377 protein-coding genes, 23 tRNA genes, 1 other RNA gene and 7 pseudogenes (2 of these 408 only partly in view) are annotated in these 461373 nt (G+C 70.5%); 232 read left to right on the plus strand and 176 right to left on the minus strand.

The window, feature by feature from the left end; translation table 11 throughout:
* A protein-coding gene (gene metH, locus OV427_RS09515) for a methionine synthase (protein ID WP_267855788.1) crosses the window boundary here: on the minus strand, positions 1-547 show its start. Its footprint begins 2969 nt before the window's first position; the window shows 547 of its 3516 coding nt (coding positions 1-547); it begins with the start codon at positions 545-547; its stop codon lies off the left edge, out of view.
* A complete protein-coding gene (locus OV427_RS09520; RefSeq protein ID WP_267855789.1) occupies positions 544-1440 on the minus strand; it encodes an ArsR/SmtB family transcription factor in 897 nt (298 codons plus the stop codon). Before OV427_RS09520 ends, metH begins: the two co-directional genes overlap by 4 nt.
* Positions 1441-1537: 97 nt before the next feature.
* On the opposite strand from OV427_RS09520, the gene OV427_RS09525 reads away from it, so the two are divergent.
* A complete protein-coding gene (locus tag OV427_RS09525; protein WP_267855790.1) occupies positions 1538-2416 on the plus strand; it encodes a patatin-like phospholipase family protein in 879 nt (292 codons plus the stop codon).
* A gap of 206 nt (positions 2417-2622) precedes the next feature.
* Positions 2623-4230 (plus strand): S8 family peptidase, encoded by a 1608-nt coding sequence (locus OV427_RS09530; protein WP_267855791.1) that lies wholly within the window; start codon positions 2623-2625, stop codon positions 4228-4230.
* Positions 4231-4284: 54 nt separating this feature from the next.
* Here the strand turns inward: OV427_RS09530 and OV427_RS09535 are convergent, their stop codons facing one another.
* From OV427_RS09535 to OV427_RS09545, 3 genes are all read right to left on the minus strand, one after another.
* A complete protein-coding gene (locus tag OV427_RS09535) occupies positions 4285-4728 on the minus strand; it encodes a CoA-binding protein (RefSeq protein ID WP_267855792.1) in 444 nt (147 codons plus the stop codon).
* Positions 4725-5660 carry a hypothetical protein gene (locus tag OV427_RS09540; protein ID WP_267855793.1) on the minus strand — a complete coding sequence of 312 codons (936 nt, stop codon included), beginning with the start codon at positions 5658-5660 and terminating at the stop codon, positions 4725-4727. Before OV427_RS09540 ends, OV427_RS09535 begins: the two co-directional genes overlap by 4 nt.
* A gap of 67 nt (positions 5661-5727) precedes the next feature.
* A complete protein-coding gene (locus tag OV427_RS09545; protein ID WP_267855794.1) occupies positions 5728-6045 on the minus strand; it encodes a DUF2795 domain-containing protein in 318 nt (105 codons plus the stop codon).
* A 195-nt stretch (positions 6046-6240) separates the two neighbouring features.
* Here OV427_RS09545 and OV427_RS09550 point away from each other — a divergent pair, with 195 nt between their 5' ends.
* The 5 genes from OV427_RS09550 to OV427_RS09570 all read left to right on the plus strand — a co-directional run bounded on the left by OV427_RS09550 (position 6241) and on the right by OV427_RS09570 (position 10359).
* Complete coding sequence (locus tag OV427_RS09550) at positions 6241-7842, plus strand: YiiX/YebB-like N1pC/P60 family cysteine hydrolase (RefSeq protein WP_267855795.1); 1602 nt, start codon at positions 6241-6243, stop codon at positions 7840-7842.
* An 8-nt stretch (positions 7843-7850) separates the two neighbouring features.
* Positions 7851-8126 (plus strand): hypothetical protein, encoded by a 276-nt coding sequence (locus OV427_RS09555; RefSeq protein WP_267855796.1) that lies wholly within the window; start codon positions 7851-7853, stop codon positions 8124-8126.
* A gap of 84 nt (positions 8127-8210) precedes the next feature.
* Positions 8211-9035, plus strand: coding sequence for a SirB1 family protein (locus OV427_RS09560; protein WP_267863397.1), 825 nt, complete (start codon positions 8211-8213; stop codon positions 9033-9035).
* A 13-nt stretch (positions 9036-9048) separates the two neighbouring features.
* The gene (locus OV427_RS09565; protein ID WP_267855797.1) at positions 9049-9612 is read left to right on the plus strand and encodes an NUDIX hydrolase; all 564 of its coding nucleotides are present in this window, start codon (positions 9049-9051) and stop codon (positions 9610-9612) included.
* Between the two features lie 165 nt (positions 9613-9777).
* On the plus strand, positions 9778-10359 hold the full coding sequence (locus OV427_RS09570; protein ID WP_267855798.1) for a DUF2378 family protein: 582 nt from the start codon (positions 9778-9780) through the stop codon (positions 10357-10359).
* Positions 10360-10430: 71 nt separating this feature from the next.
* Here the strand turns inward: OV427_RS09570 and moaC are convergent, their stop codons facing one another.
* The 3 genes from moaC to trxB all read right to left on the minus strand — a co-directional run bounded on the left by moaC (position 10431) and on the right by trxB (position 13205).
* Positions 10431-10964 carry a cyclic pyranopterin monophosphate synthase MoaC gene (gene moaC, locus OV427_RS09575; protein ID WP_324289946.1) on the minus strand — a complete coding sequence of 178 codons (534 nt, stop codon included), beginning with the start codon at positions 10962-10964 and terminating at the stop codon, positions 10431-10433.
* On the minus strand, positions 10961-12145 hold the full coding sequence (locus OV427_RS09580; protein ID WP_267855799.1) for a trans-sulfuration enzyme family protein: 1185 nt from the start codon (positions 12143-12145) through the stop codon (positions 10961-10963). Before OV427_RS09580 ends, moaC begins: the two co-directional genes overlap by 4 nt.
* 97 nt (positions 12146-12242) lie before the next feature.
* Complete coding sequence (gene trxB, locus OV427_RS09585; protein WP_267855800.1) at positions 12243-13205, minus strand: thioredoxin-disulfide reductase; 963 nt, start codon at positions 13203-13205, stop codon at positions 12243-12245.
* A gap of 72 nt (positions 13206-13277) precedes the next feature.
* Between trxB and OV427_RS09590 the strand changes: the two genes are divergently transcribed.
* The 4 genes and pseudogenes from OV427_RS09590 (at position 13278) to OV427_RS09605 (ending at position 17044) form a co-directional block, all read left to right on the plus strand.
* Positions 13278-13736 (plus strand): Crp/Fnr family transcriptional regulator, encoded by a 459-nt coding sequence (locus tag OV427_RS09590; RefSeq protein ID WP_267855801.1) that lies wholly within the window; start codon positions 13278-13280, stop codon positions 13734-13736.
* Positions 13737-13886: 150 nt separating this feature from the next.
* Complete coding sequence (gene radC, locus OV427_RS09595; RefSeq protein ID WP_267855802.1) at positions 13887-14669, plus strand: RadC family protein; 783 nt, start codon at positions 13887-13889, stop codon at positions 14667-14669.
* A complete protein-coding gene (locus OV427_RS09600) occupies positions 14669-14920 on the plus strand; it encodes a DUF3006 domain-containing protein (protein WP_267863399.1) in 252 nt (83 codons plus the stop codon). The genes radC and OV427_RS09600 overlap by 1 nt, the downstream gene beginning before the upstream one ends.
* Positions 14921-14966: 46 nt before the next feature.
* Positions 14967-17044, plus strand: a pseudogene (locus tag OV427_RS09605) (RecQ family ATP-dependent DNA helicase).
* 12 nt (positions 17045-17056) lie between these two features.
* On the opposite strand, the gene OV427_RS09610 reads toward OV427_RS09605, so the two are convergent.
* Both OV427_RS09610 and OV427_RS09615 read right to left on the minus strand, forming a co-directional pair.
* Positions 17057-17389: a hypothetical protein gene (locus tag OV427_RS09610; protein ID WP_267863400.1), complete on the minus strand. Its 333-nt coding sequence runs from the start codon at positions 17387-17389 to the stop codon at positions 17057-17059.
* A gap of 49 nt (positions 17390-17438) precedes the next feature.
* A complete protein-coding gene (locus OV427_RS09615; RefSeq protein ID WP_267855803.1) occupies positions 17439-21173 on the minus strand; it encodes a tetratricopeptide repeat protein in 3735 nt (1244 codons plus the stop codon).
* Positions 21174-21265: 92 nt separating this feature from the next.
* Between OV427_RS09615 and OV427_RS09620 the strand changes: the two genes are divergently transcribed.
* Complete coding sequence (locus OV427_RS09620) at positions 21266-21682, plus strand: hypothetical protein (protein ID WP_267855804.1); 417 nt, start codon at positions 21266-21268, stop codon at positions 21680-21682.
* Between the two features lie 406 nt (positions 21683-22088).
* On the opposite strand, the gene OV427_RS09625 is transcribed toward OV427_RS09620, so the two are convergent.
* The 5 genes from OV427_RS09625 to OV427_RS09645 all read right to left on the minus strand — a co-directional run bounded on the left by OV427_RS09625 (position 22089) and on the right by OV427_RS09645 (position 27001).
* Positions 22089-23036 carry an SDR family oxidoreductase gene (locus tag OV427_RS09625; protein WP_267855805.1) on the minus strand — a complete coding sequence of 316 codons (948 nt, stop codon included), beginning with the start codon at positions 23034-23036 and terminating at the stop codon, positions 22089-22091.
* Complete coding sequence (locus tag OV427_RS09630; protein ID WP_267855806.1) at positions 23033-23887, minus strand: lysophospholipid acyltransferase family protein; 855 nt, start codon at positions 23885-23887, stop codon at positions 23033-23035. The genes OV427_RS09625 and OV427_RS09630 overlap by 4 nt, the downstream gene beginning before the upstream one ends.
* Before the next feature lie 90 nt (positions 23888-23977).
* Complete coding sequence (locus OV427_RS09635) at positions 23978-24916, minus strand: polysaccharide deacetylase family protein (RefSeq protein ID WP_267855807.1); 939 nt, start codon at positions 24914-24916, stop codon at positions 23978-23980.
* A 21-nt stretch (positions 24917-24937) separates the two neighbouring features.
* On the minus strand, positions 24938-25648 hold the full coding sequence (locus OV427_RS09640) for a glycosyltransferase family 2 protein (RefSeq protein ID WP_267855808.1): 711 nt from the start codon (positions 25646-25648) through the stop codon (positions 24938-24940).
* Between the two features lie 39 nt (positions 25649-25687).
* Positions 25688-27001, minus strand: coding sequence for a protoporphyrinogen/coproporphyrinogen oxidase (locus OV427_RS09645; protein ID WP_267855809.1), 1314 nt, complete (start codon positions 26999-27001; stop codon positions 25688-25690).
* A gap of 237 nt (positions 27002-27238) precedes the next feature.
* Between OV427_RS09645 and OV427_RS09650 the strand changes: the two genes are divergently transcribed.
* The 9 genes from OV427_RS09650 (at position 27239) to ffs (ending at position 34504) form a co-directional block, all read left to right on the plus strand.
* A complete protein-coding gene (locus OV427_RS09650) occupies positions 27239-31867 on the plus strand; it encodes a tetratricopeptide repeat protein (protein WP_267855810.1) in 4629 nt (1542 codons plus the stop codon).
* 132 nt (positions 31868-31999) lie between these two features.
* Positions 32000-33280 (plus strand): serine--tRNA ligase, encoded by a 1281-nt coding sequence (gene serS, locus OV427_RS09655; protein WP_267855811.1) that lies wholly within the window; start codon positions 32000-32002, stop codon positions 33278-33280.
* Between the two features lie 94 nt (positions 33281-33374).
* Positions 33375-33461 (plus strand) — tRNA-Ser (locus tag OV427_RS09660).
* A 42-nt stretch (positions 33462-33503) separates the two neighbouring features.
* Positions 33504-33593 (plus strand) — tRNA-Ser (locus OV427_RS09665).
* A gap of 29 nt (positions 33594-33622) precedes the next feature.
* A tRNA-Arg gene (locus OV427_RS09670) sits at positions 33623-33696 on the plus strand.
* A 26-nt stretch (positions 33697-33722) separates the two neighbouring features.
* Positions 33723-34190: a tRNA adenosine(34) deaminase TadA gene (gene tadA, locus OV427_RS09675; RefSeq protein ID WP_267855812.1), complete on the plus strand. Its 468-nt coding sequence runs from the start codon at positions 33723-33725 to the stop codon at positions 34188-34190.
* 5 nt (positions 34191-34195) lie between these two features.
* Positions 34196-34282 (plus strand) — tRNA-Ser (locus OV427_RS09680).
* 12 nt (positions 34283-34294) lie between these two features.
* A tRNA-Ser gene (locus OV427_RS09685) sits at positions 34295-34381 on the plus strand.
* 30 nt (positions 34382-34411) lie between these two features.
* Positions 34412-34504, plus strand: an RNA gene (gene ffs / locus OV427_RS09690) — signal recognition particle sRNA small type.
* A gap of 76 nt (positions 34505-34580) precedes the next feature.
* Here ffs and OV427_RS09695 read toward each other — a convergent pair.
* The gene (locus OV427_RS09695; RefSeq protein WP_267855813.1) at positions 34581-36041 is read right to left on the minus strand and encodes a glycosyltransferase family 39 protein; all 1461 of its coding nucleotides are present in this window, start codon (positions 36039-36041) and stop codon (positions 34581-34583) included.
* 118 nt (positions 36042-36159) lie between these two features.
* Here OV427_RS09695 and OV427_RS09700 point away from each other — a divergent pair, with 118 nt between their 5' ends.
* From OV427_RS09700 to recR, 5 genes are all read left to right on the plus strand, one after another.
* Entirely contained in the window at positions 36160-37698 is a 1539-nt protein-coding gene (locus OV427_RS09700) for a phytoene desaturase family protein (RefSeq protein ID WP_267855814.1), read from the plus strand.
* A 70-nt stretch (positions 37699-37768) separates the two neighbouring features.
* A complete protein-coding gene (dnaX, locus tag OV427_RS09705; protein ID WP_267855815.1) occupies positions 37769-38983 on the plus strand; it encodes a DNA polymerase III subunit gamma/tau in 1215 nt (404 codons plus the stop codon).
* A 67-nt stretch (positions 38984-39050) separates the two neighbouring features.
* Positions 39051-40337, plus strand: coding sequence for a DNA polymerase III subunit gamma/tau (locus OV427_RS09710; protein WP_267855816.1), 1287 nt, complete (start codon positions 39051-39053; stop codon positions 40335-40337).
* Positions 40338-40429: 92 nt separating this feature from the next.
* The gene (locus OV427_RS09715; protein ID WP_163995839.1) at positions 40430-40747 is read left to right on the plus strand and encodes a YbaB/EbfC family nucleoid-associated protein; all 318 of its coding nucleotides are present in this window, start codon (positions 40430-40432) and stop codon (positions 40745-40747) included.
* A gap of 6 nt (positions 40748-40753) precedes the next feature.
* Positions 40754-41347, plus strand: coding sequence for a recombination mediator RecR (recR, locus tag OV427_RS09720; protein WP_163995840.1), 594 nt, complete (start codon positions 40754-40756; stop codon positions 41345-41347).
* Between the two features lie 37 nt (positions 41348-41384).
* Here recR and OV427_RS09725 read toward each other — a convergent pair whose 3' ends face one another.
* From OV427_RS09725 to OV427_RS09735, 3 genes are all read right to left on the minus strand, one after another.
* Entirely contained in the window at positions 41385-43349 is a 1965-nt protein-coding gene (locus tag OV427_RS09725; protein WP_267855817.1) for a protein kinase domain-containing protein, read from the minus strand.
* A 2-nt stretch (positions 43350-43351) separates the two neighbouring features.
* Positions 43352-45328, minus strand: coding sequence for a hypothetical protein (locus OV427_RS09730; protein WP_267855818.1), 1977 nt, complete (start codon positions 45326-45328; stop codon positions 43352-43354).
* An 82-nt stretch (positions 45329-45410) separates the two neighbouring features.
* Positions 45411-46904 carry an MSCRAMM family protein gene (locus tag OV427_RS09735; protein ID WP_267855819.1) on the minus strand — a complete coding sequence of 498 codons (1494 nt, stop codon included), beginning with the start codon at positions 46902-46904 and terminating at the stop codon, positions 45411-45413.
* Between the two features lie 336 nt (positions 46905-47240).
* Here OV427_RS09735 and mglB point away from each other — a divergent pair, with 336 nt between their 5' ends.
* From mglB to OV427_RS09795, 12 genes are all read left to right on the plus strand, one after another.
* Positions 47241-47720, plus strand: coding sequence for a gliding-motility regulator GTPase-activating protein MglB (gene mglB / locus OV427_RS09740; RefSeq protein WP_002637270.1), 480 nt, complete (start codon positions 47241-47243; stop codon positions 47718-47720).
* Positions 47721-47731: 11 nt separating this feature from the next.
* A complete protein-coding gene (gene mglA / locus OV427_RS09745) occupies positions 47732-48319 on the plus strand; it encodes a gliding-motility regulator Ras-like GTPase MglA (protein WP_015347803.1) in 588 nt (195 codons plus the stop codon).
* A gap of 124 nt (positions 48320-48443) precedes the next feature.
* Entirely contained in the window at positions 48444-49163 is a 720-nt protein-coding gene (locus tag OV427_RS09750; RefSeq protein WP_267855820.1) for a dihydrolipoamide acetyltransferase, read from the plus strand.
* Positions 49164-49173: 10 nt separating this feature from the next.
* Positions 49174-51603 carry a tetratricopeptide repeat protein gene (locus OV427_RS09755; RefSeq protein WP_267855821.1) on the plus strand — a complete coding sequence of 810 codons (2430 nt, stop codon included), beginning with the start codon at positions 49174-49176 and terminating at the stop codon, positions 51601-51603.
* Positions 51600-55019 (plus strand): tetratricopeptide repeat protein, encoded by a 3420-nt coding sequence (locus OV427_RS09760; RefSeq protein WP_420718255.1) that lies wholly within the window; start codon positions 51600-51602, stop codon positions 55017-55019. The genes OV427_RS09755 and OV427_RS09760 overlap by 4 nt, the downstream gene beginning before the upstream one ends.
* Positions 55016-56611, plus strand: coding sequence for a tetratricopeptide repeat protein (locus OV427_RS09765; protein WP_267855823.1), 1596 nt, complete (start codon positions 55016-55018; stop codon positions 56609-56611). Before OV427_RS09760 ends, OV427_RS09765 begins: the two co-directional genes overlap by 4 nt.
* A 7-nt stretch (positions 56612-56618) precedes the next feature.
* Positions 56619-56927 (plus strand): hypothetical protein, encoded by a 309-nt coding sequence (locus tag OV427_RS09770; RefSeq protein WP_267855824.1) that lies wholly within the window; start codon positions 56619-56621, stop codon positions 56925-56927.
* A 4-nt stretch (positions 56928-56931) separates the two neighbouring features.
* A complete protein-coding gene (locus tag OV427_RS09775) occupies positions 56932-58278 on the plus strand; it encodes an AgmX/PglI C-terminal domain-containing protein (RefSeq protein ID WP_267855825.1) in 1347 nt (448 codons plus the stop codon).
* A 42-nt stretch (positions 58279-58320) separates the two neighbouring features.
* A complete protein-coding gene (locus OV427_RS09780) occupies positions 58321-58767 on the plus strand; it encodes a Crp/Fnr family transcriptional regulator (protein ID WP_267855826.1) in 447 nt (148 codons plus the stop codon).
* Between the two features lie 88 nt (positions 58768-58855).
* Positions 58856-59434 carry a hypothetical protein gene (locus tag OV427_RS09785; RefSeq protein WP_267855827.1) on the plus strand — a complete coding sequence of 193 codons (579 nt, stop codon included), beginning with the start codon at positions 58856-58858 and terminating at the stop codon, positions 59432-59434.
* Between the two features lie 237 nt (positions 59435-59671).
* Positions 59672-60856, plus strand: a complete 1185-nt coding sequence (locus OV427_RS09790) for a hypothetical protein (RefSeq protein WP_267855828.1) — start codon at positions 59672-59674, stop codon at positions 60854-60856.
* Between the two features lie 53 nt (positions 60857-60909).
* Positions 60910-61524 (plus strand): polysaccharide biosynthesis/export family protein, encoded by a 615-nt coding sequence (locus tag OV427_RS09795; protein WP_267855829.1) that lies wholly within the window; start codon positions 60910-60912, stop codon positions 61522-61524.
* Here OV427_RS09795 and OV427_RS09800 read toward each other — a convergent pair.
* From OV427_RS09800 to OV427_RS09825, 6 genes are all read right to left on the minus strand, one after another.
* The gene (locus tag OV427_RS09800) at positions 61521-62339 is read right to left on the minus strand and encodes an inositol monophosphatase family protein (RefSeq protein ID WP_267855830.1); all 819 of its coding nucleotides are present in this window, start codon (positions 62337-62339) and stop codon (positions 61521-61523) included. The two genes, OV427_RS09795 and OV427_RS09800, sit on opposite strands and share 4 nt — an antisense overlap.
* 17 nt (positions 62340-62356) lie before the next feature.
* Complete coding sequence (locus OV427_RS09805; protein ID WP_267855831.1) at positions 62357-62923, minus strand: TlpA disulfide reductase family protein; 567 nt, start codon at positions 62921-62923, stop codon at positions 62357-62359.
* Between the two features lie 2 nt (positions 62924-62925).
* Positions 62926-64392 (minus strand): UDP-N-acetylmuramate:L-alanyl-gamma-D-glutamyl-meso-diaminopimelate ligase, encoded by a 1467-nt coding sequence (gene mpl, locus OV427_RS09810; RefSeq protein ID WP_267855832.1) that lies wholly within the window; start codon positions 64390-64392, stop codon positions 62926-62928.
* The gene (locus OV427_RS09815) at positions 64385-65566 is read right to left on the minus strand and encodes a serine hydrolase domain-containing protein (RefSeq protein ID WP_267855833.1); all 1182 of its coding nucleotides are present in this window, start codon (positions 65564-65566) and stop codon (positions 64385-64387) included. The genes mpl and OV427_RS09815 overlap by 8 nt, the downstream gene beginning before the upstream one ends.
* Positions 65563-66474 carry a S66 peptidase family protein gene (locus tag OV427_RS09820; protein ID WP_267855834.1) on the minus strand — a complete coding sequence of 304 codons (912 nt, stop codon included), beginning with the start codon at positions 66472-66474 and terminating at the stop codon, positions 65563-65565. Before OV427_RS09820 ends, OV427_RS09815 begins: the two co-directional genes overlap by 4 nt.
* A 108-nt stretch (positions 66475-66582) precedes the next feature.
* Positions 66583-67782, minus strand: coding sequence for an RsmB/NOP family class I SAM-dependent RNA methyltransferase (locus OV427_RS09825; protein ID WP_267863401.1), 1200 nt, complete (start codon positions 67780-67782; stop codon positions 66583-66585).
* Positions 67783-67921: 139 nt separating this feature from the next.
* Between OV427_RS09825 and OV427_RS09830 the strand changes: the two genes are divergently transcribed.
* Both OV427_RS09830 and OV427_RS09835 read left to right on the plus strand, forming a co-directional pair.
* A tRNA-Asn gene (locus OV427_RS09830) sits at positions 67922-67994 on the plus strand.
* Positions 67995-68240: 246 nt separating this feature from the next.
* Positions 68241-68771, plus strand: a complete 531-nt coding sequence (locus OV427_RS09835) for a hypothetical protein (RefSeq protein ID WP_267855835.1) — start codon at positions 68241-68243, stop codon at positions 68769-68771.
* Positions 68772-69364: 593 nt separating this feature from the next.
* Here the strand turns inward: OV427_RS09835 and istB are convergent.
* Positions 69365-70159, minus strand: a pseudogene (istB, locus tag OV427_RS09845) (IS21-like element helper ATPase IstB).
* The gene (locus tag OV427_RS09850) at positions 70156-70986 is read right to left on the minus strand and encodes a Mu transposase domain-containing protein (protein ID WP_420718353.1); all 831 of its coding nucleotides are present in this window, start codon (positions 70984-70986) and stop codon (positions 70156-70158) included. The pseudogene istB and the gene OV427_RS09850 overlap by 4 nt, the downstream one beginning before the upstream one ends.
* Positions 70987-71361: 375 nt before the next feature.
* Here OV427_RS09850 and OV427_RS09860 point away from each other — a divergent pair, with 375 nt between their 5' ends.
* The 8 genes from OV427_RS09860 to OV427_RS09895 all read left to right on the plus strand — a co-directional run bounded on the left by OV427_RS09860 (position 71362) and on the right by OV427_RS09895 (position 83910).
* A complete protein-coding gene (locus OV427_RS09860; RefSeq protein ID WP_267855836.1) occupies positions 71362-71994 on the plus strand; it encodes a DUF6932 family protein in 633 nt (210 codons plus the stop codon).
* The gene (locus OV427_RS09865; protein WP_267855837.1) at positions 71991-72935 is read left to right on the plus strand and encodes a hypothetical protein; all 945 of its coding nucleotides are present in this window, start codon (positions 71991-71993) and stop codon (positions 72933-72935) included. Before OV427_RS09860 ends, OV427_RS09865 begins: the two co-directional genes overlap by 4 nt.
* 896 nt (positions 72936-73831) lie before the next feature.
* Entirely contained in the window at positions 73832-75562 is a 1731-nt protein-coding gene (locus OV427_RS09870; protein ID WP_267855838.1) for a DUF262 domain-containing protein, read from the plus strand.
* Positions 75559-77838 carry a DUF262 domain-containing protein gene (locus OV427_RS09875; RefSeq protein WP_267855839.1) on the plus strand — a complete coding sequence of 760 codons (2280 nt, stop codon included), beginning with the start codon at positions 75559-75561 and terminating at the stop codon, positions 77836-77838. The genes OV427_RS09870 and OV427_RS09875 overlap by 4 nt, the downstream gene beginning before the upstream one ends.
* Before the next feature lie 283 nt (positions 77839-78121).
* Complete coding sequence (locus OV427_RS09880) at positions 78122-79243, plus strand: hypothetical protein (protein ID WP_267855840.1); 1122 nt, start codon at positions 78122-78124, stop codon at positions 79241-79243.
* A gap of 65 nt (positions 79244-79308) precedes the next feature.
* Complete coding sequence (locus OV427_RS09885; RefSeq protein WP_267855841.1) at positions 79309-81036, plus strand: hypothetical protein; 1728 nt, start codon at positions 79309-79311, stop codon at positions 81034-81036.
* Positions 81033-83087 carry an SNF2-related protein gene (locus tag OV427_RS09890; protein WP_267855842.1) on the plus strand — a complete coding sequence of 685 codons (2055 nt, stop codon included), beginning with the start codon at positions 81033-81035 and terminating at the stop codon, positions 83085-83087. Before OV427_RS09885 ends, OV427_RS09890 begins: the two co-directional genes overlap by 4 nt.
* Positions 83088-83784: 697 nt before the next feature.
* Positions 83785-83910 (plus strand): hypothetical protein, encoded by a 126-nt coding sequence (locus OV427_RS09895; RefSeq protein WP_267855843.1) that lies wholly within the window; start codon positions 83785-83787, stop codon positions 83908-83910.
* Positions 83911-84412: 502 nt separating this feature from the next.
* Here OV427_RS09895 and OV427_RS09900 read toward each other — a convergent pair.
* Genes OV427_RS09900 through OV427_RS09910 form a run of 3 tightly spaced genes read right to left on the minus strand, consistent with a single transcriptional unit; the run spans position 84413 to position 86135 of the window.
* Positions 84413-84553, minus strand: coding sequence for a hypothetical protein (locus OV427_RS09900; RefSeq protein WP_267855844.1), 141 nt, complete (start codon positions 84551-84553; stop codon positions 84413-84415).
* A gap of 5 nt (positions 84554-84558) precedes the next feature.
* Positions 84559-85542, minus strand: coding sequence for an RNA polymerase sigma-70 factor (locus OV427_RS09905; protein WP_267855845.1), 984 nt, complete (start codon positions 85540-85542; stop codon positions 84559-84561).
* Complete coding sequence (locus tag OV427_RS09910) at positions 85539-86135, minus strand: carboxymuconolactone decarboxylase family protein (RefSeq protein WP_267855846.1); 597 nt, start codon at positions 86133-86135, stop codon at positions 85539-85541. The genes OV427_RS09905 and OV427_RS09910 overlap by 4 nt, the downstream gene beginning before the upstream one ends.
* Before the next feature lie 340 nt (positions 86136-86475).
* On the opposite strand from OV427_RS09910, the gene OV427_RS09915 reads away from it, so the two are divergent.
* Positions 86476-86763, plus strand: coding sequence for a hypothetical protein (locus tag OV427_RS09915; protein WP_267855847.1), 288 nt, complete (start codon positions 86476-86478; stop codon positions 86761-86763).
* 135 nt (positions 86764-86898) lie between these two features.
* Here OV427_RS09915 and OV427_RS09920 read toward each other — a convergent pair whose 3' ends face one another.
* The 4 genes from OV427_RS09920 to OV427_RS09935 are packed head-to-tail and all read right to left on the minus strand — an operon-like array spanning position 86899 to position 89988.
* Positions 86899-87450 (minus strand): hypothetical protein, encoded by a 552-nt coding sequence (locus OV427_RS09920; RefSeq protein WP_267855848.1) that lies wholly within the window; start codon positions 87448-87450, stop codon positions 86899-86901.
* A complete protein-coding gene (locus OV427_RS09925) occupies positions 87447-88475 on the minus strand; it encodes a FecR domain-containing protein (protein WP_267855849.1) in 1029 nt (342 codons plus the stop codon). The genes OV427_RS09920 and OV427_RS09925 overlap by 4 nt, the downstream gene beginning before the upstream one ends.
* Positions 88462-89022 carry an RNA polymerase sigma factor gene (locus OV427_RS09930; protein WP_267855850.1) on the minus strand — a complete coding sequence of 187 codons (561 nt, stop codon included), beginning with the start codon at positions 89020-89022 and terminating at the stop codon, positions 88462-88464. Before OV427_RS09930 ends, OV427_RS09925 begins: the two co-directional genes overlap by 14 nt.
* Before the next feature lie 48 nt (positions 89023-89070).
* Positions 89071-89988, minus strand: a complete 918-nt coding sequence (locus OV427_RS09935) for a hypothetical protein (protein ID WP_267855851.1) — start codon at positions 89986-89988, stop codon at positions 89071-89073.
* A 119-nt stretch (positions 89989-90107) separates the two neighbouring features.
* Here OV427_RS09935 and OV427_RS09940 point away from each other — a divergent pair, with 119 nt between their 5' ends.
* Complete coding sequence (locus tag OV427_RS09940) at positions 90108-91901, plus strand: DUF1592 domain-containing protein (protein WP_267855852.1); 1794 nt, start codon at positions 90108-90110, stop codon at positions 91899-91901.
* On the plus strand, positions 91898-93505 hold the full coding sequence (locus tag OV427_RS09945; protein ID WP_267855853.1) for a DUF1552 domain-containing protein: 1608 nt from the start codon (positions 91898-91900) through the stop codon (positions 93503-93505). Before OV427_RS09940 ends, OV427_RS09945 begins: the two co-directional genes overlap by 4 nt.
* 171 nt (positions 93506-93676) lie before the next feature.
* Here the strand turns inward: OV427_RS09945 and OV427_RS09950 are convergent, their stop codons facing one another.
* Positions 93677-94261, minus strand: coding sequence for a hypothetical protein (locus OV427_RS09950; RefSeq protein ID WP_267855854.1), 585 nt, complete (start codon positions 94259-94261; stop codon positions 93677-93679).
* Positions 94262-94564: 303 nt separating this feature from the next.
* Positions 94565-95236, minus strand: coding sequence for a TetR/AcrR family transcriptional regulator (locus tag OV427_RS09955; RefSeq protein ID WP_267855855.1), 672 nt, complete (start codon positions 95234-95236; stop codon positions 94565-94567).
* A gap of 109 nt (positions 95237-95345) precedes the next feature.
* Between OV427_RS09955 and OV427_RS09960 the strand changes: the two genes are divergently transcribed.
* The gene (locus OV427_RS09960; protein ID WP_267855856.1) at positions 95346-96548 is read left to right on the plus strand and encodes an FAD-dependent oxidoreductase; all 1203 of its coding nucleotides are present in this window, start codon (positions 95346-95348) and stop codon (positions 96546-96548) included.
* Between the two features lie 6 nt (positions 96549-96554).
* Here OV427_RS09960 and OV427_RS09965 read toward each other — a convergent pair whose 3' ends face one another.
* Positions 96555-97298, minus strand: a complete 744-nt coding sequence (locus tag OV427_RS09965) for an SDR family oxidoreductase (RefSeq protein WP_267855857.1) — start codon at positions 97296-97298, stop codon at positions 96555-96557.
* 112 nt (positions 97299-97410) lie between these two features.
* Between OV427_RS09965 and OV427_RS09970 the strand changes: the two genes are divergently transcribed.
* Both OV427_RS09970 and OV427_RS09975 read left to right on the plus strand, forming a co-directional pair.
* On the plus strand, positions 97411-98316 hold the full coding sequence (locus tag OV427_RS09970) for an AraC family transcriptional regulator (RefSeq protein ID WP_267855858.1): 906 nt from the start codon (positions 97411-97413) through the stop codon (positions 98314-98316).
* Positions 98317-98454: 138 nt separating this feature from the next.
* Positions 98455-99669 (plus strand): site-2 protease family protein, encoded by a 1215-nt coding sequence (locus OV427_RS09975; protein WP_267855859.1) that lies wholly within the window; start codon positions 98455-98457, stop codon positions 99667-99669.
* A gap of 48 nt (positions 99670-99717) precedes the next feature.
* Here OV427_RS09975 and OV427_RS09980 read toward each other — a convergent pair whose 3' ends face one another.
* On the minus strand, positions 99718-100806 hold the full coding sequence (locus OV427_RS09980; RefSeq protein ID WP_267855860.1) for an alkene reductase: 1089 nt from the start codon (positions 100804-100806) through the stop codon (positions 99718-99720).
* On the opposite strand from OV427_RS09980, the gene OV427_RS09985 reads away from it, so the two are divergent.
* From OV427_RS09985 to OV427_RS10010, 6 genes are all read left to right on the plus strand, one after another.
* Positions 100727-101875, plus strand: coding sequence for an AraC family transcriptional regulator (locus tag OV427_RS09985; RefSeq protein WP_324289947.1), 1149 nt, complete (start codon positions 100727-100729; stop codon positions 101873-101875). The two genes, OV427_RS09980 and OV427_RS09985, sit on opposite strands and share 80 nt — an antisense overlap.
* 126 nt (positions 101876-102001) lie before the next feature.
* Positions 102002-102529 carry a DUF1801 domain-containing protein gene (locus OV427_RS09990; protein WP_267855861.1) on the plus strand — a complete coding sequence of 176 codons (528 nt, stop codon included), beginning with the start codon at positions 102002-102004 and terminating at the stop codon, positions 102527-102529.
* A gap of 13 nt (positions 102530-102542) precedes the next feature.
* Positions 102543-103355 carry a DUF6597 domain-containing transcriptional factor gene (locus tag OV427_RS09995; RefSeq protein WP_267855862.1) on the plus strand — a complete coding sequence of 271 codons (813 nt, stop codon included), beginning with the start codon at positions 102543-102545 and terminating at the stop codon, positions 103353-103355.
* Between the two features lie 163 nt (positions 103356-103518).
* On the plus strand, positions 103519-105324 hold the full coding sequence (locus OV427_RS10000) for an ABC transporter ATP-binding protein (RefSeq protein WP_267855863.1): 1806 nt from the start codon (positions 103519-103521) through the stop codon (positions 105322-105324).
* Positions 105324-107087, plus strand: a complete 1764-nt coding sequence (locus OV427_RS10005; protein WP_267855864.1) for an ABC transporter ATP-binding protein — start codon at positions 105324-105326, stop codon at positions 107085-107087. The genes OV427_RS10000 and OV427_RS10005 overlap by 1 nt, the downstream gene beginning before the upstream one ends.
* 101 nt (positions 107088-107188) lie before the next feature.
* On the plus strand, positions 107189-109471 hold the full coding sequence (locus tag OV427_RS10010) for a kelch repeat-containing protein (protein WP_267855865.1): 2283 nt from the start codon (positions 107189-107191) through the stop codon (positions 109469-109471).
* A gap of 53 nt (positions 109472-109524) precedes the next feature.
* Here OV427_RS10010 and OV427_RS10015 read toward each other — a convergent pair whose 3' ends face one another.
* A complete protein-coding gene (locus OV427_RS10015) occupies positions 109525-109989 on the minus strand; it encodes a hypothetical protein (protein ID WP_267855866.1) in 465 nt (154 codons plus the stop codon).
* A gap of 305 nt (positions 109990-110294) precedes the next feature.
* On the opposite strand from OV427_RS10015, the gene OV427_RS10020 reads away from it, so the two are divergent.
* Complete coding sequence (locus tag OV427_RS10020; RefSeq protein WP_267855867.1) at positions 110295-111785, plus strand: hypothetical protein; 1491 nt, start codon at positions 110295-110297, stop codon at positions 111783-111785.
* A gap of 86 nt (positions 111786-111871) precedes the next feature.
* Here the strand turns inward: OV427_RS10020 and OV427_RS10025 are convergent, their stop codons facing one another.
* On the minus strand, positions 111872-113650 hold the full coding sequence (locus tag OV427_RS10025) for a serine hydrolase domain-containing protein (RefSeq protein ID WP_267855868.1): 1779 nt from the start codon (positions 113648-113650) through the stop codon (positions 111872-111874).
* 220 nt (positions 113651-113870) lie between these two features.
* Here OV427_RS10025 and OV427_RS10030 point away from each other — a divergent pair, with 220 nt between their 5' ends.
* Positions 113871-114665: a hypothetical protein gene (locus OV427_RS10030; RefSeq protein WP_267855869.1), complete on the plus strand. Its 795-nt coding sequence runs from the start codon at positions 113871-113873 to the stop codon at positions 114663-114665.
* A 39-nt stretch (positions 114666-114704) separates the two neighbouring features.
* Here the strand turns inward: OV427_RS10030 and OV427_RS10035 are convergent, their stop codons facing one another.
* Positions 114705-115418, minus strand: a complete 714-nt coding sequence (locus OV427_RS10035; RefSeq protein WP_267855870.1) for a class I SAM-dependent methyltransferase — start codon at positions 115416-115418, stop codon at positions 114705-114707.
* An 82-nt stretch (positions 115419-115500) separates the two neighbouring features.
* Positions 115501-115932: a DoxX family protein gene (locus OV427_RS10040; RefSeq protein ID WP_267855871.1), complete on the minus strand. Its 432-nt coding sequence runs from the start codon at positions 115930-115932 to the stop codon at positions 115501-115503.
* A gap of 123 nt (positions 115933-116055) precedes the next feature.
* Between OV427_RS10040 and OV427_RS10045 the strand changes: the two genes are divergently transcribed.
* The 4 genes from OV427_RS10045 to OV427_RS10060 all read left to right on the plus strand — a co-directional run bounded on the left by OV427_RS10045 (position 116056) and on the right by OV427_RS10060 (position 120200).
* The gene (locus OV427_RS10045) at positions 116056-116421 is read left to right on the plus strand and encodes a winged helix-turn-helix transcriptional regulator (protein WP_267855872.1); all 366 of its coding nucleotides are present in this window, start codon (positions 116056-116058) and stop codon (positions 116419-116421) included.
* Positions 116422-116574: 153 nt separating this feature from the next.
* Positions 116575-117291 (plus strand): hypothetical protein, encoded by a 717-nt coding sequence (locus tag OV427_RS10050; RefSeq protein WP_420718256.1) that lies wholly within the window; start codon positions 116575-116577, stop codon positions 117289-117291.
* A gap of 2 nt (positions 117292-117293) precedes the next feature.
* Positions 117294-117767: an SMI1/KNR4 family protein gene (locus OV427_RS10055; RefSeq protein ID WP_267855874.1), complete on the plus strand. Its 474-nt coding sequence runs from the start codon at positions 117294-117296 to the stop codon at positions 117765-117767.
* A gap of 939 nt (positions 117768-118706) precedes the next feature.
* Complete coding sequence (locus OV427_RS10060; protein WP_267855875.1) at positions 118707-120200, plus strand: alpha/beta fold hydrolase; 1494 nt, start codon at positions 118707-118709, stop codon at positions 120198-120200.
* Between the two features lie 129 nt (positions 120201-120329).
* On the opposite strand, the gene OV427_RS10065 is transcribed toward OV427_RS10060, so the two are convergent.
* Complete coding sequence (locus tag OV427_RS10065) at positions 120330-123389, minus strand: hypothetical protein (protein WP_267855876.1); 3060 nt, start codon at positions 123387-123389, stop codon at positions 120330-120332.
* A gap of 188 nt (positions 123390-123577) precedes the next feature.
* On the opposite strand from OV427_RS10065, the gene OV427_RS10070 reads away from it, so the two are divergent.
* Entirely contained in the window at positions 123578-129694 is a 6117-nt protein-coding gene (locus OV427_RS10070) for an ATP-binding protein (protein ID WP_267855877.1), read from the plus strand.
* On the opposite strand, the gene OV427_RS10075 is transcribed toward OV427_RS10070, so the two are convergent.
* Together OV427_RS10075 and OV427_RS10080 are read right to left on the minus strand one after the other, a co-directional pair.
* A complete protein-coding gene (locus tag OV427_RS10075) occupies positions 129663-131726 on the minus strand; it encodes an MASE1 domain-containing protein (protein WP_267855878.1) in 2064 nt (687 codons plus the stop codon). The genes OV427_RS10070 and OV427_RS10075 overlap by 32 nt on opposite strands.
* 116 nt (positions 131727-131842) lie before the next feature.
* Positions 131843-132532, minus strand: coding sequence for a MerR family transcriptional regulator (locus OV427_RS10080; protein WP_267855879.1), 690 nt, complete (start codon positions 132530-132532; stop codon positions 131843-131845).
* A gap of 47 nt (positions 132533-132579) precedes the next feature.
* Here OV427_RS10080 and OV427_RS10085 point away from each other — a divergent pair, with 47 nt between their 5' ends.
* On the plus strand, positions 132580-133002 hold the full coding sequence (locus tag OV427_RS10085) for a hypothetical protein (RefSeq protein ID WP_267855880.1): 423 nt from the start codon (positions 132580-132582) through the stop codon (positions 133000-133002).
* Between the two features lie 28 nt (positions 133003-133030).
* On the opposite strand, the gene OV427_RS10090 is transcribed toward OV427_RS10085, so the two are convergent.
* Positions 133031-133960 carry an AraC family transcriptional regulator gene (locus OV427_RS10090; RefSeq protein ID WP_267855881.1) on the minus strand — a complete coding sequence of 310 codons (930 nt, stop codon included), beginning with the start codon at positions 133958-133960 and terminating at the stop codon, positions 133031-133033.
* 111 nt (positions 133961-134071) lie between these two features.
* Between OV427_RS10090 and OV427_RS10095 the strand changes: the two genes are divergently transcribed.
* Together OV427_RS10095 and OV427_RS10100 are read left to right on the plus strand one after the other, a co-directional pair.
* Entirely contained in the window at positions 134072-135448 is a 1377-nt protein-coding gene (locus OV427_RS10095) for an alpha/beta fold hydrolase (RefSeq protein WP_267855882.1), read from the plus strand.
* Positions 135449-135459: 11 nt separating this feature from the next.
* The gene (locus OV427_RS10100; RefSeq protein WP_267855883.1) at positions 135460-136413 is read left to right on the plus strand and encodes a CPBP family intramembrane glutamic endopeptidase; all 954 of its coding nucleotides are present in this window, start codon (positions 135460-135462) and stop codon (positions 136411-136413) included.
* 43 nt (positions 136414-136456) lie between these two features.
* Here OV427_RS10100 and OV427_RS10105 read toward each other — a convergent pair whose 3' ends face one another.
* Positions 136457-136822 (minus strand): VOC family protein, encoded by a 366-nt coding sequence (locus tag OV427_RS10105; RefSeq protein ID WP_267855884.1) that lies wholly within the window; start codon positions 136820-136822, stop codon positions 136457-136459.
* A 98-nt stretch (positions 136823-136920) separates the two neighbouring features.
* Positions 136921-137502, minus strand: coding sequence for an RICIN domain-containing protein (locus tag OV427_RS50765; protein WP_420718257.1), 582 nt, complete (start codon positions 137500-137502; stop codon positions 136921-136923).
* Here OV427_RS50765 and OV427_RS10110 point away from each other — a divergent pair.
* The 8 genes from OV427_RS10110 (at position 137465) to OV427_RS10145 (ending at position 143353) form a co-directional block, all read left to right on the plus strand.
* Positions 137465-137977 (plus strand): hypothetical protein, encoded by a 513-nt coding sequence (locus OV427_RS10110; protein WP_267855885.1) that lies wholly within the window; start codon positions 137465-137467, stop codon positions 137975-137977. The genes OV427_RS50765 and OV427_RS10110 overlap by 38 nt on opposite strands.
* A gap of 3 nt (positions 137978-137980) precedes the next feature.
* Positions 137981-138442: an SMI1/KNR4 family protein gene (locus OV427_RS10115; RefSeq protein ID WP_267855886.1), complete on the plus strand. Its 462-nt coding sequence runs from the start codon at positions 137981-137983 to the stop codon at positions 138440-138442.
* Between the two features lie 71 nt (positions 138443-138513).
* Positions 138514-138750: an SDR family NAD(P)-dependent oxidoreductase gene (locus OV427_RS10120; protein ID WP_267863403.1), complete on the plus strand. Its 237-nt coding sequence runs from the start codon at positions 138514-138516 to the stop codon at positions 138748-138750.
* Between the two features lie 83 nt (positions 138751-138833).
* Positions 138834-140087, plus strand: coding sequence for a nuclease A inhibitor family protein (locus tag OV427_RS10125; protein ID WP_267855887.1), 1254 nt, complete (start codon positions 138834-138836; stop codon positions 140085-140087).
* 112 nt (positions 140088-140199) lie between these two features.
* Positions 140200-141249 (plus strand): GlxA family transcriptional regulator, encoded by a 1050-nt coding sequence (locus tag OV427_RS10130; RefSeq protein ID WP_267855888.1) that lies wholly within the window; start codon positions 140200-140202, stop codon positions 141247-141249.
* A 14-nt stretch (positions 141250-141263) separates the two neighbouring features.
* Positions 141264-142406: a DJ-1/PfpI family protein gene (locus OV427_RS10135; protein WP_267855889.1), complete on the plus strand. Its 1143-nt coding sequence runs from the start codon at positions 141264-141266 to the stop codon at positions 142404-142406.
* A gap of 98 nt (positions 142407-142504) precedes the next feature.
* Positions 142505-143116: an MBL fold metallo-hydrolase gene (locus OV427_RS10140; RefSeq protein WP_267855890.1), complete on the plus strand. Its 612-nt coding sequence runs from the start codon at positions 142505-142507 to the stop codon at positions 143114-143116.
* An 84-nt stretch (positions 143117-143200) separates the two neighbouring features.
* Entirely contained in the window at positions 143201-143353 is a 153-nt protein-coding gene (locus OV427_RS10145; RefSeq protein ID WP_267855891.1) for a hypothetical protein, read from the plus strand.
* 129 nt (positions 143354-143482) lie between these two features.
* On the opposite strand, the gene OV427_RS10150 is transcribed toward OV427_RS10145, so the two are convergent.
* The 3 genes from OV427_RS10150 to OV427_RS10160 form a co-directional block, all read right to left on the minus strand.
* Positions 143483-143941, minus strand: a complete 459-nt coding sequence (locus tag OV427_RS10150) for a GNAT family N-acetyltransferase (RefSeq protein WP_420718258.1) — start codon at positions 143939-143941, stop codon at positions 143483-143485.
* Between the two features lie 56 nt (positions 143942-143997).
* Positions 143998-145143, minus strand: coding sequence for an aspartate aminotransferase family protein (locus OV427_RS10155; RefSeq protein WP_267855893.1), 1146 nt, complete (start codon positions 145141-145143; stop codon positions 143998-144000).
* Positions 145144-145284: 141 nt separating this feature from the next.
* Positions 145285-145707 (minus strand): PaaI family thioesterase, encoded by a 423-nt coding sequence (locus OV427_RS10160; RefSeq protein ID WP_267855894.1) that lies wholly within the window; start codon positions 145705-145707, stop codon positions 145285-145287.
* A 231-nt stretch (positions 145708-145938) separates the two neighbouring features.
* On the opposite strand from OV427_RS10160, the gene OV427_RS10165 reads away from it, so the two are divergent.
* Both OV427_RS10165 and OV427_RS10170 read left to right on the plus strand, forming a co-directional pair.
* A complete protein-coding gene (locus OV427_RS10165; RefSeq protein ID WP_267855895.1) occupies positions 145939-146355 on the plus strand; it encodes a hypothetical protein in 417 nt (138 codons plus the stop codon).
* Positions 146356-146415: 60 nt separating this feature from the next.
* The gene (locus OV427_RS10170; protein ID WP_324289948.1) at positions 146416-147732 is read left to right on the plus strand and encodes an RNA polymerase sigma factor; all 1317 of its coding nucleotides are present in this window, start codon (positions 146416-146418) and stop codon (positions 147730-147732) included.
* On the opposite strand, the gene OV427_RS10175 is transcribed toward OV427_RS10170, so the two are convergent.
* Together OV427_RS10175 and OV427_RS10180 are read right to left on the minus strand one after the other, a co-directional pair.
* On the minus strand, positions 147729-148172 hold the full coding sequence (locus OV427_RS10175) for a GFA family protein (protein WP_267855896.1): 444 nt from the start codon (positions 148170-148172) through the stop codon (positions 147729-147731). The two genes, OV427_RS10170 and OV427_RS10175, sit on opposite strands and share 4 nt — an antisense overlap.
* 66 nt (positions 148173-148238) lie before the next feature.
* Positions 148239-148646: a DUF3224 domain-containing protein gene (locus OV427_RS10180; protein WP_267855897.1), complete on the minus strand. Its 408-nt coding sequence runs from the start codon at positions 148644-148646 to the stop codon at positions 148239-148241.
* Between the two features lie 91 nt (positions 148647-148737).
* Between OV427_RS10180 and OV427_RS10185 the strand changes: the two genes are divergently transcribed.
* Positions 148738-149568, plus strand: coding sequence for a helix-turn-helix domain-containing protein (locus OV427_RS10185; RefSeq protein WP_267855898.1), 831 nt, complete (start codon positions 148738-148740; stop codon positions 149566-149568).
* A 54-nt stretch (positions 149569-149622) separates the two neighbouring features.
* On the opposite strand, the gene OV427_RS10190 is transcribed toward OV427_RS10185, so the two are convergent.
* From OV427_RS10190 to OV427_RS10210, 5 genes are all read right to left on the minus strand, one after another.
* On the minus strand, positions 149623-151215 hold the full coding sequence (locus tag OV427_RS10190) for a phosphotransferase (protein WP_267855899.1): 1593 nt from the start codon (positions 151213-151215) through the stop codon (positions 149623-149625).
* On the minus strand, positions 151216-151980 hold the full coding sequence (locus tag OV427_RS10195; RefSeq protein ID WP_267855900.1) for a protein phosphatase 2C domain-containing protein: 765 nt from the start codon (positions 151978-151980) through the stop codon (positions 151216-151218). It abuts the gene before it with no gap.
* A 9-nt stretch (positions 151981-151989) separates the two neighbouring features.
* A complete protein-coding gene (locus OV427_RS10200) occupies positions 151990-152823 on the minus strand; it encodes a VWA domain-containing protein (RefSeq protein WP_267855901.1) in 834 nt (277 codons plus the stop codon).
* A gap of 79 nt (positions 152824-152902) precedes the next feature.
* Positions 152903-153790: a hypothetical protein gene (locus OV427_RS10205; protein WP_267855902.1), complete on the minus strand. Its 888-nt coding sequence runs from the start codon at positions 153788-153790 to the stop codon at positions 152903-152905.
* Between the two features lie 8 nt (positions 153791-153798).
* The gene (locus OV427_RS10210) at positions 153799-156219 is read right to left on the minus strand and encodes a DNA polymerase domain-containing protein (protein ID WP_267863405.1); all 2421 of its coding nucleotides are present in this window, start codon (positions 156217-156219) and stop codon (positions 153799-153801) included.
* Between the two features lie 176 nt (positions 156220-156395).
* On the opposite strand from OV427_RS10210, the gene OV427_RS10215 reads away from it, so the two are divergent.
* Complete coding sequence (locus OV427_RS10215; RefSeq protein WP_267863406.1) at positions 156396-157037, plus strand: helix-turn-helix transcriptional regulator; 642 nt, start codon at positions 156396-156398, stop codon at positions 157035-157037.
* 7 nt (positions 157038-157044) lie between these two features.
* On the opposite strand, the gene OV427_RS10220 is transcribed toward OV427_RS10215, so the two are convergent.
* A complete protein-coding gene (locus tag OV427_RS10220) occupies positions 157045-157758 on the minus strand; it encodes a TetR/AcrR family transcriptional regulator (RefSeq protein WP_267855903.1) in 714 nt (237 codons plus the stop codon).
* Positions 157759-157829: 71 nt separating this feature from the next.
* Here OV427_RS10220 and OV427_RS10225 point away from each other — a divergent pair, with 71 nt between their 5' ends.
* The 4 genes from OV427_RS10225 (at position 157830) to OV427_RS10240 (ending at position 160715) form a co-directional block, all read left to right on the plus strand.
* On the plus strand, positions 157830-158687 hold the full coding sequence (locus tag OV427_RS10225) for an SDR family NAD(P)-dependent oxidoreductase (RefSeq protein WP_267855904.1): 858 nt from the start codon (positions 157830-157832) through the stop codon (positions 158685-158687).
* 53 nt (positions 158688-158740) lie between these two features.
* Complete coding sequence (locus OV427_RS10230; RefSeq protein ID WP_267855905.1) at positions 158741-159370, plus strand: TetR/AcrR family transcriptional regulator; 630 nt, start codon at positions 158741-158743, stop codon at positions 159368-159370.
* Between the two features lie 91 nt (positions 159371-159461).
* Positions 159462-160307 carry an SDR family oxidoreductase gene (locus tag OV427_RS10235; protein WP_267855906.1) on the plus strand — a complete coding sequence of 282 codons (846 nt, stop codon included), beginning with the start codon at positions 159462-159464 and terminating at the stop codon, positions 160305-160307.
* Between the two features lie 54 nt (positions 160308-160361).
* Complete coding sequence (locus OV427_RS10240) at positions 160362-160715, plus strand: hypothetical protein (protein ID WP_267855907.1); 354 nt, start codon at positions 160362-160364, stop codon at positions 160713-160715.
* 19 nt (positions 160716-160734) lie between these two features.
* Here the strand turns inward: OV427_RS10240 and OV427_RS10245 are convergent, their stop codons facing one another.
* Entirely contained in the window at positions 160735-161625 is an 891-nt protein-coding gene (locus OV427_RS10245; RefSeq protein ID WP_267855908.1) for an alpha/beta fold hydrolase, read from the minus strand.
* A gap of 107 nt (positions 161626-161732) precedes the next feature.
* Between OV427_RS10245 and OV427_RS10250 the strand changes: the two genes are divergently transcribed.
* A complete protein-coding gene (locus OV427_RS10250) occupies positions 161733-162602 on the plus strand; it encodes a LysR family transcriptional regulator (protein ID WP_267855909.1) in 870 nt (289 codons plus the stop codon).
* Positions 162603-162639: 37 nt separating this feature from the next.
* On the opposite strand, the gene OV427_RS10255 is transcribed toward OV427_RS10250, so the two are convergent.
* Positions 162640-162822, minus strand: coding sequence for a hypothetical protein (locus tag OV427_RS10255; RefSeq protein WP_163995946.1), 183 nt, complete (start codon positions 162820-162822; stop codon positions 162640-162642).
* Positions 162823-162898: 76 nt separating this feature from the next.
* Positions 162899-163105 (minus strand): cold-shock protein, encoded by a 207-nt coding sequence (locus tag OV427_RS10260; RefSeq protein ID WP_163995947.1) that lies wholly within the window; start codon positions 163103-163105, stop codon positions 162899-162901.
* 360 nt (positions 163106-163465) lie between these two features.
* On the opposite strand from OV427_RS10260, the gene OV427_RS10265 reads away from it, so the two are divergent.
* A complete protein-coding gene (locus tag OV427_RS10265) occupies positions 163466-163882 on the plus strand; it encodes a VOC family protein (RefSeq protein ID WP_324289949.1) in 417 nt (138 codons plus the stop codon).
* Here the strand turns inward: OV427_RS10265 and OV427_RS10270 are convergent.
* Positions 163804-164115: a TetR/AcrR family transcriptional regulator gene (locus OV427_RS10270; RefSeq protein ID WP_267855910.1), complete on the minus strand. Its 312-nt coding sequence runs from the start codon at positions 164113-164115 to the stop codon at positions 163804-163806. The two genes, OV427_RS10265 and OV427_RS10270, sit on opposite strands and share 79 nt — an antisense overlap.
* A 242-nt stretch (positions 164116-164357) precedes the next feature.
* Between OV427_RS10270 and OV427_RS10275 the strand changes: the two genes are divergently transcribed.
* Together OV427_RS10275 and OV427_RS10280 are read left to right on the plus strand one after the other, a co-directional pair.
* Entirely contained in the window at positions 164358-165833 is a 1476-nt protein-coding gene (locus OV427_RS10275) for a PLP-dependent aminotransferase family protein (protein ID WP_267855911.1), read from the plus strand.
* Positions 165834-165957: 124 nt separating this feature from the next.
* Complete coding sequence (locus tag OV427_RS10280) at positions 165958-166434, plus strand: carboxymuconolactone decarboxylase family protein (protein WP_267855912.1); 477 nt, start codon at positions 165958-165960, stop codon at positions 166432-166434.
* A gap of 3 nt (positions 166435-166437) precedes the next feature.
* Here the strand turns inward: OV427_RS10280 and OV427_RS10285 are convergent, their stop codons facing one another.
* Complete coding sequence (locus OV427_RS10285) at positions 166438-167082, minus strand: hypothetical protein (protein ID WP_267855913.1); 645 nt, start codon at positions 167080-167082, stop codon at positions 166438-166440.
* Between the two features lie 198 nt (positions 167083-167280).
* On the opposite strand from OV427_RS10285, the gene OV427_RS10290 reads away from it, so the two are divergent.
* Entirely contained in the window at positions 167281-168651 is a 1371-nt protein-coding gene (locus tag OV427_RS10290; RefSeq protein ID WP_267855914.1) for a cupin-like domain-containing protein, read from the plus strand.
* A 21-nt stretch (positions 168652-168672) separates the two neighbouring features.
* Here OV427_RS10290 and OV427_RS10295 read toward each other — a convergent pair whose 3' ends face one another.
* Positions 168673-170013 (minus strand): metallopeptidase TldD-related protein, encoded by a 1341-nt coding sequence (locus OV427_RS10295; protein ID WP_267855915.1) that lies wholly within the window; start codon positions 170011-170013, stop codon positions 168673-168675.
* A gap of 199 nt (positions 170014-170212) precedes the next feature.
* Here OV427_RS10295 and OV427_RS10300 point away from each other — a divergent pair, with 199 nt between their 5' ends.
* Positions 170213-171490 (plus strand): TldD/PmbA family protein, encoded by a 1278-nt coding sequence (locus tag OV427_RS10300; protein WP_267855916.1) that lies wholly within the window; start codon positions 170213-170215, stop codon positions 171488-171490.
* A 37-nt stretch (positions 171491-171527) separates the two neighbouring features.
* Here OV427_RS10300 and OV427_RS10305 read toward each other — a convergent pair whose 3' ends face one another.
* The 5 genes from OV427_RS10305 to OV427_RS10325 all read right to left on the minus strand — a co-directional run bounded on the left by OV427_RS10305 (position 171528) and on the right by OV427_RS10325 (position 176809).
* A complete protein-coding gene (locus OV427_RS10305) occupies positions 171528-172640 on the minus strand; it encodes a hypothetical protein (protein WP_267855917.1) in 1113 nt (370 codons plus the stop codon).
* Between the two features lie 20 nt (positions 172641-172660).
* Positions 172661-174556 carry a hypothetical protein gene (locus OV427_RS10310; protein WP_267855918.1) on the minus strand — a complete coding sequence of 632 codons (1896 nt, stop codon included), beginning with the start codon at positions 174554-174556 and terminating at the stop codon, positions 172661-172663.
* 79 nt (positions 174557-174635) lie between these two features.
* On the minus strand, positions 174636-175601 hold the full coding sequence (locus OV427_RS10315) for a c-type cytochrome (RefSeq protein ID WP_267855919.1): 966 nt from the start codon (positions 175599-175601) through the stop codon (positions 174636-174638).
* A complete protein-coding gene (locus OV427_RS10320; RefSeq protein WP_267855920.1) occupies positions 175598-176611 on the minus strand; it encodes an aromatic ring-hydroxylating oxygenase subunit alpha in 1014 nt (337 codons plus the stop codon). Before OV427_RS10320 ends, OV427_RS10315 begins: the two co-directional genes overlap by 4 nt.
* Before the next feature lie 18 nt (positions 176612-176629).
* The gene (locus OV427_RS10325) at positions 176630-176809 is read right to left on the minus strand and encodes a Xan family putative trans-acting RiPP leader peptide (protein ID WP_267855921.1); all 180 of its coding nucleotides are present in this window, start codon (positions 176807-176809) and stop codon (positions 176630-176632) included.
* Positions 176810-176887: 78 nt separating this feature from the next.
* Between OV427_RS10325 and OV427_RS10330 the strand changes: the two genes are divergently transcribed.
* The 3 genes from OV427_RS10330 to OV427_RS10340 are packed head-to-tail and all read left to right on the plus strand — an operon-like array spanning position 176888 to position 193667.
* On the plus strand, positions 176888-178063 hold the full coding sequence (locus OV427_RS10330) for a cupin-like domain-containing protein (protein WP_267855922.1): 1176 nt from the start codon (positions 176888-176890) through the stop codon (positions 178061-178063).
* Between the two features lies 1 nt (position 178064).
* Entirely contained in the window at positions 178065-180038 is a 1974-nt protein-coding gene (locus OV427_RS10335) for a hypothetical protein (RefSeq protein WP_267855923.1), read from the plus strand.
* Positions 180039-180074: 36 nt separating this feature from the next.
* Positions 180075-193667, plus strand: a complete 13593-nt coding sequence (locus OV427_RS10340) for a non-ribosomal peptide synthetase (RefSeq protein ID WP_267855924.1) — start codon at positions 180075-180077, stop codon at positions 193665-193667.
* Between the two features lie 6 nt (positions 193668-193673).
* On the opposite strand, the gene OV427_RS10345 is transcribed toward OV427_RS10340, so the two are convergent.
* The 5 genes from OV427_RS10345 to OV427_RS10365 all read right to left on the minus strand — a co-directional run bounded on the left by OV427_RS10345 (position 193674) and on the right by OV427_RS10365 (position 203146).
* Positions 193674-194951 carry a diaminobutyrate--2-oxoglutarate transaminase gene (locus OV427_RS10345; RefSeq protein ID WP_267855925.1) on the minus strand — a complete coding sequence of 426 codons (1278 nt, stop codon included), beginning with the start codon at positions 194949-194951 and terminating at the stop codon, positions 193674-193676.
* 33 nt (positions 194952-194984) lie between these two features.
* Entirely contained in the window at positions 194985-195770 is a 786-nt protein-coding gene (locus OV427_RS10350; protein ID WP_267855926.1) for an outer membrane lipoprotein-sorting protein, read from the minus strand.
* Positions 195767-197065, minus strand: coding sequence for an ABC transporter permease (locus tag OV427_RS10355; protein ID WP_267855927.1), 1299 nt, complete (start codon positions 197063-197065; stop codon positions 195767-195769). Before OV427_RS10355 ends, OV427_RS10350 begins: the two co-directional genes overlap by 4 nt.
* Before the next feature lie 3 nt (positions 197066-197068).
* Complete coding sequence (locus OV427_RS10360) at positions 197069-199111, minus strand: ABC transporter permease (RefSeq protein ID WP_267855928.1); 2043 nt, start codon at positions 199109-199111, stop codon at positions 197069-197071.
* Between the two features lie 120 nt (positions 199112-199231).
* Complete coding sequence (locus OV427_RS10365) at positions 199232-203146, minus strand: SDR family NAD(P)-dependent oxidoreductase (protein ID WP_267855929.1); 3915 nt, start codon at positions 203144-203146, stop codon at positions 199232-199234.
* Positions 203147-203240: 94 nt separating this feature from the next.
* Between OV427_RS10365 and OV427_RS10370 the strand changes: the two genes are divergently transcribed.
* Together OV427_RS10370 and OV427_RS10375 are read left to right on the plus strand one after the other, a co-directional pair.
* Positions 203241-204761 (plus strand): class I SAM-dependent methyltransferase, encoded by a 1521-nt coding sequence (locus OV427_RS10370; RefSeq protein WP_267855930.1) that lies wholly within the window; start codon positions 203241-203243, stop codon positions 204759-204761.
* 91 nt (positions 204762-204852) lie between these two features.
* Positions 204853-205806, plus strand: a complete 954-nt coding sequence (locus OV427_RS10375; RefSeq protein WP_267855931.1) for a fatty acid desaturase family protein — start codon at positions 204853-204855, stop codon at positions 205804-205806.
* 3 nt (positions 205807-205809) lie between these two features.
* Here the strand turns inward: OV427_RS10375 and OV427_RS10380 are convergent, their stop codons facing one another.
* From OV427_RS10380 to OV427_RS10395, 4 genes are read right to left on the minus strand one after another with little or no spacing between them, the layout of a single operon-like run.
* Positions 205810-206976, minus strand: coding sequence for a pyridoxal phosphate-dependent aminotransferase (locus tag OV427_RS10380; RefSeq protein WP_267855932.1), 1167 nt, complete (start codon positions 206974-206976; stop codon positions 205810-205812).
* 22 nt (positions 206977-206998) lie between these two features.
* The gene (locus OV427_RS10385; RefSeq protein WP_267855933.1) at positions 206999-208489 is read right to left on the minus strand and encodes a class I SAM-dependent methyltransferase; all 1491 of its coding nucleotides are present in this window, start codon (positions 208487-208489) and stop codon (positions 206999-207001) included.
* A gap of 20 nt (positions 208490-208509) precedes the next feature.
* Entirely contained in the window at positions 208510-209538 is a 1029-nt protein-coding gene (locus OV427_RS10390; RefSeq protein WP_267855934.1) for an ABC transporter permease, read from the minus strand.
* Entirely contained in the window at positions 209535-210449 is a 915-nt protein-coding gene (locus OV427_RS10395; protein WP_267855935.1) for an ABC transporter ATP-binding protein, read from the minus strand. The genes OV427_RS10390 and OV427_RS10395 overlap by 4 nt, the downstream gene beginning before the upstream one ends.
* Positions 210450-210588: 139 nt before the next feature.
* Between OV427_RS10395 and OV427_RS10400 the strand changes: the two genes are divergently transcribed.
* The 10 genes from OV427_RS10400 to OV427_RS10445 all read left to right on the plus strand — a co-directional run bounded on the left by OV427_RS10400 (position 210589) and on the right by OV427_RS10445 (position 221584).
* The gene (locus OV427_RS10400; protein WP_267855936.1) at positions 210589-211410 is read left to right on the plus strand and encodes a lysophospholipid acyltransferase family protein; all 822 of its coding nucleotides are present in this window, start codon (positions 210589-210591) and stop codon (positions 211408-211410) included.
* Positions 211407-212339, plus strand: a complete 933-nt coding sequence (locus OV427_RS10405; protein ID WP_267855937.1) for an NAD-dependent epimerase/dehydratase family protein — start codon at positions 211407-211409, stop codon at positions 212337-212339. Before OV427_RS10400 ends, OV427_RS10405 begins: the two co-directional genes overlap by 4 nt.
* 127 nt (positions 212340-212466) lie before the next feature.
* Positions 212467-212937 (plus strand): very short patch repair endonuclease, encoded by a 471-nt coding sequence (locus OV427_RS10410; protein WP_267855938.1) that lies wholly within the window; start codon positions 212467-212469, stop codon positions 212935-212937.
* Positions 212938-213004: 67 nt separating this feature from the next.
* Positions 213005-214186 carry a DNA cytosine methyltransferase gene (locus tag OV427_RS10415; RefSeq protein WP_267855939.1) on the plus strand — a complete coding sequence of 394 codons (1182 nt, stop codon included), beginning with the start codon at positions 213005-213007 and terminating at the stop codon, positions 214184-214186.
* Complete coding sequence (locus tag OV427_RS10420) at positions 214176-214835, plus strand: Eco29kI family restriction endonuclease (RefSeq protein WP_267855940.1); 660 nt, start codon at positions 214176-214178, stop codon at positions 214833-214835. The genes OV427_RS10415 and OV427_RS10420 overlap by 11 nt, the downstream gene beginning before the upstream one ends.
* A gap of 10 nt (positions 214836-214845) precedes the next feature.
* Positions 214846-215679 carry an Eco29kI family restriction endonuclease gene (locus tag OV427_RS10425; RefSeq protein WP_267855941.1) on the plus strand — a complete coding sequence of 278 codons (834 nt, stop codon included), beginning with the start codon at positions 214846-214848 and terminating at the stop codon, positions 215677-215679.
* 410 nt (positions 215680-216089) lie between these two features.
* Entirely contained in the window at positions 216090-218015 is a 1926-nt protein-coding gene (locus OV427_RS10430) for a hypothetical protein (protein WP_267855942.1), read from the plus strand.
* Complete coding sequence (locus tag OV427_RS10435; RefSeq protein WP_267855943.1) at positions 218012-218830, plus strand: hypothetical protein; 819 nt, start codon at positions 218012-218014, stop codon at positions 218828-218830. Before OV427_RS10430 ends, OV427_RS10435 begins: the two co-directional genes overlap by 4 nt.
* Positions 218827-219642: a hypothetical protein gene (locus OV427_RS10440; RefSeq protein ID WP_267855944.1), complete on the plus strand. Its 816-nt coding sequence runs from the start codon at positions 218827-218829 to the stop codon at positions 219640-219642. The genes OV427_RS10435 and OV427_RS10440 overlap by 4 nt, the downstream gene beginning before the upstream one ends.
* A gap of 358 nt (positions 219643-220000) precedes the next feature.
* The gene (locus OV427_RS10445) at positions 220001-221584 is read left to right on the plus strand and encodes a bifunctional 3-(3-hydroxy-phenyl)propionate/3-hydroxycinnamic acid hydroxylase (RefSeq protein ID WP_267855945.1); all 1584 of its coding nucleotides are present in this window, start codon (positions 220001-220003) and stop codon (positions 221582-221584) included.
* Between the two features lie 19 nt (positions 221585-221603).
* Here OV427_RS10445 and OV427_RS10450 read toward each other — a convergent pair whose 3' ends face one another.
* The gene (locus OV427_RS10450; RefSeq protein ID WP_267855946.1) at positions 221604-222197 is read right to left on the minus strand and encodes an SRPBCC family protein; all 594 of its coding nucleotides are present in this window, start codon (positions 222195-222197) and stop codon (positions 221604-221606) included.
* Between the two features lie 363 nt (positions 222198-222560).
* Here OV427_RS10450 and OV427_RS10455 point away from each other — a divergent pair, with 363 nt between their 5' ends.
* The 5 genes from OV427_RS10455 to OV427_RS10475 all read left to right on the plus strand — a co-directional run bounded on the left by OV427_RS10455 (position 222561) and on the right by OV427_RS10475 (position 229784).
* Positions 222561-223772 (plus strand): endonuclease domain-containing protein, encoded by a 1212-nt coding sequence (locus OV427_RS10455; protein WP_267855947.1) that lies wholly within the window; start codon positions 222561-222563, stop codon positions 223770-223772.
* Positions 223759-224763 carry a hypothetical protein gene (locus OV427_RS10460; RefSeq protein ID WP_267855948.1) on the plus strand — a complete coding sequence of 335 codons (1005 nt, stop codon included), beginning with the start codon at positions 223759-223761 and terminating at the stop codon, positions 224761-224763. Before OV427_RS10455 ends, OV427_RS10460 begins: the two co-directional genes overlap by 14 nt.
* Before the next feature lie 24 nt (positions 224764-224787).
* The gene (locus OV427_RS10465; RefSeq protein ID WP_267855949.1) at positions 224788-228210 is read left to right on the plus strand and encodes a helicase HerA domain-containing protein; all 3423 of its coding nucleotides are present in this window, start codon (positions 224788-224790) and stop codon (positions 228208-228210) included.
* A 147-nt stretch (positions 228211-228357) separates the two neighbouring features.
* Positions 228358-229182, plus strand: coding sequence for an aminotransferase class IV (locus OV427_RS10470; RefSeq protein WP_267855950.1), 825 nt, complete (start codon positions 228358-228360; stop codon positions 229180-229182).
* Positions 229183-229196: 14 nt separating this feature from the next.
* Positions 229197-229784 carry an RBBP9/YdeN family alpha/beta hydrolase gene (locus OV427_RS10475; RefSeq protein WP_267855951.1) on the plus strand — a complete coding sequence of 196 codons (588 nt, stop codon included), beginning with the start codon at positions 229197-229199 and terminating at the stop codon, positions 229782-229784.
* Here OV427_RS10475 and OV427_RS10480 read toward each other — a convergent pair.
* Positions 229767-230564, minus strand: a complete 798-nt coding sequence (locus tag OV427_RS10480; RefSeq protein ID WP_267855952.1) for a pseudouridine synthase — start codon at positions 230562-230564, stop codon at positions 229767-229769. The genes OV427_RS10475 and OV427_RS10480 overlap by 18 nt on opposite strands.
* Before the next feature lie 139 nt (positions 230565-230703).
* Between OV427_RS10480 and OV427_RS10485 the strand changes: the two genes are divergently transcribed.
* From OV427_RS10485 to OV427_RS10500, 4 genes are all read left to right on the plus strand, one after another.
* Positions 230704-231144 (plus strand): hypothetical protein, encoded by a 441-nt coding sequence (locus OV427_RS10485; RefSeq protein ID WP_267855953.1) that lies wholly within the window; start codon positions 230704-230706, stop codon positions 231142-231144.
* Between the two features lie 14 nt (positions 231145-231158).
* Positions 231159-231635, plus strand: a complete 477-nt coding sequence (locus tag OV427_RS10490; protein WP_267855954.1) for a phage holin family protein — start codon at positions 231159-231161, stop codon at positions 231633-231635.
* A complete protein-coding gene (locus OV427_RS10495) occupies positions 231581-232780 on the plus strand; it encodes a hypothetical protein (protein WP_267855955.1) in 1200 nt (399 codons plus the stop codon). Before OV427_RS10490 ends, OV427_RS10495 begins: the two co-directional genes overlap by 55 nt.
* A 91-nt stretch (positions 232781-232871) precedes the next feature.
* A complete protein-coding gene (locus tag OV427_RS10500; RefSeq protein WP_324289950.1) occupies positions 232872-234128 on the plus strand; it encodes a threonine/serine ThrE exporter family protein in 1257 nt (418 codons plus the stop codon).
* 11 nt (positions 234129-234139) lie between these two features.
* Here OV427_RS10500 and OV427_RS10505 read toward each other — a convergent pair whose 3' ends face one another.
* Positions 234140-234556 carry a DoxX family protein gene (locus tag OV427_RS10505; RefSeq protein ID WP_267855957.1) on the minus strand — a complete coding sequence of 139 codons (417 nt, stop codon included), beginning with the start codon at positions 234554-234556 and terminating at the stop codon, positions 234140-234142.
* Positions 234557-234676: 120 nt separating this feature from the next.
* Here OV427_RS10505 and OV427_RS10510 point away from each other — a divergent pair, with 120 nt between their 5' ends.
* Positions 234677-235852, plus strand: a complete 1176-nt coding sequence (locus tag OV427_RS10510) for an AI-2E family transporter (RefSeq protein ID WP_267863408.1) — start codon at positions 234677-234679, stop codon at positions 235850-235852.
* A gap of 86 nt (positions 235853-235938) precedes the next feature.
* Here OV427_RS10510 and OV427_RS10515 read toward each other — a convergent pair whose 3' ends face one another.
* Both OV427_RS10515 and OV427_RS10520 read right to left on the minus strand, forming a co-directional pair.
* Positions 235939-237645 carry a lamin tail domain-containing protein gene (locus OV427_RS10515; RefSeq protein WP_267855958.1) on the minus strand — a complete coding sequence of 569 codons (1707 nt, stop codon included), beginning with the start codon at positions 237643-237645 and terminating at the stop codon, positions 235939-235941.
* Between the two features lie 163 nt (positions 237646-237808).
* On the minus strand, positions 237809-238279 hold the full coding sequence (locus OV427_RS10520; RefSeq protein WP_267855959.1) for a YqaA family protein: 471 nt from the start codon (positions 238277-238279) through the stop codon (positions 237809-237811).
* A 168-nt stretch (positions 238280-238447) separates the two neighbouring features.
* Between OV427_RS10520 and OV427_RS10525 the strand changes: the two genes are divergently transcribed.
* The 3 genes from OV427_RS10525 (at position 238448) to OV427_RS10535 (ending at position 241179) form a co-directional block, all read left to right on the plus strand.
* On the plus strand, positions 238448-238750 hold the full coding sequence (locus OV427_RS10525) for a hypothetical protein (protein WP_267855960.1): 303 nt from the start codon (positions 238448-238450) through the stop codon (positions 238748-238750).
* A gap of 150 nt (positions 238751-238900) precedes the next feature.
* Positions 238901-240052 carry a hypothetical protein gene (locus OV427_RS10530; RefSeq protein WP_267855961.1) on the plus strand — a complete coding sequence of 384 codons (1152 nt, stop codon included), beginning with the start codon at positions 238901-238903 and terminating at the stop codon, positions 240050-240052.
* A 17-nt stretch (positions 240053-240069) separates the two neighbouring features.
* Positions 240070-241179, plus strand: coding sequence for a serine/threonine-protein kinase (locus OV427_RS10535; RefSeq protein WP_267855962.1), 1110 nt, complete (start codon positions 240070-240072; stop codon positions 241177-241179).
* On the opposite strand, the gene OV427_RS10540 is transcribed toward OV427_RS10535, so the two are convergent.
* Both OV427_RS10540 and OV427_RS10545 read right to left on the minus strand, forming a co-directional pair.
* The gene (locus OV427_RS10540) at positions 241163-241834 is read right to left on the minus strand and encodes a hypothetical protein (protein WP_267855963.1); all 672 of its coding nucleotides are present in this window, start codon (positions 241832-241834) and stop codon (positions 241163-241165) included. The genes OV427_RS10535 and OV427_RS10540 overlap by 17 nt on opposite strands.
* Before the next feature lies 1 nt (position 241835).
* Positions 241836-242537, minus strand: a complete 702-nt coding sequence (locus OV427_RS10545; protein WP_267855964.1) for a DUF2339 domain-containing protein — start codon at positions 242535-242537, stop codon at positions 241836-241838.
* A gap of 302 nt (positions 242538-242839) precedes the next feature.
* Here OV427_RS10545 and OV427_RS10550 point away from each other — a divergent pair, with 302 nt between their 5' ends.
* Positions 242840-244528 carry a hypothetical protein gene (locus tag OV427_RS10550; protein ID WP_267855965.1) on the plus strand — a complete coding sequence of 563 codons (1689 nt, stop codon included), beginning with the start codon at positions 242840-242842 and terminating at the stop codon, positions 244526-244528.
* 10 nt (positions 244529-244538) lie between these two features.
* Here OV427_RS10550 and OV427_RS10555 read toward each other — a convergent pair whose 3' ends face one another.
* The gene (locus OV427_RS10555) at positions 244539-245912 is read right to left on the minus strand and encodes an MFS transporter (RefSeq protein WP_267855966.1); all 1374 of its coding nucleotides are present in this window, start codon (positions 245910-245912) and stop codon (positions 244539-244541) included.
* Between the two features lie 70 nt (positions 245913-245982).
* Here OV427_RS10555 and OV427_RS10560 point away from each other — a divergent pair, with 70 nt between their 5' ends.
* The 3 genes from OV427_RS10560 to OV427_RS10570 are packed head-to-tail and all read left to right on the plus strand — an operon-like array spanning position 245983 to position 248195.
* Positions 245983-246894, plus strand: a complete 912-nt coding sequence (locus tag OV427_RS10560; RefSeq protein WP_267855967.1) for a LysR family transcriptional regulator — start codon at positions 245983-245985, stop codon at positions 246892-246894.
* Positions 246891-247679 carry an endonuclease/exonuclease/phosphatase family protein gene (locus OV427_RS10565; RefSeq protein ID WP_267855968.1) on the plus strand — a complete coding sequence of 263 codons (789 nt, stop codon included), beginning with the start codon at positions 246891-246893 and terminating at the stop codon, positions 247677-247679. Before OV427_RS10560 ends, OV427_RS10565 begins: the two co-directional genes overlap by 4 nt.
* 18 nt (positions 247680-247697) lie before the next feature.
* On the plus strand, positions 247698-248195 hold the full coding sequence (locus OV427_RS10570) for a TfoX/Sxy family protein (protein ID WP_267855969.1): 498 nt from the start codon (positions 247698-247700) through the stop codon (positions 248193-248195).
* On the opposite strand, the gene OV427_RS10575 is transcribed toward OV427_RS10570, so the two are convergent.
* Positions 248182-249831, minus strand: coding sequence for an AMP-binding protein (locus OV427_RS10575; RefSeq protein ID WP_267855970.1), 1650 nt, complete (start codon positions 249829-249831; stop codon positions 248182-248184). The genes OV427_RS10570 and OV427_RS10575 overlap by 14 nt on opposite strands.
* 132 nt (positions 249832-249963) lie before the next feature.
* On the opposite strand from OV427_RS10575, the gene OV427_RS10580 reads away from it, so the two are divergent.
* The 3 genes from OV427_RS10580 to cysK all read left to right on the plus strand — a co-directional run bounded on the left by OV427_RS10580 (position 249964) and on the right by cysK (position 252298).
* Positions 249964-250320 carry a hypothetical protein gene (locus OV427_RS10580; RefSeq protein ID WP_267855971.1) on the plus strand — a complete coding sequence of 119 codons (357 nt, stop codon included), beginning with the start codon at positions 249964-249966 and terminating at the stop codon, positions 250318-250320.
* A gap of 190 nt (positions 250321-250510) precedes the next feature.
* Positions 250511-251356, plus strand: a complete 846-nt coding sequence (gene epsC, locus OV427_RS10585; RefSeq protein ID WP_164002089.1) for a serine O-acetyltransferase EpsC — start codon at positions 250511-250513, stop codon at positions 251354-251356.
* Between the two features lie 18 nt (positions 251357-251374).
* Positions 251375-252298, plus strand: a complete 924-nt coding sequence (gene cysK / locus OV427_RS10590; RefSeq protein WP_267855972.1) for a cysteine synthase A — start codon at positions 251375-251377, stop codon at positions 252296-252298.
* Positions 252299-252302: 4 nt separating this feature from the next.
* On the opposite strand, the gene OV427_RS10595 is transcribed toward cysK, so the two are convergent.
* The gene (locus OV427_RS10595) at positions 252303-253439 is read right to left on the minus strand and encodes an aminotransferase class V-fold PLP-dependent enzyme (protein WP_267855973.1); all 1137 of its coding nucleotides are present in this window, start codon (positions 253437-253439) and stop codon (positions 252303-252305) included.
* A 140-nt stretch (positions 253440-253579) separates the two neighbouring features.
* On the opposite strand from OV427_RS10595, the gene OV427_RS10600 reads away from it, so the two are divergent.
* The 3 genes from OV427_RS10600 to OV427_RS10610 all read left to right on the plus strand — a co-directional run bounded on the left by OV427_RS10600 (position 253580) and on the right by OV427_RS10610 (position 257526).
* The gene (locus tag OV427_RS10600; RefSeq protein ID WP_267855974.1) at positions 253580-255067 is read left to right on the plus strand and encodes a c-type cytochrome; all 1488 of its coding nucleotides are present in this window, start codon (positions 253580-253582) and stop codon (positions 255065-255067) included.
* A gap of 297 nt (positions 255068-255364) precedes the next feature.
* Positions 255365-256651 (plus strand): LamB/YcsF family protein, encoded by a 1287-nt coding sequence (locus tag OV427_RS10605; protein ID WP_267855975.1) that lies wholly within the window; start codon positions 255365-255367, stop codon positions 256649-256651.
* Entirely contained in the window at positions 256651-257526 is an 876-nt protein-coding gene (locus OV427_RS10610; protein WP_267855976.1) for a biotin-dependent carboxyltransferase family protein, read from the plus strand. Before OV427_RS10605 ends, OV427_RS10610 begins: the two co-directional genes overlap by 1 nt.
* A 3-nt stretch (positions 257527-257529) precedes the next feature.
* Here the strand turns inward: OV427_RS10610 and OV427_RS10615 are convergent, their stop codons facing one another.
* From OV427_RS10615 to OV427_RS10625, 3 genes are all read right to left on the minus strand, one after another.
* Complete coding sequence (locus OV427_RS10615; RefSeq protein WP_267855977.1) at positions 257530-258147, minus strand: Uma2 family endonuclease; 618 nt, start codon at positions 258145-258147, stop codon at positions 257530-257532.
* Between the two features lie 85 nt (positions 258148-258232).
* Positions 258233-258967: an amino acid ABC transporter ATP-binding protein gene (locus OV427_RS10620; protein WP_267855978.1), complete on the minus strand. Its 735-nt coding sequence runs from the start codon at positions 258965-258967 to the stop codon at positions 258233-258235.
* Between the two features lie 8 nt (positions 258968-258975).
* Positions 258976-260445: an ABC transporter permease subunit gene (locus OV427_RS10625; RefSeq protein WP_267855979.1), complete on the minus strand. Its 1470-nt coding sequence runs from the start codon at positions 260443-260445 to the stop codon at positions 258976-258978.
* Between the two features lie 112 nt (positions 260446-260557).
* Here OV427_RS10625 and OV427_RS50770 point away from each other — a divergent pair, with 112 nt between their 5' ends.
* The 5 genes from OV427_RS50770 (at position 260558) to OV427_RS10645 (ending at position 264748) form a co-directional block, all read left to right on the plus strand.
* Complete coding sequence (locus OV427_RS50770) at positions 260558-261307, plus strand: hypothetical protein (RefSeq protein ID WP_420718259.1); 750 nt, start codon at positions 260558-260560, stop codon at positions 261305-261307.
* On the plus strand, positions 261304-261909 hold the full coding sequence (locus OV427_RS50775) for a hypothetical protein (protein ID WP_420718260.1): 606 nt from the start codon (positions 261304-261306) through the stop codon (positions 261907-261909). The genes OV427_RS50770 and OV427_RS50775 overlap by 4 nt, the downstream gene beginning before the upstream one ends.
* A 105-nt stretch (positions 261910-262014) precedes the next feature.
* The gene (locus OV427_RS10635) at positions 262015-263328 is read left to right on the plus strand and encodes a cation:proton antiporter (protein WP_267855980.1); all 1314 of its coding nucleotides are present in this window, start codon (positions 262015-262017) and stop codon (positions 263326-263328) included.
* A 245-nt stretch (positions 263329-263573) separates the two neighbouring features.
* Positions 263574-264164 (plus strand): AHH domain-containing protein, encoded by a 591-nt coding sequence (locus OV427_RS10640; RefSeq protein ID WP_267855981.1) that lies wholly within the window; start codon positions 263574-263576, stop codon positions 264162-264164.
* A 2-nt stretch (positions 264165-264166) separates the two neighbouring features.
* Positions 264167-264748, plus strand: coding sequence for an imm11 family protein (locus OV427_RS10645; protein ID WP_267855982.1), 582 nt, complete (start codon positions 264167-264169; stop codon positions 264746-264748).
* Between the two features lie 89 nt (positions 264749-264837).
* Here the strand turns inward: OV427_RS10645 and OV427_RS10650 are convergent, their stop codons facing one another.
* Complete coding sequence (locus OV427_RS10650; protein WP_267855983.1) at positions 264838-266448, minus strand: sigma 54-interacting transcriptional regulator; 1611 nt, start codon at positions 266446-266448, stop codon at positions 264838-264840.
* 217 nt (positions 266449-266665) lie between these two features.
* Here OV427_RS10650 and OV427_RS10655 point away from each other — a divergent pair, with 217 nt between their 5' ends.
* From OV427_RS10655 to OV427_RS10670, 4 genes are all read left to right on the plus strand, one after another.
* Complete coding sequence (locus tag OV427_RS10655; protein WP_267855984.1) at positions 266666-267220, plus strand: peroxiredoxin; 555 nt, start codon at positions 266666-266668, stop codon at positions 267218-267220.
* 6 nt (positions 267221-267226) lie between these two features.
* Complete coding sequence (locus OV427_RS10660; protein WP_267855985.1) at positions 267227-267751, plus strand: carboxymuconolactone decarboxylase family protein; 525 nt, start codon at positions 267227-267229, stop codon at positions 267749-267751.
* 128 nt (positions 267752-267879) lie between these two features.
* Complete coding sequence (dps, locus tag OV427_RS10665) at positions 267880-268356, plus strand: DNA starvation/stationary phase protection protein Dps (RefSeq protein ID WP_420718261.1); 477 nt, start codon at positions 267880-267882, stop codon at positions 268354-268356.
* Between the two features lie 160 nt (positions 268357-268516).
* The gene (locus OV427_RS10670) at positions 268517-269323 is read left to right on the plus strand and encodes a hypothetical protein (protein WP_267855986.1); all 807 of its coding nucleotides are present in this window, start codon (positions 268517-268519) and stop codon (positions 269321-269323) included.
* Between the two features lie 8 nt (positions 269324-269331).
* Here the strand turns inward: OV427_RS10670 and OV427_RS10675 are convergent, their stop codons facing one another.
* The 3 genes from OV427_RS10675 to OV427_RS10685 are packed head-to-tail and all read right to left on the minus strand — an operon-like array spanning position 269332 to position 270624.
* On the minus strand, positions 269332-269829 hold the full coding sequence (locus tag OV427_RS10675; RefSeq protein WP_267855987.1) for an SRPBCC domain-containing protein: 498 nt from the start codon (positions 269827-269829) through the stop codon (positions 269332-269334).
* Entirely contained in the window at positions 269826-270179 is a 354-nt protein-coding gene (locus OV427_RS10680; protein ID WP_267855988.1) for an ArsR/SmtB family transcription factor, read from the minus strand. The genes OV427_RS10675 and OV427_RS10680 overlap by 4 nt, the downstream gene beginning before the upstream one ends.
* A gap of 13 nt (positions 270180-270192) precedes the next feature.
* Complete coding sequence (locus OV427_RS10685) at positions 270193-270624, minus strand: VOC family protein (protein ID WP_267855989.1); 432 nt, start codon at positions 270622-270624, stop codon at positions 270193-270195.
* Positions 270625-270773: 149 nt separating this feature from the next.
* On the opposite strand from OV427_RS10685, the gene OV427_RS10690 reads away from it, so the two are divergent.
* Positions 270774-272066, plus strand: a complete 1293-nt coding sequence (locus OV427_RS10690; protein ID WP_267855990.1) for a pyridoxal phosphate-dependent aminotransferase — start codon at positions 270774-270776, stop codon at positions 272064-272066.
* 56 nt (positions 272067-272122) lie between these two features.
* Here the strand turns inward: OV427_RS10690 and OV427_RS10695 are convergent, their stop codons facing one another.
* From OV427_RS10695 to OV427_RS10705, 3 genes are all read right to left on the minus strand, one after another.
* Positions 272123-273286: a TIGR03118 family protein gene (locus tag OV427_RS10695; protein ID WP_267855991.1), complete on the minus strand. Its 1164-nt coding sequence runs from the start codon at positions 273284-273286 to the stop codon at positions 272123-272125.
* 154 nt (positions 273287-273440) lie between these two features.
* On the minus strand, positions 273441-274040 hold the full coding sequence (locus tag OV427_RS10700) for an SAM-dependent methyltransferase (protein ID WP_267855992.1): 600 nt from the start codon (positions 274038-274040) through the stop codon (positions 273441-273443).
* Positions 274037-275479 (minus strand): APC family permease, encoded by a 1443-nt coding sequence (locus OV427_RS10705; protein ID WP_267855993.1) that lies wholly within the window; start codon positions 275477-275479, stop codon positions 274037-274039. Before OV427_RS10705 ends, OV427_RS10700 begins: the two co-directional genes overlap by 4 nt.
* 202 nt (positions 275480-275681) lie before the next feature.
* Between OV427_RS10705 and OV427_RS10710 the strand changes: the two genes are divergently transcribed.
* From OV427_RS10710 to OV427_RS10725, 4 genes are all read left to right on the plus strand, one after another.
* Positions 275682-276932, plus strand: a complete 1251-nt coding sequence (locus OV427_RS10710) for an MFS transporter (protein WP_267855994.1) — start codon at positions 275682-275684, stop codon at positions 276930-276932.
* 151 nt (positions 276933-277083) lie between these two features.
* Complete coding sequence (locus tag OV427_RS10715) at positions 277084-277869, plus strand: hypothetical protein (protein ID WP_267855995.1); 786 nt, start codon at positions 277084-277086, stop codon at positions 277867-277869.
* 94 nt (positions 277870-277963) lie between these two features.
* Positions 277964-278743 carry a hypothetical protein gene (locus OV427_RS10720; protein WP_267855996.1) on the plus strand — a complete coding sequence of 260 codons (780 nt, stop codon included), beginning with the start codon at positions 277964-277966 and terminating at the stop codon, positions 278741-278743.
* A gap of 5 nt (positions 278744-278748) precedes the next feature.
* Positions 278749-279513: a hypothetical protein gene (locus tag OV427_RS10725; RefSeq protein WP_267855997.1), complete on the plus strand. Its 765-nt coding sequence runs from the start codon at positions 278749-278751 to the stop codon at positions 279511-279513.
* Positions 279514-279658: 145 nt separating this feature from the next.
* On the opposite strand, the gene OV427_RS10730 is transcribed toward OV427_RS10725, so the two are convergent.
* Both OV427_RS10730 and OV427_RS10735 read right to left on the minus strand, forming a co-directional pair.
* Complete coding sequence (locus tag OV427_RS10730) at positions 279659-280330, minus strand: DNA-3-methyladenine glycosylase family protein (RefSeq protein ID WP_267855998.1); 672 nt, start codon at positions 280328-280330, stop codon at positions 279659-279661.
* A gap of 61 nt (positions 280331-280391) precedes the next feature.
* A complete protein-coding gene (locus tag OV427_RS10735; protein ID WP_267855999.1) occupies positions 280392-280880 on the minus strand; it encodes a hemerythrin domain-containing protein in 489 nt (162 codons plus the stop codon).
* A 316-nt stretch (positions 280881-281196) separates the two neighbouring features.
* On the opposite strand from OV427_RS10735, the gene OV427_RS10740 reads away from it, so the two are divergent.
* The 4 genes from OV427_RS10740 to OV427_RS10755 all read left to right on the plus strand — a co-directional run bounded on the left by OV427_RS10740 (position 281197) and on the right by OV427_RS10755 (position 284963).
* Positions 281197-281415, plus strand: coding sequence for a hypothetical protein (locus tag OV427_RS10740; RefSeq protein ID WP_267856000.1), 219 nt, complete (start codon positions 281197-281199; stop codon positions 281413-281415).
* Between the two features lie 4 nt (positions 281416-281419).
* Positions 281420-283525, plus strand: coding sequence for a PAS domain-containing sensor histidine kinase (locus tag OV427_RS10745; protein WP_267856001.1), 2106 nt, complete (start codon positions 281420-281422; stop codon positions 283523-283525).
* Positions 283522-283932, plus strand: coding sequence for a response regulator (locus OV427_RS10750; protein ID WP_267856002.1), 411 nt, complete (start codon positions 283522-283524; stop codon positions 283930-283932). Before OV427_RS10745 ends, OV427_RS10750 begins: the two co-directional genes overlap by 4 nt.
* 125 nt (positions 283933-284057) lie before the next feature.
* The gene (locus OV427_RS10755; RefSeq protein WP_267856003.1) at positions 284058-284963 is read left to right on the plus strand and encodes a GvpL/GvpF family gas vesicle protein; all 906 of its coding nucleotides are present in this window, start codon (positions 284058-284060) and stop codon (positions 284961-284963) included.
* A gap of 21 nt (positions 284964-284984) precedes the next feature.
* On the opposite strand, the gene OV427_RS10760 is transcribed toward OV427_RS10755, so the two are convergent.
* The 5 genes from OV427_RS10760 to OV427_RS10780 all read right to left on the minus strand — a co-directional run bounded on the left by OV427_RS10760 (position 284985) and on the right by OV427_RS10780 (position 291120).
* Positions 284985-286112, minus strand: coding sequence for a hypothetical protein (locus OV427_RS10760; RefSeq protein WP_267856004.1), 1128 nt, complete (start codon positions 286110-286112; stop codon positions 284985-284987).
* Positions 286109-287980, minus strand: coding sequence for a Gldg family protein (locus OV427_RS10765; protein ID WP_267856005.1), 1872 nt, complete (start codon positions 287978-287980; stop codon positions 286109-286111). The genes OV427_RS10760 and OV427_RS10765 overlap by 4 nt, the downstream gene beginning before the upstream one ends.
* Positions 287977-288699 carry an ABC transporter permease gene (locus OV427_RS10770; RefSeq protein WP_267856006.1) on the minus strand — a complete coding sequence of 241 codons (723 nt, stop codon included), beginning with the start codon at positions 288697-288699 and terminating at the stop codon, positions 287977-287979. Before OV427_RS10770 ends, OV427_RS10765 begins: the two co-directional genes overlap by 4 nt.
* A complete protein-coding gene (locus OV427_RS10775) occupies positions 288696-289625 on the minus strand; it encodes an ABC transporter ATP-binding protein (RefSeq protein WP_267856007.1) in 930 nt (309 codons plus the stop codon). The genes OV427_RS10770 and OV427_RS10775 overlap by 4 nt, the downstream gene beginning before the upstream one ends.
* 73 nt (positions 289626-289698) lie before the next feature.
* A complete protein-coding gene (locus OV427_RS10780) occupies positions 289699-291120 on the minus strand; it encodes a TIGR01777 family oxidoreductase (RefSeq protein ID WP_267856008.1) in 1422 nt (473 codons plus the stop codon).
* Between the two features lie 31 nt (positions 291121-291151).
* Between OV427_RS10780 and OV427_RS10785 the strand changes: the two genes are divergently transcribed.
* Positions 291152-292114: an L-threonylcarbamoyladenylate synthase gene (locus tag OV427_RS10785; protein ID WP_267856009.1), complete on the plus strand. Its 963-nt coding sequence runs from the start codon at positions 291152-291154 to the stop codon at positions 292112-292114.
* Positions 292115-292252: 138 nt separating this feature from the next.
* On the opposite strand, the gene OV427_RS10790 is transcribed toward OV427_RS10785, so the two are convergent.
* Together OV427_RS10790 and OV427_RS10795 are read right to left on the minus strand one after the other, a co-directional pair.
* Positions 292253-294619 (minus strand): right-handed parallel beta-helix repeat-containing protein, encoded by a 2367-nt coding sequence (locus OV427_RS10790; RefSeq protein ID WP_267856010.1) that lies wholly within the window; start codon positions 294617-294619, stop codon positions 292253-292255.
* A gap of 335 nt (positions 294620-294954) precedes the next feature.
* Positions 294955-295578, minus strand: a complete 624-nt coding sequence (locus OV427_RS10795; RefSeq protein WP_267856011.1) for a TetR/AcrR family transcriptional regulator — start codon at positions 295576-295578, stop codon at positions 294955-294957.
* 480 nt (positions 295579-296058) lie between these two features.
* On the opposite strand from OV427_RS10795, the gene OV427_RS10800 reads away from it, so the two are divergent.
* Positions 296059-297627, plus strand: a complete 1569-nt coding sequence (locus OV427_RS10800; protein ID WP_267856012.1) for a CocE/NonD family hydrolase — start codon at positions 296059-296061, stop codon at positions 297625-297627.
* Between the two features lie 91 nt (positions 297628-297718).
* Here OV427_RS10800 and OV427_RS10805 read toward each other — a convergent pair whose 3' ends face one another.
* Positions 297719-298936, minus strand: a complete 1218-nt coding sequence (locus tag OV427_RS10805) for a M24 family metallopeptidase (protein WP_267856013.1) — start codon at positions 298934-298936, stop codon at positions 297719-297721.
* Positions 298937-299082: 146 nt separating this feature from the next.
* Between OV427_RS10805 and OV427_RS10810 the strand changes: the two genes are divergently transcribed.
* Both OV427_RS10810 and OV427_RS10815 read left to right on the plus strand, forming a co-directional pair.
* Positions 299083-299661 (plus strand): hypothetical protein, encoded by a 579-nt coding sequence (locus OV427_RS10810; protein ID WP_267856014.1) that lies wholly within the window; start codon positions 299083-299085, stop codon positions 299659-299661.
* 96 nt (positions 299662-299757) lie between these two features.
* The gene (locus OV427_RS10815) at positions 299758-300777 is read left to right on the plus strand and encodes a hypothetical protein (protein WP_267856015.1); all 1020 of its coding nucleotides are present in this window, start codon (positions 299758-299760) and stop codon (positions 300775-300777) included.
* Here OV427_RS10815 and hemH read toward each other — a convergent pair.
* The 6 genes from hemH to OV427_RS10845 form a co-directional block, all read right to left on the minus strand.
* Positions 300728-301822, minus strand: a complete 1095-nt coding sequence (hemH, locus tag OV427_RS10820) for a ferrochelatase (protein ID WP_267856016.1) — start codon at positions 301820-301822, stop codon at positions 300728-300730. The genes OV427_RS10815 and hemH overlap by 50 nt on opposite strands.
* Positions 301822-302208, minus strand: coding sequence for a Co2+/Mg2+ efflux protein ApaG (gene apaG / locus OV427_RS10825; protein ID WP_267856017.1), 387 nt, complete (start codon positions 302206-302208; stop codon positions 301822-301824). The genes hemH and apaG overlap by 1 nt, the downstream gene beginning before the upstream one ends.
* Positions 302209-302272: 64 nt before the next feature.
* Positions 302273-303211, minus strand: a complete 939-nt coding sequence (locus OV427_RS10830; RefSeq protein WP_267856018.1) for a TerC family protein — start codon at positions 303209-303211, stop codon at positions 302273-302275.
* Between the two features lie 123 nt (positions 303212-303334).
* The gene (gene glgX / locus OV427_RS10835) at positions 303335-305479 is read right to left on the minus strand and encodes a glycogen debranching protein GlgX (protein WP_267856019.1); all 2145 of its coding nucleotides are present in this window, start codon (positions 305477-305479) and stop codon (positions 303335-303337) included.
* On the minus strand, positions 305476-308517 hold the full coding sequence (gene treY, locus OV427_RS10840; RefSeq protein ID WP_267856020.1) for a malto-oligosyltrehalose synthase: 3042 nt from the start codon (positions 308515-308517) through the stop codon (positions 305476-305478). Before treY ends, glgX begins: the two co-directional genes overlap by 4 nt.
* Before the next feature lie 234 nt (positions 308518-308751).
* Complete coding sequence (locus OV427_RS10845; RefSeq protein ID WP_267856021.1) at positions 308752-309066, minus strand: SWIB/MDM2 domain-containing protein; 315 nt, start codon at positions 309064-309066, stop codon at positions 308752-308754.
* Between the two features lie 388 nt (positions 309067-309454).
* On the opposite strand from OV427_RS10845, the gene OV427_RS10850 reads away from it, so the two are divergent.
* The 5 genes and pseudogenes from OV427_RS10850 (at position 309455) to OV427_RS10870 (ending at position 318219) form a co-directional block, all read left to right on the plus strand.
* Positions 309455-310435 carry an NAD-dependent epimerase/dehydratase family protein gene (locus OV427_RS10850; RefSeq protein ID WP_267856022.1) on the plus strand — a complete coding sequence of 327 codons (981 nt, stop codon included), beginning with the start codon at positions 309455-309457 and terminating at the stop codon, positions 310433-310435.
* Positions 310436-310491: 56 nt separating this feature from the next.
* On the plus strand, positions 310492-311157 hold the full coding sequence (locus OV427_RS10855; protein WP_267856023.1) for an HAD family hydrolase: 666 nt from the start codon (positions 310492-310494) through the stop codon (positions 311155-311157).
* Positions 311158-311169: 12 nt separating this feature from the next.
* On the plus strand, positions 311170-312780 hold the full coding sequence (locus OV427_RS10860) for a lactate racemase domain-containing protein (protein ID WP_163996026.1): 1611 nt from the start codon (positions 311170-311172) through the stop codon (positions 312778-312780).
* 8 nt (positions 312781-312788) lie between these two features.
* Positions 312789-317195, plus strand: a complete 4407-nt coding sequence (locus OV427_RS10865; RefSeq protein ID WP_267856024.1) for an AMP-binding protein — start codon at positions 312789-312791, stop codon at positions 317193-317195.
* A pseudogene (locus OV427_RS10870) lies at positions 317192-318219 on the plus strand (NAD-dependent epimerase/dehydratase family protein). The gene OV427_RS10865 and the pseudogene OV427_RS10870 overlap by 4 nt, the downstream one beginning before the upstream one ends.
* Before the next feature lie 13 nt (positions 318220-318232).
* On the opposite strand, the gene OV427_RS10875 reads toward OV427_RS10870, so the two are convergent.
* Positions 318233-318385: a hypothetical protein gene (locus OV427_RS10875; RefSeq protein ID WP_267856026.1), complete on the minus strand. Its 153-nt coding sequence runs from the start codon at positions 318383-318385 to the stop codon at positions 318233-318235.
* Positions 318386-318388: 3 nt separating this feature from the next.
* On the minus strand, positions 318389-319270 hold the full coding sequence (locus tag OV427_RS10880; RefSeq protein ID WP_267856027.1) for a GGDEF domain-containing protein: 882 nt from the start codon (positions 319268-319270) through the stop codon (positions 318389-318391).
* Positions 319271-319500: 230 nt separating this feature from the next.
* Here OV427_RS10880 and glgC point away from each other — a divergent pair.
* Positions 319501-320729, plus strand: a pseudogene (glgC, locus tag OV427_RS10885) (glucose-1-phosphate adenylyltransferase).
* A gap of 8 nt (positions 320730-320737) precedes the next feature.
* Entirely contained in the window at positions 320738-321256 is a 519-nt protein-coding gene (locus OV427_RS10890; protein ID WP_267856028.1) for a GNAT family N-acetyltransferase, read from the plus strand.
* Positions 321257-321262: 6 nt separating this feature from the next.
* On the opposite strand, the gene OV427_RS10895 is transcribed toward OV427_RS10890, so the two are convergent.
* From OV427_RS10895 to add, 4 genes are all read right to left on the minus strand, one after another.
* Positions 321263-321718, minus strand: coding sequence for a hypothetical protein (locus OV427_RS10895; RefSeq protein ID WP_267856029.1), 456 nt, complete (start codon positions 321716-321718; stop codon positions 321263-321265).
* 152 nt (positions 321719-321870) lie between these two features.
* A complete protein-coding gene (locus tag OV427_RS10900) occupies positions 321871-323295 on the minus strand; it encodes an RtcB family protein (RefSeq protein ID WP_267856030.1) in 1425 nt (474 codons plus the stop codon).
* A gap of 169 nt (positions 323296-323464) precedes the next feature.
* Positions 323465-324244: an SDR family oxidoreductase gene (locus tag OV427_RS10905; RefSeq protein ID WP_267856031.1), complete on the minus strand. Its 780-nt coding sequence runs from the start codon at positions 324242-324244 to the stop codon at positions 323465-323467.
* Between the two features lie 68 nt (positions 324245-324312).
* Positions 324313-325473 carry an adenosine deaminase gene (add, locus tag OV427_RS10910; protein WP_267856032.1) on the minus strand — a complete coding sequence of 387 codons (1161 nt, stop codon included), beginning with the start codon at positions 325471-325473 and terminating at the stop codon, positions 324313-324315.
* Between the two features lie 59 nt (positions 325474-325532).
* Here add and OV427_RS10915 point away from each other — a divergent pair, with 59 nt between their 5' ends.
* Entirely contained in the window at positions 325533-326606 is a 1074-nt protein-coding gene (locus OV427_RS10915) for a PQQ-binding-like beta-propeller repeat protein (protein WP_324289951.1), read from the plus strand.
* 9 nt (positions 326607-326615) lie between these two features.
* On the opposite strand, the gene OV427_RS10920 is transcribed toward OV427_RS10915, so the two are convergent.
* The 3 genes from OV427_RS10920 to OV427_RS10930 all read right to left on the minus strand — a co-directional run bounded on the left by OV427_RS10920 (position 326616) and on the right by OV427_RS10930 (position 331400).
* Positions 326616-327821, minus strand: coding sequence for an FAD-dependent oxidoreductase (locus tag OV427_RS10920; protein ID WP_267856034.1), 1206 nt, complete (start codon positions 327819-327821; stop codon positions 326616-326618).
* A gap of 229 nt (positions 327822-328050) precedes the next feature.
* Complete coding sequence (locus OV427_RS10925) at positions 328051-328923, minus strand: helix-turn-helix domain-containing protein (protein ID WP_267856035.1); 873 nt, start codon at positions 328921-328923, stop codon at positions 328051-328053.
* 167 nt (positions 328924-329090) lie between these two features.
* Positions 329091-331400, minus strand: a complete 2310-nt coding sequence (locus OV427_RS10930; RefSeq protein ID WP_267856036.1) for an ATP-dependent helicase — start codon at positions 331398-331400, stop codon at positions 329091-329093.
* A gap of 122 nt (positions 331401-331522) precedes the next feature.
* Here OV427_RS10930 and OV427_RS10935 point away from each other — a divergent pair, with 122 nt between their 5' ends.
* The 4 genes from OV427_RS10935 (at position 331523) to OV427_RS10950 (ending at position 334518) form a co-directional block, all read left to right on the plus strand.
* Positions 331523-332008, plus strand: coding sequence for a PaaI family thioesterase (locus OV427_RS10935; RefSeq protein ID WP_267856037.1), 486 nt, complete (start codon positions 331523-331525; stop codon positions 332006-332008).
* A gap of 140 nt (positions 332009-332148) precedes the next feature.
* A complete protein-coding gene (locus OV427_RS10940) occupies positions 332149-332796 on the plus strand; it encodes an RNA polymerase sigma factor (RefSeq protein ID WP_267856038.1) in 648 nt (215 codons plus the stop codon).
* On the plus strand, positions 332789-333334 hold the full coding sequence (locus OV427_RS10945) for a zf-HC2 domain-containing protein (protein ID WP_267856039.1): 546 nt from the start codon (positions 332789-332791) through the stop codon (positions 333332-333334). The genes OV427_RS10940 and OV427_RS10945 overlap by 8 nt, the downstream gene beginning before the upstream one ends.
* Before the next feature lie 11 nt (positions 333335-333345).
* Positions 333346-334518, plus strand: a complete 1173-nt coding sequence (locus tag OV427_RS10950) for an AraC family transcriptional regulator (protein WP_267856040.1) — start codon at positions 333346-333348, stop codon at positions 334516-334518.
* 47 nt (positions 334519-334565) lie between these two features.
* Here the strand turns inward: OV427_RS10950 and OV427_RS10955 are convergent, their stop codons facing one another.
* Both OV427_RS10955 and OV427_RS10960 read right to left on the minus strand, forming a co-directional pair.
* Positions 334566-335750, minus strand: a complete 1185-nt coding sequence (locus OV427_RS10955; RefSeq protein ID WP_267856041.1) for a hypothetical protein — start codon at positions 335748-335750, stop codon at positions 334566-334568.
* 46 nt (positions 335751-335796) lie between these two features.
* Positions 335797-336465, minus strand: coding sequence for an RNA polymerase sigma factor (locus OV427_RS10960; protein WP_267856042.1), 669 nt, complete (start codon positions 336463-336465; stop codon positions 335797-335799).
* Positions 336466-336898: 433 nt separating this feature from the next.
* Between OV427_RS10960 and OV427_RS10965 the strand changes: the two genes are divergently transcribed.
* The 4 genes from OV427_RS10965 (at position 336899) to OV427_RS10980 (ending at position 341281) form a co-directional block, all read left to right on the plus strand.
* A complete protein-coding gene (locus OV427_RS10965) occupies positions 336899-337606 on the plus strand; it encodes a metallophosphoesterase (RefSeq protein ID WP_267856043.1) in 708 nt (235 codons plus the stop codon).
* Between the two features lie 301 nt (positions 337607-337907).
* Positions 337908-339683 (plus strand): vWA domain-containing protein, encoded by a 1776-nt coding sequence (locus OV427_RS10970; protein WP_267856044.1) that lies wholly within the window; start codon positions 337908-337910, stop codon positions 339681-339683.
* A 33-nt stretch (positions 339684-339716) separates the two neighbouring features.
* Positions 339717-340892, plus strand: coding sequence for a hypothetical protein (locus OV427_RS10975; RefSeq protein ID WP_267856045.1), 1176 nt, complete (start codon positions 339717-339719; stop codon positions 340890-340892).
* Between the two features lie 17 nt (positions 340893-340909).
* Positions 340910-341281: a hypothetical protein gene (locus OV427_RS10980; protein ID WP_267856046.1), complete on the plus strand. Its 372-nt coding sequence runs from the start codon at positions 340910-340912 to the stop codon at positions 341279-341281.
* A gap of 32 nt (positions 341282-341313) precedes the next feature.
* On the opposite strand, the gene OV427_RS10985 is transcribed toward OV427_RS10980, so the two are convergent.
* The 5 genes from OV427_RS10985 to nfi all read right to left on the minus strand — a co-directional run bounded on the left by OV427_RS10985 (position 341314) and on the right by nfi (position 346714).
* Positions 341314-341874, minus strand: coding sequence for a non-canonical purine NTP pyrophosphatase (locus OV427_RS10985; protein ID WP_267856047.1), 561 nt, complete (start codon positions 341872-341874; stop codon positions 341314-341316).
* Positions 341875-341889: 15 nt separating this feature from the next.
* Positions 341890-342735, minus strand: coding sequence for an SIR2 family protein (locus OV427_RS10990; RefSeq protein ID WP_267856048.1), 846 nt, complete (start codon positions 342733-342735; stop codon positions 341890-341892).
* A gap of 110 nt (positions 342736-342845) precedes the next feature.
* On the minus strand, positions 342846-343355 hold the full coding sequence (locus OV427_RS10995; RefSeq protein ID WP_267856049.1) for a DUF2267 domain-containing protein: 510 nt from the start codon (positions 343353-343355) through the stop codon (positions 342846-342848).
* 112 nt (positions 343356-343467) lie between these two features.
* Positions 343468-345810 carry a GMC family oxidoreductase gene (locus OV427_RS11000; protein WP_267856050.1) on the minus strand — a complete coding sequence of 781 codons (2343 nt, stop codon included), beginning with the start codon at positions 345808-345810 and terminating at the stop codon, positions 343468-343470.
* A 202-nt stretch (positions 345811-346012) separates the two neighbouring features.
* Positions 346013-346714 carry a deoxyribonuclease V gene (nfi, locus tag OV427_RS11005; RefSeq protein WP_267856051.1) on the minus strand — a complete coding sequence of 234 codons (702 nt, stop codon included), beginning with the start codon at positions 346712-346714 and terminating at the stop codon, positions 346013-346015.
* Positions 346715-346933: 219 nt separating this feature from the next.
* Here nfi and OV427_RS11010 point away from each other — a divergent pair, with 219 nt between their 5' ends.
* From OV427_RS11010 to OV427_RS11020, 3 genes are all read left to right on the plus strand, one after another.
* Positions 346934-347962 carry a hypothetical protein gene (locus OV427_RS11010; protein WP_267856052.1) on the plus strand — a complete coding sequence of 343 codons (1029 nt, stop codon included), beginning with the start codon at positions 346934-346936 and terminating at the stop codon, positions 347960-347962.
* 41 nt (positions 347963-348003) lie between these two features.
* Positions 348004-349362: a hypothetical protein gene (locus OV427_RS11015; protein ID WP_267856053.1), complete on the plus strand. Its 1359-nt coding sequence runs from the start codon at positions 348004-348006 to the stop codon at positions 349360-349362.
* 631 nt (positions 349363-349993) lie between these two features.
* Entirely contained in the window at positions 349994-351151 is a 1158-nt protein-coding gene (locus tag OV427_RS11020; protein WP_267856054.1) for a hypothetical protein, read from the plus strand.
* A 7-nt stretch (positions 351152-351158) separates the two neighbouring features.
* On the opposite strand, the gene OV427_RS11025 is transcribed toward OV427_RS11020, so the two are convergent.
* Positions 351159-351995 (minus strand): phytochelatin synthase family protein, encoded by an 837-nt coding sequence (locus OV427_RS11025; RefSeq protein WP_267856055.1) that lies wholly within the window; start codon positions 351993-351995, stop codon positions 351159-351161.
* A 264-nt stretch (positions 351996-352259) separates the two neighbouring features.
* Between OV427_RS11025 and OV427_RS11030 the strand changes: the two genes are divergently transcribed.
* The 3 genes from OV427_RS11030 to OV427_RS11040 all read left to right on the plus strand — a co-directional run bounded on the left by OV427_RS11030 (position 352260) and on the right by OV427_RS11040 (position 354589).
* Complete coding sequence (locus OV427_RS11030; RefSeq protein WP_267856056.1) at positions 352260-353564, plus strand: S8 family peptidase; 1305 nt, start codon at positions 352260-352262, stop codon at positions 353562-353564.
* Positions 353565-353749: 185 nt separating this feature from the next.
* Positions 353750-353998, plus strand: a complete 249-nt coding sequence (locus OV427_RS11035; RefSeq protein ID WP_267856057.1) for a hypothetical protein — start codon at positions 353750-353752, stop codon at positions 353996-353998.
* Positions 353999-354007: 9 nt separating this feature from the next.
* Positions 354008-354589 (plus strand): HesA/MoeB/ThiF family protein, encoded by a 582-nt coding sequence (locus OV427_RS11040; RefSeq protein WP_267856058.1) that lies wholly within the window; start codon positions 354008-354010, stop codon positions 354587-354589.
* 48 nt (positions 354590-354637) lie between these two features.
* On the opposite strand, the gene OV427_RS11045 is transcribed toward OV427_RS11040, so the two are convergent.
* The 4 genes from OV427_RS11045 to OV427_RS11060 form a co-directional block, all read right to left on the minus strand.
* On the minus strand, positions 354638-354898 hold the full coding sequence (locus tag OV427_RS11045) for a hypothetical protein (RefSeq protein WP_267856059.1): 261 nt from the start codon (positions 354896-354898) through the stop codon (positions 354638-354640).
* Positions 354895-355311 carry a nucleoside diphosphate kinase regulator gene (gene rnk, locus OV427_RS11050; protein ID WP_267856060.1) on the minus strand — a complete coding sequence of 139 codons (417 nt, stop codon included), beginning with the start codon at positions 355309-355311 and terminating at the stop codon, positions 354895-354897. The genes OV427_RS11045 and rnk overlap by 4 nt, the downstream gene beginning before the upstream one ends.
* 363 nt (positions 355312-355674) lie before the next feature.
* Complete coding sequence (locus OV427_RS11055; protein WP_267856061.1) at positions 355675-357462, minus strand: SLC13 family permease; 1788 nt, start codon at positions 357460-357462, stop codon at positions 355675-355677.
* Positions 357463-357507: 45 nt separating this feature from the next.
* Positions 357508-359214 (minus strand): HAD hydrolase family protein, encoded by a 1707-nt coding sequence (locus OV427_RS11060; RefSeq protein ID WP_267856062.1) that lies wholly within the window; start codon positions 359212-359214, stop codon positions 357508-357510.
* Between the two features lie 659 nt (positions 359215-359873).
* On the opposite strand from OV427_RS11060, the gene OV427_RS11065 reads away from it, so the two are divergent.
* The 21 genes and pseudogenes from OV427_RS11065 to OV427_RS11170 all read left to right on the plus strand — a co-directional run bounded on the left by OV427_RS11065 (position 359874) and on the right by OV427_RS11170 (position 367333).
* Positions 359874-359958, plus strand: a tRNA-Tyr gene (locus OV427_RS11065).
* A 25-nt stretch (positions 359959-359983) separates the two neighbouring features.
* Positions 359984-360058 (plus strand) — tRNA-Pro (locus OV427_RS11070).
* A gap of 20 nt (positions 360059-360078) precedes the next feature.
* A tRNA-Ile gene (locus OV427_RS11075) sits at positions 360079-360149 on the plus strand.
* A 76-nt stretch (positions 360150-360225) separates the two neighbouring features.
* A tRNA-Lys gene (locus tag OV427_RS11080) sits at positions 360226-360296 on the plus strand.
* 5 nt (positions 360297-360301) lie between these two features.
* Positions 360302-360372 (plus strand) — tRNA-Gly (locus OV427_RS11085).
* 14 nt (positions 360373-360386) lie between these two features.
* A tRNA-Gln gene (locus tag OV427_RS11090) sits at positions 360387-360458 on the plus strand.
* Positions 360459-360487: 29 nt separating this feature from the next.
* Positions 360488-360559 (plus strand) — tRNA-Asn (locus OV427_RS11095).
* An 11-nt stretch (positions 360560-360570) separates the two neighbouring features.
* Positions 360571-360640 (plus strand) — tRNA-Cys (locus OV427_RS11100).
* A gap of 19 nt (positions 360641-360659) precedes the next feature.
* Positions 360660-360732, plus strand: a tRNA-Phe gene (locus tag OV427_RS11105).
* 107 nt (positions 360733-360839) lie between these two features.
* Positions 360840-360913, plus strand: a tRNA-Thr gene (locus tag OV427_RS11110).
* Between the two features lie 26 nt (positions 360914-360939).
* Positions 360940-361010, plus strand: a tRNA-Ala gene (locus OV427_RS11115).
* A 6-nt stretch (positions 361011-361016) separates the two neighbouring features.
* A tRNA-Arg gene (locus OV427_RS11120) sits at positions 361017-361091 on the plus strand.
* A 13-nt stretch (positions 361092-361104) separates the two neighbouring features.
* Positions 361105-361179 (plus strand) — tRNA-Arg (locus OV427_RS11125).
* Between the two features lie 19 nt (positions 361180-361198).
* Positions 361199-361270: transfer RNA gene (locus tag OV427_RS11130), tRNA-Met, on the plus strand.
* Positions 361271-361366: 96 nt separating this feature from the next.
* A tRNA-Leu gene (locus tag OV427_RS11135) sits at positions 361367-361441 on the plus strand.
* A gap of 54 nt (positions 361442-361495) precedes the next feature.
* Positions 361496-361569 (plus strand) — tRNA-Leu (locus tag OV427_RS11140).
* A 22-nt stretch (positions 361570-361591) separates the two neighbouring features.
* Positions 361592-362134 (plus strand): HNH endonuclease, encoded by a 543-nt coding sequence (locus OV427_RS11145; RefSeq protein ID WP_267856063.1) that lies wholly within the window; start codon positions 361592-361594, stop codon positions 362132-362134.
* A 224-nt stretch (positions 362135-362358) separates the two neighbouring features.
* Positions 362359-362444, plus strand: a tRNA-Ser gene (locus OV427_RS11150).
* Between the two features lie 245 nt (positions 362445-362689).
* Entirely contained in the window at positions 362690-363298 is a 609-nt protein-coding gene (locus tag OV427_RS11155; RefSeq protein WP_267856064.1) for a cytochrome C, read from the plus strand.
* A gap of 124 nt (positions 363299-363422) precedes the next feature.
* Positions 363423-366243: pseudogene (locus tag OV427_RS50565) on the plus strand (AAA family ATPase).
* Positions 366244-366280: 37 nt separating this feature from the next.
* The gene (locus OV427_RS11170; RefSeq protein WP_267856066.1) at positions 366281-367333 is read left to right on the plus strand and encodes a DUF3592 domain-containing protein; all 1053 of its coding nucleotides are present in this window, start codon (positions 366281-366283) and stop codon (positions 367331-367333) included.
* 68 nt (positions 367334-367401) lie between these two features.
* Here the strand turns inward: OV427_RS11170 and OV427_RS11175 are convergent, their stop codons facing one another.
* Positions 367402-367962 (minus strand): hypothetical protein, encoded by a 561-nt coding sequence (locus OV427_RS11175; protein WP_267856067.1) that lies wholly within the window; start codon positions 367960-367962, stop codon positions 367402-367404.
* Between the two features lie 213 nt (positions 367963-368175).
* Here OV427_RS11175 and OV427_RS11180 point away from each other — a divergent pair, with 213 nt between their 5' ends.
* On the plus strand, positions 368176-369387 hold the full coding sequence (locus OV427_RS11180) for a polysaccharide deacetylase family protein (protein WP_267856068.1): 1212 nt from the start codon (positions 368176-368178) through the stop codon (positions 369385-369387).
* 82 nt (positions 369388-369469) lie between these two features.
* Here OV427_RS11180 and OV427_RS11185 read toward each other — a convergent pair whose 3' ends face one another.
* Entirely contained in the window at positions 369470-370366 is an 897-nt protein-coding gene (locus OV427_RS11185; RefSeq protein ID WP_267856069.1) for a MaoC/PaaZ C-terminal domain-containing protein, read from the minus strand.
* Positions 370367-371191: 825 nt separating this feature from the next.
* Here OV427_RS11185 and OV427_RS11190 point away from each other — a divergent pair.
* The 7 genes from OV427_RS11190 to rimO all read left to right on the plus strand — a co-directional run bounded on the left by OV427_RS11190 (position 371192) and on the right by rimO (position 379713).
* A complete protein-coding gene (locus tag OV427_RS11190; protein WP_267856070.1) occupies positions 371192-372847 on the plus strand; it encodes a protein kinase domain-containing protein in 1656 nt (551 codons plus the stop codon).
* Positions 372805-374289, plus strand: a complete 1485-nt coding sequence (locus OV427_RS11195) for a tetratricopeptide repeat protein (RefSeq protein WP_267863410.1) — start codon at positions 372805-372807, stop codon at positions 374287-374289. Before OV427_RS11190 ends, OV427_RS11195 begins: the two co-directional genes overlap by 43 nt.
* Before the next feature lie 103 nt (positions 374290-374392).
* Complete coding sequence (locus OV427_RS11200; RefSeq protein ID WP_267856071.1) at positions 374393-374866, plus strand: hypothetical protein; 474 nt, start codon at positions 374393-374395, stop codon at positions 374864-374866.
* A 141-nt stretch (positions 374867-375007) separates the two neighbouring features.
* The gene (locus OV427_RS11205; protein ID WP_267856072.1) at positions 375008-376648 is read left to right on the plus strand and encodes a ribonuclease J; all 1641 of its coding nucleotides are present in this window, start codon (positions 375008-375010) and stop codon (positions 376646-376648) included.
* A 21-nt stretch (positions 376649-376669) separates the two neighbouring features.
* Entirely contained in the window at positions 376670-377167 is a 498-nt protein-coding gene (locus OV427_RS11210) for a YajQ family cyclic di-GMP-binding protein (protein WP_163996073.1), read from the plus strand.
* A gap of 12 nt (positions 377168-377179) precedes the next feature.
* Positions 377180-378283: a hypothetical protein gene (locus tag OV427_RS11215; RefSeq protein WP_267856073.1), complete on the plus strand. Its 1104-nt coding sequence runs from the start codon at positions 377180-377182 to the stop codon at positions 378281-378283.
* A 32-nt stretch (positions 378284-378315) separates the two neighbouring features.
* Positions 378316-379713, plus strand: a complete 1398-nt coding sequence (gene rimO, locus OV427_RS11220; protein WP_420718354.1) for a 30S ribosomal protein S12 methylthiotransferase RimO — start codon at positions 378316-378318, stop codon at positions 379711-379713.
* Between the two features lie 52 nt (positions 379714-379765).
* On the opposite strand, the gene OV427_RS11225 is transcribed toward rimO, so the two are convergent.
* The 7 genes from OV427_RS11225 to rplU form a co-directional block, all read right to left on the minus strand.
* Positions 379766-380734 carry a hypothetical protein gene (locus OV427_RS11225; RefSeq protein ID WP_267856075.1) on the minus strand — a complete coding sequence of 323 codons (969 nt, stop codon included), beginning with the start codon at positions 380732-380734 and terminating at the stop codon, positions 379766-379768.
* 132 nt (positions 380735-380866) lie between these two features.
* On the minus strand, positions 380867-382531 hold the full coding sequence (locus tag OV427_RS11230; RefSeq protein ID WP_267856076.1) for a hypothetical protein: 1665 nt from the start codon (positions 382529-382531) through the stop codon (positions 380867-380869).
* 10 nt (positions 382532-382541) lie between these two features.
* Complete coding sequence (locus tag OV427_RS11235; RefSeq protein ID WP_267856077.1) at positions 382542-383450, minus strand: LolA family protein; 909 nt, start codon at positions 383448-383450, stop codon at positions 382542-382544.
* A 78-nt stretch (positions 383451-383528) separates the two neighbouring features.
* Positions 383529-384206 carry a TrmH family RNA methyltransferase gene (locus tag OV427_RS11240; protein WP_163996078.1) on the minus strand — a complete coding sequence of 226 codons (678 nt, stop codon included), beginning with the start codon at positions 384204-384206 and terminating at the stop codon, positions 383529-383531.
* Between the two features lie 4 nt (positions 384207-384210).
* Entirely contained in the window at positions 384211-385635 is a 1425-nt protein-coding gene (gene obgE, locus OV427_RS11245; protein ID WP_267856078.1) for a GTPase ObgE, read from the minus strand.
* A gap of 126 nt (positions 385636-385761) precedes the next feature.
* Complete coding sequence (gene rpmA / locus OV427_RS11250) at positions 385762-386034, minus strand: 50S ribosomal protein L27 (protein ID WP_163996080.1); 273 nt, start codon at positions 386032-386034, stop codon at positions 385762-385764.
* Between the two features lie 38 nt (positions 386035-386072).
* Positions 386073-386381 carry a 50S ribosomal protein L21 gene (gene rplU / locus OV427_RS11255; protein ID WP_163996081.1) on the minus strand — a complete coding sequence of 103 codons (309 nt, stop codon included), beginning with the start codon at positions 386379-386381 and terminating at the stop codon, positions 386073-386075.
* 257 nt (positions 386382-386638) lie between these two features.
* Here rplU and OV427_RS11260 point away from each other — a divergent pair, with 257 nt between their 5' ends.
* Positions 386639-386986, plus strand: coding sequence for a hypothetical protein (locus OV427_RS11260; RefSeq protein ID WP_267856079.1), 348 nt, complete (start codon positions 386639-386641; stop codon positions 386984-386986).
* Positions 386987-387036: 50 nt separating this feature from the next.
* Here OV427_RS11260 and OV427_RS11265 read toward each other — a convergent pair whose 3' ends face one another.
* A complete protein-coding gene (locus OV427_RS11265; RefSeq protein ID WP_267856080.1) occupies positions 387037-389403 on the minus strand; it encodes a protein kinase domain-containing protein in 2367 nt (788 codons plus the stop codon).
* A gap of 175 nt (positions 389404-389578) precedes the next feature.
* On the opposite strand from OV427_RS11265, the gene OV427_RS11270 reads away from it, so the two are divergent.
* Positions 389579-390541 carry an isopenicillin N synthase family dioxygenase gene (locus OV427_RS11270; protein ID WP_267856081.1) on the plus strand — a complete coding sequence of 321 codons (963 nt, stop codon included), beginning with the start codon at positions 389579-389581 and terminating at the stop codon, positions 390539-390541.
* An 11-nt stretch (positions 390542-390552) separates the two neighbouring features.
* Entirely contained in the window at positions 390553-391623 is a 1071-nt protein-coding gene (locus OV427_RS11275; protein ID WP_267856082.1) for a carbon-nitrogen hydrolase family protein, read from the plus strand.
* On the opposite strand, the gene gatB is transcribed toward OV427_RS11275, so the two are convergent.
* Genes gatB through OV427_RS11295 form a run of 4 tightly spaced genes read right to left on the minus strand, consistent with a single transcriptional unit; the run spans position 391620 to position 395215 of the window.
* Positions 391620-393059, minus strand: coding sequence for an Asp-tRNA(Asn)/Glu-tRNA(Gln) amidotransferase subunit GatB (gene gatB / locus OV427_RS11280; protein ID WP_267856083.1), 1440 nt, complete (start codon positions 393057-393059; stop codon positions 391620-391622). The two genes, OV427_RS11275 and gatB, sit on opposite strands and share 4 nt — an antisense overlap.
* A gap of 34 nt (positions 393060-393093) precedes the next feature.
* Positions 393094-394554: an Asp-tRNA(Asn)/Glu-tRNA(Gln) amidotransferase subunit GatA gene (gene gatA, locus OV427_RS11285; RefSeq protein ID WP_267856084.1), complete on the minus strand. Its 1461-nt coding sequence runs from the start codon at positions 394552-394554 to the stop codon at positions 393094-393096.
* Positions 394555-394572: 18 nt separating this feature from the next.
* The gene (gene gatC, locus OV427_RS11290; RefSeq protein ID WP_163996088.1) at positions 394573-394860 is read right to left on the minus strand and encodes an Asp-tRNA(Asn)/Glu-tRNA(Gln) amidotransferase subunit GatC; all 288 of its coding nucleotides are present in this window, start codon (positions 394858-394860) and stop codon (positions 394573-394575) included.
* A gap of 19 nt (positions 394861-394879) precedes the next feature.
* Positions 394880-395215 carry a zf-TFIIB domain-containing protein gene (locus tag OV427_RS11295; protein WP_267856085.1) on the minus strand — a complete coding sequence of 112 codons (336 nt, stop codon included), beginning with the start codon at positions 395213-395215 and terminating at the stop codon, positions 394880-394882.
* Between the two features lie 250 nt (positions 395216-395465).
* Here OV427_RS11295 and OV427_RS11300 point away from each other — a divergent pair, with 250 nt between their 5' ends.
* The 3 genes from OV427_RS11300 (at position 395466) to OV427_RS11310 (ending at position 400231) form a co-directional block, all read left to right on the plus strand.
* Positions 395466-398564, plus strand: coding sequence for a DNA translocase FtsK (locus OV427_RS11300; RefSeq protein WP_267856086.1), 3099 nt, complete (start codon positions 395466-395468; stop codon positions 398562-398564).
* Positions 398565-398662: 98 nt separating this feature from the next.
* Complete coding sequence (locus OV427_RS11305) at positions 398663-398947, plus strand: antibiotic biosynthesis monooxygenase family protein (RefSeq protein WP_267856087.1); 285 nt, start codon at positions 398663-398665, stop codon at positions 398945-398947.
* A gap of 51 nt (positions 398948-398998) precedes the next feature.
* Positions 398999-400231 carry a THUMP domain-containing class I SAM-dependent RNA methyltransferase gene (locus OV427_RS11310; protein WP_267856088.1) on the plus strand — a complete coding sequence of 411 codons (1233 nt, stop codon included), beginning with the start codon at positions 398999-399001 and terminating at the stop codon, positions 400229-400231.
* Here the strand turns inward: OV427_RS11310 and plsY are convergent.
* Positions 400148-400726 carry a glycerol-3-phosphate 1-O-acyltransferase PlsY gene (gene plsY, locus OV427_RS11315; RefSeq protein WP_267856089.1) on the minus strand — a complete coding sequence of 193 codons (579 nt, stop codon included), beginning with the start codon at positions 400724-400726 and terminating at the stop codon, positions 400148-400150. The genes OV427_RS11310 and plsY overlap by 84 nt on opposite strands.
* 10 nt (positions 400727-400736) lie before the next feature.
* The gene (locus tag OV427_RS11320) at positions 400737-401168 is read right to left on the minus strand and encodes a DUF2752 domain-containing protein (RefSeq protein WP_267856090.1); all 432 of its coding nucleotides are present in this window, start codon (positions 401166-401168) and stop codon (positions 400737-400739) included.
* 89 nt (positions 401169-401257) lie between these two features.
* Here OV427_RS11320 and OV427_RS11325 point away from each other — a divergent pair, with 89 nt between their 5' ends.
* Together OV427_RS11325 and OV427_RS11330 are read left to right on the plus strand one after the other, a co-directional pair.
* Positions 401258-401812: a DUF4920 domain-containing protein gene (locus tag OV427_RS11325; protein ID WP_267856091.1), complete on the plus strand. Its 555-nt coding sequence runs from the start codon at positions 401258-401260 to the stop codon at positions 401810-401812.
* 9 nt (positions 401813-401821) lie between these two features.
* On the plus strand, positions 401822-402427 hold the full coding sequence (locus tag OV427_RS11330) for a hypothetical protein (RefSeq protein WP_267856092.1): 606 nt from the start codon (positions 401822-401824) through the stop codon (positions 402425-402427).
* Positions 402428-402563: 136 nt separating this feature from the next.
* Here the strand turns inward: OV427_RS11330 and OV427_RS11335 are convergent, their stop codons facing one another.
* The 4 genes from OV427_RS11335 to OV427_RS11350 form a co-directional block, all read right to left on the minus strand.
* Positions 402564-403481 carry a hypothetical protein gene (locus OV427_RS11335; protein ID WP_267856093.1) on the minus strand — a complete coding sequence of 306 codons (918 nt, stop codon included), beginning with the start codon at positions 403479-403481 and terminating at the stop codon, positions 402564-402566.
* A 94-nt stretch (positions 403482-403575) separates the two neighbouring features.
* Positions 403576-405138: a radical SAM protein gene (locus OV427_RS11340; protein ID WP_267856094.1), complete on the minus strand. Its 1563-nt coding sequence runs from the start codon at positions 405136-405138 to the stop codon at positions 403576-403578.
* 118 nt (positions 405139-405256) lie between these two features.
* Entirely contained in the window at positions 405257-405964 is a 708-nt protein-coding gene (locus OV427_RS11345; protein ID WP_267856095.1) for a hypothetical protein, read from the minus strand.
* 30 nt (positions 405965-405994) lie between these two features.
* Positions 405995-409207 carry a TonB-dependent receptor gene (locus tag OV427_RS11350; protein WP_267856096.1) on the minus strand — a complete coding sequence of 1071 codons (3213 nt, stop codon included), beginning with the start codon at positions 409205-409207 and terminating at the stop codon, positions 405995-405997.
* 227 nt (positions 409208-409434) lie between these two features.
* Between OV427_RS11350 and OV427_RS11355 the strand changes: the two genes are divergently transcribed.
* The 5 genes from OV427_RS11355 to OV427_RS11375 all read left to right on the plus strand — a co-directional run bounded on the left by OV427_RS11355 (position 409435) and on the right by OV427_RS11375 (position 412687).
* Positions 409435-410178 carry an energy transducer TonB gene (locus tag OV427_RS11355; RefSeq protein WP_267856097.1) on the plus strand — a complete coding sequence of 248 codons (744 nt, stop codon included), beginning with the start codon at positions 409435-409437 and terminating at the stop codon, positions 410176-410178.
* Between the two features lie 68 nt (positions 410179-410246).
* Positions 410247-410930 (plus strand): MotA/TolQ/ExbB proton channel family protein, encoded by a 684-nt coding sequence (locus tag OV427_RS11360; RefSeq protein WP_163996099.1) that lies wholly within the window; start codon positions 410247-410249, stop codon positions 410928-410930.
* A 133-nt stretch (positions 410931-411063) separates the two neighbouring features.
* The gene (locus OV427_RS11365; RefSeq protein WP_163996100.1) at positions 411064-411477 is read left to right on the plus strand and encodes an ExbD/TolR family protein; all 414 of its coding nucleotides are present in this window, start codon (positions 411064-411066) and stop codon (positions 411475-411477) included.
* A complete protein-coding gene (locus OV427_RS11370) occupies positions 411477-411983 on the plus strand; it encodes an ExbD/TolR family protein (protein ID WP_267856098.1) in 507 nt (168 codons plus the stop codon). Before OV427_RS11365 ends, OV427_RS11370 begins: the two co-directional genes overlap by 1 nt.
* A gap of 80 nt (positions 411984-412063) precedes the next feature.
* A complete protein-coding gene (locus OV427_RS11375; protein ID WP_267856099.1) occupies positions 412064-412687 on the plus strand; it encodes a DUF2378 family protein in 624 nt (207 codons plus the stop codon).
* On the opposite strand, the gene OV427_RS11380 is transcribed toward OV427_RS11375, so the two are convergent.
* Positions 412588-413259, minus strand: a complete 672-nt coding sequence (locus tag OV427_RS11380; protein ID WP_324290055.1) for a hypothetical protein — start codon at positions 413257-413259, stop codon at positions 412588-412590. The two genes, OV427_RS11375 and OV427_RS11380, sit on opposite strands and share 100 nt — an antisense overlap.
* Positions 413260-413454: 195 nt before the next feature.
* On the opposite strand from OV427_RS11380, the gene OV427_RS11385 reads away from it, so the two are divergent.
* Positions 413455-415080: a YifB family Mg chelatase-like AAA ATPase gene (locus OV427_RS11385; protein WP_267856101.1), complete on the plus strand. Its 1626-nt coding sequence runs from the start codon at positions 413455-413457 to the stop codon at positions 415078-415080.
* Positions 415081-415101: 21 nt separating this feature from the next.
* On the opposite strand, the gene OV427_RS11390 is transcribed toward OV427_RS11385, so the two are convergent.
* Positions 415102-416490, minus strand: a complete 1389-nt coding sequence (locus tag OV427_RS11390; protein ID WP_267856102.1) for an NAD(P)/FAD-dependent oxidoreductase — start codon at positions 416488-416490, stop codon at positions 415102-415104.
* A gap of 374 nt (positions 416491-416864) precedes the next feature.
* On the opposite strand from OV427_RS11390, the gene recA reads away from it, so the two are divergent.
* Positions 416865-417893 carry a recombinase RecA gene (recA, locus tag OV427_RS11395; RefSeq protein WP_267856103.1) on the plus strand — a complete coding sequence of 343 codons (1029 nt, stop codon included), beginning with the start codon at positions 416865-416867 and terminating at the stop codon, positions 417891-417893.
* Here recA and OV427_RS11400 read toward each other — a convergent pair.
* From OV427_RS11400 to pssA, 4 genes are all read right to left on the minus strand, one after another.
* Positions 417890-418399: a DUF1285 domain-containing protein gene (locus OV427_RS11400; RefSeq protein ID WP_267856104.1), complete on the minus strand. Its 510-nt coding sequence runs from the start codon at positions 418397-418399 to the stop codon at positions 417890-417892. The genes recA and OV427_RS11400 overlap by 4 nt on opposite strands.
* Positions 418400-418456: 57 nt before the next feature.
* On the minus strand, positions 418457-420160 hold the full coding sequence (locus OV427_RS11405; RefSeq protein ID WP_267856105.1) for a hypothetical protein: 1704 nt from the start codon (positions 420158-420160) through the stop codon (positions 418457-418459).
* Complete coding sequence (locus OV427_RS11410) at positions 420157-421428, minus strand: CinA family nicotinamide mononucleotide deamidase-related protein (RefSeq protein WP_267856106.1); 1272 nt, start codon at positions 421426-421428, stop codon at positions 420157-420159. The genes OV427_RS11405 and OV427_RS11410 overlap by 4 nt, the downstream gene beginning before the upstream one ends.
* Positions 421429-421590: 162 nt before the next feature.
* Positions 421591-422466 carry a CDP-diacylglycerol--serine O-phosphatidyltransferase gene (gene pssA, locus OV427_RS11415; RefSeq protein WP_267856107.1) on the minus strand — a complete coding sequence of 292 codons (876 nt, stop codon included), beginning with the start codon at positions 422464-422466 and terminating at the stop codon, positions 421591-421593.
* 113 nt (positions 422467-422579) lie between these two features.
* Between pssA and OV427_RS11420 the strand changes: the two genes are divergently transcribed.
* Complete coding sequence (locus tag OV427_RS11420) at positions 422580-423698, plus strand: alpha/beta fold hydrolase (protein ID WP_267856108.1); 1119 nt, start codon at positions 422580-422582, stop codon at positions 423696-423698.
* Between the two features lie 18 nt (positions 423699-423716).
* On the opposite strand, the gene OV427_RS11425 is transcribed toward OV427_RS11420, so the two are convergent.
* On the minus strand, positions 423717-425285 hold the full coding sequence (locus OV427_RS11425; protein WP_267856109.1) for a hypothetical protein: 1569 nt from the start codon (positions 425283-425285) through the stop codon (positions 423717-423719).
* A gap of 325 nt (positions 425286-425610) precedes the next feature.
* Between OV427_RS11425 and OV427_RS11430 the strand changes: the two genes are divergently transcribed.
* Positions 425611-425880, plus strand: coding sequence for an HU family DNA-binding protein (locus tag OV427_RS11430; protein WP_002635502.1), 270 nt, complete (start codon positions 425611-425613; stop codon positions 425878-425880).
* Between the two features lie 34 nt (positions 425881-425914).
* On the opposite strand, the gene OV427_RS11435 is transcribed toward OV427_RS11430, so the two are convergent.
* Together OV427_RS11435 and ltaE are read right to left on the minus strand one after the other, a co-directional pair.
* Positions 425915-426928, minus strand: a complete 1014-nt coding sequence (locus tag OV427_RS11435; protein WP_267856110.1) for a M23 family metallopeptidase — start codon at positions 426926-426928, stop codon at positions 425915-425917.
* Positions 426929-427352: 424 nt separating this feature from the next.
* Positions 427353-428375 (minus strand): low-specificity L-threonine aldolase, encoded by a 1023-nt coding sequence (gene ltaE, locus OV427_RS11440; protein WP_267856111.1) that lies wholly within the window; start codon positions 428373-428375, stop codon positions 427353-427355.
* Positions 428376-428405: 30 nt separating this feature from the next.
* Here ltaE and nth point away from each other — a divergent pair, with 30 nt between their 5' ends.
* Positions 428406-429098, plus strand: coding sequence for an endonuclease III (nth, locus tag OV427_RS11445; RefSeq protein ID WP_267856112.1), 693 nt, complete (start codon positions 428406-428408; stop codon positions 429096-429098).
* Here nth and def read toward each other — a convergent pair.
* The 5 genes and pseudogenes from def to OV427_RS11470 all read right to left on the minus strand — a co-directional run bounded on the left by def (position 429095) and on the right by OV427_RS11470 (position 439199).
* Positions 429095-429616: a peptide deformylase gene (gene def / locus OV427_RS11450; RefSeq protein ID WP_267856113.1), complete on the minus strand. Its 522-nt coding sequence runs from the start codon at positions 429614-429616 to the stop codon at positions 429095-429097. The genes nth and def overlap by 4 nt on opposite strands.
* 85 nt (positions 429617-429701) lie before the next feature.
* Positions 429702-434939, minus strand: a complete 5238-nt coding sequence (locus OV427_RS11455; RefSeq protein ID WP_267856114.1) for a DnaJ domain-containing protein — start codon at positions 434937-434939, stop codon at positions 429702-429704.
* Between the two features lie 14 nt (positions 434940-434953).
* Positions 434954-437340 (minus strand): annotated as a pseudogene (gene priA, locus OV427_RS11460) (replication restart helicase PriA).
* A 312-nt stretch (positions 437341-437652) separates the two neighbouring features.
* A complete protein-coding gene (locus tag OV427_RS11465) occupies positions 437653-438276 on the minus strand; it encodes a glutathione S-transferase family protein (protein WP_267856115.1) in 624 nt (207 codons plus the stop codon).
* Positions 438277-438443: 167 nt separating this feature from the next.
* Entirely contained in the window at positions 438444-439199 is a 756-nt protein-coding gene (locus OV427_RS11470) for a hypothetical protein (RefSeq protein ID WP_267856116.1), read from the minus strand.
* A 149-nt stretch (positions 439200-439348) separates the two neighbouring features.
* On the opposite strand from OV427_RS11470, the gene OV427_RS11475 reads away from it, so the two are divergent.
* Entirely contained in the window at positions 439349-440200 is an 852-nt protein-coding gene (locus tag OV427_RS11475) for a hypothetical protein (protein ID WP_267856117.1), read from the plus strand.
* Between the two features lies 1 nt (position 440201).
* Here OV427_RS11475 and OV427_RS11480 read toward each other — a convergent pair whose 3' ends face one another.
* Positions 440202-445256, minus strand: a complete 5055-nt coding sequence (locus OV427_RS11480) for a tetratricopeptide repeat protein (protein ID WP_267856118.1) — start codon at positions 445254-445256, stop codon at positions 440202-440204.
* A 22-nt stretch (positions 445257-445278) separates the two neighbouring features.
* Between OV427_RS11480 and OV427_RS11485 the strand changes: the two genes are divergently transcribed.
* Both OV427_RS11485 and OV427_RS11490 read left to right on the plus strand, forming a co-directional pair.
* Complete coding sequence (locus OV427_RS11485) at positions 445279-446298, plus strand: glycosyltransferase family 2 protein (protein WP_267856119.1); 1020 nt, start codon at positions 445279-445281, stop codon at positions 446296-446298.
* Between the two features lie 42 nt (positions 446299-446340).
* Complete coding sequence (locus OV427_RS11490; RefSeq protein ID WP_267856120.1) at positions 446341-447996, plus strand: DUF255 domain-containing protein; 1656 nt, start codon at positions 446341-446343, stop codon at positions 447994-447996.
* Position 447997: 1 nt separating this feature from the next.
* Here OV427_RS11490 and OV427_RS11495 read toward each other — a convergent pair whose 3' ends face one another.
* A complete protein-coding gene (locus OV427_RS11495) occupies positions 447998-448936 on the minus strand; it encodes an RluA family pseudouridine synthase (protein WP_267856121.1) in 939 nt (312 codons plus the stop codon).
* Between the two features lie 193 nt (positions 448937-449129).
* On the opposite strand from OV427_RS11495, the gene OV427_RS11500 reads away from it, so the two are divergent.
* Positions 449130-450650, plus strand: a complete 1521-nt coding sequence (locus OV427_RS11500; protein WP_267856122.1) for a peptidase M3 — start codon at positions 449130-449132, stop codon at positions 450648-450650.
* A 19-nt stretch (positions 450651-450669) separates the two neighbouring features.
* Here the strand turns inward: OV427_RS11500 and OV427_RS11505 are convergent, their stop codons facing one another.
* The 3 genes from OV427_RS11505 to OV427_RS11515 all read right to left on the minus strand — a co-directional run bounded on the left by OV427_RS11505 (position 450670) and on the right by OV427_RS11515 (position 452947).
* Positions 450670-451029, minus strand: a complete 360-nt coding sequence (locus OV427_RS11505) for a hypothetical protein (protein WP_267856123.1) — start codon at positions 451027-451029, stop codon at positions 450670-450672.
* A gap of 149 nt (positions 451030-451178) precedes the next feature.
* Positions 451179-451706 (minus strand): hypothetical protein, encoded by a 528-nt coding sequence (locus OV427_RS11510; RefSeq protein ID WP_267856124.1) that lies wholly within the window; start codon positions 451704-451706, stop codon positions 451179-451181.
* A gap of 203 nt (positions 451707-451909) precedes the next feature.
* Complete coding sequence (locus OV427_RS11515; RefSeq protein ID WP_267856125.1) at positions 451910-452947, minus strand: hypothetical protein; 1038 nt, start codon at positions 452945-452947, stop codon at positions 451910-451912.
* Positions 452948-453463: 516 nt separating this feature from the next.
* Between OV427_RS11515 and OV427_RS11520 the strand changes: the two genes are divergently transcribed.
* From OV427_RS11520 to OV427_RS11550, 7 genes are all read left to right on the plus strand, one after another.
* The gene (locus tag OV427_RS11520; RefSeq protein WP_267856126.1) at positions 453464-453997 is read left to right on the plus strand and encodes a DUF2058 family protein; all 534 of its coding nucleotides are present in this window, start codon (positions 453464-453466) and stop codon (positions 453995-453997) included.
* Positions 453998-454139: 142 nt separating this feature from the next.
* Positions 454140-454946, plus strand: a complete 807-nt coding sequence (locus OV427_RS11525; RefSeq protein WP_267856127.1) for a sterol desaturase family protein — start codon at positions 454140-454142, stop codon at positions 454944-454946.
* Positions 454947-455003: 57 nt separating this feature from the next.
* A complete protein-coding gene (locus OV427_RS11530) occupies positions 455004-455765 on the plus strand; it encodes an SDR family NAD(P)-dependent oxidoreductase (protein WP_267856128.1) in 762 nt (253 codons plus the stop codon).
* 134 nt (positions 455766-455899) lie between these two features.
* A complete protein-coding gene (locus OV427_RS11535; RefSeq protein WP_267856129.1) occupies positions 455900-457456 on the plus strand; it encodes a PQQ-binding-like beta-propeller repeat protein in 1557 nt (518 codons plus the stop codon).
* Positions 457457-457602: 146 nt separating this feature from the next.
* A complete protein-coding gene (locus tag OV427_RS11540) occupies positions 457603-458625 on the plus strand; it encodes an AraC family transcriptional regulator (protein ID WP_267856130.1) in 1023 nt (340 codons plus the stop codon).
* Between the two features lie 480 nt (positions 458626-459105).
* A complete protein-coding gene (locus OV427_RS11545) occupies positions 459106-459591 on the plus strand; it encodes a hypothetical protein (RefSeq protein WP_267856131.1) in 486 nt (161 codons plus the stop codon).
* Between the two features lie 31 nt (positions 459592-459622).
* A complete protein-coding gene (locus OV427_RS11550) occupies positions 459623-460390 on the plus strand; it encodes a DUF4386 domain-containing protein (RefSeq protein WP_267856132.1) in 768 nt (255 codons plus the stop codon).
* Positions 460391-460492: 102 nt separating this feature from the next.
* Here OV427_RS11550 and OV427_RS11555 read toward each other — a convergent pair.
* Positions 460493-461373, minus strand: a pseudogene (locus OV427_RS11555) (methyl-accepting chemotaxis protein); its annotated part runs 211 nt beyond the window's last position; the annotation flags it as partial.

Here is a 461373-nt window from a genome sequence, read left to right on the forward strand (position 1 = left end):
GCGCCGTCTCCACCAGCAGGTAGTCCGAGCCGCCGAGTGCGAGACCTTCCGCCTGCACGGCGAAGTTCTCCACCAGCTCCTCGAAGGTGATGCCACCGGTGACACTGATGGCCTTGGTGGTGGGGCCGATGGAGCCCGCCACCCAGCGCATGCGGCCGTCCTTCGCCTCGGCGGCGGCGGCGGCGTTGCGCGCGAGCCTGGCGGCGACCTCGTTGATTTCGAGCGCCTTGTGCCCCAGGCCGAACTCGTTGAGCACCAGCGGCGTGCCGCCGAAGGTGTCCGTCTCCGTCACGTCCGCGCCCGCCGCGAAGTAGCGCGCGTGGATGCTCTCCACGAGCTCGGGCCGGGTGAGGACGAGATTCTCGTTGCAGCCCTCGTACTCCGCGCCGCCGAAGTCCGCCGCCTTGAGGTCGTGGTTCTGGAGCAGCGTGCCCATGGCGCCGTCCAGCACCAGCACGCGCTCGCGCATGGCGGTGCGCAGGGCCTCCACGCGGCGGCCGTTCTCACCAGGAGGGGGCGGCAGTGCGGCGGGCAGGTGGCTCGTCATGATGGCTTGACTCCGGTCAGCAGGAAGACGCGGAAGGGACTGGCCCCGTCGCGCGCGTGCGTCTCGCGGGTGAGGGACGTGAAGCCGGCCTCGCGCAGGGCGGCTTCGAGGGACTCGGGCGCGAAGCCCAGGTGCCGGTGGCCCAACCGCTCCAGCACCCAGCGCTCCTCGTGCGGCATCAGCTCCAGCAACACCAGGCGGCCGCCCGGCTTGAGCAGGCGGGCGGCCTCGGCCAGCGCCGCCGAGGGTGACTCCACGTGGTGGAGGCTCTGCGAAATCACGACGAGGTCCATCCGCCCCGCCTTCAACGACAGGCGCTGCAGGTCCTCGCACAGGAAGGTGATGTTGGAGCGTGACTCGCGGCCGGCGCGCTCGCGGGCCTGCACCAGCGCGTCCGCGTTCTGGTCGATGGCCCATACGTGCCGCGCCCAGCGCGCAATGGCCACGCTCAGCACGCCGGTGCCACAGCCGAAGTCCGCCACGTCCAGCGGCGGCAGCAGCGACGCTAGCGCTCCGGCCCACAGGAACCAGGACTGGCCCGGCTCCAGGAGCCGCTCGTTGAGCGCCTGCCTGTCCTCGCGCGCGCGCAGCAGGTCCTTCAGCCGGGCCGAGTCCCCCGCCGCGTCGTCCGCCTCGCGCGCCAGCCGGATGAGCGGCCAGCGCGAGTCCTGCTGCTCCAGCGCCAGCGAGTAGTAGCTGAAGCCCGCCTGCCGCTCCTCACGCAGCAGCCCCAGCCCCTTGAGCTTGCCCAGGTGGTGCGACACCGACGACTGCGCCACGCCCACCAGGGACACCAGCTCCGTCACGTTCAACGGGGCCTCGGCCACCAGCCGCAGGATGCGCAGGCGCGTCGGGTCTCCGAGCACCCGGAATGACTGGGACAGCTCCTCCATATCGTCGCATCAACATACGTCGATGCTCTGACATCCGCCAGCACTCTCTAGACGCATCGCGTTGCCTGTTTCCGGACAGTGGCGTACATCCTTGTGAATGGCCTCTCCCACCTTGCACCAGCTCCTCGACGGAAAGCGGTTCGGCCTGGTCCTCTCCGCGGGCTACTTCGGCTTCTATGGGCACGCCGGCTTCCTCAAGGGGCTGGCGGCCTCGGGGCTCAAGCCCCAGGTGTACGCGGGCACCTCCGCCGGCGGCATGGTGGCGGCGTACGCGGCGGCGGGCATTCCCGTGCACGCCATCGAGGAGCTGGTGCTGCGGCAGACGCGCGCCAACTTCTGGGACCCGGACCCGATTGGCGCGGTGCTGAACGCGGACGCCATTGGCCACGGCATGACGGGCCTGCTCAAGGGCGAGCGCTTCCGGAGGCTGCTGGAGGACACGCTGGCGGTGCGCAGCTTCGAGGACCTGCCGCATCCGCTGCTGCTGGTGGCGTCCAACCTCACGCTGGGCCGGCACGAGGTGTTCACCTCGGGCGAGCTGGCGCCGCGCGTCCACGCCACCTGCGCGTACCCGGGCCTGTTCCGCGCGGTGCCGCTGGAGGGCAACCTCTACTGGGACGGCGGGCTGGTGGACAAGGCGCCCGCGCTGTCGCTCAACGAGAGCGCGGTGGGGAAGGATTTGGACGCCATCCTCGTGCACTTCCTGCCCAGCCGGACGCGCAAGGTGGTGGGCGGGCCCATGGCGTACGCGCAGGGGCTGGCGTCGGGCTCGGCGGCGCTGCGCAGGGACCACTTCCGGCTCCAGCTCACCGTGCTGGAGCAGCGGCAGGTGCCCGTCTACGTCGTCGTCTCCAACCTGCCGCCGGTGACGCCCACCACCATGGAGCGCGGCTTCGACGCCCTGGACCAGGCGCGCCTGTCCGCGGAGCGCGCCCTGGCGCGGCCGCCCGTGCCCTTCGCGCAAGCGGAGTGGTGAGACGTCCCCCGGACCCGCGAGCGAAACGCGCTCGGGCCGCCCCGTGCGCCCGTGCCGTTCCTGTCCTGTTTTGAACAATCACCCGAGCGCGTCGCGGATTCAATGACAGACCTGGATTGTAAGACCTCCGCGTGATTCGTGTTCCTCCGGGCATGAGCCCGGGGGCGCGCATCACGGCCGTCCTCTTCTCGAAGTGGAGGCAGTCCATGCCGATGTCGTCCTTCCTGTCCATGCGTCCCCTGCGTGGTGCGCTGCTGTCCCTGTCCCTGCTCGCACTGGCGCCCGCCGCCGGAGCCGCCCCGAAGTCGCTGGAGCCGCGTGGCCTCGCGGAGAAGCACACCGGCCGCGAGCTGGCCGCGAACACGTACGTGGAGCGCATCGTGGTGAAGTTCCACGAGGGCAGCCGCGTGCGCCTGCGTGACAACCGCCTGGTGCCCATCGCCTCCGAGCGCGGCGAGGCGGAGCGCTCGCTGCTGGCCGGCCGCGGCCTGAGCGACGCGAGCGTGCGCGCCGATGCCACCGCCGTGGAGTCCCTGCTGCAGCGCGCGCCGCGCCTCGGCGCCCCCACCCGCCTGTTCGACGAGGCCGAGCCCGTGCTGGAGGCGCGCAAGGCCACCGGTGAGGCGCGGAGCGGGCAGCAGCTCGCGGACCTGAACCTCTACTTCGAGGTGCCGCTGCTGCCGGGCACCACCGCCGGGGGCGTGGCGGACCTGGTGGCGGAATTGAACCGCCTGGACGGCGTGGAGGTGGCCTACGCCGAGCCGCCGCCCGAGCCGGCCATGGTGAACTTCGGCATGGACGCGGCGCTGCGCAGCCTGCTGGCCGCGGCGGACATTCCTCCCACCACGCCGCTGTACCAGGGCAACCAGGGCTACCTGAAGGTGGCGCCCGGCGGCGTGGACGCCAACTACGCGTGGACGGTGACGGGCGGCACGGGCACCAACGTGAAGGTGGTGGACATCGAGGGCGGGTGGCGCACCACGCACGAGGACATGCCCGCGATGTTCTACACGGGCGGCACGCAGTACGCGGACCTCGCCTGGCGCAACCACGGCACGGCCGTGCTGGGTGAGATTGCCAGCGTGTCCAACGCGTACGGCACGACGGGCATCGCGCACGCGGCGCGGGTGGGCATCGAGGGCGTCGCCTCGCAGAGCACCGCGAGCGCCATCTCCAAGGCGGCCACGGCCGCGGGCCTGGGCGGCATCATCCTCATCGAGCTGCACGCGGGCGGCCCGTCGGACGGCACGGCCTGCACGTGCAACACCAGCCAGTGCAACTACATCGCCATGGAGTACTGGACGGCGAACTACGACGCCATCCGCACCGCGACGGCCAATGGCGTCATCGTCGTGGAGGCGGCGGGCAACGGCAGCGCCAACCTGGATGCGGCGGCGTACGGCAATGCCTTCAACCGCAGCGTGCGCGAATCGGGCGCCATCATCGTGGGCGCCAGCACCGCCACCACGCGCGTGCCCATGTGCTGGACGAACTACGGCAGCCGCGTGGACGTGCACGGCTGGGGTGAGCAGGTCTACTCCCTGGGCTACGGCAACGTGTTTGGCTCCGCGAACGGCGAGGACCAGTACTACACGTCCACCTTCAGCGGCACGTCGAGCGCCTCGCCCATCATCGTCGGCGCCGCCGCCAGCGCGCAGGGCGTGGCCCTGGCCAACGGCCGCCGCCTGACGAGCATCCAGATGCGCGGCCTGCTGCGCAACAACGGCACCGCGCAGGCGGCCAGCTCGCAGCAGATTGGCCCCCTGCCTGACCTGCGCAAGGCACTGCCCAAGGTCATCTCCGGGCAGTACTGAGTGACGGCCCGGGCCCGCGCGCTTCCTGGCGCGGGCCTTCGGGCACGGCGCGACTCAGCGCTTGCCGTACCGCCGGTGGTCCACCATCAGGCAGCGGTCCTGCACCACCTGGATGCCCGCCTTCGCCAGCTTCTCCGCCGCGGCGTCATTGCGGATGCCGGACTGGAACCACACCGCCTTCGGCTTCTTGGCGATGATGTCGTCCACGTGCCCGTCGATGTCCTGCGGCCGGCGGAAGACGTCCACCAGGTCCACGTCACCGGGCACGTCCGCGAGCCGCCGGAACACCGGCTTGCCGAGGATGTGCGTCACGTCCGGGTAGTAGACGGGCACCGGCACCACGTCCACGCCGGCCCGCGCCAGGTAGTCCGGCACGTAGAAGGCCGGCTGTCCCGACTGCTGCTCCGTCTTGATGCCCAGCACCGCCACCCGCCGCGCGCCCTGCACCACGCGCTCCACGTCCGCTTCGTCCTCCACGAGGTTCTGTTCCCAGCTCATCGCGCCTCCTCCTGAAGACCCTGCGCTCGCGACTCCGTGGTGACGGTCCACTGCTCCCCCGCCACCGCTGCCTTCACCGTCAGCTCTCGACTCACCGGGACGAAGCGTCCCCGCGCCACCAGTTGCTCGCCCTCGCACGTCACGCCCGGAGTGAGCTGTGGCCGCCCCGCCGTCTCCCACGCGTCCATCAGCTCGGCCGGTGCATCCGCCGGCAGCGCGTCCAGGCAGCGCAGGCTCAACACCAGCGCGTCACCGTACTCCGTGTCCCGCGTGCCCTGCACCGTGCGCTCCAGCACATACGCCACCTGCGTGTCGCCCATGGGCAATGCGTCCACCGCCCAGATGCGCTGCCCCTCCGTCAGGTTGCTCCGGAACAGCCCCGAGTAGCGCGCCTCCCACTCGCGGCGCGTCCTCGCCTCGAGGACTTCCGGCGAGAAGAAGCGCTCCAGCGCCGCCATATCCGTCCCCGCCGGCACCACCTGTCGCAGCGCCTCCAGCGCGGACTCGGGTGACACCAGCTTCACGAAGGTGCCGTCCGCCGCCAGCCGCACCCGCAGCGTGAAGCGCGTGAGGACGTCGTCCACCCAGGTGTCCACCTCCGTCCCCACCGCCGTGCCTCCGTCCACGGCGCTCGCCGGGCCCCCGCGCACCAGCCGCGAGCGCGGCATCACCTGTGCCAGCAGCCACCCACCCTCCGCGGGCGTGAAGCGCGTCTCCGTGGTCAGCTCCGCCTCCTCGCGCACGGTCGCGCCTCCGCGCACCACCACGCGCACGGCGCGCACCGTCTCGGTGAGGACCCGGTCCACGGGAGGCTGGAAGTCGAGCCGCACCGGCGGCGGCCGCGCGGCCGTGGGGACCATCGGCGGCGGCGCCCTTCGACAGGCGGCGGTCAGGGACAGCATGAGACAGCTCAGCAGGAGGCCTGGACGCATGCGCCCGCGCACGCTGGCAGAAAGCGCCAGCGCCCGCGAGCGCTTCCTCATCCGACGGACCGGTACTTCACGGGTGCCGCGTGTGGCCGGCGGGCGCGTTCTCCACCAGGTCTCGCCCGATGTTGCGCCGGTCCCTGTCCACGCCATCGTCGTCCTTCAGCCAGGGCGCGCCGAACCGCCTCGCCGCCTCCGCCAGGTCTCGCATCACCTGCTCGCGCGACGCGTACTCCGTCTGCGGCAGCGACTTGAGGACGTTGATGATGTCGACGGGAGCGCCGCTGTCCTCCGCGGCCCGCACGATCTGCTCTCGCTCCGCGGGGTAGTCCACCGAGTCGAGGTGCGAGGTGATGGAGCGCCCGGGGTCTTCCGCGAGTCCGTATGCCATCGTGACTCTGCCTTTCTGCCCGGGCATCAGGGCCCGAGCGCAGCTGGGTAGGAACAAAATGGGGACGCCCGGTGCCCGGGACCACCCGGACCGCATCCGTCCCACCCCCTGCCCGGCCAGGGGGCCAGCCGCCTTTGCCCCTTCCCGAGGTAGAGTGCGCCTCGCAGCCCCTGTTTCCGCCGGAGCCCCACGCCCATGCCCGCCGCTCCCCTCCTGCTCGCCTGGCTTGCGCTCGCCAGCACGCCCGCCGCCCCGCCAGCCACACCCGCCACCGCCGCCGCGCCCACCGCCGCCGCGGACGTCTACGCACTGGATGACGAGGCCTTCGTCGCCCAGGCCCAGCGGGACCTCGCCCAATTGGAGCGCTACGCCACGGGCCTGCGGGGCCTGCAGGAGTCGGTGAAGAAGTCGCGCGCCGTCTACCTCCAGAAGCAGAGCGAGCCGTACTCGCCAGACCAGAAGCGCCTGTTGCTCACCACCTGGGCCGCCTTCTTCGACTACTTCGTCTCCACCGAGGTCATCCGCCAGCGCTACTGGGACTTCGTGAAGGTGCCCGCCCTCACGCAGCCGAAGAAACACGCCTGGGGCTTCCTCCTCACCCACGGCGCGCTCACCACGGAGCTCGCGCACGGCCTCACCTACGCCGAGCTGACCGGCGGCCGGAAGCAGCTGGAAGTCCTCCTGGACGAGCCCGCCCCCGAGTACGGCCTGCCCCCGCGCGCCTTCGCCCGCTTCAAGGAGAAGGTCATCCACGTGGCCACCACCACGCAGCTCATCACCGGTGACGGCTACAAGGAGCAGCTGCGCCCCCTGCTCTCGCGCGCCGGCGCGCTGGACGCGCCGCGCGTGCCCTGGGTGATGCAGGAGATGAAGGAGAACAGCAAGGTGGCGAAGGGCCTGCTCGTGAAGCGCGGCGCCACCCTCTTCGCCAAGGCGGCGACGGACCTCACCGTGGACGGCGCACAGCGCGCCTTCTTCCCCGTGCAGCGCGCCGTGGCCGAGTGGATGGGCGACACGCGCGTGCACCGCATCGGCCAGCCGCTCATCGCCCGCGAGCAGGTGCTCGCCGTGCTCAAGCGCATGGAGCCCGGCGACATCATGGTGGCCCGGCAGAACTGGTTCCTCTCCAACGTCGGCCTGCCGGGCTTCTGGCCGCACGCGGAGCTCTTCGTCGGCACCCCGGACGAGCTCGCCACCTACTTCGACAACGACGCGGACGTGAAGGCCTGGGCCGCCACCCTGCCCGGCAAGCCCGCCTCCTTCTCGCAGCACCTCGCCAAGTCCTTCCCCGCCAAGTGGGCCGAGTACACCGGCAGGGACACGCACGGCGACCCCATCCGCATCATCGAGTCCATCAGCGAGGGCGTGTCCTTCACCGGCCTGGAGCACGGCATGCGCGTGGACTACCTGGGCGTCATGCGCCCCCGGCTGTCCAAGCTGGACAAGGCCCGCGCCGTGCTGCGCGCCTTCACCTTCCAGGGCCGCCCCTACGACTTCAACTTCGACTTCTTCTCCGACCAGACGCTCGTGTGCACGGAGCTGGTGTGGAAGTCCTACGCGCCCTCCACGGAGATGAAGGGCCTGAGCGTTCCCCTGGTGGACGTGGCCGGCCGCCGCACGCTGCCCGCCAATGAGCTGGTCCGCGTCTTCGACGCCGAGTATGGCCGGGAGGATCGCCAGTTCGACTTCGTGGCCTTCCTGGACGGCCGGGAGACCGAGGGCAACGCAAAGGAGGCGGACGCGTCCGCCTTCCGTTACAGCTACCGCCGGGCGAAGTGGGACATCGCACAGGAGTAGGCCCCCTCATGACAGAGCAGTTGGCCCAGGAGATGCTGGAGCTTTCCTCCCAGCTCTTCGACCGGATGATTTCTCAACAACAGGCCAAGGTGATGCGGCTCGCCCGCGAGGCCGTGCCCAACATCTCCCCCGAGGAGCTGCGCAACCCCCACGACTTCCCGGAACTCAAGGAACACCCTACATTTGAGTTCGAGGATGGAATCCTGTCCGGGCTGATTTCGGCCCAGGTGGCGTTGCGTGCGGAAATCAAGGGACGGCTGCCGCTTGCTCCGCCTGCAATCTGACGGTCGTCTGCCTGCCTTTGCCGTCCGGCCCGCCGTGGGTTACTGGTTCCCGCCGTGAGTATTCCCTCTGGATTCAGCCCGCCGCTGGCCCGGGAGCGGTTGGTGTCGGCGCTGGCCGCCGAGCCCCCCCGGCTGGACCTGGCCGCGCTCGCCATCGCCACCCTGGACCACCCCACGCTGGACGCACCCGGCTGCCTGCACATGCTGGACGTGCTGGCGTGTCGCGTGCAGGTGGAAGCGGAGCGACTCCAGGAGAAGGGCGAGGCCCTGGCGCCGCTGCGCGCCCTGCGCCACGTGCTGGCCGACATCGAGGGCTTTCGCGGCAACGAGGACAACTACCACTCGCCGGAGAACAGCTTCCTGAACCAGGTGCTGGAACGGAAGGTGGGCCTGCCGATAACGCTGTCCGTCGTCTACCTGGAGGTGGCGCGGCGCGCGGGCATCTCCCTGTATGGGGTGCCCTTCCCCGGCCACTTCCTGGTGGCGCACGACGCGGGGGACCACAAGCTCGTCATGGACCCGTTCCACCACGGGGACATCCTCACCGAGCACGGCTGCGAGGAATTGCTCAAGCGCGTGGCGCCGCAGCTCAAGTTCGACCGGGCCATGCTGGCCCCCGCGCCGGTGGAGCTGATTACGTACCGCATGCTGTCCAACCTGCGGCGCGTGTACCTGGGCCGCGAGGACTGCGAGCGCGGGCTCGCCGTGGTGGACCTGCTGCTGCTGCTGGCACCGGACCACCCGGGTGAGCTGCGCACGCGCGCGGCGCTGCTGGCCAACCTGGGCGCCTACCGCGCGGCGCTCAAGGACGTGGAGCGCTGCCTGGAGCTGTCCCCCGAGGCACCGGACCGCGACAGGCTGGAGCTGACGGCCCGCGAGCTGCGCGAGCGCGCCTCGCTGCTCAACTGAAGAGGAGGGCCACGTGTCCCAGACGGTGAAGCCCTGGCTGCGACTGCGCCGGGGATTGGAGCTCGACTACCGCGTGCTCAAGGTGCGCGAGGACCGCTGGGCGGACCCGCGCACGGGCCACGAGGCGTCGCGTGTGCTCGTGGACTGCTCGGACTGGGTGAATGTCATCGCCGTCACGACGGCGGACGAGCTCGTGCTGGTGCGGCAGTTCCGCTTCGGCATCCAGGCCGCCACGCTGGAGATTCCCGGCGGCATGGTGGAGCCGGGCGAGGACCCGGCGGTCGCCGCGGCGCGCGAGCTGGAGGAGGAGACGGGCTACGTACCGGGCCGCGTGGTGCCGCTCGGCGCGGTGCACCCCAACCCCGCGCTCCAGCCCAACCAGTGCTTCAGCTACCTCGCGCTGGACTGCGTGAAGCGCCACGCGGGACAGCAGGACGAGGGCGAGGACATCGCCGTGGAATTGCACCCGCGCGCGGACGTGCCCCGGCTCATCCTGGAGGGCCACATCACCCACTCGCTCGTGGTGGTGGCCTTCTTCCTGGAGCGGCTGCGCGCGGAGGCCGGTGGCGCGAAGTAGACCCACGGCTTCGTCGCGGAGGCTTGCGTCGCGGGATGAACAGGGCGCGTGTGCAACGTCCGGGAGCCGTCGGATGTGGGGCGCGGGCATGCCGGCATGTGGGTGGCCCCCTCGTATCCTGTCCCTCCGGCAGCACACCGGCCGGAGCACTCCAGGAGCCGCGCCATGCATGCATGGGGGGAGCAGGCCCGCGCCGAGCCCGCGCCGAGACAGCGCATCATCTTCGAGCACACCGTCGACTGGCTGCTCCAGCCCTCGGTGCGCCTGCGCCTGTCGCCCGCGGCGTACAACGCGCTGAGGGAGGCGGGGCTGGACGCGACGGAGCGGCTGCGGCCCGCGTACTCCTTCGACACGTGGAGGCGCAGCCTGGCCATCATCGTCGCGGACCTCTACCCGGCCGTGCCCACCGGTGAGGCCTACCGGATGCTGGGCCAGATGCTGGCGCGAAGCGTGGAGCGCACCGCGCTGGGGCGGGCCATGGTGAGCATGGGGCGGCTGTTGGGGCCGCTGCGCTCGATGCGGCGAATCAACGAGACGTTCCAGAGCGCCGACAACTACGTGGAGTCCCGCTTCACCGAGCGGGGCCCCACGCACTGCGAGCTGTGGATCAACGAGGTGATGGACCAGCCGGGCTACTACCAGGGCATCCTGGAAGCCTGCCTGGACCTGGCGGGAGCCCGCGACGTGCGCGTGGGGGTGGTCTCCCGCGACGGCGCCGGTGCCACGTTCGAGCTGTCGTGGCGGTAGCGGGCAGGTTGCCGGGGGCGACACCGACACGGAGGACATGGGGCCGGTTGCACGGCCCCACCTTCACCGTCTCAACCGCCGCGCTTCGCGCGCTTGCGCGAGGACGGGCGCGCACCACCCTTGCGCTTCCCTCCGCGCACTCGCGGAGCCGGCGTCTCGCTTGGGGCTTCCGCCTCGCGCTGCCACGTACCGGAGCGGCCTCCGGCCTTGTGCTCGAGCTGCACGGCCTCCAGCACCATGCCCCGGTCCACGCTCTTGCACATGTCATAGACGGTGAGCGCCGCCGCGCACGCCGCGGTGAGCGCCTCCATCTCCACGCCGGTGCGGTCCACCGTCTTCACCTGCACGCGGACGGACAGCCCCGCCTCCTCCGGCGTGAGCGTCACCTCCACGCCCGCGAGTGCAATCGGGTGGCAGAGCGGCACGAAGTCCGGGGTGCGCTTCGCGGCCATGATGCCTGCGAGCCGGGCCGCTGCGAGCACGTCCCCCTTCTCCACCTTCCCCGCGAGGATGCGCTCACGGGTGGCGGGGAGCATGCGCAGGCGCGCGGTGGCCACCGCCACGCGCTCCGTTCTGGGCTTGTCGCCCACGTCCACCATCTTCACCGGCGCACCACCTGTGCCACCGCGCCGAGCAGGTCCTCCACGATGTCGTCCGGGTCCTCGAGCCCCACGGACACGCGGATGAGGTTCTCCTGGATGCCCGCCGTGGCGCGCTCCTCCGGCGTCATGCGGCGCGCGCTCGCGCTGGCCGCGTGCATCACCAGCGTGCACACGTCCCCGAGCGACGGGCCCGGCCGGCAGGTCTTGAGTCCCTCCAGGAAGCGCATCCCCTCCGGACGGCCGATGCCCTTGATTTCGAAGGCCACCATGGGGCCGCCGCCGTTGAGCACCTCCTTCGCCACCGCGTGGTCCGGATGCGAGGGCAGGCCCGGGTAGATGACGCGCTCGAGCAGCGGCGAGTCCGACAGCCGCCGCGCCACGTGCGCCGCGTGCTCGGCATGGGCCTTCATCCGCACCGGCAGCGTGCGCAGGCCGCGCAGCGTGAGCCATGCCTCGAAGGGCCCCAGCACGTCACCCGCGAGGATGCGCGCCGAGCGCAGCGGAGCGATTCGCGCATTCGAGCCGCTCACCGTGCCGCCCAGCGCGTCGCTGTGGCCGTTGAGCCACTTGCTGGTGGACTGCACCGCGTAGTCCGCGCCCAGCTCCAGCGAGCGCTGCCCCGCGGGCGACGGGAAGGTGCCGTCCACCACGAAGGTGGCGCCCACGTCGTGGCTCGCCTTCGCCAGGGCGCGCAGGTCCGGCACGCGCAACAGCGGGTTGGAGATGCTCTCCGCCAGCACCATGCGCGGGCGCAATTCGCGGATGCGCTCCGGCGTGCGGGCGTCCGTCATCGGCAGCGCGTGCAGCTCCACGCCCAGCGTGTTGCACAGGTTCTTGTAGAGCAGCCGCGTGACGCCGTAGCCATCCGCCGGCATCACCAGCCTGTCACCGGACTTGAAGCCCTGCGACTCGAAGACGGAGCGGAGCGCGGCCATGCCGCTGGCGTACGCGACACATGCGTCGGCGCCCTCCAGCGCCGCCACCGCCTCCTCCAGCAGCGTCGTGTTGGGGGCGCTGATGCGGGCGTAGGCGTAGTCCTTCCCGTCGAGCGCGCCGTCCAAATCGTCGCTGCTGTCGAACCAGTTCACCGCCGAGGGGTAGATGGCCGGGGAGACGGGCACCGCCTTGCTCCCCGTCAACCGGCTGCCGGCGTGCACCGCCACCGTCTTCTGCTTCGTGCTCATGGTTGGATTGGAGTCCTTGCTGGGAATGGCAAGGCCGGCCCGAAGGATGCGGGCCGGCCTCGTGAAGTGCTCGCCGGTGTCGCGCGGCGGCTTTCGGCTACTCGCCGTGCTCGATGAGCCAGCGCTCGGCGTCGATGGCCGCCATGCAGCCGGTGCCGGCGGCGGTGATGGCCTGACGGTAGTAGCTGTCCTGCACGTCACCGCAGGCGAACACGCCCTCGATGTTGGTGCGGGTGCTGCCCGGCACCGTCTTGAGGTAGCCGCCCTGGTGCGTCTCCAGGATGCCCTGGAACAGCTCCGTGTTCGGCGTGTGGCCGATGGCAACGAAGAGGCCGGTGACGTTGAGCAGCTGGCTGTCGCCCGTCTTGAGGTTGCGCACCACCGCGCCCGTCATGCCCTTGGGGCCGCCCGTGACTTCCTCCACCGCGGAGTTCCACAAGAAGGAAATCTTCGGGTTCTGCAGCGCGCGCTCCTGCATCACCTTGGAGGCGCGCAGCGAGTCGCGGCGGTGGACGACGGTGACGTGCTTGACGATTTTCGCCAGGTACGTGGCCTCTTCCATGGCCGTGTCGCCGCCACCCACCACGATGACGTCCTGGTTCTTGAAGAAGGCGCCGTCACAGGTGGCGCACGCGGACACGCCCCGGTTCTTGTAGGCGTCCTCGCCCTTGACGCCCAGCCACTTGGCCGTGGCCCCGGTGGAGATGATGACCGTCTCCGAGCGGTAGCTGACGCTCTCCCCCGTGATGAGGAAGGGGCGCTGGGAGAAGTCCACCTTCACGACGTTCTCCATGTGGATGACGGTGCCGAAGCGCTCGGCCTGCTTCTGGAACCGGTCCATCAGCTCCGGGCCGGTAATGGCCTCCGGAAAGCCGGGGTAGTTCTCCACGTCCGTCGTCACCATGAGCTGGCCGCCGGGGACGCGCTGGGGGTGGTCCAGCGTGGGGCCTCCGGCGAACACCACGGGTTGCAGGTTGGCACGCGCGGCATAGATGGCCGCGGTGTAGCCCGCCGGCCCCGAGCCGATGATGGTCACCTTGTTGATCTTCTCCTCCGCCACCTGGTCCTCCCTGTCCTGTTGGAGCCTCGAAGGTACCAGAGGCCCTCGGGCGCGTGATACGAAGCTGGCCTCATGGATGCCGCCGTCCTCAAGAAGGTTGCGCTGTTCGAGGGTTTGACCCAGGGCCAGCTCGCCAAGGTGGCGCAAATCGGCCACTCCCGGGACTACCCGGCGGGCGCCTTCCTCTTCCGCGAGGGAGAGGGCGGCCAGGAGATGTTCGTAATCGAGAAGGGCAAGGTCCGCATCTCCAAGACGGTGCCCGGCATCGGCGAGGAGGCGCTCGCCATCCTCGAGTCCGGGCAGTATTTCGGAGAGATGGCGGTAATCGAGGACTCGCCCCGCTCGGCGGACGCCATCGCCCACGTGAGCTGCACGGTGTGGGTCATCGAGCGCGCGAAGCTGGACCAGCTCATGTTCACCGACAAGGACCTGGCGTACGTGCTGCTCTGGACGTTCGTCCGCACGCTGAGTGAGCGGCTGCGCGAGACGAACGACAAGATAAAGGCCTTCTTCGCCATCTCCCGCTTCTAGTCTCACGCCCCGAGAGGTGGGGTGGTGCGTGCATGTCCGTCCGGAAGACGGGCTGCTTCGCGCGAGTCGGGACGGGTGGGCGGAGGACTCCCCAGGTAGAGCAGGCAGGCACGCGTGTTGCTTTGTCCCACACCCGTGGAGGTGGGCGGGATGGAGCAGGCAGCGGAAGCGGCGTGGGCGGGCGGAGAATCCGCGGGCGGCGGGACGGTGCGGGCGCGTGGGGCCGGGGGCGTGGAGGAGTCGCGAGAGCGCCTCTTCCGGTTGGGGGCGGAGGCCCTCACCGACCCGGAGCTGCTGTGCGTGGTGTGGGGCCCGGGGCCGCGCTCGCCCGGGCCCTTGCAGTTGGCGGGCACACTCCTGTCGCGGGACGGAGGCCTCAAGGCCCTGGTGCAGGAGGAGCCGTTGGCGTTGAGCCTGTTGCCCGGCGTGGGGCCGGTGCGCGCCGCGCAGATGCTGGCGGCGCTGGAGCTGGGACGCCGCGCGCAACGCACGGTGGAGCGGCGGCCCAAGCTGCGCACGCCACAGGAGATTCACGCATACCTGGGGCCCAAGCTGGGCGCGCTGCGGCGCGAGGTGTTCCACGTGCTGTGCTTCAACGCGCGCAACGTGCTGGTGCGCGACGCGCGCGTGGCGGAGGGCACCATGAATGCGTGCCCGGTGGACCCGCGCGAGGTGTTCGCCACGGCGCTCACCGCGCGCGCCACCGCCATCGTGCTGGCGCACAACCACCCGTCCGGAGATCCGGAGCCGAGCATCCAGGACGTGGGGCTGACGCGGCACCTCATCTCCGCGGCGCAGTTGCTCAACATCAAGGTGCTGGACCACGTGGTGGTGGGGGACGGCGCGTACGTGTCGATGATGGAGCGGGGACTGTTCCCGGACACGGAGTGGGAGACGAAGCGCGGCTGGAGCGCGAATGGAGGCGGCGGATGATGGTCGGTGCGGTGGGGGTGTGGAGCGCGGTGCAGGTGGAGTTGCTGGAGGACGCGCGGGCGCAGGTGGTGCGGCTGGATACCGGGCAGGCATGCACGGTGGAGAAAGCGTCGCTGCCGGCGGGAGTGCGCGAGGGGGACGTGGTGGTTGACGGCCGGCTGGAGCCTCAGCGGACGGCGTTGAGGATGCGGGAGGTGGCGCGCAAACGGGCGCTGCTGGGTGTTCCCGTCCCACCGGGGCTCGACCTGTGAGGTGGGGTGGCACGCCGGCGACGTTTCCGTTGACGGCCGGACCAGGATGGTGAACATGCGCGCGATGCCGGTGGCCCTGCCCTACTTCGAGGAAGCTCAGCAGGGACTGGTTCGCCACTTCGGCCTGTCGGAGTTCCGGCCGGGGCAGGCCCCCGTTATCTCCTCGGTGATGAGCGGGCGCAACACGGTGGTGGTGATGCCCACCGGCGCGGGCAAGAGCCTGTGCTACCAACTGCCCGCCACGCTGCTGCCGGGGCTGACGCTGGTGGTGTCGCCGCTGATTGCGCTGATGAAGGACCAGGTGGAGGCGCTCACCGCGCGCGGGATTCCGGCCACCTTCATCAACTCGTCGCTGACGGATTTGGAGCGCGCGGAGCGGATGCGCCGGCTGCGCGCGCGCGAGTACAAGCTCTTGTACGTGGCGCCCGAGCGCTTCCGGAGCCAGAGCTTCCTGGAGACGGTGTCCGAGCTGGGCGTGGACCTGCTCGCCGTGGACGAGGCGCACTGCATCTCCCAGTGGGGCCACGACTTCCGGCCGGACTACGCGCTGCTGGGCCAGGTGCGCAAGCGCCTGCGCCCGCCGCGCACGGTGGCGCTGACGGCCACGGCCACGCCCGAGGTGCGCGCGGACATCGTCCGCGTGCTGCTGATGAAGGACCCGCGCGAGTTCATGGAGGGGTTCGACAGGCCCAACCTCTTTTTGGGCAAGCAGGAGGTGGGCGGGGACTCGGACAGGTACGAGGCCTGCGGGCGGCTGGCGGCGCTGGGGGGCAGCGGCATCATCTACTGCTCCACGCGGCGGGCGGCGGAGGGCATCTTCTCCGAGCTGCACGGCAAGGGGCTGAAGGCGGTGCTGTACCACGCGGGCATGGAGGACGACGCGCGCCGCAAGGCACAGGACACGTTCATGTCCACGAAGGACGCGGTGGCGGTGGCCACCAACGCGTTCGGCATGGGCATCGACAAGGCGGACATCCGCTTCGTGGCTCACGCCAACATCCCCCGCGCGGTGGAGGCGTACTACCAGGAGATTGGCCGCGCGGGCCGAGACGGGGGCGACGCGCGGGCGGTGCTGCTCTTCAACCACTCGGACGTTTACACGCAGGAGCGGCTCATCCAGAGCAGCCACCCCTCGGAGGCGGTGTTCGGGGACGTGTGGGGCGTGCTCCAGTCGGTGGAGGAGTTCGAGCGCGGCGTGTACGCGCTCGCGGGCTCCGTGAATGCCAGCGAGTTCGAGGTGTCCGCGGCGCTGCGGATTCTCGAGCGCGAGGGAAAAATCGAGCGCGGAGGCCGGGGCGAGGGCGAGCACGGAATCACGCTGACGGAGAAGGCCCTGGCCGCGCACCCGCATGCGGCGGACGCGCAGCGGCTGCTCAAGTCGCTCTTGGAGACGTTCCCCGTGGGGCGGCAGGCCACCACGGAGCTGCCGATTCTCGCCCGGCGCACGGGGCTGTCGGTGGACGAGGTGCGGCACGCGCTGGGCTGTTGGAGAAGTCCGGCGCGGCGCGGGTGCGGCGGCCGTTCGCCGGGCGCTCCATCCGCGCGCTGGAGCGGGTGCCCTTCCGCGAGCTGGGGCTCGACTTGAGTCGCGTGCGCGAGCAGGAGCGGCAGAACCTGGCGCTCCTGCGGCGGATGACGGAGTACGCGTACACGGACCGGGACAAGAAGTGCCGGCGCTCGGCGATTCTGCGGTACTTCGGCCAGCAGGACGCGGGGGCCTCATGCGGCAACTGCGACGTGTGCGCGCCCCAGAAGATGCCGCCGCTGCTCGCCTCGGGCCCCGCGGCGTCCCGTCCGCGGGCCGCGTCCTTCGCATCCGCGCCGGTGACGAGCTACAGCGAGCTGGCCTCCACGGAGCTGCGCCGCTGGCGCAGGGAGCTGGCGAAGGACTTGGGGGTGGCGCCCTTCATCATCTTCAACGACGCCACGCTGCTGGGGCTGTCCTCGGCGCTGCCCATCGACCGGGACGCGTTCCTCTCGGTGAAGGGCACCGGGGAGAGCCGCTGGGAGCGCTTCGGGCCCAAGGTGGTGGAAATCTGCCTCATGGCCCGCGCGGCGGGGCACGAGCCGCAGGCGGTGCCGGCGACTCCGCCCCGGGTGCGGAAGTCCCGGCGCCTGGCCTGAGCGGGTGCTTCGCTAGCGCCCGCCCGCGCGGCGCCACGCCCGGCGCGCCACGAAGAAGCGGAGCCCGCCCATGATGGAGCCCACCACCAGCGCGAGCAGGAAGATGACGAGCACGGTGGTGACGCCGAAGACGACGCGCACGCCGAACTCGGAGATGCGGCCGCTGAAGTAGGCCTCACGCAGCGGCTCCAGGGCCCCCGTCAGCTCCAGCGCGCGGGCCGGGAGCGAGTCCAGCGACAGCGACAGCCGCTGGAGGAAGCGCGTGGGGTACAGCCGCAGCGCCAGCTCCACGCCGACGCCCAGCACCAGGTAGAGCAGCGAGAGCAGGAAGGCATTGCCCCACATGATGCGCAGCAGCGGGGCCGCCTCGGGGCGGGATGGATAGGTGCTCACGCTATCTGGCCGCCTTCTTCTTGAGGACGGGCAGCGCCTTCTTCACCCGCGCCGCCTCCGGAGAATCGCCCGCCAGTCGCAGGAAGGCCTCGTAGGACTCCACGGCACGGGGCAGCTCCGCTGACTCCCGCACCAGCACGTCCGCCAGCGTCAGGTGGGCCAGGCCGTCCGTGGGCTCCAGCTCCACGGCCTTCGCCAGTGCCGTCTTCGCCGCCGCCTCCTGCCGCTGCTTGAGGGCCACCATCCCCAGCGCCAGGTACGAGCGGCCTTCATACGGCGCCAGCCGCACCGCCTCGTCCGCCGCGGAGCGCGCGTCCTTCAGCACCCCGGCGCCGAGCAGCACCCGCGCCATGGTCGCCTGCGCGAAGGCCTTGTCCCAGACGGTGGGCGCGCGGGCCGCCAGGTCTTCCAGCGTCCGCGCCGCGGCGCGACCGCCCGAGGGGAGCTGCGCGTAGAGCTCGCCCACCCGGCCGCAGGTGGCATCCGGCCCCTCGCGCCGGGCGGCGGCGAAGGCCGCGTCCGCGTTGTCCACGTTGCCCTGGCGCAGGAAGGCGTGGGCAATCTCGCAGAAGGTGTCCGGGTCCTTCGGGTCCAGCTTGTTGGCGCGCTCGAGCGCGGAGAAGCCGCCCCGCGCGTCCCCGGCGGCGAAGAGGATGGCGGCGCGCAGCCGGTGCGCCTCCGCATCGTCCGGGGCCAGCTTCGCCGCGCGGCCCGCCGCCCCTTCCGCATCCTTGCGGCGGCCGGCGTGGTACAGCGCGAGCGCGAAGCCCTTGTGCGCCCCCGCGCTGCCCGGGTTCTCCAGCTGCCAGGCCTCGAACTGCTTGAGGGCCTCCGGCGTGCGCCCCAGGGCCAGCAGCGTGCGGCCCAGCGCGTCGCGAGACTCGCCGTGCGCGCCGTTGCGCTCCACCGCCTGCGTCAGCGGCTTGAGGGCCATGTCCGGCAGCCCGCGCGACAGCAGCAGGCGCCCCAGCGAGCAGGACGCCTCGTAGTCGCGCGGGTCCTTCTGCGCCTCCTCGAATTGGGCCTGCGCCTTGTCGAAGGCGCGCTCGCGCCAGTACACCTGCCCCAGCGCCAGCCGCATGTCGTTGCGCGGGTGCTTGGAGCCCGCCAGCGCCTTCTCCAGCAGCTCGCGAGCCTGGGACGCGTTGCCCTCCGCCGCGTCGGCCAGGGCGAGCCAGGACACGGCCTCCGGCGGGTAGCGGTCATTCACGCGCGTGCGCGCCAGCTCCGTGCGGGCCCGCTTCCAGTCGCCCAGGCGCGCATACGCGGCGCCGCGCACCAGGGCCACCTTGCGGCCCCCGTCCGCCTCCAGGCGCGTCAGCACCTCGCGCTCGCGGTCTCTATCCAGCAGGGCGCGGCCCAGGCCCTCGCGGGCCTCGTCGCTCTTGGGCTGCAGCTTGAGGGCGGCCTCGTAGGCGGCCTGCGCCGCGTCCAGCTTCCCCGCGGCGCGGCTGGCGGCACCGAGCGCGAGCTGGAAGTCGAAGGCCATGGGCCCCTGCGCGCCCTTGCCCAGCAGGGCGCGGGCCTCGTCATGCTTGCCCTGGGCGGAGAGCAGCTCGCCGTGGACCAGTTGCTGGCGCCCCTTCAGCGCGGCCGGCAGCTTCGCGTCCTGCGCGAGCGGCGCCACGTCCGCGAGCGCCGCGTCCAGGTCCTGGTCCAGCGCGAGCCGCGCCTCGGCGAGGCCGATGCGGGCCGCGGGGTGCTCGGGCGACTTCTTGCGAGCGCGCTCGAACATCTCGACGGCCTGCGCGAAGTCCTCGGAGGCGAGGTAGTAGTTCCCCAGCGCCACCAGGGCGCGCACGTTGGCGGGCGAGGCCCGGAGCGCGCGGTCGAAGTGCTCCAGCGCCTTCTTCTCGTCCTTCGCCGCGAGCAGGAGGTTGGCGGCGAGCGCGTGGACCTCCGTGCTTTCCTCGGTGGAGGAGAGCAGCGCGCGGCGAGCGGGCTCGCGCCCCCGGTCATCCGCCACCAGCACGTTGGTGGCGAGCACCAGGCCGGGCGAGCCTTCCTTCACACCCGGCTTCTCCAGCGCCTCCAGCGCCTGGCGCCGGTCGTCCGGGGACATGCCGTGGTCCGCGAAGAGCAGCGCGTGCGTCCAGGCGGTGAGCGCCCAGGCGCGGCTGCTGCTCTCGTCCATCTCCCGAGCGAGCTGGAGCTGCGTGAGCGCCGCGTCCAGCGAGGCCCGCGTGTCCTGGACGGTGAGGTCCTCGGCCCGGGCCAGCGCCTCGTTGAGCGTCTGTCCACCGTGGTCCGAGCTGATCTTGATGAACCCGACGATGGCGATGCCGAGCACCAGCACCGCCACCACGGCGCCGGCAATCTTCACGCCGTGCCGGGCGATGTACGAGGTCTTCGCGGCCTCGCGCTTCAGCTTCTCGCGAAGCTCCTGCTCGTAGGCGGCGGTGAGCGCTTCCGTGTCCGGCGCGGGAGCCTTCGCCTTCGCGGCGACGGTGGGGTTGGCGGTCGCCGTCGCATCCGGGATGTCGTCGAGCAGCGAGCGCTTGCCGCCCGACGGGCGCACCGGTGAAGCCGTACGCGCGGCGACGGGGGTGCGCGCGGTGGGCTCGGGAGGCGGCAGGTCCCCCAGGAGCCCGCCCCCCGCGGCGGGAATCGTGGGCTTCGCCGTGGTGAACTCGCCGGAGAGGAGCAGCGGCAGCTCGCTGGTGCCCTCGGGTGGAGCGGCCTGGAGCGGGTCCGGGCTCCCGGCCTCCGATGTGCCTCCATCCTCGTTGCCGGACGCGTCGTCGCTGGCGGCGTCCGACGTTCCCGCCGAGGACTCGGTGTGCTCGCCAGAGGCTCCGTCCCCGGACGCACCCGGCGCTTCGATGGAACCGGGGGCGCCGTCGCCCCTCGCTGGGGCCTCGTCGTCGAGCGAAAGGTCCAGGGCCGGCAGCTCCGTGCCGGACACCGGCCGCAGCACGGGGACCTGACGGTTCATCAGCCCGAGCGAGGACGCCACATCGCCCGTGGCGCCATCCGCCCCGGCGCGGGGCTGCTCGCCCGTGGCCGTACGGCCCTTCGCGGACGCACTCGTTTGTCCCGAGCCAACTGCTCCGCCATCCCCCCCGGTGCCCGCGTCGCCGCCGGAGGCACCGTCGGGCGCACGCGCCCCGGCCGCACCATTCGCCTTGCGCGCAGCCGCGTCAGCACCCTCCGCCGGCTTCGCCTTCGCGGCATCACCGAGCGCGGCGGCGCGCAACCTCGCGGCCGCCATGGGCGACGCCGAAGCGGCCTCCTGCGAGCCCTCCTCGGCCGAATCCGGGGACTCGCCCTCCTGCGCCGTCTTGGACTTCTCCAGCCCCATCAGGTCCGCGAACACCGGAGCGGGGCCGCCGGCCAGGGCCTGCTGGGCCTGCTCCAGCCACAGCTTCACGCGCCCGTCATTGGGCTGCAGCGCCACGGCCTTGCGCAGAATCGGCAGCGCGGAGCGGTACAGCCCGCGCTGCAGCAGCACCTCACCGATGAGGTTGTACGCGTACGGGTTGTCCTTCTCGATGCCGATGGCCTGGTCGAACTGCTCCATCGCCTCCGCGGGACGCCCCAACTGGATGAGCGCCTTGCCCCACAGCACCCGCCCCACGGTGGACGTGGGGTGGTGGGAGATGCCCTGCCCGCAGACCTCGATGGCACGCGCCGCGTCCCCCTTTTCCAGCAGGGCCTTGGCCAGCTCGACGAAGACGGAAGAAGTAGGGTCCTGCCGGAGGAGCTGCTCGTATCGCTCCACCATCGACTTGGCCATGTGCGCTCACGACTCCGGTACTCGGGAGGGGGAGCCGGACCATACCACCCCGCCCTCGTCCGGTGATGCTGGCGGGTGCTACCGTCCCTGCCGTGAAACGCCTGTCCGCCCTCTTCCTCGTGCTCGTCCTCGGGGCGTGCGCAACCACGTCCAAGAAATCCAGCCTGGAGGCACTCAAGACGACGGTGGAGAGCTTCCACCAGGTCATCCGCTGGAGGGACTACCGCTCAGCCGCCCGGTTCATCGTCCCGGAGCGACGCGAGGACTTCCAGCGCGCGCGAATCCAGCTCAACGACGACCAGGACCTCACCGTCACCGACTACGAAATCGAGGACGTGAAGCTGTCCGAGGACGGGCAGCGCGCCACGGTGCAGAGCCGCATCCAGTGGATGCGCCTGCCCTCCGCCTCCGCGCGCACCGCCCTCGTCACGTCGGAGTTCGTCCAACGCAACGGGGCGTGGCTGCTGGAGCGGCAGCTCGAAGGGCCCTTCGAGGGCGAGCTGCCGTAGAAAAGAAACCGCCCACCGTCTCGGGGCCGGCCGAGGCGGTGGGCGTCGGGTGCCCCCCAATGGGGCGCCCTACAAGAATCCGCCTACCGTCTCGGGGCCGGCCGAGACGGTAGGCGTCGGGTACCCCCCAATGGGGTGCCCTGACAGGTGGGCAGATGGCGACGCTGTGTCCAGGCCCGCGTCGCCGCGCCGTTTCGTGGCTTCCCTAGAGCAATGCGAGTGCCAGCCTCCATGCGAGTCTTTGGAGGCAGGCGGCCCATTGGAGATTCAAGGGTTTGCCATCCCAGCCGCCCGGCCGCACGCCTGCCCGCCCGCCCGGGTCCTGACATCGCTGTCAGTGCCCCGTGCAGGAGGCGTCACGCCAGGCGTGACACCGGTGTCAGGGAGGCCTCGGACTTTCCCGTCGCTACTCGCCCAGGACGGAGCGGATGGTGTCCCGCATGGAGTTGCGGGGCTTCCAGCTCACGTCCTGCACCCAACGGCTGCCATCCACGGCGCACAGGAACTGGATGTGGTCCAGCTCCGGGGGCGGGAAGTTGGCGAGCCGGTACTTGAACAGCGTGCGGAGCAGCGGCCGGGCAATGGGGTGCGGCACGGGGATGGGGGTGTTGCCCAGCTCGCGCATCACCGAGGACAGCGGCACCTCACCGGGGCCCACCACGTTGTAGACGCCCTTGGGTTCGGGGCGGAGGGCCTCCACCATGGCGCGCGCCACGTCCTCCACGTGGATGAGCTGCACCATGGGGTCGAAGCCGGCCATCACCCACGGGCGGCGCAGGCGCAGGTAGTTGGAGGGCGCGTTTTTGATTGTGGGCCCGACGATGTGGACGGGGCGGAGGATGACCGTCTCGATGTGCGGGTGCTTCCAGAAGAAGCTGTGCGCCAGCATGTCCACTTCGATGAGGTCTCTCACGCCGGAGAAGCGGCTGGCCGCCATCAGCGGCGCGTCCTCGGTGAGGAAGTTGGAGTTGTCCGGGCTGGGGCCGTAGACGTTGGCCGAGGAGAGGACCACCACCTTCTTCACGCCGTACTTCGCGCAGTACTCCAGGAGGCGCGTGGTGCCCACGACGTTGAAGGAGTGGTGCTCCTCCTCGCTCATCCGCGGGTCATGCATGATGCCCATGTGGATGACGGCCTTGACTTCGTTCTTGCGGAAGACGTCCTCGGCCTTCTTCTTGCGCAAGTCCAGCTCGTACATCTCCACGTCTTTCGGCCGGCCTACGAAGGGGCGCCGGTCGATGCCGATGATGCGCTCGTGTTTGTGGAGCAGCTTCGCGAGCGTGCGGCCGAGGTTGCCGCTGATGCCGGTGACGACGACGGCCGGCCGCGTGGCACTGCTGGACGTGGCGCTCACCAGAACACCCCCCGACGCTCCTTGAGCCCCTGGTGCAGCATGGATTGAATCGCGGCCTTCACGGTGCGGACCTTCTTGTCCAGCTCGCTGTCCTCGTCATCCGGGCGGCCGGTGAAGCGCAGCGGGTCTCCGAAGTAGATGCGGTACTTCGTCGGCAGGGGAATGGGCAGGCCCGTCGGCGTCACGGGGAAGGACGGGAAGCCGAGCAGCTTCGCCACGGGCTTCAAATCCATCAACGCGGGGGCCTGCTCCTCGGCGCCGACGACGGCGACGGGGATGATGGGCGTGCGCGTCTCCAGCGCCAGCCGCATGAAGCCCAGGCCGAACTCCTGGAGCTGGTAGCGCTGGGGCCACAGCTTGTTGATGCCTCGCAGCCCCTCGGGGAAGACGAGGATGGCCTCCTCCGCGTCCAGCAGCCGGCGGCAATTTTCAGGGGTGCCGACAATCTGTCCCACGCGGGCCATGAAGGTGGACACGTAGGGCAGCGAGGGCACCCACTTCTCCACCATGCTGCGGATGGCGCGCGGCGGGCTGGCCTCCAGCATCATGGAGACGCCAATCATGGCCCCGTCCAGCGGAATCTGGCCGGAGTGGTTGGACACCAGCAGCACCCGGCCGGCGGGCACCTTCTCGATGCCGAACGTCTCCACGCGGAAGTAGTTCCGGTAGAGCCACACGAAGGGCGCCAGGGCGGAGAGGCTGTAGTCGAGGCTGAAGCCGAACGGGTCCACCCCGTATTCGTTCTCCGGGCGGGCGAGCGCCAGGAGCCGTTGCTTCTGCTCGTCATTGGCCAGCCGGTCCGTCCAGTCGCGCAGGCCCTTCTTCACTCGGTCGGTGAGGCGCTCCAGCATAGGAGGGGTTCTTTACACCACCGGCCCGGACTCCGGGAGTGAGGGAATGACGGAGTGCGCCAGCGGACACGCCCCGGAGGACGGCGCCGCTCACAGCGTGGGGGAGAGCCGCCCGGCCGCGTCGCGCAGGGTGACGACGTCGCACTCCGCCTTCAGCCAGCCGAAGACTTCTCGCAGCCGCTCCAGCTTCCGGGCCGCGCTCACGCGCAGATCCCGCTGCTGCCGCACCAGTTCGGGGGGAATCCCGTCGGTGGCGTCCAGCACGTCCACGCCGTGCAATTCGAAGTTGAAGAAGGCGTCCTTCCGGCACGCGCGCCAGGCCGCGCGCAGGGCGGACAGCGGCAGCGTGGTGGCGAAGGTGCCGATGAAGGGGAAGCGCACGCCCGGCGTCACCGCCATGGGCAACTCCAGCACCGCGCCCGAGCCCCGCTGGTAGGGCCGTGACGGGTCCGGCCGGTAGGGCACCCGGGGCGCCAGTAGCACGCGCGGCGTGTCCAGCACCGAGCGCGAGGGCCGCCCCACCAGCGCCAGCGCCCCCATCACCGCCGCCTTCGCCGCGTAGTACGGCGCGGCGGGGAACGCGGACGAGCCATAGCGGTAGCCCTGCTCCGCCGTGGCCGCGTACAGGTCCGCGTTCAGCGTGTAGCCCGGGGCGCGGAAGCCCTCGGGCCTTGTCCCCGTGGCCGAGAGGATGGCGGCATCCGCGCGCGCCAGGTCCTCGCGGATGGCGGGCAGGCCCCGGCGCGTGAGCGCGTAGTCATGCGCGTGGCTGTGGCTGGCCACTTCGATTCCCGCTTCGTGGGCGGCGCGCATCCCCGCCGCGGCGCCCGGGTCCGACTCCAGATCCTCACCGATGGCGAAGAAGGTGCCGGGGATGCCGAGTCCCTCCAGCAGCTCGCGGAAGCGCGGCACCGCGACGGCGTGCACCAGCGTGCGGGCGCGCTCGTCGAGCAGCGACTCCGGCAGGCCATGGATGCGGCAGTAGTGCGGCAGCGAGTCGAGGTCGACGGAGATGGACGCCAGCCGCACGGTGCGCGCCCTCCTACCGGCTCACGTCCCGCGGACGCGGATGACGTAGAACAGCTTGCCCACGTTCTTGAGCACGTTGGGCACGCGCTTGAAGAGGTGGATGGAGGGCTGGCGCTTCTCGTGGAGCTGGATGGGAATCTCCACCACCTTCAGCCCCTCGCGCCAGGCGCGGATGACGAACTCGCTGGCGAACACGTCCATGTCCACCACGCACTTGGCGATGACGGGCAGCAGCGCCTCGCGGCGGAAGGCCTTCAGCCCGTGCGTGTCCGTGCCCTGGAAGCCCAGCGCCACCTTCAGCAGGCCGTTGTGCACGCGCGTGGCCGCCCGGCGCACCAGGGGGCGCTGGTCGCTGGCGCCCTTGGCCGCCTTGGAGCCCACCACCATGTCCGCCTCGCCCCGCTCCAGCCGCGGCAGCGCCGCGTCGTAGAAGGTCAGGTCACACAGGTCGATTTCGTCGCAGACCACGTACGTGCCGCGGGCCATGAGGATGCCGGCCTTGAGCGCGGAGCCGTAGTTGGGCCGCTCCGAGTGGAACCAGCGCAGGCGCGGATTCTTCGCGCACATCTCTTCCAAGATGCGCGGCGTCGCGTCTCGCGAGCCGTTCTCCGCGAAGATGATTTCGTAGTCGAGCCCGCGTGCATCCAGCCCCTGGCGCAGCTCCTCCGCCGCCGAGGTGATGATGGACTCCTCGTTGTAGACCGGAATGACGACGGAGAGGTGCGGGGCCATGGAATTGGGTCCCTCAGATATGGGGCGAGAGCCGGGCCGTCAACCGTTCAGCGTCCGGGCGCAGGCGCGGCCGGCGAGGATGGCGTCCTCCATGGAGGAGTACTCCCACTGCCCGTAGCGCCCGGCGATGAGGATGCCCGCGTGCTCCAGGAAGCGGAGGATTTCCGCCTTCGCGGGCCCGTATGCGTCGTCGTAGAGCACGTACGCGTGTGGAATCTCCGTCGCCCGGGCGAAGAGCACGTCGTCCGCCGAGTGGATCATCTGCGAGCGCACCAGGTCCTCCACCGCGTACTTCTCCGCGGTGGCGGGGGCCAGCTCGCCGTGGTGGCTGTACTCCACGTAGAAGCTGGAGGTGTCCGGCGGCGCCAGCGGCGCGTACACCGCCGAGGGCGAGCCGATGCGGTACGTGTGGAACTCCGGCTCCGGCAGGTAGATCCAATGCCAGGGCTGGCGGTTGGCCCCGCGCGCGCCCACGGCCACGTAGGTGACGGTGGTGGCGCGCAGCCGCTTCGCCGCGGCCACGACTTCCTCCGGCACGCCCGCGCCGCCCTTCGCCAGCAGCGCCACCAGCCCCGGCAGCGAGATGCTGGAGACGAGGCCCGAGTAGCCCTGCACGCGCCCGTCGGACAGCGTCACCGTGCGGGCCTTCCAGTCGATGGAGGTGGGCTCGGTGTTGACGCTCAGCTCGCCACCCTTCAGGTGGCGCCGCATGGCGCGGGCGAGGCTCTCGATGCCGCCCTCGCGCGGGTAGAGGAACGAGGCGTTGTAGCCCACGGCGTCGCTGCCGGCGCCCAGCGCTCCGTCCACCACCTCCTTGAGGTTCGGGCGGGGCACGAAGCGCCCCACCCAGGCGGCGGACAGCTCGCGCGGGTGCACCGTCCAGAGCTTCTGGTTGTAGGGCACCATGAAGTTCTTCGCGAAGCCCTCGCCCATGTAGCGGAGGATGAAGTCCTCGAAGTTCTTCGGCTCGCGCTCGCGCAGCGCGCGGCCCTTCTCGCCGTAGATGGCCTCCACGTAGCCGACGAGGTTCTCCGCCACCACGTCCGGCGGCAGGCCGTGGGTGTTGACCTGGTACGGGAAGCGGGTGAACACCCCGCGCGAGTAGATGCCCGCCTTGCGCTGGATGCGGACCATCTGCTCCGGCAGCCAGACGGTGTTCACCAGCTCCTGGATCTCCGGGTCCCTCAGGTGGAGCCAGTGGCCGGTGGGGTCGAAGTAACACCCATCGATGACCTCGGTCTTGATGAGCCCGCCGACCCGGTCCGACTTCTCGATGAGCCGCCAGGGCTTCCGGAGGAAATGGGCGGTGGACAGGCCCGCGAGTCCCGCGCCAAGGATGACGATGGGTTCCATGACGGGCCGGGTCTACCACCTCCGCTCCGGGAGGGGGGAACGAACGCATGACGCTCACCGACGGGTGGACAGAGCCCTCGCCCGCCCGTCTGGGAGGCCAGGGGAGGGGCCTTCTGGCATTGGTAGGCGCGTTCTTTCCGGGGTGGAAACGCCTCTGCTACCCTGCGCGCACCGCGAAGGCGCTCCGATGCCCGCTCGCGAGCCATTCGCGCCTGTCGGTCCCGTCGAAGGAACCCCATGAAAGTCTCCTGCCCGTCTTGCCAGACGAACTACAACATCGATGACAAGCGGATCCCGCCCGGAGGCGCGAAGCTCAAGTGCGCCCGGTGCCAGACGACCTTCCCCATCAAGCCCGAGGCCGTGAGCGCGTCGTCCGCGCCGCAGGCCCCCGCCATTCCGCTGCCCGGCGCCGCGCCGCAGGCCGCCGCCATTCCCCTGCCGGGCGCCGCCGCGCCGGACTCTGACGCGTTCGCCTTCGATGACGGCGCCGCCGCCATTCCCCTGCCGGGCACGGCCGCGCCCTCCGCCTTCAACGCGGGCGCCATTCCCCTGCCGGGTGCCGCCGCGCCGCAGTCGGCCGCCATCCCGCTGCCGGGCACGGCCGCGCCAAGGTCCGCCGCCATTCCCCTGCCGGGTGCCGCCGCGCCGCAGTCGGCCGCCATCCCGCTGCCAGGGAGCGCGTCGAGCGCCGCCATCCCGCTGCCGGGGAGTGCGTCGAGCGCCGCCATTCCGCTGCCGGGCGCCGCTCAGTCGTTCTCGCAGGCCATTCCGCTGCCGGGTGCCGTGGCCTCCCCGGAGGCCATTCCGCTGCCGGGCGCCGCGCCGGAGGCGGACGCGTTCGCCTTCGACGACGGCGGGTACGCCGAGACGTCCGCCGCCATCCCCCTGCCTGGCGTGGCCGCGCCCCGGTCCGAGGCCATTCCCCTGCCGGGTGCGGCCTCGCCGATGGACTCCTTCAGCGAGTACGACGACAACCCGCAGCCCGAGCCCGAAAACCGGGACGTGACGCGCGTCGTCCGCATCCCGCTGCCGAGCGACGCGTACCGCGAGCCGCCTCCCGCCGCGCCGGCCTACGGCACCACGGACGAGGTGCGCGGCACCGCGCGCGACTTCGACTTCTCCGAGGAGCCGGCGCCCGCCGCGCCGACGTACGGCACCACGGACGAGGTGCGCGGCACCGCGCGCGACTTCGACTTCTCCGACGACGCGCTGCCCGTCCCCGCCGAGCCCCAGGCCGCGGCGGACCCGTTCGCCTTCGACATCGAGCCGCCGAATGGCGAGGCCCAGGCCTACGCCCTCCCGCCCACGCCCCAGCGTGCGCAGGCGCCCGACTTCGACGCCCCGGCCGAGGCGGACCCGTTCGCCCTGCCCCCGCCGCCGGACGCGTACGCGCAGCCGCCCGCCGGAGAAGACCCGTTCGCCCTGCCCCCGCCGCCCGCGGGCATGGCGTCCGAGGAGGACCCGTTCGCCCTCCCGCCCTCGCCGGACGCGTACGCGCAGCCGCCGATGCCCGGGGAGGACCCGTTCGCCCTGCCCCCGCCGCCCGCTGCGAGCGCGCCGTCGTTCGACTTCGGCGAGCTGCCGTCTCCCGCGGGCGGTGACCCGTTCGCCCTGCCCCCGCCCCCCGTGGGCATGGACTACTCGGACCTGCCCTCCCCCGCGGCCCCGCCCGCGCAGGCCATGGACTTCTCGGACCTGCCCGCGCCGGCCGCGCAGCCGCAGGGCATGTCCTTCGACTTCGCCGAGTCCCCGGCCGTCCCCGCCCCCTCGGCGGACCCGTTCGCCCTGGACTTCGCGCCCGCGCCAGCCGCCGCGCCCGCGCCGGACTTCAACCTCGACTTCGCGGATGCCCCGCCGCCCGCCGCCAACGTCAACCCGACGGTGGACTTCGGTGACGTGGACTTCGGCTCGCCCCCGCCCCAGGCCAGCGCGCCCGCGGGCATCCCCGACGCGCTCGAGTTCGACCCCACCGCGAGGCCCGGCGACGACCTGGAGGCGGACCTCTCCGAGCCCCTGCCGCCCCCGCCCAACGCCGGCCCCGCGGACGGCCTGGAGATGCTGTCGTTCATCGACGACGCCGGCAGGGACGCGGGCGCCCAGACCGGCGCCAAGGTGCGCCGCTTCCACGTGCGCCGCCGCTCGGGCAAGGTGTTCGGCCCGTTCGACGAGGGCGTCATCGTCAAGATGCTCGAGGACGGGCAGCTGCTCGGCAACGAGGACGTCTCCACGGACTCGGAGACCTGGTCGCCCATCGGCACCGTGGCCACCTTCGCCGCCGCCATCCAGCGGCTGATGGAGGGCCCGGCCAAGGTGGTGACGCCCAGCGCGGCCCCCACCGTGGCCGCCGCCGAGGCCCCCCGGGCCGACGCCGCCCCGCAGGCCGCCAGCATGAAGCGGCTGGAGCAGCTCTATGAGGGCCGCATGGCCGGCGTGGCCGTGGTGGACCGTTCCGGTGCCACGGAGAAGTGGAAGAAGCGCGTCCCCCTGTTGGTGGCCGCCGGTGTCGGCGTGGTGGTGCTGGGCATCGGCGCGGGCATGGAGTTCGGCTCGCGCTACGGCGCCTACGGCCGCCGCGCCCTCTTCCCTGCCCGCGTCTCCGCCGGCTCGCCCCAGGCGAAGCTGGTGGACGACGCGCGCCAGGCCCTGCTCCAGGACACCTTCGCCAGCTACAAGCAGGCGTACACCCTCAGCACCCAGGTGCTCGCGCAGGGCGAGTACCCCGCGGTGCGCTCGCTGTGGTGCCAGTCCGTCCACTACCTGCAGCGCCGCTACGCCGCCGCCGACGCGAACGACATGGCCCGCTGCCAGGAGGCGATGCCGGACATCGAGCTGCTCGGTGAGAAGGACGTGGACGTCATCAAGGCCTCCGCGGCCATGGCCCTCACCTCGCGCCAGACCGACGCGGTGCTCCCCGCGCTGACGGACGCGTACAGCCGCGAGGCCAACCAGGGCGACCTGGAGCTGGCCTTCCTGCTGGCCGAGGCCCACGGGCAGAAGCGCGACCAGGCCCAGGCCTTGGAGACGCTGAAGAAGGTGCTCGCCCGTGACGCGAAGTCCGCCAAGGCCCACCACGCCCTGGGCAACCTGCACCAGGCCGCGGGCCGTGCGGACGAGGCCGCCGCCGCGTACGCCGCGGCCCTGGATGCCGACCCGAAGCACGTCGCCTCCGCGGTGGAGCTGGCCGCGGTGGAGCTGCTCGTGCGCAAGGACGGGGAGAAGGGCGCCCAGGCCGTGGACCGCGCCCTCGCCGAGGACGTCAAGTCCGCGCTGGGTCCGGCGGAGCTCGCCCGCGCCCGCGGCCTCAAGGGCGTGGCCCTCTTCCAGCAGCACAAGCCGAAGGAGGCCGAGGCCGAGCTGATGGCCGCCATGGAGAAGGACAAGGGCTCCGCCTTCCTCAAGGCCCAGCTCGCGCTCGTGCTGCGCTCGCAGCGCAACTACGAGGGCGCGCAGCCCCTGTACGCGGAGCTCGCCACCAAGGAGGCCGAGAACCTCGAGTACACGGACGGCCACATCACCACGCTGGTGATGACGGGGAAGATGCAGGCCGCGCTGGACGCGGTGCAGAAGGCCAACAAGCGCTTCCCCAGCGAGGCGCGCATCGCGTACCTCTACGGCCGCATCGAGGACGCGCTCGACAAGGCCGTCGAGGCGGAGGGCCATTACAAGCGCGCCATCGCCGCGGACGACAAGCTGGTGGAGGCCAGCCTGTACCTGGGCCGCTTCTACCTGCGCCAGCGCCGCAACGCCGAGGCGCGCACCCAGCTGGAGCTGGCGGCCTCCAAGGCCCCGGACCACGCCGGCGTGCGCGCGGGCCTCGGCGAGCTGGCCCTGGCGGAGAACAACGCGCTGCTGGGCCAGCAGGAGTTCGAGCGGGCCGTGCAGCTGGACCCCAACCTCGCCGACGCCCACCTGGGCCTGTCTCGCGTGGCGCTGCTCAACAGCGACCTGGAGAAGGCGAAGACCGAGGCCAACATCGCCCTGGAGCTGGACCCGCACCTGCTGAAGGACGGCCGGCTGCAGCGCGGCATCGTCCTCTGGCGGCTGGGCCAGCTCGAGGAGGCGGTGGCGGAGCTGGAGAAGGCCAAGGCCGAGGACCCCCGCTCCACCACCACGCCGATTACCCTGGGCGCGGTGCTGCTGGAGAAGGGCGACCTGGCCGGCGCGGAGAGCAACCTGGGCCTGGCGCTCAGCAACGAGCCCTCCAACCACGAGGCGCTCTACTACCTGGGGCTCGTCAAGGCGAAGCGGCTGGAGTTCACCGGCGCCGTGGACAACATGCGCAAGGCGGTGGAGCGCGCGCCGCAGCGCCCGGACTACCACTACGCCTACGGCGTCATCCTGCGCGACGCGAAGAACCTGCCGGACGCCATGAAGGAGTGGCAGAAGGCGGTGGAACTGGACGCGCAGAACGCGGACGCTCACGAGGCGCTCGGCCATGCGTACCTGGAGGGCGGCCAGTTCGACGAGGCCATCGCCTCGTTCGAGGCCAGCCTGAAGGCCGACCCGCGCCGCACCCGCGTGCTGGGCTCCATCGGTGACGCGTACTTCAGCGCCGCCCGGTGGAACGACGCCGTGAAGCGCTACGAGACGGCCCTCAAGCAGGACCCGAAGCTGACCTACGTCTATTACAAGGTCGCTCGCGCCTTCACGGAGCAGGCCCAGTTCGCCAAGGCCATCGACTGGTACCGCAAGGCCACCAGCGTGGAGCCGGAGAACCCCATGTCCTACTACTACCTGGGCTTCGCCTATAAGGAGCGCAACAAGCGCCGCGAGGCCGTCCAGGCGTTCAAGGACTACCTCTCCAAGAAGCCGGACGCGACGGACAAGAAGGACATCGAGGACGAAATCTACGACCTGCAGAACTAGTCCCGGTCTCCAGCCGGCCGTGGCATCCCGCGCGGCCGGCGTCAGCCAGAAGGGCTCCCGGGCGTCGGCCCCTGAGCACCCCACGCGCGAGGAACCTTGTGGCTCCCGCGCGGGGTGACTAGAAGGCGCCACATGCTGGACCTCCGCAACGTCGCGCAGAACTTCGATGCCGTTGTCGCCCGCTTGCAGACGCGGGGCGGCAGCCTGGATTTGGGCCCCTTCCAGCGCCTCTTCTCCGAGCGGCGCGAGCTGTACGTCTCCATGGAGTCGCTGTCCGCCCGGCGCAACGCGGCCAACGAGGAGATGAAGCGCAAGGCGAAGGAGGACCCCAAGGCCCTGGACGCGCTGCGCGGGGACATGCGCGCCGTCTCGCAGGAAATCAAGGAGAAGGAGGCCCGCCTCAAGGAAGTGGAGGAGGAGATCAACCGCATCCTCCTGCTCATCCCCAACGTGCCGCACGAGTCCGTACCCGTGGGCGGCGGCGCCGAGGACAACGTCCAGGTGCGCGCCTGGGGCGAGAAGCCCAACCTCCTCTTCGCGCCGAAGCAGCACTTCGAGCTGGGCGAGAAGCTGGGCATGCTCGACTTCGAGCGCGCCGCCAAGGTCTCCGGCAGCCGCTTCGCCTACTACAAGGGCGCGCTGGCGCGGCTGGAGCGGGCGCTCGCCTCGTTCATGCTCGATGTGCACACCCAGAAGGGCTACCTGGAGATGCTTCCGCCCTACCTGGTGCTACGCGAGTCCATGATGGGCACCGGGCAGTTGCCCAAGTTCGAGGACGACGCCTTCAAGACGCTGGGAGACCCGGAGCGCTTCCTCATCCCCACCGCGGAGGTCCCCGTCACCAACTACCACGCGGACGAAATCCTGGAGGGCGAGCAGCTCCCCCTGCGCTATTGCGCCTTCAGCCCATGCTTCCGGGCCGAGGCCGGCTCGGCGGGCAAGGACACGCGCGGCCTCATCCGCCAGCACCAGTTCCACAAGGTGGAGCTCGTGAAGTTCTCCCCGCCGGAGAAGAGCCTGGACGAACTGGAGGCGCTGACGGACGACGCCTGCGACATCCTCCGCCGGCTCGGGCTGCACCACCGCGTGATGCTGCTGTGCACCGGTGACATGGGCTTCGGCTCCCGGAAGACGTACGACATCGAGGTCTGGCTGCCCGGCCAGGATACGTACCGCGAGATTTCCTCCTGCTCGGACTTCGGCGACTTCCAGGCCCGCCGGGCGAAGATCCGCTACCGGGCCCAGAAGGGGGACAAGCCCCAGCTCGTCCACACGCTCAACGGCAGTGGCCTGGCGGTGGGGCGGACGACCGTCGCCATCCTGGAGAACTACCAGCGCGAGGACGGAAGCGTGGCCATCCCGGAGGCGTTGTGGCCGTACATGGGGGGGCTGAAGGAGCTCAAGCCACTTTGAGCCCTGAATCCGGCTTGCAACGGGCCCCGAATGAGGTAGAAGGGCGGCCCCACGGTCGCCGTCGGACCAAGGGGCTCCGCCGGCTCTGAAGCCTGGAGGCGTGGCCGAGCGGTTGAAGGCAGCGGTCTTGAAAACCGCAGAGGGTGCAAGCCCTCCGTAGGTTCGAATCCTACCGCCTCCGATTTTGTGCTTGAGTTTTGTGGTTCTTTGACAGAAAAAAGCTGGAGAGATGGCCGAGAGGCTGAAGGCACAGGTTTGCTAAACCTGCATACTCGAAAGGGTATCGAGGGTTCGAATCCCTCTCTCTCCGCCACTTGTAGTTGTAGCAGCGCCGGAAGAAATGCTCCCTTAGCTCAGCTGGATAGAGCGTCGGACTACGAATCCGAAGGCCGGAGGTTCGAATCCTCCAGGGAGCGCACTTCTTCTTCCGAGCACCGTCTCCATGAGTGACGACGAAGCTTTCATGCAGCAGGCGCTTGCGCTCGCGCGGGAAGCCGCGGAACTCGGAGAGGTCCCCGTCGGTGCGGTTGCGGTGCATGACGGAAAAGTCATTGGCACCGGCTTCAACCGCCGCGAAGTGGACCGGAACCCACTCGCTCATGCCGAGATGCTCGCAATGGATGCCGCGGCACGGAGCCTGGGCGTCTGGCGGCTCTCGGGCGTCACCCTGTATGTGACGCTGGAGCCGTGTGCCATGTGCGCCGGGGCGCTGGTCCAGTCCCGGGTGACGCGGTTGGTGTTCGGCACCTCGGATCCGAAGGCGGGCGCGGTCGGTTCGCTCTACAACCTGGTCGAGGAGCCTCGACACAACCATCGGCTCCAGGTGACAAGTGGCATCCTGGCGGACGAAAGCCGCCTGCTTTTGAAGACGTTCTTCGAGCGCTTGCGCGCGAAGAAACGTGAAAATTGAATACTGGAGAGCTGGCCGAGTGGTCGAAGGCACCTGACTCGAAATCAGGCGTACCGGTAACGGTACCGTAGGTTCGAATCCTACGCTCTCCGCTCCAGATTTCTGGAGAGGTGGCCGAGCGGTTGAAGGCGCACGCCTGGAACGCGTGTATATCTGAAAGGGTATCGTGGGTTCGAATCCCACCCTCTCCGTTGTTGTTTCAGCAGTGGGTTGTTACAGACTTTGTGGTCGGGGCAACGTGGAGGCGTGAACTCCGCCAGGTCCGGAAGGAAGCAACGGTAGCGTACTTCCGCGTGTGTCCCGGCCGTTTCTTTTGAAGAGCCGGCACCCTGTTTCAGGGTGCCGGCTCTTCGCCTTTGCGGGCGGCCCTGCGTCCGCTTCCATGTCTGTCTACTCGCGCACGAGGAGTGTCTCGCGGCCGATTCTGCGCGCCACGCGGAAGCCGGCGGCCTGGAGCTCCGCGAGGGCGCGGTCCTCGAAGGTGACGGCGCGGTTGAAGTTCCTGTCCCGCATGGCGTGCTGGAAGGCGCCGTCCCGGGGCCAGTCGCAGGTGAGCCAGGGAATCTGCTGGCCCAGGTAGAAGAAGCCGCCGGCGCCCCACAGCCCCTCGTTGACGATGAGCAGCCCGCGCGCGCCGCCCCCTTCCGTGGCGGCGACAATGGCGCGGAACTGGTCCGCCCGCAGGTCGCCCGAGGGGAAGAAGGCGGCCGTGCCCAGGCCCGTCGCCAGGGCGAGCGCCACGAGACTCCACCGGGCGGCAGGCCGTGCCCGCGCGGTGATGAAGGCGGCCACCGGCGCCGCCGCGGCCAGCACGGCCAGCACCAACCCGGGGTAGAGGAAGCGCTCCTCCTTGTGCGCGGTGGCCAGCAGCACGCCCGTGTACACGGCCGCGCACCACAGCGGCAGGGACAGCGAGCGGCGCTGACGCAGGGCGGCCACGCCCAGGAGCGCGGCGCCCCACGCCCAGAGGGGCACGGCGGTGAGGAGCGGCCGCGCGTAGTAGCTGGGAGGGTCCGAGCCGAAGCGCGCCGCGGCGTCCCCGGAGAAGACGTTGAAGCGCGCGTAGGCGATGAAGGAGTGGAACGGTGAGCCCCAGGTGGCCCAATCCAGGGCGCCCAGCCCCGCCGCCACCGCCAGCCCGCCGGCGCAGGTGAAGGCCAGCAGCCGCCAGCGCCGCGCCGCCACCAGCCACACCAGCGAGGCCAGGACGAAGATGGCCGACGGGTAGCGCGTCACCACCGCCAGCCCCAGGGCCGCGCCGCCGACGAGGCCCGCGCGCACCGGGCGCTCTCGCCTGTCGAGCGCCTCCATGGCCACCACGAGGAAGGAGGCGGAGAAGGACTCGCCCAGGGTGCGCCCCGCGAAGACGAGCACCGGCCCGTAGAGCCCCACCAGGAGGACGGCCAGCCACCCGCCCACGGGCCCGGCCCGGCGCGCGGCGAAGCGGTACGCGGCCCAGAGGCTCCAGACGTGCAGCGCCGCCTGCGGCAGGGCCACCACCGCCCGGTAGCCCTGGGGACGGGTGATTCCGAGCAGGTCCGCCAGCTTGAGGAAGCCGGCGAGCACGCCGGGGACGGCCCAGTTGCGGATGCCGTCCTTCCACTCCCACGCGAGCACGCCGTAGCCGTGGACGCGCCACCAGGCGGGCTCCAGGGCCTGGTACACCTCGTCCGGGTGGATGCGGCCCAGTTGCAGCACGGCGATGACGGCGGGCAGCAGCGCCACCACCGGCAGCAGGAGGACGGGCCAGCTCCAGCCGTTTCGGGGCGCGGGGCCGGGCAGGTCCGGGACCGGCGCGGGTGTTGACTCGGGAACGGCGGGGGCCGGGAACTGGGGAGCGGGCGCGGACACGGGCGCCGCCGACTCTCCCCGCCCCGCCGCCCGGGCGCAAGATGCGCGACGTTCGTCCGCTCGCTCTCCGCTCGGGTTGGGGTAGGAACGCGGGCCATCCAACCCAGGAGGAGAAGACATGCCGGACGTCATCGTGGTGGGCGCGGGCCACAACGGGCTCGTGACAGCAGCACTGCTGGCGCGCAGGGGGCTCTCGGTCACCGTCCTGGAGGAGAAGGACGTGATTGGCGGCGCGTGCCGCACGGAGTACCCCTTCCGCACCGCGCCGAAGCTGGGCGTGTCCACCGGCGCGTACCTGCTGGGCCTCATGCCGCCGGAACTGCTGCGCGAGCTGGAGCTGGACCTGCCCCTCAAGCGGCGGGACCCGCACTACTTCCTGCCCACCACCGGCAAGCGCTACCTCCTGTTCGGCTCGGACGAGCGCGAGCTGAAGCGCCAGTTCCTCGAGTTCTTCTCCCAGGCGGACTGGGAGGCCCACCAGGCCCTGAACGCCGAGCTGGCCGCGCTGCGCGAGGACATCGCCCCGACGTGGCTCCAGCCTCCGGTGTCCATTGAGGAGACCGCCGAGCGCTTCGTGCGCCCCGCCCTGCGCCAGCACTTCGTGCGGCTGTGCCGGGGCACGGCGCGCGAGTACCTGGAGCGCTTCGGCTTCAAGTCGGACCTCGTGAAGGCCATGTACGCGGTGACGGACGCGTTCTCCGGCATCGAGGGCGGCTACGACACGCCCGGCACGGGCATGAACCTGCTCGTCCACAACATGTGCCGGCTGCCCGGCAGCGGCGGCACGTGGATGATTGTCGGCGGCGGCATGGGCACCGTCACGCAGTCCATCGCCAACGTCGCGCGCAAGTACGGCGCGCAGATTCGCACCGGCGCGAAGGTCACCTCCGTGCGCGTGGACCGGGGCGTGGTGAAGGGCGTGGTGCTGGCCAACGGCGAAGAGGTGAACGCCTCCGTCGTCGTGTCCAACGGCGACCCCTTCCGCACGCTGAAGCTGGTGGAGCAGGCTGCGCTGCCCGCGGACTACCGGGCGAAGGTGGATGCCATGGCGGTGCCGGGCACCACGCTGAAGGTGAACCTGTGCCTCAAGGACCTGCCGCGCTTCACCTGTCTTCCCCAGGACCGCGGCCAGTTCGGCCCCACCATCCACCTGCTGCCGCAGGAGGACGACGTGCTCGGAGCGCTGGCACGCTCCTACAAGGACACGCAGGAGGGCCGGCTGTCGGAGTTCCCCTCCATCGAGTGGTACATCCACACCACGGTGGACCCGTCGCTGCGCGACGCCGAGGGGCACCACAACTCCGCCCTCTTCGTGGAGTGGGTGCCCTACGCGCTCAAGGGCACGACGTGGGAGCAGGAGGAGTCGCGCTACGTGAAGCAACTCCTGTCCATCTGCGACCGCTTCGCTCCCGGCACCAGTGATTTGGTGCAGGAGACCTTCGTGCTCACGCCGCCGAAAATCGAGAAGCACTTCGGGATTACGGGCGGCCACATCCACCATGTGGACAACAAGCGGGGCTTCACCGACCGGCTGCCCTACGAGACGCCGGTGCAGGGGCTCTACTTCTGCAGCGCCGGGTGCCACCCCGCGGGCAGCGTCATCGGGGCCGCCGGACACAATGCCGCCGGAGTGGTGCTACAGGCGCTCGGACGGTGAGTGCAGTCCCACCTCATGGGGAGGCAATGAGATGGATCATTCACGCCGTCGTGTTTAGATGACCGGGCACATGAGCTACCTCGTCCTCGCGCGTAAATGGCGGCCGCAGAAATTCGATGACATGACCGGACAGGAGCACGTCGTCCGGACCGTCGCGAACGCCATCAAGATGGACCGGGTCGCTCACGCGTACCTGTTCTGCGGTCCTCGTGGGGTGGGCAAGACGACGGCCGCCCGCCTGCTCGCCAAGGCCCTCAACTGCGAGAAGGGCCCCACGGCGAACCCGTGTGGCGAGTGCCGTGCGTGCACGGAGATTGCCGCCGGCACCAGCGTGGACGTGGCGGAAATCGACGGTGCCTCCAACAACGGCGTGGAGAACGTCCGCGAGATTCGCGAGAACGCCAAGTACCTGCCGCAGCGCGACAGGCACAAGATCTACATCATCGACGAGGTCCACATGCTGTCGGGGGCGGCGTTCAACGCGCTGCTCAAGACGTTGGAGGAGCCGCCCGGGCACGTGAAGTTCATCTTCGCGACCACCGAGGCGCACAAGCTCCCGGACACCATCCTCTCGCGGTGCCAGCGCCACAACTTCCGCCGGATTTCGGCGGCGCGGATGCTCCAGCGACTCCAGGAGATCTGCAAGGCGGAGGGGGCGGGCATCTCCGACCGCTCGCTGTCGCTGGTGGTGCGCCAGTCCGAGGGCGGCATGCGCGACGCGCTCAGCCTCCTGGACCAGATTCTCGCCTCATGCGGCGCCAACCCCACGGATGAAGACGTGGCCGAGGCGCTGGGCGCCATCGACCGCACGATGGTGCAGGACTTCGCCGAGGCGCTGGTGCGCAAGGACGCGAAGCGCATCCTCGAGCGCGTGGAGGAGGTCTTCAACCGCGGCCTGGACCTGAAGCGGCTGGCGGAGGAGCTGGCGCTGCAGCTGCGGCACCTCTTCGTCACCAAGACGCTGAACCAGGCGCCCGACGAGCTGGCCGAGTCCGAGCAGAAGGCGCTCCTCGCGCTGGCGAAGGAGGCGGAGACCGCGCAGCTCACGCGCCTGTTCGACGTGGTGCACGGCTGCGTCTGGGACGTGTCGCGCGCGGCCCAGCCGAGGCTCGCGCTGGAGATGGCCCTGCTCAAGGCCATCCAGTTGTCGCCGGGCGGCTCGATTCCGGAGCTGCTCGCGCGGGTGGATCGGCTCGCGGCCGGACTGCCCCAGGGAGACGGCACTTCGAAGAGCACCGCTGGAGCGCCGGGAGGTCGCTCCAATCCCACGAACTTTCGCGCCTGAGTCCCGGCACGACGTTCCGCCTCAGCCCTCCCCTGCCCCGCGCCCGTGGGACGCCCGACCCGCGCCCGTGGCTGCCGACCCACGCCCGGCCGAGCCCGTGCGTGGCGTGGAGCCCGTGCCCATGGGCGAGCCGCGCCATTCCGCCGAGCCGGTGCGTTCGATGGAAGTCGCACGCCACGCGGAGCCGCTGCACGCAGGGCCCGCGGTTCCGGTCATGCCGCCCGTGGCCCCGACCGGACCGCTCATGGATGACCTGCCGCCTTCCGCGGCCCGGCCCCTTTCATTCCTGCGCAACGGGGGAGGTGCTGGTGCCACGGCGCTGACGGTGTCGTCGGCCTCGGCCGTCCCCGCGTACTCCGCCGAGGATGTGGCGCCGTCCGGACCGCTGATGGACGGACTGCCCCCGACGGCCGCGCGCCCGCTCTCCTTCCTCCGGAAGAATGGCGGCGCCCAGCCTCCGTCCGCACCGACGCAGCCTCCGGCGGGAGCCACGCCGCTGTCGCGCACCACCGAGCCCGCGCCCTCGGTCCGCGTCACCAACGTCCGCAAGCAGGAGCCACAGCCCGGTCCTTCCGAGCCGTCGCCCTACGCGGAGGATGACGACGCGCGCTACTACCCCGAGGAGGCCTCGCCCGAGGGCTGCGCCTCCGGCGAGTGCATCCCCGACGACGTCCCGTCGGAGCCCCTCGCCGCGCCCGCCGCCGTCGAGCCCATGTCAGCCCCGAGCGCGCCTGGCACCGAGGCACCCGTCTCCGCGCGCCCCACCTTCGTCCCCCCTCCGGCCGCGGCACCGGAGCCACGCGCTCCCGCCAGCTTCGCCCCGGAACCCGACCCCGAGCCGGAGCCCGAGTCCACGGCGCCGGCCCCTGTCGCCCGTGGCCGGGACAACCCGAACCTGCCCCTCATCGAGCGATGGCGGGCCGCGGTGGAGAGCGTGAAGGGCTCCTCGCTCCGTCACGGAACGGCGCTGGCCAACGGCCGCCTCTTGTCCATGCGGGCGGGGGAAATCGTCCTCGGCTATCTCCCCACGGCGGGCCTCCACCGGATGACGGTGTCCGCCGCCGCGGGCAAGACCACCATCGACAAGCTCCTGGCCGAGCACTTCGGCCGCCCGGTGAGGCTGTCCTTCCAGGACATCACCGCCGACGACAGCCGCGCCACGCTGAGCATCGCCGAGCAGGACGCCCAGAGCCGCGCCAACCACGAGAAGAGCACGGAGGGCAAGGTGCGCGGGCACCCCGCCGTCCGCGCGGTGCTCAAGTTCCTGGGAGGCGAAATCGAGCACATCCAGGTCTACGAGCCCGAGCGCCCCTCGGCCGTCCCTGCGGCCGACACTCCGGACGACAGCGCCTGACAACCACCGCGCGCAACGGTAGGGTGCGCCCTCATTCCACGCCCGGGCGGGGCCAATGACGGCACCCGCTCCCACGAGTACCGAGGAAGCACATGCCTGGCGTCGACCTGAACTACTTCATCCGGCAGGCGAACAAGCTGACGGAGAAGATTGAAGAGCGGAAGCAGCAGCTGGCGGAGGAGACCGTCGAGGCGAAGTCCGGAGAGGGCCTCGTCACGGTGGTCGCCAACGGCATCCAGGAGATTCGCAGCATCAAGATCGACAAGTCCGCCATCGACCCGAATGACCCGTCGATGCTCGAGGACCTCATCACCGCCGCTGTGAATGCTGCCCTGGCGAGCAGCCGTCAGCACATGCAGCGCGAGCTCGCGAAAATCTCCGGCGGCATCAAGATCCCCGGCGTTACCTGATACCGGATGACTCCCGATCCGCTGAATCGACTTGTCGCCCAGCTCGCGAAGCTGCCGGGCATTGGCGAGAAGACCGCCCAGCGCCTCGCGTTCCACATCCTGCGGGCGCCCGGCGAGTACGCCTCGGACCTGTCCCTGGCCATCCGCGAGGTGAAGGAGAAGGTGCACCTGTGCGTGCGCTGCTTCTCCCTCACCGACTCGGAGACGTGCGGCTTCTGCCGGGACTCCCGCCGGGACGAGCGCGTGCTCTGCGTGGTGGAGACCTTCGCTGACCTGATGGCGCTCGAGCGCACCCGCGAGTTCAAGGGCCGCTACCACGTCCTGCACGGCGTGCTGTCGCCGCTGGAAGGCGTGGGCCCGGAGCAGCTGCGCATCAAGGAACTGTTGGAGCGCCTCAACGACAGCCGGGTGGAGGAGCTCATCGTCGCCACCAACCCGGACGTCGAGGGCGAGGCCACCGCGCTCTACCTGACGCGCCTGCTCAAGCCCATGGGCCTGCGCGTCACCCGCATCGCCCAGGGCCTGCCCATGGGTGGTGATTTGGAGTTCGCGGACCAGGCCACGCTGGCGAAGGCGCTGTCGGCCCGCCGCGACCTGTAGCCGGAAAGCCCCTGGCGGCGCCGGGCGTCCGGCGCCGCTACTCCGTCACCCGCCACGAGAAGGGCATCACCACCGTGACTTCCTGGTCCCGGTGGGCCGGGAAGCGCAGCCGCTCGGCCTGCGCCTCCAGGCAGCGTCCCACGCCCGTGGAGGCCAGCGGCCCGCGCGTCCCCGCCTTCACCTTGCCCGACGAGGCGATGGTGAGCTGCACCTGCACCTCGCCCTGCGACGACGGCAGGTCCGTCTTGAAGCGCTCGAAGCAGGAGGTGATGCGGGCCCGCCCGCGCGACACCACGCGCTGGATGTCCTCGATGCCCAGCGTCACCAGCTTCTTCGCGGTGGCGGCGCGAGCCTCCGGCTTCCTGCCCGGGTCCGGGGAGGCATCCTCGCCCGTCTCGGAGCCCGCCGCCGCGCTCGCAACCCCGGCGACGCCCACGTGCTCGGAGCCCTGCGCGGTCGCCGCCGTGTCCCCCACCGACGTTCCCTGAGGAGCGCCCGTGGCCGCCTCCGGGGAGCCCCCCGGCGCGAGGGCCGTGGGGCTCGTGCCCACGGAGTCGCCCGTCGGCACGGTGGCTCCTGTCGGCGCGGTCGTTCCCACCGTGGCGCCAGTGCTCCCGGCCGGGGCCGGAACCGCCTGCACCTTCGCCGCCTCGGCGGGCTGCACGATGGACGGGGACGTCTGGACCCGCTGGACACCGGCGTAACCGACGACGGCCGCACCGGCCAGCAGCAGCGCCCCCGCGACGCCGATGCTGGCCATGAGCCAGCGCGGACGCCCGGGCGCCGAGCCCACGGAAGCAGCCTGTGCCGGTACCTGCGTCCCTGCCTGCACCGCGCCCACACCCGCCGCGACGGCGGGCTGGGACGGCCTTCCCTGAGCCATTGCCGTGAGCGCAGCGGCCCCCTGGGAACGAGGGCCGTACACTTCCGTCGCGGGCCTCTCCCCCGCCGGCACCTGCACCGGCGAGCCCTCCGTGCCGTGCGTGGCGGTGAGGGTGGCCAGCGTCGGGATGCGGGTGCGCTCCGTGAAGCGCTCCTCGCCGAAGTGGCCGCGCAGGAAGGCGCCCAGCTGCGACGTGCCGGACGCGCTCAGATTCTCTCCGAGGAACGCCTCCAGGGCCTCGGCGAAGGCCTCCGCCGTGGGGTAGCGGTCCTCGGCCTTGAAGGCCATGGCCTTGAGGATGATGGCCTCCAGCTCCTCGGGCAGGTCCGGCCGCAGCTCGCGCGGGCGCTTGAACTCGCCATGCAGGAGCGCGTTGAGCACCGCCAGGTCGTTCTCCCGCGAGAAGGGCCGCACGTGGGTGAGCGCTTCGTAGAGGCTCACGCCCAGCGCGAAGACGTCCGCGCGCCGGTCCACTTCCTTCCCCTGCGCCTGCTCCGGCGCCATGTACATGTACTTGCCCTTCACCACGCCGGTGCGCGTGTTGACGAGCCTCGACTCGGCCTTGGCGATGCCGAAGTCCAGCACCTTCACCTGGCCCTGGTACGTCAGGTACAGGTTGGAGGGAGAGATGTCGCGGTGGACGATGTTCAGCGGCTGCCCGGACTCGGCGCAGAACTCGTGGGCGTAGTGCAGCCCATGCGCCGCGTCGATGAGCACGCGCAGCACCACCGGGAAGGGCACGTACTGCCGCCGCCGTCCCGCCAGCCGCAGCGTCGTGGAGAAGTCCTCGCCCGCGAGGTACTCCATGCAGATGTAGTAGCAGCCCTCGGTGAAGCCGAGCTCCTGTATCTGCACGATGTTGGGGTGGGACAGCTTCGCCGCCAGCCGCGCCTCGTCGCGGAACATCTCCACGAAGTCGGGGATGTTCGACAGGTGCGGCAACATGCGCTTGATGACGACGTTGCGCTCGAAGTTGTCCGCGCCCAGCAGCTTGGCGAGGAAGATTTCCGCCATGCCGCCCTCGGCCAGCTTCCGCACCAGCACGTACTGGCCATAGGGACGCAACAGGGGCGGAGCGGCTTCCTCGGGAACGGGCCGGGGCGTCTGGGTGGGGGTCATCCTCACGGCCCTCGCGGTTTCAGGGTGCGCACCGTGTGGACTTCCGGGGCACCGGGACGGTTCATCTTAAACACCAGCATCGGGGGGGTGCCCACCGGCTCCACCCAGGTACTGAAGCGGTGTTTGCCATCCAGGGGTACCGGACGTCCATTGATGGACAGGCGCGCGTCCACCGGCGCCACCCCCGTGGCCCGCACCTTCTCCGCGGCCCGCGTGCCGTTGCGCGGCGAGGCCACCACCAGCTCCGGCACCGAGTTGTCGTAGACCAGCTCCAGCTTGTTCATCCGCCCGCCCTTGAGCTGCGCTCCCGACGCCGACAGCGGCGTGACGGACCACAGGTAGCTGCCCTCGCCCAGCGCCCCCGCGTCCAGCGCGGCGCGGGTGTCCGGCACGGTGCGCTCGGCCACCGGCGTGCCCAGCGCGCCCACGCGGTACACCGCCACGCGGTACTTCGCCGCCGAGGCCTCCTCCCCGTAGGTGAAGGTCACCGACGGAGGCTTGTCCTGGTAGAAGATGGTCGTCTTCTCCGGCCCCTCCGGCACCACGTTGCGCACGCGGTCCAGATCCTTCGACGGGCGCTCCGGAGCGAAGCTCGCGCTGCCCTTCGCCACCTCCGTCCCGTCCTCGCGGCGCACCCGCCAGTACAGCGTGCCGCGCGCGGGGGCGGACACGTTGACGAAGGGACGGAACACCGTGCCCGTCAGCACCGGCCGCGTGAAGCCCGCGTCCGTGGCAACCTCCACCCGCGCCGCGCCCTCGCCCTCCCAGGTGAAGGCCACCTCGGACAGGCCCTGGTGGTACACCTCCGCACCGTCGCCCGTGCTCAACACGAGCGGCGCCGGCGCGAGGGGCTCGACGCGAGCAGCACCGGAGGAACCCTCCAGCGTGGCCCGCTCTCCGGCGCGCAGCGGCTGCCTCGAGTCGCCGCGCACCAACGTCACCTGTCCGGTGAAGGCGTCCACGCGGTAGCCCGTGGCCGTGCGCCGCACCTCCAGCCCCGCCCCGCTGCCCTCCAGGCCCAGGCCCGGCAACACCACGCGGCTGGTGCGGCCCTGCGCGAGCTGGAGCCCCAGCCCGCCCTGCCGCAGGTCCACCCGCGCCTCGTCCGTGGTGCCACCCTGCCCCGCCGACTCCAGCACCAGCTCCGTGCCCGAGCCCAGCGACAGCACGGAGGACGAGCCCTCCAGCGCCAGCACCGCCGTGCCGCCCGGACGCGTGCGCACGCCGTCCCCGGGCGACAGCACCTCGCCCTGCTTCTTCACCGGGCGCCAGCGCACCGTGCCCTGCGGACGCACCTCCGCGCGTCCAGCGCCCAGCCGCACCGTCACGGGGATGGGCGCCAGCTCCACCACGCGCGGCGTGCGCACCAACTCCGCCTTGCCGCCGACCACCGCCACCGACTCACCCTGTGCGGCGCGGAGCTCCTGGCCGTCCTTGCCCACGAACGCGATGGCGCCCAGCCGCACCTCGACGCGGCCGGCGTCCTTCTCCACCGCCACGCTCACCTCGCTGGGCGCGTCCGAGCCCACGCGGGTGAGGCCGAAGGGCGTGAGGATGCTCAGCGTCACCTTCTTCGTCCCCGCGCTGCCGGGGCGCGCCCCCGCGGGCACGCGCGACAGGATGATGCCGCGCTCCACCTGCATGACGATGCCGCCCGAGTCCTCGCCCATGGCAAAGCGCGCGTCCGGGCCCACCTCCACCGAGTGCCCGTCCGGAAAGCGCACCGTCGCCGCGCCCCCCGCCCCCGTCTCCACCGCGTCGCCTCCGTGGAGGGGCCCCGCCACCGCCGGAAGCATCTTCCCGCCACGCTCCAGCCGCACCTCACCGGACAGTCCCTCCAGGCGCCCGAGCTCCGCACCCAGGCCCGCGTCCGGCGCGGGAGCCGGAGCCGCGGGCGGCGCGGGCGGAGTGGCGGCGTCCTCGTCGCAGCTCGCGGCGAGGAGCAGGAGGGTCAGCAGATAGGGACGCGCGGTGCTCACCGTTCAGGCCTCGGCGAAAGGGGCGGAGCGACCGTGTCCCTGGCGAAGCGCAGGACGGCCAGGACGTGGGGGCGCGCGGTGCTCACCGTTTCTGCCTCGGGAAGAGGTCGACGTTGAAGATGGCCTGCTCGCCATCGCGCAGGTGGATGGACTTCGTCTGCGACAGGTGTCCGGGGGCGGAGATTGTGATGCGGTACGTCCCGCCCTTCACGCGGACATTGAAGGCGCCCTTCGCGTCCGCGCGCGTGCGCACCTTCACCTGGGGAATGCGCAGCGTCGCGGCCAGCGGCTTGCCGCCTCGCGTGCTCCGCACCAGCCCGGTGAGGGTGGCCGGCCCGCTCTTGCGCTCCGACGCCAGCGGCACCGACAGCGCCGACTCCTGGCCGGCGACCACCACGGCCGCCTCCTCCGCCGGACGGAAGCCCGGGGACTTCACCGTCACCGCCACCGGCCCGGGCGCCAGGTCCTTCACCCGCGCCTGTCCCATCATGTCCGTGCGCACCTCCGTCGGGCCCACCGCCACGCGAACACCCGGCAGCGGCACGCCATTCTGCGCATTCACCACCGTCACCCGCAGCGCCCCCGTGGGCGGAGGCAGCTTGCGCGCGCGCACCTCCAGCGCCGCGCGCCCGCCATCCTCCACCGTGGCCCGTGCCTCCTCGGGCGCATGGCCCTCCGCGCTCACCCGCACCGCCACTTCGCCCGGAGGCAGCTCCGTCTCCACGAGGCCCTGCGCGTCCGCCACGCGCTCCACGTCCCCCACCACCACCCGCGCGCCCGGCAGCGCCGCGCCCGTCTCCGCGTCCACCACTTGAAGCGACAGCGTCCCCGCCGGAACCCGCGCGGGAGCCGGCGGCGCCGCCGCGGGCGCGAAGTCATTCCACGTCAGCTCCAGCGCCGCGCCCACCCGGCGCAGCCGCTGCTCCGAGCGCGTCCCGTCCGCCAGCGTCACCGTGTCCCGCACGTGCTGGAAGTCCAGCACCAGCGTGCCGCCCCACCGCGACACGCGCTTCAGCGGAATCAGCAGCGCGCCTCCCGCCGAGAAGCCCGTGGCCTCCGCCTCGGCGCCCGACGCGTCGCGCGCCGCCAGCGTCACCGGCAACTCGCCGCGCGCCTCCAGCTTCAGTCCCAGGAAGAGCGGCACCAGCACGCGCCCATTCACCAGCGCCGCGTGCCGCACGCCTCGCGCCAGCACCGGTTCCGCCGAGCTGCCGAAGAGCGGAAGCTGCGCGAAGCCATAGCCCGCCCCCACCTCCGCCCGCACCGGCCCCAGGAACAGCCGCGCCCTCGGGCCCACCGACGCGCGCAGCAGGCTGCCGCCGGTGATCCGCAGCGCGCCCTCCTTCAAGTCGAACGCCTCGCGCTGCACGCCCGCCCACGCGCCCAGCCATGGCCCCACCCACCCCATGCCCACCACCGCCAGGTCGTTCGGAGTCAACCCCTCGTAGGTGAGCCCCGGCCCTACATCCGCCTGCTGTCCGTCACGCAGCGCCACGCCGTAGCGCAGGCGCAGCGAAGCATGCTCGGCCACCTGCTCCGCCCGGGCGGATGCCGGGGGAACCAGGACGAGGAGCACCAGCGCCAGTCGCGCCAGAAGGAGTAAGAAGGGGGTGGGGGGATGCAAAGCCCGGCCGAGTATAGAGAAAGCTGCGAAGGCCCCCAACCCCGTGACCCCGGAATGGTCCGCGGAGGCCTCCGTGCGCCCCCGCCGCCTTCCTACAGCCCGTCCGTACGGCATGGGGACGGCCACAGAACGCGCTCGGAGACGTGGATGGCTTCTTGCTGGAGTGGGTTCGCTTTGCTAAGCATCCTGACGGTCGGTAGCGGCTCGTCTAACCTCCGGGATTCACTCCAGAAACAATCGGAGCATCGCGTGAGCGGGGCGAGCTAACGCTGAGGAGCGCATACGCCCATGGGCACGCAACTGGTGATGTACGAAGAGGAGTTCACCAAGATCAACGCCGTTTGCGACCGGCTCACCAAGGACGCGAACGCGAAGGTGGTCTTCCTCGTCGACAAGAACGGGCAACTCATCTCCTCGGCCGGGCAGACGCAGAACATCGACACCACCTCGCTCGCCTCGCTGACGGCCGGCAACGTGGCGGCGATGGGCGGCCTGGCCAAGCTGATCGGTGAGAACGAGTTCCCCAACCAGTTCCACGAGGGGGCCAAGGACTCGCTGTACATGACCATCGTCGGCAGCCGGGTCGTGCTGGTCGTCATCTTCGACAACCGCACCAGCCTCGGCCTCGTCCGCCTGCGCATCAAGAAGGCCAGCGACGAGCTCACGAAGATCTTCGAGAGCCTGGTGAAGAAGACCGACAGTCCGGGAGCCGGGTCGCCCTTCGCCGAGATCTCCGACGACGATATCGACAACCTCTTCAGCGAGTAAGCCGGGAAGCCATGTCCTTCATCAACTACTCATCCCGCGAAATCAACTGCAAGATTGTCTATTACGGGCCCGGGCTCTGCGGGAAGACGACCAACCTCCAGTACATCTACAACAAGACCGCCGCGGAGACGAAGGGCAAGCTCATCTCGCTCTCCACGGAGACGGACCGCACGCTCTTCTTCGACTTCCTCCCGCTGTCGCTCGGTGAGATTCGCGGCTTCAAGACGCGCTTCCACCTGTACACGGTGCCCGGTCAGGTCTTCTACGACGCCAGCCGCAAGCTCATCCTCAAGGGCGTGGACGGCGTGGTCTTCGTCGCCGACAGTCAGATCGAGCGCATGGAGGCCAACATGGAGTCGATCGAGAACCTCCGTGTGAACCTCGCCGAGCAGGGCTACGACCTGAACAAGATTCCGTACGTGGTCCAGTACAACAAGCGCGACCTGCCCAACGCGGTGACGGTGGAGGAGATGCGCAAGGCGCTCAACCCGCGCAACATCCCCGAGTACCAGGCCGTGGCCCCCACCGGCGTCGGCGTGTTCGACACGCTCAAGGCGGTGGCGAAGCTGGTCCTCACGGAGCTCAAGAAGGGCGGCTGAAGCAAGCAGGCCACCGGGCGGGCGACGGTCGCCGCTCGCACCGGTCGTGACAAGACGGCCCGCCGGGAAGGGTGCTATGACCTGGGCCGTCGGGTCGGGCCGTCCAGCTTCTTGAGGTCGCACCGTGCGTGTCGCTGCCGCCACCTTCCACCTCCTCGCGCTCCTGAGCGCCACCGCCTGGATGCCGGCGCTCGCGCAGGAGCCGTCCGCCGCACCGCCCGCCGCCGCGCAGTCCTCCGCGGCGCAGGCCCAGACGGCGGACGAGGCCTTCGACACCCGCGTGAAGACGCTGGAAGAGGAGGTCGTCGACCTCAAGGAGAAGATCTACCGCTCCAAGGCGCGGCTCCTGCTCCTGCAGGAGTCGGTGCTCGGCGGTGACGTCTCCACCGGCTCGCGCGCGGTCATCGTCCACAAGAACGAGATGGGCGGCTCCTTCCTCCTGGAGTCGGTGGCGTACGCGCTCGACGGCGCGCCCATCTACACGCAGGTGGACACCGAGGGAGACCTCGGCAAGCGCCTGGAGTTCGAAATCTTCAACGGCCGCATCGTCCCCGGGCAGCACCAGATTGCCGTGCGGCTGGTGTACCGCGGCAACGGCTACGGCGTGTTCAGCTACCTGGAGGGCTACAAGTTCAAGGTGCAATCCAGCTACACCTTCAACGCGGAGCCCGGGAAGCTGTCCACGGTGCGCGTGGTGGGCTTCGAGCAGGGCGGCATGACGACGGACCTGAAGGACCGGCCCGCGGTGCGCTACGACATCGACGTGTCGAAGGACCCCGGCCGCAAGGTGACGCCCGCGGACGGCGCGCCGGCCCCGGCCACCACCTCCTCCGAGACGAAGTAGGGACCCACTGGTGAACGCGTCGCTCCGCGCCCTCGCCCTGGCGGCCGCCCTGCTGGGCACCGCGCCCGCCCCCGCCGCCGAGCCGCGTCCGGCGTCGCGCCCGTCCGCGCGTGAGTTGACGCAGCAGCTGGGCGCCGTGGAGCAGGGGCTGCGAGGCGCCGAGGAGAACCTGCGCTTCGTGGAGCTGCAGTACACGCAGCGCGCCGAGCCCAGCGAGGACGACTCGCGCGAGCGCCGCTTCTCCGACGGCGAGATTCAATACCTGCTGGGAGACTGGCCGGCGGCGTCCGTCCTCTTCTACGACCTGGTGAGCGAGCCGCGCTTCAAGGGCCACCCGCGCTACACGGACGCGCTGTTCTACCTGGCGGACTCGCTCCTCCAGCAGAACAACTACATCGGCGCGCGGCTGTACCTCCGCGAGCTGCTCTCGCTGCCCATCTCCTCCACCCGCTACCGCGACGCCCTGTCGCGCTTCCTGGTGGTGGCCGGACGGCTCAACCACTACGAGGGCGTGGACGGCTACGTGGAGAAGGCGCGGGCCCTGTCCGGCGGGCAGCTGCCCGCGGAGATGGCGTACGTCTACGCGAAGTGGCTCTTCCGCCGCGCGGACCTGCCGCCCGAGGAGCGCCTTACCCGCGCGCGCGCCGCCTTCACCCCGCTGACGCAGACGCCAGACGGCGCCTTCCGCCTCCAGGCCGCGTACCACCTGGGCGTGCTGTCCGTGCAGGCCGGGGACCTGCCCGGCGCCATCCAGCAGTTCCAGCAGCTGGCCCTGTCCCCTTCCACGCAGGCCCCGCAGGTCCACGCGCTGCCCCCCGGCGTGAGGCGCCCCACCACCGGCACGTCGCCCGAGGCCGACTCGCAGCGCGTGCGGGAGCTGGCGCTGATGTCGCTGGGGCGGCTCTTGTACGAGACGGGCCGCTACGACGAGGCGCTGGACACGTACAGCCGGCTGCCGCGCGACAGCGAGTCCTTCCCGGACTCGCTCTACGAGGTGGCGTGGGTCCACGTGAAGATGGGCAACCACCAGCTGGCGAAGAACGCCATCGACATCCTGCTGCTGGTGGCGCCCGACTCGCAGCTGGCGCCCGAGGCGCGCCTGCTCCACGGCAACCTGCTGCAGAAGCTGCACCAGTACGACCAGTCCATCGACACGTACTCGCACGTCATCGACACCTTCCGCCCGGTGCGGGACACGATGGACAACCTGCTGCGCGTGGACAGGGACCCGGTGGTGTACTTCGACCGGCTGCTGGCGCGCACGGACGCCTCGCCGGACATCAGCACGCTGCTGCCCCCGCTCGCGCTGCGCTACGCCACCACGGAGCGCGAGGTGGCCGAGGCCATCCGGATGGTGGGTGACATCGACAGCGGCCGCAAGGGCGCGGGCGAGGCGCAGGACCTGGCGAAGCGCATCCTCCAGGCGCTGGACACGCGCGGGCTGGAGACCTTCCCGGAGCTGCAGGAGGGCTACACGCGCGCGGACGCGGTGGACACCGCCCTCACCCACGCGGAGGCCGCGCTGGTGCGCGTGGAAGGCGCCGCGCTGGAGGACGTGCTCACCCCCGGGGAGCGCGAGCAACTGGCGGGCATCCAGCGCGAGCGCGAGGCCCTGGGCGTGCGCTTCGGCAAGCTGCCCACCACGATTCAGGAGCTGGAGGAGCGGCGCCAGCGCATGCAGGCCCGCGTGGACGCGGTGGACCGCAATGCCTTCCGCCTGGGCTACGAGCTGCGCAGCATGGAGGCCATCGCCACCTCCATCCGCAAGTGGGTGGACGACACGCGCCTGGAGCGCAAGTCGGACCCGAATGAGGAGCGCGAGTTCCTCGTGCAGCTCCAGGCGGAGACGCAGACGCTGACCGACCTGCAGGCGGAGCTGGCCGCCACGCGCGCGCGGCTGATGGACGAGCGCAACGCCGCGGCCACGCAGCTGGCCGGAGAGCAGACCATCCGCGCCGGCTACGCGGAGGCGCTGCACCGCGAGCACGCGCTGCTGACCACCGCCGAGTCCCGGCTGTCCCCGGATGCCGCGAGCACGCTGCTCAAGGCCCACGAAGTGCGGGGCCGCACGGACGCGATGCGCGCCCGCGTGGCGGCGGCCCGGAGCGTGCTGCGCACCCGGCTGGAGACGCACGGCCGTGTCATCCGCGAGAAGGTCGTGGCCGAGCAGGAGCTGCTCAACCGCTACGAGGCGGAGGTGGCCTCGGTGACGGGCGACGCGCGCAACCTCGTGGGCCGCATCGCCTATGAGAGCTTCCGCCGCGTGCGGCAGCAGTTCTACGACCTGGTGCTGAAGGCGGACGTCGGCGTGGTGGACGTGGCCTTCACCGAGAAGCAGGACAAGACGACGGAAATCCAGAAGCTGTCCGCGCAGAAGGACAAGGCCCTGCGCGAGCTGGACGCCGAGTTCCGCGACGTCCTCGTGGAGGACGGCCAGTGATGCGCCGCGGCCTCCTCGCAGCCCTGCTCGCCCTCACCGCCCTTCCCTCCAGCGCCCAGGAGGCCGGGAAGGCCGAGGCCCCTCCGGCCGCCGCGGCCACGGAAGCGCCCGCCAAGGACGCCACTCCGGCCACGCCGGCCCCGGCTCCCTCGCGGCCGGAGTACCTGAAGGGCCTGGGCCGCACGCCCGAGCAGGAGGCACTGCTCCAGGACGTGAGCGGCGCGCTGAAGACCTACGAAGAGGAGTCGCGCGAGTTCCACCGCGAGGTGCAGCAGCTGGTGGAGCGCAAGTACGAGCAGAAGCGCGGCTCGCTGTCGGGCTCTTACGAGAAGGCCATCCGCGACCTGGAGTCGCAGGAGCGCAAGGAGCGCCTGGCCGCCATCGCCCGCTTCGAGGAGTTCCTCCGCCGCTACCCCAACGAGCCGCGCTACACGCCGGACGTGATGTTCCGCCTCGCGGAGCTGTACTACGAGCGCTCCTCGGACGCGCACCTGGTGGCGAGCAAGGAGTACCGCGACAGGCTCGAGGCGGCCGACGGCAACCCCGACGCGGAAGTGCCCACCGAGCCGACGGTGGACTACTCGGACTCCATCGCGCTCTACCGCCGGCTGCTGAAGGACTTCCCGACCTACCGCCTCAACGACGGCGCCACGTACCTGCTGGGCTACTGTCTGGAGGAGCAGAAGCAGTTCGACGAGAGCCTCGTCGCCTACGAGCAGCTCATCTCCCGCTACCCGAAGAGCCGCTTCTCCACCGAGGCGTGGGTGCGCATCGGCGAGCACTGGTTCGAGGACTACGAGGACCCGAAGGCGCTGGACAAGGCCGCCTTCGCCTTCGAGTCGGCCAGCCGCGACACCACGCACCCGCTCTACGACAAGGCCGTCTACAAGCTGGGCTGGACGTACTACCGCATGGACCGCTTCGACGAAGCGGTGGGCTCCTTCCTCACGCTCACGGACTTCTACGAGGCCCAGCGCGTGGCCCGCGGTGACGAGAAGGCCGGCGGTGACCTGCGCGAAGAGGCCCTCCAGTACGTGGCCATCTCCCTCGCGGACGAGACGTGGGGCGGCATTCCCCGCGCACAGGCCCTCTTCGCGCAGCGCGGCGCCCGCCCCTACGAGGCGGAGGTGTACCGGCGCCTGGGCAACGTCTACTTCGACCAGACGAAGTACCCCGCCGCCATCGAGGCGTACCGGCTGGTGCTGGCGAAGGACCCGCTCGCCCCGGACGCGCCGAGGCTGCAGCAGCGCATCGTCCAGGCGTATACGGGCGACCGGCTGATGGCCGAGTCCTTCACCGAGTCCGAGACGCTGGCCAACCTCTACCAGCCGGGCTCCGCCTGGTACGAGAAGAACAAGCGCGACCCGGAGGTGCTCTCCGAGGCGAACGCGCTCGTCGAGCGCAGCCTCTACGGCACCGCCACCTACCACCACCAGCAGGCGCTGGTGTTCAAGCAGGAGGGCAAGTTCGAGCAGGCCAACACGGGCTTCCAGGTGGCCGCTCGCGCGTACGGCGCCTACCTGGAGCGCTTCCCCCGCAGCAAGAGCGCGGGCGAGATGCGCTTCTACCACGCGGAGTGCCTCTACAATTCCTTCCAGTTCGCCGAAGCCGCGAAGGGCTACGAGTTGGTGCGCGACACCAACGTGGCGGAGAAGCACCGCGACGACGCAACCCTCAACGCGGTGCTCGCATGGCAGCAGCAGCTCGTCGTCGACGTGCAGTCCGGACAGGCGCCGGACCTGAAGCCGCTGCGCTCCACCGAGCGCCCCGAGGGCGAGGTGGCGACGCCCATCGCCTTCACCACCACCGAGCAGAAGCTCATCACCGCGTCGGACAAGTACCTGGCCGTGCTCCCCAAGGGGGAGAAGGCGCCGGGCATCGCCTACAAGGCCGCGGAGCTGTACTACTCGCACAACGACTTCCCCGAGGCGCGCCGGCGCTTCGAGTCCATCGTCCAGACGTACCCGAAGCACGAGGTGGCGAAGTTCTCCACCAACCTCATCGTCGAGACGTTCCTCATCGACAAGGACTGGAAGAGCGTGGAGGAGGTCAGCGCGCGGCTGGCCGCCAACTCGCAGGTCATCGACCCGTCCAGCGACCTCCACAAGGACCTGGTCAAGTTCAAGCTCGCCGGCCGCTTCAAGCTGGCCGACCAGCTCCTGGCCGAGGGCAAGAACGACGAGGCCGCGAAGAAGTACATCCAGCTGGTGGACGAGGAGCCGCGCCACGAGTTCGCGGACAAGGCGCTCAACAACGCCGCGGTCGCCAATGAGAACACGCGCCGCTTCGACTCCGCGCTGAAGCTGTACGAGCGCATCTACCGCGAGTACCCCAAGTCGCCCCTGGCGGACGCGGCGCTGTTCCGCGTGGCGGTGAACGCGGAGAACTCGTACGACTTCGACAAGGCGGTGGCCAGCTACCAGAAGCTGGTGAAGGACTACCCGAAGTCGAAGGACCGCGAGGCCGCGCTCTTCAACACCGGCCGCCTGCTGGAGGGCCAGCAGCGCTACCCCGAGGCGGCGGCGGCCTTCCTGCGCTACGCGGACCTGTTCCCCAACGCGGAGGACGCGCCGAAGAACCAGTACCGCGCCGCCCTCATCTACGAGAAGCAGGGCGACGAGCGCGGGCAGATTCGCGCGCTCCAGGAGTTCGTCACCAAGTTCTCCCGCAAGCCTGGCCAGGTGGAGTTGGTGGTGGACGCCTACCGGCGCATGGGTGACGCGCACCAGAAGCTGGGCAACGAGCGCGAGGCACAGCGCGCGTGGACGCAGGCGGCCGGCGAGTTCGACCGGCGCAAGCTCCAGCCGGACACGCACCCGCTCGCGGCGGACGCGGCCGCCTATGGCCGCTTCCAGGCGGCGGAGGCCGAGCTGAAGAAGTTCGACCGGCTGAAGATTGGCGGCAAGGGCAAGGCGCTGGAGCGCAGCTTCACGGCCAAGCGCAACGCGGTGAAGTCGGTGAACGAGGCCTACGCGCGCGTCTACCCGTACAAGCGGCTGGAGTGGACGCTGGCGGCGCTCTACCGGCGCGGCCATGCGCTGGAGCGCTTCGCCAACACCATCATCGAGACGCCCGTCCCGGTGGAGGTGAAGCGGCTGGGTGAGGAGGCGGTGGTGGTGTACCAGGACCAGCTCGCGCAGCAGACGACGGCCCTGGAGGACGCGGCGGTGGAGAGCTACACAGCCACGCTCGCGGAGGCGCGCAAGAATCGCATCTCCAACGAGTGGACGCGGCGCACGCTCGAGGCCCTCAACCGCTTCCGCCCCAAGGAGTACCCGGTGCTGAAGGAGCCCAAGCAGGCCCTCTCCGCGGACGGCGCCTACCCGGATGGACTGGTGGGCAACGTGGACGGCCCCCGGCCCGCCGCCCCCGCCCCGAAGGAAGCGCCGAAGCTCAGTGGCGGAGGTGCACAGTGAGCCCCACCTCGCGTTTCCCCGGCGCTCGCGCGCTCTTCGCCGCCGTCGCGTCCGGCCTGCTGCTGTCGGCCTGCGCTTCCGCCCCCCAGCCGCGCACGGATTCGGCGACGCCCGCGCCCGTGACGGACGGCACCACCGCCGACGCGGGGACCGCCGGTACGGATGCGCAGACCCAGGCCGGGAAGCCCGCGGACGCCGCCCTCGCGCGTCCCGAGGAGCCCCGGGGCCCGGCGCGGGACTTCGCGCGCGCGGTGGACATTGCCCGCCGGGGAGAGCTGACCGCGGCCGAGGCCGCGCTGCGCACGCTGACGCAGGAGCAGCCGAAGCTCGACTACGCGTGGACGAACCTGGGCATCGTCCAGGAGCGCCTGGGCAAGCCGGACGACGCTGAGCGCTCGTACCGTCAGGCGTTGGCGGTAGCCCCCGAGCAGGAGGCCGCGTGGGACTGCCTCGCGCGCCTGTACGGCCGCACGGGCCGCTCGGTGAAGCTGGAGGCGGAGCTGCGCGGACTGCTCGAGACGCGCAAGGACTCGGTGCCGCTGCGCACCGCGCTGGCCGTCACGCTGCTCCAGCAGAAGAAGCACGAGTCCGCCGCTTCCGAGGCCAAGCTCGCGCTCAAGGGCGACGAGCGCCACGTGCGCGCCATGCAGGTGCTGGCGCAGGTCTACCACCGCGAGGGCAAGCACGAGCTGGCGCGCATGGTGCTGGAGAACGCGCGCGCCATCGACGCGGAGGACGCGGCCACGCACAACGCGCTGGGCGCGGTGTACCTGGCCCTCAAGGCGCGCCCGCAGGCGCTGGAGGAGTTCAAGGAGGCCGCGCGGCTCAGGCCCGACTTCGCGGAGGCGCGCAACAACTTCGGCGCGCTGCTCAACGAGGCGCAGGACTACCCCGCCGCCGTCACGGAACTGGAGGCCGCAGTGAGGGCCGCTCCCGACTTCGCCTCCGCGCGCCTCAACCTGGGCAACGCGTACCGGGGCCAGGGCGACTTCGCCCGCGCCCGCGCCGAGTACGAGCAGGTGCTGAAGCTGGTGCCCGCCTCGGCGGACCCGTACTTCAACCTCGCCATCCTCTACCTCGACGTGGAGCCGCCCGGGGTGGACACGCTCGAGCGGTTCAAGACGGTCATCACCTACTTCGAGCAGTACCAGGGCAAGGGCGGCCGGGACGAGCGCATCGACCAGTACGTGAAGGACGCGCGCAAGGGCATCGAGCGCGAGGAGCGCCGTCGCGAGCGCGAGCGCAAGGACCAGCTCCGCAAGGCCGAGGAACAGCAGAAGGCCGAGGCCGACAAGGCCGCCGAACAGAAGCGGGCCGCCGAGGCCCAGGCGGCCGCGGAGAAGCAGGCCGCCGAAGCCAAGGCCGCCGCGGAGGCGCCTCCCCCCGCCCCCGTCGAGGACAAGAAGGCCCCGGCCACCAGCAAGAAGGCGCAATCCGTCCGGAAGAAGAAGGGAGCCGCCACCGCCCGGGGCTCCGAGGGAACCTCGTCCCCGGGTGCGGTGTCCCAGCCGGGGAGTGCACCGTCTCCCACCACCCCCACCCCTGCCCCCGCGCCGGCCGGCTCGGGTAAGCTCGCCAACGACGCCCAGTAGGCCCACCATGCGCACCGCCCTCGCCCTCCTCATGCTGCTCGCCGCCGCGCCCGTGCTCGCGCAGGACTCCGCGTCCGCGGGCAGCGCCAGCACGTCCAGCGCGAGCACGTCCGGCAGCACGTCCACGGGGACCTCGGGGACGGGCAAGAAGCCGCGCAAGGTCATCCGCCTGGACGCCATCACCGTCGAGGGGCGCATCCAGAAGCCCCAGGCCTTCTACATCCTTCCACGCTCCAACCTGAGCTTCGACGAGCTGGGCCGCACGGAGACCTTCGTGCCCAAGGTCGTGAAGAGCGTGGAGCAGGACCCCTTCTAAGCCCATGGCAGCCACTCCGCAGAACAAGCTGCTCCGCGTCGGCGTCATCCAGAACGGCCGCATCGTCGAGGAACACCACGTCCGGCGCGACAACGTCACCATCGGCAGTGACGCCCGGAACACCATCGTCCTGCCCTCGGCGGATGACCGGCCGGCCCGCTTCTCCCTGCTGGAGAACCAGGGCCAGCAGTTCCAGCTCGTCATCGACGAGGCCATGCAGGGCCGCGTCAACCTCGGCTCCTCGGACGTGGACTTCGACTCCCTGCGCGCGCAGGGGCTGGCCACCCGCCGCGGCGACCTCTACGTCCTGCCGCTGCAGGAGAGCGCCCGCGGCAAGGTGGAGCTGGGCGACGTCACCCTCTTCTTCCAGTTCGTCGCGCCGCCTCCCGAAGAGGCGAAGCCGGTGCTGCCCGCGGACATCCGCGTCAGCATGTGGAAGACGATTGACCGCGTCTTCTTCGGCATCCTCGCGGCCTCGCTGTTCATCCACTTCTCCGGCGCCGCGCTCATCATCTCCGCGGAAGCGCCCAAGGAGCCCGAGCTGGCCCTGGACCAGCTGGATGACCGCTTCGTGCGCGCCATCATCCCCCAGCGCCCGCAGGAGGCGCCCCGCGTCGCCGAGGCCGGCCCCTCCGAGGCCCCCAAGGACGACAAGAAAGGCGACGAGCCGAAGGACGCGGCGGAGAAGGCCGACACCAAACCCGCCGGCGGTGACGCCGCCGAGCGCCGCGCCGAGGTGGTGAAGAAGGTCTCCGGCAAGGGCCTGCTCAAGATTCTCGGCTCCAACAGCGGCGGGGGTCAGGGCGCCTTCGCGGACGTGCTGGGCGGGGCCAGCGGCGGTGGGGACATCGCCGCGGCGCTGGCCGGCGCGGGCGGCGTGGGCGTGGCCACCGAGGCCTCCGTGGGCGGCGGCACCGGCCCGCGCGGCGGCGGCACCGGCCGGGTGACGGGCATCGGAGAAGTGGGCACGCAGGGCGGCGGCAAGGTGGACCTCGGCACCAAGAAGGAGGCCCAGGTGCAGGGCCGGGTGCAGGACGCGACGCCGGACGTGGAGAGCTCGGACGTGGACCGCGCGGCGCTGGCCCGCTACGTCCGCTCGCGCCTCAAGTCCATCCAGAGCTGCTACGAGAAGGAGCTGAAGCGCAACCCCAACCTCAAGGGCAAGGTGGTGGTGCGCTTCGTCATCAAGCCCTCCGGCCGCGCCGGCGAAGTCGAAATCGAGGAGAACACCCTCGGCAGCGAGTCCGTGGGCAGCTGCATCCGCACCACCATCCGCAACTGGTCGTTCCCCTTCAAGCCCGACTCGGACACCGCCGTTTCCTATCCCTTCGTCTTCTCTCCGGCGGGGTAGGCTCCAGGTCCTACGCCATCCCACCAGGGCCCCGGGGGGACCATGCAGAAGCTGTCCGTCATTTCGTCGTCACCCCTCTTCGAGATGCTCTCCCCCGCGGAGCTCGCCCGCCTGGCCGAGCTCGCCCGGATGCGCCGCTTCGCGGCCGGAGAGGTCGTCTTCGAGGAAGGTGACCTGGGCGACAGCCTCTTCGTCATCGTCGACGGGCAGGTGGAGGTGGTGCGCCGCCAGCCCTCCGGCGACATGCACCCGCTCATCGTCCTGTCCTCCCCCGAGTTCTTCGGGGAGATGGGCCTCATCGACAAGGACTACCGCTCCGCCACCGTGCGCGCGAAGACGGACGCGGACCTGCTCCAGCTCACCGCGCAGGACCTGCGCGCCTTCCGGCAGTCGCACGGCGACGGCTTCACCTTCGTCGTCGTCAACATCGCCCGAAGCCTGTCTGCTCGCTTGCGCGAGGCCAATGCCCGCCTCGCTGGGAAGGCCTGAAAATCCGGCCCGGAGTCGGTTTGACACCCCTCCCCCCTGACTCTACGCTTTGACCTTCATGGAAGGGCCGGGGAGAGCCGTGAGGCGCATGCGCACCGTGGGAACGCTTGTCGTGGTACTCGCCGCCGGGGTGGCACTGGCGCAGGGCCAGGCACCGTCACAGCCCGCTGGCGCGCCGCCGGCATCCGCCGCCGCGTCCGGGAGCTTCGAGAAGGCCAGCGACGTGCCGGACGGAGAGAAGCTCACGCGCAGCACCCAGGCCCTGGGCGCCATGCGCGAGGTGCTCCGCCAGGTGCTGGGCAAGGTGGAGGAGGCGCGGCGCACCAAGGACGTGGTGAAGCTCAACTGCGCCAACGAGAAGCTCACCCAGATCAAGGGCCTGCTGCGCATCTCCGAGCAGGCCGACGTGTCGCTCCAGGAGGCCCTGTCGCGCAAGGAGACCTCCACCAGCGACCACGAATACACCAAGGTCATGATCGCCCGGCAGAAGGTGACGCAGCTGCGCGCCGAGGCCGAGGAGTGCATCGGCCAGCTCGCCTTCCGCACGGACGAGAACCTCTTCGTGGAGGTGGAGGAGCCGGAGAACCTGCCAGGCGGGGACCCCACCCGGCCGCCCGCGCCTGACGACGTCGTCGTCCGTCCGCCTCCGGCCAGCCCCATCCGCTGACGCCCGGCGTGCCCTCTGGCCCACCGAGCGAGTCTCCTTCCTGTGTCCAACAATGATTTCGGCCCCGGCGAATGCGCGTGTTATGACGCCTCGGGCCGTACGCGTGAAAGGTGGGAGAGGGTAACCCTTCCATCAGGGAAGTCCTTCTGAACCATGAAGCTGCCTGGGAAATCTTGGGGGGGTTGGGGTGTGCTGGCGCTGCTCGCGCTCAGCGGCACTTCCACGGCCCAGGAATCGGTGGCAACGCCACCCCTCGGCGGCAATGGCTTCAAGGTGGGCAGCGGGCGGCTTCACCCGTACTTCGACCTGGAGACGCGGCTGGACAGCGGCGTGGGCTACTTCGCCACCCCCGTGGGCCAAGAGCCGACGCCGTCGGGAATCTCCCCGAACCTGTCGGGTGAGTTCGCCATGCACTTCCGGCCCGGGTTCCGGCTGGAGGTGCCCTCCTCCAAGCTGGCGCTGAACCTGAACGCCAACCTGGACTACGTGCTGTACACGGGCCTGGTGACGGCCGACTCGGGTACGGCGTCGCACCTGGAGGGCGCGGCGGACCTGCTGGCGCGCCTCAACCCGGACGCCCCGCTGTCGCTCGAGGTGTCGGACCAGTTCGTGCGCTCGGACCGCACGCGCACCGCGGCCATTGGCGCGGGCGTGCTCAGCCTCTTCAACGAGGCGCGGGTGAAGATGCCGTGGAGGCCGGGCGGCGGCGCGGTGGAGTTCACCCCCAACGCGGCCTACGCGGTGGAGTTCTTCGAGCCGCTCGGCGCCACCAGCCCGGTGGACTGCACCGAGGGCGTCTGTGATCCGCTCACCGCGGACCGGTTCGACTACGGCAACCTGCACTTCGGCCTGGAGGGCCGCTGGCGCTTCCTGCCGAAGACGGCCGTCGTCATGGACACGGGCGTGGACCTGCGCAGCTACTTCAACGACGGCTCCCAGGGCGCCACGCTGGCGCGCGCCCTCTTCGGTGTCGCCGGCCTGGTGTCGCCCAAGGTGGCGGTGACGGCCAAGGCGGGCTGGGGGCAGAACTTCGCCGCCGCGGGCGGGGGGACCTTCCTCGCGCAGCTCGAGGGCACGTACCTCTTCAGCCCCACCCTGAGCTTCAAGGCGGGCTACCTGCGCACGCTGGAGCCGGTGGCGGCCTACGGCCTGTTCACCGACAACCGCGGCTACGGCGAGGCGCGGGCGATTTTTGGCGGCAAGCTGACGCTGCACGCGGGCGGCGCGGTGGACTTCATCAGCTTCACCGGCGACCGCGGCGACACCCTCGTCAGCCTGGACGTGGGCCCCGAGTACCAGTTCCGCCCGTGGCTCTCCTTCGCGGCCGGCTACATGCTGGGCTCGCGGACGTCCTCGGTGACGGGCGGCGGCCTCAACTACACGCGCCACGAGGGGTATGCTCGCCTCTCCGTGACGTACTGACGCCGCATCGCTCCTGCCCTGCCCTGGCGACGCGCCCGGGCGCCCCACCTGGAATGACTCTCATTCGCTCCTCCCTGGCCGTGGTGCTCCTCGCGGCGCTTCCCGCGTGCTTCGGCACGGCCTCCCGCCCGCCTCCGCCGACGCCCACACCGGCGGCCGAGGCAGGGGAAGCGCGCGCGGGTGGCGGCACGCTGGGGCCCGGTGACGTGGTGGAGGTGCGCGTCTTCCAGGAGCCCGAGCACTCGGGCACCTGGCGCGTGTCCCCCGAGGGCACCATCGACTACCCGCTGTGCGGCAAGGTGCCGCTGGAGGGGAAGACGCCCAGCGGCGCGGCGGACGCGCTGCAGACGTGCCTGGCGCGCTACGTGCGCCGGCCGCAGGTGTCGGTGCTCATCCGCGAGTACAACTCGCAGAAGGTCTTCGTCTTCGGCGAGGTGCAGAAGCCCGGCACCTTCCCGGTGGACGGGGAGATGTCCATCGTCCAGGCGATTACGCTGGCGGGCGGCTTCACCAAGCTGGCGGCGAAGAACAACACGCTGGTGACGCGCGTGGTGGACGGGCAGGAGCGCAAGATTCGAGTGCCCGTCGAGGACATCGGCGTGGGGCGGGAGAAGAACTTCATGCTCCAACCCGGCGACATCGTCTTCGTGCCGGAGAGCTTCTTCTAGCCCTTCGGCTTCCAGCCGAGGTCATCCACGAAGCGCTTCGCCTCGGCCAGCAACTCCGGCGCGAGCGCTGGCGCGGCGGCAATCACGTCCCCGCGCAGCACGCTGAAGGGCGCGCCGGTGACGTGGCGGATGACGCCGCCAGCCTCCTCCACCAGCAGCGAGCCCGCGGCGATGTCCCACGGCTTGAGGCCGAACTCGAAGAAGCCATCGAAGCGGCCCGCGGCCACGTAGGCCAGGTCCATGGCGGCGCTGCCGGTGCGGCGCATTCCCTGGGCGCGGAGGATGAAGCGGTTGAAGAGGCCCACCGGCCCCTCCGGGCGCTCGCGCACGTCGTAGGGGAAGCCCGTGCACAACAGCGCCTCGTGCAGCGTGGCGACGTTGCTGGCGCGCAGCGGACGGCCATTCAGCGTGCCGCCCTCCCCTCGTGCGGCGGAGAAGAGCTCGTCCAGCATCGGGTCATAGACGGCGCCGGCCAGCACGCCGCCGGGGCCCTCCACGGCGACGCTGACGCAGAAGTGCGGCACGCGGTGCGCGTAGTTGGTGGTGCCGTCCAGCGGGTCCACCAGCCAGCGCAGGTGGTTGGTGCCCTCGCTGGCGCCGCTCTCCTCGGCGAGGATGGCGTGCGTCGGATGGCGCTCGCGGATGAAGGCCAGCAGTGCCTCCTCCGACGCCCTGTCCGCGTCCGTCACCAGGTCGATGCCGCCCTTGTACTCAATCGTGCGCTCGCCCAGGAAGCGGTCGGCGAGGATGCGGCCGGCGAGGCGGGCGCCCTCCTCCGCGGTGCGGCGCAAGGTGGCGGGCGTGTCCTGGGACATGACGTCGCTTCCCTTCCCTACGGCGCGGGCTCGGCGAGCAGCGCCTCGATGTGCGACTGGTAGCGCGTGAGGAACTCCTCGGCGAAGCCCTCCTCGAAGTGGCGCACCACGCCGCGGCGGTCGATGTAGAAGGTGGTGGGCATGCCCTTCACCTTCAGCGTGCGCTCGGCCACCTGGGCATTCTCGTCCAGGAGGATGGGCAGCCCCACCTTCGTCTCCTGCAGGAAGGGCGCAATCGCGCGCGCGTCCTCGTCCACGCTGAGCGCGTAGATCTTGAGGCCGCGGCCGGCGTACTCGCGCGCGAGGTTTTCATAGAAGGGCAGCGCGTCCCGGCACGGCTCGCACCACGTGGCCCACACGTCCAGCAGCACCACGCTGCCCCTGTCGCTGGAGAGGTCATACAGCTCGCCGCCCGGGTAGCGCTTCACCTTGAACTCCAGCGGAGCCCCCGTGCGGGCCTCCGGCGTCGTCGCCGCGCCGCCACCGCTGGGGGCGGGGCTGGTGAGCGGCGGCATCTGCGACTTCGCGCACCCGGCGAGCGAGAGGGCCGCGACGAGAACGGCAAGGGAAGGACGCGCGCGCATCTTCAGGCTCCCAGCCGGGCCTTGAGGGCCGCGAGCAACTTGTCGATGAAGCCGCCGAAGGCGCCGTTGCTCATGACGAGCAGCACGTCACCGGGGCGGGACTCGCGGGCCACCAGGTCCACCATCGCCTGCACGTCCGTGGAGCCCTCCGCGGCGATGCCCTGGGCCTGGAGGTCCGCGACGAGTTTGCGGACATCCAGTTCCTCACCGACGGGCACCTTGTCGTGGCGCTCGGGCACCTTGAGGCTGGCGCGGGCCGCGCCGGTGAAGGCGTGGGCGTAGTCCTCCTGGTGGATGTTGCGACGGCTGGTGTTGGAGCGCGGCTCGAAGATGGCCCACAGCCGCCGCTCGGGGTAGCGGTTGTGGACGGCGGCGATGGTCTCCCGCACCGCGGTGGGGTGGTGCGCGAAGTCGTCCACCACCATGATGCCGCCGGGCTCGCCGCGCACCTCCTGCCGGCGCTTCACGCCGCTGAACGTCGACAGGCCCTTGCGAATCTCCTCGAAGGACAGGCCCAGGCCGCGCGCCGCGGCGATGACGCTCAGCGCGTTCTCCACGTTGTGCAGACCGCCCATGGGCAGGTCCACCGTGCCCAGCACCTGCCCGCGCTCCACCACGTCGAAGCGCGCGCCCGCGGCGCTGAAGGACACGCCGCGCGGCGTGTAGTCCGCGTCCGCGCCCTCCTTCGCCACATACGTCACCACGCGGCCCTGGCAGCCCTCGCGAGAGAGCTTCACGGCGTTGGGGTACGCGGCGCAGACGACGAGCTGCCCGTCCTTCGGGATGAGCCGGACGAACTTCTCGAAGGTGGCCTCGTAGTGGGGCAAGTCCCGGAAGATGTCCGCGTGGTCGAACTCCACGCTGGTGAGGATGGCGGTACGCGGCCGGTAGTGGAGGAACTTGGAGCCCTTGTCCCAGTACGCGGTGTCGTACTCGTCGCCCTCGACGACGAAGTGCGGCCCCTTCCCCACGCGGTAGTTGCCCGCATAGTTCTGGGTGACGCCGCCCACGAGGAAGGACGGGTCCTTCCCGGCCTCCACCAGCACGTGGGCCATGAGCGAGGACGTCGTCGTCTTGCCGTGCGTGCCGGCCACCACCACCGAGTGCGCGCGGTCCAGGAAGAGCGAGCCCAGCGCGGCGGGGAAGCTCATCTGCTTGAGGCCGCGCTCGCGCACGGCGGTGGCCTCCGGATTCACCCGGCGGATGACGTTGCCGATGATGACGAGGTCCGGCTTCGCCGCGTCCAGGTTCTCCGGACGGTAGGGCGAGGAGGCGGGGATGCCCCACGTCCTGAGCATGTCGCTCATGGGCGGGTAGACATTCTCGTCGCTGCCGGTGACTTCGTAGCCGGCGGCCTTGAGCATGCCCGCGAAGGAACCCATGCCGGTGCCGGCCACGCCCACCAGGTGGATGCGGCGCACACTGCCGGGTTCGAGAGTCTCGAGGACGTTTCCGTTGTCGTCAGCCATGCGTTCCCTGCTTCAAGTCGGTGAGGTCGAGCGCCTCCACGACGAGGTCGTGGAAGACGGGTCGGAAGTCGCGGATGCGCAATTCGTTGCGGCCGTTGGCCACGCGGTTGGTGACGAGCGCCACCACCAGCGAGCGGCGCAGGTCCACCCAGAGACTGGTGCCGGTGAAGCCCAGGTGCCCCACGGCCCCGGGCGGCGTGTTGCCGATGTAGTGGCCCGCGCTCGACAGGGTGGCCGAGGGCGAGTCGAAGCCCATGGAGCGGGTGCTGCCCTCCACGAGCGAGTCCGTGGCCAGCAGGCGGTGCCACAATGGGCCGGGCGCAATCGCGGCGCCGCCAGCGCACCCGTCCAGCACGGCCTGCCCGAAGCGGGCCACGTCCACCGCGGTGCCGAAGAGGCCCGCGTGTCCGGCCACGCCATCCATCACCCAGGCGTTGTCGTCGTCGACCTCACCGGGCCGCGTGGGCTGCGTGGGCACATCCTTCCACAGCCCCTCCTGACCCGGCGCGGGCTCGCGGGGACGCGTGGCACCGGTGGGCGCGGGGGTGGAGTCGGCGGGGAAGTCCGTGAGGCGGTGGAAGCGCGCGGACAGGCCGAGCGGCTCGGCGATGTAGCGCGTGAAGAGCGTATCCAGCGGGGAATTGGCGGCGCGGGAGAGGATTTCGCCGAGGAGGATGAAGCCCACGTCGCTGTACGCGGTGCGGGTGCGCGGCGCGGCAGCGAGCGGCGTGGCGGCGGCGGCCTGGATGACCTCCTCGCGGACGCGGGCACGCATGACGGACGGACAGTCCGCGTCGAGCAACTCCGGGTGCGCGGTGAGCGCCTGGGCGAAGAAGGGCACGAAGGGCGGCAGGCCCGAGCGGTGGTAGAGCAGGTCCGCCACGGTGGCGCCCGCGTCACCCACGGGCGAGCCGGGGAAGAAGCGGGACACGTGCGTGTCCGGGCCCACCTTGCCCTCCGTCCACAGGCGCAGGAAGAGGGCCGTGGTGCTGAGCACCTTGGTGACGGAGGCAAGGTCGAAGCGCGTGTCGCCGGAGACCTTGCCGGCCACGTGGCCGAAGACCTGGACGCCCCGGTGCAGGACGATGGCCTGCGCCGCGGGGAAGACGCCAATCTTGCAGGCGTCGTCGAGGACGGTTTGAAGAATCGCGATGGGGTGGGGACTGCCGCTCATGCGCGCACGGCTCCTTCGAGGAAGGTGAGGCGCGCGGCGTCCGCGTCCAACCGCACCTGGGTGCCCAGGGCGACGGGGTAGTTGAGGTCACCGTGGCCGATGGGGAAGCCGGCGGCGCAGGGCAGGCCCGCCTCCCTCGCCAGCTCGCGGAGCACGTCCGCGCTGGAGTAGTCCGCGTTCCTCTCCTCGCACGAGGTGAAGTCGCCCAGGACGATGCCGCGCACGCGAGAGAAGACGCCCGCCAGGCGCAGGTGCGTCCACATGCGGTCGATGCGGTACGGGCGCTCGGTGACGTCCTCCAGCAGGAGCACCGCGCCGTCGAGCGGCGGCATGTACGGCGTGCCGATGAGCCGGGAGAGGACGGAGAGGTTGCCGCCGACGAGGTGGCCCTCCGCCATGCCAGGCACGTAGGTGGCGGTGCCCGTCAGCGGCGGCGGAGCCTCGGGGGACTCGAGGAGGCGGAAGAGGTAGTCGCGAACCTCCACCGGCTGCCGGCCGAGCTGCGTGAGGACGGGCGCGTGGATGGAGACGCGGCCGAGCACCTGCATGGCGCCATGGACGGAGGTGAGGTCGGAGAAGCCGCAGAAGGCGCTCGGCGGGGCGTCCGCGAGCGGCAGGTCCGGCAGGAGGCGGGCGCTACCGTAGCCGCCGCGGGCGCAGAAGATGGCGCGGGCCTCGCGGTCCAGCAGCGCGCGGGAGAGTTCCTCCGTGCGCCGGGCGTCCTCTCCCGCGAGGTAGCGGTGCGAAGAGAAGATGTCGGGACGGTGGACAGGGGTGTAGCGCTCCGCGAGGACGGCGAGGCCCACCTCGAAGCCGGGGCGGTCGAAGGCGGAGGCGGGGGCGACGACGTGAACGGTGTCGCGGGGACGAAGCGAGAGGGGCTTGAGCCAACGCACGTCGCGCTTCATAGCACCGGGGCCGTGGGGGGCACGCCGTTTCCAGACAGCGTGACTCGAAGCGTTGAGTACCCCCGTCCGTCGGAACGAGGACACTGCGGCCGCTCGGCGCCTCCTCCCCTACCCGGCCGACCGCTCCATGACGGCGGCGAAGAAGGCGTCCGTGCCGTGGCGGTGCGGCGTGACGAAGAGGAACCCGTCCCGGACACATGCGGGCGCAAGCCAGCCCGCGCCCGGACGCACGAGGTGGAACTCGGGCCGCGCGGCGAGGAACGCCGTGACGAGGTCCTCGTTCTCCGCGCGGTTCACCGTGCAGGTGGCGTAGACGAGCCGGCCGCCGGGACGCACCAGGTCTCCCGCGTGCTGGAGGATGTCCTGCTGCAGCGGAGGGAAGTGGGCGAGCACGTCCGGGCTGGCGCGGAAGCGCAGATCGGGACCGCGGCGCAGGGAGCCCAGCTCCGAGCACGGCGCGTCCACGAGGACACGGTCGGCGTCGAGCCCGGGCTCGGGCGGCTTGCGGAGCACCTGAACGTGGGTGAGGCCGGCGCGGGAGCTGCGCTGGAGGAGCCGGTCGAGTCGCTCGGGGTCCGGGTCGTAGGCCATCAGCCGGCCGGCGTCCTTCAGCTCCGCGCCCAGCAGCAGCGTCTTGCCACCGGCACCGGCACACAGGTCCAGCACCGTCTCCCCGGGGCGGGCCTCCACCAGGAGCCCGAGGAGCTGGCTGCCCTCGTCCTGGACCTCGAAGAGGCCCTCCCTCAGGGAGGGAAGACCGTAGAGGTTGGGGCGCGGGCCCTCGACGTGGAGCGCGAGGGGGCTCCACGGGCCGGGGCGGGTGGTGACGCCCTCGGTGAGGAGGCGCTGCGCGAGGGCCTCGCGCGACGTACGCAGCGGGTTGGCGCGGAGGGTGATGGGGCCGGGGACGTTGAGGTGAGCGCAGAAGGCGTCGGCCTCGGGACCCAGCTCGCGGGCGAAGTGGTCGGCGAGCCAGTCCGGCAGGGAGGCCCGGAGGGCGAGCGTGGGGGGCTCCCCGGGGTTCAGGACCGGGGGTGGCCCCGCCCCCAGGCCGGCCAGGGTGGCCGCCTCGGCGGCGGGGACTCCGGAGAGGCCGTGCAGCAGGGCGTAGAGGAGGAAGGGGGGCGTGGCGTCCTCGCGCCCCAGGAGGAAGCCAAGGCGGCGGCGCCAGAGGCCGACGTTGTAGACGGCCTCCTTGAGGGCCTGGCGCTGCTCCCGGGAGAGGTGGCGGTGGTCTCGGAGGGTGCGGTCGAGGACGCGCTCGGCCGGGGAGCCGGCGAGCACCTGGGCAATGGCCTCCGAGGCAATGGAGACCAGGCCCGCGAGCGCGGACCAGGGCTGGGAGTGAAGCCGGGAGAGCGGATCAAACGGGACTGTTGACACGGCGGGCTCCGTTCTCTACAAAGCGCGTCATCTCGGCAACGCCGTTTTGCCGCGACGTCCATATTCCCCGATAGCTCAGCCGGTAGAGCGGGTGACTGTTAATCACTAGGTCCGAGGTTCGAGTCCTCGTCGGGGAGCTGAAGTGAAGAGGCCCTGCCAGAAATGGCGGGGCCTTTTTGTTTTCTACACGGGTCTGGCGGCGAAAGTCGCGGGGCCTTCGTGCTGAAGCCCTGAACCCCAACGGATTCCTGTCTCTCCCCGCCGGAGAGGGCGCTCGCCCTCGTCTCACGGTCCCCTCCCCCATCTTCCACTGAACGACGCCGGCCCCTGCCGCGTGCAGATGGCGCACGCGTGCGGGGCGTCGTGCGCCCCGAGGTGCCCGCATGCCCCGTCCCGACCTCATTCCGGATTGCAGCGCCTGTGCCGCACTGTGCTGCGTCGCCACCTCGTTCGAGCGCTCCGAGGACTTCGCGTTCGACAAGCCTGCGGGAGTGGCCTGCCGGTATCTGACGCGCGGGCATCGTTGCGCCATCCACACCGAACTCGTCACGCGTGGGTGCCGGGGCTGTGCCACGTACGACTGTTACGGCGCTGGCCAGCGTGCGACGCGCGCATTCGCGGCGGCTCCAGCACACCTCCGCGACCAGGCGTTCCTCGTCCTGCGGAGCCTTCATGAACTGCTCTGGCTGCTCACGGAGGCCGCAAAGCTCTGCCCGCCGTCGTGCGGTGAGCTCCATGCAGCGCTCACGGCTCAAGTCCAGACATTGGATGCCATTGCGCGCGGCGACGCGGCAGCGCTTCTCAATGTCGAGCTCTGTCGCCACGATCAGCGCACGCGCGCCCTTCTGCGCCGAGTGGGCGAGGCACTCGGCGGACGTGCTCACTGTCAAGGACTGGGGTCATGGACCGCGTGAGGGTCGGCCCGCGCAGACGGGCCGCAATACGGGGCCAACGGCGGCAGCCGGGCCCGGCCCGCCCCCTGGAGGCCGCCTCGCATGCGGCCGCAGCCCCCGCCCCCGCTGCCCGGGCCTGCGCCGTCATCGGCTGCGGGAGGCCCCACCGCAGCCAGGGCCACTGCGCGGCCCACTACCAGAAGCGGCGCCTCATGGTGGCCACCGGCCGCCTCCACCTGGCCTGGGTGGAAGGCGCGGCTCCCCACAGCATCCCTGACGTCATCCTCCCGCGCGGGCGCAGGCCGAAGGCCGAGACTGCGCAGCCTTCGTCAGCGGCGCCGCCCCCCATCCCAACGCCGAAGGTGTGGGTGCAGAAGAAGGGACAAGGCGTGCTGCCTCTCGGCCCTGGGCTGGTAAGCGCCGCCGTGGCCCCGAACACTCGCCCTGTCAGGCGACAACAATTTCTGCCCCCCTCACGCCAGTAAAACTGACCCCCTCCGGGAGGGCCGTTTGTTGCTGCTCGTCGTCGGGGTCGCCGCCGAAGCTCCGCCCGCGGGGGCTGTTTCCCCGCGGGCGGAGCGTAGGCCCTTCCGGGCCCTCACGCTCGTCTTCTGCTACTCGGTGGAGCTCTGCGCCGTTGCCGTGCCGCGCGTCAGCAGCCCGGCCTTGCGCTTGTGCCGCAGCCGGTAGCTGTCGCCCTGGATGAGGAGCGTGTGGCTGTGGTGCAGCAGTCGGTTGAGGATGGCCGCCGCCAGCACGTCGTCACCGAGGACGTGGCCCTATTGGCCGACGAGCTGGTTGGTGGTGATGAGCATGCTGCCCTTCTCATACCGGCGCGCCACCAACTGGAAGAAGAGGTGGGCGGCGCGCTTCTCGAAGGGCAGGTAGCCCAGTTCGTCGATGACGAGCAGCTTGGGCTTGGCGAAGTAGTTGAGCTTGTCGCGCAGGGCCCCCTCACTCTCGGCCTTGGCGAGCGCGGCGAGCAGCGTCGTCGCGGACGTGAAGAGGACGGAGTGGCCGGCCTCGACGGCGGCGCGCCCCAGGCCGATGGCCAGATGCGTCTTGCCCACGCTTGGTGGCCCGAAGACGAGGACGTTCTCCGCGCTCGCGATGAAACGCCCCTGGGCGAGCTCGCGCACCAGCTTCGCGTCCACGCCAGGCTGCGCCCGGAAGTCGAAGTCCTCAAGCGTCTTGACGGCCGGGAAGTGGGCGATGGTGATGCCCATGCTGACGCGCTTTCTCTGCTTGGCGCCCACCTCCTCGCGCGGCAAGCCGTCGAGGAAGGCCAGGTAGCTGGGCTCGCCGCGGGCCGATTCCGACAGCAGCGCGTCGAGTCTCTCGGCGAGGTGTCCGAGGCGCAGCCGCTGCAGGTGCTCCACGACGCGCGCGTGCACGGTGTCGGCGCTCACGCGGCACCTCGCTTCACGCCGCCCGCGATGGCCCTCTCGTAGTCCGCGAGGCTGCGGCCCAGCGCATTCAATGCCGAGGGTGCGGCAGCGCTCGCCACCCCCGAAACCTCCTTGGGCTGCTGTCGCCACAGGCCCTGCCAGTGCTCGGCCTTGATGATGCGCGCGTGCGGCTCGCGGCCGCGTGTGTGCCGGGCCACCTCGACTCCGCCGTGGAAGATGCGCACGTCGGCGTCGCCGACGAGGACCTCCACATGCTCGCGCACGAGCCGGTGCGGCACGCTGTAGCGAATGGTGTCCACGTCGACGAGGGCGTCGTGGGCCACCCGTCGTTTCAGACGCTGCTCGCGCCGTGGCAGCGCGCGCAGCGGCAGCGCACGCAGCGCCGTCTTTTCGTCGCGCTCAAAGCGGGCCGCGGGCGTCTCGTGCGTCGTGCCATGCACCCGGACATCCGCATCGACCATCCATGCGGCCAGGTGCGCCTGCAGCCCGGCGAAGGACTCGAAGGTGCGTGCGGCGAGCGCGTTGCGCTTGACGTACTTCACCCCCGACTCCGTCTTGCCTTTGGTGCGTGCGCGATATGGCCCGCAGGCGCGAGGGGTGACGTCCCAGGTCGAGCCCGACACGCACTGCTGAAGGCGCTGGCGCACGGCTTCCGTCTGGTCCGGCGCTTCGGCCAGCCGCGCCGCCATGGGCTCGATGCTCTTGCGCTCTCCATCCAGCAGCAGCCCGGTGACGTATCCGTCCATGGCGCGACGCCTCTCCGTGCGTCCCATTCCCGTCGTCATTGTGTCCAGGAACTCGGAGAGCTCTCGGTCGAGCTTGTGCAGTTGTGCGAGCGTCATGCCTCATCAACACCGGGCTGCCATGCCCGATTCATCTGACTGAGTAGTGTTAGGCGGCGGAGCTGTGTGGTGAAGCCGCCTCGGGGCGCACCAACCTGGCGCTGCGCGCGGTGGCCCCGGCCCACCGGGAGGTCCGGCTCTGCGCGTACATGAGTTCCCAGCGCCCGGCGCGACAGGGCGGAGCCAACCCCAGTTTTCGAAGGTCCCTCTCCGCCGCTCGCCTCGCCACCACTGCCGCCCGCTCCCCGCCACGTGCAGGGCGACGAAGGTGCGGGGTGTGTGGCTGTTCCGACAGAGGCACGACTCGCTGTTCTCGGCGCCTGGATGTGGGTAAGGTCCCGCCCCTCAGGGGAGGGAGCCGTGTCTTCGATTCCGGACCATTCGTGGGATGGGCTGCTGCCACCGTGGGAAGGGCGGGATCCGACGACGAACGTCAACCGCTCGCCGTACCGCTGCAGCTGGCAGGACATCATCAACCGCTTCGCCACCTCCCCGAAGCGCATCGACATCCTTCTCGGCCTGCTTGGCTACCGAGCGCTCCTGCGTGAGCACGGGGTCACTGTCGGCTTCCAGTGGCTCACTGGGAGCTTCGTCGAGCGCATCAACCGCGAGCCCAACGACGTCGACGTCGTTACCTTCTTCCAGGTCCCAGTGTCATTCAGCGAGGCGGACGCCAAAACACTCTTCAATCACGGGCACAACAAGAAGACGTACTTCTGCGACCACTACCCCGTTCCGCTGAGCTATCCCGCGTCGCCCGCCGTGGACCCGACGGAGCACGGGGCGGTGCTCGTCGACACCACCACCTACTGGTACGGGTTGTTCTCCCACCGTCGCGACACGTACGCATGGAAGGGGTTCCTCCGCATGGACCTCCTCCCGGCGGAGTATGATGACCCGGCACGTGAGTTGCTTGTGACCATCAAGGCACACTTGGTGAAGCAGCAGGAATTGGCATCGAAGTTGGCGAAGACTGAGGACCCTGGACAGTGAACAGCGCGACACGCAGACAGTTCCTGCAAGCAGAGCGCGCTGCGGCGGCGGCGTTGCTCGCGCGCCTTTCGCCTGCGCACTTCATCGAGCGCATCTCCCTTCAGTCGCGGCTTGAGAGCATCGACCAGGAGCTCCAGGAGCTCGGCGCATCGCAAGCGGACTCCGTTGAGCCTGCAAGCACTACGGTCTACTTCGACGGCGGCCCGGTAGTGGGTCAGCGTGCCATCGATGCCACGTTCGCGGCCTCCGCCATCGCGCAATTCCAGGGGTTGGTGGAGCTGGTTGGTGCCTCGCGCCGCCACGGAGCACTCGGGCGCGGAGGCGCGGTTCCCGGAGGCCGGGACTTCCGGCTGCACATCACCGACATCGCGCGCGGCTCCTTCGGTTTCCACTTCGAGCAGCTTGAGGGGAACGAGTCCGCCGACGAGATGCGGGCTGCGGTCGGTGAGGCAACGGAGCTCATTGAGGGGCTCCGAGCCGAAGAAGAGGAGTTCTACGAGCGGATCGCCGAGTTGGAGCCGCGCGTGCGGACCGCGCTGAACGAGTTTGTCCAAGTGCTGTCCAAGAGCGAGGCAACGCTCAGGATGGAGAGCGGGACCCGCAAGCTCAAGCTCACCAAGGACGAAGTACACACAGCGAGCACGCGCCTCTCCGAAGGCGCGCCGAGCGTGAATGACGTGCCGCGAAGAGTGAAGTACCTAGGCGTCCTAGGCGAGTCGCGGCGCTTCGAACTCCAGGACCTAGAGACCGGGGTCGTCTACAAGGGGAAGCTCGCTCCCGGGCTCGATGCGAACATGGTGGCAGAGGTTGCTCTCGTCCTTATGGAGACATGCACCGCAATGCTGCGCATCACGACAGTGGAGCGTCCCGGACGCGAGCCGAAGGTCACGTACCAGCTTCTGTGGCTGCGTCCCGAACGCCTCGGCGATCAGGCGCCGTAGGGCGCCGGCGCCCTCGTGCCAACCCAAAATTTGGTCGCCGTATCATGTGTGCGCCAAGTCCGCCTCACGGCTGTGAACGACCCGCGAGATGGGTTGGCCTTGCTCAAGCTGGGCGTGCCCCTCCCGGGCCCCGCCGCGTACAAATCGCCGGCAGCCTATTCGACACTCCCCACCAATCTTCCCCCATCTGAGAGCAGTCAGGCGCCCACCAAGTCGCGAAATGCAGGAACAGTAAGGCGCCAAGTTCGCGGCGAACCAATCGGGCACCCCGACTGGCCACTCTCTGCGCAACCCCGAGAAATCACTCATGATTTCTGTCGCACTCTCTGGAGAGAGAGCAGAGAACGAGTTCGTGGGGCCAACCATTCGGGAGCCATTTCTCTCTCGTCGCCAACAAGCGGCGGGAGCTGGTGAACAAAGGCCCCCTTGGAGAAATCCTCGGGGGCTTCGTCTTTTCTCCCCACGTTTCCAAGGGGTTCGCGCGTTCTCGTGGGGGGACGCGGCGATCGCGAGCGCGCGGGCAGAGAGCGCGGTTGCGGGGGGTCGGGCGTCGCGGACAAGACCGACGCGCGTTCTCTGTCCGTTCGGGAGAGAGAGTCCGAGAGCGGTTAAAAGGAGACGCTAACCGCTCACCGCGCGCCCTCGGCGAGAACGGCGCGACGAGCTACGCGGCGTTGCCGCGCGATGCACCCACGACGGCAGCGGCACACGCGCTCTTCGAGCCTCTCGGCGCGCGGTCTCTCCCCGGTCGCGGGCGGCGGGAACACGCGGCGCGCACGCGCTCGCGCGCCCCCTTCGGCACAACTCGCTCCCCTGGTATCGTTCGCGATCGATGAGGCGGCACGGCGACAACATGGACCTCGGCGAAGGCCGACTCCTCGAGAGGGCTGTCTAAAGTGGCTGACGAGACGACGGACGGCGCGCTCCTCGAGCTCAAGCTGATCGGCGACATCGCGGGCTCGTTCCGCGTCGCCCGGTACCAGCGTGGGTATCGCTGGGGGAAGCTCGAGGTGGAGCGCCTGCTCAACGACATCTGGGAGAGCAAGGGCACGCCCTACAGCCTGCAGCCGGTCGTCGTGAAGCGTGACGGCGAGGCCGCGTGGGAGCTGGTCGACGGCCAGCAGCGCCTCACCACCCTCTTCCTCATCTTCGTGTTCATGCAGCGCGAGCGGCTCCAGAGCTCCGGCGCGCCGTACTCCATCACGTACGACACGCGTCCGGACAGCGAGGCCTACCTACAACAGCTCGACGCTGACCGCGCCGACAGCAACATCGACTTCTTCCACCTTCACGGGGCATACGAGTGCATCCGCGCTTGGTTCGACACGCACGGCGCCCGGCGACAGTACGTGGCCAACAAGTTCTACGGGTACCTCTTCGAGAGCGTTCGCGTCATCTGGTACGAGGCGCCGAAGGGTCTCGACTCGACGACCCTCTTCACGCGCTTGAACGTCGGGAGGATTCCGCTCACGGACGCTGAGCTGCTCAAGGCGCTCTTGCTCTCGCGCAGTCGTGGGGGCGCCGGCGCCACGGACAGGACCCACGAGATCGCCGCGCAATGGGACAGCATCGAGCGCGATCTCCAGCATCCCGATGTCTGGGCGTTCGTCGCAGACGATGCAGCCGCAGACAGTCCGACGCGGATCACCCTGCTCCTCGACACGCTTGCGGGGGGCCCTCGCGGTCGAGCACGTCCGCGGTTCCACACCTTCGATGTGCTCCGAGAGAAGGTCGAGCAGAGCAAACCGGAGGCGGTCTGGAACCAGGTCGTCCAGCTCCACGCGCTCGTTCTCGGCTGGTACGAGAACCGGGACCACTACCACAAGATCGGTTACCTCGTGGCCATTGGGCAGCGCTTCAGCGATCTCGTCGCGCTCGCATCCGGCAAGACGAAGAGCGAATTCGGGGCTGTCCTCGACGGGCGGATCCGCGAGACCCTCGACCTCACGCCCTCCGGCGTGACTGCGCTCAGCTACGAGTCAGACACGCAGAAGTGCGCCCGCCTCCTCCTCCTGATGAACGTCGAGACGGTGCGACGGATGAAGGACTCGACCGAGCGCTACTCGTTCCGCATCCATCGCCGCCAGGCGTGGTCGCTCGAGCACATCCATGCGCAGCACGCGGAGAGCCTCACCAAGGCCGAGCAGTGGAAGGAATGGCTGCGGCTTCACCGCGCCGCCCTCGCGGACTTTCGCTCGGTCGATGAAGCCCGCCGGGACGAACTCCTCCGCCGGATCGACGACGTCGGCGACAAGATCGATCGCCAAGTGTTTCAGGAGCTCGCGCGCGACGTAGCGGCAACATTCACCCTCGCAGACGGATCGGCCGCAGCGGCAGCCCACTCGGTGCATTCGGTGTCGAACCTTGCGCTTCTCGCGAGCGGCCACAACAGCGCGCTGAGCAACGCAGTGTTCGAGGTCAAGCGGCGGCGGATCCTTGAACTCGATCGCCAGGGAGCGTACATCCCCATCTGCACGCGCCAAGTCTTCCTCAAGTACTACACGGACGCCGACGCGCAGCAGGTCCACTTCTGGAGCACGCAGGACCGCGAAGCCTACTTGGTCGCGATCCTCTCGGCCGACGGTGGTGTGGGCGCCTACCTCAAGCCGGAGGTGCCGCTGTCATGAAGAGCTACGTCACGTCTTACAACGGCCTCTTCGCTCGACGCGCGGCGGACGCGCCCATCGTGGAGCGCATCGAGATCCCGATCATCCAGCGGGACTACGCGCAGGGGCGAGACAGCGACGCAGTTGCGCGCATCCGCGCCAACTTCCTCGACGTCTTGCACGACTCAGTGACGACCGGGACGCCCATCAGCCTCGACTTCGTCTACGGCGACGTCGTGGGCGGTACGCTTCGCCCTCTCGATGGTCAGCAGCGGCTCACGACCCTGTTCCTGCTGCACTGGTACCTCGCGTGGCGCGCGGACCGACTCGACCAGGAGCAGGGTTGGAAGCGCTTCGAGTACGCCACCCGTCCGAGTGCGCGACGCTTCTGCGCGTGCCTCGTCGAGTCGAAGCCACCCTCGGATGCGAGGCTGCGCGCGTGGTTCGAGAACCAGCACTGGTTCCTGCACACGTGGCAGCACGATCCGACGATCCAGTCGATGCAGCTGATGCTCGAGGCGATCCACGAGCGCTTCGCCGACGCCGACTGCGCCGCGGCGTGGGAGCGGCTCGTGGGCTCCGAGGCACCCGCGATCTCGTTTCACCTGCTGCCGATCGAGCAGATGGGCTTGAGCGAGGACCTCTACATCAAGATGAACTCGCGCGGGAAGCCGCTTACGCCGTTCGAGAACTTCAAGGCGAGGTTCGAGCAGGTCTTGGAGCACTCCTGCCCTGACCGCGTCGAGGAGTTCGCGCAGAAGGTGGACGGCACTTGGGCCGACCTGCTCTGGCCGTTCCGCGGAAGCGACGACATCGTCGACGACGAGTTCCTCCGCTACTTCCAGTTCGTCACCGATGTCTGCGAGTGGCACGATGGCGGGCTTCCTTCGGGCGACATCGAGACGCTCGCCAAGCGCGTCTACGGCCCGGGAAATGAGAAGGCCGCGGCGCACCTGGACTTCCTGATCCGCTGCTTCGACACCTGGGTCGATGCCGACACGGCCTCCGTGTTCTCCAAGACGTTCTCCTTGACGCCCGCCCCGCTCGATTCGGATGACACGAGCAAGGTGATCCTCTTCGGCATGCAGGGAAGCTCGGTCAACCTGTTCGCCGAGTGCTGCCTAGGCCAGGTGCGGCGTAGCTGGCCGCGGACCCTCCTCCTTTACGCGGTTCTGCTGCACCGACTGCACGAGACTGCCGAGTTCCCGCGTAGGCTTCGCGTGCTGCGTAACCTGCTCGAGGCCTCGAGCAGCGAGCTCCGTGCCGAGAAGATGCCCGCGTTGCTCGCGGACGTGCGCCGACTCATCGTCGAGGGGGCCCTCTCGGGCGTCTCGAGCTTCAACCAAGCGCAGGTCGCCGACGAACAGTTGAAGATCGAACTCTTGAGAGAGAGCGAGGCGCCCGCTCTCGAGCGCGCTCTCTTCCATCTCGAGGATCACCCGCTTCTACGCGGCTGCCTGGCCGCCTTCGATCTCGATGCCTCGATCTTCGAGCGTCGGGCACGAGCGTTCCACGAGCTGATCGCCGATCCGAGCTTGCTGCCCGTTCTCACCGGAGCGTTGCTCGCTGCAGGCGACTACTCGCAGCGCATCAATCACCGCTTCTTGCAGCTCGGCTCGAGCTCGAACATGTCGCAGTGGCGAGAGGAGATCCTGACCGGATCCAGTCGCGCACTCCTTGCCAATGTGCGTGACGCATTGGGGCACCTCCTCGACGCCGTTGCGGCGCGCGAAGGTGATGTGCGGTCGACGCTCGAGTCCTTCACGAACGGCTGGCTGGAGAGCACGGACGACGCGAACGGCTTGGACTGGCGCTGGTACTTCGTGCGCTACCCAGAGATGCGCGCGGGCCGCTCTGGCATCTACGCCAGCGCGACGGGCTCCCTGGGCTACAGCGTGTGCATGTTGGATAAGAAGGCGATGAGCAGTTACTACCGCGACCCCTACCTCTCTGCGATTCGGCAGCAGAGCGGCGTCCCGGAATCGGCCGTCCAAGGAGCGGTCGCGCAGCACTGGTCTGGTGGTCCCTGGTTCACTGGCTACGAGACGGAGGCGCGCTGGATGCAGCTCACGAGGAGCGGCGCGGAGATCCAGTGCGTCCAGGATGGGCTCCAGCTACGCGCGCCCGCTACGCCGCACGTGGAAGTTTTCACGCGCGTCTGCGCGGCCCGCGGGATCGGTCCCGATCTTCGCCTGAAGGTTCCCCAGGTCGCGATCGGCGGGCGCCAGCTCGACACGAAGGACCGGGTGCAGCTCGGCGCAGCGCTCCTCCGCGACCTCGTAAACGCGGGGCTGTAGCGTGATGAACAAGCATCCCGGTTGGTACTTCACTGCCCCCTGGGACCCAGTCCCGATTCGACGTGGCGACGCGCTCGGCCTTCGGGCGGGCGCGGACTACTTCGCCGACCTGCTCGCGCCTAGCCTGAGCAACGCTGCCTCCGATGCGAGGTGGATCTCGCTCCTCTCGTGGTGCCTCACGTGGTCGCACGTCGCGTGGCGGAACGCGGGCGGCGGTGATCTGTCTCGACGTGACGGTCAACGCGCGAGGTACGCGTGGCTTCGACCGCTCGAGCTACTCTGGGTGGACCGCACCCTGGAGTCCGGGCAGACGACCGGGCAGCTCCGTGGGCGACGAAGTGTCGAGCGCTGGCGCAAGGCGGACCGGCAGCTTCCCAACTTCGCGATGAGCCCCGACCAGTTCCGCCGGTACCGACAAGTCGGCACCTACGGCGCGTACCGCGTGGTCCTCCGTACCGTTCCGGGGCTCACGACGGGCGACGGGTGGACGCCCGCAGACACCGCGATCCAGCTCGCGAATCTCGTCAACGACAGCCTCCCTCGTGATGTACGGCTCAAGCAGGAGCACTTCGAGAACGGCACGAAGTGGGGCCACTGGAGCGACGGCGACGAGGCGCGCTACTGGGTGAAGCACGGGTGGCCCGCCGCATGGGCGAAGGCCGGAGGTTTCCTGCCCACGCCAGACGACGCGATGAGAAAGCGACTTCCCGAAGAGGAACGCCGCCTGCTCGAGCGCGTGCTGTTCAGCGCCGAGTCCACTCGACGCGTCACCGCCGAGGCATTGGCCAGCGCCAAGAGCGCGAAGTCGCACGGCGACCTGTGCGACACGCTGGCCAACTCGAGCGTGCTCTCGAAGAAGCTCGAGCCCGCTTCGCTCGCGCCCCTTCCTTCCTTCTCGCGCTTCGCCGACACCTCGATGCGCGCAATGCGAGGGCTCTGGATCGAGATCAATCACGACGACGTCAAGCAGGCGCCCTCCGTCGACAAGCTCGCGCGCTCCTCGGAACTGCGGACCAGACTCGACCTGGTTCGAGAAGCCGCCGCAGCGTGGCTTCGCGCGCCGGGCCGGAGCCTGTTCCCGCACGATCACGTGATCACACGGCTCGCGGACGCCATGCAGTCTGCGGCGACTCCGATCGACCAACTCCGAGCTCTGGCGCGCCATCACCACGAGCACGGCGGAGGCCGACGCTGGTTCCGTGAGCAGGCCGGCAAGATGGTCCCTCTTGTGGCCGACACGGGGATTGCCGCGAGCGACTACCGCTTTCGGCTACGGCCGCTGAGTCGTTTCGCGGCCCAGTGCGGAGTCGCCAAGATGAACGACGTGCTCAACGCCGTTGAGCGGAACGAGCTCGAGGACGTTGCGCGGCCCGAGCCCGACGACGAGGAAGGAGACGCTCTGTGACGACGCCGAGCTGGAAAGATGTCCTTCCCTCTCCTCCTCCTGGAGGCCGACTCCTGGAGGTGTGGATGACGAGCTTCGAGCAGCCCGACGCCGGCATTCTGGTCGAGCACCTGCTTCCGTCGCTGCTCGGCGCGAACCACTCGCTCTCGCAGGAGGTGCAAGAACGCACCCTGTTCTTCGGCGAGCTGGGCACGGCGCTCGAAGCGCTGCACGGCCGACTCACCGTCATCTCTTCGCCGCCGCGCGCTGCACGCGAGGATTCGCAGTATCCGTGGCTCTGGCGGTACGTGAGCCATTTCTCCGTCGGTTCCGACACGCGCGCGGTTCAGCACGCCAAGCTCTGGGCCTTCCACTGGAAGGTCGACGACGAGGAACTGCTTGAGCTGCACGTCTCGTCCACGAACCTCACGGCCTCGGCGTTCAAGGGCCAGTTGCAGGCGGGCTGGCAGGTGACGCTGCCGCTTGGGGATCGGGCCAACCAGAACACGCGTCGAACGTGGGGTGAGCTGGTTCCGTTTCTCGAGGCGCTCGGCAACTCCGCAGGAGAGGTCGCGGCGACGCGCATCCAGCGGTTGGCCACGCTGCTCGGCCGCGTCGAGTGCCCGGCCGACGTCACGTTCATCGCGAGCATCCCAGGCCAGCGGAGCGCCGCTCGGCAGCTCACTCAGTTCGAACCGTTCGAGCTTCACGTGCTCACACCGACCATCGGCGAGTGGAACGATCGAACGCTGTCGGCGTGGAGCGCCGACGTTGGCGTCGTCCCGGGCAAGATCCACCTCAAGTGGATCGCCGAGGCCCACCCATGGGCTGCAACGTCGGGCTGGGCGCTGTCAAAAGCCGCCAGCGAGAAGCTGGAGAGCAGCGGTGTGCAGCTCGAGTGCCTGCCGAAGGAAGCGCGTTTCACGGAGCAGCATCGCGATGCCGACGCGCGTTGGAGTCACGCGAAGCTGTACCTGCTCCGCAGCCGACGAAAGCGCCGGCTGCTGGTGACGTCGGCGAATTGGAGTGTCGCGGCGTGGGGCGCCGGGAGGACCTCGCCACGCAACTTCGAGCTCGGCGTCGTCTTCGAGTCCGAGTGGACGGACCTCGAAGCGCTCGGCGAGCCGTTCGACCCGCCCTACACGGTTCCCTTCTGCGTCGATCGCGCCGACGAAGAGGAGCGCGATTCGGCGCTCGAATGGGCAGAGGCGAGCTGGGATGGGATGTGCATTCTGCTTCACGCGCGCAGCACCGACAGCATCACGCCAATTACCGCCCTCGTGACGTTCATGGGCAGCTCGGAGGAAGGCACCTCGCTCGCCGATGGCGGTGCCACGATGCCGTGGAACGACCCGGAACGCACACCACTCACCGCACGCTTCACGCAGGGGAGCGAGACGCTGGAGGTCGACATCCTCGACCTTCGTCCGCCTACCGAGTTCGCGAAGACACCGCTGCCCGAGGTCGATCCGGCCATCGCGAAAGCCCTGCGTGAAGCATTCCTGCTCCAGCGCTATGGCGGCCCGGTCGTCGATCCCGAGTCCATTCCCGGGCTGGGTGGCGAGCAGCGGCCACCGGGCGTCGCCGCTCCCGCAGCCGACTACACCGTTCAGGCGTGGATCGACGCGCGTGCGGCGTTCAACGTGGTCGACCAGTGGCGAGCTGCTCTTGAGGAGGCGGCGGCCGAACCCCTGCTCCTTGATCGTGTCCGAATGGACGGCGAGGAACTCCGCGCACTATTCGCACGGCGTGAGGGCCCAGCTGCTGGACTCGTGGTCGAGGAGCTCGGCTGGCGCCTCGACGAGGAAGCATGATGGACGACTTTCAGATCGACGCCCAGCGCTGGCGATTCCTCGACAACCCTGCTCGGTACATCGAACGCGAGACGGGCGGCCTTCAGGTCGAGCCCCTCACGAGGCAATTCAAGACCGCGAAGGAGATCCTCGCGCGGCTCGCGAGCGGGCGCGGCGTCCTCCTGGCCGACGACGTTGGACTCGGCAAGACGACGGTCGGCGCGCTCGTCGCGTGGGTCGTCGCGTGCCAGGACAAACGCGTGCGCATCTACGCGCCGAACGAGGTCCTGCGTCGGCGCTGGGCCGAAGAACTCGAGCGCCACGTGCCCATGCTTCGGCAACTCGGCGCGAGCTACGACCGCATCAAGCAAGGCGACGTCGGGAAGCTTAACGCAGGGCGCATCCAGGTCGCGACCCATCACGCACTGGTCAAGAGCCACGGCAACAACGAGCAGCGCACTACGTGCGACCTCATGATCATCGACGAGGCGCACCGCGCGAAGGGAGATGGCAGCGCGTTCAATGAGGCGCTCCGAAATCTCGGTGACCGAGCGAAGCGGAAGCTGATTCTCACGGCCACGCCCTTCAGCATCCGGCTCACCGAGCTGGAGCAACTGCTGCAGTTCGCAGGGGCGACCGAGCTCGCAGCGGTCCGCCGCTACGCCGGAGAGTTGAAGCGGCTGTACTCTCTCGGCGATGGCCATGACGTCGCCGCCGAGTCCAAGCGGCTCGTGAGCGCCGCGAAGTCCGCGATCGAGGAGCTGCAGCCGTACCTCATCCGCCACGGCATCGACGACCTGTCGGCGTCAGAGCGGAAGCACTTCGGTGCGGTCGCCCAGGGGCGCTGGGAGATTCCGACGGCACCCGCGACGCAGGAGGACCTCGCGCTGCTCCTACGGATGGACCGCATCCTACAGCTCACGCCGGAGCGGAAGGGCGAACGACGAAACGACCCGCGCCCCCACATCGGCTGGCAGCACGTCGGCACCAAGCTCGACAGAGCCTCCGAGCGGGCCAACGACCACGCTGCGCTCCGGCACATCAAGGCGGCGACGAAGGCGCTGAGCGCAAGGTGCACGAAGCCCCACCCGAAGATCGCGGCGGTCAGCGATGCCATCCGACTGATCCTGGATGGCGGCGAGAAGGTGCTCGTGTTCTGCCACCACCGCGCGACCGCAAGCGAGCTGCTCGGTGCGCTCGAACGTTCACTGAAAGCACCGAGCGTTTCGCGAAACGGTCCGTCCGAGAAGGTGTGGCATGCAGCTTGGGAATCGCTCTTGCCCGACGACGCTCCCTTGGTCGCACCGGTCATCGACTGGCTCTGCACGCCAGGTCTGCGGTGGCAGATCGGTGGGTGGCTCGGCGAACCGGCGAGCACGGTCGAGGGACTCGCAGACCAGCTCACGACGACCCGGCCGCGCAATGCGAAGACGAGCGTGCCGACGATCCTCGAGTCGGCAAGGACGCTGACGGAGGTGCTGCTCGATCAGCAGTCGACGTCGACGCGCGCCCTGTTGAAGAGCATCGCGAAGGGGACGCACACCTTCGGCGGCAAGACCTCGCACTTCCCTGGGCGCCTCGACGACGGCCTCCGGGCGATGGGCGCATGGGGCCACGTTGGTCACGGCGATCCACCCAAGACGCTGTACACGGGCAAGCCCGACATCGTGCTCGCGCTCTTCAACAGCCCTTTCGGGCCCGACGTGCTCATCACCACCGACCGGCTCAGCGAGGGCGTCGACTTGCATCGCTGCTGCCGACACCTGATCCACTACGAGCTCGATCCCAGCCCCGTGCGCACGCTCCAGCGCAACGGCCGCGTGCGTCGCGTCGGGTCGTGGGCGGCGCTCACGGGCCAGCCGCTCCAGTACGCGTACCCGACGTTCGGAGGCACCCGCGACGAGAAGGCTGTCGGTGTCATGAGGCAGCGCATCAACGCCTTCGGGCTGCTGCTCGGCGGCGTTCCATCGCTCGACGATGACTCCAGCGACAGCGAGCAGAGCTTCGCGGAGGCCGTCCTTCGCGGCGCGCGAAAAGACCTGGAGTCGCTCAACCGACGGCTCTGCGTGTGACGCAGCCGCCGACGATCAGCCCACCAGCTTCTTGAGGAGCCCGAGCCCGCGCGCGGCTTCGGCGGGCGTCGCGTCAGAGAGCTCGAGGTACACGCGGCCCCGCGCGTCGTAGAAGTCCTCGGTCTGCACGATCCAGCGCTCGCTCGCGGACGTGGCCAACTCGACGTCGGCGGCGAGCTTGTGGAGCGCCTGCGCCTACCCAAAATTCGGTCGCTGCGTTAAGCGTCCCCTACCCTCTATTGGTACGGAGCCGAGCGGATGCTCTGCCACCCGACACCACACCGGAAGGACAGGTGTGAAGTTCGCGGCGGACCAATCGGTCCCGATGGGCAAGACCCTCCGCCCAGCCACCCGTAACTGCCGGATATTGCAGTGCTTTCCACTCCCCAGAGAGTTCGAGTTCTCTAGAGAAAAACAGAGAACGAGTTCGTGGAGGGCACTGTTCGGGGAGCTGAAGTGAAGAAGGCCCTGCCAGAAATGGCGGGGCCTTTTTGTTTCTACACGGGTCCGGCGGCGAAAGTCGGGGGCCTTCGTGCTCAAGGCCCTGAACCCCGACGGATTCCCGTCTCTCCGTACCGGAGAGGGCGCTCGCCCTCGTCCGACGGTCCCCTTCCCCACCTTCCACTGAACGACGCCGGCCCCTGCCACGTGCGGATGGCGCACGCGTGTGGGGCGCCGTGCGTCCCGAGGTGCCCTCATGCCCCGTCCCGACCTCGTTCCGGATTGCAGCGCGTGTACCGCACTGTGCTGCGTCGCCACCTCGTTCGAGCGCTCCGAGGACTTCGCCTTCGACAAGCCGGTGGGGTGGCCTGCCGGTACCTGATGCGCGGGCATCGTTGCGCCATCCACGCCGAGCTCAGCGCGCGTGGGTGCCGGGGCTGTGCCACGTACGACTGTTACGGCGCTGGCCAGCGTGCGACGCGCGCATTCGCGGCGGCTCCGGCACACCTCCGCGACCAGGCGTTCCTCGTCCTGAGGAGCCTTCATGAGCTGCTCTGGCTGCTCACGGAGGCCACGAAGCTCTGCCCGCCGTCGTGCGGTGAGCTCCAGGCCGCGCTCATGGCTCAAGTCCAGACATTGGATGCCATTGCGTGCGGCGACGCGGCAGCGATTCTAGAGGTCGAGCTCTGTCGCCACGACCAGCGCACGCGTGCGCTTCTGCGCTGGGTTGGCGAGGCACTCGATGACCGCGCTCACGGAGGGGATCCTACCTGACACGCGCTACTGCTATCCGGGTAGCTGCGCGACACGCTCGGAGTTACGCAGATGCTGGATGCTCACCGTGCACGATTCCACAGCCCTTGCGCACCGTAGTGTCTGCTGAGCTAGTACTCCTCGGTCAGGTCACCCATCAGGACGTCGAGGTCCTCGACTCCTCCGCTCAAGTCGGAGGAGTCGAAGCGCAGTACCTTCTTCAGCTCGCGCAGCACGCCGATTTCTCCCATGCCCGGGCGCAGCCGCTCCATGTCCGCTACCGGCTCAGCGTCACCTGCTCGTCGAGCCGGGCCATCTTGTGCGGGTTGCGCATGGCATAGATGCGGGTGATCCGGCCGCTCTCGACGACGACGCTGACCGCTGTGTCGAAGTCGCCGGCGGCATCGACCCGGAGCGCGGGCGCGCCGTTGATCCACACGGTCGCGATCCGAGCGCCAGGCGCGAGCGTGGGGAAGCGGGACAGGAACCCGGCCACGCGATCGCCGCCGACAACCGGGCGCCGGGCCGCCGCCGCCAGGCCGCCGCCGTCGGCGACCAGCACCACGTCGGGGGCGAGCACGTCGAGCAGGCGCTGCAGGTCGCCGGAGTTGATCGCGGCCAGGAACCGCTCCAGGACCGCCTGCTGCTCCGCCCGGTCGACCTGCATCCGGGGACGGCGTGCGGCCACGTGCTCCCGCGCCCGGTGGGCGATCTGCCGGACGGCGGCTGGCGTCTTGTCGAGCGCCGGGGCGATCTCTTCGTACGGCATGTCGAAGACCTCCCGGAGCACGAACACCGCCCGCTCGGCCGGGGTGAGGGTCTCCAGCACGGTGAGCATCGCGATCGAGACGCTCTCCGCGAGCTCGACGTCCTTGGCGACGTCGGGGCTGGTGAGCAGCGGCTCGGGCAGCCACTCGCCGACGTACTCCTCCTTGCGGCGGGCGAGCGTGCGCAGCCGGTTGAGGGCCTGCCGGGTGACAACCCGGACCAGGTAGACGCGTGGGTCGCGCACCTCGGCCCGACCTGCGTCACCGATGTCCGCCCACCGCAGCCAGGCCTCCTGCACGACGTCCTCGGCGTCGGCCGCGGAGCCGAGCATCTCGTACGCGACCGTGAAGAGCAGGCTGCGGTGGGTGACGAAGGGGTCCTCCGAGCCCAGCGGATCGTGCGGAGCGCGGGCCGCGTCGGGCGAAGAGTTTGAGTAAGCCCCATCGCCGGGAGGCTCGCCTCCCGGCGACGTCGGGCGCATCGAGGCCGTCATGATGCGGACGCTCCCCCCGGCCGTGCACTCGGCTGGGCCATCGGCTTCAGCCCGCACGAGGCGGCGAAGCCCTCCGACTCGATGCCCAGGGCGGTGTTGGAGCGGGTCGTCAGGTTGGCGAACCCGATCACAGTCGTGAGCTCGATGAGCGCTGCGGCACCGAGCTGCTTCCTCAGGCTCGCGACCATCTCGTCGGTCACCGTGGGAGGAGTCTGGCTCATCGCCTCGGCATACCCCAGCACCTCCCGCTCCAGCGAGGTGAACACGTTCGACTCCCGCCACCGCGGGATCTCCCGCGCCTTGTCCACGTCCAACCCATGGTTGTGGGCCATGAAGTAGTTGAAGTCCAGGCACCACGAGCAGCCCACCAGCGACGCCACCGCCATGTGCGCGTACGACTTCAGGCTCTCGTCGCACTGGTCCCACTTCTGTAGCTTCTGCCCGAAGCCCATGCTGGCCTTGAGCACCGGCAGGTGGTGCCACATCACGCCGAGCGACTCGGGGACCTGACCGAACGTCCTGCCGGCGAACTTCTTCACTATCGCGCCGTAGAGTCCGGTGATCTCCTTCGGGGGGATCCTGGTCGAGGTCATGTCTTCTCCTGGTGTCTGTATCGGGTTCCGTCGACATGGAGACACCGGACGCCCGCGGGATGTGACATCCGGGCCGGATATCCTCGTCACCCGTGGCTGACGCTGAGTTCCCCTACTCCGACCTCCTCCCCATCGGTAAGGAGGACACGCACTACCGGTTGAGCACGACCGAGGGGCTCAACCTTCGTGGCGAACGGGCGGACGCTCCTGCATCTGCCCACCTCCCGCAACAGCGCCCCTGTCCGTCTCATGCTCCAGCGCCATGACACCGGAACCCTGCTATCGATTGCGTGCGTAGACTACGCTGGCCCCCGTTCCACTCACTCGACAGGGGTCTCTCATGAAGCGTTCTCTTGTTGTGATGGCGGCGTTCCTCAGCCTCTCCCTCATGGCATGTGGCGGCGCAGACACCGGGCCGGAGAGCGAGGCCACGCCCGCGGATGGTGCGGAGGCGACGGTCTCCCAGTTCGAAACCTGTACCGGCTACAAGGCGTGCAGTTCGATTGCGAACACGTTCTGCTCGCCCGTGGGCGCGACAACGCATTGCTGCGCCAGCAACGGCACCACCAATGACCTCATCTGCGCCCGCACCAGCACGTCCTCCGCGGCGCGGTGGCTTTACTACTGAGCCCCGCACCGGTCCGCACTCGTGCGGCGTGAGTTCCCACGGCTCCGGGGTTTATCTTTACATTTGCAACTCGAATACCCTTGCAGGGCTCCTCCAACCTGCAGGGGTCTCTGAGGTTGGAGGCGCAGGAATTGCTCAAGGCGCGCTCAATGCCTGCACGACCAGTACATCCAGCTCGATGACATCGCCTGGGGCACCCTCGGTGCCGGTCACCTCCACCCCCACCCGTTCCGTTCCGGCCGGGGCCGTCAGCTCGCGAACGGTCCGAACCCACTCCTCGGAAAGCACCGGGCTGGAGAGCAGCTCCGACTGCAGCTCCCGGCCGCTTGCATCGCGCCAGCTGACCCGCATTTGGGCGACCAGTGAGCGTTCCGGCGTCCCGCGTGCCCAGAAAGAAGCGCGGTGCGCCCCCGGGGATGCGGCAAACCCCGGCCAGTTGTCGAGGAGGATGCCCCAGCCGTACAGCTCGCTCACCTCCACGCGCATGCCCGCTTCGCCGTCTCTCGCAGCGGTAGGCTCTCTCGAAACGACCACCGAGTACCACGCGGCCCACTGTCCGAGCCCGGTCTCGAGGGAAGCAGTCTCGGCGTCGAGCAGATTGGAGTTGGGGGAATGGTCGATGATCGCCGGCTCGCAGGCGGTGAGCGCCGCGACCAGCGACAGAATGCTCCAGCGCCCCAGTCTCATCGCTCTGTCTCGCGTTCGCCGGCCTGACAGGACAGCGTCCCACGGGCACGCTGGACCGCCTCCGCATAGCGCCCACGCCGGAACTGTCGTTCGTGCCGGGCCCAATGCGCGCAGGCGCGCTGCGCGTCTTCGAGCTGGTACGTGAGCAACGAGCCCAGCTCGAAGCTGAGGCGCTCCCGCGTCGCCGCTGGCTGCTTGCGCATCGCCACCTCGAGGTGCCGCGCCGCTTGCTCGAACTCGCGCCGACCGCGAAGGACCTCCAACTCTCGCAAGATTTCCTCCACGCTCGGGGCAGCCACGGTGGGGGGTCGGGAGGATGCGCCCCCCGGGCTGGACGTCGCCAATGGCTGGGGCGGCTCCGGCTCGGGAGACGCTGGCTCGCGAAGTGCTGGCTCGGCAGGCTCGGCCACCGGCCACTCCAACGTCTGCCCCACCCGCAGCTGAACCACCTCACCCGTGAGCCGACGGAAGGCAATGGCGCCTTCGTGCAGGGTGACCGCTCCACCCGCTTCCCGCTCCTCCACCGTGAAGCGCGTGCCCATGACCTCAATGGCCCCGCCTGACACGAGCACGACAGCGGGGAGGGCACCTGGCTTTCGGCGCTTCACCGAGAACTCCGCGCGGCCGCGGACCAGTCGCACCCCCGACGGTTCACGATGAACGACGAGCGGCCCCTGGTTTCGGAGGGTGATGCCTCGGGCCTCGTCCACCAGGGCGGCCTCACCCACCTGGATTTCCACACCCGCGGCGTCTTCCCGCACCTTCAGGTCGGGAGTGGCCTGCGCGAGCTCGAGTCCCCCCAGCGAGCGTGCGGACGGAGCGCTCCAGAAGAACACCGCGAGGGCCAGCGCCGCTGCAGGCGCGGCGAGCATCCACCACGCAGGACGTCTGTGCCATGCCGGCTTCGACTCGCGTGCGTCCCGCAGCCGCGACCACAGCCGGGCCCGCGCGGCCGGGGACATCCCCTGCTCGCGGCGGAGCTGGTCTTCACGCCGGAGCTCAGCACGGAAGTCACGGGGCTCCATCGTCCACCTTCCATCCCCAGGCCGACAGACGGCCCTGGGCTCGGCTGATCAACTTCGACACGTAGCCCTCTGATAGCGAGAGGAGCTGGGCAATTTCGCGCTGGCTCAGGTCATCCAGCATCTTCAAGGCCATCACCACCCGCTCCTGCCCCGGCAAGCGGTCCAGCGCCGCCGTGGCGCTGCGCACCGCCTCTCTCCGCTCGAGGGCCGCCTCGGGCGTGAGCTCCGTCTCCGTGTGCTGCGGCGGAAACAGGAGGGCGGCGATGCGCCGTCGAAACGTGTTCTCGCGCCGCAGGGCGGAGAGCGCCACGTTCTGCGTGACGCGAAACAGCCAGCCCCTCACGTCCTCCTCGCGCAGCCAGGCTCGGTGCTCCCAGGCCTTGAGGAAGACATCGTGGGTGACGTCTTCGGCCCAGCCCGAGCGGCCGGCCGCATACCGCCTGGCCCAGAAGAAAACAGCCTCGGAGTGCTCCTCATAGAGCGTATCGAACGACACAGGTCGGTCAGGCAGGGCGGGCGGGGCCTTGGAGTGGGGAACGCGCGACATCCTTCACCTGGGACCTACGCCTGGAGCCGGAGAAACTTTCCTCGGAAGTTACGGCTGCCAGGAGAGATTGGCGCCGGTTTCGAGCCTCGCGCCTCCCCGCGACCACAGCGTTCCGCCCTCGCTCACATGGGACATGGGCCTCAGCAGCCCCAGGGCCACGCGCAACTCCGCCGCGAGGCGCTCGGCGAACCTCCACCGGAGCTTCATCCGAGCCCAGCCTGCGGGAGACACCTGCGTACCCGCTTGGGCCGACACCCAGGGGTCCGCGAGCTGGAAGGTGTGGAAGACGATGCCCGCGCCCACGCCAGGTTCGAGCTGAAGGCGCTCCGCCGCGGAGAGCCGATAACTGAAGAAGGCGCCACCTTGCACCTCGAACACGCTCAGTGCTGCGCCGCGAGTCCCCCCGAGCCCCGCCTCCGCCTCGAGGCCGAACGCCCCCAGTCCGCGCCTGATGGAGAGCACGAGGTGTGGGTCGACCGCGGGTCCACGCCAAAGCGAACCCAGGCCCAGGCTCAGGTCCAGCTCGGAGCTCCGTGGGGCGGAAGCCACCGCCACGGGAGGCGGGGGCGCAGACGCGGGAGGCGGGGGCGCGGGCGGGGGCGGCTCCGGCTCGGGCTTCAGCGCCCGCGTCATCTCCGAGAGCTTCTGGGCGACTTCCAGGTGAAGCTCCGCGAGCGAACCCCGCCCCACGCGAACGCTCTGCTCGACCCGTTGCCGTGGCCCGACTGCCTCGAGCCGCAGTCCTTCTGGAGTGCGGCTTGCGCGCAGTCGAAGCTGCGCCGGGCGCTCCGGAGAGACGACCGCGAAGCCCTCCTGTATCAACCGGATCGCCACCTTCCGCTCCAGCTCCACGCCGTCCCACCGCCGATAGTCCTGGTCGGACAGGGAGCGAAGGTCGAAGGAAACGGACACCGCCGGGGCCTGGGTCAGGAAGATGAGGGAGAGCGCGCTGAGCAGAGCGGTCATGCGGTGACGGTGAGAGTACCGTCGACCGTGGACCACAGCCAGCATCGGCCGCCCGTGCACTCCAGCTGCCCGCCATCACGGGGAGGAAAGTTTTTTCGGCCGCGCGCGTAGCTGGGGGCATGACGTTTCCACGCTACGTGAGCCTCCTGCTTCTCTGCGCTGGCGCGGTCGCCTGCTATGGCAGCGCCGAGCACATCAGCCCCGGCGGAGACGACCCCGCCGGCGAAGACGACCCCGCTCCGCCGGCTTCGTCCGTGCCCATCCCCCCTGCACCGGCGCAGTTCTCCTGCGACGCGAACGCCGTCCCCGCGGACCTGCCATTGCCCAGGCTGTCCCGGACGCAGCTGGCGAACTCGCTTCGCTTCGCCATTGCCCGCGCCTTGCCGAACGAGGCGGACGCCATCTGGACGAAGCTTGCGCCCGTCTTCGCCCGGTACCCCACGGACCAACGCACACCCGCGCCCGGTGACTTGAAAGGCGGCTACAGCCGGATGGACCAGTCCATCCAGCAGTCCCAGGTCGACGTCATGTACGACCTGGGGAAGGCCGTGGCCCAGGAGCTCACCGGCAGCGACGCGCGCCGCAACACCCTTCTGGGCAGCTGCGCGAGCGACAGCCAGACTGGCAACGACCGAGCCTGCCTGGAGACCTTCATCCGTGGATGGGGCTCCCGCGTCCTGCGCTACCCACTGCCGACGGCGGAGGTCACCGTCTTCGCGGACATCGCCGGGGCCACTCCGGTGGACAGGGCGGCGGTGGCCGACGTCATCACCACGCTCCTGAACTCGCCCTGGTTCCTCTACCGGGTCGAGCATGGAACGAACGCCAGCCAGTCGGTGAGCCCTCTCTCCGCGTTCGAGCTGGCCTCGAGGCTGTCCTATCAATTCTGGCAAGCGCCTCCAGACGACGCGCTCTGGGCCGCGGCGGTCAATGGCTCACTGATGACCGCGAGCGGCTTCACTGCCGAGCTCGACCGGATGATGCAAAGCCCCCAGCTGCGAAGCTCGCTGCACGAGTTCGTCAGCGAGTGGCTGCGGCTCGAGGAGCTGCCGTCGCTGGTGGCGCTCCGGAACGACCCGGTCTACCAGGCCTTCGTCGGGGCGGAGATGCCCACGGACGCTGCACGCACCGCGATGTTCGAAGACGTCCAGCTCTCTGCCTGGCAGACCGTCGTGTCGGGTGGCTCGGTGAGCGACTTCCTCCACGACCGGAGGTCCTACACGGCGGACCCATTCCTGGCCTCCATCTACTGTGTGCCCGTCTGGAGTGGCTCCGGTCCGGCGCCGGTCATCCCTTCCCAGAACCGCAGCGGGCTGCTGACACGCGCTGCGTTGCTGGCCACGGGAACCGCGTCGACGCGTCCCATCCACAAGGGGTACCTGGTGCGAAACGCACTGCTCTGCCAGAAAGTCGGAGCCCCACCTCCCAACGCCAGCGACAGGCCTCCCGCACCGACGGAGAGCATGACGACGCGACAGGTGGTGACCCAGCTCACCTCCGGAGGCAGCTGCGGTGGATGTCATAACCAGACCATCAATCCGCCGGGCTTCGTGCTGGAAGGGTTCGATGCGCTCGGGCGAGAGCGCGGCGTGGAGCGGCTGTTCGACCCGCGGGGCCACGTAACCACCGCACCCTCGGTGGACACCGTGGCGGAGATGCGGGTCTACGACGACGAGCGACGAGTCGTCTCCAACGCCGCCGAGCTCACGAAGATGCTCGATGACAGCCAGCTCTTCGAGTCCTGCGTCGCGCGGCACTACTTCCGCTTCTCGCACGCCCGCGTGGAGTCCACCGAGAGGGATGGCTGCCTGCTCTCGGAGATGGAGACGGTCGCGCGCAGCGGCGCGCCCATGGCCGACATGCTGAAGGCAGTCGCCACACACCCCACCTTCAAGCAGAGGAGCTTCCAGTGAGCAGGACACCTGTCTTCCGAGTGGACCGCCGCATGTTTCTGCGCGGCGCGGGCGGAGCCGTGCTGGCGTTGCCGCTGCTCCCATCGCTGCTGAGCCCGAGCGAAGCGAAAGCGCAGACGGCTCAGCGCCCGAAGTGCTTCGTGCACTTCCGCACCCCACATGGCGCCATCTTCGGCGCGAACATGTGGCCGGAGGACCCGGCGCTGACGCAGAGCCTGTTCTACGCGGACCACGACGTCCGGCGAGGGGCGCTGGCCGCTCCGGTCAACGCGAGCGGTGATGCGGTCATCAGCCGGGTGCTGGCCGCGAAGTCGACGGTGCTCACGCCCACCCTCGTCTCGAAGATGAACATCCTGCGAGGCCTCGACTTCCCCCTGTACATGGGTCACAACTTCGGCGCCGCGCTGGGCTACTACGACTTCGACAAGCAGCGGCCCGACTCGCCCCGGGCAACCATCGACCAGGTGATGGCCTACTCTCCGGCCTTCTACCCGAGCGTCGCCTCCGTCCGGAAACGCAGCGTCGCCATCGCCGCCTCGGGCACCTCGAGCGGCAGCTGGGGCTACAGCACCCCTGGGGTTCGTTCCTCCGGAGTCACTTCGAGCTCCATCAGCCCCATCGAAAGCTCGCTCTCCCTGTTCGACATCCTGCTCGCCGGCACCGGCAGCTCCGGCAGCACCCGAGCACCGGTGGTGGACAGGGTTCTCGACAGCTACCGGCGGCTCCGCAACGGCAGCGGTCGGCTCTCCGCCGAGGACAAGACGCGACTGGACCAGCACATCGACGCAGTCGCCGAGTTGCAGCGCCGGCTGGGGACGACCAGCGTCGGCTGCCAGGTGCCGTCGCGGCCCACCACCGACAACCTGTCGCTCAAGAACTCGGGGTCCTTCGCGGGAGACCCAGCGAAGAACATCGAATACTTCCGGCTCATCAACGAGGTGCTCGCAGTGGCGATGAACTGCGGCGTCTGTCGCATCGCCACCATCAGCATCGACGAGAACAACCAGAACCTGAGTTTCACCACCCGCGCCCCACAGGGTGAAGACTGGCACAACAACGTCGTTCATCCGGCGACCGTGGCCGGGGCGAACCAGGACCTGGTGGTGCAGTTCAACCAGGTCTTCTTCTCACAAGTGTTCCTCGACCTCGTCTCCCGTTTCGAGCGGTTCTCGAACGGCGCGGGTGGAACGCTGCTGGATGACTCGCTGGTCGCGTGGGCACAGGAGAACGGCAACACCCCACACTTCTCCTTCTCCGTCCCGGTGGTGACCGCCGGAAACGCGGGAGGCGCCCTCAAGACCGGCAGCTACTGCGACTACCGGAACATCACGCGCAAGGTGAGCGGAGACTCCAGCACGGGCAGCGAGGGCAACTCCCTGTGGGCAGGCCTCCTCTACAACCAGTGGCTCGGCACGGCGCTCCAAGCGATGGGAATCCCGAAGACGGAGTGGAGCGAGCCCGACCATCCCGGCTACGGCTGGAAGGCGTCGTACCAGTCTGGCTACGAGTACTTCTTCACGAACAAGGGCTTCAGCTCGGCGCAGGCATATCCGTCGTCGATGTGGCAGAAGACCGGAGAGCTGCTGCCGTTTCTCGCGTCGTAGCCGACCCGAGTGGTCCGGCGCGGCGATTCATGGCGGGCGGGCGTGCCAGGCCTGATGCGTTTTCGCTGGGTCGGGGATGGGGCCGACGAGCCCCATCCCCTCACTGCCCCTTTCCGCGACGCGCGCGGACAGTGAGAGTCCCCCGCGAAAACGGGCAACTTCAGATTCAGCTCACTGGATGATGGTGGTGACCTGGGTCTCGCATGTGTCGGTTTCGATGTGGGAATTTCGTGCATCGATGGCGCAAGTCGCGATGCCGTAGGTGGTCGTGTAGAGGGTGGCCGAGCAGTAGGCGCCAGAGACGGAGACCACCAACTGCCAGACACACGTCTTCGCGCCGGGGTTGCCCGGGTCCGCCGGGTTGTTCGTGTAGTAGTAGTACTGGCTCACCGGAGTGAGGGGGGGCAGGTTCATCCGGAAGTAGCCCGTGATGTTGGGCGGAGGATTCGAGACCAACGGATAGGGCGGCAGCCAGGTGGGAGTTCCGTAGAGGCTGTATCCGGGGAACAGGTTGGCGCCAGTCCAGTTGGCGATGAAGAAGGTTTCGGGGACGGTGGCGTCGAGCGACGGCGAAGCGCCTCCCCGGCTGTGCTGTGGGAGTTGCACCGTCTCCTGGGAGCGGAGGCTGACGAACTCGCCGCGCCGGGTGAACAGCTCGAGGTCACCTTGATGGTGATGCTGCGGCTCCGCGAACGCGAGGAGCGGCATGAGGGACAGCAGGGAAACAGCCAGCGAGCGCTTGAGTATCCGCTTCATGAGGATGGGCTCCTTTGCCTGCCACGGATGAATGCAACGCGTGCAGCCGCAACCTCCACACAGGGAATTCGCGGCTGTGGTGTTATACTCCAAGTGCGTGAATTTATTCACTGCCGAGCTCATCACGCGTGGGTGCCAGGGCTGTGCCGCGTACGACGCGCGCATTCGCGGCGGCTCCGGCACACCTCCGTGACCAGGCGTTCCTCGTCCTGCAGAGCCTTCATGCGCTGCTCTGGCTGCTCACGAACGTGACGCGCTACCAGTCAGCTGGGGATCCCTCTGCGGGCGCCGCTTGAGGACTGGCTACAGCGAAGCCGCGATCCCGGCGAGGATGAGGTCGATGCCGGCGAGGAACTCGGCGCGGTCGTCGTGCTCGCGCAGTTGGGCAGCGACGTTCCGGGTGAACGGATACTCGTGGGCGTCGAGCGCCTTCCACTGGGCTGACACCGTTTCGAGAAAGTCAGCGCGGTCCACGGACGGCTCGAGCAGGCGGCCGTTCGCGGCATTCTGGACGCTCACTCCGATGATGTAGCTCAACAGCGTCGACGCCGACGTGAACCAGGCGCCACCTGGAACCCCCAGCGCTTGGACCTGGCGCCCGATGCGCTCGAAGAGCTGCAGCATCGCGGTCTGCCACGGAGAGAGAGAGAGCTGCGCGCCCACCCACGGATGCGCATCGACCGCCTCGAACACGCCGACGGCGATCCTGCGGATCGCTTCATGCGGCGTGGCGAAGGCGAGGACTTCGCCCATCGCGCGGGCGATGACGGCGTCACTGGCGGCGACGAGTAGCTCGTTCTTGTTCGCGATGTGCCAATAGATCGCGCCGGGTCCAGTCGCCAGCCGCGTGGCAAGCGAGCGGAAGGTCAACCCGTTCTCGCCCTCGTCGTCGAGCAGCTCGATCGCCGCGTCGACGATCCGCTCGCGTGAGAGCGCATCCTCACGTCGTTCCGACCCGCGCGTTGCCTTTGCCATGGCTCCATCTTGACAGGTCTGGAACAGCGTTCCAATATAGGTTATGGAACGGCGTTCCATAGTCCGACAGCGGCGTCGCCGAGCGGTCTCCCACTCGAAAGGAAGCACGATGACTCCGATCACGATCATTGGCGCCGGCCTCGGCGGGCTGACGCTCGCTCGCGTTCTGCACGTCCACGGCATCGCCGCCACCGTCTACGAGGCCGATGCGTCCGCGGATGCGCGCACGCAGGGCGGAATGCTCGACATCCATGACCACAACGGACAGCTCGCGCTGAAGGCGGCCGGACTGTTCGACGAATTCCGCCGAATCATCCATGAAGGCGGCGAGGCTACGCGGGTGCTCGACCCGCACGGCACGGTCCTTCTCGACCAACCCGACGACGGCAGCGGCCGTCGCCCCGAGGTGCATCGCGGCGAGCTGCGCCGCCTCCTGCTCGACTCGCTGCCCGATGGAACCGTCCAGTGGGGACACAAGGTCACCGCCGTCCACCCGCTCGGTGACGGGCGTCATGAGCTGACATTCGCGGACGGGTCGACTGCAACCACGAGCCTCCTGGTCGGCGCGGACGGCGCCTGGTCGAGGATTCGGCCGCTGCTGTCCGACGCGAAGCCCGAGTACGTCGGCATCTCGTTCATCGAGACCTACCTGTTCAACGCCGACGCGCGCCACCCGGCCAGCGCAAAGGCCGTCGGAGGCGGGGCCATGCTCGCCCTCACGCCCGGCAAGGGCATCCAAGCCCACCGCGAAACCAACGGCACCCTGCACACCTACGTCGCGCTCACCAGGCCGCGGGAGTGGCTCGCGGGCATCGACTTCGCCAACCCGAAGGCGGCGAAGGCTCGAGTCGCGGCGGAGTTCGACGGCTGGGCGCCAGAGCTCACCGCGCTGATCACCGACGGCGAGACAGACCTCGTCCCCCGAACGATCCATGCGCTCCCGGCGGGACATCGGTGGGAGCGCGTGCCCGGTGTGACTCTTCTCGGCGACGCCGCGCATCTGATGCCGCCGTCCGGTGAAGGCGCCAACCTCGCGATGTACGACGGCGCCGAGCTCGGCAAGGCCATTGCCGCGCACCGAGGCGACCTCGAAGCCGCGCTCGCCGAGTACGAGGAACCCATGTTCGCCCGGAGCGCGAACGAAGCCGCCGAGGCCGCGACCATCCACCGGCTCTGCTTCGGCGACAACGCTCCGCACGGGCTGATCGACTTCTTCACCGGCTCAGAATCGACCGCGGCACCGCCCACCGCGAAGCAAGGCCGAGTCCACGCCGCCGCCGTCAACCCGGCGGACATCGACATGTATCGTTGAGCCTGCTCACGCCGACCGAGCCAGCGCAACCGCGTCGGGACCCGCGGGAAAGCGGAGCTTCTCCGACGTGTCGTTCGCGGCGTGCCAGACCGCTTCGGCCACGTCGGACTCGCGCGTCACCGCGGCCGGCTGCCCGAATGAGGCGAAGATGCGCTGTGCGAAAGGCGCATACGCCTCTGGGAACAGCCCTTCCATACGGGGGCTGCCGTTGCTCGTGAACCGGGTGCTCGGGCAATAGCCCGGCTCGACGAGCTTCACGCGCAGGTTGAAGGCTTCGAGCTCGAACGCGAGCGACGCCGTGAACCCTTCGATGGCCACCTTGCTCGCGGTGTACACAGCCACCAGCGGCATCGGCGCCAGCGTCGCGCTGGACGTCACGTTCACAACCACTCCCGATTTGCGTGCGCGAAACCGGGGCAGCACCGCCTGCGTCATCGCCATCACACCGAAGACGTTGGTCTCGAACACGTCACGCACCGTGGCCATCGGCGTGGCCTCGAAGGCCCCCATGAGCCCGATGCCCGCGTTGTTGACGAGCACGTCGATGGGCCCGCTCGCCTCCAGCGCCGCCGCGATGCTCTCGGGCTTCGTCACGTCGAGCGGCACCACACGCAGCCGGTCCGAACGCGGGAGGACGTCCTCGCGTGGCGTTCGCATGGTAGCGACCACGTTCCAGCCCTGCGCGTGAAAGTAGCGCGCGGTCTCGAGTCCGTAGCCGGAGGAGCAACCCGTGATGAGCACCGTCTTCATGTCGACTCCTTGCATTGCCGCGATTCGCGCGGCGTCGATGGTCTCAAGGTACTTGCGGCCGACAGGACTCTCCACCACGTGCGGTCCATATTTCTTTTGCTAGAGTCCAGCCATGACTGACCCTCTCTCGGAAGTCATCGCCCTGCTTCAACCACGAGCCGTCTTCTCGAAAGGCATCAGCGGAGCGGGCCGCTGGGGTGTTCGCTACTCGGACTTTGGCCAGCCGAGCTTCTGTGCCGTGCTCGAAGGGCGCTGCCGACTCGCTGTCGACGGCCAGCCCGCCCTCACGCTCGAGGCGGGCGATTTCGTACTCCTGCCGGCGACGCCGGGTTTCACCATGTCCGGCTTCGAGCCGGTGACACCCGAGCGCATCGACCCCAAGGTGACGCCCTCTCCGAAGGGTGAGGTGCGTCACGGTACGCGTGGCGGCCATCCCGACGTGCGCCTGCTCGGCGGTTACTTCGTCTTCGACTCGCCTGACGCGGCCCTGATGGTGTCGTTGCTCCCGGCCCTGGTGCACGTGCGCGGCGTGGAGCGTCTCTCGGTACTGGTACGACTCGTCGGCGACGAGACGAGCGAGCAGCGATCGGGCCGCGACCTCGTGCTCACGCGTCTCGTGGAGCTACTGCTCATCGAGGCGCTGCGGTCGACCTCGAGCGACGACGCACCTCCAGGGCTCCTGCGCGGTCTGGCGGATGCGCGGCTCGCACCCGCGATACGGCAGATGCACAGTCACCTCGCGCGGCCGTGGACGGTGGCGCAGCTCGCGAAGAGCGCGGCGCTTTCGCGCTCGGCATTCTTCAATCGCTTTACGCGCACCGTGGGTCTGCCCCCGATGGAGTACCTGCTGGACTGGCGGATGGCCATTGCGAGGGGGCTGCTTCGCCGCCGGGAGCTTGCCGTCTCCGAGGTCGCCGAGCGCGTCGGGTACAGCTCGGCGAGCACCTTCAGTACGGCGTTCAGCCGGCACGTGGGCCAGTCTCCGGGCCGCTATGCGCGTGCAAGCCAGGCGGCATAACTCGCATCGAAGCCGTGGGCCACGCCGGGCTATTGAGATACCCGGCGGTTGCAATCCGTCCGCCTGCGTCTGTATCAGCGCTTGCCGGGCCGAACGGGCGCGGAGGACGCGCCGGGGAGCTGATAGCCTCGCCGCCCCGTGCTCCACCTCGTTGCCAACCTCTTCGTCTTCCCCGTCCTTCTGGCCCTGTGCTGTGTGGGGCTGCGCCACGGCCTGTCGTGGAGCTCGCTCGTCAATGCGACCCTCTTCCCTGCGCTGATGCTGGCGAGCGTCGCGGTGCACGAAGCAGGGCATGCCCTCGCGGCCCGCGCGGTGGGGCTCACGGTGCTCCGTATCGAGCTCGGTATGGGACGCCGCGTCTGGCGCGGGCGGCTGGGGCGGACGGACGTGGTGCTGAACGCCTTCCCCGTGCTCGGGCTGACCTTTTGCGGCGCGGCGTCGGAGCGCGCGCTGCGCACCCGCTTCTGGTTCCTGGTCGCCGGAGGCCCGGCCATCACCGCGGCACTGGTGGTGCTCCTGTGGCCGCCGACCTCCTCCCCCTGGCAGGTCGTGCTGCCACTCGAGGCGTTCGCGCACAGGATTGCGCCCCGCGAGTTGCTCGTGTTCTTCAACCTGTGGCTCCTCGCCTTCAACCTGCTGCCCGTGCCGCTTCTCGTGCGGAATCTGGGCATGGTCAACGACGGCACCCGGCTGCTCACCATCCCGTTCTCGCGCCAGGACGAGGCCCGAGACCTGCTCGACTCGGCGGTGCTCCTCGATGCGACCGAGCGCGTCGAGCGGCGGGACTTCGCCGGCGCGCGCGAGCGCCTGGACGAAGCGCTTGCGAGACGCCCCGCGTCCGTCCACCTGCGCAACGTGCTCGGCACGGTCCAGCTCGCCGAGGGGGAGCACGCCGAGGCGCGCACCACCTTCCTCGGTCTCTTACGGGACGTGTCCCCCAAGACGCTGTCCTTCTGGTTCATCCGCAACAACGTGGCCTGGACGGACTTCCTCCTGCGCCGGGAGGAGCTGCGCGCGGAAGCGGACGAGCACTCGGCCGCGGCGTACGCGCGGCTCAAGAACGTCCCCGCGATCGTGGGCACGCGGGGCGCCGTCCTCGTCTGGCTGGACCGCTCCGCCGAGGCGGTGCCCCTCCTCGAGCGAGCCTTCGTCGCCACCGGCGCACCTCCGAACCGCGCGAACGTCGCCTGCACCCTGGTGCTGGGCTTCACGCGGCTGGGCGACCGTGAAAGGGCTGCACGCTGGCTCGCCCGCGCCGAAGAGAACGACCCGCACTGTGCCCTCCTCAGCGAGGCCCGCGCCGCGCTCGCCCCTCCCCTCACGGCTCCCACCGGCCCGGCCGCAATCGCCTGAGCGCTGCCGGGCGCGGCTCGAGCTTCGAGCTCACTGCCCTTCGAGCAACTAGCGCAGCGTCGGGTAGTCCGTGTAGCCCTTCTCCTCGCCGGTGAAGAAGGTGGAGGCGTCCACCGGGTTGAGGGGAGCCTCGTGCCGGAAGCGCTCCGGCAGGTCCGGGTTGGCGAGGAACGGCACGCCGTAGGCCACGAGATCCGCCTCGCCCAGGGCAATCGCCGCCTCGCCGGTCTGCGCTTCGTAGCCACCGTTGACGATGAACGCTCCCTGGAACGCCTTGCGCAGCAGCGGGGAGATGCGCTGCTCCGGGCTCGGCACTCCCTTGCCCGACACGGCCTCGGTCACGTGCAGATAGCCGAGCCCCAACCGGCTCAGCTCGCGCGCCATATAGGTGAACGTCTCGGCCGGCGTGGAATCCGACACGCCTGCGTAGGGAAACGATTGCGGCGAGAGCCGGTACCCCACCCGCTCCGCGCCCCAGACGCCCACCACCGCCCGCGCCACCTCCAGCGGGAAACGAGCCCGGTTCTCGATGCTGCCGCCATACGCATCCGTGCGCTGGTTGGAGCCATCCCGCAGGAACTGATCCAGCAGGTAGCCGTTGCTGCCGTGCAGCTCGACGCCATCGAAGCCCGCCTCCCGGGCGTTCTCGGCCGCGCGCCGGAACTGCTCGACGACGCCGGGCAGTTCCTCAATCTCCAGCGCTCGCGGCGTCACGACGCGCTTCTTGCCCTGGAACGTGAAGACCTCCCCTTCGTACCCGAGCGCCGAGGGAGCCACCGGCAAGCGGCCGTCATGGAAATCCGGGTGCGAGACACGCCCCACGTGCCACAGCTGCGCGAAGATGATTCCGCCCGCCGCGTGGACGGCCTCCGTCACCTTCCTCCAGCCCGCCACCTGCTCGGGCGAGTGCACGCCAGGCGTGCGGATGTACCCCACCCCCTGAGGGCTGACCTGGGTGGCCTCGGTGATGAGGAGCCCCGCGGAGGCGCGCTGCGTGTAGTAGGGCGCCGCCAGGGGGTTGGGCACATTGCCGTCGACCAGCGCCCGGCTGCGCGTCATGGGCGCCATCACCATCCGGTTCTTCAGTTCGAGACGGCCGAGACGAAAGGGAGACAGCAGCTTCGAGGTGTTTGGCATGGCCAGGGAATGTCGAGGCCGCTATGGACGCGCCATGTCACCCAGTCCAAAAGAATTTGCAGGGCGTCCAGAGCCGCAGGACGAGCAGGGCTCGGATGTCCTCGCCGACGTGCTGGACACGATGCGCCTGTCGACCGTCATGTATGGCCGCTTGGAGCTGTGTGCGCCCTGGGGAATCCGGTTTTGCGAGAGGCCTGACGCGCACATCATCCTGCTCGCGCGCGGAAGCGCTCGCCTGGAAGTCGAGGGAATGGAGGGAGCGGTCACCCTGTCTGCCGGAGACCTGGCCCTGCTTCCGCACGGCGGAGGGCACACGCTCCGCGACGCGGAAGGAAGTCCGCTCCACATCCTGGAGCAGGGCGAATGCAAGCGAACCCGGGGGAGAGGGCCGATACGGCTCGGAGGCGATGGCGAACGCACCACCCTGGTCGCCGGTTCCTTCCGGCTCGGCGCCGCGCCGCGCACGCTGCTGTTCGAGCGGCTCCCGCGCCTCGTCCACGTCGCCGCGGATGATCCGGCGATAGCCCCGTCGCTGGCGTCGACCGCTCAACTGCTCATCACCGAGAGTGCCTCGTCCAGCCCGGGGGCGACCGTCGTCATGAGCCGGCTCGCGGACATCCTGCTCGTGCAGGCCCTGCGGGCGCACATCGCGACAGGTCAGTGCCGGGAGCATGGGCTGTGCGCGCTCACGGATCCCCAGATTGGAAAGGCCCTCTCGCTCATCCACGAGAGCCCCGCCGACCCCTGGACCGTCGAGAGCCTCGCATCGGCCGTCGCCCTCTCACGCTCCGGCTTTGCCGCCCGCTTCACCGCGCTCGTCGGAAAGCCCCCCTTGGAGTACCTCGCGCGGTGGCGGATGACGAAGGCCGCCCAGCTCCTTCGAGAGAGCGAGACTCCGTTGAGCGAGCTCGCGGCGGTCATCGGCTACCAGAGCGAGGCCTCGTTCAATCGGGCCTTCAAACGCTGGGGAGGGAGCGCCCCGGGAGCGTACCGGCGCGAACATCGCCGGGGAGGAGTCAGGAGCGTCCCCGCCGCCGAAGCCCTGCCCGCCAAGGCACCCTCGAGGTAATCGTTCCCTTACCGATGCAACAGGGGTGCACCTGCATTCAGAGCGGGCAGGCCAGATTCTGGCCGCGTTAGAATGACCTGCTTCGTCCTTCGTGGTCGAAGTCACCGCACTCCTGGAGTGAACGCAATGGCCGGCAAGACGCCCAAGAAGTCGGCGAAGGTCGCAAAGAAGGCCGCGGCGAAGAAACCGCTGGCGCGGCAGGCGGTGCCCAAAGCCACCGCCACCAGGGGCAAAGGCCACGCGGTGGCCGCAAAGCCGCGCCTCCTCTCTGGCGGCAATCCCCAGATCGCGAAAGGTTACGGCGACGCCCCCGTGCAGGCCTACATCGCGGCCATGCCGGGCTGGAAACGCGACGTCGGGCGCCGCCTCGACGCGCTCATCGCGCGCACCGTCCCCGGCGTACACAAGGCGGTCAAATGGAACACGCCGCTGTACGGAATCGAGGACCAGGGCTGGTTCCTCGGCATCCATTGCTTCACGAAGTACGTCAAGGTGACGTTCTTCCGTGGCATGTCGCTGCGTCCTGTCCCTCCCGGCGAGTCCAAGAGCCAGGACACGCGCTACCTCGACATCCACGAGGACGACCCGCTCGACGAAGCTCAGTTCGCCGCTTGGGTGAAGCAAGCCAGCCAATTGCCCGGCGAACGAATGTGAGCGGTGCCTGGTCATGACCCACGCGTTCTACCGACCCAAGGCGCCTCTCGACGCGCTCGTGGACTACTTCTGGGTGTCCGGCAACTACGTCGCGCAGGCGCCGCGCGAACGGGTGCTGCCGTCGGGCTCGCAGGCCCTCGTCGTCCATCTCGGTGAGACCCCGGTGCGCGTCTACTCCGGCGAGCACACGACCGAGGCCGCCGACGCCCCCGGCGCGCTCTTGTGCGGCGCGCGAAGCAGCCCGCTGATCATCGGCACCACGCTGGGCCCGACCGTCGGCGTCCACTTCAAGCCCGGTGGCGCGCACCCCTTCTTCGGCGTGCCCGCCAACGCAGTCGCGGAGCAGACCGTGGCGCTGGATGCGCTGTGGGGCGCATCGGCTCACTCGCTGCGCGAACGGTTGATGGAGACGTCCTCGCCGCTCGAGCGAGTGCAACTGCTGGAAGAGTACCTCCTGCACCGACTGCGCCGCTCCTTCGAGCCGGGTCCCGCGCTTCGTGCATCGCTGGAAGCGTTCGAGGAACCCGACCTCACGTCGGTCGCTGAAGTCAATCGCCGGACGGGGCTCTCGCCGAAGCGTCTCCTGGCCCTGTTTCGCGAGGAGGTCGGCCTGAGTCCGAAGACGTTCTGGCGTGTCCGACGGTTTCGAGCGGCGCTACGCGACCTCGATCTGGGCTCCTTGCGTGGCGCCGCGCTGGCCGCCGAGCACGGCTACTGCGACCAGGCTCACTTCCTTCGCGAGTTCCGGTCGCTCGCCGGCTCGAGCCCGCGCGAATACCTCGCGGCGCGCGTCGCGGACACCGACCACGTCTCGGTCTACGGGTAAAAAGATCCAATCCACGGTTCCTGTCCCAGGGTTTCCTTGGCGACATGGAACCTGGTGAACGCTCCCCGCAACGCGCGTCGGCAGGCCCGGCATTGACGGAAAGGTCGAGCCACGGGCGCGTCATACGACTGCTTCGCATCATCACCTACAGAGGGAGGCGGGCATGAGTGCCGACTCCTCCACCGCGCGGGCCGAGGACCGCTCGCTCTCGGGCCTCGGGGCGCTCCTCGGGCTGCAGGGGCCGCTCGTCGCCGGAGCCGCGCTCTCGTCGACGTTGGCAGCGGCCCTCGCGCTGGTGCCGTTCTTCGTCGTCGCGCGCATGGCCACCTCCATCTACGCAACGCCGCCGGACCTCGACGCGGTTCGAGCACTCGCCCTCGTCGCCGCGGGCGCGCTCGCGTTGCGCTACGTCCTCGTCGCCGCCGCGAACATGCTGGCGCACGTCGCCGCGTACCGAATCCTTCATGAGCTGCGCCTGCGGCTCGCGAAGAAGCTCGGCGCCGTTCCGCTCTCGTTCTTCAGCCGGCGTGGCGCCGGGGAGCTGAAGAAGACGCTGATGGACGACGTGAACCAGATCGAGGCGTTCGTCGCCCATCACTTTCCGGATGCGGTCACCGCGCTCGTCGTCCCGCTCGCGACGGCCGTCGCCCTTCTGTGGGTCGACTGGCGCATGGCCCTCGCCAGCGTCGTGATGGCGCCGCTCGCCGTCGTGGCGATGGCTGTCGCCATGCGCGACGTCGGCAAGGCGCATCAGCAGTGGAATGAAATCCAGAGCCGGATGAACAGCTCGCTGCTCGAATACCTGCGGGGCATCCACGTCATCAAGACCTTCGGCCTGTCCGCGCAGCGCTTCGGCGACCTCTCGCGCTCCATCGAAGAGGGGCTCGCGTGGATGGAGGGGTTCATGCGCACCAACGGCCGTGGCTACGGCTCGTTCGGCGCGCTCATCGGCTCGAGCCTCGTCGTCCTCGTGCCCATGGGCGGCTGGCTCTACACGCGCGGCACGCTCTCGCTCGAGTCGCTCGTGCTCTTCCTCGTGCTCGGGCCTCAGCTCCTCATGTCGATGATGCGGCTGATGTTCGCGTGGGGAAACGTCGACCGCATCCAGGCGGGCAACGCTCGCATCCAGGCCATCCTCGCCGCGCCGGACCTCGAGACTCCCGCGAGCGCCGCACGGCCCGCGCACGATGGCGTCGCGTTCCGTGGCGTCGGCTTCCGTTACGAGGACGGAGGACCCGAGGTCCTCCACGACGTCTCCTTCGAAGCGCCAGCGGGCAGGGTCACCGCGCTGGTCGGCCCCTCGGGCGCGGGCAAGACGACGCTCGTGCGGCTCGTGCCCCGCTTATGGGAGGCGACGAACGGCGCGGTCGAGCTCGGCGGCGTCGACGTGCGCACGCTCCCGCTCGACGAGCTGCTCTCGCACATCTCGATGGTGTTCCAGGACGTGTTCCTCTTTCACGGCACCATTCACGAGAACCTGCGTCTGGCCCGGCCCGAGGCCACCGATGCGCAGATCGATGCCGCGTGTCGCGCCGCGCGTGCGTACGACTTCATCCAGGCGCTCCCCAGGAAGTACGACACGCTGCTCGGTGAGCGCGGCGCACGCCTCTCGGGGGGCGAGAAGCAGCGCCTGTCCATTGCGCGCGCGCTCCTCAAGGACGCGCCAGTGCTGCTGCTCGACGAGGCGACGGCTTTCGCCGACCCCGAGAACGAAGCGCGCATCCAGGAAGCGCTCTCCGAGCTGTGCGCGGGGCGGACGGTGCTCGTCGTCGCGCACCGGCTGTCGACGATTGCCACCGCCGACCACATCGTCGTCATCGACGGAGGCCGCGTGAACGACCAGGGTACGCACGACGAGCTGCTCGCGCGCTGCGCGTTGTACCAACGTCTCTGGCGCAGCCACACCGAAGCACTCGACTGGTCGCTAGGCGACCCGGGCACGGCCGCCAGCGCGCAGGAGGTGGCGTGATGCTCGGAGAAATCTTCATGCTCGGTGAGCGGCTCGCTGGCCGAAAAGACGCACGTCTCCGGCGCGGACTGCTCTTCGCCTTCGCCGAAGCGCTCACCATCGCCGCGCCCTACGCCCTGGTCCTCTTCTTCGTTCGCGAAGCGCTCGAGCACCGGCTGACAATGCACCTGACATGGTGGCTCACCGGTGGCATCGCGCTCTCAGCGCTGCTGCGCCTCGCGTTCTCGGGAGGGGCGATGTCCAACATCTTCATCGCCGCGCACACGCTCATGGGGCAGGCGCGCATCCGCACAGCCGATCACCTGCGACGCTTGCCGATGGGGTTCTTCACGCAGCGAAGGAGCGGTGAGCTGGCAGGCGTGCTCACCACCGACGTCGCGCTCGTCGAGGACGTGTGGTCGCACACCATCGGCATCTTCACGTCGAGCTTCGCCCTGCCGATGCTGGTCGGCCTCGGCCTCTGCTTTCTCGATTGGCGCCTGGGGCTCGTCGTCCTCGCCGCTCTACCGGTGGCGCTCCTCGTGATGGCCGCGACCACGCCCATCTTCGTGCGCGAAATCGAGGCCGTGCTCGAGGCCTCGGCGGACGTGAGCGCTCGCGTGGTCGAATACGTGCAGGGCATCGCCGTGCTTCGCGCGTTCGGCCGGCACGGCGAGGTCTACCAGCGCTTCGTGAAGGCCATGGAGCGCCTGCGTGACGCCCTCATCCGCGCCGATGTCCTGCCCTCTCCCCTGCTCGCCGTGTTCGGCTTCGTCGTCGAGGTGAGCTTCGTCGCGGTGGCGTACGCAGGAAGCGCGCTGGCGCTGCGCGGCTCGATTCAACCCGGGGTGTTGCTCGTCTTCCTCGTCGTGACGGTGGGCGTCGTGCGACAGGTCGCGGACCTCGGTGTCGCGCTGCTCCTGCTTCGAGCGTCCCAGCGCGCACTCGGTCGCGTCGACCGGCTGCTCGCGGAGAAACCGCTGGCGGAGTCGTCCGCGAGAGCGGCGCCGCTCCAGACGTTCGACGTGGAGGTCGACTCCGTGTCCTTCGCTTACGAAGACGAGGCCGTGCTCGACGGCGTCTCGGTGACGTTCCCCGAGCGCTCGCTCACCGCGCTCGTCGGCGCTTCGGGCTCGGGCAAGTCGACGCTGGTCCACCTCGTGGCGCGCCTGTGGGACATCCCGCGCCCGGGTGCCATCCGCATCGGTGGCGTCGACATTCGCGACATGCCGTTCGAGGAGCTGCACCAGCACATCGCGATGGTGTTCCAGGACGTCGTCCTCTTCTCCGGGACCATCCTCGAGAACCTCCGTGTCGGGCGGCCCGACGCCTCACTCGAAGAAGTCGAGCGTGCAGCGAAGGCCGCGCGCGCCCACGACTTCATCACGGCCCTGCCGAACGGCTACGACACCGTCCTCGGCGAAGGAGGTGGAACCCTCTCGGGCGGCGAGCGCCAGCGTTTGTCCATCGCGCGCGCCATCCTCAAGGACGCGCCCGTCGTGCTCCTCGACGAGGCAACCGCCTCGGTCGACGCGTCGGCGGAGGCCGAGATACAGCGCGCGGTCGACGAGCTGGTCAGGAAGAAGACTGTCGTCGTCATCGCGCATCGCCTGCGCACCGTGCGGCGGGCGCACCGCATCGTCGTGCTCGACAAGGGGCGCGTCGCGGAGTCAGGCACGCACGAGGAGCTGCTCGCGAAGCGCGGCGTCTACGCAGCGCTCTGGCAGGAGCAGGAGCGCGCCAGGGGCTGGCGGCTCGCGGCGAGCGCAACACGCCGCACGTGACTCTTCAGCAGCTTCCTGGAGTGGCGGTCCGCCTCATGGAGAGGAGGTATTTGCCGGCATGGTTTTTTGCATCTTTTCCTCCGCGTCGGATCCTTCAATGCATGCTCCCTCTCAGGCACCTTTCCTTTCTGGCCACCGTACCGCTGCTCTTCCTGGCAGCCTGCACCGCTCAGCCCTCCGGCTCCGTCCAGTTCGCAGCCTCCGTCCAGCAGGCCCTCTCCTCCCAGGATGTCACTCGCGTCAAGGTGACCCTCTCCACACCGGAGATGTCTTCCCGCGTCGTCGAGCTGGCCAGGTCCAACGGCGCCTGGAACGGACTCATCGGCGACATCCCCGCTGGCTCCGACCACTCCTTCCTCGCCGAGGCCTCCGACGCCTCTGGCACCATGCGTTTCCAGGGTCAGGCCTCCGGCGTCACCATCACCGCCAACCAGACCACCACCGTGGCCATCACCCTTCAAGAGATTGAACCGCCTCTTCCCTACGGCAATGAGGCCCCCCTCATTGACTCCGTCGTCGCCTCCACCACCACGGTCCAGGCTGGCGGCTCGCTCTCGCTGAGCGCGACGGCGCATGATCCCAACACCGAAGACACCCTCACCTTTGCGTGGACGGCCTCCAGCGGCACCTTCTCCGCCCCCACGGCCGCTACCTCCTCGTGGACGGCGCCATCCTCCACGGGCATCCATACCCTCGTCTTCACCGTGACGGACTCTCAGGGCGCTGCCTCCTCCGTCTCCCTCGCCGTCAACGTCGTCTCCAGCACCTCCACCGGCAACGCGGTCCTCAACGTCTCCTTCAACCTCTGGCCCGTGGTCTCCAAGGTCTCGGCCTCGCTCAACCGGCTCGACGCGGGGCAGTCCACCGCCGTCTCCGCCAATGCCTCGGATGCGGATGGCGATGCCCTCTCCTACCAGTGGGCCGCGACCTGCCCCGGGACCTGGACGGATGCGACCTCCAGCACCGCTTCCTTCATCCCTTCCTCCGTTCCGGCCAGCGCGTGTAACAACTGCCGGCTCACCGTCACGGTACAAGACGGCCGGGGTGGGCAGACCACGGGCTCGCTCAACCTCTGCGTTGCCGCCTCATCCACCGAGCGCTTCGCCCCTCTCTTCACCACCTTCTACCAGTCCGCCACCTCCACCTCTCCGGGCCAGACGGTGACCTTTGACGTCACCGCCATGGACCCGCAGGCCAGCTCCATGACGTTTGCCTGGACTGCCAATACGGGCTCGCTGGCCGCGGCGCAGAGCACCGCCAGCACCAGCCATGTCGTGTGGACGGCCCCCTCCTGCACGGTGACGGGCCCTCCCCCCTCCATCACCGCTGTCGTCACCAATGCCTACGGCCTCTCAGCCTCCAGGTCTTTCTCCCTCTCCGGCCTGCTGACGTGCGTGGCCGGCTGGTCCTCCGCGGGCTCCATGGCCGCGGGCCGCTACGCCCATACGGCCACCCTGCTCTCCTCCGGCAAGCTGCTCGTCACCGGGGGCGTGGTGAATGGCGGCGCCCTGGACTCCGCGGAGGTGTACGACCCGGCCACCGACTCCTGGTCCTCCGCGGGCGTCATGGTTGCGGCCCGCTACCAGCACACCGCCACCCTGCTCCCCTCTGGCAAGGTGCTCGTCACGGGGGGCTACGGCAAGAGCGGCGTCCTGAACTCCGCGGAGGTGTACGACCCGGCCACCCACTCCTGGTCCTCCACAGGCTTCATGGCCACGGCCCGCTACCAGCACACCGCCACCCTGCTCCCCTCCGGCAAGGTGCTCGTCGCTGGGGGCGTGTTGAATGGCAGCGCACTGCCCTCCGCGGAGGTGTACGACCCGGCCACCAACACCTGGTCCTCCACAGGCTCCCTGGCCACGGCCCGCTACCAGCACACCACCACCCTGCTCCCCGCCGGCAAGGTGCTCGTCACGGGGGGCTTCAATGGCAGCGCCCTGCCCTCCGCGGAGGTGTACGACCCGGCCACCCACTCCTGGTCTTCCACAGACTCCCTGGCCATGGCCCGCTACCAACACACCGCCACCCTGCTCCCCTCCGGCAAGGTGCTTGTCGCCGGGGGCGCCACTGGATACTCCCCCTCCGCGGAGGTGTACGACCCGGCCACCCACTCCTGGTCCTCCGCCGGTACCATGATTACGGGCCGCGGCCTCCACACCGCCACCCTGCTCTCCTCTGGCAAGGTGCTCGTCACGGGTGGCTACAATGGCTTCCTGGCCTCCGCGGAGCTGTATGACCCGGCCACCCACTCCTGGTCCTCCGCGGGCACCATGTCCACGGCCCGCAACCAACACACCGCCACCCTGCTTTCCTCAGGCAAGGTGCTCGTCGCCGGGGGCTGGAATGGCGGCAGTCTCTCTCCCACGGAGACCTACGCACCTTGAGCGCGTGCCCGCCCGGAATCCGGTCGCTGCGTCAAAACGAGCGTCATGTTCTTCTACTTCGTCTCCAGGGCGGAGGAAGCGGCGATCGACTTGAGCACGTTCCAGAATCCAAAGAACGACGGTCCCACTTCCAACTCGACCTCGAGCGCCTCGCCCGTGTGACGAACCAGCGTCAGGCGACTCATGGCCAGTTTGCCGGTCGGCCCCATCGCCAGCATCCGATTGACATAGGCGATGTCCGCTGTCGCGTCCTTGAGCTCGCCCCAGGGAAGGGTCACGACCTCCTGCCCCTGGCGGATGACCACCCGCTCAGTCGTTAGAAGGACCCACTCCGTCGGCTCGCGAAAGCAGGCGATGACCGGAAGCTCGTCGGAGCGGACCATGACCTGCTCCATCAGCCGTATCTGGACGTCAGCGGGGAGCTCGGCGAACGGGCGTGTATACGCACCCCGGTCGCCCGTCCGTTCGAAGATTCGAAGCAGCCTCTGGAGCTTCGACTCAGCGCTCAGCTTCTTCATGGCGTCAGGTCCTTGAACCTCAATCCGGTGCGACACGGGCCACTTCGGCCGACCATGGTGCACTGGAGCAACTGAAGCAACCCGGTTGTCAGGCCCGGCTCTCTTACGGAACGCGGCGCCTGTGGGGCACGTGGGCCACACGATGTGGGGTTGGCCCCCCGTGAATCCAGGGCGCATGGGGCCATGCCCAGGTGAGCCCATGCAAGTGCCCCATGGCATGTCACTTGCGACTGAGGACCTCCCCGGCGCGGGCGTGCCTTCCGCACGTCGTGCGGCCTTTCAGCATTCCCGTCGAGGAGTGGAGCATGACCGCAGTCAGTCTGGGCCGACGTTCGTCATCTTTGATTCTCATCCTGGCGCTCTCAGTCTCGGGAGTGCTCGCTGGCTGCAGCTCGTCGTCGGAGGACCCGTCCCAGGAGGAGCCGTCACCGGACGGTGGGAATCCGCCACCCGACGCGGGGAGCCCTCCACCCGACGCAGGGAGCCCTCCACCCGACGCGGGGAATCCGCCACCACCGCCTCCTTCGTTCACCTGGGGCAACGGCACGGACACCGGCAAGCTCGAGGGCAACGTGTGGACCCCCGGGCGTGACGCGACGGGGCTCGTGAACGCGGCGTCGTGGGCGCTCGTCCCCAAAGGGCGGTGGATCCAGGTCGCTGGAACGCCGCTCACCTCGCTCGACGCGGAGGTCAAGGCGGCGCTTCCCGGCTTCAGGGATCTCGGCTCCGGGGGAATCGCCGCGGTCATCAACGCCTACTCCGGCGTGGCGGTCGACGCGCCTCGCGCCCGGTGGTGGGCCTTCGGCGGCGGGCACGCCGACAGCTCCAACAACGGCATCTACCGCTTCGACATGGCGAAGATGCGCTGGAGCATCGAGCAGCTCCCAGACAACCCGGCGAACTGGACGAACGTCGTCTACGGGAACACGTACAGCCACTACCCGCCCGCGGCGGAGTACTCCAAGGCCCACCCGGACAGCGACGTCTATAGTGATGAGTTCTTCGACCCGAGCCGGCCCGCCGCTTCGACTGGCCACCCCGTGGCCCGCCACACGTACAACGGGCTCGTCTACAACCCGGACCTCCAGGAGGTCGCCTTGGGCGTCCGGCGGATGTGGCGCTACAGCCTGACCACCCACACCTGGAAGCGCCACAACCCCTTCAACACCCCGGGTGCCACCTACGACGGAGCGACTGGCTACGGCGGCGCGGCCGGCTGGACGTTCTGGGACGAGGTGAAGCACCGGTACCTCTTCGGCCCCACGGAGAACTACAACTATTCGAAGTGGTGGTCCTTCGACACCGACGACCAGTCCTGGAACTGGGAGGTCATCACTCCTCCCGCATGGCAGTTCGCCCAGATGGTCAGGGTGGGTCGCAAGCTGGTGAGCTTCCCCGCCCCGGAGGCGAAACACGACACCTTTCCTCCGCGGTTGGTCACGTACGACATGGACACGGGGGAGTGGGGCTTCCTGTACCTGAAGAGCGACCTCGAAGTCTCTCGCTGCTACTACAGCGATGACTTCGAGGGACAGATCTTCGCCTACGTGCCACCACTCAACCGCTACATCGCCGCGTTCCGGTATGACCGCGACGGGGATGGGAGCTTCGAGTACCGGACCTTCGAGGTCGACCCGGTGGCCCTCACGCTCCGCGAGGCGCCGGAGTACGAGGCGGGCGCCTTCGACGGGTGGCACGGGCTCGTCAAGAACCGCTTCTTCTACCTGGCGACGCACGACGCCCTCGTCTACGTGCGCAAGGGAGAGGAGAACCTGCGCGTCTTCCGGCTCCCCTGAGCCCGCACCGGCCGGTTCCATGAGACGGGCCTCAAGGCCGAGGCCGTCCCGGGGACTCAGCCCGGGGCGGCCTCCTGCGCCGCCTCTCACTTCGCGGTGACAGCGCCGAGGATGAACTGGGGCAGGAGCTCCTCCCGGAACTTCCTCCAGATGGCCACGTGGTTGTAGTTGCCCGCGGTGAACATCACGACGAGGTCGAGCTCGGGGACGACCATCACCAACTGTCCCCCGTTTCCGCTGGCCTCGTATTCCGAGTACACGCGGTCACCGACGCGGAGCTCATGGCGCCACCACGTGTAGCCATACGTCCGTCCGTCTCCCATCGTCGCGTGGTTGGCCGTGGAGCGCTCGACCCAGCGCTGGCTCACCACGCGCCGGCCATTCCACATCCCCCCGGAGAGGTAGAGCTGCCCGAGCTTGAGCGCGTCGCGCGGGCGCATGTAGATGCCGCCGCCCAGGTACTGCTCGCCCGTGGGCATCAGGTCGAGGTGGTAGCCGCGCATCTGGAGCGGCGTGGCGAGATTCTTCTCGAAGAACTCCGGAATCCACATGCGCGTGACATTGCGCAGGACACCGCCCAGCAGGTTGATGTTCGCCGAGCAGTACACGGCCTTCTCGCCGGGCCCGCGCACCATCGGAAGGTCCAGCGTGTACCTGTACCAGTCCGGCACGTCGTCCTCGAGCCGGTCCTCGTTTCCAGGTGAGGCCGGGTCATCGTCGTCGCAGGCCAGCCCTGTCGACATGGTCATCAGGTGCGCGACGGTGAGCTTGCGCTTGCGTGCGTCCAGGTTCGCAAGCCGCCCCTTGTACTCGGGGAACAGCGAGAGGACCGGCGTATCCACGGTGAAGGGTGCGCCCTGGTCCAGGGCGATTCCAATCATCACGGAGGCGTAGGACTTCGCCGCGGAGCGCAGGTCATGGGGGCGCTCCTTGTCGAAGCCCTGGAAATACTCCTCGACCACCAGCTTCCCGTGGCGTGCGACGAGCAACCCCTGGATGGCGGGCGCGGACTCCGGGCCGGGTTCCTGGTCGAGGATGCGCTGCACGAGCTGGCGGATGGGCTGGACGTCCATGCCGACCTCGGACAGGGAGGCCGTCGCCCAGCCGTCTTCCTCCGCGATGGGCCGCTGGTAGACGTAGGGGCCCGGCGCGAGCGTACGGGCATGGAGGCCCACGGCCTGGGTCCGCTCCCTGCGGGTGAAGTCGAACGTCGTATCCATGGACGGCAGGCGCAGTGACAGCCGCCCGGCTTGCGCGTCGAACGTGCCGTCGAGCTGCACATTGCCAGACGCAGCCGTGAGACGGACGGCGCCACCCTGGAGGCCGACCCGGAACATCATCCGGTTGCCGAAGTTCCGCTCCGGGTTGCGGATGAACGCACTCACGGAGCCGTCCGGCTGCTTCCGGACCACCAGGTACAGCGAGAACCGGTCCTCCAGGGGCGCCACTTCTCCACGCCAGACCTCCGCGTGGAGCGCGCGCAGCTCCACCGGCGTGGCGAACTTCATGCCGCTCATCAGCACGCGCGGCTGAATCCAATGACCGGTGATGCGCCGGCCGTCCTCCGCCAGCGTCCCCCGGAGCTCGCCCTGTCCTCCAGGGAAGACGACGGAGACCTTCCTGCCGTCCACCCGGGCCGGGACGTCGAATCCCGCGATGCGTGCGCGCCAGGTGCCCTCGCTTCGCACCAGCGTCAATTCCCCTCGGACCTGTGGCCCGAGCACGCGCTCGCTGCCCCAGATTCCCACCAACTGCTCCGCGGGCTCCGGCGGCCCGGGGGTCGCGCCGACAAGCCAGGGAACCAGCCCCAGGAAGAACCAGACGCCCCTTCGGTTTCCAGCAATCCGGTTGCGTTTGTTTCCCATGGTCGGCGGGAGGCTACTCCACGGCCCCGCGAGATGACTTCGACTTCTCGATGACGCGTGGGAGGGGTGGCAGACTGGAGGCATGTTCGACTGGCTCCGCAAGAAGCTTCGTGGCACGCCCTCCCCGCGCACGCCTGAGCCTGCAGACACCACGAAGTCCGCGGCGCCTGTCCCGAAGGCAGCGCCGCCAGAAGCCATCCCGTGGGGGTGCTGGGTCTGGATGCAGCTGCCGTGGGAATTCCAGGAGCGCTTCCTCGGGTACGTGTACGTCGACCCCGACGCGGGCCTGTCCGCCAAGGGAGACCGTGAGAGCGTGGCGGAGCTCGCGGAGCGCCCGGGCGTCACCGTGCGCCTCCCCATGGGGTTCCCGCTCCGGCCCCTCACGGCGGAGGAGGTCTCCGCGCGCGGGCTGCCGGCCACGCCCGCCTGGCTCGTCCACTTCGGGCCCCAGCCAGACCCTGCGTCACCCTGGCGGCAGGACCCGCACCTCCAGGGGCGCTTCCACGAGAGCCACCCGAATGACCTGGAGGTGCTGGTGCATGATGGAGAGCCGCGACGGACAGGCCGAATGCCCGAGCTGTGCTGGGTCCGCGTCCTGCGCGCGGAGCGGGGCCCCTTGCGGCGGGTGCTCAACCGCCCCGGGCAGACGCAGCTCTCCCAGGAGGAGCTCCAACGCCGGTACTCCGGCGACACGTGGGTCTACGTCGCCCGGCTCCTCAATGCGCCCCATGGGCTCCAGGACCTCCACCAGGGTGAGGAGCTCCGCTTCGTGAGCGGCGCCGCCCTGTATCACCCGCTCCACGTCACCCCTCAGTACCTCCAGGAGCGCGAGAGCTGGAACATCACCCCGTGCGACAAGTGCGGCTGGAGCGAGACCTTCGACCCGCCTGGCGTCATGGCGAGATTCCGCTTCCCGGACATGCCCCCGGACGCGGAGCTGGACGCCTTCACCGCCTTCTGTCCCATGTGCGGCGGAATCCAGCTCCTCTCCCGCGTGGGCACTGCCGACGCCTGACGCACGCGCGGGCGTGTTCCCGGGGGCTCAGCCTGCGGCTCAGGGCTCGAAGCGCGCGAGGAACACCTTGAACTGCAGCGAGACGAAGATGGGTTTCGGCGCCACCAGTCCGGTTCGGGCGAACATCGCGAACAGGGCGGCATCGGACTCGATGGGCCGCATCGTCGCGAAGCGCTGGCGCCGAAGCTCCAGCTCGTCCAGGGGGATTCCATACGTCCGCCACCGCCGCAGCTCCACGTTCGTCAGCTCGGGGTCCATGCCGATGCGGCAGCCCAGCACGAGGGGCGCTCCAGGCTTGAGCCGCCGGGTCACTTCTCGCAGCAGCTCCAAGCGGGCCTCCTCGCCCTCCACATGGTGCAGGACCCCCATCATCTGCGCGCCGTCGAACGGGGGGCCGGCAGGCAGGCTGCTCAGCTCGCCCACGTGCAGGTGCGTGCGCGAGAGCAGTCCCTCGGCCTCCAGGCGCTTGCGGGCGACGGCGAGCATGGCGTCGGAGGGGTCCACGCCCGTGAAGCGCCAGCCTGGCACGTCGAAGCGGGTGTAGGGCATCAACTCCGCGCCCGTCCCCACTCCCACGTAGAGCAGCGACGCCGTGTCCTGGCCGTCGAGCTGCGCGGTCAGCGCGCTGACCCCGAGCTCGTACATCGCCTGGGCACCGGCGAGGGTGACGGACGCCTGGGCGTCGTAGTGCGCGGCGCGGTCGGCGCCAAAGCCCGGCACGGTGTGGTGGTGGGCTTTGTGGTCGTGAGCCATGACGTGTCCTCGGGAGGCCCGCAGAAGCGGGCGATAGGACCAGAAGATGCGTCGGGCCCCCGATGAATGGGAGAGCGGGGATTCAGGCCGAATCGGCGGAATGGATGGGCGCCCGGGACCGGCGCCCCCAGAAGACGAAGAGAGCGAGCGCGACCAGCAGGACGTTGAAGGGGGTATTCGCCGCCTCGCCGCGCGAGACGTGGAAGACGATGGCGCAAACCTGGAGCGCCGCACAGCCCAGCGCGGCGAGGCCGGTCAAGCCCGGCTTGATGCGCGTGAGCGATGGCAGGACGAGGCCCAGCCCGCCGCACAGGTCAACCACCGCCGTCGCGTACAGGAACGCTGCCGGAACCTGCCCTGCCCACGGAATCATCGCCGCGAGCTGCGGAACCGGAGTCAAAAGCTTCCAGATGCCCGTGCCGGCGAAGACGACCCCCAGTAGCGCCTGGACGACCCACAGGCTGACGTGAAGAACTTTGGACGGCCTCGCGCTGACGCCGATCGCAGTGGTCATGGCATTTCTCGTGGCGGGTTGGTTACTTTCGTGTGCCCGGTTACAAATGGTAACCAGGCCCATCCTGCATACCGAGAGGACGCCGGACAAGGAGGCACATTGAAGTCACTAGGGAACGGAAAGATGACCACGCGCTACGACGACGATTGCGTCGCGACGCGTGAGATTCTCAGCCTCGTCGGGGACAAGTGGAGCGTGCTGGTCATCGTCAACCTCGGCGAAGGCACGATGCGCTTCAGCGACATCAAACGCGCCATCGAGGGCATCTCGCAGCGCATGCTGACCCTCACGCTGCGAGGCCTCGAGCGTGATGGGCTGGTCACTCGGACCGTCTTCCCGACGATTCCGCCGCGCGTGGACTACGCGCTCACGCGGCTCGGACGAACGCTGCTCGAGCCGGTGACCGCGCTCGCGATCTGGGCGCAACACCACAAGCCGGAGATCCAGCGCGCCCGCGAGGCTTTCGCACGCGCCGCCAAGTCGGCGTGACCGCGCCCGTGGGCCTGGGCAGCACGCAAGGCCCGCGGCGCTGACGGTTCGCTCACAGCAGGTCCACGGTCGTCACACACTGGAGGGGTGAGATTCTCCGAACCGATGGGGGCTACCACAGTGGCAGCAAGGTCTTCCCATCAACCCGGACTCATGAGCTGTCAGGCCCTTCAGGTAATCGTTCGGAATGGCCCTGCTGAAGAGAACCAGCGCCAGGAGGAATCTCCATTGAAGCTGCGCTCAACGGTGCTGGTCGCGATTCTCGCCGGATGCTCCACGACTCACGGGACGGGCGGGTCTGGTTCCGATCCAGCACCAGGGAGCCAACCCGCGACGAAGAAAGAGCTGCCCTGGATTCCAGTGTTCGGCGGGCGGATGAAGACGACTCTCTTCTACGGTCCCTGGCAGTGCAGGCAGGAGTTCATGCGAACGTGCCAGCGGGAGTGCGCCCGGGTCATGGGCTGCATGTGGCTGGCCGACATCAAGCTGGATTGGGAAGGGCGATTGGTCGTCCCACCGCTTCCCGTCAAAGCCGGCAGCCGCTACGGCATCTCCCACTGCTGCTGCGACTATCCCAAGTTGTCGCCGGACAAGAAGGAGGCTGAACGGAAGAGATGGGAGAACTTCCGGACTTCCTTCCGGAAGGACTGGAGCAAGAAGTTCGGAGACTGGCCCGAAGAGGAGGGCGTGGCCTGGCCCGGGCACCACATCCGGGACCTTCATCACGGCGGCGATCCGGTGGACCCCAGCAACATCATCCCCGTCGAGCCGAGCGTGCATACCGTCTTCAACAAGGCGTATCCCGCCTGCTACGGAGGTCAGGCACCCTGGAATACAGTGGGGCCCAATCTGCCTTACTCGGACAACTGACGATGGCCACGCCCATGAGCAGCCTGCTCGAAGAGGTCTCCCGCGAGCACTTCCCGTATCCGCCCGCCGCACCCGAAGAGATCGATGCGTTCGAGCGTCGGGTTGGCTGGAAGTTGGACCCGGACCTGCGCGCCTTCTACCTGCACTGCAATGGAGCGGAGCTGATTGAGCGGCTCCCGGAAACCCCTTACCGCGTCCTCCCGCTGCACAAGATCGTCCGAGCGCGGGTGGCCATCTACGGCGAAGATGACGACAAGTGGGGACCGGCCTCGGTGTACGCGTTCTGCGATGTGCAGGACGGCAACTACGTGTTGGTGGACGTGGCCCGACAGGAGAATGGCCACTATCCCCTCTTCGACGGGGACCACGAGGCGTGGCCGGACCCGGCCTACTGCAAGCAGGTCGCCAGTTCCTTCTCGGAGTTCCTGGAGCAGGTACTGCGCACCCGACGCGGCCTCTACTGGCTGGGGGAGTGAAATCTCCTCGGGCTGGGCTACGGGGGTTCTTCGAGTACTGCATCCAATGCGACGGATGCCTCAAGTTCCTCAAGTGTATCCACAAACTTGTGCGGCCTCAGCCAAGGGTACGGCGACAACGGGGGTGGGCTTGCTCGGAAGATCGCGTCAATGGCCCGCGCCCCTTCAGAGCGGATGACCACCTTCACCGTAAAGCGCTCCGTCGTCGTACCAGTCGTGTAGATGCTCACGTCTGATGCTGGGACGTTGAGGCGTCTGAGGAGTTCCTCTGCTCGGCGCTTCTGCTCAGGTTTGAGTCCGTGAACGATGATGTCTTGCATGGGGAATACGCAGCGCGTTGCTTCTTAGCGCAGGGTGGGAACCTTCGTCGGGGCGGCGTGTGTCGCGTAGAAGCACCGCGTGGTAGTGGGGCTCTTGTGGTTAAGGAAGGCTGCCACCGAGGCCGGGGCTGCCCCCTTCTCGATGGCCCAGGTGGCGACGGAGTGCCGGAACCGTCCCGGGTGAATGCCAGGATACCCGCCGCCTTGCAGGGCCCCTTGATGGCCAGGGTGCACTTCTCGAAGCTGAATGAACCCCACCCCAGCAGCCGCTTCCCAGCCTCCAGCACCTCGGCGGAAACGGCGGTGCGCAAGGGTTTGCCGCTCTTGGTCTGCGGACACACCAGCACCCCAGCGATTCCATTGGCCTCGCCCGGTACGGCTCCACGCTGCCCATCTTGGCGAAGAGCACTCACTCCGAAACGTACCAGCCGATGCCAGCCTGAACGTCCATCCCGTCACGCCAGTGAGGTGCAAGGTGCTCGCGCGCGAGCATTCTGTCCACGGACAGGGGAGGGCAAATGAAAAGGGCCTTGGACTTTCGCCCAAGGCACTGCATTTCTTCGAGAATCCTGCTCCCCGACGAGGACTCGAACCTCGGACCTAGTGATTAACAGTCCCCATGTCCCCGCACACCATCGCCTTCGTGGTCTCGCTCGCCGTCGCGCTCGCCGCGCCGGCTGTGCAGCCCCTTTCGAGCGCCGTGCCCCGATTCGAGCCAACCCCCTGCCCTGCCACCGTGGAGCCCGGGGAACGCATCGACTGCGGGCTGCTGGTGGTTCCGGAGAATCGGAACAAGGCGGGCAGCCGTCTCATCCGACTACCGGTGGTGCGCCTGCGCAGTCGCGCCGAGCACCCGGCCGCCGACCCCGTCTTCTACATGCCCGGAGGCCCCGGCGTGAGCGCGACGGCCAACCTGCGCTCGGGCAGGCGCAACCCGCTGCTCGATGAACGGGACCTCATCGTCCTGGAGCCACGCGGAGGACGCATGGCTCAGCCCGCGCTCGAGTGTCCCGAAATCAACGCGCTCAAGGGAGACGTGGCCGCGGGTCGGCTGCGGGGACAGAAGGCCCTGGACGCGCTGGCGAAGGCGGCGGGCCGCTGCAGGGAGACACTGACCTCATCCGGTGTGGACCTGGACGGGTACACGACGGCGGCCACGGCGGACGACATCGAGGACCTGCGCAAGGTCCTGGGCTACGCGCAGTGGAACCTCCAGGGCCTCTCCTACAGCACGCGGCTGATGTTGACGGTGCTGCGCAGGCACCCGTCCGGCGTGCGCTCCGTCATCCTCGATTCAGTGCTGCCCCCCGAGGTGAACTTCGACGAGGTGGCGGCGACGAATCTCCAGCGCGTCCTCGACCTCGTCTTCGATGGGTGCGCCATCGACCGCGAGTGCGGCGCCGCATACCCCGACCTGCGCCAGCGCTTCGCCCGGCTCGTCGCCGCCGCCGAGCGCAAGCCACTGCCCCTGAAGCTGAAGGAGTCCGTGACGGGAGGACGGCCGGTGGAGGTGCGCGGCGCGCAGGTGGTCGAGGCCCTCTACTCAGCGCTGCACCGGGTCGACCTGATTCCCCTCGTCCCCCGAATCATCAGCCGGGCGGCCGCGGGCGACTACACGGAGCTGACACCGCTGGTGGAGGAAAACCAGGGCCCGTCCACGATGAGCTGGGGCCTGCGCCTCTCGGTGTGGTGCGCGGAGGAGCTGCCCTTCGAGGATCCCGCTCGCATCGTCGCGCAGCGCTCGCCCTCGATGGGGTTGGGAGGCGTCGACGAGGGAACGGCCTCCGCGGAGACCTGCCGCGCCTGGAACGTGGCGACCGTGCCCGCCGTGGAGAACGAGCCGGTGAAGAGCAACGTGCCGGCGCTCGTCTTCGCCGGGGAGTTCGACCCGGACACGCCGCCAGACTGGGGCCGGCAGTTGCTCGAGTCCATGCCCCACGCGCGCTACGTCGAGTTCCGGGGGTACAGCCATGGCGCGTCGTTCAACCCGTGTGGTGCCCAGGTCACCCTGGCGTTCCTCAGAGACCCCGGGGCACCGCTGCCACTCGACTGCGTCCTCGCGCTTCGCGGCGCGGACTTCGGCCAGAGCGCTTCCATTCCGCCAGGCCACTGACGGGTTGTCCCTTTCGAGCACCGGCAGCTTCATCACCTCCGACGGCCCCCTTCCCTGGTAGCGAAGTCATTGCCAGGAGTGGAGGCCACCCGCCGGGCGAGCAGGTGGCCCCACGGGGCTCGACGCGCGCTATGAGCGACGGCGGCGGCGCAGGATGGCGCCAGCCCCGAGCGCCAGGGCCAGCTCGAAGCCACCCGAGGTGGCACCACAGCCACAGCCGGACGACTCATCCGGCGGCGGCGGGCTCGTGCCCGCGTCCCGCGACGGGTCCGTGCCCGCGTCCTGGGGCGGATTCGTGCCCGCGTCCTGCGGCGGATTCGTGCCCGCGTCCCGCGGCGGCTCCGTGCCTGCGTCCTGCTGGCACACGTCAGACTCCGCGCCCACGCAGCTACCGGCCTGGCAGGAGTCCGGCGTGGTGCACGCGTTGCCATCGTTGCACACGCTGCCATTCGGCCGCGGCACCGCGGAGCATCCACCCTGGCCATCGCAGCTCGAGGAGTTCTCGCACTGCCCGGGGCTGCACTGGTAGGTCATGCCTCCGCAGGTGCGCCCATTGCACGTATCGGTGTGGGAGCAGGCATTGCCGTCATCGCAGCTCCGGCCATCGAGCGGCGCGCAGACGCCGTCCACGGGCGCCCCCTCCGCCACCGAGCACGCCTCGCAGACACCTCCACCACACGCGGTGTTGCAGCACACGCCGTCCACGCAGTAGCCACTCGCGCACTCGCCGGCCACGGCGCAGGCACTACCATTCGCGAGCATGTCGGACACCCACCGGGCGCGCAGCCGCGGATCGCCGAAGGCATCCCTGCGCTCGTACACCACCAGCGCGCGCTGCCGGCCGTCCGAGGCCACCGCAGGCGCGGCCTGCACGAAGGGTCCGGGTGCCACCGAGAAGCCACCTCCGTCCAGGTCCCCGCCTCCCGTGGGGACGACCTGGCCGTACAGGTGCGACTCCGACAGGGTGTCGGTCGACAGGTCGTCCCGCGTGTCCCTCCAGACGGCGACGTGGCGCGTTCCGTTGAAGGCGAGAGCCGGCTCGGACTGGTAGCCGGGCGCAATGGCCAGCTTGCGCCCGGTGCCATCTGGCAGGCCTCCGTCCAGCAGCACCCGGGCACCGTAGATGTCGTCCCGGCTGGTGCTGCTGCGTCCGTCCTCCCAGGCCACCAGGAAGCCGGCCTCGGACGCGCTCACGGCGTGGGTGTACTTGCTCCATGAGGCCCGTAGCAGCGGCTGTCCATCCGGGTCCAGCACCCCACCGTCCGAGTCGATGCGGGCCGCGTACAGGTCCCCGAAGCTGTTGCTCCGGCTGTCATTCCAGACGACGAGCGAGAGGCCTCCGAACGCGGCGATGACCGGCCGGACCTGATTGTGCGTGGCGGTGCAGATGGGAATCGGAGACAACTCCCCCGGCTCGCCCTCGTGCGGGACGCGCAGCCCCAGGATGTTGAAGCCGTCGGGCGTCCACTCATTCCAGACGACCTGGTACTGGTGGCCATCCGAGGCCACCGCCGGATTGTGCCGCTCCGCGGGCGTGGGAGTGAGGAGCATCTCCCGCGCCTCCAGCACGCCCGCATCCGAGGTGAGCCGGGCAGCGTACACGTCGCTGTTCGAAGAGAAGCCGGCGTCGCGCGGGTTCTCCCACACCACCAGGCACCGGCCGCCCTCGCAGGCGATGCGCGGCGAGGCCTGCGGGTCGGGCGCCGTCGTCACCGGGACACCCGCCAGGTCCAGCAGCGCCCCGTCCGTGCCGACGCGCGCCGCGTAGATGTCCTGCCCCGAGTCGAGGGCATTGCGGTTGTCCACCCAGGCCACGACATAGTGCTCGCCGTCGAAGGCCACGGTGGGCTGCTTCTGCGTGTTGGCCACCACCGAGAGCAGCGTCGCCGGAGTCGCGGGCAGCTCGGCGGCCGCGCCCACCTTCGTGGCGAGCACGTCCCACGAGCGGGCTGTCGTCTGCTGCTCGGCCCAGGCGAGCAGGAAGGTCTCCCCGTCCGAGCCGACGGAGAACGGCGCGATGTAGGGGGCGGGCGCCACGGGGAGCTCGGACGTGGAGACCTGCGCACCCGAGGCATCCAGGCGCACCACGGGCAGGACGCGGCTCGGCCCGCGATAGTCCTGCCAGGTGACCAGGAAACCGTCACGCGCGGCCGCCACCACGGGCGTCACCTGGTAGCCCCCGGACAACAGCGCCCGCGCGGAGCCGCTCACGGGCGTGCCGTCCAGCGCGAGCCGCGCGGCATAGACCTGGGTCGGTGCCGTGCCGCCGTCCGCGAGCTGGGCCCGGTTGTCCTCCCAGGCCAGCAGGTACTGCGTGCCGTCGGACACGAGCGCCGGGGCCCCCTGCGAGCCCGGGGCCGAGATGATGCTCCGGCCGCTCGGCTCCAGCACCGTGCCGGCAGTGCTGATGCGCGTCCCGTACAGGTCCGAGTTGCCGGTGCCGGAGCGCGAGTCGGACCACACCACCAGGAACTCCGAGCCGCCGAAGGCCACGGTCGGCAGGTACTCCGACTGGGGGCCGGTGGAGATGGGGAAGTCCGTCCCGATGCGCTTGCCGTCGCGGCCCACCCGGGCGCCGTACACGTCCGAGGAGGAGCCGTTGCGCCAGTCCAGCCAGACGACGAGGAAGTTCGTCCCGTCGAAGGCGACCCGAGGGGACTCCTGGCTGAAGCCGGCGGAGGAGATGACGGCGGGAGCCGGGTCGATGACCTGACCGGCCGGCGAGACGCGCGTGGCATGGATGTCCGTCGCCGACGACGGGGTGAGCTGCCGTTCCCACACCACCAGGAAGTTCGTTCCGTCAAAGGCGACCGATGGAGCCGCGTGGTAATGGGGCGTGTCGGTGATTTCGAAGCCGAAGGGGTCGAGCAGCTGGCCGTCCCTGCTCACCCGCGCCCCCATCAGGGTGCTGGTGGACGACGAGCCGCGGCGGAGTCCCTCGCGGTGGTCCGCCCAGACGACGAGGTAGTTCGTCCCGTCGAAGGCCACGGCCGGTTCGAGCTGGGCCTCCGACGCTGGCAGGCGGACCGGCAGGTCGATGCCGAACTCCTGCGAGGCGGCGGCGAGCGGCGCGGCCTGGGGCTGGGGAGCGGCCTGGGCCCCCGTCCCCTGGACGGCCATCAAGGTGGCAGCCAGCGCGAGGCAACCAGAGGTGAGAAGCGTCATGAAAACGGCGCGCGGGGAAGCCATACGAGTCTCCAGGTGCAACCACGGCCGCCAGGATACAGACACGTCGGCGCTTCTCCAGGGGAGCACCGTCCAGTGGAGCCCAGGACCCAGGCAGGCAGGGGCTTCCCTGACCTCACGCCGCGTTGACGTCCCAACCTTCGTCCACATCCGACTTGGGCCCTAAACCGTGTGTGGTAGCGAAAGGCTCGATGAATCACTCGACGGATTCTCGCGAAGCCACAACGGGCATTTCTTCCACCTTCGAGGACTCCGCCGAGGTCCTCGCGGGCGGAGGGGAGATGGGCGCCCTCATCCGCGCCACGGACTGGTCGAAGACGGCCATCGGCGCGGTGACGGGCTGGCCCCAGAGCCTGCGCACCGCCGTCAGCATCCTGCTCGAGTCGCGCTTCCCCATGTACATCGCGTGGGGGCCGGACTTCGTCCAGCTCTACAACGACGGCTATCGGCCCATCCTGGGCTCGACGAAGCACCCCGCCGCCATGGGGCGGAGCACGCGCGAAACCTTCGCTGAAATCTGGCACATCATCGGTCCGATGTTCGAAGGGGTGATGGAGGGAAGGGCCGTCGGTGTGACGGACTTCATGCTCCCCCTGGACCGTCACGGGTTCACCGAGGAGTGCTACTTCATCTTCTCCTACAGCCCCATCCGTGACGAAAGCGCGGGCGTCGGTGGCGTCCTCGTCACCGTGACGGAGACCACCGACCGCGTCCTCGGAGAGCGGCGGCTGCGGACGCTGAGGGACCTCGCGGCACGCGCGGGGGCGGTGAAGCGGGAAGAGGAGGCCTGGCGAGAAGCAGCCCATGCGCTGGAGGGCAACGCCTTCGACATTCCCTTCGCCCTGCTCTACCGGTTGGATGAGACGGGCACGCGCCCCACCCTGGTGGCGTCGGCGGGCTGGACATGCTCCAGCGAGGACGCGGACAGTCCCCCGTGGCCCTTTCTCGAGGCCACGGAAACGCAGAGCGCGCAGCTCGTCTCCGACGTGCGCGCCCGCTTCGGCGACCTACCCGGCGGCGCCTGGCCCGAGTCCCCCCACTCCGCCTGGGTGCTGCCCATCTCCCGTCCGGGCGCCGAGCGCTCCTACGGCTTCCTCGTCGTGGGCCTGAGCACACGTCGCCCGCTGGACGACGACTACCGCGGGTTCCTGGGGCTGGTGGCGGACCACCTCGCCACGGCCGTGAGCAACGCCCGCGCCTACGAGGAGGAGAAGCAACGGGCCGAGGCCCTCGCCGAGCTGGACCGCGCCAAGACGGCCTTCTTCAGCAACGTCAGCCACGAGTTCCGCACGCCCCTCACCCTGATGCTGGGGCCCGTCGAGGACGGCCTGGCGGACGCCCGGGAGCCGCTCCCGCCCGGACAGCGCGAGCGCCAGGAACTGGTGCGCCGCAACGGCCTCCGGCTCCAGAAGCTGGTCAACACGCTGCTGGACTTCGCCCGCTTCGAGGCGGGGCGCGCCAGGGCCTCCTTCGTCCCCACGGACCTCGCCGCGCTCACCCGGGACCTCGCGAGCACGTTCGACTCGGCGATGGCGACCGCCGACCTCCAACTGGTGGTGGAGTGCCCCGCCCTGCCGGAGGCCGTCCATGTCGACCCGGCGATGTGGGAGAAGATTGTCCTCAACCTCCTCTCCAACGCCTTCAAGTTCACCTTCACGGGTGAAATCCGTGTCGCGCTGAAGTGGCTGGGCGAGCGCGTGGAGCTCACCGTCCAGGACACGGGCACCGGCATCCCCGAAGAGGAGCTGTCGCGCATCTTCGAGCGCTTCCACCGGGTGGAGGGCGCGCGCGGGCGGAGTCACGAGGGCACGGGCATCGGCCTCGCCCTCGTGCGGGAGTTGGTGAACCTGCACCGCGGGCAGGTGACGGTGAAGAGCGTCCTCGGGAAGGGAACCACCTTCACCGTGTGCCTCCCGACGGGCACCGCGCACCTGCCCAGGGAGCAGCTCGGCGAGGCCCGAGCGCTCGCGCCCACCGGGATTGGGTCTCACGCGTTCCTCGCCGAGGTCTCCCAATGGAATGACACCGGCACCCCGTCATCCGCGCCGTCGGTGCCGGCCCCACACCAAGCGGGTGCACGCATCCTGGTGGCGGACGACAACACCGACATGCGCACCTACCTCACGCGCCTGCTGTCGCCGCACTGGACGGTGGAGGTGGTGAGCGACGGTGCGCGGGCCCTCGCCGCGGCGCAGGCGCATCCCCCGGACCTCATCCTGTCCGACGTGATGATGCCGGGCATGAATGGCCTCGAGCTGGTCCGCATGCTGCGCGCGGACCCGCGCACCCGGACCATCCCCGTGGTGCTCCTCTCCGCTCGCGCGGGGGAAGAGGCCACCATCGAGGGCTTGAAGAGCGGCGCCGACGAATACCTCGTCAAGCCCTTCTCCGCGAACGAGCTCCTCGCTCGCGTCAATGCGCAGCTCACGGTCTCCCACCTGCGGCGGCAGGCCGTCCAGGCCGAGCGCGCCCACGCCGAGCAAGCCAGCCGGCTGCTCGCCGAAGCCGAGCGCGCCACCCGCTCACGCGAGGAGACGCTGGCCATCGTCAGCCACGACCTGCGCTCTCCCTTGAGCAGCATCAGCCTCGCCGCGGAGCTCCTCCAACGCACCCTGGGGCATGACGAGCGCGATGCTCAGTGGCGCAAACAGACGGACTCCATTCTCCGCTCCGTGGGCCGCATGAACCGGCTCGTGGGGGACCTGCTCGACGTGGCGAGCATCGACTCCGGCAGCCTCTCCCTCGAGCCCCGGCCCCACGCGGCGGAGGAGCTGCTGCGCGAGGTCCGCGAGACATTCGAGCCGCAGGCGCTGGAGAAGGGCGTCGCGCTCCAGACCGCAATCGCCTCCCACCTTCCGCCGGTGCCGTGCGACAGGGAGCGGGTCCTCCAGGTCCTCGGAAACCTCGTCTCCAATGCGGTCAGATTCACTCCCCACGGCGGCACCGTGCGGGTGCGGGCGGAGCTCGAGCAGGGCACCGGGAGCGTCCGCTTCAGCGTGTCGGACACCGGCCCCGGAATCCCGCTCGAAGCCCAACCCCACATCTTCGACCGCTACTGGCACGCGGCCCAGAAGCGGCGCGAGGGCCACGGCCTGGGTCTCTCCATCGCGAAGGGCATCGTGGAAGGCCATGGCGGGCGCATCCAGTTGGAGAGTCCTCCCGGCGCGGGCAGCACCTTCTCCTTCTCGATACCGCTTGCGCCGCGGGCGAAGGCTGTCACGCCCGCGGCACCGCTCGCGCATCACCCGGCGCTCCCACCGCCGACGCGCCCGGGCACCGAGGAGAGCTTCATCCAGGCCGGCGGTGAGATGGGCGCCCTGATGCGCTCCATCGACTGGTCCCAGAACCCGCTGGGTCCGTGCGAGCGCTGGCCGCAGTCGCTGCGCACGTCCGTCAGCACGATGCTCCGCTCCCCCTACCCCATCATCCTCTTCTGGGGGCCGGAGCTCATCATGCTGTACAACGACCCGTTCCGGCCCATCCTGGGCGCCAAGCACCCGCAGACGATGGGCGCGCGCGGGAATGAGGCGCTCGCCGAGGAATGGACACTCCTCGGCCCCTTGATGAAGCGCGTGCATGAGACAGGCGAGCCGCTGTTCATCGAGAACGGCAACGTCAACTTCGCGCGCCGGCCCGGCGGCCTGAGGGAAGAGGCCTACTTCACCTGGTCCTACAACCCGACCATCGGCGAGACGGGGGGCATCGCGGGCCTCTTCGCCATCGCGAGCGAGACGACGCGGCAGGTGGTCGGTGACCGGCAGCTGGCCATCCTCCGGGAGCTGTCCATCCGGACGGCCCTCGACAAGAAGGTCGAGGACATCTACCGCTCGCTGGATGCCGTCCTCGCGCAGGCCGGCAACGACGTGCCCTTCGCCCTCCTCTATGCCGTCAGGGCCGACACGGCTCACCTGGTCAGCCGTGCCGGCCTGTCCCAGGGAGCACGCGCCGCGCCCACCGAGCTGATGCTCGGCGACACGACGTCCTGGCCGCTCCAGGGCGTGGCGCGGACGGGACAGGAGGTGCTGGTCGAAGACCTCCACACCCGCTTCGGCCCCCTCCCGGGCGGGCCCTGGCCCGAGCCCGCGACGCGGGCCCTGATGCTTCCGGTGGCGATGGGCGCGGACGCGGAGACGATGGGCGTGCTCGTCGTCGGGCTCAGTCCGCTCCGCGCGCTCGACGACGAGTACCGGGGCTTCCTGCAGCTGCTGGCGCGGCAGCTCGCCGCCAGCATCTCCAGCGCCCGCGCCTATGAGCAGGAGAAGAAGCGGGCGGAGGAGCTCGCCCAGCTCGACCAGGCCAAGACGGCGTTCTTCAGCAACGTGAGCCACGAGTTCCGGACGCCGCTGACGCTGATTCTCGGCCCCATCGAGGACGCGCTGACCAGCACGCGAAAGGCCCTGGAGGGAGAGCAGCTCGACCTGGTCCGCCGCAATGCCTTGCGGCTCTACAAGATGGTCAACACCCTCCTCGACTTCTCGCGAATGGAGGCGGGGCGGGCCCAGGCGACGTTCGTTCCGACGGACCTCGCGCGCTTCACGAGCAACCTGGCCAGCGCCTTCGAGTCCGCCGCGGCGAGTGCGGGCCTGCGCCTGGTGGTGGACTGCCCGCCGCTGCCCGAGCCCATCTATGTCGACCCGGACATGTGGGAGAAGGTTGTCCTCAATCTCCTCTCGAATGCCGTGAAGTACACCCACCAGGGTGAAATCCGCGTCGGCCTCGAATGGGCCGACGGGCAGGCCGTCCTCACCGTCCAGGACACGGGCGTGGGCATCCCCGAAGAAGAGCTCCCGCGCGTCTTCGAGCGCTTCTACCGCGTCCGCTCCACCGAGGGACGCAGCCACGAGGGGACCGGCATCGGCCTCGCGCTGGTGCAGGAGCTGGTGAGGCTGCACGGCGGCAGCGTCTCGGTGACGAGCAGGCTGGGTGAGGGCAGCACCTTCACCGTGCGACTGCCGCGTGGCTCGGTGCACCTTCCCCCGGAGCGGGTCCAGCAGACGCTCGAGTCCCGCGCTTCCGCGGCGGGCGCCGCGCCTTTCGTCGAAGAGGCCCGGCGCTGGTCCGCGGGCACCGGGGAGGCAGCGGGCGACTCCCTCCCCGGAGCACCCGACGACACCTTCGAGGTACCGCCGGAGTACGTGCACTCCCGCATCCTCCTCGTGGACGACAACGCGGACCTGCGCACCTACGTCTCCGGGCTGCTTCGGCGCACCTTCCCCAACGTCCAGATGGCGGCGGACGGGAACAAGGGCCTCGCAGAGGCGCGCGCCCACCCGCCGGACCTCATCCTCTCGGATGTGATGATGCCAGGGCTGGACGGCTTCGGACTGGTGCGCGCCCTGCGCGCCGACGAGCGCACGCGGGCCATCCCCATCATCCTCCTGTCCGCCCGGGCGGGCGATGAGTCCACGGTGGAGGGGCTGCACAGCGGCGCGGACGACTACCTGGTGAAGCCGTTTTCAGCACGGGAGCTCCTCGCCCGTGTACGGACCCAGTTGGAGATGGCGCGCGTGCGCCGGGACGTGGCGCAACATGAGCATGCCGAGCAGCAGCTCCGTGCCACGGTGAAGGCGCGCGACGAGTGGCTCAACGCCGTGAGCCACGAACTCCGGACGCCCCTGAGCGCGCTGGCGCTGAGCGTCCGGTCGCTGATTCGCGGCGTCACCCCCGGGGAGCGCGCCGTGCTCTCTCCCGAGGAAGCGAGCACCCGGGCGCAGGCCACGGAGCGACACCTCCACCGGCTGACGCGACAGGTGGAGCAGCTCGTCGAGGTGGCGGAGCTCGTGTCGGGCCACCTGGAGCTCACCCCGGAGGAGACCGACCTCTCCACGGTGGTGGGCGCCCTCGTCGAGGAGACGCGAGAGAAGGCCGCGCGCATGGGCTGCACCCTCACCCTGAGCGCGAGCTCGCCCGTCGTGGGGGCCTATGACCGCGCGCGGTTGCGCCAACTGGTGGAGGGCCTTCTCGACAACGCCCTCAAGTTCGGGATGGGCAAGCCCGTGGAAGTCACCGTGGCCAGGGACGCGGACAGCGCTTCGATTCGCATCGTGGACCATGGCGGAGGTGTCTCGCCCGAGGACGCGGAGCGCATCTTCAGCCGCTTCGAACGCGCCGCTCCCACCCGGAACTACGGGGGCTTCGGCCTGGGCCTGTGGATGGCACGCCACATCGCGGAAGCACACGGGGGAGCCCTCCACCTGACGAAAACGGAGGGCGGAGGGGCCACCTTCACGGTGGTGCTCCCGCTGAGCTTCGCCAGCACGGTGCCAGGGGCGGTCCCTATGCAGTCCCTTCGGCGGCCTGTTCGCTGAACCTCGGGCCGCCAGGGCTGGGAGCCACCCCGGGTAGCGCGGGAAGCTCCACCGTGAAGGTGGCGCCCTCGCCGGGGCGGCTCGTGGCATGCAACTGGCCCCCGTGCGCTTCGACAATCTCCTTCGCGAGGTAGAGCCCCAGCCCGAGCCCGCCGTACTCCCGGGGGGACACCGCCTGTTCGAAGCGGCCAAAGACACGCGAGAGCGCCTGGGCATCCATCCCCACCCCATGGTCGCGCACGCGGAGGAGGGCGCGGCTGCCGGCCTGGGACACCTCCACCTCGAGGGGGCGTCCGGCGCCGAACTTCACGGCATTGGAGAGCAGGTTGGTGAGCACCTGCTCGATGCGGAGCCTGTCCCACTCTCCGAGCACGTCGTCCTCGAGGCGCAGCAGCAACGTGCAGCCGGCCCGCTCGAATTGCTCCCTGAAACGCTCCGTCGTCGTGCGCACGAGCTCGTCGAGTCGCACCGGCTCGCGGGCAAGCTGAAGCCGTCCGGAGTGGATGCGCCCGATATCGAGAAGGCTGTCGACCAGGCGCGAGAGGCGGGCCACCTGCTTGACGGCCAGTTGGAGCTTCCGCCGGACGGACTCCACCACCGGGCGTGGACCCAGCGACCGCAGGAGGGTGCCCAACCGCAGGTTGAGGGCGGTCAGCGGCGTGCGCAGCTCGTGGGCCGCGATGGCGATGAATTCGTCGCGGGCATGGACGGCCTGCTCCGAGCGCTCGAAGAGCCAGGCATTCTCCACGGCCAGGGCACAGCGTCGCGCGAGCTCTTCGGCAAGGTACCGCTCGCGAGCGCGGAGCGGCCGCAACCGCTCCTCCCCCACCAGCACGAGCGCGCCCACCGGCTTCTCCCTGCCCTGCAACGGCACCAGGATGATGCGCCCGGATGGGTCCACCCATCGCTGGAGGGGGGGTGTCAGCTGGGCGGCCAGCACCGGGTGGAGCTCCGGCCCCACCCCCATCTCGGCCACCTGAACGAGGCGCCCATCTTCCTGCGCCACCCATGCGGCGAACCCCGTGGCCATATCGGGGACCACCCGCTCCGCGATGAGGGAGAGCGTGCGGCGAACGTCCAGGGACTCGGCGAGGAGCGCCCCCACGTCGGCGAAGAACCGGTGGACGCGCGCGGTCGCGCGGCGCTCCGCAACCAGCGCCGCGAACGCGTTGGCGGAGAGCCCCATCACCGCGAGGTACGCCTGCGTCGCGAGAAGTTGTGCCTCGCTCGATACGGGCGCGCCAGAAAAAGGGCCATGCCCGGCGACCGTGTCTCCCAGGGTGATGGTCGTGAGCGCCGCCACCGCGGCGGCCGTTCCCGCCGGCCCCAACCAGAGTGCCGCCCAGACGAGCAGGGGAAAGGGAAGATAGGGGAAGGCCCAGCGCACGGACCCGCCGAGGACGAAGTGGCTCACCGCCACGACCGCACCGAGAACGATGGCCAGCTCGCCCAGGCACCGCGGACGGGCGAACTCACGTGGGAGGGGCCACCACGTGAGCAGCAGCGGCGCCAACAGCAGGCTTCCCAACGAGTCGGCCAGAAACCAGGCGAGCCACTCGATGGAAAAGGGAGCCGCACCCTCCAGCCAGAGCACCATCGACGCGGCCCCGAGCGTCGCGCTGACGAGCGGCCCGAGCAGGCCTCCGAAGAGGATGAGGCCGGCGACTTCGCGGACATGGTGCAGCCGCACCGGCCCCGCCGCCCAGGAGCACACGAGGACCGCCCCCAGCAGTGCGCGGAGGCAGTTGGCCGCCGCCCACGTCAGGGCCATGGGAAGCACACCGCCGAGCACCAGCACCTTGGCCAGCTCGGCGAGGAAGAGTGCGGCGAGGAGGATGCCCCAGTGGCGTCGCTCGACCCGTACGAGCACCGCGAGCGTCAGTCCACTCGGCAGCCAGATGGCGGCACTGTGGTAGGGAGCAAACGTGGTGCGCTCACTCACCACCCCGAGGCCGAAGAAGAGGAGCCCGAGAGCGGTGGCCCAGCCCACCGTCTCCAGCGTGGTGCTTCGCGGCTCTCGCAACGACCTCATGCCAGCCCCCCGCCCCGGGAGGGGGGCCCATCCCAGGAGCATGAAAGATGGGAAGACCGGCCGCCGCCCGCAGGGGCGCCGAGCCCGGCTGCCCGCTCCGTCACTCACACGACGATTCAGCTCCCCTTGGGCCGGGTCCGCGCACGAGGGGCCTTGCGCGCGGCCTTTCGCGACGCGGGTGGTGTCTCGGACGGAACAGGGCCATACCGCCGGGCCGCGACGTCCTGATGCGCGAGCCGGCGGAGCGCGATGAGCACGGGCTCGTGGAGCGCGGTGCCGAGCACGGCGTACTCGACGGCGGCCGCGGCATCGTCCCGCGGGATGCGGCCGACGTCGAACTCGGCGATGGCGCGGATGTGCGGCCCGTAGACGGCGAGTCGCGCGTCGTCGAGGGGGATGCCAGCGGCCTCGGCGGCGGCGAGCGCGCGCTCGAGCTGGGCGACGGCCGCGAAGCGAGGCTCATAGACCTGGCCGAGCTGCTCCAGCACGGCACGGGCGCGCGGGTAGTCGGCCGTGGCATCCGGCGTCACCTCCGGCGGCAGGGCCTCGATGGCCTGGCCGAAGGTCTCGAAGAGGGAGTCCTGGGGCTGGTCGATGAGCCGAAGCACCTCGCGCGCCTTCTGCACGCTGAGGCCCACCGTCTCGGTGAGCGCGCGAATCACGGCGATGCGCCGCACGTGCACCTCGCCGTATTCGGCCCGCGTCGCGGCGGTCGCCTCACCGGCCGGGAGCAGTCCCTCGCGCAGGTAGTACTTGATGGTCGCGAGCGGAACGCCTGTCCGCTCCACGAGCTCGGAGATGCGCATGCGGATTTCCTTGCACTGGATAGCTGAGCTATCTAACATTGGATACCATGAGTATCCAACCTCACACCCTCATCGTCATCGGCACCCTCCTCCTCTCACTCATCACGGTGGAGTCGGGGGGCTGGTTCCTCACCCGCGTCGGCCGGGGAATAGTCCCCGCGAACGCGCTGCAGAAGAACTTTTTCCGTGCGGGGCACGCCCATGCGGCCGTGCTCCTGGTGCTCAGCATCGCCATCCTCGCGGTCATCGACGCCGCGAGGCTGCCGTTCGCCTTCGACCTGGTCGCGCGCTACGGCGTGCCGGTCTCCGCACTGCTCATGCCGGCGGGGTTCTTCCTCTCCGTCCTGGGAAAGGACCCGCAGCGCCCCAACCGCCTCTTCGCCCTGCTCTGGGTGGGCGTGGGCTCGCTCACGCTCGGGCTGCTGGCGGCGGGCCTGGGGTTGCTCCTCGCGGGCATCTCGGCCGCGTGAGCCACCTGCGCGGCCCCGTCGGCCCTCGCTACCCGGCCACGCCGGCCTGGCGGGTGCGACGCCTGAACTCACCCGGAGTCTGCGCGTGGACGCGCTGGAAGGCCCGGTTGAAGGCACCGGGTGACTCGTAGCCGACGGCATCGGCGATTTCCGCGAGCCCGGAGTCCCCGTCGCGCAACAGACACCCCGCCTTGTACATCCGCCAGCGCGTCAGGTACTCGAGCGGCGTCTCTCCAATCTGTTCCTTGAAGCGCAGGGCGAATGCCGAGCGCGACATACCCGCCACGCCGGCGAGCGCCTCGACGGACCAGGGGTGCGCCGGGGAATGATGCATCGCGCGCAGTGCCGCGCCGAGCGGCCCCCTCCCGAGCGCCGCCAACCAGCCCTGCTCTCCCGCCCGGCCCGATGCGTAGTGCGCGCGAATCGTCTGGACGAACAGGATTTCCGCCAGTCGGCTGATGACGACGGGGGAGCCGATGGTGGGCGTCGCGGTTTCGAGCGACAGGAGGTTGAGCGTCGCCCCCAGCGCGCTGGCCTGGGCTTCGTCGCCCCGCACGCACAGGACGCTCGGCAGCATTTCGAAGACGGGCTTGCCGCTCCACTCGTCGAACTCGAACAGGCCGGTGACGACGTGGGTTGGCGCACCGCCTCCGCCCAGGTGGAGCAGGTCGCCGACCTTCGTCCGGATGAGCGCCTCCCCATCGACGGGACGGGTGCGGAGCGCGTCGCGCACCGTGATGCCGACGTCGGGCGCGACGACGTAGCAATCACCGCCGCGCAGCGGGATGGGGCTCGGCTCCCCGGTGACCTCGAGCCAGCAGCTCCCGCGCGTCACCAGCCCGAACTTCGCATGCGGCGAGCCGGGGAACTTCACGCCCCACGGCGCGGTCGCCTCCATCCGGCAATACAGCGCGCTCCTGACGCGCATCGCGGTGAACACGTCGCTGAACGGGTCCACCCCCGCGAGCGTCCTCAAATCTGGACGATTGGATACTTCTTCTGGCGTTCCAGGCACTGAAAGTCCTCCCGCTCGGACTTACGGTACCTCATGAACAGAGGAGGTCACACCGTGGAATCAGCAACTCCGAAGGCCCTTCGCACGCTCGGCTCAGGATGGGCGGCGTCCGTGCCCATCGTGCTGCTCGCGACGCTCGCCGTCGCGGTGGTGCCTCGCAGCCGCGGGCTCACCTTCTTCCCCGAGCTCCGGTATGCGGTCCTGGCGCCCGCGTGCGTGCTCCTCGCGGTGGGCGCGGCGTTCGTGTATCGCGCGCTTGCTGGACGTACGGGTCGGCCACGACTTGCGCTGGCGGCAATTGTCTTCGGGCTCGCGCTGGTCCTGCTCCTGGGGATGGCCGTCCTGGGCCCTCGCGGGCTCGTCGCCTCGGGGCTCCCCGCCGTCATCGCCGTGGCCGCCACCGTGGTCTGGTTCGTCCCCCGCTCCGCCGAGCGGACTCGCCGCTCACGTCTCGGCACGGCCGCCCTCGTGCTCTTCGGGGCGCTCGAAGCCGCTGGCGTCTTCGCGGCGATTGCAAGCGAGCGTGCCGCGCCGCCCGCCGCTGCCGACCTCCCGCGCTCGATGTTCGACGTGGAGCACAGGTTCATCGACCTCCCAAGCGGCGCGCGCATCCACTACGTGGACGAAGGCCAGGGCGAGACGCTGCTCTTCCTGCACGGCAACCCGTCCTGGTCGTTCCAGTGGAGAGACCTGATTCATGGGCTTCGCGGCTCGTACCGCTGCATCGCCCTGGACTACCCAGGCTTCGGCCTGTCCCAGGCGCCGGACGGCTTCGGCTTCACCCCTGGCGAGGAGAGCCGCGTCCTCGAGGAGTTCGTCGACCAGCTCGGGCTTCGTGACGTGACGCTGGTCATGCAGGACTGGGGCGGGCCCATCGGCACCGCTTTCGCGGAGCGCCGTCCCGAGCTCGTGCGAGGCCTCATCCTGGGGAGCACCTGGGCATGGACGACGCGCACGAGCGAGCCGCGCGGCATCTGGTCGGTCATCGCCGGCGGTCCCGTGGGTGAGTTCGTGCAGGTCAACTTCAATGGGATTGCCACGGTCGCGCTGAAGGACAGCATCGTCCGTGAGCTGCCTTCCGACGTGGCGGACGTCTACGTGCGTCCATTCCGGCCGCTGGAGCGTCGCGGGATTGCCGCCTTCTATCCGGGGCAGATTACCGCCGCGAGCGACTGGTTCGCGGAGCTCGAAGCCGGCCTCCCCGCCCTCAAAGACAAACAGGCGCTCATCTTCTGGGCCCTGAAGGACCCCGGCTTTCCCCGGAGCGACCTCGAGCGCTGGGAGCAGACGCTTCCCAATCACAAGACTGTCGAGCTTCCCCATGCGAGCCACTTCTTCTTCGAGGACACCTCGGACGAAGTCATCTCGGAAATCCGTGCGTTCATATCGTCCACCGGTCCCGGGGTTCGCGTGGGAGGGGTTGCGCGATAACGTCGCGCGCGATGGATTCCCAGTCCGAGCCCGCCTCCACCGTCAGTCCGCCCTCCCCGGCGCCGCTGTCCGTCCCACTCCAGGCCCTGGAGCCTCTTGCGCCGGAGCGCCCGCGCGTGTGGCCCGTCTTCCTCGCGTTCGGGCTCGCGCTGGTGACGCTCCTGGTGGCCGGGGCCCTCCTCGCCGGCATCGCGGTGGCGGTGGAGCTGGCGCGCACCGGCGTGAAACCCCAGGACACCGAGGCTCTCAACGCCGTGGTGGAGAAGCTCAAGCTGATGCCCTGGCTCCACGTGGCGGGAGTGGTGATGTCCAGCACCACCACGCTCGCCGCGGCGCTCATTGGCGCCTGGCTGTCACCCCGACCGTGGCGCGAGCGGCTGCGCCTCCAGGCCGGCGCACCGCTGCCGCCCTGGGTGTGGGCGGCCGCCGTGATGGGCTGCTGCGCGCTGGGACAAGCGATGGAGAGCGCCACCATCCTCACCGGCGCGTGGGACTGGACCACCTCGCTGAAGGGTATCCAGGCCACCAGCGCGGCCTCGCCTGGCACATTCGCGCTGCTGATGCTCTTCGGCGCGCTGGTCGCGGGCACGGCCGAGGAGCTGTTCTTCCGCGGCTACGTGCAGAGCCGCCTGGTGGAGCGCTGGGGGCGCACGGCCGGCATCGCCACCGCGGCCAGCCTCTTCGGCCTCATGCACATGGACCCCATCCACGGCCCCATCGCCCTGGTGATGGGCCTGTTCCTGGGGTGGCTCGCCGAGCGCACCGGCAGCCTGCGCCTGCCGGTGTGCGTGCACATCCTCAACAACGCGGTGTCCTTCCTGCTCACCCGCTACTCGGTGCCCTCCTCGGAGCTCTCCACCTCGGTGCACGTGACGATGCTCATCGTGTGCCCGCTGCTGGTGGTGGGGGCCCTGGTGCTGGTGCGCCGGTCCAGCGGGGTGGCCGTGCCGGCCGGGCATGGGTGAGGCGCCATCCGCCCATGCCCGGGCGACCGGCCATGACCGTGTATCAGGACGCGCGGGGGCGGCAGTTGACCTCGACGAGGAGGCCTCCCGGCGCCTTGCAGTACACCATCGTGCCGCGGTTGTTCCGGGTGACCTCGGAGACCTCCAGCCCGTCGCTCGTCGCGCGGGCGTGGAACTGCGTCACGGCGTCTTCCGTGTCGACGTAGAAGCCGAGGTGGAACCCTTCCGGGTAGGCCTGCGCCGGGTCCTTGAGCTTCTGCAACACGAGCACGAGGCCATGCCGGTCCGAGAGGATGGCGATGGCTGGCGAGGCCCGATTCGAGCCGTGCTCGAAGTCGAAGTAGCGCTCGAAGAACAGAGCGGTGCGCTGGACGTCGGGGACCTGCAGGTCGAGGTGATTCAGCTTCATGGTGGGAGCCTCTGAAGGCACACGTGTGCCTTGCATGGCCGTGGGTTCTCACCTGAACGAGGTGGAACAAGTGCTCCCACCGTGGGAGTGAGCGGGGCTCACCGAACCGCTCTGCCGTTTTCCGACCGGCGCGAAAAATAGAGGGCTTGCGCTCCTCTGTGCAAGTCCGAGCAATCCCAGAGCGCCATCAGCACACCGTCGCCCGTGGCGGTGGGGCCGCCCGTCACATCCAGGCAGCGGCCTCCGTTGACGGCGACGATTTCGTACCGGCCCGAGCCCTTGCTGTTGCGCCTCCAGAGCTGCTTCGACAGGCCCGAGCACGGCGCCTGCTGGATACACGCGCCGTTGCCGGTGGCGCCGGAGCGGCGCTTCCAATCGCCGCACGGCAAGGTAGCGCACCGCCAGACCCTGGAGTGGCAGGCGGCAACGCCTGCTTGTCGGGCCAACCCACCAAGAGGGCCCCCCACCGCCGTGACTTGCGTGCGGCGCGTTGTCGGTGCTAGCCGCTTTTGCGTGTTTGCCCCCTCCGAGTATCGTCCGCTCGTCGTCGCGCTCACCGCGTCGGCCCTCGCAGCATGCGGCTCGGCCACGGTCGGCGCAGTCGGCATGCCCCCCGCCACTGCAAGGTGGGTCGGGCCGGCGGTGCCGAGCCCCAACGGCGGCCGGGTGACCACGACCATCTATTACGGCCCGTGGCAGTGCAACGCCAAGCAGCTGGGGCGCTGCCAGCGCCAGTGCGCATCCGAGGGCCGCGTGCTCATGGGCTGCATCTGGCTCGCGGACATCAAGGGCGATTGGGTCGGGCGCTTCATGTTCCTCCCGGCGGAGGGTGGCACCCGCTATCCGCTCACTCACTGCTGCTGCGACTACGCGACTGTCGACCCCCGGCGCGGCAGAGGCATCTGGGACAACGCCCGGGACGCGTTCCGGGCGAACTGGATTGAGGAGTTCGGCACATGGCCCGGCACAGCCGGCCGCAACTGGCCGGGCCACCACATTCGCGACCTCGGCCACGGAGGGCACCCCACCGACCCGAGCAACATTCTGCCCGTGCCGGACCCTGTCCACACGCTCTTCAACAACGCCTATCCGCAGTGCTACGCGCGCGGCAGTCGGTGGTCCACCCCCGGGCCCAACATCCCCTACAGCGACTAGCCCATGACGCCAACCCTGGACCAGCTCCTGGCCACCGTGGTGCGCGAGCACTACCCGCACCCTCCCGCGACCGAGGCGGAGATTGCCGCGTTCGAATCACGCGCGGGCTGGCAGCTCGGAGCCGAGCTGCGCGCCTTCTACTTGCGGTGCAATGGCGCGGAGCTGTTCGAGCCGCTGCCCAACGCGCGCTACAGCCTCCTCTCTCTCGGAGAGCTACAACGCGCCCGCGTTCGAATGCGCGGCAGCGACGATGACTCCATGGGCCCCGCGTCCTGGTGGACGCTGGTGGACTGCCAGGACTCGGATTTCATCTTGGTGGACGTGGCCCAGCCGCCCCCCTATCCCTTGTTGGATGCGTACCACGGCACATATCCGGCCGTGACGCCCGTGGCAGCGTCGCTCCGCGAGTTTCTGGCGCGAGCCCTCACGAGCAACAACCGCCTCTACTGGCTCCACGATGACTAAACCATCCGAACCAGGTTCTTGCAGGGGGGACCGCGCAGAGGCCCGACGTTTCGGCCTACAACGACGCCCCCCTGACAGGACCTCCTCCGGATGGCTTAGAGGCGCTCACGCGGACCATCAACGCCGAGGAAGGCTCGGCCCGATTCCGGAAGCTCGACGTGACGCGGCTGGAGGACATGGAGGCATTCATCGGCTACGCGCGGACGGAGCTGGGACGCGTGGAAATCATCATCAACAACGCTGGCATCATGCCGATGTCGCTGATGGAGACGCGGAAGGTCGACGACAGGAACGAGTCGTGGCGTTGACAGCAAATCGCCTGTCGGCTCACGCTGCGACGGCTGCGCCCGTCACACATCCTGCGGCCGTCCATACACAATCGAGTTCCGCCATGAGACGCATCGCTCTGCTCGCTCTGATGTTCCTCGCTGCATGCTCCGAGGCCCCTCCCCAGGACGGCCTTGAAACGGCCAGTTCCTCCGCCGCCCTCCTGCTCTCGCCCGAGGCCGAGGCGCGCATCCTCGACTTCGTCAACTACCCCGGCAACAGCGTCGGCGTGCTCCAGAACCAGGTGGGCATCCACCCCTGGGCGGCGGTGGCCATCACCGCCCACCGCGACGGCGCCGACAGCGTCTCCCCCTCGGCCGATGACGCCTACTTCACCACCATCGCCGGGCTCGACGCGGTGCCCAACGTCGACGACACGGTGCTGCAGCAGCTCGACGTGTACTCGGCGGCGCACCCGGCGCCGGCGGGCGAAACGGTCGAGGGCGTGAGCTTCCGCGGTTGGGAGTCGGAGTCGGTGGTGTGGGGCGTCAACCACGCCGACTCGGCCACGATCCACAACCTCCTCGAGGCGCGCGCCGCGGACCACCTGTACGCGGGGCGCCCGTACACCCGCGTAGCGCAGATGGGCGCCGTCACCTGGGTCGGCCCGACCGCGCTCGTGCAGCTGCGCGCTCACGCGCTGCCGTGGTGGAACTGCCTGCACGGACAGACCTGCCTTGCCGGCACGTTCGACGGCGTCACCTTCAACGAGCCCACCGCCGTGACCGCACTGGACCTCGCCAATCAGGCCACGTACGCGCAGCTCACCGGGCACGGCGTCGCCGGCGCGCAGGCCAACGACCTCATCGCCGCGCGCCCGTACACGTCGCTGGCGGCGGTGGCGGCGACGTACGGCATCGGCACGGCGACGATGGACGCGCTCAAGACCTACGCGCAGGGCGGCCCCTCCACCTGCATCACGCTGTGGTCGAACGCGGTGGCGCCGCAGCTGCCGCACGTGCTGCTCATGAGCGAGAGCGACCGTCCTGTCGAGCTGGTGTCGTGGCAGGGCGAGGGCGGGAGCGCGCCAACCGCCGCCACGGTGCTGGCACTGGCCGGCGTGCCGTCGGGATACACCGCCGAGGTGCGCGTGGTCTCGAACTACTTCCGCGCGCTGGAGCCGTCGAGCGGCAGCGCCGATCCGTGGGCCGCGGCCAACATCGAGAACGCGTTCGACACCCAGCTCACCGACGTCATCTACGTCGCGCTGCACGCGCCGCCGGGCGGCCCCAACCAGGCCGTCGTGCAGGTCTTCCTCGTCGGTCGCACCTCGTGCGGTGACCTCGTCGGCATCAAGTCCATCGCCATCGAGACCTGAGCCCGCGCGAGAGGCGTGAGAGGCTGGGAGCTGCCGCCATGAGCGTGGAGGTGGCAGAAAACGTGGGAACGGTGTCATTGTCTCAAACGCCGCGCGGTCGCATGGTGTCACCATGTCCACGCGACCCCCACGGCCCAAGGCCGCGCGCACCGCCGCCCTGCCCCCGAAGACCTGCCGGGTGGCAATGCTGGCCTACCCGGACGTGCAGATGCTGGACGTCATGGGGCCCCTCGAGGTCTTCGCGCGCGCGTCGCGCTGGCTCAAGGACAGCGGCCTGCGCGGTGACGATGCCTACCAGGTCGAGATCATCGGGCTGAAGCGCGGCGCCTTCCCCGCGTCCTCGGGGCTGCGGCTGCACGCCGACCGCCGTTTCGACGAGGTGCGCCGCGGCATCGACACCCTGCTCATCGCGGGAGGACGGGGCGCGGAGCGCTACTGCACGCATCCGCCGCTCCTGCGCTGGATTCGCCGGCAGGCAGGTGGCGTGCGGCGGCTCGCGTCCGTCTGCACCGGGGCCTTCTTCCTCGCCGAGGCGGGGCTGCTCGAGGGCCGCCGCGCCACCACCCATTGGGCCTCGTGCGACGCGCTCGCCCGCAAGTACCCCGGCATCCAGGTGGAGTCCGACCGCATCTTCGTGCAGGAGGGAGGGCTCTACACCACCGCGGGCGTCACCGCGGGCATGGACCTGGCCCTCGCGCTCGTGGAGGAGGACCACGGCCGCGAGGCGGCGCTGGAGACGGCCCGGGCCCTGGTGATGTTCCTGCGCCGCCCCGGGGGCCAGGCGCAGTTCAGCGCGCAGCTCTCCGTGCAGCTCGCGGAGCAGGAGCCGCTGCGCGAGCTGCAGGCGTACATCCAGGACCACCCGCGTGCGGACCTCTCGGTGCCCACCCTCGCCCGGCGCGTGGCGATGAGCCCGCGCAACTTCGCCCGGGTATTCACGCGCGAGGTGGGGATGACCCCGGCGCGCTTCGTGACCTCCACCCGCGTGGAGACCGCGCGCCGCCTGCTCGAGGAGTCCTCGGAGGACCTCGAGGCCGTGTGCGCGATGAGCGGCCTCGGCACCCCGGAGGCCATGCGCCGCGCCTTCCTCCACAAGGTGGGCATCCCGCCCGGCCAGTACCGCGAACGCTTCAACCGTCACGCCATCGCCTCAGCCTCCTGAACCCGGAGCCTCGAATGAAACCGAACCGCCTCTTCCACCGAGCCGCCCCCCTCCTGCTCGCCCTTGCCCTGAGCTCGGGCGCGGCCTCCGCCGTGGAGCCCGCGGCGGCGAACGCGAAGCACTACGTCTGCCCTCCCTGTGCGCACCCCTGTGACGCGAAGGTGCACGACAAGCCGGGCACCTGCCCGCTCTGCGGGATGAAGCTGGTCGAGCAGCAGGAGGCGGCGGCGCCCGCCCCGCCGCGCAAGAAGGTCGCCATCCTCATCTTCAACGGCGTGGAGATCATCGACTACACGGGCCCCTACGAGGTGTTCGGCGGCGCGGACTACGACGTGTTCACGGTCGCCGAGACGCGCGCGCCGGTGACCACCGCGATGGGGATGACAGTCGTACCGAAGCATGCGTTCGCCGATGCCCCCCAGGCCGACGTCGTCGTGGTGCCCGGCGGCGGGGTGACGGAGGCGCAGCACAGCATGCCGACGCTCGCGTGGGTGAAGCAGCAGAGCACCCGCGTGCAGCAGCTGATGTCCGTCTGCAACGGCGCCTTCATCCTGGCGAATGCGGGCCTGCTCGACGGGCTGAGCGCGACGACCACGTACATCAACCTCGAGAAGCTCCAGGCCGCCTTCCCGAAGGTCAAGGTCGTGGACGACCGGCGCTTCGTGGACAACGGGCGCATCATCACCACCGCGGGGCTCGCCGCGGGCATCGACGGAGCGCTGCACGTGGTGTCCAAGCTGGATGGTCTGGGACTCGCGCAGCGGGTGGCGCTCGCGGGCGAGTACGACTGGCGCCCCCGCGAGAGCTTCGTGCGCGCCGCGCTCGCCGACCGGCTCATCCCCCAGGTTGACGTGGACGCGCTCGGCGACTGGGACATCGCGAGCACCGAGGGGAGCACCGACCGCTGGGAGCTGGTCCTCGTGGGACGCTCCGCGCTGAGCGCGGCGCAGTTGATGACTCAACTGGGCCAGGGGCTCGCGGCAGGCGGGTGGGCGCGCCGCGAGCCTGCATCCGCGAGCGAGGCCTCGCCGCTGCGCAGCGATTGGCGCTTCAGCGGGCGCAAGGGCGAGCCCTGGACCGGCGTGCTGACGCTCCATCCGCGGCCGGGCGCCGCGGGTCAGTACACGGCGAAGCTGGCCATCGCGCGCGCAGGGTAGGCGCTCGGCTGCGGACGACGGGCCGCTCCCCAAACAAGTGGCGTCCGCCTGCCCCTGGCACTTCCCGGCGGCACGCCATGCGGGCAGGCTGGGGCGCCATGAAAGCCCTGCACCGCAAAGACCTCCATGGATGGTCTCGCTTCGACGAGGCGCGCAACCTGGACTTCCACAGCGTCCTCTGGGTCCGCCCTGAAGGGAACGTGGTCTTCGACCCGCTCCCGCTGTCCACCCATGATGCCGCGCACCTGCGCTCGCTGGGTGGGGTGACCTGGGTCGTGCTGACCAACTCGGAGCATGTGCGCGCCACGCGGGAGCTGGTCGCGGACTTCGGTGCGAAGGTCGCCGGCCCCCGCGCCGAGTCCGATACCTTTCCCCTGAAATGCGACCGGTGGCTCGCCGACGGCGAGACGCTCGTCCCCGGCCTGGAGGCCCTGGAGCTGCACGGCTCCAAGACGCCCGGCGAGCTGGCCTTCCTCCTGGAGGACACAACGCTGCTGACGGGAGACCTCCTTCGCGGACATATGGGCGGCCGGCTCAACCTCCTGCCGGACGCGAAGCTGAAGGACGCAGCCCGTGCGCGGGCCTCTGTCCGCGGGCTGCTGGCCAGGACGCGCATCGACACGGTGTTGGTGGGCGACGGCTGGCCGGTGTTCCTCCGCGGGCGCGCGGCACTGGAGGAGCTGGTGGCCGCGCTGCCCCAGGACACCTGAGCCTCACCCACGCTGCCCATGCATCAGACCGGCATGGCCGCACGAACCCGAAAGCCTTCGGGCCCCGGGTCGGAGATGCCAGCAATGAGCGTGCGAGCAGACGTATTCGTCCCATCCGCCTCTGCCGAGGTGCAGGTGCGGTTCTATGTCGACGAGCTTCGACTCTTCGAGGTTGCTCAGGAGACCAGCGCGCTGCTGTCCAGCCCGCCGGCGCGGCGCCGACCGCCGAGCGTGTAGTGCGAGTCGAAGCAGGACTCGAAGTGCTGCTCGACGCTGCCGAGACACTCTGCGTCCGGGATGAGCAGACATGGTTGCCATTGCCTCGGCGGGTGAGTCGCAGAGCCCGCTCCGGTGCCGGGGACGCGGTCAGAGCGCGCGCTTCATGCCCTCGTGGCTCGCCTCGAAGCCCAGGCGCGCGTAGAAGCGGTGGGCGTCGGTGCGGCGCTTGTCGGTGGTGAGCTGCATCAGCCCACAGCCGCGCGCGCGCGCGCGGGCCATCGCGTCCTCCATCAGCTGCTCGCCGATGCGCTGGCCGCGCAGGTCCGCGCGCACACGCACCGCCTCGACCAGCGCGCGCCGCATCCCTCCACGGCTCAGGCCCGGGATGTACGTGAGCTGCAGCGTGGCGATGACCTCGCCTGCCAGCTCGCCCACGATGAGCTCGTTGTCCGAGGCGGCGGAAATCTCGTCGAAGGCGGCGCGCACGGCCGGCGTGGGCTCGGCGAGGTAGCCCGTGCGCGAGCGGGCGATGGCGTCATCGGCGAGCAGCGCGAGGATGGTGGGCAGGTCGGCGACAGTGGCGATGCGGAAGGTGACGGGGGCCATGGCCCCCATCTTTGCAAATGCCCGCGCGTGCGCCACGGGTCGTCGCGAAGGCCCCGCTACTGGAACGCGCGGATGGCCTTCACCAGCGCGGCGACGGACTCGTCGCGCACGTTGAGCGGCGGCATGAGGCGGAGCACCTCGGGGTCATGCGAGCCACCCACCAGGATGTTCGACGCGAGCAGGTGCTGGCGCAGGGCCGACGCACGCGGGCCCACCCTCAGACCGAGCAACAGTCCCGCGCCGTGAATCTGTCGCACCACCGTGCCCTCCAGCTCGCGGCGCAGCAGGGCCTCCACGTAGAGCGCGCGCTCCATGAGCCGCTCATCGCGGAGGATGTCCAGGGTGACGCTCAGCGCGGCGCACGCGAGCGGCCCACCGCCGAAGGTGGAGCCCAGGTCTCCTGACTTGAGGGCCCGCGCCACCGCCGCAGTCATCAGCACCGCGCCCATGGGGACGCCGGATGCCATGGCCTTGGCGCAGGTGATGAGGTCCGGCGTCACGCCGAAGCGCTGGGCGGCGAATGGCGCGCCCGTCCTGCCAATGCCCGTCTGGATTTCATCGAAGATGAGCAGCGTCCCGCTCGCGTCACACGCGCGGCGCAGGGCCTGGAGCCACTCGACATTCGCCGTGCGCACCCCGGCCATGGACTGGATGGGCTCGACGATGACCGCCGCCACGTCGGACAGGTCCGCCGACGCCAGCGAGGCCACGTCGTTGAAGGGCAGCACCCGCTTGGGCACCAGCAGGTCCGCCAGGGGCTGCGTCAGCTTCGGGTCGTCCGTGACGGAGAGCGCCAGCAGCGTGCGCCCGTGCCAGCCACCCTCGAAGGCGGCCAGTCGTTTGCGCCCCGTCAGCAGGAGCGCAATCTTCAGCGCGTTCTCATTGGCTTCCGTACCCGAGTTGCAGAAGAAGACGGACGCCATGGCCTCGGGAGCGAAGGCCACCAGCTTCTCCGCGGCCGCGTCGCGCACCGGCAGCGAGGCCGCCGTCGAATAGAAGAGGAGCGAGCGGGCCTGGGCCGCCACCGCCTCCGCCACTCGCGGGTGGGAGTGGCCGGTGGCGCAGACGCAGTGCCCTCCGTACCAGTCCAGGTACGCCCGCCCCTGGTCGTCATAGACGCGGTCCTCCTCCCCCCGGTGGATGGGAAATGGATAGGGCGCGTAGGTCGGAAGCAGGGCCGGAAGGCCGGGCTGGCTGGACATGGGAAGGGCGTGCGCTCCTGGCGGACACATGGCCGCGGTGAGAATGGGCGCGCATATTATGCAGCCCCATTCGCAGCACAAGTGACGATTTGCCTATGTGAGCCGCCTGCCCGCCCCATGCATATGCACTGAATGCAGCCGTCAGGTCTCCTCGCGCGGGGGCATGGCGGCGATGGTGCCCTGGGCCACGGCCACCAGCGTCTCGCCCTTCTCGGAGAGGGCGAAGATGTCGCAGTGGCACACGGCCTGGCGCTTCCCCGCATGCACCGCGCGGGCTCGCGCGATGAGGCGAAGGCCGACGGCCGGACGGACGTAGTTGATCTTGAACTCCGACGTGACGACAGGCACCTGCATCGCCGTGCCGCCCGCGAAGGTGAGGGCGTTGTCCGCCAGGTAGCTCAGCACGCCGCCGTGGGCGAAGCCGTTCTGCTGGCGCAGGTCGTCCTTCAGGCGGAGCTCGAGCACGGCGTCGCCCGGCGACAGATGCGTCAACTCCGTTCCCAGCAACGTGCTGAAGGACTGCTGTCCGAGCACCTGTCGACCGAGTTGCAGCAGCGCGTCCATGCGGTGTTCCCCTCGCGGCAATCTAGAATCTGATTCTAGAATCACGTTCTAATCAGGAGCCGCCGCCCGCGCAATTGCCCTTGGGGTATCCCACCCACCAGGTCCCTGTGATTCCGCGCACTTGTCCGGGCGAAAAGCCCCGGGAAATTCAGGGTGTCGATCTCCCGGACGCTCGTTCGACGTGGAGTCTGAAGCAGCACAGACCCGGGCCCTTCACAGAGACCTCATGCCATGCTGTTCCTGCCCTTCGACTTCATCTTCTACATGAGCACGCTCGCACGGGAGACGAGCCCCCACATGAGTCTCGCGAAGAAGCTGAACCTCAAGGATGGAATGAAGACCCGCGTCGTCGGCAAGCCCGCGGGCGTCGACCTCGACGACGTGGTGACCACCACCTCCGCGAAGGCAGAGGGCCTGCTCGTCTTCGTGAAGAACCTGGCCGAAGTGGACGCGAAGTGCGCGCCCCTCATCGAGGCCGCGAAGGCGGACCGCATCGCGTGGGCGGCGTACCCCAAGGCGGGGCAACTGGACACGGACCTCAACCGGGACATCCTCTGGCGGCACCTGGAGAAGCAGGGCATCCAGGGCGTTCGCCAGGTGGCGCTCGACTCCGTCTGGAGTGCCATGCGCTTCCGCCCGGGCAAGTGAGCGGAGTCCTCGCGGCGCGTGTGTGAGGAGCACGGCGCGGGTGGGACGTCATTCCCGGCCTTGAACTGGAGGCCCGGCCTGCGTAAGTCGGGCGCCGTGACGGCCACCGAGACGCAGCGCGCGATTCACGCGGTCTGGAGAATCGAATCGGCCCGGCTCATCGCCGGCCTCACGCGCTTCGTGCGCGACGTCGGCCGCGCCGAGGAGCTGGCGCAGGACGCGCTCGTCGCCGCGATGGAGCAGTGGCCGAAGTCCGGCGTCCCGACGAACCCGGGCGCCTGGCTCATGGCCACCGCGAAGCACCGCGCCATCGACGAAATCCGCCGCAACCAGCGGCTGGAGCGCAAGCACGAGGAGTTGGGCCACGAGATGCAGGCCTGGCAGGAGCAGTCCACGCCGGACCTGGACGCGGCGCTCGACGACGACGTGGGCGACGACTTGCTGCGCCTTGTCTTCACCGCGTGCCACCCGGTGCTCTCGTCCGAGGCGCGCGTCGCCCTCACGCTGCGGCTGCTCGGCGGCCTCACGACGGACGAAATCGCCCGGGCCTTCCTCGTCCCGGAGCCCACCGTCGCCCAGCGCATCGTCCGGGCCAAGCGCACGCTCGCCGAGGCGAAGGTGCCCTTCGAGGTGCCGCGCGGGCCCGAGCTCGCGGAGCGGCTGTCGTCGGTGCTCGGCGTCATCTACCTCATCTTCAACGAGGGCTACTCCGCCACCGCCGGGGATGACTGGATGCGACCGGAGCTGTGCCAGGACGCGCTCCGCCTGGGCCGCATCCTCGCCGGACTCACCCCCAACGAGCCGGAGGTCCACGGCCTCGTCGCGATGATGGAAATCCAGGCGTCGCGGATGCGGGCGCGCACCAGCCCGACGGGCGAGCCCATCCTCCTGCTCGACCAGAACCGGGCCCTCTGGGACCAGCTCCTCATCCGTCGCGGGCTGGCGGCGCTGGAGCGCGCCGAGGCGACGGGCGGCCCCCGGGGCCCGTACGTGTTGCAGGCCGCCATCGCCGCGTGCCACGCGCGGGCGCGGACCCCGGAGGCCACGGACTGGGCGCGCATCGCCGCGCTCTACGGCGAGCTGGTCCACCTCATGCCCTCCCCCGTCGTGGAGTTGAACCGCGCCGTCGCCATCTCCATGGCCCTGGGCCCGGCGGAAGGGCTGAAGCTCGTCGATGCGCTGCTGCCGGAGCCCTCGCTCAAGAGCTACCACCTGCTGCCGAGCGTCCGCGGAGACCTGCTCTCGAAGCTCGGCCGCTTCGATGAGGCCCGGAAGGAGTTCGAGCGCGCCGCCTCGCTCACGCGCAACGCGCGCGAGCGCAAGCTGCTGCTGGAGCGCGCCGAGACGTGCGCCGAGTCCTCCCGGACGCGGCATTAGGCCTGCGCGCGGACAGGCCACGGCTGGGCGCGCATGCCCGCGGCCCAGTTGTTGTTGCGGCCGTCCCAGTAGCGGATGGTCAGCTCGCTCAGGTCCACGTCATCCAGGCAGTTGACGTAGACGCTCCGGAAGTCGCCGCCGATTTCCGGCACGTGGCCGCCGCCGAAGACCTGGATGCCGCACTTCTTGCAGAAGGCGCGGTAGTTGGGGCTGTTCCCCTCGCTGTACCGACCCACGCTCTCCTCGCCGGACACCAGGCGGAAGGCGCTCGGCTTCACCACGGCGCTCGTGGCCCCCACCTTGGTGCAGATGGTGCAGTTGCAGCGGCTGACGGGCGCGGTGAGGTCCAGCTCGGCCTCGAAGCGCACGGCGCCGCACCGGCAGCCGCCCGCGTGCGTCTTCAGGTTGCTGGAGGTCTTCTGGGTCTGGGTCTCGCTCATGACGGGTTCTCCTGTGCGGCGTGAAGGACAGGAAGAGTTGTAGGCCCCGGTCGTGACAGCCTTATGTCAGGTTTCACCGGAAGGGAGCGCGTAGTCGAATTCGTACGCGTGCTGGCCCCCGGCGATGATGATTCGCATCGAGCCGGAGAGCCCCTCCAACTGCCCCGTGCCGGAGTCCGGCACCACGGTGAGGACGAGCTGGGACACACCGCGCGTCATCGTCCCCGAGTGCTGGAGGGCGAAGGAGCCAGTGCGGCCGTGCAGGCTGCCGGTGGCGCGCTCCAGGGCCACGTACCCGGCCGAGCTCTCGACGGGTGTCCTCACGGCGAGCATCTGCCCCTGGCTGGTCGCCTCCAGGTCACCGTGGAACTTCTTGTCGAGGGCCAGCCGGCCAATCGCCGAGGCCTCGGCCCCCGCGTCCGGGGCCATGGGGGTCAGCTTGACGTCGAATGCTCCGCTCGCGCGCTTCGTCATGGGGTCTTCGCTCCTTGAGTGGCCCGTCAGATACGCCCCCCGCGCCGCGCTGCGATTGCAAAAACGCGACACCTGCCCAGAATGCCGTGCAGTGAGCCGCCCCCGTCTCGACGCGCCCCGTGGCGTCCTCCAGCGCCGCGCGCCCGAGGGTCGGATTGCCCACGAGCGCTTCGCGCCCTCCCCCGCCCTGGAGCCCTTCGTCCAGCACTACTGGACGGTGCGGTGGGACCTCCGCGGCGAGCCACCTGTCCTCGCGGAGACGCTGCCGCACCCGTGCGTGCACCTGGTCTTCGAGCGGGGACGTGCCCGGGTGATGGGCGTGCAGACGGCGCGGAGATTCCGGCGGCACCTGCGCGGCCAGGACCGCGTCTTCGGCATCAAGTTTCGCCCCGCGGCCTTCCAGCCCTTCCTCGGCGCGCCGCTCTCGCGCATCACCGACCGGGGCCTCAGCCTGCGCACGGTGTTCGGCCCGGAGGCCCACGCGCTGCGGGACGCCATCCTCGGAGAGCCGGACCCGAGGCGGTGCGTGGTGCTCGCGGAGGACTTCCTCTGCAAGCGGCTGCCACTCATGCCCGAAGAGACGGCCCGGCTGAGGGACCTGGTGGAGCGGCTCGCCGCGGACCCGACCATCATCCGGATGGACCAGGTCGCCGCGCTCGCGGGACTGGAGCCGCGCAAGCTGCAGCGCCGCTTCGACGCGGCCGTCGGCGTGAGCCCCAAGTGGGTCATCCAGCGCTATCGCCTGCACGAGGCCGCCGAGCGGCTCACCCGGGCGGACGTGCCGGACATGGCGAGCCTCGCGCTGGAATTGGGGTACTTCGACCAGTCGCACTTCATCCGCGACTTCAAGGCCGTCGTGGGCCGTCCGCCGGCCCGGTACCTCGCGGAAGCGCGGGCGAGCGGGCCCGGCCGGAGGCGCTGAGCGCGGCGAGCCGTGGCATGACGTGGGTGCTCGGGGCCACGCCCTGCCCTGCGCTCAGGACGCCTCCGGGCTGTCCTTGAGGAGCAGGCCCAGGTAGCGGCTGAAATCGAGGGTGCCGAGCGCGGCCAGCTCGCGCTCCAGTTCCTCGCGGCGCCAGTGGAGGTTGGCGCACTGGCGACGAACCGCGACGAGCTCCAAGCCCAGCACTTCCAGGCGCGAAGCCCGGGACTTCATAAGTCGTGCGGCCTCCAGCGCCTGGCGGCCCTCGCCTTCCAGTGCGTCCAGCTCGCGCCGCTGCTCGACGAACCGGGCGCTCGCGGACTTCTCGCGACGGGCGCGCGTGTTCAGCAATTTCTGGAGCCGGGCCTCCACCCGCGCCAGCTCCCGCTGCGTCGTAGCGAGCGACGCCTGGAGCGCCCTCCGCCGTACGAGGGCTCCCTGTCGCTGGAAGTTGGAGCGCGCCCACAGAAACCCCAGCCCTCCCGTGAGGCCCAGCCCCACCCACCACAGCGGAGACAGGGCCACCGCCAGGACGGCGGACAGGCCGCCCGCGAGCAGGATGCCGTTGGCCACCTTGCGGTCCTCCATCGACACCCCAGCGGGCACCGGCGGGGACGCGGGCGCGGGGACCATGAAGCGCGACACCTCGAGCGCGGCGGTCGGCGCGAGAGGCGCCTTCCCCGGGGGCAGCGCCGCCTTCACCGCGATTCGCGAGGCCACTGGCGCCGCGGGCAGCTGGATGTCCGCGAGGGCCGCGCCGTCCAGGGGAGGTACCTCGTGCGGAAGGCGCGTCAGGAGCGAGTCCAACAAGAGGGACGCCACCGCCCTCACTCGCTCGTGCGGGGAGGACAGCAGGGCCTGGAACAGCGGGGAGCGTTGGCGCTCGACGAAGTCCTTCTTGCGGAACAGCAGGCAGTCATCGCCGCCCTGGAACCGCGCCCAGAGCGCAGGCTCGTGGGCCAGGGCGACGAGGGAGGCCCACACCCCCCAGGCGGAGAAGTGGTCCAGCCGCTCGTCGAAGAAGTCCGGGGCGCGGTCCGGGTGCTGGTAGTTGGCGTGCCCGCGCTCGTGGCTCCGGCGCCCGGCGAGGGCGGGGACGAACATGCCGTCGTAGTCCACCAGCCGGAGCCCCTCGGGAGCGATGACGACGTTGCCATGCTGGAGGTCGCCATGGGCCACCCGTGCGCGCCGCAGGTCCGCCTGCAGCTCCACCCAGGCGGCCGCCAGGTCGAACAGCGCCTTGGGCGACGCGTGGTGCTTCTCGACGTGGCGGGCCAGGGACTCGCCCTGGACCCACTCCATCTTCACGACGGGGAACCATTCCCCGTGCACCTGGATGCCCTGGGAGAGGAAGGCGACCTCCACGGCGCACGGCATCCGATTCGTCGACAGGTGCCGGATGATTTCCGTGTAGCGCTCCGACTGGTCGGGCTGGATGGGCCGGGTGAAGCAGCGCACCGCGAAGGAGCGCTCGCCATGGTTCAGCCTGTAGACGGTGGCGAAGTTTCCCGCGCGGGGCCGGGGCAGTCCCGCCAGGGCCCCGGTCTCCACCAACTCCGGCACGGCGGCCTGGAGCTCCGGGTCGGAGAACGCCTGGCGTGGGTTCTGGATGGCCGCCTGATAGTCACTGTCGGAAGGCAGCTTCACTCACTTCTCCACGAAGAGCTGGAGGAGCGTCACGTCATCATTGCGGATGGCCTTGCGCGCGCGCAGCCGGCCGATGAGCGCCTCGAACGCGGCCCTGCCCTCTCCCGATAGCGAGCCGGGAAGTTCCGTCCAGGGGGCCTGCCCGCGCTCGTGCTCCGCGAGGAACCAGCACGCCAGCGCGTCCGTCATCAGGAAGAGCGTGTCGCCGTCCCGCAGCGCTCCCGAGGCCACCCGCACCTGCGCGCCCACGCGCCCGTTCTGGTGCGCATGCGTGGAGATGAGGAACGGCGTGGAGCCGAACGCAGCGGACTGCTCCAGGGGGAAGCTGCGCAGGAGCCCTTCCCGCCGGAGCTGGAAGAGGCACGAGTCCCCCACCGCGAGCGCTTCCCACATACCGGGGCCATCCGCCGTGGGCGGCGCCATCAGCCGCACGCCCAGGAGCGTGGCGAAGGCGCCCTCTCGGAGCTTCTCCTCCGCGTACCAGGGAAGTGGTTTGGCACCGACGTGCGCGTGCCACCGACGCTGGAGCTCGGGAAGGACGGCGAGAAGTCCTGCCGCGTCTGTGACTTCGCCGCTCGCGAAGGCCCCTGAAAGCAGCCGGGCCCAGTGGCCGGAGAAGAGGCTCTCCGTCGCGCCATCCGCGACGGCCGCGAGGAGTGGCGCGACACCGGAGGCGCCCGCGCTTTCGGGAGCGTACGCGTCCTCGTTCTCGGAGGGCTGGTTGCCCTCCTTCTGCAGCGAGACGGCTTCGATGCGGATGCGCACGAACGTCCCCTAACGCAGGTTGCTCGGGCGCGTTCCGATGTTCAGGAACTTGATGAGCGAGATGATGTCCGCGTTGAAGACGAAGCCGCGTGCGCCATCGCCCACCTGGAGCCCTTCCTCGCGCGCGGCTGACAGCATGCCCGGCGTCAGCGGGCTGGAGAGTTGGAAGAGGAGCCGCGCGTGCGCGTCCGGCAGCCCCGTGTCCGAGCTGGGGAACTGGATGGGCGTGGACGGGTGCGCGGACAGGTGCACGTTGAGCAGCAGCACCTCGCCGTCCGTGGTGCGCAGCCCGCGCAACTCGGACGCAATCGCCGTGGGGTCCCCGTCGGTGGGCTGCCCGTCGGAGATGTTCACCACGATGGGCGGGAAGCCCTCGGGATACCGGCGCACCCAGTCACCCACGAGGCTCGTCGCGCGGCCGAGCGCCTGGCACATGGGCGTGGCGCCGTTGGCCACCGACTCGAACCAGATGGGGAAGCGGACCTTCTCGCGCACCAGTCCGCCCATGCCGTCCTCACGCTCGCGCGTGCGCTCCTCCAGCCGCGCCGGAGCGTGGCCAATCTCGCTGACGGGCACGAGGCTCCGCCCCGCGAGCGGTCCCCGGAAGGCGGGCCCCACCTCTCCGCCGTAGCCCAGCACGCCCAGATGGAAATAGTCGCGAATGCCCTCCTCGCGCGCGCACCGGACGACCAGGTTCTGCAGGAGCCGGTTGGTGACGTCCGCCACTCCGTCCGCCTTGCGCCGCTGGGAGCCGCTGAACGGCTCCTCCATGGACCCGGACTGGTCGATGAGGATGAGGATGCACGCTGGATTGGTCCGGCTGATCTCCGCCGAGTACGCCATGTTCCCCTTCGAGCAGGTCGTGGTGACGAGGCCCGAAAGAGTAATGCAGCAGGTCCGGCCCGAACAGCACGAGAAGCGCTCACGCCGCGTCGGGGCAGGCGATCTCCGACCACGCCGTCCCGTCGAAGCGCAGCAGGCTCCGCGGCCCCACGGACCACAGCACGTCCCCCGCGGCGTCCAGGCGATGGGTGAGCGGCCGGTGCGTCCCGCCGGGCGTCACGTCGAAGAATGCGCCCCGCGCGTACGCGTGGAGGCCATGCAGTCCCGAGGTGAGGTAGAGCTTCCGGCCGAAGGGGCAGATGGACCAGAAGCTCTCCCCCGGCGCGCCATGCCGGAGCGCTCGCCAACCGCGCCGGCCTCCCCGGAACAGCGCGCCCTCCGCGCCCGCCACCACCACCTCACCCCGGGAGAGGCAGCGGACGGCATACAGGTGCGCGCGCGTCGGCGGCTCCAGGTAGCGCCAGCGCGAGCCGTCGAAGTGCGCCGCGATGCCATCCATGCCGACGACGTAGAGGTCATCCCGCGCGACGCCGTCCAGGTCCAGGAAGGCGTTCTCCCGCCAGGGGTCCAGGCCCCGCTCCAGCCGGAGCCAGGAGCCCGACTGCACGCGGTAGACCTGCCCGCCCCGGCCACAGGCGAAGAACGCCCCGTCCACCGCGCGCACGCGCTCCAGGGGGCCGCGCGCCTCGGCCTCGGTGATGACGTACTCGCGGAAGCGGCCCCGGATGCGCCACGGCGTCAGGGGCCGTCCCCACTCCCCCACGCACGTCACCAGGCCGTGCCTTCCCAGCGCGCAGACCACGCCCTGGTGGTGCGTCACCGAGGTGATGAAGTCGTGCGCCACGTCGTGCGTGAGCCACGTGTCCGCGAGCTTCAGGTGGATGCGAGAAGCACTCCCGTCGGTAGCGCCGACGACGAGGGTGTCGGCGTCCACGGCGACTCCGTCCGAGAAGTACGCGGCGGACATGGGGCGACCTAGCTCGCGGGCGGGGCCTCACCGCCCTCGGTCGGCTCCACGCTCCGCGGGTCGAGCACCACGTTGAGCACCGGCCGGGAATTGGTGAGCAGCGGCGCGAAGAGGGACGGCTGGCCGGGGTCGTCGAACACCGTCGCGAAGTCCTCGGGTGTCAGCGCTCGCACCAACCGGGCGGCGAACGTGTCCCGCAGCAGCCTCACGTAGTACTCGACGTCGTAGTCGCGCGCGTCCGCCGGGTTGCTGGCGGCGCTGTCGTCCTCGGGGTCCGGGAGCAGCCCCGCGCGTCCGCCAATCGCGCGGTAGATGCGCACGCGCTCGCCCACGGCCCAGTCCTTCCGCCCGCCCGAGAGCATGGCCTCGTAGGGCAACTCGCGGCGGCGCTCACGGATGGCCTGGTACTGCGACGGGCTCTTCGTCAACCGCACCCGCGAGGACACGTCGAAGGTGGGGACCTGCCGCCTGCGCAGCGCCATCACCGTGGAGACATAGGCGTCGCGCACGCCAGGGATGTCGCCCGCCAGCAGGCAGCGCAGCGCGCGGCGCAGGAAGTCCTCGCCGAAGGGCTCCGCCCGGCTGGAGCGGAAGGCCACGCCCCGCAGGACGAGCGGCCCCTCATACGGCTGCAGCGCGTAGTTCTTCGGCTCGTGGGACAGCATCGCCGCGTAGCGCCCGTCGAACTCCAGCTTCACGCGGGGCGGCAGCAGCGCGGCGACCTCGGAGACCACGCGCCGCTCGTCCAATTCGCGCCAGTCCTCCGGCACCGCGAAGTACACGCCGTCCGTGTCGGCCTCCAGCAGCGTGACGCCCCGCCGCGCCAGTTCGCGGCACAGCAGCGCCAGCACCTCGCGCCCGTGCCGCGTCACCTCGTTGGCGGCGTGCACGTCCGAGAAGCGCGTGAGCCCCACCGCGCCCATGTAGCCGTAGGCCGAGTTGACGACAATCTTCATCGCCGCGGAGAGCGCCTCGTGCGTGTAGCGCTCCGCCGAGCCGGGCGGTGCTGCCTTCGCCTTCGCCTTCGCGGCCAGCCGCTGGTCCACGAGCCGGTCCACCAGCGCCAGCAGCGCGCCGAGCCTGTCCCGCTTCGGGCCGATGCGGTACTGGCGCATCAGGGACGGGTACAGGCTGGCGACGTCCGCCTTCACCACGTGCCGCGCGACGCCGGTGGCGAACAGGTGCAGCGCCGCGCCGCTGTGCGACGTGCCGTCCCCCTCCTCGTGCGCGGGCAGCGCCGCCCCCGCGCGCAGGTAGGCCCGCACCAACAGCGGGTCCAGCACGCCGGTGGCGGGCCCCGCGTCCGCGAGGCGCTCGTAGCGGCGCGGCGCCATGCGGGCCAGCGCGAAGGCGGCGCCTCCCAGCAGGCGCGCGAGGCCCGCGGCCTCGTGCACGTCGTCACGTGCATAGCGCTTCACCCGCTCCGGGTCCTTCAGGAAGACCTCGTGGACCTTCGCTCCGGGGATGAGCTCGCGCTCGGGCCCCGCGAGGCCCAGGTGCTTCGCCACCACCTTGAGCCCGTGGCCGGGGAGGTCCCTCGCGGAGAAGTCGTGCCGGAGCACGGCGTCCAACGTGTCGATGAGCTCACGGCCCGGCACGGTGTACCGGCTGCGGCGCATGGCATCGGAGCGCCCCGCCGGCCCGCGTCCCACCACGGCCCCGCGCGAGGCCGGGCGCTGGCGCAGTCCCGGTGAGCCCGCGCGTCCCATGGAGAGCGGCACGTCCAGCACCCGCGCGCGGCGCGCGAGGAAGGGCAGGTCGAAGCCGTGCAGGTTGTGGTTCTCGATGACGTCCGGGTCGTGGACGCGGATGCGCTCCATCAACCGCTGGATGAGGTCCGCCTCGGCGGCATCGTCGCCGCCCCGCGCGTCGAGCACCTCCGTCCCGCCCGCCGGATCTCGGAGTGCCACGAGGAAGATTCGGTCCTGCTCCGCGTCCAGGCCCGTCGTCTCCAGGTCGAACTGCAGGCGGCGCAGGTCATCGAAGGCCAGGTCGCGGAAGTACGTGCGCCCGGAGGCGGTGAGGTACTGCTCCTCGGGCGGCAGCGACAGCGCCGTGTTCGCATCCAAATCACGCAGGTGCCCGAAGTGACGGCCCAGGCGCCGCGACGCCCCGTGCAGCACCGCCGCCGTCAGCGAGCGCCCGTCATTCGCGCGGACGAGGTAGCGCAGCGCGCCCGGCCCCTCCAGTTCCTCCCACGTCACGACATTCGGGCCGGGGCCCTCCTTCTCGGGACGGAGCCGGGCCCCCAGGTGCGCCAGGTCCTCCAGCGAGGACAGGAGGAGCCAGGGTCGGAAGCGCACGTCCTCGCGCACCAACTCGCCCCCGCCGGGTTGCCGCCGCCACACGAAGGCGCGACCGTCCGGCTCCGCCCATACCGAGACGATGCCCGGCGTCGGGTCCCATCCCCAGAGCCACTCATCCTCCATCGGGTTGGCCATGAGGGTGGCTACAGGGGCAGCGCCCAGCCGCGGGTGACCGTCGAGAACGCTCATGATGCAACCCGCTCCGTGCTCGCGATGCAAGGTGGGAAGGCCCCGTGCGGTGGTGGACGCGTGCCATATTGAGCGGATGGTGTGACAGTGGTATGTCAGGTTTCCTCGCCATGCAGCGGACCGAGCGTCTCTTCGCCCTCGCCGAATACCTCCGGGGTCGCCGCACCGGAGTCACCGCGGAGACCCTCGCCGAGCGCTTCGGCGTCACCATCCGGACGATTTATCGGGACCTGGATGCCCTGCGCGCCGCGGCGATGCCGCTCGCCGCCGAGCGGGGACGCGGGGGCGGCTACGCGCTGGACCGGAGCTACAGCCTGCCGCCGGTGAACTTCACCGCGCGCGAGGCGGCCCTCATCGTCGCGCTGGGGCGCTTCGCCATCGACATGCGCCTGATGCCCTTCACCGACACGCTGGAGTCCGCGCTCGACAAGGTGCGCTCCGCGTTGTCCACGTCCGCGCAGCGCGAGCTGCTCACGCGGCTGAAGGAGCTGTCGTTCCTCGGCGTGCCGTCGCTCCCCGCGAAGAAGGCCGTGCGCGAGGCGATAGAGCGCGCGTGGTTCGAGCAGCAGCCCATCCGCATCACCTACGTGGATGGCAACTACCTGGAGACGAAGCGCGACGTGCGCATCATGTCCGTCATCATGGACCGGCACGAGACGCGCATCGACGCCGTCGAGCTGGACAAGGACGAGCGCCGCCCCTTCCGACTGGACCGCATCACCCACGCCGAGGTGCTGCGCACCACGCCGTGACGGAGGGCTACCGCTTCCCAGGCGCGCGCGCCTTGCGGGCGGCGACGGGGCGCGGCCGGGGTGTCCGTACCGGTGGGCGCCCGCCGCGCTTCACCTCTTGCCGCTCCGGCTGGAGGTAGCCGACCACCAGCGCGCACAACTCGTCCGCGAAGTCCTCATCGGTGAGGTACTCGGGGCGGTCCGCCAGCGCCACGTGGGTGAGCGACTCCACGGCGTTGAAGATGATGAAGGCCGCCATGTCCAGGCTCCGTGGACGCAGCGTCCGGGCGTGTGGCTCCAGGAAGGTGCGCACCAGCCGGAGCATGCGCACGGCGTAGGGGTCCACCTGCTGGAGTTGCCGCATCCGGGGGAGCTGCTCCACCAGCACCTGGTGCAGCCGCGGGTTCGCGGCCTTCGTCGCGAGCAACTGGCGGATGAGCAACTGGAGCGCCTCCCGCAGCGTCTCGCCGGACACCCGGGCGAAGCCCTCCTCCAGGTCGGTGAGGCCCTCCTGCCGGTAGCGCTCCATCACCGCCATCACCAGCGCCTCCTTGCTGGAGAAGTACTGGTACACCGAGCCCACGCTCACGCCCGCAACGCGCGCGACGTGGTTGGTGCTCGCGGCGTCGTACCCATCCCTGACGAGAATCTGAGCAGTCGCGGTAATGATGGCGTCACACGTCGCCTGCGCACGGGACTGGCGCGGCTTCCTCCGAGAGGCGAGCGGGGTGCTGGACGTCATGGAGGGCTCCTGGCCGAACGTGAGCGGTAGGCGAGTTGAGAACGTGAGTCCGCGCTCACATTCTCTAGCACATGACCGCTCCGAATCCCCGTCTCTCCTCCGTCCTCTCCCCCGGCCACCGCGCCCTCATCACCGGTGCGTCCGGTGGCATCGGTGAGTCCTTCGCCCGCCTGCTGGCCGCGCGCGGCCTGGACCTCGTCCTGGTGGCGCGCTCGGAGGGCAAGCTCCGCGCGCTGGCCACCGAGCTGTCCGCGGCGCACGGCATCCGCGCGGAGGTGCTCGCCACGGACCTCAGCCGCCCGGATGCCCCGCGCCAGCTCCATGCCGCGTGCGAGGCGCGCGGCCTCCCCGTGGACCTGCTCATCAACAACGCGGGCTTCGGCTCCCTGGGGCCGTTCGACGCCAATCCCTTCGAGCGGGAGCACGAGCAGGTGATGCTCAACGTCACCGCGTTGATGGACCTCACCCACCTGTTCCTGCCCGCCATGCTCGCGCGCGGGACGGGTGGAATCATCAACGTGGCCTCCATCGCCGGCTACCAGCCAGTGCCGTACATGGCCGTGTACGCGGCAACCAAGGCCTTCGTCCTCTCGTTCACCGAGGCCCTGTGGGGCGAGACGCGCGAGCGCGGCGTGCGCGTGCTCGCGCTGTGCCCGGGTCCCGTGGAGACGGGCTTCTTCGACGTGGTGGGCACCCGTGATGCGGCCGTGGGCATCATGGCCACGCCCGAGGACGTCGCGGCGGCGGGCCTGCGGGGCCTGGAACAGGGCCGTGCCTCCGTCATTCCGGGCTGGCGCAACCGCATCCAGTCCTCCCTGCCCCGCATCTTCTCCAGGACGCTCACCGTCCGCGTCGCCGCGCGGATGATGAAGCCCCGTGGCCCCACGGCCCCCAAGCTGGCCCCGGGCGCGGCCCCCGCCCGCAGATAGCGTTGACGGGCCCGGCCGGCCTCATTAGGATATTGACCAATCACTAACCCATCATGGCCCGGCCCGTCACCATCCAGGACGAAGACATCCTCAAGGCCGCGCGCGAGGTGTTCCTCGAGCGCGGCATGCGCGCGACGAGCCTGGAAATCGCCGAGCGCGCGAAGGTCTCCCCGGGCATCCTCTTCAAGCGCTTCAAGACGAAGGAGGCGCTCTTCCGCGCGGCGATGGCGCCGCAGGGAGACCCCGAGCACCTGCTCCCCATCGACCTGGACGCCCGGGTGGGCAAGGGCAGCGTCGAGGACACGCTCGTGGAGTTGGGCACGCACCTGCTGGAGCAGTTCTCCAGCTTCACGCCCACGACGATGATGGCCTGGAGCAACCGCCCGGACGCCGAGGAGGGCCCGCGCACCCAGCACCCGATGGCGAGCGCCTCGGAGCGCTCCGCGCGGAGGACGCGCAAGGTGGCGGAGTACCTCGCCGCCGAGGCCCGCCTGGGGCGCCTTCGCGACGGCGACTTCGACATCGTCGCGCAGACCTTCATCGGCGCCCTGTGGCACCACAACTTCCTGCAGGTGGTCGTCGACAAGGTGCGCAAGCAGCCCGCCGCGCAGCAGGCGTATGTCCGCGGCGTGGTCCACTCCCTCTGGGTGGGCCTGGCCCCCGAGCGCCCTCCCCGGCGCTGAATCCTCGAAGGCACGGTGCACGCGTCTTCTTCACGCCTGATTAATGAATGACCAATCAATTACGAAGCCCACACGCAGCCAGGAGCGAGAGATGATCCTCATCACCGGAGCGACGGGAAACATCGGCAGTGAGCTGGTCCAGCAGTTGTCGGCACAGGGGGCGCCGCTTCGCATCGTCACGCGTGACGAGCGGAAGGTGTCCCACCTGGATGCCCGCATCGAGCGAATCATCGGCAACCTCGGCGAGCGCGCCACCGTCCAGCGCGCGGTGCAGGGCGTGGAACGCCTGTTCATGGTCACCCTGCTGACCGGCGAAGGCGACACCGCGGACCCGATGCTCATCGAGGAGGCCCGGCGGGCGGGCGTCCGACACGTGGTGAAGGTCTCCTCGCTGGGCACCTCGGGGAACAGCCGCATGGGCCGGCAGCATCGGGAGAAGGAGCGCCTCATCGAGGAGTCCGGCATGGCGTGGACGTTCCTCCGGCCGGGCTCGTTCATGTCCAACGCGCTCCAGTGGAGCGGGCCCATCCGCGCCCAGGGGAAGGTGTTCACCCCGACGGCGGAGGGCCGGGTGGCGCCCATCGACCCGAAGGACATCGCGGCGGTCGCGGCGGTGGCACTCACCTCCTCCGGCCACGAAGGGCACATCTACGAGCTGACCGGACCGGAGTTGCTGAGCGCGCATGACCAGGTGCGCATCCTGTCGGGCGTCCTCGGCCGGCCCATCCAGTGCGTGGACGTGCCCGTCACCGTCGCGGGGGAGAACGTCCGCAAGTCCGGCGCGCCCGAGTGGATGGTGGAGGGACTGATGGAGCTGTGGACCGCCATCCGGTCCGGCAACGGCGGCATCCTGAAGCATGACGTCCAGCGCGTCACCGGCCGCCCGGCTCACACCTTCGAGCAGTGGTGCCAGGAGCACCGCGCCGCGTACTCCTGAGCGGCACGCACCACCGCGTGCACTTCACTCGGGTCCGCGACTAGCGTTGCGCCCATGGCCCGACGCTGGATTGAAGTCCGCTCGTACAACCTCAAGGCGGGGACCCGGCAGTCCTTCCACGACCTCTTCGTGCGCGAGGCCCTGCCGATGCTGGAGCGCTGGAAGGTGGACGTCGTCTCCGCGGGCCCGTCCCCGCAGGACGACGTCTCGTACTTCCTCATCCGCGCCTACGAGAGCGTGGCCGACCGGGACCGCAGCCAGGACGCATTCTACGGCAGCGACGAGTGGCGCAAGGGGCCTCGCGAGGCCATCCTCGCCTTCATCGAGAGCTTCACCTCGGTGATGCTCGAGGTGGACGAGTCCACCATCCAGGACCTGCGGCGGACGGGCACGGGCCTGTCACGCTAGCGCGCCAGGGGCCTCGCGCTCAGGAGAGGCGGCGCAGGAAGCCACGCACGTGGGAGGCGATGACGTCGCCGTGGTCCTCCAGGGCGAAGTGGCCGCTGTCGAGCAGGTGCACCTCGGCGCCGGGCACGTCCTGCTTGAAGGCCAGCGCGCCCTCGGGGGCGAAGCCCGCATCATTCTTGCCCCACGCCGCGAGCAGCGGCGGCTGGTGCTGGCGCAGGTACGCCTGCCACACGGGGTAGGCCGCGACGTTGGTGCGGTAGTCGTAGAAGAGGTCGAGCTGCACGTCAGCCACGCCGGGCCGCTCCAGCAGCAACTGGTCCAGCAGCGCCGCATCCGGGTTGACGCGGCTGGAGTCCCGGATGCCCGTCGAGTGCTCCATCTTCCGGAACTCGCGCGTGAAGATGCCGCGCACGGCCGCCTCCGCCGCCGCGTCGTTCCGGTTCGCCCACAGCGCGCGGATGGGAGCCCACAGCGGCGTCAGCCCCTGCTCGTAGGCATTGCCGTTCTGCGTGACGATGCCGGTGATGCGCTCCGGGTGCCGCGCCGCGAGCCGGAAGCCCACGGGCGCGCCGTAGTCCTGGACGTACAGCGCGTACCGCTCCAGCCCGAGCCGCGTCGTCAGCGCGTCCACCACGTCGGTGATGGCCTCGAACGTGTAGGGCCACTCCCCCCGGCGCGGCGCCGAGCTGTGGCCGAAGCCCGGGTAGTCCGGAGCGACGACGTGGAACTCGTCCTTCAGCGCGTCCATCAGCTCGCGGTACATGAAGGACGAGCTGGGGAAGCCGTGCAGCAGGAGGAGCGTGGGGGCCGACGGGTCTCCGGCCTCGCGCACGAAGATGGAGAGGCCGTCGATGTCCACGGTGCGGTAGCGGAACGCCTTCGCGTCGGACTCGGGCTGAGGTGTCTTCATGCCCCTTATCTACGAGCCGGCCCCCTTCCCCGCTAGACCGACGGGAGGCATGACACCGTGGACATCCATGTCATAAATGCGTCCCACCCATGGAGACGCTCACGACGATGGCCACGTTCGTCCGCGTGGCGGAGACGCGGAACTTCACCCGGGCGGCGCGTCAGCTGCGGACGACGGCGTCGGCGGTGAGCAAGAGCGTGGCGCGGCTGGAGCAGCGGCTCGGCGTGAAGCTCCTCGACAGGACGACGCGCCGCGTGTCGCTCACCCAGGAAGGGACGCTCTACTACCAGCGCTGCGTGCGCATCCTCGGCGAGGTGAGCGACGCGGAGGCCGAGGTCTCCCAGAGCCTCACGAAGCCCCGGGGCCGGCTGCGCGTGACGGTGCCGCCCATCATCGGCCTGCGCGTGCTGGTTCCCCAGCTTCGCCACTTCCGCGAGCGGTATCCCGATGTGCAGCTGGAGCTGGAGCTGGAGGACACCATCGTGGACCTCGCCGCCGGCTCCTACGACGTCGCCCTCCGCATGGGCGAGCCCGCCGACTCCCGCCTCAAGGCCCGGCGGCTCGCGCCCATCCGCTACGTGCTGTGCGCGTCACCCGAGTACCTCCGCAGGCGCGGGGTGCCGCGCGCTCCCGCGCAGCTCGCGGAGCATGACTGCATCCACTTCCGCTTCCCTTCCACCGGGCGCCTCGAGCCGTGGGCACTCTCGGTGGAAGGCGAGGACGCGCCGGTGCACGTGCCCCGGACGCTGGTCTTCAACCACCCGGAGGCGGTGCAGCTGGTGGCGATGGAGGGGATGGGTGTCGCCCAGCTTCCGGAGCTCGTCGCGGCACCGGCGCTCGCGTCGGGCCAGCTCGTGGCCGTCCTGCGCGAGCACCTGATGGAGCGAGGGGCGTACTGGCTCCTGTGGCCACCGGGGCGCGAGCGACTCCCGAAGCTGCGGGCCTTCATCGACTTCGTCGGCCCGCTGTTCCGCTGAGCACTACACGCCCCGTGGCCTCTACCGAGACCGGGTCTCAGTACTCCAGCGGCGGCTGCGGGCCGGGGACGATGTCCGCGATGTCGGGGTCGATATCGCCGGGCTGACGGGTGGGGCGCTCGGACTTCTCCTTCTTCCGCTCGGAGCGCTTGACGTCCTTCTCCTGCTGGTGCTGCTTGCGCGCCTGCTCCTTCTGGCGCTTCGTGGATCTTCCTTGCATTGAGCCTCCTTCACTGAAAACAAAAGCCCGGCCCCATCGTGAGGAAGCCGGGCCGACGGGTGCTGGAGCCTAGCTCTCAGCCAACGATGCGGACGTTCTCGGCCTGAAGGCCCTTGGGGCCCTTCTTCGCCTCGAACTCCACCTTCTGGCCCTCGGCCAGGGTCCGGAACCCATCCGATTGGATCGCGCTGTGGTGGCAGAACACGTCAGGGCCGCCGTTGTCCTGGGCGATGAAGCCAAAGCCCTTCGAGTCGTTGAACCACTTCACGGTGCCAGTCGCCATGTGCTTCTTCTTTCTGCATGCGGCCAGAAGGCCGCCCCAGGTCCCGACGTGGGGTGGGCCAGCCTCTAGCCTGTCAGGGGACCAAAGTCGATTGTGGAAGGTCCCGAATATCCACAGGTTGTCAGCCGTGGAGTGAAACGGGCGGAAGAACCGAAGAATTCCGGCCCCTTGCCCCCCAGGGAAGCGCCCCGCGGCAGTCTCAAGCTAATGCGCCAGGGCCCGTTTCGCCCGTTTCCAGCACGCGGGAGTCGCGGATTATCCGCGAGCCGACACGGAGCGCCGACGGAGTGCGGGGCGGTGCACAAGGCATTCACCTGCCCGCTGTCTTCCGTGTATCCCGACCCCCGCACGGAGGGCCGCATGGCCTCCGTCCCTCCTGGAGGAGACATGCACCACAGCCGGCTGTGCGCATTCGTGTTGGATTGCAAGGTGGACGACCTGGACGCCGCCACGGAGTTCTGGAGCCGCGCCTTCGGCCGGCCCGCCAACCCGCCCGACGCCGACAGCCCCAACTACCGGGAGCTGAAGACGGGGGATGGGGAGCCGATGCTGCTGCTGCAGAAGGTGGGGCACCCCAGCCGCGTCCACCTGGACATTGAAACGGATGACATCGAAGCCGAGGTGAAGCGACTGGAGGCGCTGGGCGCGAAGCGGGTGGAGTTCATCAAGCGCTGGTGGGTGATGGAAGCGCCCTCCGGTCAGCGCTTCTGCGTCGTCCGGCCCCAGCGGGGGCCGCTCGAAGGACGGGCGAACGTGTGGGGCGACGAGGGCCCCTGAAGCACCCGTCGGGCCTCCAGCGCCTCCACCAGGCCCCGCTTGCCCCCGAAGTGGTAGCGCAGCGCGCCCGGGCCTACAAAAGCGCGCCTGGCGACGGCCCCGAGCGTCAGCGCCTCGGGGCCCTGCTCCCGCACGAGCCCCGCCGCGGCCCGCAGCAACCTGTCGCGCGTCCCCTCCTCGTTCTTCATGCGCACCGGCGCGACGATGAGGTCGAACCACGGCAGCCCGAACATGCTTTTCTCCCCCTGCGCTCGAGCCGGGCCCCCACGAGGAGACCCGGCGCATTCTTCCCGGCGGGCCCGTCCCGCCAGACCCCTGGACACCCGATGCAGGCGGGTGCTCCCTGACTCAGCCCTACGACGGAGACGCTGCGCGCTTTCTACCGTTAATCCCAGTGATGGTTGGTGATGTAGGACATCACCGAGGTGAATCAGGAGTGACTTCGAGGCAAAGACTCCGGAAGCGGCCGCCCGTCATGGCGGCCACGTCGCTGGTGCTGGACGGGTCCACGGGCGCGCCCCTGCAGGAGCAGCTCGCGGAGGCGCTGCGCGTGGCCATCCTCGCGGAGCGGCTGGCCCCGGGCACGCGGCTGCTGTCCACGCGCGCGCTGGCGGAGCAGCTCGACGTGTCCCGCAACACGGTGCTCAACGCGTACTCGCGGCTGCTCTCGGAGGGCTACCTGGTGGGCCAGACGGGCTCGGGGACGTTCGTGGCCCGCGAGCCGCCGGAGCGGCTGCTCTCCGTGCGCCGCGCCTCCACCCCGGTGCCGGAGAAGCGCCGCGTGGATGCGCCCGCGCTGTCGAAGCGGGGCACCGCGGTGGCCACGATGCCGCCGCTGGAAAACCCCGCGGCCGGCATGGCCCCGGGACGCATGGCCTTCCGCATGGGCCTTCCCTCGCTGGACGGCTTCCCGAGCGAGCTGTGGGGCCGGCTGCTCCACACCCGCTGGCAGCGCTCGTGGCGGGACTTGATGTCGCACGTGCCCGCCGCGGGCCACCCGCCGCTGCGCCGCGCCGTCGCGGACTACCTCGCCACCTCGCGCGGCGTGCGCTGCGCGCCGGAGCAGGTGCTCATCGTCAACGGCACCCAGCAGGCGCTGACCCTGGCGGCGCAGGTGCTGCTGGACCCCGGCGACGCGGTATGGGTGGAGGACCCGGGCTACGTCCCCGCGCATGGCACACTCACCGCCGCGGGCGCCACGCGCATCCCCGTGCCCGTGGACGCGGAGGGGCTGGACGTGGAGGCGGGGCGCAGGCTGCGTCCGGACGCGCGGCTCGCCGTCGTCACGCCCGCGCACCAGTTTCCCCTCGGCGTGGTGATGAGCGAGCGGCGTCGCAGGGCGCTGCTGGACTGGGCGGCGCGCTCGGATGCGTGGGTGCTGGAGGACGACTACGACAGCGAGTTCCGCTACGAGGGGCGCCCGCTGCTCGCGCTCCAGGGGCTCGCTCCGGACGCCCGCGTCCTCTACACCGGCAGCTTCAGCAAGGTGCTGTCGCCCGCGCTGCGGCTGGGCTACCTCGTGGTGCCCGAGTCCCTGGTGGACGCCTTCTGCGCCGCCCGCCGGTACATGGACCGGCACTCGCCCATCCTCGACCAGGCGGTGCTCGCGGACTTCATCACCCAGGGCCACTTCAGCCGCCACGTGCGGCGCATGCGCGTGCTCTACGCCGCCCGGCAGCAGGTGCTCGTCGAGGCAGCCCGGCGCGAGCTGCGGGGGCTGCTGGACGTGGAGCCCCTGCACACGGGAATGCACCTGGTCGGCTGGCTCCCCGAGGGCGTGGACGACCGCGAGGCGTCGGAGCGCGCCGCCCGGGCGGGGCTGGTGGCGAACCCGCTCTCCGCCTTCCGGCTGCACGGGCAGGGGCGCGGGGCACTGCTGCTCGGCTACGCCTGCGTGCCGGAGAAGGAGCTCGTCGAAGGGGTGTCCCGGCTGGCGCGGGCCCTACGTTGATGGGGCGGGAAGTGGCCCCATGAGCCGGCTCGAAAGTGGCTCTCGTATGGCTTGGGGCCTCCCGTTACATCAGGCCCACGAACGCCGGGACAGCAAGCCGCCCGGCCACACGGAAGGATGGGCCATGGAAGCACAGCGACTGAATCCCGCGAAGGTTGCCCCGGGTGTGTACCAGGCGATGATGGGTCTGGAGCGCTATCTGCACGAGTGCGGGCTGGAGGCGAACCTCCTGCACCTCATCAAGCTGCGCGCGTCGCAGGTCAACGGCTGCGCGTACTGCATCGACATGCACTGGAAGGATTTGCGCGCCGCCGGGGAGTCGGAGCAGCGGCTCTACGGGCTGGATGCGTGGGAGGAGAGCCCGTACTACTCGGAGCGCGAGCGCGCGGCGCTGGCGTGGGCGGAGGCCGTCACCGTCGTGACGGAAGGGCACGTGCCACAGAGCGTGTACGAGGCCGTGAAGCCGCACTTCTCCGAGAAGGAGCTGGCGGACCTCACCTTCGCCGTGGCCGCCATCAACGCGTGGAACCGCCTGGCCATCGCCTCGCGGACGACGCCGGGCACCTACAAGGCCCCGGCGTCCCCGCAGAAGGGCGGCTGAGCTTCAAGTTCCGGGCGGCGTGCGGGGCAGCTCGGTGCCGAAGAGGACCTGGAGCAGGTCCATCAGTCCCGGCCACGCCTCGGCGCCGAGCCACAGCCCTTCCGCGCAGTGCTCGGCCGACACTTCCAGCGAGGTGTTGTCGAAGAGCTTCGCTGGCAGCGGCCCCTCCGAGGGCAGCTTGCCCTCGATCTGGAGCACCTTGCCGTCCCAACGGATGCCCGGCGGGAGCAGCCGCTCCGCCAGCGCGCGCAGCGCCGCCTGTCCGGCGCCCACGCGCAGCACGCCCATCACCAGGGACGAGGCCGTGCGTGACTCCTCCAGCTCCACCACGCCCGGCGTGAGCAGCCACAGCCGGTAGCGGCCGTTGGACAACTCCACGCGCTCCAGCGTCGTCTGCACGCGCAGCTTCCAGCCCTGCACCGACAGGCGCACGTCGTAGACATCGGGCTTCGCGGTCCACTCGCGCAGCTCCAGGTGCTTCACCTTGCGCAGGAGCTGGCGGACCACCATCTCCACGCGGGGGTGGGACAGGCGCAGCCGCTTGCGCCCCAGGTCCACCGCCACGTCCTCACCGAGCGCGCCCGGCAGCCGCTTCGCCCACTCGCGCGCGCCCTCCATCAGCTTCGCCGCCAGTGACTGACCCGACATCCGCGTCCTCCGTGGTGGCGTCACGCGCCACGGACCCGCCTGGGTCCGGCGCGACGCGCGGGCCGCAGCATGCACCGGATTCATCCCGTGCGCTTCGCCTGCCCGCCCGCCCGCCCGCCCGCCTGGAAGCGGAGGCACCGTCGGCTGGTGCTATCATCCCCTCGCCTCTTTCCCGGCTTCACCCCCCAGGGAACTTCCATGGCCCCATCCAACTCCGTGCTCGACCTTCCTCCCGAGCCGTCCCTCGCCCTCCCCCGCTCCTTCTGGAAGACGTTCGTCAAGGAGTACTGGAACCGTCAGCCCACCGTCCTCCGGGGACTGTTTCCCGCGCACTTCCCCACGCCCCAGGACGCCTTCGAGGCGGTGCTCGCGTGCGGTGAGCGCTACCGCAAGGGCGATTTCAAGCAGCAGATTCGCATCTACATCGAGCACGAGCCGGAGCCCGGTCAGGTCCCTGACTACTCCTCCATCTTCTCGCTGTCGCGCTACCTGCCCGTCCCCGAGGACCGGACGCTCGACGGGTACACGGCGCGCATGACGCACCAGCTGAAGGGCCGGCGCTTCGGCGTCCTGCTCAACAACCTCCAGACGTACCACTGGAACCACTGGCTCCAGGTGAAGAGCTTCCTGGGGGGCTTCTTCCAGGCCGTCGGCGTGCCGATGTCGGGCGTGGACTCGACGCTCTTCATGGGCAACTACCTGTACACGCCCTTCGGCGTGCACAAGGACGACCTGCACATCTTCAACTTCGTCATCCAGGGGCAGAAGGTGATGAGCCTCTGGCCCTTCGAGAAGCTCGCGCATCGCGAGGAGCTGCCGAAGGACGGCCCCAACCTGATCGACCACAACGCGCTCATCCACCTGCGCGACAAGGCGGACGAGGAGCAGCTGCTCTCGCAGGCGGAGTTCCTGGAGGCCTCGCCGGGCGACATCCTCTTCTGGCCGGCCTCGTACTGGCACCGCGCGGAGCCGGGCAAGGGCATGGTCGTGTCCGCGTCGGTGGGCTTCAACTTCCGCCCGCCCGAGTTCGTCGAGATGGCCCCGGAGCACGAGTGGCCCGACCGGCTGCGCCACACGGAGATGCCGGGCGCGCCGAAGTGGAAGGTGCCCAACGCGCTGAAGAGCTCCATCGGCAAGCGCGGCAAGCGGGAGAATGTGATGGCCGCGGACCGCGAGAGCACCGCCGCCTGGGTGCGCTTCCTCACCAACGGCGCCATGGAAGGGGTGCCGCCGGAGGACCGCTCCGCGAAGCCCGTCACCGGCCAGGACTGGGTGCGGGCCCATCCCTCGCGGCCCATCGTCACCATGCCGCTCACGGGAGGCCAGGTGCTGGTGGCCGCCAATGGCCGCTCGTCCATGCTGGCCGCCAATGCCACGGTGAGCCGCCGCATGGAGAAGCTCGTGGCCACCCTCAACGCGGGCACGCCGGTGCGCGTGAAGGAGCTGGAGGAGGCGTTCTTCACGAAGCTGGAGGGGCGCACCTTCAAGCGCGGCGCCCTCCAGGGGCTGCTGAACGACCTGGTGCGCTGGCGGGCCGTGCAGCACTGCGAGCCCGGCCAGGAGGCCTGACGCGGGCGCCCGTCCCGGCCCTCACCCCGGTGGGGTCAGGGCCAGGACGAGGCTCGGCGTGCCGACGCCGTCGGCGGTGGGGAAGAACGTCAAATCGCTCCCCACGCCCCGGAGCGCGCGGAACGTCTCCATCACGGGAAGCTCCAGCTCCACCGGGGCGATGCGGCGCACGCGGCGTCCGCCCCGCACCTCCCAGCCCCCGGCGATGAGGAGCACCACGCCGGGGCGGGACATCGTCGTGAAGGTCTCCACGCGGGCCACCAGCTCCGTGCAGTCCGCGGGCAGCGCGTCGGCGCGCGGGACGACGAAGAGGTTGAGGGGCGAGGGCGCGGGAGGCGCGGTGCCTTCGCGGAAGCCCCGGCCGTGGGGCTCGGCGCCGAGCCGTGCCGCCGTCTCCGCCGAGTGGAGGAAGCCCGCCAGCCGCCCCTCGGAGATGAGCTTCAGCGCGCGCGTGGGTTGGCCCTCGTCGTCGAGCGTCCTCAGGCAGGTGCCCAGCGGCTGGCGCGGGTCGTCCTCCACGGACAGCAGTGACGGGAAGGGCTTCTTCCCCGCGGCACGAGCCAGGGCGGGCGTCGAGGCCGCCACGTCTCCGCGCAGCAGCCAGGCGAGGCCCGCCACCAGCGGCGCCGCCACGGCGGGGTGCAGGACCCACGGCAGGCCCGGTGACGGCGGCCCGGCGGGCCCTTCCAGCGCGGCCACGGCCTCTTCCAGGCGCGCTCGGAGCGGCGCGAAGTCCACCTCGCCGCCCGGCGGCGCGGCCACGGCGTCCACCACGGCGCCGCGTGCGGTCTCGCAGCGCACGAAGGCCTCCTCCGCGCACCCTGCTTCACCCCGGCACCCGCCGTCCGCGCGCAGCACCGCGCGCCAGGTGGCCGTCTGGGTGAGCACCGCCGCCTGCACCACCACGCCGGGAGGAAGTCCCGTGCGGAGGAGGCGCTCCGACAGCGCCTCCAGCCGGGACGAGGTGTCCTCCGGCAGCGCGGGAGGGACGTCAGGGCCCGGCTCCAGCGCGGGGGGCACGGGTCCTCGCGCGCCGGAGGCCGCGCTCCGGACGGCGGCGGCCAGCACGTCCCGCACGTCCTCGCGCCCGCCCACTGGCGCCGCGGCAGCGCCGAAGGAGTCTCCCAGCCAGACGCGGGCGCACGCCGTCCGGGACTCGCCCCGGGTGGTGACGGCCGTGCCGGCGTGGACGTCGAGCTCCCGGCTCACCCGCCGCGTCGCCGAGAGATGCAACTCCAGGCTGTCCACGCCGAGCGCGCGGGCGGTGTCCGCGAGCGCGTCACGTCCCGCCTCGGCCAGCGCCGCCAGCGAAGCGCCCTGCTCCGTCTCCGCACCGTCCCGTCCACCGCCAGGGGTTCGCATCCGTCGCGTCAGGCTCCCGCCCGCATCATGCCGCATCCTTGCGCTCCCGCGCGTGCTTCGCACCGTGTGCCCATGACACCGGGCCGCTCGCGGCACCCGCCTCCTCGCCCGCCGCCGCGCCCCGCCGGACGGGCTGGGCACCCGGTGTGCGCCGGTGCCATGATTCGCACCAGGGCGCCGCCCCTGGAGAAGCCAACGCGTGGACTGGTTCGTCGAGCGGCACGAGGTCAGCGAGGTGGTGCACCAGCGCTCGGGGCTGCGCGTCCGGGCGCCCACGCTCGAGCGCGGCTGCTCCGTCCACCGCGAGCACCCCGGCGGCAGCCAGCACACGTGGACGGAAGTGGCGGGCGCGGGCCTGCCTCCCGGTGCCCTGCCCGCTTCGCTCGCGGAGGAAGCGCGCGCGCTGCTCGCCCCCGAGCCGGGACTCTCTGGCGGCGGTGAGGCCTTCGCGGAGCTCATCCACGGACTGGTGGACGCGGCGCGCGCCGAGGGCGCGGCCCACCTCGACGTCCTGCTGCGCCACGTGCGGCGCGACACCCTCTTCTCCGACGAAGCGCGGCGTGTGCGAGCGCAGCGAGAGGCCGTGATTGTCGAGGTGAAGGTGCTCCACACCACCGACGGCGGCCCGGTGGAGCAGTGGCGCTGCGCCGCGTACCCGGACGTCCCCCGGCTCCTGGAGGCGGCCTCCACGCTGCGGACGCGGGTGGGCCGCCTGGCGCGCGAGTGGGGGGAGCAGACGCCCCCGGTGCCGTGCCCCACGGGCCCGCTGCCCATCGTCTTCCCGCCCGGCGCGGCCTCCGCCTGCTTCTTCCACGAGGTCTGCGGCCATCCCCTGGAGGGAGACGTCGTCGCCCGCGGCGGCTCGTACCTGGCGCGCCGGCTCGGGGAGCGCGTGGCGCCCGAGCACGTCTCCGTGTCGGACGACCCCACCGACGGCCACGAGGCGCTGGCCTACGCGACGGACGACGAGGGCCAGCCGGCGTGCGCGGTGCCGCTGCTGCGCGCGGGCGTCGTCGGCGTGCCCCTGCTCGACACGCGGAGCGCGCGGGCCCTGGGCCTTTCGCCCAACGGCCACGGCCGCCGGGTGAGCTTCCGCCACCCGCCCCTGCCCCGCATGGCGCACACCCGCGTGGAGCCCCACCAGGGGGAGCTCGCCTCGCTGCTGCATGACGTGCGGCACGGGCTGCTCGTGCGGCACCTCACGCCCCGCCACATGAACCTGCTGTCGGGGGACTTCAGCTTCTACGTGGTGGAGGCCCAGGAGGTGCGCGACGGCGTGCCGGGCCGGCGGGTGTCACCCGCCATCCTCAGCGGCAATGGCCTGGAGGCCCTGGCCGCCATCGACGCGGTGGGCGCCGACGTCACCAACCTCTTCGCGACCCGCGGCTGCCGGAAGATGAACCACGGCCCGCTGCCCGTGTCCTTCGGGCAGCCCTCCGTGCGCTTCCGCCAGCTCCACGTCCGGCCCTGGCGCTGAGGCCCGCGAGGAAGCGGCCCTTCCGCGCCCCACGGCGTCACTGGCCGATGCAGCGCCAGCTCAGGTCGTCCGGCGGCACCGGATCCGCGTCCGGGTCCACCGGCTCGTCCTCCGCGCGCAGCGCGAAGTGGCGCAGGAAGGAGATGCCCGGCACGCCCGGCACGGTGATGGCCGGCACGCGCCAGGGGCGGGGACCGAACGGGCCCGGCTCCTCCTCCGGCCCCGTCACCACGGTGTCCTTGAAGGTCAGCGTCACCGGGGCCGAGCCGCCGCCAGGAGGCAGCACCACGGCGAAGTACCCCAGGCTGCTGGTGGGCTCCGGCGCGGCCAGGTAGCCCATGGGCGACTGCCCCTCGGGGACGACGCCCGGCGGCGCCCAGTCGATGCCGTAGACGGTGCCGCGCGAGGCCTCGGCGGTGATGCCGCCGCTGGGGATGTTGAAGAGGTCCAGCGCGAAGCTGGGGGCGTACACCCAGACGAGCACCACGCCGCCCGTCTTCGCCGGGTCCGCCAGGTCCGCCGCGGTGGTGGGCGTCCCCTGCGCGGAGAGCAGCTGCGCGAGCGCGCCCAGCGCGCCCGTCTCACCCACCAGCGCGGCCACCTGCCCCTGGCACATCGCCGGCGAGGCGATGATGGGGCGCAGCGCGGTGGTGGGGAAGTACTGGCCCTCGGGGACGGTCTCGAACGGAGGCGACGGGTAGATGTCCACGCCGCCGGTGAGCACCGGGCCCTGCGCGGGTGGCTCGGCGCGCGCCAGGTAGTGGAGGGTGTCGCTGGAGGGCACGCCCTGCACCTGCCAGAAGCCGGTGGGCGTGGAGGGCGCCTGACTGGAGCCCGCCCGCGCGCCGTCGGCCACGAGGCTCACGCTGGAGCCCACGGCCACCGACAGCGTGAGGAAGGGGATGCCCTCGAAGAGCGCGGGCGGCGGCGCGTTCTCACCCTCCGGGTCCTCCGGGTCGGGCGGGAACATGGCCAGCGAGAAGAAGAACGCTTCCGGGTCATGGACAATGCCGGAGACGGTGGTCTGCCGCTCGGGGAGCGGGGAGAAGGGGACCTCGTCCGCCAGCGGCGCGGACGGGACGACGTCCTCTCCGGAGCAACCGGAGAGGGCGAGCAGGACGCTGGTGAAGACAGCGGTGGAAGTCCTCATGGGCGGTCTCTCTCGGAAGCTCAGTTCTTCGGCAGGACGTGCTCTGCCGGCGGCGCGGCGACGTGGCACGCGTTGGCGCAATTGCCGTAGGCGTTGGGGGTGACCTGCAGCGGCGCGAACTGCAGGTCGAAGTAGTCGGTGCCGTGCGAGGTGAGGTGGCAGCTGTTGCAGGCGATGAGGCTGGGGCGCAGGGTGCTCTCGCGCGACAGATGGCACAGCGTGCAGTCACCCTTGTTCTGCGCGTACTTGCGCGAGTTGATGTGCAGGCTGTGAATCATTTCGGAGATGTGGCCGACGGACGCGTCGAAGTGGCACGTCTTGCACAGCTCCACGTGGTCCACGCTCACGCCGTGGTGCAGGTTGCTCAGCGAGTTCACCCCGTTGTGGCACAACTGGCAGTTGCCCACGCGGCCCGGGTAGGTGGTGGGCTCGGCCTGGCCCACCTGGAAGAAGAAGGGGTCCATCCGGTTGAGGCGCTCGCCCATGAAGGAGCGGTGGCCCTTGAGGACGACGGCATAGGTGCCGGCCCTGGCGCTCTCCGGCAGCTTCACGGCGTAGCGGGTGGGCGGCTCGGTGGCGTTGCCGCCGGGAATGACGTTGGTGCCGGGCGCGACGTAGTACTTGGGCTCGCTGAGCTCCGGGAAGGCGAAGTACGGCAGCGAGTACGTGCCGTTGACCACCCGCAGGTCCTGCAGCGGGCCCACCACCTTGAAGCCGGACTCGGAGCTGCTGGTGTCGCGGAAGTTCAGCAGCATGCCCTCGTTGAAATAGCCCAGGCCGTTGGACTCGTCGCCGAGGTACTCATCGAAGCTGGGCATCAGGTCGCGCGAGTGCAGGCCGTGGCCGTCACCGTCCTGGAGGGACACCTGGAAGTCCAGCGTGTCGCCCGGCTGGAAGAACTGGCCGTTGGCGGGCGTGTTCATCCGCACCGCCTGCTCCAGGCCGAAGCCGCAGGGCACGCGCTCGGAGGTGGCCAGCCCGTCCGCGTCCAGGCGGTAGCAGGTGGCGGGGCGCTCCGCCTCGGGGACGAAGTTGACGGGGAAGTAGAAGGGCGCGTCCTTCATCAGGCTCCAGGTGACGCGGATGGCGCCCTCGCCGGTGAGCTGCGGCATGGTGAAGGACTTGAACGGGTTGGTGGAGTTGGCGAGGGAGACCTTCACGCCCGTGTGGAAGACGGGGTCGCCGAACTTCGCCACGCGGTGCAGCTCCGGGTCCCCGGGGAAGTTGGGACGGCCGACGCCGTTCACCGCCCAGCTCACGCGGGTGCGGCCGGTGACGCTGGTCTCCGCGAGGAAGTCCGTGCGCTTGTACGTCTGCTCCGCGCGCACGTTGCCGTCCGCGTCGAGCACCTCCAGCAGGAAGGTGTCGTCGACGGACGTCATCCACGCGGCGTTCTCGAAGTAGGTCTCGCGCCGGTAGGCGTCGTCGCTCATGAGCCGCCACTCGTCGCGGCCAACGGCCAGGCCGGACCAGTCCAGGCTCTTGAAGAGCGACTGCTTGCGCATCCACGTCGCCGGGGCCTGGCGGTTGGTGTAGTTCGTGTGGACGTTGATGGCGGCGTCCATCACCGTCAGCTCGCGCAGGAAGTAGAGCGCGCCGGGCGTCACGTTGAACTTCGCCGTGGGGGGCGCGGGCGGACCGGGCGGGAAGCCGGAGTTGATGTTCTGGCAAGCAGCCGGGTAGCCGGGCAGCGGCCGCGCGCCGGAGGCCACGGGCTCGCCGCTGGGGAGCACCGCGCAGCCCTGGAACGACAGCAGGGACAGCGAGATGGCGCCGGAAGCGGAGCTCGAGTAGGGGTCGAACGCCCTCGCGCCACGGCCACGCGTCCCTTCCGCGTCGGAGGTGTTGAGGACGTCACAGCCCGCGCCAAGCACGAGCGCGAGCGTGAGGACACAGCTCAGGGGAGACGGTTTCATGGGAAGGGGGCCACCAGGGGGAGCGGCTTCGCGGCGCGGCGGCAGTCTACCGGGATCATTGGGGGGAGGCCAGCGCACGTCAGTCACCCGCCTTGGCGGCGACCGGCGCGGACGCGGTCTTCAGGTAGCGGTAGAGGGCGCGGAGATCATCCTCCCTCATCCCGGAGAAGTCCCTCCACGGCATGACGAGCCGGTTGAGCTGGCCGTCGCGGACAGGCGCGTCCGCCACCTCGCGGAAGGCGGTGAAGCGGGCCACGAAGGCGTCCTCGTCCGGAGGGAGGCGACCCTTCGGAGGCAGCAGCAGGCTCGGGGCCTGCTCGGCGCCGTGAGGCGTGGGCGTGGCACGGCCGCCTGCGAAGGGCCCCGGGCCGCCGGGGCCCGGGGGACCGGAGTGGCAGAAGGCGCACTGCGCCACGGTGGCCAGGTAGCGGCCGCGCTCGACGGGCGTGGGGCCGGGCTCCGCCACCGCCGTGGTGAGCGGCGCGGCCAGACCCTTCAACTCCTCGGACACCTCCGCGGGCACCTGCGTGCGCGGGGTGGCGCGTGGCGAGGCAGGCACCTGCCGCAGCCACGCCACCACCGCGCGTGCGTCCGCGTCGGACAGGGCGCGCAGCTCCAGGTACGGCATCATGGGGAACAGGTCGCGGCCGTCGCGGCCGAAGCCCTCGCGCAGCGCGCGCAGCAGCTCCACGTCCGTCCACCGGCCCACGCCGTGCTCGGGGTCCGAGGTGATGTTGGGGGCGCAGACGCGGCCCGGCAGCTCCCAGCCGTCGCCGAAGCAGGCGCCCGCCAGGGGCGTGCCCGTCATCGGGCCGCCGAACCGACCGAAGTCCCGCTCCGTGTGGCAGGAGACACAGCCCAGCACGTGCTCCGCCAGGTAGCGCCCGCGCTCCACCTGTGCGGCGTTCGCGGCCGGAGCCTTCGCCTCCACGGCCGGAGCCTTCGCCTCCACGGCCGGAGCCTTCGCCTCCGCGGGCGGTGCTTCCGCGCGCTCGCGGCACGCGGCCAGCGCCAGCAACAGGGCCGCGGCCCCCGTCCACCTCATGGCATTCCTCCAGCGCCGTCCGGCGCGGGCCCGTCCACGTGCTGGCCCAGTCGCAGGGCGAGCACGCCACGGCGGTATTCGATGGGGAGCCGGTCCGCGGGGGTGTGAACCTCGCCCGCGAAGTCCGTGGGATGGGCCCGGGGCCGCACGCCCTCCAGCACGCGGCGGTCCTGCTCGAGGATGGCCAGCTCGCTCTTCACGAACATGTCCGGGAAGTGGCGCAGCCTCGGGTGGTACGTCGCGAAGTAGAAGCACCGCATCTTCTCTTCCGACACCGGCGAGGCGATGGCGTAGACGGTGTGCGCATAGAAGAGCGTGGGCTTGAAGGCCAGGCGCGCGGCGAAGGGCAGCGTCACGTCATACGTGAGCGTGGTCCGGTCCACCTTCGGCGGGGCGCCGTCGAGGCCGGGGGCCAGCGCCGGATAGATGATCCGCGCATGCACCCCGTCCTCCCGGCGCTCCACCTCATAGGGAGGCACTTCCTGCTCGTCCGGGTTGCCGAAGGTGCCCCGGTGCACCCAGGACAGGTGGGCCACGTCGAGGACGATTTCGATCATCCGCCCCGCGGAGGCGTCCCAGTCCAGCCGGGGCAGGTGGACCACCGCGAGGGCGCCGTCCTCCAGCTCCGGCCAGTGCGGCAGCGGCGCCGCGGGCTCCGGTGCCAGGCACACCCAGATGAGGCCGTAGCGCTCCGTGGCCCGGAACGCCGCCAGCCGGGCCGAGGGCGGAATGGGGCCTCCGGGCCGCGAGGGAAGACGCACGCACGCGCCCTCCGGCCCCCAGGTCCACCCGTGGAAGGCGCAGCGCAGGCCCTCGGCGGTGGGCTCGCCGGCACACAGGTCCGCGCCACGGTGCGCGCAGTGGCGCTGCGTGGCCGCGACACCGGAGCCGGTGCGCCACACCACCAGGTCCGTCTCCAGCAACCGGGCCGCGAGGGGCCGGTCCTTCAGCTCGCTCGCGTACGCGACGGGGTGCCAGTACGAAGAGAAGGCTTCGCGGTAGGAGCGCACGTCGGAACGGGGCCGGGCTCAGGCCAGCGCGAGCGGGGCGATCTTGCTTTCGATTTCCTCGAGGAGGAAGTCGATCTCCTCGATTTCATCCAGCTTCTCGGGCGCCGCCGCCGAGGCCTCCACCGGCACGGGCTCGGCCGCTCGCTGGCTCGACACGCTGGGAGCTGCCTGCACGGGGGTGGTTCCGTCCGACGCCATCGCGACCTCCTCGAAAGATGAGAATATGATGCTCCCGGAAGGCGGGGATGCTGTCAATGCTGGTAGAGTCCGCTCCTGATGAACGTGCCCCCCCTCCCCTTCGAGGCCCAGCCCGTCCCCCGCGTCCACCGTCCCCGCCCGGAGGCGCTGCTGGCCCGGGCCCTGGACGCCCCCGTGGTGGTGGAGGGGTGCCTGGAGGACTGGCCGCTCCTGAGGGAGCTGCGGGCGGCGGCCACACCCGAGGCAAAGGTGGCCGCGCTGGGGGCCCGCTTCGGCGCGCGCCCCGTCACCTTCCACCAGATGCACCCGCGGTCCGGCGGGCACTATCACTTCCGGGAAGACCTGCAGGACGTGACGTTCGGCGCCCCCCGCGAGGGCGTGCCCTTCGACGCCTTCGGGCACGAGCTGCTGCGCAGCCTGCGGGGCGAGTCGGGCGACTACGTCTACATGCAGGCGCACCTCATCGAGCGGGGGACGCCCCTGTTCGACGGGCTGGGACCCGGCGTGCTGCCCTTCCTCACGGAGGAGCAGCTCCGCCCGCTGATGTGGGCGGGCTCCAACGGGCAGGTGGTCAACCTCCACTACGACGACTTCCTCAACTTCATCTGCATGGTGGAGGGCACCAAGCGCGTGACGATGTTCGCGCCCGAGCTGATGGCGAGCCTGTACCACGCGCCGTTCGACCGGATGCTGGAGGAGGCCCAGGCGAGCCACGTGCGCATGCTGTCCCCGGACCTGGAGCGCTTCCCCCGCTTCCGGGAGGCGCAGCGCGAGGCGCGGGTGGCCGTCATCGGCCCTGGCGACGTGCTCGTCATCCCTCCCATGTGGTGGCACCACGTGGAGTCCTTCGGCCTCAACATCATGGTGAACAACTGGGTGCTCGCGGCTTCCTTCGAGCAGCTCGGCGAGGTGCAGCGCAACCTGACGGAGGCCATCCGGCTGTTCTTCCCGCGCACGCACGCCGAGCGCGCCCGGGCACTGGCGCAGTACCGGCGCACCGTCTTCGTCGACGCGCCGGAGGCCTTCGCGCCGGAGCCGGACGAGCCTGCCGCCGACGCTCGCCACCGCGCCCGGACTCGCGCGCTGGTGGCGGGCCTGCCGGCCTTCCTGCGGCGGCAGGTGGCGCTGTACTACGAGCACTTCACGTTCCAGGCGTCGGGCGACCCCATCCCTACGCCGCCGGGCGCGTTCGCCGCCATGGTGGAGCGCAACGCCGGGGCCCCCACCTTCTTCGCCCGCGAGCCGATGGAGTAACTTGCGACGCTCGGTCGACATCATGATGCCTCTTCCCTCCCCCGCCCGACTCGCTCTGGTGCTGTGGCTTGCCTGGAGCAGCGTGGCCGCCGGCGCTGGCTGGAATGACCTGCAGCCGGGTGTCACGTCCGCGCGCATCCTCTACCGGGAGCTCGGCAGGCCCGACCTGGAGGCGCAAGAAGACCAGGACCACGTCGTCACCTACCTCGGTGCGTCCGCGCCTCCCGGCACGCGCGGCGTGCGCGCCGTGCTCACCTCGCGCACGGGCAGGCTGCTGCGCCTGGAGGTGTTCCCACGGCCCGCGCCCACCCGCGAGGCGCTGGAGGCGGAGCTCGGGCCCTCGTGCGCCGCGCAGAGGGGCCGCAAGCCCTGCTACGGGGTGCAGGCCACCGCCGGCAACCAGCTCGCCTTCCACTACGCCTCGCTCGGCGTCACGGTGTTCTTCGCGCAGGGCCAGGTGCAGGCGATGACGTACCTGCCCCCGAACCTTTCGGCGCCGCGCGTCCTGGAGGCACCGGTGCTGCCGGAGCCCGGGGCGGAGGCCGCGGCGGCGCCCGAGGTGGCGGCGCCCCCCGCGCCAGCGCCAGCGACAGCGCCCGCGTCCACGAGCACGGGCGAGCCGGACGTGGCGACGGCATCCGTGGACGAGCTGATGCGGCCCGCGGAGATTTCCACTCCCGGCGAGGACAGCGCCCCGGCGGCGTCCCCCGTGGCGCCACCGCCGGCATCGGCCGCTCCAGTCCCTCCGGCGTCCCCGGAGGCAGCCACCCCGCCGGACGCGGAGGCGCTGGGCAACGCCGTCGTGGAGGACGTGCCGCGCGAGCCCGTCGCCGCGAAGGTGCAGGACCTGCTCACGCTGGGCGGCATGTACTACCAGCGGGGCGAGCTCAGCGGCGCGCGCGGCGGAGGGCAGACGCAGCTCAAGCCCCTCTTCCCGGCGCTGGTGGACGTGTACCTGGACGTGAAGCCGTCGGAGAGCCTGCGTGGCTTCGTCACGGGGCGGCTCCTCTATGACCCACTGGACTCCACGCTGTCCGAGCCACACGTCCTGCTGGACCAGCTCTGGTTCCGCTTCGTGCTCGCCGACACCGTCTTCGTGACGGCGGGGCGGCAGCAGATCAAGTGGGGCAGCTCACGCGTGTGGAACACCACGGACTTCCTGCGCCAGCCCAACCTGCTGCCGCTCGACGCGTTCGACCTGCGCACGGGCGTGGACATGCTCAAGGTCAACATCCCCTGGGAGTCGCTGGCGGCCAACCTGTGGCTCATCGCCACGGCGGACCTGGAGGGCGGCACGCCGGACCGCGCGCGCTATGGCGGGGCCGTGCGAGCGGAGGTGGCCCTGGGCGCCACCGAGATCGCCGCCACCGCCGCCTTCGACGAGGGCCGGCGCCCGCGCTACGGCCTGGACTGGTCCGGCGGCGTGGGCCCGCTGGACCTCAACGCCGAGGTGGCGCTGCTGCGCGACGACGCGGTGCGCCGCTGGGAGCGCACGGCGGACGGCTTCCAGGAGCAGACGCAGCGCGGCACCTGGGTGCAGGCCAGCGGCGGGGTGATGACGCAGGTGCGGATTGCGGACATCTACCGGATGGTCCTGCGCGCGGAGGGCTTCTTCAACCAGCACGGCTACGAGGACCGGGCCTTCCTCACGTGGCTGCGCTCCACGGGGGACTTCCAGCCGCTCTACTTCGGGCGCTTCTACGGCATGGGACAGGTGTCGCTCGCGCGCCGCAGCGTCTTCGCGCCCGTGCTGACCCTCACCACGCTGGCGAACGTCAGTGATGCGTCCCTCTTCTCCCGCCTGGACTTCGGCTTCACGCCGAGGCGGGACGTCTCCGTGCAGCTCTTCGTCGAGACGCCCCTGGGGCCGCGCGGTGGCGAGTTCCGCTTCGAGCCCGACACCGGCGTCGCGGACGTGCCCGCGACGGCGCTCGGCCTGTTCCGTGCCGGCTTCAACATCCGCATGCGGATGTAGCCGTTCGATGTAGCCCTTCGAGGAAACACCCCGCCAATGGCCTCTGGCAAAGACGTGGCCCCCCCCTCCCCGGCCGAGCAGCGCGAGCGCCTCAAGCAGTTGCTGGAGCGCGGCGGCGCGCAGGCCTCCAGACCCACCGCCGCGCCGAACACGGTGGGGCCAGTGCGGCGGCCGGACGGCGCGCCCGCGGTGCCCTCGTTCGCGCAGGAGCGCATGTGGTTCCTGCACCAGCTCCAGCCGGACTCGGCGGCGTACCTCGTGCCGCGCGCGGTGGAGCTGACGGGGGACGTGGACGCGGCGGTGCTGGAGCGCGCGCTGGTGCTCCTGCTGGCGCGCCATGCGGCGCTGCGTTCCACCTTCCCCAGCGCGGAGGGGCGCCCGCTCGTCGCCTTCCACGACGCCCCGGCCCGGGTGCTGGCGCTGGAGGACCTGGAGTCCCTGGACGCCGACGCGCGCGAGGCCCGGCTGGCGGCGCGGCTCCAGGACGAGGCCACGCGCCCCTTCGACCTGGAGCGCGGGCCCCTCTACCGCTTCCGCCTCTTCCGCCTCGCCCCCCGCCGCCACGTCTTCCTGCTGGTGCTGCACCACCTGGTGTTCGACGGCTGGTCGCTCAACGTGCTGATGCGCGAGTTGGGGGAGCTTTTCTCCGCGCTGACGCGGGGCGAGGAGCCGCGCTGGACGCCGCCCCGCCTGGAGTACGCCGACTTCGCCGCGTGGCTGCGCACGCCGGCGACGGAGGCCCGTGAGGCCACCCACCTGGAGTACTGGAAGCGCCAGCTGGCCGGCGCGCCACCGGTGCTGGAGCTGGTGACGGACCTGCCGCGTCCGGCCGTGCGCACGGACCGGGGAGCCCAGACGGAGCCCGTGCCACTGTCCGCCGCGCTGACGGCGCAGGTGCGCGCGTACTGCCGCGAGCACCAGGTGACGCCCTTCATGGTGTTCTACGCGGCCTTCTGCGCACTGCTGCGGCGCTACACGCAGGCGGCGGAGCTGTGCGTGGGCACGCCCGTCGCCGGCCGCGCGCACCTGGAGGCCGAGGACGTGGTGGGCCTCTTCGTCAACACCGTGGTGCTGCGCACGGCGCTGCCCGAGGGGCTGACCTTCGACGCCCACGTGGCCCGGGTGCGCCGCACGGTGCTGGACGCCACCGCGCACCAGGAGGTGCCCTTCGAGCGCGTGGTGGAGTCGCTGGGCGTGGAGCGCAGCCTCGGCCGCACGCCGCTCTTCCAGGTGATGTTCGACCTGTACGAGGAGGAGCGCTCGCTCACGGGCGCCCTGGCCGGACTGGGAGCGCGGCCGGTGCGGCTGGACACGCGGACGAGCCAGTTCGACGTGTCGCTCACCGTGGTGGCCACGGGCGGCGGCTTCGAGCTCTCCTTCCAGTACAGCACCGAGCTGTTCCAGCCCGCGACGGTGGAGCGGATGCTCGGCCACTGCCTGCGGTTGCTGGAGCACGCGCTGGCCGCGCCGGGCACCGCGGTGGATGCGCTGGCGCTGATGTCCGTCCCGGAGCGGGCGCAGGTGGTGCACGGCTTCAACGACACCGCGCGGCCCTTCGACGCGGAGGCCACGGTGGCCTCGCTCTTCGAGGCCCGGGCGGCGCTGACGCCGGACGCGCCGGCCGTGGTGGCTCCCGAGGGCACGCTCACCTTCGGCGAGCTGGCCGCGCGGGCCTCGCGGCTGGCCGCGCACCTGGCGGCGGCCGGGGCCGGGCCCGAGGGCGTGGTGGGCCTGTGCCTGGAGCGCTCGCTGGACGCGGTGGTGTCGCTGCTGGGCATCTTCATGAGCGGCGCGGCGTGCCTGCCGTTGGAGGCCTCGCACCCGCCGGCCCGGCGCGCGGCACTGCTGCGGCGCTCCGGGGCGCGTCTCGTCGTCAGCCGGCCCTCCCTGTTCGAGGGCGTGGAGCCCGGCGTGCCCGTGCTGGCGCCAGACGTGGGCGGCGCGGTGCCCGCGGTGGTGCCGCGGCGGGCTCGCGCGGAGCACCTCGCGTACCTGCTCTACACCTCCGGCTCCACGGGCGAGCCCAAGGGAGTGGAGCTCACCCACCGCAACGTCGTCCACTGCTTCGCGGCCTTCGACGCGTACTACGACACGCAGCCCGGTGACTGCTGGGCCGCGTCGGGCAGCCTGTCCTTCGACATCCACCTGGAGGAGCTGCTCTTCAGCCTCACCCGGGGCGCGCGCACGGTGCTGCGCGAGGTGGGCCCGCTGGGGCTGGGGCGCGACATCCTCCGCCACGGCGTCACCCACATCGTCATGACGCCGTCGTCGCTGGCGACGGCCCTCGAGGAGCCCGGCGCGCCGGAGGCCCTGCGCACACTGAAGGTCGTCGTGGCTGGCGGTGAGGTGCTGCCCGAGGGGCTCGTCCAGCAGCTCGCCTTCACGCGCACGCGGCTCGTCAACACCTATGGGCCCACGGAGACGAGCATCAACGTCGCCGCGGAGCACACGCTCGCGGGCCGGCCCGTGCGACTGGGACGCCCGCTGGACCGGTGCCGGCTGTACGTGCTGGACGCGCGCGGCGAGCCCGTGCCCCCCGGTGTGCCCGGAGAGCTGTACATCGGCGGCACCTGCCTGGGCCGCGGATACCGGGGTCGCGCGGACCTGACGGCCGAGCGCTTCATCCCGGATGCGTTCTCCGGCGTGCCTGGAGAACGGCTGTACCGCACCGGCGACCGCGTGCGCTGGTTCGCCGACGGCACCCTGGGCTTCATGGGCCGCACCGACTTCCAGGTGAAGGTGCGCGGCGTGCGCATCGAGCTGGAGGAGGTGGAAGCCGCCCTGCTGCGCGTGCCCGGCGTGCGTCAGGCCGCGGTGCTCGCCCGCTCCGGGCCGGTGGACTCGCACCTGGAGGCCTTCGTCGTCCTGGAGCACGACGAGGCCCATGCGGCGCGGAGGCTGCGCGCGGCGCTGGCGGCGGTGCTGCCGGAGGCGATGGTGCCTTCGCGCTGCATCGCCTTGAAGGAGCTGCCCACCACCACCAGCGGCAAGGTGGACCGCAAGGCGCTGGCCGCGCTGCACGTGGATGGCGACGTGCAGCCCGAGGAAGGTGAGCCCCCGCGCGGGCCCGTGGAGGAACTGCTGGCCGGGCTCTTCGGGCAGGTGCTGGGACGCGCGCGCGTGCTGCGCGAGGAGTCGTTCTTCCACCTGGGAGGGCACTCGCTGAGCGCGACGCGGCTGGTGGCGCGGGTGCGGCAGGCGTTTGGCGTGGAGTTGCCGCTGGCGGCGCTGTTCGCCTCTCCCACCGTGGCCGGACTGGCGCGCGAGGTGGAGAAACTGCGCTCGGCGGGGCTGCCCCCGCTTCCGGCGCCCTCCCCGCTTCCGCAAGGCACGCCGCCTGTCGTCTCCTCCGCCCAGCAGCGGCTGTGGTTCCTCCACCAGCTTCAGCCTGACTCGTGCGCGTACCACGTCCCGGAAGCCGTCGAGCTTCACGGCCCGCTTCAGCCCGAGGTGCTGGAGGCCGCCCTGCGCTGGCTGGTGGAGCGCCATGCGGTGCTGCGCTCCACCTTCGTCTCCGTGGAGGGCCAGCCCGAGGTGCGGGTGCGGCCCCTGCCCTCCTCGCCTCTGCTGCGCGTCGAGTCGCTGGAGGACGATGCCGACGCGCTGGCCTCGCGCCTCCGCCAGCAGGCCGACGCGCCCTTCTCCCTGGAGGACGGGCCCCTCTTCCGCTTCGTCCTCTGGCGCCTGTCTGCCCAGCACCACGTGCTGCTACTCGTCTTCCACCACCTGCTGGTGGACGGCCTCTCCCTCGACGTCCTCATGCGCGAGCTGGGGGAGGCCTGGACGGCCCTCTCCCGCGGCCAGTCTCCTTCCCTGCCTCCGGTGCGCCTGGGCTACGCCGACGTCGCCGCCTGGCAGCAGTCCCCCGCCGTGCGGGCGCGCGAGGAGGCCCAACTGCAGTGGTGGCGCCAGCACCTGCACGACGCCCCCTCGCTACTGCAGCTTCCCACCGACAGGCCCCGCCCCGCCGTCCTCTCCGACGCCGGTGGCTTCTCCTCTCCCCTGCGCCTGCCCCCTTCCCTCTCCCTGCGCCTTCGCGAGGTGTGCCGCCAGCACCACGTCACTCCCTTCATGGCGCTCTACGCCGCCTTCGCCGCCCTCCTCCACCGCTACTGCGGCCAGCCCCAACTCTGCGTCGGCACTCCCGTCGCCTCTCGCCCTCACCCCGCCACCGACTCCGTCGTCGGCCTCTTCGTCAACACCGTCGTCCTCCGCACCCACCTCTCCCCTTCCCTCCCCTTCTCCTCCCTGCTCGCCGCCGTGCGCTCCACCGCGCTCGACGCCTTCTCCCACCAGGACGTCCCCTTCGAGCGCCTCGTCCACTCGCTCGACCTGCCTCGCAGCCCTAGCCTCTCTCCCCTCTTCCAGGTGATGTTCGACCTGAATCGGGTGGAGCACTCGCTGGCCCATGCGCTGTCGGGATTGGAGGCGCGCGCGCTCCACGTCGTGCCCTCGGCGAGCAAGTTCGACCTGACGCTCATCGCCAATGAAGACGCGGCGGGCTACGAGCTGGTGATGGAGTACCGCTCGGAGCTGTTCGACGCGGCCACGGTGGAGCGCATGCTGGGCCACTACGTCCGGCTCCTCTCCTCCGCGCTCGACGCTCCCGACACGCAACTCCAGGCCCTGCCCCTGCTCTCCGACGCCGAGCACCAGCTCGCCCTGCGCGGCGACACGCCGACGCGCCGGGACTATGCGCTCGGGCAGTGCGCGCATGAGCTCTTCGCCGGGTGGGCCCAGCGTGCGCCCCATCGCGTGGCCCTGGCCTACGAAGGCGGCCAGTGGACGTACGCGGAGCTGGAGGCCGTCACCTCGCGCGACGCGCGGCGGCTCGCGGCCCAGGGAGTCGGCCCGGAGCAGGTGGTCGCCCTCGTGGGCCCGCGCACCGAGGCCATGGTGCGCGCCATCGTCTCCGTGCACAGGGCGGGCGGCGCCTACCTGCCCATCGACGAGCGGCTGCCCTCAGCCCGCGTGGCCCGGCTGCTCATCGAGAGCCGCGCTCCCTTCGTACTCGCGCTCGGCGGCGGCGGCGCGCTGCTGGAGCAGGCCCTGGCCGAAGTGCCCGAGGAGGCACGCCCGCGCATCCTGTCGCTCGATTGCAGCGAGCCCACGGGTGACGGACCGCTGCCCCGCCGCGCCGGGCCGGAGCACCTCGCGTATGTGCTCTTCACCTCCGGCTCCACGGGCGTCCCCAAGGGGGTGATGATCGACCACCGGGGCATGCTCAATCACATCCTCGGCCTGAAGGAGGTGCTGGGCCTCTGCGAGGACGACCTCGTCGCCCAGACGGCGGCGGTGAGCTTCGACATCTCCGTGTGGCAGATGCTGGGCGCGCTCACCTTCGGCGGCACCACGTACGTCTTCGACGACGCGGTGGTTCAGGAGCCGCTGCGCCTGGCCGCCGCGCTGGAGGCCACCGGAGCCACCATCGCCGAGCTGGTGCCGGGCGTCATCCAGTCCATGCTGGAGGATGGCGCGCCAGAGAAGGCGCCCTCGTTCCAGCGCCTGCGGTGGATGATTCCCACGGGCGAGGCGCTGCCTCCCGCCGTGTGCCGCGCGTGGTTCTCCCGCTACCCGCGCGTGCCGCTCATCAACGCGTATGGACCGGCTGAGTGCTCGGACGACGTCACGGTGCACCCGATGCACGCGCCTCCGGAGCGGGCCACCACACCCATTGGCCGGCCCGTTCCCAACCTGGACGTGTACGTGCTCGACGAGGCGCTGCGACCCGTTCCCCTGGGCGTGGTGGGCGAGCTGTACGTGGGCGGCGTGGGCGTGGGCCGCGGCTACCTCCGCCGTCCCGAGCTCACCGCCGAGCGCTTCGTGCCTGACCCCTACTCCAGCGTCCCCGGCGCGCGCATGTACCGCACGGGCGACCTGGGACGGCGGCTGCCCGACGGCGTGCTGGAGTTCCTGGCGCGCGCCGACTTCCAGGTGAAGGTGCGCGGCTTCCGCATCGAGCTGGCGGAAATCGAGGCCTCGCTGGAGCTGCTGCCCGAGGTGCGCTCGGCCGTGGTGATGGCGCGTGAGCGGCGGCCGGGAGACTCGGTGCTGGTGGCCTGGGTGGTGGCTTCCCGGCCCGGCGTGAGTGAGGCGCAGGTGCTGGAGGCGTTGGCGCTCCGGCTGCCGGCGTACATGGTGCCGTCGCGCGTCGTCCTGCTCGACGCGCTGCCGCTGGGACCCAATGGGAAGGTGGACCGCAAGGCACTGCCGGCGCCCACGGAGGCGACGCCCCGGGCCGCGGGTGCACGCCGCCACGCTTCGCCGAGGGAGGCGCTCCTGGCGGAGCTCTTCGCCGAGGTGCTGGGCGTGGAGGAGGTCTCTGCCGAGGCTGACTTCTTCCACCTGGGGGGGCACTCGCTGAGCGCGACGCGGCTGGTGGCGCGGGTGCGGCAGGCGTTTGGCGTGGAGTTGCCGCTGGCGGCGCTGTTCGCCTCTCCCACCGTGGCCGGACTGGCGCGCGAGGTGGAGAAACTGCGCTCGGCGGGGCTGCCCCCGCTTCCGGCGCCCTCCCCGCTTCCGCAAGGCACGCCGCCTGTCGTCTCCTCCGCCCAGCAGCGGCTGTGGTTCCTCCACCAGCTTCAGCCTGACTCGTGCGCGTACCACGTCCCGGAAGCCGTCGAGCTTCACGGCCCGCTTCAGCCCGAGGTGCTGGAGGCCGCCCTGCGCTGGCTGGTGGAGCGCCATGCGGTGCTGCGCTCCACCTTCGTCTCCGTGGAGGGCCAGCCCGAGGTGCGGGTGCGGCCCCTGCCCTCCTCGCCTCTGCTGCGCGTCGAGTCGCTGGAGGACGATGCCGACGCGCTGGCCTCGCGCCTCCGCCAGCAGGCCGACGCGCCCTTCTCCCTGGAGGACGGGCCCCTCTTCCGCTTCGTCCTCTGGCGCCTGTCTGCCCAGCACCACGTGCTGCTACTCGTCTTCCACCACCTGCTGGTGGACGGCCTCTCCCTCGACGTCCTCATGCGCGAGCTGGGGGAGGCCTGGACGGCCCTCTCCCGCGGCCAGTCTCCTTCCCTGCCTCCGGTGCGCCTGGGCTACGCCGACGTCGCCGCCTGGCAGCAGTCCCCCGCCGTGCGGGCGCGCGAGGAGGCCCAACTGCAGTGGTGGCGCCAGCACCTGCACGACGCCCCCTCGCTACTGCAGCTTCCCACCGACAGGCCCCGCCCCGCCGTCCTCTCCGACGCCGGTGGCTTCTCCTCTCCCCTGCGCCTGCCCCCTTCCCTCTCCCTGCGCCTCCGCGAGGTGTGCCGCCAGCACCACGTCACTCCCTTCATGGCGCTCTACGCCGCCTTCGCCGCCCTCCTCCACCGCTACTGCGGCCAGCCCCAACTCTGCGTCGGCACTCCCGTCGCCTCTCGCCCCCACCCCGCCACCGACTCCGTCGTCGGCCTCTTCGTCAACACCGTCGTCCTCCGCACCCACCTCTCCCCCTCCCTCCCCTTCTCCTCCCTGCTCGCCGCCGTGCGCTCCACCGCGCTCGACGCCTTCTCCCACCAGGACGTCCCCTTCGAGCGCCTCGTCCACTCGCTCGACCTGCCTCGCAGCCCCAGCCTCTCTCCCCTCTTCCAGGTGGGCTTCGCCTGGAACCCGGTGGGCGGCTCGCTCGCCGAGGCACTGACGGACCTGCGGGCCCGGCCGCTGCCCGTGGGCGCCAGTGCCAGCAAGTTCGACCTGGCCCTCGTGGTGAATGAGCGCGGCGACGCGCTGGAAGTGGAAGCGGAGTACCGCTCGGAGCTGTTCGACGCGGCCACGGTGGAGCGCATGCTGGGCCACTACGTCCGGCTCCTCTCCTCCGCACTCGACGCTCCCGACACGCAACTCCAGGCCCTGCCCCTGCTCTCCGACGCCGAGCGACAGCGCGTCGTGCGGGACTTCAACGCCACCGCGCGCCCGCTCGCCTCCGAGCTGCCGGCCATCTCCCGCTTCGAGCAGCACGCGGCCCACGCCCCCGCCTCCCCCGCCCTCGTCGCGCCCGATGGGGCCCTGAGCCACGGAGGACTCGACGCACAGGCCACCGCGCTCGCGCGGGCCCTGGTGGCCCGGGGCGTGGGCCCCGAGTCCGTCGTCGGAGTGTGCCTGGAGCGCGGCACCTCGCTGCTCGTCGCGCTGCTGGCCGTGCACAAGGCAGGAGCGGCCTGGCTCGCGCTGGAGCCGGGGCACCCGCCCGCCCGGCGGCTGTCCCTGCTTCGCGGCGCCGGAGCCCGTCTGGTGGTGGCAGCCCCCGAGTCCTTCCCCGAGCCGCTGCCCGACATCGGCACCGTGGAGCCGGATGCCCGGGGGCCCGCCGTCACCCTGACGCCGCCCGCGCTGGAGCACCTGGCGCTCGTCGTCTTCACCTCGGGCACCACGGGCGAGCCGAAGGCCGTGGAGCTCACCCACCGCAACCTCGCCCACCTCTTCGAGGCGCTGGACACCGCCGCGCCCGTGGGCCCGGGTGACACGGTGCTCGCGGCGATGTCCGTCGCCTTCGACATGCACGTGGTGGAGCTGCTGCTGCCGCTGTCGCGCGGTGCCCGCGTCGTGCTGCGTGCCACGGGCCCGGTGGAGCTGGCCGAGGACGTGCGCCGGCATGACGCCACCCACCTGCTGGCCACGCCTTCCGTGGTGTCCGCCGCGCTGGAAGCGCCCGGCGCGGACGAGGCGCTGCGCAACCTCGCCGTGCTGCACCTCGGCGGCGAGGCGCCCTCGGAGTCCCTGGTGCGCAGGCTCACGGGCGGCCCGGTGCGGCTGCTCAACGGCTATGGCCCCAGCGAGACGACGTGCGTGGCCGCGCTCCACCCGCTGCGGGCGGGAGCGCCCTCGCGGCTCGGAGGTCCACTGGAGCGCGTGCGCTTCCTCGTGCTGGACGCGAGCGGCGAGCCCGTGCCCCCCGGTGTGCCCGGAGAGCTGTACATCGGCGGCGCCGGCCTCGGCCGCGGCTACCGCGGCCACCCAGCGCTGACGGCCGAGCACTTCGTCCCGGACCCGTTCTCCGGCGTGCCTGGAGAACGGCTGTACCGCACCGGCGACCGCGTGCGCTGGTTCGCCGACGGCACCCTGGGCTTCATGGGCCGCACCGACTTCCAGGTGAAGGTGCGCGGCGTGCGCGTCGAGCTGGAGGAGGTGGAGGCCACCCTGCTGCGCGTGCCCGGCGTGCGTCAGGCCGCGGTGCTCGCCCGCTCCGGGCCGGCGGACTCGCACCTGGAGGCCTTCGTCGTCCTGGAGCACGACGAGGCCCACGCGGCGCGGAGGCTGCGCGCGGCGCTGGCGGCGGTACTGCCGGACGCGCTGGTGCCCTCGCGCTTCGCCTTCCTGGAGCAACTCCCCCTGCGTCCCAACGGCAAGGTGGACCGCAAGGCACTGGCCGCGCTGCCGGTGGACGGCGACGTGCAGCCCCAGCAGGGTGAGCCCCCGCGCGGGCCCGTGGAGACCTGGATCGCGGAGCTCTTCCAGCGCCTGCTGGGCGTGGAGCACGTGGGACGCGACGCGGACTTCTTCCAGCTGGGAGGGCACTCGCTTGCCGCGGCCCGGCTGGTGGCCCGGCTGCGTCAGGCCTTCGGCGTGCACCTGCCGCTGGCGGACGTCTTCACCGCACCCACCGTCGCCGGCCTGGCGGAGCGGCTCGCCGCGGCGCCCCGGAGCTCCGCGCTCCAGGCCGTGCCGCGCCCCGCACACATCCCCGCGTCGCTGGTGCAGGAGCGCCTCTGGTACGCCCTCCAGCTCCCCGAGGCCCCGCCCTACGTCAGCGTCCTGGCGCTGGTGCTGGACGGCCCGCTGGACGTGGCGTGCCTCGAAGCGGCCCTGACCTCCGTGGTGGAGCGCCACGAAACGCTGCGCGGCACCTTCGTCCAGGAGTCCAACACCGTCCTCGTCCGGACGGGCCCCGTGCGCGGCCCCGTGCTGGCACGACTGGACCTGTCCCACCAGCCCCCGAGCGAGGCGCTGGAGGCGGCGCGTGCGCGCGTCACCTGGCACGACCACCAGCACTTCGACCTGCGCCACGGGCCGCTCTACCGCTTCGAGCTGGCCCGCCTGGAGGCCACCGGCACGAAGCACGTGCTCATCACCGCCGCCAGCCACCTGGTGGTGGACGGCCTCAGCCAGCAGGTGCTGCTGGATGACGTGGCGGCGGCGTACCAGGCGCGGCTCGCGGGCCGGACTCCGCCTCCGCCCCCGCCGCTGCAGTACGCGGACTTCGCGCTGTGGCAGCGCCAGCCCGAGCAGCAGCGCCGGCTGGAGTCGAGCCTGGAGTCCTGGAAGCAGGCGCTGGCCCTTGCTCCGCCGGTGTTGGACCTGCCGCTGGACTTCCCCCGCCGCGCCCCCGCGCTCAACGCCAACATGCGCGAGGTGCGGCTGGGCTGGAGCGCCCCGGCCGTGACGGCGCTGCGCGCGCTGGCCCGGAGCGAGGGCGTGTCCACCTTCACCGCGCTGCTGTCGCTGATGCAGGCGTGGCTGCACCGGCTGAGCGCCCAGTCGCACGTGGTGGTGGCCTCGCCCTTCTCCGGCCGCACGCTGCCGGGCACCGAAGCGCTGGTGGGCCACTTCACCAACGTGGTGCCGCTGGGCACCGAGGTGGAGGGCGCCTCCTTCCGCGCGCTGCTGCGGCGCGCGCACGCGGTGGTGACGCACGCCACCGCGCACCAGGAAGTGCCATTCAAGCGCATCGCCGACGCCGTGCGCCCGGACGCGGACCGCACCGCGCCCCCGCTGGCCCAGGCGCTGCTGCTGATGGACGCCTTCTCCCCGCCGGCCTTCGCGGACCTGGAGGCCTCCGTGCTGGAGGGCGCGGGCGTCATCCCCGCGTACGACGTGGTGCTCAGCCTGGCCGAGCAACCCGACGGCACGCTGTCCGGCGTCGTCGCCACCGACAGCGCCCTCTTCACCCCGGAGACGGCCGCGCGCATGGCGCGGGCACTGGAGCAGCTCTGCGCCGAGGCCGTCCGCGCGCCGGACGCGCCCCTGTCCCGCCTGCCGCTGATGAGCCCGGAGCAGCGCGCCGGGGTGCTCGCCGCGCTGGACGGCGGCCCCCAGGAAGTGCCAGCCGGGGCCTGCGTCCACACCCTCTTCGAGGCCCAGGTGCGCCGCACGCCCCACGCGGCGGCCGTGGCCCACGGCGCCATCACCTGGAGCTACGCGGAGCTCAACGCCCGCGCCAACCTGCTGGCCGCGCACCTGGTCGCGCAGGGCCTGAAGCCCGAGGAGGCGGTGGGCGTGGTGATGGCGCCCTCCGCGCAGGCCCTGGCCGTGCTGCTGGGCATCCTCAAGGCCGGCGGCGCCTACGTCCCGCTGGACCCCGGCTGGCCCGAGCCGCGCAAGCAGTCCGTGCTGGAGCGCGCCGGCGCCCGGCGCCTGTGGGTGGACGCGGTGAGGATGGAGGAACTCTACGCGCTGGCGCCCCTCGTGGAGGTGCCACCCGAGCCCGCCCACGTGGCGGACGACCTGGAGCCCGGCCCCCGCGCCGTGTCCGACACGCAGCTCGCGTACCTCATCTTCACGTCCGGCTCCACGGGCGAGCCCAAGGGCGTCATGGTGCAGCACGGCTCGGTGGCCAACCACGCCGTGGCCATGGCGGAGCGCTTCGGCCTCGCGCCCGGTGACAGGATGCTCAACTTCGCGCCGCTGAGCTTCGACGCGGCCGCGGAGGACCTGTATCCGCCGCTGTCCGCGGGTGCCACGGTGGTGATGAACGACGGCCTGCTGCCCGCGCACACCGTCACGCAGTACCTGGAGGACACGGGCATCACCGTCATCAGCCTGCCGCCCACGTACATCGAGGAGTGGGTGCGCGAGCTGGAGAAGCAGGGCCGCCGCGTGCCCGCGCGCCTGCGCCTGCTGGCCCCCGGCGGTGACGTCCTCAAGCGCGAGCTGTACGAGGCCTGGGTGCGCGTGGGCGGCGCGCACGCGCCCTGGCTCAACGTGTACGGCCCCACCGAGTGCACAATCACCTCCGCCACCTGCGCCATCCCCGGCGCCGGGGGCGTGGACACCGCGCCCACCTTCCCCATCGGCCGCCCCATCCCCCGCGTGCGCTTCTACCTGCTGGACGAGCACCTGGAGCCGGTGCTGGCCGGCCTGCCGGGGCGCGTGTACATCGGCGGCGTGGCGCTGGCGCGCGGCTACCTGGGCGCGCCGCACGCCACGGCCGAGCGCTTCGTGCCGGACCCCTTCAGCGGCGTGCCCGGCGCGCGCATGTACCACACGGGGGACCTGGCCCGGCTGCTGCCGGACGGGCGCCTGCGCTTCCTGGGCCGCGTGGACCACCAGGTGAAGATTCGCGGCTTCCGCGTGGAGCTGTCGGAGGTGGAGCTGTGCCTGCGGAGCGTGCCGGGCGTGGAGGAGGCCGTGGTGCTCGCGCGGCCGTCGCCCGCGGGCCCGCTGCGGCTGCTCGCGTACGCGCAGGCTCCGGCCTCCGTGGGCGCGGACCTGCTGCGCGCGCACGTGGCGGCGCGGCTCCCCGCGTACATGGTGCCCGCCGCCTTCACCGTGCTGGAGCGGCTGCCCCTCAACAACAACGGCAAGGTGGACCGCCACGCGCTGAAGGACCCGGAGGCCGCCGCGCCCGCGCCCGCGCCGGAAGCCGCGCGGCTGCAGACGCCCTTCCGCACGACGGTGGAGATGACGCTGGAGCGCCTGTGGCGCGAGGTGCTGGGCCGCCCGGGCGTCACGCCGGAGGACGACTTCTTCGCGCTGGGCGGCGACTCCATCCTCGCCATGCGCCTGCTGGGCCGCCTCGAGGAGGAGCTCGGCCTGCCGGTGCCGCTGGCCGTCGTCTTCCAGAGCCCCACGCTGCGCGAGACGGCGGACGCGGTGCATGACCTGCTGAAGGAGGGCCCGCCCCGCACCAGCGTGGTGCGGCTGGCCGGCGGGGGCGCGCCCGCGGACGCGCCGCCCCTCTTCCTCTTCCACCCGGGCGACGGCGAGCTGCACCACTACCGCCACCTCGCGCCCCGCCTGGAGCCGCGCCTGCGCTGCTTCGGCCTCCAGGCACCGGAGACGGTGTCCTCGCGCGGCTTCGACAGCTTCGAGGCCCGCCTCGCCGCGTATGTGGAGGACGTGCGCGCCGTGCAGCCCCACGGGCCCTACCGGCTCGCGGGCTACTCCTTCGGCGGCTACCCGGCCCTGGGCGTCGCCGCGGCGCTGGAGGCCGCGGGTGAGGAGGTGGCCCTGCTGGCCTTCTTCGACGCCCTCACCTTCCAGTCCGTGGACGCGCGCTCGCGCGGCCCGGTGGAGCCCGCGCTCGCCATCGCCGACGAGTTCGGCGTGTGGGACGAGGCCCTGGAGCGCGAGCTGGCCCCGCTGTCGCGCGACGAGAAGTGGGAGCGCGTGGCTCAGCGCGCCCGCGAGCGCGGCACCGCGGCCAACCACTTCACCGGTAGGGAGCTGGCCCGCGTGTGGCACGTGCTGGGCGAGGTGCTGGTGCCGCAGGTGCGCGCCTGGCCGGTGGCCTCGCCGCGCGCGAAGGTGACGCTCTTCTGCAGCGACGAGGCACGCGCGGAGCGGGATGAGACGCTGGGCTGGCGCGACCTGCTGCCCTCGGCCCGGCTGGACGTGGTGCCCGTGCCGGGAGGCCACTTCGGCGCCCTCCAGCCGCCGCTGGTGGACGCCGTGGCGGCGCGGCTGCTGGCCCGCGCCTTCGGTGAGGACGACGCGTAGCGGGCGTCAGCCCTGGCCGGGCAGCCCCGCGCGGATGGCGTCGAGGAGAATCCGGCAGCCCTCCGCGAGCTGCTCGGGGGGCGTGGTGAGCGGCGGCATGAGCTTCATGACGGAGTCGTCCCGGCCGCAGCACTCGATGATGAGCCCCTTCTCGAAGCAGCGGGAGGCGGCGCGCCGGGCCGCCTCGTTACCGCCCACGCGGGTGAGGTCCACGCCCGCCACCATGCCCGCGCCGCGCACCTCGATGTCCGGGTGCAGGGCCCGGGCGGCGGGCGCGAAGACGTCCCGCAGGTAGCGCGTGCCGTCGGCCAGGCCGTTGGTGAAGGCCGGGCGCGTCCAGTACTCCAGCGCCGCGGTGGCCGCGACGAAGGCCAGCTGGTTGCCCCGGAAGGTGCCGGTGTGCTCGCCCGGCTTCCAGTGGTCATGCTCGCGCCGCATCAGCACCAGCGACATGGGCAGGCCGTACCCGCCAATGGACTTGGACACCGTCACCAGGTCCGGCACCACGCCAGACGCCTCGAAGCTGAAGAAGTGGCCGGCGCGGCCCACGCCCGCCTGGATTTCGTCGCAGATGAGCAGCGCGCCGTACCTGTCACACACCGCGCGCAGCCCCTGCATGAAGGCCGGCGAGCCCACGTAGATGCCGCCGTCGAGCTGCACCGGCTCCACGATGATGGCCGCCGGCGCGTCCACGCCGGAGGACGAATCCGCCAGCACCCGCTCCAGGTAGCCCACGGAGTCGAAGGGGCCCTGCGGCCCGGACTCGTACGGCACGAAGGACACGCCCACCGTGGGCACGCCCAGGTTGCGCCTCACCGAGGTGCTGCCCGTCACCGAGCCGCTGCCCATGCTCATGCCGTGGTAGCTGCCGCCGAAGGCGATGACGCCGGTGCGCCCCGTCACCCGCCGCGCCAGCTTCAGCGCGGCCTCCACCCCGTTGGCCCCCGTGGGGCCGCAGAACTGCACCTTGAAGTCCAGCTTCCGCGGCCGCAGCACGCCTTCGACGAAGGTGTCGAGGAAGCGCCGCTTCTCCACCGTGTACGCGTCCAGCGCGTGGATGATTCCCTCGGACTCCAGGTACGCCACCAGCTGCGCGCGAATCTCCGGCGGGTTGTGCCCGTAGTTGAGCGTCCCCGCGCCAGAGAAGAAGTCGGTATAGGCCTTCCCCGCTTCGTCCCAGATGGTGGCGTTGCGCGCGCGCGCGAACACCGTGGGAAACACCCGCGAGTAGCTGCGGACGTTGGACTCGTACTCCTCGAAGACACGCACGCCGGAAGCTGCCATGGGGGGGACTCCTCCTGGTTGCTCGCGCCGGGGTTAGCGCGTGCGCCCTTCAATCCAGGCCTTGGTGAAGATGTTGGCGCTCAGCGGCGCCAGCTCGACGTCCTCGTAGCGTACCACCAGCCGCGTCCCCTCCTCCGACTCCATCTCCAGCACCTCCTTGTAGTGGTAGACGAGGTTGCCCGAAACGGGGTCCTTCACCCGCTGGTAGCCGCGGATGAGGTCGGTGCGCAGCACCTTGCCGGAGGGCGCGTGGCCCACGCGCTTGACGATGTTGTGGTCCGCGTCCACCCACAGCCGCATCACCGGGAAGGCCACCTCCGACCCCGGCTTCGCCTTCAGCAGCAGCTTGCGGAACACCGTCCCATTCACCGTCTCCGGCGCCTCGTCCGTCGCGTCGTAGTCCTCCGCCAGCCGCGAGCGGTCGAAGTCCGCCTCGCAGGCGATGGTGCCCACGATGTTGCCGCGCCGCGTCGTCCGTTCCCACTGGCCGATGACGGGGTTGTACTCCCAGAGATTCTTTCCGATGCGCAGGAAGCCGCCGCCCGCCATGTGCTTCGGCTGGGTGATGAGGAAGATGAGGTCCTGGTGCGAGTCGCGCCGGTACACCTGGAGTTCGATGGCCATCTCCACGCCGTCCTTGCGAATCTCGCGCATGCGCACCACGCCCTTGTAGTCGCTGGCGAAGGAGAGCCGCTTGTCGATGAGCCGCAGCACCTCCTCCGCGCTGGGGGCGGGGGCCTTCTGCGTGTCCGCGGCGGACGCGGGCAGGGACAGCAGCAGCGCGGCGAGACAGGCAAAGAGCATGGACTTCGGACTCATGTGAGGGACTCCATGGCGGAGCGGGGTTGCAGGGCGGCGGCGCGGAAGGCCGGGACGATGGAGGCCAGGCCCGCGGCGGTGGTGACGAGGAACACGGCGAGCAGCGCGTCCGCGAGCCGGGGCTGGAGCGGCAGCGTGGCGCTGAAGAAGAGGTTGGAGACGGGCTCGGGCAGCGGCACCGAGTCGCCCAGCAGCGCGCACAGGCCGGCGGACACGGCCGCGCCCGCGGCGGACGCGAGGAGGCCCAGCAGCAGTCCCTCCAGCACGAAGAGCGCCACCACGGCGCGCCGGTGCATGCCCATGGCCCGCAGGGTACCGATTTCCCGCGTCCGCTCGCGCACCGCCACGCTGAGCGCGACGAACAGGCCGGTGATGACCACGGACATGAGGCCGAGCGCCACCAGCACCGTCAGCGCCGCGAGCCCCGCGGTGACGAAGGACAGGAAGGAGGACTCGTCCTCCCAGCTCGTCACGTCCAGCCGCTGGCCCGTCCACGGCTCACGCAGCAGCGGGGCCAGCTTGTCGCCATAGGACTCGTGCGTGGCGGGCAGCACCTCGAAGCGCGCGTCGCGCAGCGCCTGGCGCAACCGGTCCGCCACCTCGTCGGTGTCCACCTGCCCGTCACACACCCACTGGAGCACGCCGGCCGCCTCGGGGCGGTAGCCACCCAGCTCGCGCAGCGTGGCGTTGGAGACGAGGATGCCCGCGGCCTCGCCCAGCAGGCCCGCGCGCCGTGTAATCGCGGCCACCTCCACGTCCAGGGCGTTGCGCCGCCCGTCCGGCAGCCGCCCGTAGAGCGTGGCCATGTCGCCCACGCGCACCTTCAGGCGCTCGGCCAGCACCGAGGACAGCGCCACCGTGCGCGGCCGCGCCAGCGACTCCAGCGCGCCGTCCGTCGCCTTCAGCGACTGGAGGTCCGGCTCGCGGGTGATGTCCACGCCCACCACGTACGAGCGCGTGCGCTGCCGGCCCGCGCCCACCGTGGCGTGGCCGCGCCCGCGCTCGCGCCAGCGGCACCCGGCGGGCCTCAGCGGCTCCACCGCGGCCCGCACCGGCCCCGAATCTCCGATGACGGGCGCCAGCGCGTCTGGATGCGCCTTGAAGTAGCCACCCACGTTGACGTCACCGGCCAGCAGCGCCGTCACCGCCTCGCGCTGGGAGGACGCCACGCCCACGTGCAGGGCGCGCAGCCCCACCAGCACCGCGCTGGCGCCGGCCAGCATCAGGATGAGCAGCAGCCCGTTCTCCCGGTGGGCCAGCAGGTTGCGCAGGGCGATTCGCAGCAGGGCCCTCATCGCTCACTCCCCTCCCTGCCGCATGGCCACCAGCGGGGCCACCCGGCTGCCGCGCCACGCCGGTAGCAGCGCCGCGCCGGCCACCACGCCCACCACGCCCACCACCACCGCCACCGCGTGCGCCCACTCCAGCCTCGGCACCAGCACGGGCCCGCCCAGGAAGAGCTGCAGCGCCGCGTCCTCCACCGGAATGCCGCCGCCCGCGCCACCCAGAATCAGCGCCGCGCCCAGCCCGGCGCCCAGCGCTCCGCCCACGAACCCCAGCACGAGCCCCTCCGCCAGCAGCACGACGAACACCTCACGCCGGTGCATGCCCACCGCGCGCAGCGTCCCCACCTCCGCCACGCGCTCGCGCGCCAGCAGCAGCAGCGTGCCCGTGGCCACCAGCAGCACGAAGAAGGAGATGAGCGCGGCGATGGCCAGCAGCAGCACCTGCGCCATGCCCACCACGCCGCCCACGAAGCCTCCCGCCTCCTCCCAGCCCACCGTCTTCAGCGACAGGCCCTTCGCCGTGGCGAGCTCCTGGATGCGCGCGGCCACCGCATCCGCGGGGACGTCCGGCGCCAGCACCACCGCGGCGTGGAGGATGCTGCCCGAGCGCACCTCCTCATCGGTGAAGGTGGGCGGCGGACCCTCGGCCCGCGTGAGGGCCGTGTCCTGCCGCGCGGGCGCCGCCGGGGCGTCCTCGATGGTGGGCGGCACGAGCGACTCCGGCGAGGCGTCCACGGAGGCGCCCGCCAGCCCCAGCGACGCGACGAGCCGCCGCGTCTCCTCCTGCTCCGCTCGCGTGGGCCGCCCGGTGAGGTGGCGCAGCGTGACGAGGTCCACCAGGCTGGTGATGTTGACGCGGCTGAAGTCCCCGCCCAACCCCTTGAAGCGGTAGGTGCCCCAGACGCGCACCGGCACGCCGGGGCTGGGCTCCACGCTGCCCTTGAGCACCAGCGTGTCGCCGGGCTTCACGCGGTACAGCGGCAGGTGCGGGGCCAGTTCCTGGTAGAAGGCCGCATAGCGCGGCGCGAAGGTGGCGTCGTCCAGGGTGAGGAAGTCCTCCAGCAGCGCCTCCAGCGCCCCCGGGTGGCCCTGCACGCGCTCCAGCGCGGCGCGCAGCGCGGTGGCCTGCTCCTGCTCCAGCCGCGACACCAGCTCCGGCACGTCCCCGCGGTTGCGCTCCACCAGCGTGCGCAGCCCCTCGTCTCCGGCCAGGGTGGCGCCCCGGGCCAGGCCCCGGGACACCTCGTCCAGGCGCCAGGCGATGGGCAGCTTGAAGTTCTGCTCCCACGCGCCGTGGCCCAGCATCAGCCCCCGGCTGCCCTCCGGCGGAAGCTGCCCGGTGACGACCTCCACGCGAGGAAAGGCGCCGGCGAAGCGGGGCAGCTCCGTGCCCATCAGATCCAGCTCCACCGCCTCACCCTCGCCCAGCTGCCGGGCCACCCGGTTCTCCAGCAGCTCCAGCGTGGGCAGCGGCTCCGCCAGGAAGCGCTGCTGGAAGCCGGGCGCGAGGACGGACTCCAGCGCGCGCCGGTCCTCCTCGTGCTCCGCGCCCACGGTGAAGGCGTCCGCGTGGCGGGCGGCCTCGCGGGCGACGCGGCGCAGCGTCGCCTCCAGGTCCTCCGCCCGCCGCGCCAGCCTCGCGTCGCGCTCCGGCGAGGGCGGCTCGCGCACCACGGCGCGCAGCGCGGCCAGCATCTCGTCCAGGTAGTTGCCGCGGAACACCGTGGCCCGATTCACCTCCAGCGGCACCACCTCGCGCACGCCCTCCACGCCGCGCACCAGCGCCTCCACGGCCGGGTAGTCCGCGAAGGGCTCCAGCGTGGGCGGGCCGTTGGGGCCGAAGACGAGCAGCGGCGACTCGGGCGAGCGCGCGTCGTACACCTGGAGGTGCCCGGCGCCGCTCTCGATGAGGGTGCGCCGCGTGCCGTCATGGATGCTGGCCACCAGCGCCACGCCCACCGTCAGCACGGCCGCCGCGCCCGCCGCGAGCAGGCCGACAATCCAGCTCCGCGGACGGGACCTGATGCTCTGCAGCGCGAGCAATCCCAGCGTCAACAAAGACTCCCGGTTGCGAGAAGATTGCTCCGAAAGGCCCCGCCCCACGAGACGGGCGGAGCCCACGAGCGCCGCAAGGTTAGAGAAGGGTCGCCACCGAGGCAAGCAACCCCCGGTGATTCACGCCTCGGGGCGCAGCACGCGCAGCAGCAGGCCCACCTGCTCGTCGGTGAGGCCTGACACGTCGAGTCGCGACAGGTCCACGGACTGTCTCAAGTGGGCCGCCAGCTCGCGCACGGAGGGGTACTCGAAGAGGGCCACCTCGCGCAGGCGCAGGCCGGTGCGCGCGTTGAGGCGGGCCACCACGCGGAAGGCCTGCAGCGAGCTGCCCCCGAGCGAGAAGAAGTCGCTGCCCGCCCCCACATGGCCTCCGCCCAGCACCTCGCGGAACGCCTCCACCACCACGTCCTCGAAGGGCTCTGGCGCTGCGTCCGCCGCCGCGCCGAAGGCCTGGGCGCGGAGTGCCTCCCGGTCCACCGCGCCGTCCTCGGTCCGGGGCAGCGCGGACACCGGGTGGAGCACTCCCGACTCCGCGCACCAGGCGGGCAGCGGGCCCTGCTCGCGCGAGTGGAAGAAGTGGACGGACTCCAGCGGCGCGCCCGTGTCCATGCCGGGCGCGCGCCACGGCGGCGCCTCCGGGGCCACGCCGGCCAGCAGGTGCGTGACGCCGGGCGACTCCACGGCGAGCGCGAGCGCGGCCAGCGCCTGGGCGGGCTCCAGCATGCGGTAGCCCGGGGGCGAGGCCGTCATCCCCACCGCCATGCCCGTGTCCCGCACCGCGCTGAACGACACCACCACAGCGCCGCGTCCCGCGTCCGCGAGCTTCCGGGCGAAGCGCTCCACGAAGCCGGACGCGGCGCAGTAGCTCGCGCTCAGCCCCGCGCCCAGTGTGCCCATCAGCGAGGAGGTGAAGACGAGCAGCGCGCCGGGCCGCTCCCGCAGCGCCTCGGCCACCGCCACCGCGCCCAGGGCGTGCGCCCCGGCACCGCGCACCAGTGACTCGGGCGTCTCTTCGCCCAGGGGGCCCCGCTCCCGCGTGCCCGCGAAGTGGAAGGCCCCGTCGCACGGGCGGCCGAAGCGCACCTCGGCGCCCTGCACGGCGCGGGCAAGCGCGGCCGCGTCGGTGACGTCCGCCGCGACGTACAGCGAATCACCGAGCTCGCGCTCCAGCGCCTCCGCCGCCGCGTCCCGCTCGCGCCGCCCCACCAGCAGCAGGCGAGCGCCCAGGCCGCGCCGCAGGTGGCGGGCCCACGCCTGCCCCAGTCCGCCGTGCGCGCCGGTGACGAGGTACAGCCCACCGGGACGCAGCCTGCGGGGCGCATCCACCGGCGCGGGCGTCCAGCTCGCGAAGCCCCGCTCCCAGTACCCGTCAGCACCGCGCCAGGCCACCTCGCGCGGGAAGCGAGGCTCGCGTAGCTGCCCGGCCACGAAGCGCGCGGCCTCCGCCACGTCCGAGGGCGCCCAGAGGATGCGCGCCTCCAGCCCGGAGGCCTCCGCGGCGGCGGACGCCAGCAGTCCGGGCCACAGCAGCGAGGCCGGGTGCGCGGCGCCGCCCGGCTGCCGCGCCAGGGACTCGCCGGGGCCGCGAGCCACGGCCCACAGGCGCAGGGGCGTGGCCGTCGCGCGCACGGCCAGGGACTGGAGCACGCGCAGCAGCGGCGAGACGCCCTCCACCAGCGCCTCCCGGTCCGCGCCCGTGGGGACGGCGCCGGCGAACACCACCTCCTCGGCGCCCGCCGCCAGCGCCCGCTCCAGGGCCGCCGTGTCCTCCGGCGCGATGGCCACCACCTCACGGCCGGAGATGTGCGCGCGCAGCGCTTCGACGAGGGGCGCCTCGGCCATCACCGCGAGCGGGCCCTGCCGCGTGGGGGAGGCTTGCGGCCCCGTGGCGCGCGGCCTCCAGACGGGCACGGCGAGGCACGGCGGCAGCGTGGCGGGCCCGCCCAGCACCCGCAGGGCCTCGTGCCGCTCCTTCGTGAGCTCGCCGGCCTCGAAGCGGCGGCGCAGCTCGGTGCGCCCGCGCTTGCCCAGCTCGGTGCGGGGCACCTGGTGCTTCGCGAGGGGGACGAGGTGCGCCACGAAGAAGCCCAGCGTCCGGCCCACGTGCTCGCGGATGGCGCGCAGCAGCCCGGGCAGCGGGGGCGCGTCCGGCGCGGGCACGAAGAAGACGACGACGTCATCCGTCTGCGAGCCCGGCGCGCGCGTGGGGCAGGCCACCGTGTACGACGCCAGCACGCCCGCCACCCGCTCCACGGCCTCTTCAATCTCCTGCGGGTACACGTTGTTGCCGTTGAGGATGAGCACCTCCTTCTGCCGCCCGGAGATGGCCATCTGCCCGTCGCGCACCACCGCCAGGTCCCCGGTGCGGAACCACCCGTCCGCCGTGAAGGAGCGGGCGTTGACGTCCCCGTCGTCCAGGTAGCCCTCCAGCACCTGGACGCCGCGCACCTGGAGGTGCCCCACCGTGCCCTCCTCCACCACCGCGTCCTGGTCGTCCACCACCCGCAGCGAGGAGCCCGCGGGAGGCGGGCCCAGCTCCACGGCGCTCTCACCCGGGTGGGTGCGCACGCCGCGCGTGGCGGTGAAGAAGGAGGTCGTCTCCGCCATGCCCCACATCGGGCAGATGGCGTCCTCGCGCAGCCCGTACGCGGTGAGCGGCTCGACGAAGCGCCGCATCGTGTCCGCGAGGACGGGCTCGCCCGCGCAGCTCAGCACGCGCACGCGCGACAGCGCCCAGGCGCGGCGCTCCCCGCGTGCCAGCCGGTCCGCGACGAGGCCATAGGCGAAGTTGGGCGCCCAGCTCATCGTCGCGCCGAACTCCGTCAGCAGGTCGAGCCAGCGCGTCACGTCCGCCAGCACGTAGTCACGCGCCACCAGGACGTGCGAGGTGCCCATGCGCAGGCTGGTGAGGTGCGGGTACGCCGTCCCGGCGACATGGTCCAACGGCATCCAGCTCAGGCCGGTGTCCTCCGGGGTGTACCAGTCCCCGGCCCGCATCGCGTCCACCATGGCCAGCAGCCGCGACTGGGACAGCACCACGCCCTTGGGCTTGCCGGTGCTGCCGGAGGTGAAGGACACGATGGCCGCGGCCTCGGGCGTCCCCTCCACCACCGTCCCCGGGCCCACGCCGCCCAGCGCCCCCGGCGAGAAGGCCCGCAGGCCCAGCGCCTCCAGTGGCGCCAGGGCCCGCTCCGGCGTGAGCACCCACGGGCCGCCCAGCCGCTCACTCACGGAGAGCAACCGCGCGACGCCGGGGTGGGAGCGTTCGAACGAGGGAGGAAAGGCCAGCGGCACCGGCACCACGCCGCCCAGCGTGCAGGCCCAGAAGCCCCGCACGAAGTCCCCGGGCCGCTCCAGCAACAGCACCACCCGCTCGCCCTCGCGCACGCCGCGCGCGCGCAGGCCACCGAGCCACTGGAGCGCCTCCGTCCACAGGCCCGCGAAGGTGAGCGTCTCGCGCCGGCCCTCCGTGTCGATGAAGGTGAGCGTCCGCGAGCCGTGCTGCTTTGCCGCGTGCCGCAGCAGACCGGCGAGCGTCGTGGGCAGTCCCGGCGCGGCGGGCCGGGGCCCTCCGTCGAGCAGCGACGGGCGTCCTCCACTCCCTCGCGCCTGCTCCGTGGCGACGGGCGCGGCGGCGGCCTGAAGCGCTCCACCCTCGCCCGGACGCAGGGACTCGGGCAGCAGCGCGTCGAGCGGCGCGAAGACCTCCTCGACCTGCCGGGGACCGGCGAGCGCCACGGCATCGAAGCCCTCGCGCGCGAGCCTCGCCTCCAGCTCCCGCAGACGCTCCGGCGTGGGCGGCGCGAGCGCCTCGTGTCCCTGCCCGGGCAGGGCGGACACGAGGACGGCGGGCGGAGCCCCTTCTCCCAGCCGCTCCCTCAGGAGGTGGCTCAGTGCGTCGCCCGTCACGGCCCGCTTCGGCACCACCCATGCCACCGCCCGGCCGCCGTCTCCAGTGACCCGGGCGTCCTGGACTCGGGAGTCGGACAGGAGGACATGCTCGACGGCATCGGAGGCGGGCGGAGGGGGGCGCATGTTCCGCGAGCCTACCAGCGCACCCCGGGTGGGTTGCACGGGCTGGGGGGACGGACGAAGCTCTCGCACGTCCGCCCCCCCTTTCGAGGACTTCATGCCGGCCTCCCCTCCCGCCGCGCCCGCCGCGCTGGCGCAGTCGCTCCACTTCTGGGCGCGCAACGCCTCCAACGAGTCGGCCCTGCTGCGCGCCAGCCTGCGCCTGGGCCTCTTCGACGCGCTTCCCGAGGAAGGCGCGGGCGAGCCGCTGCCGGTGTCCGGCCTGGCCCGGCGCCTGGCCGCCTCGGAGCGGGGCGTGCGGGCCCTCGTGGAGCTGCTCGCATGTCTGGGACTGGCGCGCCAGGACGACGCCCACGGCTACGCGCTGGCCTCCGGGACGGCGGCGCTGCTGCGCGACACGGCGCTGCGCGCGCGCCTGGACGCGGAGTTGCCGTGGTGGGGCCCCGACGGGCTCCTGGACGAGGCGGTGAAGCACGGCGGGCCGGTGGACTTCGAGGGCCGCCGCTGGGACGTGCCCGGCCACTACCGCGCGCTCTTCCTGGAGCCGCCCCCCGCCGCGAGCCCCGAGGCAGAGGCCTTCTTCGACTGCTTCGCCCGAGGCGCGCCGCGCATGCAGGTGCTCGTCACCGCGGCCCGGCTGGGAGTGCTGGAGCTGCTCGCCCGGCGGCCCCACACCCTCCCCGAGCTGGGCGCGGCCACGTACCTGAGCACGGACGGCCTGCGCCTGCTGGTGGAGCTGCTGGCGCGGCTGGGAATCGCACGGGCGGACGGCGCCGCGTGGGGCCTCACCGACGAGGCGCGCAAGGTGCTGGAGGGCAAGGCGCTGGCGTACCTCGTGCGCTCGCTGTCGGTGTCGGCGCGCTACTGGGAGGCGCTGGGCCGGCTGGACGAGACGGTGCGCCACGAGCGCTACATCCTGGACCTGAAGGACGCGGAGGTGAGCCGCCGCTTCTACGCGGACAACTCGCAGCAGCTCACGGCGGTGTTCGCCTCCCACTTCCAGCTCAGCGTGCGCGCCGCCACCACCGTCTCCCGGACGCACCCGCTGGAGGGCGCCGCGGTGCTGGACATCGGCACGGGCTCGGGCGTGTGGGGCGCGGCCTTCGCGCGGGCCACGCCCACCACGCACGTCACCTACTTCGACCAGGCGGTGGTGCTGGAGCAGGTGCGCCGCAACGTCGCGCAGCTGAAGGTGGAGGACCGGGCGCGCTTCTGGCCGGGGGACCTCTTCACCCAGGACTTCGGCACCGCCGCCTTCGACGTCATCATCCTTCCCCAGGTGCTCAACGTGCTGCGGCCGGAGGACGTGCCCGGCCTCTTCGCCCGGGTGGCGCGCGCGCTGAAGCCCGGAGGCGTGCTGCTCGTCGCCGAGTACGTCCTCAACGAGCGCCGCGACGGCCCGCTGGAGCACCTGTACTTCGGGCTGCGGCGCTTCATGACGAACGAGGGAGACCTGCTCTCCTTCTCCGAGTACGCGCGGCTGCTCTCCGGCGTGGGCCTCACCTCCAGCGTGTGTCTGCCGCTCCCCACGCAGGAGCTGGTCCTCGCCGCGAGGCCCGGCGTGGCGCTGCCCTCGGAGCTGGCGCCGCACGCGCGCCCCACACCCGCCGCGGCCTGACGCGGCGCGCCCGAACCGTCAACTTGCCGGGGACGCCGCGCGCCAGCTAGCGTCCCTGCCTCCTGCGTCCCTCTGCCCGGAAGGTCCCCCGATGCGCCCCGCTCGGATGGTGGACAGCCCCGCCGCGCCCGCTCCGCGCCCCGGCTCCATCGCCACGCGGCTGAGGGCCGGGTACGCGCGGCAGGTGGCCTCATTGGGCTTCCAGGCACAGCCGCTGCCGTCCGCGCTGGTCCACCTGGTCCTCCATGTGGGGCTCGCCGCGGGCGCGGCGCTGGGCACGCACCGGCTGATGCAGGCGTCCACGCTGGCCGGCTGGGCGCTCTACCCGCTGGCGGCCTTCTTCATCGCCACCCGCTTCCGGGCGTTGGGCAACATGCTCCACGAGGCCTGTCACGGCATCCTCGTGCAGGGCAAGCGCCGCAACCGCGCCCTGGGGCATCTGCTGGCCATCATCGACCTCACCGCGCTGGAGCCCTACACGCGCGAGCACTTCACCCACCACGTCCACCTGGGGGACGCGGAGCGGGATCTGGACTTCGTGCCCCGCCGCCGCTTCGGCTTCGCGGACCCCACGCTGCCCTTCGTCCGCGCCCACCTGCTGCGGCCGCTGCGCCTGGTCCACCTGCCCGCCTTCCTGCGGCCCGTCTTCTTCCACCGCGAGGACCCGGCGTGGGTGTCCGCCTGCCGCTTCGCCTTCCTCGGGGGGCTGGTGGCGCTGGCGCAGTGGGGCATCGGCTGGAAGGCCTTCCTGCTCTTCTACGCGCTGCCCTACCTCGTGCCCTACCAGGTCATCCGCTACTGGTCCGACGCGGTGGACCACGCGGGCATCGTCGGCGCCGCGGACGAGTTCCACCGCACGCGCAACCACCTCGTGCCCTGGGCCCCGCTGGGCGCCGTCCTCTTCCCGAGGCACGACGGCTACCACCTGACGCACCACCTCTTCCCCGCCGTGCCCACCCGGGCCCAGGGGCGCGTCCACGCGCTGCTGCTGGAGGACCCGGACTACGCCGCGCGCGAGCACGCCCTCACCGCCCTGCTGCGCTGAAGCTCACCAGGTGGTGGCGCGCTCGATGGCCTCCAGCGCCTCGGGGAAGCGCGCGGGGGAGATGCCCAGGCCCAGCCGGAAGCCGTGCCCGCGCGCCAGCGGGTGGGTGCCCTCGGGCGAGCCCGCCTCCATGGCGCTCAGTGGCAGCACGAAGACGCCTTCCGTCGTCAGCGCCGCCAGCCGCGCCTCGAAGTCCTGCTCGGAGGCAACGTCCCGCACGCCGAGGCACGTGACGAGCCCGCCCTGGGGCGCCACGCCGTACACGCCGCGCGAGCGCTCCAGGAAGCCGGACAGCGTGCGGCGGTTCTGCCGCCACTCCTCACGGGCGCGGCCCAGCGCGGCGCCGTGCACGTCCCGGAGCACCTCGTACGCGAGCCACTCCGCCACCGGGTTCACCGTGTGCGTGGTGTAGTTCTTCTCGTTCTGCACGCGCGCCAGCACGTCCGTGTCTCCCACGCACCAGCCGATGCGCAGGCCCGGGCAGCCCAGGCACTTGATGAAGGAGCCGGTGACGAAGGTGCGCGCGCCCGGGCGGTAGACGGTGTCTCCCAGCACCGCGTCCTCGCGGGACAGGAAGCGGTAGTGCTCGTCGCCCACCACCACCGCGCCCGCCGCGTCCGCCCAACCCGCCACCCGCGCCAGCAGCGCCGGCTCCAGCACCAGCCCGCTGGGGTTGTGGGGGTTGTTGATGACGACGAGGTCCGGCTGCTCGCGCTCCAGCACCTCCAGCCACTCGGCGGCATCCACGGACGGCACGCCGCGCGCGTCCCAGCGCACCGGCAGGCGCACCACCTGGGCCCCCTGGCGCAGGGGCAGCTCGTAGAGGAGCTGGAAGGCGGGCCACGCCAGGGCCACGCGGCGCGGGCGCAGCTGGCGGAAGAGCAGCAGCAGCGCCTCACTGGTGCCGGTGGTGATGAGGACGTTGTCGCGGGTGGCGCCCGGGTGCAGCGCCGCCACGGCGTCGCGCAGGTCCGCCCGCCCCCAGTTGGGGCTGTCGCGCAGCAGCATGGACAGGAAGGTGTCCGCGGCCCGCGCCGGGGCGACGCCGCAGCCCTCGAGCAGCTCTCCCACGGTGATGGGGCGGCCACCGGACTCACCCAGGTTGAAGCGCGCGGTGAAGCGCGAGCCTTCCAGGTAGTCCTCCATGAAGAACGGGCGCAGGGGGTCCATCTGGCTCTCCGAGGGGCTCGGCTCAAGGGGTGGAGGCGGCATCCGGCCAGGGCACGTCGCCGCGGTGGGCGACGACGACCTGCTGGATGGGCAGCTCGAAGCCGCGCGAGGCGGTGAGCCCCGCGGGCTCCAGCAGGGCGCGGTATTCCGGGAGGGACAGCACGTCCCCCTCGTTGGAGACGTAGCGGCGCAGCGCGAAGTAGAGCGCGTCCAGCGGGCCGTCGCGCCGCTCCGTCAGCAGGTACCCGGAGATGAGCAGCAGCCCCCGGGGCTTCAGCGCGCGCGCCAGCCTCCGGAAGAAGCCCGGCAGCTCCGGCGGAGGCAGGGCGGGGATGATTTGCGGCAGGAGGATGACGTCGTAGCGGGCCTCGCCCGGGTCCACCTCCAGGCAGTTGCCGGCCCACAGCCGCGAGCGCTCCTCCAGCTTCAGCCGCGCCAGGTTGGGCTTCACCTGCTCCAGCACGTGCTCCGAGTCCAGGTAGGTGACGCGGCACGACGGGTCCGCCAGCCCGAAGGCCGCGCCCCACACGCCCGAGCCGGTGCCCACGTCCAGCACCTCGGCGCCCGCGAGGGGGCGCATGGCCAGCACCAGCTTCGCCGCCTGCCGGCTCAGCCGCAGGTGCGAGGCGAAGATGCCAGAGATGCGCGAGGCGTTCTCCTGGTAGATGCGGCGAGCCGTCTCCGGCTCGCGCAGGTCCAACCGGAACTTCTGCTCGCGCACCGCCTCGTCCACGTGCCCGAAGGCCTCCCAGTAGGCCATGGTGGCCGGCAGCGCCCGCTGGAAGTACGGCAGGCTGGTGGAGTCCAGCGCGCGCGCCGCGGGAGCGCTGAGGCCGTATCGCCCCGCCTCGCTCCGCGCGAGCCCCATGGACTCCAGCACGAACAGGAGCAGCGCCAGCGCCTCCGGGACGGCGCCGGTGGCCTCCGCCAGCGCCTCCAGCGGCGCGGGAGCCACCACCAGTCGCTCCAACAGGCCCAGCTCCGCGGCCGTCACCAGCGCCTGCGTCCTCAGGGCGTTGCGCACGGCCCGGTCCAGGTACTCGCCCTCCGGGCCCGGCGCGGACGCACCGGGGGCGAAGGCGGCGGCGAGCCAGCCCAGCACGTCGCGCGGCTCGCCGCCCCACTCCACCGGGCCGCCGGTGCGCACGGCCCGGGGCAGCAGCCCCACGGCATGCCACCAGCGCCGCGCCTCGTGCAGCCGGGCCAGGACCTCCGCCCGGCGCAGGAAGGCACTGGGCGCGGGCAGGCTGTAGCCCAGGCCCGGCTCGAAGCGCACGAAGCCCAGGCCCACCAGTGGCTCCACCACCGAGCGGACGCCGCGCACGCTTCCGCCGGTGCGCTCCGCCAGTGCGTCGAGGGGCACCGGGGTGCCGCCCTCATCCGGCAGCGCCTCGAAGAGGCCGAGCGCGGGCGCCGCCAGCAGCGCCGCCGACTCGTTGCTCGCATCGCGCGCCCAGAAGTTGAGCTGCTGGACGAAGGCGGCCTGGGGGGCTTCGGCATCAGGTGCGGACACGGCGCTCCTCTCGCGGGGAATCACGTCCAGCGGAACACGCGCAGGGCCACCACCATGCACCCCGCGGCCCACGCGGCGAGCACCGCCAGCGGGGCGCCCAACGACAGCAGGTCCGCGCCCTCCAGCATGACGGCGCGCAGCGAGCCGTTGAGGGCCGTCAGCGGCAGCGCGTGGATGACGGGCTGCATCCACCCGGGGAAGTTCTGGGCCGGGAAGAAGACGCCGGACAGGAACACCATGGGCATGGTGCTGAGGTTGAACAGGCCGGTGGCGGAGTCCTCCGTCTCCACACGGCTGGACAGCAGCAGCCCCAGCCCGCTGAAGCTCATGGCCCCCAGGAGGCCCACCGCGCCGAAGGCGGCATAGCTGCCGGACATGGGCACGCCGAAGACGAGCCGCGCCAGCGCGCAGAAGAAGGTCATCTCCACCACGGCGAACAGCCCGCGAGCCAGCACGAAGGCACCCACGAAGTGGCCGCGCGCCATGGGCGTGGCCGCCAGGCGCTTGAGGAGCCTGCCCCCGCGCATCGCCACCACGGAGCTGGCCATGGCCCAGATGCTGGTGGACATCAGCACCATGCCCAGCAGGCCCGGCAGCAGGAAGTCGATGTAGCGGTTGCCGGGCTCGGACACCGGCGTGACGCGGAGCTGCGCGGGCGGCGGGGCCCCGGGCGCGCGCGCCAGCACCTCGCGCACCAGGAGCCGCGCCGAGCGGCCCTCCGGCTGCCCCGGGTCCACGAGCAACTCCGGCTCCGCGCCGGGCAGCAGCACCAGGTGCACCCGCCCCTGGGTGAGCCGGCGCCGCGCCTCCTCGGGGGGCGCGCGCTGCACCTGGAGCTCGGGGGTGCCCTCCAGCCGCGCCACCAGCGCCTCCGCGCCCGTCCCGTCGGCCACGGCCACGCGCACCGGCGCCAGCCCCCGGTCCTGGAAGGCCGCCGCCAGCACCAGCGAGGCGATGAGCGGGAAGCCGAAGGACCAGAAGAGCACCGCCGGCATGCGCCACAGCATCCGCAGCCGCATGAGCAGCAGTTGGACGAGCGGGTGTCTCATGCCGCCCTCCCTTCCCCGCGCAGCGAGTGCCCGGTGAGGCCCAGGAAGACGTCGTCCAGGGTGGGGCGGCGCGTGGACAGGTGCAGCACCTCGCCGCCGGCCTCCGCGATTTCCCTCAACACCTCGGGCAGCGCCCGGTGCAGGTGCTCGACGCGCAGCGTGGCGCGCGCACCCTCCTGGTTCAGCCCCACCAGCGCCTCCAGCCGCGCGAGCCGCTCCAGCACCGAGGCCGGGTGCACCTCCAACTCGATGACGTGGCCGGCGCCCAGCGAGGCAATCATCTGCGCCGGCGTGCCGCGGGCGATGACACGCCCCCGGTCGATGAAGACGAGCCGCTCGCAGAGCACCTCGGCCTCTTCCATGTAGTGCGTCGTCAGCAGCACCGTGCGGCCCCGCGCCTTGAGGCCCGCCACCACGTCCCACAAGTCCCGGCGCGACTGCGGGTCCAGCCCCGTGGTGGGCTCGTCGAGGAAGAGGATGTCCGGGTCTCCCACCAGTGCCAGCGCGAGCGCCAGCCGCTGCTTCTGTCCCCCGGACAGGGTGAGCGTCCGGGACTGGCGCTTGTCCTCCAGCCGCACGAGGGAGATGGCCTGCTCCACGGCGAGCGGCCGCGGGTAGAAGGACGCGAACAGCGCCACCATCTCCTCCACCGTCAGCGTGTCCACCAGCCGCGTCTCCTGGAGTGCCACGCCCAGGCGCGCCCTCAGCGCGGCGGCGTGCGTCTCCCAGCGCATGCCCAGCACCCGCACCTCACCGTCGGTGGGCGCCTGGAGGCCCTGGAGGATTTCCACCGTCGTCGTCTTGCCGGCGCCATTGGGGCCGAGCAGCCCCAGGCACTCGCCCCGCCGGACATCGAGGTCGATGCCGTCCAGGGCCACGGCGTCGCCGAAGCGCTTGACCAGGCCCTTCACCTCGATGGCGAGCTCTTCCGTGGGTGGCATTGAGAGGGGAGGGGGTGGATGGGCAGTATGGCCCAACCGCTGGCCGGTGCCCACCAGCGGTATTCCCGGAATGCGGCGCTCCCTCACGGGGGGTGCTACGGTCCTCCCCGTGTCCCAGAGCGACTCACTGGAAGCGCGGGTTGAACGGCTGGAGTTGCCGTTCAACGAGTTCGGGGTGGACCCCTACGGCATCTCGAAGCGCCACGTCAGGCAGGCGCTCCAGATGTTCGCCCTCCTGTATCGGTACTACTTCCGGGTGAAGTGCTTCGGTGTCGAGCACATCCCCGCGAGAGGCCGGGGGATGCTGGTGGGCAACCACTCCGGCGGCGTGGCGGTGGACGGCGCCATGGTGCTGACCTCCACCATGCTGGAGCTGGACCCGCCCAGGCTGGCGCAGGGCATGGTGGAGCGCTTCCTCCACAACTTCCCCGTCAGCTCGCTGTGGGCCAGCCGCACCGGCCAGTTCACCGGGCTGCCCGAGCATGCGAAGCGGCTGCTGGAAGATGACCGGCTGCTGATGATTTTTCCGGAGGGCGCGAGGGGGACGGCCAAGCTGTACCCCCAGCGCTACTCGCTGGTGGACTTCGGCACGGGCTTCATCCGGCTGGCGCTGCAGACGCGCTCGCCCATCATCCCGTTCGCCTTCCTGGGGGGTGGCGCGGCCATTCCCACCATCTTCAACGCGCGGGCGTTGGGGAAGCTGATGGGCGTGCCCTATGTGCCGCTCACGCCGTACCTGTTGCCGCTGCCCCTGCCGGTGCAGCTCGAAATCCACTACGGCGAGCCGCTCGTCTTCCAGGGCACGGGGGATGAAGAGGACCACGTCATCGAGGGGTATGTGGCGAAGGTGAAGGCGCGCATCGCGGGACTCATCGAGCGGGGCCGGGCGGAGCGCAATGGCCGGCGGTCGGGACGGAGGTTGTTGCCATGAGGGTGCTGATTCCGGGCATCGCGGGAGGCATCGCGCGCAAGCTGGCCCTGCGGCTGCATGAGGCGGGGCATCAGGTGGCGGGGGTGGACATCCGCCCGTGGGAGGAGGCGCGCGAGCTGGGCATCGAGGTGTTCCGCGGCGACGTGCGCAAGCGGGCGGCGGAGGACGTGTTCCGGCGCTGGCGTCCGGAGGCGGTGGTGCACATGGCCACCGTGACGGCGTTCACGGTGCAGGGGGCGGAGCGGGGCCGCATCAACCTGGACGGCACGAAGGCGGTGTTCGACCACTGCGCGGCGCACGGAGTGAGGCACGTGCTCTTCGTGGGGCGGCACACGTTCTACGGGGCGGCGCCGGACTCGCCGCTGTACCACTCGGATGACGAGCCGCCGCGGGCGCTGGAGGCCATTCCGGAGCTGGCGGACCTGGTGGCCGCGGACCTGTACGCGGCGACGGCGCTGTGGCGGCTGCCGAAGGTGACGACGGCGATATTGCGGCTGCCGTACACGCTGGGACAGCCGGGCACGGGGACGCTGGCGTCGTTCCTGAAGGGACGGCGGGTGCCGCTGGTGTTGGGGTACGACCCGCTGTTCCACGTCCTGCAGGAGGAGGACGTGGTGGCGGCGCTGATGCTGGCGCTGCAGAAGGAGCTGCGCGGAATCTTCAATGTCGCGGGCCCGCCGCCGATTCCGTTGTCCGTGATTGTCCGGGAGACGGGGCGCATGGGCGTGCCGCTGCCGGCGCCGGTGCTGCGGATGTTGCTGGGGCGCGGAGGGTTCCCGAGGTTGTCCGTGGGAGCGCTGGACCACCTGCGCTTCCCCATCGTCGTGGACAACCGGCGGTTCCTGGAGGCCACGGGGTTCGAGTACCAGTACAGCGTCGCGGACATCCTGCGCATGTACCGGGAGGCGGCGCCGGTACCGCGGAGCTGACGTCGGGAGGTCGCCCGGTCCCCTACCACGCTGGCGTGTACCGCCAGCGTGAGAAAAGCGACAAGCGCGCCGCTAGGAAATGCCGAGCAGGCCCACGACGACACATCATCACGCTCCGGCCCTCGGCATGGACACGCTGACTCCCAAGGAACGCAGCGAGCGGATGTCCCGGGTGCGCAACCGGGACACCAAGCCGGAGATGCGCGTCCGCCAGCTCGTCTCATCGATGGGCTACCGGTACCGCCTCCAGTACAAGAAGGTACCCGGGCGCCCGGACCTTGCCTTCCCTGGCCGCAAGAAGGCCATCTTCGTGCACGGCTGCTTCTGGCACCGCCATCCAGACCCGGCGTGCCCTCTCGCGCGAGTGCCAAAGTCCCGACTGGATTTCTGGATGCCGAAGCTGGAGGGCAATCGAGTACGGGACTTGCGCAAGCTCCAGGAGTTGCACGCCCTCGGTTGGTCCGCGCTCATCATCTGGGAGTGCCAACTGCGCGATGAGGATGCCCTACGGGTGAGCATCCGTGAGTTCCTGGATAGCCCCGCGCGTTTCGCTCCCACGACGGGTGTTCCGGCTTGGAAGAATGCGACGCCCTTGTAGCGCTAGCGCTGTCCCGCGCACGAACCCTCTTGCACTCGGCGCCAAGGATGTAGATGGATCGCGCGCCATGAACTCCATCGAGCTGTTCACCGGCGCGGGGGGGCTTGCCCTGGGAACACACCAGGCCGGGTTCCGCCATCGCGGCCTCGTCGAGTGGGATGAGGACGCCTGCGACACGCTCCGGAAGAACGCGAGCGCCAGCGCGGTACCCGGCATCGAGCACTGGCGGATTCATCACACCGATGTGCGGCTGCTGCCCTTCGACATGTTCGGCAACGGGGACATCGACCTCGTGGCCGGTGGAGCGCCGTGCCAACCCTTCAGCCTGGGCGGCAAGCACCGCGCGCAGGACGACTCGCGCAACATGTTCCCGGAGTTCGCGCGCGCGGTGAGGGAACTTCAGCCGCGCGCGTTCATCCTGGAGAACGTGAAGGGGCTGCTGCGTGCGAGCTTTCGCAACTACTTCGAGTACATCAAGCTCCAACTCACGTACCCGACGGTCACGAAGAAGCACGCCGAGGACTGGACCGAGCACTTCGCGCGACTGGAGAAGGTGCACACGCGCGGTCGCTTCCCGGGCGTCCACTACAACGTGGTCTCCCAGCTTCTGAACTCCGCCAACTACGGCGTGCCCCAGCTGCGTGAGCGTGTCTTCATCGTGGGCTTCCGCGCGGACACAGGACTGGAATGGACCTTCCCCGAGCCGACGCACAGCGAAGATGCCTTGCTGTGGGACAAGCACATCTCCGGGGAGTACTGGAAGAGGCACGGGCTGCGCCCACGCTCCGCCGAAAAGGCAGTTGCGCTGAGCAGTGTGCGAATGCGCGACCTCGAGGACGGCGAGCCCATCAAGACGAAGCCTTGGGTAACCATCCGTGATGCCATCGCAGGCATGCCGGCGCCCAGGGCAGACCGCGAATCGAAGGAGTTCAGCAACCACCGGCTCGTTCCCGGGGCGAAGGTGTATCCAGGCCACACGGGAAGCCCCATCGACCAGCCCTCGAAGACGCTCAAGGCGGGTGTCCATGGGGTGCCTGGTGGCGAGAACATGATTGCCTTCGAGGACGGCTCGGTGCGGTACCTCACGGTACGCGAGGCGGCACGCATCCAGTCGTTCCCGGACACCTGGCATTTCGAGGGCGCTTGGTCCGAGGCAATGCGCCAGCTCGGCAATGCCGTCCCCGTGGGACTTGCCCAGGTAGTCGCACGGAGCGTCGCAGCGAAACTGGAGAGCCGCGGTGGCCAGTGATTCCGCCGACGAATACAACCCGCTCGACTACGACAACCTGACGAAGCATTGCGTCCAGGAGCTGATGCTCCGGGGCCCCTACTCACTCAACTTCCCGGAGCCCTTCACCGGCTCTGGCGTCTACGCGATCTTCTACAAAGGGAACCTCGACCTCTACCGACCTATTCGCTCCCCCAAGGCCGACTGGCCCATCTACGTGGGCAAGGCGGTTCCGAAGGGGGCACGGAAGGGAGGCAAGACCACGGGACCATCGAGAGCGCTCTACACCCGGCTCCGGGAGCACTACGAGTCCATCAAGGCGGCGAAGAACCTCGACCCCAATGACTTTCTGTGCCGGTACCTCTCGGTGACACCGCTGTGGATCACCATGGCCGAGCGGCTGCTCATCGAGGACTTCCAGCCCGTATGGAACATCTGCATCGAGGGCTTCGGCCTGCATGACCCTGGTAGCGGTCGGTACAAGGGGAAGCGGAGCTGGTGGGACGTGCTTCACCCTGGGCGAAGCTGGGCCGGTCGACTCCAAGAAACCCGCAGCGAGGATGAGGCGAAGAAACGCGTGAGGGACTTCTTGAAGGACCGCAAGCCCGGTGCGCGCATGCCGGCTCTCCGGGAAGACCCTTCGCGCTTCATGCAAGATAACGATGACTGAGGGCGTTTGAGTGGATCCTACAGAACTGAAGGCACTCGCCAGACGCCTTGAAGAAGTACTGTCAACCATTCCCGAGAATGCACTTGGGGAATTGACGCGCGGCACCCAAACGCACTTGGACCAGATAGACGGCGTTCTCACGCGCATCCGAGACCGCCTGTCGCCTCACGCGGCCGCTCAAGAGCCACCATCGTTCTTCGACCCCGCCGATCCTCGTCTCTTTGGCTCGTTCGCTGCGCTGGCGCTCGTAGGACAGGACCGACATCCCATGGCGTCATTCGGGCGGCCCAAGTTCTACGGCTCTGGCATTTATGCAATCTATTATATTGGTGATTTCGAGCCGTATCATCTACTTAGCCGGACAGAGCACCCCATCTATGTCGGAAAGACCGATCCTGCCGAGCCCCACGCCAAATCCACGCGAGAGCAAGGCACCAGCCTTTGGGGACGCCTGACGAAGCATAAGAGCAACATTGGCTTGGCAAGCACTTTGAGACTTGAGGACTTTGAGTGCCGATATCTGGTGGTCGCAAGTGGATGGCAAATCACTGCGGAGAGCGCACTCATTGGGATGTTCAAACCACTTTGGAACAAAGAGACAAAGGTAGTCCTCGGATTCGGCAAGCACGGCGACTCCGCCGACACTCGCAAGAACACACGTTCTCCCTGGGACACACTCCATCCGGGACGCAAGTGGGCTGACAACGAAGCGACCAAGAACAGATTTGAAAAGCAGGTGATAGAGGAACGCATAAAGAAACACTTCGCAGATTCGCCCCCGATCCGAGATGCCGACCAAGTTCTCCGTGCGTTCTTACGAAGCGTGAGCAACCGTACGAAGTAACGGAGGTGCTCAGTCGCACGGAGCGGCATCGCCGCCGTGGATGAGCCAGCCCTCGGCAGCTCGCTGGGTAACGACTTCGATGGCCTTCAGGACAGCAGCTGTGAAGCTCCGGACGGCCAACTTGTGGAGAGGGCCTTCACCTTGCATCAGCACAGACAGCCCCATGGGGTTGCGGTCGAAACGGTATGGCAGGAGATATAGGACGTCGCCTCCGACCATGCGCATCGCCTCCATTACTCACGTGGCGCGGTACGTGTCAAAGTTCTGCATCACCATCAGGTCGTCTGGGCGAAACGCTGGAACCAGGTAGTCGTTGACGCACGTGAGGCACACCGCTTACGGAATTCGGCGGCCCCTTCGTTGGAGCAGCTCAGGGTCCGCCTGGAAGCGGAAGGGGAACGAGGTGGAAGATGAGTAAGCAGCCGTTTGGTTGGAAATTCAGAGAGCCGCAGGAGGACGAAGTCATCCAGGACGCGACGGAGGCCGAGTTCTTCAAGCAGGACGAGGATCTCCCCGACGCGGTCGTCCGCGAACTCATCCAGAACTCCCTCGATGCCGCCATCAGTCGCGCCGAGCGGGTACGTGTTGACTTCAAGTTCTCTGGCGCCAAGTACGCGCTCCCCCCGGAGCGCGCGCGGCGATGGTTCGAGTCGCTTCAGCCCTATCTTGAATTCGCGGATAAGGTTCCCAGCGGCTTCCTCTCGGAGTCCCTGCCCTTCCTCTCAATCGAGGACTTCGGCACGCGCGGGCTGGGAGGTGATCCCAAACAGAGCTGGGACACGCTGGACAAGAACGACTTCTACATGTTCTGGCGCAACGTCGGGCGCTCATCAAAAAAAGAAGGGGATCGGGGGCGATGGGGGCTGGGCAAAGCGGTCAATCATGAGGCCTCTGGGGTTTCCTCCTTCTTCGGCATCACCCGCCGCCTGGCTGATGATGCCCTCCTCCTGATGGGCCGTTCGGTCCTCCAGTTTCGAGTCACCAAGGAGCAGCGCTACGATCCACGCGGTTGGTTCGGATGGTCCGCAGAGAACAAGCCCGGCACCTTGATCATGCCCGTCGCGAACGCGGAGACCCTCGATCAATTCTGCTCCGACTTCCATCTCTCCCGGAAAGAGCGCCATGGCTTCTCGCTCGTCATTCCGCTGCCGAAGGAGAAACTGACCCACGACGCCGTGGCCCGGGCGGTGGTGGAGAACTATTTCCATGCGGTGCTGACCGGCAAACTCGAGGTGCGCGTGCGTGACGGGGACGAGGAGGAGACCGTCATTGACGCGTCCACCATTTACGCACTCGCGCAGCGCTTCGTAACCAAGGAAGGCCCCGGCCTCGCGAAGATCTTCGAGTTGGCGAAGTGGGGGCACGACCTGCCGGAGGAGGAGTACGTGGGGCTCGGGGAGGTAGGCCAGCAGCCGCCAGCCTGGAGCCTGGACGTGTTCGCTCCCGCGAGCGAATCTCGTAGCGAGCTACGTGAGCGGTTCCAGTCAAATGGGCGGATTGCCTTCCGGCTTCCGATCGCCGTCAAGCGAGTCAAGGCCGAGTCTATTCGGACGTCCCTCGCCCATGTGTATCTCGAGCGCGTAAGCGGCGCGGGCTCCACTGATGAGACGCGAGGCCGGACGATCTTCGTTCGCGAAGGCATGGCTGTTCCCATGGTGCGCCTTAGCCACGAGAGGACCGTTCGCGCGCTTCTCGTCGTGGACACGCAGCCACTGTCCGCGCTCCTCGGTGACGCCGAGAACCCGATGCATACCGACTGGCTCCAGCGGAACGACAAGCTCCTCGACCGCAACACGAACGGGCCGGCGACCGTGAGCTATGTGAAGAACGCCGTCCGCGAGATCACCCGGTGGCTGACCGAGGTGGAGGATCAAAAACGCGAGGACCTCCTGATGGACCTCTTCTACGTAGAAGAGCCTGGCCCTGGCGTTGGCGTTGAAGAGAACCAGGAAGAGGAGCCCAAGAAGAAGAAGCGCCGGAAGAAGAAGCTAAAGAAGCACACGGGCCCGAAAGCTCCCACGCCTTACAGCGTCAAGCCGATCAAGGGTGGCTTCGAGGTCACTCCGGTCGAGGGGCTCGTAGCCCCTCCGCGGATCGTGATTCGCGCCGCCTACGACGCGCGTGACAGTAGTCCGTTCGAAGCCTACCGGCCCCACGACTTCATCATCGACAGCGGAGAGCTGAAAGTAGAGGCGAAAGGCGCTGAATACACTGCGAACCTGAACTCCCTCATCATCACGGTGAAAAAGCAGAACTTCCGCGTCACCGTGACCGGCTTCGATACCCGTCGCGACCTGCGCGTCGAGGGCCGGAAGGCTACTGGGGATGAGCCATGAGCCAGTCCTTCAACTACACCAACCGGGCACTCATCTCGCCCAAGGACGCGGTGATCCGGGTCATGATTCCCGCCCCCTCCAAGGGCGGCGAGCCTCGGAGCATCCAATTCACTGCGGACACCCAGCTCAAGGAAGACTATGACTTCCCCAACGACGCTCCGCTCGTCATTGAGGCGTACAGCTACCTCTACTACAAGCGATTCGAGTTCGGCACCGTGGGAAAACCGGGGCCCGTGCCAGGAGCGGAGCCTCACCTGGAGGCGGACGGCTGGGAGGGCCTACGCTTCCGGCTAAAGGTGATCGACCCTCATCATTCCGGACGCATCCTGGGAGAGGCAGATCGGCTCCGCCCCGTGCTGCTCCGGCCGGGCCTTGGAGAGGAAGGGGGAGCCAAGCGCCCCTTGCTCAGCGTCACCTCGAGAGACATCGGCCAGCGAGTGTGGATGCTCGAATTCGAGCTCGCCGGCCCGACGGTGGTTATCAACAAGGGGAATCCCGAACTGAGACAGCGCATGGAGGCTCAGCTCTATCGATGGCTCGTCTTTCCGGAGGTCATGCAGCGCGTATTGGAGCGCATCCTCTGCGTTGAGGGCATTGAGTTCGACGGCGCACAGCCGTCCGCCGAGGGTTGGCGCGGCGACTGGCTCAACTTCGCGACCGGCTTGTTTGAGCCGCCGCCGGCACCGAGCGAGGAGCCGAAGGAAGACCGTCGTAAGTGGGCGGAATGGACGGATCAGGTGGTTCGCCGCCTTTGCGAGCGGCACAACGCGTGGGACGTTTTCTCGAAGGCTTTCGCGGAAGAGAGCGGGCCATGACACTGAGGGCATTCACGGAGGAAGGCGTGCGGCGCTTCGAGGATTACATCCTCGAGCTCCGCAAGGGGACCCAGATTCCGTTTCCAGACGAAATGCTGGAAGGGCCCTTCACGATTCCCATCAGCGCCTCGATCAAGGTGGCGCGAGGAGAGCTTCCAGATGACAAGTACGAGGCGGCGCAGTACCTGCACACTCTGCTGAAGCCACTCTCCCCCGCCAAGATGAAAGAGCATTCGCGAGGCATCTGGACGTGGCTGGCGGCGTTCTACTTCGACTCCATCCGGCCCGCGAAGGCAAAGGCGCCTCCGAGCGCCCCGTATCATTACATCTACGAGCAAGGCTGGGCTCGGCGGTACCGGCACCTCCTCGCGTTCCCGCACGAGCTCTACAGCCTCTACGGTGTCGATCAGGGGAGCGGACCCGAGAATGTCCGGCTCTTCCTTAATGGATCGGTCCGGGTCCTCGGTGGAGTCATCGAGCAGCTTGCCTCGCGACAAGAGGTCGTCACCTCTCGCCCTGTAGTCCAAGCGCTGACCGAATTGTATTGGGACGCTGATCGGAAAGCGCCCAAGATTGGCATCACGACGGATGATCGCGACCGTTCCAAGCGGAGGAAGATCAAGCGTCAGACCCGAACGAGGAAGTCGAAGCCCCGGCTCCCTGGCGCGGGCGGCATTGTCCGGTTCGTCAAGGTCTTCTGGCAGCTCCACCTGACCTACGACTTCTATTCGCTCGACGCGGTTCAAATCCTTGAGTTGCTGCCGCCCGAGTTCGACCACTACCGGAAACCCCTCATCGCCCCGGCGAGATAGCCAGGCTCAAGCCGTCTGGGCGCGCCCCATGCACTTTCGCAGCGCGGGCTCGAGCATCCCCGTCCAACGCTCACCCAGGATGGAGGTCGCGCCATTGTGCATGCAGCCGAGCGTGCCTTCGAAATCATGGCTGATATCCAAGCCAAGGTTGAGGCCGGCGAGGTGGAGTTGCGTTCCGCAAACGGCGTAGACTGCAGGTAGTCCAGACACGCGGACAGGTGCGCCATCCGCATTGAGACTGGTACTTCGCAAAAAGTCTGTCGTCGAGACCGGCGAGCTAATGCGTGCGCAGTCTCAGTATCCAAGCCTATAGGGGGACTGCCAGACTTGGCTCGCAAGCCGACTTCCGGGGGAAGACATGGCGGCGAACACCAACGAAGTGGACGTCATCATCGCGGGAGGCGGCCCGGTGGGCGTGCTCACCGCCAACCTGCTCGGCCTGCACGGCGTGCGGGTCCTCGTCCTGGAGCGCGAGTCCACACCGCACGGTCAGCCGCGCGCCTTCTCCTGTGACGACGAAGCCCTGCGCATCTACCAATCCGCGGGCCTCATCGACGCGCTGAAACCGGACCTGCGGCAGAGCCGGCGTGTCACGTACACGGGCGTCGGCAACAAGCCCATCGCGGAGCTCCACCTGAGCGAGGTGGACTTCGGCTTCGGCTACACCCCCATCTGGTTCTTCTACCAACCGCTCCTGGAGAAGGCCCTGCGCGAGGGGCTCGCCCGCTTCGAGCACGCGACGCTGCGCCTCGGCACGGAGGTGGAGGCACTCGAACAGGCCCCTGCCGGAGTGACGGTGCGCACCCGTGACCTGGCCAGCGGTGAGCGCGGCGCCGTACGCGCCCGCTACCTCGTGGGGTGCGACGGAGGCCGGAGCACGGTGCGCGGGCTGCTGGGCATCGCCATGGAAGGGCGCAGCTACGAGGAACCGTGGATTGCCATCTCCGGCACCGTGCCAGAAGACGCCGCCCCGCCCGAGTGCAGCATCGTCTGCGACCCGGAGCGCCCCGGCTTCGTGGGCCGTGGCCCCGTGGGCCAGTTCCGCTGGGAGTTCCGCCTGCGCCCCGGTGAAACGGGCGAGGAGATGGTCCAGCCCAACTCCGTCCGCCGGCTGATTGCCCCCTACGTCGACCCGGAAAAGGTGAAGGTCGAGCGCGCCCAGCTCTACACCTTCCGCTGCCTCGTCGCTCCCCGCTGGCGCGAGGGCCGCACCTTCCTCGCAGGTGACGCGGCCCACATGATGCCGCCCTTCATGGGCCAGGGCCTCGTCTCCGGTCTGCGCGACGCCGCCAACCTCGCATGGAAGCTGGCGCGCGTGATTCACGGCCGCGCCCCCGAAGCCCTCCTGGACACGTACGACCAGGAGCGCCGCCCGCACGTGCGAACCATGCTCGATGCCACCGTGCGCCTGGGCTACGTGTTCATGGCGCGCAACACACCCACCGCCCTGCTCCGTGACACCCTGCTCCGAGGCCTCCAGCGCATCCCCAGCGTGCGCCACTTCGTGGAAGGCTTCCGCTTCAAGCCACCGCCGTCCCTCGAAGAGGGCTGGCTGCTCGGTGGCCGTCGCTCCGGACGAACGGCTCCGGAGGGCAGCTACTTTCCCCAGCCCAGGGTGCGGCTCGCCTCCGGCGAAGAGCGACTGCTCGACGACACGCTGGGCTCCGGGTTCGCCGTGCTGAGCAGGAAGAACGGCCCGGCGACGGAGGCGGCACACGCGCTCGCAGAGGCGCTCGGCGGCACGTCCGTCACTGTTGGCCCCCCGGGCGTGCGCAGCACGGACTCGCGCACCGTGGAGGACCACACCGGCAGGCTGGCGGAGTGGTTCACCCGCCACGGCGTGGACGTCGCGGTGGTGCGCCCGGACCGCTTCGTCTTCGGCGCGGTGCCGCTGGCGCGACTGCCGGAGCTGCGCACCGCCCTGGGCGTGGACCGCACCTGAGCCCCGATGATGTCCGCTCTCAGTGAGCCACGGCGGGCACGACCTTGAGGGACGGAGCCCGCGCCTCCAGCTCGGGCTTCGGTGTCTCGGCCTGCACGGCCGCGTCGAGGTTGGCGAGGCCCTCCTCGAAGTTCTTCCCCAGCAGCGCATCCATGTCCAGGAAGGCGGAGATGGCCTTGCCCATCAGGGTGTTCTCTCCCTCGACGCTCCAGGTGACGTGGGTCCCCTTCTCGGACGCCACGAGCTTGAAGGTTCCCTGGTTGGTGGCGGCGAAGGGCTTGAAGAACTCGAGCCGCATGGAGACGAACTCGCCGGGCCTGCTCTCCAGGATGGTCATCCGCCCCTCTCCTGCCTTGTTGTTCCCGCTCCACGCGTAGACGGCCCCCGGGCCCGACCGAGGGCCTTCGAAGCGCTTCGTCACATTCGGATCGAGCTTCTCGTAGGGCGACCACCGGCCCCACTGGTGGAAGTCATTGATCATCGAGAAGACGACGTCCGCAGGAGCGTGAATGAGGGCGCTCCGCTCGACGCGGAAGCGGTCCGGGCGCGTTCGAATGAAGACAACCAGCGCGACGATGAGGACGACGATGACGAGTCCGAGCAGCTTGAGCATGTGAACGACTCCTCGCCAGGCAGGTGAGGTCGGGCCCGGCCTTCACCATGGCGTCGACCGGGACACCAGGAGATCGACAACCCCCGGCGTCTTTTCTTCGCGGGCGGCCAAACCGCCGGAATCGCGGGGCATTTCCCCGCGGTCCTCCCCGGGGACACCGACCCCCCCTGTGCCTCCGCGCGCCCCTCCGCGCCGGATGGGGCCTCGACGACTCGCGGATGTATGCGAGGACCCGGTGCAAGGAATTGGATGCAATGCCTTGTCAATACCTCCCCCTCGACTTGCAACGGGGGCGGCAGGAGGCGCAGGCTTCCGCCTCCGCGAGACGTATTGGAGCTGCGCGCGGAGTGGGGGGGAGTCTGCTTGCTGCCGCCGGTGCACACCGCACTGCTCGACTCGCTGGACCGGCATGCCCGGCGGCGCGCGGAAGGCATTGCCACGCTGAGCACCCTCGTGGGTCCACCCGAGCAGGGACTCGCGCTGCTCACCCAGTGGATTCACCGTCGCGGCCTCGGCGTCGCCGTCGCCGAAGGGGATGACCCGCGCGCGATGGTCTCCGCCTGGGCCACGGCCCTCGCACGTGAGCGGGACCTGACCTCGGATGCGGAGGCCTTCGCCGTCCGCGCCCAGGCCCCGGGGCCGCGAAGGGACTTGCAGTTCCGTGGAAAGACAGCCCACGAGCGCCGCGTCCTGTTGGACGGCCTCGCACTCCCACACTCCGAGCCTGCCACGTGGGAGCTGTGCCGGAGTCTGCTCGAAGCCCCTTCCCTGCCCTCACCCGGCAGCCTGCCATCCCTGGTGAGCAGGGCCATCGAGAAGGAGCCACTCGCGGCGCTCCAGTCGCTGCTCGCCCTCGTGCCTCCTGGCAGCGCACCCGCGCTGCGCGCGCGTGGAGGCGCCGCCGACTTCCGCGCCCTCCGAACCGTCGCATCGCTCTGTGCCGCGGCCCCTGGCCTCACCGCCGTGTGTGTCCTCACGCCGGAGTCCCTCGCCGAGCACCTGCGCCGGGAGGAGTCCCGGGCCCTGGCCATGCTGCGCGAGGGCCGGCTGGACCTGCCGGAAGCGTCTCGCGAGACGCCGGCCGCGAGCCCGGTGGACCCCACGCTGGCCCGGCTCCGACAGGAGGGCACTCCACAGCCGGTCATCGAGCTCTACGAGGAAGCGGCCCGCGCCATCACCACCGGCCGCCGGGAGGCCGAGGACCGCGCCCGCAGCGCGGCCGAGCGCTACCTCCAGGCCCAGCTCCACGCGCACCCCAGCACCCGGAACCTCTTCAAACCCAATGTCCGCCTCGACGTGGGTGACGGCGGCCGCCCGCTGGAGGTGGACCTGCTGTGCCGCAAGTACCGGCTGGCGGTGGAGCTCGACGGACACTTCCACTTCCACGACGCCGAGTCCTTCCGCCGGGACAGGCGCAAGGACCTCGCACTCCAGCGCGCCGGCTACTGGGTCGTCCGCTTCCTCTCCGACGACGTCGTCTCCCACCTGGAAGACATCTTCGAAACGCTCGACACGCTGATTGCCGCCCGGAGGCAGGAGTCCTCGGGGCCGGAGGTAACACATGAACCCCGCTGACCCCCGGCTGGCCGGGATTGCGATGTGCTGGCTCTTCACCCGCGGCAAGAAGCCCGGCAGTCGAAAGGAACTGGAGACAGCGCTCCGCCCCTTCGTGGAGCATCGCCTCAGCAGCGCCGAGTCGAAGGCCCGCTTCGACATGCTCGTCTCGCGGCTCACCGGCGACGCGCTCGTCACGGAGCGGGCACGCGGCGGCCTCGAGTTGACGGCGGATGGACGCGCTGGCGCGCTGCGCTTCCTCGGCCTGGAGCAGGCGCCACGGGGGCTCACCTGGAAGAAGCTCAAGGCCACGTACCTGCTGGCGCGCACCCTGGAACTGCCGCCCACGAAGCCCGTCCTGGCCCGCCTGTCGAGCGCCGACGGAGTGCGCGCCACGCTCCTGAAGCAGGAGCACGGCCTGGCGGACGCGGACGGCCTCACCCTGGCACAGGTGAGAGACAGGCTGCTGTGGCGGCAGCTCGGAGTGGAGACGGACCGTCCCTTCTCGCTGAGCGCCGTGCAGGCGCACCTCCTCGGGAAGCTGCTGGACTCCGAGACGAAGGACCCGCGCAAGGCGGTGGAGCAACTCGCCGCGCGCTCGGCCGGGGCCACGCGCGTGGATGCCGAGGCCGTGCGCCTCGCCATCCTGCGCCGCTGGGCCCTGCCGGACTCAGAGGCTCACGCGCCCGCTGAAGTGCCTCCCCCGCAGACGGAGCAGGACAGCGCATCCGAGGACTCGGTGGCGAGCTTCGCCGAGCGCGTGCTCGCCGTGGCCCGCGCCCTGCCCACCGGCCGCTTCGGGCAGAACAAGGTCTTCATCTCCCACGTGTGGAAGGCCCTCCAGCCCGAGTGGGGCAACCGCGAGGCCTTCGACGTGGCGCTGCTGGAGGCCAACCGCACGCGGCACCTGTCCCTGACGCGCGCGGACCTCGTGTCCGCCATGGACCCGCGCGACGTGGCCGACTCCGAGGTGCGCTCATACGGCGCCACCTTCCACTTCGTCGTCATCTAGCCCGCCTTCCTTCCGGAGCGCTCCGTGCCCATCGACCCTCGACTCGAGGCCTTCCTCACCGACGGCCGCGAGGTCTTCAACAGCGTCCAGCAGGGCCAGCAACTCTGGCAGGCGGACCCGTTCGACGTAGAGGCCCTCAACGCTCCTGCCCGCCGCGCCTTCAAGCGGCTGCTGGAGCGTGCCGCGTCCGACTCGCCTCCAGACGCAGGCAAGCTGCTGCTCCTGCTCGGCGAGTCCGGCAGCGGCAAGACGCACCTGGTGCGGTCGTTCCGCAACCTCGCGCACGGCCAGCGGAAGGGCTTCGTCGGCTACATGCCGATGACCGTCGATGCGACCCGCTATGACGGGTACATCCTCTCCAACCTCATCGACTCGCTGGACAAGCCATATGACGTGTCCGCCGGAGAGGACAGCGGGCTGATGCGGCTGTCAGACGCGCTGATGGCGCACTGCAAGAGCGCCTTCGCGCCCCTCATCCCGGACGAGAAGGTGCTGGAGGACGACGAACTGCACGGCACCATCCGCGCCGTGGCGGACGAACTGCTGGAGGACCCGCGCTTCGAGAGTGTCGAGGTGGACCTGCTGCGCGCGCTCATCTACCTGCAGCGCAGGGACCCGCGAATCAACCGCCGCATCTTCCACTGGCTGCGCTGCGAGGAGCTGACCGAAGCGGACCGGAAGGTCATCGGCGAGCTCGTGCCCCGCATGGCGGACGACGGACCGATGCGGATGGTCGAGCACCTGGGGCGACTGATGGGGACGCTCGGTCAGGCGCTGGTGCTGTGCGTGGACCAGGTGGAGGACGTCAACGAATTCGAGGAGCGCCCGCAGATGGAGCGCTCCTTCCGGCGAGCCATGAGCAGTCTGTCGGCCATCGTCAGCAAGGTGCCCCGGGCCGTCGTCGTCGTCTGCTGCCTCTCCGACTATTGGGTGAGGATGCGGCCGCAGCTCACGCAGTCCCTGCTGGACCGCATCGAGAACGACCCGGAGCCGGTGGAGTTGGAGCGGACGGTGACGCCCGACACGGCCCGCGACATCGCGGCGCGGAGGCTGCGCTCGCTGTACGAGCAGCGCGGCGTGTCCATCAACCCCGCGGACCCGACGTGGCCCATCCCGGCGAAGGGCTTCGACAAGCTCGGAGGGCAGCGGGCGCGCGACGTGCTGAACGAGTGCCGGCGCTACCGCGAGCGGGCGCTCCAGGACCAGCAGTTGCCGGAGGCATTTCCCATTCCCCGTCCAGGCGTGAAGGAGCCCACGGCAGCAGGGGTCAAGCCACCCTCGAAGCCCGACGTGGACCAGATGTGGACGGACTTCAAGGCCACGTACAAGACGAAGCTGCCCGAGGAGTCCTCGGACCTCGCCATGCTGCTGGCCTGGGCCATCGAGGTGGGCAGCGACGAACTGGGTGGCACACCGCGCTTCGCCGTGAAGCCCCGGGATGAAGAGGCGATGGACGTCAGCGTGCAGCCGGAGGGCAGCAAGCTCCTCGTCGCCCTCTGCGACAGGAGCCCCCGAGGCGGTGGGCTTGCAAGGCAGATGACCGCCGCACTGAAGGCTGCCGCAGGCAAGACGCCGGTCCTCGTGCGGACCTCCGAGTTCCCATCGACGACCGGCACCCTGGTCGCGGACCAGATTGGCCTGCTCATCCGCAAGGGTGGGCGGCGCGTGGTGATGGGTGACGGCGAGCTGCGAGAACTGGTGACGCTGCGTGCCTTCCGTGAGCAGCACAAGGGGCAGACCGCGGTCATGGAGTGGAGCCGGACGGCGCGCCCCGTCACCCGACTGAAGTCTGTCGGCGACATCCTCGGACTGGAGCGTCTGGGTGCCACGCCGCCACCGTCCGGTCCACCATCGTCTTCCCCACGTCCAGCTGAACCCAACTCACGAAACACGGGGGCGGGCGCCAACAGTGCCTCGGCTCGCACCGAGCCGCGCGGCACCGCGTCTCCGAGCCAGTCGAGCCTCTTCGAAGGCACGGCCACCGTGGCATCCAGCGACGCGCCTCCGTTGGAGCTCAAGGCCGCCGGGGACATGCTGTCCTCGTCCTCCCGAACGGTGACGCCTCCGAAGGGCACACCCGTGCCCGCGGGGCTCCAGACCCGCCGACGCACCGTCACGCCCACGCCCGTCCCGGCGGTGCCGCGCGAGGTGCTCACCGGGCCAGTAAAGCTCGGAGCCTCGGAAGGCTTCTTCACGCAGACCATCTCGCTCGAACCCGCCGAGCTGACGCGGCACAGCGCCTTCCTCGGCGGCACGGGCAGCGGCAAGACGACGCTGGCGCTCAACGTGTTGGAGCAGCTCCTGCTCCGGGGCGTGCCCGCCATCCTCATCGACCGCAAGGGAGACCTCGCCACGTACGCGCGCGAGCTCTCCTGGCAGGAGAAGCTGGAGGACCCCTCGCTCCACGAGCGCCGCCGCCTGCTGCGCGAGCGCGTGGAGGTGGCCGTCTACACGCCGGGCCGCTCGGACGGGCGGCCCCTCGCCATTCCCATCGTGCCCCGGGGCCTCGACACGCTTCCGACCGAAGAGCGCGAGCAGGGCGTCCAGCAGGCCGCGGACGCCATCGCGGGGATGCTCGAATACAAGAGCAACAGCGACAAGGCGGCCCACGCACTGCTCGCCCAGGCGCTCCGGCTGCTCGTGCAGCGCCCGCTCGGCAGGGACCTCACGCTGGAGGTCGTACAGCAGTTCGTCGCCGACCAGGACGAGGCCCTGCTCCAGGAAGCCGACGGAATTCCCTCGAAGACGTTCGCCAAGCTCGCCCAGGACCTCTCGGTTCTCCGCCTCAACCTGCGGTCCCTGCTGGCCTCCGGCGGCGAGCGGCTGGACCTGGAGGAACTGCTCGGGCGTGGCGCGTCGGGCACGCCGGGCAAGACGCGGCTGAGCGTCATCAGCACCAAGTTCCTCGGGGACAACAACCGCATCCTCTTCTGGGTGTCGCAGCTCCTCCTGGAGACGAACCGCTGGACGAGCCAGCACCCGGCCTCCCAGCTCCAGGCGGTGCTCCTCTTCGACGAGGCGGACATGTACCTCCCCGCGACGATGAAGCCCGCCACGAAGCAGCCCATGGAGGACCTGCTCAAGCGGGCCCGCTCCGCCGGTGTGGGGGTGATGCTCGCCACGCAGAGCCCGGGGGACCTCGACTACAAGTGCCGCGAGAATGTGCGGACCTGGTTCGTGGGCAAGGTGAAGGAAGACAACGCCATCCGGAAGCTCCGGCCCATGTTCACCGAGGCCCGAGTGGACGCGGATGCGAAGCTCCCCTCCCAGAAGCAAGGCCAGTTCCACGTGCTGCGCGACGGTCAGGTGCAGCAGCTCAAGGCGGACCGCTCCGTCATGCGCACCGAGCAGCTCGCCGAGGACGAAATCCTCAAGCTCGCGCGACAGACCCTGGACAAGAGCAGGAGCACGGCCGCCGGCACGTCCAAGGCCGGCGGTTCGCGCTGACGCCTCACCCGATATCCCCCAGCCCCTCACCGGGCCACCAGTCGTGCCGGCCCGCCGGCCTGGGCCCGCTGAAGGCCCGGCCTTCAGTGGAGGTTCCTGGTAGGAAGCGCCTCCGGCATGGACCTACCCAACCTCCTGGAGCGCTGAATGTTCTCGACGGTGGCGGTGGACGGAGAGGTGCGGCGCTGGGAGGACCTGCGCCTGCATGACTTCGCGCAGGGGTTCTTCTTCGGCGCGGGCTTCTTCACCACCTTCCGCATCGACTCGGGCGCCCCACTCTTCCTCGCCCGTCACCTCGCACGGCTCCGGGCCAGCCTCGCGGCCTTTCCCGACGCCGTCCGCGCACCTTCGCCCGCGCTCCTCTCCGACTCCCCGGTGCGCGACACGCTCCGCCGCTGTCTCCACGCGGATGCGGCCCTCGGACCGGACTTCACCGGCGTGGGCAAGCTGTCCGTGAGCGACGGGCACGTGCTGCTCACCTTCCGCCCGACACCTCCCGACGCGGAGCGCCTCCTCCGAGAGGGCCGCGCCTTGGACGCCGTGGAGCCCGAGGCCTACCGACGCGCGGAGCGCACGCTGAACCACAAGGGCCTCTCCTACTTCCGCCAGTTCGCCTTGATGGAGCGCCTGCCCGTCCTGGGCAACGAGGACGGCGAGGTCTGCGAATTGCCCACCGCCAACCTCTTCTTCCACCTGGACGGAGCGCTCGTCACGCCGCCGCTGGACGCGCCCTGCCTGCCGGGCATCGTCCGCGCGGTGCTCCTGGAAATGGGCCACGTGGACGGGCTGCCCGTGGTGGAGCGGCCGGTGCCCCTCGCGCGCCTCGCGGACGCGAGCGCCTGCTTCTTCACCAACTCCGCCGAGCTGGCCATTGGCGTGCCTCGCCTGCTCGGGCGCGAGCTGCCCGGAAGCCTGCCCCTGGCCGAGCGGGCCCGCGCCCTCATTGAAGCGGTGGCGTGGCGCGAGGCCTGAGGCACACTGCGCCCATGAGTCGCTCCCTCGTCATCGCCCACCGCTGGGCGGGCCGCCCCGACACCGACTTCTATCCCTGGCTCGACGAGAAGCTCCGCCAGCCTCCGGCGAGCTTCGACTCCATCCGCGCGCTCGATATGCCGCAGCCGGGCACGCCCACCATCGACGGCTGGGTGTCCGCGCTGCGCGACGCGGTGGGCCCGGTGCCCGCGCCGTCCACCGTCTTCCTCGGGCACAGCGTGGGCTGCCAGGCCATCCTGCGCTACCTCGCCACGCTGCCGCCGGGACACACCGTGGAGGGCGCCCTCCTCGTCTCCGGCTGGTTCGAGGTGGACAAGACGTGGGACTCGCTGCGCCCGTGGCTCGACACGCCCATCGACTTCGAGCGCGCCCGCGCCGCGCTCCGCCGCTGCGTCGTCCTCCTGTCCGACAATGACCCGTTCACCTCGGACTGGCGCCGCAACTCGCTCCTGTGGGAGGAGCGCCTGGGCGCGGAGGTGGTCGTCATCCCTGGCGGCCGTCACTTCAACAACCCGCGCGAGCCCGCCGTGCTGGAGACGCTGCAGTCGCGCTTCGGCTCCGGCTCACAGGACCAGGCCTAGCCCCTCCGCCACCTCTTCGTCCCGCAGCAGCCGCCACGCGCCCTCGGCCACGTCCAGCACCACGCCGCCCACGGCCTCGCGGTGCAGCGCGAGCACCGGGTGCCCCACGGCGGCCAGCATCCGCTTCACCTGGTGGTGCCGTCCCTCCGTGAGCGTGAGCTCCACCACGTCCGGCTCCCGCAGCCGGGCGCCCGCGGGCCGCGTGGGCCCGTCCTCCAGCACCAGGCCTTCGCGCAAGCGCAGCAGCGCGGCCTCCGAAGGCTGCCCCGCCACCCGCGCCACGTACCGCTTGGACACGTGCGTCTCCGGTGACGTCCCGTGCCGCACCAGGCGCTCGTCGTTGGTGAAGAGCAGCAGCCCGGTGGTGTCCCGGTCCAACCGGCCCACCGCGAGCCACTCGTAGCCCCGCATCGCCTCGGGCAGCACGGCGCGCAGGCGCTCGAACACGGTGCCCACGCCCTCCGGGTCCGAGCCGTGCACCACCGGCCCCGCGGGCTTGTGGAACATCAGCGCCAATACCGGCGCCGCCAGGTCGCGCACCCGGCCATCCACCCGCACCTCCAGGCCGGGCCGCACCGGCGCGAAGGGCTCGCGCTCCACGCGCCCGTCCACCTCCACCCGCCCCTCGCGAATGGCGGCTTCCGCCTCCGCGCGTGGCAGCACGCCTGCTCTTCCCAGGGCCCGGGTCAGCCAGTCCGCGCGCCCTTCGGGAGGCACGTCCCCGGGCCCTCGGCGCCGCGCCGCCTCCAGCCATTTCGGGGTCCGCTGCCTGCGGGCCATCGCCTGCCTCCTCGCATCGTGATTCCCACCGCGAACCGCCGCCCCCTCACCCGCCTGCCCTCCCTTCGAGGCTGCCGATCCGTCGAGCAGCGAACGGAGCATGCCTACCTTCAGGAGCAACCGCACTGGAGGAGACTGCATGGGCAGCGTACTGGAAGGACCGAACGTTCAGGGAAGCAGCTACTCGCAGCGTCCAGTGGGCTCCTCGGGCCTCTCCGATGGCGAGCACTCCACGGGCAGCATCGCGCAGGCCAGCAAGGAGCAGGTGAAGCAGCTGAGCGGCGTCGCGAAGGGCCGCGTCTACTCGCAGGTGGAAAGCCGCAAGGGTGAGCTGGTCAAGGGCATCCAGGGGCTGGTGTCCACGCTGGAGTCGGTGGCGCGCAACGACGAGGCCGCCGTGGCCCGCCCGCTCCTCACCAGCGCGGTGGGAGTGCTGCGCAAGACGTCGGACCGGCTGGAGAACGGCACCACCGAGGAGCTCCTCGCGGATGCCCAGGAGCAGGTGCGTCAGCGGCCCGGTCTGTTCATCGCGGGGTGCGTGGCCGTGGGCTTCGCCCTTGGCCGGTTCATCAAGGTCTGACGGGGGGCACGCGGATGGAACCAACGATTCCACGCCATGACGGCGACGGGTTCCGGGAACGCCCGGACGCGCGGGACTTCACCTTCGGGAGCCGCGGCTTCGGGGAGCTGTTCTCGGAGTTCATGGAGCAGGGACGCCGGCTGGTGCGTGCCGAGGTGGCGCTGGCGCGCGCGGAGCTGAAGACGGAAGCGAAGAAGGCGTCGGCCGGCGCGGGTCTGCTGGCGGGCGGCGGCGTGGTGCTGTTCCTCGGGGCGCTGACCTTCGTCGCGTTCCTGGTGGCGGCGCTGGCCGTGCTGATGCCGGTGTGGGCGTCGGCCCTCGTCGTGGCGGTGCTGCTGCTGGCGGTGGGTGGCGCGGTCGCCTGGGCGGGCCTCGGAAGACTGAAGCGCCTCCACGGACCGCAACGGACGATTCAAACCCTCAAGGAGGATGGGCAATGGGCGAGCAGGACCGCGCACTCCATGAAATCGCAGATGCACGGGCACGCCTGAGCGAGCTGGCCGACGAGCTGGCCCTCAAGGCCGAACCGGACCGCCTGAAGGCCATGGCCAGGGAGTTCGCCGCCGAGAAGACGGCCGAGCTCAAGCAGCACGCAAAGGATGCCGCCGTGGAAAAGGCCACGGAACTCAAGACACACGCCAAGGAGACCGTGATGCAGAGGACGACGGAGCTGAAGGAACGTGCCGACAGTCCCAAGGGGTGGAGCCTGCTGGGAGCCCTCATCGGCGCCGGTGTGGGCTCGGTCCTGATGCGCAAGGCCTTCACCCGGCGCGAGGAGTCCCGGTACGACGACTCCCGGGACGGCCGGTGGCGGGACGAGGACCGGTGGCGCTACGACGGCCTGCGCGCGGAGCGCCGGGACCTGCGCTACGACGATGACCGCTATGCTTCCGCCGAGCGCACCGACCTCGGCTACGGCGCGGGCACCGGCTACGGTGACGTGCCCTACCAGCGCGCGGCGTCCACCGGCTACCAGGGCGTGCCTCCCAACTACGACGTTTCCTCCGAGGCCACGTCCAACGTGAAGGACCGCGCGTCCGAGGCAGCCCACACCGTGAGGGACCGCGCCGTCGACGTGAAGGACCGTGCCGCGGGGGCGGTGGACCACCTGAAGGAGCGGGCCTCGCACCTGCGTGAGCGCATCCCCTCGCGCGACGCCGTGCAGTACCGCACCACGGACTGGTTCAACCGCACGGTGGACGAGCAGCCGCTCCTCCTGGCGCTGGGTGGCATCGCGCTGGGCATGCTGGCCTCCACGCTCATCCCGGTGTCCAACCAGGAGCGCCGCCTCATGGAGCCGGCCAGGCGCCGCGCCGGGGAGGAAATCTCGCACCTGGGCGACCAGCTCCACCAGCGGCTCCAGGGCCGCGAGGCGCCGTCGTCCAGCCATGACAGCCGCCAGGGCGCCTCCGCCTCGAGCGTCTCCTCCACCTCGGACCTGAACACGCCCGGGACCACGGGCTTCGGGGCGAGCAGCATCAGCAGCCCGAGCAGCAGCGCCGGCCCGGGCGCCACCACCTCGGGCGTGAGCGTGTCGGGCACGGAGGACAGCGCGGACGCGCTCGCCTCGTCGCCCTCGGGCTCGTCGCGCCTCCCCCCGCTGCCTCCGCTGGATGACATGACGAAGGTGCACTGAAGCCACGCAAGACGTGACGACGTGACGGGGGAGTAACGGCCGAAGGGGCCGTTGCTCCCCTTCCGTTTGACTTGGGCCCGGCGCGTCTGCCATGTGCGCCGCCGTGGCCGTCCCCTCCGAGCTCCTCGCGTCCCTGTCCCCTCCTCCGCCGGGCGCCGCCGTGGCCTTCACACTGCGGCTGGCGGAGGCGCTGCACCGCTACGGCACGCCCTCGCACCGCCTGGAGGGGCTGATGCGGCGCGTGTCCGAGCGGCTGGGACTGGAGGGCCGCTTCTTCTCCACCCCCACCTCCCTCTTCGCGTCCTTCGGCCCTCCGGAGTCGCTGCGCACCAGCCTCATCCGGGTGGAACCCGGAGACATGGACCTGGAGCGGCTGACGCTGCTGGACGTGCTCACGGACGACGTCATCCAGGGCCGGCTGTCCCCCGCCGAGGGCGCACGGAAGGTGGAGGACATCCTCGCGCTCCCGGCGCGCTACGGCCCGGGGCTCCAGCTCCTCTGCTGGGCGCTGGCGGGCGGCACCGCGGGGCGGCTGTTCGGGGGCGGCCTGCGCGAGGTGTGCGTGGCCGCGCTGAGCAGCCTGGTCATCGGCACGCTGGGCGAGCTGGCTCGGCGGCGGCCCACCACGACGTTCGTGCTGGAGCCGGTGGCCGCCATCCTCTCCTCGGCCTTCGCCGTGCTGGCCGCCAGCCTGGTGGGCCCCCTGTCGGTGCAGGTGGCCACGGTGGCCGGCCTCATCGTCCTGCTGCCGGGACTGTCCCTGACGGTGGCCATCAACGAGCTGGCCACGCGCCACCTCATCTCCGGCACCTCGCGGCTCACCGCGGCGGCGCTGGTCTTCCTCCAGCTCGGCTTCGGCGTCGCGCTGGGGAGCCGGCTCGCATTGCTGCTGCCCCCGCCGACCCTGGCGCCCCTGCCACCCGCGCTGCCCGCATGGACGCAGCTGCTGGCGCTGGTCCTCTCCCCGGTGGCGGTGGGCGTGCTCTTCCGGGCGCGTCCCCGGGACTGGGGCTGGATTGCCGCGGCGTGCACCTTCGCCTTCGTGGGCTCACGGCTGGGCGCGCTGCTCCTGGGGGCGCAGCTCGGCGCCTTCGTGGGGGCGCTGCTCCTGGGCATCGCCAGCAACGCGCTGGCGCGCCTGCGCAACCGGCCCTCCGTCACCACCGTGGTGCCCGGCTTGATGCTGCTGGTGCCCGGCAGCGTCGGCTTCCGCAGCCTGTCCTCGCTGCTGGAGCGGGACGTGGTGGCTGGCGTGGACACGGCCTTCAACATGCTGATGGTGGCCGTGGCGCTGGCGGCGGGCCTCCTGTCCGCCAACGCCCTCGTGCCTCCGCGCAAGGTGCTCTGAGGCCTACGCCCTCAGTGCAGGCGGGTGACGTACACCGCCACCAGCGCCAACAGGAAGTAGGCCACCAGCACGGACGCGCCCGCGTACTCCTTCGCCATGCGCTGGCCGAAGAAGAGGGCGATGAGTGACACCGCCGACAGCAGCGCGCCCCAGAAGGCCAGCGCCGCGCTGCCGGTGACGACGAGGGCCACGAGCCCCGCCGCGCAGAGGGCACCGGCCGCCACCTCCAGCAGGGTGAGGGTGCCCAGCATCAGCGGCACCATGCTCCGCAGGGGGCTCTTGGCGAAGTGGCCGGTGAGCCAGCCCAGGTTGCCCTTCCAGTCGAACACCTTGTCCAGGCCGGACTGGAGGAAGAGGATGGCGAGGAAGGCCGTGCAGAGCGCCTGCAGCAGCCAGAGGGTGAACGCGGTCGATTCGAAGGCCGGCATGGCGCGCCACTCTAGCCGCCCGGCGCCCGGGCCCAAGTCTTCTCGCCAGGAGGGCAGCCAGGCAGCCAGGGGCGCAGCGCTCCCCTGCTCCTCCGCCTTGGCGTCCCTACCTTGTCCCTCATGGCATCCGAGCTGACCGCTCGCCGGGTCTTCACCGGCCTCATCCTGCTGTCCATCTTCCTCCTGGCCCTCGTCATCCGCCCGTTCGCCGAGGCGTTCTTCCTGGCGGCCGTGCTGGCGGCGACCTTCTACGGGCTGCACAAGCGGCTGACGCGGAGGCTGCGCGGCAGGAACCACCTGTCGGCCGGGCTCATCACCACGGCCATCGTCCTCGCCCTGCTGCTGCCCCTGGGCGGCCTCACGGCGTTCATCGTCACCGAGGTGTCCGAGGGAGTGGAGTTCGTCACCAAGACGGTGCAGCAGGAGGGCGTCCAGGGCCTGGTGAACCGGATTCCCGCACCCGTGCGCGGCACCCTGATTGAAAGGCTCCCGATGGAGCAGCAGAACCTGGACCAGACACTCCAGCAGCAGGTGACCAGCCAGGGCGGCACCGCGGCCAAGGCGGTGACGGGGGCGGTGGCGGCCACGGGCTCCATCGTCTTCCAGACGGTGATGATGCTCATCGCCCTCTTCTTCTTCTTCACGGACGGGGCGCGGCTGGTGGAGTGGATTGAGAGCGTGTCGCCGCTCAGGCGCGGGCAGACGCGTGAAATCATGCGCGAGTTCCGCAGCGTGTCCGGAGCGGTGCTGGTGTCCTCGGTGGCCACCGCGGGCGTGCAGGCGGTGGCGGCGCTCATCGGCTTCTTCATCGCCCGGGTGCCCGCGGCGGTGTTCTTCGGCGGATTGACCTTCTTCGTGGCGCTCATCCCCGCCGTGGGCGCGGCCTCCGTGGTGCTCGTCGCGGCGGCGCTGATGTTCTTCAGCGGCCACCCCTGGGCGGCACTCTTCCTCGCCATCTGGGGCACGGTGGTGGTGGGCCTGGTGGACAATGTGGTGAAGCCGCTGCTGACAAAGCGTGGCATGCACCAGCACGCGGCCATCGTCTTCTTCGCCCTGCTCGGTGGCCTCGCCGCGTTCGGCACGGTGGGCCTGCTGCTCGGGCCCCTCATCGTCGCCTTCTTCCTCGCGCTGGTGCGCATCTGGGAGCGCGACTACGGCCGCTCCACCCCGCGCGCCGGAGACCCGGCCACGCCGGGCCCGGGCAGCGCGGGCGACCAGGGCGTCCCCACCGTGCGCGCGGAGGCGACGGGCGAGCGGGTGCCTCTCACCCCCACGCCGCCGACCGAGTCGCACTGAGCCTCGCGGCACCGGGAGACCGCTGAAACAACACGGCCCCGTCTTCCGGTTTCCACCGGGGCGGGGCCGCGGTGCCTTCAGGACCGCTAGAACGAAGCGCCGCTGGCGCGCCGTCCGGGCGACGAGGTGAGGCTGGACACGCTCGTGTGCAGCACGAAGGTGCCGCTCGCGCTGGCGTCCGGGCTCCGGTTGGCGGACACGCCGTCCGTGCCGCTGACACCCGAGCTCAGCGTGGCGGTGTCCACCGCCGTGCCGGACGCGTTCTTCAGCGTCACGGTGTCGCCGCTGTTGGACAGCCCCAGCGTGCCCGTGGACGCCACCACCGCGCCCGGAGTGCCAGAGGGAATGCCCGCCGAGCCGCCGAACACCACCACCACGCCGCCGGCCGCCAGCGAGGTGCCGCTCGGGAAGGTGTGCCGCACGCTGGCCGAGTCCGACACCGTCCACCCGCTCAGGTCCGCCGAGCCGGTGCCCACGTTCACCACCTCCACGAACTCGCCGGTGACGTCCGAGCCCGGCTCGTTGACCATCACCTCGTTGACGATGACGCTGGCCGTCCCGCCGCCCGAGGTGGTGATGGTGAAGGCCGCGTTGCTGGAGTCGGTGATGCTGGCGTCGGACGCGTCGCTCACGCGCACCCGCGCGGCGGTGCTGGCGCTGGAGGGCACCGTCCACGCGAAGCTCCCCGAAGAGGCCGAGGTGCTGGAGGTGAGCGTGCTCCAGGTGCTGCCGTTCAGCGAGTACTCCACCTTCACGCTCGTCACCCCGGAGGAGGACCAGGTGATGTTGTGCGCGCTGCCGCCCGCCCAGCTCTCGCCGCCGTTGGGCGACGTCACGGTGACGCTGCCGCTGCTCGTCGTGTCACCCGGAACGAGGAAGTCCTTGATGACGCCCATGTGCTGCATGCCGGACGCGCCGCTGTCGCCGGACACCGCGGGGGAAATCTCGGAGATGGGCGAGTACACGCGCGTGTCGGCCACCAGGCCGGCGGAGAAGGAGCTGCCGCCGATGACCACCGCCGTCTGGTACGGGCGCAAGTCACTGTCCACCAGCACGTGGTCATACGGCGAGTTGCGGCCCGCGTTGGTGTTGGTGTTGCCGTTGCGGTCCGCCGGGTACGGGCTCGCCGTCGACACCACCTGCGCGAAGGTGGTGAGGCACGCCTCGGAGCGGCTGCCGGTGTTGAAGTCGCCGCCGATGACCAGGTAGTCGCCCGTCGGGATGTTGGCCTTGATGCGGCTGACCAGGCTGGTGGCCTCCGTGTTGCGCGTGCTGGCGTTCGTCGTCAGCAGGTGCACGCTGACCGCCCACAAATCCTTCGGGCCCGGGATGTCGATGCGCGCCCATACGAAGTCGCGGTCGGAGACGGCCGTGTCATCCCACTCGCCCGCGGAGATGATGGGGTAGCGGCTGATGATGCCGTTCGGAATCCCGGACCCGCTCTCGCGGAAGTACTGGAAGCCGGTGCCGAAGGCGGTGTCGACGAAGGCGCGCAGGTCCGCCGCGGAGCTCGTCTTGTACTGGAACTCCTGGAGCATCACCACGTCCGGGTCCGTGCCCTGGAAGATGCGGATGCCGTGGCCCGGGTCATAGTCCTGGCCCGTGCCGCTGGTGAGGTTGGCCGCCATCAGGCGGAGGCGGACGTTGGCCAGCCCGTCCTCACGGGCTCCGACGGCGGCCTCGTCAGGAGAAGTCGCCTCCTCCGGCTCCACGCCACCGCACGCGGCGAGCACCAGGGAGAACACCACCGCGCAACGCCATAACTGCCTCGAGGGAGTCTTGTTGTTTCGCACGCTGTCCAATCCTGCTCCTGCTGGGGAGCGAGTGAAGGGTCGGGGGAGACACCTGAACAGTGATTCACGCGTGAAACAGCACGCGCGCCACCAGTCTCGTTTATCGAGGAAGTTCCGAAAAGCGGCGCGTAAAACCCAGGTGAAAAATATATGGAAACAATTGCTACATCGCCGCGGCAGTGGAGAGCGCGACGAAGAGATAGCGCAGCCCTTTTCCGAGTGTGACGAAGAGGACGAACGGCAGCGGCCGGACGCCGAGCATGCCCCCGGCGATGACGAATGCGTCACCCACCACCGGCATCCACGACATGACCAGCGCGGGCGCGCCCCAGGTGCGCACACGCGCCTCGATGCGCTCCATGCGCGGGCCCTCCTTCGCGCGCCGCCGCGCATACCACCGGCCCAGCGGCCCGCCGCCCCCGGCCGCCACCCACCGGCCCAGCGCGTACAGCGACAGCGCGCCCAGCACGTTGCCGACAGTGGCCACGCAGACAGCCATCACCGGGGGCGTGCCGCCGTAGATGAGCGCGGCGAGCGCCGCCTCCGAGGGCACGGGAACCACCGAGCCCGCGAGCATGGCGACGAAGAAGAGGCCCGGAAGCCCCCAGGCGGAGAGTGTCGAAGGGTCGGGCATGGAGGGCGGGTGGAGGGCGCAGACTCTGCCACGCCCCCGCCACGCGCGGGGGGCTTCCCACCGTCCGCTCCCGAGCAACCGGCCCGTGCGCCGGGTTGCCCGCCTGCCCACACCGGTGCTCATGCTGCGCGAGGGCCCGTACCGGGCCCGTGTCATGGGGGAGGGCGCATGCGGTCCATGGATTCGGGAGACTCCCGGGTGGCCTCCATCCTCGTCGCGGACGACCCTGAGTTGTCGCACCAGGACGGGCTGGACGTGGTGGTGCGGCTTCGTGACGGCCGGGGCTTCACCCTCACCCTGGTACCGCTGGACGCACTCCAGCGGCGGTTGGCGGACGCGCCGTCGCTCCTCGCCACGCGCCTGGTGTTGGTGCGGCACCTCACGGATGACGCCGTGCTGCACGCGGTGCGCGCCGCGGTGGACCAGGGCATCGAGCGCTTCGGCACGCTGCAGCCACCGCTCGTGCAGTAGCGGGCCCCGCACGGAATGCGCCGTTTCGCGGGGGAACGCAGGAACTGCGCCCTCGCCAGGCGAAGTGCGTCCCGTCCCGGTGCGTCACGGGGCGGCGCGCGGCTTGCTATGGGGCTCGGTGACTTCCCCCCGCGAAGGAACGCCGAGCCCATGAGCAGCACCGTTGCCCCCGTCCCGAGCCCGTCCCCCGACCTCCGTCTCGCCCCGGTGGAGATTGCCCCCGAGATATTCTGGGTCGGCAAGCGAGAGCCCGGAGCCATCTTCTTCGCCAACCCGTACCTGCGCCGCTTCAAGGGCGCCGACACGAAGACGCAGCGGCAGACCGAGTTCAACCTCCTCATCGACCCGGGCTCCAGCAGCGACTTCTCCACCATCCACACCAAGGTGACGTCGCTGATTGGTGGGATGGAGCGGCTGTCGGCGATGTTCATCAACCACCAGGACCCGGACGTGGGCTCGTCGGCGAGCCTCATCTCCGCGCGCTACGCGCCACGTGCGGGCATCCTCTGCACGGAGGACACGTGGCGGCTCATCGTCCACCAGAACCTGCCGCGCCACCGCTTCATCCCCACCGAGAAATTCGCTCAGGGGCTGAGCGTGCCCACCGGACACAAGCTGCTGCCGGTGCCCTCGCCCTTCTGCCACTTCCGGGGCGCGGTGATGCTCTATGACTTGCAGACGCGGGTGCTCTTCACCGGAGACCTCTTCGGCGGCCTCACCGACTCCAACGCCAAGGGGCTGTGGGCGGACGAGTCCGACTGGTCCGGCATCCGCGCGTTCCATCAAATCTACATGCCGGTGAACGCGGCACTGGTGCGCGCGGTGGCGGCCATCCGCAAGCTGACACCCGCGGTGGAGGTGATTGCGCCGCAGCACGGCCGCATCATCCGCGGGCCGCTGGTGCAGCAGTTCCTGGAGCGGATGGAGCGCTTGCAGGTGGGCCTGGACATCATGGACGAGGCGCAGGACCGCACCCATCTCCAGGCGTGGAACGCGGTGCTGGACCGGGTGCTGACGCTGGCGCGCGGCTACCTGGGCGGCTCTGTGGAGGCGAAGCTGGCGGCGAGCAAGGAGCTGTCGGACACGGCGCAGTATGACGGCACGCGGCTGGTGGTGAGCCGGCTGGGCAAGTGGACGCTGGAGCACGTGGTGGACCTGCTGTGCCATGGCGAGCCGCCGGAAATCGCGGGCCCCATCATCGTCGAGGCCACCAGCGCCGCCGCCGAGTACAACCTGCCCACCCCGCACCTGGACCTCGAGGGCGCGGGGGCTCCGTCCCACGTGTCGCTGCTCGACCCCTGAGCCCGGGAGCCCGCACGGTGCACCCGACGGATGATGAGCCCGGCGACGTGGCGTACCTCGGCGGCGCCGTGGAGCGGGCGGAGAAGGAGCGGCCCGGTGAGACGCCGGGGCCCGCACGTGCACGCAAGCCCGGCACGACGCCAGCGGAGGAGCTGTTGCGTCCGGTGACGCCGCCTCCCGCGGTGTCTCTGGGAGACACGCTGCGTCCGCTGACGCCGGTGTCACCCCACGGCACGCTGCTGCAGGGTGTGGTGACGCCGCTCCCTCCATCTCCGCTGGTGCGAGGGCTGATGCCGGGTCAGGTGGTGGCGGAGCGCTACCGCGTGGAGCGGTGGCTCGGCGCCGGGGGCAGCGCCACGGTGTACGAGGCCACCGACCTGCGGCAGGACCTGCGCGTGGCACTGAAGGTCCTCGCGGTGCCCCACGCCCACGACGCCCTGGTGGCGCGCTTCCATCAGGAGGTGGAGCACGTGCGGGCGCTGGAGCACCTCAACATCCTCCGCGTCTTCGACGCCGGCGTGGACGGTGAGCGGCACTACCTCACCATGGAGCTGCTGGAGGGCACGGACCTCCGGCAACTGCTGGCCGAGCGGCGCGCCACCCGGGCCGAGGCCCTGCGGTGGCTCACCCACGCCACGGTGGCGCTGGAGCACGCGCACGGACGCGGCGTGCTCCACCGCGACGTGAAGCCCGCCAACCTCTTCATCACCCGCACCGGCGTGCTCAAGCTGATGGACTTCGGTCTGGCGAAGAGCACGCACGTGGTCGGCGCCACGGCGCAGGGGGCGGTGCTCGGCACGCCGGAGTACATGGCGCCCGAGCAGGTGATGGGCAACCCTCCGGTGTCACCCGCCACGGACCTGTACGCGCTGGGCGTGGTGGCCTACGAGCTGCTCACCGGCCAGCTCCCCTTCCGTCACGAGCAGCCGGTGCCGCTGATGTTCCTGCACGTGCAGCAGGCCCCGGTGCCGCCGCGCACGCTGTGCCCGGACCTGCCAGCGCCCTTCGAGCACGTCGTGATGAAGCTCCTGGAGAAGCGGCCCGGGGACCGCTACCCCGACGCGGCCTCGCTGCGCGCCGCGCTGGGGAGGCTATGGCCGTGGGTGCTGCTCAAGGTGCCCGCGTGAGTGACACGGCCGCGGGCGCCCCTTCGGCGGGCCAGCTCGACAGCGTGAGCGTCCGCCCGGGAGACTGGCACAGGGTGACGTAGCGCCCGCCTCCCGGGTGGAGGAAGTAGAGCGCGCGCGGAGCCTTGAAGGCCGTGGGCACCGAGGCCTCCCGCTCCGGCCAGACATCGCGCCCCGTGCGCCACGAGCGCACCACGGGCCGCTTGCGCAGGTGGTGATGGACCTCCACCACCACGCCGTCCACGTCCGCCGCGTACCAGTCCAGCACGAGTGACGCCCCTGCCTGCCGCCGCTCGCTCAGCAGCGGAAAGGTGCGGGCCTCCGCGGAGGCGGTGGCGTCCACCTTGGCCCCGCGCAGCGGCTCCAGGAAGGACACCTCCAGGCGCGTGGTGCCGGGCGGGACGCGGAACGCGTAGGCCATGCGCCCGGGCTTCGAGTGGGTGGCGCCGACGTATACCTTCGAGTCGGACTCCAGCAGTCGCGCGGGCTCGCCCACGCGGAACTGGTCCACGTCCTCGGGGGCGGCGAGCGCGGGCGCGGCCTCGGGCAGCTCCACGCGCTTCCAGCCCGCGGTCTGGTCGGTGGGCAGCCAGCACGTCCCCGCCGGGGCCATGGCCAGCCACAGCGCGCTGGTGACGGAGAACAGGGCGCTCATGTCATGCGCTCCGGGACTCGGACGCACGCGAGGACCACAAGGCCGCGCCCACCATCAGCGCGCCCGCGGCGGCCAGGCCCACCACGCGCAGGGAGCCGTGGAGATTCACGGTGTCATAGAGGAGCGCCTTGCCCACGGCGATGCCCACGAAGGCGAAGCCGGCGTCGCGCATGACGGGCGTGTCGCGACGGCGGGCCATGAGCACGAGGGCCACGCCCACCACCAGCCACCCCAGCGTGAGCACCAGCCGGCGGGCCACGTTGTCCTCGGCGATGCCGAGCGTGAGGAAGTGGAAGTAGAAGGCCCACGACGCGGCGACGGCCGCGGCGGTGAGGCCATACCAGGCAAGGACATCCCGGATGCGGTCGGGCGCGTCGCCGCCGTGAGTGCGCGAGCGCCACACCGTCACGGCGGAGACGGCGAGCGTCAGGGCCAGCCCCACCAGCAGCAACTCCTGCTTCGTCGCCGCGTACCAGAGACCACCCGCCACGGCGCAGGCGAGCACGGCGACGGGGCCCAGGAGCCCGCGCGTGTTGGGCACGTTCAGGAACGCCAGTCCCGCCGCCCCCACGGCGGCCACCGCGAGCAGCAGCTCGCGCGGCACCTGCAGGTCGCGCCAGAGGAACATCACCGCCAGGAGCAGCAGGCCGCCGCCCACGCCCCCCAGTACCTTCGTGTCCCACTTCGTCGTCGTCGTGTGCATCGGGTTCCTCCAGCGCCAGGTTTCGGCGCGCGGAGGAGCCCGAATGCAGCCGCCCTGCCATCGCATGACGCGAGGCATCAAGCACACTTGCACGGCGGCCCGTGCAGCGGCTGTGCAGCGCGGTGCACGCCGCCGCGCGGAAGGCTGCACGCTCCGGCCCATGGCTGGCCGCCCACCCGCCGTCCCTCCTCGGGACGCTTCCCGCCCTACCCGGGCGGAAGGGAGTTTGTAGAGTCACCCTGCTGGAAGACACCCCCGCGACGGGCCTGCGGCCGGAGCGGGGACGTTGGACCGAGGAGACCATGCCGTTCTGGCGTTTGCTGTTGATGGCGCTGTTCCTGTGCCTCACCGGCACGGGCTGCTCCGCGGCCGAGCTTCCAACGGCCAGAGTCGCCGGGGCCCTGGTGGCAGGAGACACGAGCGAGTCGGACACGGGCGGAAACACGGACCCGGACGTGTTCAACGCGGGCCGCGACACCGGAGAGGAGCCGACCGACTCCGTCCCTGACGGTGACCCCTTCGAGACGGAGGGAGAGGCCGACAGCGAGGCGCCGGGGCCCAACGCGGTACGCGTCACGAGCTACCGGCGCGACCTCTCGACGGAAGACGAGGAGGAGCAGCCCTGGAACTTCCCGCCGGGCGCACTCGAGTTGTTCGTCCTGGAGGGAGACTCCTTCGTCCCCATACCCGGCGCGCCCGGGGCACCGGGCGAATACGTGTTCCCGTACGTGCCTCCGGGCGTCTACTACCTGAAGGACGGCAACAACGTCCTCGTCACCGGCGCACGCGAGGTGGACCTGGGCTTCAACCAGCCGCTCCGGGACGACATCGTGGACCTGGACTTCGAGTCGTCACTGCGCGTGAGCCTGGGCAACCTCGAGCCCTGGCATGACCGCTTCAGCGGACTGGAGGGCCGGCAGGTACCGCCCTTCTCCGACCTCCAGCTCGTCTCCGAGCAGCTGGGCTTCGGGACCTCCCTGGTCCTCTACGACATGTTCGAGGGAGCGACCGCGGCGGTGGAGGAGCTCCAGCCCGCCCGGGTGCCCATGTTCGAGGCGGAGCGCGGCGACCGGGCCCGGGTGGTGCAGCAGTCTCCGCGCGAGCTGTGCGCCCTGCCCGGCGGCGGCGTCCAGCGCTACCTCACGGCGGTGCGCGCGCTCCACCTGCCGCCTTTCTCCCATGACGGCACCCTCACCCTCGACCTCGAGGGCCGGCTCGTGCCGCTGCCCCTGCGGGAGCTGCCGCTGGACTGGAGGCTGTCTGCCTTCACGTCCCTCGCCGCCGACGTGCACCCCGAGGCCGTCCCCGCGACGTCCCGGTTCTCCATGCGGCCGGCCTCGGCCGAGCCCTCCACCGAGGGCTGGATGGGCTTCCCGGGCGAGCTGATGAGCCTGGGCGTTCCGCACGACGGGCCGGACGACCTCGCGGGCACGGTTGTCTATGGCAATCCCTCGCAGACCCATCCGGGCGCGGTGGCCCGGGCCGCAACAACCTTCGCCGTCCCCGTGCGGACGCCCGACGGAATGACTCTCACCCTCACGGCCTCCACCTTCGTGCAGGATCGACCGGCGCGGCTCGCGGGCGGGCCGCTGCTTCCCCGAATCCAGCCACCTCGCCAGCTCACCATCGACGGGACGGAGGCCTACAGCTCACGCACGCTGGAGGCCGGGGCGCACGTCATCGGGTGGGAGCAGCCCTCGGATGGAGCGCCGGATGTCTATCTGCTGAGGCTCCAGCGCCTGGACCTGGACGACCCGGGCTCCCCGTTCCCCATTCCCACCCTGCAGCTCTACGTGGACGGCGGCGCCACCTCCGTCCGGTTGCCTCCGGGAGTCCTCCAGCCGGGCTCCCACTACTCCCTCACCGTGGAGTCCGTCGTCTCGGAAGGGTACGCGGTGGGGAAGCGGCCGCTGATGCTCAATGACCGCTTCAGCATCAGCCGCGCGGCGGCGCTCTGCGGGCTGCTCAGCGTCCCCGAAAGCACGGCCTGAGCCGGGCCGCTCAGGCCTCGGACGCCCCCGGCTCCGTCCTGCCGGGGGCGAACAGCGCCAGCACCAGCGCCGCAGTGGCGGTGAGCCCCGCGGCGATGGCGAACTGCGCGGCGAAGTGCCCGCGCGCCAGCGCCAGCAGGGCCACCGACAGCGAGCCCCCCAGCAGCCGCATCGCGTAGAGGCTGCTCGTGACGATGCCCCGGTGGTGCCACGGCGCGCGGGACTGGGGACCGATGAGCGAGGTGCTCGCGGCCGGCCCCAGCCCCAGGCCGAGAATCCCCAGGCCCACGAGGGCCGCGGGCACGCCCCAGCCAAGGGCGGCGGACAGGGCGAGGAAGCCCGCGCCCACCGCAGCCACCGCGAAGCTCACGCCCGCGCTCAGGCGCATGCCGCCGCGCACCAGCAACTTCACGCCGAAGGTGGAGCCCACGGACCAGCCCAGCAGCATCGGCAGCAGTGCGAGGCCCGCGCCCACCGGCGTGTGCCCGCCCTGCTCCGTCATCCACAGGGGCACCCACGCGGCCATGCTGTAGAGCAGCGCGCCGCCCGCGACGCTGCCCGCCACGCCGGTCAGCACGGTGCGGTCCTTCAGCAACTCCGCCGGCAGCAGCGGATTCACCGACGCGCGCTGCTGGCGCACCAGCACCGCGCCCACGAGCACGGCGCCCAGCACACACAGCCACCGGGCCTCCGCGTGTCCGGGCTCGAGCGAGAACAGGAGCAGCGCCGCGGTGGTACCGGCCAGGAGCGGGCCCCACCGGTCCAGCTTCACGTCCGAGCGGCGCGGCGGGTCGCGGTAGGAGAGGTACAGGAGCGCCGCGGCGAACAACCCCACGGGCACGTTGACGAGGAACACCCAGCGCCACGAGGCATGCATCACCAGCCAGCCGCCGATGAGCGGGCCCAGGCTGTTGCCCACGGCCCAGGCGCCGGTGAAGAGGCCCTGCACTGCGGCGCGCTCGCGCAGCGTGTAGAGGTCCGCGCTGATGGTGAGCGTGGTGGGCTGGAGCGCGCCGGCGCCCAGGCCCTGCATCACCCGGAAGGCGATGAGCATGGGCACGGACTCGGACAGGCCGCACAGCGCCGAGCCGACGAGGAACAGCCCCATGCCGCCGAAGAAGACGGGCCGGCGGCCCAGCCTGTCGGCCAGCTTGCCGGAGATGAGTACGCCCACGGTGGAGGCGAAGAGGAAGGCGGAGAACACCCACGAGTAGAGGTGTTCGCCACCAAGCTCACGGGTGATGGTGGGCATGGCGCTCGTCACCACCGTGCCCTCGAAGGCGCTGACCACCAGGGCCAGCAACACCGCGCCGGTGGCCATCCGCCGCGCCGTGCCCGGGCGCGTGCTGGCCAGGGGCTCCACCGTCAAGCCGCTTCCATCCATGCCCTACGTCTACGCCCCTGAAGGCCATGCGGAAACCGCACCTTGCGCATAGACTTCTTGCGGAAACCGCATGACCACCGAACAGCTCAGGGCCTTCCTCCAGGTGGCGCAGGAGGGCCGCCTCTCCATCGCCGCGAAGGGACTGGGCCTGTCGCAGTCCGGACTGTCGCGGCAGTTGCAGTCGCTGGAGGCCGAGCTGGGCACGCGCCTGCTCGTCCGCACGCCCGGCGGGGCGGTGCTCACGGACGCGGGGGAGCGCTTCCTGCCGCACGCCCAGCGCGCGCTGGAGGCGCTCTCGAAGGGCACCTCGGAGCTGGAGCGGCTGTCGAGCACGCCCCAGGGCTCGGTGTCCCTGGGCACCTTGCACACGGTGGGCGCGTACCTGATGCCGGACATCATCCCGGCCTTCGCGCAGCGCTTCCCGGAGGTGCGGCCCCGGCTGAGTGAGGGCACCGCGCAGGCGCTGGAGGAGAGCGTGGCGCGGGGGGTGCTCGACCTGGCCATCCTGTCCCTGCCAGTGCGGCGGGCGGACCTGGTGGCGCAGAAATTGTGGGAGGAGCGGCTGACGCTGGTGGTGCCGCGCGGGCACCGGCTGGCGAGACAGGGCAAGCCGGTGGCGCTGGCGGAGGTGGTGGGGGAGTCGTGGGTGGTCATCCCCGGCATGAGCGGCACGCGCGCGCTGGAGGCGGAGTGCGAGGCGCGCGGGGTGACGCCGAAGCTGGCGCTGGAGACGGACAACGCGGAGGCCATCCGCCGCATGGTGGAGCGGGGGCTGGGCGTGGCGCTGGTGCCGGAGTTGATGACGCGAGACCACCAGGCGCAGGGGTTCGACGTGGTGCCGCTGGTGCGCGGGCCGAAGCGGCAGGTGGCGCTGGTGCACCGGGGCGAGGGCTACCTCACGGCGGCGGCGCGGGCACTGAAGACCTTCATCGTGGACAGCATCCGCGCGATGCCCGAGCCTTGGGGCAGAGGCCAGTCATGACGACGAAGGTGATGACGTTCAACGTGCTGCAAGGGGGCGAGGAGCGGTTCGACGCCATCCTCACCTTCCTGGCGCGCGAGTCCCCGGACGTGCTGGTGCTGCAGGAGTGCCTGGGCTGGGACGACGGCGGAAGGCTGCGACGGGTGGCGGAGGCGCTGGACGTGCCGCAGGACGACGCGCACATGGTGCTGGGACAGTCGCGCTCGCGGCCGAGCGGGCGCTGCTACCACGTGGCGGTGGTGAGCCGTCCCGCGCTGCGCTCGGTGAGCGTACACAATGACAGACACTTCCTGGGGCACTGCATCATCCAGTGCGAGCTGGATGTGAATGGGCCGGTGACGCTGTTCGGGACACACTTCGACGCGCACCAGGAGAAGCTGCGGTACGTGGAGGCGCGCTACCTGCGCTCGCTGCTGGACGGGGCGGCGTTCCGCGAGGGGCGCTACCTGCTGGCGGGGGATTTGAATTCGCTGTCGCGGAAGGACCCGTACCCGGTGGACCTGGAGGACCGGCTGCGGAAGGCGGGGACGGACAAGTACGGGCACCCGCCGCGCTTCGACGTCATCGACGACGTGGAGGAGTACGGCTGGGTGGACACGCTGCTGGAGCGGCCCGCGTCGTCGAAGTGGGTGACGGCGCGGAGGAACCGGGGCGGCGTGACGATTGATTACCGCACGGACTACGTCTTCGCCTCGCCAAGGATGGCGGAGCGGCTGGTGTCGGCGGAGGTGCTGGAAGTGGGAGACACGTCGGACCACAACCCGCTGGTGGCGACGTTTCGCTGAGTGAATGGGGAGGGAGTCATGGCGAAGACGGACAGCTTCGTGGATTACACGGTGGAGTTGCTGGAGAAGCTCGGGCCGGTGCAGTCGCGGTCGATGTTCGGCGGCTGGGGGCTGTACTTCGGCGGGCGGATGTTCGGGCTCATCGCGCAGGGGCAGTTGTTCCTGAAGGTGGATGACGTCACGAAGCCGGACTTCCAGGCCGCGGGCTGCCGGCCCTTCGTTTACGAGGGCGGGGGGAAGAGCGTGGAGATGGGCTACTGGCTGCCACCCGCGGACGCGGCGGATGACGCGTATGCCCTGCTGCCCTGGGCGCGCAAGGCGGTGGCTGCGGCAGAGCGGGCGGCGCTGAAGAAGGCGCCGAAGAAGAAGGCCGCGGCGAAGAAGGAGGCGCCTGCGCGCAAGAAGGTACCTGCGAGCAAGAAGGTACCTGCGAGCAAGAAGGCGCCCGCGAGCAAGAAGGCGGCTCCGGTGAAGAAGGCCGCGCGCAAGGCCGCTTCCCGCGTCAAGCGGTCTTGATGGCCTCCGCGTCCTCCAGGCCCAGCTCGCCCACGGACAGCTCGCGCATCCGGAACTTCTGCACCTTCCCCGTCACCGTCATCGGGAACGCGTCCACGAACTTCCAGTAGCGCGGCACCTTGTACGTGGAGATGCGCCCGGTGCAGTGCTTCCGCAGCTCCTCCTCCGTGAGCGTCACGCCGGGCTTCGTCTTCACCCAGGCCATCACCTCCTCGCCGTACTTCTTGCTCGGCACGCCGATGACCTGCGCCTCGCTCACGCCGGGATGCGTGTGGAGGAACTCCTCCACCTCGCGCGGGTAGATGTTCTCTCCACCCCGGATGATCATGTCCTTGATGCGGCCGACAATCTTCACGTAGCCGTCCGCGTCCATCGTGGCCAGGTCGCCCGTATGCATCCACCCCGCCCGGTCCACCGCCGCCTCCGTGGCCGTCGGGTTCTCCCAGTACCCGAGCATCACGCTGTACCCGCGCGTGCACAGCTCACCCGGCTGCCCCCGGGGCACCACCGCGCCCGAGTCCGCGTCCACAATCTTCACCTCCAGATGCGGGTGGATGCGCCCTACCGTGGACACCCGCTTGTCCAGCGGGTCATCCAGCGCGCTCTGCGTGGACACGGGTGACGTCTCCGTCATCCCGTAGCAGATGGTCACCTCGCGCATGTTCATCCGCGACTGCACCTGCTTCATCACCTCCACCGGACACGGTGAGCCCGCCATGACGCCCGTGCGCAGCGACTTCAGGTCGAACTCGCCGAAGCGAGGGTGGTCCAGCTCCGCGATGAACATGGTGGGCACGCCGTACAGCGACGTGCACCGCTCCGCCTGCACCGTCTGCAGCACGGCCAGCGCGTCGAAGGCCTCGCCCGGAATCACCATGGTGGCGCCGTGTGACGTGCACGCCAGGTTGCCAATCACCATGCCGAAGCAGTGGTAGAAGGGCACGGGGATGCAGACGCGGTCCTCGGGGCCGTAGTGCAGCGCCTCCCCGATGAAGAACCCGTTGTTCAGCACGTTGTGGTGCGACAGCGTGGCGCCCTTGGGGAAGCCCGTCGTCCCGGACGTGTACTGGATGTTGATGGGGTCATCGAACTGGAGCGACGACTCGCGCTGCTCCAGCGCCTGCTCGCTCACGTGCTTCGCGTTGGAAAGGAGCAGCTGCCAGTCATCGTCCATCACCATCGTCACGCGCAGGCCGGGGCAGCGGGGACGGACCTCCTCCACCATGGACTTGTAGTCCGTCTGCCGGAAACCGCGCGCCAGCAACAGCACGCTGACTCCAGACTGGATGAGCGCGTACTCCAGCTCCGACGTGCGGTAGGCCGGGTTGAGGTTGACGAGAATGGCGCCGATGCGTGCGGTGGCGTACTGGGCCACCACCCACTCGAAGCGATTGGGAGACCAGATGCCCACCCGGTCCCCCTTCTCCACGCCCAGCGCCAGCAGCCCCAGCGCGACCTGCGTGGTGGTGTCCCAGAGCTGCCGGTACGTGGCCCGGTAGTTCTGCGAGGCCACCACCAGCGCCTCCCGGTCTCCGTGCCGTTCGACGGTGCGGCGCAGGTTCTGACCAATCGTCTCGCCGAGCAGCGGGGTGGAGCTGGTGCCGTGGACGTACGAGGGAACCGGGGCGTGGGTCATGCGGCCATCGTCCCGCCGTTGGTCGACACCCGGCAAGTGCCCCATGGCGCGGGTGTGCGCCTCTGAAGAATCACAATTGGCGAAGCCAGCGCGTCCACTCCCACGACCCCCTCGACCGGACGGAGACCGGACATGATCACGCTGCCACTCGCGGATATCGAAACCGCGGTCGTCAATGCCTTCGCGAGCTACCTCAGCCAGGACCCACACTCGTTCAATCTGACCCTCAGCGGTCACACGGTGCGGGTCGACATCGAGCTGCGAGATGACAGGTTCGACTGCGGCATTCCCGGGTATGTGATGGCGAACGCCAACGTCCCGGCGCTCCGCGACTGGGTTCCGGACCACATCACGGCCGCGGGAGGGACCTACGTGGGCGGGCTGGCTCCCTGCAAGACAGTGGGGGGACGCGGCCAGGTGAACGTGGTGCTCAGGACCCAGAACGTCATGTTCAACTTCCACGTCAACCTGGAGCACGACTGCGGGTAGTGCCCGCGCCCGGTATTTCCCCCGCCACCCGCCTCCCATTGCCTGCCCGGCCCCCGGCCGGAGCGGCCCGCCCGGCCCCGTCCGCCTGTCCCCTGTCCTACATCTCAGGGGCCTTGGAGCCGCTTCTCGAAGCCGAAGCGGCATTCAAGCCGTGCGGCGCCCGCACGCGGCGCGTTAAATGGGGGCGCTCATGGACGACTCCAACTCCCGGCTGGTCGCGGCCCTGCTCGAAGCCCGGCAGCGCCACTGCTTCCCTCCAGACGTGCGCCGCGCGGCCCCCGAGTTCGTCGGTCAGGTGCTCGGCCTGCTCTTCCCGCACTTCGCGGAGCGCCTGGAGTGCACCGCCGCCGCCGTGCGCCGCGACGTCACCACCGTGGAGGCCAGCCTCCACCGCATCCGCGAGACGCTCGCCCCGCTCTACCCCGAAATCAACCCGTCCCTGCCCGCGCGCTTCATGGAGCGGCTGCCCGGCCTCTACGACTGGCTCCGCCAGGACGCCCAGGCCATCTTCGAGGCGGACCCCGCCGCCCGCACCGTGGACGAGGTCATCCTCACCTACCCGGGCTTCTACGCCATCGCCATCTACCGCGTGGCCAATGCCCTGCACGCGCTCGGCTTCCCGCTCCTGCCACGCCTGCTCACCGAGTACGCCCACCAGCGCACCGGCGTGGACATCCACCCTGGCGCCACCATCGGCCGGCGCTTCGTCATCGACCATGGCACCGGCGTGGTCATCGGCGAGACGACGCTCATCGGCGACAACGTGAAGCTCTACCAGGGCGTCACCCTGGGCGCGCTCATGGTGGAGAAGGCGCTGGCGGACAAGAAGCGCCACCCGACAATCGAAGACGACGTGGTGGTGTACGCCAACGCCACCATCCTCGGCGGAGAGACGGTGGTGGGCCGCGGCAGCATCATCGCCGGCAACGCCTGGCTCACGCAGAGCGTCCCCCCTCAATCCGTTGTCACCCGCCGCAGCGAGGTGCGTCCCCGCGGCGCGGACGGAACGCTGGACGCACTCGAGTTCCACATCTGACCCGACGAGGCCCATGCCATGAAGGCGAACAACATCCTGGAGACCATCGGTAACACGCCGCACGTGCGCATCAACCGACTGTTCCCCTCGCGCGTCACGGTGCACATGAAGCTCGAGCGCGCCAACCCGGGTGGCAGCATCAAGGACCGCATCGCCCTGTCCATGATTGAGGACGCGGAGAAGCGCGGCATCCTCAAGAAGGACAGCATCATCATCGAGCCCACCAGCGGCAACACCGGCATCGGGCTCGCCATGGTGGCCGCGGTGAAGGGCTACAAGCTGGTGCTCGTCATGCCGGACTCCATGAGCATCGAGCGCCGCCGCCTCATGGCCGCCTACGGCGCCACCTTCGAGCTCACCCCGCGCGCCCAGGGCATGAAGGGCGCGATTGCGAGGGCGCAGGAATTGGTGTCCCAGGTGCCCAACGCGTGGATGCCGCAACAGTTCGAGAACGAGGCCAACATCGAGGTGCACCGCCGCACCACCGTGCAGGAAATCCTCAAGGACTTCCCGGACGGGCTGGACTACCTCATCACCGGCGTGGGCACCGGCGGCCACATCACCGCGTGCGCGGAAGAACTGAAGAAGGTGTGGCCGAAGCTGAAGGTGTTCGCCGTGGAGCCCACCAAGTCGCCCGTCATCAGTGGCGGCGCGCCGGGCCCGCACCCCATCCAGGGCATCGGCGCGGGCTTCATCCCGAAGAACCTGCACAAGGAGGCGCTCGACGGCGCGCTGCAGGTGAATGAGGAGGACGCGTTCGAGTTCACCCGCCGCTCCGCGCGCGAGGAGGGCATCTTCGTGGGCATCTCCTCCGGCGCCGTGCTGGCCGCCGTGAGTCAGAAGCTGGGCGAGATGCCGGACGGCAGCCGCGTGCTGTGCTTCTGCTACGACACCGGCGAGCGCTACCTCTCCATCGAGACGCTCTTCCCCGCCCAGCAGTAGCCCGTCAGCCCAGGCGCGTCCGCACCAGCTCCACCAACCGGTCCATCTCCTCGGGCAGGTTGTAGAAATGGGGTGACAGGCGGACGCGCCCCCGGCGCACGGAGTGGGCGACGTCGCGCTCGGAGAGCCAGGCGCCCAGCGCCCGCGCATCTCCGCCAGGGGGCAGGAAGGTGAGGATGCCCGCGCGGTGCTCCGGCGAGGGCCCCACGTCACAGCCCAGCGCGCGCAGCCCCTCCTCCACCCGCGCCAGCAGCGCGTGGATGCGCGTCTCGATGACGCCCACGCCCACCTCGTGCAAGAGCTCCAGCGCGGCACCCAGCGCGTAGATGCCGGTGTACGCGGCGCTGCCCTCCTCCAGCTTGAGTGCATCTGTGCGCAGCTCGAAGTGGCTGCGGTTGAAGTTCCACGCGTCGGTGGTGCTGCGCCAGCCCACCAGCACCGGGCGCAGCCGGGGCAGCACGTCCTTCGCCACATAGAGGAAGCCGATGCCGGCGATGCCGAGCATCCACTTGTGACTGTCCGCGCTGAGGAAGTGGATGCGGCTCTTCTTCACGTCCACGGGCATGCAGCCCACGCTCTGGATGCCATCCACGCAGAAGAGGACGCCCGCGCGCTCGCACAGCTCGCCAATCGCATCCAGGTCCGCGCGGTAGCCGGTGGCGAACTGCACGGAGGACAGGGCGACCAGCCGCGTGCGCGGGGTGAGGGCCGCGGCCACCGCTTCCGGCGTGACGCCGCCGGAGGACGCCTCGATTTCGCGCACCGCCACGCCGCGGTCCTTCAGGTGCTGCCATGGGTAGACGTTGGAGGGGTACTCCAGCGACGAGGCCACGGCCACCTCGTCCCCGGGCTTCCAGTCCAGCCCTTCCGCGACGAGGCCCAGGCCGTGGCTGGTGTTGCGCACGAAGGCCACCTCGCCGGGCTCGGCGTTGACGAGCCGCGCCGCCAGCCCGCGCACGTGCTCGCAGTGCTTCTCCCAGCCGCGCTCATGCTTGATGCCGTGGTAGACGAGGTCGTCCATCCAGCCGCGTACGGCCTCGGCGGCCCGCAGGCTGGTGGGGGCCACGCCAGCGTGGTTGAGGTAGAGCTGCTCCTGGAGGACGGGGAACAGGGCGCGGTAGGACTCGAGCGAGCGCGTCATGCGCGCGACTCTACCTGCTGGCCTCTTCACCGCGGGTGCCTGTCGCGCCGCGGTGTCCACCCCGTGGCAGGCCCCCTCCCTCCCGCACGGCGGGCGGATGCGGTATTCGTCAGGTGCTGGCCACGAGACGAGGGCACCGCATGCGCCGAGAGGTTGTGGGAGCCGTGAGGAACACGCTGCTGGCGGGACTCACGCTGTTCGTGGCGGGCTGCGCGGGCACCGTGCGTGCCCCCTACCCGCCCATTCAAGCGGACACGTCTCCGGCGGCGCTGGCGCGGGGCGCCACCATCTTCCATGCGAGCTGCGAGGCGTGCCACCGGAACGGTGGCGCGGAGACGGTGTCCGGTGCGCCGCTGCGTGAACTGCCCTCGTACATGGGGAGCTTCTACGCGGCCAACCTCACGTCGCACCCGACGGCGGGCGTGGGCTCCGCGACGGACGAGGAATTGGCGCGGGCCATCCGCTACGCGGTGAGTCGCGACGGGCGGCTGATGGTGATGCCCAGCTACGCCATGGGCGACGCGGACCTCGCGGCGGTGCTGGGGTTCATGCGCTCGGGGGACCCGCTGTTCGCCGCGGACGCGCAGCCGGCGCCGCGCTCGGAGTTCAGCTTCTTTGGTGGGCTGGGCTTCCGCGTCATCACCGGCAACGAGCCGGTGGAGCGCCCCGCCTCGGGCATCCCCGTGCCGGCGAAGGCGGCCACCCTGGAGTACGGCCGCTACATGGCGCATGACGTGTACGACTGCGCGTCGTGCCATACCGACGGCTTCAGCCCGAACAAGACGGAGGGCGACGACGTCTTCTCTGGCGGCATGTCCTTCCTGGACCCGGAGGGGAACAAGGTCCGCTCCAGCAACATCACCTTCCACGAGACGGGGCTGGCGAACTGGACGCTGGAGGACTTCACCCGCGCGGTGAGAGATGGCCTCGCGCCGGATGGCTCCGCGCTGCGCTCGCCCATGCCGCGCTTCCGGGGCATGGACACCGTGGAGGCCCAGGCCCTCTATGACTTCCTGCGCTCCGTGCCCGAGCAGGACAACGAGGTGAAGGGGGCCCGGCCGCGCCTCACCGCCACCTCCGTGCGCCCCGCCTGGGTGGCGGAGAGCGCGGAGACGTCCGGGGGCGCCGACGCGAACACCGCGAGCTCCGTGGCTGAAGCCGCCGCCCTGAGCCGGAGCGAGGACTCCGCCAGCGCTTCGTCCGGGACGGCGGCGAGCCCCCCGGCCACCGGCGCCGGAGGGGCGACCGCGGCGGGCGGCTCCGCGACGTCGGGCGTTGCGCCCTCGAAGGGCGGCGGCACGGTGACCACAGCCCCCCTCGCCTCCTCCACCGCGCCGGCACCCCAGCGGAAGCCGCATGCCTCCGAGCCGAAGGTGGATGCGGCGAAGCTCTTCGTGCAGCTCGGCTGCGCGAGCTGCCATGGCCCCGGCGCCCGCTACCACGACCGGCTCGCGCAGGCCTCGGGCAAGAGTGACGCGGACCTGGTGCGCTGGGTGCGCAACCCCGAACAGTTCCTCCCGGGCACACCCATGCCCACCTACGCGGACCTGATTGACGAGCGCACCGCGCGGGCCCTGGTGCGCTGGGTGAAGGCCGGTGGCCCGGCCTCGCTGCCGTCCTCCCGCTGAGCCATCCGCACCCGTCGTCGCCGCGCCGTCCTCGGGAGGCGACGTGATTTCGACCCGGGCCGGGTGGGAAATGACGGGCGTAATTGCCAGAGAAAAGCCGGTGCGCCGTATCTGGAGTGGAAGTTCCTCGGGAATGTTTCTTGGTTACACCCTCGAGGCGCGTGCCACTCCGGTGCTAACCGGCCCCTGCCCCGGGGTGGCACGTGTGACTTCCATCCGCCACGCCCGCCGCCCCGCGCTTGCCCCCGAGGAGGGAAGGCTGCGCCCGGAGTCCGGCTCGCGTAGCGTGGGCCCCCCATGACGGAGTGCCTCCTCAACATCGACCTGGGCGAACTGCCCGGTGAGGACGAGCAGCTCTACACGCTCGCCCACGTGGCCAACATCGCCTGTGGTGGGCACGCGGGGGACGACGCATCCATGCGCCGCGCGCTGGAGTCGTGCGCCCGCCATGGCACGCGTGCCGGAGCCCACCCCTCCTACGAGGACCGCGAGGGCTTCGGCCGCAAGGCCCTGGAGGTGTCTCCCGAAGTGATGCGCGGCCAGGTGGCCCGGCAGTGCGCGCGGCTCGCGCGGCTCGCGGCCAGCCAGGGTGTGCCGGTGCGGTACGCCAAGCCGCATGGCGCCCTCTATCACTCGGCCAATGCCTCTCCGGAGCTGGCTCGCGCGGTGGTGCGGGGCGTGGTGGAGGCGCTGGGGCGAAGCCTCACCTTCATCGGTCCGGGCGCGGGGGCGTTGCGCGACGCGGCCCGGGCAGAGGGGCTGGCCTACGCGCGCGAGGGCTTCGCGGACCGGGGCACGCGGCCGGATGGCTCGCTCATTCCGCGCGGGCAGCCCGGGGCCGTGCTCACCGACGTCGCGCGGGCCCGGGAGAACACCGTGCGGCTGGCCACCGGCGGCGCGGTGGACACCCTCTGCGTGCACGGGGACACCCCGGGCGCGGTGGAGCTGGCCCGCGAGGTGCGCGCCACACTGGATGCGCTCGCCCTGCGCGCGGAAGCCCTGGGAGATGGCGCGCTGAGGCTGGCGCTGCCGGAAGGCCTGGAGCGCCGGTCCGCGCGCGAGGCGTTGTGCGCGCTGCCTCACGTGGTGGATGCGGTCATCACGGAAGAGCACGCCTGCGTGTACTTCGACCCGGACGCACCGCCCGAGGAACCGCGGCTGGCGCTCGCGCGGCTGCTGCACGTGCCGCCCCCTCCGGACGCGCGCCCGCCCACCACCCTGCGCGTGCGCTACGACGGGCCGGACCTGGAGGCGGTGGCGGCGCGCACGGGGTTGACGAAGGACGAGGTGACGCGGCTCCACACGGCGCGCGAGTACACGGTGCGGTGCGTGGGCTTCCTGCCGGGCTTCGCGTACCTGGGAGAGGTGGACTCGCGCATCGTAGTGCCCCGGCTGGCCACGCCTCGCACGCGGGTGCCGGCGCTGGCGGTGGGAATCGCGGGTGGGCGCACGGGGGTGTACCCCTTCGCCTCGCCCGGCGGGTGGAACCTCATCGGCACCGCGCTGGACTTCACCGCCTTCACGCCGGACCAGGGCGCGGTGCTGCGGCTCGGTGACCGGGTGCGCTTCGAGCGGGTGGATTGATGGCGGGCTGGCTGGACATCACGGGCGTGGGAGGCCCCGCCACGGTGCAGGACGCCGGACGGCCGGGGCAGATGCACCATGGCGTGCCTCCGGGCGGAGCGTGGGTGCCGGAATTGCTGGCGCTGGCCAACCGCGCGGTGGGCAACCCATGGGGCGCGGCGGCGCTGGAGACCTTCGGGAAGCTGGAGCTGCGGGGGCGCGGGAGAAGGACGCACGTGTCCGTGGACGGGCGGACCTTCAGCGTGGCGGACGGAGAGGTCTTCACCGTGCCCGCGCCGGAGTCCGCGAGCGTGCGCTACGTCGCGGTGGACGGAGGGCTCGCGGTGCCTGAAGTGCTGGGCGGACGCGGCACGCTGATGGTGGCACGACTGGGAGGGCACGAGGGCCGGCTGCTGCGTCCGGGAGATGTCCTGCCGCTGGGCGAGGGGGGCGGCACGACGGAGACACTGGAGCTCGGGGATGCGCTGGACGTGACGGCGCCCATCCGGGTGATGCTCGGTCCGGACCTGGAGCGCTTCGGCGCGGCGACGCGGGCCTCACTGCTGGCGGACACCTTCACCGTCTCCCCGGCGAGTGACAGGGTGGGGATGCGGCTGCGTGGGACGGCGCTGGCACACGGCGACGAAGGGGCCGGCACGTCGCGCCCCATGGTGCGAGGGGCCATCCAGGTGACGCTGTCGGGAGAGCCCATCGTCCTCGGGCCGGACCACCCCACGACGGGCGGCTATCCGCTCATCGCCACCGTCATCCACGCGGACTGGGGCCGGCTCTGCGCACGCCGTCCGGGAACACCCGTGCGCTTCGTCGCCGTCAGCATGGAAGGCGCGCGCGAAGCGTGGCGCCAACACCTGGAGCGCTTCCGTCCCACCATGTGACGGTCAGGGCGCCTCCAGCTCCGGAGGCCACAGCAAGCCGAGATCCAACTCCAGGACCTCGAAGGGCTCGGCCCTGATGCGCGCCTCACCGGAGTACGTGCCCCGCTGTATCCACTGTCCCTCGTGCCGCCGGAACACCTCCAGCGTGCGCAGGGCCGGGTCCACCAGCCAGACGTATTCCACACCCTCGCGCGCGTAGATCTCCCGCTTGCGCTTGCGGTCCAGCGTCGCGGTGGACGGGGAGAGCACCTCGCAGACCCAGTCTGGTGCGAGGGTGAAGAAGGGCACCCGCCGCATCTGGGGCATCCGCTCGCTCCGCCAGCCGGCAATGTCCGGAACGAGCACGTCCTCGCCGAAGTGCAGTTCGGGCTCATTGAGAATCCACCAGCCCCCAGGTGCCCGCTGTCCGGCCTGGAAGGTCGTGAACAGCAGTCCTCCAATCGCGAAATGCGCCACCGCATGCGGGCTCGCGGGCCGCGACATGGCGATGAGCTCGCCATCGATGATCTGCCCGACCATGTTCTCGGGCAGCGCCTCGATGTCGGCATAGGTCGCGCGCCGCTTCGTCTCGTTGCCCATCTCGATGCTCCCCGGTCCACCAACCTCCAACCCATTCATCATCAGCCCTGCCTCCCGGAAGTGAAACCCCACCCCTGATGGTGTGTCCACTCCTTCCTACTCCACGGGTCTGACAGCGACTCCCTCCTCACCGCCGCAGCAGGCGGGCCAGGAACTCCCGGGTGCGGGGGTGCTTCGGTTCGCGTAGCACCTGCTGGGGCGCGCCCTCCTCCACCACCTTCCCCGCGTCCATGAACAGCACGCGGTGGGCCACGTCCTCGGCGAAGCCCATCTCGTGCGTCACCACGCACATGGTCATCCCCTCGCGCGCCAGCTCGCGCATGACCTCTAGCACCTCACCCACCAGCTCCGGGTCCAGCGCGCTGGTGGGCTCGTCGAACAACATCACCTCGGGCCTCATCGCCAGCGCCCGGGCAATGGCCACCCGCTGCTGCTGCCCGCCGGAGAGCTGCTCCGGCCAGGCCCCGGCCTTCCCGCCCAGGTGGACCAACTCCAGCATGCGCCGTCCCAGCGCCTCGGCCTCCGCGTCCGGCAGCCCCAGCACCTTGCGAGGCGCCAGCGTCACGTTGTCCAGCACGCTCAGGTGGGGGAAGAGGAGGAAGCGCTGGAACACCATGCCCACGCGGCGGTGCAGCGCCTGGAGCGCCTTCGGCTCGTCGCGCACCGGCACGCCGCCCACCACCACCTCGCCTTCCGACGGCATCTCCAGCCCGCACAGGCACCGCAGCAGCGTGGACTTGCCACACCCGGACGGGCCCACGAAGACCACCACCTCTCCAGGCTCCACCGTGAGGTCCACGCCCCGGAGGACCTCCAGCGTCCCGAATCGCTTGTGCAGGTTGCGGACTTCGACGAGCGACATGCGCCTCCTCACCGCTGACGTTGCAGCCGCCGCTCGAGCGCCGAGGCCAGCCGCGTCAGCGGCAGCGTGGCCAGCAGGTAGCACACCGCCACGGCGGGCCAGATGGCGAGCGGCGCGGCGAGCTGGCTCGCCAATTCCTGTCCCGCCCGCGTCAACTCCGCCATGCCGATGATGGACACCAGCGACGAGTCCTTCAGCAGGGCAATCCCCTCGTTCGTCAGCGGCGGCAGCACGTTGCGCACCGCCTGCGGGAGGATGACGTGGCGCATGGCCTGCGCAGGGCTCATGCCCAGCGCCCGCGCCGCCTCCGACTGGCCCGGGTCCACGGAGGCGATGCCCGCGCGGAAGATTTCCGCCACGTACGCCGCGCTGTTGAGCGTCAGCGCCAGCACCGCTGCCAGCAACGGCGCCAGGTCCACGCCCAGCAACTGCGGCAGCGCGTAGTAGATGAAGATGATTTGAACCAGCAGCGGCGTGCCGCGCAGCGCCTCCACGTACGCCGCGCACAGCCACGCCAGGGGCCGCAAGCGCACCCGTCGCCCGAGCGCCACCACCAGCCCCAGCGGCAGCCCCGCCAGCAGCGCCAGCGCGGTGAGCCCCAGCGTCAGCGCCAGCCCCTGCGCCAGCCGCCGCGCCACGCGGCCCCAGGGCACGCCCGCCGGCTCAACCGGGGCCCGCTGCGCCGCCTCGCCGAAGTACTTCTCCTCCAGCGCGGCGAACCGGCCGCTCTCCCGGAGCCGACGGAGCGCTCCGTTGACGGCCTCGCGCAGCGCGGTGTCCTCCGGCCTGGACACGATGCCGTAGTGCTCCTCCGTCAGCAGCCCTCCGGTGGTGCGCAGTCCCTGGAAGCCGTGGGTGATGAAGTAGCGCAGCGTTGGCGCGTCCCCCACCACGCCGTCGAGGTTGCCGTTGAGCAGGTCCTGCAACGCCAGGTCGATGCTCGGGTACTGCCGCACCTGGATGTCCGGCTCCTTCTTCAGCACCAGCGCGGCGGTGGTGTTGAGCTGGATGCCCGCCACCTTCCCGCGCAGGCTCTCCAGGCCGGTGATGCGCGCGTCCCCGCCCCGCGCGGCCACCGTCTGCCCGGCGGTGTAGTACGGCTCGGAGAAGCCCAGCCGCTGCTGGCGCTCGGGCGTAATCGTCACGGCGGACATCACCAGGTCGAACTTCCCCGCCATCAGCGCGGGAAACACGCCGTCGAAGGAGGTGTTGGTCCACTCCACCTTCGCGCCCAACTCTTCCGCGATGAGCGTGCCCAGCTCGATGTCGAAGCCCACCAATTCCCCGTCCCGCACGGACTGGAAGGGCGGATAGGTGGCATCCGTGCCGATGCGCAGCGTCCGCCCCTTCCAGTCCCCCCGCTCGGAGGGGCGCTGGGGCTCCCGGCACCCCGTGGCCCAGAGCAGCCCCCACATGAGTCCCAGCAGGGCCAGCCCCGGAGTCCGGGACCGGTGGCACGAGGAGTGGAAGCGGCGCATGGGCGCCCGCTCACATGGGCACCTTCCGCTGATATCTCAAGGGTTTCCACCCTCCGGGGCCGGCGGGTGACGGACACGCAACTTCAGATCCTCATTGTCCGATACTGACGGCATGAAGACGCCTGTCTCCGGACCCCGCATCCAGCCCCGCCCCAGCGAGACTCCCAAGCCGGCCCTCCCGCGCAACGAGGTGAAGCCCGCCCCGCAGCCCAAGGCCGCGCGCGCGGACTCGGTGGGCGTGTCGAAGTTCGACTCGGGCAAGGGCCGCGCGGGGAACGTGGCGCTGTCCTCTCCCGTCACCGCGCCCGCCGCGGGCGGCATTGCCCCGGGCAGCTACCCCACCGCGGCGGACGTGAAGGCCATCGCCGCCATGAAGGACCCGGTGGCGCGCAACTACGCGATTACGCAGGGCTACCACGACCTGTCCGACGCCATGGGCAAGCTGGTCGGCGACGACAACGCCAACTGGGCCACCTTCGGCACGTGGGCCTCGAAGCAGGCCGGCGTGAGCATCCGCGGCGAGGACATGCCCAAGGTCTTCAACGACGTGCTCAAGGGCGCCGGGGGCGTCATGGGCCCCCTGGGCAAGGTGGACGACTTCCTGCGCAAGCTGGGCCTGCCCGCGCTGCCCCTCGGGACATTGGCGCGGCCGGCCAGAAGGCGCTCGCCCGGGTCAGCGAGGAAATCGCCGGCGGCAACAAGTTCGTCTTCAACGAGATTGGCCAGGAGTTCGCCCGCTTCGTCGACACCTTCAAGGGCGACACGAAGCCCGACCCGGCGAAGCTGCAGACGTACCTGGACAGCTTCCCCAAGGACAAGCCGCTGCTGCGCGAGGCCTTCGGCCACTATGCGCAGGCGATGACCGAGAAGGACCCGAACAAGAAGGCCGAGCTGATGCTCCTGGCCAACAACAAGATTGGCCTGCACGAGCAGACGCAGCTCACGCCCTACGTCGAGCGGGCGCTCAACGCGCCGGTGAAGGAGGTCTTCCGGGACATCCTCAAGCAGTCCGTCGAGGGTGCCATCAACGGGCTTCCCTTCCCCGCCAACCTCGCCGGCAAGGCCGCGCTGAAGTCGGGCGCGGTGGACGCACTGCTCAACCCCGTGGTGGACGGCGTGGCGAGCGTGTTCCGGGGCCTCGCCACCGAGCACATGATGAAGCTCGCCGTCCCCGGTGGCGCGCTCAAGATTGGCAACGACTTGCCCCCGCCCAAGGGCATGGAGTCCACCCTCTTCCCGCCGCACCTGCGCACCATCCAGAACCCGGAGCTGAAGGCGCTGCTCGGCAAGCTGGACCACAGCCCCGACAGCCTGAAGGGCACCGGGGCGAAGGACTGGAGCAAGCTGGGCCAGCGGATGGACTACATCATCGACCTCTTCCGCACGCGCCAGTCGGACCCGCACCTGTTCGACCAGCCCTTCGGCCGCGCCACCACCTACCCGCTGCCGAACGCGCCCCGCTGAAGCTCCCGAGCCCGCCTGGCCGCGCCCCCGGCTGCCGGCCAGGCGGCTTGCGAAGCACCCGCACCTTGGGATGAGGCACCGGAGTGGCCAACGTAGGTCACCCGCATGGAGTCCATCGCCTGGTTCCTCATCATCGGGCTGCTCCTGGTGGCCATGGCGCTGGGCGGCTCCGTGCTCAAGCGCTTGCCGCTGTCCACCTCCCTGCTCTACCTGGGCGTGGGCTTCGCGCTGGGGCGGCTGGGCTTGGGCCACCTGCACCCGCTGAAGCAGGCCGCGCTCCTGGAGCGCATCACCGAAGTGGCGGTCGTCATCTCCCTCTTCAGCGCGGGGCTGAAGCTGCGCCTGCCCGTGATGGACCGGGAGTGGCGCGTCGCCCTGCGCCTGGCCCTCGGGGCGATGGTGCTCACGGTGGCCATGGTGGCGCTGGTGGGCATGGGCGCGCTCGGGCTGCCGTTGGGCGCGGCGCTGCTATTGGGCGCCATCCTGTCGCCCACGGACCCGGTGCTCGCCTCGGACGTGCAGGTGTCCCACGCGCTGGACAGGGACAGGCTGCGCTTCGGCCTCACCGGCGAGGCCGGCCTCAACGACGGCACCGCCTTCCCCTTCGTCATGCTCGGGCTGGGCCTGCTGGGCCTGCATGAACTGGGGCCGGGGCTGTGGCGTTGGGTGGTGGTGGACGTGCTGTGGGCCGCGGCGGCGGGCCTCATCGTCGGCGTGGTGCTGGGAGACCGGGTGGGCCGGCTGGTGCTCTACCTGCGCAAGCACCACCGCGAGGCCGTGGGCCTGGACGAGTTGCTGGCGCTGGGCCTCATCGCGCTCTCGTACGGCGCGGCGCTGCTGGTGAAGGGCTACGGCTTCCTCGCGGTGTTCGCCGCCGGCCTCGCGCTGCGGCGAATCGAGCGGAAGCACACCGGCTCACGTCCGGCGGAGAAGGTGGAGGAGGCCGCGCGCGCCGCGGACAAGCTGGAGGCGGCGACGAATCCCGCGCACGCGCACGCGTACATGGCCAACGCGGTGCTGGGCTTCAACGAGGCGCTGGAGCGCATCGCCGAAGTCGCCGTGGTGGTGGGGCTGGGGTTGTTGCTGGCCGTCACGCCCTTCCCGCCGGAGGTGCTGTGGCTGGCGCCGCTGCTCTTCTTCGTGCTGCGGCCGCTGTCCGTCGCGCTGTCGCTGGTGGGCTCACGCTCCGACAAGCACCAGCGGGTGCTGATGGCCTGGTTCGGCGTGCGGGGCATCGGCTCGCTCTACTACCTCTTCTACGCCATCGAGCACGGCCTGGGAGACGGGCTCTCCTCCCGGCTCCTGTCGCTGGTGCTGTGGGTGGTGGCCGCGTCCATCGCCGTGCACGGCATCTCCGTCACCCCGCTGATGACGCGCTACGAGGGGCGTGCGCAGCGGCGGCGCGAGGCCACCACGTAATACCCGCTCCGCGCAGCAGCTCTGTATTGAATTGCATTGGCGGATGCCCCTCGGTGCGATTCTGGGTGTGGCGGGCATGGGGGTTTGCTCTACCCATGCCCGTCATCTTCCGCGGACGCCGAGTCATGTTCCTCCAGTCCCAGCCCGGAGATGAACCCAAGCCCCCGAAGAGGCTTCCCTGCGGATACTGCGGGAAGCCCAAGCACCCGTTTGCGCCGTAGTGGGGCAGCCACCTCGGCAACTCTGTGTGGCTCAGCGAGGCCATTCTTGGAGGACGTGAGCCGGAGACACACTCCTGGTACACGGGGACCCGGTCCATCGCCGCCCACCACCTCATCTGCTCCGAGGCGATGGCGGATGACGAGGACTGGGCCCGGTATTGCCAGGAGTTTGGCTACGACATCAACCGCCGCCAGAACGGTGTCATGCTGCCGTCCCGAATGGACGTCGCCTGTGAGCTCCACGTGCCCATCCATCGCGGAAACCACGCTGGAGGCTGGGCCGAAGACCTGGGCATGGCCTACCCACAGGCAGTCGCCGCGAAGGTCGACGGAGTGAGGGCTCAACTCGAGCGAGGCGCATTCTGCGTTGACCCCGGAAAGCTCACGCGCAGGCTCGACAAGCTGAGCGCGGAGATTCTCGTGAAGGTCTCCCGCTTCACGTGGACGCTCTCCAGCGATGGCGGTGACTACCGAGAGGGGGGGCCTGGATGCGCGGGCGTTCAGAACATTCCGGATAAGCCGCGGCGAGCATGTCCTCGCGAGCGGAGACACGGAGCGGTGCACGGCGCCACCGGGAAGCCTCTCGCGCGTCGCCCCCTGAGCGCTGGAGAGTAACCATGCAGCGCGATTACTTCGTCATCGAGCGCGCCGCATCCAACGCCCACCCACTGTTCGGATGGGACCAGAGCGGGAGCGCCTTCTACAAGGGGACAGCCGTTACGCTCGCGGAGCCCATTCGGCTGAGGCTGGGAGAGCCGGTCCCCTCCAGGCCCGTCATGGCCGACCACCACAGTCTTCCGAAGCCCGTCCTCTCCACCCGCCTCAAGGACATGTTGGCGGGGCTGAACCTCTTCCGCGCTCAGCTCGTCCCCGCGGACGTGAGGGTCCATGACGACGTGGTGCGGTACTGGCTGCTGCACGTCTTCAACGAAATAGAATGTGTAGACCGGGAGCGCTCACGACTGTCCGTCGACGATGAGGATGGGGTCATTCTGGGAATCGACGAACTGGTGCTCGATGAGGCGGTGCTCAGGGCCATTCCCCAGCCGGAGCGACTCGTCTTCGTGCTGGCGGAATCCACGTCCGTTCACATCTTCCACCGCACGGTGGTGGATCAGGTGATGAGCCTCACGCCTCCGCCAGAAGGACTGCGCTTCATTCCCGTAACGGACTGGAACGACTCGGTCGGATTCCGCTGAGCCAGCCAGCACGCGCCACGGGCGCCTCGGCCCAGGGCAGGGCGAAGACGTATCTCGTTCGAGAATCGTGAGCGCGGGTTGAAGACCGCTCACACCTCGTCCACGACGAACTGGTCCAGCCGGGCGATGCCCAGCTTCTTCATCCGGCTCTGAAGCGTGGACGGCTTGAGCCCCAGCAGCGCCGCCGCCCCACCCGGCCCGTAGACGCGGCCGCGCGTGAGCGTCAGCACCCGCAGGATGTGCTCGCGCTGCACCGTCGCCAGCGTGGGCACCGCGCCCTGCTTCAGCGGCGCCTCCGCCGATGCGCCCTCCACCACGGAGGCCTCAGCAGCGCCGCCCTCGGCCCCGGCACCGCCGCGCACCGGGAGGTCGAACGCATCCGGCCCCAGCTCCGTGCTCCGCGAGAGGATGGTGGCGCGCTCCAGCGCGTTGGCCAGCTCGCGCAGGTTGCCCGGCCAGTCATAGGCCTCCAGCCGAGCCAGCCCGGCCGGCGTCACCCGCATGCCCCGCCGCCCGGTGCGCAGGGCCTGCTCCTCCAGGAGGAATGCGCACAGTTGAGGCAAATCCTCACGCCGCTCGCGCAGGGGCGGCAGCCGCAGCGGGAAGACGCTCAGCCGGTAGTAGAGGTCCTCGCGAAAGCGCTTCTGGGCAATGGCCTGCTGCAGGTCCACGTGCGTCGCGGCGAGGATGCGCACGTCCGCGCGCACCGTCCTGTCGCCGCCCACCGGCTCGAAGGTCTTCTCCTGCAACGCGCGCAGGAGCTTCGCCTGCAGCTCCACCGGCAGCTCGCCAATCTCATCCAGCAGCAGCGTGCCCCCGTGCGCCATCTGGAAGCGGCCCGCCCTGTCCCGCGTGGCCCCGGTGAAGGCACCCTTCACGTGGCCGAACAGCTCACTCTCCAGAAGCCCCGCCGGAATCGCCGCGCAGTTGAGGGTGACGAAGGGCTCGTCCGCCCGCGCGCTCCACCGGTGGATGGCCCGCGCCAGCCGCTCCTTCCCCGTACCCGTCTCGCCGGTAATCAGCACCGGCGTGTCCGTCTCCGCCACCTGCCGCGCCCGCCGCGACAAGTCCCGCATGATGGGGCTCAGCGACGTCTCGAGGATGCCCTCCGACTCACCGCCGAGCTGCGCCTCCAGCAGCTTCGCGTGCTCGTGGTCCTGCCGGTGCATCTGCTCGAAGGCGGCCCGCTGCTCCGCGGCCTGAATCGCCGTGGCCAGCATCTGCCCGTACACCTCCACCAGGTCCACCACCGGCTGCGGGTACGTCTCGCACTCGGCCCTGTCCAGGGACAGCACGCCGTAGCAGCGCTCACCCGCGCACAGCGGCACCACCATGCACGAGTGCCCCGGCGGCAAATCCAGCACGCCGTCGAACGGGTCTCCGTCCCCGTGCGAGTGGTCCTCCTCCGTGAAGGCGCGCGCGCGCCGCGTCTCCAGCGCGTGACGCAGCGATGGGAACTCCGCCAGGTTCAGCGTGTGCTGCCGCACCTTCGCGTTGGCGAGTGGACCGCGCGCGGCCACCGAGACGAGGCGCCCCTCCTTCAAGAGGAACACCGTCGCCAGGTCGAAGCGCACCACCCGCGTCAGCCAGTCCAGTCCCCGACGGAGCAGGTCCCCCACCGAGTCTTCCGTGGTTGCCAGCTCGACCAGGTCCCGAGCATCCTGCGCGCCTTCGATTCGGCCTGACATTTCGTCCGACATGCTGCACGAATAATAGCGGTCCACCGAAATTGCAGTGGCGAAACCCACCGAGATTTCGTTATTCACCGGCCCGCTGGCACCGACCCGTCGGGGGGAGCACTCAACCCCCTGGAATCACTGAAGGCGAAGACTGGCACGGGGCCTGCTTTAGGAAGTTGCCACGAACCACGTTCCCGGGACGTCCATGAGGGCGCCCCCCAACCCCCAAGGAGTCGTAATGCTGACCGTTGGCGACAAGATCCCGAGCTTCAAGGTGAAGGCCACCGTGTCCCTGGAGAAGGGCAAGGAGTTCCAGGAGATCACGAACGAGACCTACAAGGGCAAGTGGCTGGTGCTGTTTGCCTGGCCGAAGGACTTCACCTTCATCTGCCCCACGGAGATCGCGGAGTTCGGCAAGAAGAACAAGGACTTCGCTGACCGCGACGCGCAGGTGCTGGGCCTGAGCACCGACAGCGAGTTCGTGCACCACGCGTGGCGCACGCACCACCCGGACCTCAAGGGCCTGCCCTTCCCGATGCTGGCGGACCTGAAGCACGAGCTGTGCAACGCGCTGGGCATCCTCCACAAGGAGGAGGGCGTGGCGCTGCGCGCGACGTTCATCGCGGACCCCGAGGGCATCATCCGCCACGTGACGGTGAACGACCTGTCCGTGGGCCGCAACGTCTCCGAGACGGTGCGCACGCTGGACGCGCTCCAGACGGACGAGCTGTGCCCCTGCAACTGGACCAAGGGCGAGGAGACCCTCACCCAGAAGCTGGCGAAGGCGGGGTAAGGCACCATGCCCTCGCTCGAAGTCGTCCGCTCTGAGCTGGCGGACGCCCACAAGGACACCCGCCTCAACCTCCAGGCCGTCCTGGAGGGAGGGAGCCTCACCCCGGAGCAGCGCTGGGGTGTGGCCGTCGCTTCCGCCTTCGCCGTCCGTAACGAGCGGCTGAAGGAGGCGATGCTCAACGAGGCGAAGAAGGCCCTGACGAACCCGGACCCGGTCATCGAGGACGCGCGTGCCGCGGCGTCCCTGATGGCGATGAACAACGTCTACTACCGCTTCCGGCACATGATCGGGAAGGAGTCCTACTCGACCAAGCGCGCCGGGCTGCGGATGAACCGGCTCGCGCAGGTGCTGACCAACAAGGTGGACTTCGAGCTGGTCTGCCTCGCGGTCAGCGCCATCAACGGCTGCGAGATGTGCATGCAGTCCCACGAGAAGGTCGTCCTCGAGGGCGGCCTCTCCGAGGACCAGGTGCACGACGCAGTCCGTGTCGCGGCCGTGATTCACGCCGCGGCGGTGGGCCTGGAGTCGTAAGCCCTCCTGTCGCGAGACATCGCAACGGATTCAAGGCGCCCTCCGGTGGAAACACCGGGGGGCGCTCCTTTTCCGGCCACCGGGCATCTGAACTGACAAACCGAACGAGACAGAAAAGGAAAGACACCATGTACCGAAGCCCCAGCCCCCTTCCCGAGAAGGCCCGCTCCGCCATCGCCGAGTCGCTCAACGCCCGCCTGGCCGACGGCCTGGACCTGCACTCGCAAATCAAGGTGGCCCACTGGAACATCAAGGGCCCGCAGTTCGCCGCGCTGCACCCGCTGTTCGAGACGTTCGCGGTGAGCCTGGCCAACCACAACGACTCCATCGCGGAGCGCGCGGTGACGCTGGGCGCGAAGGCCTACGGCACCAGCCGCCACGTGGGCAAGGCGAGCCGCCTGCCGGAGTATCCGCAGGAGACCTCCAGGGACATGGAGCACGTGAAGCTCCTGGCCGAGCGCATCGAAATCTACCTGGACGGCCTGCGCCAGAGCCGCAAGACGTTCGAGGAGAACCAGGACACGGACTCGGTGGACCTCGTCACCGGCATCATCACCGAGTTCGAGAAGCACGCCTGGTTCCTGCGCGCGTCGCTGGAAGGCTGACACACCGCGCGTGAGGCACCGCGCACCCGGGGCAGGCCCGCCCGGAGTGTGCAGTGTGCTTCACGCACCCGGGGTGCCCATGCCTCCTCTTCTCAAGGGGTTGCATGGGGCATGAGGGTTGCTCTGGAGGGGTGCGAGTCCCCCACCCCAGGAGCACCCCATGCGACACATCGCCTGCCTGTCCCTCGCCGTCCTCGCCGCCGCCTGTGGCAGCGACGCCCCCACGAAGGAGGAAGTCGAGGCCGCGCGCGTGAAGGTGGAGCGCGCGGTGGCCGCCGCCCACCACGTGCGCGGCGCGCTGGAGGTGCTGGGCGTGCTGCCCGTGTACACCTGCGGCGAGCCCCGGCGCTCGTTCGTGAGCCAGGCGGCGGAAGGCGTGCATGCGAGGTACGCGTGCGCCACCGCCACGGTGGAGGCCCACGACGCGGTGACGGACGCCGTGGTCATGCGATTCGACGAGGGTGGCTGCGACATCCACGGCCTGCGCTTCACCGGGCAGGTGGCCTTCCTCTACCGCGGCGGCGAGGACTTGATGGAGGTACACGCGGACCTGCGCGGCCTGTCGGTGGACGGGCACAACCTCCAGGCAGAGGTCGGCTACGGCACCTGCGGCGACGAGACGCGCCTGTTCGCGGACGTCGAGGGCGGCGTGCCCGGGCGTGAAGACCACACCTTCCACATCGACGGCCGGGTGGGCCTGCGCGGCGGCGTGCCCGTCATCGGCGGCTCGGAGATGGTGCTGGCCGGGCCCGGCACGCTGACGGGTCCGGACGGCACGGACCGCCTCACCCTCACCTCGCTGCTCTACGACGTGGGCCAGTACCTGCCGAAGGAAGGCACCGCCGTGCTGGAGACGGCGGACGGCCACCGGCTGGAGGCCCACTTCCAGGAGGTGCTGTGGCGCGTGGGCAAGGTGGAAGTCACCGTCGACGACAAGGAGCCGGTGACGGTGCCCATCGTCCGCTAGAAGGCGCTTCAGTCCCGGGGCGCGCGCGTCCGTGTCGCGTGCAGCCGGAAGGACGTGGCCAGCTCGCCCCACCAGAGCCCCGTGCTGGCGATGAAGGTCGGCCCGTCCTGCCCGTGACGCACCGGATGCGTGGGAGACAGCGCGTCCCAGCCCCGGTGCTCCAGGGTGACGCGCGTGCCGCCCGAGGCCTCCTCGAAGCGGACCTCCACCTCCGTGATTTCGCCGGGCACGAAGGCCCGGGCGCGCCACTCGAAGACGAGGCGCGCGCCCGGCTCCCAGACGAGCACGCGGCCCACCTCGAACGCACGCTCGTCAGCATCGTCGAACGACTCGAACAGGCGCCCACCGGCGCGGCCCTCGAAGCGGAGCACGCCGTTGCGCGCCCCGCCGAAGCGGAAGCGGGGCCCCTTCTTCCACCAGAGGTCCGTCTCCTGCGTGAAGACCTCGAACGCGTCGAGGGGCGACACGGCGACGAAGGTGGTGACGCGAGCCCGGTCGGCGCTCACGAGCGCTTCCCCTTCCGCGTCTTCTCCGCGTGCGCCTTGAAGGCACCGAGCTGGTCCTCCCAGTAGGCCTCCACCTCGTCCAGCCACTCGCGCAGCGCGGCGAAGGGCTCCGGGCGCAGGCGGTAGACGCGCACGCGCGCGTCCTCCTCGAGACCGTCCTCCTCCACCAGGCCCGACTTGCGCAGCACGCGCAGGTGCCGGCTCATCGCCGGTGGGCTCATGTCGAAGGCCGCGGCCAGCTCACCCGCGCGGTGCGGCTGCTTGCGGAGCAGGTCCACCACGCCACGGCGCGTGGGGTCCGCCAGCGCCGCCAGGGTGCGGTCCACGTTCGTCGGAGGAGAAGTCACCATGGGAGCGCGGAGACTACTTCGCCGGGCTGGAGAGCCGCTGCGTGAACCACCAGTGGTGCCCCTCCAGGTCCTCGGCGCCGTAGCCCCTGTCCGTGCCCCAGTCGTCGCCGTAGTTCTTCGTCTCCGGCTCCTGGGAGATGACGGCCCCGGCCGCGCGGGCCCGGGCGCAGTGCGCGTCCACGTCGTCCACGTAGACCATGAGGTACTGCGTGTTCGCCCCACTCATCGCACTCGGGCTCTTGTGTGACGGCTTGCAGGCGGAAATCACCGTGATGAGCCCGTCCCCGAACACCAGCTCCGAGTGGACGACCTCTCCAGCAGCACCCTCCACCTTCAGGCGCGTCTCGAAGCCGAACGCACGGCCCAGCCAGTCGATGGCCGCGTGAGCGTCGGCGTAGAAAACGCCGGGCGTGATGCGAGGCCAGCCTTCGGGGGTCTTCCGCATGGCACGACTCCAGTTCGGGAAAGCACGTTGATGAACCTTCGAGGCAATATTTAACTTCTACGTTAACTAGTGTCAACCCGACGTTCTCCCGGCCGCTCGGGCACCAGGGGCAGCGCGCGGGCGCTCGACTTCCGCTAGGGTGTGCCGCCGTGAGCGACGACGTCACGATTCCAGCCTTCCGCTCCGTGCCCCGCACGGGCGTCATCTACGTCACCGCCGAGGCGAGCCGCCGCGGCTACCGTTCCAGCGACCCCGAGTGGTGCAACCTCGGCCAGGGGCAGCCGGAGACGGGGGAATTGCCCGGCGCACCGCCCCGGCTGAGCTCCGTGAATATCGACGTGGCGGACATGGAGTACGCGCCCGTCGCGGGGCTGTGGGAGGTGCGCGAGGTCATCGCGAGCCTCTACAACAAGCTCTACCGCAAGGGCCTCCCCAGTCAGTACAGCGCGGAGAACGTGTGCCTGTCCGGCGGCGGGCGCGCGGCCCTCACCCGCGCGGCGGCGAGCCTGGGCTCGGTCAACCTGGGCCACTTCCTGCCCGACTACACCGCCTACGAGGAGCTGCTGGACGTCTTCAAGGCGTTCACCGCCATCCCCATCCTCCTCGAGGGCGACCGCGGCTACGCCTTCACCTCCGAGGACCTGCGCCGCGAGGTGCAGGGCCGCGGCCTGTCCGCCCTGCTCTTCTCCAACCCGTGCAACCCCACCGGCAAGCTGGTGCAGGGTGACGAGCTGGCGCGCTGGGTGGGCGTCGCACGCGAGCAGGAGTGCTCGCTGCTCATCGACGAGTTCTACTCGCACTACATCTGGACGGGCCGCCCCGGGCACCTGCCGGTGGAGAGCGCCGCGCGCTACGTCGAGGACGTGAACAAGGACCCCATCGTCATCTTCGACGGCTTCACCAAGAACTGGCGCTATCCGGGCTGGCGCATGACGTGGACGCTGGGGCCGCGCCAGGTCATCGAGGCGGTGTCCAGCGCGGGCAGCTTCCTCGACGGCGGCGGCAGCCGACCGCTGCAGCGCGCGGCCATTCCGCTGCTCCAGGAGGACGTGGTGGTGGCGGAGACGCTGGCCATCCACAAGACGTTCCGCGAGAAGCGCGACATGTTCCACTCGCGACTGGAGCGCCTGGGCATCCGCACGGACCGGGCGCCGGACGGGACGTTCTACGTCTGGGGCAACGTGTCCGGCCTGCCCCCGCCGCTCAACGACGGCATGGGCTTCTTCCGGGCGGCGCTGGAGCAGAAGATCATCACCGTGCCCGGCGAGTTCTTCGACGTGAACCCCGGCAAGCGCCGCGCGCGGCGGCCCTCGCGCTTCCGCAACTACGTGCGCCTGTCCTTCGGCCCCTCGCTGGAGACGCTGGACAAGGCGCTCACGCGGCTGGAGGCCATGGTGCTGCACTACACCCACGCCCCGCACTCCGCGCCTCCGAAGCCCTGAGGTGGGAGGAGCCCGGCCCCTCGAGAGAGGAAGCCGGGCGTCCCCGCTCACGCCGGCTACTCCGACTCGGGGGCCGGCGCGACGCCTTCGGGGGCCAGCCCCGGCGCGCAGCCCGGCTTCGTGTCGAGCCTTCCGTACAGGCCGTGCGCCTCGTCATCCGTGCCCGCCGTGAAGAACAGCGTGTCGGTGGGCTGGTCGCGCAGGCCGTTGCCGAAGCTCAGCCCCCACAGGCCTTCGACCTCGAAGGTGTCCCCATTCGACAGCCTCAGCGCACCTTCCCAGTCCCCGTCGATAGGGTCATAGGCGTTGATGCGCCCATCGCCGAAGTTGCCCACCAGCAGGTGGTTGCTGAACTTCCCGAAGCTGGCGGGCGCCAGCGCCAGGCCCCATGGCGCGTTCAGCTTTCCCTTCGAGATGAGCCGCCGGAGAAAGTGGCCATCGGCGTCGAAGACGCTGACGTAGCCCAGTCCCCTCCCTTGGACGTCATCCTCCCGGTCCGCATCCTGCTTCGCAAACGTCACGTAGAGGCTGCCGTTGATGTTCTGGATGCCGAAGGGGGCGAAGCCTCGCGGCAGGAACGGGTCCGTGAAGGAGCCGCTGGGACGCACGCGCGCGAAGCTGCTGTTGAAGACGTCGATCTTCCCGTTGTGGAAGTCCGTCGCATACAGGAAGAGCCCCGTGCCGGTACCCGCCAGGGCGAGGCCCTTGTAGATGGCGCCGGACCCGACGGTGCCCGGTATGAGCAGCGCATGGGTCGGGTCGACGGCGGGCGACCAGGCCGCCAGGGTCCCCTGCTCGGTCGCGAAGATGAAGCGAGCGGGACCGGAGGAGGTGCCCCTCGTGACGACGAAGAAGTCCGAGCCGTTGAAGACGATGCCCGTCGGACTTCCATTCCCCGTGTCACCCGGCGGCGAGGGGATGCTGACGACGAGCGGCTGGATGACACCGTTCCCGTCGTAGAGCGTCGAGACGCCCGTCGCGTTGTCGGAGATCCACACGGCGCCGAACGGGTTGAAGGCAATCCCCCAGGGATTGACCAGGTTCGGGTCGACGGTCACCCCAGGCAACGCCTCGTCCGAGACGAGGTTGCGTTGCCGGTAGGCATTCATGTCACGGCAGCGCCAGGAGCTCTCCGCAGCACTGACAGCGGGCATCGTGAGCACGGCGGCCGCAAGGGCGAGCACACCGTCCCTCAGCGGATGAAGTGATGCGGTCCTCATGTCTTCCCCCTCCAGGAGAACGCGGAGGCCGCGTTCTCGGAGCGGGAACCTTGGTGGACACCTCCGGTGCGGCAACCTGCCCGGGCAGCCGTCGGAAGCGATGGGCCGTCACCAGAGCACCGTGAATGGCAACGGCCCAGCCCCGTGGGGAGGTTCAGCGCGAGGAGCGCGAGCCTCCGCGCGCGGGGATGGTCCACAGGTACAGCGTGCGGCCGCCCTCCTGCACCTCCTTGTCCGGCTTCCAGTCCCCCATGTCGAAGCCGTGGGACACGATGCGCGTCCCCGGCCTCAGCTCGGACAGGAGCTTCGGCTTGAGGCGCTCGTTGACGGAGGGCAGCAGGTACAGCGTCACCACGGTGGCATCCCCGATGTCCGCGTCGAACAAGTCGCCCTGGCGGAACTCCACCTTGTCTTCCACGCCCGCGCGGCGCGCGTTCTCGTTCGCCTCGGTGATGCGCTCGGGGTTGATGTCCACGCCCACCGCCCGCGTCGCCCCGTGGTTCTTCACCGCGGAGATGACGATGCGCCCGTCTCCGCTGCCCAGGTCGTAGACGACGTCCCCCGCCTTCACCCCCGCCAGCGTCAGCATGCCCTCCACCGCGGTCTCCGGCGTGGGAACGAAGGGCACCTCCGGGGCCCGCGGCATGGGTGTTTCTGACGGCTCCGGCACCTGGACGGACTGGTGGACGCCGACGTCCTGCGCGAAGGCCGTGGCCCCCACCACGAACGACAGCATGAGGATGGAGCGCTTCATGTGACCTCCTTCGGTCTCTGCAACCTGGGGTAGTGCCGCACGCGGCGCGGGCTGCCACGCGGCGTGCGGCGAGTCCTCGCCACCTCCACGGCGAGCAGCACGCCGCCGGTGCCCAGCACGGCCAGCCCCGCCAGCGCGCCGGGCCCGGTGTACGCGATGCTCGAGTAGAGGACGTACGCACACAGGCCGACGAAGACGAGCGGCGTGAGCGGGTACAGCGGCACGCGGAAGGGGCGCGGGGTGTCCGGCTCGCGCACGCGCAGCACCAGCAGTGACACGCCCGTCAGCAGGAAGAAGAGCCAGAAGACGGGCGCCGTGTACTCCACCATCGTCTGGAAGCCCTGCCGCGTCACCGCGCCCAGCCCCACCAGCGCCAGCGTAATCGCCCCCTGCACGAGCAGCGCGCGCGTGGGCGTGTTGGCCCGCGCATGCCACTTCCCCAACCCGTTGAAGAGCACGCTGTCGCGCCCGAAGGCGTAGTCGGTGCGCGCGCCGGTGAGCACCGTGGCATTGGCGGACGTGAGCACGGAGATGGCGATGAGCACGCTGATGGCGAGCACGCCCCCGGTGCCCAGCGCCCGCGCCATCAGGTCCGCGGCCACCGCCTCCGAGCCCTCCATCCCCGCGTGCCCCAGGCCGCGCAGGTACGCCACGTTGACCAGCAGGTAGAGCGCCGTCACGAAGCCCAGGCTCGCCAGCAGCGCCCAGGCGAGGCTGCGCCGCGAGCCCCGCACCTCCGCGGACAGGTAGGCCACCTCGTTCCACCCGCCGTACGTGAGCAGCACGAAGACCATGGCCAGACCCCACGACGTCGCCGGAGGTGTCGCGGCCGTCACGGGCACCGCCGCCGCGGGGGCCGCCGGGGCGAGCAGCAGCCCCGCGATGCAGAGGGCCACCACGCCCAGCACCTCCAGGCCGGTGAGCAGGTTCTGCGTGCGCGTGCCCTGCCGCAGCCCGGCGACGTTCACCGCCGTCAACCCCACCACCACCGCGGCCGCGTACACGGCGGACGAGTACGGCCCCAGCGGGACGAGCTGCGAGGCGTAGTCCCCGAAGACGAAGGCCAGCAGCGCGATGGAGCCGGTGGGAATCACCGTCAGCCGCGCCCACGCGAAGAGGAAGGCGGGCCCGCGCCCGAGCGCGCGGTGGAGGTAGTGGTACTCCCCGCCCGCGTGCGGCCAGGTGCTGGCGAGCTCCGCGTAGCAGAGCGCCCCCACCAACGAGGCGACGCCACCCAGCAGCCACGCCAGCAGCATGGACCCGCCACTGCCCGTCTGCGCCGCCACCAGGGACGGGGCCTTGAAGATGCCGGCCCCCAGGACGATGCCGACGGTGAGCGCCACCGTGTCGACGATGCGCAGCGAGGGCGAGGGAGCCGCCGGGCCCTCCCCGGACGCCGGTGGTCTCCGGCTGCTCGCCACTGCCTGCTGCTCCCGCATGGAGTCGCTCCGGACCGTCCGCCGCACGCAACAAGCTGCGCCCGGGGTCCAGGCCCGGCGAGACATGCGACTTCCGGCCCCCTGGCCCGCGCCCATGCGCCGTGGGGCTCCGCCGCGCCCTCGTGGAGGGGGCACCACGGGCGGACGGGCGGGCGCCGACTCCTGCACCCGTCTCCGCGCGAAGCCCTATGCTGCGCCGGCCATGAGACTTCCGTCATCCCGGCTGATGCTGCTGAGCATGCTCTACCTGGTGCAGGGCATGCCCTTTGGCTTCCAGTCGACCGCGCTGCCCGTGTACCTGCGCACGCAGGGCGTGGCGCTGACGACCATCGGCTTCGCCAGCGCGCTGTCGCTGCCGTGGGCACTCAAGGCGCTGTGGGCCCCCCTGGTGGACCGGTATGGCTCGGCGCGCCTGGGGCGGCGCCGCTCCTGGATTCTCCCCATGCAGCTGGGGCTGGCGGCGAGCTGTGCCCTGGCGGCCTTCGCCGCCTCGCGCGAGGCCATGCCGCTGCTGTTCGGGCTCGTCCTGCTGATGAACCTCTTCGCCGCCACGCAGGACATCGCGGTGGACGGCTTCGCGGTGGACACGCTGCGGCCGGACGAGCTGGGGCTGGGCAACACCGCGCAGGTGGTGGGCTACAAGTTCGGGATGATGTTCGCCGGGGGCGGCGTCATCGCCTGGACGGGCGACCGCATCGGCTGGCCGGGCCTGCTGCTCGCCATGGCGGCGCTGTGCCTGGCCGCCTTCGTCGTGATGCTCTTCGCGCGCGAGCCCGCGCCGCGCGAGGGCGCCGCCGCCACGCGGGTGAACTGGGACGAGGTCTTCGGACGGCTCAAGCAGGCGCTGCTGCTGCCCGGCACCGGCTGGCTGCTGCTCTTCGTCGGCACGTACAAGCTGGGCGAGAGCATGTCGGACGTGCTCTACAAGCCCTTCCTCGTGGACGCCGGCATCCCCGCCTCGCGCATCCTCCTGTGGGTGAGCACGTGGGGCACCGTGGCCTCCATCCTCGGCTCCGTGGCGGGAGGGCTTCTGGCCTCACGCATGCCGCTGCTCGGCGCGGTGGCCCTCACCGCCACGCTGCGCGTGGGGCCGCTGGTGGGCCGGTGGCTGCTCGCGACGGCCGGCGTCAGCGATGCCAGCGTCATCGGCGTCACCCTGGCGGAGGAGTTCTTCGGCGGCGCCCTCACCACGGTGATGTTCGCCTTCATGATGTCGCGCGTGGACCGCCGCATCGGCGCCACGCACTACACGCTGCTGGCGAGCCTGGAGGTGTGGGGCAAGGCTCCCGCCGGCCCGCTCGCGACGTGGCTCGCGGACCCGAAGCTCGGCCTGGGCCTGGGCTATCCGCGCGTCTTCATGCTCGGCATCGTCCTCTCCGTGGCCTTCCTCGCCCTGCTGCTGCCGATGCGACGCCAGCGGCGCGTGGGGTTCCCGGCCAGCGCCCCCACCTGAACCACGGTGGCAGCAGCTTCACGGTTACAGCAACTCTTGAAACATACGTGATGCAGGAATGTCGCATGAGGCATGTCAGGCGTGCGTGTTAGCTGCGGGGGCGCTGCACACTCCAACCCGTGGGCCCCCCGGCCCACGCGAGGCCCACCGCATGTCCTCCTCGTCCCTGAAATCACTCCTGAGCGGCGCCGTCCTGCTGGCCGCGCCCCTGGCCCTCGCCAACAGCAGCACCACCATCCCCGCCTTCGACGCGAAGGTTGCCACCGCGCGCACGGCCACCAGCCCGGGCGGCACCACCGTCACCCGCGGCGAGATGTCCGGCGCGCTCCACACCTTCATCGACTTCGATGACGGCGTGGTGGACGCCGCCGAGCGCACGTACCTGGGCACGAAGGTGGGCAACGCCACCTTCCTCACCGGCGTCGAGGAGACGGCGAAGAAGTTCCTCACCGACTTCTACGAGCTGAACGACGCGGCCACCACCCCGGCGCCGCTGTCCCTGTACTGGCTGCAGGACTCACCCGAGGACCTGTACGGCGCGGGCGGCCCGCTGGCGGACGCCTCCAACATCCTGGAGGGCTTCATCCCCTACGGCCAGGGCGTGGCCAACCAGCTCACGCTGCTCGAGACGCTCAAGTCCACCCAGGAGTTCGGGTACGGCGCCCCCAACAGCAGCTTCTACCCCATCACCGAGTCCGAGCTCATCACGACGCTCTCGGGGACGGCCGGCTTCGACTACGAGACGCCCTCCCAGGACGAGGTGAACGGCGCGGCGGCCTTCATCAACCAGATTTCCAGCAACAGCCACCGCCTCTACCAGGCCAGCTGGGCCTGCTTCCGCGGCTGCCAGGGCGACGTGGGCGGTTACGTCATCGCCGCGGTGAGCACCGACCGGCGATTCGTACGCGTGGTGAAGGTCATCACCTGGGTCGAATAGGCGCAACCTCCGCTCGCATTTTACGAGAATCCAAGGCATTTCCAGGCCCGCCCGCCTTTCCCTGGGCGGGCCTTCACCCAAGGCAGGCTCATCCATGCGCAACACCCCCCTCAAGGCGCTCCTCGCGGGCGTCACGCTGCTGGTGTGTCCAGCGGCCCTGGCCGGCACCAGCACGTCGGTCCCCCTCTTCGAGGCGCGAATCACCTCGGCTCGCGCGTCCACCAGCCCGGGCGGCACCAGCGTCCTGCGCGCGGAGATGATTTCCGCGCTCGAGGCCTTCCGCTCCGACGACTGGGCGGTGGACACCGCCGAGCACCAGTACCTGGGCACGAAGCTCTCCAACAGCACCTTCCTCACCGGCATCACCGGCCCCGCGAAGAAGTACCTGCAGGACTTCTACGAGCTGGAGGACGGCGCGACGAGCGCCGCGCCGCTGGCCTCCACCGCCGTGACGACGCCCGCCGCGCAGCTGTACGGCGCGAGCGGCCCGCTGGCGAGCACCTCCGTCATCCGCGAGGGCGCCATCCCCAGCGGCCAGGGCGTGGCCAACCAGGTGACGCTCACCGCGACGTACGACACGTACTTCAACGACGGGTATGACGACCCGGTCTACTTCGAGCCCATCTCCCTGAACGAGCTGACCCTCATGCTCAAGCAGGGCGTCGAGGGCGGCACGCCGACGTCCGACGAGGTGGACGGCGCGCTGGCCTTCATCACCGACATCTCCCGCAACAGCAGCCGCCTCTACATCGCCTACTGGCACAGCTGGGGCAGCAGCGGAGGCCCCGGCGAGTCGGCGGGCCGCATCGTCGCGGCGGTCAGCAGCGACCGTCGTTTCGTGCGGATGGTCAACCTCACCTCGTGGGCGGAGTGATTCACATGCAGACCTCTCTCAAGTCGCTCCTCTCCGGCCTCGTCCTCCTGGCCTCGTCCCCGGCCCTCGCCGGCAGCGCCACCACCATTCCCGCGTTCGACGCGAAGATTGCCACCGCGCGCACGGCCACCAGCCCGGGCGGAACCACCGTCACCCGCGTGGAGATGCAGGGCGCGGTGGACCTGCTCATCAATGACGACAACCAGGTCGACGCCGCCGAGCGCGCGCACATGGGCGCGAAGCTGGCCAGCACCACCTTCCTCACCGGCGTCAACGGCTCGGCGAAGAAGTACCTCAGCGACACGTACGAGCTGAACGACACCGCCACCGTCGCCGCGCCGCTGGGCAGCTACCCCGTGGCCGGGACGCCCGCCGAGCTGTACGGCGCCACCGGCAGCCTCGCCTTCGCGTCCGTCATCCGCGAGGGCTACATCCCCAACGGCCAGGGCGTGGCCAACCAGGTGACTCTGGTGGAGACCTTCAACGCCAACGCCGGCGGCTACAAGGCGGCGAGCTACTTCACGCCCATCACCACGCAGGAGCTCATCGCGACGCTCAGCGCCAACTACTACGCCACCCATGCCACCGTGGATGAGGTCGAGGGCGCGCTGGCGTACATCTACCAGATCTACCGGAACAGCAGCCGGCTGTACGTCGCGGGTTGGTCCGGCAGCTACCACAGCGGATACATGCAGGGCTTCGTCGTGGCGGCGGTGAGCAGCGACCGGCGCTTCGTCCGGTTCGTGGAAGTGATCACCTACGGCGAGTAGCCGCGGGCAGGTGACAACTCCGGCCGGACGGCGCATACACGGCGCCCTCCTGCCGGAGCGTTGTTCAGGGCCTCACGCCCGCGACACTCGGCGCCACGTCACGCCGGTGACGAGGAGCGTCGCAACAGCGGAAAGCCCCCATGGGTCAGCCCTTGAAGGACTCCGGCGGCAGCTCCGTGGCGCGCCACAGGTACCAGCTCGCCACCGTACGCCACGGGCGCCAGCGCTCACCGTACGCCAGCAACTCCTTCGGGCGGGGCATCTCGGGAAGGCCGTAGGCGAGCATGAAGCCCTTGCGCACGCCGTAGTCGTCCACGGGCAGTACGTCCGGCCGGCCGAGCCGGAAGATGAGCAGCATCTCCACCGTCCACTGGCCGATGCCGCGCACCTGGGTGAAGTGCTCGATGAGCGTCGCGTCGTCCATGCGCTTCACACGCGCCAGCGGCGGCACCGTGCCGTCCAGCGACTTGCGGGCCAGGTCGCGCATGGCGGCGAGCTTGTTGGCGGACAACCCCGCCTCGCGCAGGGCCTGGTCCGGCACGTCCATCAGGGCCTGGGGCGTGAAGCGCCGTCCCTGGCCCACGCGCTCGCTCACCCGCGCGAAGATGGAGGCGGCCGCGCGGCCGTGGAGCTGCTGGTAGACGATGGAGCGCGCCAGCGCGGCGAAGGGACTGTGCAGCGGGCTGAGCTCCATGCAGAAGGGACCCACCCGCTTCATCAGCGAGCCCAGCACCGGGTCCGCCCGCACCAGGGCGCGGCGGACCGCGGGCGTGTAGTCATCAGGAAGGCGCGGGGCGGTGGGAGCGGGACGCGGCATGGCGAGCCGCATGCTGCCGCGCCCGCCGGCCCGCGCAACCCGTTTCCTGCTCGCGGGCGGACTAAATCGGCGCGGCCCGGTCCGTCTCGGCGGACACCTGCTCACGGGGCTCGCCCTCCATCAACTCCTCGAACTCCTGTTGCATCTGGACACCCAGGTCCTCGAGTTGCTCCTTGGAGAGGAGCCTGCGGACCTTCTTGAAGAGGTCGGTCTCCTCTTCTTCCACGTGGTGTTCAATCTGCTCCTGGAGCACCTGCATCTTCGCGTCGAACTCCTCGTCGGAGGACTCCATCTCCAGCAGGTCCGCGATGATGCGCTTGACGGAGAGGTGCTCCTCGACGGCCTCGCGCAGCAGGTCCTCGGTGTCCTCGGCCTTGGCCGCCGGATAGAAGTACTGCTCCTCGATGGAGGCGTGCGCGCCGAGGCGGTCGGCGATGGCCTCGAACAATTCCTGCCGCTTCTCGTCGGCGTGGTCCGCGAGCTTCTCGTACTTCTTGAAGAGCTTCTTCACCTCGTCGTGCTGCTGCTTCAGAAGGTCGAGTGCGTTCATGGTCTCCAGCTCCAGGTTGAAGGTTGCATGGGGGCCCGTGTCGGCTCCGAGGTGGGGAGCGCTCCTCGCCGTTCGTTTCCTCGGCCCAAGGTAGGAATGAGCCGCGGGTGCGATAACCGGCGCGGAGGCACCGTGCGCCTGCCTGCCTGCCCAGCTTCAGGGCCTTTGAGATGTGCACAAAGGGACAGTGGCTACCTTCGGATGTTGGCAAGTCACGTCGGCGGGGAAGCGTTTGTGGGGTGACCCGCGCCCCCCGCGCTACAAGAGGGACATGGGCCAGAGCCCACCTCGCGCCGCGAGCCCAGGAGTCACACGGATGCCCGTGGAAAGAACGGCCGGAAGCACCAGCCTCGTCGACGTCCTGGACCGGATGCTGGACCGGGGTCTGCGCTGGGATTCGAACGCCCGCGCGGCGTCGGGCCGGGCCACCGCGGCCTGGAGCACCATGCGCATCGTGGTGACATTCATGGATGTCCGCATCGACGACGTCCCCGCCCGGGGAGTGGCTCCCCGGGCCCCTTCCCCTGGAGCCTGACGCGTTGGCCTCTCCCGTTCCGCGCCCCTCCTCCCACGTGCCCGACGCCGAGGCCCGCCTCGCCCTGGCGGAGTCGCTGCTCGCCTGCGACGCGGCCCGGCCCTGCGCGGAGGCCGTGGTGGAGTGGCTCGTGCGCCACACCCAGGCAGGCGTGGCTGCATGCCTGGTGCGCGAGGAGACAGGGGACCGGCTGACGTGCCTCGCGGCACGGGGACTCTCCGAGGCGCAGTGCGACGCGCTGGAGTGGGAGCACGACGGGGGCGGCCACCCGCTGGCGGAGGTGCTCGCCCACGCGGCGCCGCGCTACTTCCCGGCCGCGCGCGCCCCCCTGCCGGCGCTGGGCAATTGCTTCGCGGTGCCGCTCGGCCGCCCGGGAGTCGCCGCGGTGGGGCTGCTGCTGATTCCGGCGAGCGGGAATGCGCTGCCACCCGAGGTGGCCTGGGTGGCCGCACACGTGGGGACCACACTGGCGCGGCTGGTGCCCTCGGAAGGGCGCCTGGAGGCCGGCACCGGGCTGCTCCGCCGCATCATCGACGCGGTGGCGGACCCGGTGCTGCTGACAGATTTGGACGGGCAGCCGCGCATCGCCAACGCGCGCGCGGAGGCGCTGCTGGTGGCCGGCCCCGACGCGAGCGAGGGACGCCGCCGCGCGGTGGAGATCAACCGGCGGGTGTTCTCCAGCGCGCTGGCCAGCGGCGCCAGGGGTGGGGCCGTCGGCACGCGCCGGCGCGAGGTGCCCCTGGTGGACCCGGCGGAGGGCATGGACCTGCTCTTCGAGCTCATCAGCACGCCCGTGCACGCGCCCGACGGCCACGAGGCCGTGGTGAGCGTGCTGCGCAACGTGACCGACCTGGGCCGCGCCACACAGGCGCTGGGCGAGAGCTACCGCCGCCTGCGGGCCACCGAGCGCGAGGCGCGCAGCGAGCGCCACCGGCTGGACCGGGTGCTGGACTCGGTGGCGGACCCCATCATCCTGTCGGACCCGTCCGGCGGCACGGTGATGCTGAACGGCCCGGCGGAGAAGCTCTTCGCCCTGCCGCTGGACGGGGGCAAGGCCGCGCAGCGCCGCGTGCGCTCCAACGTCGCGACGTTCTCCTCGTTCCTCGCCAACCTGGTGGATGGCGGCGCGGCCCTGCGCTGGCGCGGCCAGCTCAGCCTGGAGGACCCGGCCACCGGCGCCACCATTCCCGTGGAGGCGGTGGCGAGCAAGGTGCTCGGGGACAACGGCGAGCTGACGGGCATCGTCACGCTGTTCCATGACCGCACCGAGGCGCTGGAGAAGGCGCGCCTGCTGGAGCGGGTGAAGGAGGTCTCCAGCCAGTTGGAGGCGCGGGTGCAGGTGGCCACCGCGGAGCTGGCCGAGCAGAACGAGAAGCTGCGCCGGCAGGCGATTCAGCTGGAGCAGGCGAGCGCGGCCAAGTCGCAGTTCCTGGCCAACATGTCGCACGAGTTCCGCACGCCGCTCAACGCCATCCTCGGCTACACCAACATGCTGTTGCAGGGCGTGTCGGGAGAGCTGTCACCGGCGCAGAAGCGCAACCTCACGCGCATCGACTCGAACGGGCGCCACCTGCTGGAGGTCATCAACGAGATTCTCGACATCACCCGCATCGAAGCGGGGCGCATGCCGCTGCACCTGTCGGACTTCGGGATTCCGGAGCTCCTTCAGGAGGTCATCGCGGAGCTGGACCCCATCATCGCCCGCAGCAAGCTGGCGGTGAGCACGGAGCTGGGCGCGCGCCTGCCTCCGGTCCACAGTGACAGGCAGAAGGTGAAGCAGATTGTCCTCAACCTCCTGTCCAACGCGCTGAAGTTCACCCACGAGGGCTCGGTGACGGTGCTGGCCGAGTACGTCACGGCGACGTCCACGCTCGCCATCTCCGTGCAGGACACGGGGATTGGCATCGACACGGCGTACCAGGAAAAAATCTTCGAGGACTTCCAGCAGGTAGACAGTTCTCCGACGCGGGCCTATGGAGGAACGGGCCTGGGGCTGTCTATCTGCCGTCGACTGGCCACCATGCTCGGAGGGCGCGTCACCCTCCAGAGCGCTCCGGGCCAGGGCTCGACGTTCACCCTGCACTTTCCACGACGCGCGAGGCGCGCATGACCAATCCCTCTCCGACAACGAAGCCGCTCGTGCTGGTCGTCGACGACTACCAGGATGCGAGGGAGATGTACGCCGAGTACCTGGAGTTCTCGGGCTTTCGTGTGGCCGAGGCGAAGAACGGTCAGGAGGCGTTGGACAAGGCCTTCGAGCTGCGGCCGGACATCATCCTGATGGACCTGTCGCTGCCCATCATCGACGGGTGGGAGGCGACGCGGCGGCTGAAGAACGATGACCGCACGCGCACCATCCCCGTGGTGGCCCTCACCGGCCATGCGATGACGGGCCAGTCGGACGAGGCGAAGGGCGCGGGCTGCGACTCCTTCGTCACCAAGCCGTGCCTGCCGGACGCGCTGGTGGACGAGGTCCGCCGCGTGCTCGCCACGCGTGGAGCCGCCCGGCCAGGGTGAGACGCGCGATGCCCCGGACGTCACGGACGCGAAAAGGCTCCACCCCCAAGGCACCCGGTGCCTCGGGTGGGGCGAAGACCCCCGCGCCAGCGCCAAAGAAGGCCCGGGCGAAGCGTCCCGCGAAAGTGAAGACCCCGGTCGAGGCCGCGACGGTCATCGTGACGACCTCCTCGGAGGGCGCGCCGCTTCCTCCGGAAGCATGGGCGGAGGGTGGCGCACCGGAGCGCGTGGCCGCGCGTCCCGAGGCGCAGCCCCCCAGGGAAGTGGCCCCGAGCCACATGCCCGGGATGGAGCTGGAGGACGGCCCGCGCTACCTCTACGGCGTGGTGCGCGCGGTGGGCGACCTGGACTTCGGGCCCATCGGCCTGGGCGTGCCGCCGGCCGACGTGCACGCGGTGCGCGAGGGGGACCTGGCGGCGCTGGTGTCCATCGCACCGGCGCTGGTGGTGGACCCGACGCGGGCGCACCTGCTCGTGCACCAGCGCGTCACCGAGGCCGTGCTGCGTGAGCACACGCTGCTGCCGGTGGCCTTCGGCACCGTGCTGCGCTCGGAGGCGCAGGTGCGGGAGTTGCTGCGCACCGCGCACGGCGCGCTGTCCGACACGCTCATCGCGCTGGAGGACAAGGTCGAGCTGGGCCTGAAGGTCCTCTACCACCGAGAGCACCTGGCCCGGCGGTTGGAGCTGGGAGACGCCACGCTGGGCCGCCGCGAGGACGAGCCCGAGGCCGAGCACGAGCACCGCATCAGCGCCGCCATCACGGACCGGGTGGAGCGCGACATGGCCGCGCTGCTGGAGGGCCTGCGGCCGCTGTCCTTCGCGTCCCGCAACTCGGCCCCGGTGGGAGACCGGATGCTCCTCAACGCCGCCTTCCTCGTGGGCCGCGACTGGGTGGAGTCCTTCGAGGCGCAGTTGAAGTCCCTGGCGGCCCGCTGGGACACCTACGCCTTCCGCTTCACCGGCCCCTGGGCGCCCTACAGCTTCGTGGACCTGTGCCTGGGGCTGGAGCCGGAGCCCGACGCGGCGGCCTGAGACGGCCGCCGCTCGGGACGCTCACTTCCCCGAAGCCGACGACACCGGCGCGGACACCTTCGCCGCCTCGGCGGCCAGCGCGTCCACGCCCGCGTGCAGGCGCGTCCAGCCGGTGGTGTGCTCGGTGCGGGCGAAGAAGCCGCCCTGCCCCTTCGCCACCGTCAGCTCGCCCACGGGCTTGCCACCCTTGCGGTACTCCACGCGGAAGGCCACCTCCGGCTCGCCGCCCGGCGGCAGCTCGCCCCGGCCGAGGAAGTCGAGCGGCATCAGCCGCCACACCCGGTCATGCCAGTTGCGCGCGAACTCGTCCGGCCGGTCCGGCGACTCCTCCGGCGCCAGGGCCACCGCGCCGGGCGTCTTGCCGTTCGCGGTGAAGGTGCGCGACGTGCCACCGGCGGTGATGACCACCGCGTCGAAGTCGCCCACGTCGAAGGTGTGCAGCCGCCGGTCCACGAGCCGGCTGGAGGCGTTCTCCAAATCTGGCAGCAGCGCCGGACCGAGGAGGAATACGCGGCCGTCCTCCTCACGGCGCAGGTACGGCGTGCCCCAGCCTCCCGGCGGTGAGGCCAGGGAGAAGGCCTGCGGCTTGCCGCCCACCGTCACCGTCAGCTTGCGCGCGGTACTGGCCAGCCCCACCTCATCCAGCTTCTTCCCGTCCATCTCGCCCAGCGCGCGCAGGGCCCGCAGCGGCGCGAAGCGGGCGAACAGCTTCTCCGCCGTCTCGTTGGCGCGCAGCTCACGCGGGGGCGGTGGAGGCTCCGTCACGGCCACCACGGGCGGCATGCCCGCGTCCGCGCCCAGAGCCACCGCAGTGCCCGCATCGCCCGTGCCGGACGCGGCCACCGCGGTGCCGCCATCCGCGCCCGTACCGGCCACCGCCGTGCCGCCATCCGTCGCGCCTGGCACCGACAGCTTCGGCGGCTTGAAGCCCAGGCGAATCCACAGCCTGTCGCGGTCCTTCTCGTCGCGGAACAGCTCCACGAAGCGCGCGTCGTCCTCATAGCGCACGGCGTCCAGCGCGCGTGCCGGGGCGTCCACCACCGTCACCTCGCCCGGTGTGCCCGAGGGCTCGCGCTGCCAGACGAAGAAGGCGGCCACGAGCGCCACGGCCGCGAGGCACCCTTGCAGAGCCAGGTCCCGAACCTTCATCGCTCACCTCCCGCCGCCACCGCGGCCCGTGGAGCGCGCCGGCCCCGCCGCCGCGTCTTCACGAAGCCCACCACCAGCACCAGGGCGGGCCCCAGGAAGACGGTGGCGTAGAACCAGGCCACGTCCTGCTCGCGCGTGTGTTGGATGGGCACGTCCTCCTCGGTGGACACCGTGCCGGCGAGGGCCTCTTCGCCAGTGAGCCACTTCAGCGTGTCCACCGCGAGGTACGCGTTGCCCAGGTTGGTCAGCACGCCGTCGCCCAGCGCATCCGCGTCCGCCATGACGACGGCGCGCGTCGGCACCTTGCCGGCCGGCGAGGGCTTCTCCACCGCCACCACCAGCGGCCACGCGCGCCGCGTCTCCCCCGCGTCCTGGGTGAAGTTGCCGTTGGCATCCGCGAACGTCGCACTGTGCGCGCGCACGGAGATGTCGTGCATGACGCTGTTGGGCAGCGGCTGGAGCTGCTCCATGGCGCCCGCGCCGGGGAAGGCCACTGGCGCCTGTCCCGCCAGCGCCGACAGCGAGGTGACGGACGGGTGCGAGGAGAAGCTCGCAGTGCCCAGGTTGCCCCGGTCGCTCTGCTGTCGCGTGGTGCGGAAGTACACCTGGTCATTGGCCAGCGGCGTCTTCATGTACTTGAGCCCCAGCGGCGCCAGCACCTCATGGAAGTCCGGCCCGTCAGGCTCCAGCGCCAGCCACAGCCGGCCGCCGCGATTCGCGTACTCGTTCAGGGCCGCCAGCTCCTCGGGGAGGAACTCGCGCGTGGGGCCCACGACGACGACGGCGGCGGCATCCTTCGGGATTTCGGCGCCCAACCCCTCCGCCATGCCCAGAGAACGCACGTCCACGTTCTGCGCGCGCAGCAGCTCCTTGAGCTGTGACACGGAGGGACGGGGCGTCTCGCCCGGCACAGGCCGCGACTCGGCGCGCTCGCCATGGCCCGCCGTGAAGTAGACGACGCGACGAGGCCGCGCCACCGCCAGCAGCCGGCGCTGCACCTCCTGGTCCAGCCGCTGGAGCTGCCCACGCGCCCGGTCGATTTCGAGCCCGACCGTGAGAGGCTCCTTCCTGTCGCCCCGCGCGACGACGATGGTGCCGTTGTTGAAGACGCCCAGCGCACGCGCGCGGGCCGGGTCCACCGCCTGGTCCAGCCGCTCCACGTTGAGCAACTGGGGGCTCTCCACCGCGAGGTCTCGGAAGTACTGCCCCACCGCCTCACCCACCTCGTTCGCGGGCGGGAAGAAGAGTGTGACCTGGAGGGGCTCGTTGAGGCCGCGAATCACCTTGCGCGTGGAGTCGCCGGGCTTCGCGGTGCGGAAGTACGACAGGTCCCACGTCACGTCCGCCTGCGTGGCGACGTACATGGTGGCGAAGGAGAAGACGACGACGAAGGCCAGCCCCAGCCCGGAGTAGAGCGCACTGCGGGCGCGGCCCGTCTCCATCACCGGCGCGCGGGCCATGGCCGAGGAAGCCACCTCCACCAGCGCCAGCGGCAGCAGCGTGCACAAGAGCAGCGCCGGGAAGAGCGCCGCCAGCACCACCGCCAGCTTCGGGGCCTTCTGCGACAGCGGCCCGCCGAAGAGGGCCGTCCCCACGTCCGACTGGAGGAAGTAGAGCAGCAGCGCCACCAGGCCCAACCCGTACAGCCCCAGCACCTGGCGCTCCACCACGCGCCGGTCCGCCGCGGCCGAGCGCAGGCGGGTGAAGCGCCACACCGCCGCCCCCACCGCCAGCGCCACGCCGAGCCCGGTGAGGACGGTGCGGCCCGTGCCCGCGCCGAAAATCCGCTCGCCGATGAAGATGGCGAGCAACCCCACGACGTACACCAGCGTCATGGGCAGCCCGCTGCCGACAGGACGCGTGCTCATCGCCACCTCCGGGCCTCGAGCACCCGTGTGGCCGCGAACAGCGCCACATAGGTGACCACGAGGTAGTAGACGACGTCGCGCACGTGGACGAGCCCCGACTGGAACGGCGGGAAGTGCTGGTTCCACAGCGACATCGCACTGAAGACGTCCGACAGCGGCTGCTCGGTGATTCGCGCCAGCAACCAGCAAAGGATGAGGGCCACCAGCAGCACCGCGGACGTAATCGCCGCGAGCAACTGGTTGCGCGCCAGCGCCGAGCCGAACGTCCCCACCGCCAGCGAAGCGCTGCCCAGCAGGAGCAGCCCCAGGTAGCCGGCCGCCACGTGCCCGAAGGACACCTTGCCGTGCACCATGACCAGCAGCGGCATGTACAGCGTGCACAGCACGTACAGCCCCAGGAACGTCAGCCCCGCGAGGAACTTGCCCAGCACGATGTCCCTGTCCCGCAGCGGCGACGAGTACAGCAGGGGCAGCGTGCCCGTCTGCCGCTCCTCCGCGAGCAGGCGCATGGAGATGAACACCGAGGCGACGATGGTGAAGCCGCTCGAGTAATAGAAGAACTGCGACAGCACCTCGGCGGAGCGCTTGCTGGCGCCGCCCAGGGCGTACGCGTTGAAGAACAGGCCGTTCAACGCGAGGATGACCGCGATGACGACGTAGCCGCTGAGCGTGCGCAGGTAGCCGGCGAGCTCGCGGCGGGCAATCAGGAGCGCCTTCACGACCGCACCTCCTGGCCGTGCGTCAGCCGCAGGAAGATGGACTCCAACTGGCCCGCGCCCTGGTCCAGCCGCAAGAGCTCCAGGCCCGCGCCCACCACCGCCTGCGCCACCCGGGGCCGCTGGTCCGGCGAGGTGCGCACCGTCAGCGCCACCACACCGTCCGCCACACGGCCCACGTCCACCTCGCCGAACGCCTTCAGCACCTCCACCGCGCGCGCCCTGTCACCGCGCACCTCCACCTCGATGGAGCCCCCGCCGCCCATCTTCGTCCCCAGCTCCTCCTCCGTCCCCTGCGCCACCAGCGTCCCCTTGTGGATGATGAGGAGCCGGTCGCACGTCTGCGAAATCTCCGGGAGGATGTGGCTGGAGACGAGCACCGTGTGCGTGCCCTTGAGGCCGCGGATGACGTCGCGCATCTCGACAATCTGCCGCGGGTCCAGGCCACTGGTGGGCTCGTCGAGGATGAGCAGCGCCGGCTTGTGCACCAGCGCCTGCGCCACGCCCACGCGCTGTCGGAAGCCATGGCTGAGCGTGGAGATGAGCTCGCCGTCCACCTCGCGCAGCCCCGTCTTCTCCTCGGCCTCGCCCACGCGGGAGGCGGTGTCCCGGGCCGTCACGCCGCGCAGTTGCGCGACGTAGGCCAGGTACTCGCCCACCGTCATCTCCTCGTAGAGCGGCGGCACGTCCGGGAGGTAGCCGATGCGCTGGCGCACCTCGTGCGGTTCGTTCACCACGTCGTGGCCGTCGATGACGACGCGCCCGGCGGTGGGTAGCAGCACGCAGCCGAGAATCTTCAGCGTGGTCGACTTGCCCGCGCCATTGAGGCCCAGGAAGCCGATGACCTCGCCCTGGCCAATGGTGAAGGCCAGCTCGCGGATGGCCGCGTGCTCACCGTAGTACTTGGTCAGCCCTTCGACCTGAATCATCAGGGTGTCCTCTCCCCTTCGGAAGCGGCGGTTTTTCTGGCGCAGCCGTGGGGAATGTCAAGCGACCAACGCGCTAGGACAAGCGGTATTCCGGCCCCTCCGTCGTCCGACCCAGGGTGAAGCGCAGGGCGCCCTCCAGGTCGGGCAGGAGGAAGGAGAAGCCGAGCCGCTCGGCGGCCGAGGGCAGCACGTGGGCCCCGCTCAGCACCGTCTCCTGCCCCATCTCCCCGAAGAGGGTGCGGATGAGGGGGGCGGGCACCGGGAAGAAGGCCGGCCGGCGCAGCACCCGGCCGAGCGTCCGGGCGAAGTCCACCTGCCGCACCGCGCCGGGCGCCACCGCGTTGATGGGGCCGCGCGCGGCTTCCGTGAAGAGGGAGAAGTGGATGAGGCCGAGCACGTCCTCCAACGACACCCAGCTGAACCACTGGCGCCCGGAGCCCACGGGGCCTCCGCCGCCCGCGTTGAAGGCGGGCACCATCTTCGCCAGGGCGCCCTCGCGCGCGTCCAGCACGGGGCCGATGCGCAGGTGCACCACGCGGATGCCAGCGGCCTCGGCCGGCGCGGTGGACGCCTCCCAGGCCCGGCACACGTCGGCGAGGAAGCCGGTGCCGGGGGCGCTCTCCTCGGTGAGGGGCTCGTCCCCGCGGTCGCCGTAGATGCCGGTGCCGACGGCACACACCAGCACCCTCGGCTTGCGCTTCATCCGCGCCAGGGCCTCGCACAGCGTGCGCGTGCCCTCGGTGCGGCTCTTGAGGATGACGTCCTTGTACTCGGGGGACCAGCGCTGGCCCGCCACGTTGGCGCCAGCCAGGTGCACCACCGCGTCCACACCCTCCAGGGACTCCGTGTCGACCTGCCCCTTGTCGGGCGACCATGCCACCTCGCCCTTCGCGGCGTCCGCCTTCCCGCGCACCAGGCGCTTCACCCGGTGGCCGCCCGTGGTGAGGAAGGGCGTCAGCGACGAGCCCAGCAGGCCCGACGCGCCGGTGATGGCCACCGTGAGCGGCCCCTGCCCGGCGAAGGCCGCATGCCGGCGCAGGTCCTCGCGTGTCACCCGGTGCCGGTACGCGAACATGCGCGCCAGCTTGTTGCGGGTGAAGCCATTGCCGAAGGCGCTGCCGAGCGGGCCCACGGGGAGGACGTACTCGATGGCGTCCTGCAGGGTGGAGGTGCTGGGAGACGCCGGGTCGGGCAGCATGCGATGGGTGTGGACCCACTTCGAGAAGGGGCCCGACAGTTGCTGGTCCTGGAAGAGGGAGCCCTCCTCGTAGACGGTGTGCTCGGCCACCCAGCGCTGGGAGATGGGGCCCAGCTTCATGCGGACGACGGCGCGGGAGCCCTGGCGGATGCCGTCGCCGGTGCGCTCCACCACCTCCACCCGCTCCCAGGGGGGCGACAGGCGCTCGAATGCCCCCTCGCGGGTATGCCAGGTGAACAGCTCGGAGGCGGAGACTGGCATCTGGCTGCGCGCATCGAAGACGTGCGACTTGCCCATGTTCCCTCCCGGGGCGACAGTGCGGCCGCGCATGCTTAATCCGGACTCAATCGAGCGCGCAGTGGATTTGCTGCGCCGCGGCGGTGTCGTCGCCCTGCCCACGGAGACGGTGTATGGCCTCGCGGCCAACGCCGAGGACGAACTGGCCGTGCGCCGCGTCTTCGCCATCAAGGGCCGCCCCGCGACACACCCGCTCATCGTCCACATCCCGGGCGTGGAGCACCTGTCGTCGTGGGCGCGCGAGGTACCGGAAGCGGCGCTCCGGCTCGCCAGCGCGTTCTGGCCCGGCCCGCTGACGCTGGTGCTGCCGCGCACGTCGCGTGCGACGGATGCCGTCACCGGTGGGCAGGACACGGTGGCGCTGCGCGTGCCGAACCACCCGATGGCGCTCGCGGTACTCCAGAAGCTCGGAGGCGGGCTGGCCGCGCCGAGCGCCAACCGCTTCGGCCGGGTGAGCCCCACCACGGCGGAGCACGTGTCACGGGACTTGGGCGGCGACGTGGACCTCGTGCTGGATGGAGGTCCGTGCACGGTGGGCGTGGAGTCGACCATCGTGGACCTGAGCTCGGACGCGCCCGCGATTCTGCGCCCCGGTGGACTGGCGACCGAGGAAGTGGAGCGCGTGCTGGGGCAGTCGGTGCCGGTGCGCACGGAGTCCAAGGTGCGCGTGTCGGGCTCGCTGGCGTCGCACTACGCGCCGCGCGCGGGGGTGGTGCTGGTGGAGCCTCGCGAGGCGCTCTCACGCGTGCAGGCCCTGCGGAGCCAGGGCCAACGCGTGGGCGTGCTGGGGCCCGCGAGCCTCAACCTGCCGTCGGACGTGCCCCGCTTCGACGTGCCGGAAGACCCGGCCGGCGCGGCGCGCGTGCTGTACGCGCGGCTGCGCGAGGCGGATGAGCAGGGCCACGACGTGCTCGTGGCCTGCCTGCCCGAGGCGAGCGGCCTGGGCATCGCGGTGCGCGACAGGCTGGCCCGGGCTGCCGCGCCTCGTACCTGAGCCACCACTCCAGGGAGTGCGGCCATGAAGCGCTATTTCACGCCCAGGACCCGTGCCCCCCGTCCCCACTGGCTGCGGGAGGCTCGGCCTGCTGTCCTGACCAGGGCCCGGCGGGGCCCCGGCGCTGACTGGACGAGGTCAATTCGCGAGGTCGGTGACGACGAGGTCGTCCAGATACAGGCTGTCGCCCGCGCCACCTGAATTGCTGTAGATGTCCAGATAGACGTTGGCCGCACCCGCGGGTGCCGTCACGTTTGCCGCGGCCCGCTGCCAACTGGTGCTCAGGCCACTGAGCGGCACCAGGTCCGTCTGGAGGAGTTCCTGTCCTCCGCCGAACCACTTCACACGCAGCGTGACATTCGAGATGGCACCGGAGCCCTGCTTCGCCATGTAGCTGATGCGCTTGTTGCCCGCGGTCGTGGCGAAGCCGGGCCAGTTCGCCAACTGCACGCCCCAGCCCCAGGGGTCGGTAACGCTCACGAGCAGGCTGCCCGTGCCGCGATAGGCGTCCTGGGGAGTGGCTGAGACGCTGGCGGCATACCAGGCCTGCCATTGGCCGGCGGAGCCTTCACCGCCGGCACTGGCGGCGTCGAGGGCGTTGGGCGCATCACCCACGACGATATCGTCGAGATAGAAGTACTCCCCGGGATTGCCAGAGCCCGTCAGGTAGACCAGGACCGTGCTTGCACCCGCTGGTGCGTCGACCACCGCGGACACCTTCTGCCAGGTCGTCGTCAACGCGGGCAGCGTCACCTCGTGCGTCTGAAGGACCGCCTGGTTGGCATCCACCCACTTCACGGTCATCTTGGGTGTCAGGCCCATCCCGGCTCCCAGCTTGCCCCAGAGTGCAAGGGTCTTCACGCCAGGAGTTGTCGCGAAGCCGGGCCAGTTCGCGAGCTGTACGCCCCACCCCCAGGAAGCAGTCACGGCGACGCGGAGGCTGTGCGTACCGGAGTGCGCCTCCTCCGAGGTCCTGGCCAGCGCTTCGGAGTACCAGTCCTGCCATTGGCCGACCGAGCCCTCGAGGGTGGACGTGTCGGCATCCAGGTCATTGGTGACAAGAACCGGATCGGGCGGCGGCTCGCCAGTGTCGCCTTCAATGGTGCTTCCGACTTCCTGGGTGTATGGCGCGGACCGCCAGACCCCGAAGTTGACCGTCTCGCCGAACCCCTTGGCGAAACGCCAGGCCCCGAAGTACTTGTTGTCATGAAAAACATTGCCGTTGTTGAACATGACATCGTTCTGCACGCCCGAAACCGTATACGGCGACCAGGGCATGTTGTCAGCGCCGGTGGCATAGAGGGCCTGCACGCCACAGTAGGTTCCGGCACACGGAACGACGGTGCGGTCGAAGTGGAACTCGTTGTTGTTCACCTCGATGTTCTTGGAGTGCCAGCGGCAGTCCGTCTTGTATGGCTCGCCAGCCACCTGGGTGTAGCAGGTGTGCGTGTCGCTGATGGGATTGGGGTACTCGTAGTTGCGCGGCTCTTGCGGAATCAGGGTCGGGGTGATGAAGGGCGTGCAATACCCCTTGCTGGTGTTGCCGTTGGAGTTACAGAAGCGGTTGGCGTTCTCGTAGATTGAAACACCCGAGAAGTTGTCTTCGAAGGAGTTGGCGTACACCCGAATCTTCGGGGCTCCACTGACAGCAGAGGCCAGCCGCGCGTCACCCCCCGACTCTGACAGGTAGATGGCCGGACCGGGTGAACCCAGGTTCCTGTTGCCGCTCACCCAGGCATTGCGGCGAAAGGTGTTGTTGCGGATGGTGGCGTTGTAGCTGATCTCGTACCAGATGCCTTCGCCATCGTTCTCCTCGATGTAGTTACCCTCGAAGAGGAAGTCGATGTTGTTGGTGTCCGCCCACAGGCCGGTGCCCTTGTTGCCGTGGACCCAGTTGTTGGTCACCTGCGCGCCACGGACGTCCCAGAACTTGCCGCCGCCGGTACAGCCACAGCCCTCGATGCGGCTCTCCCAGTCGTCGGTGTTGTTGCCAGTGATTTCGTTGTGGTCCAGGACGACGTTCTTGATGGCGGAGTCGCCTTCCACCGGCATCTTGAACATGCTGAAGCCGTACTGCCCATTGTCCTTCAAGCAGTTGTAGCGGACGACGTTGCCGGTGCCCAGGAAGACACCCGCGCCATCATTTCCGGAGATGGTGTTGTACTCGATGGTCCAGCCCGCTCCGGAGTCGTGGTTGACCACGCCTTCGTTGTTGTTATCAAGACCGCGGCCGAAGTTCCTGATGGTCAGATACCTGATGGTGACGTTCTGGACGTCACCCGTAAACGCGTACAGGTTGAGGTTCCGTCCGTCGATGATGGCGCCCGGTGCGCCGATATAGGTCGTATTGGCACGGGCGACAATCTGACCAAAGACGTCGTTGGCCAGGGTGTGCACACCCGACGCGAACCAGAACGTCGCGCCCGGCTGGTTGAAGTCGAAGCCGCTGTTATCACCGGCGGGAACTGCAATCGCACCCCCTGGCGCGCTACTCGGGCCGCTCAAGATTGCGGTATTTCCACAGATTTGAGCTGGCGGTGTCATTGGCCAGGGCGGCGTCTCCGACAGCCCATTCCCGAGTCCCTGCATTGGAAATGCCAGGCCGGCCACAAGGAGCGCGCGTATCAGGAAGCTCTCTGCGTATGAAATTGCCATTCTCGCATAACTGACACCTTCAAACACACCCGTCAACGGCTGATATCAACGCAGTCGCAGTCGACATTTATCACTGCCATTGGAATTATTTTCGAGCTCGCAAACTCCGCCAGGGATTGAAGCCCGCCCGAGTCAACGCACCACTCACACCCCCTGGTTGAGGAAGTTCCAGGGTCACGCGGGCATCATTTCTGCCGCTTCGAGCCGAGCACCGGACGTCTGGGAAGGTGGCGCAGCCCCATCCAGACGAGGGACGAGATGTGCGCGGCAACCTCCTCGACGGGCGGCTTGCGTACGCCCGTCCACCACTGGCCGACGAAGGTGACCATGCCAACCAGGGCGTGCGCATAGATGGGCGCCACCTTGGAGTCATAGCCCGCCCCCTTGAACGAGGTGAGGAAGACATGACTGACACGCTCGGCCACATCGTTGAGTAGCGACGACATCCCACCGCGAGCAGAAGTCACGGGTGTGTCGTGAGCGAGGACGGCGAAGCCATCCGGATGCTCCTTCACGTACATCAGGAATGCGGTGGCTCCCTGCTCGACGCGCTCGCGGGGGCTGCCCACCGCGATGGCCTCGGCGATGCGCCTGACCACGTACTCCATCTCGCGGTCCACGATGACGGCATAGAGGCCCTCCTTGCCGCCGAAATGCTCGTAGATGACGGGCTTGGAGACCTTCGCAACCTCGGCGATCTCCTCGACCGAGGTTCCCTCGTAGCCACGTCGAGCAAAGACGGAGCGCCCGACATCGATGAGCTGGGCTCGGCGGGCAGAGGCAGGGAGGCGTTGAGCGCGGCTGGCCATCGACGAACACCCTAGTACACCCGTTCGACCCCGCGCCGCCTTTCACCCGTGCGTCTCTCGTGGCGGCCCTGATGAACAATCCGAGGGTCCTCTCCTCTACCTACGGCGACGTAGGTCCATCCCCCATTCGTGCCGCCAGATTGCCTTCGCGTCCCACCTTCCCCGGGTGAACCACGGAGCCTAACGCGGCTTGTCACGGAATCCCGATTTGACAATCAATCTACGGATTCGTAAGTTTCGGTACCGTAGGTTGCAGGCGAGCTGGCGGCTCTCGATAGCGGGGAGCAGCCATCGTGACCGACGCAACGTGGGGATGAGGGACGGGGACGCAACCAGCCGAGGCTCCGTTGCTGGAAGGCGTCAGCCATTTGCGATGCAGCGTCGAGCTCCCTCGGCGCAGGCCGTCGAGCTCCTGGCCCGGCAGCCTTGAATCCGTCTGTCAATGCAGTGCCTGGTCACCCCCACTGAAGGAGGAGCACCTTGTCCTGGTTACGTGCAATCGCCGTGTCCGTGGTTCTATCGGTGTGCGTTGTCACCACTCCCGCGTCGGCGGCGTCGCAGCGAATCGTCGACATCCCCACGCGTGATGGAGTGGCGCTCAAGAGCTTCGTCTACACGCCGGATGCGCCGGGGCGGTATCCGGCCATCGTCTTCATCACCAGCTGGGCACTGCCCAACCTGGAGTACCTCGTGCAGGCGCAGCAGTTCGCCAATGCCGGGTACGTGGTGGTCTCGTACACCCCGCGAGGTTTCTACGCTTCGGGGGGCACCATCGACACGGCGGGCCCCAAGGACATCGGCGACCTGACCGAGGTCATCAACTGGACGCTCGCCAATACGCCCACGGAGCCGACCCGCATCGGCGCGGCGGGCGTCTCCTATGGCGCGGGGATGGCGTTGATTGGCGCGGCCTTCGATTCGCGCATCCGCGCCGTGGCCGCGCTGAGCTGCTGGACGGACCTGACGTATTCGTTGTTCGCGAACCAGACGCGCCATCTGCAGAGCGCCGCGCTGCTGGGACTCGCCGCGGAGCTGACGGGGAAGCCGTCGCCGGAGCTGCAGCAGACGCTTTCGGACTTCTTCGCCAACCGGAACCTGCCCGGCGTCATCGCCTATTCCCAGGTGCGCAGCGCCGCGACGTACCTGACGAGCATCAACGCGAACCGCCCGGCGATTCTCATGGCGAACGCCTATGGCGACAGCTTCTTCGGGCCGAACCAGTTGACGGACTTCTACACCCGCCTGTCGGGCCCGAAGCGGCTCGAGCTCCGCCCGGGTGACCACGCCATCCCCGAGCTGACCGGCATCCTCGGCCTGCCCAATGACGCCTGGACGAGCATGCACCGCTGGTTCGACCAGTACCTGCGCGGCGTGGACACCGGCATCGCCTCGGAGAACCCGGTTCAGCTCCAGCTCCGAGGCCAGAGCACCTATGAGTCTTACCCGTCGTGGAGCGCCGTCTCGACGGGCACCGCGCGCTACAACCTGAGCGAGGTGCACTGGTGGAACCGGGAGGGCGACCTCACGACGGGCGCGCAGTCGGGCTGGAGCGCGACGGTTCTCGCGGGCGATGACACCGTCGCCAACGGCGGCGTGGTGCTGCTGACGAACGGCGCGGAGGCCATCACCGGTGAGCCGCCCACGGCGTGGATTCCCGCGGTGGACCGGGACAACGCGGGCGTCTGGCAGTCGGCCTCGCTGTCGAGCCCGCAGCGCGTGCGCGGGGCCGCGCACCTGCGAATGACCGTCACTCCGGGCAGCTCCGGGCAGACGACCATCATCGCGTACCTCTACGACACGGACTGGGCGGGGACGGGGAGCCTCGTCACGCACATCGCGCTGACGCTCCGGGACGCCGTGGCCGGCCAGGCCCGTGTCGTGGACGTGGACTTCCCGGCGACGGCCTATGACGTCCCGAGCGGCCATCGCCTCTCGCTCGTCATCGACACCGTCGATCCGCTCTACGCGGACAAGGCGCCGCTGTTCTCCACGGTGAAGTTCTCCTCTTCGTCGAGCAGCCCGTCCTATCTGACGCTGCCCCTGAAGTGAGCCGGGGCGCGCTGTAGGAGCGCCTGGACATCCCTTCATTCGAGATTCCTCCTCGGAGCGGCCGAAGCGGTCGGCCTGCTCCGAGGGGGAATCAGACGCCAGCCAGCCTGCGAATGACCGAGGCCCGCACGCGCTGCTGGAGGCTCGGCCTGCCGAAGGTGAGGCTGCGGATGTCCGTCGGCACGCGGCCCGTCAGCACGCGGTACCCGCCATCGGTGACGAGCACGGTGTCCGAGTGCCGATACCCACCGACGCCCGGCACGTAGAGGCCGGGCTCGATGGAGATGAGCATGTTCCGCTCCAGCCGGTGCTCACTGCCCACGGCCACCCACGGCGGCTCATGGTTGCCCAGGCCGAAGCCATGCCCCGTACGGTGCAGCCGCCGCGCCGGGTCGCCGAAGCCCTCGCGCGTGAGGAAGTCATTCACCGCCGCGTCGACGTCCGCCGCGAGCACGCCTGGACGCACCTTCTCGAACGCAATCCGCCGCGCCTCCAGCATCAGCGCGAAGAGACGTCCCTGCTCCGCCGTGGGCCGCGTGGTGAAGAAGGTCCGCTCGCACTCGGCCGCGTAGCCGTTGACGCGTGTGAGTACCAGCGCGACGTGCGGCCCACCCTCGAGCTTCATCGTCGCGCCGGGCACGGAGTGCGGCTCGCTGCTCAGCGGCGCGGGCCACGGCGCCGCGAGCACGTCGGTGGCGAGCGCGTCGAAGTGCGCCTCCTCCTGGATGATCTTCCGCCGCAGCGAGGTCGTCGTCATGTAGCCCTCGATGACGGTCGCCCCCTGGTACGCCGAGCGGAGAATCTGCTCCACGCCCCACATCGCGTAGTACGCGGCGCGCTCAATCCGGGCCACCTCGAAGTCGGACTTCACCATTCGCAGGGGCTCGAGCAGCTCCAGCGAGTGCCCGCCCGAGGCCACCAGCACCGCCGCCCGCTCGTGCGGAGTGCTCGGCTCGAAGGCGAAGCCGGGCCGGAGCAGCGCCAGGAGCGCGTCCTTCCACCCCTGCCCCGCCGGCGCGGGGAACTCCGCGTACGCGAGGACCTCCTGCTGAGAGCCCGGCCCCCAGCCCTTGCGCAGGTGCTCCTGCTCCAGCCGTGGCACCACCAGGAAACGCCTCGCCCGGGCCACGTCGACGACGAGGAAGAATGGCCGCTCCAGCGGCTCGGCCGTCGCGCCGGTGAGATAGAAGATGCTCTCGGTCGAGGTGAGCACCAGCTGCTCGAGACTCCGCGTCTCCAGCTCGGCGACGAGCCGGTCATGCCGCCGCTGGAACTCCGCGCTTTCGGCCGCCGAGTAGACACGCTCCACGGTTCATCCTCCCGGTGTGCAAACCCTTCGGACGGTACTTGAACAAGCCCCTCCGTGCCCCGCGCGATATGCACCCGCGCCAGCCACGTTCTCTGGGATGCGCCGCGTACGAAGGTTCCCCCACCCGTGGCGCGGACGGAGCGCATATGACGACGAAGCACGGGCTCGTGGCGCTGGTCGGCGCGCTGCTCATCACCGGTTGCGCTGGCAGCCCGCGCAAGACGCTGCTGGAGCGCACCGGCAGCCTGGTGGTCTACGACCTGCCCGCGCAGCAGGTGATGGCCGCCGCGGAGGCGGAGCTGGGCGCGCGCGGCTACGCCCTGCTGCCCAGCACGGACCCGCTGTTCCTCCAGACGCCGTGGAAGATCTCCGGCAACTTCGACGTCTGGTCCGCCTGGTCCCGCCGCTACGTCGAGGGCCACAAGCTCCCCGACGGCCGCTTCGTCGTGCGCGCCTACGAGATGGCCGCCAACACGCCCGCGCGCACGCAGCTGCTCCCAGGCTTCTCCGCCACGGTCCACGTGGCACCCGAAGAGCAGCCCAACACCACGCCCACCGTCCTCCTCGCCACCGACCCCGTCATGGGCCGCTCCGCGCGGCCCGTCATCCGCAGGGACCTGGCCTTCGAATGGGCCATCATGGAGCGCCTCAACCCTGAGTTCGCCGGGCGCGTCAAGGAGCAGGTCGACTATTACCTCGCCCAGAACACCCCCAGCACACGGTGACGCGGCAGGACAGACGGTGACGCGTCCGGGTGACGTACTTGAAATGTCCTCACCGGCTCCGATATCCCGAGAGGTACTCCCGAGGAGCGTCCCCGCGTGAAGCGAAGCCTGTCTGGCCTGGTCGTCGCCCTGTCCCTGTTCGCCTGCAAGGAAGAACCCCGAGGAGCATTGGAGCCCATTCCCCGCCCGCCGGGGATGAAGGACACGCCCCCGCCGGCCGAGGCGAAGGCCCCGGCCGCGCCCGCGCGCCCCGCCGTGGACCCCACCAAGGCGACGCTGCGTTGGAAGCTCGCCGCGGGCGCCCCCGTCGCCTACCGCCTCACGCTGGAGCGCACCGGCCGCGCCCCAGAGGCCGCCGAACCCGAGGCGGACGAGAAGCCCACGAAGGGCCGCAAGGGCCGTGGCAAGGAGAAGGAGGAGGCCCCGGCCGCCGCCTCCGCTCCGGCGCCCGCCGCCTTCCCCAGCGCGCTCACCTTCGTCCTCGAGCACACCGACTCGGGGGACGCCCGCCTGCGCGTCATCCCCGACGGAAAGGGCGTCACTCCGGATGAGGGCACCCTCAGCGAGCGCGGCTTCGTGCTGGACGGCCTGCAGGGCGTGACGCGCAACACGGCCACGCTGGTGCTGGAGCTGCCCAGGGACCCTGTCGCCCCCAACGACACCTGGTCGCTGGCCACCGAGTTGGTGTCCCCGGACGCGCTCGGCGCGTATTTCCAGGGGCCCATCCCCGAGCGGCGCAACCGCGTGAAGCTCACCGGGCTGGCCCCCGCCGACGGCGGCGAGCAGGTGGCCACGGTGGAGTACGACCTCTACGAGTCGCGCACCGGCAAGGTCCGCACGCTGCGCAAGGCGGCCGTCGTGCCCGCGCGCGAAGGCACCGAGAAGCTGCAGGCCGAAGGCGCGTCCGAGTCCGACGTCAGCGCCGAGGTGAAGATTACCGGCCGCGGCGAGTTCCTCGTGAAGGCCGGCCGCTGGCGCTCGTGGGAGGGCAGCCTCTCCGCCGTCACCAAGGGCCCCTTCCCGTCCGCGGCCCTCCAGGTGCCACCGGGCAACTTCACGCTGCGCCTCACCGCGCTCGAGTCGGCTCCGCAGCCCACGGCGCAGCCGCAGCAGTAGGCGCCCCGTCCGACTCGCGCACCATCCGCACCACCGCGTCCACCCACGTCGGGTGGGCGTTGAGCGAGGGGACGAGCCGCAAGGCCTCGCCCCCCGCTTCCACGAACTGCTCGCGGGCGCGGATGCCAATCTCCTCCAGCGTCTCCAGGCAGTCCGCGACGAAGGCCGGGCACATCACCGCCAGCCGCTTCACGCCCCGCTGCGCGAGCTCCGGCAGCACCAGGTCCGTGTAGGGCTTCACCCAGGGCGTGCGCCCCAGCCGAGACTGGAAGGACACGCTCCAGCCCTGCCCCCGCGGGCCCAGCCCCAGCCGCTCCGCCAGCCCGCGCGCCGTCGCGAAGCACTGCGCGCGGTAGCAGTGGCGGTTGGCGTCCGTCAGCGCATCACAGCACCCCTCGGACGTCAGGCAGTGCTTCCCCGTCGCATCGGTCTTCTTCACGTGCCGCTCCGGCACGCCGTGGAAGCTGAAGAGGACGTGGTCCGCGCGCATGTCTGAGATGACGGGCCGCGCGACGGCGGTGAAGGCGTCCAGGAAGCCCGGGTGCTCGTAGAAGGCCGGCACGGCGCGGACGTTGGGCACGTCCCAGGACTGCGCCATGACCTCGTAGATGCGCGCCAGCGAGGACGCCGAGGAGGACGCGGCCTCATGCGGGTACAGCGGCAGCACGGTGAAGTCCGACACGCCGCGCGCGCGCAGCGCCGCCACCGCGTCCGGAATGGACGGATTGCCGTAGCGCATGGCAAGCGCCACCTCGTACTCGTCCTTCAGCCGCTCGGACACCGCGGTCGTCAAATCCCGGCTGAACACCAGCAGCGGCGAGCCCTGCTCCGTCCACACCTTCCGGTACGCCTCCGCGCTCTTCGCCGGGCGCACCGGGAGGATGATGAGGTTGAGCAACAGCCAGCGGCCCACCGGGTGTATGTCCACCACGCGCGGGTCGCTGAGGAACTCGCGCAGGTAGCGGCGCACCGGCCCCGTCTCCGGCGCGTCCGGCGTGCCCAGGTTGACGAGCAGCAGTCCCCGCTTCGCGCCCGGCGTGGCCATCAGTGCAGGGAGTTGGGCAGCGTGAGGGCGAACTCGGCGATGCGGGCCTCGAAGCGGGAGCCGTCCGGCCGCACCATGTCGTAGGTGCCGCGCATGGTGCCGAAGGGCGTGCGCAGCATCGCCCAGCTCGTATACTCGAAGCGCTCGCCGGGCTCCAGGCTGGGCTGGCGGCCCACCACGCCCTCGCCCTTCACCTCCTCCACCTTCCCGGTGGCATCGGTGATGAACCAGTGGCGTGACTTGAGCTGCGCGGGCGCGCTGCCCTCGTTGGCGATCTCCACCGTGTACATGAAGGCGAACTGCCCGGACTCCGGAGCGCTGCGCTCCGGCCAGAAAGCGGGCTTCACGGTGACGCGGATACCGTCGGTGGTGGCGCTGGAAGACATGCCCCACATTTGGCGCCAACCCCCTCCGGTTGCAAGCAAAACGCGGGGTTGGGTGAGCGTCCGCTCAGGGCTTCCCAGGCTCTTCCTCGGCTGCCTTGGGCCAGATGAGCGAGGCGACAATCGCCGCCAGCAGGATGCCGCCAATCACGCCCAGCGACAGGCCGATGGGGATGTGGATGTCGAAGTACGTAATCAGCATCTTCACGCCGACGAAGGCGAGAATCGCGCTCAGGCCCAGCTTCAGCAGGTGGAACTTGTCCATCAGGCTGGCCACCACGAAGAACAGCGAGCGCAGGCCCAGAATCGCGCACACGTTGGACGTGTAGATGATGAAGGCGTTCTGGCTGATGCCCAGCACCGCGGGGATGGAGTCCAGGGCGAAGAGCAGGTCCGTGGCCTCCACCACCAGCAGGACGATGAACAGCGGCGTCACCTTGCGCCGCCCGTCCTCGGTGAGGAAGAAGCGGCTGCCCTCACCCTGGCGCGACACCGGCAGCACGCGGCGGGCGAACTTGACGATGCCCTTCTGCTCCGGGTCCATCTCCTCGTCCCCGGAGAAGAGCATCTTCACCGCGGTGTAGACGAGGAACGCGCCGAAGACGTAGATGAGCCAGTGGAAGCGCAGCACCAGCGCCGCGCCGGCGATGATGAGCACCGCGCGCATGATGAACGCGCCGATGATGCCCCAGAAGAGCACCCGGTGCTGGTGCTCCGGCGCCACCCGGAAGTAGCTGAACACCAGCAGGAAGACGAAGAGGTTGTCGACGGAGAGCGCGTACTCCACCACGTACGCCGTCAGCCACTGGAGCCCTTCCGTGGGGCCGAACCAGCGCCAGATGAAGGCGCAGAAGGCGAGGCTGATGGTGATCCACACCATCGTCCAGATGCCCGCCTCCTTGGGCGTCACCACATGTTCCTTGCGGTGGAACAAGCCGAGGTCCATCGCGAGCATCGCGAGGACGAAGACGTTGAAACCCACCCAGAGCGCGACTTGCGTGTTCACGTGAGAGTCCTGGTGCAGTATCCAGCCGGGGCGCACCCTATCGGCGGCACGTCCGGGCGTCGACCCTTCCCTTGAGAAAGGGCCCTCGTCGAACCGACCCGCCCCACCCGTCCCGCAAGTGAGCTACTCCGTCGCCGGCCGCCGCAGCACCACCACGGAGCGTCCGGCCGCCTGCACCTTGCCGCCCGCGGGCGTGTGCGTGCGCTGGGACTCCCCCGCCGCCGCCGTGTCCACCACCAGTTCCCAGTCGGCGCCCCACTCGAGCGCCGGCAGCAGGAAGCTGATGGGCTCGTGGTGCGCATTCATCAGCACCAGGAGCGTGTCCCCCACAATCCGGTTGCCCTCGTCGTCCGGCGTGGCGATGGCGTCTCCGCCCAGGAGGAAGGCCAGGGAGCGCACGTAGGGCTTCTCCCAGTCGTCCTTCTTCATCTCCTTGCCGTCCGGCCGGAACCACGCGAGGTCCTTCAGCTCGCTGTCCCACATGTGGGCGCCACGGAAGAAGCGCCGCTTGTGCAGCACCGGCTGCTCGCGCCGCAGCTTGGCCATGCTGCTGGTGAACTCCAGCAGCGCCCGCTGCGTCTCGTTCAATTCCCAGTTCACCCAGGACAGCTCGTTGTCCTGGCAGTAGGCGTTGTTGTTGCCGCGCTGGGTGCGGCCCATCTCGTCGCCGCCCACCAGCATGGGCACGCCCTGGGACAGGAAGAGCGTGGCGAGGAAGTTGCGCTTCTGCTGCTCGCGCAGGGCGTTGATTTTCGCGTCGTTCGTCTCGCCCTCCACCCCGCAGTTCCAGGAGTGGTTGTCGTTGGCGCCGTCGCGGTTCTCCTCGCCGTTCGCCTCGTTGTGCTTCTCGTTGTAGGTGACGAGGTCGTGCAGCGTGAAGCCGTCATGCGCGGTGACGAAGTTCACGCTCGCCGTCGGCTTGCGCCCCGACAGCGAGTACAGGTCCGAGCTGCCGGTGAGCCGGTAGCCAATCTCCGCCGCCTGCCGGTCATCACCCTTCCAGTAGCGGCGAATCGTGTCGCGGTACTTCCCGTTCCACTCGCTCCACAGCACCGGGAAGTTGCCCACCTGGTAGCCGAAGTCGCCCACGTCCCAGGGCTCGGAGATGAGCTTCACCCGGCTGAGCACCGGGTCCTGGTGGATGATTTGAAAGAAGGCCGCGCGCGTGTCGTAGCCGTGCCTGTCGCGGCCCAGCGTGGTGGCCAGGTCGAAGCGGAACCCGTCCACGTGCATCTCCTCCACCCAGTAGCGCAGGGAGTCGGTGATGAGCTTCAGCGCGTACGGGTGCGTGGCATTCCACGAGTTGCCGCACCCGGTGACGTCCATGTAGTAGCGCGGGTCCTTGTCCGTCAGCCGGTAGTACGCGCCGTTGTCCAGGCCCTTGAAGGACAGCGTGGGGCCGTGGTGGTTGCCCTCGCAGGTGTGGTTGTAGACGACGTCGAGGATGACCTCGATGCCGGCACGGTGGAGCGCCTTCACCATGCCCTTGAACTCGTCCACCTGCTCGCCGCGAGAGCCCGACGCGCTGTAGCGCGAGTCCGGCGCGAAGTAGCCCAGGGTGTTGTAGCCCCAGTAGTTCACCTTCCCGCGCTGGATGAGGAAGGGCTCGTCCACGATGTGGTGGATGGGCAGCAGCTCCACCGCGGTGACGCCCACCTTCTTGAGGTGCTCGATGCTGGCCGGGTGGGCCAGCCCCGCGTAGGTGCCGCGCAGTTGCTCGGGCACGCGCGGGTGCAGCTTCGTGAAGCCCTTGACGTGCAATTCGTAGACGACGGTGTCGTGCCAGGGGATGCGGGGCAGCGTGTCGCCTTCCCAGTCGAACGCGTCCGTCAGCACCACCGCCTTGGGCACGCCCGCGGCGTCGTCCCGCGCATCCAGGACGAGGTCCTCGTCCTTGCCCGTCGCGGGGGCCGGGTAGCCGTAGATGGGGGCCTTGTAGTCCACCTTGCCGTGGATGGCCCGGGCGTACGGGTCCACCAGCAGCTTGGCGGGGTTGAAGCGCAGGCCCTTCTTCGGCTCGTGCGGGCCGTGCACGCGCAGGCCGTAGAGCGTCCCGGGCTGCAGCCCCGGCGCGTAGCCATGCCAGACGTGGTGGTTCGTCTCCAGCAGGGGGAAGCGGCGGGTCTCCTTCGAGGGCTCATTCGGGTCGAAGAGGCAGACCTCCACCTTCTTCGCATGCTCGCTGAAGACCGCGAAGTTGACGCCCTGCCCGTCAAACGTGGCGCCCAGGGGGAACGGCTTCCCTGGAAGCACCTCGGCCCGCCTCATCCCGTGCTCCTCTCCAACAACACCACCGGGAACTCCGCCAGGAGCGGTCCGAGGGGCAGCACCACGCCGCCCGGCCCACGCTCCGGCCGCACCTGACGCCCGGTGAACACACTGCGGAACATCATGCCCGCATATGCCTCGGGAAGGTCGAGGAACGTGCTCCCGTACGCGCCAGACAGTCCTTCCGGGGAATCCAGAGCAGACAAGGTGTAACGCGGTGCACAGGCCAGCACCACCGCGTCCCCGTGCTCGCGGGAGAAGGCGACGGCCGCCTTCGCGCGGGGGCCCGTCAGGTCCAGCGCACGGTAGCCGCCGGAGCGGAACAGCACCGGCTGGCGCTGGCGCAGCCGCAGCGACTCGGCGAGGACGAAGAGCTTCACGCGGCCGTCAGCCATGTCCGCCGTCAGCCGCGTGCACAGCCCGGCCCTGTCGCTGGCGGCCTCCGCGTCCAACGCATCCAGGAACCGCGCGCGCCGCGAGAAGTCCACCGGCCGCCGGTTGTCCGGGTCGACGAGGGACAAATCCCACAGCTCGCAGCCCTGGTACGTGTCCACCACGCCGGGCGAGGCCAGCTTCAAGAGGAGCTGGCCCAGGGCGTTGTGCTGCCCCGCGCGCTCGAGGTGCCGCTTGAATTCGCGCACGTCCTCCAGGAAGGCGCCGCCCTCCTTCTCGTCGAAGCAGCGGTCCACGAAGCGCGCCACCGCGTCGTCGTAGGCGCCGTCCGGGTTGGTCCACGAGGTGCGGACCTTGGCCTCCTTCATGGCCTTGGCCATGTACTCGCGCACCCGGCGCTGGAAGTCCCGCAGCTCCTCCTTCGAGTGGCCCTCGCCCATGGGCCAGGCGCCCACCACCGTCTGGAAGAAGAGGTACGCGTCATTGGGCGAGGGCGCGGGGCCGGAGGGCAGCGCGGTGACGAACTTCTCCACGAGGCGCGACCACTTCTTCACCCGCTTGCGCCACTCCTCGGGCACCTCGGACAGCACGTTGATGCGGGCGCGCACGTCCTCGCTGCGCTTGGTGTCGTGGGTGCTGGAGGTGAGCTGGCTCGCCGGCCAGCGCTCCGCGCGCTCCTGGTTGCGCAGGTGGAAGGTGGTGGCGCGCACGCCGAAGCGCTCCGGCTCGCCGCCCACCTCGTTGAGGCTCACCAGCCGGTTGTAGATGTAGAAGACGGTGTCCTCCAGCCCCTTGGCCATGACGGGCCCCGTCACCTGCTGCAGCTTCATCGCGAAGCGCAGCATGACGGCGCGCTCCTGCTCCTGGGTGTGCTCCGGGTAGCGGCGCAGGAGGATGTCGCGGAGGAAGTCGAAGATGGAGGCGTTGGTGGTGGCGTTCTTCTCCTTGGCGCGCTGAATCGTCCACTCGACGTACTGCACGTCGCGCGCGTCCAGCTCCGGGCGCCAGCCGTCCACGTAGGTGCGGTAGACGGGGAACAGGGCGATGAACTCCACCAGCGCGCGCCGCAGCGAGTTGAGCGTGAAGTCGCGCGTGCGGCGGTTCATCTCGGAGATGCGGTTGAGCTCGTGGGCCAGCACGTTGATTTCGCTGGCCATGGACACGCGCATGATGAGCAGCTTCTTCTGGTAGACGAGCTCCGCGAAGTCGGTCCTCTCGCCGACGAAGCGCTCGTAGATGTCCGTGAGGGCAGCCTCCGCCTCCGGCTGGACGAAGATGCCGCTCACCGCGTTGGCGAAGCGGTACCCGGTGGTTCCGTGCACGGCCCAGGACTCGGGCATGCGCTCGCGCCCGCCCTGAATCTTCTCCACCACCACGTACAGCGCCTTGCGCAGCGGGCTGTCCGGGTGCGCCGTCACCTCCGCGCGCCAGCGCTCGCGCAGCGCCGTCTCCACCGCGGACCAGCGTGTGTCCGCCTCGCCGTACTCCTTCAGGAACAGGGCCCGGGCGCGCTCCAGGAAGAAGCGCTCCTGCAAGTCGAGGAAGTAGGCGGTGGGGTCGAACAGGCCGTCCGGATGGTCGATGCGCAGGCCGGTGACGCTGCCCTCGCGCAGCCAGCGGAAGATGAGCGCGTGCGCCTCCTGGAAGACGTCCGGGTCCTCCTCGCGGAGGGCGGCCAGGCCGTTGATGTCGAAGAAGCGGCGGTAGTTGATTTCCTCCCCCGCCACGCGCCAGTGCGCCAGCCGGTAGCTGCTGGAGGCCAGCACCGAGTCGAGCAAATCAAAGGAGCGCGCGTTGCCGGGCTCGCCGTTGAAGACGCGGACGTTGTCCTCGATGTAGGCCGTCACCTCGGGGCTGGCGGCCGCCACCGCCGCGAGCCGGCGCTTGATGACCTCCTTCTCCCGGTGGCGCTCCACCACCTTCGCCCGCTCCACCTCGGTGCGCGCCGGCAGGTGCTCAATCGCGGTGAGGACGGAGAGCAGCTCCACCATGCACGCGTGCTCGGCGCCGAGCTTCGCCTCCAGCCGCTCCAGCCCATGCCGGAGGATGCGCGCGTACTGGCGGGGCGCCACCGGCAGCAGGTGGTCGTAGTAGTTGATGAAGAAGGCGCCCTCCCGGAAGGACAGCTTCAGCTCGCCGCGCTCCAGGACGATGCCGTACTGGTCGCCCAGAATCGGCAGCAGCACCTTGTCGCGCAGCTCCTCCTTCACCGGCGCCCAGTCGATGTCGAAGTACTTCGCGTAGACGGACGAGGGGCCGTTCTCCAGCACGTCGAACCAGAGCCGGTTGTCCCGCTCGATGCCCATGTGGTTGGGCACCACGTCCAGGAGCTGCCCCATGCCGTGCTCGCGCAGGGCGGAGCCCAGGGCGGCGTGGTCCTCCGCCGAGCCCACCTCCGGGTTGAGCTGCTGGTGGTCCGTGCAGTCGTAGCCGTGGGTGCTGCCCGGCGTCGCCTTGAGGTACGGCGAGGCGTAGAAGTCGCTGACCCCCAGCCGGGCGAGGTAGGGCACCACCTCGCGGGCCTGCTGGAAGGTGAACCCCTGGTGGAGCTGGACCCGATACGTGGACAGCGGCGTGTGGGGCCGGGAGTCCAAATCCCCCTGCACACGTGTGTAGAGGCCCTCGGCCAGGACCTCCGCGCTCATGGTGGCGCCCCCCGCCCCCGTGGAGGCAATCCCCTCGTCTTCCAAACCGTCGCGCAGCATGCGGTCCTGAGGTAGGTCCTACGGAGACCTTCCGCCAGCACGCAGACGTCCGTCCGCCCTCTATCCAACGCTCCGTGGGGACCTGGGAGCCCGTCAAAGAGCAGAGGGCCCGCCGCGCAAAGCGCGACGAGCCCTCGAGTACGACTCACTGCCGGAGACTTCCGGCGGCGGTGCTCAGCTCAGCTGCTTGTTCACCAGCGCGGTCATCTCGAACATGGTGACGTTCTTCTTGCCACCGAAGATGGGCTTCAGCTTGTCGTCGGCGTTGATCTGCCGCTTGTTCTTGGCGTCCTGGAGGCCCTGCTTCTTGATGTAGGCCCAGAGCTTCTTGACGACCTCGGTCCGAGGCAGCGGCTTGGGGCCAACGATCTCAGCGAGCGCGGCAGAAGGGGTCATCTCCTTCATGAACGACGCGTTCGGCTTGCGCTTCGCACCAGCGGTCTTCTTGGCGGCGGGAGCCTTCTTCGCAGCAGCTTTCTTGGCGGCCATTCGTCTTGAGTCTCCTCCCCTCCGAAGGGGACGTTATACGGCTTTGCTTATGTGAAGCTGGAGCCGATGCGGCGTAGAAGTAGCACGCCCAAGGCCGAAAAACAGCCCTCTGATGCGTTTTTCCCTCGGAAGTCCCTCGGAAGATCGCCTCTGGAGCCCGAGAATCCGGCCCCGCAGCACGGTTTTCGCTCGGGAGCACGGCTCGCGCAGCGCCGGCCGAGGCCGAAAAATCGGCTCCGGAGCGCGTTTCTCCTCGGGGAATAGCCTTCGGAACGCATCCGGAGGCCGACAAACCGGCTCCGCCGCCGCCGCGTCAGCTCACGCAGAAGAGGACATCCCCCGGGAATTCTCCTTGCGGACGTGGTGTGTTTTTTTGGATGAATCGCCCATGAGAGCCCTCATCACCGGTGCCGGAGGCTTCCTCGGAGCCTGGCTGGCGAAAGCCCTGGCGGCGCGCGGGGACACCGTGACGTGCCTCCTGCGCCCTGGAGGTGACGCCTCCGCGCTGGCCGGAGTCACCTATACGCGGGTGGACGGAGACGTGACGGTGCCCGCCTCACTGGCCCCCGCCGTCGTGGGCCAGGACGTCGTCTTCCACCTCGCGGGCGCACGACGCGGCGCGACGCGAGAGGACTTCATGCGCGTCAACGCGGAGGGCACCCGCCATTTGTGCGACGCGATGGTGGCCGCCGGACACCGGCCGCGCCTGGTGCTGGCCGGCTCGCTGGCCGCCATGGGCCCCTCCTCCCCCACCCGCCCCCACGTGGAGGAGGACGCCTTCCACCCCCACGAGTGGTACGGCGAGAGCAAGGCGGAGGCCGAACGCATCGCCTTCTCCTATGGAGACCGGCTGCCGGTGACGGTGACGCGCCCCCCGCGCATCCTCGGCCCGGGGGACAGGGAGAACCTCACCTTCTTCAAGCTGGCGAAGAAGGGCATCCGCCTGGAGCTGACCGGCGGCCCCCGCCCGCTGACCCTGGTGGACGTGGAGGACGTGGTGGACCTCATGCTCCTCCAGGCCGAGCACCCCAAGGCCCTGGGCGAGGCCTTCTTCTGCGCGGGCCCCGGCGCGCCCCTCACCCTGGAAGCGGTGCAGGATTTGGGGGCGAAGGCGCTGGGGCTGCACCCCCGCACGGTGCGTCTGAGCCCCGGGGTGCTCCAGGCCCTGGCCTCGGCGGCGGACGGGGTATCCCGGGTGACGGGCCGGAAGCTGCCCCTGAACCGGAAGCTGGCGCGGCAGCTGCTCGCCCCCGCCTGGACGTGCTCCGGAGCCAAGGCCGAGCGCCTGCTGGGTTTTCACCCACGGCGCGACCTGGGCGACTCCATCCGCCGCAGCGCGGAGTGGTACCGCCAGCAGGGCTGGTTGTAGAGATTTCCCGTCGTTGACCACACCCCCCCAGGAGTGTCAGGAAGCCCGCTGCCCCCATGCCCGCGAAAGCTGCCTTTTTCGATGTCGACGGGACGCTCGTGAAGACGAACGTCGTCCACGTCTACGCGTACTACGCGATGAACCGTGGCTCGGTCCTGGGCATCGCCGGAAGGACGCTGAGCACCGCCGTCAGCGTGCCCCTCTTCGGCGTCATGGACGTCGTCAACCGCAAGACGTTCAACGAGTTCTTCTACCGCTACTACGCGGGGTTGAGTGAAGACCGACTGGTCACCATCGCCCAGGACATGTTCGAGGACGTGCTGCAGCCGGCGCTCTTCGAGCAGTCCCAGGACCTCATCGACCAGGCCCGCCGCAGCGGGTGCAAGGTGGTGCTCGTCACCGGGGCGCTGGACTTCACCATGCGCCCGCTCGCCCGCCACCTGGGCGTGGACGACATGATCGCCAACAAGATGCAGTTCGTGGGCGGCAAGGCCACCGGCAAGGTGATTCCGCCCATCATCGAAGGCGCGAACAAGGCCAACGCCATCCGCGCCTACTGCGTGAAGGAGGGCCTGGCGCTGGACCAGTGCCACGGCTACTCCGACAGTGCCTCCGACTACGCGATGCTCGCGGTGGTGGGCCGTCCCACCGCGGTGAACCCGGACATGCGCCTGCGCTCCATCGCGCGCGCGTACAACTGGCCCATCCTCGACCTCAAGTAGGCCCCGTTCCCCATGCGCCCGTTCAAGACGCTCCAGAAGCTGTACGACGAGGAAAGCCAGGTGGTCATCACGGAGAAGGGCAGCCCCCCGCGGGCGCTCTTCTACGGTGAGGGCTTCCTGCAGGAAGACCTGCCCGTGGGTACGCGGGTCATCTTCCCCCGCCCCCCGCTGGCCGGCGTGCCCAACGTCAAGGCCGCCATCCGCTGGGCCATCAACCACCCGGAGGGCATGGAGCCGCTGCACGCCCTGCTCAAGCCCGGCATGCGCCTGACGTGCGTCATCGACGACATCAGCGTGCCGCTGCCGCCCATGGTGACGCCGGACGTGCGCCAGTCCATCCTGGAGGTGGTGCTGGAACTGGCCGCCGACAGCGGCGTGGACGACATCCACCTCGTCATCGCCAACGCCCTGCACCGCCGCATGACGGAAGCGGAGATGCGGCGCATGGTGGGGCAGAAGATCTACGACGCGTTCTACCCGGACCGTTACTACAACCACGACGCCGAGGACCCGGACGGCATCGTCGCGCTGGAGCGCACCTCGCACGGTGAGGAGGTGTCGGTGAACCGCCGCGTGGCGGAGAGCGACCTCATCATCTACGTGAATGTGAACTTCGTGCCCATGAATGGCGGGCACAAGTCCATGGGCACCGGCGTGTCCAACTACGCCTCGCTGCGCCACCACCACAACCCGAAGACCATCCGCGAGTCGGACTCCTACATGGAGCCGAAGGCGAGCGCGCTCTACAGGAGCAACGAGCGCATCGGGAAGAACATCGACAAGCACCTGAAGGTCTTCCACATCGAGACCTCGCTGAACAACCGCATGTTCGGCGCGCCCACGGACTTCCTCGCCAAGAAGGAAGAGGACTACACCGAGGGCGACCGGCTGAAGTTCCAGGCCATGCGCTACGCGCTGTCGAAGATGCCCCGCGCGATGGCGCGCAAGGTGCTCAGCGCCGTGCCCGCGCCCTATGACGTCACGGGCGTGTACGCCGGAGCCACCGAGCCGGCGCACCAGAAGACGCTGGAGACGAGCTGGAAGCAGTACGTGGTGCCGGTGGAGGGGCAGAGCGACATCGTCATCTTCCCCATCCCCTTCATCTCTCCGTACAGCGTCAACTCCATCCTCAACCCGCTGCTCGTGCAGGTGATGGGGCTGGGCTACTTCTACAACCTGAACCGCGGCGTGCCGCTGGTGAAGAAGGGCGGCGTGCTGATTCTCCTGCACCCGGCCTACGACGAGTTCGACCCCGAGCACCACCCCAGCTACATCGAGTTCTTCAACCGGCTGCTGCCGGAGACGCGCGACTCGATGAAGCTGGAGCACAAGTACGAGAAGGAGTTCGCGGAGAACCCCAGCTACGTGCACCTGTACCGCAAGGGCAACGCCTACCACGGCGTGCACCCCTTCTACATGTGGTACTGGGGCGAGAATGGCCGGCAGCACGTGGGCAAGGTCATCGTCGCGGGCGCGGAGAACAATCACGTCCCGGCCCTGATGGGCTGGGACCGCACCGACACCCTCACCGAGGCGATTGAAGAGGCGCGCGGCTTCATGGGCCGCTCGGCCACCATCAGCCTGCTGCGGATTGCGCCCACGGTGATGGTGGACGTGAAGTGAGGCCGGTCATGAGTCAGCCGCAGCTTCCCGAGCTGAACGTCTCCCGCGTCTTCACCGGCAAGCGCCTGCTGTTCGCGGGCTCCACCGGCTTCGTGGGCAAGGTGACGCTGTCCATGCTGCTGCACCGGTACGGGCAGGAGCTGGACAAGGTGTACGTGCTGGTCCGCAAGGGCAGCGCGGCCTCCGCCGAGCGGCGCTTCTTCGACAAGGTGGCCACCAGCGAGCCCTTCCAGCCGCTGCGCGACGCGTACGGCGACGCGGGCGCCCTGGAGTTCATCCGCAAGAAGTGCCACGTGCTGGACGGTGACATCACCGACCCGTGGGTGGGCCTGGAAGAAGTCCAGGTGGCCGAGCTCACCGGCAAGGTGCACGCCTTCGTCAACTGCGCGGGTCTGGTGTCCTTCAACCCGTCGCTGGAGGTGGGCCTCAACGTCAACACCCACGGCGTGAAGTACGCCGCCGAGCTGGCGGTGCGCTGGGGCGTGCCGCTGGTGCACATGTCCACCGCCTTCGTGGCGGGCAACCGCGACGGGCTCGTCTTCGAGGACGAGGAGGTCCGCGGCTACTTCCCCCGCAGGGACGAGCTGGACGGGCGCGACTTCAGCCTGGAGCAGGAGTTGGCGGACGCGGAGCGCATCGTCGCCCGGCTGCGCGAGCAGGCCGACGACAAGGCCCTCACGTCCACCTTCCGCAAGAAGGCGTTGGACCGGCTGGCCGAGGAAGGCCGCGACGTCAACGACGAGAAGACGCTGCGCCTGGCGGTGGGCCGCGAGCGCAAGCTGTGGCTCAGCGGCGAATTGGTGCGCGCCGGCATGGAGCGCGCCGCGCACTGGGGCTGGCCCAACACGTACACGTACACGAAGTCCCTGGGCGAGCAGGTGCTCGCGAGCACGCCGGGGCTGCGCTACGCCATCGTCCGGCCCTCCATCGTCGAGAGCGCGATGCACTTCCCCTTCCCCGGGTGGAACGAGGGCTTCACGACCTCGGCGCCGCTGGCCTTCGCGGGCATCAAGGGGCCGGGCGGCATCCCCGCCGGCGAGAGCACCATCCTGGACATCATCCCGGTGGACCAGGTGGCCGGGGCCACCATCGGCATCACCGCGCACTCCATCGAGGTGGAGGAGCGGCGCGTCTACCACCTGGCGTCCGGTGACGTGAATCCGTTCTACGCCAGCCGCTCCGTGGAGCTGGTGGGCCTGTACCGGCGGCGCTACTACCGCAACCGTGAGACGGGCAACGCGCTGATGAACTCGCTGCGCTCGCGCCTGGAGCCGCAGCCCGTCAGCAAGAAGGAGTTCGAGCTGTTCAGCGCGCCCATGCTGGTGCGCGGCGCGAAGTTCCTGAAGAAGGCCATCGAAGAGGTGCGGCCCGCCTGGGGCGCGCCCGGCGTGCAGGCCATGCTGGACAAGGCGAAGGTGTCGCTGGACGACGTGGAGCAGCAGAACCAGGGGCTCATCGCCCTCACGGACCTGTTCCTGCCCTTCCTCTACGAGAACCGGTACGTCTTCCGCTGCGACAACACGCGCTCCGTCTACACGCGCATGGCGCACACGGACCGGCTGAAGGTGCCCTGGGCCCCCGAGCACATCGACTGGCGCGCCTACTTCATGGAGACGCACCTGCCGGGCCTGGAGAAGTGGGTGTTCCCCGGCCTGGAAGAGGAGCGCGAGAAGCGCACCGTCATCCCCGCGCACAGAGACCTGCTCGAGCTGCTCGAGGCGACGGTGCACGCGTACCGGCACCGGGTGGCCTTCCGCATGGTGGCCGGCGAGCGCGAGGAGCGCTTCACCTTCGGCGAGGTGCACCGCTACGCGTCGCGCGTGGGCAGCTTCCTGCTCGGCAAGGGCATCAAGCACGGCGACCGCGTGCTGCTGGTGTCGGAGAACCGGCCCGAGTGGGGCATCTGCTACTTCGGCATCCTGCGCGCGGGCGCCACCGCCGTGCCGGTGGACCCGGGCCTCAGCGAAGCGGAGCTGCTCAACATCTCCCGCCGGGCGGAGGCGCGCGCGTGCCTGCTGTCCGAGGACGCCGCACACGACTTCCCCGGCCTCGTCACCGCGCTGGGCGAAGGCGTCACGGTGGCGAGCCTCGCGGAGGCGATGACGGGCGACCCGGCGCACCCGGACCGCATCGGCCCGGTGAAGAAGTCGGCTTCCGCGGACGACCTGGCCAGCATCATCTTCACCTCCGGCACCACGGGCACGCCCAAGGGCGTCATGCTCACGCACCGCAACTTCGCCTCGCTGGTGGCGAAGCTGGCCGGCGTGTTCGACATCGGCGTGGGTGACGGCGTGCTGTCGGTGCTGCCGCTGCACCACACCTTCGAGTTCTCCTCCGGCTTCCTCACCCCGTTCTGGCGCGGGGCGGAAATCACGTACATCGACGAGCTGACGTCGGACCGGCTGGGCGAGGTGTTCGAGACGGGCCGCATCACCGCCATGGTGGGCGTGCCCGCGCTGTGGCAGCTGCTGCACCGCAAGATTACGCAGGAGTTCGCCAGCAAGCCGCCCTTCGTGGAGCAGGCGCTCAAGGCGCTGATGGCCACGCACGGCGAGCTGCGCAACCGGGGCAACATCAACCTGGGCAAGCTCCTGTTCTGGCCGGTGCACCGCAAGTTCGGCGGGCGCATCAAGGTGCTCGTGTCGGGCGGCTCGGCGCTGCCGGATGAGGTCCACAAGGCCTTCCACGAGCTGGGCTTCAACATCACCGAGGGCTACGGCCTGACGGAGTCCGCGCCGGTGCTGTCGGTGACGGAGCCCGGCAACAAGCGCCAGCCCGGCACGGTGGGCCGGCCGCTGCCCGGCATCGAGCTGCGCATCGCCAACCCGGACAACGACGGGCTGGGCGAGGTGCTCGCCAAGGGCCCCAACGTCATGCCCGGCTACTTCGGGGACCGCGAGGCCACGGACGCGGTGCTCAAGGAAGGGTGGCTCCACACCGGCGACCTGGGGCGTCTGGACGCGGAGGGCCGGCTGTACCTCGTCGGCCGCGCGAAGGACGTCATCATCGACCACAACGGGAAGAACATCTACCCGGACGAGCTGGAGGAGCTGTACCAGGAGCACCCGCACATCAAGGAGCTGTCGGTCGTCGGCCTGCCCGACGAGGCGGGCGGCGAGAAGGTGGCGTGCCTGTGCGTGCCGGATTACGGCGAGCGCCCGCGCGAAGAGGTGCGGCGCGAGGTGGAGGAGCACTTCCGCAAGGTGAGCGCGGACATGCCCTTCTACCGCCGGGTGAAGGTGCTGCGGCTGTGGGACGGCGAGCTGCCGCGCACCGCCAAGCGCAGCGTGAAGCGCAAGCAGGTGGTGGAGGAGCTGCAGCGGCTGGAGCGCATGGCCGCCAGCGCCAGCAAGGCGCGCGAGAAGGTGGCCAACCCCGGCTCCGGCGGCGTGGGCGACTGGCTCTACCCGCTCATCGCCGAGGTGTGCCACCGCCCGGTGGCGGACGTGCGGCCGGACGCGCTGCTCACCGGAGACCTGGGCTTCGACTCGCTGATGCTCACCGAGCTGTCGTCCGCACTGGAGGGCGCGGGCGTGCCGCTGCCCGCGATTGAAGACCTGACGCAGGTGCAGACGGTGGAGGACCTGCGCAAGGTGGTGCTGGCGTCCGGCAAGCGCCCCACGGTGGAGACGCGGGCGAAGGACATCAGCAAGGAGAACGCGCGCGCGGAGGAGGTAGAGATTCCGGTGCCCGAGGTGGTGGCGGACGTGGGCCGTCAGCTCCTCGCCTTCGGACAGAAGGTGCTCTACGGCGGCGTCTTCGACACCAAGGTGACGGGCAAGCCCTTCATCCCGCAGAACCGCAACTTCCTCGTCATCGCCAACCACTCCAGCCACCTGGACGCGGGGCTGGTGCGCGTGGCGCTCGGGGACCAGGGCGAGCGACTCGTGTCGCTGGCGGCGCGCGACTACTTCTTCAACACGCCGCTCAAGCGCGCCTGGTTCGAGAACTTCACCAACCTCATCCCCATTGAACGGCAGGGCTCGCTGCGCGAGTCGCTGCGCATGGCGGGCGAGGCGCTGCGCCAGGGCTACAACGTCCTCATCTTCCCCGAGGGCACGCGCTCCACCACCGGGGAGCTGTTGGAGTTCAAGTCCACGCTGGGCTACCTCGCCCTCACCTACAGCGTGGACGTGCTGCCGCTCTACATCGAGGGCGCCTTCGACGCGCTGCCCAAGGGCACGGTGTTCCCCAAGTCGAAGAACCTCGAGGTGCACATCGGCCCGGCGCTGGAGCACGAGACGCTGCGCGCGCGTGTGCAGGGCATGGCGCGCTCCGAGGGCTACCGCTATGCCACCCGCATCGCCGAGGACGCGATGCGCGCGCTCAAGGCCGGCCGGGTGCTGGACCTCAACGCGCAGGAGCCGACGTCGACGGCGCTCACCCGCGCCTCCACTGGAGGGAAGGACTCGTGAAGCTGCTCGTAACGGGAGGCACGGGATTCCTCGGCACGCACCTGGTGCCGCGGCTGTTGACGGCGGGGCACTCGGTGCGGCTCATCGGCCGCTCGAAGCCCTCGGGCACGGCCTTCGCGGGCGCGGAGTACGCCCCGGGTGACTTGAAGGACCGGGACGCGGTGCGCCGCGCGCTGGCGGGCGTGGACGCCGTCTACCACCTCGCGGGGCTCGTCTCCTTCCAGCCGAAGGACGCGCGGAAGATGTTCGAGCTGCACGTGGACAGCACGCGTGAGTTGCTGCGCGACGTGCGCGAGGCCGGCGTGAAGCGCGTGGTGCTGGCCTCCACCTCCGGCACCATCGCCGTGTCGAAGGAAGAGCACGTCGGCACCGAGAGCGACGACTACCCGATTACGGTGGTGGGGCGCTGGCCGTACTACCTGTCCAAAATCTACGAGGAGAAGCTGGCGCTGGAGTACTGCCGCAAGCACGCCATTCCCCTCGTGGTGCTCAACCCCAGCCTGTTGATGGGCCCGGGAGACGACAGGCTGTCCTCCACGTGGACGGTGGTGAAGTTCCTCAACCAGGAGATTCCGGCCATGCCGGGCGGCGGCATCTCCTTCGTGGACGCGCGCGACGCGGCGGACGCCTTCGTCAACGCGCTCACCCGGGGCGAAATCTACGGCCGCCACCTCATGGGGGTGAATCTCTCCATGGTGGACTTCTTCAAGCGCCTGGAGCGCATCACCGGCGTGCCCGCACCCCGGCTGCGCCTGCCCTCACAGGTCAACGTGCTGGGCAGCAAGCTGCTGGAGCGCTGGGCGAAGGTGCGCGGCACCAAGCCCGTGCTGGACCCGCAGGAAGTGGAGATTGGCGAGCACTGGTTCTGGCTGACGCGTCCAAGGCAGAGGCCGAACTGGGCTTCCGCGCGCGCGACATCCACGAGACGCTCTCCGAGACGGTGCAGCACATCTACGGGAAGATGCCGCCCCAGGCCCTGCCCGGCACCAAGGGCCGGCTGAGCGACCTGCGCGAAGGCACCTGAGGCCCCGCGGGGACTACCGCTCCACCCGTCCCCGCGCGTCTTCCACGAGGCGCGCGGCCCAGGGCTCGGAGCGGTGGCTCCACACCCAGGCCGCGCCGAGGAAGCCGAGGCCCAGCAGCACCAGCAACAGCCGCGCGAAGGTGGAGGGGCCTGCTTCCTTCGCCACGGCCTAGCCCACCACCCGGTTGCGGCCCGTCTTCTTCGCCTTGTACAGGTTGGCGTCCGCGACCTTGATGAAGTGCGCGGGCTCCGCCATGTCCTGCGTCATCTCGCCCACGCCGATGGAGATGGTGACCGGAATCTCCTTCTCGTCGTAGACGAAGGTCTTCTCCGCGATGAACCGGCGAATCTTCTCCGCGAACACGCGCGCCTTGTCGGGCCCGTCCTCGGGCATGACGAGGGCGAACTCCTCACCGCCGTAGCGGGCGAAGCACTGCTCGCGGCGCACCATGCGCTTGATGGACTGGGACAATTCGCGCAGCACGTAGTCCCCGGCCAGGTGGCCGTGGACGTCGTTGATCTGCTTGAAGTGGTCGATGTCGAACATCATCAGCGTGAGCGAGCGCTGGTAGCGCGCGGAGCGCCCCATCTCCTTCTCGAGGTACTCGAGGAAGTAGCGCTTGTTGTTGATGCCGGTGAGACCGTCGGCAATCGTCAGCGTGTAGATGGTCTCGTGGTACTGGGTCTCGATGTTGTCGCCATCGAGGAACTTGAAGATGGAGCCACCCACCTTGATGAGGTCCCCGCTGCGCAGCGGCGAGGCCTGCAGCACCTCCTGGTCGTTCAGGTAGGTGCCGTTGGTGGACCCCAGGTCCTCCACGAACATCCGCCCCCCGTGGCCGCGCACGCGTGCGTGCCGGCGGGAGACGTTGTCCAGGTCCACCCAGATGTGGTTGCCCTGGTCTCGTCCGATGGTGAGCTCGGAGTCGATGAGGTACTTCTTGCCCAGCTCGGGGCCGTGAATCTGCACGAGGCAGCACTCGGTGCTGCGCTCGGCACTCACGTCCTTGAGCGTGGAGATTTTGGTAACGCGGGTTTCGTCTCCGGACATCGCGAGCGAAGGCTAGCAGCCCGCCCATCTCCGGGGAAGCCGCGCAACCCGCCTGCCCACGTCTATTGCCGGGTGCCCTCGGGAGGCCCCCGACGGAGCGCTTCTCCCACATCCGGCGCCCCTCGTGGAGGACGGAGGACCTGAACAGGCGGTTATGCACTCAACGAAGGCGGGCGAGCGGGCACGTGTGCCCTTGTCGGACGGAGGCGGACGGTTAACGTCGGCGGTCTATGTCCAAAGTGCTGGCGATGATTCTGGCAGGAGGTGCGGGGACCCGCCTGGAGCCGCTCACCCGTGAGCGCGCGAAGCCGGCGGTGCCGTTCGGCGGCCGTTACCGCATCATCGACTTCGTCCTCTCCAACTTCGCGAACTCCGGCGTGTACCGGATGAAGGTGCTGACGCAGTACAAGAGCGACTCGCTGAACAACCACCTGTCCCGGGCGTGGCGGATGACGGCCTTCCTGGGCCACTACGTGGAGGCGGTGCCCGCGCAGATGCGGACCGGCGTGGACTGGTACAAGGGCAGCGCGGACGCCATCTACCAGAACCTCAACATCATCACCGACGAGGAGCCGGACCACATCTTCGTCTTCGGCGCGGACCACGTGTACCGGATGGACACGCGGCAGATGCTGGACTTCCACTGCGCGAAGAAGGCCGCGTGCACGGTGGCCGCGATTCCCGTCCCGATTGAGCAGGGGCGCGAGTTCGGCATCATCGACGTGGGGCCGGACGGGCGGATGCGGCAGTTCCTGGAGAAGCCGAAGAATCCCCCGCCCATGCCGGGCAACCCGAAGATGTGCCTGGCCTCCTGGGCAACTACCTCTTCACCACGGACGTGCTGGTGCAGGAGGTGGTGCGCGACGCGGCGAACGAGGCGAGCGCGCACGACTTCGGCAAGTCCATCATCAGCGAGCTGTACAAGACGGCGCCGGTGTACGTGTACGACTTCGCCACGAACGAGATTGCCGGCCAGGAGGAGAAGGAGCGCGGCTACTGGCGGGACGTGGGGAACATCGACGTCTACTACGACTCCAACATGGAGCTGGTGCAGGTGGACCCGGTGTTCAACCTGTACAACGACCGGTGGCCCATCCACACGCAGCCCAACAACTACCCGCCGGCCAAGTTCGTCTTCGCGGACAAGGAGAACAAGCGCGTGGGGCACGCCACGGACTCGCTGGTGGCGGAGGGCTGCATCATCTCCGGCGGCCACGTGAATCGCTCGGTGCTGTCCCCGAAGGTGCGCGTGAATTCGTACTCGGAGGTGGAGGACTCGCTGCTCTTCGAGAACGTCACCATCGGCCGGCGCTGCCGCATCCGCCGGGCCATCATCGACAAGAACGTGGAGATTCCGCAGGGGACGACGATTGGCTACGACCCGGTGGAGGACAAGCGGCGCTTCCACGTCACGCCGAGCGGGGTGGTAGTGATTCCCAAGGGCATGAAGGTGACCTGAGGCAAGCCATGGGTGTTGCGGGGGGCCTCCACCTCAGGCCGGCGCTGGAGTCGGACCGGCGCACCCTGTGGCGCATCCACACGCAGGCGGTGGAGGCGCACTGCCGGGACGTGTACGCGCCGCACGAGGTGAGCACCTGGGTGCGGCTGCTCCGGCCGGAGGGCTACCTGCGGCCGGACAAGCCCCGCACGGTGCTGGTGGCCGAGCGCGGCCGGCGCCTGGTGGGCTTCGGCCAGGTGGACACGCGCGCGGGGGAGCTGGAGGCCCTCTACGTGGTGCCGGACGAGGTGGGCCAGGGCGTGGGCTCCACCCTGCTGGCGGCGCTGGAGTCCGTGGCGTGGCGCGAAGGGGTGCCGCAGCTCGGCCTGGACGCCAGCCTCAACGCGGAGGCCTTCTACCGGCGCCATGGCTACGTGTGGATGCACGCGGCCCGGCGCCCGCTCACGCCCGACGTGCAGCTGGCGTGCGTGAGGATGCAGAAGCGGCGGCCGGCCTCCACCCTCAGCGAGGAGCCGGCCGCGCGCTGACGGCGGCTAGGTGAAGGCGGCGCGCACTTCGGGCTTGCGCAGCACCACCAGCGCCCAGATGCCCAGGGGAAGGCCCACGCACACGCAGGGGCCACAGCAAGGGATGAGCGCGAGGATGCCGGAGGTCATCGCCAGCCCGTAGCTCTGGAGGCCGCGCATCTTCAGCGCGCCCAGGAAGATGAGGGCGTTGAGGATGAGGTACGGCAGCGAGAAGGTCAGGCGCCCACCCGTGGACGTGATGAACTCGAAGAACCCCCGCATCGGCTCCATCTGGGGGTCCTGCATCGCCTGCTGCAGCTGCGCCATCTGGTCCGCGTTGACGGGGCTGACGAGGCCATAGAGGCCATAGAGGAACGTCAGCGCCGAGGTGACCATCAGCAGGATGGCGGGCAGCGACACGGCCTCACGCGCCTGCGCGGGCGAGCCTCCGGGCGACATCGGTGAGCCGAAGTTGTTCTCCATGTTCCCCTCTTCCCTCGAATGACATGGGTGGTGCGCGGGCACCGCCCGGGCGGGGGCATTCCACCCGGAGAACGGCGGACACGCCAAGTGAAATGACGTGTCCGCCGGACAGGTGACGCATCCGGGGCCGATTTTCCGGCCCCGGACGCGTCTCAGGCCTTGAAGGTGAGCAGGGGCGAAAGCCGCGCCACCTCGCGGACGATGCCGGCCTCCACCTGCGAGTCCACCACCGGGCGGATGGGCTTGTACGCCGCGGGCGCCTCCTCCACCCGCCGCTCCGCCCGCAGGCTGATGCAGTCCACCCCGGTGAGGCCCAGGGCCTCCTCGCTGTGGTCCGCCCCGCCGCGCGACATGGAGAAGCGCGAGCGCGCCCGCCCTGCCCCATGGGACGCGGACTCCAGGGACTTCGCGTCGCCACACCCCACCATGAGGAAGGACGTGGCCCCCATGGAGCCGGGGATGATGACGGGCTGCTCCGCCCCCGCCGGGCACGCGCCCTTGCGCGCCAGCCACCCGCCCTCGTATGGGAGCGTGAGGTTGTGCGGCACGTCGTAGACGAGCGGTGCCTCCACCTCGCCGAACAGCTCGCGCAGCGTCTGGCGCAGCAGCTCCGCCAGCAGCAGCCGGTTGAGGAAGGCGTAGTTGGCCGCGGTGGCCTCCGCCTCCAGGTACTCGGCCACGAGCCGCTCGTCCCCCAGCGGGAGGATGCCGCTGTCCGGGAAGGGCTGCCCCACGGGCCACGCCTTGCGCGCCCGCTCCTGCCAGGCCACGCCCACGTGCTTGCCCACGTCGCGGCTGCCGGAGTGGACCATGAACGCGAGCTGTCCCTCGCGCACGCCCCACTGCCAGGCCCGCGCCCGGTCCTCCACGGCCTCCACGCGCTGCACCTCGACGAAGTGGTTGCCCCCTCCGACGGTGGCCAGCCCCGCGTCGCGCACCACGCCCTCGCGGGTGAAGGTATCGGGCGCCCAGGACGGGTTGCCCCGCAGTCCGCCGCCCAGGTGGATGCGGTCCACCTCCGCGTCGAGCTGCTTCAGGTCCGAGCGCCCCGTGCACCCCAGCGGCTGCTCCAGCGTCTCCAGCAACCAGCCGGGGATGCCGTCGCGCAGCAGGGCCTCCGAGGCACGCGAGGACATGGCCACGTCCCGAGTGCCGAAGAAGTAGTGGCCCTTCATCCGCTCCACGAAGGCGTCCCGCTTCGCGAGGAAGGTGTCCACGGAGAGGTCCGCGACGTGCAGGCGCATGCCGCAGTTGATGTCGGTGCCGATGGCACCGGGAACGACCAGGCCCCGCGTGTGCAGCACCGAGCCGATGGCCACACCGGAGTCACCGGGGTGGAAGTCGGGGGTGGCGCGCACGCGCAGCACCTGGCCACCGCCCGGGTGCTTCAGGGCGGCGAGGTTGGCGAGTTGCCGGAAGGCCTTGCCCTCCACGGGCAGGTCCGGCGGGAGGAGCACCTCGGCGGGCGGCGCATTCGCGTCGTCCAGGAGGCGCACGGAGTAGAGGCGACCGTCATAGGTCAACTCGAGCCCCTCACGGGCAAGCGCCCGCAGGAGCCGATTCAGTTTCGGCTGCATGACCCAGCTCAGGAATGCCCCGGCGCGCGCACGCATGCACAGCACCGGGGGGACGTGACGGAGAGATAGGGGGACCAGGGTTCAGCAGCCGCGGTCGCCGGAACGGCGCAAGGCCGTCCTCACCGTGCACGGACGGGAGCGGGGAGGATTCCTGACAGGCGGCGCGGGCCTACACGGCGGCGGACAGGCCGCCGTCCACGTTGATGGCCGCGCCGCTGATGTAGCCGCCCCGGGGGGACAGCAGGAAGGCGACGAGGTCCGCGAACTCCTCGGCCCTGCCCACCCGGCCCAGGGGGATGCCGGCGTGGCGCGCCATCTCCGTCTGGAAGGACTCCACCGGCTTGCCCACCTCCTGGGCCCGGCGCACCCACTGGCCGCTCTCGATGATGCCCACCAGCACGGCATTCACCCGGACGCCGTGCGGGCCGAACTCCTTCGACAGCGCCTTCGTCAGCGCCATGCCCGCCGCGCGTGACACCGACGAGGGCGTGGAGTGCGCGCCCGGCGTCTTCGCGGAAATCGCCAGCACGTTGACGATGGCGCCCCCGCCGGACTCGCGGATGAACGGGAGCGCCTGCCGCGAGGCGCGGACGGCGGCGAAGAGCTTGAGGTTGAGGTCCTCCTCCCACTCCGCGTCCGTCACCGACAGGAAGGGCCGCGCGGCCGCGGAGCCGGCGTTGTTCACCAGCGCGTCCACCCGCCCGAAGCGCGCGTGCGCCGCGTCCACGAAGTGCTCCACCTGCCAGGCCTTGGACACGTCGGCCTGGACGGTGAGCACATCCCCGCCCTCGGCGCGCAGGGAGTCCGCGGTGGCCTCCAGGCGCTCCACGCCCCGGGCACACAGCGCCACCTTCGCGCCCTCCCGGACGAGCCTCCGGGCCACCGCCGCCCCCAGCCCGTCCGAGCCCCCCGTCACCAACACCACCTTGCCACCGAGCTCCAGGTCCACGTGTCGTCTCCTTCGCTGGCGCCAGGCCCACGGCGGCTGGCGCGCACACCGAGCCGGAAGCTACGCCATCACGCCGGCTGCTTCATCGCCGAGCGCTTCTTGTCGAAGGCGGCCAGCGTGGTCGCAATCTCCTGGTTCACCGCGCGCAACATGTCCTGCTTCTCGCGGAACGGGAGGAAGGCGCTCTTGAAGCCGGAGACGATGATGGTGACCAGGTCCTCCAGCGACAGGCCCAGCTCCTTGTGCGCCACCCACAGCTCCTTCGTCACCGTGGTGTCGGTGATGAGGCGGTTGTCGGTGTTGATGGTCACCCGCAGGCCGTAGTCGAAGTAGAACTTCAGCGGGTGCGCCGCGAGGCTGGACACCGCGCCCGTCTGCACGTTGGACGTCGGGCAGACCTCCAGCGGAATCCGGTGGTCGTTGACGTAGTTGAGCAAATCGCCGTCCTCGCGCAGCCGCGTGCCGTGGCCGATGCGGTGCGCGCCCAGGTTGTGGATGGCCTGGGAGATGGACTCGGGGCCGTAGGCCTCGCCCGCGTGCGCGGTGCAGTTGACGTTGTTCTTGAGGATGAGCTGGAAGGCGTCGCGGTGGTCCTTGGCGGGGAAGCTCGCCTCGGCACCGGCGAGGTCGAAGCCGATGACGCCCCGGTTCTTGTAGGCCACGGACAGCTCGGCCAGCCGCATGGACGTCTGCGGGTTGATGTGGCGGATGCCGCAGACGATGACGCCACACTTGATGCCCGTCTCGCGCTTGGCGGCACGCAGGCCCTCCAGCACCGAGTCGATGACGGTGGTCATCTTCAGGCCCTTCTGGAGGTGGAGCGCGGGTGAGTAGCGCACCTCCAGCCAGCGCACGTTCTCCGCGGCGGCGTCCACCGCCAGCTCGTACGCGGCGCGGTAGAGCGCGTCCGCCGTCTGGAGCACGGAGAGCGTCACGTCGAAGGCGACGAGGTACTCCTCCAGGCTCTTGCACACCTGGCCCATGTGGATGGCCTTGGCCAGGCCGTCCTCGGTGTCCGCGGGCAGCTTCACCTTCTGCTGCTCGGCCAGCTCCAGAATCGTCTTCACCCGCATGGAGCCGTCGAGGTGGCAGTGCAGGTCCGTCTTGGGCAGCGCGAGGAGCAGCTCCTCCGTCACCGCCAGCGTCGGGGGCGGCACGAAGTCCGTCCGCCGGGCGGAGGAGGGGATGCCGGTCGCGTTGGGAAACTCGTCTTCACGAATGGTAGGCATGGTCGAAGTTCCTTCCTTGCGCCATCCTCCAAACCATGTCGCCCCGCGCCTGTCCATGCATGCCACTGTTGCCGGCCCTGGCGCTGACATTGGTCGCCACCGTGGGATGCCGGGAGCCGGCGGACACGGCCTTCCGCTATTCCACGGATGCCTCCTCGCGCGCCGGGCTGGTCGCCTTGGCGGACGGCGTCATCACCGGCAACGAGGCCGGCGCCGTGGTGCGCCTGGACCGGGACGGACGCGGGGTGTGGCGGGTGTCGCTCGGCCGGGAGGTGGCCACGCGGCCCGCGCTGGCCGGTGACAGCGTCATCGTGGGCACGGTGGCGGGAGACGTGGTGCGGCTGGGACTGGAGGACGGCGCGGAGCGCTGGCGCCTCACCGGCGAGCCCCCCGTCCTCACTCCCGCAGTGGTGGATGAGGCGCGCACCTCCGTGTACTTCGTGGCCCCGGACGGGGCCGTGCGCGCGTACGCGGTGGACACGGGCAAGGTGCGGTGGCGGTCCCCCGCTCCCAAGGCCACCGAGCCCGCCCCGGACACCCCTCGCGGCCTTCCGGCCCCCGTCCTGGCGGAGGGGCTCCTGGTGGTGGCGCGGGGGAGCGCGGGGCTTGTGGCCCTGTCCACGGCCGACGGGACGCAGGCCTGGACGCGAGACGTTCGGGACGTGGTGGGGATGGAGGTATGGCGGGACGGGCTCTACGTCAGCACGCGCCCGGGGCGGCTCGTGGCACTCCGGGTGAAGGACGGGAGCCCGCTGTGGGAGCAGGCCGTGGCGGAGAGCCTCACCGGGCCTCCGGCCATGGCGCTGGGGACGCTGTGGGTCGGGGCCGAGACGCCCTCGCCCATGCTGGTGGGGCTGGAGCGGGAGAGCGGCAAGGAGGTGGCGCGAGTCACCCTGCCCGCCCCGCTCCTCACCCGGGTGGCGTCGATTCGCGGGGAATTGCTGCTCGTCCCCACCAGTGGGCGCGAGGGGCGGCTCCTCGTGCTGAAGCCGCCGGCCTGGGAGCGCGCCTTCGCGCTGCGCACGGACACGCCGCTGCGCACCCCTCCCGTGGTGCTGGGGGACGAGTTCTTCGTGCTGGGCCTGGACGGGCGGGTGCTGGCGTGGCGGCTGAAGCCTCCCGAGGAGAAGTGAGCCGGAGGCTCAGGCGGTACCGCCGTCCCAGTCGACTTTGTAGGCGTACACCCAGGCATTCGCCTCCGCCGCGCGCTTGAGGAAGAGCGGCAGGAGCCTGTCCCGGAACCACGCGCCGACGGGGCCGGGTGCACCCTTCGTGTTGCCGGTGCGCCGGGCCTGCCGCGTCAGCTTCTCCACGCGCTCCTTGCGCAGGCCCTGGTAGCGGGCGAAGGCGGCCTCCGGCTCCGGGGTGTCCCTCAGGCACCGGGCCAGCATGAGCGCGTCCTCCATGGCCATCGACGCGCCCTGCCCCACGTGAGGCGACGTGGCGTGCGCGGCATCTCCCACGAGGCAGACGCGCCCCTGGTGCCAGCGCGGCAGGAAGGGGATGTCGTGGATGGGGTAGCAGGAGATGCTGGCCTCCTCAGTCGCGCGGATGATGTCGGGGATGGGCGAGGCGTCATCGGCGTGTAGCGCCAGCAACCGCTCCTTCCAGGCTCCGGCGATGGCGGGCTTCAGTGAGCCTCGCGCGGGCTCCTCGGCCTGGGACTCGTTGCTGAACCAGTACACCTCCCCGGACGGGGCGACGCAGTAGCCAAAGAAGGCCCGCCGCCCGAAGGTCATCTGCATCAGGCCGCCCGGCGGGGCAGGTATGGCGCAGCGGGAGAAGCCGCCCCACCCCAGCAGCCCCGTGTACTCGGGCCCCTTGGCGCCCGGGAGCAGGAGCTCGCGCGTGCGCGAGCGCAGGCCGTCACAGCCGAGGAGGAAGTCCCCTCTCGCGGTACTGCCATCCTTGAAGCGGGCCTCGACGCCGTCGGCGGTGGAGTCGAAGGACTCGAGGGCCCTGCCCAGCTCCACCCGGATGCCCCGGCGGAGTGCCTCCTCGCGCAGCACCCGGTGCAGCAGGCCCCGCTTGATGACCAGGCTCGCGGCGCCGTAGCGCCGCTCCTCGGGCCCGTTGTCCATCACCCCGATGCGCCGTCCCGCCCCATTCCAGAAGGCGATGCCGCCGCACGGAAAGCCCGCTGCCTGGACCTGGGCGTCGACACCCAGCGTCTTGAGCACGTTGACGCCGTTGGGCGCCAGGTTCAGGAAGGCGCCCGCCTCGTCCATGGCGTCGCTCCGGGCCTCGTAGATGACCGACTCGATGCCCGCGCGCTGCAGCGCCATGGCCACCACCGGCCCTGCGATGCCACAGCCCGTTATCAATGCGTGTCCGTTCCTCGTGCGCATCCGTGTTCCCTCCTGGGACCTGATGCGCCGAGTGTTGCTTCAGCCCGCAGGGCGCTTCTTTCCAGCGCTTGCCGGCGATTGCCCGTTCTTGCGGCGTTGTTGCGGCCATGCGCCACGGCCCTGCATCTCCGTGAGGGCGATACGCCGCTCCGACCGGATACGCCAGATGCGGCGACCGCCATGGGCGCGTGCTTGCGCAGCAACCATGCATCGTCGCCGTACGTCGCGGCTATGCGCCGTCCCCACCGGCGCCGGCACCTCGGCGGAATCGCGCCGGAGTGAAGCCCGTCGCCCTGCGGAACGCGGTGGTGAGGCGGCTCTGCGAGCTGAAGCCACACGCGAGCGCGATGTCCGCGAGGGGCAATTCCGTGTCGCGGAGAAGCTCCTGCGCCTTCTCCACACGGAGCCGCTCCACGTAGGCCCTGGGCGTTTCCCCCGTCGAGGACTTGAAGGCCCGGGCGAAGTGGTACGGGCTGAGCTGCGCGCGCTCCGCCAGGTCGGCCAGCCGGAGCGGGCCGTCCAGGTGCGCGACGGCGAAGAGGTGGACGCGCCGCACCGCCGCCGGGGAGAGGCCCCCTCGCGAGCGGTTGGGCCTCGGGCGGCTCGATGCGGGCTCGGCCGCGAGCGCACGGAGGCGAGCCGTGTGCTCTTCCTGGATGGCCCGCGCCTCGGAGAGGAAGCGGGCCACCACCTTCAAGTCGCTCATGCGCCACGTGGAGAAGCGACGAAAGCCCTCGTCGCGCAGGGGCCCCCAGAGGCTCTCAATCCATTCCAGCGCGTGCGAGGTGAGTTCCACCCGCGCCTCACGTCGGGCGTCCACGGCGGAGCGCGCACGGACGTAGCCCGCCAACTCCAGCCGGTCGAGCACGGCCGCGTGCTCGCGCGCACCCAGCCCCGCGGCGGTGGCCAGCTCCGACTCCGTGGCGGGCCCGTAGCGCAGCCGGTCCAGGTACTGCAGCTCGGTCCGCCCGAGCGCGAGCACCACCCCGGCGGCATCGTTGACGGACTCGGCGGCGCTCTGGAAGAGCGGCACCGCCTGCGCGAACTCGGCGAACAGCGCTTCACGCTTCGCGTTGCCGCGCCGGGAGGGTGCCTGGGCCATGGAGCCTTGAACTCTGCCACGGCACGCCGGGCCCCGCAGCCGTCAGGGATGCGTGAGTCGACGCGTCCCTGTGAATGCGCCCGGCCGAAGAGGCCCTACACGCTTTGGACTTCGCTGGTTCGAATCCAGCCCCCTCCGCCATACGGAGGGGTAGACGGGCGCGTAACTCACCCCGGAATCAGGAAGCGGGCGATGACGCGCTTGAGGCCCACGCCTCCGCCGAACTCCACCGTCACCTTCGCATTCGGCCCGTTGCCGTCCGTGGACACCACGCGGCCGGTGCCGAACTGCTCGTGGCGCACGCGCATGCCGCGCACGTCGCCGCCCACCCCGTCCATGTCCGACGCCTGCGAGTACGAGCGGTCGATGCGCGGCCCGTCGTCCTCGTCCCACGTGCGCTTGCGCGGCGCCACCGCGACGGCACGGGGCGGCTCGGGCACGTCCTGCTCGCTGATGCCGAAGAGCGCCGGCGGCACGTCCCTCAGGAAGCGGCTGGGCGGGTTGTAGCGCAGCTCTCCGAACAGCGAGCGGCACTGCGCCAGGCTCACGAACAGCCGCTTGCGCGCGCGGGTGAAGCCCACGTAGCAGAGGCGCCGCTCCTCGGCCATGTCCTCGCTGTCGTCCGGGTCCTCGCCCTTGAGTGCGCGCGCGTGCGGGAAGACGCCGTCCTCCAGGCCGGTGAGGAACACCGCGTCGAACTCCAGGCCCTTCGCCGCGTGCAGCGTCATCAGCGCCACCCGGCCCTCGCCCACCTCCGCGTCCGCCTCGCCCACCAGCGAAATCTGCTCCAGGAAGGCCTGCAGCGGCGGCGTGTCCGCCGTCAGCGGCGCCGCGTCCACCTCCGGCGGCACCTCCGCCGGGGCGTTCTGCGCCGCCTGCACCGCCGCGGCCGCGCGGTTCAAGTCGAACTCCTGCGCCGCGCCCAGGAACTCCTTCAAGTTCTCCGCGCGCGTCTGGGACTCGTCGCTGCCCTCGGCCTGCAGCGTCTCCACCAGCTTCGTCTCGCGCAGCATCTGGTCCACCGCGCTCGCCGCATCCTTCGTGTCCTGCGCGAAGGCGGTCAGCGAGGCCAGCAGGTTGCGGAAGACCTTCAGCCGCTTCGTCGCCGTGGCGTTGAGCGCGGGGATTTCCTCCGGCTGCGCCAGCGCCTCGTAGAGGCTCACGCCCTTCGAGTTGGCATGGTCCGTCACCCGCTCCACCGTGGTGTCGCCGATGCCGCGCGCCGGCGTGTTGATGATGCGCAGCAGGTCCGCGTCCGACTTCGGGTTCACCATCAGCCGCAGGTACGCGGAAGCGTCGCGCACCTCCGCCCGGTCATAGAAGCTGCGCCCGCTCACCAGCGTGTACGGCACCCGCGCCAGCCGCAGCGCCTCTTCCAGCACGCGGCTCTGCGCGTTCACCCGGTAGAACACCGCCATGCTGGAGAACTTGATGAAGCCCTCCCGCTGGAGCGCCAGAACCTGCCGCGCCACCTCCTGCGCCTCGGAGCGCTCGTCGCGGTTGAGCAGCAGGCTCAGCGTCTGGCCCTTCTGCCGCTCCGACCAGAGCTTCTTCGGCATGCGCCGCGCGTTCTTGCTGATGACCTCGTGCGCCGCCGTGAGGATGTTCTGGTCCGAGCGGTAGTTCTGCTCCAGCTTCACCACCTTCGCGCCCGGGTACTGCTGCGGGAAGTTGAGGATGTTGTCCACGTTGGCGCCGCGCCAGCGGTAGATGGACTGGTCGTCGTCGCCCACCACCACCAGGTTCGCCGACGGCGGCGGCGCCAGCTGCTTGAGCAGCTCGTACTGCACCGGGTTGGTGTCCTGGAACTCGTCCACCAGCACGTGGTGGAAGCGGCGCCGGTAGTTCTCCAGCACCTCCGGCCGCGTGCGGAACAGCGTCACCAGGAGCAGCAGCAAATCACCGAAGTCCACCGCGTTCGCCGTGCGCAGCCGCTCCTGATAGGCCGCATACACCTTGCGGATGAGCTGGCCGCGCTCGTCCCCAGGCTCCACCTGCATGTGCTGCGGCAGGCGCGCCGCGTTCTTCTCCTGGTCGATGCGGTGCAGGATTTCGCGCGGCTGCATGGGCACCTCGATGCCCGCGTCGCGCATGGCCCGCTTCACCACGTTGAGCTGGTCCCCGTCGTCGTAGATGACGAACGAGCGGGTGAGCCCCACGTGCTCCGCCTCGCGGCGCAGAATCATGGCCGCGGACGAGTGGAACGTGCTCACCACCAGGTCGTTCGCCTGGGCACCGAGCAGGTGGGTGAGGCGCTCGCGCATCTCGCGTGCGGCCTTGTTCGTGAAGGTGACGGCGAGAATGCGCCACGGGAAGACGCGGCGGACCATCACCAGGTGCGCCACCCGGCGGGTGATGACGCGCGTCTTGCCGCTGCCGGCGCCCGACAGGACGAGCAGGGGACCGTCGCCGTGCAGCACGGCCTCGCGCTGGGGCGGGTTCAGGTCTTCGAGGAGGGCGGATTCGTGGGGGTTCACGGGAGGCTCGAAAAGGAACCCCTGCTTCTAACGTCTTTCCCCCACCGGTGGGCGTCCTTCCACCGCGCCACCGCCTGCCCGGTCCCCCCCGCGGCGTACGCTCGGGTATAAGGAAACGGCACATGTCCGACACCCCGTCCGGCCCCCCCTCCCGGCCCTCCCAGGCCGACCTGGACCGCTACGCAGAGCTCTTCAACAAGAGCCTCACCCTGCGTCACTTCGGCGCGCAGGTCTCCTTCCCGGAGGGCACCAAGGTGGTCATCAGCCTCCCCGAATTGCGCCCCGAGCACCGCGGCGGCCTGGGCAGCGGCGCGGCCGTCAACGGCGGAATCCTGGCCGCCATGTTCGACCTCGCCATCGGCTGCAGCGGCGCCCTGGTGGACCCCAGCCGCCGCTGCGCCACCGTGCAGCTCTCCATGAGCTTCGAGCGCCCCGTCACCGGCGCCGACTTCCGCGTGGAGGCGGAAATCGACAACAAGAGCGTCTCCCTCCTCTTCGCCACCGCCCGGGCCTTCGACGGGAACGGCCGCGAGTGCGCCCGCTGCCAGGGCGTCGTGAAGCTCTCCAACCTCCCCTGGCCCTCCGGCGAGAGCCCCGCCATCAACTGAGCCCCGGCGTCAACCGACCTTTGGCCACTCCTCCCCACATATTCACGGCGCCCGCCGATATGTCCGGCACGGACAGTCGTTACCCGGGCACCGGGGAGCAGACCGTTCCCTCAGACGCCTCAGAGCGACGGGAAGACGGCATGAGTGCAGCCGTGCAGGGCCTGCGGATGACGCTGCGGATGCCAAAGGAAGCCGAGGAGCCAGTGGAAGCCGAAGCGTCGCGTGGGGGGGACGAGGAGACCCTTGCGCGGCGTGCGCTGGCCGGCGACCGGGCGGCCTGGGATGCGTTGGTGGCACGCCACCACCGTCGGGTCGTGGTATCGCTGCTCGCCAAGGGCGTCCGGGTGGACCGGGCGCATGAGCTGGCCCAGGAGACGTGGGCGCGGCTCATCCAACAACAGCAGCGGGGGCTGCTGACGGAGCTGCGCCTGCCCAACCTCGCGCTCACCCAGGCGGCCTTCCTGGCCGCGGACGATGCCCGCCGCTCCCGGCGGGAGTCCATCTCCGGGGCGGTGGAGGAGTTGCCGGAGCGGCAGCACCCGGTGGACCCGTCGGTGTCCGCGGAGCGGCGCCTCCTGTCGGAGGAGCAGCTGTCCCGCGCCCATGCCGCGCTCGCGCAGGTGTCGCCGAGCGCGAGAACCGTCTTCCTCCTGGCCTGTGACGGCCAGGAGCTACCCCATGCCGAAGTCGCCGCGCGTGTCGGACTGTCCGTCCAGCGCGTACGACAGATCCTGTGCGAGGTTCGCAAGAAGCTGCGGACCGCGCTCGAGGAGGAGACCCATGCTTAAGCCCCACCTGACCCGCGACTCCGCGGAGCAATACATCCTGGGGGCACTCTCACCCGAGGCCTCGGCCGCGCTGGAGACCCACACGCTGGAGTGTGAGCCGTGCGCGAGGCTCCTGCGGGAAGAGGCCGTCCTCTCCGAGCAGCTCGAGGAGGTGGCCCAGGCGTTCCCTCGGGAGGACCGCGTCATCCGCCCCGCCCGCTGGCACGTGCGGCGCGCGGCGGCGGGCGCGGTCGGCGCGGCGCTCGCGGCGGCGGCCTCGCTGGCCCTGGTCCTGCTGCCCGGCGGCCGCGTCCACCCCCCGTCCGACGGCGTCGGAAGCGCTCTGACTTCGCCCGGCTTGGAGCTGGAGGTCGGAGCGCCGCGAGCCATCGTCGTGGCCTGTCCGGACCTGGCCACCCAGGACTCCTGCACGCAGAACGCGGCGGACCGCGGGCTGCTGGTCCAGAACCCCTGGGGCACGGGTGAGGTGCCGCGCTACGAGGCCCGCACCGGCCTCCCCGAGGGTGCGCTGAGCGCGCGCCACCCCGTGTCGCTGTGAGGACCCACGTCATGGACTTCCGGAAGAAACTCGCCGCCCTGTTGCTCGCGCTCGCCGCCACCGCGGCCGGGGCGCAGCCGTCGGATGGCGCCCAGAAGCTGCCGGTGGGCTGGTACGTGACGGAGAGCGCGCCCAAGCGCTACGAGGCGGGCGTGGACAACTCCGCCCGGTGCGAGGGCACCCGCAGCGCCTACCTCCGCTCGCTGACGCAGGACGAGAACGGCTACGGCACCTTCATGCAGGCCTTCGGCGCGCAGGACTTCCGCGGCAAGCGGCTGCGCTTCTCCGCCGCCGTGCGCTTCAAGGACGTGGACGGCTGGGCGGGCCTGTGGATGCGCGTGGAGGGGCCGGACCCGAAGCAGCCCCTCGCCTTCGACAACATGCAGTCGCGCGCCCTGGTGGGCACTGCGGCCTGCAAGCGCTACGACGTGGTGCTGGACGTGCCGAAGGAGGCCACCACCATCATGGCCGGCCTCATCATGAGCGGCACCGGCCAGGCGTGGCTGGACGGCGTGCGCTTCGAGGTGGTGGACGCCTCGGTGCCGGTGACGGACCTGCTGGCCTCGCGTCCCGTGGTGGCCTCCACCGGCCCCGCCGGACTGGACGAGCCCTTCCCCGTGGCGAAGAACGACCAGGTGCCGCTGGGGCGCGTGGGCGACGTCTGGTTCAACCATGGCCGCGTCGCCGCGGACAAGCCGTACACGAAGCGCACCGACGGCGTCTGGGTGAGCATCCTCTCCGAGGAAGTCTACGAGCACGGCATCGAGGTGACGGGCACCTACGGCCAGCGCCCGCTCGACCTGAAGGTGAAGGCGGGAGGGCCCAGGACGCTCATCGACGGGACGTGGGGCGGCGAGGCCGTCAACATCGTCATCTCGCCGGAGAAGCTCGTCATGCGCTGGGGCCGCCTCACGCGCGAGCTGCCGCGCGACAAGAGCCCGCAGGTGGACGCCACGTGCAACCGCTACCAGCTCAACGACGGGCCCCGGGTGACGGACCAGCTCGACGTGTGCGGCGCGGCGCTCGGCACCCGGCCTCCGTCCGCGCAGCTGGTGGTGGCTCTGCTGGCCAATGGCTTCCGCCCCACGCTGCCGCCCCAGACGTTCCCCATTCCGCAGCCGCCCGTGCGCAGCCGGCAGGCGCTCGACACCGAGCGCGGCGGCTCCGGCACCGTCGCCCCGTGAGCGCGAGGGGCCCGTGACCCGGGCCCCGCCTCGCGGGGGGCGTCCCTTCAGAAGGCGAAGTCGCGCTCCAGCGTCTCGCTGCCCGCCTGCACGGACAGGTGGGCCGAGTGCGCGCCCGTGGAGGACGCGGTCGTCAAGTCGAACGACAGGCCCTCGGGCCCGTTCGTGGGTTTCAGCGAGGGACGGCCGGGACTGAGGAACACCGCCGCCGTCACCGCGCGACCCGACAGGGGCTGCACCAGGAGGCGCACGCGCTGGCGCTCGCGCACCAGCACCACGCGGAAGTCGCGCCGCTCATCCAGCACTTCACGCTGCTCCGGGTGGCGGGCCGCGGAAGGACGTCCGGACACCGGAGCGCGGGAGCTGCGCGCGGCGCGGCCCACGGCGCCCTCCTCCATGTCCATGTCCAGCGCCTCCTCCACCGCCTCCTCGCCCTCGCCCAACGCCAGCACGGCCTGGGCGCACTCGCCACAGCGGGCCGTGTGCGCATCCACCCGCGCGCGCTCGTCCTCGGTCATCATCCCCATGTCGAAGCGCCAGAGGTCGTCCGCGGTGAGGTGACGGCGCGGTGGCGCGTCCACGGGCGCCGCGTCCGCCATGTCCGCGCGGCAGTCCACACAGCCCTGGAGGTGGGGAGTCAGTGACTGGGGCCTGCCCGTCCAGGTGGCCACCAGGTCATCGCAACCGGCCCGGGCGGAGAACCACCAGGCCGTGTCCTGCTCGGCGGGCTCGAGAAGCTCCAGCTCCTGCCGTCGCTGCGGATTCAACGGGATGAACCAACGGGCTCTCGGGCGGAGTGACGAATCCAGTGTCCCGAGCGCGGAGAGAAATGAATCTCGAAGCTGCGCGGCGTCACCTTGAAGGGCCCCGTGAAGTCCCTCCCAGGCGGCCAGTGCGCGGGCGGCGGAGGCGGCCCTGTCGCGGGTGGCAAGTCCCTCCAGCGCCGAGGCCCGCCACATCTCCGCCTCCTCCCCCCCGTCCAGCGCGACTTCGACTGCTTCTTCCGCGGCCCTCAACAACACCGGCTGCAGCGACTGCGGCTTCTGTGCCTTCAACCAGGCTTCGACCTGGGGCCGACCCAGGCCCCGAAGGGCGTCCTCCACACCTTCCATCCCCACCCGCGAGGAGCGACGGAGAAAGTCTCCCGCGGCCTCGAGAACTTCACCGGGAGATGACTTCGCCGAGGACAACACGGAACGGCGGGCGGAATAGCGGGACAGAGCGTCAATCATGATTTCAATCCTCCTGGGTACCCCGGGTTCTGGCCGGGAAGGAGGCTCACGCTTCCTCCCCTTGCGTCTCGCGCTGGAGATCCAGCAGGTAGAGCTTCAGGTAGGCCTGCGCGCGGCTGACGCGCTTGTAGGAGTTGACCACCGTGATGTTCAGGCGCCGGGCACATTCTTCGTGATCCTCGACGTCTTCGTGGTGGTACAGCTCCCATGCAGAGGCCTCCTTCGGGTGCTCCTGCTGGAGTCGGGCAAACGCCGCCCAGTACAGCTCCTGGGCCTCGGCGCGCTGCTCGCTCCGCTTTCCCGCCTCGACGGCGCGGGCCACCTCGGAGGGTGGCTCCTCCATGGCGTCATCGGGGTCTGACGGAGGCGCCGCGAGCTCCTCGCGGTGCCGCCGGTAGAAGTCGATGGCCACGTGCTTGACGATGCGCAGGAAGAACGTCTTGGGAGACGCGCTCCGGCCGGGCATCTGCTCCGAGACGCCCCTGAACTGGTCGAGGCCGCGGTCGATGAACTTCCCCACCGCGTCCTGGAAGAGCTCGTCCGCGTCCGCTGGGGAACCGCGGCCGTAGCTCGCCTGAATCTTGCTGATGACATAGCGCGCGGGGCGGCCCCACCGGTCCACCAACGAACCGAGGTGGGCCCCGACGGGCTCGCCAGCGGCGCGGCGGCGGACCACCTCCGCGAACAATTCGTCATCCGTGAGCTGCTCGTACACCGGAAGGACCTGAGGCCTGCGCCGGGAGAACCCCCCCGGGAGATGGGATTACGGGGATGTGGCGCGGCAAGGTACCACGTTGGCATCCGCAGGCAGCCTCCGAGACGAGCAGGAAGGCCCCAAACCGCCTGGAAATGCGGACAGTTGGAACCTCCAGGGGCCGGACGGTGACCGCGCCGATTTCCTGACAAAATGCCTCTAAGGAAGGGAAGCGGTCCAGAAGCCCGGAAAATCCCGCCGTCAGGAACGCCGAAAAGGCGCGTCCCTGCCCGCATCGCTTTCGAGCGCCCGGCCGAAGAGGCCCTACAAGCCTGTGGTTCAACTCCACGCACCTACCATTGGTAAGTGAACGTCGACGGTTCGACACTGACCTATCACGTCAGCATTTCCGGCTTCTTCACTCGGGCACTCATTCTTTTCGAGGTCTTGCGTCATGTCCGCCCGCACCATCGTCATCGGAGACCTCCACGGCTGTCACGACGAGGCCCTGGAGCTGCTCGCCAGGGTGGGCGCCACGTCCAGCGACCGGGTCATCTTCGCGGGGGACCTGGTGGACCGCGGCCCGAAGCGGCGCGAGTGCGTGGAGCTGGCGATGCGGCACGAAGCCATCCTCGGCAACCACGAGGAGAAGCACCTCCAGCAGCGCCGCCGCTCGGACGACCGGCTGGTGCCGGACCACCTCGAGACGCGCCGGGTGCTGGAGCCGGAGCACTACGACTGGATGGCGGGCCTGCCCCACTTCATCCGGCTGCCGGAGCACAACGCCATCGTCGTGCACGCCGGCATGCTGCCCGACAGGCCCGTCGAGGCCCAGGACCCCTACCATCTGCTCCACGTGCAGTGCATCCAGCCACCCTCCGCCAAGAGCTACTGGCCATCCAAGGCTCCTGACGGGTGGACGTTCTGGACGCACCACTGGAAGGGTCCGGAGCGGGTCATCTTCGGCCACACCGTCTTCGACCAGCCGCTCGTCACCGAGCACGCGGTGGGTATCGACACCGGCTGCGTGTATGGCCGCTCATTGACGGCGGTGGTGCTCCCCACCTGGGAGCTCGTCTCGGTGCCGGCCCGGAACACGTACCGGGGCGGCAAAGAGGTGGCGAAGTTCCCGGTACACGGCGACGTGTGCGTCTACTCCTGAAGCACTGACAGCTTTCGCGCCCGTCCGACGGGGTCCCACACGCAAAGAGGCGCGGGTTCGACTCCCGCCGGCCGCTCCTGTGCGGCCGTAGCTCAATGGTAGAGCGCTGGACTCCAACTCCAGAGGACAACCGGCCTCGTCACTCGGGCGCACTTTTCTTCCTTCTCAACGACTTCGCACGGGCGGCCTTCGCTGACGTGAAGGCCCCCGTGCGTTCCACGCGCGGTGCACTCCCCTCGCCCCTCACGCGAGAGGTCCGCCCCGCGCCTGACCCGCGGCATGTCCCGAAAGGGGAACACCCATGACGACCACGACGCAGAACACGAACCTGTTGCCCGAGGCGCAGCGCGGCCCGGCCGAGCGGCTGCTGGACCTGGTGCTCGGGGGCTCGGCGCACCTGTGGCACAACCGGCCCGGGCTGGACGTGAATGGCACCTGGTACGCGGCGGCGCACGCCACCCCGGCGCAGAAGGCCAGCGGGCGGCCGGTGAAGCCGGGCCTCTTCGTGCCGGCGGCGGTGAAGCTCTACCGGCAGCTGCTGGACATCTACAAGCTCAACGCGGAGCTGATGGCGCACTTCGCGTCGTACGCGCTGACTCAGACGGACTGGCGTGACCTGAAGGTGGCCACGTGCGCGCTCATGCTGGTGCAGGAGCACGCGGGCCAGCCCGTGCGCGACGACAACGGCCAGGTGGCGTTCCACGACGACGACTGGCGGGCCATCGGCGAGGCGATGGTGCTCCACTACGAGCGCAAGTCCACGCGCATGCTCGCGCCCAAGGCCGTGCTGCGGGTGGCGGAGCTGCTCGAGCAGCCGGAGATTGCACGCCTCAACCGCGAGGCGGGCTTCGGTGACCCCGCGTCCCGCAAGGCGCCGCTGGGCCGCTGGAAGCGCGTCGCGTCCAAGTGGCTGGCGGCACGTGAGGCGAACCTGCCGATGCTCCAGGGTCTGGTGAAGGCCGGGTACAAGGAGACGTTGAAGAAGCTGGCGCGCAAGGCGGGGTACAAGCCGGGCACGCAGGGCTTCTTCGAGGTGCTCGGCTGGAAGCAGAAGCAGTCCGACGCGGGCCACCGCACGGTGGGTCTGACGGGCCTGACGCTGGTCAAGCGCGAGCGCTTCGACGGGCTGTCGGAGGCGGAGATCTGCGAGTGGGTCGAGCTGGAGCGCCTCTCCTACAAGGAGGTGGTGGGCCGGCTGCCGAAGGACGTGGGCCTCACGCCGGCCATCATGGCGGCCCTGCTCCCGTCCCTGTCGGACCGTGACCTGCGGCTGATGACGCCGACGCTGGAGGAGCTGGGCCTGCTGGCGGAGCCCACGGTGCGCGCGCGCTGGGAGAAGGCGGTGGCGAGCGCCACGGACCAGCGGGCGCTGAACATCGCGAAGAACGTGCGCAGCGTGGTGCTGCGGCAGAAGCTGGAGGAGGCGAGCGACAACGCGGCCCGTACCGCGGTGGCGGAGGCGACGGCGGAGACCGACGTGAGGGTGATGTTCCTCATCGACAAGTCGGGGTCCATGGAGGGGGCCATCGAGAACTCGAAGGAGGCGCTCGCGCGCATCCTCGCGGGCTTCCCGCTGGAGAAGCTGCACATCGCGGCGTTCGACACGATGGGCACGGTGCTGCGGCCGAAGGCGGCCAACCGCACCGCCGTCCAGCACATGCTGGCCGGGCTGAAGGCGTCGGGTGGCACCACGCACGCGGCCGCGTTGCAGGCACTGCACCGCGACGGCGTGAGGGTGCCGGAGGGGGCGAAGCTGGTGGTCATCGTGGTGGGTGACGAGGCGGGCGAGGCAGGGGACCAGCTCGCCCGGGCGTTCCGCGACTTCGGCTACTCCGTGGCGGCCATGGCGTTGCTGGTGTCCGTGGCGGGTGCGCGCGGCAACACGGTGCGCACGTGCGCGGGGCAGCTGAAGGTGCCGTTCAGCGAGGTGAACGTGGACCAGTTCGCGGACCCGTACCAGGTGCCGCGCGTGCTGAAGGCGCTGCTGGACGCGCCGGCGGCACAGGGCGGTGCCACCACCGTGCAGTCCGGGTGGGTGGAGCGGGTGATGCGCACGCCGCTGCTGAAGGTGGCGTGAGTCGGACGTAGCAGTGGGAAAGGAGGAGGCGACGTGGACTACCGGAAGTTCCTCGGGAAGGTGGAGTCGGCGGTGCTGCCGTATCTTGGCGGCGGCACCGTGGACGCCCCCTCGCGCCGCCTCCGTGTCGCCACCCCGGTCCGTCCGGGGTGGTGGCGCTTCGAGGTGCAGGGGCGTGTGGCGACGGCGCGCGAGCCGGCCGGGCCGGAGGGCCTGGATGGGTTGCCGCGCGTGCGGGGCCATGTGTGGGGCAGCCGGCTGGTGCGCGAGGGCGCGGTGGCCGAGCCCCTGGAGTTGATGCCGGAGGAGGAGCCGCCCCGGCTGGCGCTGGTGAGCGCCCGCAGGTGGCATGACGGCTCGCTCCTGTTCGACGGGCTGGAGTTCGAGGGTGAGGCGGAGGACGCGGCACGCCGCGCGCTGGAGGAGGGGCAGTCCCTCTCTAGTGCGAAGGGCGTGAGCGCGGCGCTGCGGGCGGCGTTCGGCTACGCGCTGCTGGAGGGTGCGTCGCGCGCGCTGGCCATCCGCTTCGCGCCGGCCGAGGTGCGCGCGCGGGTGCTGGACGTGGCGGAGGGCGGCCGCGAGAAGGCGGAGGCGTGCCTGCGCCACCTGGTGGCCGAGCGCGAGGCGCACCTGCGGGCACGGGCGGCGCGGGAGGCACGGACGCAGGAGGAGCGCGAGGCGGCGCTGGCTCGGGAGTACGCGGCGGGGCTGGTGTCGGAGGCACAGCGGCGGGCGGCGGCGGGCGGCGCGTATCCGGCGGACACGATGGCCGAGGCCCAGCGGCGGGCGCTGGCGGGGGGCGCATACCCCGGGGGCACGATGTCCGAGGCCCAGCGGCGGGCGCTGGAGCGCGACGCCGCGGCGGGACGGGCGCACACGGCACAGGTGGTGGCCGAGGCGCTGCGCCAGTCCGCGCGGCACGGGCGGCGGGGCACGCAGGAAGACAGCGTGGAGCGCGCGGAGCGGGCGCTCCAGAGCGCCGGTGCGCGGCTGCGCGATGTGCGGCGGCTGGGCGGCAACCGGCTGGAGGTGACGTATGCCTTCATGGGCGAGCGCTTCATCTCCATCGTGGATGCCCACTCGCTCCAGGTGGTGGACGCGGGCGTGTGTCTGGCGGGCGCGGACAGCGAGGTGACGCTGGAGAGCCTGCCGTCCGTCATCCGCGAGGCCATCGACACGGGCGTGCTGGTGATTACGCGGCACGCGTAGACGGGAAGGAGGAAACCATGAGGACGCGAGAGGTGTGCCTGCTCATCGGCCGGGACGGTGACGTGCTGTGGAGCGACGAGTCCGACAACGCGTTCCTCCTGCCGGACTCGCGCGAGCGGTGGGAGGCCATCTGGCAACTGCGGGCGGAGCTGGCGGAGGTGGCGCACAGCCACCCCGAGGGCCCGCTCGGCTTCTCCGCCGAGGACGAGAGCACCATGTCCGCGCTCACCTCCGCGCTCGGGCGCACGCTGCGGTTCTCCGTGGTGGCGCCCGGCGGCATGGTGGCGCGCGTGGACGGGCGCGACGTGCTCGTCTCCGAGGAGCCGTGGTGGGCCGAGCCCCTGCGCCGCGCGTCGGGCATGCGCCACGCGCCGATGGCCCTCGCCTGAGCCGGGCCTCGCACCCCAGGAGCGAGGTCAGGTCAGAGGCCGAGCTCCTTCTTCAGCTCGGCGTACGCGAGTCCCGAGGCGGAGAGGCTCAGCTTGTCATCCAGTGAGTTCTCGGCAATCTCCGCGAAGGTCTTCGTGCGGCCCTGGGGAATGAAGATGGGGTCCCAATCGAAGCCGCCCTTGCCGCGCGGTGCATCCGCCAGCGTCCCTTCGACTTCCTTGAGAATCACCTTCCGCTGCTTGCCGTCGCAGAAGCAGACAGCGGTCCGGGTGATTACCCGCTTGCGCTCGGGATGGACCAGGTCGCAGAGCCTTGTCCCGAGCGTCTCCCAGAAAGGCCGGATGAGCGGCCCCGGGAGCCAGCCGAGGTCTTCGATACAGAAGGCGCCATGCTCGATGATGAGGGGAAAGCGGACCCGGGCGTAGGCCTCCGCGGCCTTGTTCAGGACGAGCGTCTTCAGGTCCGTTTCGAGGAGCTCGACGAAGGCCGACCTGCGCGCCTTGACGAAGCCCAGCTTCGACGAGCCCTGGAAGAAGTGCTCGGCCTCACGGAGCCTGTCGGCATTCGACGTGAGGTAATAGGCGGTCTTCATTCCAATCCCCTCCCGTCATCCGCCGATACTCCTCAGGAGCTCCGCGACGCTCGCGGTCTTGTCCTCCGGGTCGAGCTGGATGACGTCGACGTTCCACTGCTCGAGCAGCATCGGCTGGACCGGCCCGGAGCCATGCGTGGCGAAGAAGCACTTGCGAGGCGCCAGCGGCGCGCGGCCTCCGGCCTGGCTGCGCTGGCGAAGCTGGTGCATGCGGTACCAGATGTAGCGGATGTTCATGTCGCTGAAGCTGTAGCCGATGAACAGGAAGCTGTGGCTGAGCAGGTCCGCCCGCAGTCGCTGGTCCGCGGCATCCTCCAGCGCCATCCGGTCGAAGAAGCCGCTCTCCGTCAGGATGATGGTGTTGCGGACCTCCAGCGTGCCGTGGAACTTGATGACATCGCAGGCACCGGCCTCCTGCTTGTCCTGGTAGTCCACGAAGGAGGCCAGCACGGAGACCTTCCTTCCCGCATCCCTGAGCGCCTGCTCGATGTGGCAGTCGAAGTTGGTCGTGTAGATGGTGTGGAACTGGTCCAGGAGGGCCAGGGCCTTGTGCGTGGGAGAGGCCTTGCGGAGTTGACAGGCCTCTTCCGAGTTGAACTTCCGCGCCATGCCATAGACGAGGCGCTCGAAGTTGTTCGGGTGCGCCACGGCGAAGAACTCCGCGAGTTGCTCGGCGCTGCCGTGCTCCTTGAACAACTCCGGCTCGAAGCCCAGCGGCTCCGCCATGGACGCGATGAGCTCGCTCCAGTCCGGCAGGCGCAGCGGCTTGGAGAAGCCCGCGCCCAGAAAGGGAATGAGCCGCCCTTCCCGGTATTCCTGCTGGAGCAACGGCGCAGCCTGGGGCAGTTCGAGAACGGCCATGGTCACCTCCGTGGCCGGTGGCCGGGGAGCACGTTCCTGCAATCGCACCTTGTCCACGTGGCCCCATCGCAACAAGCCCGGGGCCTGCCTGGTCCTGCCGCCCTTCAGGGTCAGATGGCCCGGCCCCAGAGGTCCCGCAGGTCATGCGGGAGCTGGGACATCACGTCCTCGGCCTCGCCCTCGGAAATCTGGTGCCGGAGCGCGTCCAACACGGCGCGCACCACCGGCTCCACCGCGTCCGGGTTGAGCGACAAATCCTCTCCCACGCGCTTGAGCAGGTGCTCGCGTCCGAACTTGGGCGGCAGCTCCTCCTCGTGCCGCTCACAGCGGTGCAGCAGCGCCGTCAGCTTGAGGGGGAGCTGGGCCTCCAGGTCGGCGGCCTCCTCGGCCAGGATGCGCTGCTCCAGCGCGCACAGCACGGAGACGGCCGCCTGCTGGGCCACCGAGGGAGACATGCCTCCCCGCTCGCACAGGTGGTCGAGGAAGGCCTTGTACGTCTGGCTGGCGCGAGACTCGCTCCGCTGGGCGCGCCGGACCTCGATGGGAAGGTCGCGGCGGCTGGCCGGTCGCTCGTCCTCCTGTGGGGCGCCCTTTCCCTGCTGCTCATGGTCATCGGCCATGGGGTGTCGTTCCTCCGGGGACTCGTGCTGTCTGGGCATCACGGTGCCCACGGCGCCCCGGAGGAGCACGCCCGGGGCGGACACGCACCGCGCGCGTCCGCCTCCCCGCCCGCTACGCCGCCTTGCGCACGTACGTGTCGAAGAGTGCCCCGAAGAAGAAGCGCCCGAAGCGGGCCAGCGCCGCCAGCCGCTGCGCCGGGTCCCGCGCGTGCAGCACCCGCAGGGTGGAGAGCTGCACGGTGAAGTCCTTCGCGTTCAGCCGCAGGAACCCCCGGTACACACACGGCCCCGACGCGTCCGTGCCCCGGTGCACGGTGACGAGCAGCCGCGTGGTGTCCTCCCAGAGGTCCAGCCCCGCATCGTCGTGGACGTCCTTGTAACCATCCATGAAGAAGCGCTCTCCCGACTCGGAGACGAGCGGAAGCTGGTAACGCATCCGCCGCCCGCCCATCCGGGCCAGGTCCTTCGTCATCAGGTGCAGCACGCCCCCCTCCACCGTCAGCGGCCGGGAGGACAGCACCGGCGCCTGCACGCAGCCGGAAATGCTCAGCGGGTGCAGCGAGTGGGTGAACACGGCCTCCAAATCACTCGCCTCCACGGTGACGATGAAGCGGAAGGGCGAGGTGTCCAGCCGCTCCGGGTCCCCCGCGCGCAGGAAGTCGTCATCCACCGAGCTGGAGATGTAGCCGTGCATCGTCTCGGTGAACTGAACGGACAGCGGCCGCGACGGCAGCGGCGCGGGCGCCTCGGAGACGGGTGAATAGTCCACCGTCCACCCGTGGCGCCGCGCCATCAGCGCCACGGAGCGCTCCGCCACCGCGGAGATGGTGAGCAGCGGATTGGTGCCCAGCGGCCGCGGAATCACCGAGCCGTCGCTGACGTAGAGCCCCTCGTGCACGCCGGTGCCGGACGCACCCGCGAAGAGGCGGCCCTCGTCGTCCACCACGCCCTCCTCCGCGCGCTCGGCCATGGCGCAGCCGCCGAGCGGATGCGTGCACAAGAGCTCATGGCCTGTGAGCTTGCTCCACAGCGGGTTGCGCACGAAGGTGCCGCCCAGCGCCTCGGTGGCGCGGCGCAGCCGCTCGTCCACCCGGGTGAAGACGGGCTGGAGCCCCGCGTCCGGCCAGTACACGCGCACCCGGTCTCCCGCCAGCCGCATCTCTCCCTTGCCGTCGTCGTGCGACATGACGAGGAACGTCTGCGTGTTGCGCATGGCCCCGAAGTACGGCCCGCGCAGGGCGCTCTCCGCCATGCGCGCCATCTCCTCCAGGCGGTCCTTGACGCCCCGGTCCGTGTCCTCCCCGGAGAGGGCGGAGGCCGCCGCGAGCAGCGCCGTCACCGGCCGGGCCAGGGCCCCGGGGATGACGCCGTTCTCGATGACCATGCCGTCTTCCTGATGCGGCGTGGCCCGGTCGTCGATGATGCCGCTGATGGTGGGGCCCACCGGCTCGAGCGTGTCGTGCGGCTTGTCCCCATGCCCCACGCCGTTGATGGTGACGTCGGTGTTGTAGCCGAAGGCCATCACGTCGCCGTTGTTGCTGAAGCGCCGTCCGAGCTGCTCCGAAAGTGGCAGCCCCAGCGCCTTCGAGCGCAGCAGGATTTCCGTCGTGCCCACCGTGCCCGCCGCGAGGATGACGCGGTCCGCGGTCACCCAAAGGTCCGGCGCATCGAAACGCTCGCGGCCGGCGTTCATCGGCCGGTAGTAGACGCGCCAGCGCCCGCCGTCGCGCGCGAGGTAGCGCACGCCCACCTCGGTGAAGAGCTTCGCCCCGTGCCGCGCGGCGTCCGGCAGGTAGTTCATCAGCACCGAGTTCTTCGCGCCGACGTTGCAGCCCGTCATGCAGTCACCGCACAGCGAGCACCCGGGCTGGCGCACTCCGGCGGCGTTGATGCCCGGCTCGAAGGTGACGGCCAGCGGCGGCCGTCGGAAGGTGCCGCCCAGCTTCTTCGCGGCGCGCTCCAGCGCGTGCAGCGTGGCCAGCGGCGGCGCGTCCTCCGGGTAGGGCGTGGGGCGCAGCATGTGCTCCGCCCAGGCGAAGCCGTCCTCCAGCAGCCCGTCCACGTCGTCCCGCAGCGCCGCGGGCCAGCGCGTGTCCAGGAAGACGCGCGGGTCCGGCCGCAGGGCCACGCTGGCGTTGATGAGGGACGTGCCGCCCAGGCCGCAGCCGTTGACGACCGAGACGTCGCCCCCCCGGTGCACCTCGAACAGACCCGTGGGGTTGCCCACGTCCAGGCCGCTCTCGGGGTCGAAGTGGACTTGCAGCTCCTTGAAGAACTCGGACTCGGTGCGCGGATAGTCGCCGGGCAACAGCTCGCGGCCGCGCTCCAGCACGCAGACCTGCTGGCCCGCCCGCGCCAGCCGGCTGGCGCTGATGGCGCCTCCATACCCCGAGCCCACCACCACGACGGAGTAGTGGGACTGCAGCTCGCTCCACGGTGACGACAACCTGCGCATCGACGCTCCCAATGACTGCTCCCGCCCTGCCCCACCCCTCACGCACTCCAGGTGCTACAGCCACTGCAGGCAGCCGGGGAAGAGCGACCAGGGAGACATACGCCCGAGCCGCCATTCCTTGGGCCTGCGGGGCCCTCGGACTCCACTCGGACATAGAAGGGCTTCTGGCACCGGTCAAAATCCGTCCCGGCCGGGCCGCGTCTCACTCCAGCTCCGCCGCCTCCCCATCCGCGCGGCGGAGCGCGTTGACGAGCCGGTGCGCATGCCGCGTCGTCTCCGGCTCGCGGTACTTCGGGCTCACCTTCAGCACCAGGTCCACCGCGGTGGGCAAATCCATCAGGTGGCCCGGCGACACGTATACGGGCTGCACGCCCTTGCGCGTACGCACCGCCATGCCCACCACCTCGCCCTTGTGGGTGATGGGCGCGGTGGCGCCCCGCGCGTCCCCCAGCTTCCCGTACGTGCCCACCAGCAGCGACTTGGCGCACCCGATGGACGGCACGCCGAACAGCAGCCCGCCGTGACAGGCAATCCCCATGCGTCGGGGATGCGCCGTGCCCTGCCCGTCGAAGATGACCACGTCCGGGCGCACGGTGAGCCGCTCCCACGCGGCCTTCACGATGGGCAGCTCCCGGAAGGACAGCAGACCCGGCACGTAGGGGAACGTCAGCGCCACCGCCGCCCCGGACTGCGCCACCGGCACCAGCGTGGCCGCGTCGAGGACGACGATGCCGCCGTAGCCCGTGTCGTTCCCCTTCTCCGTGGAGATGTCCGCGCCCGCCACGCGCTCCACCTTCATGCCCGCTGGGGGCTGGAGCACCAGCAGCTCGCGCAGCCGCTTCTGCAGCGCCACCGCTTCCGTGGGCGTGACATCCCAGCGGCCCACTTCTTCCCGAAGCTCCATGCGCCGGCCCTCCCGTGACTGCCGCCCAATCTGGAACCCTCCTGCCCCGAGGCAACCCACCACGTCACGTCCCTTTCATCCAACCGTGGACTACCGGACGCGAGGCCCCCCTCTGGAGCAAAGTCCCTGTTCTTTGGTCACCCGGCCTCGCGTCCCGCCTCTTGTGGAGGGGAGGGACGACGGGCGTAGCGTGGACCTTCCCTGGTACGGGAGGTCGTGATGCATCGGTTCCTCGCAGGCTGTCTCGCAGTGTCCGCGCTGGTGTTGGCCCACTCCGCCAACGCGTCCGAGTGTGGCTACACGTCCGCTGGCTGGAATGCCCCCAATGGCGCGGTGGTGTTCGACCGGGGCGAGGGCCCCATCCGCAACGTGATGGACGCCATCGGCGAGTACCGGACGCACTCCATGCTGTCCCACGGCGCCATCGGCAGCGTGTCCCACGCCACCATGAAGGACCCGGACCAGAACGGCTGGCCCACCGTGTGCGGGACGCCGCTCAACGTGAATCAGCTCCAGTACGGCTACCCGGGGCTGGAGCAGGTCAACCAGGGCGGCATCTACCACTACATGTACGACCCGAACGGCAGCGGCCCCGAGTGGACGGCGTGGCAGCTCGGCGACGCCATGGGTGCGGCCCAGGTGGCGGACAACCTCTGGTTCAACCACCCGTATGTCAGCGACGCGTCGCGCGTGGACTCGGGTCAGTACATCGACCGGCCGCTGTGGAACGGCGCGCGCGTGCCCTACTCGCTCTTCCAGTACCGCGACCTCCAGAGCGTCCACCAGATGCCGGGCAGCGCGACGAACAACGGAATGGTGTGCTCCACCTTCCTCGCCTATGCGCACAACTACGCGGGCCGGGGCTTCGTCTCCGCGTACACCTATTCGCATGACCGCATCGCCAACGCGTCCAACTCGCTCTATTCGGGCGTGTACAACCACTGCAAGTCGTCGCTCGGGTGGTTCGAGAACGCGGCTCTGACGGTCATCTGCCCCGTCTTCTGGAACGTGTGTGGCAACGCCGGCAACCAGGTGGCCAACTGCATGTCCGCCGGCCGCTGCGACACGAGCAGCAGCAGCATCTGGAAGGGCGTGCGTGACAACGCCTCCACCACCGCGACCTCCATCAGTCCGGACCGCATCGGCGGCTGGGGCGTCCACCCCATCTCCGCCACGCTGTGGGCGAGCGACTACTCGCACCAGCTCCAGTGGAACTCGGGCGGCAACGTGTACGGCTGCTGGCAGTGACGCGAGTCCCGGTTCCCTGACGGGAAGAGAGGAAGCCTCGGATGAAGCCGGTGGACCGTCCCTTCTGGAAGCGGCGCTGGGCACGCATGATTGGACTGGCCACGGTGGTGCTCGTGGCCGGGTGGTTCCTCTCTCGGGAGCGACCGCCGCCTCCGGGTCCGGCTCCGGAGGTGGCGCGGGCGCCCGAGCCCGAGCGCCTCTCCCCTGCCCCGTCTCCAGCGCCCGCCGCGCCGCCGCCCACGGTGGCGGTGGATGCGCCCCGAGCGGCACCGGTGCCTCCGCCCGTCATCGACGCGGTGACGGTGGAGAAGCAGGAGGTCTGCTCCGGCGAGGACAACCTCATCAGCGTCCGGGCGCACTCGCCGGATGGCAATGACACGTATCTGCACTCCACCATCGGCACGGGCACTGGAATGCGCGTGCCGCTGCGCGTGTGGCTGGAGCCGGATGGGACGTACGCGCAGCCGGTGGTGACGGTGTTCGGCAAGGACAACGTGTCCACGACGGTGACGGTGCCTCACTACACGGTGAAGTCGTGCGAGCCCGAGCGGCTGGTGGAGGTCCTCTCCCGGCGCCTCCCCAACGCCGACGAGGACTACGAGTTCCTCGCCCGCATCATCGAAGTGCCGAAGCGGGACGCGGCGCCCCGCACACCCTTCACGCCAGTGAAGTACGTGTGGACGTTCGATGACCAGCACACGGTGACGACGACGGCGCCGACGACGTCCCACACGCTGAGCGGCACGGGTACGCAGCCGTGGGCCATGTATCTGCAGCACCTGGTGCGGGTGGATGTGTTCGACGCGAAGGGCCGGAAGCTGACGGGACGCTCGTCGATGCAGGTGCTCAACACGTCCTTCGAGAACTTCGACAAGAAGGGCGTCGTCACACTGCTGGCCCGGGGCACTCCGCGCTTCCCGGAGCTGGGCGAGGACGGCGTGGTGAGGCAGAAGTTCCGCCTGTATCACCAGTGGAAGGGGCTGGTGCGCCTGGAGCGGGTGACGGCCCTTCGCGCCCGGGTGCCGGAGCGCGGCGCTCCGCCATTGCCGGAAGAAGCGGCCGAGGTGTCCCTGGGCGTGGATGTCATCCCCGAGGGCCAGGGGGTGGAGGTGACGGTGTCACTGGACACGAAGGTCGAGCCGGAGGTGTCCGTCGTCACATACGCGCTGGAGGGCAACACGCTGGACGGCCACCCGGCGCGGGGGACGTTTTCGGTGATGCGGCCGCCGCCCCGGCCCACGAAGGAGAACAGCACGCCCATCACCGACCCGCTGCTGATGGCGAAGGTGAAGAAGGCCCGCGAGCTGCTCGGCCAGCCATTCGTCACCGACGAGGACCTCTGGCGACTGGAGCGCGAGGGGCGCTTCGACGACCTCAAGGTCCAGCGCGAGGTGCCCTGACCGCCGCGGCCCGCAGGCCGGAATGGCCGTTCCGCCGACGGGGGACGGGGACTGCCGGAACCGCTACCGCCGGAAGGAACGTTCCTTCCAGACCGACCGGCGCCCCCCGGCCGCCGCCGACCTTGCCGGAATGAACGTTCCTTCCAGACCGACCGGCCCCCCCCGGCCGCCGACCTTGCCGGAATGAACGTTCCTTCCAGACCGACCGGCGCCCCCCGGCCGCCGCCGACCTTGCCGGAAGGAACGTTCCTTCCAGACCGACCGGCGCCCCGGGCAGACCTCCCGTCGGAATGAACGTTCCTTCCAGACCGACCGGCGCCCCGGGCAGACCTCCCGTCGGAATGAACATTCCTTCCGGCCCGACCGGCCCCCCGGGCGGCCCTCCCACCGGAATGAACGCTCCTTCCAGACCGACCGACGCCCCGGGCGGCTCTCCCACCTGAAGGAACGTTCCTTCCAGACCGACCGGCGGCCCGCCCGGGCAGCCGTGCCATTGGAATGAACGTTTCTTCCAGGCAACCGGTGGCGGCTCCGCCTCCCACCTGACCGGAACGACCGTTCCATCAAGAGTCCCGACCGGCGGCCGTTCCAAGCGCCGCAGGCACGCGAAGACGTGGTGACGTCTCCGCGCATGTCCGGAGCCTCGTCTTCCCCTTACGGCTGGCGGGCCCTGCTCCCGCTCCTGGTGCTGTGCTGCTGCGTCCCGGTCGCCGCACGCGCGGAGGGCCTGCCGACAGACGGGGGCACCACCGCGCCACATCCCTCGCCGGAGCCCACGACAGACTCCCTGCCGAAGGACTCACTTGATGCGCTGGAGCAGCGCATCCTCGGCAAAGGCTGCGAGCCCAAGCTCCTCGGCAACGCCGACCGCCGCTTCATCGAGGCGCAGCTCCTCTGCGATGCGCACCTGTCCTTCATCCTCGTCCAGGCCGCGATGGACGGGAACCCGGTGCCGGACACGCAGCGGCGACTGAAGGCGCTGCTAGCAGATGCGCTCGAACGAGCCCGGGGTCCCTTCAAGGCACAGGGCGGAACGAGCATCGCGGGACATGCACTCCCGCCCAGCGTGCTCTACCGGGGCTACGTCCTGCTGATGCTCGCGGGCATGGAGCGCGCCGGGCTCGCGGACGCGGAGTCCACCGCCCTCTTCGACGGCCTGGCCGCGCAGCTCGTGGACGCGCTCTCGCGACAACTCCTGCTGCCCAGCTTCGGCCGGTCCATCTGGCCCTGCGACAGTGCACCAGCCGCGGCGGGCCTGCTGCTCCACGGACGGCTCCGAAGCAACGCGGAGTCACGTGCCACGGGTGAGCGGCTCGTCGCGCGGCTGGTTGAACTGTCGAACCTGCCCACGGGCTTCCCCACGAAGGTCGACGCGAAGGGACGGCCGGTGGAGCCCACGCAACGCGCCACCACCCTGGCGTGGACGGGCGCCTTCCTGGCCATGGCCTCGCACCCGGCGGCGCGGCACTTCACGGCCACGCTGGTAGGCGGCTACTGCGACCATCCCGCTGGCAACGCCCTGCCCCTCGCCGCCTGCCGCGAGTGGCCGCGCGGAGTGAAGGGACGGGAGGACTCCGCCAGCGGACCGCTCGTCTTCGGCGGCTACTCCGTGGGCGCGAGCGCCCTGGCCATCGCCGCCACCCGGCTCTCCAGCGAGCACTCGCAATGGCACGCCCACCTGCTCAACGCCGCGAGGGAGATGGGCATCCGCGCCACGCTGGAGCAACCCCGGAAGCAGCCCCTGGAGGCGGCGCTCTACTGGTGGGGCACCACCGTGCGTCCGTGGTAGCGCGAGGCTACGGCGTGCTTCGCGCTTGCGCCGGCCTGCCCTCCTTCACCAGCAGGTAGCCACGGTTCTCCTGCACGTCCGGCGTGCGCATGGACGCGAGGAGCGAGGAGGCCTTCACCCATACCCAGCGCTGGTCCGTGGCGTTGACGTCCATGACCAGGAACGAGTCGGACTTCGCGTCATACGCCGCCAGCGGCGAGACATGCCCGCCACCCTGCTGTCCCAGCACGGGCCGGAAGTAGTTGATGATGACGTAGTCGCCCTGCGTCTTGAGGTTCTTCTTCAGCTCCTCACGGACGACAGCGTCCTTCAGCGAGTCGTTGAGCACGCGCAGCTTCACGTCCAGCCCCTGCGCCGCGAGCATCCCCGCGAGCTGGCGAAGCTGGATGCCGGCGTCCGACTGGCCGTCCTCGCCACGCGGCTGGCCGAAGACCTCCGAGCGGGTCTTCACCTCGCGCACCTTCTCGTCGAAGAAGTTGTTCTGCGTGTAGCGGTAGAAGAGCGGGTCGAAGCCCGGGGGCAATCGCGCGCGGTCCTCGGCGGACACGAGCGAGGGGTCCTGCGGCTTCGCCACCGCGTCATTCCCCATGCGCACGGCGTTGAGCACGATGACGGACGAGGTAGGGCCGCAAAAGGCCTTGTTGCCCTGCGACTCGAACTGGTTGGCCAGGTGGAAGAAGTCCACCTTGTAGCGGCTGCGCTCGAGGCGCTTGATGGACTCGGGGGCCGCGAAGCTGACGACGACCGGGGCCGCGGGCCTGAAGCCCCTGGCGGGAGCCGTCATCGGCGCGAGGGCGGCGAGCCCACCGCCGAGCACGAGCAGCGTGGTGCGGAGCGTCTTCATTGGAGGCTGTGACCTGGGGTGTGCATACGAAGCGCGTGCGCACAGCCTGCCACGGGCCCCGACACGCAGGAAATCCAGCGCCGCCGCCTCCCTGCCTGCTTCAACCCGGGGCCTCCGCCACTGCAAAACCATACACGTCGCTCTGACATCCCCACGCCTGTTCATTGACGGACCGCTGTCTCATCCCAGAGGGTCGAATCAGGGATAAACCGCTTTGAACGTCGATTCGTTTCACCCGGACAACTCCTTTCCCAAAGGTGAAACATGTATCGACACATCCTGAAGTGGACGCTCACCGTGGGCGCGCTGGTGTTCCTGGGTGCGTGTGCGTCGCAGCAGGTGCCCTGCAGGGACCCGGCCGCCAAGAGAATCACCGTCAGCCAGCAGCGTACGGGGAAGTTCCTCACCGTCCGCAAGAAGGTGCCGGGCGAGTACATCGTCGTGCTGAAGGCGCCGGAGCAGAGCCTGGCACAGGTAGCGGTGACGCAGGCCACGCACAGCCTCACCGCGAAGTACGGCGGCAGCGCCTTCGCCGTGTACGAGCACGCGCTGCGCGGCTTCGCCAGCAGGATGAGCGAGGCCCAGGCGCGGGCCATGGCCAAGGACCCGGCCGTGGACTACGTGCAGGAGAACGGCATCGTCTCCCTCGCCGAGAGCCAGCCCCGCCCCACCTGGGGCATCGACCGGGTGGACCAGCGTGACCTGCCGCTCGACCGGCTCTACATGTACACCGCCACGGGGCTGGGCGTGCACGCGTACATCCTCGACACGGGCGTGCGCTTCTCGCACCAGGAGTTCGGCGGCAGGGCCTCGCTCGGCTTCGACTCCGTGGGCGACAGCATGAAGGGCAATGACTGCCACGGCCACGGCACGCACGTGGCGGGCACCGTGGCGGGCAGCACCTACGGCCTCGCGAAGAATGCCTCCATCCACTCCGTCCGTGTGCTCGGGTGTGACGGCTCCGGCTCCACGTCGGGCGTCATCGCCGGCATCGACTGGGTGACGAAGAACCACCAGTCCCCCGCGGTCGCCAACATGAGCCTCGGCGGTGACACCGACCAGGCCATCGACGACGCGGTCAGCAAGTCCGTCGCCTCGGGCGTCACCTACGTCGTCGCCGCGGGCAACGAGGACGCGGACGCCTGCAAGCACTCGCCCGCGCGCGCTCCGGCGGCCATCACCGTGGCCGCCACCGACGACGAGGACCAGCGCGCGTCCTTCTCCAACTGGGGTGACTGCGTGGACGTCTTCGCGCCCGGCAACAAGATCACCTCCTCGTGGCACTACGGCGACGATGCAACGCGCGTCCTCAGCGGCACCTCCATGGCGTCTCCCCACGTGGCGGGCGTGGTGGCCCTCTTCCTCGAGATGAACCCCAAGGCCACGCCAGACGAAATCACCACCGCGCTGCTCACCAACTTCACCACCGACAAGGTGGCCAACCCCGGCTGGTGCTCGCCCAACCGGATGGCCTACTCGGGCTTCATCGGCGCCGTGCCCCTGCTCCCCACCGTCATGAGGGCGCGCATCCAGGCACCGGCTCCCGTCACTGATAGCACCCCGCGGTAACCCCTCCCACGCGGAGGTGCTCCAGGCAGCCCGGCTCCCCGCCTACGGGAGCCGGGCTGTCTGCTTTGCGGGCCCCGATGCCCCGCAAAACGTCAGGAAGCCGCCTCCGCCCGCGTCCCGGCGTCAGTGCCCGGCCGGCCGCGCTCCTCGCGTCCCGCCCGCGGCGTGAGGAGGCACGAGAAGCCATGGCGACGCTCAATATCACCTATGACGGGATGTCCGCGGACGTGCCGGTGGAACTGGACCGGCCGGTGTCGGACACCGATGTGCGGCGCATCGCCGCGGAGCTCGTGCGCTCTGGCGGAGTGCCCGGGCTGCACCTGCCCCACCTGCGCGACGACGCGTTCCAGCACTACGTGGTGGACCGGTTCCGCGGTGCGCGCGGCGACGAGCGCATCTACCTGCGCCCGAAGGTGCCGTTCGGCGCCCGGTGAGGAGAGGCCATGCGCATCCTCTTCTGTGGCGTGGGGGCCATCGGCTCCTCGGCGGTGGTGCTGTGCCGCAACCTGGAGGCCCAGCTGGCCTTCATCGACTTCGACCGGGTGGAGTCCAAGAACCTGCTCGCCCAGGCGTACGTGAAGCCCTCGGTGGGGAAGAACAAGGCCGAGGCCCTCAAGCTGCAGTTGCTCAACCTGCACGGCGTGAAGGCCGAGTCCTTCGGCGTGCGCCTCACCCGGGACAACGTGGAGGCGCTGTGCGGCGGGGGAGACCTGCTGGTGGACTGCTTCGACAACCAGGACAGCCGCCTGCTGCTCAGCGAGTACGCACGCAAGGCGGGCAAGCCGTTGGTCCACGGCGCGGTGAGCGCTGACGGAACCTTCGGACTGGTGCGCTGGGACGAGCGCTTCATCCCGGACGCCGAGGACACGGCGGGCCAGGCCACCTGCGAGGGTGGCGCGCATCTGCCCCTGCTGGGCCTGCTGGCCGCGACGCTCGCCCGCGCCGTGCAGGACTTCGTGAAGCACGGCGTGAAGCGCGATGCCCTGGTCAACCTGACGGCGGTCATCCCCACGATGGGCGCGTGAAGAGACAGAGGCCCCGGAGCTCCCATGCTCCGGGGCCTCTTCTCGTGCCTACTCCAGCGTGCGAAGAAGCGCCTGGGCCAGCCGCCGCACGGCGTAGCCCTCGAAGTCGTCGACGGGGTCGAGGCTCGAGGGGAACACCTCGAGCAGGCTGCCCAGGAGCAGCTTCACCCGGCGCTGGCGCTCCTCGCGTTCAGGAGCGCCGCCCATGGCGAGCGTTGCCCCGTCGTCATCGAGAAGGAGGGCGGTGTGGAGGAGGTGCTGCCAGCGGTCCTCGCGCATGGTGTCGTTCCCGAGCTCGGACGCGCTCACAGGTGGAAGTGTCCCGCGGCCTCGGGCTGGTAGGGCACGGCCACCACGCGCAGCCGGCGCCTGCGGCCACCGGGCACCTCCAATTCCACGCGCTGCCCCAGCGACAGGCCCAGGAGGGCCACGCCCACGGGCGCGAGCACCGACACACGGCCGGGAGCACTGCGCGAGTCCTTGGGGTAGCAGAGCGTCACCTGCTGGAACTCGCCCCTTCCCTCATCCTCGAAGAGGACGGTGCTGTTCATCGTCACGAGGCCCGGCGGCACGGCCTCGGGAGAGGTGACGCTCGCCTTCGAGAGCTTCCACTCGAGCGCTTCGGTGTGCTCGGTGGGAGCGCCGTCTCCCTGGAGGTCGAGCACCCGCTGCAGGCGCTCCACGTCGAGCTCGGTGACGACAACGGTATGGGGGGTGTGCATGGGGATTCCTTTGCAATGGGAGACGTGCCCTGCCAGCGACGGCAGGGGCGGAGAGGGAATGGTGGCCGTGGGCGCGCCCCGAGAGGGGACGGCGCCGGGGCTCAGGACTGCATGGGAGGGGGAGGACGCCGCACGCTAGGAAAGGCGCGTGGCGTCCGTCCCAAGCCAGGCCGTGGCCCGGCCGTGCGCGAGCAGGACCCGGCCGTCCGCGACCTGGCGGGGTCCAGTGCTCACCAGGGCTGACGTCACGAAGGCCATGAGGGCAGTCACACCGTGGAGGGCCGAGCGGCCCTCCGCATCCATGCCAGGGAGTCTAGTGCGCCAACGCCGTTTGGCAACCGGCCGTGCGTGAGCAGACGGACCTCACCGCCCGTGCAGGGGCCACACCCAGGGGACGATCAGCACGAGCGCGGCGAGCATCAGCGCGGTGAGCGGCCCTCCGAGTCGAAGGAAGTCGCTGAAGCGGTAGCGCCCGGGCCCGTAGACGAGCATGCAGCTCGGCTCGAGGGGCGTGAGGAACGAGCACGACGCCGCGAGCGCAATCCCCATGGCGAAGCCGCGCGGGTCCACGCCCAGCCCCGCCGCCGCGCTCAGCCCCACCGGCAGCACGACGAGCGCCGCGGCCTGGTTGCTCATCGGAATCGAGAGGACGACGGTCAGCACCATCAGGCACAGCAGCACCAGGCGGGGGCCGCCCACCTCCGCGAGCCCCGCGGCGAAGCCGCCGAGCCACTGCCCCGCCCCGCTCTTCTCCATGGCGAGCCCGAGCGCCATCATGGACCCGATGAGCAGCACCACCCGCCAGTCGATGCGGAACACGAGCTTCGCGTCCAGGCACCCGGTGAGGACCATGAGCAGCACGCCGGCCACGCCCGCGAACGCCAGGGACACCGCGCCGCTCGAGCCCGCCACGAGCGCGGCGACGAAGATGAGGCCGGCGAGCAGCGCCCTCGAGCGGCGTGGCACCGGCAGGAAGCCCAGGTCCGGCATCAGGAGCAGCGTGGGCGCGTCCACCAGCGCGTGAAGTCGCTCGCGCGGGCCCGCGAGCAGCAGCGCGTCTCCCGGCTGCAGCCGCACGTTGCGCAGGGAGCCCAGCTCCCGTGAGCGCAGGGGCCGCTGGATGGACGGGTGGCGGTGCAGCGCCAGCAGGCGGACGCCCAAACGCCGCGAGAAGCCCACGTCGCCCACCCGGGCTCCCACGAGCCCGCTCGTCGGCTGGACGATGGCCTCGGCGAGCACGGGCTCCGGCCCGCGCCGCGCCGTGCGCGTGTCCACGCCGTGCGCCGTCTCCAGGCCGCGCAGCTGCACCGGACGCAGGATGTCCCGGCGTCGCCCGCTGAGCAGCAGCCGGTCCCCCGGCGCGAGGAGGACGCCCGGCCCCGGTGCCAGCATGGAGCCGGCCTGCGTGAGCGACACCACCTCCAGCCCCACGCGTCGCTCGAGCCAGTCCAGCCCCTTGCCCACGAGCCGGGAGCCGTGGGGCACCCGGGCCTCGGTGACGAAGTGGCGGCCCTGCCCTCCGTCCGCCTCCGTGCCCGCGCGGACGGGCAGGAGCCGGGGCGCCAGGAAGACGACCAGCGCGATTCCCAGGAGCGCCAGGGGCAGCCCGACGGGTGTCAGCTCGACGAGGCCGATGGGCCCGAGGCCGAGGTCCTCCAGGCGCGCGGAGACCACCAGGTTGGTGGAGGTGCCGTAGAGAAAGCCCATCCCTCCCAACATGGACGCGAAGGCGAGCGGCATCAGCACCCAGCTGCGGCGCAGCCCCGCGGCCTTCGCCCCGCGCAGGACGACCGGCAGGAAGGCCGCCGTGGTGACCGTGTTCGAGACCACCGAGGAGAAGGCCGCGACCAGGACCATCACCCCCAGCAGGAAGCCCCTCGGCCCGAGCCGGCCCAGGTGGGACAGCCAGGCGCCGGCCCGGTGCATCACCCCCGCGGAGGCCAGCCCCTCGGTCATCGCCAGCAGCGCGAAGATGAAGATGACCGTCTCGTTGGAGAACCCAGCGAAGGCCTCCGCGGGCGTCAGCACGCCCGTGAGCCCCAGCAGGCACACCACGGCCAGCGAGGTGACCTCGAGCGGGATTCGCTCCAGGGAGAAGAGGATGATGGTCACCAGCACGATGGCCAGCACGAGCGAGATATCGGTGAACATGTGACGCTCCTGGGGGGATGCTCGGGCGCACCCGCCGCCCCCGCCTCAGGCCGCCAGTGCGTAATGGTGGGTGATGGCGCCGCACACCTCGCGGCGGCTGTCCGCCGCGGGCAGCTCGTAGCGGCACTCGATGGCGGCGACCTTCCGGGCGAGCGCGTCGTCGTGCAGCGCGTCCCGGAGCCAGCGTGAGAAGTCTCCGTTCCAGAGGTGGAAGAGCCAGGTGTCGTCGTCCACCTGCGCCGCCAGGCGGCAGAAGGCGCGCAGGTTGTGTGCTCGCGGGCCGGTCCGCCCGCGACGGCCCCGGAAGGTGAAGCCAAGCGCGCCCAGGTCCCCCTCCACCTGCTCGGGGACACGGCGCAGGCGCTCGGCCCGCCGCGGCGGTGCCCGGAGCCGCAGCGGCCAGCGCCCTTCCGCGATGAACCAGGCGAGCACCGCATGCTCCGCCCCCGCGGACAGGGGCAGGTGCAGCGCCGTCTCCTCGATTGCCCCGGCGAACTGCTGGAGGGCCCGGGCAGACGCCGGCCCCACTCCCACCGCGACGTCCATCTGCTCGAGGATGGGGCGCGCCACCGCGCCCGGGTCTTCGACCCGCAGGAGCGTCTCCCCGAGCTTCGGCGCGTCGCGAAGAGCGTCCCGCGCCCCGGCAGGCCACAGGCGCTGCGCGCCGTTGACGATGAGCCAGTGGGGACGCCCCGTCCGCAGCCGCATCCCCTCGAGCGCAGGGAGCAGCTCGCGGAAGAAGCCGGGCTGCGCCTCGGGCGCCAGCGCGGCCAGGCTCACCACGGGCTTCACGGCGGGGGCCGTCAGCGCCGCCATCACCTGGGACACCCGGGGGACGTGCAACCTGTCACCCAGCTTCACCATGTCGTCGCGCGGCTCGAAGTCCCCGATGCAGTCGATGACACAGGGCTGGTACCGCCGCTGGAGGAGGCGCTCGAGGAAGCCCTGCACGTAGCTGGCCCCCTCTTCACCGCGTGGCCCGACGACGAGGAGATTCTCGCCGTACGCGGGGATGCCCACGCGCTCACCCGACGGGCCGTACCCGAGGGTCAGCGAGTCTTGAGGTGTCCATGCTCCGTCCGTCCGGAGGTCGTGCTGGACCAGCTCCTCGACGAGCTCGACCACCCCCGCGCCCGCCGCGCCGCGCGTCGTGAAGGCGGCCCGCTCCTTGAGCGCCGGTAGAGCGTTGGCGACGGCCACCGCGCACTCACTCACGTCGAGCAGCGAGTGGTCGTTGGCGCCGGCACCGAGGCTGACGACCTCGTGCACGGACATCCCGAGCGACAGCAGGGCCTCACGCAGTCCCTCCCCCTTGTTGATGCCCGGCGGCACGGCCAGGACGCGCTCCCCGGCGAAGATGACCTGCAGCTCGAGGCCCAGCTCGCCCACGGCCTCGACGAACGTGCGGGCCTGGGTGCGCGGGGCGTAGACCACCGCCTGGCCGCGCACGAGCGGGGTGACACCGCGCTGGAGCATCGCGCGGACGAAGGACTCGGGAACCGGGCGGCAAAGGGCCGTGCTCTCACGGCGCGCGGGCCAGTAGAGGAGCGCGCCGTTCTCCGCGACGACGCAGTCGAAGGGCTCCAGGGACGAGAAGACAGACGTGAGGTCCGCGAGCCTTCGCGAGGTGACCAGGATGACGCGGCGCCCGGTGCGGCGCAGGCGCGAGAGCGCCGCCAGCGCGGCCTCATCGGCACGGCCGCCGGTCGCAAGGGTTCCATCCAGGTTCATGGCAAGGGCGAGGTAGCGCATGGCACTCCCGGGGGCAGGGGTGGGATGAAGACTCAGGGGGATGGTCGGAGCGACACGTGGGGCGGGTGCCCACGGCGCGGCACTCCCGCGTGCGGTCACGCGGTGCGGCGAGCACGAGCTCCACTCAGCAAGCGCGAGACCCCTCTACGAGCGAGGCGTCCCTGCGCGAGCGAGGAGCCAGGCGGCAGCCCGGTGACGGATGCACGAACGAAGGCGCGGCCCTGCCCGGCGGGTGTGGTGCTTCCCGGGGGCTGGCAGCAGCGACGTGGGCATCTCGACCTCCTTGGGAGCAACCCCTCCTGCGCGTCGCTTCTTCCCCCTGCCCTCCCGCACGGAAAAAAGAAATCACCGCGCTGTCAGGGACGAATTATCGCCGCGTCAGTCCCCCATGAAAGGAGCGGTGGCCATGAACACGACGAACCGGAAGAGCCCGACGCAGTCCCAGATTCAGAACAACAACCCCTGGCACAGCATCTCTGTCCTCCCGTGCATGCGCCCCGCCGCCGTCCCGAGCTTTTCCGTGGGACTCCGCTCGTATCACGGCCTCTCGCCCGACTCCTGCTGACGCTCCCGCTGTGTCTCCGACACGCGAAGCCATGCAGAGGCCGGGCTCCCCAAAGGGACCCCGGCCTCTCGGCTTTTGGGCTCCCGCTCCATCCGGGGACGTAGAGCGTTACGGAGACGCGCCAGCCTGTAGAGCTGGAGCCCGAGAGGGCCCGCTGGGTTCGACTCCCAGCGTCCCCATCACCGCAGATTCGCAGCACCACTCCTGGGTGTAGCTCAGTCTGGCCAGAGCGCACGGTTCGGGTCCGTGAGGCCGCAGGTTCAAATCCTGTCACCCAGATACGCAGCACATGCAGTGCACGGGGTATGGCTCAAAGGCAGAGCTCCCGCTTGATAAGCGGGCGGTCCCGGTTCGACTCCGGGTGCCCCGACAGCAGCAACTCTCTGACAACTGAATCGCAGTGGTGAAAGCACGCCGCCCGCTCACATCAGGGGCGGCACGCAAACACCTCCGTAGCTCAACGGCTGAGCACCCGGCTCTTACCCGGGCGGTGAGGGTTCGAATCCCTCCGGAGGTACTCACGCGGGTGTCGTCCAGCGGCAGGACTTCGGTCTCCCATACCGAGGACACGGGTTCGAATCCCGTCACCCGCTTTCACGTCTTCTCTACCAGGGTGGTCAAACGGCTACGACGGCGGATTCTGACTCCGCAAGCGCAGGTTCGATTCCTGCCCCTGGTTCTCGGTAGCACGCAGCAAGCGCAGCACATTCCCCGGTAGCTCAATGGCAGAGCACGCGGCTGTTAACCGCGGGGTTGAAGGTTCGAGTCCTTCCCGGGGAGCTGATTCACATGGCCTGTTCCGCCTGGGGCGGCAGCGGTCTGCAAAACCGTTTGAGGCGGGTTCGACTCCCGCACTGGCCTCTCTCTCACCGCAACACATGCCGGCCTGGCGTAGGTGGTCCGCGCGCCTGTCTGAAGCACAGGAGGACTCGGTTCGATTCCGGGGGCCGGCACTCGCAGCACGCAGCAAGCAGCACCTTCATAGGCCGCGCTCCGGGGAGCAGCCTCGACTCCAAATCGAAGCCAGCGGGGATCAACACCCTGGCGGCCTGTTTCAGACGCTCCTGTAGCTCAGCTGGTAGCAGCACCGGTTTCGTAAACCGGGGGTCGTCGGTTCGAACCCGACCGGGAGCACTCGTCGCACCGCGGTACCGTTTCATGGGGCCATGGCTCAATGGGAGAGCGCTCGGCTTGCACCCGAGATGTCCGGGTTCGAATCCCGGTGGTTCCACTTCACGCCTCTGTAGCTCAGTGGGATGAGAGCGCACGGTTCCGAACCGTGAGGCCGCAGGTTCGAGCCCTGCCAGAGGCATCTGTCACACCACGCTTCCGTAGCTCAGTGGATTCAGAGCGGGCGCGTCCTAAGCGCACGGTCGCAGGTTCGAGTCCTGCCGGGAGCACACACACCAACGTCTTTCATGCGGAGTGGGACCGGACGTCCCACTGGGCCTCATAAGCCCGGGTCGCAGGGTTCGACTCCCTGCTCCGCAACTCTTCATGCACGCCGAGCCAGCTGGAGACGGCGACGGTCCCACACACCGTATCTGCCGGGTTCGATCCCCGGGGCGTGCACTCTGTAGTTCCCATGCCGGGATAGCCCAACCAGGTAGAGGCACCAGGTCGAGAACCTGGCGAGTGCGGGTTCGACTCCCGCTTCCGGCACATGCAGTCGCAGTGAGTCGTACAGAGGTGTCGTCAGAGAAACTCCCGAAGCACGTCCACGTAGCCCAATTGGGAGAGGCCGCCGGCTCAAACCCGGCCGAGTGCGAGTTCGAATCTCGCCGTGGACATCAACCCGAGAGGCGCCGTGTCATGGAGACGCTGGTACTGAGTCAATCCTACGAGCCCGTCGCGCGGGTCCCCTGGCAGCGCGCGGTGATGTTGATCTTCCAGGGCAAGGTCGAGGTGGTCGAGGAGTACGAGGACCGCTTCGTGCGCTCGGTGACGGTGGCGGTGAAGATGCCGTCCGTCATCCGCTTCATCCGCGGGCTGCGCCGGGGTCCCAAGGGCGTGAAGTTCAGCCGGGAGAACGTGTACCTGCGCGACAACTGTCGCTGCCAGTACTGCGGCAGCAAGGTGTCGCGGCCCGAGGCCACGTACGACCACGTCCTCCCTCGCGCGCAGGGTGGCAAGACCTGCTGGGAGAACGTCGTCATCGCGTGTGTGCCCTGCAACCAGAAGAAGGGCAACCGCACGCCGGTGGTGGCGAAGATGGCGCTGCGCAGCACGCCGGCGAAGCCGAAGAAGCTGCCCGAGGCAATGCACCTGACCTTCCTGTTCGAGAAGGGCATGCCCGTGTCGTGGGCCAAGTTCCTCGGTGACATGGCGTACTGGCACGTGGAGCTGGAGGAGTGAGGTCGCGGAGCAATAGGGGAACCACCAGAGGTGGCCCCTAGGAGGTCCCACCAGAGGTGGGCCTCCCGCTCCACGCGGACCTCCCCGCGCGCCGGCAGGCGGGAACGCTGCTGCCGGCACTTTTCACCTGGGAGGTCGACGCCGGAGGCCGGCGGCCCGTTTCGAAAACGGTGCGAGCGCACCGCGCTTGGGGTTCGAGTCCCCTGCCTTCCGCTGTCTTTTCTGGAGCATGCAGACCGGGTGGCCGGTCGCCTGGTTGGAAACCAGGAGAGCCCCTCGTGGGCTCGTGGTTCGACTCCACCCTGCTCCGTCTTTTCTGGAAGTTGGATTGGCGATGGCGCCAGGCCCCGCTGCTACCGGGTGCGAGCCGGAACTCCGGCTTGAGGTTCGAGTCCTCCGACTTCCGCTCTCCCTGCCCCGTGGGGCCGGGCCCTTCACCGGGTGTGCACCGGGTGACTCGGGCCCCACACCGGCACGCAGCATGGCCGCACGCCGCGCCGTCCCTAGCCTCCCTGCCACCGGGCCCCCCCGGGAGCAGGGAAAGGACGCGAGCACATGAAGGACTTCCGGATGGGCCATTGGGCGGCGGCGGGGCTGGGGTTGCTCACCGTCGCGACGGGACTTGCCCTCGGCTGCGGGTCGGACGGCACCACGCAGGACTTTCCACAGGACGAGCAGAGCCAGGTCCCGGTGGGAGCCGAGGACCGCGAACGCATCGAGATGGGGCTGATGCACTCCCCCGTCCCCGTCAACCTGACGGGGCTGGACCGGGACCTGGTGGGGCTGGGCAGCTACATCGTCAACTCCCAGGCGGCCTGCAATGACTGCCATACCAACCCGCCCTTTGCCCCCGGCGGCAATCCCTTCCTGGGAGAGCCGACGCAGGTGAATGCCACGAACTTCCTCGCGGGCGGGGTGAGCTTCCCTCCAGGTGTGGTGTCCCGGAACCTCACCCCCAACGCCCAGGGCCTGCCAGCGGGTCTCACCTATGAGGAGTTCCTCGCCCTGATGCGCACCGGCCGGGAGCCGAGCGGGGCCATCCTCCAGGTGATGCCCTGGCCCATCTACGGGATGATGCGGGACGCGGACCTGCGGGCCATCTACGAGTACCTGCGGGCCATTCCCCCGGCCCAGCCAGGGACGACGCCCGCCCCGGTGCCCTGAGAGCGGCCACTCGCCGCCCGGCCCCGGCCATCCGGGGCCCGCTGGCGACTCCTCGGGATTGCGCGCTCACCACGGCGGTTCAGCAAGGTTAGAGTGCGCAACCGGCGAGGGGGCGTCTGACGACATGGCGACGAGGAAGAGCGAGGACCAGGAACGGCTCATCGACCGCGACCTCACCGCGTTGGCGCGGGAGGGCAAGCTGCCGGCCGCCCATGGCGTGGACGCCGCCGTGACGGAGGTGCTCGGCCTGCTCACCCGCGGGGGCAAGCACCCGCTGCTGGCGGGCGAGCCCGGCGTGGGCAAGAGCGCCCTCGTCCAGGAGGTGGCCCGCCGCATCGCGGAAGGGCGCGTGGACGCCGAGCTGGCCCAGGGACGGCTGGTGGAGGTGTCCGTCGCCAACATCCTCGCGCGCAGCACCCAGCGCCAGGCCGCGGAGAGCTTCGAGGAATTGCTCGCGCACCTGGGCCGTCACTCCTGTCCCATCGTCTACATCCGTGATTTGCCGGCGGCCCTCGGTGGCCCCCTGGCCCCGGTGGCCGTGCGCGCGCTGCGCACCGGCGGCCTCCGCTTCATCTTCGAGACGGAGCCCAAGCGCGTGCAGGAGTTGCTGCGCTCGGACGAGGCGCTCGCGGAGCGGCTCCACCTGCTGCCCCTGCACGAGCCCCCGCTGGAGAAGGCGCGCTGGGTGCTGGGCCGCGTGGCGGAGGAGCTGGAGAAGGAGCTGCGGCTGCCCATCGACCCGGCCGCGTGTGACCTCGCCCTGCGCCTGTCGGCCAAGTTCCTGCTCGCGCAGCGGATGCCGCGCAAGGCGATTGAACTGCTCAAGGAGACGGCGGCGGAGGCCGCGGGCGCGGCCAAGGACCACGTCGGTCCCGAGGACGTGCTCACCCGCTTCTGTTCCGCCACGCGCCTGCCGCGCTTCGTGGTGGACGACGCGATGCCGCTCGATCTGGACGAGACGGAGCGCTTCTTCGGGGAGCGGCTGCTCGGCCAGACGGACGCGGTGGGCGCGGTGCTGCGCTCGGTGGCGCTGCTCAAGGCGGGCCTCAATGACCCGCGCCGCCCGCTGGGCGTGTTCCTGTTCGCGGGCCCCACCGGCGTGGGCAAGACGCAGCTGGCGAAGCTGCTGGCGGAGTACCTCTTCGGCTCGGCGGACAGGCTGGTGCGCCTGAACATGGCGGACTACCCCAACGACGGCGACGAGAGCGTCCCCTTCGGCGCGGCGTGGGCCCCGGCGCTGGAGACGCGGCGGGGCGAGCTGAGCGCGTTGCTCGACGGGAAGGTGTTCACCGTGCTGCTGCTCGACGAGTTCGAGAAGGCGGCGCGCAGCGTGCACGACCGCTTCCTCCAGCTCTTCGACGAGGGCACCTTCGTCAACGGGGCGGGCGAGACGGTGTCGTGCAACAACACGCTCATCGTCGCCACGTCCAACGTGGGCGCGGAGGTGTACCGCGAGTCGGGCATGGGATTCGTGGGCCACAAGCGCGCGGAGGAGATGGTGACGGAGGTGGACCGCCGCATCGGCGAGTCCTTCCGCCCGGAGTTCCTCAACCGCTTCGACGCCATCTGCCACTTCCGGCCGCTGTCCAAGGTGGACATCCGCAAGATTGCCCAGCGCGAGGTGGGCCGCGTGCTGGAGCGCGAGGGCATCCGCGCGCGCTCGCTGGACGTGGAGGTGACGCCGCAGGTGGTGGACCTTCTTGTGGAGCGCGGCTACTCGCCGCAGTTCGGTGCGCGCTACCTGCAACGTGAAATCGAGAAGACGCTCACCGCGGCGCTGGCGGTGGAGATTGCGCGCAAGCCGCTGCCTCCGGGCACGCCGGTGCGGGTGGAGACGCGGCCCGGAAGCCGGGTGGTGGCCGTGGCCGAGCCTCCCGCCGCGCCGCCCTCCCCCACCGCGCAGCTGCTGCTGCCGTCCGCGCGCGGCCCCGGTGAAGCGGCGGTTGGACCGCAAGTCGCTCCTGTTCGAGATGGACCGGCTGGTGGGCAAGACGCGCGCGCTGGCGGTGTCCTCGGGCCGGCCGGAGCTGGAGACCCGGCGCGCGGCGCTGCTGGCGGAGACGCAGGCGCCCAACCTCTGGGACGACCCCACGCGCGCGGCGGAGGTCATCCGCGCCTTCCGCTCGGTGGAGGCGCACCTCAACGAATTGGAGCGGCTGGAGGCCGCGTGCCTCTTCGCGCGCCGGCTGGTGCGCGAGGCGAAGAACGAGGTGCAGCTCGCCTCCGCGGCGAAGCAGGTGGAGGACGTCGCGCGCGAGGTGCAGATGGCCGAGGCGCTGCACGCGTCCGGCGCCACGCAGCAGGACAACGAGGCGCTGGTGGACATCTGCGCCAGCGACGCGGCGGAGGCACAGGACGCGTGGGTGCAGGAGCTGGCCACCATGTACCTGGGCTGGGCGCAGCGGCGCGGCTACGAGGCCGTGGCGGTGGCCGAGGCGGAGGAGCCCGCGCGCGTGGTGGTGCGCATCGCCGGCCCGGGAGCGTATGGCTTCCTCGCGGGTGAGGCGGGCCTGCACCGGCGTCTGGAGGACGAGAAGCGCCAGCGCGCGTACGTGCGCGTGCACCGGGGCGGTGCGCTGTCGGAAGACGACCTGGAGTTGCTGGACGTGCAGGGCCGGCCGGTGAAGAGCCACGAGGGCTCCTACCTGCAGCGCGTGCGCACGGAGGTGACGGTGAAGGACGAGTCCACCGGACGCGTGCTCACCCTCACCGGCGCGGGCGAGCTGGATGAATTGAAGGACATCGCCGCGCGCTGTGTGGCCGGCCAGGGTGGCTCCACGGACGAGGCCCGGCGCTACTACGTGGGCCGGGGCGCCCGCGTGGAGGACCCGCGCACCGGCGCCGGCAGCCCGCGCGTGAAGGACGTGATGCGCGGCGAGCTGGACGTGTTCATCGCCGCGTGGATTTCCCGTCCCCCCGCGGAGCCGCCCGCCACGGGGAGCTGAACCCGAGGCCCTCCAGGTTCCGGGTAGGATGCGGCCCATGCTCCGCATGCTGGGCGCGTCCGTGCCGCTGGTGTTTCTGCTCTTCTGGTCCTCCATCACCCTGGTGGCGGATGGGTTCGCCTTCCACGGCATGTTGAAGGGCCTCCGGGCGACGGCCTGGCCCGAGGCCCCGGGCACCATCACCCACAGCTCCGTCAGCACGTCCCGGGGCAGCAAGAGCACCACGTACAAGCTGGCCGTGCGGTACACCTACTCCGTCGACGGCAGGCCCTACGAGGGCCACCAGCACCGCTTCTCCAGCTGGAGCACCTCCAACCGGGGTGCGGCGGAGGCGCTGGTGGAGCGCTACCCCGTGGGCTCGCCCGTCACGGTGTTCCACGCTCCGGAGGCCACCGACTCCGTGCTGGAGCCCGGCATCAACGGGGGAGACCTCTTCCTGCTGCTGTTCCTCCTGCCCTTCAACCTGGTGATGGTGGGCATGGCGCTCGGCGCGCTCCGGGGCAAACGGCCCGAGGACACGGAGGTGGTGCCCGTGCAGAAGGAAGGCAGGCTGCACGTGGCGCTCAATGCCATTTCACCGAAGCTCGCGGCGGCCTCCGGTGCGGGCGGAGCGGGCTTCGCGTCCATGTTCATCGTGGGCATCCCCACGGACTTCGACCCGCCGCTGCCCGTGGCCCTCGTCACCTGGGGGGCCGTCGTGGCGGCGGGGGTGTACGCGTTTCGGTGGACGCGGGCGCGCGTGGTGTCCGGCCACTACGACCTCATGGTGGACGCACGTGCGCGGCGGCTGTCCCTGCCCGCCATCTCCGGGCGCAACGCGCGGCTGGACGTGGCGTGGGATGAGGTCCAGGCCGTCACGGTGGAGCCCCACCAGCAGAAGACGGGCAAGGGCACCCGGACGACGTACCGCCCCACCCTCGAGCTGCCCGGTAACGACGGGCCCCGCCGGGAGGTCATCAGCGACGTGTCCGACGCGCAGCGGGCGGAGGCCCTGGCGGCCTGGCTGCGCTCCCAGTTGAGGCTCGGCAGGATGCCCCCCACTTCCAACACAGACATCACATGGAGTGGGAGCAAACGAGTTCGCGGGTGACCCCTCCAGGAGAGGCCACCCGCGGCGTGCTTCCGTGTCAGCGGCCACCCGGCCGGTGACCCTTCACGTCAGGGCGTCCTGCCAGCCACCCGGGCCGGAGAGCTCGCACCCAGGGCCTGGCTGAGCTTGCTGGCGCTGTCCGGGAAGGGTCCTCGGGCCACTTCCTGCCCGGCGGGGTTCAGCACCGTCGCGACGACCTGGTCGAAGCCCTTCTTCAGGCCGACGGAGTTGTGAGGCTCACCCTTGGAGTCCGCCACCATGAAGAGCGACGCGTCCATCTCCGCTGGCGCCGCCTGCCCGTGCGCACGGAACTCCTTGCTCATCAGGTCGAGCGACTCCTGGTGGCTCTTCTTGATTTCACCCTTCGCCATGCCCTTGAAGAGGCCGGGCACGTCCCGCAGGTCCACGCGCACCACGACGATGGGCTTCTGCTCGCGCACGCCGTAGATGAACTTGTAGACGCTCTGACGCAGCTCGTCACGAGTGCCACGATTGGCATAGAGCACCAACGTGGGGCGCCCCTGGCCGATGGGAACCTCCCTGCCGAATACGTCCTTGAGCTCGGCAGCGGTGGCGGGGAGAGCCCCAAGCAGTCCCAACAGGCATGCGAGCGCCGCGATCTTCCTCATGTGACGTATCCCTTTCGTGAAGTGCTGCGGAGTCCTGTCGAACAGGGTGAATCGCATCCTGAATCCCATCCTTTTCCCGCCGGTTTACGGCTCCGAGGCAGCCGCCATGCGAGGACTGGCGGGCACGTCTGCTCGATTGCCCGGCGTGTGGGACGTCTGCTATCGCCCCCTCCCTCCGCGCCGCACCCGCGTGGCGCCGGGAGGGGGAACCCCATGTTGGACTCACGCAAGGCTTTGAGAGGGATTGTCACGCTGTGCTTCCTGGCGCTGGCGTTGCCCGCGTCCGCCGCCAACCCCTTCGCGCAGGGGATGGTGACCATCACCCTGGATGACGGCTGGGCCACGCAGTACACGAAGGCGCGTCCGGCGCTCAACGCGCGGAACATGGACGCCACCTACGCGCTCATCACCAATGCCCTCGCGCAGGGCTGGGGCGGCTACATGACCACGACCCAGGTGAGGACGCTCGTCAGCGAGGGCAACGACATCGCCAGCCACACGCTCACGCACCCGGACCTGACGACGCTGACCGCGCCCCAGCTCACCTCCGAGCTGCAGGACTCGCAGGCATGGCTGGTGAGCAACCTGAACCTGCCCGCCGTGCCGCACTTCGCGGTGCCGTATGGCATCTACAACGCCGCCGTGCTCACGGGCATCAAGCAGCACTACGCCAGCAGCCGCACCGTGAGCGCCGGCCGCAACTTCCGCGACACGGTGGTGTACGAGCTGCGCGCCAATGACGTGGCGCGAACGGTGACGGTGGCCACGGTGCGCGGGTGGATTGACCAGGCCATCGCCGAGAAGAGCTGGCTCATCCTCGTGTTCCACGAGTTCGTGGACGGCACGCCCACGCGCGACACGCAGTACAAGACGGCCAACTTCGCGGCCATCCTCGACTACCTCCGGACGCGCGGCGCGCTCACCGTCACGCTGTCCCAGGGCGTGGCGATGATGGAGGGGAAGACGGAGCCGGACCCGACGGTGGGCCTGCCCATCTACGTGGACGCGCTGGAGGGCGGCTTCCAGGACTGGAGCTGGGCGACGCACTCGCTCGACGAGACGGGAGTGGTGCACGCGGGCTCCAGCGCCATCCGCTTCGAGCCGGACGGCTGGTCGGGGCTGATGTTCCACCACTCGGGGGTGGACCTGTCCGGGTACCAGGCCCTCGAGCTGTGGGTGCACGGCGGCACCACGGGCGGACAGTCCGTGCAGTTGGTGCTCCATGACGGCACGCAGACGCTCGGGGCGGTGTCGCTGGACTCGGCGCTGGGGGCGCCCATCGCAGCGGGCACGTGGCAGAAGGTGACGGTGCCGCTGAGCAGCCTGGGAATCTCGTCGGGGACGCTGGTGGACCTGTACTTCCAGGACACATCGGGCGGGGACCAGGGCACGGTGTACCTGGATGACGTCTCGCTAATTCCCTGAGCGGCCGTGAAGCGTAAGCCCCCGGGGGCGCGGCGTCAGAAGCCGCCGACGCAGCCACCCCGGGGGAATGGACAGACGTGGCTCAGGCGCCCGGCGTCAGCTCGCCGTGGAGGTGGGGCTGCCCGTCCTCGGCCCTCACGCGATAGGCCACCGCTCCGTCCTTCTTCGGGGCCGTCTGGAACACCACGCGCGAGGGGAGCAGCAGCGGACGGCGGAACTCCGAGGTGAGGGTGAGGGCGGGTGCCTCCGCGGCCTCGCCCATCTCCGCCACGCAGCGCCCCACGGTCCACATGCCGTGCACGATGGCGCGCGGGAAGCCGAAGAAGCGCGCGGTGAGGGCATACAGGTGGATGGGGTTGTAGTCCCCCGAGGCTTTCGCGTACCGCCGGCCGGTGTCCTCCGGCACCGTCCAGCTCGCGGGGCGGCTGTTCGCGAAGAGCGTGTCCTCTTCCGTGGCGGCTGACGTGTTCGCGGGCTTCGGCTCGCGCGGGCGCGCATCGGCGTTGGGGAGGCGGCGGAGCATGGTGGTGAGGGCGCTCCAGACGGGCGTGCCTTCCACTTCGACGTGGGTGTGCAGGTCCAGCTCGCGCCCCTGCCGCACCTCGCGCTGACCCTCCACCCACGTGTGCACGGAGAGCGCGGTGCCTTCCGCGAGCCGGCGGTGCTGGTGGATGCGATTGCGCACGTGAATCATGCCGAGCAGCCGGTAGGGAAAGTCCGGGTGGTTGAGCAGCGCGATGTGCAGCGGCGCGGCGAGCACCTGGGGAAAGGGCAATGGCAGATATCCGTCGGCGGGGAAGCCGCAGACCTCGCGGTAGCGCGCGAGCTGGACCGGGTCCGGTGAGAAGTGCCGCAGCTTCACCTCCAGCCGGGGAACCTCGCCAGGGCGCGAGGGGCGGCGGGCCACGGCGGCGCGCAGCAGCTCCCGCGCGAGCGGCGGAGGCGAGGTGAGCTCGAGGACACGCGAAGTGGCGGACACGGAGGGCTCCTGTCGGGAATCGGCCGGACGCGCCGCATGGCAGCACGCGTTGCTTCTGACGGGAAGCGGAGTCTCATGCCCGGTGCACGGGAATCCGCGCGGGTTGCGGGCCCTGCCTGAAGTTTCCTGGGGAAAGCAAGTCCCCGGGCCCCGGGGTGGGCCCCTTCTCACGGGCACGGAGCGTGGGGGAACATCCCGGCCGTGTCCTGCTTCGATGAGAAGACCGCACGTTCGCTCGCCGCCGGGATGCTTCCCTCCATGGAGGCCAACCGGTTGCGTCGCCATGCGGAGGGGTGCCGTCAGTGCGCGGCGCTCCTGGCCCGGGTGACGCCTCCGGGTACGGCTTCGCACCGTCGTGTCCCCGCGCCGGAAGACGAAGTGACGGGCAGGAATGTTGCCGCACCGCGAAGCGACGCACAGGACGGTGTCGATGAGGATGGCGTCACCGAGCCCATCGTCCTCGCCCGTCTTTCGAAGGCGTGGACGGAGGCGAGCCAGGGCTCCGCGGAGGCGCGCACGGAGGTCAACGTCGCGCCCGAGCCCGCCACGCTCGTGTCGCCGCCGCCCGCGCCGCGCGTTCCCGCGACGATTGTCTCGCCGCCGCCCGAGCGCCCCGAAGCGCCGACGCTTGTCTCTCCTCCGCCAGTCCCGGGGGCTTCACGGGCAAACCCGGGGCACGCGTCAGTCGGCGCCGCTACGTCCTCGGCTTCGACACCTGGCAACGGTGCTGCTCAGCCTGCGCCCTCGAAGGCAGGCAAGCGGTCCGCGACGCCCGAGCCCGCGGCCTCTCCTCCGTCCGCGACTTCAGAAGCTGGCCCCACGGGCATGCAGCCTGCCTCCGCCGCACGAGCCACCGCGCCGGCCTCTTCCGCTCCCAGCCACGCCGCCGCGCCGGCCTCTTCCGCTCCCAGCCACGCCGCCGCGCCGGCCTCTCCTGCTCCGAGCCACACCGCCGCGCCGGCCTCTCCTGCTCCGAGCTCCGCAACCCCGCCCGCGCAGGTGACGCTGATCGTCCCTCCCCCCGCGCCACCCCAGGGCGCCAGTGTCCGCGTCCCTCCGCCCTCGCAGCATCCGGGCGCCAGCGCACGCCCCGCTGCACCGCAGAACGCCAGCCCACGCGCCGCTCCGCCCGAGCGAGCCAGCCCCGAGGCACCGCTCCCGCCCGAGCCCTTCTCCCCCGCCGACGCCATCCCCACCGTCCCCGGGCGCAAGGCCCATGCGGACCGTGAGCCGTCCTCGCGCGCCTCGGTGGGCCGCTACCACATCCTCGACAAGCTGGGCTCCGGCGGCATGGGCGTCGTCTACAGCGCCTATGACCCGGAATTGCACCGGCGCGTCGCCATCAAGCTGCTGCACCCGGACGCCAACACGGTGGCGCGGGCCGACGGTGCGTCGCGCCTGCTGCGCGAAGCCCAGGCCATGGCCCGCCTCTCGCACCCGAACGTCGTCTCCGTCCACGACGCGGGCACCTTCGCCGGGCGCGTCTTCATCGCCATGGAATTGGTGGACGGCCTGTCGCTGCGCCACTGGCTCCGCGCCGAGCACCGCACCTGGCGCGAGGTGCTGGAGGTCTTCCGTCAAGCCGGCCGGGGACTCGTGGCGGCCCATGCGGCGGGCCTCGTGCACCGAGACTTCAAGCCCGCCAACGTGCTCATCAGCCAGGACGGCCGCGCGCAGGTGACGGACTTCGGGCTGGCGCGCACCACCGCGGACATCGAGGCGGCGGAGGCCGGCCGGCGCACCGCGCCCGCGAAGGTGCCCATCCTCCAGGACGACTTCCTGGAGTCGCCCCTCACCGAGGCCGGCCTCGTCATGGGCACGCCCGCGTACATGCCGCCCGAGCAGCACGAGGACGGGCGCACCGACGCACGCGGAGACCAGTTCAGCTTCTGCGCCTCCCTCTACGAGGCCCTCTACGAACAGCTCCCCTTCGAGGGGAAGCGCTCGACGGAGTACCTCCTCGAGGTGAGTGCCGGCCGCGTGCGCCCGCCGCCCCGGGGCAGCCGCGTCCCCGCCTGGCTGTTCCGCGCCGTCTCACGCGGCCTCTCTCCCGCCCCCGAGGCCCGCTACCCGTCCATGGCCGTGCTGCTGGACGCGCTCGGCCAGGACCCGTCCGCGACGTGGCGCCGCGGTGGCGTCGTGGCCGCCGCGGCGCTGCTGCTCACCGTCGCCGTGGGCGTCACGTGGTCGGTGGGCAACCGCGTCAGGCACCGTGCCTCGGCGCCGAGGCGCGACTGGCCGGCGTCTGGGATGCGCAGCGCAAGGCCGACCTCCAGAAGGCCTTCACCGCCACGGGCCGGCCCCACGCGTCCGCGGCCTTCACCCGCGTGGCGGCGGCGCTCGACGGCTTCGCGCGCGAGTGGACCGGCATGCACCGCGAGGCCTGCGAGGCCACCCGCGTACGCGGCCACCAGTCCGACGAGGTGCTGTCGCTGCGCATGGCCTGCCTGGACCGGCGCCGCTCCGCGCTCGACGCGGTGACGGGCGTGCTCGCACAGACGGACGTGGAGTCGCTCGACTCCGCGCTGGACACGGCGCAGCGACTGCCGCCTGTCTCCGGCTGCGCGGACGTGGAGGCCCTGCAACGCGGCCTGCCCGAGTCCCCCGAGCAGCGCGAGCGCGTGCAGGCCCTGCGCGCCCACGTCGACCGCGCCACCGCGCTGGTGGACGCGGGCCGCTACGCCCAGGCCCGGGAAGAGCTGAAGACGGCGCTGGAGCAGTCGCGCGCGTCCGGAGCCCGGCCGGTGCTCGCGGAGGCGCTGGAGCTGGAGGGCCGTCTCGGACTCGTCACGGGCGACGAAGCGCGTGCCCAGGCCGCGCTGCGCGAGTCCCTCCTCACCGCGCAGGCCCTCCGCCATGACCAGCTCGCCGCCCGCGCCGCCGCGCGCCTCGTCACCACCGTCTCCTCCGAGCCCACGCTCGAGGAGTGGAGCGTGGCGCAGGCCCGCTCCTCCATCGAGCGCGCAGGCGGCGCCCCGGAGCTGGAGGCGCTGCTCCAGACGAGCCTGGGTCGCAACGCCTTCCTCCGGGGCCAGTACGCCCAGGCCGCCGAGGCCTTCGGCCGCTCCGCCACGCTGCGCGAGAAATACTTCGGTGCCGAGCACCTGCTCACCGTGGAGTCGCTGCGCAACGAGGCCGCGGCCCTGTCCCGCACGCCGGACACGGAGCGCGCCGCGGGGCTGCTGCGCCGCGTGCTGGAGACGACGGAGCGGGTGATGGGCCCGGACCATCCGCAGACGGCCATGGCCGCCAACGCCGTGGGCTACCACCTGGTGTCCAGCCGCCGCTTCGAGGAGGGCATGCCCTTCCTGCGCCGGGCCATCACCCTGGAGGAGCAGGCGCTGGGCCCCGACAGCGCCACGCTGAGCTACCCGCTCAACAACCTCGCCGACGCGCTGGAGGCGCTTGGCCGCTACACGGAGTCACGTCCCCTGCGCGAGCGCGCGCTCGCCCTGGACCTGAAGGCCTATGGCCCCGCGCACCCGGAGACGGCCACCGATTTGACGGCGCTCGGGGAGCTGGCCCTGCGCGAGGGCCGACCGCGCGACGCGGTGGACTTCGCCCGGCGCGGCGTGGCCGCCTACGAGGCCTTCCAGAAGGACCACCCGGACGTGGCCGCTCCGCTCACCACACTGGGGCAGGCCCTGCTGGCCGAGGGACAGTCGCGCGAGGCCCACGCCTCGCTGGAGCGCGCGCTCGCCCTTCGCACGAGCAACCCCGGCCCGGGAGAGGACCTCGCGAAGACGCGCTTCGCCCTCGCCAGGGCCCTGGCCTCGAGGGACGCGCCCCGGGCCCGCGCGCTGGCCGCCCAGGCCCTGGACTTCTACGCCTCGGACGCCGCCACCTTCTCCGCGGAGGCCGGCAACGTCCGCGAGTGGCTCCAGCGCCGACGTTCCGGGTCTCCCCGGACCCAAGCCCCCTGACATGCCGCGGCGACGCTTTCCCAAGCACTTCCGGAGGACTTCGCCCCGATAACCAGGGCAGAGGTCCTACGCGGGTGTCGTTCCACCCGACCGGAGTAAAGCCGTGAGAATCGCTGCCCAGCAGGCTCCCGCCAGCCCCACAGCCTCGCGTCCCGCTGCCGCCGTGCTGTCCGCCGCCTCCGCGCGGACGCCGGCCTTCCGGGCCCTGTTCCCGCAGCTCCGGCTGTTGGGTCGCGTGCTGAAGGAGCTGCTGCCCCAGACGCCACGGTGGCCCATGCCATCCACGCCCCGCCCGTCCGGCCCGCGCCAGGGCCGGGGTGAGGCCATCGTCGACCAGTTCGCACCGCCCTCCGGCCGGGGCATCCCCATCCGCATCAGCGCGTGCAAGCCCCAGCCCCACGCGGCGCCGCTTCCCCTACGGCCGTGGCACGGCTCGCCCCTGAAGCCCTGGTGCGGCACCGAGCTGAAGCCCTGGGTGCGCCTGCCGCACATCTTCATGCCGTTCCTCCGGCTCGCCTGCCAGGTGGTGGACTGCGGCGGGACGCGCGGCAAGGGCATCCCCATCCGCATTTCCTAGGCTGCCGCCGGCTCCAGGCTGCCGCCGGCATCCAATGCCGCCGGCCAGGGGGGCGGGCGAACGGGCATCGCCGCCCTCCTGCCTCCTCGCCATGCAACTTTCCACCGCGCGCGACGGCGTGAGTCCTTAGACTCCCGTCAAATGCTTCACGTCATTCCCCTGGGCGGTCTCGGCGAAATCGGCCTCAACTCGATGGTCGTCGCCTGTCGCGGGGAGATGCTGCTCATCGACGCCGGGCTGATGTTCCCCTCGGCGGGGATGCCCGGGGTGGACATCATCATCCCGGACTTCACGCACCTGAAGCAGAACGCCGCCCAGCTCAAGGGCGTGTTGCTCACGCACGGCCACGAGGACCACCTCGGCGCGCTCCCCTACCTGCTCAACGAGGTCCCCGTCCCCGTCTACGGCACGCGCTTCACGCTGGCCATGGCGCGCCACCGGCTCAACGAGATGGGGCTGGAGGCGGACCTGCGCGAAATCGAGCCGCGCGAGCCCTTCCCCGTCGGCACCGCGTTCAAGGTGGAGGCAAGCCGCGTCACGCACACCGTGCCGGACGCGGTGGGCTTCATCATCCGCACCCCCGAGGGCACCCTCATCCACACCGGGGACTTCAAGCTGGACCCGGACCCCATCGACGGGCTGCGCACGGACCTGGAGCGCTGGGGCCAGGCCGGTGAAGAAGGCGTGCTGTGCCTCCTCTCGGACTCCACCAACTCCGAGCTCACCGAGGAGACGGGCAGCGAGCGCGTGGTGGAGCAGACCTTCGAGCGCCTCTTCACCGGCGCCACCGGCCGCATCGTCGTCGCCCTCTTCTCCTCCAACCTGCACCGCGTGCGGCACCTGCTCGCGTTGGCCGAGCGGCTGGGGCGCAAGGTGGCCCTCCAGGGCCGCAGCATGATCCGCAACGTGGAGATGGCGCGCGAGCTGGGCTACCTGGACGTGCCCGACTCGCTCTTCATCCACCTGGACACGGTGTCGCAACTGGCGGCCCACCGCGTGCTCGTCATCACCACCGGCGCGCAGGGCGAGCCCCGCGCGGGACTGTCGCAGCTCGCCTCCGGAGACGGGCCCGTGCGCCTGGACCCGGGAGACCTGGTGGTGCTCAGCTCGCGCCCCATTCCCGGCAACGAGCGCTCCGTGGGTGCCCTCATCGACGACCTCCAGTGGCGCGGCGCGAAGGTCGCCTACGCGCAACTGGAGCCGGGCGTCCACGTCTCCGGCCACGCCAGCCGGCCACAGCAGCGGCGGGTGTTGGACCTGGTGCGCCCGCGCCACTTCGTCCCCGTCCACGGTGAGGGCCGCCACCTGCACCGGCACCTCGCCACCGCGCGCGAGGCGGGGATGGAGCCCGCGCAGTGCCTGCTGGCACAGGACGGAGACGTGGTGACGTTCGACCAGGGCCGGGGCCGCTTCAGCGGCAGCGTGCCGTCGGGCCGCGTCCTCAAGGACCGCTCCAGCAGCGGCATCATCACCCCGGACGCCCTGCAGGAGCGCGTGAGGCTGTCCGAGACGGGCATGGTGGCGGCCGTCGTCGTCCTCCAGCGGGACAACCAGAGACTGGTGGCCGGGCCTCAACTGTCAGGCCAGGGACTGAACCTGGACGAGCAGGTGATCCTGCCCCGGGTGGCCCAGGAGGCCCGCACCCTCTTCGAGGCCCTGTCGCCCCAGCTCCGGGGGGATGACGCCCTGGTGCGAGAGGAACTCACCCGGGCGGTGCGCCGCGCCTTCAAGCTGTACACCTCCCGGCGCCCCCTGGTGGTGCCCATGGTCGTCCGGGTGTAGGTATGGTAAGGGCCCCGGCCGATGCCATCCTTCGACGTCGTCTCGAAAATCGACCTCGCCGAGCTCGACAACGCGGTCAACCAGACCAAGAAGGAGCTCAGCACCCGCTATGACTTCCAGGGCGCCCAGGCGGACGTCGTGGTCGCCCCGGACCATACCGCCATCACCGTGAAGGCCAACAGTGAAGAGCGCGTCCAGGCCGCCAAGGAAGTGCTGCTGGTGAAGCTGGCCAAGCGCAACATCAGCCTGCGCGCGCTGGAGTACGGCGACATCGAGAAGACGGGCCTGCACAACGTGAAGCAGGTCATCAAGCTCCAGCAGGGCATTCCGGTGGAGAAGTCCAAGGAGCTGGTGAAGCTGCTGAAGGATTCGAAGATGAAGGTGCAGGGCTCCATCCAGGCGGACCAGCTCCGCGTCACCGGGAAGAACCGGGACGACCTCCAGGCCGCCATCGCCCTGTTCCGTCAGGAGCAGGACCGGCTGAAGCTGGACATGCAGTTCACCAACTTCCGCGATTAGAGAAGACGCCCCATGCGCGCCGCTGCTGTCCTGTCCCTCTTCATGCTCTGCGCTCCGGCCGTGGCTTCCGCCCAGGAGGAGCGCGCCTCGAAGCCGGTGCCCTCGCTGGCGAAGGCTCCAGGCTTCCAGGGTGGCTTCAAGAGCCTCGCCTCGCCGCTGGTGCTCAAGCCCGCTCCCGCGGCGGGGGCCAGCGCGTCCTTCACCGCGAAGGTGGGCTACCGCAAGGACACCCTCTACGTGGGCGTGGAAGCCACGGACGACCAGCTCGGCGCGTCCGACCTGCTCACCGTGTCCCTCTTCTTCCCGGGCGCCGGCCCCACCGCCACCGGCCACACGTGGCGCTTCGCCTTCGATGGCAAGCGCGCGTCGGGCGCGGAGAGCGGCACGCCGGCCTTTGCCCAGGAGAAGGTGAACGCGGCCGTGCAGCGCCGGGGCAACACGCTGGAGCTGATGGCCGCCATCCCCGTGCGCGCCTTCCCCCGCTTCCCCGCGAAGGACCCGCTGGTGATGGACCTGTGCCTCACCTACGAGGACCAGGACGGCACGGGCGGCAAGACGACGTCCGTCTCCAACTGCCAGAGCGGCACCATGGTGGGCGACGCGCTCCGGCTGCCGGACGACGTGCGCAAGGCGCTCAAGCTGAAGCCGCCGGAGACCGTCATCGCGCTGGAGCCGGCGAAGGACGGCTGGCTGGGCTGGGACGCGTTCAGCTACCCGGCCTGGGCGCAGGCGGACGGGCCCCTGACTCCCGCCTCGCTGCACGCACTGGTGGTGCCGCAGGCGCTGGACGCGACGAAGATGGGCGTGAATGTCCCGGAGACACTCAGCCTGCCGGACGGGCGCCCGATTGTCTCGGTGCTCACGGGGAAGAATCCCTATGCCGTCGACGGTCGGTGTGACTCCGAAAGTGAATTGCGGGTGGGGCTGTACCTGGTGACGGGGAAGACGGCGCTTCGGGTGCTCGAGTGGCCGGCCGCCACCTGCGCGCTGGGCCGGGCCGCTTCGATGGAGCTGGATGAAGAGGGAGCGCTGGCCATCGGTTACTCGAACGGCGCGACCATGAACTTCGCCTGGAGTGGGAACCACTTCGAGCGAACCGAACTCGGAAAGCGGTAGACGCAGTGGAAGACACCAAGAGCCTGTACATGATGACCCTCGGCTGCCCGAAGAACCGGGTGGACTCCGAGGTGATGCTGGGCACGTTGCAGCACCACGGCTACAAGCTGGTGCAGGAGGCCTCCGAAGCCCAGGTCATCGTCGTCAACACGTGCGCCTTCATCGGCCCGGCGAAGCAGGAGTCGGTGGACTCCATCCTGGAGATGGCGGAGCTGAAGAAGTCCGGCGTCTGCAAGACGCTGGTGGTGACGGGCTGTCTGTCCCAGCGCTACGGCCAGGAGCTGTCGAAGGAGATGCCGGAGGTCGACCACTTCCTGGGCACCAGCGCCTACGCGCAGATTGGCGACCTGCTCGCCGCCGAGGCGTCGCCGCGTCAGGTGATTCCGGACCCCGACTACATCCACGACGCCAACACGCCGCGCGTCAACTCGATGCCGAAGTACACGGCATACCTCAAGGTGTCCGAGGGCTGCGACAACGCCTGCGCCTTCTGCATCATCCCCACGCTGCGCGGCGGGCAGCGCTCGCGCCCCATCGACGACATCCTCATCGAGGCGAAGCGGCTGGCGGAGAGCGGCGTGCAGGAGCTGAACCTCGTCGCGCAGGACCTCACCGCGTACGGGCATGACTTGCCGGGCAAGCCGAAGCTGCACGACCTGCTCAAGGCGCTGGTGCAGGTGGACGTGAAGTGGATCCGCCTCCACTACGCCTACCCGCGCGTGTTCCCGGACGAGCTCATCGACGTCATGGCGTCGGAGCCGAAGATTGCCCGCTACCTGGACATGCCGGTGCAGCACGTCAGCGACAAGCTGCTGCTGTCCATGAAGCGCGGCCGCAACTCGGAGTTCCTCAAGGGCCTGCTGGCGAAGCTGCGCGAGCGCGTGCCCGGGCTGGTGATGCGCACCTCGCTCATCGTCGGCCTGCCGGGGGAGACGGAAGAAGACTTCGAGATGCTGAAGGAGTTCGTGAAGACGCAGCGCTTCGAGCGGCTGGGCGTCTTCCAGTACTCCGACGAGGAGGGCACCGCCGCGTTCGATTTGCCGGACAAGGTGCCGCAGAAGACGATTGAGCGCCGGTGGCGCGAGGTGATGGCCATCCAGAAGCGCATCAACCGCGAGCAGAACAAGAAGCTCGTGGGGAAGCGGCTGGAGGTGCTGGTGGAAGGCCCCGCGCCGGAGACGGAGCACCTGCTGGTGGGCCGCCACCAGGGCCAGGCGCCGGACATCGACGGGCTCGTGTACATCAACGACGGCCTGGCGTACCCGGGGGAGCTCGTCACCGTGGAGGTGACGGAGGCCCACGACTACGACCTGGTCGCCCGCGTGGTGGAGCGCCCGGACCCGAAGCAGCGCACGCACACCGCCCGCGACGCGCACCCCGCGCCCGTGCAGATGACGCCGAAGCCGCGCCCGTCGACGCGCGCGGAGTAGTCCGTCACCCGGGCCGTGGCGGGTGCGCCACGGCCCGCCCGGCGCGACGCGCTCACTTCGTGGGCGCGTCCTCCAGGAGGATGCGACGGCCGGGGCTGACTTCCTGCAGCCGCTCGCGCAGCTTCTCCCGCTCCTTCTGCATCCCCTTCGGCAGCGCGGCCAGCTTCTCGTGCAGCTCGCGCGCCGTCTCGTCGTACCAGTCCTGGCGCGCGGTGCCGCCCGACGCGAGGTAGCGCGCGGCGCCCGCCAGGAGCACGCAGGCATTCTCCCAGCCCGGGTCCTGTCCGGGGCCGCCCTCGTTGCGGGTGAAGAGGACGGCCTGCCCCAGCGTCGTCCCCGGCGCGAGGTACACGTTGACGAGGGAGAACGCCGCGGTGCCCGAGGGCTCGCGCATGCTGAGCCAGAGGAACCAGTAGCGCCCCTCGGGCGCGGGGGACTCCACCGCGTAGATTTCGGTGATGGGTGCCAGGACGCCGCCGGGCAGCCGGCCCACGAGGCCGACCTCTTCGGGCACCACCAGCACCAGCGAGTCCACCGGCAGCTTCACGTCGTCACACGGCAGCGTGGGCGGCGTCTCGCGCAAGAAGCGCCGGGCGAGATCCGCCGTCACCTCATAGCGCTGCCGGCCGCGCTGTTCGTGGGCGACGAGATGCCAGTGGCGGAGGACGGTCTGGAAGGTGGACTGGCGCAGGCGCTCGCGCGCCTCGGGGGCCTCGACCTTGTGCCGCTCGCTGATGTCGTCCAGGGCGAAGCGCATCGCGTCCGCCATCTCCGGGTCCTTCATCAAATCGACGTAGCGCGTGTAGCCGACGCGCGCGGCCACGCGCTCGACGACGGCCAGCAGCGCGTAGCGGACGGCGCCCGCGCCCTCCTCCTTCGTCAGATTGCCGCGCTCCACGTCCTTCACGAGCGCGCGCTGCATCCGCGCGAAGCCCTCCTTCTCCAGGTATTGGCGGGCCAGCTCGATGGAATGGCGCTGCTCGGTGTACTGACGGTCGAACTCGGTCGGGGGCGGTCGCATGAAGGAGGGAAACCCGTGGGACGTGGAGGCCGGAGCAGAACGCAGGCCCCGTCGACTGTCCAGGCAACCGGCGTGGGACTGTCGCGGCCCCCCGTCAGTCCGCCAGCCCTCCGCCCCACCCGCCGCCGTCCGCTACTTCGGGTCCTCGGGCTCCAGCTCGCGCTCCTCGGGGGGCGGCTCGCGCGAGGGCGACGTGCGGGAGGGCAGCCCCACGCCCTCGCCCAGGGGGGTGGGCTGGCACTCGCAGACGGTGCGGCGAGAGGCGGCCTCGGTGACGAAGGCGCAGGCCGTGGGGCACTCGGGCTGGCGGCCTTCCTCGAACAGGGCCAGCTTGAAACCGGTGGCCGTGGCCAGCGCCGCATGGCAGGCGGGCAGCGCCTGCGCCAGAGAGGTCCACGGCAGCCGGTGCTGCGTCGTCAGCCCCCGGCTGGTCGAGGGGAAGCTCAGCCCCACGCCACAGCCCGTCTCCAGCCGCTGGCCATCCGCGCCCACGGGCTCCAGGTGCAGCCGCCCGCCCTCGGGCAGGTCGCGGTAGACGGCTCCGCTGACGGACACGCTGCCGTCCGGCTCGCGGCGCACGTAGAGGCCGTAGCAGGCCTCTTCGCTGAGGGTGCCGCCCGGGCTGGCGCAGTGCTGACGCTCGGAGGGAGCCGGGGGGGAAGCCGATGCGGCCAGCGCGGCTGCGGAAGGAGCCGAGCCCGGCGCGGAAGCCGACGCGGCGGGTGCGCTCGCGGATGGAGCCGAGCCCGGCGCTGAAGCCGACGCGGCCGGCGCGGCTGCGGAAGGAGCCGAGCCCGGCGCTGAAGCCGACGCGGCGGGTGCGCTCGCGGATGGAGCCAGGCTCGGGACAGGGCCCGACGCGGGAGGAGGCTCAGCCGAAGCCGAAGGTGCCACCAGCGGCCCCACGCGCGGCCGGCGCAGCACCAGCGCCCCACCCTTCGCGTCGAGCGTCGCGGTGAAGCGGCCCCAAACGTCCGGTCCCAGCCGCCCCAGGCTGCTCGGCGAGTCCCACCGCCCCGCCGCCTCCACGACCAGTGGTCGCGCCCCCACGCCCTCCGACACCTCCACCGCGTCCACCGCGAAGGTGCGCGCCGGCAGGTTGGCCGCCGTCTCCAGCGGCTGCAGCCCCTGCGCCTCCGCCGGGCCCACCGCCAACCGGGAGAACGGCTCGCGCGAACCCAGGACGAATGGCCCCGTCAGGTCTGCCTCTCCCTGCCTCACGCGCGCGGCCAGCAGGGGCCAGTCCCCCAGCGGCTCGCGGCTGAGTTCCACCACATGCACCTCGCGAGAGGCCTCGGAAGCGGCGGCCTCCGCGGCATATGCCTCCCGGGGGCGGGACGCGGCGAAGACAACTTCGCGGCGCAGCGGGTCCACGGTGAGCGCATAGGGCTCCAGGACGTCCGCCCCCAGCGTCACCGCGCAGGCGCGCTCGCCGGACAGGCCCGCGGTGCGCATCGGCGATACCACGGGCCCCACGGAGAAGGCGGGCAGCCGCACCACCGACCAGGAGCGGAAGCCGCCCGCGGGCTCCGGCGCGCGCACCGTGCCCTCGGGCGCGGGAAGCGGCCCCTCGAAACAGCCCTTCGAGACGAGCGAGAGGGGCCGGGCCACGTCCAGCACCACCGGCACGGAGCGCGTGCCCAACCGCCCCGCCACGGTGAGCCGCAGCGCGGGCGAGGCCAGCAGCGGCAGGGTGTGCCCCGCGAAGCCCTGGGAAGGCGCGGGGCTGGAGGCCGTGGCGCCGCGATGGCACCCGGCCAGCATCACCACACCCGCGAGGAGGAACGCGCCGCGCACGTCCCGCAGGTTACTGCTTCTTGCCCTTGGTGAAGTCGTCCACGCGGGTGTCGTCCGGCACGTCCAGCTTGAAGCTGTCCGCGTCGATGCCCACGTTCGTCTTCAGGCCCAGGAAGGAGATGGTGTTCTCGCTGCCGTCCGGGTCCACCACGGTGCTCTTGAGCACCTGCGCCGTGGCCGGATCCACCTCCAGGCGCACCTGGCGGAAGCGGGGCTCGGTCTTCAGCGGGTCCAGCACCAGCAGCGTGCCCTTGCAGTCCTTGCACGCGCCCTTGGTGATGGCGAACTCGTCCGCCAGCTTCCCCTGGCCGAAAAGGAACGTCACCGACGCGGAGAGCTGGCTCGTGTCCACGCCGCCCACCGTGAGGCTCTGCGCGGCCGGGTCGTACGCATATATCTTGTTGCCGGCCAGCACGAAGGTGCGCGCGGTGGGCTTCTGGTACTCCCAGCGCATCAGGCCCGGCTTCTTGTAGGTGACGGTGCCCTCGGACGTCTGCGTGCGCCGGAAGGTCTTGTACTTGTAGTCCTGCCGGAAGCCGGAGCGGAAGTCGCCCGTCTTCTCGTAGAAGGCCTGCATCCGGTCCACCAGCGACTTCACCTCCGGCGTCATCGCCGGTGCCGGCTTCGCGGGCGCCGCCTGCGCGGGCTTGCCCTGCGGCGCGGCGGCGGGCTTGCCGGCCTCTGCGGGCTTGCCAGCCTCGGCGGGCTTCGCCGGAGCGGCGGCAGCCGGCGTCTCCGTGGCCTTCGTCCCCTGGGGCGCCTTGCCCGCCTCACCCGCGGGCTTCGGGGCGGCGGCGGGCGCGGTCGTGGCCTGGGCCACCACCACGGACTTCACCGCGCTGGCGGTGGAAGCGGCCGGCGTGGTGGAGGCCGGCGCGACGGCGGACAGGAGCGTGGCGAGCAGGGTTTCCAGGAACATGGCGTGCGTCTCCAGGCGGGCCGTGTAGGCCAGCGGCGTCCATCTACCCCATACCGACGGGGAAGAGGGGCACGGCATTCATGGCTGCGTCTTGAAGATGCGCTTCCTCTGTTTGATGGACAGCACGTAGAAGCGCTCGCGCAGGGCCTGGGCCTCCTCGGGGGGCAAATCCCCCGAACCCCCCAGGTGCTCGTCCCGCCAGGCGACCGCCCGGCTGATGCAGGCCGAGGCGGCGGCGGAGATGTTGAGGCTCTGACTGAAGCCCCGCATGGGCACCCAGAAGGTGCCGTCCACGGCGTTCAGCACCTCCTCGCTCACCCCGCGCCGCTCGTTGCCGAAGACGAGCGCCGTCTTCGCCTCGAAGCGCATGGAGTAGAGGCTGGTGGCCCCCTCGCGGATGGCGGAGGCGTAGAGGAGGAAGCCGCGCGACTTCAGGTGCTCGCGGCACTCGGCGAAGCTCTTGTAGAGCTTCACGTCCAGCCACTTGTCACACCCCTGGGCCACCTTCGAGTTGGGAACGAAGGGGGCCTCGGGGTTGATGACGACGTGCACCTCCTGGACGCCGAAGGACTCGCAGGTGCGCAGCACCGCGGCCATGTTGAAGCTGTCCTCCAGCCGGTCCAGGACGACGGTGAAGTTGCGCGTGCGCTGGCTGATGACCCGGTCGATCTTCTCCTTGCGCGCATCGAGCAGGAACTGCTCCGGCTCGTACTGCTCCTTCTCGAAGCGCTCGTAACCAGCACCGCCGCCGGACATCGCCTCAGGACCTCCTGCCGCCGGGCTTGCGCGCCGGTGCCTTCTTCGCGGTCCGGGTCGGCTTCGCGGCCGGCCGCTGCTTCGCCACCGCCGCGCGCTTCGCGGGAGCCTTGCGCGTGGCCACCTTCTTCGCCGCGGCCTTGCGCGCCGGAGCCGCCTTCTTCGCGGCCGGGGCCTTCTTCACGGCCGAGCGAGCGGTGCCCGCGGCCTTGCGCGCCGGTGCCTTCTTCGCGACGGCCTTGCGCGCCGCCACCTTCTTCACCGGAGCAGCGGCCTTGCGCGCCGGGGCCTTCTTCGCCGGAGCCGCGGCCTTGCGCGCCGGGGCCTTCTTCGCGGCCTCACGCGCCGGAGCGGCCTTCGCCACGGACGCGCCCTTGCGCGCCGGAGCCGCCCGGACGGGCTTCTCCACGTGCAGCTTCGTCGTGCGGCCGGTGAAGAGCACCTCCGCCACCGAGTCCAGCAGCGCCTGCATGCCCTCGCCGGTGACGCAGGACACGGGGTAGACGCGGATGCCGCGCTCGCGCAGGGCCTCGGTGAAGGCGCCCAGCTTCTCCTGCGCGTCGGGCAGGTCCAGCTTGTTGGCCGCCACCACCTGCGGCTTGGACGCCAGCTCCTCGCTGTACTTCGCCAGCTCCGTGTTGAGCACGTCGAAGTCGTGCAGCGGCTCGCGGCCCTCGCCCTGCGCACCCATGTCGATGAGGTGGATGAGCACCTTGCAGCGCTCCACGTGCCGCAGGAACTGGTGCCCCAGGCCCACGCCCTCGCTGGCGCCCTCGATGATGCCGGGGATGTCCGCCATCACGAAGGACAGGCCGTCCTTGTACTGGACCATGCCCAGGTTGGGGACCAGCGTGGTGAAGGGGTAGTCCGCGATCTTCGGACGCGCCCGGCTCACGCGGGAGATGAAGGTGCTCTTGCCCGCGTTGGGGAAGCCCAGGAGTCCCACGTCCGCCAGCAGCTTCAGCTCCAGCCGCAGCGTCTTCTCCTCGCCCTTCGTCCCGTCCTGCGCGAAGCGCGGCGTCTGCCGCGTGGACGTGGCGAAGTTCATGTTGCCCAGGCCGCCCCGGCCACCCTGCGCCGCCACCCAGCGCTGCCCGGGCTCGCCCAGGTCCACCAGCAGCTCCTCCGTCCCCGCGTCCTTCACCAGCGTGCCCACCGGCACCCGGAGAATCATGTCCTCGGCGCCACGACCGTTGCAGTCGTTGCCCATGCCGTGCTCGCCGGACTTCGCGAAGTGGTGCTGCTGGTAGCGGTAGTCGAGCAGCGTGGTGAGCTGCGGATCCGCCACGAAGATGACGGAGCCACCATTGCCACCGTCTCCCCCGTTGGGGCCGCCACGCTCGATGTACTTCTCCCGCCGGAAGGAGACGGAGCCGTTACCGCCATCGCCCCCCTTCACGAAGATGCGGACCTCATCGACGAACTTCATAAAGACTCCTGGAAAAACGCAGAGCGGGCCGCCCTCGCGTCCCGCCGCCGGAATGGGCGCGTGGACTGGAGAAGCGACCCGCTCGTGGGTGCCACACGGCTACCGGCCGGAAGGGCCGGCGAACCGTCAGGCGCTCGGCTGGGCAGCGGCCGGGTAGACCGAGACCTTCTTCTTGTCGCGGCCCAGGCGCTCGTACTTCACCACGCCGTCGACCACCGAGTAGAGGGTGAAGTCGCGGCCGAGCTTCACGTTGGAGCCGGCGTGGATGACCGTGCCCACCTGGCGAACCAGGATGCTGCCGGCCGACACCGTCTCACCGCCGTACACCTTCACACCACGATACTGCGGGTTGGAATCACGCCCGTTGCGCGAAGAACCCTGTCCCTTTTTATGGGCCATGACACCTGCTCCTGAAGTTTGAGGGGAATCCGTCCGGACTAGCCGGCGATGGAGGTGACCTTCACCTCGGTGTACGGCTGACGATGGCCACGGCGGCGCGTCCAGCCCTCCTTCTCCTTGCGGAAATGGAGGACGCGGCGGTGCTTGTCCTGAGCCAGGACCTTGCCCACCACGCGAGCGCCAGAGACGGTCGGCTTGCCCACCTTGGGGCTGTCCGTACCACCCAGCATGAGGATGTCCGTGAAGGTCACCTCGGCGCCGATGTCTCCCGCGATCTTCTCGATCCGGAGCACATCGCCCTCGGCGACGCGGTACTGCTTCCCGCCCGTGCGAATGACTGCGTACATCGTCTAACCCCTGTCAGCTTTCGGGTTGGGTCAACCCTTGGAATCGACCGCGCATTTCGGACGGGTACACCATCCAATCGCGCCAAAGGCGGCGGGATTTACGGGAGATGCCCTGGGGAGTCAAGGCAGATGAAGGATCATCCCGCACACCCTCCAGAGGTTTACTCGCCCCTCAAACCAATGTTAACTGGAAAGCGGGCCTACGGTGCCTAGCATGGGTGCCGTTCTACCAACCTCTATTCGAGGGGGAATCCACAATGAAGAAGCTCATGATCGGCCTCGTGGCCGTTTCGTCTCTCGTGTTCGGCACCGGCTGTGGCGGCAACTACTGCGATGACGCGGCGGACGCCTATTCGGGCCTGGCCGACAAGGCCGACGATTGTCCCGAGATCAAGTCCGTGCTGAGCGGGCTCGAGTTCTCCGACTCCGACATCGAGGAGTGCAAGAACGACCTCGAGAACTGCTCGGACGGCGACAAGGACAAGCTGAACGACTCCATCGACTGCATCAACGACATGCCGGACTGCGAGTCGGGCAAGGAGGATGCCTGGATCGCCGACCTGCAGGACTGCGCCGAGAAGACCGAGGGCGTGAGCTGCGAGTAGTCGTCGCCGCCGTCTGCTGATTCGACGGTGCCTCGGGGCCCGGCTCCCTCTCAAGGGGACCGGGCCCTGTCATTTCTGGGCGTCACGGCGGCGGCCCGCGCCGCCAGGGCACGGCGGACCACGCGGTAGCGCTGGAGCAGCCCCGGTTCGAGGGGGTCCAGCGCCAGTCCGCGCTCGTAGTGCTCCAGCGCCCGGGCGAGCTGGCCGTCGCGCTCCAGGCCGCCCCCCGAGAGGAAGTGGACGCGCGCGGGGCCCGCGGCCTGGGGATGGCGGGCAAGGAACTCGCGCCGCAGCGGCTCCAATTGCTCCGCCGTGAGCCCGGCCTCCAGGCACCGCGCCACGCCCGGGTGGTTGCCCCTCTCCGCGTCGTACAGGGCCCGCTGCACGGGAGCACCGAGCGCGTCGCCGGCCTCGCGGACGCGGACCCGCACCGCGTCGAGCTGAGCCCGCTGCGAGGGGGACAGGGGCCGCTGGCGCAGGGACTCCATGGCGGACCAGGCCTCGCGCGTCCGGGCACGCACCGTCTCCATGTCCGCGTCCGGCGGCAGCCCCAGCACGGCGTAGTGGTCCCCGGCCGAGCGCTGGCGCCACGCCTCCAGCACCCGGGCCGCCTCGGCGTCATCCCCCCGGGGCCCGGGCGTCGAGCGGCGCACGGGCTCGCCCTTGAGGAGCTGATCCACCGCGATCTTGAGGGCGGCGGTGGCCTCCACGAACTGGACGCCGAAGCCGGTGGGCATGCCCCAGACGCGGGCCTGCTCGGGAGGCACCTGACGCACGACCTCGCACAGCACCGACTGGGGCCCGGACTCCAGCTCCAGCACCACCGACAGCCGGGCGCACAGGGGCGGCAGCGAGCCCTCACTGCGCAGGAACAGGCCGCCCCGGGACAGGTCCGAGCCCGTCAGCCGCACGGGTGCCTCGCCCTGGCGCAGCACCACCTGCACCGGGAGCTCCACCGTGCGAGGCCGCGAAGGCGTCGCGGCCTGGGCGGGAGGTGCGGCTGAGGCAGGCGCGTCCGGCCCCTTCTGATCGCCCCCGCCAGGACCGGGCGCGGAGGGAGAGGACGGCGTCCGCCCCTGCCCGGGCGTCTCCGAGCCCGGCGCCGCTGGAGGCGACTGCACCCGCCCCTGTCCCGGCGGCTCCGAGCCCGACGTCCCTGGAGACGACGGCGCCCGCCCCTGTCCCGGCGGCTCCGACCCAGGCACGGCCGGAGAGGACCGCGCCCTCGGCGTTTCCGCACCCGGCACGGCCGGAGAGGACCGCGCCCTCGGCGTTTCCGCACCCGGCACGGCTGGAGACGACGGCGCCCGCCCCTGTCCCGGCGGCTCCGAAGCCGGTGCGACCGGAGAGGACTGCGCCTGCTCTCGCGACGCCCCGCCGGAAGGCGTCGGAGCCCGCGCGGGCGGTGTCGCGCCGAGCGCCCCCGCCTCCGCGGCCCGGGCATCCTCCGCGATGGCGCCTTGCAGCGCGGAGCGAAGGGCGGAGGCGGACGGGTAGCGGTCCTCGGGTGCCTTGGCGAGGGCGCGTAGGATGACGCGCTCCACGGCCGGCGAAACGCCCGGGTGCACCGAGCGCGGAGGCGGCGGCAGCCGCGTCTGGTGGGCCACGAGCTGAGCGGTAATCCCCTCGTCGGTGAAGGGCAGCCGCCCGGTGACGAGCTGGTAGGCGATGACACCCACCGCGTACAGGTCCGCGCGCCCGTCCAGGCGGCGGCCCACGGACTGCTCCGGGGCCATGTACTCCGGCGTGCCGACGATGATGCCCGCATGCGTCTGCGGCATGTGCGCGTCGAGCAGCTTGGCGATGCCGAAGTCCAGCACCTTCACGAAGGGCGAGCCCCGCCCGCGCCGCACGAGGAAGACGTTGTCCGGCTTGAGGTCGCGGTGGACGATGCCTCGCGCGTGCGCGGCCTGGAGCGCGTCACACACCTGGCTCAGCACGGCCACCACCGCCGCGGCCGGCAGCGGCGTGCCCACCCACGCGGACAGCGGCGCCCCGTCCAGGTACTCCATGATGAGGTACGGGCGCGGCAGCGCGGCGTTCAGGTCGAAGATGCTGACGATGTTCTCGTGGCCGATGAGATTCACGGCCCGCGCCTCCGCGTGGAAGCGCTGCACCAATTCCGGGTACATGGCCAGGTGGTCGTGCAGCACCTTCACCGCCACCTTGCTGCCAATCGACACGTGCTCGCCCAGGTACACCGACCCCATGCCGCCCCGGCCCAGGCGGCGCACCAGGTGGAAGCTGCCGAAGCGCTGCCCCACCAGCGGGTCCACCTCCTCGCCCGTCGGGGCACACCGGTTCCGGGGCGTTCCCCCGCCCTCCGCGTCCGCACGCACGAGCGTCGAGCAAGGGGCCTCCGCCCGATGCCATCGGCCGCACGCCGCGCACTCCCCACCGCTGCTCACCTCGGCCATACCGCTCCCCCCGGCCTGCCTTCACAGCTTGGACACCGGGGAACTCACGCATCCACTGTCGGTAAAGGCGGATGTCGCGTAGTACCGAGCCAACCCGCGCCGAGGTCGCAGGCAAGCGTCCCGCGCAGGACGCCCCTCCTGCCGAGAATTCATCAGCTGGATAGAGTGCGCCCCCATGTCTTCCACCGCACGTCGCATCCCCATCGTCGACCTCTCCCACTACCGCACCGGCACGGCCCGGGAGCGCGCGCGCTTCGTGCAGGTGTTCGGCGATGGCCTCAAGGAGTTCGGGTTCGTCACCGTGGAGGGCCACGGCGTCGATGACGGGCTCATCCGCCGCACCTACTCGGACGTGGAGCGCTTCTTCGGCCTGCCCGAGGCGGTGAAGGCCCGCTACGCGGACACGGAGCGCGGGGGCCAGCGCGGCTACATCGGCTACGGCCAGGAGCACGCCAAGAATCGCAAGGTGGGTGACCTGAAGGAGTTCTGGCACGTGGGCCGCGAGCTGCCGAAGAGCCACCGCTACCACGACGTCTATGGCGCCAACGTGTGGCCGGAAGAGGTGCCCACCTTCCGCGAGCACACGCGGTCGCTCTTCTCCGCGCTGGATGGCGCGGCGGGGGTGATGCTCCAGGCGCTGGCCGAGTACTTCGGCGTGGAGCGCGACACGTTCCGCGACATGGCCACGGACGGCAACTCGGTGCTGCGGCTCATCCACTACCCGCCGCTGAAGGAGCGCTTCATCCCCGGTGGGGTGCGCGCCGCCGAGCACGAGGACATCAACCTCATCACCCTCCTCTGCGAGGGCACCGCGGGAGGCCTGGAGTTGCTCACGCGCGACGGCGAGTGGCTGCCGGTGGACACGCTGCGCGGGCAGATTGTCGTGGACTCGGGCGACATGCTCAGCCGCGTGACGAACAACGTCATCCCCGCCACCACGCACCGGGTGGTGAACCCGCGCGGCACGGCCGAGGACACGGTGCGCTACTCCATGCCCTTCTTCGTGCACCCGTACGCGGACTGTGTGCTCCAGCCGCTGCCGTGTACGCAGACGCCGGACAACCCGGCGCGCCATGCCCCCATCACCGCGGATGCGTTCCTCAAGCAGCGCCTGCGGGAAATCGGGTTGTTGAAGTAATCGGCGCCGCAATGGACGCTCCCCTGCCCGCCTCCCATGTCGAGCTGTTCGCCGTCCAGCCGCGCGTCGCGCTGGAGGACTACGCCTCTCGTGAGTCCTTCACCGCGCGCCACCGCGCACTGGCCGCGAGGGTGGATGCCTTGCGCGCGAGGGACGCCAACGGGCAGCCCCTCCACCCTGCCCTCGCGGTGTGGCCGGAGATGGTGGGCGCCGCGCTGGGACTGATGGGGCACCTGCCCCGCGTGCGTCGCTGCCGCACCACGAATGGCGCCATGACGCGCATGGCGCTCGCCGAGTGGTGGGCCATGTGGAGCACGTGGCGCCGCTTGCGGCCCCCGACGATGGAGGAGTGCCTCTACGCCGCGGTGGCGCCCCGCGTGCACCGCGCCATGTGGGAGACGTTCTCCGGAATCGCGAAGGACTTCGGCCTGTGGGTGGTGGCGGGCAGCGCGCTGCTACCGACCAACCGCCTGGGCCCGGACACGCCGGACTTCGAGCCGGACGGCGCGCGCACGTACAACACCAGCTACACCTTCTCGCCCGAAGGGCACTGCGTGGCGGTGACGCGCAAGGTGAACCTGGTGCCCACGCAGGAGGACGTGCTGCACCTCAGCCCGGGACGGCCCGAGGACCTGCCCGTGCTCCAGACGCCCTTCGGCCGGCTGGGAACGCTCGTCTGCTACGACGGCTTCCGCGAGCCCCACACCGCGAAGGAGCCGTACTTCGTCCCCTGCGCGCAGTACCTGGACGCGCTGGGGGTGGACGTCATCGCCCAGCCATCCGCCAACGCGTGGCCCTGGGATGCGCCCTGGGCCTTCAACGACACGGGCGCGGGAGAGTCCCAGCTCCGCCGCGAGCAGTGGTTCAACGAGGGGCTCTACACGCAGCTGCGCTCCCTCACCCGCGTGCGCTACGCCGTGAATCCGCAGCTCGTGGGCGGCTTCCTCGACAACACCTTCGAGGCGCCCTCGCTCATCCTCGAGCGGCCGGCGCCGGGCGAGGTGCGCGTGCTCGCCCAGTCCGAGAATCCCCGGGACGAGGACGTGCTCCACGTCACCGTGCCCCTGCCCGCGCGCGGTTAGTCGCCGAGCTTCTTCTTCAGCAAGTCGTTGACGAGGGCGGGGTTGCCCTTGCCCTTCATCGCCTTCATCACCTGTCCCACGAAGAAGCCGAACACCTGCTTCTTGCCGGCGCGGTACTTCTCCACCTCGCCCGCGTTCTTCGCGAGGATGTCGTCCACCACCGCCTCAATCGCGCCCGTGTCGCTCACCTGCGCCAGGCCCTTCTCCGCGATGATGTCCGAGGGCGCCTTGCCGGTGCGGAACATCTCCCCGAGCACGTCCTTGCCCGCGTTCGCGGACACCGTGCCCTTGTCCACCGCGCCCAACAGTTCGGCCAGTTGCGCCGGGGTGAAGCGCAGCGCGGACAGGGGCGTGCCCTCCTCCTTCAGCAGGCGCATCAGCTCGCCGAGAAACCAGTTGGAGAGCTTCTTCCCGTCCGCGTAGTGCGCAGCGCAGGCCTCGAAGAAGTCCGCCAGCGGGCGCTCGGCGGTGAGGATGCGCGCGTCATAGGCGGGCAGCCCGTACTGGCTCATGAAGCGCGTCAGCTTCGCGCGGGGCAACTCCGGCAGCGCCTTCGCCGCGGCGTCGATGTCCGCGGCGCTCACGTGCAGCGGCGGCAGGTCCGGCTCCGGGAAGTACCGGTAGTCGTGCGCCTCCTCCTTGCTGCGCATGGAGCGGGTGACGCCCTTGTTGACGTCCCACAGGCGCGTCTCCTGGCTCACCTTCCCGCCGGACTCGATGACGTCCACCTGCCGCGAAATCTCGTACTCCACCGCCTGCTTGACGAAGCGGAACGAGTTGAGGTTCTTCAGCTCGCAGCGCTGGCCGTAGGTGGACGAGCCCTTCGGCATCACCGACACGTTGGCGTCGCAGCGGAAGCTACCCTCCTCGAGGTTGCCGTCGTTGACGCCCAGGTACACGAGCACGTCGCGCAGCGCCTTGAGGTACTCCACCGCCTCGTCCGCATCGCGCAGGTCCGGCTCGCTGACGATTTCGAGCAGCGGCACGCCCGCGCGATTCAAGTCCACCAGGCTCTGACCTCCGCCCGCGTCGTGCACGTTCTTCCCCGCGTCCTCCTCCATGTGGATGCGGCGCACGCGGATGACCTTCTCACCCTGCGGCGTGTCGATGACGAGCCGGCCGTACTCGCAGATGGGCAGGTCGTACTGCGTAATCTGGTAGCCCTTCGGCAGGTCCGGATAGAAGTAGTTCTTCCGGCTCCACACGCTCGTCTTCTTGACGGTGCACTCCAGCGCGAGGCCGGTGCGCACGGCGAACTCCACCACGCGCTGGTTGAGCACCGGCAGCACGCCCGGCATGCCCAGGCACACCGGGCAGGTGTTGCGGTTGGGCTCGGCGCCGAACGCGGTGGAGCAGCCGCAGAAAATCTTCGACTGCGTGAGGAGCTGCGCGTGGACCTCGAGGCCGATGACGGGCTGGAAATCGCTCACGGGCATGGCGGTGTCACCAGGGCGTGCGGCCCGGCAGGCCCTACAGGGGCGCCGGGCGGCGGAAGAAGTCGTGCTCGCGCTCGAAGGCGCGGGCGATGCGCAGCAGGCGGGCCTCGTCGAACGGCCGCCCCAGAATCTGCAGGCCCACCGGCAGGCCCGCCTTCGTGAAGCCGCACGGCACGGCCAGGCCCGGCAGGCCCGCCAGGTTGCACGGCAGCGTGAAGACGTCCATGAGGTACATGGACAGCGGGTCGTCCACCTTCTCGCCCAGCTTGAAGGCCGGCACCGGAGACGTGGGCGACAGCACCGCGTCCACCTGCTGGAACGCCTTCGTGAAGTCCTCGCGGATGAGGGTGCGGACCTTCTGCGCGCGCAGGTAGTAGGCGTCGTAGTAGCCGGCGGACAGCGCGTACGTGCCCAGCATGATGCGGCGCTTCACCTCCGGCCCGAAGCCCCGCTCGCGCGTCAGCGCGTACAAGTCCTTCAGCCCGCGCGCGTCCTTCGCCCGCTGGCCGTAGCGGATGCCGTCATAGCGGGCCAGGTTGCTGGACGCCTCCGACGAGGCGAGGAGGTAGTACGTGGCCAGCGCGTACTTCGTGTGGGGCAGCGACACGTCCACCAGCGTCGCGCCCAGCCGCTCGTACTCGCGCAGGGCCTCACGGATGGAGGCCTCCACCTCCGGGTCGATGCCTTCGATGAAGTACTCGCGCGGCACGCCCAGCTTCAGGCCGCGCACCCCGGCCTCCAGGTCCGCCTGGTAGTCCGGCGTCTCCACGGCCGCCGACGTGGAGTCCTGGGCGTCGTGCCGTGCAATCAATTGCAGCAGCGCCGCCGTGTCCGCCACCGTGCGTGCCATGGGGCCGGGCTGGTCCAGCGACGAGGCGTAGGCGATGACGCCATAGCGCGACACGCGGCCGTAGGTGGGCTTGAGGCCCACGGTGTTGGTGAAGGCCGCGGGCTGGCGGATGGAGCCACCGGTGTCCGTGCCCAGCGCGCCGAACACCTCGCGCGCCGCCACCGCCGCGGCCGAGCCTCCCGACGAGCCGCCCGGCGTGCGCGCCAGGTCCCACGGGTTGTGGCTGGGGAAGTAAGCGCTGGACTCGTTGGACGAGCCCATCGCGAACTCGTCCATGTTCAGCTTGCCCACCAGCGGCAGGCCCGCGTCCTTCAAGAGGCGCACCACCGTGGCGTCATAGGGCGGGACGAAGCCCTCCAGGATGCGCGAGCCCGCGGTGGTCTCCACCCCTTCCGTGAGGAAGATGTCCTTGAGCCCCAGCGGCACGCCGTCCAGGGCGCTGGCGGGACTGCCGGCCTGGCGGCGAGCGTCGCTGGCACGGGCGGCGACGAGGGCGCCCTCCTCGTCCACGCGCAGGAAGGCGCGCACCTTCGGGTCCACCTGGCGGATGCGCTCCAGGCACGCGCGGGTGGCCTCCTCGGAGGAGACCGCCCGCTCGGCCAGCTTCGCCGCCAGCTCCAGCATCGTGAGGTCCGTGAGCTGCATTGACGTGGAGCCTCCGGGCTACTCGATGATTTTCGGCACGGCGAAGCTGGTGCCCGACTTCGCCGGGGCGTTGGCCAGGGACTTCTCCGGCGGCAGCGACGGCTTCATCACGTCCTCGCGTAGCAGCGAGGCCGCGAGCGTGGCGTGGGACGTGGGCTCCACGGCCTCCACGTCGAGCGACTGGAGCTGCGCCACCGCGTCCAGCACGGCGGACAGCTGCGTGGTGAAGCGCTGCTCCTCCTCCGGAGTCAGCGCCAGCCGCGCCAGCGTGGCCACGTGGCGCACCTGCTCGAGCGTGAGGGCCATGGACGCGTCCCCGCCAGTGCTACTTGTGCTTGAACAGGTTGAGGATGGCGCCCATCACCTTGCCGCTGCCCTCGTGGCCGTGGCGGTTGATGAGCTGGTCCAGCTCGCCCGCGTCCAGGAAGACGCCGTGGCAGTTGAAGCAGGTGTCGATTTCGACGTTGCCCTGCTTCAGCGTGTGCAGGTCCATGCCGCACTTGGGACACTTCATGTAGTGCAGCTGCTTGAGCTCCTCGCGCTGCTTCGCCGCGGTCTCCGCGGCCTGCTGGATGGCCAGCTTGCGCTTCTTCTCAATCTCCTCCCGGGCGAAGTACTCCTCCTCGGTGGAAGACGGCTTTTCGGTTCGGGCGTCAGCCATGGGGTGCTCCTTGGGCGAAGTCCAACCGTCCCGCGACGCGGCGCGTCCGGGCGGCGTTGATGGCGGCAACATACCCCCTCCGTGGAGGGGCGCAGCCGAAATGTAGGCGTCCCGTCAGCTGTCTTCCGCTCCCCTCTCACGACGCTCGGCGGACTGCTGGAAAATTGACCGCTCCCCCTCCCTCCCTACACTCGCGACGGGCATTGCTACAGCCCGCTACGCGACTGAGACGCGCAGAGGGAAGAGGGTCATGACGGCGAAGAAGGGTCGGGCGGAGAAGGCGGTACTGTCCCGGCAGGAAATCGCGACGCGGCGAAGGCAGCTTGCGGACAAGCGGATGAAGGCTGGCCCGGGCGGCAGTGTCGCCGGGCGGGCCATCACCGGTGTCTTCCTGCTGGCGGCCTCGCTGTTGTCCCTGCTGGCGGTGGCCACATTCGATGCGAAGGACAGGGTGGGGCCGGGCTTCCGCAACGCGGTGGGGCCCATGGGGCACCTCATCGCCGAGTCGCTGCGGGGCATGCTGGGCGTGTGTGCCTACCTGATTCCCGCGGGTGGCATCTACGCGGCCATGGTGCTCTTCGTAGGCAGCAGGGACCGCAAGCGGGCGCCGCAAATCATCAGCCTGGTGATGCTGACGGCCAGCGTGTCCGTGCTGGCGCAGCTCATGTTCGCCGGTGACAAGGGCTGGGCGCATCCTCCGGGTGGCGCGCTGGGCGCGGGGCTGGGCGGGGTGATGGAGGGGCTGTTCTCCACCGTCGGCACGGTCATCCTCGTGACGGCCATCAGCGCCGCCGCGCTCATCGTCGGCACGCAGTACACCTTCCTCAAGCTGTGCTCGCTGGCCTGGGCCGGCATGTGCGTGCTGGGCAACCGGATGCGCGAGTCCTTCCTCGTCTTCTGGGAGGCACAGAAGGTCGCCTACAAGGAGCGCCAGGAGCGCGCCGCGCAGGAGAAGGAGGAGGAGGCCGCCTTCCTCGCGCAGCTCGAGTCGGATGAAGAGGAGCTCGCCGAGGCCGAGCGGCTGGCCGCCGAGGCCGAGGCCGCCGAGGCGGAGGCCATGGCCGAGGAGGCCGTGCGCCTGGCCAGGCAGAGCGAGAAGGAGCAGGCCGCCTCCGCGAAGCTGGCCCTCAAGGAGTCCCGCGACCGCGAGAAGCTGGAGAAGCAGCTGGCGGCGAGGAACCCCGTGCGCGGCGAGGAGGACGAGTCGCTCCCGCCGGTGTCCGTCACCGCCGTCACCGAGAAGCCGCCCACGCGCGCCGAGAAGCGCCCGGCGCCCGGCGCCGACCCCGCCTGGGCCGCGTCGTTCCTCGCGCCCGAGCCCCGTGCCCTGCCCGCCCTCGCGGAGAACGCCGAGCCCCCGCGCCGTGGCCGCAAGACGCCCAACATCGTCACCGGCCCGCAGGCTTCCACGCCGCCCGTGTCCGCACAGGCGTTGGCCGCCGCGCAGGCCCAGGACGCCGAGCCCGTCGCTCCGGCGGTGGTGCCCCCCATTGCCGCGGCCCCGGTGCAGCCCGCCGCGGCTCCCGCGGCCCCGGCCGCCATCGTCCCGGCGCCTCCGTCCGCGCTGGCGGCGCGCATGCCGCTCATCGTGGAGCCCAAGGCCCCGCCCAAGCCCACCGCGAAGAGGAGCCAGGACCAGTTCGAGTTCGTCGGAGACCGCAAGAGCTTCTCGCTGCCGCCGCTGGACGTGCTCGAGTGCGACAGGCAGGAGCGCACCGCGCTGGACAAGGACGCCTTCCTCATCACCGCGGAGAAGCTGCGCGCGAAGCTGGCGGACTTCGGCATCGTCGGCGAGGTGGTGGAAATCCGTCCCGGCCCCGTCGTCACCATGTACGAGTTCCTCCCGGGACCCGGCATCAAGGTGAGCAAGATTGCCGCGCTCGCGGACGACCTCGCCATGGCGATGGAGGCCATGCGCGTGCGCATCGTCGCCCCCATCCCCGGCAAGGGCGTGGTGGGCATCGAGGTGCCGAACAAGGACCGCGAGACGGTCTACCTCAAGGAGATTGCCGAGCAGGACGCGTTCAACAAGGGCGCCAGCAAGCTGACCATGTGCGTGGGCAAGGACATCGAGGGCATGCCGTACGTCCTCGACCTGGCCAAGGCGCCGCACCTGCTCATCGCCGGTACCACGGGCTCCGGTAAGTCGGTGGCCGTGAACTCCATGATCATGAGCATCCTCCTCAAGGCCACGCCCGAGGAGGTCCGCTTCATCATGGTGGACCCGAAGATGCTGGAGCTGTCCGTCTACGAGGGCATCCCCCACCTGCTCCTGCCGGTGGTGACGGACCCGAAGAAGGCGGCGCTCGCGCTGCGCTGGGCCGTGGAGGAGATGGAGCGCCGCTACCAGCTCCTGTCCGAGGCCGGCGTGCGCAACATCGGCGGCTACAACAAGCTGGTGGAGAGCACCGCCACCGAGGTGAAGGACGCGGCCTCCGAGCCCGCCCCGAAGAAGAAGTCCAAGCCCAAGAACGTGCTCGTGCTGGACGCGCCCAACACTGGCAGCGAAGGCATGGGCGTGGCCGCGCCCCGCGACGACGACGAGGAGATGCGCGAGGCCGTGGTGTCCGAGGAGTCCGCCGAGGTGCCCGAGGTCGAGGCCGAGGCGGAGGACGGCGAGGACGCCGCCATGGAGGCCGCCGCGGAAAAGGCGGAGAAGAAGCAGCGCCAGAAGCTGCCGTACATCGTGGTCATCATCGACGAGTTGGCGGACCTGATGATGGTGGCCAGCCGCGAGGTGGAGACGTACGTGGCCCGCCTGGCGCAGATGGCGCGCGCGTCCGGCATCCACCTGATGGTGGCGACGCAGCGTCCGTCCACGGACGTCGTCACCGGCGTCATCAAGGCCAACTTCCCCACGCGCGTCAGCTTCATGCTGCGCTCGAAGCCGGACTCGATGACGATTCTGGGCACGGTGGGCGCCGAGGCCCTGCTGGGCATGGGCGACATGCTCATCATGCCGCCCACCAGCGCGCACCTGCAGCGTGTGCACGGCGCCTTCGTGTCGGAGAACGAAATCAAGCGCGCCGTGGACCACCTCAAGGCCCAGGGCAAGCCCGTCTACGACGAGTCCATCCTCAAGCCGCGCGACGAGGAAGGCGAAGGCGGCGGCGGCGAGGAGGACGAGCTGTCCGACGAGCTGTACGACCAGGCGCTCGCGACGGTCAGCGAGATGCGGGCCGTCTCCATCTCCATGCTCCAGCGCAAGATGCGCATCGGCTACAACCGCGCGGCGCGCATGATTGAGCGCATGGAGCGCGACGGCGTGGTGGGCGCGGCGGACGGCGCCAAGCCCCGCGAGGTGCTCATCCGCGGCGTGGGCGACATGCCCGGCGCCGGGGCCATGTAGCTCGAAGGGACTCCAGGGCCGTCGCGTTTCGGGAACGGGCGCGGCGGCCAGGACGGTTGTTCCTCACGGGGGCGTTCGGGGTTCAGGAACGTGTGACCATGATTGTCGCCATCTCCCGCTTCCGCCCCGCGCCCGAAGAGGCGGACGCACTGGTCGCCCGCTTCCAGGAGCGCACCCGGCGCGTGGATGCGTACGAGGGCTTCCTGGGCCTGGAAGTGCTGCGGTCCTTCGAGCGCTCGCCCGAGCTGCTGCTGGTGACGCGCTGGCGGGACAGGGAGGCGATGCGTGCCTACTTCCAGTCGGAGGACTTCCGGCGCGCGAAGGAGGCCAGCGCCGAGCAGGAGGGCGCCACCTTCGCCATCTACGAGGTGGTGGGCACTTGATGCGCGTTGCCGGTTCCCAAGCGGGCCCGTGTCGTCTATGGGCGGTATCCCATGGCTGAACGCATTGCCCTGTACGCCACCGCCGCCCGCGGCACCGAAGACCTCCTCGCGGATGAATTGAAGGAGCTCGGCGCGCGCCGCATCCGCCAGGACCGCGGCGGCGTGCGCTTCATGGCCACGCTCGACGAGGCGCTGATGGTGTGCCTCTGGTCCCGCATCGCCATGCGCGTGCTCTACCCGCTGGGCGCCTTCGAGGCCCACGGCGCGGAAGGCCTCTACGAAGCCGCCGTGAGCATCCCCTGGGAGGAGCACCTCAACCCGGACACCACCTTCGCGGTGGATGCCACGCTGAAGGACAGCGAGCACAGCCACTCGGGCTTCGTGGCCCTCAAGGTGAAGGACGCGATTGTCGACCGCATCCGAAACGCGGTGGGCGCCCGGCCCGACGTGAATACGAGAGACCCGGACGTGCGCGTGGTGGCGCACCTGGCGCGCGAGACGCTGTCGCTCTCGCTGGACTTGTGCGGCGAGCCCCTGCACCGGCGCGGCTACCGCGTGCGCCCCACCCCGGCGCCGCTCAAGGAGACGCTGGCCGCGGCCCTGCTGCGCGCCGCGAGCTACACGGGTGAGGAGGCGCTGGTGGACCCGATGTGCGGCTCCGGCACGCTCCTCATCGAGGCGGGACTCATCGCGCGCAAGCGCGCGCCGGGCCTCAACCGCGACTTCGCGGTGGAGCGCTGGCCGGAGCTGGGCACACGGGCGCGCGAGCTGCTCGCGGACCTGCGCGCGGACGCGCGGCGCAACGAGCGCAAGGTGACGGTGCCGCTCCTGGGCTTCGACAAGGACCCGGAGGCGCTGGATGCCGCCATCCGCAACGTGCGCGCGGCGAAGCTGTCGGAGGAAATCCAGCTCGCCGAGGGCGACGCGACGAAGCTCCCGCCGCTGCCCGCCACGGGCGGCCTGCTCATCACCAACCCGCCCTATGGAGACCGGCTGGGCTCGGGCGGGCAGAAGGGCATGAAGAGCTTCTATTACAAGCTCGGCGAGTCGCTCCGGGTGCCGGGCTGGCGCATCTGGGTGCTCTCCGGCAACCCGGCCTTCGAGAGCGCCTTCCACGCGCGTCCGTCCATGAAGCGGGACATGTGGAACGGCCCCATCGCCTGCACGCTGCTGGGCTACCGGCCGTCGGGAGGCCCCGGCTCAGAAGCGCCGCTCGGTGCGCCGCACGAGCCGGTCGATGTTGCCCCGGTGCGTCCACAGCATGAGGAGGAAGAGAACGGCTGAGAGGCCGGCGTACTCCACCTCCCGGGCGGTGAAGGCCGACGTGCCCACCGCCGTGGCCCCCGCGGCCAGCGAGCCGAGCGAGCTGACGCGCCACACCGCGAGGATGAGGGCGTACACCAGTGCGGCGGCCAGCGCCGCGAAGGGCACCAGCACCACCAGCACGCCCAGCGCGGTGGCCACGCCCTTGCCGCCGTGCAGCTTCAGCCACACCGGGTAGACGTGGCCCAGCACCGCGGACAGGCCCACCAGCACGTGCAGCGTGGGCTGTCCCGGCAACAGCCGCAGCGCCAATGCCACGGGGAGCGCGCCCTTGAGGGCGTCCAGCAGCAGCACCACGGCGCCCAGCTTCTTGCCCGCCACGCGGGTGACGTTGGTGGCGCCGATGTTGCCGCTGCCCTTCTGGCGCACGTCCACGCCACGCAGCCACCGCGTCAGCAGCACACCGAAGGGAATGGAGCCGGCGAGGTAGCCCAGCACGACGAGCGCGTATGGCACGAAGGGGAGGCTACAGCAGCAGGTGGGGGAAGCGCGTCTTCACCACCACGTAGGCGTAGTTGACGACGAGGAGCATGGGCAGCGCCACCCGCACCACGTTCCACTCCCGGGGGGAGAGCTGGATTTCTGGAATGGGCATGGCGAAGACCAGGTGCAGCACCATGACCACCGCCGCCAGGGCGAACAGGAGGGCGGCCACCGTCCCCAGGGGGTTGGCCTCCCAAGCGCCGGCGAAGTTGAAGTGCGCCACCCGGTCCGCCACCCGCGTCAGCCCGCAGCCGAGGCAGGGCCAGCCCGTCCGCTCGCGCAGCACGCATCCCCAGAAGGGGATGAGGCGCGCCACCGGGATGTAGCGGGCCACGAGCAGCCCGACGATGCCGGCGATGCCCAGGGCATCCACGGTGCCGAAGCTGCGGTTGCGTGGGGGGATGAGGACCTTCATGCGCGCCTCACCGGACGGAGCGGGACAGGTGGACTCTAGTACGAGCGCCGGCTTGCCGGAGCAAGGACTTCTGGCTAAGCGTACGGCCCATGAACTCGCTCCGCACGTCCCTGATGCTGCTGGTCGCCGTTCCCCTGGTCGCGCTCGCGGGTGACAAGACGCCCGCCAAGGCCCCCAAGGCCGCCGAGGGCGACTGTCACCACCCCGCCAAGGTCGAGGCACCGGCCGCCGCGCCCGCCTCCCAGGACGGCTGGAAGCTCACCCGGGGCGAGCCCATCAAGGGCACCCAGGCGGTAAAGCTGGCGGACGTGCTCGCGAAGCCCCAGGCGCACGACGGGAAGACGGTCCTGGTGGAGGGCACCGTGCGCAAGGCGTGCGAGCGCAAGGGCTGCTGGATGGAGCTGGCGGCGGACACCCAGGACAAGAGCCCGGGCGTCCGGGTGACGTTCAAGGACTACGGCTTCTTCGTCCCGCTGGACTCGGCCGGCTCGAAGGCGCGCGTGGAGGGCGTGGTGAAGGTCGCCGAGCTGAGCGACGGCAACGCGCAGCACTACGAGTCCGAGGGCGCCATCGTCCCCCGCGGCGCGGACGGCAAGCCGCGCGAGGTGCAGCTGGTGGCCACGGGCGTCGAGCTGCGCCGCTGACCTGACGACATGGCGCGAAGCTTCAGCATGCGGGGCGTGCAGGGCGCGGCGGACCGCGCCGTCCAGCACGCCCGCACGTGGCTTCTGGCGACGGAGCCGGACTCCCGCGTGCACGACGTGCAGGCGGACCCGCGCTTCCAGCACCGCGGGGTGGACCTCCTCTGGGAGCTGCCCTCGGGAGAGGTGCGCGGCATCGAGGTGAAGGGCGACCGCAATGCCACCCGCCGCCGCTACTTCTTCGAGCTGGTGTCCAACCTGGAGAAGGACACACCGGGCTGCTTCCTCTACAGCGGCGCGGACCTGCTCGTGTACGTCTTCCTCTCGCAGGGCGAGCTGCACGTGCTGCCCATGCGGGCCACGCGCGAGTGGTTCCTCCCCCGCGCGAAGGAGTACCCGCTCAAGCACGCCTTCACCCAGACGGGCGCCATCCGCTACACGACGGTGGGCGCGGTGGTGTCCGTGCGTGACGTGTCGGAAGGCGTTCCCGGCGTCCTGCGCGTGCCGCTGAAGCGCGGCGGCGCGGCGAAGGAGGAGGCCGTCGCCGGACTGGAGGCGCCGCCTCCATCTGCCTCCGCCCCCAAGGACGAGGCTGGCGGCCCCGACGGTCTGGGCTGAGCCGCGCGGGTTTCTGGCGAGGAGGCCCTGCGCGCACGCAGGGCCGCCTGGGAAACCCCATCCGCGCGGCGGGCATCCTGAGCGGTCGGCAGGCCCCTATCGGGTCCACCGACCGCCGCGGTTCCCTGCGAGTGGCTCAGCGCCCGTGGCGGTGACGCCGGTGGCCGGGGTGAATCTTGTCGTGGGCCGTCTCGAGGCGCTCCGCGATGCGCATCAGGTCCAAGAGCGACTCACGGTCGTTCTGCGCCTTGTAGATGTGCTCCAGGCGAGGGACGAGGTCCAGCGCGAGGTGCAGGTCCCCACCCTGCTCCGCCGACTCCAGCAGCGTGCGGGCCGCCGCGGCCGCGCGGCCATGGGCCTTCACGTGGATGAGGCCGTCCACGGCGAGCAGGCGGGCAATGGGGCTGCGCGAGGTGTCCTCGGTGAGCTTCGCCAGGTCGTCCGTGGCGCCGTCCAGCTCGCCGCGCGCGGCGCGGACCATGGCGCGGGAGATGCCCTTGCGGTCCGGCAGGAGGAACTCCTCCACGTCGGCGAAGGACTCCGCGTGGGCACCGTGGCCGGCGGACGCGAGCGCCTCGGCGAGGCTGTCGAACACCTCGGCCTGCTTCTCCGTGAAGGGCGCGAGCGCCTCGCGCATGAAGCGCTCCTGCGGGGCGCCGCGCTCATCCAGCGGCATGCGCGAGCGCAGGCCGTTCATCTTCTCGAGGGCGGCCGCCACCGGCGCGTCCTGCTGGCCGTCCAGCAGCAGCGCGCACGCGTGCATGAGGCCGGTGAGGGTGTCGGCCAGCTCCATGGGCGCCACCCGGTCTGGCAGCCAGCGGCGCCACAGCTCCACGGCCGCCGCCACCACGAAGTCCTTGAAGGGGCCGGTGCCCTTCCACTTCGGCCTCCACTCCTGGGCGATTCCCAGGGGGAAGGTCGTCTCCGCCAGCTTGCGGAAGTCCTCTTCGCCCACGGGAAGCCCGTAGTGGCCGAGCGTCCCCAGCAGGGCCTCCGTCGAGTACTCCTTCAGGCCCTTCTGCTGCCACGCCTTGTCCACACGCTGCGTGCTCACACGGTTCTCCGCTGCCCTGGACGCCGGCCATCGGCGCCAGCGGCCTTGTAGCGGAACTCGGGGCGGCCGTGCACCGCCCACATCGCATTCCCCGTCAGGCGGCGGACGCCGGCGGGGTGACTTCCGGGGGCGCCACCTTGGGGACGGTGGGCCACACCACGGGGTTGCGCCGCCCATCTTCCACCCGGCGGGCGAGGTACGGCTCGCAGCCCCGCGCCTCGAAGGCGCGCTTCCAGGCCGCGAAGCTGCCCCCGGCGCGCCAGGCGTCCATGGCCGCCAGCCCGCCTTCCGGGCCGCACTGGGCCAGCATGTACTCCACCCACGCCCAGCGCGCGGAGGTGGGACGCACCTCGGCGCGCCCCCGCAAGCCCTTGCGCAGGCGCTCCAGCCGGTTCTCCACCTCGCGGATGCCCGCGAAGGGCGCCCCGTCCAGCGGCGTGTTCCGCTTGGCCACGAAGGGGGCCACGCCCAGCGCCACCGGGAGGATGCGCGACAGCTCCGCGGTGAAGCGGATCAGCTCGTCGATGTCCTCGTCGCCCTCGAAGGGCAGGCCCACCACGTTGTAGACCTTGAGCTGCTTCATCCCCGCCGTCTTGGCGAAGTTGGCGGCCCGGACAATCTGCTCTTCCGAGTGCTTGCGGTCCACCAGGTCCCGCATCCGCTGCGAGGCCCCGTCCGCTGCCACCGTGAGGTTGGTCGCCCCGCCGCGCCGGAGCTGATCCACCAACTCCTGTGTCAGCCGATCCGCCCGCAGCGAGGACACGCCCACCTCACGGCCCGAGTCGACGATGGTGCGCAGCAGCTCCACGATGCGCGGATGATCCGTCACCGCGGCGCCCACGAGACCCACCCGCTTCGCCGTCTCCGGGATGAGGGACAGCACCCGCTCCGGCGGCACCGTCCGCATGCCCCCGTTGGTGGTGCGGCGCATGACGCAGTAATGGCAGCCCCGGGAGCAGCCCCGCTCCGGCTCGATGAGGAACATGGAGCGCAGTTCGGTGTGGGGCGTGACAATCTGCGTGCGGGCGGGCAGCCGGGCGTCCGTCGCCTTGGCGACGTAGTACCGCGCCCCACCGCGTCCGGGTACCCGGAAGCCGGGGATGCGCGCCAGGTGCGCCAGCAACGCGTCCCGGTCGTCGATGGAGGCCGCCGCGTCCACCAGGACGTGGATGAGGTCCTCGGCCTCGCCCTGGACGAGCACGTCCACGAAGGGCTCGAGCGGGTCGGGATTGGAGAATGTCAGCGGCCCGCCAGCAACGATGAGCGGGTAGCCGCCGTCGCGGCGCTCCTCGGCCAGCAGGGGCAGGCCCGCCAGCTCCAGCAGCGAGAACAGGCCCGTCACCTCCAGCTCGTAGGCCACGGAGAAGGCCAGCATGTCGAAGCTGGAGACGGGGTTTTGCGACTCCCAGGTGAACAGAGGGGTGCGCGTACGCTTGAAGGCCTCCACGTCGTCCGGGAGGAAGACGCGCTCGGCGGTGGCCCCGGGGTGCTCATGCAGCTCCCGGTAGATGGCCTGGTAGCCGAGCGAGCTCATGCCCACGTGGTAGGGGCTTGGATAGCAGAGGGCCACCCGGTAGGGCGCCGCCTTGTAGAGCGTGCCCTGCTCGTCCGCCAGCAGCGAGCTGACGTGCTCAATCAGTGAGTAACGACCCTCCAATGCGCCTCCAGCAAGGTACAGCTCTGTAAACACCGCGGCCCCGGTCGCCACTCCCACGTGGGGGAGGGCTGCCGGGGCCGCGTTGCGCCACCGGAAGGTGGCTCGGCTCAGCTGAGGACTAGTTCGCGGAGTCGACGAACGACGGGATGGACTTCGCCGGGACGCAGAGGTGCGCGTTGGGCGCGCACGTGACGGCGAAGTCCGGGTTCAGGCCGGAGCCCACACCGCAGGTCTCCGCGGGCACGTCCGATTCCGGGTCGCAGGGGATGGCCGGCCACTGGGCGCGAGCGACGTAGGTCGAGGTGCACCCATCCTTCGTGTACTTCAGCTCACCGGTCAGCTGCGTGCCAGGGGCGCTCGGAGCCGAGTACACCCGCACGTTGCTGAACGCGTAGGTGATGGTGGTCCTCGGCGCCGTGCCGGCCGGAGCGGCGTCCACGGTGGCGACAGAGAAGTCCGTCGCCGCGCAGAAGTCCTCCGCATCCGCCTCCGAGGCCAGCTTGCCCGTCGCCGTCTGGAGCGACGACGCACCCGGGTCGCGGAGTGCGAGGGCCGCGAGGCCCGCGGGACGGAGGGTCAGGACGGCATTGTCCGGGTGGTCGGGGTCGACGAACTTGAACACGCCCACCGGCTCTGCCTCGGGAGGCACCGCCGTGCAGGCCGTGCCATCCGCCAGCTTCGGCTCACCCACCAGGTCGTACTTCATCGCCCAGCTGGTAGAGTCCTGGACGAAGCAGCCAGCCTCCGGCTGCTCGAAGTCGCAACCCGACATCAGGCTGCCCACGCTGACAACGGCCAGCGCAGTCTTGAAGAGGTTCTTGGTCATGTGACTTGGGGTTCCGTGGATGGCTTGGGATTAGAACGTGTACCGGATACCGAAGCGCACCTGACGGGGCGGCTGGTAGCGGGTGGGGTTCTTGAAGTTCTTGTTCACGTCGCCGTCCACGGTGCCGAACTGCGACTCGTCGACGTCGTCCGTGGCCGGGTCGTCCTCACGCTCGCCACCCTCCTGCCAGCCCACCACGCCCACCGGGTTCGCGATGTCGCCCGGCTTGCCGTTGGGAATCGGCTTCGCGAAGAGGGTGGTGTAGGTCTGGTCCACGAGGTCAACGCCCTGGAAGTTGAAGAGGTTGAACACGTCCAGGGTGAAGGAGACGACGCTGTCCTTGCTGACGCGGTAGTTCACACCAATGTTGGAGTCGATGGTGTTGATCCACGGCGTACGGCCACCGGCGCCACGGGGAAGGATGAAGGACTCATCCGTACCGTAAGCGGCATGCGCGCCGAAGTAGTTGATCGGCGTACCCGAGTTACCGCGGTACGACACGCCGATGCTCGCGGACAGCGCGCTCGTGACGTTGAACTCCTTCGCGCCGAACACCTTGATGGCGTGCGTACGGTCGAAGGGCAGCAGACCCGTGCGGTTCTCCAGGAGGCTGACGAGGTCGAAGTCCGAGAGGATGTTCGGATCGAGCTGGGCCGTCTCCGGGCGGAACAGACCGGGGTAGTTACCGTACAGACGCGACCAGGTGTAGCTACCCTGGGCGAGCCACCCGTCCGCGAACGTGCGGTTCAGGTAGAGGGTGACGGCGTCGTAGTTGCGCTCCGGCTTCGGGAACTCCTTGGCGAAGCCCGAGCCCGGGTTGCCGAGGAAGTACGTGTTGCCGTCGTCGCGGCTCATGTCCTCGATGACCGAGTTCATGTCGCGGTGCGTGTAGCTGGCGCCCACGCGGGTGTTGGCCAGGACCTCGTACTCGCCGCCCACGACGACTTCGTCAGAGGACTGCGGCTCGATGTCCGGGTCGACCGGCGTGCTCTCCGTCTTGCCGCCCGTGTACAGGCGGTTCGGATTGCGGCTGGTCTCCGCGATGGGGACGACGTTGTCCGTGGACTGGCAGGCAGTGCCCTGGCTCTCACGGCTGGACGGGTCGCATCCCGCCGCGCCGCTGCCCGGCTCCGCCATCCGGCGGGTCGCGCCGATGCGGCGCTCGGGCGGGAAGCTGCGGTCGAGCAGGTTGAGCGGAACGGCCTCGTAGTAACGGGCGAAGTTCACGAAGAACTTGGCGCGGCCGTTGGCGAACGGGTCGAGGATGGCGCCCACGCGAGGCGACCACTGGTTGCCCAGGATGAGGGCGAGGTCGCCGTTGCCGCCGTACATGGCCTGCACGTCGTAGCGCACGCCGAGGTTCAGCGTGACGCGGTTCGCGATGGACCAGGAGTCCTGCACGAAGCCGCCCACCGTGGTGCCGGTGGACTTCGACTGCTGGGTCAGCTGGGTGATGGGCGTGTCAGGGCCCGTCTGGTAGCCGTAGCGACGGAAGTCGCTGAGTCGGCCAACAGCACCCTCCTGGTAGAACACGCCGCCGCCGTACGCCTTCGTCTGGTCGTACACCAGGAACTCGGTGTCCACGCCAGCCTTCAGCACGTGGGTGCCGATGGCGTTCAGCAGGTAGGTGGCCTTCGCGTTGATCTGGTAACGGTCCAGCTTCGCGTCGCTCATGAAGCCGGGGCCGCCCACCGCGTAGCCGGTGACCGGGCAGCGCGCCAGCGAGTGCGCACCGTCCGCGTCCGTGTAGGTGTACGGATCGCAGGCACCCTCCTGCCCCTCGGGCAGACCCTCGAACACCGTCAGCGAGCGAGCGCGGGTGTAGTTCATGCGGGAGTAGCCCGCCAGGCCCTCGCTGCTGCCCAGCTTGCTGCCGTCCGCGGGCAGGGTGGAGGCGGTCTGGTGGAACCAACCGAGGTTGGCGTCGACCAGGACCTTCTTGTCCATGAACGCACCGGCGTACTTCATGCCGAGCGACGTGGTGTTGTTGTTCGCCTCGGTCAGGCCGAAGTCGCCAGGACGCGACGTCAGGGCGCCCGGCAGCAGGCCCGTGCGGGGATCCAGCGACAGCTTGCCCGTGCCACCCGTCGTGGACGGGGTGCCGTTCAGGGCGAAGGAGACGTTGTGATCCTGGTTGATCAGGTACGTCAGCTTGCCCATGAACTGCACGGAGCGGGAGTCAGCGTAGTACTGACGCTCCGAGCCGGGGATGAGGTTGGCGATCGTGAAGCCGTTCTCGTCCTTCGCGTAGTCGTTCTTCGCCGTGTCGATCTGCAGGGCGTTGAGCGCGCGCGTGTGCTGGTAGCGCGTGAACGACGGCGCGAAACCGGCGAAGAACCACAGCTTGTCCTTGAGGATGGGACCACCGAGGGTGGCGCCGAAGTCACCGAGGTTCTGCAGCTCGTTGAGCCCGGTGATGACCGTGCCTTCCTCGCGGACCAGCTTGCGGTCACCCTCGAGGGTGCCCGGGGTCCAGTTGGCGAACACGGAGCCGTGGAACTCGTTCGAGCCCGAGCGGGTCACCGCGTTGATCACACCGCCCGTGGAGCGACCGAACTCCGGCATGTAACCGCCGGTGATGATGTTCACGTCCTGCACGAACTCGATGGACAGCGGGCTGGCGTTCACGCCGTAGGCCGGGTCGTTGGTGGACAGACCGTCCACCACGTAGCCGTTCTCAGGCGAGGTCGCGCCGTTGATGGACACGCCGTAGTTGTCCGTCTGGGCGCCAGGCGCCAGCTCGGCCAGGGACTCGAAGGAGCGAGCAGCGCCGCCCTTGCCACCCGGACGGGCCACCGCGATGCGCTTGATGAACTCCTGATCCACGTTGACGCCCGTGGTCGTGGAGCCCACGTCGATCGTCGGCGGGGTACCGGTGATCTCCACCACCTCACCGAGCGACTCGGGGAGCAGCTCCACGTTCACGCGGATGGTGCGGTTGAGGCGCAACTGGACATCGGCCCGGGCGTAGGGCCGGAACTGCTCCTTCTCGAACCGCAGGGTGTACACACCCGGCGGAAGCTGGGGAATACGGTAGTTGCCCTGTGCGTCGGAAACCACGGTCTGCTCACCCTGAAGGTTGGGCGAGGTCGCGGTGACAACGACGTCAGGAACAGGCTGCCGGCTCTGAGCGTCGATGATCGTTCCGATCATCGTGCTCGACTGCGCGAAAGCCGCCGATCCGTAAAGCAGACCTGCGGCCAGGACAACTCCGGTTTCCCGGAGCACTCGGTTCAAGTGCATACCATACCCCTCCAAGGTGGGCTGCAACCGAAAATGACTCGGGAAAATATCCGAGGTCGGGCAGTTGTCAATAGACCGTTGCTTTTTGGTGACCAGTGGGGCAATTGCGCGATCAGGTCGGAAGCCTTTGACACGCTTGCTTGAACCCGGAACCGGTTTCTGTATGGTGACGCGCCCTTTCACCCGGCAGGGCGTGTCGGTGTCCACTGGTTAGAGGAGTCTAGTTCATGTTCGATTCAGTCCTTGACCGTGGTCAGGGGCCCAAGCCCAAGTTCGGCGTTGGGGCCACCATCTCGGTCATCCTCCATGTGGGGCTCTTCGGCCTCGCGCTCTGGCTGTCGACGCGGCCGCCTCCCGTCGAAGAGAAGGAGATCGAGGTCACGCTGAAGGCCACCATGGCCCCGCCGCCTCCGCCTCCCCCGCCGCCTCCTCCGGCCGCGTCCTCCAAGCCGAAGACGCAGCAGAAGAAGCCGAAGAAGCCGGACCAGATCGTCCAGCCGAAGGAGGTCCCGAAGGAGGTTCCCCCGGAGGTCGAGCCGACCGAGGAGCCTCAGGAGGAGGCCACCGAGGAGGAGGTCGAGGGCGGGGTTGAAGGAGGCGTCGCCGGTGGTGTGGTGGGCGGCGTGGTGGGTGGTGTGATTGGTGGTGTGGTGGGCGGTCAGCTGGGCGGCACGGGCACGGACGTGCTGCCGTTCGGCGCGGGCATGACGCGTCCGGAGAAGATTTCCGGTCCGCAGCCAGAGTATACGCGCGAGGCGCTGGAGGCCCGCGTGGCGGGAACCATGATCGTCAAGTGCGTGGTCACCGTGGAAGGTCGGGTGGAGCGCTGCCGGATCATCAAGCCCCTGCCCCACATGGACAAGGCCGTCATGGACGCCCTGACGTCGTCACGTTACAAGCCGGTCACCTTCCAGGGTCGCCCGGTCCAGGTGGACTACACCTTCACGCTGAACTTCAAGCTGCCGCGCTGATCCAGGCACGCCGAACCGAAGCACCGCAGACTACCCCGCGCTCGTGAGGAGGAGCGCTCAAACCCACCATGCAATTCACTCTCGCAGATATCTGGGCGCACACGGGCCTCTTTGCTCGTTGCATCATCTTTACCCTGGCCATCATGTCGGTGGCGTCGCTGGTCGTGATGGCGGAGCGGATGCTCGTCTTCCGCAAGACCCGCGCCGACAGCCGCAACTTCGCCGCGAAGATGGGGGCCATCCTGGCCAAGGGCGACCTGAGCACGGCCGCCAACACCAACCTGGGCAAGGACGTGGGCCACCTCGGCCGCGTGATCAACTCCGGCCTGACGGCGTACCGCATCAGCCCCAACAACAAGGACGTGGCGGTGGAGTCGGTGGCGCGCGCGCTCGAGCGCCAGGCTCAGCGTGAGGTGCAGAGCATGAAGCGCGGCCTCGGCCTGCTGGCGACGGTCGGCTCCACGGCGCCGTTCGTGGGTCTGCTCGGCACGACGATGGGTATCGTCAACGCGTTCCAGCTGATGGCGGCCGCCGGCTCCGGTGGTCTGGGCACCATCTCCGCCGGTATCGCCGAGGCGCTCATCACCACGGCGTTCGGCCTGCTGGTGGCCATCCCCGCGGTGATGGCCTACAACTTCCTGCAGGGCTGGGTGGACGCTCGCTCGGTGGACATCTCCGAGTCGTCCAACGAGTTCCTGGACGTCGTGGCCCGTCACCTGGGCGGCGGCGCGCACTCCTCGCACGCGGCCTGAGCATCCACCGGCGAGCCCCGGGGACGACCCGAGGCCCGCCCTTCAACTGAGCGGGGCTCCAATTCCCAATAGGGCGTTGGAGCACACCCGGTGGTGAGGGCGGGCGCCTCCATCCAGGAAGCAAGGTACACGCATGGGAATGTCAGCAGGCCCCAAGGGGGGCATCAAGAGCGACATCAACGTCACGCCCCTGGTGGACGTGGTGCTGGTTCTCCTCATCATCTTCATGGTCGTCACCCCCATGCTCCAGCGCGGCAAGTCCGTGGAGCTGCCGAAGGCCACCGAAATCGAGAAGGAGGGGGGCAAAGACGCAGACCCCATCGTCCTCTCCATCACCCCGGACAAGAAGGTGTTCGTGGAGAATGATCAGGTGGACGACCAGGCACTCCAGGCCAAGCTGTCGGAGGAGCTGGCGAAGGACCCGGGCAAGAAGATCCTGCTCAAGGGTGACAACACGCTGAACGTCGGAGACGTGCGCAAGGTGCTGGACGTGGCCCGCAAGTCCAAGGCGAAGCAGATCGCGCTCGGCGTAGAGGAGAAGAAGTAATGGCCGGACGCAAGCAACGGCAGTGGGTGAAGCCCGCCTCCCAGCCGAACTCGGAGATCAACGTCACGCCGCTGGTCGACGTGGTGCTCGTGCTCCTCATCATCTTCATGGTGGTGACGCCGCTCCTGGAGAAGGACATCCTGGTGCGCGTGCCCGACACGGAGGTGGAGGAGGAGCCGCAGCCTCCGGATCCGAACGACCAGCAGCTGGTCGTGCAGCTGGACAAGGATGGCGGCTACTCCATCAACACGGAGAAGATCCAGCCGGCGGACTACATCAACCGCCTCAAGCGCATGCTGGCGGCCAAGAAGCCGGATGAGAAGATCGTCTTCTTCATGGCGGATGACGCCACCAACTACGGACGCCTCATCGTGGCGTTGGATGGCGCGAAGGCCGCCGGAGCGAAGGTGCTCGGCATGGCCACCGAGCTGCCGCAGAACGCGGTCATCCAGGGCACCGAGGTCGACACCGGCACGGCACCGCCCGCCCCCGCGCCCGCTCCCTGAGAGCCTCCTCCCCGCAGCCTACGCTCCGGGTTGGGGTCGCGGTTCACTTCGAGAAGCTCGTCGGCTAGAGTCCACGACTCATGGCCGACGAGCTTCTCATCTTTGAGCAGACCATCGAAGCTCTCTTCCTGCGCGCGCTGAGCGGGCGGCTGACGCCCGAGTGCAAGGCGCGGCTTCGCCAGGCCGGCCTGGACGTGGAGCAGAAGCTCCGGCCGGCCTACCCCTTCGACTCCTGGATGAACTTCCTGCGCATCACCGCGGAGGAGCTCTTCCCCGGTGAGCCTCTGGAGCAGGGCACCTGGAAGCTGGGCGAGGCCTATATCGAAGGCTTCCGCGAGACGATGCTGGGGCGCGCCGTGCTGTCACTGCTGCGCGTGCTGGGCCCCCGGCGGGCGCTGATGCGCGCCACGCAGAACTTCCGCGCCGGCAACAACTACACGGAGTCCAAGCTGAAGGAGCTGGGCCCCGCGCAGTTCGAGCTGTGGATGAACGAGGTGGGCCCCTACCCCTCCTTCACCGCGGGCATCATCCACGCGGGGTTGCGGGTGGCCGGCGCGCAGGTCATCGTCATCGAGACGTCCGGCTACGACGGCCACGCCTGCACCTACCGCATCAACTGGAGCGAGGCCTCGGTCTCCTCGGGCGTGGCGGGCAGCGGGGACTCCAAGGCGGCCAAGAGGTCCGGGTCCATCATCTCCCTGTAGATGAACTCGGCGATGAGGCCCGTCACCATCCAGATGGGCAGGATGTAGAGCGACGTCATCGCCCCCATGATGGCGCCCGCGTCCCCGTAGTACCAGATGCGGTAGCCGGTGAGCCGCTCCAGCACCAGGCCGGTGACGCCCTCGAAGAGCAGGATGACGATGCCGTAGATGGAGGCGCGCAGGCCGGTGTGCTGGTACAGCATCCACCGGTAGAGCGGCTCGATGAAGCAGAAGCACGCCACGCCGTAGATGAGGAACATCCACAGCGAGCACTGGCCGTACGCGGTGACGATGGGGGTGTCCCAGATGGCGTTGAGCCCGAGCCTGTCATCCACGCGCCACTGGAACCGGAAGAGCGCCTCCAGCACGGGCACGTGCCGGGCAATGCGCACCAGGTTGTAGAAGAAGATTTCGGAGCTGAGGCCAATCATCCCGTAGAGACAGAAGCGGAACACCCCGAAGGCCAGCTTCATGCGCTGGCCGCGCTTCATGTCCGCTCGGCGGATGCGAACCGGACGGCGTTGACGAGTCTCGGTATCCACTGTGGCCTCTGCCCCCATTGCGTTCCCCACGTGCGGGGAAGGTACCGGACTCACCCGTTCCTGACCAGACCCCGGTTCATAAATCCGGTGCTCCTGGAATTGGCGTTCCGGGTGCCGGGATGGGCATCCACCGCGGTGGATTGGAGGGTGGGGCCCTCCGCCTCGGGTAGGTGGCGGTATGGGCATTGCTGAGAGGGAGGCGGCGGCTTCGGGGAAGGACGGGACATGCTGGCGCGGGTGCGGTCGGGGGCGTTGCTGGGCATCGACGCGGTGGTGGTGGAGTGCGAGGTCGACATGGCGCTCGGCCTCCCCTACTTCAACGTCGTGGGGCAGGCGGAAGGGGCGGTGCGCGAATCGAAGGTGCGCGTCATCTCCGCGCTGAAGAACACGGGCTTCGAGCTGCCCCAGAAGCGGATCACCGTGAATCTGGCTCCCGCGGATTTGAAGAAGGAGGGAGCGGCCTTCGAGCTGCCCATTGCCCTGGGCGTGCTGGTGGCGGCGAAGCAGTTGGAGGAAGCCTCCGTGGCGCGCCTCCTCTTTGGCGGGGAGCTCTCGCTGGACGGCTCGCTCCGGCCCATCAAGGGCGCGCTGCCGCTGGCCGTGGCGGCGCGCAACCACGGCTTCGAGGGCGTCATGCTGCCGGCGGCCAACGCTCCCGAGGCGGCCCTGGTGGAGGGGCTGCGAGTGCTTCCGGTGACACACCTGCGCGAGGCGGTGGACCACCTGACGGGGGTGAGGCCTGTTGCGCCCTACGTCCGAGAGGAGGACGCCGACGTGCCCGGGCGGGACGGGACGGGGCCGGACATGGCGGACGTGCGGGGCCAGCCGGAGCTGAAGCTGGCTTTGGAGATGGCGGCCGCCGGAGGCCACAACCTGCTGCTCAGCGGACCGCCCGGCTCCGGGAAGACCATGCTGGCGCGGCGGCTGCCCGGCATCCTCCCGGAGATGACCTTCCCCGAGGCGCTGGAGGTGACGAAGGTCTACTCGGTGCTGGGCCTGCTGGCGGAGGGGCACGCGCTGATGCGCGAGCGGCCCTTCCGGGCGCCACACCACACCCTCTCCGACGCGGGACTGGTGGGCGGCGGCGCCGCGGCGCGGCCCGGAGAGCTGTCCCTGGCGCACAACGGGGTGCTCTTCCTCGACGAGCTGCCGGAGTTCCGGAAGAACGTGCTCGAGGTCCTCCGCCAGCCGCTGGAAGAAGGCGTCATCCATCTGGCGCGGGCCAACCAGCACATCACCTACCCGTGCCGGGTGATGCTGGTGGCGGCGATGAACCCGTGTCCCTGCGGCTACTACGGCGTCGCCGGACGCGTCTGCACCTGCGCGGACTACCGCCGCTTCGAATACAACACCCGGGTGAGCGGTCCCCTGCTGGACCGCATCGACATGACCCTGCAGACGCGACCGGTGGAGTACCAGCACCTGGCACGCGCGGATTCGAGGGAGCCGACGAGCCACTACTATCGCGAGCGGGTCCAGGCCGCGCGCGAGCGCCAGCGGGCCCGCTACCGCGATGAGCCCGGCGTGCACTGCAACGCACAGCTCCCGCCCCACCTGCTGCGCCGCCACTGCGTCATGAGCTCGCGCGCCGAGACGATGCTGGAGCGGGCGGTGCGCAAGTACGGGCTGTCCGCGCGCGCCCATGACCGCATCCTCAAGGTCGCCCTCACCCGCACGGACCTCGAGGGGCATGCACGCATCGAGGAGGTGGACATCCAGCTCGCCATCGACTTCCGGATGCTGGACCGGGTGAACCATCCACACGCCAGTACGCAGGGGCCCCGGGCTTCCCAGGCGGAACCCTCCCTCTGGCCGCCCAAGTCGTCCGGGCCGGCGAGTCCCCGGGAGTGACGCTGGGACTGGGCCGGGACGTCAGTGCCTCGCGGGCACGGTGGGCTCCTGGCGGGTGACGGCGGCGCGGGTGGCGGCGTCGACGTTCATCGCGCCGCCAGCCGGAAGCTCCAACCGCGCGGGCGGCCGGTCCAGTCGCGGCGTGGGGCCGGTGATGATGCGGGCCGACTTGGAGAACGTCAGGTACGAGTATGCCCAGTCGAGCAGCACCGCCAGCCGGCTGCGGAAGCCGATGAGGAAGGTGATGTGGATGAGCAGCCAGGCCGCCCAGGCGGAGAAGCCGGACTGCTTGAAGTGGCGGAAGGCGATGCCCACCGCGTGCCCGCGGCCAATCACCGCGTAGGAGCCGCGGTCCCAGTACTTGAAGGGCTGCATGGGCTTGCCCATCAGCCGGTGGCGGATGTTGAGAGCCACCTGCTTGCCCATCTGCATCGCCGCGGGCGCGAGGCCCGGGACGGGCTTTCCATCAGCCCCCTGCACGGAGGCGAGGTCTCCGGCGACGAAGATGTCGTCGTGCCCGGGCACCGTCAGCTCGGGCGTCACCTGCACGCGGCCGGCGCGGTCCAGCTCCACGCCCAGCGTGCGGGCCACCGGGGAGGCGGCCACTCCCGCCGCCCACAGCACCGTGCGGGCCGGGATGTGCTCGGCGCCGATGAACACACCCGTCTCGTCGATGTTGGTGACGCGGGCGCCCGTGCGGACCTCGACGCCCAGCTTCTCCAACGTGCGAAGTGCCTTGAGGGACAGGTCCTCGGGGTAGACGGGCAGCACGTTGCTCACACCCTCGATGAGGATGATGCGCGCATCGCGAGGGTCGATGTTCTGGAAGTCACCGGGCAGGGAATGGCGGCTGATCTCCGCCAGCGCGCCCGCCAGCTCCACGCCGGTGGGGCCTCCGCCGATGATGACGAAGTTGAGCAGCGCGCGGCGGGCCTCCGGGTCCGTCTCGCGCTCTGCCAGCTCGAAGGCCATCAGGATGCGGCGGCGGATTTCCACCGCGTCCTCGATGGACTTCAGCCCCGGCGCGAACCGCGCCCAATGGTCATTGCCGAAGTAGGAGTGCGTGGCCCCGGTGGCGATGACGAGATAGTCGTACTTCAGCTCGCCATCCGTCAGCAGCACGCGCTTGCCGACCGTGTCCACCCCCGTCACCTCCGCCAGCACCACGCCCACGTTGTGAGGGCCCAGCACCCCGCGTAGGGGCGCGGCAATCTCGCTCGGGCTGAGCGTCGCGGTGGCCACCTGGTACAGCAGCGGCTGGAAGAGGTGGTGGTTGTGCCGGTCCACCACCGTGACGCGCACGGGCCGTTTGTAGAGGTGCTTCGCGGCGTAGAGACCGGCGAAGCCTCCGCCGAGGATGACCACATGGGGCAGGTCTTCGCGTTTCGGGCTCACGCGGAAGAAAGTCATACCCTCCCCCCCAAACTTCAACGCGAAGCGCCAACTCGCGAGCAGCCAGCCGGGCGCTCCCCTGGATGCATCCAGAAGAACAGGTAACAGCTCACAGTGGCACCATAAGAACACCTCACCTGACGTTGCGCATGATGGGGCCTGGCGGGCCCCCGCGCACAGCCCGCCTTCAATCCCTGACGCAACCGGCACCCTCCGCCGCGCGGGACTCCGGCCACGCGCGTGGACGGCTTCGAAGCCTCGCTCCCGAGGATGTAGGGCCCGGCATGGCCGTTGCTCACCTGCCCGCCCGATGCGCCCGGCCCGCGGCTCGAGGCCGCGCACGTGGCGCAGCATCCACTCACAGGCAGGGCGGCGAGGGAGCCGAGGACGCGATGAGCAAGCTCACGGAGAAGCTGAAGGCGGTAGCGGCAGCGGTGGCGTCAATCGAGAAGCAGTTCGGCCGGGGCGCGGTGATGACGCTCGGGGGCGAGGGCCGGGAGCAGAAGGTGGCGGTCATCCCCTCGGGCTCGGTGGGGGTGGACCGGGCGCTCGGCGTGGGCGGCTACCCGCGTGGCCGGGTGGTGGAGGTGTTCGGCAACGAGTCCTCGGGCAAGACGACGCTCACGCTGCATGCGATTGCGCAGGTGCAGACCGTGGGCGGCGTGGCGGCCTTCATCGACGCGGAACACGCGCTGGACGTGTCCTATGCGCGCAAGCTGGGCGTGAAGGTGGAGGAATTGCTGGTGTCGCAGCCGGACACCGGTGAGCAGGCGCTGGAAATCACCGAGCAGCTCGTGCGCTCGGGGGCGGTGGACCTCATCGTGGTGGACTCGGTGGCGGCGCTGGTGCCCAGGGCCGAAATCGAAGGGGAGATGGGGGACGCGCACATGGGCGTGCAGGCGCGGCTGATGAGCCAGGCGCTGCGCAAGCTCACCGGCGCGGTGAGTCGTTCCGGCACGTGCATCATCTTCATCAACCAGATTCGCATGAAGATTGGCGTGATGTTCGGCAACCCGGAGACGACGACGGGCGGCAACGCGCTGAAGTTCTACGCGTCGGTGCGGATGGAGATTCGCCGCACGGGCAACCTCAAGGACGGGGACGCGGTGGTCGGCTCGAGGGCGAGGGTGAAGGTGGTGAAGAACAAGATGGCGCCGCCCTTCCAGGAGGCCGAGTTCGACCTGCTCTACGGCAGCGGCATCCACCGCACGGGCGAGGTGCTGGACCTGGGCGTGGCCACGGGCCTCATCGAGAAGTCGGGCAGCCACTTCAGCCTGCGCGGGGAGCGCATCGGCCAGGGCCGCGAGCGCGCCGCGGAGTGGCTGCGCGAGCACCCGGACGTGCTGGAGGCGCTCGGCAGGGAGCTCACGGGCACGACGGCCCTCCCCTGCCCTCTCGCCTCCACGGAGGCCGCCGCCTAGGACGAGGCCTGCAGCGCGTCCAGGGAGACAGGCAGGGGCATCCGGCGCTGCCCCGCGCACAGCACGAGGCCGCCGTCGGTCCCCTCCTCCAGGAGCTGACCGAGCTGGTACTGGGCATCGCGGGAGAAGCGCGCCCGGGCGCGGCCCTGCTTCACCCGGCAGGACAGGACACCGTCGGGGTCCACCTGCAGGGTGGAGGGTTCCAACGCCTCGGCCGTGCGGTCGCTCAAGCGGACGGAGACCCGCTCGTCCGAGGTGACGTCCACCGTGCGCACCTCGTAGGCGGCGCCCTCCACCTGGACGTAGCACCAGTCCTTGCCGATGCGCAGCTGGTAGCGGTCCTCCTCGTCCAGCACCAGGGAGCTGTTGAAGAGCTCGATGATTTTCGGGTGCTGGATGGGCTCGTCGTCGTGCCACCAGCGAAGGGTGGCGTCGAGGCGGATGCCGCTGTCCTCGCGGGTGTGCCAGCGCTTGCCGGGAGGGGGCTGTCCGGTGGGAGGTTGCATGGCCTCTCTTATGTGCGCGCGGGGCGCGGAGGATTCAAGCCCGTGGACCCCGGGCGCCTACCAGTTCCGGACAAGCTCCGTGTAGCCACGGAAGGCCACGGCGCCCCAGAAGTTCACCAGCACGCCGAGCGCCACCGCGGCCATCACCGCGCGGTTGCGCAGCGACCAGCCGCCGACGGCGAAGAGCAACAGGAGGTAGGGCGTGTAGTCGAGGCTGAAGCGGAAGCCGAACTGCATGTAGCCGGTGTTCTGGTACAGCAGGCCCGGCAGCGCGCACGCGGCCACGGTGAGCCACAGCGACCAGTGCAGGCGCGGGCGCGTCTTCGGAATGAGCAGGAAGACGAGCAGCGGCAGCGTCAGCAGCAGCGTCAGGCCATACGGGTCATAGGCCAGGCGCAGCGGCTCCAGCGACACCTTCGGCAGCTTGAGGAACGCGGCCTCCAGGTTGCGCGGCAGGTACTCCCAATGGAACAGGCCCCGGTGGTCGATGTCCGCGTTGACGCGGTTGTTGAAGAGGAAGCGGTGGCCGAACTCCCCGGGACGGCCGAAGCGGTAGACGTTGTACGCGGCCGCGATCAACCCGAGGGGCGCGGCTCCCAGGGCGAACAGGCCCACCTTGCGCGCCGCGGGCTTCCAGTTCCGGCCCAGGGCCTTGAGCTGCTCCAGGCGGGGCTCCGGCCCGGGGCACAGTGCCTCCAGGACGAAGAAGACGCCCGTGAAGAACAGCGGCGTGCGGGTCAGCGTGGCCATGGAGAAGAACAGGCCGGCGAGCACGGGCCGGTGGGCGCGCACCCCGTTGCGCACGTAGAGACAGGTGAAGGCCACGCCCATGACCTCGGCGCTGAACCAGACCTCGCCGCGGATGGCGCAGTAGAAGAACAGGGTACCGAAGGCGAGGATGAGCGCGAGGGCGATGTTCTCGTCGCGGCCGCGCGCCGACTCGCCCTCCTTCGCGAGGAAGCGCAGCAGCGAATAGAAGAGCGCCACCGCCAGCGCGCCGACGATGACGTCGAAGGAGGTGTCGTTGAACTGGTAGCCGTGCAGCGCGACGAAGGGCAGCATGACCACGGCGGGGAAGGACGGGAAGCTCACGAACCAGCGGTCGCTCGGGAGCGGCCGGCCCTCGCAGCGGACCTTCTCGCCGTCCACCAGTCGCACACAGGCCCAGTCCTCCAGGTTCGGCAGCACCTGCGGGTCGATGTCCGGCCGGCCGTCCAGCCACGACTGCGCCTGGTAGACGAAGTGCGGCGCCGCGCTCTGGCGCAGGAACCGCTGCGAGCTGAAGCTGGCCAGCACCACGAAGGACACGAGGAACAGCACCACCTCCACGCGGTAGGCGGACAGCCACACGCGCAGGATGTTCAGCGGCAGGCCTCCCGAGGGCGCCGGAGTCGTGCCTCGCGGCGGGACGGCGGAGCCGGACGCAGGGCTCGTGCCGGAGTGGCTGGGCTCGGACGCGGAGGGCGACGGGCTCTCGGTGCCGGCGTTGTCGGCGCCGGCCCCGGCGTTGGCGCCCGTGTCGGCACGAACGTGCCCGGACGTGGACTCCGGCGCGGCCGTGCCTCCCGTGCCGTCGTGCCCGGAAGCAGACGTCGGTGCGGCCTTGCCCCCCGTACCGGCAGCGCGTGAATCGGAAGCGGATGCTGGCGCGGCCGCGCCCGAGGGGCCCTTCCCCTCGGTGGGCCCAGAGGTGCCGGCCGGGCTGGAGGTGCCTCGCGCGGGGGAGGACGGACGGGGGCGCTTGGACTTGGAGCGGCTCATGGGGTGGCGGCCGCGGCGAGCAGGTGCTGCCGCAGCATCTCCAGCGTGTGGGAAGCGGCGAACAGGCGCACGCGGTCGCGGTCGCCGGAGAGGGTGATGCGCTCGCAGCGGGTGGGCATCCCCGCGCCAGCCAGCGCGCAGTACACGGTGCCCACCGGGTCCTCCGGCGTGCCTCCGCCCGGACCAGCGTAGCCCGTCACCGACAGGCCGTACGTGGTGCCACAGGCGGCGCGGACGCCCTCGGCCATGGCGATGGCCGTCTCGCGGGACACCGCCGTGTGGCGCTCCAGCACCGCCGGCGGAACGCCCACCCATGCGGTCTTCATCTTCTCCGAGTACACCACCGCGCCGCCGATGAAGACGCTGCTGGCCCCCGGCACCGCGGTGAGTTGCTGGGCGATGAGGCCACCGGTGCAGCTCTCCGCCGCCGCCAGCGTGGCCTTCGCGCGCCCGAGCTTCTCGAGCAGCGCCGCTGCGTACTCCTCCGCATCCGCGCCGAACACGCTCGCGCCCAGCACCCGGCGGCAGTCCGCCTCCGCGGCGGCGAGCGCGGCGTCGGCCTCGGACTGCGAGGGCGCCTCGGCCATCAGCTTCAGGTGGTTCTCCGGCGCGTGCGTGCGGAAGCCGAACACCACCCGGGGGTGGCTCGGAGCCAGGGGCATCACCTGCTGGTCCAAGACCGACTCACCCATGCCCACCGTGCGCAGCAGCCGGAAGGCACGGTGCATGCGGCCGGGCTCCGCCTCCAGCCACGTGCGGATGCGCGGCAGCACCTCGCCGTCCAGCAGGGCCCGGTACTCGCGCGGCACGCCGGGCAGGAAGAACAGCCGGCAGCGGCCCAGGGTGAGGATGACGAGGGGCGCGGAGCCCGCCGGGTTGCGCACCGGCTCGGAGCCCTGGGGGATGCGCGCCATGCGCAGCTGACCCGCGTTGAGGTTGGGGGACATGCCCCTCTCGGCGTAGCGCTCACGCAGCCAGCCGAGCACCCGGGCGTCCTCCGTCATCGGCACGCCCGCGGCCGCGGCGGCGCACTCGAGCGTGAAGTCGTCCGACGTGGGGCCCAGGCCCCCGGACACCACCACCACGTCCGCGCGCGAGGCCGCGGCCAGCAGCGCATGGGTGATGTCCGGCCGCACGTCGCCCACGAGCACCACGCGCTCGACCTTCACTCCCAGGTCGAAGAGGCGGGCCTCCAGGTACGTGCTGTTCGTGTCCGTGATGAGGCCGGTGACGAGCTCGTCACCGGTGCACAGCAGCTCGACGCGCATGGGCCGCGCATCCTAGCGGCAGCGGGCGGCGGCGGCACGGATTGAAGGAGCGCCCCTTCCGCCACCCGGCGTCCCGGAATCTGGCATTCCGGCGGGACACCCACTGCTCGGGGGCAGCCCCGTTCCACTCCGGGGCCGCCGACACCGTGACTCGATGACGGACTACAGGTACGCCGGGCCGTCGTTGCCCGGGCCGGCGTCTTCCTCGGCGTCCTCTTCGTCCTCGTCCTCATCGTCGATGACGGAGGCCACGGCCACCGCGGCCACCGAGCCGGCGGCCACCTTGCGCGCCACCAGGTGACTGCGCACGTGCACCGCGGACTCCACCAGGCCCACCGCCAGGTAGGCGCCGCAGCAGGCCACCAGCACCCAGGCCGGGTGGAACTGCGTGGCAATCACCACGCCGCCGAGCACCACCAGCATGAAGACCAGCGCGCTCTTCCGGTTCGGCCGCGTGTCCTTGAAGGTGCGGTAGCGCACCGTCGACACCATCAGCAGCGACAGCCCGGCCACGGCCACGGCCATCGGCATGGCGGCGGCCTCGCCCAGGGGCGCACCGCCCGCCGCCGCGTGGTGGGAGATGATGACCGACACCAGCATGCCCGCGGCAACCGGGATGGGCAGCCCCACGAAGAAGCGCCCACCGCCGCCGTGCGGGTTGCGCGCCGCCAGCACGTTGAAGCGCGCCAGCCGCATCGCGCCGCACGCGGCGAACGCGAAGGAGATGAACAGGCCCACGAAGCCCAGCGGCGCGAGCGCCCACTTGTAGACCAGCAGGCCCGGCGCGGCCCCGAACGAGATGACGTCCGCCAGGCTGTCGAGCTGCACGCCGAAGTCGCTCTGCGTCTTCGTCAGGCGGGCCACCCGGCCGTCGCACCCGTCGAAGAACATGGCGAAGAAGATGGCCAGGGCCGCCTGGTAGAGCTGCACGGGACCGGCCTCGCCCGAGCACAGGGTGATGGCATAGAAGCCACAGAAGATGGACGTGACGGTGAAAAGGTTCGGGAGCACGAACATCAGTTTCCGCAACTTCATCATTCCCTCGACTTCCTCTGATGCCCGTGAGTTCCGGCAACAGGACGGCGGGTGAACCGACCTTAGCAGGGTTTTATTTGCGTCAACGTCACCCTGGGGTCCGTTAAGGAGGCGGAATGGATGCTTGGCGGTGGGGCGTGTGGGTGCTGGTCGCCGTGCTCGCCCTGGTGCTGTGGAACGTCATATGGGTCGCGGCCGTCCGACGGTGGTACCGCCTCCGGACGGAGCTGCCCCAGGCCCTCCGTGTCCGGTGCGACGACGGCTGGGAGTTGACCGTCCATGTCCGGCGCGCGCCGGTGCGCCGCTTCGAGGAGCCGGTGCTGCTGTGCCACGGGCTGGCCGCCAACCGGTTCACCTTCGACTTCGAGCCGCCCTACTCCGTGGCGCACTACCTGGCCGACGCCGGCTTCGACTGCTTCAGCGTGGAGTGGCGCGGCACCGGGCACTCGCGCCTGCCGCCCCGGGGCCGACGGTACACGGACTTCACCATCGACGACCACATCCTCCATGACGGGCCGGCGCTGCTGGAACTGGCGCTGAAGGAGACCGGGGCGAAACGGGCCTTCTGGCTCGGCCACTCGCTGGGAGGGCTGGTGGGCTACGGGGTGGCGCAGGGCCCCGAGGGGCCGAAGCTGGCCGGGCTGCTCACCCTGGGAGCCCCCGTGCACTTCAAGTCCGGGCCCCTGATGCGCGCGCTCATCTCCCTGGGTGTGCGCGCCGCATGGCCCGCGCGCTTCCGGCATGAGTGGATGAGCGCCAGCCTCGCGCCCTTCCTCGGCTACGTCACCCTGCCCCTCTCGGACTTGATGGTGAACCCCGAGCACATCCCCCCGCGCATCCAGCGGCAGGTCTACGCGAACATGATGTCGTCGATGAGCCGCAAGGTGCTGCTCCAGTTCCAGGACTGGATTGAGCACGATGCGTTCCGCTCCTTCGACCGCGCCACGGACTGGCGCGCGGGCATCTCGCGCTTGCAGCTTCCGCTGCTCGTCATGGGCGGCAGCTCGGACCGGCTGGCCACGGCGCAGAACGTGGAGTCCCAGTTCGCGCTCGCCACCGCGCCGGACCGCGCGCTGCACATCTTCGGCAGGGACCACGGCGACAAGATGGACTACGGGCACGGCGACCTCATCTTCGGCGCCGGCGCGCCCCAGGAGGTCTACCCCCTCATCCGCGAGTGGCTGGAGCGCCATGCCACGCGGCTTCCCTCCGAGGACGTGCAGCCTCCGGCTTGAGGTCCTCGCGCGCGGCGGTCAGCGAGGTGCGGCTGTCTTCTCGGGATGGCCGGCGACACAGGGAGTCGGCAGGCCGCGCGCGTCCTCCGAGCGCACGCGCTCCAGACTCACTCGCGTGTTGCCCTGGCAATCGGCCCAGACGAGCCCGTCCCCCAGCCCGCTCGCGGTGAGCCCGTCCACCCGCAGCTCCCCCTGGCCCGTGGCCGTCATGGCCGCTCCGGCGCCATCGATGACCACCCCCGTGGCCTCCAGCCAGGCCTGCGTGTCCACCGCGAGTCCCGAGTACCGGCACCCGCTCAGCTCCGCGTCGCGCAGCTTCACGTGGGCCGCCTGCGCCGCCAGGACGCACGAGCCCGCCACTTCGCGCACCACCACGCCTTCCACGTCGGCCTCCACCTCGCGCAACTGCAGGCCGTCCCCGGCTGACCCATCCGCCGAGCGCACCCGGAGGATGGTGCCGTCGCGCAGCCGCAGCCTTCCGTGCAGGGCCGACAGGCCGTACTCGGCCGAGCCTTCCACGCGGAAGCGCTGGACCTGGAGGTCCCCGCCCACGAGCTGCAGCCCGCCGTAGTCGCCGCTGTCCCGCACCACCACGTCCTCCAGCACGCCCCGGCTGCCCACCACGCCCAGGCCGGCGCGCTCGGCGCGCACCGAGGTGAAGCGCCGCACCTCGAGCGTCCGCGCCCGGGTGGCCGACAGGCCGTACTCGTGCCCCGTCACCCGCACGTCCTCGAGGATCAGCGCGCCGTCCACCACGGAGAAGGCCGAGCCCTTGCCGCCCTCCGCCACTGCGTGCCGTACGTCCGCGTGCCCGGCGTCCACGCCGACCGCGGAGTCCGGACCGGAGAACTTCACGTCCGCCAGCTCCACGCGGGCCCCGGCCCCGCGCACCCGCACCGCGCGCCGGTAGGGACCGGTGAAGGCGCTGGCGGTGATGCGGGCCTCGACCGCCTGTGCCCGCGCGATGGGCGCTCGTGGAGCGGGCTCCGGCGGCTCACCCTGAACCCCTGATGCTCGCGGCGTCCCCGCCTCGGCCCCGCCTGCCGCTTCTGGCTGCGCGCCCTCCAGCAGCACCCCCGTGGTTCCCGGCACGGTGGCCTCGAAGCGGCCGGACTCCACCTCCAGCCGCCCGGCCTCCACCCTCACCGCGCCCGTCCGCTGGCCGCTGAAGCCCACCCGCTCCACCCGCACCCGCCCGCCCCCCACTTCCAGCCCCCAGCCCCCACCCCGCACCTCGAGGTCCACAAGCGCCGCGTCCCGGCCTGCCCGCAGCACCGGCGCTTCCGCCCCTTCCGTGGACAGCACCGAGGCCGGCCCCAGCCCCTCCAGCCGTACGCCCTCCGGCAGCGTGAAGGGCCCCGCGTACGTCCCCGCCCCCAGGTGCACCGTGAGCGGACCGGGGCGGATCAGCGCCTCGGCCAGCGAGCGGAGGGGCTGCTCCCGCGTGCCGTCCCCGGGGACGCGACCCGCCGCGTCCACCCACACGTGGGTGCGACTCTCCCCGCCAGGCCGGGTCGCCTCGCGAGGCGCCGGACCCCGGCAGGTACACAGCGCGAGGAGCAGCGGGAGGACCGTTCGGAAGCGCACGCAGCCGGGCACTCTAGCGCCTTCCCGCGCGGGCACACGGAATGCGATCAGCACCACCTGCCAAGTGATCAATATTCCAAAGACTTTCTTCCAATCACGATCACACACCACACTCAAAACCTCACTGCGGGTGGAGTGTTGGAATGTGACACGCGCGGCGGACTTCTCCTCTGTAAGCCCGCTGTTTCAGAGAGCCAACTTTTCGTCCGAGGCCGATTTTCCGGCCTCGGAGCGCGGCCAGCATTGACAGGGAAAAGAGCGATTTGTTACCACCGTTCGGGTCAAGCACATTCAAGAACAGACAACGCAAGGACGGAGGGGCGTAATGACCAAGGCAGAGCTCGTCGAGGTGGTGGCGGCGCAGACACGTCTCACCAAGAAGTCCGCGGCGCAGATCCTCGACATCGTCTTCACCAACATCGGCAAGGCGGTGAAGAAGGACGCCCGCTTCAGCTACCCCGGCTTCGGCACCTGGTCGGTGCGCTCGCGCAAGGCGCGGAAGATCCGCAACCCGCAGACGAACGAGATGATGAAGCTGAAGGCCTCGAAGACCATCGGCTTCCGGCCCGCCAAGGAGCTGAAGAACTCGCTCTGAGCGGTGCACCCGCCCTGGCGGCCCCGGTCCTCGTTCAGGGGCGCTGACCCACAGGTCGGCGCCCCTGATGCGTTGCGGGGTCCGTCGGCATGTGGCCCCGCGCCATGGGCGGGCCCTCCACCGGACCCTCCACCGGGGACGCCTCGTCGCCGCCCAGCGCGTCCAGCGGGTCCAGCGCCTGGCCGTCACGCCACAGCTCGAAGTGGAGGTGGACGCCCGTGGCGAGCCCCGTCTCTCCGGCGAGGCCCAGCGCGTCGCCTCGCTCCAGGATTTCGCCCGGCTCCACCAGCACGCGCGACAGGTGGCTGTAGCGCGTCACCCAGCGGCCGGCGTGCTGCACCTCCACCTGGTTGCCGTGGTCGCCGTTCCACCCCGCGCGCAGCACCACGCCCTTCTCTGCCGTGTAGATGACCTGTCCCTGTTGCGCGGCCAGGTCCACGCCCAGGTGGCGCCGGTTCTCCCCCAGTATCGGGTGCCAGCGCTGGCCGAAGAGGCTGGTGATGGAGACCGGGGCCAGGGGCCACGCCAGGCGCGGGAGCCCGTTCGTCTCTTCCGGGTGCTCCAGGCGCCGCAATTCCGCCATGCGCACGGCGAGCCGGCCCACGCGCAGCACCACCGCCTCCGCCAGCGCGCCCGGCATGTCGCCGTAGGTCCGGCCGTCCTGCTCCAGCTCGGCCTCCAGCACGCTCCGGGCACGGAGCACGTCGCGTGCGTCGGTGCCCTTCACCGGCCGCGCCAGGAAACCGTCCAGCGCGCGGTTCATCGCCTCCCAGTTCTCTGCCTGGGATGCCGGCATCGCCCCGCCCCGCGCCACCTGGGCACGGTACGTCCGGGCCCGCTCGGTGAACGCGGCGAGCACGGCTTCGAGCGCCCCGGAGGATTCGGGGGCGGACTCGTGCACCGCGGGCCCCTGGCTGGCAGAGGGCCTCGAGCGCTCGTCGTCCGGGCCCGGGGAGCCGTAGAGCTCGTCGAAGCTCATCTTCGGCTCCGCGCGCGGCGCGGCGCAGGCACAAGCAGTGAGGATGACGAGGAGGCTGAAGCGACGCACGGCACGGTGAGCCTACCACGCCACGCCCGGGCCCCTCCTCACGCCGCGGGAGTGGGCGACGGGTGTCGGACAGTCCCGCGTTTCACGCGGCGTGGGGGCGCGTGCCACACCACGCCCTCGGACAGGACGTGGGAAGGGCCCATGGGACATGGACACTTGTCCCCGTCCGCGAGCAGCGGAAGCGGAAGGAGCGTTCCTTCCGGGAGGACCGCCCCGAGCCCGCAAGCAGCGGAAGCAGAAGGAGCGTTCCTTCCGGGAGGACCGCCCCGAGCCCGCGAGCAGCGGAAGCGGAAGGAGCGTTCCTTCCGGGAACCCACCCCGGAGGGCGAGGCGGGACGTGCTGAGCCGGCCGCAACGGGACGCGGAAGGAACGTCCCTTCGGGGGCTCCCCCCAAAGGGGCTCCGTGGCTTCCCGCGCCGTGAATCAGGCGACGGTGCGACGAATGCGGGCCACGGCCTCGTCGATGTCCGCGGCGGACACGTCCAGGTGGGTCACGAGGCGCAGCGTGCGCGGACCGGTGGGATTCGTCAGCACGCCCTGCTTCGTCAGCAGCGCCACCATCTCCGACGCGGGCTTGGAGAACTCCGCGAAGACCATGTTGGTCTCCACCTGCGCCGAGTCCACCTTCACGCCCGGGACTTCCGCCAGCCCCGCCGCCAGCCGGCGCGCATTCGCGTGGTCCTCGGCGAGCCGGGCCACATGGTTGTCGAGCGCGTACAGCGCCGCCGCCGCCAGCATGCCCGCCTGCCGCATGCCGCCGCCCAGCCGCTTGCGCAGCCGCCGCGCCTCATGGATGACGTCCGCCCGGCCCGCCAGCACCGAGCCCACCGGCGCGCCCAGCCCCTTCGAGAAGCACACCGACGTCGAGTCCGTCAGCTTCGACCACGCGGACACCGGCACGCCCGCGGCCACCTCGGCGTTGAACAGGCGCGCGCCGTCCAGGTGCACCGCCAGCTTCGCCTGGCGCGCAGCCTCCACCACCGCGCGGAAGCGCTCCACCGGCCACACCGAGCCGCCCCCGCGGTTGTGCGTGTTCTCCAGCGACAGCAGGCGCGTGCGCGGCGCGTGGATGTTCTCCGCGCGCACCGCCTCCGTCACCTGCTCCGGCGTCAGCAGGCCCCGCTGCCCCGGAAGCTGCGCCGGCTGCACGCCCCACAGCGCCGGTACCGCGCCGCCCTCGTACTGGATGATGTGGCTGCCCGCCTCGGTGAGGACCTCGTCGCCCTGGCGGCAGTGCGCGCCGATGGCAATCTGGTTGGCCTGCGTGCCCGACGGCACGAAGACGGCCGCCTCCAGCCCGAGCCGCTCCGCCACCCGTGCCTCCAGGCGGAACACGGTGGGGTCCTCGCCATAGACGTCGTCTCCCACGTCGGCCTCGGCGATGGCGCGGCGCATGGCGGGGGTGGGCTTCGTGACGGTATCGGAGCGGAAGTCGATGGGCTTCATGGGTCTCTCGAAAAAGGTGGGCCCTGGCCGGTGCTTGGGCTCGCGTCAGGGGTGACATACAACGGCCGCGTGCCTGGACGTGAGAACGCAGCGGAGAAGCGGAAGCGCGCGGTGGCGGTGATGGACCGGTTGCAGGCCGACATGCCGGACGCCCGCATCGAGCTGGACTACCGGACGCCCCTCGAGTTGCTGGTGGCCGTCATCCTCTCCGCCCAGTGTACGGACAAGCGGGTCAACCTCGTCACCCCCGCCCTCTTCCAGCGCTTCCCCGACGCCCGGGCGTACGCCGGAGCAGAACCGACGGACGTGGAGCCGTTCATCCGCACCTGCGGCCTGTACCGCGCCAAGGCGAAGAACATCGTCGCCGCCGCCCGGGCTCTCGTGCAGGAGCACGCCGGCCAGGTCCCCCTCCAGCGCGACGTGCTGGAGCAACTGCCGGGCGTGGGCCGCAAGACGGCCGGCGTGGTGTGCATCCACCTGGGCGGCGACGCGGCCTTCCCCGTGGATACCCACGTGAAGCGGCTGGCGTACCGGCTCGGCTTCACCACGCGGGAGGACCCCGACAAGGTGGAGCTGGACATGCAGGCCGTGCTGCCCGCGGAGCGGTGGGCCCTGGGGCACCAGCTCCTGGTGTGGCATGGACGGCGCACGTGCTTCGCCCGCTCACCCGAGTGCGGGCGCTGCGTCGTCGCGGACCTGTGTCCGAAGAAGGGCGTCCGCTAGACCCGCACGCCCGTCTCGCGCGAGGTCTTGAGGCGCTTCATCCGCTTGCGGATGAGCTCGCGCTTCAGCGTGGAGACGTGGTCCACGAAGACGGTGCCGTTGAGGTGGTCCGTCTCGTGCTGCACGGCGATGGCGAGCAGCCCGTCGCAGCGCAGCGTCTGCTCCTGGCCCTCCACGTCGAGGAACTTCACCGTGACGACGGCGGCCCGGTCCACGTCCTCGGACTCACCGGGGATGGACAGACAGCCCTCGCTGTAGGTCGTCTCGCCCTCCAGGGCGATGAGCTCCGGGTTGATCATCGCGATGGGCTTGGACTCGGGCTGGCTGGGGGTGGTGTCCAGGACGATGATGCGCTGGAGCACGCCCACCTGCGGGGCGGCGAGCCCCACGCCCTCGGCGGAGTACATCGTCTCGAACATGTCCTTCACGAGGACTCGGACGGCTTCGTCCACCTTCGCCACGGGCCGGGCCTTCTGCTTCAGGACGGGGTCGGGCCAGATCAGGATCTCGCGAACCATGGGGCCGTCTTAACTCCAACCGGAGCGGCCGGGCAACCGCCGGTGATGGCCCCGTGCCTCCGAGTGCACGGCGGGCCACCGTGCGTCAGTCGAGCAGGCTGCGGGCGTACTCCGCGCGCAGCCGGTCATCCCCCAGCGCCTGGGCGGCCTCGGAGAGCACGCTGCGAATCTGCTGCGCGCGGTGCTGGAGCGCCGGGTCCGGGTGGCCGGCGAAGCGCAGCGGGTGGAACTCGGCGGCCAGCAGCTCGTACGCGCGCTTGACCTCCTCGCTGCCCGCCGTGCGGGCCAGTCCCAGCACGGTGAAGTAGTCGGCGTCCTGAATCTCCTCGAACTTCGCCTCGAGGCGACGCACGTCCAGCTCCGGGGGCAGCTCGCCGGAGTCCTCGTCGCCGGCGTCCTGGAGCGAGATGAGGCCGAGCGTCCGCGCCACCGCGAGCGACTTGAGGGCGGACTCCTGCGGCAGCCCCGCGCCCAGGAGCAGCGCCTCCAGCGTGTGCTCGCCGTCCACCTGCGAGAGGAGCTGCAAGTCACGGGAGGACAGGCCGAAGTCGTCGGGGGCCAGGTGGAGGTCGCCCCGGGTGACGCGGGTGCGAAGGCTGCCGGCGGCCTCCAGCAGGGACTCGGCGGAGAGCGTGTTGCGCAGCGCCTCGGCCAGCAGGTGCAGCGGCGGGCGCGTGGCGGCGGCGAGCGCCACCTCGTGCGGCGCGGGCTCCGGCACCAGCCGGTAGAGCGTGGAGGGCTCGGCGAGCGCGTCGAGGAAGACCTGCTCCGTGTAGCGCTGCACGAGCGGAACGGACTCGGACTCGCGCAGGTAGCCGCGGCCCCGGAGGGCGTCCAGCAGCGCGCCGGTGGTGGCGCTGCGCACCAGGCGCAGCTCGCCTTCCTGGCGCGCGTCGATGAGGCCATCCGCGCGGGCCCGGTCGATGAGCGACTCCCCCGGTGCGGAGGAGACGGCACCGACGAGCGCGCCGTCCCGCAGCCAGAGGACGCGCAGGGCGTTCATCACCTTCAGCTCCAGGCGCATCTCCATGCGCGCCTCGCAGAGCCGGAGCACCAGCTTCGCGAGGCCGTCCTGGGTGACGCTGCCGCTGCGGGCCACCGCCAGCTCGGGCCGGCCGGGCGGGGCCTCCAGCGGGAGGAGCGCGGCACGGGCCTGCGCGGCGGCCTCCTCGGCCTCGCGATGCCCGCGCTCTTCCAGCTCGTGGCGCTCGCGCTCGGCCTGGGCGCGCTGCTCGACGGCATCGGCTTCCAGCTGGGCCTTCTCCGCCCGCAGGGCTTCCAGCGACTTCTCCACGGCCTCTCGCGCCTCGCGCTCGCGGGCGAGCTCCTGGCGGATGCTCTCGGAGGCCTGGCGGGCCTGCTCGAGCCTTCCCTGGAAGGTGGCGAGCTGCGCTTCGGCGGCGTTCCTGGCGCGAATCTCTTCTTCGATTCGCGTCTCCGCGGCCGCGCGCTGGTTGGCCTCGGCTTCGAGGCGGACCTCCAGGGCGGTGCGGTGGCGACCCTCGGCCTTCGCGCGGGCGGCTGCCTCGGTTGCGGCCTGCGCGGCCTGCTGCACGCGGGCCTCGGCTTCCGCACGGGCCTTGGACTCGGACTGCGCGTGGGCCTCCGCTTCGGCACGGCGCTTTGCTTCGGCTTCGGCGCGGGCCTCGGACTCGGTGCTGGAGGTCGCTCCTGCTTCGGCGCGGGCCTCGAATTCAGCACGGGCACGGGCCTCGGACTCGGCGCGCTCCTCCGCCTGGGCACGCTGCCGCGCTTCCGCCTCGGTGCGGGCTTCCGCCTCGGTGCGCTTCGTCGACTCCGCGTCGGCACGGGCCTCGGCTTCGAGGCGCAGCTTCGACTCCGCTTCAGCGCGGGCCTCGGCTTCTTCACGCAGTCGGGCTTCGGCTTCGGCGCGGGCTTCCGCCTCGGCGCGCTGCTTCGACTCCGTCTCCGCACGCGACTCCGCGGCCTCACGGAGGCGGGCTTCCGCCAGGACGCGATCCTCGGCCTTCTGGCAGGCCTCCGCCGCGGACTCCGCGCGCTCCTCCTCCTCGGACTGTGCCTGGGTCGCCAGCTCCGCGCGGACCTCCGCGTCGGCTCGGGCGCTGGCTTCGGACGTCGCCCGGGTCTCCGCCGCGAGCCGGGCCTCCGCCTCTGCCTCCGCTCGCGACTCCGCGGCCTCACGGGCGCGAATCTCCGCCTCGGCCCGGTCCTCCGCCGCGGAGGTCGCCGTCTCCGCCGACTCGGCGCGGGAGTCCGCATCCCGACGGGCCTTCGCCTCGGCCTCGGCGCGGCCTTCGGCCTCGACACGTCCGGCGGCCTCGGACTCGAGCCTCGTCTCGATTTCCTTCAGCGCCTGCATCGCCGCCTTGGCGCGAGTCTCCGCCGAGGTACGGGCCTTCGTCTCCTCACGGAGTCGCGCTTCGAGCTTCTCGATGCGCACCTGCAGCTCGCTGCGCGCCAGCGCCTCCGCGTCGGAGCGCACCCGGGCTTCGTCGCTGGCCGACGAGGCGTCCTGTGCCCGGACCTCCGCTGCCACCCGGGCCCGCTCCTGGGCCTCGGCTCGCGCTTCCGCGTCGATGGCGCGCGTCTCCACCTCGGCTCGCGCTTCCGCTTCCTCGCGGGCCCGGTCCGCTGCCTCCTCCGCACGCGCCTGCGCCTCTTCGCGAAGGCGGGTCTGCTCGCCCACCTCCGCCTTCAGCGCATCGAGCTGCCCACGCAGCTCGGCGAAGTCCTGCTCGCGCTCCTCGATGCGCCCCAGCGCCGCCCTCGCGGCGGCGTCCACGGTGGCGCGCTCGCGAGCCTCGGAGCCGGCACGGGTCTCCGCCTCGTCGAGCTTCGCCTGGAGCGTGGCCACCTGCTCGCGCAGTTGCTCCAGCTCCCCGGCCCGCTCGGACTCCAGCCCGGAGTCACGCTGCTGGACGACCTCGAGCTGCGCCTCGGCCTCGCGGCGCAGCAACTCGGCTCGCGAGTGCTCTTCTTCCAGCGCCGCGAGCCGTTCCTGAAGGGCGTGGACCTGGTGCTCCGCTTCGAGCCGCAGCGCCGTCTCGCGCGAGCGCTCCTCGTCGAGCGCCTGCTCCCGCTCACGGGCCGCCTCCGCCAACTCCTGCGCCACGAGCCGGAGTGACGCCTCCTGCTCCCGCGCGGCCTCCGCCTCGACTCGCAGCGCGGCCTCGCGGTCCAGGACGCCGCGCAGCGACTCGCTCAGCTCGCGCGCCTCCACGAACTGCTGTTCCGTCTCGCGGTGGAGTGCGATTTCCTTGTCGAGCTCGGCCCGCACCGAGCGCACCCGCTCGTGCGCCTCTTCGAGCTGCCGCTCCGCCTCTTCCTGCTGTGCCTGCCACTGCGCCAGCAGCGCGGGGGTCGCGGCACCGGGGATGGCGACAGCGGCCTCCTCCACGGGTGCCAGCGACTGCTCCGCGTAGGAGGGCGCGTCCGCATCCGGGTAGCTCGGCGCGTCCGCGTCGGAGTAACCGGCCCCGTCCGCTTCCGTCCCGTCCGACGGGAGGGCCGGGGATTCGGGCTCCGTTCCGGACCGCGGCCATTCCAGGAGTGTCGTCGGCCCGGTCGAAGTCGCGGCGACACCGTCCGTGTCCGAGTCGAACCAGTCCGCACCCGCGCTGGTGCCCGGCTCAACGGTGTTCGCGATTTCTGGGGCGCTGCCGCCCGGGTCCGCGCCCGTGGCCGCGGCGTCGGCACTGGCCGCATCCGCGTCGCTCCACGCGGAAGCCTCTTCCACCCCCGGCGCCAAGGTGCTGGACGCCTCCGAGTCGAGCGAACCCACCGCCGAGACCGGTGTCTCGCCCACGGGGTCGTCCGGCTCCGCGCTGCTCCAGTCGTCATACAAACCCGCGGCCGGAGCCGTCTCTCCCGCATCGACCGCGGACGTGCCCGCATCGGCTGTGGACGTGCCGTCATCGGCCGCGGACGTGCCCGCCTCCGCCTCCTCGCGAGCCCGCACCGAGGCCTGCAGCTCCGCCTCCAACACATCCCAGGCCGACGGCACGGCCTCCTCGTCACCCGCGCCGTCCGCGAGGTCCCCATCCGCCGAATCCGCCGCCGGAGCACTTTCAGCCGGCATGTCCGCCGCAGAGGGCTCCTCGCCCAGCTCGGCCTCCGTCCCCCACTCCGAGCCCTGCTCGCTGGAGGACGCGTCCGCCGTCAGGGTGCCGCTCCCGCTTCTTCCAGGGGCCACACCTGCCGGAGCCGTCTCGCCCCACCCCACCGCCATCCTCGCGGTGTTCTCCATCTCCGGGTCCGGAGGCAGCTCCATCCACGACGGAGTCTCCGCCGCGGCCGCCACGAAGGGCTGCTCTCCCGGCGTCACGTCGGAGGGCCCAACGCCCTGCTCGGCTCCCGGCGTGTCGACGTCGAAGAATCCCTCGTCTCCCAGCCTCGGCGCCGGAGTCACCGGCCGCGCCGCGGACTGCGACACGGGCTCCTCCGTCCACGCGAGCTGCCCCGGGGGCGGCGCAAGCTCCGACCCCAGCTCCGCCTGCTCCCGCGCCAGTGCCGCGTCAATCTCCAGCTGCGCCAGGCGCTCGGTCTCCGCGCGGACCTCCGCGTCCACGTCACCGGACGCAAGCTCCGCACCGGACGCCCCCGCCCCATCCACCGCCGGAGTCTCGGGCATGCCCTCGCCCCAGCCATCCGCCGACTCCGCACCACCCGACGCGAGCGCCGAGTCGATGGAGGCCATCGCCTGCGCCTCCACCTCCTGGTGCGCCAGCTCCATGGCGGAGTACATGACGAGCGTCGTCTGGTGCTCGCGCTGCTGGGCCTCCTCGTGCGCGCTGCGCTCCTCGCGCGTCATCGCCGCCACTTCCCAGTCCGTCTGGTGCAGCGGTGCCAGGTCGCCGAAGAGCGCGTTCGCCAGCGCGGGGTCTCCCCCCACCGGGCGCGGCGCCGTCGCATGCCACGCCTCGCCGTCATCCGCCTGGGGCCCGGCACCGGACGCGGGCAGGCTGCGGTTCTCCACCACGTGCCAGGCATCCGCCTCCGTCGGCGCGCGGAGGAGCGAGGTCACCAGGGCCATGAAGCCCGTACCGTCCAGCGGCAGCGAGGCCACCGGGGCGCTGAAGCCGGGAATCGGCTCGCCCAGCAGCAGCACGCGGGCCTTCTTCCCATCCGGATGCTGGAGCAACTCCTCCAGCACCACGTGGCCGCGCCCGCTCTCCACCCCCGGAGCGAGCACGACGAGCACGGGCTGGTGGTGACCGAAGCCGATGAGGGCGTCCGCGGCGGAGGTGGCGAGGATGACCTCGTACCCTTCGCGCGTGAGCAGACGCCGCACCGCGGCGATGGTGGCGATGTCGTCGTGAACGAGGAGGACCGGTGCGCCCATGGGGGGCACCGAGTCTACAGCATGGCCCCCGGATCCACGTCGATCACGACCTTCACCCCGGACGGTACGTCCCCCAGGGCCGCCTCCATCCGGCCAAGCAGCGGGGCAAGCGACGCATGCGTCGGCCCCTTCACGAGCAACTGCCAGCGCGTCTTCCCCCGGATGCGGGAGATGGGCGCCAGCGCCGGCCCCAAGAGGCGCACCCCCGCCGAAGCAGGCGGCATGTGCCGCGAGACGAGGTTGCCCAGGTGCCGTGCCACGCTGGCCACCTGCTCGGGATGCTCGCCCTCCAGGCGGATGGCCGCCATGCGCGAGTAGGGCGGGTACGCCAGCGCCTTGCGCCAGTCCAGTTCCTGCTTCGCGAAGCCGTCGAAGTCGTGGGCCAGCACGCGCCTCACCGGCTCCGCGTCCGGGTTGTACGTCTGCACCAGCACGCGCCCCGGGTCCTTGCCCCGTCCCGCGCGCCCGGACACCTGGGTGAGCAGGTGGAAGGTGCGCTCAGAGGCGCGGAAGTCCGGGATGGCCAGCGACGTGTCCGCCATGACGACGCACACCAGCGTCACGCCCGGGAAGTCATGCCCCTTGGCCACCATCTGCGTGCCCACGAGCACGTCCAATTCGCGGCGTGCGAACGACGCCAGCATCTCCGTCAGCCGCTCCGCACTGGTGGCCGAGTCCCTGTCCAGCCGCGCCACGCGCGCGGTGGGGATGCGCTCCAGCACCTCGGCTTCCACCTTCTCCGTGCCGATGCCCAGCTTGAGCAGGGGGCCGGTGCACTCCGTGCACCGCTCCGGCACCGGCATGGCCAGCCCGCAGTAGTGGCACACCACCCGGTTCTGCGAGCGGTGGTGCGTGAGGCACACGTCGCACTCGCTGCACTTGAGCGACAGGCCGCACACCTCGCACAGGAGCACCGTGCTGTGGCCGCGCCGGTTGAGGAAGAGGATGACCTGCTGCCCCTTGCCAATCGTCTCCTCCATCGCCGCCAGCAGCGGAGGGCTGAGGATGGGCGCCTCCTCCGTCACCACGCCCTCTCGGGGACGCTCCACGCGCAGGTCCACCAGTTCGATGGTGGGCATGGGCCGGTCGTCCACGCGGTTCTTCAACTCCAGCAACCGGTAGCGACCGCGCCGCACGTTCTCCAGCGTCTCCAGCGACGGCGTGGCCGAGCCCAGCACCACCACCGCGTTGGCCTGCTTGCCGCGCACCACGGCGAGGTCTCTGGCCTGGTAGCGCAGCTTCTCCTCCTGCTTGAAGGAGGGGTCATGCTCCTCGTCCACGACGATGAGCCCCAGGTTGTCCACCGGAGCGAACACCGCCGAGCGCACGCCGACGGCAATCTTCACGTCGCCCCGGCGCAGCGCCTGCCAGTGGAAGAGCCGCTCGCGGTCCTTCAGCGCCGAGTGCAGCACCGCCACCTCCGCGCCGAAGCGGCTGCGGAAGCGGCCCACGAGCTGCGGCGTGAGCGCGATTTCCGGCACGAGGATGAGGCTGCCCTTGCCCTGCGCCAGCGCATGCTCCGCCGCGCGCAGGTACACCTCCGTCTTCCCGCTGCCGGTGACGCCGTGCAGGAGGAACGGCTGGAACTCGCCCGTGTCCAGGGCCGCGCGCAGCTCCGTCACGGAGGTGCCCTGCTCCGGGGTGAGGCGCTCGGGGCGGCCCTGCATGAGGCCGTCCTTCACGCCGGCCTCCAGCTTCTTCTCTTCAATCCGCGCCATGCCGCGCGCGGCGAGCTTCTTCAGCGTCTCGCGCGCGCCCGGAATCGCGTGGGAGACCTCCTCCAGCGGCGCGCGCCCTCCCACGGCCAGCAGGTAGGCAAGCGCGGCGGACTGGGCGGGAGCGCGGTGGAGCTCCGGGGGCACCTCGTTGATGAGCGCCACCGCGAAGAGCTGCACGTCCTGCTTCGCTTCCTTCTCGTCCACCGCCTTCGACAGGCCGGGAGGCAGCGCGCCGCGGATGACCTCGCCCAGCGGGTAGCGGTAGTGCACGGCCGCGAAGCGCAGCAGGGCGATGAGGTCCTTCGGCAGCGACGGCGAGTCCTCCAGCACGCGCTGGATGGGCTTGAGCTTCACGCCCTCCTCGGCCGGAGGGGAGGCGGGCCCGAGGTAGAAGCCCAGCGCGGTGCCCCGGCCGAAGGGACCAGCACGCGCTGGCCCGGCGACAGCTGGCCGGCGAGCGCGTCCGGCACCGAGTAGGTGAACTCGCCCCGGACGGGGCGGCCAACGGCGATGGAGGCCAGGACGGGAGGGCTCACTGCGGCGCCCACTGTAGCGGCGCCTTCGGGCTCGGACAGTTCCCGGCGACTCCTCGCACCGGAGGTACGCACGGACATGGAACCCCGGGTGGGGGAGGCCTCCGTCCGCTCCGCCTGCGCGTCGTCCCACAAGGCTTGCTGCTCCATGATGCTCCCTTCAACCGCCACCCCAGCCCCTTCCGTCCTGCTACCAGGTGACACAGTGCCCCGAGGGTCTGACATGCCCTGCCAGGTCCTCCGTCGCGGCCACGACGTGCGTGTCGCCCTTGCATCCGGGCACACGCGTGACCCGCGGCTGTCACGCCGCAAGCCTTCGAGCAGGCACAGCGAGTAGAACGGGCCGCGAGGGCATGGCCCTTCGAGCAGCGAGCGGCACTGGAGGCACGGGCCTCGACGGTGCCGCGAGGGGCACGGATGGCGCGGGACAGCGCACCACCCGTGCCGCGAAGCACAGGCCGACTACTTGCCGGTGGCCTTCTTCCAGGACGGGCGGCTGCTGATGCGGTTCCACCAGGCGGCCACGTTCTTGTGCTTGTTGAGGACGTCCGCGCCGCCGGCGGCCACGAAGAACTCCAGGTACGGCAGCCAGGACACCTCGGCGAGGGAGAAGCTGTCACCCGCGAGGTACTGCTGCTTGCCCAGCACCGGGTCGATGATGCCGAAGACCTTGTCCACGCCCTGGAGACCCTCCGCGACGCGGGCCTCGTCCGCCGCGCCGCCGCCCATGTGCGGCTTGAAGAGGCGCTCCATGATGACCTTCATCGCCGCGGGCGAGAAGTAGGACTGCTCCACGCTGATGTACTGCTCCATCAGCCCGTAGGCGCGCGGGTCCGCGGGCGTGAGCGAGGTGCCCGGCAGCTTGCGGTCCAGGTAGCGCATGATGGCGCGCGACTCGTAGAGCATGTTGCCGTCGTCCTCGAGCGCCGGGATGACGCCGAACGGCTGGCGCGCCAGGTGCGCGGGCTGCTTGTGCTCGCCCTTCATCAGGTCCACGAGGACGAACTGGGCCTCCTGGCCCTTCTCCGCCAGGGTGGTGAGGACCTTGCGCGTACAGGTGCTCATCGGGTGGCCGTACAGCTTCATGTGGCACTCCTCTTGTGTGGCGGGCCGGGTGGAGCCCCGGCCGGGCGCGGGCGGACTTTCTTCGGGGGCCGCGCGCGCCGCAAGCCTCCAGACGCGGGAGGTACAGCGGCACACACCACGGCCCACACGTCGGGCCGCGTCAATGGCACGCGCGTGTGACGAGGCGGCTACGGCGTGAAGAGCTTCTCCGACAGCGTGGCGCGGCTGTCGCCCTTGAGCGCGGTGAAGCGCAGGGCGCGCTGGCCGCCGCGCCAGACCTCGATGGTGCGCGGCATCCACTCGCCGGTGGCCGGGGACGTGTAGTCGAGGAAGCGGATGTCCCAGGCGTTGTTGGCGGTGTCCGTGTAGCGCAGCCGCGCCGGACGGAAGGAGTCCTTGTAGACCCAGAACTGCGGGCGGCCCTCGGCCATCTCGCCGAGGACGTACGCCACCTCGCCGCCGAAGCGCGCCAGCCCGGTGCGCCCCGTCTCGACGCCCAGCGTCTGCAGGTGCTCCTGCAGGGCCTCCTTGACGTCCTGCACGCTGCCGCCGCCAGCGGCCAGAATCGGACACACCTGCGAGACGAGCACCGACATGGACGGCACCTCGGTGCCCTCCGAGCGGCGGCGGCCTCCCGCCTGGATGGCGGCGGCGCGCGCGTTGCCGTCGGGCACGGCGGCGTCGAAGCGGCAGCGCCCCGGCACGCGGATGGAGAGGATGCCGTCGCCCTGCACCTCCGGGCGGTCCGTGGGCGTGCCCAGCGCCGCGCCCGCTTCCTTCACGGCGGGGCCGCTGAAGCTGAGCGAGCCCTCCACGCGGAGCGAGGACAGCTTGAGCTCGTCGCGCTCGGCGACCATGCGACGGAGGATGGAGCCTCCGGGCAGCACGTACGCGCCCGCGGCGAAGGAAACCAGGACAGCCAGGAGTGCGGCGGTTCGCTTCACGGCTTCTCCGTCTTGACGACCTCGCGCGGGGAGTAAGGCCCCCCGGGGGTGCCCGGGCGCGGAGGAGGAATGGGTCAGATAGCCCACCTTTGGGGCCGGAATGTATTGATGGCACCCGCCCCCTTCAAGCTGGATAGGATGCCAACGTCATGCCGCTCCGCTCGACTGTCCTGCTGATTGCGCTGTGTGTGTCCACCGCCGCCCTGGCCCAGCCATCGGAGGACCTGCGGGACGTGATGAGCGCCCGGGCCTACGGCATGGGCGGCGCCTACCGGGCGCTGGGCCTGGGCACCGAGTCGGTGCTGGGCAACCCCGCCGCCATGGCCCTCTTCCCCTCCTACCGGGTGGAGGGCACGGGCGCCTGGGACGCCAACAGCAAGGAGGGCCTGCTCGGCATCTCCGTGCTCGACGCGTCCACCAGCCGGCTCGCCATGGGCGTCGACTACCACTGGGTGAGCCTGGGCCGTGGCGGCGCGCGCTCCAGCGCCCACCTGAGCTCGCTGGGCGTGGGGCTGCCCCTGAACCAGTCGGTGATGATCGGTGCAGTGGCGCGCTACCTGCGGCTGAGCGGCGAGTCGCGGTACGTCAACTCCGTCACCGCCGACGCGGGCCTGCTGTTGCGGCTGTCGCCGTCGTTCATGGCGGGCGTGTCCGCACACAACCTCATCGACACCGGCAACTCGGAGCTGACGCGGTACTTCTCGGGCCACGTGGGCTTCCTGACGCAGCAGCTGACGGTGGCCGGCGACGTGCGCGCGGACTTCGTCACCAACGACAAGAGCACGTTCACGTACAACGCGGGCGTGGAGTACCTCTTCGGGCAGCTGCTGCCGGTGCGCGCGGGCTACTCGTACGACGGCTTCCAGAAGGTTTCCCAGCTGAGCACGGGCGTGGGCTTCGTGACGGAGGGCGGCGGCGGGTTGGACATCGCCTACCGTCACGACCTGGGCAGTGGCACGGGCCGGCTGCTGGCGCTCACCATCCGCCTGCAGATGAAGTGAGTCAGCGCGGCGCGCGCAGCTCGAGGTAGCGCTCGGACGCGGCGAAGCGCAGCAATTCCACCAGCTCCGCATCCGGGTTGTGGCGCGCGCGCAGGACGGCGAGCGCCGGGCCCACACTCCCGCAGGCGACGAGCCCCGCGCGGTTGGCGGAGTCGCGCGCCGCGTCCGCGAGCGAGGAGGCGTTGAAGTCGCGGGTGCCGGCGTCCAACAGCGCGACGGCGCGCTCCAGGGCGCGGGGAGAGAGGGAGTCGCGCACCACGCGGGCGTCGGGGCTGGAGGCGCGCGGGTCCTTCAGGATGGTGGACAGCAGGGCCAGGGCGCGCAGGAGCTGGCCGCCCTTGAGGGCGCGCAGGGCGAGCAGGTCCGGGGACAGCGACAGCAGGGCGCGGCCGGCGTGGAAGCGCAGCTCGGCGGCGGACGGAGGCTGCTGGACGGTGAGCCGCCCCACGAGCAGGCGCGGCTGGCCCACGTGGACGGCGGTGAAGGGCGGGCCCTCGTCCTCGGCCAGGACGAGCTCGGGCAGGTGGACGTCGAGCAAACGCGCGGCGGTGTGGAGCGCGTCGAGGACGGCGGGGGCGCCGGGGCCGGAGGCGGAGCGCAGGGGCTCGGCGGTGCCGGCGGCGCGCCCCTGGGCGGGGAAGAGGCGGCAGAGGGCGATGCCGGTGCAGGCGAGCAGCTCTCCCGAGGGCGTGCGCAGGCCGGGGTGGCGCAAGCCCGCGCGCTGCTCGGAGGTGAGCGGCGGGCGCTGGGGGCGCGGAGGTGATGCCGGGGCCTCACGGCCTTCGAGCGCGTCGGCGATTTCGCGCATCAGCGAGGCGCGGCCGGTGTCTCCCCGGCTGTCGAAGTACTCGGCGGACTCGCGGTAGGGCTTCGGGTCGAGCGGGCGCTCGCGGAGGTGCCGGAAGAAGTTGGGCTCGGTGTCGGGGGACGGCTCGGAGACGGCGGGGGCCTCGCGCGTCTCGGAGGCGCCGGGGCCCACCCGGGCCGCGGGCTCGGGAGGCTTCGCGGCGGCGGGGCGGGCCGGGGCAGGCGCGGAGACGGTGCCCTCCCCGCGCGCGCGGACGATGCGGCGCACCGGGTCCATGCGGCCGGGAGGCGCTTCCCAGGAGATGACGCGGGTGTTGGCGACGGGCTCATCGGAGCCCAGCTCCATGGACTCGTCTTCATCCATGAGGTCCGTGGCCTTCGCGGCACGGGCCGGTGGCTCGCTGTCGGCGGCGCCCGGGCGCGGCGGGGACGCGACGGAACGGGCACTGAAGCCGAGGGCCCGCGTCGGCGGGATGGGCTCGTCGTCGTCGCCCAGCAGGGGAGCAGGTGGTGGGGGTGGGGGCGCGGCCTTGTCCGCACGCGCGGCCTGCTTGCGGGACTTCGGCGCGGGGTCGGCGTCTCGTGGCGCGGGGGCGCGCGGTGGCGGCGAGGCCTGCGCCGGCCCTGCCGCAGCGGCCGTGGAGCGTGGCTCGCCGCGCGCGGGGGCACGCTGCTCCGAACGGACGGGCGAGGCGGACGGTGCACCCGAGGCGGGGGCCGAGGCACTCGGGACGGGAGCACGCTGCTCCGAACGGGCGGCCGGCGCACCGGCGGGAGCGGCTCCACCGGACGCGGAGGCACGCGGCTCGACTGGGGGCGCGGACGGACGCTCGGCACGTGGCGACGCGCCACCGGGCGCGGAAGGTGCCCCACTGGCTCCAGCTGGAGCCGCCGCGCGCTCCGCACGTGAGGCCAGAGCGTCCTTCTCCTTGGACTGCGCGGCCTTCCCCGCCCGTTTTCTCGAGCGCGCGGAAGGCTCCGGTGCGGCCTCGTCGCGGGAAGGCGGAGACGCGTCGCCGCCGCGTCCCTTCGCGCCCGCGTTCTTGCTGGAGGCCGGTGCCTTGGCAGCAGCGGGCGGGACGATGACGTCCGTGTTGGAGGTGATTTCGTTGGCGAGCGCCTCGATGCCCGAGGGCGTGAGGGACAGCGTCGCGGGAGCCGGGACGAGCGGCGACTTCGGCCCGCTCGGCTCGCGTCGGGGCGTGGCGCTGCGAGGCGGCTCGGGGGGCGGAAGCTCGCGCTCCTCGCGAGCCTGTCGCAGGCCCTCCGCACGACGCGCGTAGACCTGCGCGCGCTCGGGATTGCGCAGGGCCTCCCGCCAGAACCGCGCGAGCCGCTCCCAGGCCTGCTCGCGCTCCGCTTCGTCCTCGGTGGCCGTCGCCGCGTGTTCGAGCGCCCAGGCCGCCTCGCCCATGTTCCCGCGCGCGGTGAGGCGGTCCACCAGCAGCAGCCACGCCTCCTTGTGGCCGGGCTCGTAGCGCACCGCCTGGCGCAGCTCGTTCAGCGCGGACTCGTCGTCGCCCAGCGCGTCCAGCGTGGCCACCAGCTCCAGCCGGGCCTGCCGGGCGGCGGGGCCTCGCGACTCCCGGGCGAGCTGGGCCCGGAGGTGCTGGCCGACCGTCTTCGGGTCCCCCAGCTTCCGCGCGAGCGCCACCAACTGTGCGCGGGCATGCTCGCTGTCGGGGCTCTCCGCGAGCACCTCCGTCCAGGCCCACTGCGCCAGGCGCAGGTCGCCCAGGGACTCCTCCGCCGCCTGCGCGAGCATGCGCAGCCCTTCGAGCCGGTCCAGCGCACGGCGGGGAGCGGTGGCAAGCGCGAGCCGGAGCCGCTCGGCGATGGCGGGACGCTCCGCGGCGGAGACACAGCGCAGGAGCCCCGCGAGCACGGGCAACATCCCCGGCGCGAGCGCCTCCGCCGCCTCGAAGTCCGAGCGCGCCCTGCCCGGCTCGCCCATGTGGAGCCAGCGCTCTCCGCGCGTCAGGAGCGCGCCTGCGCGAGCCCGGGCCGTGCGGGCCCGCTGGATGGCCTCATCGAGCGCGCGCCGCACCAGGGAGGCATCGCCGCGCGTGGACAGCAGCCGCACCTGCTCACGGAGCGCGGTGCGGTCACCGGTCAGCTCGACGATTTCCCGGTACATGCGCGCGGCCCCGGAAGGGTCCTGGAGCTCGTTCTCCATGACCTCCGCGAGACGGGTCAGGGCCTCCGCGCGCACGGTCGCGTCCTTCGCCCGGTCCGCGCGCTTGAGGTAGAGCTGCGCCAACTCTCGCCAGGCCTGACGCGCGATGAGCTGGGCCTCCAGCTTCTGCGAGCGGACCTGCTCCTCCGAGTCCTCGGCTCGCGGGCCTGGCGCGACGACACGACCGGCCCCCGCCGCCTGGGTGTCCGCGCCGTCCGTTCGAGCGCGCCCTGTCGCCGCCGCGTTCGCGCCTTGAGCGGGGGAGGCGGAAGCGGCCGGAGGCGTGGCCTGTCCCTGTGGAGGAGCACCGACGCGGGCGGGAGCGGAGCCCGCGAGCGCGGCCTCCAGGTCCGCCATGGAGACTTCCTGCGTCTCCGCGGGCGAGGCCTCCGGGACAGCAGCGGGCTTCTCGGGAGCGCTCGTGGCGGGCGCCTGCGTTCGCTCCACGCGTTCGGGAGAAGCTTCCGCGGTCCGAGCCGTCACCTTCTCCGGCGGCTTCGCGTTCGGAGGGGTTCCCCGAGGTGCGTCGTCCGAGAGGACCGGTGGAGCTTCGAACGTGAGCTCGCTCGTCGGCTCGTCATCCGCCCAGGGATTGGCGCGAGGAGCCTGCGCCCGGCCGTCCCGCGCTGGAGGCGCATCCTCGAGGTCCGCGGGGGACTCCGCCCACGGGACGGACAGATGCTGTGAGCCACCCGCGCGTTGCGAGGGAGCGGCCGGGCTCGCTGCCTCACCCGCGCGAGGCTGCTCCTCCGCCGGCTTGCGCGGCTCGGCGGACGGTGTGCCCGAGGGCATCCCGATGGCGGGCATCTCCACCACCGTCGGACGCGACTCGAAGGCGGGCACGCGCGAAGCCGCACCCACCGCTGGCATCTCACCCGCTGTCGAACGCGCCTTGGGAGCTGGCTCGTTCGAAGCCGCACCCACCGCTGGCATCTCACCCGCCGTCGAACGCGCCTTGGGAGCTGGCTCGCTAGAAGGCGCCCCCGCCGTCGGACGTGCAGGAGACGTGGGCTCATCCGCGGCGACACCCACGGCGGGCATCTCCACCACCGTCGGGCGTGACTCGAAGGCGGGCGGGCTCGCGGCAACGCCCACCGCTGGCAGCTCGACCGCGGACCTACTCGACGGCGAACCGCCCACCGCCTTCGCCTCCGCCACCGAGCGGTGCTTCTCCGTGGGCGGAGCCACCTCCACCGCCGGAATCTCCACCTCCGTCTTCGAGCGCGACTCCGACAGCACCGAGCCGACCGCCGGGAGCTCCGCCTCCGTCCTCGTGCGCGACTCGGCCTGTGGCGCGTCGGGCGGCCGTCCTGGCGTGGACCAGGGCAGATGGGGAACGGGCGGTGTTGCCGTGGGGAAGGCCACGGCCGTCTTTTCCCGGGGCTCGGCGGCCGCTGTGGGGAAGGCCACGGCCGTCTTCTCGCGAGGCACGGCCTTCTGCGACGCGCTGTTGGCCGACCCGAGGAGCGTGTCCTCCCGGTAGCTGCTGGAGCCCTCGTCCCAGACGGCGGGGGCCTGGACGCTGGACTTCAAGGTCGGCAGCTTCCCCAGCACACCGCTGGCCGCGGGCCCACTCGCCGACTGCGCCTCCGTGCCCCCACGAAGCCCGCGCTCCCGGAGCACCTGGAGCCCGCGCCGGGCCCGCCGGTCGTCCGGACTCTCCGCCAGCACGGCTTCCAGCGCGGCGATGGCGCGGGGCTCCTGCCCCACCCGCCGCAGCACTCGCGCGAGCTGCCGTCGCACCGCGCGGCGGACGTCGGGCGTCTGCGCCTGCGTGGCATCCAGGAGGGTAATCGCGGCGGCCTCGGTGCCGGCGAGCAGGGCGTAGCGCACGAGCGCGGCGGCCAGGCGCGGCGTCATGGGCTCGGTGCGGCTGACGCGGGCGAGCTGGCCGAAGGCACGGGCGGCGGAGCCTTCGCGCAACATGTCCACGGCGGACCGCAGGTGCCGGTCCACCGTGTCTCGCGCAGCCTCCTCCGGCCTCACGTCGGGCGCGCCGGCTCGCAGCGCGTCCTGTCGGGCGGCTGCGGGCTCCGGCGTGCCGGCGCTCTTGCCGTTTCTCACGCCACCCATGGGTGCGGCAGTCTACACAACGATGCCCCTCCCGGTTGTTACCGTCCTTCTCCCGGCAAGAAATGCCGGGTCCACCGTGGCCCGGGCCGTGGAGAGCCTCCTGGCAGGCACCCTCCGGGACGTCCGCATTCTCGCCGTGGATGACGGTTCCACCGACGGTACGCGCGGGGTGCTGGAGGGGCTGGCCGCCCGGGACGCCCGGGTGGAGGTACTTGACGGCGGGGGCCGGGGGCTGGTGGCGGCCCTGAACCAGGGGCTCGGCGCGGCCACCTCGCCCTACGTGGCCCGGATGGACGCGGACGACGAGGCCCTCCCCCGCCGGCTGGAGGTGAGCGTGGCCGCCCTCGAAGCCGAGCCCCACCTGGCCGGCGTGGGCACGGGCGTGGAGGTGTTCCGCGAGGACCAGCCGGTGAGCCCCTCCTTCCAGGCGTACGCGGCGTGGCTCAACGGGCTCACCTCCGCCGAGCGCCTCTACCGCGAGCGCTTCATCGAGAGCCCCATGTGCCACCCCTCGGTGTGCCTGCGCCGCGACGCCGTGGTGGCCGCGGGCGGCTGGCGCCACGGAGACTTCCCCGAGGACTACGCGCTGTGGCTCGAGTTACTGGACCGGGGCCATGGCCTGCGCAACGTCCCGGAGGTGCTGCTGCGCTGGCGGGACAGCAGCCAGCGGCTGACGTGGACGGACCCTCGCTACGCGGTGCGGCGCTTCGCCTGGACGAAGGCGCAGTACCTGGTGCGCGGAAGGGGGCCGCTGGCGGACGGGCGCCCTTGCACCATCTGGGGCGCCGGCCCGAGCGGAAAGACGCTGGCGCGCTTCCTCCGCGAGGAAGGAGCGACGGTGGAGCGCTTCGTGGAGGTCCACCCGCGCAAGGTGGGCACGCGCATCCAGGACACTCCCGTGGTGTCAGCGGATGCCCTGGGCCCGCCCGGACGGAGCCACCTGCTGGTCTGCGTGGGCGTGCGCTGGGCGCGAGAGGAGATTCGCGCGGACCTGGTCTCTTGGGGCTGGGTGGAGGGGCGGGACTTCACCTGCGTGGCGTGACGGGGCGAAACCACCCGGGCGGCACGGCCGTACAGGGAGCATATGCACCGCGTCCCGCCGTGGGTCCTCCTGCTGCTGACCGTCGCCTGCCACTCCGCCACGGTGGCGCCGGCGCGCGGGCTCGTCCGTCCCGGGACACCGGCGCGCGTGGACATCGTCCAGGCTCGCGACCAGGGACTGGAGCAGGCCTTCCAGTGGGAGCCCTGGGGCCCGGACGCCTTCGCGCGGGCGAAGCGCGAGGGGCGGTACATCCTCGTCGATGGCGCGGCGGAGTGGTGCCACTGGTGCCACGTCATGGACGAGACGACGTACCGCGACGCGGAAGTGGGCCGACTGCTGCGCGAGCGCTTCGTCACCATCCGCGTGGACGTGGACGCGCGCCCCGATCTGGCGGAGCGCTGGGTGGACTACGGGTGGCCCGCCACCATCCTGCTCACGCCGGACGCGGAGGAGGTGGGCAAGTATCGCGGCTACCTGCCGCCGGAGCGCCTGCGGCCGCTGCTCCAGCGCGTGGAGGCGCTGTCTCGCGAGGCCCGTGAATCCCCGGGAGCGCACGTCGTCGACGTGCCGGCGACGTCCGGGCTGCTGCCCTGGGTGGCGGCGCGCACGGTGCTCGCGCTCGACGGCTGGTACGACACGCGCGAAGGCGGCTGGGGTGACTTCCAGAAGTTGCCACTGGGTGGCAATACGGAGTTCGAGGTGCGCCGTGCCATGAGAGGCGACACCGCAGCACGGCAGCGGGTGGCCTTCACGCTGGAGCGCCAGCGCGCGGTGCTGGACCCGGTGTGGGGCGGCGTCTACCAGTACTCGGCCGGGAAGGACTGGACGGACCCGCACTTCGAGAAGCTGATGGTGATGCAGGCGCCGAACCTGGAGGCGTATGCGCGCGCCTGGGCCCTCACCCGCGAGCCCGCGCTGCTGGCGGATGCGCGGGGCATCGCGCGCTACATGGAGGGCTTCCTCGGCGCACCGGATGGGACGTTCTTCACGAACCAGGATGCGGACGTGGGAGCGCATGACCGGAGCGTGCCCTTCGTGGACGGGCACGTGTACTACGCGAAGGACGACGCGGGCCGCCGCGCGCTGGGCCTGCCGTGGGTGGACTCGCACGTGTACGCGAGGGAGAACGGACTGGCCATCTCCGCCCTCGTGGCGCTGCATGAGGTGACGGGGGATGTGGCGCCCCTGGAGCGTGCGCGCCGGGCCATGGACGTGTTGCTCGGCAGCCACGTGGCGCAAGGCGCGGTGTGGCGGGAGAAGGGCACGCGCACGGGGCCGCGCTTCCTCGCGGATGCGGCGGCGCTCGGACGGGCGCTGGCGGTGCTGGCACGGGTGACGGGAGAGGGGCGCTACCGCGAGGCCGCCGAGCAGGTGGCCCGGAAGATGATGGCGGACTTCGCCAGCGCGGAAGGCAGCGCGCTCCACGAGATGACACCGGACTCGGATGCCGTCGGCGTGTTTGCCCGGAGGGAGCGGCCGTTCGTCCACAACGTCGCGGCGGCGCGCTTCCTCGCGGCGCTGCACGTGCTCACGGGGGATGCGGCGTGGCGCGAGCGCGGCCGTGAGTTGCTGGCCACGGTGGCAACGCCGAAGACGCTGGCCGACCAGGGCCGGATGCTGGGCGATTTCCTCCTCGCGGCGGACGAGCTGGGCGTGGTGCCCTGGTCGGAGCCCCCGGTCACGGCGCGGCGTCCGTGACTCAGTTCCCCTTCGCTCCCCCGATGGGCCCCTGAGGCACCGCGACACCCGCCGCCGTGAAGAAGCGCAGCAGGTCTTCCGGCACCACCGCCTCCACGCGCAGCACCTGTCCCGTGCCCGGGTGTCCCAATTCCAGCGCCTGCGCATGCAGCAGGCAGCGAGGCGCCTCCACCCCGCCCGCCTTCTTCGCCCCGCCGTAGCGCGCGTCCCCGAGAATCGGCGCCCCGAGCGCCGTCAGGTGCGCGCGGAGCTGATGCGTGCGGCCCGTGTGCGGCAGCAATTCCACCACGCAGAACTCCGGGCCCGAATGGAGCGTGCGGAAGTCCGTCAACGCGGGCACGCCGTTGGCCGCGCGAGTCGCCCGCCAGCGTCCGGGGCGTGACGGGTCCTTCGACAGCGGCAGGTCCACCGTCCCCGAGGGCGGCAGTCCCGGCCCCGTGGCCGCCACGTACCGCTTGCGCGCGCGTCCCTCGCGGAACTCCGCGGCCAGCGCCGACGTGGCCTCCGCCGACTTCCCGAACACCGTGACGCCGGACGTCTCCCGGTCCAACCGGTGGACCAGCCCCGCCTCGCGGCCCAGGTGCGCGCTCACCAGGTCCACGAGGCTCCCGCCCACGCGTCCCTCGGTGGGCTGCGCCGTGAGCCCCGCCGGCTTGTCCACGGCGATGACGTCCGCGTCCTCGTAGAGCACGCGCAGCACCGGTGCCGGGGCCGACTCCGCCAGGGCGCTCTGCCCGCCCTCCTCCAGCACCACCATCACCACCTGCCCCGCCGTGAGCTTCGCCGTCGCGTCCCGGCTCCGTCGGCCCGCGATGTACACGGCGCCCACGTCCACCAGCTTGCGCGCTTCCGCCTCCGGCATTCCCAGCTCGGAAGCCACCGCGTCCGCCACGGCCCGCCCCACCACCGCGCCCTCCGCGCGGAACGTCCTTCGCTTCACAGCCGCACCTCACTCACGAAGAACTCCCCACGCGTCGTGGCCCGCATGCATCCGGGCAGGCCCCTACACCCCGTCCCGCTGCCTCGAGCAACGAACAGTCCCAGTCCTGTTCGAGGCGCGGGTGTCATGCGGCGGCACTCTACGCCCGCATCGCCCTTCCGCGCCGCCCGCTTCCTGTTACCTTCCGCGCCCCATGGACCGTCCCCTGCACTCCGTGCGTACGCGGCTGGACGACTTCCTCGCCGAGCTGGCCACGCTCCACTACCGGCATGGCGCCGGCCTCTCGCCGACGCTTCCCGTCTCCAGCCTCCACGCCTCCTTCCCCGAGCTGTCCTCCCCGGACACCTTCGCCGCCGCCAACGAGGCCCTCGCCAAGGCCCGCACGAAGGACGACCCGCTCGCCGTCCGCCGCATCCAACTGCTCCGCGAACTGGTGGCCACCCAGGTGGAGGAGGCGCTCGGCGCCCGTCCCGCCGAGGCCGTGACCACCCTGGAGGCCCAGTCCCAGCTCCCCGTGGATGACCGGACGCTCTCCCTCGCCGAGGCGCTCGACGAGCTCCCCCGCGAGTCCCACCGCGACCGCCGCACCCTGCTGGAGCGCGCCGTCGGCAACTTCCTCTGGGAGCGGCGCGGCCCCTACGGCGACCGGCGCGAGGCGGCCCTCGTCGCCGCGGAGCGGCTGGGCGCGAAGGACTATCCCGCCCTGCGCGAGGACGTCACCGGCATCGCCTACGGCAAGCTCGCCGAGGCCGCCGCGCAGACGCTCCGGAGCACCGAGGACGCCTACCGCGACGTGCTCGCCTACGTCCTCAAGAAGGTGGACCCGCTGCTGCGCCCGCTGCCCGGCGGCGAGGCGCGCCGGCATGACCTCCAGCACGCGCTCCAGGCCCCGTGGATGTTCCCCCTCTTCAGGCGCGAGGACACCTTCCCCGCCGTGGTGCGCTGGCTCGGCGAGTGGAGCCTCACGCCCAACGCCGGGGGCCGCATCCGCATCGACGACGAGGCCCGTCCCGGCAAGTCGCCCCGCCCCTTCGTCGCCAGCGTGCGTGTGCCGGACGAGGTGCGCCTGGTGATTCAGCCGCGCGGCGGCATGGATGCACTGGCCGGCTTCCTCCACGAGATGGGCCACGCGCAGCACCGCGCCCACGTGTCGGAGACACTCCCCATGGAGCTGCGCCGGCTGGGCGACGCCTCGGTGACGGAAGGCTACGCGGCCCTCTTCGAGCGGCTGCTGCTGTCCCCCAGCTGGCTCAAGCGCTACCTGGACCTGCCCACCGTGGCCGCGCGCGACACGGTGCGGATGGCCGCGTTCCAGGCCCTCGCGGTGCTGCGCCGTCACTGCGCGAAGCTGTCCTACGAGCTGTCACTCAGCACTCGCGGCCCCTCGGCGGAGCGCGCGGACGAGTACGCGGACGGCCAGCGCCAGGCGCTCTTCGTCGAGCCGCACCCGGGCTACTTCCTCCACGACGTGGACCCGCAGCTCTACACGGCGCACTACCTGCGCGCGTGGGCGCTGGAGACGCGGCTCACCGCCCGCCTCACGGAGCGCTTCAACGAGGACTATTGGAGGAATCCCGCCGCGGCCGCCTGGCTCAAGGGGCTGTTCGCGCGGGGAGGTACCGACGACGCGGAAGGACTGGCCACAGAGGTCTCGGGCACGCCACTGGCTGTGCCCGAGGCCGGGGAGCGCCTCGTGGCCATCCTCAACCGGTAGTGGTGGCTCCGCGAGGGGACTACTTCTTCTTGCGGAGTGCCCGGACGATCTTGTCCTTGGTCGCGTTCGCCGAGGCCTTGGCGGGCGCGGGAGCCGGAGCGGGCGTCATCACCTGCTTGTTGTTGCCGCTGGCCACCGTCTTGCCGCCCGCACGGGCGCGCATGGCCTTGAGCAACTGCATCTCGATGAGAAGAAGCTCGTCGCCGAGCTCCTCGTTGTCACCCGCGGCGCGGGGAAGCGGAGCACGGGTGCTGGAAGCGCCGGCACCGTGCCGCATGCGCAGAACCCTCTCCTCCTCGGCCGACAGCGTGCGCGTCTTCTCCAGCGCTGCCTTGACCTCCTTGGCCGTCACCGTGCTACTTCCCACCTTGCGCTCCATCGCCGCTCCCTTGCTGTGTGGCCCGCTGAACGTCCGTACATGTCGGACGCGTCCGAGCCGCAACCGTCGGGGATTGTAGAGGACGCAAGAGTGAGCGCAAATTTTCTTCCAACAGGTCGCTGCCGGGCTGTAGCGCCCGGGGCCTGGCGCTACAGGCGGAAGCCGAGCCCGAGGTACCCTGAAGTCAGAGCCTGCCGTTCACCGGAGAACGGGTCTCCCCCGGCGGAGAAGTTCTGGTAGCGGGCCTCGGCGGAGAGGAAGAGCAGGCTCCCCAGCTCCACCCCCACCCCGCCACACAGCTCCGCGCCCACCTGCAGCGCGCGCGAGGCGGCCACGTCCTGCTTCTCGTGGGCCACCAACAGGCTGGCCCCGGCTCCCAGGTACGGCCGCACGCGCCGGGGGCCCGGTGGGGTAATCCGGATGGACATGGGCGTGGCCTCGGTGCGCCGGCGGCTGGAGGCCACGTGCCCACCCACCTCCATGACGGCGTACTCCTTGCGGTAGCCCCAGCCCAGGCTCGCGGTGTAGCCCCGCTCGTGGGCGCCGTCCGTGTCCGTCAGCATGTAGGCCCCCACCGGCGCGACGGTGACGCCCAGGTTGCGCAGGGGCGGCTCGGCGCGCGCCACGGGGGCGAAGAGGCCGGCGAGACAGGACAGGAGGACGACGAGACGGCGCATGCCCGGCCGTGGAGCAAGGCACACGCCATGCCCTACAGGCCAATGAAGTCAGGGGTTTGCGAGGCAGGCCGGGGCACCCTGCCACCCGCGTCCGGGCGGGCCGGTCAGGGCGGGCGAGCAGCCTCCTGCGCACGTGCGCGCCGCGGCGCACATGACGCGGGGGCCAGGGGCGCGACGCACCCGGTGGCCCTCCGCGCGTCGAATCAGTTGCCCTCTTCCTCCTCGGGCTCGGGCGGGGCCTCGGCGCCGGCCTTCTCCTTTTCGGCGCCCTCCGGCTTCTTGCGCTCGATGCCGAAGGCGTCCAGCGCGTCGGCGATGCCCTGGGGCTTGTCCGCGTCGGGGAGGAAGTCCTCCGGCGGCTGGAGCTTCGGGTCCTGCCCCAGCTCGCTGATGGCGGACTCGAGCGTCAGGCGCAGCTCGGCGGCCTCGGGCGTCTTCTCCTGGGGCACGCCGATGCGGCCGTCCAGCCGGGCCTTGAGGACCACGGACGTGTCGGCGTCCACCACCACCTCGCCGTCCAGCGAGCGCGGCACGCGGTGGGCGAAGAAGGCGGCGCGGCGGCGGGTGCTCTCGTCGGCGTTGCCCCTGGGCTGGAACGTCGTGGGCAGCGCACGGGCGGAGGCGGCTTCCGACGCGGGGCCCAGCGTCACGACGTAGCGCCACGCGGTGCGGCCCTCGTAGGTGATGGTGCCCTCGGGGGCCAGCTTGAGGCGGCCCTGGAAGAGGCTGTCGAAGTCGCGGATGGCGCCGGTCAGCTCCGTGCGGGTGCGCTCGGCCATGCCGCGGTCGCGCAGGCGCTGGCGGAACGGGCCGTAGCGGTTGCGGGCGAACACCTGGCCGCCCACGCGCATGACCTCCAGGCCCTGGTCCCTGGAGTTCTCCATCACACCGTGGAAGTCACCCGAGACACCGCCGGGGCCGGCGCGAAAGGTGCGCGTCTCGGTGAGCTTCACCGGGTTGGAGTTGGCGGAGGACCACTCGTAGCTCACGCTGGACTGGAAGCGATGGGGCCCCAGTCGCTCGGTCACCTCGGCGGCGTCCATGCCCAGGATGCGGCGGGCCACCTGGGGGTTGCTGGCGACATCCTCGGGGGGCAGCTTCTGCTTCGCGGAGGCCACCACCTTCGGCGGGTCCTCCGGGGAGAAGATGCGTGCCTTGGCCGCCTTGTCGACCGGGTCGGAACAGCCCACGGCGGCCAGCGCCAGGGCGAGGGTGAAGGCGGACTTCTTCAAACGGCTCACGACTCCTCCAGAGGGGTACGACAAGGCCGGCAAGTTACGTGGGGCATACAGGTGCGGCAAGCAGTGGCTTGCGTGCGGCCGTGCAAGGGATAGAACGCCCAACTCATGCAGAACCTGCGCGACAAGTTGTTGAAGGCGGGCCTCGTCACCGAGGAACAGACCAAGAAGGTGGAGTCCTCGCCCGGTCAGACGGAAGCCCGACGGTCCCCTCCCCAGGAGGGCGGCCGTCCAGGCGGAAACCGTTCGGCCCCTCCACGTGACGAGAACCGGACACACGGAGGTCCTCCGAGCCGCGAGGGCGGTCCCCGTGAAGGCGGTGGTCGTCCTGGCGGCGGTCGTCCCCCTCCCAGCGGTGGTGGCCGCTTCGGCCCTGGCGGCGGTGGCCGTCCGGGCGGCGGTCGTCCCGGGGGCGGCGGCGGCCGTCCGAGCGGCCCCATCCCCCGTTTCGGTGGCCCTCCCCAGCAGGGGCGCCCGGGGGCGGCCCCGTCGGAGAAGGCCATCCCCAAGCTGCCGCCGATGCCCGGCTCCAAGGCGTACCAGCGCGCCGAGTCCAAGAAGCAGGTGGAAATCGACAGGGCACTGAGGGAGCTGGTGCTCGGCGCCCAGGTGCCTGTCGAAGCGGGCGAGACGGCGTTCTACTTCATGACCCGCAAGGGCAAGCTGCGCCGGCTGGAGCTGAGCCCGGCACAGGCGAAGCAGCTCGAGGACGGGGAGCTCGGCGTGGTGGAGCGCCCCGAGCCCGCGCAGATCGAGCACTCGCTGGTGCCCGCGGCGGCGGCGGAGCAGATGTACGCGCTGTCGAAGAAGGCCGTGCGCTTCTTCAACCGCAAGGACGACCCCGTCGGCTTCATGAACGACGAGGAGCTCAAGGCCCAGCAGGCGTCGGAGGCCGCCGGCACCGCGCCGGAGCTGGCGGATGAGGCCGAGGGTGGCGAAGCCGCGGAGGGTGCCGAGGGTGAGGGCGCCACCGAGGCGGAGGCCGCTCCCGAAAGTGCCACCGCGGAGTCCTCCGGGCAGACGCCCGAGGGTGGCTCCGACATCGGCGGCTGAGCCGTACCTGTCCCCTCCCCTCCCCTGCTCGAATCGGGGAGGGGCCCGTGTCCCGCGTGGGCGCGGGTCTGATGCCTGCCGCCAGTGGCGTTTCTGGCGCCCCGCAACCCTTCGTGGGCCTCGGGGTTAGCATCGGCACGCCATGGTGGACCCCTACGTCCGATTGCTGCCCGTCATCTTCGTCCTCTCGGGCCTGGTGAAGGCCGTGCCGCTGACGGTGGGCTTCGCGCTGGGCCGCACGCGGCTGGCCGAGCGCTGGCGGGTGTTCCGGCGGGCCCTGGCCCCGGGACAGCTCCGGAGCGAGGCGAAGGCGGCCATCGGCGTCGTGGTGTGCGACGCGCTGCTCGTCACCGCCTTCCGCGTCGCCAACGAGCACCGGCTCGCGCCGTTCAGCGTGGGCGTGGCGCTGCTCAGCTTCGCGTGGATGTTCGTGGGCTTCGAGGTGTGGTTCTACGTGACGCACCGGCTGCTGCACACGCGCGCGCTGTACCGGCTGCACGCGCAGCACCACGTGGCGCAGGTGACGGACCCGCTCACGTCGCTGTCCTTCTCCGTGGTGGAGCGGCTGGTGCTGATGGGCGGCGGCTTCGGCCTCGTGCTCCTGGCCATGCAGTTCATGCCCGTCACGAAGGTGGGCGTCATGGCATACATCTTCACCAACTACGCCCTCAACGTGTTCGGCCACGGCAACACGGAGTGGCTGCCCGAGCGCTTCGTGCGCTCCCCGGCCGGGCGCCTCTTCTTCACACCCACGTTCCACGCCCTGCACCACGCGCGCTACCAGGGACACTACGGCCTCTTCACGCCGGTGTTGGACAGGTGGCTGGGCACGGCGTTCGAGGACTACGAGGAGGTCCACGCCCGCGCGCGGGCCGGTGAGGGACTGGAGCGAATCGGCGAGCGCGTTCGCTCTGCGAAATTGCCCACCGCGCTCGCACCCACCTCCTGACCCGGGACTCGTGAGCGTTGATGCCGGAATGATGCTCCGGCGCTAGGCTCCGGGCCCATGACGACAACCCGCAAGACTGTGGTGGTGACAGGCGCGAGCCGGGGCATCGGCCGTGCCGTGGCGCTGGCCTTCGCTCGCGAGGGCCATGGAGTCTGGGCCCTGGCACGCTCGGCGGACGCGCTGGCGTCCCTGCGCGCCGAGGGCGGCGAGAACATCCGGCCACACGCGGTGGACGTGGCGGACGAGGCGGCGCTGCTCGCCATCAGCAAGACCATCCTCGCGGATGGCGCTCCGCGCGTGCTCGTGAACAACGCCGGCATCACCGTGTCCGCGCCGTTGACGAAGACGCGCACGGAGGACCTGGCGCGCGTCATGGCCGTCAACGTCACCGCGCCCTTCATCCTCTGCCGCGAGCTGATGCCGGCCATGGCGCAGGCGGGCGGCGGACGCGTCATCAACATCGGCTCCATGGCGGCGACGCGCGGGGTGAAGTACACGTCGGCGTACTGCGCGTCCAAGCACGCGCTGCTGGGCATGTCGCGCGCGCTGGCGGTGGAGTACGCGAAGAAGCAGGTGACGGTGAACGTGGTGAACCCGGGCTGGGTGGAGACGGACATGTTCACCAACGCCACCACCGCCATCAGCAAGAGCACCGGCCGCACCGATGAGCAGGCGCGCGAGGCGCTCGCGTCCATGAACGCCATGGGCCGCATCATCCAGCCGGAGGAAGTGGCCGCGCTCTGCGTGTTCCTCGCGTCGGATGCGGCGGGCGGCATCACCGGCGCCGCGTACGCCATCGACGGCGGCGAACAGGGCTGACACTTCACTCCCAATCCGCCTGACTGGCTGCCGGGCCGCCACTCGCGGCCGGGCCTGTTGCGCACCGGGCACCTCATCCCCAGTCTCCGCCATCGCCCGACGACAACGGGTGCATCGCGATGAGGAGGTAGGGCGTGAGGCGGTGGTGGGGTGCGGTGCTGGGCGTGTGTGTATGGGCGGGTTGTTCGGCGGAGCACGGTGGAGGAGCGGTGGAGGCACCCGCGGGTGAAGTGGCGCCTGCCCCCGAGGCGCCTCCCTCGGAAGCGGGAGACCCGGTGGTGGAGCAGGAGCCTCCCGTCGGTGAGCCTGGGGACGCCGGTGTGCCGGATGAGCCCACACCGCCTGAGGCATGCTCGGGCCCGGACGGCACGGCGCGGCTGGCGTGGAGCCACGACGCCGCGTGGGACCAGAGCGTGGACTTCCGCGGGACGATGGACGCGGACGGCCGGACGTACTGGACGGAGTGCGACAGCGCGTACTGGTCGGACAAGGACCCGAGCCAGCTCCAGTGCCACCTCGTCTCCGCCACGCGCGAGGGCGCCATCCGCTTCCGGCTCCTGCTGCCCCGGAACGGGCTCACCGCCGTGCACGCGGTGGACGCGGAGAAGCTCTACCTGACGTCCGCGAGCACCACCCTCTCCGCGCAGTCCCTCGAGGATGGCCGCGAGCTGTGGAGCGCCGACCTCGCGAAGCTGCGCACCGAGGACCCGCAGGAAGCCCGGTCGTTCCTCATCGACTCGGTGTCGCTCGGCTCGCCGTACGTGCTCGCGGTGGTCCGGAATACTTTCGGGGATGAGGACGGGAAGACGCTGCTCGTGGCGCTGCGCGCGGACACGGGCGCGGTGGCGTGGACGGTGCTGACACCCGCGGTGCGCACGCCCGTGGTGCTGGACGCGGAGGGCAACGTCTACGGCGGCTCCTTCGATGCCGCAGCCGGGGAGACGACGCTCTTCTCGTACACGCGGGAAGGCCGGCCGCGCTGGCAGGTGCGCCGCGTGGGTGAGCTCCAGCCCTCCTCGGTGGAGGGCGGCAGGCTCGTGCTGGGCCGCGCCGAGGTGGCGGATGCAGCCACGGGAGCGACCGTTGCCACACTGGCCACCACGACGATGGTTGACGGCTATTTCTCGCTCGGCCAATCCAGCTCCGCGTACGGGCGCGTGGCATTCCAGGCCGGGGGCTCGCTCTTCCTCCCGGCCCCGCCGTGCACCGGCGCGGGCTGCCCGACGGAGCTTCATCCCGGCCGGACGTTCCTCTACGGACTGAGCCCGGAGGACGGCTCGCCGCGCTGGCACCGGGCCGTGGGGGCCTGGCCCATGTCGCCGCTGCTCACGCAGCGGGACTCGCTGCTCCTCATCGACCGGCCGGCGGCGGAGGGCTGCGAGGAGAGCAACAGCTGCGTGGGCGATGACTCCTCCAGCGACTCGTTCCTGCGCGAGCTGGCCGTGGACGATGGGCGGGAACTGGCCGCGTGCGCGCTGCCGGGCAGGGCGCCCTACATCACCCCGCCCGCGCTGCACGAAGGGCGCGTGGTGCTGGGCGCGTGGACCAACTGGCTCGCGAGCAACGACTGGACGCGACGCATGAGCATCCGCGCCTTCGACTTGTCCGTGTCCACCGGTCCCGCCACCACGGGCTGGGTGAGTGCGGGCGGCGGCAACTCCCGCTCGGGACAGGCGACGCCACGCCCCTGAGCGTGTGACAGCGTCGGGCTCCCGCTCCGCATGCAGCAAGGGCGCGGCACCACGGCATCGAGCGCGTGGCACCCGCCAGCCCTTCGGTAGGCCCCGGGCCTCGACTACGCTCGCGGGCCATGCGCACGGAAGAGGCGGATGCGGGCATGCGCTTCACTGTTTCAGCGGGCGGGCTCAGCGCGCTGCTGGCATACGCGCGGGGGCTCGGCATCGAGACACAGGGCATGCTCGCGAGCGCGGGGCTGGAGGAGGCCTCGCTCTCCGGTCCCGAGGCCCGCGTTCCCCAGGCCGCCTACAACCGGGTCTGGGACCTCGTCGTGGAGGCGTCGGGCGACGAGGACTTCGGCCTGCACTTCGCCGAGCGACTGGACCTGGACGCCTTCCACGTCATCGGCCACCTCGCCGCCAAGAGCGCCACGGTGCGCGAGGCCCTCTCCCGCATCGTCGCGTACTCACGCATCCTGCATGACGCGGGACGCGTGGAACTGGAGGCCCACGGCGGCCTCAGGTTCCTGTATCCGGGCTGTCGGGGCCTGCCGCACACCTGGCCGCGCCACATCGCCGAGTTCTCCACCGCCTCCGCCGTGGTGCTCCTGCGCCGCATCACCGGCCAGCGAGGCTGGACGCCCACCGAGGTGCGCTTCCGTCACGCGGAGCCCCGACGGCAGTCCGAGCACCGGCGTCTGCTCGGTGTCAGCCCGCGCTTCGGCCAGCCGGAGACGTTGCTGGCCTTCCCGCCGGACTTTCTCGACACACCCATCGTCACGCGTGAGCCGGGCGTGGGCAGCTACCTGGAGGCGTACGCGCGAGACGTGCTGTCGCGCCTGCCCTCCACCGAGGAAGACCTGCCCGCCCGCGTGCGGCACGCCATTGCCCAGCGACTGGGCAACGGTGCGCCTCCGCCCGATGTGGAGGACGTGGCCTCCCAGCTCGCGCTCGGCGCGCGGACGCTGCAGCGACGGCTGCGCGAGCAGGCCACCACCTACGCGGCGCTGGTGGGTGAGGTGCAACGCGCGTACGCCGAGCGCTACCTGGCGGACGCCGGCATGACGGTGGCGGAGGTGGCCTTCCTCACCGGCTTCGCGGACGTGGCCAGCTTCCACCGTGCCTTCCGACGGTGGACGGGGACGACGCCTGCCGCCTTCCGGGCCGCGCTCACCCCGCGCTGATTCGAGACACGGGAAGACACGGCCCCCTTCCGAACGGCGGCCACGTGGAAGGAACGTTCCTTCCAGCCGCGCCGGCCGCCGGGAGGTGGGCGTCACGTCCGTTCCATGCAGGTCCCCTGCGTACTGAGGAATCGCGCTGGCCCGCGCTGTCGCGACCGGCCACGTGGAAGGAACGTTCCTTCCAGCCGTGCCGGCCGCCGGAAGGGGACGTCACGTCCATTCCCCGCAGGCCCCCCTGCGCAGTGAAGGAGCCGCGCTGTCGCGACCGGCCACGTGGAAGGAACGTTCCTTCCAGCCATGCCGGCCGCCGGGAGAGGGGCGTCTCGTCCGTTCCATGCAGGCCCCCCTGCGCCCTGAAGGAGCCGCGCTGTCGCGCACGAGCAAGGGATTGTCGCGACCGGCCACTGTGGCGGAGGCCTCCCCTCCGTAGCCTGGGTTCCAGGTGATTCGTTCCGCGCACGGCGCGGCGGGGAGGCAACCATGAACACGGCACGGGTGGCTGCACTGTTGGGAGCGCTGGGAGTCGCGGGCATGGCCCGAGCAGAAGAGCCGCCCGGCACCACGGACCACGAGGTGCTACTCCACGGCTGGCGCTCGCCCTCCATCGGAGTGGAGTACCGACGGGGCTTCCTCGGTGTCCATGCGGGGCTGTACCCCACCGTCATCTCGCACGACGCACGCGGCGGCACGGAGACCACGTGGTTCGCGAAGGCGGGGCTCACGGGCTACTTCCTCCCGCTGCGCCTCACGTCCGAGCGCGCCTCCACACTCTTCGTCTCCATTGCATATCTGCGCGGGCTGAACCGCGGCTGGGACGATGCGCTCTTCCTGGAGACGGGCTTCCGCTGGGCGGTGTGGAAGGGCCTGGACCTGCGCCTGGGCGCGGGCCCGCTGCTCGCCCCAGGCCAGTCACCCCGCGTCAACCCGACTCCCGGCGTGAGCTGGAGCTTTCCGCTGCCCGGGTGAGCGGGCCATTCGCTTCGAGGAGAGACGACACATGCGTGCTGAACGTTTCGTGGGCTGGGTGATGCTGCTGTTCCCGCTGGCGGTGAACGTGCCCTTCGGGCTGCTCGCCACGCGCTTCGACTACCCGGACGTGCTGCGCCAGCCCGCGGCGCACGTCCTCACGCGGTTCGCCGAGGGCGGTACTTCCCTGGTGTGGACCTGGTACGCGTACGCGCTGCTGGTGGTGCCGTACCTCGCCGCGGTGGCGCTACTGCCCCGCGTGCTGAAGGCAGAAGACACAGCACGCCCGCTGCTCCGTGTGGCGACGGTGCTCGGGGTGCTGTCGTGCGCGGTGCAGCTGCTCGGACTCCTGCGCTGGACGTTCGTGGTGCCGGCCCTCGCGTCCGCGTACGTGGCCCCGGGCACGGACGAGGCCATGCGGCGTGCGCTGGAGGTGGCCTTCACGCTGCAACACCAGCTCTTCGGGGTGATGCTGGGCGAGCACGTGGGCCAGCTCTTCCTCGCAGGCTGGACGGCCGGGACGTGCGTGGCGTGGGTGCGCGAGGGACGGGGCCGGTGGGTGGCGGGCCTGGGAGTCGCCTCCGCGCTCCTGTTCATCGTGGGACTGGTGGATGGGCTGGCCACGGTGCTGCCGCTGTCACCCGGCCCGCTGGCCCAGGCACCGGTGGTGGCCTTCGGGCTGTGGTGCCTGTGGTCACTGACCATGGGCGTCCAGCTCCTGCGAAGCGGACCAGACGCACGCACCACACGGACGCGCCCCGCGCCGGGCCCATCGGCCCACGCCGCTCACGCTCGCTAGCACACGCGGGCACGCGGCCTGACGCGCCCCGCACCGGGCCCACCAGCGACCCACGTCGGCGAGGCCCGAGAGCACGGCGCGAGCACGCGGAAGACGCACTGCTCAGAGCTGATAGCGCCCGACGATGGCGCTCAGCTCGCTGGACGCGGTGGACAGCTGGATGGCGGCCTGCTCGCTGTCGGCCATGCGCTCGACAATCTGGTCCGCCAGGTCCGCCATCGAGCTGAGCGCGGCGAACAGCTCCGCGATGCCGGCGTCCTGCTGACTGACGGCGTCGGCGATGCTGCGCACCGTCTGTCCGTTGGTCTGGATGATGGTGGCCAGCGAGCGCAGGCTCTCGCCCGCGGCTCGCACCTGCTCCAGGCCGCCCTCCACCTCGCGCGCGCCCCCTTCACTGGTGCGCACGGCGTCGGAGATGGCCCGGCCGATGTCGCCCAGGATGGCCTGCACCCGCGTGGTGGCACCCGCGGACTGGTCCGCCAGCGAGCGCATCTCCCGCGCCACCACCGCGAACGAGCGACCCGTCTCACCGCTGCGCGCCGCCTCGATGGAGGCATTCAGGGCCAGCACGTTGGACTGGTCCGCCAGGTCCTTCACCGTGCGGGTGATGTCCCCGACCTGCCGCGTGCGCTGATGCAGCTCGGAGATGGTGCGCCCCATCTGCTCCACGTGCGAGCGGATGTGGGTGAGCCCACCCACACTGCCGGACACCGCTTCCTCGCCCGCCCGGCCGAACTCGGTGGCCCGCTGCGCCTCGCGCTGGATGGCCTCCACCCGCTTCGCCGCCGCCTTCGAGGCCTCCTGGAGTTGCTGCGCCGCGAGCTGCGTCTCGTGCAGCGCCACCGCCTGCTGCCCCACCGCCTCGTTCTGCACCGACGCGGACTCGGTGAGGTTCGTGGCGGCGGCCTCCAGTCGCTCGGACGAGGCGCGCAGCGCCAGCAGCATCGTGCGCAGCTGCGCCATCAGCGCCGAGAAGGAACCGG

Origin of the sequence: Pyxidicoccus sp. MSG2, from assembly GCF_026626705.1 — a bacterium.
Taxonomy (GTDB): Bacteria; Myxococcota; Myxococcia; order Myxococcales; family Myxococcaceae; genus Myxococcus.

Excerpts from the sequence above, each read along its gene's own strand:
- OV427_RS09520 (WP_267855789.1), bottom strand. The coding sequence starts at position 1,440 with ATGGAGGAGCTGTCCCAGTCATTCCGGGTGCTCGGAGACCCGACGCGC.
- OV427_RS09525 (WP_267855790.1), top strand. The coding sequence starts at position 1,538 with ATGGCCTCTCCCACCTTGCACCAGCTCCTCGACGGAAAGCGGTTCGGC.
- OV427_RS09530 (WP_267855791.1), top strand. The coding sequence starts at position 2,623 with ATGCCGATGTCGTCCTTCCTGTCCATGCGTCCCCTGCGTGGTGCGCTG.
- OV427_RS09535 (WP_267855792.1), bottom strand. The coding sequence starts at position 4,728 with ATGAGCTGGGAACAGAACCTCGTGGAGGACGAAGCGGACGTGGAGCGC.
- OV427_RS09540 (WP_267855793.1), bottom strand. The coding sequence starts at position 5,660 with ATGCGTCCAGGCCTCCTGCTGAGCTGTCTCATGCTGTCCCTGACCGCC.
- OV427_RS09545 (WP_267855794.1), bottom strand. The coding sequence starts at position 6,045 with ATGGCATACGGACTCGCGGAAGACCCCGGGCGCTCCATCACCTCGCAC.
- OV427_RS09550 (WP_267855795.1), top strand. The coding sequence starts at position 6,241 with ATGCCCGCCGCTCCCCTCCTGCTCGCCTGGCTTGCGCTCGCCAGCACG.
- OV427_RS09555 (WP_267855796.1), top strand. The coding sequence starts at position 7,851 with ATGACAGAGCAGTTGGCCCAGGAGATGCTGGAGCTTTCCTCCCAGCTC.
- OV427_RS09570 (WP_267855798.1), top strand. The coding sequence starts at position 9,778 with ATGCATGCATGGGGGGAGCAGGCCCGCGCCGAGCCCGCGCCGAGACAG.
- OV427_RS09580 (WP_267855799.1), bottom strand. The coding sequence starts at position 12,145 with ATGAGCACGAAGCAGAAGACGGTGGCGGTGCACGCCGGCAGCCGGTTG.
- OV427_RS09590 (WP_267855801.1), top strand. The coding sequence starts at position 13,278 with ATGGATGCCGCCGTCCTCAAGAAGGTTGCGCTGTTCGAGGGTTTGACC.
- radC (WP_267855802.1), top strand. The coding sequence starts at position 13,887 with ATGGAGCAGGCAGCGGAAGCGGCGTGGGCGGGCGGAGAATCCGCGGGC.
- OV427_RS09600 (WP_267863399.1), top strand. The coding sequence starts at position 14,669 with ATGGTCGGTGCGGTGGGGGTGTGGAGCGCGGTGCAGGTGGAGTTGCTG.
- OV427_RS09610 (WP_267863400.1), bottom strand. The coding sequence starts at position 17,389 with ATGTGGGGCAATGCCTTCCTGCTCTCGCTGCTCTACCTGGTGCTGGGC.
- OV427_RS09615 (WP_267855803.1), bottom strand. The coding sequence starts at position 21,173 with ATGGCCAAGTCGATGGTGGAGCGATACGAGCAGCTCCTCCGGCAGGAC.
- OV427_RS09630 (WP_267855806.1), bottom strand. The coding sequence starts at position 23,887 with ATGCTGGAGCGCCTCACCGACCGAGTGAAGAAGGGCCTGCGCGACTGG.
- OV427_RS09640 (WP_267855808.1), bottom strand. The coding sequence starts at position 25,648 with ATGGCCCCGCACCTCTCCGTCGTCATTCCGGTCTACAACGAGGAGTCC.
- OV427_RS09645 (WP_267855809.1), bottom strand. The coding sequence starts at position 27,001 with ATGGAACCCATCGTCATCCTTGGCGCGGGACTCGCGGGCCTGTCCACC.
- OV427_RS09650 (WP_267855810.1), top strand. The coding sequence starts at position 27,239 with ATGAAAGTCTCCTGCCCGTCTTGCCAGACGAACTACAACATCGATGAC.
- serS (WP_267855811.1), top strand. The coding sequence starts at position 32,000 with ATGCTGGACCTCCGCAACGTCGCGCAGAACTTCGATGCCGTTGTCGCC.
- tadA (WP_267855812.1), top strand. The coding sequence starts at position 33,723 with ATGAGTGACGACGAAGCTTTCATGCAGCAGGCGCTTGCGCTCGCGCGG.
- OV427_RS09700 (WP_267855814.1), top strand. The coding sequence starts at position 36,160 with ATGCCGGACGTCATCGTGGTGGGCGCGGGCCACAACGGGCTCGTGACA.
- dnaX (WP_267855815.1), top strand. The coding sequence starts at position 37,769 with ATGAGCTACCTCGTCCTCGCGCGTAAATGGCGGCCGCAGAAATTCGAT.
- OV427_RS09715 (WP_163995839.1), top strand. The coding sequence starts at position 40,430 with ATGCCTGGCGTCGACCTGAACTACTTCATCCGGCAGGCGAACAAGCTG.
- recR (WP_163995840.1), top strand. The coding sequence starts at position 40,754 with ATGACTCCCGATCCGCTGAATCGACTTGTCGCCCAGCTCGCGAAGCTG.
- OV427_RS09725 (WP_267855817.1), bottom strand. The coding sequence starts at position 43,349 with ATGACCCCCACCCAGACGCCCCGGCCCGTTCCCGAGGAAGCCGCTCCG.
- mglB (WP_002637270.1), top strand. The coding sequence starts at position 47,241 with ATGGGCACGCAACTGGTGATGTACGAAGAGGAGTTCACCAAGATCAAC.
- mglA (WP_015347803.1), top strand. The coding sequence starts at position 47,732 with ATGTCCTTCATCAACTACTCATCCCGCGAAATCAACTGCAAGATTGTC.
- OV427_RS09770 (WP_267855824.1), top strand. The coding sequence starts at position 56,619 with ATGCGCACCGCCCTCGCCCTCCTCATGCTGCTCGCCGCCGCGCCCGTG.
- OV427_RS09775 (WP_267855825.1), top strand. The coding sequence starts at position 56,932 with ATGGCAGCCACTCCGCAGAACAAGCTGCTCCGCGTCGGCGTCATCCAG.
- OV427_RS09780 (WP_267855826.1), top strand. The coding sequence starts at position 58,321 with ATGCAGAAGCTGTCCGTCATTTCGTCGTCACCCCTCTTCGAGATGCTC.
- OV427_RS09785 (WP_267855827.1), top strand. The coding sequence starts at position 58,856 with ATGCGCACCGTGGGAACGCTTGTCGTGGTACTCGCCGCCGGGGTGGCA.
- OV427_RS09795 (WP_267855829.1), top strand. The coding sequence starts at position 60,910 with ATGACTCTCATTCGCTCCTCCCTGGCCGTGGTGCTCCTCGCGGCGCTT.
- OV427_RS09800 (WP_267855830.1), bottom strand. The coding sequence starts at position 62,339 with ATGTCCCAGGACACGCCCGCCACCTTGCGCCGCACCGCGGAGGAGGGC.
- OV427_RS09805 (WP_267855831.1), bottom strand. The coding sequence starts at position 62,923 with ATGCGCGCGCGTCCTTCCCTTGCCGTTCTCGTCGCGGCCCTCTCGCTC.
- mpl (WP_267855832.1), bottom strand. The coding sequence starts at position 64,392 with ATGGCTGACGACAACGGAAACGTCCTCGAGACTCTCGAACCCGGCAGT.
- OV427_RS09815 (WP_267855833.1), bottom strand. The coding sequence starts at position 65,566 with ATGAGCGGCAGTCCCCACCCCATCGCGATTCTTCAAACCGTCCTCGAC.
- OV427_RS09820 (WP_267855834.1), bottom strand. The coding sequence starts at position 66,474 with ATGAAGCGCGACGTGCGTTGGCTCAAGCCCCTCTCGCTTCGTCCCCGC.
- OV427_RS09835 (WP_267855835.1), top strand. The coding sequence starts at position 68,241 with ATGCCCCGTCCCGACCTCATTCCGGATTGCAGCGCCTGTGCCGCACTG.
- OV427_RS09875 (WP_267855839.1), top strand. The coding sequence starts at position 75,559 with ATGAAGAGCTACGTCACGTCTTACAACGGCCTCTTCGCTCGACGCGCG.
- OV427_RS09885 (WP_267855841.1), top strand. The coding sequence starts at position 79,309 with ATGACGAGCTTCGAGCAGCCCGACGCCGGCATTCTGGTCGAGCACCTG.
- OV427_RS09890 (WP_267855842.1), top strand. The coding sequence starts at position 81,033 with ATGATGGACGACTTTCAGATCGACGCCCAGCGCTGGCGATTCCTCGAC.
- OV427_RS09895 (WP_267855843.1), top strand. The coding sequence starts at position 83,785 with ATGCCCCGTCCCGACCTCGTTCCGGATTGCAGCGCGTGTACCGCACTG.
- OV427_RS09900 (WP_267855844.1), bottom strand. The coding sequence starts at position 84,553 with ATGGAGCGGCTGCGCCCGGGCATGGGAGAAATCGGCGTGCTGCGCGAG.
- OV427_RS09905 (WP_267855845.1), bottom strand. The coding sequence starts at position 85,542 with ATGACGGCCTCGATGCGCCCGACGTCGCCGGGAGGCGAGCCTCCCGGC.
- OV427_RS09910 (WP_267855846.1), bottom strand. The coding sequence starts at position 86,135 with ATGACCTCGACCAGGATCCCCCCGAAGGAGATCACCGGACTCTACGGC.
- OV427_RS09915 (WP_267855847.1), top strand. The coding sequence starts at position 86,476 with ATGAAGCGTTCTCTTGTTGTGATGGCGGCGTTCCTCAGCCTCTCCCTC.
- OV427_RS09920 (WP_267855848.1), bottom strand. The coding sequence starts at position 87,450 with ATGAGACTGGGGCGCTGGAGCATTCTGTCGCTGGTCGCGGCGCTCACC.
- OV427_RS09925 (WP_267855849.1), bottom strand. The coding sequence starts at position 88,475 with ATGGAGCCCCGTGACTTCCGTGCTGAGCTCCGGCGTGAAGACCAGCTC.
- OV427_RS09930 (WP_267855850.1), bottom strand. The coding sequence starts at position 89,022 with ATGTCGCGCGTTCCCCACTCCAAGGCCCCGCCCGCCCTGCCTGACCGA.
- OV427_RS09935 (WP_267855851.1), bottom strand. The coding sequence starts at position 89,988 with ATGACCGCTCTGCTCAGCGCGCTCTCCCTCATCTTCCTGACCCAGGCC.
- OV427_RS09940 (WP_267855852.1), top strand. The coding sequence starts at position 90,108 with ATGACGTTTCCACGCTACGTGAGCCTCCTGCTTCTCTGCGCTGGCGCG.
- OV427_RS09950 (WP_267855854.1), bottom strand. The coding sequence starts at position 94,261 with ATGAAGCGGATACTCAAGCGCTCGCTGGCTGTTTCCCTGCTGTCCCTC.
- OV427_RS09955 (WP_267855855.1), bottom strand. The coding sequence starts at position 95,236 with ATGGCAAAGGCAACGCGCGGGTCGGAACGACGTGAGGATGCGCTCTCA.
- OV427_RS09960 (WP_267855856.1), top strand. The coding sequence starts at position 95,346 with ATGACTCCGATCACGATCATTGGCGCCGGCCTCGGCGGGCTGACGCTC.
- OV427_RS09965 (WP_267855857.1), bottom strand. The coding sequence starts at position 97,298 with ATGAAGACGGTGCTCATCACGGGTTGCTCCTCCGGCTACGGACTCGAG.
- OV427_RS09970 (WP_267855858.1), top strand. The coding sequence starts at position 97,411 with ATGACTGACCCTCTCTCGGAAGTCATCGCCCTGCTTCAACCACGAGCC.
- OV427_RS09985 (WP_324289947.1), top strand. The coding sequence starts at position 100,727 with ATGGGCGCCATCACCATCCGGTTCTTCAGTTCGAGACGGCCGAGACGA.
- OV427_RS09980 (WP_267855860.1), bottom strand. The coding sequence starts at position 100,806 with ATGCCAAACACCTCGAAGCTGCTGTCTCCCTTTCGTCTCGGCCGTCTC.
- OV427_RS09990 (WP_267855861.1), top strand. The coding sequence starts at position 102,002 with ATGGCCGGCAAGACGCCCAAGAAGTCGGCGAAGGTCGCAAAGAAGGCC.
- OV427_RS09995 (WP_267855862.1), top strand. The coding sequence starts at position 102,543 with ATGACCCACGCGTTCTACCGACCCAAGGCGCCTCTCGACGCGCTCGTG.
- OV427_RS10000 (WP_267855863.1), top strand. The coding sequence starts at position 103,519 with ATGAGTGCCGACTCCTCCACCGCGCGGGCCGAGGACCGCTCGCTCTCG.
- OV427_RS10005 (WP_267855864.1), top strand. The coding sequence starts at position 105,324 with ATGCTCGGAGAAATCTTCATGCTCGGTGAGCGGCTCGCTGGCCGAAAA.
- OV427_RS10010 (WP_267855865.1), top strand. The coding sequence starts at position 107,189 with ATGCTCCCTCTCAGGCACCTTTCCTTTCTGGCCACCGTACCGCTGCTC.
- OV427_RS10015 (WP_267855866.1), bottom strand. The coding sequence starts at position 109,989 with ATGAAGAAGCTGAGCGCTGAGTCGAAGCTCCAGAGGCTGCTTCGAATC.
- OV427_RS10020 (WP_267855867.1), top strand. The coding sequence starts at position 110,295 with ATGACCGCAGTCAGTCTGGGCCGACGTTCGTCATCTTTGATTCTCATC.
- OV427_RS10025 (WP_267855868.1), bottom strand. The coding sequence starts at position 113,650 with ATGGGAAACAAACGCAACCGGATTGCTGGAAACCGAAGGGGCGTCTGG.
- OV427_RS10030 (WP_267855869.1), top strand. The coding sequence starts at position 113,871 with ATGCAGCTGCCGTGGGAATTCCAGGAGCGCTTCCTCGGGTACGTGTAC.
- OV427_RS10035 (WP_267855870.1), bottom strand. The coding sequence starts at position 115,418 with ATGGCTCACGACCACAAAGCCCACCACCACACCGTGCCGGGCTTTGGC.
- OV427_RS10040 (WP_267855871.1), bottom strand. The coding sequence starts at position 115,932 with ATGACCACTGCGATCGGCGTCAGCGCGAGGCCGTCCAAAGTTCTTCAC.
- OV427_RS10045 (WP_267855872.1), top strand. The coding sequence starts at position 116,056 with ATGACCACGCGCTACGACGACGATTGCGTCGCGACGCGTGAGATTCTC.
- OV427_RS10050 (WP_420718256.1), top strand. The coding sequence starts at position 116,575 with ATGAGCTGTCAGGCCCTTCAGGTAATCGTTCGGAATGGCCCTGCTGAA.
- OV427_RS10055 (WP_267855874.1), top strand. The coding sequence starts at position 117,294 with ATGGCCACGCCCATGAGCAGCCTGCTCGAAGAGGTCTCCCGCGAGCAC.
- OV427_RS10060 (WP_267855875.1), top strand. The coding sequence starts at position 118,707 with ATGTCCCCGCACACCATCGCCTTCGTGGTCTCGCTCGCCGTCGCGCTC.
- OV427_RS10065 (WP_267855876.1), bottom strand. The coding sequence starts at position 123,389 with ATGGCTTCCCCGCGCGCCGTTTTCATGACGCTTCTCACCTCTGGTTGC.
- OV427_RS10070 (WP_267855877.1), top strand. The coding sequence starts at position 123,578 with ATGAATCACTCGACGGATTCTCGCGAAGCCACAACGGGCATTTCTTCC.
- OV427_RS10075 (WP_267855878.1), bottom strand. The coding sequence starts at position 131,726 with ATGAGGTCGTTGCGAGAGCCGCGAAGCACCACGCTGGAGACGGTGGGC.
- OV427_RS10080 (WP_267855879.1), bottom strand. The coding sequence starts at position 132,532 with ATGCGCATCTCCGAGCTCGTGGAGCGGACAGGCGTTCCGCTCGCGACC.
- OV427_RS10085 (WP_267855880.1), top strand. The coding sequence starts at position 132,580 with ATGAGTATCCAACCTCACACCCTCATCGTCATCGGCACCCTCCTCCTC.
- OV427_RS10100 (WP_267855883.1), top strand. The coding sequence starts at position 135,460 with ATGGATTCCCAGTCCGAGCCCGCCTCCACCGTCAGTCCGCCCTCCCCG.
- OV427_RS10105 (WP_267855884.1), bottom strand. The coding sequence starts at position 136,822 with ATGAAGCTGAATCACCTCGACCTGCAGGTCCCCGACGTCCAGCGCACC.
- OV427_RS50765 (WP_420718257.1), bottom strand. The coding sequence starts at position 137,502 with ATGGTCGTGGTCACCCGGCCGCCGTTGGGGCTCGGCACCGCCGGCCCG.
- OV427_RS10115 (WP_267855886.1), top strand. The coding sequence starts at position 137,981 with ATGACGCCAACCCTGGACCAGCTCCTGGCCACCGTGGTGCGCGAGCAC.
- OV427_RS10125 (WP_267855887.1), top strand. The coding sequence starts at position 138,834 with ATGAGACGCATCGCTCTGCTCGCTCTGATGTTCCTCGCTGCATGCTCC.
- OV427_RS10130 (WP_267855888.1), top strand. The coding sequence starts at position 140,200 with ATGTCCACGCGACCCCCACGGCCCAAGGCCGCGCGCACCGCCGCCCTG.
- OV427_RS10135 (WP_267855889.1), top strand. The coding sequence starts at position 141,264 with ATGAAACCGAACCGCCTCTTCCACCGAGCCGCCCCCCTCCTGCTCGCC.
- OV427_RS10140 (WP_267855890.1), top strand. The coding sequence starts at position 142,505 with ATGAAAGCCCTGCACCGCAAAGACCTCCATGGATGGTCTCGCTTCGAC.
- OV427_RS10145 (WP_267855891.1), top strand. The coding sequence starts at position 143,201 with ATGAGCGTGCGAGCAGACGTATTCGTCCCATCCGCCTCTGCCGAGGTG.
- OV427_RS10150 (WP_420718258.1), bottom strand. The coding sequence starts at position 143,941 with ATGGCCCCCGTCACCTTCCGCATCGCCACTGTCGCCGACCTGCCCACC.
- OV427_RS10155 (WP_267855893.1), bottom strand. The coding sequence starts at position 145,143 with ATGTCCAGCCAGCCCGGCCTTCCGGCCCTGCTTCCGACCTACGCGCCC.
- OV427_RS10160 (WP_267855894.1), bottom strand. The coding sequence starts at position 145,707 with ATGGACGCGCTGCTGCAACTCGGTCGACAGGTGCTCGGACAGCAGTCC.
- OV427_RS10165 (WP_267855895.1), top strand. The coding sequence starts at position 145,939 with ATGCTGTTCCTGCCCTTCGACTTCATCTTCTACATGAGCACGCTCGCA.
- OV427_RS10175 (WP_267855896.1), bottom strand. The coding sequence starts at position 148,172 with ATGAGCGAGACCCAGACCCAGAAGACCTCCAGCAACCTGAAGACGCAC.
- OV427_RS10180 (WP_267855897.1), bottom strand. The coding sequence starts at position 148,646 with ATGACGAAGCGCGCGAGCGGAGCATTCGACGTCAAGCTGACCCCCATG.
- OV427_RS10200 (WP_267855901.1), bottom strand. The coding sequence starts at position 152,823 with ATGGCGTACTCGGCGGAGATCAGCCGGACCAATCCAGCGTGCATCCTC.
- OV427_RS10205 (WP_267855902.1), bottom strand. The coding sequence starts at position 153,790 with ATGTCCGCCGCGTACTTCTCGGACGGAGTCGCCGTGGACGCCGACACC.
- OV427_RS10210 (WP_267863405.1), bottom strand. The coding sequence starts at position 156,219 with ATGGAGGATGAGTGGCTCTGGGGATGGGACCCGACGCCGGGCATCGTC.
- OV427_RS10215 (WP_267863406.1), top strand. The coding sequence starts at position 156,396 with ATGCAGCGGACCGAGCGTCTCTTCGCCCTCGCCGAATACCTCCGGGGT.
- OV427_RS10220 (WP_267855903.1), bottom strand. The coding sequence starts at position 157,758 with ATGACGTCCAGCACCCCGCTCGCCTCTCGGAGGAAGCCGCGCCAGTCC.
- OV427_RS10225 (WP_267855904.1), top strand. The coding sequence starts at position 157,830 with ATGACCGCTCCGAATCCCCGTCTCTCCTCCGTCCTCTCCCCCGGCCAC.
- OV427_RS10230 (WP_267855905.1), top strand. The coding sequence starts at position 158,741 with ATGGCCCGGCCCGTCACCATCCAGGACGAAGACATCCTCAAGGCCGCG.
- OV427_RS10235 (WP_267855906.1), top strand. The coding sequence starts at position 159,462 with ATGATCCTCATCACCGGAGCGACGGGAAACATCGGCAGTGAGCTGGTC.
- OV427_RS10240 (WP_267855907.1), top strand. The coding sequence starts at position 160,362 with ATGGCCCGACGCTGGATTGAAGTCCGCTCGTACAACCTCAAGGCGGGG.
- OV427_RS10245 (WP_267855908.1), bottom strand. The coding sequence starts at position 161,625 with ATGAAGACACCTCAGCCCGAGTCCGACGCGAAGGCGTTCCGCTACCGC.
- OV427_RS10250 (WP_267855909.1), top strand. The coding sequence starts at position 161,733 with ATGGCCACGTTCGTCCGCGTGGCGGAGACGCGGAACTTCACCCGGGCG.
- OV427_RS10255 (WP_163995946.1), bottom strand. The coding sequence starts at position 162,822 with ATGCAAGGAAGATCCACGAAGCGCCAGAAGGAGCAGGCGCGCAAGCAG.
- OV427_RS10260 (WP_163995947.1), bottom strand. The coding sequence starts at position 163,105 with ATGGCGACTGGCACCGTGAAGTGGTTCAACGACTCGAAGGGCTTTGGC.
- OV427_RS10265 (WP_324289949.1), top strand. The coding sequence starts at position 163,466 with ATGGCCTCCGTCCCTCCTGGAGGAGACATGCACCACAGCCGGCTGTGC.
- OV427_RS10270 (WP_267855910.1), bottom strand. The coding sequence starts at position 164,115 with ATGTTCGGGCTGCCGTGGTTCGACCTCATCGTCGCGCCGGTGCGCATG.
- OV427_RS10275 (WP_267855911.1), top strand. The coding sequence starts at position 164,358 with ATGGCGGCCACGTCGCTGGTGCTGGACGGGTCCACGGGCGCGCCCCTG.
- OV427_RS10280 (WP_267855912.1), top strand. The coding sequence starts at position 165,958 with ATGGAAGCACAGCGACTGAATCCCGCGAAGGTTGCCCCGGGTGTGTAC.
- OV427_RS10285 (WP_267855913.1), bottom strand. The coding sequence starts at position 167,082 with ATGTCGGGTCAGTCACTGGCGGCGAAGCTGATGGAGGGCGCGCGCGAG.
- OV427_RS10290 (WP_267855914.1), top strand. The coding sequence starts at position 167,281 with ATGGCCCCATCCAACTCCGTGCTCGACCTTCCTCCCGAGCCGTCCCTC.
- OV427_RS10295 (WP_267855915.1), bottom strand. The coding sequence starts at position 170,013 with ATGCGAACCCCTGGCGGTGGACGGGACGGTGCGGAGACGGAGCAGGGC.
- OV427_RS10305 (WP_267855917.1), bottom strand. The coding sequence starts at position 172,640 with ATGAGGACTTCCACCGCTGTCTTCACCAGCGTCCTGCTCGCCCTCTCC.
- OV427_RS10310 (WP_267855918.1), bottom strand. The coding sequence starts at position 174,556 with ATGAAACCGTCTCCCCTGAGCTGTGTCCTCACGCTCGCGCTCGTGCTT.
- OV427_RS10315 (WP_267855919.1), bottom strand. The coding sequence starts at position 175,601 with ATGAGGTGGACGGGGGCCGCGGCCCTGTTGCTGGCGCTGGCCGCGTGC.
- OV427_RS10325 (WP_267855921.1), bottom strand. The coding sequence starts at position 176,809 with ATGGCGTCGGACGGAACCACCCCCGTGCAGGCAGCTCCCAGCGTGTCG.
- OV427_RS10330 (WP_267855922.1), top strand. The coding sequence starts at position 176,888 with ATGAACGTGCCCCCCCTCCCCTTCGAGGCCCAGCCCGTCCCCCGCGTC.
- OV427_RS10340 (WP_267855924.1), top strand. The coding sequence starts at position 180,075 with ATGGCCTCTGGCAAAGACGTGGCCCCCCCCTCCCCGGCCGAGCAGCGC.
- OV427_RS10345 (WP_267855925.1), bottom strand. The coding sequence starts at position 194,951 with ATGGCAGCTTCCGGCGTGCGTGTCTTCGAGGAGTACGAGTCCAACGTC.
- OV427_RS10350 (WP_267855926.1), bottom strand. The coding sequence starts at position 195,770 with ATGAGTCCGAAGTCCATGCTCTTTGCCTGTCTCGCCGCGCTGCTGCTG.
- OV427_RS10355 (WP_267855927.1), bottom strand. The coding sequence starts at position 197,065 with ATGAGGGCCCTGCTGCGAATCGCCCTGCGCAACCTGCTGGCCCACCGG.
- OV427_RS10365 (WP_267855929.1), bottom strand. The coding sequence starts at position 203,146 with ATGCGCCCCCCTCCGCCCGCCTCCGATGCCGTCGAGCATGTCCTCCTG.
- OV427_RS10370 (WP_267855930.1), top strand. The coding sequence starts at position 203,241 with ATGCCGGCCTCCCCTCCCGCCGCGCCCGCCGCGCTGGCGCAGTCGCTC.
- OV427_RS10375 (WP_267855931.1), top strand. The coding sequence starts at position 204,853 with ATGCGCCCCGCTCGGATGGTGGACAGCCCCGCCGCGCCCGCTCCGCGC.
- OV427_RS10380 (WP_267855932.1), bottom strand. The coding sequence starts at position 206,976 with ATGGACCCCCTGCGCCCGTTCTTCATGGAGGACTACCTGGAAGGCTCG.
- OV427_RS10390 (WP_267855934.1), bottom strand. The coding sequence starts at position 209,538 with ATGAGACACCCGCTCGTCCAACTGCTGCTCATGCGGCTGCGGATGCTG.
- OV427_RS10405 (WP_267855937.1), top strand. The coding sequence starts at position 211,407 with ATGAGGGTGCTGATTCCGGGCATCGCGGGAGGCATCGCGCGCAAGCTG.
- OV427_RS10410 (WP_267855938.1), top strand. The coding sequence starts at position 212,467 with ATGGACACGCTGACTCCCAAGGAACGCAGCGAGCGGATGTCCCGGGTG.
- OV427_RS10415 (WP_267855939.1), top strand. The coding sequence starts at position 213,005 with ATGAACTCCATCGAGCTGTTCACCGGCGCGGGGGGGCTTGCCCTGGGA.
- OV427_RS10430 (WP_267855942.1), top strand. The coding sequence starts at position 216,090 with ATGAGTAAGCAGCCGTTTGGTTGGAAATTCAGAGAGCCGCAGGAGGAC.
- OV427_RS10435 (WP_267855943.1), top strand. The coding sequence starts at position 218,012 with ATGAGCCAGTCCTTCAACTACACCAACCGGGCACTCATCTCGCCCAAG.
- OV427_RS10440 (WP_267855944.1), top strand. The coding sequence starts at position 218,827 with ATGACACTGAGGGCATTCACGGAGGAAGGCGTGCGGCGCTTCGAGGAT.
- OV427_RS10445 (WP_267855945.1), top strand. The coding sequence starts at position 220,001 with ATGGCGGCGAACACCAACGAAGTGGACGTCATCATCGCGGGAGGCGGC.
- OV427_RS10450 (WP_267855946.1), bottom strand. The coding sequence starts at position 222,197 with ATGCTCAAGCTGCTCGGACTCGTCATCGTCGTCCTCATCGTCGCGCTG.
- OV427_RS10460 (WP_267855948.1), top strand. The coding sequence starts at position 223,759 with ATGAACCCCGCTGACCCCCGGCTGGCCGGGATTGCGATGTGCTGGCTC.
- OV427_RS10470 (WP_267855950.1), top strand. The coding sequence starts at position 228,358 with ATGTTCTCGACGGTGGCGGTGGACGGAGAGGTGCGGCGCTGGGAGGAC.
- OV427_RS10475 (WP_267855951.1), top strand. The coding sequence starts at position 229,197 with ATGAGTCGCTCCCTCGTCATCGCCCACCGCTGGGCGGGCCGCCCCGAC.
- OV427_RS10480 (WP_267855952.1), bottom strand. The coding sequence starts at position 230,564 with ATGGCCCGCAGGCAGCGGACCCCGAAATGGCTGGAGGCGGCGCGGCGC.
- OV427_RS10485 (WP_267855953.1), top strand. The coding sequence starts at position 230,704 with ATGGGCAGCGTACTGGAAGGACCGAACGTTCAGGGAAGCAGCTACTCG.
- OV427_RS10490 (WP_267855954.1), top strand. The coding sequence starts at position 231,159 with ATGGAACCAACGATTCCACGCCATGACGGCGACGGGTTCCGGGAACGC.
- OV427_RS10495 (WP_267855955.1), top strand. The coding sequence starts at position 231,581 with ATGGGCGAGCAGGACCGCGCACTCCATGAAATCGCAGATGCACGGGCA.
- OV427_RS10500 (WP_324289950.1), top strand. The coding sequence starts at position 232,872 with ATGTGCGCCGCCGTGGCCGTCCCCTCCGAGCTCCTCGCGTCCCTGTCC.
- OV427_RS10505 (WP_267855957.1), bottom strand. The coding sequence starts at position 234,556 with ATGCCGGCCTTCGAATCGACCGCGTTCACCCTCTGGCTGCTGCAGGCG.
- OV427_RS10510 (WP_267863408.1), top strand. The coding sequence starts at position 234,677 with ATGGCATCCGAGCTGACCGCTCGCCGGGTCTTCACCGGCCTCATCCTG.
- OV427_RS10520 (WP_267855959.1), bottom strand. The coding sequence starts at position 238,279 with ATGCCCGACCCTTCGACACTCTCCGCCTGGGGGCTTCCGGGCCTCTTC.
- OV427_RS10525 (WP_267855960.1), top strand. The coding sequence starts at position 238,448 with ATGCGGTCCATGGATTCGGGAGACTCCCGGGTGGCCTCCATCCTCGTC.
- OV427_RS10530 (WP_267855961.1), top strand. The coding sequence starts at position 238,901 with ATGAGCAGCACCGTTGCCCCCGTCCCGAGCCCGTCCCCCGACCTCCGT.
- OV427_RS10540 (WP_267855963.1), bottom strand. The coding sequence starts at position 241,834 with ATGAGCGCCCTGTTCTCCGTCACCAGCGCGCTGTGGCTGGCCATGGCC.
- OV427_RS10545 (WP_267855964.1), bottom strand. The coding sequence starts at position 242,537 with ATGCACACGACGACGACGAAGTGGGACACGAAGGTACTGGGGGGCGTG.
- OV427_RS10550 (WP_267855965.1), top strand. The coding sequence starts at position 242,840 with ATGCCGTTCTGGCGTTTGCTGTTGATGGCGCTGTTCCTGTGCCTCACC.
- OV427_RS10555 (WP_267855966.1), bottom strand. The coding sequence starts at position 245,912 with ATGGATGGAAGCGGCTTGACGGTGGAGCCCCTGGCCAGCACGCGCCCG.
- OV427_RS10560 (WP_267855967.1), top strand. The coding sequence starts at position 245,983 with ATGACCACCGAACAGCTCAGGGCCTTCCTCCAGGTGGCGCAGGAGGGC.
- OV427_RS10565 (WP_267855968.1), top strand. The coding sequence starts at position 246,891 with ATGACGACGAAGGTGATGACGTTCAACGTGCTGCAAGGGGGCGAGGAG.
- OV427_RS10570 (WP_267855969.1), top strand. The coding sequence starts at position 247,698 with ATGGCGAAGACGGACAGCTTCGTGGATTACACGGTGGAGTTGCTGGAG.
- OV427_RS10575 (WP_267855970.1), bottom strand. The coding sequence starts at position 249,831 with ATGACCCACGCCCCGGTTCCCTCGTACGTCCACGGCACCAGCTCCACC.
- OV427_RS10580 (WP_267855971.1), top strand. The coding sequence starts at position 249,964 with ATGATCACGCTGCCACTCGCGGATATCGAAACCGCGGTCGTCAATGCC.
- epsC (WP_164002089.1), top strand. The coding sequence starts at position 250,511 with ATGGACGACTCCAACTCCCGGCTGGTCGCGGCCCTGCTCGAAGCCCGG.
- cysK (WP_267855972.1), top strand. The coding sequence starts at position 251,375 with ATGAAGGCGAACAACATCCTGGAGACCATCGGTAACACGCCGCACGTG.
- OV427_RS10595 (WP_267855973.1), bottom strand. The coding sequence starts at position 253,439 with ATGACGCGCTCGCTCGAGTCCTACCGCGCCCTGTTCCCCGTCCTCCAG.
- OV427_RS10600 (WP_267855974.1), top strand. The coding sequence starts at position 253,580 with ATGCGCCGAGAGGTTGTGGGAGCCGTGAGGAACACGCTGCTGGCGGGA.
- OV427_RS10605 (WP_267855975.1), top strand. The coding sequence starts at position 255,365 with ATGACGGAGTGCCTCCTCAACATCGACCTGGGCGAACTGCCCGGTGAG.
- OV427_RS10610 (WP_267855976.1), top strand. The coding sequence starts at position 256,651 with ATGGCGGGCTGGCTGGACATCACGGGCGTGGGAGGCCCCGCCACGGTG.
- OV427_RS10615 (WP_267855977.1), bottom strand. The coding sequence starts at position 258,147 with ATGATGAATGGGTTGGAGGTTGGTGGACCGGGGAGCATCGAGATGGGC.
- OV427_RS10620 (WP_267855978.1), bottom strand. The coding sequence starts at position 258,967 with ATGTCGCTCGTCGAAGTCCGCAACCTGCACAAGCGATTCGGGACGCTG.
- OV427_RS10625 (WP_267855979.1), bottom strand. The coding sequence starts at position 260,445 with ATGCGCCGCTTCCACTCCTCGTGCCACCGGTCCCGGACTCCGGGGCTG.
- OV427_RS50770 (WP_420718259.1), top strand. The coding sequence starts at position 260,558 with ATGAAGACGCCTGTCTCCGGACCCCGCATCCAGCCCCGCCCCAGCGAG.
- OV427_RS50775 (WP_420718260.1), top strand. The coding sequence starts at position 261,304 with ATGACCGAGAAGGACCCGAACAAGAAGGCCGAGCTGATGCTCCTGGCC.
- OV427_RS10635 (WP_267855980.1), top strand. The coding sequence starts at position 262,015 with ATGGAGTCCATCGCCTGGTTCCTCATCATCGGGCTGCTCCTGGTGGCC.
- OV427_RS10645 (WP_267855982.1), top strand. The coding sequence starts at position 264,167 with ATGCAGCGCGATTACTTCGTCATCGAGCGCGCCGCATCCAACGCCCAC.
- OV427_RS10650 (WP_267855983.1), bottom strand. The coding sequence starts at position 266,448 with ATGTCGGACGAAATGTCAGGCCGAATCGAAGGCGCGCAGGATGCTCGG.
- OV427_RS10655 (WP_267855984.1), top strand. The coding sequence starts at position 266,666 with ATGCTGACCGTTGGCGACAAGATCCCGAGCTTCAAGGTGAAGGCCACC.
- OV427_RS10660 (WP_267855985.1), top strand. The coding sequence starts at position 267,227 with ATGCCCTCGCTCGAAGTCGTCCGCTCTGAGCTGGCGGACGCCCACAAG.
- dps (WP_420718261.1), top strand. The coding sequence starts at position 267,880 with ATGTACCGAAGCCCCAGCCCCCTTCCCGAGAAGGCCCGCTCCGCCATC.
- OV427_RS10670 (WP_267855986.1), top strand. The coding sequence starts at position 268,517 with ATGCGACACATCGCCTGCCTGTCCCTCGCCGTCCTCGCCGCCGCCTGT.
- OV427_RS10680 (WP_267855988.1), bottom strand. The coding sequence starts at position 270,179 with ATGGTGACTTCTCCTCCGACGAACGTGGACCGCACCCTGGCGGCGCTG.
- OV427_RS10685 (WP_267855989.1), bottom strand. The coding sequence starts at position 270,624 with ATGCGGAAGACCCCCGAAGGCTGGCCTCGCATCACGCCCGGCGTTTTC.
- OV427_RS10695 (WP_267855991.1), bottom strand. The coding sequence starts at position 273,286 with ATGAGGACCGCATCACTTCATCCGCTGAGGGACGGTGTGCTCGCCCTT.
- OV427_RS10700 (WP_267855992.1), bottom strand. The coding sequence starts at position 274,040 with ATGAAGCGCTCCATCCTCATGCTGTCGTTCGTGGTGGGGGCCACGGCC.
- OV427_RS10705 (WP_267855993.1), bottom strand. The coding sequence starts at position 275,479 with ATGCGGGAGCAGCAGGCAGTGGCGAGCAGCCGGAGACCACCGGCGTCC.
- OV427_RS10710 (WP_267855994.1), top strand. The coding sequence starts at position 275,682 with ATGAGACTTCCGTCATCCCGGCTGATGCTGCTGAGCATGCTCTACCTG.
- OV427_RS10715 (WP_267855995.1), top strand. The coding sequence starts at position 277,084 with ATGTCCTCCTCGTCCCTGAAATCACTCCTGAGCGGCGCCGTCCTGCTG.
- OV427_RS10720 (WP_267855996.1), top strand. The coding sequence starts at position 277,964 with ATGCGCAACACCCCCCTCAAGGCGCTCCTCGCGGGCGTCACGCTGCTG.
- OV427_RS10725 (WP_267855997.1), top strand. The coding sequence starts at position 278,749 with ATGCAGACCTCTCTCAAGTCGCTCCTCTCCGGCCTCGTCCTCCTGGCC.
- OV427_RS10730 (WP_267855998.1), bottom strand. The coding sequence starts at position 280,330 with ATGCCGCGTCCCGCTCCCACCGCCCCGCGCCTTCCTGATGACTACACG.
- OV427_RS10735 (WP_267855999.1), bottom strand. The coding sequence starts at position 280,880 with ATGAACGCACTCGACCTTCTGAAGCAGCAGCACGACGAGGTGAAGAAG.
- OV427_RS10740 (WP_267856000.1), top strand. The coding sequence starts at position 281,197 with ATGCCCGTGGAAAGAACGGCCGGAAGCACCAGCCTCGTCGACGTCCTG.
- OV427_RS10750 (WP_267856002.1), top strand. The coding sequence starts at position 283,522 with ATGACCAATCCCTCTCCGACAACGAAGCCGCTCGTGCTGGTCGTCGAC.
- OV427_RS10760 (WP_267856004.1), bottom strand. The coding sequence starts at position 286,112 with ATGAAGGTTCGGGACCTGGCTCTGCAAGGGTGCCTCGCGGCCGTGGCG.
- OV427_RS10765 (WP_267856005.1), bottom strand. The coding sequence starts at position 287,980 with ATGAGCACGCGTCCTGTCGGCAGCGGGCTGCCCATGACGCTGGTGTAC.
- OV427_RS10775 (WP_267856007.1), bottom strand. The coding sequence starts at position 289,625 with ATGATTCAGGTCGAAGGGCTGACCAAGTACTACGGTGAGCACGCGGCC.
- OV427_RS10780 (WP_267856008.1), bottom strand. The coding sequence starts at position 291,120 with ATGGGCAAGTCGCACGTCTTCGATGCGCGCAGCCAGATGCCAGTCTCC.
- OV427_RS10785 (WP_267856009.1), top strand. The coding sequence starts at position 291,152 with ATGCTTAATCCGGACTCAATCGAGCGCGCAGTGGATTTGCTGCGCCGC.
- OV427_RS10795 (WP_267856011.1), bottom strand. The coding sequence starts at position 295,578 with ATGGCCAGCCGCGCTCAACGCCTCCCTGCCTCTGCCCGCCGAGCCCAG.
- OV427_RS10810 (WP_267856014.1), top strand. The coding sequence starts at position 299,083 with ATGACGACGAAGCACGGGCTCGTGGCGCTGGTCGGCGCGCTGCTCATC.
- hemH (WP_267856016.1), bottom strand. The coding sequence starts at position 301,822 with ATGGCCACGCCGGGCGCGAAGCGGGGACTGCTGCTCGTCAACCTGGGC.
- apaG (WP_267856017.1), bottom strand. The coding sequence starts at position 302,208 with ATGTCTTCCAGCGCCACCACCGACGGTATCCGCGTCACCGTGAAGCCC.
- glgX (WP_267856019.1), bottom strand. The coding sequence starts at position 305,479 with ATGAGGCGGGCCGAGGTGCTTCCAGGGAAGCCGTTCCCCCTGGGCGCC.
- treY (WP_267856020.1), bottom strand. The coding sequence starts at position 308,517 with ATGAGCGCGGAGGTCCTGGCCGAGGGCCTCTACACACGTGTGCAGGGG.
- OV427_RS10845 (WP_267856021.1), bottom strand. The coding sequence starts at position 309,066 with ATGGCCGCCAAGAAAGCTGCTGCGAAGAAGGCTCCCGCCGCCAAGAAG.
- OV427_RS10850 (WP_267856022.1), top strand. The coding sequence starts at position 309,455 with ATGAGAGCCCTCATCACCGGTGCCGGAGGCTTCCTCGGAGCCTGGCTG.
- OV427_RS10855 (WP_267856023.1), top strand. The coding sequence starts at position 310,492 with ATGCCCGCGAAAGCTGCCTTTTTCGATGTCGACGGGACGCTCGTGAAG.
- OV427_RS10860 (WP_163996026.1), top strand. The coding sequence starts at position 311,170 with ATGCGCCCGTTCAAGACGCTCCAGAAGCTGTACGACGAGGAAAGCCAG.
- OV427_RS10865 (WP_267856024.1), top strand. The coding sequence starts at position 312,789 with ATGAGTCAGCCGCAGCTTCCCGAGCTGAACGTCTCCCGCGTCTTCACC.
- OV427_RS10880 (WP_267856027.1), bottom strand. The coding sequence starts at position 319,270 with ATGTCCGGAGACGAAACCCGCGTTACCAAAATCTCCACGCTCAAGGAC.
- OV427_RS10890 (WP_267856028.1), top strand. The coding sequence starts at position 320,738 with ATGGGTGTTGCGGGGGGCCTCCACCTCAGGCCGGCGCTGGAGTCGGAC.
- OV427_RS10895 (WP_267856029.1), bottom strand. The coding sequence starts at position 321,718 with ATGGAGAACAACTTCGGCTCACCGATGTCGCCCGGAGGCTCGCCCGCG.
- OV427_RS10900 (WP_267856030.1), bottom strand. The coding sequence starts at position 323,295 with ATGCAGCCGAAACTGAATCGGCTCCTGCGGGCGCTTGCCCGTGAGGGG.
- add (WP_267856032.1), bottom strand. The coding sequence starts at position 325,473 with ATGCCTACCATTCGTGAAGACGAGTTTCCCAACGCGACCGGCATCCCC.
- OV427_RS10915 (WP_324289951.1), top strand. The coding sequence starts at position 325,533 with ATGCCACTGTTGCCGGCCCTGGCGCTGACATTGGTCGCCACCGTGGGA.
- OV427_RS10920 (WP_267856034.1), bottom strand. The coding sequence starts at position 327,821 with ATGCGCACGAGGAACGGACACGCATTGATAACGGGCTGTGGCATCGCA.
- OV427_RS10925 (WP_267856035.1), bottom strand. The coding sequence starts at position 328,923 with ATGGCCCAGGCACCCTCCCGGCGCGGCAACGCGAAGCGTGAAGCGCTG.
- OV427_RS10935 (WP_267856037.1), top strand. The coding sequence starts at position 331,523 with ATGTCCGACACCCCGTCCGGCCCCCCCTCCCGGCCCTCCCAGGCCGAC.
- OV427_RS10940 (WP_267856038.1), top strand. The coding sequence starts at position 332,149 with ATGAGTGCAGCCGTGCAGGGCCTGCGGATGACGCTGCGGATGCCAAAG.
- OV427_RS10945 (WP_267856039.1), top strand. The coding sequence starts at position 332,789 with ATGCTTAAGCCCCACCTGACCCGCGACTCCGCGGAGCAATACATCCTG.
- OV427_RS10950 (WP_267856040.1), top strand. The coding sequence starts at position 333,346 with ATGGACTTCCGGAAGAAACTCGCCGCCCTGTTGCTCGCGCTCGCCGCC.
- OV427_RS10955 (WP_267856041.1), bottom strand. The coding sequence starts at position 335,750 with ATGATTGACGCTCTGTCCCGCTATTCCGCCCGCCGTTCCGTGTTGTCC.
- OV427_RS10965 (WP_267856043.1), top strand. The coding sequence starts at position 336,899 with ATGTCCGCCCGCACCATCGTCATCGGAGACCTCCACGGCTGTCACGAC.
- OV427_RS10970 (WP_267856044.1), top strand. The coding sequence starts at position 337,908 with ATGACGACCACGACGCAGAACACGAACCTGTTGCCCGAGGCGCAGCGC.
- OV427_RS10980 (WP_267856046.1), top strand. The coding sequence starts at position 340,910 with ATGAGGACGCGAGAGGTGTGCCTGCTCATCGGCCGGGACGGTGACGTG.
- OV427_RS10985 (WP_267856047.1), bottom strand. The coding sequence starts at position 341,874 with ATGAAGACCGCCTATTACCTCACGTCGAATGCCGACAGGCTCCGTGAG.
- OV427_RS10990 (WP_267856048.1), bottom strand. The coding sequence starts at position 342,735 with ATGGCCGTTCTCGAACTGCCCCAGGCTGCGCCGTTGCTCCAGCAGGAA.
- OV427_RS10995 (WP_267856049.1), bottom strand. The coding sequence starts at position 343,355 with ATGGCCGATGACCATGAGCAGCAGGGAAAGGGCGCCCCACAGGAGGAC.
- OV427_RS11000 (WP_267856050.1), bottom strand. The coding sequence starts at position 345,810 with ATGCGCAGGTTGTCGTCACCGTGGAGCGAGCTGCAGTCCCACTACTCC.
- nfi (WP_267856051.1), bottom strand. The coding sequence starts at position 346,714 with ATGGAGCTTCGGGAAGAAGTGGGCCGCTGGGATGTCACGCCCACGGAA.
- OV427_RS11010 (WP_267856052.1), top strand. The coding sequence starts at position 346,934 with ATGCATCGGTTCCTCGCAGGCTGTCTCGCAGTGTCCGCGCTGGTGTTG.
- OV427_RS11015 (WP_267856053.1), top strand. The coding sequence starts at position 348,004 with ATGAAGCCGGTGGACCGTCCCTTCTGGAAGCGGCGCTGGGCACGCATG.
- OV427_RS11020 (WP_267856054.1), top strand. The coding sequence starts at position 349,994 with ATGTCCGGAGCCTCGTCTTCCCCTTACGGCTGGCGGGCCCTGCTCCCG.
- OV427_RS11025 (WP_267856055.1), bottom strand. The coding sequence starts at position 351,995 with ATGAAGACGCTCCGCACCACGCTGCTCGTGCTCGGCGGTGGGCTCGCC.
- OV427_RS11030 (WP_267856056.1), top strand. The coding sequence starts at position 352,260 with ATGTATCGACACATCCTGAAGTGGACGCTCACCGTGGGCGCGCTGGTG.
- OV427_RS11035 (WP_267856057.1), top strand. The coding sequence starts at position 353,750 with ATGGCGACGCTCAATATCACCTATGACGGGATGTCCGCGGACGTGCCG.
- OV427_RS11040 (WP_267856058.1), top strand. The coding sequence starts at position 354,008 with ATGCGCATCCTCTTCTGTGGCGTGGGGGCCATCGGCTCCTCGGCGGTG.
- rnk (WP_267856060.1), bottom strand. The coding sequence starts at position 355,311 with ATGCACACCCCCCATACCGTTGTCGTCACCGAGCTCGACGTGGAGCGC.
- OV427_RS11055 (WP_267856061.1), bottom strand. The coding sequence starts at position 357,462 with ATGTTCACCGATATCTCGCTCGTGCTGGCCATCGTGCTGGTGACCATC.
- OV427_RS11060 (WP_267856062.1), bottom strand. The coding sequence starts at position 359,214 with ATGCGCTACCTCGCCCTTGCCATGAACCTGGATGGAACCCTTGCGACC.
- OV427_RS11145 (WP_267856063.1), top strand. The coding sequence starts at position 361,592 with ATGGAGACGCTGGTACTGAGTCAATCCTACGAGCCCGTCGCGCGGGTC.
- OV427_RS11155 (WP_267856064.1), top strand. The coding sequence starts at position 362,690 with ATGAAGGACTTCCGGATGGGCCATTGGGCGGCGGCGGGGCTGGGGTTG.
- OV427_RS11170 (WP_267856066.1), top strand. The coding sequence starts at position 366,281 with ATGCTCCGCATGCTGGGCGCGTCCGTGCCGCTGGTGTTTCTGCTCTTC.
- OV427_RS11175 (WP_267856067.1), bottom strand. The coding sequence starts at position 367,962 with ATGAGGAAGATCGCGGCGCTCGCATGCCTGTTGGGACTGCTTGGGGCT.
- OV427_RS11180 (WP_267856068.1), top strand. The coding sequence starts at position 368,176 with ATGTTGGACTCACGCAAGGCTTTGAGAGGGATTGTCACGCTGTGCTTC.
- OV427_RS11190 (WP_267856070.1), top strand. The coding sequence starts at position 371,192 with ATGCAGCCTGCCTCCGCCGCACGAGCCACCGCGCCGGCCTCTTCCGCT.
- OV427_RS11195 (WP_267863410.1), top strand. The coding sequence starts at position 372,805 with ATGGCCTGCCTGGACCGGCGCCGCTCCGCGCTCGACGCGGTGACGGGC.
- OV427_RS11205 (WP_267856072.1), top strand. The coding sequence starts at position 375,008 with ATGCTTCACGTCATTCCCCTGGGCGGTCTCGGCGAAATCGGCCTCAAC.
- OV427_RS11210 (WP_163996073.1), top strand. The coding sequence starts at position 376,670 with ATGCCATCCTTCGACGTCGTCTCGAAAATCGACCTCGCCGAGCTCGAC.
- OV427_RS11215 (WP_267856073.1), top strand. The coding sequence starts at position 377,180 with ATGCGCGCCGCTGCTGTCCTGTCCCTCTTCATGCTCTGCGCTCCGGCC.
- rimO (WP_420718354.1), top strand. The coding sequence starts at position 378,316 with ATGACCCTCGGCTGCCCGAAGAACCGGGTGGACTCCGAGGTGATGCTG.
- OV427_RS11225 (WP_267856075.1), bottom strand. The coding sequence starts at position 380,734 with ATGCGACCGCCCCCGACCGAGTTCGACCGTCAGTACACCGAGCAGCGC.
- OV427_RS11235 (WP_267856077.1), bottom strand. The coding sequence starts at position 383,450 with ATGTTCCTGGAAACCCTGCTCGCCACGCTCCTGTCCGCCGTCGCGCCG.
- OV427_RS11240 (WP_163996078.1), bottom strand. The coding sequence starts at position 384,206 with ATGTCCGGCGGCGGTGCTGGTTACGAGCGCTTCGAGAAGGAGCAGTAC.
- obgE (WP_267856078.1), bottom strand. The coding sequence starts at position 385,635 with ATGAAGTTCGTCGATGAGGTCCGCATCTTCGTGAAGGGGGGCGATGGC.
- rpmA (WP_163996080.1), bottom strand. The coding sequence starts at position 386,034 with ATGGCCCATAAAAAGGGACAGGGTTCTTCGCGCAACGGGCGTGATTCC.
- rplU (WP_163996081.1), bottom strand. The coding sequence starts at position 386,381 with ATGTACGCAGTCATTCGCACGGGCGGGAAGCAGTACCGCGTCGCCGAG.
- OV427_RS11260 (WP_267856079.1), top strand. The coding sequence starts at position 386,639 with ATGAAGAAGCTCATGATCGGCCTCGTGGCCGTTTCGTCTCTCGTGTTC.
- OV427_RS11265 (WP_267856080.1), bottom strand. The coding sequence starts at position 389,403 with ATGGCCGAGGTGAGCAGCGGTGGGGAGTGCGCGGCGTGCGGCCGATGG.
- OV427_RS11270 (WP_267856081.1), top strand. The coding sequence starts at position 389,579 with ATGTCTTCCACCGCACGTCGCATCCCCATCGTCGACCTCTCCCACTAC.
- OV427_RS11275 (WP_267856082.1), top strand. The coding sequence starts at position 390,553 with ATGGACGCTCCCCTGCCCGCCTCCCATGTCGAGCTGTTCGCCGTCCAG.
- gatB (WP_267856083.1), bottom strand. The coding sequence starts at position 393,059 with ATGCCCGTGAGCGATTTCCAGCCCGTCATCGGCCTCGAGGTCCACGCG.
- gatA (WP_267856084.1), bottom strand. The coding sequence starts at position 394,554 with ATGCAGCTCACGGACCTCACGATGCTGGAGCTGGCGGCGAAGCTGGCC.
- gatC (WP_163996088.1), bottom strand. The coding sequence starts at position 394,860 with ATGGCCCTCACGCTCGAGCAGGTGCGCCACGTGGCCACGCTGGCGCGG.
- OV427_RS11295 (WP_267856085.1), bottom strand. The coding sequence starts at position 395,215 with ATGGCTGACGCCCGAACCGAAAAGCCGTCTTCCACCGAGGAGGAGTAC.
- OV427_RS11300 (WP_267856086.1), top strand. The coding sequence starts at position 395,466 with ATGACGGCGAAGAAGGGTCGGGCGGAGAAGGCGGTACTGTCCCGGCAG.
- OV427_RS11305 (WP_267856087.1), top strand. The coding sequence starts at position 398,663 with ATGATTGTCGCCATCTCCCGCTTCCGCCCCGCGCCCGAAGAGGCGGAC.
- OV427_RS11310 (WP_267856088.1), top strand. The coding sequence starts at position 398,999 with ATGGCTGAACGCATTGCCCTGTACGCCACCGCCGCCCGCGGCACCGAA.
- OV427_RS11320 (WP_267856090.1), bottom strand. The coding sequence starts at position 401,168 with ATGAAGGTCCTCATCCCCCCACGCAACCGCAGCTTCGGCACCGTGGAT.
- OV427_RS11325 (WP_267856091.1), top strand. The coding sequence starts at position 401,258 with ATGAACTCGCTCCGCACGTCCCTGATGCTGCTGGTCGCCGTTCCCCTG.
- OV427_RS11330 (WP_267856092.1), top strand. The coding sequence starts at position 401,822 with ATGGCGCGAAGCTTCAGCATGCGGGGCGTGCAGGGCGCGGCGGACCGC.
- OV427_RS11345 (WP_267856095.1), bottom strand. The coding sequence starts at position 405,964 with ATGACCAAGAACCTCTTCAAGACTGCGCTGGCCGTTGTCAGCGTGGGC.
- OV427_RS11350 (WP_267856096.1), bottom strand. The coding sequence starts at position 409,207 with ATGCACTTGAACCGAGTGCTCCGGGAAACCGGAGTTGTCCTGGCCGCA.
- OV427_RS11355 (WP_267856097.1), top strand. The coding sequence starts at position 409,435 with ATGTTCGATTCAGTCCTTGACCGTGGTCAGGGGCCCAAGCCCAAGTTC.
- OV427_RS11360 (WP_163996099.1), top strand. The coding sequence starts at position 410,247 with ATGCAATTCACTCTCGCAGATATCTGGGCGCACACGGGCCTCTTTGCT.
- OV427_RS11365 (WP_163996100.1), top strand. The coding sequence starts at position 411,064 with ATGGGAATGTCAGCAGGCCCCAAGGGGGGCATCAAGAGCGACATCAAC.
- OV427_RS11370 (WP_267856098.1), top strand. The coding sequence starts at position 411,477 with ATGGCCGGACGCAAGCAACGGCAGTGGGTGAAGCCCGCCTCCCAGCCG.
- OV427_RS11375 (WP_267856099.1), top strand. The coding sequence starts at position 412,064 with ATGGCCGACGAGCTTCTCATCTTTGAGCAGACCATCGAAGCTCTCTTC.
- OV427_RS11385 (WP_267856101.1), top strand. The coding sequence starts at position 413,455 with ATGCTGGCGCGGGTGCGGTCGGGGGCGTTGCTGGGCATCGACGCGGTG.
- OV427_RS11390 (WP_267856102.1), bottom strand. The coding sequence starts at position 416,490 with ATGACTTTCTTCCGCGTGAGCCCGAAACGCGAAGACCTGCCCCATGTG.
- recA (WP_267856103.1), top strand. The coding sequence starts at position 416,865 with ATGAGCAAGCTCACGGAGAAGCTGAAGGCGGTAGCGGCAGCGGTGGCG.
- OV427_RS11400 (WP_267856104.1), bottom strand. The coding sequence starts at position 418,399 with ATGCAACCTCCCACCGGACAGCCCCCTCCCGGCAAGCGCTGGCACACC.
- OV427_RS11405 (WP_267856105.1), bottom strand. The coding sequence starts at position 420,160 with ATGAGCCGCTCCAAGTCCAAGCGCCCCCGTCCGTCCTCCCCCGCGCGA.
- OV427_RS11410 (WP_267856106.1), bottom strand. The coding sequence starts at position 421,428 with ATGCGCGTCGAGCTGCTGTGCACCGGTGACGAGCTCGTCACCGGCCTC.
- pssA (WP_267856107.1), bottom strand. The coding sequence starts at position 422,466 with ATGATGAAGTTGCGGAAACTGATGTTCGTGCTCCCGAACCTTTTCACC.
- OV427_RS11420 (WP_267856108.1), top strand. The coding sequence starts at position 422,580 with ATGGATGCTTGGCGGTGGGGCGTGTGGGTGCTGGTCGCCGTGCTCGCC.
- OV427_RS11430 (WP_002635502.1), top strand. The coding sequence starts at position 425,611 with ATGACCAAGGCAGAGCTCGTCGAGGTGGTGGCGGCGCAGACACGTCTC.
- ltaE (WP_267856111.1), bottom strand. The coding sequence starts at position 428,375 with ATGAAGCCCATCGACTTCCGCTCCGATACCGTCACGAAGCCCACCCCC.
- def (WP_267856113.1), bottom strand. The coding sequence starts at position 429,616 with ATGGTTCGCGAGATCCTGATCTGGCCCGACCCCGTCCTGAAGCAGAAG.
- OV427_RS11455 (WP_267856114.1), bottom strand. The coding sequence starts at position 434,939 with ATGGGCGCACCGGTCCTCCTCGTTCACGACGACATCGCCACCATCGCC.
- OV427_RS11465 (WP_267856115.1), bottom strand. The coding sequence starts at position 438,276 with ATGAAGCTGTACGGCCACCCGATGAGCACCTGTACGCGCAAGGTCCTC.
- OV427_RS11475 (WP_267856117.1), top strand. The coding sequence starts at position 439,349 with ATGCCGCTCCGCTCGACTGTCCTGCTGATTGCGCTGTGTGTGTCCACC.
- OV427_RS11480 (WP_267856118.1), bottom strand. The coding sequence starts at position 445,256 with ATGGGTGGCGTGAGAAACGGCAAGAGCGCCGGCACGCCGGAGCCCGCA.
- OV427_RS11485 (WP_267856119.1), top strand. The coding sequence starts at position 445,279 with ATGCCCCTCCCGGTTGTTACCGTCCTTCTCCCGGCAAGAAATGCCGGG.
- OV427_RS11490 (WP_267856120.1), top strand. The coding sequence starts at position 446,341 with ATGCACCGCGTCCCGCCGTGGGTCCTCCTGCTGCTGACCGTCGCCTGC.
- OV427_RS11500 (WP_267856122.1), top strand. The coding sequence starts at position 449,130 with ATGGACCGTCCCCTGCACTCCGTGCGTACGCGGCTGGACGACTTCCTC.
- OV427_RS11505 (WP_267856123.1), bottom strand. The coding sequence starts at position 451,029 with ATGGAGCGCAAGGTGGGAAGTAGCACGGTGACGGCCAAGGAGGTCAAG.
- OV427_RS11510 (WP_267856124.1), bottom strand. The coding sequence starts at position 451,706 with ATGCGCCGTCTCGTCGTCCTCCTGTCCTGTCTCGCCGGCCTCTTCGCC.
- OV427_RS11520 (WP_267856126.1), top strand. The coding sequence starts at position 453,464 with ATGCCCGGCTCCAAGGCGTACCAGCGCGCCGAGTCCAAGAAGCAGGTG.
- OV427_RS11525 (WP_267856127.1), top strand. The coding sequence starts at position 454,140 with ATGGTGGACCCCTACGTCCGATTGCTGCCCGTCATCTTCGTCCTCTCG.
- OV427_RS11530 (WP_267856128.1), top strand. The coding sequence starts at position 455,004 with ATGACGACAACCCGCAAGACTGTGGTGGTGACAGGCGCGAGCCGGGGC.
- OV427_RS11540 (WP_267856130.1), top strand. The coding sequence starts at position 457,603 with ATGCGCTTCACTGTTTCAGCGGGCGGGCTCAGCGCGCTGCTGGCATAC.
- OV427_RS11545 (WP_267856131.1), top strand. The coding sequence starts at position 459,106 with ATGAACACGGCACGGGTGGCTGCACTGTTGGGAGCGCTGGGAGTCGCG.
- OV427_RS11550 (WP_267856132.1), top strand. The coding sequence starts at position 459,623 with ATGCGTGCTGAACGTTTCGTGGGCTGGGTGATGCTGCTGTTCCCGCTG.